This is a genomic window from Streptomyces sp. NBC_00250 (assembly GCF_036192275.1).
Lineage (GTDB): Bacteria > Actinomycetota > Actinomycetes > Streptomycetales > Streptomycetaceae > Streptomyces.
This window is the reverse complement of sequence record NZ_CP108088.1, coordinates 397715-859087: the sequence shown is the minus strand read 5'-3', so window position 1 is coordinate 859087 and position 461373 is coordinate 397715. Positions and strand designations below refer to the sequence as shown.

Here is a 461373-nt window from a genome sequence, read left to right as displayed (position 1 = left end):
TCCTTGCCGATCTCCACGCCCAGCCGCATCCGGACCCGGGGATGGCTGTGGAAGCGCGCGAAGGTGTCCCCGGCGCCCTTCGTCGCGGGGTGGTCCGGTGCCACGCCGTACCGGAGGAGTCCGCCGGCCACCGGCAGCCGGTCGACCAGGGTGACCTCGGCGTTGGTGTGCAGGAGCAGGTCCTCGGCGGCGTACATGCCGGCGGGTCCCGTGCCGACGACCGCGATCCGCAGCGGGGCGAAGTCGGCGGGCAGGGAGCGGCGGAACGAGGGTTCGCTCCAGTTGTGGAAGTTGGGCGAGGCGAGCGTCGGCGCGGGGGTGCGGTCCGCGTAGTACTCCGCGTTGATCGCCTCGTACTCCCGCAGCCGTCCGGTGAGCCGGTCCGCCGGGAAGACCGCGTCGACGGGGCAGGCGTCGGCGCAGGCGCCGCAGTCGATGCAGGCCTTGGGGTCGATGTACAGCATCTCCGTGGTGCCGAAGTCCGGCTCCTCGGGCGTCGGATGGATGCAGTTGACCGGGCAGACGGCGACGCAGGTGGCGTCGTTGCAGCAGGTCTGGGTGATCGCGTAGGTCATGTCGTCGGCTCTGCTCTGCTCGGCTCGGAGGGGTCAGACGAGGTGGGCGCGCTGGTAGAAGAAGAGCGCGGGCCGGGTCAGCATCCCGACGTCGGCCAGGAACTCCATCAGTCCGGAGCAACTGGCGCGCAGCTGCGCCTTGTAGTGCTCGTTGGCGGCCGCCTCGCGGCGGGCGCGCTCGGGGTCGAGTCCGGCCCGCACGTACACCTCGGGGTTCACCAGGCTGGTGATGATGTAGTACGCGGCGATGGCGACCACGAGGGCCTGGAAGTGACGGCGGGCCCTGCTCGCGCGTGCGAGGTTGCGGCGCGTCTCGTCCCGGGCGAACTTCATGTGCCGGGACTCCTCCACGACGTGGATGTTGCTGATGGTGCGGACGAAGGGGACGACCCGCTCGTCGCGCATCCAGTCGCGCTGCATGACGTCGAGGACCTCCTCGGCGACGAGGATGCCGGCGTACGCGGCTTCGCCGAAGCCGACGGTCTTCATGAAGCGGCCGAGCTCCAGCACGGCCCGCTTCGGCCGGTACGCGGGGGCGCCGAGCTTCTGGGAGCCCCGGGCGAACATGATGGAGTGCCGGCACTCGTCGGCGATCTCGGTGAGGGCCCACTGGAACCGGGGATCGGTGTGGTCCATGCGGTAGATGTCGCGGAGCACCATCTGCTGGAGGATCATCTCGAACCAGATGCCGGTGCTGGCCACCGAGGCGGTCTCCTGCCGGGTCAGCTCCTTGCGCTGCTCCTCGGTCATCTCGTTCCAGTACGCGGTGCCGTAGAGGGAGTTCCACTCGGGACTCTGGCCGTGGAAGTCCTTGTCGAGGGGGGTGTCCCAGTCGACCTCGACGGCGGGGTCGTACGACAGCTTCGCCGCCGACCGGAGCAGCCGCTCGGCGACGTCCGACTCGGTGACGTCCTGGTCCTCGTGGTCCGGGCGAACGGTGCTGCTGGCCATGGTGCGGCTCCTTGGATCGCGCGATCGGCGGCTCGGACGCTTATTAGACATCACGTCTAGCAAGCTTGTTAGACGGAACGTATAGCAAGGGTCCGGGGCAGGCCTACCCCTCGGTACGGACTTCTTCCCGCGGGCACGCGAACGGGGCCGGAGCCCAGTCGGCTCCGGCCCCGTCACAGGGTCGCGTGAAGGCGTCGCCTCAGCGTCAGAAGGTCAGGTTCCAGGCGTCGATCTTGCCCGTGTCCTGGCTCGCGTTGTCGTTCACGCGGAGCTTCCAGACCCCGTTCGCGACCTCCGCCGAGGCGTTGACCGTGAACGTCTGGACGATGTCGTCCGTGCCGCTGCCGGACCGGTTGTGGACCGTGTACACGGTGCCGTCCGGGGCCACCAGATCGACCTTCAGGTCACCGATGTAGGTGTGCTTGACGTCCACGCCCACCTTGAGGGTGGCCGGGGCGTTGCCCGTCACGCCGCTGACCGTGATCGAGCTCTCCACCGTGGCGTTGTCCGCGATCGCGACGTCGGTGAGGTTCTCGAAGTACGCGCCGGGCGGCGGGGTGCTGCCGCCGACGGCCTTCAGGGCGTCGACCGCGCCCTCACCGAAGAAGCCGTTCTTGGTCGCGGTGCCCTTGCAGCGGGTGTCCGAGGGGCAGGCCCTGTCCGTGGCCTGGACGCCCAGCTGGTCCCGGATCTGCGCCGGGGTGAACGTCGGGTTGGTGCTCGCGATCAGCGCGGCGACGCCGGTGACGTGCGGGGAGGCCATCGAGGTGCCGCTCATGTTGCCGTACTTGCCGCCCGGCAGCGTCGAGTACACCTGGGTGGAGCCGTCACCGCCCGGCGCGGCGATGTCGACGACGCCGTTGCCGAAGTTCGAGTACGAGGCCTTCGCGCCGCCGCTGGCCTGCGCGGCGACCGTCACGACGCCCGGCAGCTCGGTCGGGATGTCGATGCAGGCGTTGGTGATGGTGCGGGTGACCGGGGTCGAGTCGTTGGGGCTCTCGGAGTCGGTCGTCTTGTTCGCCAGGTCGTAGTTGGAGTTGCCGGCGGCGGCCACCTGGAGCGAACCCTTGCCCTCGGCGTACACCTGTGCCCGGCGGACACCCTCGATGATGGCGGCCTGGTCCACGTTGTCCGGGCAGTTGAACTGCCACGGGTCCGTGTAGTAGCTGTTGTTGGTGACCTTGAAGCCGTGGTCACCGGCCCACATGAAGCCGCAGACGGTGTTCTCCGCGAAGAACAGGCTGCTGGTCGGCTCCGCGATGCGGACGGAGGAGATCTTCACGCCCGGCGCGACGCCGATGACGCCCTTGCCGTTCTTGGCGGCCGCGATCGTGCCCGCGACGTGCGTGCCGTGGGTGCCGACGTCACGCCAGGCGCCCGCGCGCGTGTCCGCCTTGCCGTAGGCGCAGGAGGCCGAGTCGGCGGCGTTGAAGTTGGGCGCGATGTCCTGGTGCTGGTCGTCCACGCCGGTGTCGAGGACACCGACCTTCACCGTCGCCGAACCGGTGGTGACCGCCCAGGCCTGCTCGGCCTTGATCTGCGTCATGTCCCAGCGGTTCGACTCCGTCAGCGTGGTGGCCGACTGCGCGGGGTTCGCCGGGAGCGCCGGGTTGTAGGCGTCGGCGGGGACGTCGGACGTACGGGTCGCACCGACCTGCTGGACGCCGCCGACCGTGCGCATCGCCGAGGCGAACGACGAGGACGTCGAGTGCGCCACGATCACGCCGATCGCGTCATACGTCGCGAAGACCGAACCGCCGTTGCTCGCGACCGCGCCGCTGACCGCCGAGGTGCCGCCGGGAGCCGTGATCACCAGGTACGCGCGGGTGCCCGCGGCCCATGCGGCCGGAGCCGCCGCCGTGGTCGTCGTGCTGTGCGTCGCCCCCGCCGCACGGGCCGCGACGGGCGCCGTGTCGGTCGGTGCTGCCTGGGCGAATCCCGCGGGAGCGGCGAGCGCGACGGTCGTACCGAGCGCCGCGACGGCTATCGCCGACGATCTCAACCGGCTGGATATGAGGGAAAACAATGCGTCCTCCGATGACCCGGTGGCGCGGGTGGCGCCCGCCGGGCCGTGTGATGTGTGGGGTGGACGCAAGATCCCAGAGTCGTGAGTCGGAGGGAAGCATTCCGTACGAGAAGTCCGTTCGCGTTACGCACTGTTGACCGAGGGCGGGGATTTCCTGGACAGCCGTCCATGTATCCTGGACACCCGTCCAGGAAATCTGGGCGGATGAATGCGGAGGAGACGACGGTGGAGACGACGGCGAACGTGCTGGTGGGCCTGGTGGCCGCCCTGCACGCGTACATCCTGGTTCTGGAGATGTTCCTCTGGGAGAAGAAGCCGGGGCGCGGCCTCTCGGGCTTCGACGCCGACATGGCCCGCGCGACCGCGCCGCTCGCCGCGAACCAGGGCCTCTACAACGGCTTCCTGGCCGCCGGACTCGTCTGGGGCCTGATCGCCGACGACCCGACCGGCTTCCGGGTCCAGGTCTTCTTCCTCGGCTGTGTCGTCATCGCCGGTCTGTACGGCGGAGCCACCGCCAACCGCCGCATCCTGGTCGCCCAGGCGCTCCCCGGGGCGCTCGCCCTCGGCGCCGTATTGTGGAGCCGGTGAGGGAACCGAAGAACGGGCCGGTGAACGGGTCTGCGGCCGGGCCGGTGGCCGCGACGCCGGGCGACCCCCGCGCGGCCAGGACGCGCGGCAAACTGCGCCAGGCACTCTTCGACGAGTGCGCCGAGCGCCCGCTGGCCGAGGTCACCATCGCCACGCTCGTACGCCGGGCCGGCGTCGGCCGCGCCACCTTCTACGTCCATTACAGCGACCTGGATGCCCTCGCGGTCGACGCCTGCGCCGACGTGGTCCGGGACGCGGTGGACGCCCTGCACGCCTGGCGGGGCACTCCCGACCCGGCGTCCCCGCCGCCCGCACTGCTCGACTTCCTCGCCGCGATCGCCCCGCACGCGGGCCTCTACCGCGCCCTGCTGCGCCCGGGCGGTGGCGGACCGCTCGGTCTCGTGCTCCACGAGGACCTGCGGGCCCGCAGCTTCCACGAGCGCCGGCTGGCCGGGGCCCCCGAGCCGGAACTGATCGCCTCGGCGGTGGCCGCGACCTTCGCCGGAGTGCTCGCCGACTGGCTGCACGGCCTCGTGGAGGGCGACTCGGACCGGATCGCCCACCAGATCTGGCGCCTGCTCGTCACCCTGCACCGCACGCCGTTGGGGTAGTACGGGCAGGCCCGTACCACCCCGCGACGCAGGCGTTCCGGCTACTTCAGGTACGGGCCCGCGGCGCCGATCCTGCCGGGGCCGTTCAGGACGTACACCCGAAGGTTGCCCTTGCCCGGCGCGCCGACCGAGAGCGTGCCGTTGGTGACGGTCTTCACGTCGCCGGTGACCGCGTCGGTGTACGTGCCGTTCGGGATGCTCGTGTACGTGGCGCCGCCCGTGATCGTGACCAGGGCGAAGCTGTCCGTACTCCCGCTGGTGTAGCGGCGCTTGAACGCCATGCCGCCCGAGATGCCCTCCGTGGAGTACTGCCCCGTCTGGAGCGCGGGGATGGCGCGGCGGATCTGGTTGAGCCGCTGCACGTGCTTCACCAGGGGCTGTTGCAGCGTGGTCGCGACCGCCCCGGAGGCCGAGGAGACCTGGGAGAAGTCGGAGGCCGTGACGCTGCCGGCGACGTGGTCGCCGAAGTACGCGCGGCCGGTCGTGGCGAGCGGGCAGGACGGCCCGCAGTCGATCTTCTTCCCCTTCTGGAACTCGATCTCGGAGCCGTAGTACAGCGTCGGGATGCCGCGGAAGGTCCACATCAGGGACATGTTCTCCGCCCAGGCGTCGGTGCCGCCGGTGTACCGCTCGCTCGACTTGTTGGGGCCGTAGTCGTGGCTGTCGACGTAGACGACGTTGTACGTGGCGTCGTTGTAACTGTCGTCCGAGTCCTTGCCGTTGTAGAAGGCGTTCGACGCGTCACCGAAGTTCATGTGCATGCGCATGTCGATGACGTTCATGCCGGAGAAGCGGCTGTGGTCGGGGGTGTGGTAGCTGTTCCCGTTCAGGAAGGCGTTGGTGGAGGTGGGCTGGCTGCCGGTGCCCTGCTGCTGCTCGTAGTCGTACATCTCCAGGGCGGCCTTGGTGTCGTCGGCGTCGTACTCCTTGCGCTCCTTCCAGGTGTAGAACTGCGCCGAGTGGTTCACCGAGCCGCGGTTCCACTTGTCGTTCACGAAGGCCGCGACCTCGCCGAAGACGAAGAAGTTCTTCGCGGCCTCGGCGCCGTGGCTCTGTGTGACCCGCTCCTGGATGGCGGGCAGGAAGCGGCGGTTCCAGGTGGTGCGCGGGATGTGCACGGCCGTGTCCACGCGGAAGCCGTCGACGCCCATGTCGATGTACTTGTCGTAGGCGCCGATCAGGTAGTTCTGCACGGTCGGGTTCTCGGTGTCGAAGTCGGCGAGGTCCTCGTGCAGCCAGCACGAACGGGAGTCCTCACCCTCCCAGTTGCCGATCCAGCACTGGTGGAAGAGCGCCTTCGGGAACATCCCGGACGTCGGGCTCGGCCACTGGCAGTTGTAGACGGTGTAGCCCTCGGCGCTCTTGCCGCCGGTGGGCTTGCCCCAGTTGAGGCAGGTGTTGCCGGCCGGCTCGGCCGTCGACCACAGGTCGCCGTTGTAGTAGGACTTCCCGGACTTGGCGTCGACCGTCAGGCCGTCGTACTCGAAGCCGGGCTGCTTCTCGTCGTAGTACCAGCTCCACTGGCTGTCCCGGACGCCGTACACGGTGGGCGTGAACAGGCCCTTGGCGCCCCAGCGCGAGGAGTGGTTGTAGACGACGTCCTGGTAGATCTTCATGCCCTTGGCGTGGGCGGCGTCGATCAGGTCCTGGTAGGAGGCGCCGGCCGACTCCAGGCGCGGGTCGACCTTGTAGAAGTCGTAGCCGTGGTACCCGTGGTAGTCGTAGTCGGACCGGTTCAGGACCACCGGGGTCACCCAGATCGCCGAGAAGCCGAGGCCCTTGACGTAGTCGAGCTTCTGGACGAGACCCTTGAAGTCGCCCCGGAACATGGGGTCGTCGTTGGCCGCGTTGCCCGACTTGGTGTGCTGGCTGCCGCCTCGGTTGTTCGACGCGTCGCCGTCGTAGAAGCGAGCGGTCAGGACGAAGTAGATCGGGTCCTTGCGCGGGTCGGTGCCGAGCGGCTTGCCGGTGCCGGGGTTCGCCGGCTTGTCCCCGGTGGTGGCGGTCGCGGGCGCCGAGGCGGCGGAGACGTTGCCCGCCGCGTCCACGGCCTTCACCGTGTAGGTGTACGCGGTCCGCTCGGCGAGGCCCGTGTCGGAGAACACGGTGGAGCCGACGTCCGTGACGACCGTCCCGCCGCTGCCACCGACGCGGGTGACCTGGTACTTCGTCACGCCCTTGTCGTCGGTGGCGGGGTCCCAGGTGAGCAGCACCGAGACGCCGTCCGCCGCGGCGGTCACCTTCGTGGGGGCGGTCGGGGCCTGGGTGTCGGGCACTTCGGCGGCGCACGGATCGGCCGCGTTCGCCGTCACCGCGTTGTTCCGTACGGTGCTGACGCCCGCGCCGATGGCGTAGTCGGCGCCCCCGTTGTTGTCCCAGGTGCCGTTGCCGTTGTTGAAGGCGGCCTTGAGCGAGGTGGCCGTCCCGAGGTCGACCTCCCGCTTCCACCAGCCGGTGCAGGCGGCCTGCATGCCGACGCCGGGGACGGTGGTCCAGGCGCCGCCCGCGGGCTGGTAGTGGATGTTGGCGGTCGACCAGCCGAGGGCCTCGGTCGAGTAGTAGACGGTGGCCTTGGCGCCCGCGGTGGGGGTCGGCGTCGGCGTGGGTTCGGTTCCGGCGCAGGGGTCCGAGTGGGCGATCACCCCGTCCTTGACGGTGATGGCGCCGGTGCCCAGGGCGTAGTTCTTGCCGCCGTTGTTGTCCCAGGTCCCGCTGCCGTTGTTGAAGGTGGCCTGGAGCCCGGTCGCCGTGCCGAGGGTGACGGTCTTCTTCACCCAGTCGGTACAGGCGGCCTCCATGGCCACGCCGGGGACGGTGGTCCAGGAACCTCCGTCGGGTGCCCAATGGAGGTTGTACTGCGCCCAGTTCTTCGTCTTCGTCCAGTAGAAGACCGTCGCCGTGGTCTCGGCGGTGGCCGCGACCGGGGCGGTGCGCGGGTCGCCGTCCGGAGAGGGTCCGCCGGACGGTGCGGTCACCGGACCGAGGACGCCGGCGGCGACCGCCAGGGCGGCCAACGGCCGGAGGGGGAGCCGTCTGTGAGGGGGTGTCAGTCCGCGGGTGCGTGTCATCCGAATCTCCAGGCAGGTCCGTGCGTCGCCGGGTGGACCTCTGCCCCGGGCGGACGGGAATCGAAGCCTCTTGGAAACGCTCTCGGAAACTTGCAGAAACATCTTGCGTGGCCGGAACGTATCGCCACGCGACTGCCGCGTAAAGAGGTTCGACGGAAGTGCGGACGTACGGACATGTGGAAAAGTGGGCGCCTCTGTTGATCGCGCCTCCGGTGAAAGAAGGCATCCGATGAAGCTCCCCATGCCCCTGTACGTGCTCAACGAAGGGCTGGCGTTCCTCCTGGAGTTGGCGGCGCTGGCCCTGCTCGCGTGGTGGGGCTGGGAGAGCGTGGAGGCCTGGGCCCCGCGCCTCCTGCTCGCCGTCGCCGCGCCCGCGGCGGCGGCCGTCCTGTGGGGGCTCTTCGCCGCCCCGAAGGCGCGGGTGCGGCTACCGGTGGCGGGTGTGCTGGCCGTGAAGGCGCTGGTGTTCGGCGCCGCCGCGGCCGCGCTCTATGCCCTGGGACGGCACGGCGGGGCGGTCGTCTTCGCCGTCGTGGCCCTGGTCAACACCGCCCTCGCGACGGTGGACCGCCGGGCTCGCGCGGCGGCCTGAAGTGGTCGGTGACGCCCCCTCAGGGGTGCGGCCGGGGGTGTCGCTCCAGGGGCCCCTCAGGGGCGCGGCCAGGGGCGTCCCTCCAGGCGCTCGATGTCCCGGTTGAAGCGTTCGAGGAAGGCCGCGAAGCGGGCCACGTCCTCGGGTGACCAGTGCTCCATGACCCGGTCGAGTCCCTCGATGTTCGAGCTCCGGTCCGCCTCCAGGCGTCGCTCGCCCTCCTCGGTGATGCGGAACTTGCGGGCGATCCCGCCCTGCGGGTCGGGGATGCGCTCCACGACCCCGGCGCGCAGCATCGCCGCGGTCTGCCGGTTGAGCGTGGAGGCGTCGAGCCCGAAGGCCTCGCTGAGCTGCCCGATGGACATCGGCCCGTGCATGCGGATGCGGCTCAGCAGGACGTACGCGCTGCGGTCCAGGTGGCCGCCGGCGGCCCGGGAGCGGGGCGCGTACAGATGGGCGTGCCGACCGAGCAGCATGGTCTCGAACTCGACCAGGTGAAGGGGTTTGTCCACGGGCTTGTCCATGAGGCCATTGTCCCTCGTGCTGATCGCATGTGCATCATGCATGCCTTGTGTATGGGACCATCAATGTGCAGTATGCATATTGACCCATGGCGGACGACCGCCGTGGACGATCGAGGGAGAACTCGTGGACGGCTCCAAGCCCGACGCCCGACCCGGAGGCGTCGTCGGCGTCCTCGCGCTCGCGGGCATCGTGGCCGCACTCATGCAGACCCTGGTGGTGCCGCTCATCGGTGACCTCCCCAAGCTGCTCGACACCAGCGCGTCCAACGCCTCCTGGGTGATCACCGCCACCCTGCTCGCGGGCGCCGTCGCCACCCCCGTGGCCGGCCGGCTCGGCGACACCCTCGGCAAGCGGCGGGTCCTGCTCGTCTCCGTGATCCCGCTCGTCGTCGGCTCGGTGGTCTGCGCGCTCGCCTCCTCCGTCGTCCCGATGATCGTCGGACGCGGCCTCCAGGGCCTCGGCATGGGCGTCGTACCACTCGGCATCAGCCTGCTCCGCGACATCCTCCCGCCCGAGAAGCTCGGCGGCTCCATCGCCCTGATGAGCGCCTCCATGGGCGTCGGCGGCGCCCTCGGCCTGCCCTTCTCCGCCGCCGTCGCCGAGAACGCCAGCTGGCGCGTGCTCTTCTGGGTCGCCGCCGCGCTCAGCGTCGTGGTGGGCCTCCTGATCTGGCGCGTCGCCCCCGCGGGACGGCGCGCCGCCGCCCCCGGCCGCTTCGACGTGCCAGGAGCGCTCGGCCTCGGCGTCGGACTCGTCGCCCTGCTGCTCGCCGTCTCCAAGGGCGCGACCTGGGGCTGGGGCAGCGGCACCACCCTCGGCCTCTTCGCCGTCGCGGTGGTCGTCCTGCTCGCCTGGGGCCGGTGGGAGCTGCGTACCCGCGACCCCCTCGTCGACCTGCGCGTCACCGCCCGCCCGGTCGTCCTGATGACCAACATGGCGTCGGTCCTCGTCGGATTCGCCATGTACGCGCAGTCCCTGGTCGTCCCGCAGCTCTTCCAGTTGCCCGAGGCGACCGGCTACGGACTCGGCCAGTCGATGATGGCCATGGGCCTCTGGATGGCCCCGGCGGGTCTGATGATGATGGTCCTGGCCCCGCTCGGCGCCAAGCTCTCGGCCGCCCGCGGTCCCAAGGTCACGCTCTCCGTCGGCGCCCTCGTGATCGCCGTCGGATACGGATCCTCCCTCGCCCTGATGGGCACCACCTGGGGTCTGCTCGTCGTGACCCTCATCTGCAACACGGGTGTGGGACTCGCCTACGGGGCCATGCCGGCCCTCATCATGGGCGCGGTCCCGCAGGAGGAGACCGCGTCGGCCAACAGCTTCAACACCCTGATGCGATCCATCGGCACCTCCGTCTCGGCCGCCGTGATCGGTGTCGTCCTCGCCCAGATGACCACCACCCTCGGCGGTCACGCACTGCCCTCCGAGGACGGCTTCCGCGTCGCCATGCTCATCGGCTGCGGCGTCGGACTCGCCGCTGCCGCCGTCGCGGCCCTGATCCCCGCCCGGCACTCGGCCTCGGCCGCCTCCGACGCGTCCGGTTCCGGCACCGAGCCCGGTGCCACCCCGCGCGCCGCCTCGGAGGCCACCGCCTGAGTCCGGTGGGTCGCCTCCGGCGCGACCACCGGCTGAGCCCGGCGCCACCGAGCCCCCATCCGGGGCCGAGCGCCGGGCTCAGCCGCCGACGGCGGTGAATCCCGCCCTCTTGTAGGTGCGCATCAGCAGTGCCGTCTCCGTCGAGGTCAAGCCCTCCAGCCGGGCGAAGACCCGTGCCGCGAACTCCTGGAACTCCCGGGTGTCCCGGTGGCTGGAGTACCCCAGCAGGCTCGTCCCCCCGCTCGTGACCACCAGGTGGCGGAGCGCCGGTTCGCGCGCGAGCAGCCGGACCGCGGGGTCGAGCTCGCGGTGCGGCACCCCCAGCCGGAACCGCGCCTCCACCGGATAGCCCAGTACCGCCGGGTCCGCGTGCAGGCGCAGGTGCAGGACGTGCGACTCCGTCAGACGCGCCAGTCGCCGCCGGGCCGTCGTCTCGCCGACGCTGAGCTCCCGCGCCAGCCGGGTCGTCGACATCCGGGCGTCCCGCCGGAGCAGCTCCACCAGCCGCCGGTCGAGCTCGTCCACGACCGGCGGCTCGGGAAGCGCCGTGCCCTCGATCGCGTGCCGGCGCACATCCGTGGGCTCGTCGTCGTACGGCGCCCAGTCGCTCGCCGTGAGCAGCAGCCGGAGCACCAGCGCCGAGTGGATGTCCACGACGCCGTCGAGCCGGCCGATGACGGTGTCCACCAGGGTGAGCAGCGCGTCGTGACCGGGCGCGTGGAGTTCCACGAACACGTCGAGCGCACCGGTGGCGACCTCCACCGACCGGGTCTCCTCCAGTGCGGCGAGCGTCAGGGCCACCTCGTGGACACGGCCCGGCGCGCACCGCACGGCGACCTCGGCCGTCACCCCCTCGTACTGGTACTCGGGGATGAGCGCGGCGACGAAGGCCACGCGCCCGTCGGCGGTCATTCGTTCGAGCCGGCGTGCGACGGTCCGCTCGTGCGCCCCGACCACGGTGGCGACATCGGCGAACGCGGCGCGCGGGTCACGGTGGAGGACCTTGAGGATCCCGTGGTCCAGCGCGTCCAGACCCCCGCCGCCCCGGGGACCGGCTGCCCCTTCGATTCCGGCCGGAGCGCCCCCGCCGCCCCGGGGACCGGCAGCCCCCTCGTTCCCGGCGGGATCGCCCCCGCCTCCGTACCGCGTCGCCCGTTCGGCCGTCATCGCGTCGCCCGTTCCGCCGTCATGCCGCCGTCCTTCCTTCCGGCCAGGAGCCCGCCCGAAGGTGAGCCTCACGACCCCCTGATGCCCGAATCCGCCGCACATCCCCCACCTCCTGCCGCAATCGGCCGACTTCACTGTCAACTCTTGCCCGAAGTGCCGTTCGCTCGCCACATTGTGGTGCATCTTCCGCCCCCGTACCCCACCCGCCGGGCGGCCCCCTCCCCATCGAGCCCCCTGCGGCCCTCCCGAAGAGGTAGTACGTATGACGGACGCCGGTACCCGCACCGCCCCCGTACGAAGAAGAGCCGTACGCACCGTCCCCGCGGGCGCGGTCATCGCCTCGGTCGCGCTCGTCGAGCTGTCCAGCGGCATCACCCAGGGCTTCCTGTCCCCGCTGCTCAAGGGCCTCACCGACACCCTGAAGGTCACCGCGGCCGACCTGAACTGGATCAGCATCGCCAACCTGCTCGCCAGCGTCGCCTTCACGCCCGTCCTCGCCCGCATGGGAGACCTCCACGGCCACCGCCGCGTCCTGCGGTGGAACCTCGCGATCGTGATCGCGGGCTCGGTCCTCGTCGGCCTGAGCCGCTCCTTCCCGGTGCTGCTCGCCGGCCAGATCCTCCAGGGCGCCATCGCCGGCTTCTTCCCCCTCCTCGTCGGCATCCTCCGCAACCGCCCCGAGGGCGGCGACGCCGAGAGCAGGCGCGGCATCAGCCACATGGTCGCCGCGCTGATCGGCGGCCTCACCCTGGGTCTCCTCTCCAGCGGCTTCATCGCCGCCTCCGTCGACAGCCCCACCGCCGCCCTCTGGGTCCCCGCCATCGGCGTGACGCTCGCCCTCGTCGTGAGCTGGCCCCTGCTCCCCGAGTCCGACTACCGCCCCGGCGGCTCCGTCGACTGGGCCGGTGCACTGCTGCTCTCCATCGGGCTCGTCGCCCTGATGCTCGCGCTCGGCCTCGGCGGCACCCCAGGCTGGGAGTGGACCTCCACCCGCACCCTCGCCACCCTGATCGGCGGGGCGCTCGTCACCGCACTGTGGGTCCTGGTCGAACTCCGCACCGCCGAGCCCATGATCGACGTCCGGATGTTCCGCCACCGCAACGTGGTCGTGGTCTCCCTCACCACCCTCACCTTCAGCTTCTGCATGTTCGGCCTCCAGGTCGCCCACTCCGTCTTCCTCGGCACGAGCCCCGCCGAGACCGGCTACGGCTTCGGCTACGGGCCCGTCGCCATCGGCCTCGGACTGCTCCCCAACCTCCTCGCCATGGCCGTCGGCGCGCTCGCGGCCCCCGCCGTCGCAGCCCGCCTCACCGACCGGCTCACCCTCGTCACCGGCTCCGTCCTGATGGCCGTCGGATACGGAGTCGTGCTCGCCACGCACAGCAGCGCGCCGCTCTTCCTGTGCGGCACGGCCCTGGCCGGACTCGGCAACGGCTTCCTCCAGCACTCCACGCGCACGCTCGCCGTCGAGTCGGTCCCGCACGACCGGACCTCCGTCGGCTCAGGCATCAACGAACTGCTCATCAGCGTCGGTGGCTCCCTCGGCGCCGCCGCGATCCTGACCGTCTTCGCCGGCCACACCCCGGCCGGTCACACCCTGCCCGACCTCGGCGCCTACACCACCTCCTGGGTGCTGTGCGCCGCGATCTCCCTCGCCGGCGCCGCCGCCTCCCTCCTCTACCGCGCCCCCGCCAAGGACCTCCGATGACGACGACCACCACGGCCCGCGAACACGGCCGCGCCACCCTCAGCCGCCACCAGGACGCGGTCATCGGCCTCAGCCACGCCCTGCACGCCGACCCCGAACTCGCCTACCAGGAGCACCGGGCCGCCCGCCGCATCGCCGACCTCGTCGAGGGAGCCGGATTCGACGTGACCCGTGAGGCCTACGGCCTGCCGACCGCCTTCCGGGCCACCGCCGGCAGCGGCGACCTGGTCGTGGCGATCTGCGCCGAGTACGACGCCCTCCCCGGCATCGGCCACGCCTGCGGCCACAACGTCAACGGCGCCGCCTCGGTCGCCGCCGCCCTCGCGCTCGCCCCGCTCGCCGACGACCTCGGGATCACCGTCGCCCTCCTGGGCACCCCCGCCGAGGAGTCCGGCGGCGGCAAGGTCGACATGCTCCGTGCGGGCGCCTTCGACGACGTGGCCGCCGCGATGATGGTGCACGCCGCCCCGCACGACGCCGTCGGCCTCACCACCCTCGCCATCAGCAGCCTCTCGGTCGCCTACACCGGGGTCCCCGCGCACGCGGCGGCGATGCCGCACCGGGGCGTCAACGCCGCCGACGCCATGATGATCGCCCAGGTGGCCGTCGCCGCACACCGCCAGCAGATGATCCCCGGCGCCGTCGTCTCCGGAGTCGTCACCTCCGCCGGTGACGCGGCCAACGTCATCCCCGACCGCGCCACCGCCCTCTACGACGTCCGCGCCGGAACCAGCGAGGAGCTCGCCGAACTCCAGGCCCGGGTGCGCGCCTGCTTCGAGGCGGGCGCCCACGCCACCGGCGCGGAACTCCTCCTGGAGAGCGTCGGGAACGACTACGCCGACCTGCGCCAGGACCTCGCCATGGGCCGCAGCTACCAGGCCGCCGCCGAGGCCCTCGGCCGGACCGTCCTGGCCAACGACCCCGGCGTGCGCGGCGGTTCGACCGACATGGGGAACGTCTCGCACGTCGTCCCGACGATCCACCCCTCCATCGGCTACGACTGCGGCGACACGATCATGCACCACCCGGACTTCACCCGGTACGGCACCACGGCCGCGGCCGACCGGGCCGTCCTCGACGGAGGCCTCGCCATGGCGTGGACCGCCGTCGACCTGGCGACCGACACGGCCCAGCGGTCCCGGCTCCTCGCCCGCCTGGCCGCCCGCGCCGCCGCGAACTGACCACGGGCCGTCGTCGACGGGCCGTGGCCCGTCGACGAGGCCACGCACCGGAGCCGACCGGCGCGGGCCCGGGGAAGGGGACCCGACCCGAATCGATCCGCCCCGCATCTCCCGGCCCGCGCCCGTCAGTCCTTCCGTTCCTCCGCCGCCTCCAGGGTGAAGAGCGCCCCCTCCGGGTCCCGGACCACCACCGCCCGGCGCCCGTCCGTCACTTCCGGGCCGCGGACCCCGCCCCAGTCCCCACCGGGCACGACCGACCCGCCGTTGGCCACGACCGCCACCGCGGCGGCCTCGGGATCCGGCACCCGGAACCGCACCAGCCAGCGCGGACGCAGCTGCGGCTGGGGCGAGGTGACCTCGACCGGCCCGCTGTTCAGCCGGGCGACCGCCTCGCCGCCACGCCGCAGCACCACCCTGTCCTGCTCGTACGACACCTCGAAGCTGCCGGGCCCGCCGTCCGCCCAGCGGAGCACCTCGCCGTAGAACACGGCCGCCTCGAAGGCGTCCCGCGTGTGCAGCTCCAGCCATGCGGGCGCAGATCGCTCGCCGATGTGCCAGCGGGTCTCCGTCCGCCCCTCCCAGACGCCGAACGTCGCGCCCTCCCGGTCGGTGGCGAGCGCCGCCCGACCGTGGGGCGGGTAGGACACCGGCCCCACCCCGACGGTGCCGCCGCGCTCCCGGATCCGCGCCACCGCCTCGTCGGCGTCGTCCACGGCGAAGAACGCCGTCCAGGCCACCCGCACGGACAGCTCGGCCGCCACCGCCGCGATCCCGGCCACGGGCACCTCACCCAGCTGCCCCACCGAGAACTCCCGCTCCCCGCCGCCGCGCCGGAACGTCCAGCCAAGGACGGCCCCGTAGAAGCGTTCCGCCGCGTCGAGATTGCGTGCGGCCAGACTCAGCCAGCACGGTTCTCCCACCGCCTCTCCGGTCGTCGGCCCCGACACCGGCACCACCTCCTCGTCGTCCTGCTCGCTGCGTGCGTCGTGCGCCCCTTCCCCGCTCCACGACCCGGCATGCGCGCGCTCACCCGACTGCCGCCGATCACCACCCGCCCGGGTGCGTCGCCCGCGGGTCGCGGGAGATATCGTCCGGTCATGAGCCGCCCGCACCCACGGCTACGCGAGGCCTCCGACGCAGGTCCGGCCCCGTCCGCCCCGCCCCTGCTGCTGCGCCCCTGGGCGTACGAGGACGCCGCGGCGCTCGTACACCATCACCGGGACCCGCAACTGCGCGCATGGCTCGCCACCCATCTGGACACCGAACGGCAGGCACGCGCGTGGGTGGCTGCCCAGAGCGAGGGCCGGGCCGCCGGTACGAGGGTGGCGTTCGCCGTGGTCGAGGAGACGACGGCCGGGCTCACGGCGCCGCTCGGCCACGTCGCCCTCACCGGTGAGGGAGACGCGGCCGCACGCATCGGCTACTGGACCGCGCCGGAGGCACGCGGGCGCGGGATCGCCTCCCGGGCGCTGAACCTCGTCGCCCGGTGGGCGGCGGACGGCGAAAGCCCCTTCACGGGACGCGCACTGGAACTCGTGCACACCGTCGGCAACGAGGGGTCGTGCCGGACCGCCCTCGCCTGCGGTTTCCCCCTCGCCGAGACCCTGCCCGCCGCCCCGCCGGCCCGGCCGCGCGCCCAGCACCTCCACAGGGGGACCGACCCGCGCTCCCCGCGCGCGGTTCAGCGCGCCGCGCGGGCGGCGTAGGCGCGCACGTCGGCGTCGGGGTCGTCGCCGGCCCCCGCCAGCGCCGTACGGGCCGTGGGGTCGTCCCCGTGGACGAGGAGCGACAGGACGGCGGCCTTCCGGACGTCGGCGTTCGGGTCGGCGAGCGCCTTGGCGAGCGCGGGGACGGCAAGGTCGGCAGGGGTGCCCCGGAGCGCGGTCGCGGCGCCGGAGCGGACCTGCCACGCGGGATCGCCGAGGGCGGCTTCGGCCCTCACCGCGTAGGCGGGCGGGCACCCGGTGCCGGCCAGGGCGGCCAGGGCCGCCCCCCGGACCAGCGGGTCGGGATCGTCGAGCAGCGGGCCGAGCGGTTCCGGCGCCGGGTTCCGTACGGCCGCGAGACCCCGGGCCACCGCGACCCGCACCTCGCGGGCCGGGTCGCCGGCCGCCACCGCCAGCTCCGCGACCGCGTCCACGGAGACCAGGGCCCGGACGGCCTGGACGCGTACCTCCACGGTCGCGTCGGCGAGCGCTCCGGCGTACAGCGCGGCGTCCCCGAGCCGCAGGGCCCGCAGGACGTCGAGCGCGGCGGACCGCACGGCCGCGTCGGGCACGGCGAGGGCCGCCCGCAGACCGTCCCCGAGCTCCGGTACGGCGGGCAGCACCTCGACCAGCTCGCGCAGGGCGGCCGAGGCGGCGGCCCGGACCACGGGCGACGCGTCACGCAGCCTCGCGGCGAGCACCGGACCCGTACCGGCGGGCGCGGTCTCACCGAGGGCGGTGACGGCGGCGGCCCGTACGGCGGGATCGTCGTCGTCCAGATAGGGGCCGAGCGCGTCGAGATCGGGGGAGTCCTCGACGAGCGACAGGAGTCGGAGCAGTCGCGGGTGAGGGGCCGCGACCCCCGGGGCCTCGGCCGGGACCGGGCCGTGCGGATCCGGGTCGCCGAGCGGACGAGCCGCCGGGGCCGTGTCCCGGGGACCGGCCGTGGCGACCGGCACGAGCTCGACCTCGCCGAGGTGCCGCTCGGGACCACCCGGCGGCGCGAACTCCGGCACCGGCACCAGGTACGGCTCGACCGGCCGCGCCGTGAACTCCATCGCTCCGGAAGGGGACTTGCGCAGATCCAGATGGTGCAGCCAGCCCGTGTCGTCCCGCTCCGGGTGATCGAGTCGCTCGTGGTAGAGACCCCAGCGCGACTCCGTCCGGGCGAGCGAGGCGCGCGCCGCCATCTCGGCGCAGTCCCGGATGAACGACACCTCCGCGCACCGCATCAACTCGTGCGCCGTACGCGCACCCATCCCGGCGATCTCCCCCGACATCCGGGTGAACGCCTCGACGGCCAGGGAGAGTTTCGCGCCCGTCTTCGGAGGAGCCACGTAGTCGTTGACGAACCGCCGCAGCTTGTACTCGACCTGGGGCTGCGGCGGCCCCTCGGGATGCCGCAGCGGCCGGTAGACGAGTTCGTGGGCCGCGGCGAGCTGCTCGGGGTCCAACTCACCTTCGTACGCCCTGTACAGGGACGCGTCCTCGCCCGCCAGGTCACCGAAGACGAACGCGCCGATCATGTAGTTGTGCGGCACGGAAGCCAGGTCGCCGGCCGCATAGAGCCGGGGCACGGTCGTCCGGGCGTGGGCGTCCACCCGTACCCCCGAGGCCGAATGGCCGCCGCACAGACCGATCTCCGAGATGTGCATCTCGATGTCATGGGTCCGGTAGTCGTGACCCCGGTTCTCGTGGAAGGTGCCGCGCGTGGGCCGCTCCGTGGTGTGCAGGATCGACTCGACCGCGCCGATGGTCTCCTCGGGGAGATGACTCAGCTTGAGGTACACCGGGGCCCGGTCCGAGGCGAGTTCGGCAGCGAACTCGGCCATCATCTGCCCCGACCAGTAGTCCGACTCCACGAACCGCTCGCCGTGCCGGTTCACCTGGTAGCCGCCGAAGGGGTTGGCGACATAGGCGCAGGCCGGGCCGTTGTAGTCCTTGATCAGGGGGTTGATCTGGAAGCACTCGATGCCGGTCAGCGCCGCGCCCGCGTGGTAGGCCATGGCGTAGCCGTCGCCCGCGTTCGTCGGGTTCTCGTACGTCCCGTACAGATAGCCGGAGGCGGGCAGGCCCAGGCGCCCGCAGGGGCCGGTGGCCAGGATCACGGCCCCTGCCCGGACGACGACGAACTCGCCCGTGCGGGTGTTGAATCCGGCCGCGCCGACGGCCCGCCCGTCGTCCGGGTGGGTGAGGACACGGACCGGCATGACCCGGTTCTCGATGCGGATCCGCTCCCGCATCTCCCGCCGCCGCAACTGCCGGTAGAGGACCTTCTTCACGTCCTTGCCCTCGGGCATGGGCAGCACGTACGAGCCGGACCGGTGCACCTGCCGGACCGCGTACTCCCCGTGCTCGTCCTTCTCGAACTTCACCCCGTACGACTCCAGCCGCCGCACCATGGCGAAGCCGCGGGTCGCCGTCTGCCGGACCGTCGACTGGTCCACCAGGCCGTCGTTGGCGCGGGTGATCTCGGCGACGTAGTCGTCCGGTTCGGCACGGCCCGGCACGACCGCGTTGTTGACGCCGTCCATGCCCATCGCCAGGGCACCGGAGTGCCGGACGTGCGCCTTCTCCAAGAGGATGACGTTCGCCCCGCGCTCGGCGGCGGTCAGCGCGGCCATCGTGCCGGCGGTACCGCCGCCGACGACGAGCACGTCGCAGGAGAGCTCGGTCGCGTCGGCGAGATCGGGCACGGTCAGGGGGGTGTCCACGGGGTCCCTTTCGAAGCTTGGGGGGCGGGGGTGTGTCTGCGGGCTCTCGGCCGGGCCCGCGGTCGGACTCGGGTGCGGGCGCTCTCGGCCGGACCCTCAGAGGGAGTCGAGGACGCGGCGCCGCAGCGCGGCCGTGTCCGGCGCCTGCCGGGCCTCACGGGAGCGCGGGCGCGGCACGTCGAGGACCTCGCCGGAGGCGAACAGGGCGACCCGGTCGCCGAGATGGAGCGCCTCGTCGACGTCGTGCGTGACGAACACGACGGTCGCACCCGTGCCCCGCAGGATCTCCACCAGCAGGTCCTGCATCCCGGCGCGGGTGTGGGCGTCGAGCGCGCCGAAGGGCTCGTCCATCAGGACCGCGCGGGGCCGTCCGGCGAGGGCGCGGGCCAGCTGGACGCGCTGCCGCTGCCCGCCGGACAGCTGGTGCGGCAGCTTGGCGGCGTGCCCGCCGAGCCCGACCCGCTCCAGCCACTCCTCGGCCGCCCGGCGCCGCTCGGTCCGCGGGACCCGGCGGATGGCGAGCGGCAGTTCGACATTGGCGCGGACCGACCGCCAAGGCAGCAGGGCGTCGTGCTGGAAGACCAGCGCCCGGTCGGCGCCGGGCCGGCGGATCGGCTCCCCGTCCTGGGTGACGCGCCCCTCCAACGGGGGCAGCAGCCCGGCGAGCGTACGGAGCAGGGTGGTCTTGCCGCAGCCGGAGGGACCGACCACGGTCAGCAGCTCGCCGGGCGCGATCCGCAGCTCCACGGGGCCGGGCACGGCGACCCCGTCGTGGTGGCCGAGCCGCGCGCCGTGCAGGGCGAGTTCGGCGCCGGGGGGTGACGACAGGGTCGTCGGCCGTGCGGACACGGCGGACGGGCTCACGGTGCTCATGGAACGGGCTCCTTCGCGGGCCGGCGGACACGGGACGGGGCGGCAGCGGTGGTGCTCGCCGCACGGACGGGGCCGGCGGCCGGGATCCGCGCGGTCGGGCGCGGCAGCCAGGCCGTGACGCGGCGGCCGAGCGACTCGACCGCGGTGGAGGTGAGCCAGCCCAGGGCGCCGATGGTGGCCATCCCGACGAAGACGCCGGGGTAGTCGACGACCGTGTAGTCCTGCCAGGTGCGGTAGCCCACCCCGTACTCGCCGGAGATCATCTCCGCCGAGATCACACAGATCCACGAGACGCCGATGCCCACCGACAGACCGCCGAAGATCCCCGGCAGGGCGCCCGGCAGGACCACCGAGAACAGCACCCGCGCCCTGCTCCCGCCCAGGGTGAGCACCGCCTCCTCCCAGACCGGGTTCAGGGCCCGTACGGCGTGCCGGGTCGACACGAGCACGGGGAAGAGGGCCGCGGCGCAGGTGATGAAGACGATGCCCTGCTCGTTGGTGGGCAGCAGCAGGATCGCGACCGGAACCAGGGCGATGGCGGGGATCGGCCGTACCACCTCGACCAGCGGGCCCAGGATGTCGGCGGCCCACCGGGACCGGGCGACGGCCGTCCCGGCCGCCACGCCGAGGACGGCGGCCAGGAGGAAGCCGACGGCGATCCGACGCAGACTGTGGCCGAGATCCTGCCGGTACGCCTCGGTGCCGACCCGGTCGGCGAGGGCGGAGGCGACCTCGACGACCGTGGGGAACTGCTCGAACCGCAGCCACAGGTTGACGTCGAGGGAGGTCAGCAACTGCCAGATCCCGAGGGCCGCGAGGGGGGAGGCGACCCGGACCAGACGGCGGACGGCGGTCCGGGTACGCGCCCCACGGCGCCCGGCGCTCGCGGCGCCGGGCTCGCTTCGACCGGTGCTCGCCGTGCCGGTCTCACGGAGCCCGGCGCTCATGAGGCGAGCCTCACGGCGTCCGTGTACGGGACGATCCGGGAGCCGGGGTGCCCGGAGACGTACCGCTCGGCGCCGGACCGGGTCACGAAGGCCCGCCACTCGGCGCCGTCCGCGACCCACACCGCCCGGTCCGCGAACCACAGCGTCCCCGTCACCGCGTCCGGCACGTAAGCGGCCCGTACGGAGGCCCCCTTGACGGCCTTCAGGAGCGATGCGGGGCTGTCGAAGCTTCGGGTCGAGCTCTGACCCTTGAGCCACAGTTCGGCCTTCGGGGCAGTCGCCTTCGGGTACGCGAGGTCGGGCACGGCCCGGCCCAGCGGCGCGGGGTCGACGAAGGCGTCCACGTCGACGTCCGTCACGAGACCGGCTTCCTTGAGGACCGGTACGTCCTCCTTGAGCGCGGCGACCAGCTCAGGCCGGAGCGCCGGGTCGAAGGTGGCGATGCCCTGGGCGCCGTTGTAGAGGTAGACCACCTCGGCCGGAAGCCCGGTCTCCTCGGCGACCGACTCGGCGGCAGCGACCGGGTGCTTCCGCAGGTGATCCGTGGCACGGTTCTGCGCGCGCAGGAACGCGTCGAGGACGGCGGGCCGTTGGCGGGCGAACTTCTCCCGGACGGTGACTCCGTGGAAGGTCGGCAGGTTCAGCTCGGCCCCGTCGTAGAGGGCCGTGGCCTTGCCCTGGAAGGCCAGCAGGCCGGGCCAGGCGACGAACTGGGACAGCGCGTCGATACTGCCCGCGGCCAGCGCCGAAGCCCCCACGCTCGGCTGCTGGTTGAGTTTGCCGATGTCCTTCGCCGGGTCGATTCCGGCCCGCCGCAGGGCCCGTACGAGAGTGCCGTCGGCGGCCGAGCCGACACTGGTGGACACCTTGCGGCCCTTGAGGTCCGTGAGGGTCCGCAGAGGTGAACCGGGGTCGGTGACGACGGTGTTGAGTCCGCCACGCAGGTTGTAGCCGGTGACCGCGACGAGCCGCGTCGGCTCCTTGAGCTGCTTGCCGCGCGCCGCGTTGATCAGCAGCGGGAAGTCGCCCATCGAACCGATGTCGATCTTTCCCGCCGTCATCTGGGCGGTGATCGGCGCGCCGGTCGCGTAGTCCTGCCAGACCACCCGGTAGCTGACTCCGTCCTTCCGGCCCCGGGTCCTCAACTCCTCCTCGAAGTAGCCGAGGGAACGCAGCAGGGTGCCGGCGGTGACGGTGTTGATGGTCTTGGACTGGTATCCGACGGTCACCGTGACCGTCTTCCCGTCGGACGAGCTCCCGGCGTCGGTCCCGCAGGCGGTGGCGAGCGGCAGGACGAGAGCGAGGGGGAGGGCGAGGCGTCCGGCCCTCCGGGGGGTGAGCAGGGGAAGTCTTCTTCGGTACATGGGAGTTCGGCCTTTCACCGGAGCAGGTAGGGCATGTTGACGGTGACCGCGCCGGTGGGGCAGCGGGCGGCGCACGGGCCGCAGTACCAGCACTCGTCCACGTGCATGTACGCCTTGCCGTCCTCCTCGCGGATCGCGAGCGAGTCCAGCGGACACATGTCGACGCAGAGCGTGCATCCGTCGATGCACTTCGACTCGTCGATGGTCACGGGCACGTCGGCGCGCTGGGGGACCAGAGGCATGGCTGTCTCCAGGAAAGGGGTCGGCGGAGCGGGGAGGGGCAGGGGGTGGGTCAGAGCGAGCGGCGCAGGACGCCGCCCATGGTGATGCGGTCACCGCGGAACCGGATGAACTCCAGGTCCACCGGCCGTCCGTCGGGCAGACAGGTCAGCCGCTCCAGCATCAGGACGGCGGCCCCGCGCGGGGCCTGGAGCACGGCGGCGGAGTGCGCGTCGGCGTTGACGGCCTCCAGGGTGATCTCGGCGTGGCCCAGCGGACCGCCGGTCAGCTGCTCCAGGAGCCGGAACACATCGGTGTTCTCCAGGTCGCAGCCGAGGAGTTCACCCCCGATGTCCATGGGGAGGTACGACAGGTCGAGGGAGAGCGGCAGCCCGTTGAGCCGACGCAGGCGCTCGATGCAGAGCACATCGGAGTGGTCCGGCAGCCCGAGCCGGTGGGCCACCGGCCCCGGAGCGGAGACCGGCCCGACGGTCCGGACCTCGTTGGTGACCCGCCCGTGCTCCCGCAGCGTCTCGGCGAGCCCCTGGAGCCGGTCGAGGCCGTGCGGATACTTCTCGCACACCACCACCGTGCCGACCCCCGGCTGCCGCTCGACGATCTGCTCGCCCCGCAGCAGATCGAGGGCCTGCCGGACGGTGTTCCGACTGGCCCGGTAATCGGCCGCGATCACGTCCTCGAGAGGAAGGATCCCGCCGGGGAAGCCACCCGCCAGGATCTGGTGGCGCAGCAGGTCGGCTAGCTGCCGCGCCCGGTCCGCACGCAGCCGCCGACGGCGGGCGGCGGCGACGGGGCGGGCGGCGGAAGCGGCTTCGGGGGGCATGGCAAGGAACGTAGCGGCGCGGCGGCCGGGGTGGTGTTGCGGCAGTATTGCGCCACCTGACACGCCGTACGCACCGCTCTGACCAGGGGAGATGTCGAGCAGTCGGCGAGATCCGCCACTTCGCTGCCCACGACGTGGACCAGCGGTTGCCCACCATGCGGGAAGCTCAGTCGGCCTGGGCCCCGACATCGAGGTGGAGGGCGACGGAGAGGCGATGGTGGAGGGCGCCGAGGACCGGCTCACCCGGGGCGAACAACCCGGCGGCGAACTTCCAGTAGCGGGTGATCAAGGGCCCGTCGCTCCGGGCGAGCAACGGAAGGAGGCTCCGCCGGAAGTCCGGGGAGTCCCCCTCCCCGCGCGCGTGGGCGTAGGCGGCGACGAAGCAGTCCAGGGCGCCGCCGTCACGCAGGTCCCGTCCGCCCCGTAGCTCCGCCGAGGCCAGTGTGTACGCCTCCGCGAGACCCTCGTACAGCACCGTCGGCCGGTACTCCCCGTCCGGCAGCGGAGGCGCCGGCCGCGACTCCGGCCGGTCGACCAGCGGATCGGACACCAGCGCGTGCAACCGGGCGAAGTCGAGGACCTGCGCGGGACTCGGCTCCTCAGGGACCCCCGGCACCACCGAGTCGAGCACCATCGACACCACCCGCCCCGGCAGACGCACCGGCAGGATCCGACGCCAGAACCGGACCAGGGCCGCCGTGTCCGGCGGCACGGACACCGCACCGATCAGCCGCAGCCGCTCGGACCGCTCCCCGGCCGCACAGTCCTGGAGCAGCCGCAGCGACGCCTCGCGCCAGCGCAACGCGGCCAGTCGGGTACCCAGGTCCCGCAACTGCCCCGAGACGACCTCCTCCAGCGCCTCGTCACGCGCGAGGACCCGCTCGACCTCCGGAACGGGCAGACCCAGGGCACGCAGGGAGCGGATCAGCCGGAGCCGGTCGAGCGCCCCGGGCCCGTACCGCCGATGCCCGCCGGAGCTGCGCCCCGCCTCGGGCAGCAGACCCCGGTCGGAGTAGTACCGCACCGTCTTCACCGTGGCACCCGCACGCTCGGCGAGCTCCCCGATGCTCCACAGCCCGTCGGACACCACGACGTGAGCCTCCCTCAAGGGCCCTCGGCAGGAGCCCTTCCATACCGTCGCTCTCAGTGTGGCGTACGGCCCTGCCCACGTGCTCCTTGTATCTCCCCCAGGGGGAGTTCCTAGCGTGGGGCGAGACATCCCCGAGGAGTCGCAAGGAGACGATCATGACCGTGTTCGTGCTGGTGTCGGGCCCCTTCACCGGCGGCTGGGTATGGGAGCGGACCGCGTCCCGGCTCCGGGCGGCGGGCTCGGAGGCGTACCCCGTGACCCTCACAGGGATGGGGAACCGGCAGGACGAGGCCGGACCCGCGACCGATCTGGAGACGCACATCGAGGACCTGGTGCGGTTGATCGACGGCATCGGGGCGCCCCAGGTCGTCCTCGTCGGACACGGTTACGGGCTCCACCCCGTCCTCGGCGCAGCCGACCGGCGCCACGGACGCGTCGCCCGGATCGTCTCCCTGGACACGGGTCTGCCGGAGAACGGCGAGGCCGCCGCGCGCTCCGTACCCGACCCCGAGGTCCGGGCACGGCTCGCCGACCGGGCCCGGGGCAGGGTCGCGCCGCCGGAGCCGGGCAACTGGTCCCGCTGGGGCAGCACCGAAGGTGTCCCCGCCGAAGCGCTGGAACGCCTTGAGCGCCTCGCCGCGCCCCAGCCGGCGGGCACGCTCACCCAGCCGCTCCGGCTCACCGGCGCTGCCGCCTCCCTGCCGATCACCGGCGTGCTGTGCACCGCCAACGGGTCCGGCATCGAGCTCGTGCGGATGCTGGTGAAATCCGGGCCGCCGCAGTTCCGGGCGCTCGCCGACGACCGGATGCGCTTCTTCGACCTCGACACCGGCCACTGGCCGATGCTCTCCGCTCCCGAGGAACTCGCCGAGGTGCTGCGCCGGGCGGCGGCCGGAGAGGGCCACCGGGTGACCGTGCCCGAGCAGGCGGACGAGCGGCCGACGCACCTGCTGCCCTTCCTCCTCGACGTACCCGAGGTGCCGTGTGAGCGGCGCGGTCGGGTCGACCTCCACCTCCCCGTCGTCTCTCCACTCGGGGACGCCGATCGGCCTCGACCGGCAGTCGTCTTCGTCCACGGCGGCCCGGTCGCCCCCGACCAGCGGCCCACCCCACGGGACACCCCGTTCCTCCTCGGGTACGGCCGCTACGCGGCGAGCCTCGGAGCGGTCGGCGTCACCCTCGACCACCGGCTGCACGGCATCGCCGACTTCGCCCTCGCGGCCGAGGATCTCGCCGAAGCCGTGGCCCTCGTGCGCGCCGACCCGCGGGTCGACGAGGAGCGGATCGCGCTCTGGTTCTTCTCCGCGGGCGGGCTCCTGGCGGCGGACTGGCTGGCCGCACCTCCGCCGTGGCTGCGCTGTGTGGCGGCGAGCTACCCGGTCCTGGCCCCGCTGCCCGACTGGGGTGCGGTGGAGCCCCGCTTCAGGCCCGTCGACGTCGTGGGTACGGCGGACGGGCCGCCGATCGTCCTGACCCGGGCCGGACGGGAGCACCCGGCGTTCGCGGCGACGGTCGAGGAGTTCCTGACCGCCGCGGCGAAGAACGGGGCCGAGGTCGAGATCGTCGACGTCCCGGACGGCCACCACGGCTTCGAGCTGGTCGACCCGACCGACGAGTCCCGCGCGCGCGTGGAGCGGGCGATGCGATCCGTGCTCGGGCATCTGCGGGACTGACCGGCGTCCGACCCGACCACCATCCCGCTCACGCCGCGTGCACGAGACGGCCGCCCACGTACGTACGCTCCACCCGTGCGTCGGCGATCTCCTCCGGCGGCCCCGTGAGGATGTCGCGGTCCAGGACGACCAGATCGGCGAGGTTCCCGGGACGCAGGCTGCCCGCGTCGTCGTGGCCGTTCGCATGGGCGGAGCCGGCGGTGTACGCGGCGAGGGCCGTGGGCAGGTCGAGGCGCTGCTCCGGCAGGAAGACACGGTCGTCGGTGGAGCCGGGCTCCCGGCGGTTGACGGCGACGTGGATGCCCGCGAGCGGGTCGGGGCTGCTCACCGGCCAGTCGCTGCCGGCGACGAGGGTGGCACCGGCCCGCACCAGATCACCGAACGGATACTGCCAGGCCGCGCGTTCCGGGCCGAGGAAGGGGATGGTCAGTTCGTCCATCTGCGGCTCGTGGGCCGCCCAGAGCGGCTGGATGTTGGCCAGGGCGCCGAGCGAGGCGAACCGGGGGATGTCGTCCGGGTGGACGACCTGGAGATGGGCGAGATGGTGGCGGTTGCCCCGGTGCCCGTTGGCGGCGACGGCGGCCTCCAGCGCGTCGAGGGCCTCGCGTACGGCCCGGTCGCCCAGGGCGTGGAAGTGGACCTGGAAGTCGAGGGCGTCGAGCTCCGTCACGTAGCTCCGCAGCGCCCCGGGGTCGACGAAGCTCAGACCGCTGTTGGCGGTGGCGCAGCCGCAGCCGTCGAGATAGGGGGAGGTCATGGCGGCGGTGAAGTTCTCCGCGATGCCGTCCTGCATGATCTTCACGGACCCGGCGCGGAACCGGCCCTCGCTCAACTCCTCGCGCAACGCCACCAGTTCGGGTATCTGCTCCGCGCCGCGCTGCCGGTCCCACCAGAGCGCACCGGTCACCCGGGCGGTGAGCGAGCCGTCGCGTGCGGCGGCCGCATAGGCGTCCGAGGGGTCGGACCGGCCGCTGAACGCGCCCAGGAGCGCGTCCTGCCAGCCGGTGATGCCGAGCGAGTGCAGCAGCTCCTGGGCCCGGAGCAGTCCCGCGAGCCGGTCCGCCGGGGTGCTCGCCGGCGCCACCCGCGCGACCAGCGTCGTGGCGCCCTCCTGGAGCATGCCGCTGGGGGAGCCGTCCGGTTCGCGCTCGATACGGCCGTCGGCGGGGTCCGGGGTGTCGGCGGTGATGTCGGCGAGTTCGAGGGCCCGGGTGTTGGCCCAGGCGCCGTGATGGTCCCGGTTGGACAGCAGGACCGGCCGGTCGGGGACGACCGAGTCGAGCAGCTGCCGGGTGGGCGACCCGCCCTCGAAGCTCTCCATCGACCAGCCGCCGCCGGTGATCCACGCGCGGTCCGGGTGCGCGTCGGCGTACGCCCGGATGCGCGAGAGGTACTCGGGGACGCCGACCGTGCCGGTCAGATCGCACTCGGCCAGCTCCGAGCCGCCGAACACCGCGTGGACATGGGCGTCCTGGAACCCCGGGAGCAGCAGTCTCCCGGTCAGGTCGACGACCTCGGTCCGGGGGCCGATGAGGTCACGGACCTCGTCGTGGCCCACGGCCGCGATGCGGTCGCCGACGACCGCCAGGGACGTCGCCCGGGTACGGGCCGGGTCCACCGTGAAGACGGGTCCGCGGGTGAAGACCAGATCGGCCTTGGTCATGGGGGTGCGCTCCAGGAACGTGCGACGACGGGTGCCGGGCGCCATGCAAGCCGTACCGCCGCATACACGTCAATGGTGTTGACATAAGCTCCGGGCATGGTCGAACGCGTGGTTCCCGAAGGCGGCAGGCAGCGCCGCCGCCCCACCAGACAGGGCGCCGTCCTCTCGGAACGCCTCATCGTCGAGACCGCCCTGCGGCTGGTCGAACAGCACGGTGCGGAAGCCCTCTCGGTACGCAGACTCGGCGCGGCCCTCGGCGCCGACCCCACCGCCCTCTACCGCTACTTCCGCAACACCGACGCCCTGCTCCTCGCCCTCGCCGACGAGCTCATCGGCCGGGCCCAGGAGGGCTGGACGGCCACCGGTGACTGGCGTGCGGACCTCCGCGCGATGGGTTTCCGGCTCCACTCCCGCTACCAGGCCCACCCGCAGGCAGCACTCCTCGCGGCGCACCGCACCACGGGGCGTACCCACGAGAACATGGCGGTCGAGAGGATCCTCGGAGTCCTGCGCCGGGCGGGCTTCCCCGACGCCCTGGCGGTACGGATCTACCACGCCTTCGTCGACCAGGCCCTGGCCTTCGCTGCCCAGGACGCCGCCGCGCTCGCCCTGCCGCCCGCGGCACGGGAGAAGGAGGCGGAGGTCTGGCAGGCGGTCTACGGCGAACTGCCGTCCGACACCCACCCGAACATCGCCGCCACGTTCCCCCTGCTGGCCGCCGACATGCACGACAGCGGCTACCCCTTCGCCCTGGAACTCCTGCTGGTCGCGGCGGCGACACTCCACCCGGACGCGCCGGCGCCGAGCGCGGCAGCGAGGGAGAGTGAACGCCCGGCACCCCGGGAGGGCGCCCCGCCGGCCGGCGCCGTGCCGCGTGGCTCGCCCGACGGAGCGCCACCCACCGGCCGACCGGCGCCGCGGCGCTGACCGACCGTGCCGTGACGTCGCCCGGCAGTCGAGGTCGCACGGACGGAAAGCGGTGGTCGTCCGACCGGCTGCCCTGGCACGATCTCGGCATGACCACGTTGTTCCTGATGGTCGGCCTGCCTGGAGCCGGCAAGACCACACGTGCCCGGCAGCTCGCCGAGGAGCACGGCGCGCTGCGCCTCACGCCCGACGACTGGATGATTCCGCTGTTCGGTGTGTCGGAGGCGGACGGGAAGCGCGACGTGCTGGAGGGGCGGATGCTCTGGCTCGCACTGGAGGCGTTGCGGCTCGGCACCGACGTCGTGGTGGACTTCGGCTGTTGGTCCCGTGACGAGCGGTCCGCGATCCGTCGGCTGGCGGAGGCCGAGGGCGCGGGCTTCCGCATGGTCTACCTGCCGGTGGACGCCGAGACCCAGCGCAACCGGATCGCCGACCGCTGGGCGACCGCCCCGGAGGAGACGTTCCCGATCACCGAGGCCGACCTCCGGCACGGGCGGGCGCACTTCGAGGAGCCGGACACGGCGGAACTCGACGGGCGCGCGATCGACGGCCCGCCTCCCGGGTGGTCGACCTGGCGCGAGTGGGCCGCCGACCGGTGGCCGTCGTTCGCCTGACAGCTGCCTGATCGCTGCCCGATCGCGAACCCGTTCCAGGGGCCGCGAGGAAATAGTGGCCATGTACATAGTATCCATGTACTGTATCGCCTGTGAGTTCAACACCCAAGGACGCCACAGCGGGATTCCTGGTCTGGCGCTTGTCGATGAAGTGGCGTGTGGCCGTCGATCGGGCGGTCGCACCGCTGAGTCTGACCCACGCCCAGTACGTGGTGATGGCCTCGTTGTACGGCATGTCGCGCTCCGGGCTCCGGCCCAGTCAGCGTGCACTCGCCGACCGGACGGGGCTGGAGCCGCTGTACGTCTCCAAGCTCGTCCGCGCCCTGGAGGCCTCCGGACTCGTCGCCCGCACCCGGGACCCGGACGACCCGCGCGCCATGCAGGTGTCGCTCACCGAGCACGGAAGCGACGTCACCCGTCGCGCGATCAAGGTGGTCCAGGGCCTCCTTGACCAGTTGCTCGAACCCCTCGGGGGCCAGGACAGCCCGCGCACGCGGGAGTTCACCCGAGAACTGGCGACCCTGCTCGACGCACCTCTTGATCCGCACACCGAGAACCACGAGGAGCAGTCATGACCACCGACACCACCACCGCCCCCAGCGTCAACGGTCGAGTGCTGGCCCTGGCACACCATGCGGCACGTGCCCTCCTGGAGGGCGTGCTGACCCGCCACGGCATCACGTTCCACCAGAGCGTGACGTTCCGGGCCGTCGTCGCAGCGGGCGAGTCCATCGGCCGCGACGAGCTCGTCGGCGACGTCACCGGCTCGCTGAAGACCGACGCGTCGGTCGTGACCGCCGTCATCGAGGAACTGACCACCGCGAAGCTGCTCGAAGAGGACCCGGCGGACACGTCCCGAGTTCGACTCACCCACGCCGGACGGGAGTTGTACGAGGTCACCTCCGCCGAGTCCGCCGAGATCTCCGGCCGACTGTACGACGGCATCCCGGCCGAGGACCTCGCCGTCGTGGGCCGCGTGCTGACCCTGATCACGGACCGCGCGAACGCCGAACTGGCCGACGCCTGAGGTTCCGTACGGTCGCTGCCCGGGCCCGGTCTGGTCCCGAGGGAGACCGGTCTGATCAAATCTTCCTATGCGTCACACCTGCCTCGCCCGTCACGCTTTCCCCGCCGCCGTCGCCGGACTCCTCCTGCTCACCCTCACCGCCTGCGGGACCGAGCGGCCGGGGGCTGCCGCCACCGGCAGCGCCGAACCGCCGGCGTGCGGGCCCGGGGCGAGTCCCGCCGAGAGCGCGGGCGTACCGCGGACGGGCATGCCGGGGGCATCTGCCTCCCCGGCGCAGGACGGCGATGCCTCCGCCTCCCCGGCCCAGGACGGCGTCACGATCATCGGGACCGGCGGAGGTGCCTCCGCCGGTGCACCCTCCTGCGCGGTGTACTCCGTCACCAGCCGGGAGACCGAGCCCTTCACCTATGTCGTCACGGTCGGCTTCGTCTCGGAAACGGGCCAGGCACTCTTCAACGTCGACGACACCGTCCAGGCCGTTGCCCCCGGCCGGACCGTCCGGCGTACGGTCACCGCCACCGGGCACTCCCCGGACGCGGTCGGCAAGGCGCGGGCCCGGGTCGTGAAGGTGCGGAGCTTCCCGACCTCCGAGGCGCCGAGCGTCGGCGGCACATGTCCGCCCACCGGGGTGCGTGTGTACGCCGATGAGGGCGACGCGGCCATGGGGCTGCGCGTCGTCGGCCTCCACCTGGAGAACTGCGGAACCATGCCGTACCGGCTCAACGGCTACCCCCGGGTCGAGATCCGCGACGAGGACCACGACCGCGTCGACGGCGTGTCCATCGTCCAGGGCGGCGACGCCGTCGCCGGGGGCACCGGGGCCGACGGCCCACCGCAGCAGCTGGTACTGGAGCCGGGCGAGCGCGCCCACGCCGGCCTTGTCTGGCGCAACACCGTCGAAGCCGGCGATCCCGTGCACGCCCCCTACGCCCGCGTGTGGGCGAAGCCGGGGGCCGCCCCGGTGACGGTGACCCCCGAGCTCGACCTCGGCACGACGGGGAAACTCGGCGTCGGGCCCTGGAAGAAGGCCGGGGAACAGGCCGGGACACGCTGATCCGAGCCTTTCCCCTTCACCTTCCTCCCCCCCCCTGGGCTCCCGCCCCCTCGCGTCACGGATGCGAGAACACGCCCACCATCCGGGTGTCCGGGTTGCTGCTCATGCCGACGATCGCGCCCCCGTCGGCGCGGTTGGCACGCGCGTGCGTGCCCGCGTACCCCTCGTCGGTGAGGAAGATGCCGAGCGCCGCGATCCAGTCGTCGACGGAACCGGTCTCCGGGTCGTACACCGGCTCGGGGCGCGGTACCACCCGCTCCTGCGCCACGTATCCGCCGCGCTCCACGGCGATCCGCAGCGCCTTGTCCCAGTCGGCGGCGGTGGACTCCCAGCCGACGTAGGTGTCCAGACCGCCGTACCCGGCGCTCGGCTTGAGGATGAGCCGTCCCCTCCGCTCCCGGCAGAGGTCGACGAGTTCGGCGGGACCGGAGGCGTGCAGCGTACGGCTCCACGGGAGGACCCGTTCGACCAGGGCCCGCTCGTCGGCGTCGAAGGAACCGCTCCAGCGGGGGTCGGTGAGCAGGGCGAGGGCGCTCTTGTTCGAGTAGAGGCCGCTTTCGAGCGAGGTGAAGAGCACGGTCCTGCCCGCCTCGTGAGCGCGGAAGAACGGCTCCGCCACGTCCGGGCCCTCCGGGTCTTCGAGCAGCTGACTCGCCGCGAAGTTCCGCAGGACCAGGTCGAGCGGGGTGCCGTCCAGCGTGAGCTTTCCGTCGGGCCCCGTGCGTACGCGGTCGATCTCGCCGGTCCGGACGTCGAGGCCCTGCTCGGCCATCGCCTCCACCGTGGCGCGCATCAGCCTTCCGTACGGGGCGATGCCCCCGCGGCCCTCGATCAGCCCGACCACGGGTTCCCGGTCACCGGACAGCACCGGCTTGGCGCGGTCGCGCAGGACGGCGGCCGTCCGCGCGGCGATGTCCACATGACCGAGCCCGTGCACCCGCGCGAAGTCGGCGAACTCCGGGACCCGCAACAGCCCTTGGTTGAACACGGCCATGTCGACTCCACCGACCTCGCTGCCGAGGTTGAACTCCAGCAGCTTGTAGGAGGTGCCGTCGTGGTACGCGTCCGCGCGGCCGAACTTGGTGGGGACGCCGGATCCTCCGCGCCGGAGCAGCGCCGCGAGCGCTGGTTCGATCCCGACCTCCGCCGCGTACCGGTCGAGGTCGCCGTCGAAGAGCCGGAGCGGCAGTGACACGAGGAGGCCGAAGAGCCCCTCCAGGTCGCGGGCGAAGGCGGCGGTCTCGGCGGCCCGCACGAACCACGGCCGGGGCAGCAGGTGCGCGCGCCACGCCTCCTCGAAGGCCGGGGGCAGCTCGGCCCGCGCCACGGCCCCGGCGAGCCCGAGGTTCCCGCGCAGGCACTCGTCCACGTATGTCCGGCTCAGATCGGTCATCTGCGTCGCTCGCTTCCCTCAAGGAAAAGGAATCGGGTACGTGTTCGGAAAGGCGAGCAGCCTACCGCGCGGCCCACGGACGTGCCGTGAAACGCGGAGGGAGCCGGAGCACCAGGGGGCGCGGAACGTGAAGGGCCCGTACGCCGGTGGGGCGGAGCGACGGCGTCCGCGTTAGCGGAACGTGAGCGAGACGTGAGCGAGACGTGAGTGGCGGTGGGGAGAGTGGTGCCGGACCCGGGGCGGGCCGTGGGGGCCGGCCCTGGGTCCCTTCCCGGGCCGGCTCGGGGCGTAGCGGCCCCGCCCGGCCGGTGAGGACGCCGGGGCCCGTACGGCGTTCAGCTGGTGAACGTCACCGTGGCCGTCGTGGCAGCCGTGACCGCGAGCATCGCCGCCTGCATGTCCCGGATCGCCCTGCGTACGCCCTCTGCGGCCCACTGGCCGGCCGTGAGCTCGTCCAGGCGGGACGCGACCTCCTTGCGGGGCAGGTCGGGGAAGGCGAGGCGGTGGAGCTTGGCGCCGTGGATCAGGGCGAGGAGGCCCGTGGTGCGGGCCTGGTGGGTGGGGCCGGTGACGAGTACGGCGTGCAGCCTGGCCCTCAGCTCGCGTTCGACGGAGCCGTCGGCCTCCGGATAGCGGGCGACGGGGAAGAGGCCCATCACCCTCTGCCGCTCCTCACGTATCAGGCCGCGCTCGCGGAGGCTCTCGACCGTGGCCTTCACGGCCTTGGAGTGGTCCTTCGTCAGCCACTCGGTGACCTTCGGGGCCTTGCCCTTCTTCGCGCACCAGGCGTCCACCTGCCGCAGTCGCTCGTCGAGCAGCGGCACCTCGGTGGGCGTCGCGTCCGTCACCCGCAGCCGCCCGTCGTCGACCGACACGCGCCCGGCCAGCACGAGATCGAGCAGGATGCCGCCCGCGACGGCCCACGCGGCGGACTGCCGTTCCTTCGCCACCCCGGACACGTCGTCCAGGGACAGCAGCATGATCTCCTCCGCGAGCGTGACCGCCACCCCGTACCCCTTACCTTCCGCATGCGCGCATGCGTGCGTGTGCGGTGCCACCGGACGGTCGACCGCCCATCTGGCACCCTTCGCCCCTGAGGACGACCGGCGCACCTCGACGGTTCCCCGGAGCGGGCCGCCGCCCGGCGTGACCTGCGTCATTCCGTCCGGGCGGAGGCACTCCGGGGTGCTTTGGTCTGGACCACGGCGGGCGGGGGCGTCAAGCTCTCGATATGGACTTGGAGTTGCGGCACCTCAAGACGATCCGGGCCATCGCGGACGCCGGGAGCCTCACCCGTGCCGCGACCGCGCTCGGGCTCGCGCAGCCGGCGCTCAGTGCCCAGCTCAAGCGGATCGAACGGGCTCTGGGCGGAGCCCTGTTCGAGCGGGGACGGGAGGGCGTACGAGCCACGGCGCTCGGCGATCTGGTGCTCGACCGGGCACGGGTCGTTCTGCCCGCGGTGTGCGAGCTGCAGGAGGAGGCGGTGCGGTTCGCGCGGGGCGGTACGGAGGGCTACCGGCTCGGCGGCACCCACGGCCCGCTGCTCGGCGGCCTCGTCGATCGCATCGCGCGACACGACCCCGGCGCCCCCGTGAGCACGTACACCTCGTGGTCGGAGCGTGAGGTCGCCGGCGGTGTCGTCGACGGCCGCCTCGACTTCGCCCTGGTCGGGGTCTGCGGGGAGAGCGGTCCGCCCGAGGCGGGACGGCTCGTGTGGACGGAGGTCGCCCGTGATCCGGTGTACGTGATGCTGGCCGCCGACCATCCGCTCGCGCCCCGCACCGAGATCGACCTGGCCGAGCTCGCCGCGGAGGCCTGGACCGACGTACCGGGCGACGGCTGTTTCGGCGACTGCTTCGCGGCCGCCTGCGTACGGGCGGGATTCACTCCGGCCTGTGTGTACGAGACGGACACCGCCTCCTGCGTACACCTGGTGCAGGTCGGCCGGGCCGTCGGGCTGTGCCGGGCCACCTTCCCCGTCACCCCGGGCCTCGTCACCCGTCCCCTCGCCGGTGCCCCGCTGATGTGGCGGCACCTGCTCGGCTGGCATCCCGAGGGGCGCGCGGCCTCCCGGGCCGCCGCCGTCCTGGGCCACACCCGGGCCGCCCACGCCGAGGCGCTGGCGACCAGCGCGGGACGGATGCCCGCGTCGGCGCCCCGGGCATAACGCGATGGCAGGGGCCAACTGGCAGCTGCCGTCTCCTCGTTCCGATTCCTACGGTTCCAGAAGATCCCCGCCCGGGTCGGATCCCTCCGTGGTCCAGGTCCCCACCCGGGTCGGATCCCCACCGGAACAGAGAACCCAGAACCGAGGAGACCCCCATGCTCCGACGACACGCCCGCGCGGCGTGTACCGCCCTCGTCGCCGCCGGAATGGCGCTGGCCGGGCTCCAGGCCGGTTCCGCCGCCGCGGCCCCGGACTCCCAGGGCCCGCACCGCGCCACGGCCGTCAAGACCGCCGCCCGGACACTCGGCGCCGACTCCGCCCGGCCCGAGCTGCTCGACGCCATGCGACGCGATTTGGGACTCACCCGCTCCCAGGCCCTCACCCGCCTCGCCAACGAGGCGGAGGCCGGTGCCACCGCCGCCCGGCTCCGCCAGGGCCTGGGCGGTGCCTTCGCCGGTGCCTGGGTGGACGGTGCCGAGGCCGACACCCTGACCGTGGCCACCACCCGCGCCGCCGACGTGCCCGCGATACGGGCCACGGGCGCGCGTGCCCGTCTCGTGACGCACGGTCTGACCGTTCTGGAGCGCGCCAAGGAGACCCTGGACCGGTCCGCGACCACCGAGGCGCCCGTCCGCTACGTCGACGTCCGCGCCGACGTCCTGGTCGTCGAGGAGACCAGGGCGGGTGCCGGGGCGCGGCTCGTGCGGGCCACCGGCGTGCCGCGCGAGCTGGTCCGCGTCGTCCACAGCGGTCAGGCACCCCGCCCGCTGTACGACATCCGGGGCGGCGACGCCTACTACATGGGTGGCGGCGGGCGCTGCTCGGTCGGCTTCCCGGTGACGCGGGGCACCACGCAGGGCTTCGCCACCGCCGGCCACTGCGGTCGCGCGGGCACGACCACCAGCGGGTTCAACCAGGTGGCCCAGGGCAGCTTCCAGGGCTCGGTCTTCCCCGGCAACGACATGGCCTGGGTCGCCGCCAACGCCAACTGGACCTCGACCCCGTACGTCAAGGGCTCCGGCGGCGCGAACGTCCAGGTGACCGGCTCGGTCCTGCAGCCGGTCGGCTCCTCCGTGTGCCGCTCCGGCTCGACCACCGGCTGGCACTGCGGCACCGTGCAGCAGCACAACACGAGCGTCACCTACCCCGAGGGCACCATCTCCGGGGTGACCCGTACGACGGTCTGCGCCGAACCCGGCGACTCCGGAGGCTCGTACATCTCCGGCAGCCAGGCCCAGGGCGTGACCTCCGGCGGTTCCGGCAACTGCTCCAGCGGCGGTACCACCTTCTTCCAGCCACTGAATCCACTGCTCCAGAACTACGGCCTCACCCTGAAGACCACCGGCACCGACCCGGGTCCCGGCCCCGGCGAGCCGGAGCCGAGCGGCACCTGGGCGGCCGGCAAGGTCTACGTGGCCGGTGACGTCGTCACGTACGGCGGCGCGAGCTACCGCTGCCTCCAGGGACACCAGGCCCAGGCCGGCTGGCAGCCGCCGAACGTCCCGGCGCTGTGGCAGCGTCTGTGACCCTGGCCGAATAGTGACCGGGGGTGCCGCGTACCCGAGGGGGGTGTCGCGGCACCCCCTCCGCGTGCCCGTATGATCGCCGCGATCTTGATCATCATCTGAGGGTCACCGGTACTTCGCGGGGGAGTCGGCACATGAGAAGGATTCGGGCAGTCGTGGCCGTGGCGGCTCTGGCATCGGCGGTCGTGGGATGCGGCGGCGCCGAGCCGTCGGACGCGAAGCCCTCGGACGTCAGGTCGTCGGCCGGGAAGGCGTCGGGGGAACAGCCCGCCGCCGGGGGAGAGGGTGAGACCACTCCGTCGCCCGAGAAGCTCGCCGCCGACCCCGGCACCCGTTACACCGCCATCGCCGTCCCGGTGCTGGAAGGCCTCGTGTGCGACGAGGGCGACGGCGGCTTCCACTACGGCAGCGACCTCGACATGAGCGTCACCGGCGACGACGACCTCAAGGAGATCGAGGGCGACAGCCAGGACGTCGCCGACGAGGTGTCCTGCTTCGGCAGCCCGCGCAACGTCCTCCGCAAGGGCACGATGTCCGCCTCGGCGCCCATGTTCACGGCCAGGACCAACCTGTACGAGCATGTGGTGGACCCCACCGCCGCGCTGAACAGGATCTTCGACGCGTCCGTGGAGCAAGCGACGGGCTACGGCCGCACCTTCACCGGCGAGGCCAAGACCGTCACGGACAGCTCCCTCGTCGTCAAGTGCCGACAGAACGTCACCGACACCTTCCCGATGACCACCTGCTTCTGGGCCGACTACGGGGCGGCGGGCGTCGTCGACTTCTTCCCGGCGGACGACCAGTACGTCCCCATCGACTCGGCCGTCCCGTGGACCCGGGCCTTCGCCGCCGGCGCGCTGCGGAAGTAGGCCCGGGGCCGGGGACTCCGACCCCGACCGCCACCGGAGAGACGACCGCCACCGGAGTCACGGCCGCCACCGGAGTCACGGCCGGCATCGGAGTCGGGAGCCGTACGGCTCCTCAGGCCTTCTCTTCGAGGCCCCCTCGCGCGATGGTCTCCGCGTACCAGCGGGCGCTGTCCTTCAGCGTCCGGCGCTGCGTCGCGAAGTCCACGTGCACGATGCCGAACCGCTTGCTGTAGCCGTACGCCCACTCGAAGTTGTCCAGGAGCGACCACAGGAAGTACCCGCGAACGTCGGCCCCGTCCGCGAGCGCACGGTGCACCGCCGCCAGATGGGCGTGGAGGTACGCCACGCGCTCCGGGTCCTTCACATTGCCGGACGGGTCGGCGTAGTCGTCGTACGCCGCACCGTTCTCGGTGATCACCAGCGGTACGTTCGGCAGTTCGTCCCGCAGGCGGATCAGCAGCTCGTGGAGTCCGTCCGCGTCCACCGGCCAGTCCATCGCCGTACGCGGCCCGGGTGCCGGCTCGAACCGGACGTGCCGCTCCGCACCCGCCCAGGGCGAGGGCGACTCCGACGTGCCCGCCCCGACGACGGAGGGGGAGTAGTAGTTGATGCCGAGCGAGTCGATCGGCGCGGCCGCCGTCGCCAGATCGCCGTCCTGCACGAAGGACCAGTCCGTGACCGAGGCCGTGTCGCGGACCAGGTCCGCCGGGAGCTGCCCGTGGAAGACGGGGTCGAGGAAGATGCGGTTGCCGACCGCGTCGATACGACGAGCCGCGTCCAGATCCTCGGCGGACTGCGAACTGGCCCGCACCGCATGGAGGTTGAGCGTCAGCGACACCTCCGCGGTGCCGGGCAGCGACCCGCGCAGGGTGCGCGCCGCGAGGCCGTGCGCGAGGTTGAGGTGGTGGGCGGCGCGCAGCGAGGCGAGGGCGCTGGTACGGCCCGGGGCGTGCACGCCGTTGCCGTAGCCGAGAAAGGCCGCGCACCAGGGCTCGTTGAGCGTGGTCCAGGTCGCCACCCGGTCGCCGAGGGCGTCCGCCATGATGCCCGCGTACTCGGCGAACCGGTACGAGGTCTCCCGGTGCGGCCAGCCGCCCGCGTCCTCCAACTCCTGGGGCAGGTCCCAGTGGTAGAGCGTCGCCACGGGCCGGATGCCGGCGGCGAGGAGACGGTCGACGAGACGCCGGTAGAAGTCCAGGCCCTTGCGCACGGCGGGACCGCGCCCGGTGGGCTGCACCCGGGGCCAGGAGATCGAGAAGCGGTAGTCGGTGACGCCGAGCCGCCGCATCGACTCGACGTCCTCGTCGACCCGGTGGTAGTGATCGGCGGCGATGTCACCGGTGTCGCCGTTGCGCACCTTGCCGGGCGTACGGCTGAAGGTGTCCCAGATGGAGGGGGTACGGCCGTCCTCGGCCGCCGCCCCCTCGATCTGGTAGGCGGCCGTTGCGGTGCCCCAGCGGAAACCCTCGGGGAACCGGAGGACGTTCGTGGTGCCGGTACGGGCGTCGAGCGCGGTCATGGGGTGGGAACTCCCTGGAGTGAGTCGTCGTGTGTGTGGGGGAGGGGACGGGTCAGCCCTTGACCGCGCCCTGCATGATTCCGCCGACGATCTGCCGGCCGAGCAGACCGAAGACCAGCAGGACGGGCAGCGTGCCGAGCAGCGTGCCCGCCATGATCACGGACTGGTCGTGGACGTATCCGCCGCCGAGCTGGCGCAGGGCCACCTGGACGGTGGGCTCGGAGGAGGTGAGGGCCACGACCGGCCAGAAGAAGTCGTTCCACGCGGCCATGAAGGTCAGCAGGCCGAGGACGGCCATACCGGGCCGGGCGATCGGCACCACGATCGACCAGAAGATCCGGGCGGTGGAGGCACCGTCGACCCGGGCGGCCTCGATCAGCTCGTCCGGCAGGGTCTGCACCAGGTACTGGCGCATGAAGAACACCCCGAACGCGGACACCAGGCCCGGCAGTATCACCGCCTGGAGCTGGTTCACCCAGCCGAGCTCGGCGATCAGCATGAACAGCGGGATCACCCCCAGCTGCGGCGGGATCATCATCGTGCCCACGGTGATCGCCAGCAGCGCTCCCCGGCCCCGGAAGCGGAGCTTGGCGAAGGCGAAGCCGGCGAGCGTGCAGCACAGCACGGTGCCGAGGGTGATCGAGCCGGAGACGATGAGGGAGTTGAGCAGCGCCTTGCCGATGTCGGCCTCTTCGAGGACCGCCTCGAAGTTGCGGATCAGGTTCGGGCCGGGCACCAGCGTCGGCGAGACGTTCGCCAGGTCGGCGTTGGAGCGGCTCGCGGCGACGATCGTCCAGTAGAAGGGGAAGGCGGAGAAAAGGACGGCGACGACGAGGATCCCGTACGCGAGCGGGCCCGCGTGCAGGGTGCGGCCCGCCCGGGAGGGGCCTCGCGTCGCAGCGGCGATGGGCGCGGTCATCGGCCGGCCTCCTTGCGGGAACGGCGGCGCGCGATCAGGGCGTTGACCCCGACGAGCACCACGATGAGCAGGAACATCACCCAGGCGATGGCGGCCGCCCGGCCCAGGTGGAAGAAGCCCCAGCCCTGCTCGTACATGTACAGGCCGAGCGTCTGGTACTGGTGCGAGATGCCGCCCGAGATGGAGCCTTCGAGCAGCAGCGGCTCGCCGAACAGCTGGGTCGCGCCGATCGTCGAGACGATGACGGTGAAGAGGATCGTGGGCCGCAGTCCCGGCAGCGTGACGTGGAAGAACTGCCGCCACCGCGAGGCCCCGTCCATCGCGGCCGCCTCGTACAACTCATGCGGGATCGACTGCATGCCGGCCAGGTAGATCAGCGCGTTGTAGCCGGTCCAGCGCCAGATGACGACCGTCGACACGGCGATCTGCGAGGCGACCGTGCCGTTCTGCCAGTCGACGGGGTCGATGCCGACCAGGCTCAGCGCGTAGTTGACGAGGCCGAAGTCCCGCCCGAAGAGCTGGGCGAAGACGAGGGTGGCGGCGGCCACCGAGGTCGCGTACGGCAGGAGGACCGCGGTCCGCAGGAAGGTGCGGCCGCGCATCTTGTAGTTCAGCAGATGCGCGAGCCCGATGGCCATGGCGAGCTGGGGCACGGTGGAGAGCACACCGATGGTGAACGTGTTGCGCAGCGAGAGCCAGAAGTACTCGTCGCCGAGGAGCGCGGTGTAGTTGCCGAGGCCGCGCCACTCCATGTCGCCGGGCGTCTGGAGCTCCACCCGGTAGAGCGAGACGAAGGCCGTGTAGATCAGCGGGAAGAGACCGAAGGCGGCGAACAGGGTGAAGAACGGTGCGAGGTAGGCGTACGGCGAGAACGTCTGCCAGGCCCGCCGGGCGGACCCCCGCCGCGCGGGCGGCGGGACCGGCTTCGGCGGGGCCGGCGTCTCGGATGCGGTGAGGGTCACGGCGCGGCCCTTCGGAGAGGAGCGGGTGGAGTCATGGAACGGGGAGGAGTCGTGGAACGGGGAGGAGTCGTGGAGGGCGAGCAGAGGTGCGTGAGGAACCACGTGAGGACGGGCGCGAGGAGGGGGCTCTCCTCGGCGCGGGTCAGCCGATGGTGTTCTCGACGCCCTTCTTGGCGTTCGACCAGGCCTTCTCCGGCGAGGTCCCCTTGCGCTCGACCTCGCTCAGCGCGTTCGTGATCTGCTGCGCGATGTTCTGGTCGTGCACACCGAGCACCTGAACCGGGGCCGCCTTCGCCGCGTCGCCGAAGATCTGCCCGATGGGAGCGTCGGAGAAGAACGGGTCCTTCGCGTCGGCGACCTTCTCGATCGCGCCCGTGGCGGAGGGGAAGTTGCCCTGCTTCTGGAAGAGCTTGGTCTGCTGCTCGGGGGCGGTGAGCCACTTCACCAGCTCGTACGCCTCCTTCTTGTGCTTCGCCGCCTTCGGCACCGACAGGTAGGAACCGCCCCAGTTGCCGGCGCCGCCGGGGAGCGGGGCGACGTCCCACTTGCCCTTGCCGGCCTCGCCTGCCTGGCCCTTGATGTAGCCGAGCATCCAGGCGGGGCACGGGATGGTGGCGAAGGAACCGGCCGAGAAGGCCTGGTTCCACTGCGGGGACCACTGGTCGAGCTTGGCGCTCAGTCCGCCCTGGGCCGCCTGAACGGAGTGGTCCCAGGCGGTGCGGAGGGCGGGATTGTCCTCCCAGATGAGCTTTCCGGAGGCGTCGTAGTACCGCTCCTTCTCCTGACCGATCATGATCGAGTAGAGGCTGCCGACGCTGTCGATCCAGGCGCTCTTCGCGGGGGCCTTCGCCTTGTACTGCTCGCCGAGGGACAGGTAGCCGTCCCAGGTGGCCCACTTCTTGGCGAGGGCGGCGCGGTCGGTGGGGAGTCCGGCCTGCTTGAAGAGGTCGGTGCGGTAGCACATCGCCTCCGGGCCGACGTCGGTGCCGAGGCCGAGGACCTCGCCGCCCTTGCCGGTGGCGGCGGCCCACTTGGCCTGGGCGAACTGGTCCTTGAGGGTGTCCGCACCGTACTTCCTCAGGTCCTCGAACCGGTCGGCCTGCTGCTGGGTGACGGAGGCGATGCGGCCCACCTCGATGCCCTGCACATCGGCAAGGCCCGCGCCGCCGGCGAGCCGGGTCTGGAGGGACTTCCAGTAGTCGGCCTCGTCCTCGGTGTCGGTCTGCTTGATCGTGACGCCGGGGTGGAGCTTCTCGTACTCGGCGTACAACCCGGCCTCCTTGTATCCGAAGGAGCCGAACAGGTCGACGGTGATCGTGACCTTCCCTCCCGCGCCGTCGGTGGCCGTGCCGTCCGACGCACCCCCGCAGGCGGCGAGCAGGGCTCCGGTGAGCGCGACCGCCCCCAGACGGACGACGGCTCTCCTGGCGGTGTTCGTGGTGGCGGCTCGGGCGATGGGCATGGGAAGCCTCCCTTGGCTCCGGAACGAGCGAGAGCGACTGAGAGCGCTCTCAAGCGTGCGGTCGGAGCGTGCCCGGGAACGGGTCCATCCGTCAAGCCTCGAAGGCGTAACGGACGGGACGCGCCATCAACTGCGCTCTGTGTTCAATCTCTTGACACACGTGTTTCGTCGGTTTTACGTTTCCGGCGTCTTGAGAGCGCTCTCTCGGCTCGCTCGGAGCTCACTCGGAGCTCTCTCGGGGTGTGCACTCATCACCCCCTTTCCCCGCGCATCCCCTCCGTGCCCCCACTCGTCGCGACGACATGAGGTGCCGTACATGTCAGCCCCCCGCACAAGACCGGCCGCCGCGCTGGTTCTGGTCTCCGCGCTCGCAGCCCTGGGACTCGGCCCCGCCGCCGTCCCCGCGGCCGCGGCCACCGTCCCCACGGGCGCCGGAAGCTACTCCGACACCCGTCCCGCCGGAACCTCCGGCCCCACCACCAACACCGGCGCACCGGTCACCCCCAAGGTCACCCCCGCCGCCCAGGGCAAGCCGGTCCCCACCAACGACTGGTGGTCCTCCCTCGCCTTCCAGCGCTACGGGGACAACCCGTACTCCACCCCCATGTACGGTCACCCGCTCACCTACCAGGCCGTCGCCGGCGGCCTTGAGGTCGGCTACCCGACCAGCCCCGCCATCGTCGGCGACGGGCGCCAGTACGAGTTCGCCCACAAGCGCGACCTCACCCTCGGCCTCACCGGGCTGAACTCGCCCGACACCAAGGCCGACGCCTGGTCCGACTGGACCGTCACCCCCTACTGGTCCGACGGCGCGCGCACCCTGCGCACCACCATCGGCCACGGCATGCCCTTCGTGTACGCCAAGGGCACCGGCGGCGACGCGAGGATCACCACCGCCACCGCGCCCGCCGTCTTCGCCGATCAGGGCAACGTCCTCGGCATCACCGTCGACGGCCACCACTACGCGCTCTTCGCGCCCACCGGCACCGACTGGAACGTCTCCGGCTCCACCATCACCGCGGGGCTCGGCGGCAAGGACTACTTCTCCGTCGCCGTCCTGCCCTCCACCGACGCGCTCGCCACCTACCGGAAGTACGCCTACAGCTTCGTCACCGGATCCACCGTGAACTGGAGCTACGACGCGGGCACCGTCCGCGCCACCTACGCCCTCACCACCGAGGCGAAGGAGGGCACCGAGCGCGGCACCCTCCAGGCGCTCTACCGCCACCAGTGGCTGAACACCACCGACCCGCTCACCCCGTACACGTACGTCTCGCCCCGCGGCACCATGAAGGTGCGGGAGTCGGCCTCCTTCACCACCAGCCAGAAGGCCGCCGCCACCCTGCCCGGACTGCCGGCCGACAGCGGCGTCGACACCGCCCGCCTGCGCGGCTACCTGAACGAGGTCGCGAACTCGGCGGACCCCTTCTCCGGAGCCGTCGACACCTACTGGACCGGCAAGGCGCTCGGGAAGCTCGCGCAGCTCGTGCCGCTCGCCGACCAGATCGGCGAGACCGCGCTCCGCGACAAGCTCCTCGGCCAGATCAAGGGCCGGCTCCAGGACTGGTTCACGGCCGGCGGTGCCAACGAGTTCTCGTACGACACGGCCTGGAAGACGCTCACCGGCTACCCGGCCTCCTACGGCAGCGACACCGAACTCAACGACCACCACTTCCACTACGGCTACTACGTGTACGCCGCCGCGATCGTCGCCCAGTACGACGCGGGCTGGGCCGCCGACTCCGCCTGGGGCGCGATGGTCAAGACCCTGGTCCGCGACACCGCCAACCCCAGCCGCACCGACACCGCCTTCCCCTTCCTCCGCGGCTTCGACGTCTACGCCGGACACAGCTGGGCCAGCGGACACCAGGGCTTCGCCGCCGGAAACAACCAGGAGTCCTCCTCCGAGTCGACCAACCTCAGCGCCGCCCTCGTCCTCTGGGGCTCGGCCACCGGCAACACCCAACTCCGCGACCTCGGCACCTACCTGCTCACCACCGAGGGCGAGGCCATCGCCCAGTACTGGTTCGACGCCGACCAGCAGGTCTTCCCCGGCGCCTTCCAGCACGACACCGCCGGCATGGTGTGGGGCAGCGGCGCCGCCTACGCCACCTGGTGGACGGCCAACCCCGAGGAGATCCACGGCATCAACGTCCTCCCGGTGACCGGCGGTTCACTGCACCTCGGCGGTCACAAGGACGCCGTCCGGCGCAACATCGCCGAGATGGAACGCGAGAACCCCGGCCCCGCCGTCGAATGGCGCGACATCCTCTGGGAGTTCCAGTCGTTCGCCGACCCGGCAGCGGCCAAGGCCAAGTGGGACGCGGGCAACGCCGGTTACACCCCGGAGGCGGGCGAGTCCAAGGCCCACACCTACCACTGGCTCACCGCACTCGACACGCTCGGCGCGCCCGACGCGACGGTCACCGGATCCATCCCCACCTCCGGCGTCTTCACCAAGGGCACCACACGGACGTACGTCGCCCACAACCACGGCGCCACCGCCCGTACCGTCACCTTCTCCGACGGCAAGTCGCTCTCCGTGCCCGCACGTTCCACCGCCAGCGGCACGGGGACGGGCAGCACCGATCCCGACCCGGACCCGGAGCCGTCCACCGGCAACACCTTCCAGCTCCGCACGGGCGGCACGCTCACCACGGCCACCGGCGCCACGGCGGGCAGTGACACCGTCCTCTCGGCCCAGGGCGGCAACCACGACGGCACCCCCGACCGGCCGGTCGTCTACGAGGCCAAGGGCGTCAACGGCACCCTGAAGGCGGGCGGTTCCACCGCCTTCCGCCTCCAGCTCGACGCCGGCACGTCCGTCGGACTGGGCCAGCAGGCCCGGATCAGCTACGACCTCACCGGTGACGGCACCTTCGAACGGACGGAGACGTACCACTACTTCGCCACCGACCCGGTGACCGGCTGGGAGGAGTACGCCCAGTCCCGCGGCCTCAAATCCGCCACCGGAACGCTCGGCAACCTGACGGGCGGCACGGTCCGCCTGGAGGTCTGGAGCGCGATCGGCAACGGTGACTCGCGCGTCCAGACGGGCACGGACCGGTCGGTGGTGGTCATCCCCTACGACTGACGCATCCCCTCGCGTACCACGGTGGGCCCGGGTTCCTCCTCACCCGGGCCCACCGTCGCACGTTCGCTCGCCGTACTTCCTCCTCAGGCCGAGTCGCGGCGCACCAGTGACGTCGGCGTGATCACGGATGCCGGTACCTCCGGCCCCGTCCCGTCGAGCAGCCGCATGAGCAACTTCACCATCAGCCGCCCCATGCCCTCGATGTCCTGGTGCACGGTGGTCAGGGACGGGGAGGTCCGGCGGACCACCGAGTCCATGTCGTCGAAACCGACGACCGCCACGTCCTCGGGGGCGCGCACCCCGCGCTCCCGCAGGGTCAGCAACGCGCCGGACGCCATCAGGTCGTTGGCGACGAACACGCCGTCGACGTCGGGCCGCCGGTCGAGCAGCTCGGCCATGGCACGGGCACCGCTCTCCTCCGTGAAGTCGCCCCGGCACAACAGGGCGGGGTCGGCGTCGACGAGGACGTCGTGGTACCCGTGGATCCGGTCGAGCGCGGACGTCTGGTCGTCCGGCCCGGAGATGTGGGCGATGGTCCGGCGCCCGAGGTCGACCAGGTGCCGTACCGCCTCCCTGGCGCCACCGCGGTTGTCGCAGTCGACGTAAGGCACCGTCGGACTCGTGCCGGGAGCGGGCCGCCCGCCGAAGACCACCGGGATGCGGGTCCGGTCGATCACGGCCGGCAAGGCGTCGTCGTTGTGCAGGGAGAAGGCCAGCGCGCCGTCGACGTGACCGCCCCCGAGATAGCGGGCGATCCGGTCGTGATCTCCCGGGCCCTCCACCCACAGCAGCACCAGCTGGGCGTCGTGCGCGGTCAGCTCCCGGCTGATGCCCCGCACCTGCTGCTCGAAGAAGGGATCGGAGAAGATCCGGAACTCCGGCTCCGCGATGATCACCGCCACGGCGCCGTTGCGCCGGGTGACCAGGGAGCGGGCCGCGTGGTTGGGTACGTAGCCGAGCTCGTCCACGGCCCTGCGCACCTTCTCGACCAGCGGAGGACGCACGCCCGCGCCCCCGTTGACGACCCGGGAGGCCGTGGCGCGGGACACGCCGGCGCGAGCGGCGACGGCTTCCAGCGTGGGGCGGGGCCCCGTGGTCTGCTCGGGCAAGGCGGGCGCTCCTCGACTGCGTGGGGTGGGCTGCGGTGTGCGGGCTGCGGTGTGCGTTCTTGTGCGGATCAGGATATCTGTACCCCCCCACGCGCTGAGAGCGCTCCCAGCGCGAAAGGTCTCCGGAAAACCTCGTTGCCGCGTCCCGGCCGGGCTGACTACCGTCCGAGCCCTACGACGTGTAGCTCAGCAGCAGAGCGCCGGGCTCGGGACCCGGAGGGCGCGGGGGCGGAACCCGCCACGTCGGCTTATGGACACTCACGCTGACAAGCAGCCACCGATCGTGTCGGGCTCCTACGCCGAGGGGCAGCTGGCCCGAGCCTTCGTCACCGCGCTCACCCACGCCGACCCGGCCACGCGGGCGCGTGCCGAGGAGCGGGCCGGCGGCTGGCGCCGCGTACTCGCCGGCATGGCCGCCGGCACGCTGCGGGTCGGCTCGCGCACACCGGCGCGGGGTCTGCCCGCCTGGGTGACCCTGGAGGTGCTGCACGGGGGCTTCGCCACCGGCGCCGCCCGCGCCGGCGGCCCGCTGCTGCCGTACGAGGCCGAGGCGGCCAGGAGGGCCGGTGTACCGGAGGACAGGGAATCCCTCTTCGCCCACTGCCTCACCGAGCAGGGACTCGCGGAACTGTGGGACCTCCTCGACAGCACCTGCTACGAGGTGACCGTCCCCGAGGAGGCCGCGCTGCTCACCGTGGCCTGGCTCGTACGGGCCGGGGAATCCGAAGCGGCCCTCGAACTCGTCCGGGAGATCGGCCCGTTCGCGGCCACGCTGCGGTTTACCCCGCGCCCCACCGCGACCGCGGCGCCCGACACCGAGGCCGTACACCGCCGTACGGTCGCGCAGGCCGCGGCCAAGCTGGCCGCCCGCGGCCCGAACACCGCCGTCGAGACCCAGCGCGAGGCGCTGGCCGTCTGGCGACCCTTCGAGGACGAGCTGCTCTCCCACTGGCTGGAGACGGCCGGCCCCGATCACCGGGTCCTCGACCGCGACCCCGGCCCCGGGTGGCACGAGCGCGGCGCCGCCCTCCTCGACCGCTACCGGGTCCTGGCCCGGGAGCACACGCTGTGCGGCCGTCACCGAGACCTCGCGGGAAATTCCGGGATCCTGCGCGGAGCCCTTGAGGAGGCGGTGGCCGGGCGTCCGCTCACCCCGCGGCGGCTCGGGTTCCTGCGGCACGCCGTCGCCTCGATGGTCCGCAAGAGGGGTCTGCCCGGTTCGGATCGGCACACGGCGGTACGCGTCGCCCGGGCGGCGCACGCGGCGCTGCCCTCCCACCGGGACGTCGCCCATCTCGTCGCCCACCGGATGTCCGGCCTTCCGCAGGAGACCGGCGCGGCCGACGTGACCGCACTCGTCGCCCCGGTGACCGAGGCCGAGGAACGGCGGTCGGGCCTGCCCGCCGGGACGGCCCTGCCGCCCGCGATCCGCCGCGTGGTCGAGGCTGCGCGGAGCGCGCCGCTCCACACCCTGGTGGAGCTCGGCGTGGTGCCCTCCGCCGAGGTGATGGCCGAGCTGGTTCCCCAGCTCGTCGCCGCCGAGACCGCCGCGGCCTACCGGGATGCGCCGCTGCGCGCGCTGACGGCCGCCAACTACCGGGCGTTCCGCAACCGCCGGTCCCTCCTGATGCTCAACCTGGAGCGGCAGGTCAGGCCCGAAGAACTGCCCTGGGTCCGCGCCGTGTCGGCACAGCGGGCCTCGGACACGCGCGTGCGTGCCTCCGCGCACACGACGCTGCGCCGGCTCGCCGAGGTCGCCGTGGACGGCTTCCCCGGCACGCTGCTGCCCAACCCGCTCGTCCGAGAACTCGCCGTGCTCGCCCGCCGGACCGATCTGGACGCCCCTCTGGTCGAGGAACTGGGCGGGGACATCTTCATGGGCACCTTCAGCCCGAAGTTCCAGGCCGCCGCGGTGGTGGCCGGAGAGCTCCTCGGCGGCGGATCGCTGTACGAGCGGTACTACGGCATCGACTACGCCGCCGTCCTCGCCCTGGCCGACGGCGGGCCCGGACCCGGGGAACCCCGGCGGAAGGCCGCGCGGGACGCACGGGAGTTCGCCGTGCTGTGCCAAGAGCGGGCCGGTGCGCGAGACCTCTACAGCGTCGCGGAGAACGGGACGGTGATCGAGCAGGCCCAGATCCTCACGACCCACAACCTCGCCACCCTCGTCCACCGCGTCGGCATCACGCCGGCGACCGGCTGGGCGGACCTGGCACGGCGTTGCTTCGTGACGGTGTGCCGTCTGACGGGGCGGGCCCACCACGAACAGCGCCCGCTCGGCACGGTCAAGGACGCGGCGTACGCCTGGCGGCACATGCTGTTCCACCTGTCGCTGTGCGACGAGGGGGAGGCGGCCGGGGTACTCGCCTGGACGCGCGGGGAGGCGGCAGGTCACCCCGCGCACGTGGCCGCCCGTCTGGCACCGGCCCTTGCGGGTCTGCGGATGGTCGCCGACGGCGGGTCCTTCGCCGCCGACGGTACGGCCGACGCCGGACGGGCCCGCAGGCTCACCGGCTGGACCGCCACGGGAAGGCACTGGCTGTGTGCCGAGCCGGCGGGGCCGGGTCGACGGTGAGCCTTCTCCGGCGGGGGCCGGCCCGTGGCCCCGCCGGCGCGGGACGGCGGTGAGCCGCCCCGGCAGCGACCTCCGCGGCGGTGAACACCCGCTGCCTCGGGCGGTGTCAGTGGTGCGTGCGACGATCCAGGACATGATCGCCTCGCTTGATGCTCTGTTGCCCGCCACCGGCAGGACCCACGTCTCGACCACGTACGCCGACTGGGTCGACCTCCACGACCCCGATGCTTCCGTGGCCACGCGTGAGCTGGTCGACGCCATGGGGACCGAGCTCAGTCGGACCTGGACCAAGCCCGGTGCGTTCGTCGACTCCATGGCGTGGCGCGCGCGGCGGCTTCCGACGGCGCACCTGCCGTGGTTCTGGGACACCGTCGGGCACCGGCTGATCGGTTACGGGAGCCGGCCGGGAGGCCGCGCCTACGTGGCCGCGCGGGCCGCCGAGGCCGAGCACGGGCTGCCCGTGGATCCGGCCTACCGCCGGGCCAACGGGCTGCTGTTCGCCGCCGGCGGGGCCATGCCGGCCAAGGAGTTCGGTGCCCACCAGAAGTTCCTGACCGGGACCCTGGAGCCCGTCGAGGCACACGCCGCGCTCGGGGCGTTCCTGACCGCCTGGGCCGGGTCGAAGGCCGATCTTCCGGCCGACCTCGTGCGCCGCGTCCGGGCCTCCGCCAAGGCGGCCGGGCACGGCGACGACGAGATCGCGCGCGTGGTGGCCGCCATCGTGTCCGTCGCCCGGAAGAAGTCCGTGCCGGACGCGCTCCTCATCGCCGCCGAGCCGGTTCTGACGGCTCATCCGCCCACGGAGGACGTCGCCGCCGGATTCCTCGAAGTCTTTCCCGAGGGGGTCACCGACGGCGGGGCCTGGTTGCGCGTGCTGATCGGCTGCGGCGCAGCGGAGGCGATGGAGGCCGGACGGCTCGTACCGGAGGGGGGACTGCACCGCTGGGTCGGGCACTTCGTCCACATGTACCAGTACGCGCAGCAGTCCCGCGGCGGCGTCGGGCGCCAGCAGCTGCCGCCCGAGTTCCTCGACCTCGTCGGCAGGCTGGGGCCGCGCCTGCGGGCCACGGACGACGCCGTGACCGTCCACACCACCCGGCACCACTACCAGGGCTTCGACGCGGACGTCCTCGACGCCCTTCTGGCGGCCGGGGCCAAGGTCGTCGACCCGGGACCGGAGACCCGGATGCGCTTCTGGGGCGAGAAGTCACGGCGGGACCTCACCGCCCTCGCCGCCGACCCGGTGTTCGGCTCCCGTCTCGAAGGAACCGTGCACGCCGGCCTGAAGCCCAACTGGTACGGCGCGCCCGCCCGCAAGCCCGGTTCCGCGGTCACCCTGCTCCCCGGCAACGAGGGCATCGCCCACGAGGTGGCCGCGCGGGTCGGCAAGCTCGTGGACGTCGTCGGGGGCGGCGGAATGGCGGGAGCGGAGGAGTCCGTCACCGAGCTGGAGACCCTCCTCGACCGGCCGACGGTGACGGCGCTCGGCGGGATCGTCGACGCCCTCGCCGGCACGTCCGCCGGTGGCGCGCTGCGCCGCTCGCTCGCGGCCGGTCTGCCGGAGGAACTGGCCTGGCCCGCGCTGGAGGCCGTGTACGAGGAGTTCGCGGCCGACGCCATGGGCACGACCGGGGATCCGGCAGCGGACGCCGAGGCCGACGCGCTCGGTGCGGCCGGGCTTCCCGGAGTGGAGGGCGTGACGTCCACCTGGCCGGTGCTGACCGTCTTCGGGCGCGACCGCGCCGTCGCCGTCGACCCGGACGGGGTGCGCGGCTCCTGCCGGTTCACGGTGCCGGAGGACGCGACCATGTTCGCCGTCCACTACGTCGGCGGCACGTTCCTCGTCAGCTGGAGCGTCAAGCCGAGCCCGTACTACTGCGACACCGCCTTCTGGGTGGACCGGCCGGAGGAGCCGTTCACCCCGGAGGAGCTGGGCGGCCTCGTGCCCTTCGGCGGCAGCCTGGACGGGGCCTACGGCTTCCAGTTCGAGACCGCCGACGGGGGCGGGCGGCACGGCGGCTTCCGGGTGACGCGTCCGGGCGGCACGGAGGGCGTCGACCGGGACGAGCTGCAGCTGAGCGACGGCAACCGGATCTGGACCAACGCCGTCTACGGACGGCAGCCGTGGGAGGCCGTCGACCCCGTCACCGGCGCGCGGCAGGGCGCCACGCCCCTGCCGGACTTCCCGGGCCGCCCCGCGAGCACCGATCCGGCCGTCGAGCCCTCCGAGGCGGACATGACCCTCGCCCGCGAGGCCCTGCAGCTGGCTCCGCTCCCGGCCGGTCTGGCCGATTCCCCGCTGGGCAGCCGGGACGGGCTCGTCGGGACCCGCGTGCTGTTCCGCACCCGGCACCGCGACCACGCGCCCGACCACTACCTCCTGGAGAGCATCGACGGCCGCAAGGCCCGGTTCGACATCGACCGGCCGGGACAGGAGCCCTGGGGGCTCTGGGCACCGCCGGAGGGCGCCGTGGAGGACGTGGTCCTCGCCGAGGCGGAGACCCGCACGGGCGTCCGCGCGTACACCGCCGACGGCGTCCTGCTGTGGGAGCTGGACGGCCACCACTCGCCCCGCCACCGCCGGGGGAACCCGAACCGTCGGGTCACCACGTCCCTCGGCGTGGCCCTGCCGCCCGCCTTCTGGTACCTGCTGAGGACCAGGGACGAGGCAGGGTCCAAGGCGCTGCGGACGGTGGAACAGCAGACGGCGGACACGCTTCTGACCGCCGCCCTCGACAGCGCCGAGGCGCTGCGGGCCGCCGTGGCGCGGGAGCTGCCGGACGTCACGGACCCGGTCCTGGTCGAAGGCGTCCTGGCGGTGGCCGGCCGGGCCGCCCGCGTGGAGGAGCGTCGGCGCGCCCTGCACCGGCGCGTCACGCTGCTCGCCGAGGCGCCGCCGGTCCTGCCGAGCCGCGCAGTACCGGACACCGAGCTGATGCCCGCACTGTTCGGTCTCGTCGTGGACGGGAAGAACGACATCTGGCAGCGCACCGCCGACGTCGCCCAGCCCGCGACCCTGAGCGCGCTGGCCGCCGACGGCGCCTGCCTGGCCGGGACGATCGTCGAGGAGGTCCGGCGGCTCTCCCCGCCCGCCGCACCGCACGACTGGTCGCAGCTGCTCGGCGCCATCGACGCGGTGGCCTGGCGGGCGGCCGTGGCACCGACGCCCGACACGGAGCGGGCGGCCCTGCGCGCGTTCCTGGAGACCTGGGCCGACCAGCCGTTCGCCCGCGCGGGCAGCCGGTGGTGGGTCGGCCGCGCCTCCGACGCCGAAGACCTGGACGCGCTGCGGGAGGGCGGTACGGCCGTCGCGTCCGCCGCGGTGTGGGACGGCGGGAAGGCGGCCTGGTTCGTCGCCGCCGCCGAAGGGACGCACGCCGAAGGGACGTACGCCGAAGGGACGTACGCCGAGGAGACGGCCGCCGGGGAGACGGGCGGCGACCCCGTGCCCGTGGCGGCCGCCCAGGCGCGGCTCGTCCGGGTCGAGCGGGACGACGCCACCCGCCTGCGGGCCCTGCTCGCGGCGATCGACGCGCACGGACCCCTCCCCGTGCCGGAGTCCGCGGCGGCGCGTTTCGCCGAGCTGACCGGCGTACGCCGCCCCGTGGCGAGGCTCGTGATCGCCGGCCTGGTCGGCCGCCGCGACCGGGACGCGGACCGCTCCCTCGCCCGCAAGGCGCCGTACAAGGCGAGCCCGATGACCGCCGAGGCGTACGAGAAACTGCGCGTGCGGCTCGGCGGAGCCGGGCGCAGGGCCGTCCTGGCCGCCGCACTGCCCGAGGACCCGGCCGAGCTGTGGCGGCCCCGCGGGGTCGAGGCGGCCGTGGAGCGGATGGCCGGCGTGTGGCGGGAGCTGGTCGGGACGCTGCCCGCCGTGCACGACGAGGCGGCCGACGCCCTGGAGGCCGACCTCGGACTCTCCGAGGTCTGGGCACGACGTCTGGCGGGCGGCTACGAGGCCGCCGAGGACGCGACCGTGCCCGCGGCCGACTGGGACCTCGCGGCGCCCCGGTTCGGCCGGGGGGTGGAAGTGAGGGCCCTGCCGCCGGCGGGACCCGAGCTGCCCTACGGCACCCCCGTCGGCCTCGCGATCGGGGAGATCGCCAGTGCGCTGGTCTGGGCGTGGACCGACCGTCCCGTCGGCGACCCGGCGTCGACCGGCGCGACGGCCCTGTACGAGCGCCTGCGGGCCGAACTGTCCCGTCCGGAACTGCTCGTCGAACTGCCCGACGGACGCATCCAGGACACCACGGCGCCGATCGCCGAGCGGTTCGGGCCCGCGCAGCTGCCCGTGTCGCTGGACCGCCGGAAGGAGGAGAAGGAGATGCCTCCGCTGACCGCGTACGACTCCGGCCCCCTGATCGTGTGCGTCCCCGGCGGTGACGCCTTCCTGCGGCCCGCCGTGGTCGCCGACCCCGAGGCATGGCGCCGCGTCCGCGAGATCACCGACCTCGCCGAGGAGCTCGACCGGTTCGCGCCGCTGCTGGCCGGTGGCGGACTCGACCGGATGATGCGCCGGGCGCAATCGGGAGCCGTACCGGACGGCGCGTACGAGGCGGACCCCCGGCAGTCCTGCCCGGAGCTGGTCGCGCGCGTGGCGGAGGAGCTCGGCGCCGGGACGGACGCCGCCGCGCTGTACCTCCAGCTCGCGACGCTGGCCGCGCCCACCGACCGGAACGTACGGAGGTGGAACGGCTGGACGACCAAGCGGCACACGGAGGTCCGGGCGGAACTCATCGCCACCGGCGCCGTCCTTGAGGCCAAGCGGGCGCGGGCGGGCCGGACCCTGTTCCTGCCCGGCGAGTGGACCGAGCTGAAGTCCCCGCACCTGCCCCTGGAGAAGGTGAAGCTGACGAGCCACCAGGTGCGCCCCATGTACGGCAACCAGATCCGGGCCCCGTTCGTACGGGTGCTGCCGACGGCTCCGCTGCACGAGATGTTCGCGGAGGCGTGGGAGCGCGAGCGGGGACAGGGCGTCTGACGCGGCCGGAGGACCCACCCGGGCCCGGGTGGGTCCTCCGGCTCAGTCGTCGTGGAGTCCCGCCACGAAGGCGTGGGCCAAGGTACGGGTATGGGTGAGGGTGATCAGCCAGGACCGTATCCCCGCCGCCTCGGCCAGGGCCGCGGCCCGGCCCGTCAACCGCAGGGACGGGCTCCCGGACGGGGCGCGCAGCACCTCGATCTCGGTGAGGACCGAACCGGTGATCCCCACGCCCAGCGCCTTGAGCACCGCCTCCTTGGCGGCGAAGCGTACGGCGTAGCGCTCGGCCGAGTCGGCGGGGATGTCGCAGTACGCGCGCTCGCCGGCCGTGAACACCCGGGCGGCGAACCGTGGCTGGCGGGCGAGGACGGCTCGCATCTCGTCCACCTCCACCAGATCCGTACCCACGCCGAGGACCCGTCTGCCGACCAGTTCGCGCGCGGCGGCCGCGGCCGCCGCGCCGACGGACCCGCCGGTCACCCCGGGTCCTTCGCCGACCCTCTCGGCGCTCGCTCCGCCGTCCACCGAACCGATCATCATGCCAAGATCCAACTTTCTTGCTCCGTCTGGCGATCGGCCGATATGGTGCCGAGCCGTCACCCATGATGGAGTACGCGCGCGCCGTCACCGAGCGCCGACCGAGAGGGTCCCCGCGATGAGTCTGCGGTTCACGCTTCAGCCCAACCCCGCTCCCACGAGTCCCGAGCGGCGCGCCGAGATTCTCACCGACCCCAAGTTCGGCCAGTACTTCACCGATCACATGGCGCGCGCCGTGTGGACGGCGGGCGGCGGGTGGAACGACGCCGCCGTGGTCCCGTTCGCCCCGATCCCCATGCACCCGGGCGCCGCGGTCCTGCACTACGCGCAGGAGATCTTCGAGGGCATGAAGGCGTACCGCCACGCCGACGGATCGGTCTGGACGTTCCGCCCGGAGGCCAACGGCGAGCGGTTCGCGCGCTCCGCCCGGCGCCTCGCGCTGCCCGAACTCCCGGTGCCCGCCTTCCTCGACTCGGTCACCGAACTCGTCCGCGCCGACCGGGCATGGGTGCCGACCGGCGACGAACAGAGCCTCTACCTGCGCCCGTTCATGTTCGCCTCGGAGGCCTTCCTCGGTGTACGGCCCGCCGCCGAGGTCACGTACATGGTCATCGCCTCGCCCGTCGGCCCGTACTTCTCCGGCGGCATCAAGCCGGTCTCGATCTGGCTGTCCTCGGACTACACCCGTGCCGGACGCGGCGGGACCGGGGCCGCCAAGTGCGGCGGCAACTACGCGGCGAGCCTCGCCCCGATGCTGGAGGCCGGCGAGCACGGCTGCGACCAGGTCTGTTTCCTCGACGCCGCCGAGGGCCGGTACGTCGAGGAACTCGGCGGCATGAACCTGTACTTCGTGACGGACGACGGTCGCCTCGTCACCCCGGAACTCGGCACCATCCTGGAGGGCGTCACGCGCGCGTCCATCCTCGCGCTCGCCAAGGAGATGGGGCTCGACGTGGAGGAACGGGCCGTCGAGATCACCGAATGGCAGGAGGGCGCGCGGAGCGGCGCGATCCGTGAGGTCTTCGCCTGCGGCACCGGCGCGGTGGTCACCCCCGTCGGGCGGCTCGTCTGGACCGACGGCGAGGTCGTCGCCCCGGACACGGGCGCCGAGGACTCGGTGACGATGCGACTGCGCCGCCGTCTGGTGGACATCCAGTTCGGCCGGGCGGACGACCCCCACGGGTGGATGCGGCGCCTCGTCTGACCGGACGACGGAACGCCGGGGCCGTACGGCGACAGCCGTGCGGCCGCGGGCCGCAGGTCCCCCGGCACCCGCGCCGCCCCGCTGCCGGCCGCCGCGCTGCCCCGCCGTCCCCGCCGTCCACGCCCGCGCCGCCCCGCCGTCAGCGCCTGCGCTTTCCCGCCGTCAGCAGACCGAGTCCGACCGCCTCGTTCGGGCACGCGCCCCCGCAGCCGTCCCCGGTGAAGGTGGCGCCCTCGGTGACCGGGAGACAGGCGTCCGCCAGGTCCTCGGCCCGGAGGGCGCGGCCCTTGCCCACCCCCTGCTGCACGGCGAGGGCCACCACTCCGGCCGCGTACGCCGTCGCCCCCGACGTCCCGCTGGAGACCAGCCAGCCGTCGTCCGGGGCGGTTCCGTCGTAGGCGCTGTTCCGGCGGTCGAAGAGACAGCCGGGCTGGGTCGGGAAGACGATGTAGTCACCGTGCGGCATCGTCCCGCAGGGGCCGGAGAGGTCGGGGACGCTCCGGCCGGGGAAGACCGCCGAGCGGTAGCTCGACGCCAGGTCGGACGCGCGCCGCTCGCCGTCCGGACCGATGTGGACCCCGCCGACCGTCAGGGCGCCCGGGGTGGCCACCGACTGGAACATGGCGTTACGCCGATCGGTGGAACCGTTGCCCGCGGCGAACAGCACGGTGATGCCCCGCCGGATCGCGGCGGCGACCTCCAGGTGCAGATGCGGCTCCTCCCGCAGCGTGCCCCAGCTGCACGAGACGATGTCGGGTTCCAGACCCACCGCCCGTTGGAACGCGGCCAACGGGAAGGAGAACGCCTCGCTCGCCATCTTGACCATGGTGAGTTCCACCCGGGGCGCGACGGCGAGGAGCAGCGCCGACATGGCGGTGCCGTGCCCCCGCTCGTCGGCCGCGGGGTCGAGGCCGGTGAGCGCGGGCACCACGGACGTCGAGTAGCCGTGCGCGCGGTGATGCGGATGGGCGTACAAGCCGGTGTCGACCATCACCACCCGCACCCCGTCGCCCCTGATGCCGGCCGCGTGCAGCGGCTCGGCGCCGGCCACGCGGACGACGTCCTCGGGCAGCCGCAGATAGCGGTCGGTACGGGCCGGCGGCGGGGCGGCGCTCACCGTCAGCTCGAAGCCGGAGCGGGGGACCCGCACCTCGGCGATCAGCTCGGGGTGCAGACGCGACCGGAGGGCCCGCGGGGCCTTGAGCTCGTACCGGACGGAGCCCCGGATGTACTTGTTGCGGGCCGGGAGGACGGGGCTTCCGAAGGCCTCCGTCAGCTGCGCGTTGTCTCCGGAGACGGTCAGGCCGACCTCCGTACGCGCCTCGACGGCCAGTCCCTCGGAGGTGAACGCGTCGGCGAGGCGGTCGACCACCCCGGGGGCGGGAAGGAACTCCTCCACCGGGTGGCGCGCCAGCAGGGCGGGATCGTCGCCCAGTCGGAGCCCGGAGGCCGAGCGGGGAACGACGGTGACCACCCCGCGCCGCTCGAAGCGGGCGAGCTCGTCCTCCACCATGCGGTGCCTTCCCTTCAGCTGTTCGCGAGTGCCCGCAGGCGGTGCCGGTCGAGCTTGCCGGACGGCGTCAGGTCCACGTCCTCGTCGGTGAGGAAGTCGATCCGGGCCGGCAGCATGTAGCCGGGCAGCCGGAGGGCCAGTTCCCGGCGCAGCTCGGACTCGTCGGGACCGGACCCGTCCCCCCGGCCCAGGACGAAGAGCGTGATCGCCTTCCCCGTCACGGGGTGTTCGGCCGGCACCGCGCAGCAGTCCGTCACCCCGGTCACGGCGAGCGTCGCCGCCTCCACCTCGGACAGGTGGACGAGATTGCCGTTGATCTTGAGAGCGTCGTCGCGGCGGCCCAGGAACACCAGCGCGCCGTCGTCCCGCTGCCGGACGTAGTCGCCGGAGCGGTAGAACCGGCCGCCGCCCGGGCCCGGCACTTCCACGATCGCCCGGGCCGTACGGTCGGGTTCGCCGCAGTAGCCCACCATCACCTGAGGTCCGCCGATGAGCAGCTCCCCGGTCTCGCCGTCCGGGACCGGCCGGAGCTCGTCGTCGACCACGAGCAGGTCGACGCCCGGCAGGGGGCCGCCGATGGGCAGGAACTCCTCCTCGTACCCCGCAATGTCGTCGACGAGGAAGAGCGTCGCGCTGTGGGTGGTCTCGGTCGGCCCGTACCCGTGGACGTACGTGAGTCCCGGCGCCGTGGCGGCGAACGCGCGCAGCACCGGGACGGGGCAGGACTCGCCCCCGAACCAGAGCCGCCGCAGAGAGCCGAGATCACGGCGGCCGGCGTCGCTGAAGCGGCCCACCAGCATGCGGATCACCGAGGGCACGAGCAGCGTGTCGGTGATCCGCCACTCCTCGACGGCCCGGGTGATCTGCGTGGGCATCCGCAGCCTCGGCAGCAGGTGCACGCTGCCGCCGACCAGGAACGTCGACCACAGGTCGACGACCGAGGCGTCGAAGAACAGCGGCGCCACGTTGAGGAATCGCATGCCGTCCTCGAAGCCCACCACCTTCTGCACGCCTTCGAGGAGGGCGCACAGCGAGCGGTGGCTGATCACGACGCCCTTGGGGGATCCGGTCGATCCCGAGGTGAAGACCACGTACGCGTGGTCCTCGGGGCTCCGGCCGCCCGGGGGCACCGGACGCACGTCGGTCTCGGCCGCAGGGTCCCACCCCGGGTCCCCGGAATCCGCCCCGACGGTCACCACGCTCCCCGCGGGCGCCCCGTCGAGCAGCCCCCGGTGGTCGGGGTGGACCAGGGTGACCGTCGGCCGGCACAGACCCAGCAGCAGGGAGACCCGGGCGGCGGGCAGCGACTCGTCCACCGGCACGTACCGGGCCCCGAGCCGAAGCGCCGCCCACATCGCCGTCACCGAGGCGACCGACTTGTCCATCACCAGGGCCACCGTGGAGCCCCGGTCCACGCCGAGCCCGGCCAGCAGGTCGGTCAGCGTCTGGGTCCGGCGGGCCAGGGTCCGGTACGAGACCACCTCACCGGTGTCGAGCGCCACCACGGCCGTGGCGTCGCTCTCGCACCGGCGTTCCAGGACCTCGTCGGCGAAGAGCGGCACGCCGCCCCCGTCCACGAACCCGTTCATCCGTCCTCCTGCCGGGTCAGAGGGGAGTCGAGCCGACGGCGGATCGCGTCGAGCAGCTCCGGGAACGTCTCCATCTTCTGGTCGTACGAGCCGAAGTGACCCATGCCGTCCAGCACCGTGAACTCACTGCCCGTCAGGCCGTGCAGCTCCTCGGCGACCTCGAAGGGGACCCAGGGGTCGTCCTTCGAGTGGAACTGCGCGATGAATCGCTGGTTGCCCCGGATGGCGTCCCAGTCCCACGGCCGGTCGAAGAACCCGCTGCGGCGCTCCAGTTCGAAACCGCAGTCGGTGTGGTGACCGGCCACGGCGAACGTACCGAGCAGCGGTGCCGTCTCGGCGTACCGGAACGCGGTGAGCGCGCCGGAGGAGTGCCCGACGATCACCGTGTTCTCGTCCGGCCGGATGACGTCCGTCAGGTACGGCAGCCAGTACCGCATCCGGCCCTTGATGGGGTCCGGAAACGTCTCGGCCACGACCTGGTGGCCGAGGGCCTCCAACTCCCGTTTCAAGTACGGGAACCAGATGCCCTCGACACTCGCCCCGGCGTTCCCGTGGATCAGTACGATCCGCACGTCAGACAGGGGACACCTCGTCGTCCAGGAGCTCTTCGAGCAGCTCGGACAGCGAACCCAGGGTCGCGAAGTTCTCGACCGTCAACAGCTCCGGTTCGAGCTCGATGTCGTAGAACGTCTCGAAGGCCAGGGTCAGTTCGATCATCTGGGTCGAGTTCAGCGAGAGCCCGCCGTTGAACAGCGGGGTCCCGGAGGTCAGTTCGACCCGTTGGTGCGGGAAGATCTCGGCGATGACCCCCCGGAGGTCGTCCTCGATGTCCGCCTGCGTCTTGCGGTCGCTCACCCTCGGTTCAGCTCCTCTCGGGCGCCGCGGCGGTGCCCTCGCCCTGCGTCGTCGCCGCAGTGCCCTCGTCCTGCGTCTTCGGGCGGGTCTGCAGGAAGAGCGGGGTCCGCGGGATGTTCTGCGCGTCCTGGTGGAACGGGTTGCGCTTGTTCTTCAGCGACAGGTACATGGTGCGGCGGGCGCGCGCCTTCTCCTCGTCGGAGTAGAAGAGGAAGGCGATGTTGCCCGCGTTCTCCCGGCCGACCTCGGTGAGGGTGACGTCCTCGTCGGTCTCCACGGCGTAGCCGCCCGAGACCAGCCAGTCGATCTCCCGGCGGTACTTCTCGAAGTTGGCGACGTCCGCCTTCCGCACCGTCCCGAAGACCGGGAAGAAGACCATGACGCGGTTCTCGACCTCGTCCTCGCTGCAGATGCGGCCCTGCTCGATCGGGATGATCCCGGCCTCGACCTCCCGCATCCACCGCTCGACGTCGGTGTGGTTGCGGTAGCTGCGCTCGCCCATGTAGTTCTCGGCGGCCGGGCCGATCCCGAGCGTGTAGCTGGCGCGGTAACCGTTGCCGCCACAGGCGTGGTTGAGACCGATCTCGCCCGGGTCGTCGAGGTGGGTGAAGAAGTTGATCAGGAGCTGCTTGTCGTAGCCGTACCCCGCGAGGCCGTCCTTGATCTGCCGGTACTGCTCGCGCTCGATGGCGCCCGACGGCTTCACGTCGGCGACCTTGCCCGCCCGGATCTGCTGGTCGAGCCGGGTGCCCTCCCACTGGTTGAAGCGGTACGTCTGCACGAAGCTGGGGCGCAGCTCGGCGCAGATGCCCTGGAGGTCCTTGGCGAGGACCTCGTCGTCCTGCCCCGGCAGGTTGTACATGAGGTCGAGCGCGAAGGTCCGGATGCCGGCCTTGCGGATGTTCTCGGCGGTCTGGTGGACCTGCTCGACGGTGGCCTTGATGGTGAGCTTCTTGCGGATCTCCGGGTCGAGCGTCTGCACGCCGAATGAGATACGGGTGATGCCGAGGGACTTCAGCATCTCGATGTAGCCGTCCTTGGAGAGCCCGAGCGGGCTGCCCTCCAGGGAGATGCCGTCGGCCTCGCTGAGGTCGAACTCGCGGTGCACGGCCTCCAGGATGGTGGCCATGGAGTCCTGTTCGAGCGCGGAGGGCGTGCCGCCGCCGAACTGGACGTACTTGATCTTCGTCCCCTGGAAGTACTTCGAGCGGGCGTTGCGCTCGATCTCCTTCACCATCGCCTGGACGAAGCGCTTCTGCCGCTCGCCCTGGTACTTCGCCGCGGACTCCTTGAAGCACGCGCAGAAGTTGCAGAACGCCTCGCAGAACGGGATGTGGAAGTAGAGCAGGATGTCGGTCTGCTCCGGGTGGGACTGCCGGTCCAGGAAGGAGAAGTACTCCGCCTTCTTCGCCTCGTCGTCGAGGGCGTCCTGGAAGGCGCAGATCTTGGGGTAGAACCAGGTGACGTTGGTGCGCTTCTCGGGGCTCTCGAACTCGTCCTTCAGATAGAAGTTCGAGTCGAGCCCGAGCATGAAGGGGTTCTCGACGTGGGTCGTCATGGCCTCGGCTCCCGCTCTCTGATCAGGAAGGCTGGCTGGAGGGCTGTCCCTGGGGACCCCGGCTCTCGTGGAGAACCGGGTACTTGGCGCTCATCTCTCCGTTGATCTCGATCCACTGGAGCTTGTCCTCCGGCAGGTCGACGTCCGCCCAGATGGCCTCGGGCGGGCACTCGGCGACGCACGCGTTGCAGTCGATGCATTCCTCGGGGTTGATGTAGAGCATCTCGGGGCCCTCGTGGAAACAGCTCACGGGGCAGACGTCCACACAGTCCGTGTACTTGCAGCCGATGCACTCGTCGGTGACGACGTACGCCATCTTCTCGGTACCTCCGCGCTCTGTGTTCCCGGCGGTCGTGAAGTTCCCCGCCGCGGTTCGTGTCACAGGGGGTGTGACGCCCTCACGCGTGGACCGGCGCGACCTCGGTCAGCCGGCGCATCCAGCCGAAGCGGTCGACCGCCTCGCCCCGGTGGATGCCGTCGAGCAGCCCGCGGAACCGCGCGGTCACGGGACCGGCCTCCTCGCCGGCCGGTCCGGCGGCGATCCGGTACTCCTCGCCCTGGTGACCGAGCCCGGTCACCGGCGCCACGCCCACCTCGGTGCTGGTGGCGAAGCACTCGGTGACGGTGCCGTCGGCGATGCCCTTGAGGACCTCCGCCAGCTCCACCGGCCTTTCGACGACCGGTGTCCCGGAGTCCCGCGCCAGCTTGACGACGGAGTCGCGGGTCACCCCGGGCAGGACGGAACGGTCGAGCGCCGGAGTGGTCAGCACCCCGTCGATCACGAAGAAGGCGTTCAGGTTCCCGATCTGCTGCACGAAGCGGCCCTGCGGCCCGTCGAGCCACAGCACCTGGTCGTAGCCGTAGTTGGCGGCGACCTCGCCGGGCACCACGCCCGCCGCCAGGGACCCGGCGTCGTTGACGTCACCGGTGCCGCCGGGCCAGGCCCGTACGTACCCGTCGAGGGTCATCGCCCGGACCGGCTTCCCGGCCGACCCGGTCGGATCGGCGACCCAGGCGAGGACGTAGAAGAGGCAGTGGTCGGCGGGCGAGGGGGCGAGGCCCGTGCCGTCGGCGGCGAGTACGGCCCGCAGGTGCAGGGCCGCGCCGGGCGTCTCGGGGAGCCACCCCTGGTCGAGCTCCACCATGGCGCGGACGGACGTCCACACCCGGTCGAAGTCGACCTGAGGCAGCGCGAGTCGGCGGGCTCCGTTGTTGAGCCGCTTGATGTGGCTGTCCGGGCGGAACACGGCGACCGTGCCGTCCGCCGTCCGGTACGCCGTGAACGTGTCCACGACCGTCTGGCCGGCGAGCACGGCGGCCGCGGTGGGCCGCAGCGCCGGGATCGCGTCCCGGTCGGCCACGGTCAGTCCCTGCCAGGTACGGCGCTTGCCGGTCCGCATGAAGAAGGCGTGATCGGTGAGGACCGGCGCGGTCGACCCGTCCGCCTCCGGCCGCGGGCGGGGGGTGGCGGTGGGTGTGACCACCAGTTCGTTGCTCATGCGCGGACACCTTCCTTGTCCTTGAGGCCGACACCCTCGATGTCGACCTCGACGTCTCCGATGACCGAGGCGACAAGACGCTCGACCCGGTCGAGGGCTCCCTCGAAGTGGATACGGGCGACCCGGTTGCTGAAGATGTCGTCCGGGTCGAGCACCGTGCCCGGCTCCGCCTCCGCGACCAGGTCGCGGAACTCGGCGGCCCCGGTGAACGGCTCGACACCGGTCAGCGTCCCGGCGTACGGCCCCGGCCGTGAGGTGGTGACGAACGCCAGGCCCGCGCTCACCGGCGACAGCGGCCCCGGCTCGTGCCGCAGCCCCCGGGCGGCGTCCGCCGCCGCGGCGCACAGGTCCACCCCGGGCCCGGCGAGCACGAGTTCGGGGATGTTGTCACCGGCGAGCCGGGCACCGACCTCGATCAGCACCGGCCGCCCGTCGCGGTCGATCCGGGTCTCGATGTGGAACGGCCCCACCGACAGCTCGAAGGCCTTCACGACCCTCCGGGCGAAGTCCTCCAGGAGCACCCCGTGCGGCGACTGCGCCGGCGCGGTGGCGATGTGCCCCATCTCGAAGAAGTCGGGCTCGGCCGAGAGGAACTTGGTGGTGACACTGGCCAGATGGGGCCCTCCGGCGTCCACCCAGCCGTCCAGGGAGAACTCCGGCCCCTCGACGTACTCCTCGACCAGGGCCGCCCGCCGCGGGTTCGGGTGGAACTTCACCTCGCCGGGGCCGTGGACGGTCGCGCAGGCCCGCGCGTACTCCTCCTCGTCGCGGCAGAGGCTCACCATCAGGCTCCCTCCGCAGTCGACGGGCTTCACCACGACCGGGAAGGGCAGCGGACACGAGCCCGCGGAACCCGACTCCACCAGCACCGAGCGCGGGAAGGCGACATCCCGCTCGGCGCACCACCGGCGCATCACGTCCTTCTGCCGCACCGCCTCGGCCGCTTCCGCGCCCAGCGCCGGAAGCCCGAGCGCCCTGGCCAGCTCGGCGCTCTCCGGCACCACGTACTCGAAGCCCGCGACGACCCCGGTGGGCCGCATCCCGGACTCCGCGACGATGCGGAGCAGGTCGGGCACGCCCCGGTCGGGATGCCAGTCGACGACGGTCGCGGCCGCCGTGACCTCCGGCGGCAGCAGCTCGGGGAACTGGGTGGGGATCAGACAGGGGATCCCCGACGCCACCACCCGGGCGGCGAGCCGGACCCCCGCCGACAGGGGCTGGACGACGATCAGCACGGCAGGACCTCCGACGACGCTCCGGCGAGGAACCGCTCGTCGTCCCCGAGGAAACCCCAGTCGGGAGCGGGAACGGGCAGCCGCCGGTCAGAGCGGGACATGAACAGGGTGCGGCGCGCGTGGAGTTCGGCACCCCGCAGTGACTTCGCGCGGTACGAGGTGACCCCGAGGTGCACGGCGTCGAGCCCCCGCTCCAGGGCGAGCCGCAGCGGCCCGTACACCGTGGCCTCGAAGTACTCGCCGGAGGCGCCGTGCCCGGCGGCGTAGTCGCAGCCGAAGACCCGCATGTGCAGGGTGCGGCCGTGGACGATCCCGAGCGCGAACGCGGCCGGCCTGTCCTCGGCGTCGAGCACCTCGGTGATCACCACGTCCTCACTCGCGGCACCCTCGGCGCCACCGCCGATGCTCAGACAGCGGCGCAGATAGCGGATCGCGCCCTCCTCGCTCAGCTCCTCGCCGTGCCGGGCCTGCACCTGCACGACCAGCGGCGCGTACCGCACCAGATCCGCCGGATCGGCCGCCACGCTCCGCGACCGGTAACCGGCCGCGGCCAGCCGCTTCAGGTCACGACGCACCAGCGAACGCCGTGAACCGGGCAGCGCCGCCACGTGCTCGGCGAAGTCCGCACCGCGTGGCCGGACCACGGCCGTCGGCAGACAGGGCGTCGCGACGGTGGCGAAGCCGGGCAGCGCGGCGAGGGCGCGGGCCTCGTCCTCCGGCAGGTACCACCAGGAGACGTGTCCGGCGCCGCGCTCCTCGGCCCGATCGAGGAGCCGGTCGCAGAGGGCGGTGAGGAGCCGGCCGCGGTCCCCTTCGGACAGGCCGGGGCCGATCAGCAGCCGGTTGTCGTACCCGGTGCGCGAACCGGCGAGGACCTGCACGTCCGGGGTGTATCCGAGGAGCGTGGTCTCGTTGTACAGCGGGTTGCTGTCGCCGCCCGACGCCGTGTGGAAGGGCACGAGTCCACCGGTCCGGCCGCTCGCCTCGTCCTGGCCGACCAGATACGCCGTGTCGAAGCCGCGGTCGCCCTCCTGGGAGACCGTCCAGCGCCGGGACGAGTAGAAACCGCCCTCGTCCAGCCACGATTCGTCGGTCCCGGCGGGCCCGAGGTGGGAACGCTCTCCCACCACGAAGGGGGTCAGGGTGTCGTCCATGCCTCGTCCTGCCTCTCGGTCGTGTACGTCCCCCTGGCCAGCACCCACGTGGCGACGACGCTCAGCACCGCGACCGCGGTGGCCGCCACCGGGGCCGTGGTGAAGAGGAGCAGAAGGGCGGCGGCGCCCGCGCCGATCGGGATGGTCCCGAAGGCGAACGTCCGGTACACGGCGTTCACCCGGCCCAGCATTCCCTCGGGCGAGACCAGTTGACGTCTCGTCAGGGAGTGCACGTTGTAGAACGCCATCGCCGCGCCGTACACGAGCATGCTCGCCAGGAAGGCCGCCGCACCCCAGGCGCCGAAGCCCAGCGACCAGAGCGCCGCGAGCAGTGCGGCCTGGGAGACCAGCAGCGCCCACACCCAGGACCGGGCGCCGTCCCCGCCGCCGTACCGCGCGGTGGCCCTGGCGCCGATCACACTGCCGATGCCCGCCGCGCTGAAGCCGAAGCCGAGGAACGCGACCGAGTGGTCCGCCTCCTGCACGACGGCGATGAACAGCACGCTCAGGGCGACCTGTTCGGCCAGATTGAACAGGGAGCCCGCCGCCACGAGGCGCCGCAGCGGGTCGGACGCCGCGACAGCGGCGAACCCGGCGCGGATGGAGGCGTTCTCCCGGGTGGCCCGGTTCCGCGAGGGCTTCGGGCGGGCCCGCAGGGCCGCCCCGCCGAAGAGATAGGAGACGGCGTCCAGGGCGACGGCGAGACCCGGGCCGAGACCCGACACGACGAGACCGCCGATGGCCGGCCCGGCGGTCTGCGAGACCGCGTTGACGGCCGCCAACTGCCCGTTGGCGCGCGTCAGATCCTCGGTCTCGACCGTGTCGGGGACGTACGCGAGAAGGGACGTGTCGAACAGTGCGGTGAACGCGCCGAGCAGCACGGCCGCCGCGAACAGCGTCGCGTAGTTCAGCCACGCGGCCACGGCCAGGGTCACGACCAGTCCCAGGACCACGGCCCGCGCGAAGTGGGACGCGTAGAGCAGCGGCGCCCGGTCCCGCAGATCCGCCAGCCTGCCCGCGAACGGGGTGACGAGGAGGACGGGAACGAACTGCGCACCGCTCAGCAGGGCGATCTGCGACGGGGACGCCTTCAGGTCGGCGGCGGCGAGCACGGGCAGGGCGACCAGGGTCAGTTGCGAACCCGCCGAGGACACCGCCTCGCTCACCATGAGCGCCTGGAAGGCGGCGGGAAGCCGGCCTCGCCGTACCGGCGGGGCCGTGGTCCGGGCTGTCCTGCGCATCACACCGTCCCGGTCGTCGAGCCGGTGGCGGCCTTGCCCACGTGCAGCGTGAACACCATCGGGACGGGCCCGAAGTTCTCCAGGACCCGCAGTCCTTCGGCCTGGGCCGCCCGGCCCGTGGTCACACAGGCGTCGTACTCGCCGGCCGCGCAGAGGGCGGCGGCCCGGGAGTTGCTGCTCGCGAGGGACACGGTGCCCCGGTCGGCCACCAGACAGCTGGGAGCCGGGTGGGAGACGATCGTACGGACGTCGGTGTCGTCCGACCGGCCCGCGAGGACCATGTCGTGGGTGTCGAGGATGAAGCTGTCGACCATCTCCAGTCGGTGGAGGTTGCCGAAGACGAGGTCGTGCAGCCGGGGGTAGACGGCGCAGGCGAGTATCGCCTCGCTCCCGTCGAAGCCCATGACGTCGAGCCCGTCCTCCACCTCGGAGTGGAGCAGCACCGTCCCGGCGACCCCGCGCTCGGCGAACCAGTGGTGCGCGGCCTTCTCCAGATTGGTGCCGGAGGGGCCGAGGGTGTGGATTCTGGTGACTCCCGACAGCGTCCCGTCACGGTCGGCCTTCAGCGCCGTGCTGTCGCTCATGCGTGTCGCCCCTCGCCCTCGATCGTGGCCGCTCCGGCGTTCCCGGTGACCGGGAGCAACCAGCCGTGCGTGTCAGGTGTACGTGCGTGCTGGACGTCCAGCAGAGCGGTGCGCAGCCGCTCGGTCACCGGGCCCTCCTTGCCGTCACCGACGATCAGGTCCCGGCCGCCGGTGCCGAGCCGGCCCACGGCGACGACGACGCCGGCCGTCCCGCTCGCGAACATCTCGGCGAGGCCGCCGGAGCGGATCCCGTCGCGGACCGCGTCGATCGACGTCGGCTCCTCGGCAGCCGGCAGGCCGAGGTCGTCGGCCAGGGTGAGGAGCGCGTCACGGGTGATGCCCCGGACGATCGTCCCGTCGCACGGCGGAGTGGTGAGCCGGGGCCCGTCCTCGCCGCGCCAGACGAAGAAGACGTTCATGGTGCTGAGCTCCTCGACCCAGCGGCGTTCCAGACCGTCGAGCCACAGGGCCTCGTCGTACCCGGCGGCCTGCGCTTCGGTCCTGGTCAGCAGGCTCGCGGCGTAGTTGCCCGCGCACTTCGACTCGCCGGTCCCGCCCCGCACCGCGCGCACCGTCTCCGTCGCGGCGGTCACCGCGAGCGGACGGAAGTCGCTCCCGAAACAGGGGTCGGCGGGGTAGGCCAGGACGACGCACCGGTAGCTGAGCGAGGGCCGGAGCCCCATCTCGGCCTCCGTGGCGAGCAGCAGCGGCCGGAGGTACAGGCTCTGCCCGTACCCGGCGGGCACCCACCGCTCGTCCGCGGCGACCAGCTCGGTACAGGCCCGGGTGAACAGTTCGACGGGCATCTCGGCCATCGCCAGCCGCGCGGCCGAGCGCCCGAGGCGGCGCCCGTGGTCGGCCGCCCGGAACAGGGACACCGATCCGTCCGCGCCCCGGAAGGCCTTCATGCCCTCGAAGACGGCCTGCCCGTAGTGGAGCCCCAGGGTCGCGGGATCCATCGCCAGCTTGTCGTACGGCTCGATCCGCGGCTCCGACCAGCCGCTCCCGGCCTCCCACTCCACGACGGCGACACGGCCGGTGGAGTGACGGCAGAAGCCGGGGTCCCGGAGGATCCGGTCGAGGCCGGGCGGGGCATGGGTGTCGGGCACGCCGGAGGGGGGTGTCTCAGACATGGACCTCGGAACCCCACAGACCGATCGGTGCCAGCGGGCCGCCGTACCGGTCGGGCTTGCTCTCCGGGCGCCGCAGGAGCGTCCCGTAGAGGAAGTCCACGGCGCCCGTACGGTAGGCGTCGTCGTCCTCGATCGTCTCGATCTTCTCGATCCGCCGCACGAGTTCGCGGACGCATTCCACGATCTCCGCCTTGGCCCCCAGGGCGCGCCGTCCCTGCCCGTCCTCCGTGAACAGCCCGTGCGCGGCCAGCCAGGTACCCAGCGCGAACCCCGTACCGGAGTCGAAGTTGCGCAGCGGCTCGGGCTGCGCCGGGTAGCGGAAGAGCCGCTCCAGAAGGACGTACTCGAAGACGACCGGACCGAACGGCACGTCCTCCTCGAAGCAGGCGATCGCCGTCTTCATGTCGACCTTGAGCTCCTCCAGCAGCCCGGGCCGCCACTTCGTCTTGAGCGGCAGGTGCTGGTCGAGCGGGCGGGGTCCGGTGTGGTGGAAGTAGTCGTGCAGGTAGCCCCAGACGCACCGGGCCTGGTACACGTCCTCGGGGTCGATCCCGGGGGAGACGAGCCCGGTGTCGGCGGCGAACGGAGACCCGGGGCCGCACAGCCGCTCGGTGATCGCCAGGGTCTGGGCGTAGATGTCGACGTGCCGGTTGAAGAAGAACCATGCGAAGTTCTGGTGTGTACATCGTGTCGCCGCCGGGATGTTCTCGGGGAAGAACACCACGCAGTTGCCCTCCCGCAGCCCCCGCGAGGCGGAGAGCAGCCGGGTCGACTGGAAGACGGCCTTCGGGTGCGGATACACGTCCTGGAGGTACGGCGTGCAGTCGGGGTCCTGCCGGACCACCGAGAACGCCTCGATGTGGACCTCGTGACGGTCGCTGTTGGGGAGGATCACCGGCCCGATGTACGCGGCGGCCTCACCGTCCTCGGGAGCGGGCACCGCGTCCCGGGTGGCGTCGAAATTCGGCACGCCCTCGCATCCGGTTCCCGCCCACACCGCCAAGTCGGCGAGCGTGGCCGATATCTGACGGTCCGACAGGAGCCCCGAGAGCCCCTCGACGGCCGCCCGCACCTCGTCGAGGGCCGCGATCGGATCCCCGTCCCGCTCGCCGCTCCGCACCTCGCGGAGACGGTCGACGGCGGGCACGACTCGACGTTCGAAATCCAGAAGCTCGGCAACGGTACGCGGACCCATTCCACCCCCCACAGCAATGGCCCCATACACGGAGCCGTGAGGCCCCGTTCGTCACACCTACGTCAAAGCACTTGCCGGTCGCCTGGGACGCTAACACTCCAACTCGGCTTGAAACAATGGATGTTTGAAGATCGTGGCAGCAACTCGTCGACCTGCGCAGATGCGCCGGGGCGCACCGGGGCGCGCCGGTGCCGCATCGTCGGCCGCGTCGTCATCTCCGCGACGGTGCGCGGAGCGCCGCACGAGCCGCTCCGTACGCCACGGCGGGGTCGGGGTGGGGCGCGGCGGCCGGCTGCCAGGTGCCGTAGCGCTCCACGTACGGGTGCCAGAGGCGGTCTGGGCCGTACCGCAGCTGGACCCGTGCGGGCGCGTCGGTGAGGTGGTTGTGGTGGCGCTCCACGGGTGCGGTGGGGGACGGGCGGAGCGGCTGGACGGTGTGCTCGGCGGCGGCGAGCAGGTCGGGATCGGCCGGCTGTGGCGCGAGGAAGGTGGCGACGCCCGGCCGCCCGCCGAACCGGTGGGCCGTGGCCAGAAGTCTCATCTGACCTACGGGCAGGTCGAGTTGGGCGGCGGCACGTCCCTGATGGGTGTCTCCGGTCCGGGCGACGAAGCGGGCGATGTCCGCGGTGACGTCGTCGACGCCGTCGGCTCGGTCGGTCGCGGTGTCTTCGGGAACGGTCCCACCGGGGCCGGTGCCGACACCGGCGCCCGTCCCGGTGTCGTCGAGGAGGGCGGCCGCGCGGAGCGCCGCGTCGGCGACGAGTGCGCGCAGCGCGTCGAGCCCGGGAAGCGGCGCCGGGGGCGGCTCGATGTGGGTGTCCAGTACGGAGATGAGGTCGGGGGAGGTCACGACGCGCCTCCCAGACTCACGAGATCCGAGAGTTCACGGTCGGAGAGCCGGGCGATTCCGGCGTCGCCGGTGCCCAGGACCGTTTCCTGCAAGGACCGTTTGTGCGTGAGGAGTTGGTCGATCCGGTCCTCGATCGTGCCGCGTGTGACGAGTCGGTGGACGGTGACCGTGCGCCGTTGCCCGATCCGGTGTGCGCGGTCGGAGGCCTGGTCCTCGACGGCGGCGTTCCAGCTGCGGTCGAAGTGCACGACGTGGCTGGCCCGGGTCAGGGTCAGACCGGTGCCGCCCGCCTTGACGGACAGCACGAACAACGGTGAGCGGCCCGCCTGGAACGCGTCGACCAGCTCCTGCCGCTGTCGGGTGTCCAGACCGCCGTGGAGGAACAGCGGGCGATGGCCGAGGTGCGTCAGGTGCTCGGTGAGGAGCCGGCCCATCGTCACGTAACTGGTGAAGACGAGCGCCGCCTCGCCGCGCGAGGTGATCGTCTCGGCGAGTTCGGCGAGCGCTTCCAGCTTGGCCGACCGGGCGGTGAACTCATCCACCCGGGCCGGGCCCGGGTGTTCCTCGCCCCAGTAGTGGGCGGGGTGGTTGGTGATCTGCTTCAGGGCGGTGATCAGCTTGAACACCAGGCCGGAGCGGGCGAGGGACGGGGAGTGGGCGAGCTGTTCCATCGTCTCGCGGACGACGGCCTCGTAGAGGGCGACCTGCTCGGCGGTGAGCTCGACGATCCGCCGGGACTCGACCTTCGCGGGGAGCTCGGGGGCGACCTGGGGGTCGGTCTTCCGGCGGCGCAGGAGGAACGGCGCGATCAGCCGGGCGAGGGCGAGCGCGGCAGGACCGTCCGGGTCGCGCTCGGCGGCAGCCGCGTACCGTGAGCGGAAGGTCTTCAGCGGTCCGAAGAGTCCGGGATTGGCCCAGTCGAGCAGCGTCCACAGCTCGGAGAGGTTGTTCTCGACCGGGGTCCCGGTCAGGGCCAGGCGGGTGGCGGAGGTGAGTCCGTGCAGCCGGCGGGCGGTGGAGGAGGCGTGGTTCTTGGCGTGCTGCGCCTCGTCCGCGATCACCAAGTCCCAGGAAGCGGAACCGAGTTCGTCGTCGCGGCGCAGTACGCCGTAGGTGGTGAGGACGACGGTCCGCTCCCCGGCGAGTTCCAGGCTCCGCCGGGTGCCGTGGTAGACGGTGACGTCGAGCTGCGGGGCGAACCGGCGGAACTCCCGCTCCCAGTTGGTCACCAGCGACGAAGGGCACACCACGAGGACCGGGCCGCGGTGCCCGTTCTCGTACCGGTGAAGGGTGTACGAGATGGCGGTGAGGGTCTTGCCGAGCCCCATGTCGTCGGCGAGGACGGCGCCGAACCCGATCCCGCCCGTGTGCGCGAGCCAGGAGAGTGCCCGTGCCTGGTAGGCGCGGAGTGTGGCGTCGAGCCCGGCGGGGGCCGGAACGGCGGCCGTGTGCTCGCCCCGGCGCAGGATGTCGACGACGGCGGCGAGGTTCCCGCCCGCCCGGCACGGCACCGTCCGGCCGTCGACGTTCACGGTGCCGGTGAGGGCGGCCGTGAGGGCGTCGATCCCGGCGAGGGGGCCGAGCGCCCGGCGGCGTACGCGCGCGACCGTGAGGGGATCGAGCAGCACCCACCGGCCCCGGACCCGGACGAGGGGGCGGGCGGCCTCCGCGAGGGCGTCCATCTCGGCCTCGCTCAGCACGTCGCCGCCGAGTGCGAGCTGCCAGCGGAAGTCGAGCAATGCCTGGAGGCTGAAGCGGGGTGCGCCCCCGGTGGGGCGGGTGCCGGGATCGCCGTCCGCGTCGACGGCGTCCTCCGTCCCGACGACCGTATGCGCGGACAGCGGGTCGCGCAGACCGGGCGGCCACCGCAGCACCACACCCTCGGTCGCCAAGTCGGCTTCGGAGGCGAGGAGTCGAGCGATCCCCGAACTGTCCGCCACCAGCCGTTCGGGCGAGGAGAGCAGCCCGTTCAGGACCGCGCAGCCGCGGGCCGCACGCTCAAGGCGGCGCCGTACGCGGTCCCGCAGGTGGTACGGCTCGACGCCCGCCACCGGCTCCCGCGCGGTGTCGAGCAGGGCGGCGGCGATCTCGCCGGCCGGCTCGTCCCGGTCGACCGCGACCAGCAGGCGGCCGGTGAGTCGCCCGGCGGCGGCTTCCTCTTCGGACGGTTCGGCGAACTCGACGACGAGGCCGGGCGGCGGCCCGGGGTGCAGCCGGTCCTCGACCGTGTCCAGCCAGGGCCGTACCCGCTCGGCCTCCGCTTCGGGGAGCGGGCCGCCGGTCGGCGCGAGGAAGGGGCCGGTGCCGAAGAGGACCGCGGCCGGAGGGCGCAGCAGCGTGTCGGCCAGCGCGTCGAGGAACGCCGCTACGGCGTCCACGGCTGCCGGATACCGGCCTCCGTCGGCCACGGCGTGGGCGCGGGGCGACATGTGGCGGGCGAGGTCCTCCACGGCGCGTGCGGTGGCCTCCGGCAGCGGTCCCATGCGCCAGCGGTCCACCCCCTCCGGGGTGAGCGTCGGGTGGACGAGCCCCGCAGCGACGGTCCGGAGCCCGAGCCGGGCCGCGCGCTCCCACTCGGCCGCCGTCGGATGCCACCCGCCGGCCCGGTCCCGGCGCAGCAGTACGGGGACGGCCTGGGCCAGCGGAACCCGCCAGCCCACCACCGGTACGGGTCCGGGGGCCGGACGCACGAGCAGCGAGCGGCGCGCCGGTGACAGTGGCGCCGGAAGCTCGACGCCCGGCAGGGGAGCCCCGTCGGCCCGGTGGAGCAGTAGGCCGGCCGGTTCGCTGTCGGCCGGGAGGAAGGAGACGGCGCACCCGGCCGCGAGCGCTTCCGCGATGACGTCGTTCACCCCGATCCGCGGCACCGGGACCGGCACGGGCGGGCGGGCATCGGCGGCGCCCGCCGCCCGAGGCCGCGGGTTCGGCACGGCGGGGGGCCGTGGCGGGGGCACGGTGGACGGCGCCTCCGCCCGCGCCGGGGGCACGCCGGACGGTCGCGCCACCCGCGCCGGGGGAGTGGACTCGGTGTCGAGGGCGACCAGTTCCTCCATGAGCGCGGACGCCGCCGCGCGACGTGCGTCCGGCCGCGCCTTCGCCCGGCGGGTGACGGACACCTCCGCGCCCGTACGGGCGAGCGTGCAGGTGTAGGTGCACGTGACGCTCTTCGGCGCGGTCGCGAACGTCGACTCCGGCTTGGAGATGACCTCCAACTGGGTGTACTTGTTCAGGTACTTCACCGGATCCTGGCCCGTCGGCACCGGCTGGATCCGCACCGACCGGGAGGGGCCGCCGTCGGCGGCCGCCCGCTCCTCCGCCGGCTCCGGAAGCCCGGTGAGTTCCGCCAGGAGGGCGACCGCACCGAGGTGCGCGGCCTGCCGCCGGTCGTGTGCCGTGCGCTCGGCGCCGTCGACCGTACGCCCGTCGCCGCCGTCCCAGGTCCACCGGCAGGAGAATCCCCCGGCCGCCGCGACCACCGTGTGCCGGGTCTCCGCGCCCCGCTCGTCCGCGTGCCAGCGCAGGAGTGTGGCCGCCGAGGACTGCATCCGCGCCGCGAGGCGGAGGGCGTGAACGCGCAGCTCCCGCCACGCCTGCCCCCGCGTGCCGAACAGCAGGAGATGGACGTCCCGGTGCCGCAGCCGCGCCGATCCCGACCTGCGGACGACCTCTGCCGTCAGCTCCTCACCCGGTTCGCCGGCCGTCGACACCCGCGTGCGCAGCAGCGCCTCGAAGGCCTCCGTTCCCATGCCGGGCAACGTCAGCCGCCCGTCGGCGGTTTCCCCGGCCGGTGCCGCGACCCCGGCGAGCCGGTGGAGCATCGCACGGGCGGCGGACCTGCGGGCCAGCGACTGCGTCGGCGCGCTCCGGGCCGGGCCGGTCACCTGGGCGTCGCCGGGGCCGAGCCGTACCGCCGCCGTGTGCAGGACATGCCCGTTCGGCAGGTGCTCGGCGGACTCCTCGTACGTCGGCGGGGGCCAGAACTCCAGCTGTGCGTGCGCCGTGAGGATCTGCTGGGGAACCTCCGGCGTGTCCTTGAGTCCGTCGACCGCGAGGCGGCGGGCGGTCAGCCAGGCCGGGTGGTCGTCGGTCACGAGGAGGAGCATCCGCAGGTCCCGGTGTGTGAGCCGTCCCGACCGCGCCAGGCTTTCCGCCTCGGACACGACGTCGGGATCGAACCGGCCCGCCACGACAGCCCTCTTGGCCCGCTCGTGCCACGCGGGCCGCATCGCGGTTCCCGTGGGAGCGGATCGGCGGATGTCTTCGGCCGACTGAGAACGACCAGCCAAGAGGGGACCCTCCGTACACATAACGTGATGAGACGTGCGCGCTCAGTATACGGAGGTGGGGAGTTCGCGATCTTCCGACCGTCGGGGGAGCCGTCGCAGTCGCCCGGAGTGCGGAACTGCCCCGTACGCCGGGGGCGTACGGGGCAGTCCGTGCGGAGTCGTCCTGTCGATCAGCCGGGGATCGGCGCTCCGACCGTGGCCGGGGCGTCGACGGCGGACGTCCGGTCGGCCAGGACTTTCTGGGCGAGGAAGCCGAAGACCACGCCGAACGCCGCCCACAGCACGGCCTGGACGGCGAGCGAGGCCACCCTGAACTCCCAGAGGAGAGCGGCGGGGAAGCCCGCCTTGACCGCGTCGTCGTTCGCCGGGAGCAGCGCGAAGGCGACTCCCGTCACGACGATGAACCCCGCCGCGGCGGCCAGGGTCGCGTTCCAGTTGCCCAGACGCGGTGCGAGTCGACGTCCCGCGATCACCGCCGCGAGCCCGAGCAGCACGCTGAGCAGGATCATCAGGAAGAACAGCGTGGTGCGCTTCCCGATCGTGTCCGGGTTGCCGACGGCCGGCGGGGTCGCCGGATACTTCAGGAACGGCACCAGATAGACGGTGGTGAACGCCGCCGCCGCGGTCAGCGCCGCGGTCGCCCGGGGGCTGAACCGGCCGATACGGCCGAGCGCGAAGGAGAACGCGAGCGCGGCGATGCCGCCGAGCGCCACTCCGTAGACGAGAACCCCCGTGGCCAGGCCGAAGGTCGACTGGACGGGGCGGCTGACCGCCTCCTCTTCCTCCGGGGCCTCGGCGGCGGCCGTGCCACCGTGACCGGCGTGCGCCTCCGGAGCGGCGTGCGCCTCCTGGGCGGCCTGGGCCTCCTCGACCGCGATGGCGCCGTTCACGGGCGGTTCACCCACCGCGTAGGCGACGGCGAAGGCGAGGAGACCGGCGATCAGGCCCGCGAGCATGCCGCGGACCAGCAGGGATCTGACAGTTGAGGCGTGCATGTGCGGATCCCCTCTCAGTGGCAGGGGAAGCCGAGCAGATGACGACCGTCGTGCACCCACTCGTGCACGTCGGAGCCCGCGATCAGGGACGTGGCACCCTGCTCGGCGCCCACGAAGTACAGGGCGATGAGCGCGAGAAGGCCGACGAAGAACGCCCAGGGAAGGACGGCCCGAACGGGCAGCGGGGCCGGAACGGCCACGGAAGGGGCGGAAACGGCAGCGGAGACGACAGCCTCGGCCATGATGGAACCTCCTGCGGGAACTCGCGTCCCAGACGGTGGTGCAGGACGACGGTCCACGGGTCTGACTTGCCGCGACGACGCCCCCTGACGGAGGGGCGGCACCCGGCATACAGTGGCGCGACCGTGCCGGATTCTCACCGGACTTCCGTCTCGCCGTCGTCACGCTCTTCAAATGTCGCCCGACCGTACCGCGCACCGAGGGCGCCGCCAAGGGCGTGAGGCCTGAATCACCTTCGTACGCCCCCCGGAGCGGGCCGCCGGCCCGGCGCTACCCTTGGCGCCGCCCCACGCGCCGACCGAAAAGGAAGCCGATGACCGTCCGGCTGACGCTGATCTCCCCCGCGACCAGCGGAGCACTGCGAGACGTCGGGTTCGACGACGACAGCCCCCTCGACCCCGAGGGAATCGCCCGCGCGGAATCCCTGGCGTCCGCCGTCGGCCCGTCCTCGCGCGCCTACTCCTCGCCGTCCGCGCGCTGCCGCCGCACGGCGGAGGCCCTCGGCCTCCCGGCGGAACCGGTGACCGAACTCGCGGGCTGCGCCATGGGGCGGTGGAGGGGACAGACCCTCGCGGCCGTCGCCGCCGCCGAGGAATCCGCGGTCGGCGCCTGGCTGTCCGACCCGACGGCGGCCCCGCACGGCGGTGAGTCCCTGCGCGAACTGCGAGTACGCGTCGGCGCCTGGCTCGACGGACTGCGGGCCGACTCGGGACGCGTCACCGTCGTCGCCGAACCGGACGTCATCCGCGCAGCGCTGGTCCACGCCCTCGGGGCACCGGACGAGGCGGCCTGGCGGCTCGACGTCCGCCCGCTGACCGCCGTCCACCTGAGCGGTAGGGCCGAGCGCTGGAACCTGCTCGTCGGCGACCCCCTCGAGCCCGCACAGCCCCCGACCGGCACGGGTCAGGCGGCCGGGCGCTTCCACTCACGCAACAGCAGATAGCCGAGGTACGCGCCGCCGACGGCCATCGTGTACAGACCGACCGGCAGGTTGTCGAAGAGCGGCAACTGCTGCGCGGTGAGGTCGGCGAGCACCAGGAGCAGGGCCCCGAGCAGGGTGGACATCATCAGGTGCGGGCCGCCGCTGCGGGTGACGCGCTTGGCGATCTGCGGCGCCGTCAGGGAGACGAAGGCGATCGGCCCCGCCACGCTGACGGCCCCCGCGGAGAGGACGATCGACAGCGCGACCGCCCAGGTGGCGGTCCGGCCGGGGCGGGCACCCAGACCGGTGGACAGGTCGTCGCCCATCTCGCCGATGCTCAGCGGCCGGGCGAGGAGCCCCGCGAGCGGCAGGGAGACGAGCAGCACCGTCCAGATCGTCGCCGCGTCGTCCCAGGAGCGGGCCGAGAGGCTTCCGTTGATGTAGGCGGTCAGCGCGCTGGCCTTGTCCCGCTCGACGGAGTACACCACGTACTGGGTCAGCGCCGTCGCCATCGCGGCCACACCGATGCCGGCCACCACGAGCCGTCCCGGGCTGCGGAACCCGGTGCCCGTGGCGAGGAACACGACCACCATCGCGATGATCGCGCCGAGCAGCGCGCCCACGGCCACCGGCAGGACGTCGGGCAGGAACAGGGCGGCGGCCGCCGCTCCCGCACCGGCGCCGGCTCCGAGCCCGATGACGTCGGGACTGCCCAGCGGGTTGCGGGTGACGGACTGGAACAGGGCCCCGGACAGGCCGAAGGCCGCACCGGTGGCGATCGCCACGACGAGCCGCGGGCCGCGCAGCCGGTTCAGGACGAAGGCGTTCTTGCCCGTGGCATCACCCGCGAGGGCCGACGGCAGATCGGTCAGGTCGATGCCGAGCCTGCCCATCGACAGGGTGGCCACGGCCGCCGCGCAGAGCAGCAGCAGGGACACCACGGCGGCGATCACGGAGGAGCGGCGCACGGGTACGGCGACCCAGGGGCCGATCCGCAGCACCCCACGGCCCGCGGGGCGCGCCGGGCGCGGCTTCCTCACCTCCGGGCTGTCCGGAGTGTCGGTCCGGTCGGCGGTCTTCATCCCGCTCCCCTCATACGGCGAACGGCGAACAGCAGGGCGGGCGCACCGACGAAGGCGGTGACGACCCCGACCATGAGTTCCTGCGGGCGCAGCAGGATCCGGCCGATGACATCGGCGAAGAGCAGCAGCGTGGGCCCCGCGAGGGAGGTGAAGAGGATCTGGGCCCTGAAGTCGGCGCCCACCAGCGCCCGGACGACGTGCGGCACGGCGAGGCCGACGAAGGCGATGGGGCCGACGGCCGCCGTCGCGGCGGCGGCGAGCAGCGTCGCGGCGAGCAGTCCCGCGCCCTTGACGCGGGCGGGACTGATGCCGAGGGAGGCGGCCTTGTCGTCGCCCATCGCCATGGCGTTGAGCCCGGGCGCGAGCAGCAGGGCGAGCACGAAGCCGACGGCGGCGAACGGCAGGACCGCCCAGAAGGCGTCGAAGCCACGGCCGCCGAGGGCGCCCACCACCCAGTAGCGGTAGGTGTCGAAGACCTGCGGCTTCGACAGTGCGACGGCCTGGATGAAGGCGGCGAGGACGGCGGAGAGCACCGCGCCGGCGAGCACCAGGCGGACCGGTCCGCCGCCACCGCCGGCGGTGCCGACGAGGTGGACGACGACTCCGGTCGCGAGGGCGCCGGCGAGGGCCCACCAGATGGTCTGCTGCTGCCCCGAGGCGCCGAGGAACGCCGTGGCGGCGACGATGGCGGCGGACGCGCCCGCGTTGATGCCGAGAAGTCCCGGCTCGGCGAGCGGGTTGCGCGTGATGCCCTGCATCAGGGTGCCGGCGACCGCGAGGCAGAGACCCGCGAGCACGCCGAGGACGGTGCGCGGGTAGCGGCTCTCGACGACGGTACGGGTGTACTCGTCGCCGCCGCCGGTGACGACCCGCAGGACCTCGCCGGCGGACGTGGGCTTGCTGCCGAACATGACGCTGGCGAGCAACGCGAGGGCGAGCAGCACCAGACAGAGGACGGCGGCCATGACATGCCGGGCAAGGCCCCGCCGTACGACGGCGGGGCCCTGACCGATCCGGGAGAGTGTGGTCACGCTGGGACCGCTGTTACTTCCCGGCCTTGGCGACGGCCTTGTCGATCATCGGCAGGTAGCGCTCGATGCTGTACGGCACCGTCAGCGGGTTGATCATCGAGGATGCGGTGACGAACGGCGTGTCGTGGCTGTAGACGAGCGCGCCCTTCTTCACGGCGGGGATGGCGCCGTACAGGGGCTGCGCCTCGATCTCCTTGCGCGACTTCTCGTCCATGTAGAAGGTGAACGCGATGTCGCTCTTCGAGAGCTTGTTGGCGTTCTCCAGGCCGATCAGGGCGGAGTCGGTGCCCTCGGTCTCCTTGAAGGTGTTCACGATCGGGTCGACCTTGAGGCCCAGCTTGGAGACCATGGCCACGCGCTGCTCCTCGGGCTTGAAGATGCCGAGGGTGCCGGGGCCGGTGTTGTAGATGTACGAGAACGTGACGTTCTTGTAGGTGGGGCGCGAGGCGGCCGCGTCGGCGAGCTGCTTGTCGATCTTCGACTCCAGCTCCTTGGCCTTCTCCGGCTGACCGAGCGCCTTGGCGATGATCTCGATCTGCTGGTCCCAGTTCGTGCTCCACGCCTTCTCGGGGTAGGCGACGGTCGGCGCGATGTCCTTCAGGATGTCGTACTGCTTCTGCGTCAGGCCGGACCACGGGGCGAGGATGACATCGGGCTCGAGCTCGGTGATGGCCTCGATGTCGAGCTCCTCGCCGCCCTTGAACTGCTTGGGCAGCGTGGCACCGGACTTCTTCACCGCGTCGTGGATCCAGGGGAGGTAGCCGGTCTTGTCGCTGCCCCAGGGGTACTCCTCGATGCCGACCGGGACGTTGCCGAGGGCGATGGCCGTCTCGGCGGAGCCCTGACCGAGGGTCACCACGCGCTTCGGCTTGTCCTTGATGACCGCATCGCCGAGGGCGCTCTTGATGGTCACGGGGAAAGCGCCCGCCGGGGCCTTGCCCGCCGACCCTGCCGCGTCGTCTTTCTTGTCGTCCGAGCCGCACCCGGTCACCATCAGGCCGAGCGAGACCGCGGCGGCGCCCGCCACGAGAACGCGACGGCGAAGGGGGGTGAACACAGAAGGCATGGTGGATCCTTGTCTCCGGGCAGGGGGATGTACGAGGCCCCGACTGACGGCCCCACAGACGGGTGTCTGCGGGGCAGCGGCCAACTCGGTGCTTGTTAGGTGAGCCTAACCTATTCCCGCCCGGGGTCGAGCGCCAGGGGGTTCGATCTCGATGTGGTCAACACGGCGCCCGGTCGGCGTCCCTACGGGGTGACGGCCTTCCGCAGGGTCCGCAGACACAGGGAGAGAGCCGTGTGTTTGGGGGTCCCCTGGTCGCGCGCCTGCATCCAGGCGGCATAGAGCAGTGCCCACATGACGTCCTGGAGCCAGCCGGCGTCGACCTCCGGGTCGAGCGTCCCGTCCTTCTGTCCGCGCCTGACGAGGGTCAGCAGGGCCAGGTCCGCCGCGGACTCCTCCTCGATGCCGGACCACGCCACGAACTGCGGTACGTCGTACAGCAGCAGCAACCGGTCGCCGAGTTCGAAGTACTCCAGGCAGAGCCGCTCCATCGCCTCGGGTGCCGGCCCGTCGTCGAGCCGCGCCCGGTCGGCCGCCGCGTCGACCCGGTCCCGTACGTCCGTGCCGATCGCGGCGAGCAGGTCGGAGCGCTCGGGGAAGTAGCGGTGCACGGTGGTCCGTCCCACCCCGGCCGCCTCGGCGACATCGCCGAGCGAGGCGCCGTGGTCGGCGGTGAGCACGGAGACGGCGGCGTCGAGGATCGCGCGCCGGGTGCGGGCGCGGGTGGCGCTCTCGCGGGTGGCCGCGCCGTGCGCGGGAGTGTCGTCGGACCCCATGCGCACACGGTAACCCCTCATGCCGTTTGGGAAACCTTTTGACCTTTCTGGAACATGGGTGTTCCATTGTGGGTATGTCCACCTCCATCGCGCCCCGCCTGAGCATCCTGTGGTCCTTCGCCCGCCCGCACCGGCGCACCCTGGTCAAGGGGCTCGCCCTCGCCCTGGTCGCCTCCGCCCTGGGCCTCGCCACGCCCATGGTCACGAAGCACGTGCTCGACGCACTGGGCAGCGCGTCCTCCCTGACGGGACCCGTGGCGGCACTCGTCGTGCTGCTCGTCGTCGGCGCCGCGGTGTCCTACTGGCAGTGGACGCTGCTCGGGGCACTGGGGGAGCGGGTGGTCCTCGACGCCCGCGAGTCGGTCGTCCGGCGCTTCCTGCGCGCCACCGTGCCCGGCATCACCCGGAGCCCCACCGGCGAACTCGTCACCCGCGTCACCTCCGACACCGTGCTGCTCCGCGAGGCCGCCGGCTCCTCCTTCGTCGGTCTCATCAACGGGGCGGTGATGCTGGTGGGCAGCCTCGTCCTCATGGGCTTCCTCGACCTGGTGCTGCTCGCCACCACGGTGGCCGCCGTCGCCCTGGTGGGCGTGGTCTTCGGGCTCCTCATGCCCGGCATCGCCCGGTCGCAGCAGCAGGCCCAGGAGCATGTGGGCCGGCTCGGCGGCGTCCTCGAAGGCACCCTGCGGGCGATCCGTACCGTCAAGGTCAACCGCGCCGAGGAGCGCATGACCCAGCGGATCCTCGCTGACGCGCGCGCCTCGGCCGAGTACGGCGTCCGGGCCGTCCGCCGCGAGGCGCTGGCCTGGACGACCGCCTGGTCCGGCGTCAACCTGGCCATCATCGCGATCCTCGCCGTCGGCGCCTGGCGCGTCGGCGAGGGCCGGCTCGAAGTGTCCGGTCTGATCGCCTTCCTCCTCTACGCCTTCGCCCTCATGGACCCGATCACCGAACTCAGCCAGAACGTGACCACCCTGCAGTCCGGCATCGCCGCGGCCGAACGCATCCGGCAGGCCGACGCCCTGCCGACCGAGCACACCTCCCCGTCCTCGGGCAGGAGCACGGTGCCCGGCGCACGCACCAGCGCTTCCGGCGTACGCGCCGAGGCTTCGGGCATACGCGCCGAGGCGGCCGGCGACGACATACCCGTCCTGGAGCTGCGGAACGTCACCGCCGCCTACGGTCCCGACGCCGCCGCGGCCGTACGGGACATCGACCTCGTCATCCCCCGGCGCGGCCACACCGCCGTCGTCGGCCCCTCGGGAGCGGGCAAGACCACCTTGCTCTCCCTCGTCCTGCGGTTCCTGGAGCCGGCCGCCGGCGAACTGCTCCTCGACGGGCGGCCGTACCGCGACCACGCCCATGCCGACATCCGGGCCCGGCTCGCCTACGTCGAGCAGGACACCCCGGTCGTCCCCGGCACGATCCGCGACAACCTGCTGCTCGCCCGCCCCGACGCCACCGCGGAGGAACTGCGGCGCGTACTGCACGACGTACGGCTCGCGGAGAAGGTCGACGCGCTGGACGAGGGCCTGGACACGCCCCTCGCCACGGCGAACGTGTCGGGTGGGGAGCGGCAGCGCATCGCCCTGGCCCGGGCGCTCCTCGCCACCCCCGACGTGCTGCTCCTGGACGAGGCCACCGCGCAGTTGGACGGCCTGACCGAGGCGGCCGTGCAGGAGTGCGTGCGCTCCCGTGCGGACACCGGCGCCGTGGTGACGATCGCCCACCGCCTGTCGACGGTGGTCGACGCGGACACCATCGTCGTCATGGAGGCGGGCCGGGTTCGCGCGCGGGGCCGACACGAGGAACTCCTCGCCTCGGACACCCTCTACCGCGACCTGGTCGAGTCCCTGCGCATCGCCGCGCACACCGGCGCCTGAGGACGGGAGAGTCGGGTGCTGCCGCGCCGCCCCGGCGTGGCGGCACCCGACCGTACCGCTCAGGTCGAGGAGACCGGTCGTTCGCGCGCCAGGTCGGCCGGTGCCGGTTCGAGATGGCCGTGCACCCGGCGCAGCAGGGACGCGAGTTGCTCGCGCTCCCCGGCGTCGAGGGGGGTCAGGATCTCGTCGTCCGTCCGCGCGATCTCCGCGTTCAGACTCCGGAGCGACGTCTCGCCCTCCGGGGTGAGCCGCACGACGACACGGCGCCGGTCCGCGTCGTCCCGGACGCAGTCGACCTGTCCGATCCGGACCAGGTCGTTGACGACCTTCACCAGGTCGCTGGCGTTCATGGCCAGCCGTGTGGCGAGGGCCGTCTTCATCTGCGGGCCGAGGTCGGCGAGCAGCGCCATCACGGTGAGGTGCCAGAGCCGTAACCCCCGGGCCTCCAGGGTCTCCGCCAGGCGGCGGCGCGCGGCCCTGCCGACGGTGTGCATGAGATACGCGTTGAGGTCGAGCACGCTGGGTGGCGTCATGCTCTGCGAGGGCGGCGTGATGGTGCGGGAGGGCGGGGCCACCCCCGGGCCCGGGTGCGTACTCGTGCCCGCGCCTGTCAGTGCGTCGAGGGTCAGGTCGGTGTTCGCGAGTGACCCGAAGACCTTCGCCCAGTCCATCGGCATGCTCGCGATGCCGACGACGGCGAACGTCGCCCCCGAGAGGTCGTGCGCGACACCGGAGACGACCGGCTGTTCCATCGGCTGCTCCTCACTCTCCCCGCTCGTCAGGGACGGCCGGTGAGGTAGCCGCCCATGGAGGTGAAGTACTCGGTCGCGGGCAGCTCGCGGCCGTCCTCCGTCCGGACGCGGGTGATGGCCAGGCCGTGGTTGCGGCCGGCGCGCGCGTCGGCGCCGGCGACGATCACGACACCCTCGCCCTCGCGGTAGAAGACACGGCCGGGCGTGCCGCCGTAACGGCCCTCGGAGACCACGGCGGAGAGGACTTCGAGGCGCTTGCCCCGGTGGAAGGTGAAGGCGCTCGGGTAGGGCGCGGACTGGGCGCGGACCAGGCGCTCCAGGACGTCGGCCGGCCAGTTCCAGTCGATCCGGATGTCCTCCTCGGCGCGCTTGTGGAAGAAGCTGGCCCGGGAGCGGTCCTGCCGGGTGAACTCGGCCTGTCCGGAGGCGATCTGGTCGAGTGCGCCGATGGTGACCGGGGCGATGAGGTCGACCGTCTTGTGGAAGAGGTCGGTGGCCGTGTCGGTCGGTCCGACGGGCACGGCCCGCTGCTGGACGATGTCGCCGGCGTCGAGCACCTCGTCCATCATGTGGGCCGTGACGCCGACTTCGGACTCGCCGTTGATGAGGGCCCAGATGAGCGGCGAGAAACCGGCGTACTTGGGCAGCAGCGAGTCGTGGATGTTCAGCGTGCCGTGGCGGGGCAGGTTGTAGATGTGCGGCGGGATCCACGTACGCCAGTTGTTGGCGACGATGATGTCCGCGTCGGCCTCCTTGAGCCGCGCGAACAGCTCTTCGTCGTCGGGCCTGTTGCGGATGACGACCGGGACGCCGTGCTCCTCCGCCAGGTCGGCGACCGAGTCGCTCCAGATCTTCTCGTAGGCGTGCTCGCTCTTGGGGTGCGTCACGACGAGAACCACGTCGTGTTCGGAGTCCAGGAGCGCTTGGAGGGTGCGATGGCCCCAGGTCTGATAGCCGAACATGACGACCCGCATCGGGTTCCTCCTCGGAAGAGCGATTGACCGTCAGCAAGTAAAGCAAGGCTTACCTAACAGTGCAACTGGCTTGATTTATGCGGTCGTTCGGAGCGCGTGTCCACGCGTTGCCCGTTTTGCCCCGTCGACAGCATCGCTAGATCAGGTTAGCTTTACCTAAGTTCCGCTCGGCCGTCGGCAACACCGCTGTGCCCGACGCCGGTTCCCCCTCAGCCTTCATCCCGCACGATGGGAGTGACATGTCGCAGGTTCCTCCTGGTGACGCACCTCTGGTCCACGACCTCATTGGCATCGGCTTCGGCCCGTCCAATGTGGCCATGGCGATAGCGCTCAGCGAGCACAACGCCCGCGTCGGAAGGCAGGAAGCGGTCACCGCCCACTTCTTCGAGCGCCAGCCACGGTTCGGCTGGCACCGCGGCATGCTGATCGACGACGCGACCATGCAGGTGTCCTTCCTCAAGGACCTCGTGACGCTGCGCAACCCGACCAGCGAATACAGCTTCCTCTGCTATCTGCAGAGCAAGGGCCGGCTGATCGACTTCGTCAACCACAAGAACCTCTTCCCGCTGCGCGTCGAGTTCCACGACTACTTCGAGTGGGCCGCGTCCAAGGTCGACGACATGGTCTCCTACGGCCACGAGATCATCTCGGTGGAGCCCGTCGAGCGAGATGGCGTCATCGAATACCTCGACGTGACCGCCCGCGCGGGATCCGAAGTGGTCGTCCACCGCGCCCGAAACCTCGTCCTCGGTACGGGACTTCGCCCGCGCATGCCGGAAGGCGTCGAGCGCAGCGACCGCGTCTGGCACAACTCCGACCTGCTCGCCAAGGTCGAGGGCCTGGAGGGGACGAACCCCGAGCGGATCGTCGTCGTGGGCGCCGGACAGAGCGCCGCCGAGAACGTCGCCTATCTGCACCGCCGTTTCCCCGAGGCCGAGATCTGCGCCGTCTTCTCCCGCTACGGATACAGCCCCGCCGACGACAGCGCCTTCGCCAACCGGATCTTCGACCCGGGGGCCGTCGACGAGTACTTCACGGCACCGGACGACATCAAGCGCAAGCTGATGGACTATCACGGAAACACCAACTACTCCGTGGTGGACATCGACCTCATCGACGACCTGTACCGCCAGGCGTACCAGGAGAAGGTCCTCGGCACCGAGCGCCTGCGCTTCATCAACATCTCCCGGCTCACCGGCGTCGAGGACGGCCCGGACAAGGTCCGCGCCTTCGTCACCTCCCTCGTCACCGGCGAGGAGACCGTGCTCGAAGCCGATGTCGTCGTCTACGCCACCGGATACAGCCCCGCCGAGCCCCTCGGGCTCCTCGGCCCCGTCGCCGACCGCTGCCACCGCGACGACCAGGGCCGCGTGCGCGTCGAGCGGGACTACCGGCTCGCCACCGACCCCGAACTGCGCTGCGGCATCTACCTCCAGGGCGGTACCGAGCACACCCACGGCATCACGTCGTCGCTGCTCTCCAACACCGCGATCAGGGTCGGCGAGATCCTCGACTCGGTCCTCGACCGGGCCCCCGACGCCCTCGCCGCCACCGTCGTGGCACCCCCCGCCGCCGAGGTCCTGCCCATGGCCGACGGCGTCGGCACGGCGCGCTAGCGCCACCCCCGCTCCCCCCGCGCAACACGAAGCCACCCCGCCGGGCAGCACCCTTCGCACCCGGCGGGCGTGGCACGCACTGTGAATCCCCCGAAAGGAACGTCCGTGTCCGCTGGTGCACGTCCCGCTCTGGCTCGGTTCGCCAGAACCGCCCCCCGTGTGGCTGTCCTCGCGGTGGCGGCTCTCGCCCTCGCCGCCTGCGGCGGAGGGAGCGAGAAGACCGAGTCGCCGTCCGCCACCACCTCCTCCTCGGCCTCGGCCGACGGGGGCGGCAAGCCCGCCGCGTTCCCCGTCACGGTGGCGCACAAGTACGGCTCCACGACGATCGACAAGGAGCCGAAGACGATCGTCACCCTCGGCCTCTCCGACCAGGACGCGGTCCTCGCGCTCGGCGTGAAGCCGGCCGGCTCCGTCGACTGGTTCAAGGAGAAGCCGTACGGCAAGTGGCCCTGGACCAAGGACAAGTGGGGCTCCACCCAGCCCGCGATCGTCGGTGAGCGCGACGAGTACAACATCGAGAAGATCGCCGCGCTCAAGCCCGACCTGGTCATCGCCCAGTACTCGGGGATGAAGAAGGAGCAGTACGACACGCTCTCCAAGTTCACCAAGGTCGTCGCCCAGCCCAAGGACCACCCGGACTACGGTGCGCCCTGGCAGACGATGACCCAGCAGATCGGCAAGGCGCTCGGCAAGGACGCCGAGGCCACCAAGCTGATCGCCGACATCGACGCCCGGTTCAAGGCCGCCCGCGACAAGCACCCCGAGTGGGCCACCAGGACGCTCGCCGTCGCCGACAGCTTCGAGGCCGGCAAGTACTCGGCGTTCACGAAGACCGACCCCAAGTCGATCTTCTTCCAGGAGCTGGGCTTCAAGCTCAAGCCGGAGATCGACACCCTGGCCAAGCCGGGCTTCAACGTCGCCGAACTCAGCGCCGAGAAGCTCAACGTCCTCGACGTCGACCGGCTCGTCTGGGTGACCTCCAGCACCGAGGCCAACGACCGCATCAAGGCCGAGCCGCTCTACAAGAAGCTCAAGGTCAACCAGGAGAAGCGCGACCTGTTCGTGCCCTACCAGGGCCCGGACATCGGCGCCGCGTTCTCCTTCAACACCGTTCTGTCGATCCCGTACGCCATCGACGAGATCGAGCCGCTCCTCACGGCCGTCAAGTGACGCCCACCAGCTGACGCGCCACCGACCCACGAGCCGACCCGACCGACGGCGTGGCGGAACCACTCGCCACGCCGTCGGCGGTTTGTGCCGTCACCGCCTGCCACGCACCCCCAGGGAAAGGCCACTTCGTACGATGTTTGACGTCGAGCCGTCGGACCGGAACACCCCCTCCGGCCTCCCCGTCACCGGCGGGCAATCCGGCATCTGGCTGGCCCAGCAGATCGAACCGGACAGCTCCGCCTACAACATCGTCTTCGCGCTCCACCTCCGCGGCGCCATCGACCTCGACCGGCTGACCGCCGCCGTCCGCCAGGCCGTCGAGGAGGCCGAGTGCCTGCACGTACGGGTCGCCCCCGGCGACACCGGGCCGCGCCAGACGCCCCGTACCCTCACCCAGCCCGTCGACGTCACCGTCGTGGACCTGCGTGATGCCGCCGACCCCGACGAGGCCGCCGCCGCGTGGGTGGCCGCCGACCGCGACCGGCCCGTCCACCTCGCGCTCGACCCGCTCTTCGCCCACGCCCTGCTGCGGCTCGCGGACGACCGCGTCCTGTGGTGCCAGCGCTACCACCACATCGTGGTGGACGGGATGGGCGTCGCCCTCATCACGCGCCGCGCGGGCGAGCTGTACACGGCAGGGGAGGCGTCCCGGCCCCGCGACTGGTCCCTCGCCCGACTCGTCGCCGCCGACCGCGCCTACCGCGCGTCCGAGCGGCACGCCGCCGACCGCGCCTGGTGGCTGGAGCGGATGGCCGGCCGGACCGAGCCCGTGCGGCTCGTCGACCGGGCCGCCACCCCCATGACCCGACGGCTCCGGCGGACCTCCGAACTGTCCCCGGAAACCGTCCAGCGGCTGAACGCCGCCGCCCGGACCGCGGGCGTACGACCGTCCCGCCTCCTGCTCGCGGCCGTCGCCGCCCATCTGCACCGGGCCGGTGGGGAGCAGGACCTCGTCCTCGGCCTGCCGATCGCCGCCCGCGAGGACGAGGCCTCCGCGACCGTCCCCGGCATGGTGTCCAACATCGTCCCGCTGCGCCTCACCGTCCACCCCGGCACCACCGGCGCCGCCCTCGTCGCCCAGGTGGGTGAAACCGTCGCCGACGCCGTCGCCCACGGCCGCTACCGCGCCGAGGACCTCGCCAGGGAACTGGGCCTCGTCGACGGCGTCCCGGAACTAGTCGGCCCCACCGTCAACATCCTGCCCCGCCCCGACGACCTGCGCTTCGACGACCACGAGACCGAACTCCGCCCGGAGTGGCTCGGCCCGGTCAGCGACCTCGCGTTCAGCTTCGCCGAGGGCCCCGACGGCCAGGGATACACCGTCCACCTCGACGCGGACGCCGACGTCTGCGACGCGACCACGCTCGCCGACCACGAGCGCCGCTTCCTCGCCCTCCTCGACTCCTTCGCCGGGGACCTCGACCGTCCCGTCGGCCGTATCGAGCTCACCTCCGACACCGAACGCGCCCGGCTCCTCGAAGAGTTCGGCGTCGCGCCCCGCGTGGTCCCCGAGCTGTCCTGGCCCGCCGCCTTCGAGCGGCAGGTCCGCCGCACCCCCGACGCCGTCGCGCTCGTCTGCGAGGACCGGGAACTGACGTACGCCGAACTCGACGACGACGCCGACCGGCTCGCCCGGCTGCTCCGCTCCCGAGGCGTCGGCGCCGAGGACGTGGTGGGCGTGGCCCTGCCCCGCTCGCCCGAGCTGGTGGTGGCCCTGCTCGCCGTGATGAAGGCGGGCGCCGCCTACCTGCCGCTGGACGCCGACCACCCCCGGGACCGCATCGCCTACATGCTGTCCGACGCCCACGCACGCACCGTCGTCACCGTGCGCGACCTCGTCGGCGAACTCCCCGAGACGGCGGGCGTCGGCCATCTGCTCCTCGACGACCCGGCCACCGTGGAGGCCCTCGCCGCGGCCAACGACCTCGGCCCCGGACCCGCGGTCGCCCTCGACCAGGCCGCGTACGTCATCTACACCTCCGGCTCGACGGGCCGCCCCAAGGGCGTCGTCGTCTCCCACGACGGCGTCGGCAGCCTCATCGCGACCGCCACCGACCGGATCGGCATCACCGCGGAGAGCCGGGTCGTGCAGTTCGCCTCCGTCGGCTTCGACGTGACGGTATGGGACCTGATCATGTCCCTCTGCGTCGGCGGACGGATCATCCTCGTCCCCACCGAGCGCCGCGTGGCCGGCCCCGCGCTCACCGAGTACATCGCCCGCCACCGCGCCACCCACATGATCCTGCCGCCCTCGCTCGTCTCCGCGCTGCCGCAGGAGTGCGAACTCCCGCAGGGCGCGGTGCTGATCGTCGGCACGGAAGCGGTCCCCAGCGAACTGATCGCCCGCTGGGACGGACGGCTCCGCGTCGTCGTCGCGTACGGGCTCACCGAGGCGACCGTCAACTCCACGCTCTGGCTCGCCGACCCCGACCGGCCGGGCCCCGCCCCCATCGGCCGACCCGACCCCAACACGCGCGCGTACGTCCTCGATACGGCGCTCCGGCCCGTCCCCGTCGGCGCGGAAGGCGAGCTGTACGTCTCCGGGCGCGGCCTCGCACGCGGCTACCTGGGCCGTGAGGGGCTCACCTCGGAACGGTTCGTCGCCGATCCGTACGGCCCTCCCGGCACCCGCATGTACCGCACCGGCGACCGGGTCCGCTGGGGCGCCGACGGCAACCTGGAGTTCCTCGGGCGCGCCGACGGCCAGATCAAGATCCGCGGCCATCGCGTCGAGCCGGGCGAGATCGAGAGCGCCTTCATGGCCTGCGAAGGCATCGCCCAGGCCGCCGTCCTCGCCCGCGAGGACCACCGGGGCGTGAAGCGGCTGGTCGCGTACCTGGTCCCGGAGGGAGGGGGCGACGAAGGCGCAGAGGCGGCCGTGACCGCCGCACGCGCGCGCGTGACCGACACGCTGCCCGACCACATGGTGCCGTCGGCGGTCGTCGTCCTCGACGGCCCGCTGCCGCTGACCCCCAACGGCAAGCTCGACGCCAAGGCCCTGCCCGAGCCCCGCTGGACGTCCCTGACCGGCACCGACACCCCGAGCACCCCCGCCGAACACGCCCTCGCCGCGCTGTTCGCCGACCTCCTCGGCCTGCCGGCCGTGGGCGTCCACGACAGCTTCTTCGAACTGGGCGGCGACAGCATCGTCGCCATCCAGCTGGTCAACCGCGCCCGCGAGGCCGGTCTCGCCATCACCCCGCGCGACGTGTTCCGCAGCCGGACCGTGGCGGCCCTCGCCCGGACCGCCGTAGAGACCGTCGCGGCCCCGGCACGGCCGCGGGTGGAGCTCGACGCGGACGCGCTGCCGGTCTCCCCGCTCCAGGAAGGTTTCTTCTTCCACGCGGAGTTCGACCGGCAGGGCGCGGACCTCTACTTCGTGCAGGAACTCCTCGACCTGACCGGGAACGTCGACCCCGGCCGCCTCCGCCACGCACTCCAACTCCTCCTGGACCGGCACCCGCTGCTGCGGGCATCGTTCCGCCAGCTGCCCGGCGGCGAGGTCGTCCAGCGGCTCGCGGACCACGTGACCCTCCCGTGGCGGGAGGCCGACACCGCCGTGACCGGCCTCGACGACATCCTCCGCGCCGACCGGGCCGAGCAGTTCGCCCTCGACCGGCCGCCGCTGCTGCGCGCCACCCTCGTCCGGGACGGACAGCGCCACCGGCTGCTGCTCACCCTGCACCACATCGTCGCCGACGGCTGGTCGGTCGCCGTCCTGCTGCGGGAACTGACCGACGCCTACCGGGGCGTCGAACTCCCGGAGCCCGCGACCCCGGAGCCGTACCTCTCCTGGCTCGCGGGCCGCGACCGCGACTCCGCACGTGAGGCATGGCGCCGGGCACTCGACGGCCTCACGGGCCCGACCCGGCTCCCGGCGCTCACCACCGGCGACGGCGCCCCCCAGGCACCTGCCCGCCCCGAACACGTCGACACCCGCCTGCCCCACGACCTGACCGACGCGCTCGCCTCCTACGCCAGGACCCACGGGCTGACCCTGAGCAGCGTCTTCCACGGTGTGTGGGGCCTGCTGCTCGGCGCCCTCACCGGCGGCCGGGACGTCGTCTTCGGCACCACCGTGTCAGGGCGGACCACGGAGGTCGCGGGTCTCGACTCCGCCGTCGGCCTGTTCATCAACACCGTCCCCGCCCGGGTGACCGTCCGCCCCGAGGAGACGCTGACCGAGCTGCTCCGCCGCGTCCAGGACGAGCACTCCGCCCTCCTCGACCACCAGCACCTCGGGCTCGCCGACATCCAGCGGGTCGCGGGCGGCGGTGAACTCTTCGACACCCTCGTGGTGTTCGAGAACTACCCCGCCGGCGAGCGGGAGGACGACGGGGAACCGCTGATCACCGGCGCCGAGGTCCTCGACGCCGTGCACTATCCCCTCGCACTCGTCGTCGAGCCCGCCGACGCCGGTCTGCTGCTGCGGTTCAAGCACGACGCGGCCCGCCTCGACCAGGTCACGGTGGCCGTCCTCGCCAACCGCTTCACGGCCCTCCTGCGGACCGTGGTCGCCGAGCCCGCCCGGCTCGTCGCCCGGACCGACCTGCTGTCCGCCCGCGAGCGCGAGCACCTCACGGAACTCAACGCCACCGCCCGGCCCGTACCCGAGGCGACGCTCGCCTCGCTCTTCGCCGCGTGGGTCGCCCGTACCCCGCACGCCCCGGCCGTCGCCTTCGACGACATCACCCTCAGCTACACCGAACTCGACGAGCGGGCCGAGGCGTTGGCACGACGGCTGCGGGCACGCGGCGCCGGTCCCGAGCGGTACGTGGCCGTCGCGGTGCCCCGCTCGGCCGAGCTGATGGTCGCCCTGCTCGGCGTCCACAAGGCGGGCGCCGCCTACCTGCCCGTGGACCTCGACTACCCCGCCGACCGGGTGGCGTTCATGCTCGCCGACTCGGGCGCCCGCCTCGTCGTGACGACCGCCGAGGCCGCGGGGCGGATCCCTGCCGGCGCCGGACTCGAACACCTCGTCATCGGGACGGGGGAGTCCGAGGAGACCTCGACGGGGGAGCTCTGGGGGACCTTGGCGGGGGAGCCCGGGGAGACCTCCACCGGCGCCCCCGCGCGGGCGGCCGGCCCCGACCATCCGGCGTACCTCATCTACACCTCGGGTTCCACCGGCCGGCCCAAGGGCGTCGCCGTCACCCACCGCGCCATCGTGAACCGGCTCGCCTGGATGCAGAGCGCGTACGGGCTGACCGCCGACGACCGGGTCCTCCAGAAGACCCCGTCCAGCTTCGACGTGTCGGTGTGGGAGTTCTTCTGGGCGCTGTCCGAGGGCGCCACCGTCGTCCTCGCCCGCCCGGACGGCCACCGCGACCCGGAGTACCTGGCCCGGCTCATCGCGGACCGGGGCATCACCACGACGCACTTCGTGCCGTCGATGCTGGCCGCGTTCGTCCAGGTCATGGAGTCGACCTCGGACGCCCCCGACTGGGCGGCGAGCCTGCGCCGGGTGTTCTGCAGCGGCGAGGCCCTCACCGGCGCCGACGCCCGCCGCTGGTGGGAGCTGACCTCCCGCTCCGGGCGTACGCCCGTACCCCTGCACAACCTGTACGGCCCCACCGAGGCGGCTGTCGACGTCACCTTCTTCCCGTACGAGGGCGGCACCGAGCCGGCCGTGCCGATCGGCCGGCCCGTGTGGAACACCCGGCTGCACGTCCTGGACCCGTTCCTGCGCCCGGTGCCGGACGGGGTGTCCGGTGAGCTGTACCTCGCCGGTGTCCAGCTGGCCCGCGCCTACCACGACCGTCCCGGGCTCACCGCCGAACGGTTCGTCGCCGACCCGTTCGGAGCGCCGGGGGAGCGGATGTACCGCACCGGCGACCTGGTGCGCCGCCGCGCGGACGGCGCCGTCGAGTACCTCGGCCGCACCGACCGCCAGGTCAAGATCCGCGGCAACCGCGTCGAACCGGGCGAGATCGAGAACGCGCTCGCCACGCTGCCCGGTGTGGCCCGTGCCGCCGTCGTCGTCCGCGACGGCGCACTCGTCGGCTACGCCGTCCCGGCCCCCGGCACCGCTCCCGGCGCCGCGCCCGAATCCGAGGCCCTGCACGCGGCCCTCACCGAGGCGCTGCCCGCCGCGATGGTGCCGAGTGCCGTCGTCGTCCTCGCCGAACTGCCGCTGACCCCCAGCGGCAAGCTCGACCAGAACGCCCTGCCCGCACCCGAGATCGCGCCCCGGGCCGCCGGCCGCGCACCCCGCGACGACCGCGAGCGCGCCCTGTGCGAGATCTTCGGTGACGTCCTCGGAGTCCAGGGGACGAGCGTCGACGACGACTTCTTCATGCTCGGCGGTGACAGCCTCAGCTCGATCGCCGTCGCCACCCGCGCGCGTGAGCGGGGTCTGACCCTCAGCCCCCGCGACCTGTTCGAGCACCGCACCCCCGCCGCCCTCGCCGCGGTCGCCGCCCTCCTCGGGGACGCCGAGGCGCGCCCGACCACCGACTCCACCGAGGTACCCGTGCACTCCGACGGTGTGACCGTCTCCGCCTCCGACGCCGGGCAGGCAGCCGCCGCGCTCCAGGCCGTCCTCGCCCTCCAGCAGCAGTCCGGCGCGGCGGTCGACCCCGCCCTGCGCGCCCTCCTCGACCAGTTGACCGCCGCCGCGCCGCCCGCAGAGCCCCCGGCTCCTGAGTCCCCGGCCCCCGCCCCGCTCGGCGGACCGGAGCTCACCGAGGAGGAGACCGCGCGGGTCCACGCCGTCGCCGGACTGCCCGTCGCGGACATCTGGCCGCTCTCCCCGCTCCAGGAGGGCATGTACTTCCACGCCACCTACGACGCGGGCGACGCACTCGACGTCTACCAGTCGCAGGAGACCCTGGACCTCGACCGCCGGATCGACGCAGACCGGCTGCGCGCCGCCTGCCGGACCCTCCTCGACCGCAACACCGGGCTGCGCGCCGGATTCACCAGCGACGGCCTGCCCCGCCCCGTCCAGTTCATCGTGGACGGCGCCGAGATCCCGCTCGTCGAGGCCGACCTCTCCGGACTGCCCGCCGAAGAACAGCGGACCCGCACGGAGGAACTCCTCACCGCCGACCGCAGGCGGCGCTTCGACCTGTCCGCCGCCCCGCTCTGCCGTCTGCTGCTGATCCGCCTCGGCGACGGCCGGGACAAGCTCGTCGTCACCCACCACCTCATCCTCTGGGACGGCTGGTCGGCCTGGCTGTTCCTGGAAGAGCTGTTCACGCTGTACGAGCGGGCCGGCGACCCCACCGGTCTGCCGCTGCCGGGCTCGTACCGCGACCATCTCGCCTGGCTGGAGGCGCAGGACACCACCGCCGCCCTCGACGCCTGGCGCGGGGCCCTCGCCGGTTTCGACGAGCCGACGCTGCTCGCCGCGTCCGGGCGCGACACCGGCCCGGTCATCCCGGTGGACTTCGACGCCTTCCTCACCCAGGAGGCGGGCGACCGGCTGCGGGCCGTCGCCCGCAGCCACGGCCTCACCCTGAACACCGTCCTCAACGCGGCCTGGGCCCTGGTGCTCTCGGCCATGACGGGCCGCGCCGACGTCGCCTTCGGCACGGCCGTCGCCGGACGCCCGGCGGACGTCCCGAACGTGGCCGGCATCATCGGCATGTTCCTGAACACGATCCCCGCCCGGGTCGCCTTCACCCCGGACGAGCCCCTGCTCGCCCTGCTGCGCCGCATGCAGTCCGAGCGCGCCGCCGTCATGCCGTACGAGCACGTGGGCCTGGGCACCCTCCAGCAGGAGTCCGGCCACCGCCGTCTCTTCGACACCCTCTTCGTGCTCCGCTCGGCCGACGGCGAGGACCGCGCCGCCGCCCTCCGCGAACGCCACGGCATCACCGGCGTGTCGAACGTGGACGGCACCCACTTCCCGCTCACGCTGATCGTCACCCCGGGCGCCCGCCTGAAGGTCACCCTGGCCGCCCGCCCCGACCTCTTCGACGCCGACGCCGCCGGGACGATCCTCGCCCGGTTCACCACGGTCCTCGACCGCCTCGGCGAGGCCCTCGCGGGGCCCACCGCCGCATCCGCCCGCACCGCCGGCGTGGACCTGCTGCTCCCGGAGGAGAGCGCCGCCCTGGGCACCGCCCGGGAGTCGGGTCGCGAGCCGGTGCCGGACGAGACCGTCGCCGACATGCTCACCGCCCAGGTCGCCCGTACCCCCGACGCGGTCGCGCTGGTCTTCGGCGAGCGCGCCCTCACGTACGCCGAACTCGACGCGCACGTCAACCGGCTGGCCCGGCTGCTGCTCGCCCGGGGAGCCGGGCCGGAGAAGGTCGTGGCGCTGGCGCTGCCCCGGTCGATCGAGATGGTCGCCGCGCTGTTCGCCGTGCTGCGGACCGGCGCCGCGTACCTGCCGCTCGACCTCGACCACCCCGCCGACCGGCTGCGGCTCATGGCCGAGGACACCGGACCGCTCTGCCTGGTGTCCACGACCGCCGTCGCCCCGACACTGCGGCGCGAGGACGGCCCCGTCGCCCTCGAAGTCCTCCTCGACGACGAGGCCGTGCTCGCCGAACTCGCCGCGCTGTCCGGGGACGGGATCACCGACGACGAGCGGCCCGCGTTCGCCCACGGAGTGCCGGACCGCCTGGAGTTCCCGGCATACGTCATCTACACCTCCGGCTCCACCGGCCGCCCCAAGGGCGTCGTCACCCCCTACCGGGGCCTGACGAACATGCAGCTCAACCACCAGAAGGAGATCTTCGACCCGGCCATCGCCGCCGCCGGTGGACGCCGCCTGCGCATCGCGCACACCGTCTCCTTCGCCTTCGACATGTCGTGGGAGGAGCTGCTCTGGCTCGTCGAGGGCCACGAGGTCCACGTCTGCGACGAGGAACTCCGCCGCGACGCCGAAGCCCTGGTCGCCTACTGCGACGAGCACCGCGTCGACGTCGTCAACGTGACCCCCACCTACGCCCAGCTCCTCATCGAGGAGGGCCTCCTCGACCACGACGAGGCCACGGGCAAGCACCGGCCGGCACTCGTCCTGCTCGGCGGCGAGGCCGTCTCCGACACGGTCTGGACCCAACTGCGCCGCACCGAGGGCACCTACGGGTACAACCTCTACGGCCCGACCGAGTACACGATCAACACCCTCGGCGGCTCCACCACCGAGAGCGCCACCCCGACCGTCGGCAGGCCCATCCGCAACACCCGCGCCCATGTCCTCGACACGATGCTGCGGCCCGTCCCGCCGGGCTGCCCCGGCGAGCTGTACATCGCGGGCACCGGCCTCGCCCGCGGCTACCACGAGCGGGCCGCGCTGAACGCCGAGCGGTTCGTGGCCGACCCCTTCGGCGAGCCCGGCGAGCGGATGTACCGCACCGGCGACCTCGTACGCCAGCGCCCGGACGGCCTGCTCGACTTCCTCGGCCGCACCGACGACCAGGTCAAGATCCGCGGCTACCGCATCGAACTCGGCGAGATCTCCACGGCCCTGTCCGACCACCCCGAGGTCGCCCACGCGGCCGTCGTCGTCCACGAGACCGCCGGCACCAAGCGACTCGTCGGCTACGTCGTACGGGAGGAGGGCACCGAGCCGGACGAGGAACTCGTCGCGCACCTTCGCGACCACCTCAAGTCCCGCCTGCCCGACTACATGGTCCCGTCCGCCCTGGTCCCCGTCGCCACCCTGCCGCTGACCGTCAACGGCAAGCTCGACGTCAAGGCCCTCCCCGCCCCCGACCTCTCCGGCACGGGCAGGAGCCGCGCCCCCCGCACCCCGCGGGAGGAGACCCTGTGCGGGCTCTTCGCGGAGGTCCTCGGCCTGCCCGAGGGCAGCGTCGGCATCGACAGCGACTTCTTCGACCTCGGCGGGCACTCGCTCCTCGCGACCCGGCTCGTCAGCCGGGCCCGTACCGCGCTCGACGCCGAGCTGGCGATCCGCGACCTGTTCGAGGCGCCCACCGTCGCCGAACTCGTCGAGCGCGCGGCCCCCTCCCGCGGCGCCGCACGCCCGGCGCTCGTCGCCGCCGAGCGCCCCGACGAACTGCCGCTCTCCCACGCCCAGCAGCGCCTGTGGGTCATCCAGCAGATCGAGTGCACCTCCGCCGCGTACAACTTCCCGCTGGTCATGCGGCTGAACGGTACCTTCGACCGCGAGGCGTGGAGCGCCGCCCTCGCCGATGTGACCGACCGCCACGAGGCACTGCGCACCCTCTTCGCCGAGCGCGAGAGCGACGGCCAGGCATACCAGCGGATCCTGCCCGCCGGTTCGGCCGCCCCGGTCGTGGAGCACGTGCGGGCGACCGAGGACGAGGTGCCCGGCATCGTGGACGCCGCCGTCCAGCGGCCGTTCGACCTCGCCGCCGAGCTGCCGATCCGCGCCACGGTCGTGGAGGTGGCGCCCGACGAACACGTCGTCGTCCTGCTGCTCCACCACATCACCACCGACGAGTGGTCCGACCGCCCCTTCCTGCGGGACCTGACCACCGCGTACACCGCGCGCCTCGACGGCGGCGCCCCCGACTGGGAGCCGCTGCCCGTCCAGTACGCCGACTACGCCCTCTGGCAGCAGCAGCTCCTGGGCGACCCGGCCGACGCGGAGAGCCTGGCCGCCAGGCAGCTGGAGCACTGGCGTACGGCCCTGGTCGGCGCCCCCGAGGAACTGGAACTGCCCACCGACCGGCCGCGGCCCGCCCGCCCGGCGTTCACCGGGGCCGAACTCGACATCTCCTTCGACCGCACGGTCCACGAGGGCCTGCGCAGGCTCGCCCGGGACACCGGCGCCAGCATGTTCATGGTGGCGCACGCGGCCGTCGCCGCCCTGCTCCACCGGCTCGGCGCGGGCACCGACATCCCGCTCGGCGCGCCCATCGCCGGGCGTGGCGACGAGGCCCTGGACGAGCTGGTCGGCTTCTTCGTCAACACGCTCGTGCTCCGCACCGACCTCGGCGGCGACCCCAGCTTCACCGAACTCCTCGGCCGGGTCCGGGAGACCGACCTCGCCGCCTTCTCCCACGCCGACGTGCCCTTCGAGTCGGTCGTGGAGAAGCTCAACCCGACCCGCTCCCTCTCCCGGAACCCGCTGTTCCAGGTGATGGTCGGCCACCACGCCCGTACGGACGAGACCCTGCGACTGCCGGGGCTCCGGGCCGGCTATCTGCCGCACCGCACCGGCACCGCCAAGTTCGACCTCGTGTTCAGCTTCACCGAGCACACCACCGCCGACGGCGCGGGCGACTCGCTCGGCTGCCGCCTGGAGTTCGCCACCGAACTCTTCGACCAGGAGACCGCCGAAGGCATCGCGGACCGCCTCCGCAGGCTCGTCGGGATCCTCGTCGAAGCCCCCGACGAGCCGCTCTCCCGGGCCGGAATCCTCACCGACGAGGAGCAGCGACTCGTCCTCGAAGGCTTCAACGGCCGGCCCCGCGAGGTCGACGAGGAGACCCTGCCGGCGCTCTTCGCCCGGTGGGTGGCCGAGCGCCCCGACGCCGTCGCCGTCGTCGAACGCTCCCGCTCGGTGACGTACGCCCAGCTCGACGCCCGCGCCGACCGGATCGCCCGGCTGCTCGCCGCCCGCGGCGTCGGCGCCGAGAGCGTCGTCGGCGTGGCCGTCCCGCGGTCGGTCGACATGATCGCCACCGTCGTCGCGGCCCTGAAGCTCGGAGCCGCGTTCCTGCCGCTGGACCTCGTCCACCCCGGCGACCGCCTCAGCTACATGATCGAGAACTCCGGAGCCGCCGTCGTGGTCGGCACCGAGCCCGTCGCCGGGAAGATCCCGGACGCCGACGGGGTACCGGTGGTCCTCCTGGACGCCCCCGACATCGCGGCCGAGCTGGACACCCTGCCCGGGACGCCGCCGGTCGGCGGACCCGTGGGCCTCGACCAGGCCGCGTACGTGATCTACACCTCCGGCTCGACCGGCCGCCCCAAGGGCGTCGTCGTCCCGCACGAGGGCATCGCCAGCCTGGTCGCCACCGCCGTCGACCGGATGGGTCTGGAACACGACAGCCGCGTCCTCCAGTTCGCCTCCATCGGCTTCGACGTCTTCGCCTTCGAACTCGCCATGGCGCTCTGCCACGGCGGCCGGCTGGTCCTCGTCACCGACGAGGCACGGGTCGCCGGACCCGCCCTCACGGACTTCCTCGAAGACCAGCGGATCACCCACATGATCCTGCCGCCCTCGCTGGTGTCCGCCCTGCCGCCCGGCTGCCGACTGCCCGAAGGGTCGACCGTCCTGGTCGGCACCGAGACCGTGCCGCCGGACCTCTTCGAACGCTTCGGCGCCACCGCCAACCTGATCTGCGCGTACGGGCTCACCGAGGCGACCGTCAACTCCACCCTGTGGCCCGCCCGTGAGCACGGCGGCCGCGCCACCGGCCGGGTGCCCATCGGCCGCCCGGACCCCAACACCCGCTGCTACGTCCTCGACGAGCACCTCCGGCCCGTCCCGCCCGGTGTGATCGGCGAGCTGTACGTGGCCGGCCGCGGCCTCGCCCGGGGCTACCTCGGGCAGGCCGGGCTCAGCTCGGAACGGTTCGTCGCCGACCCGTACGGCGCCCCCGGCAGCCGCATGTACCGCACCGGCGACCGCGCCCGCTGGCGCGCCGACGGCAACCTCGACTTCCTCGGCCGGGTCGACACCCAGGTGAAGATCCGCGGCTTCCGCATCGAGCTGGGCGAGATCGAGGCCGCCCTCGCGGGCCACCCCACGGTCGCCCAGGCCGCCGTCCTGCCCGACCGCGACGGCGACATCGTCCGCCTCGTCGGCTACGCCGTCCCCGAGCCGGGCACGGACCTCGCCCTCGACCCGCAGGAACTGCGCGCCCACGTCGCCGCCGTCCTGCCCGAGTACATGGTCCCGGCCCTCGTCGTCCCCCTCGACGGCCCGCTGCCGCTCACCCCGAACGGCAAGCTGGACCACAAGGCCCTGCCCGCACCGGACTGGTCGGCCATGACCGGCGACGCCGCTCCCGCGACCGAGACACAGGCGCGGATCGCGGAGCTGTTCTGCGAGATCCTCAAGCTGGACGCCGTCGGCGTGCACGACAGCTTCTTCGCCCTCGGCGGCCATTCCATGGCCTCGATGCGTCTCCTGGGCCGCATCCGCGCCGAGTTCGGCGTCGAGCTGAGCATCCGTGACGTCTTCGACGCGCTGACCGTCGCCGGGATCGCCGGAAAGCTGGACGGTGCGAGCGCCGCCCGGCCCGCCCTGCGCCCGGCCGAGCGCGGGGCCTTCGACGGCACGGACCTGCCCGTGGCACCCGTGCAGCAGTGGCAGTGGCGGGCGTACCGGCGGAGCCCCGGCTTCGACCACGCGCTCGTCCTGCGCTCGCCCGGCGGCCTCGACGCCGACGCGCTGGCCTCGGCGCTCGCCGATGTGACCAGCCGTCATGAGCCGCTGCGCACCGCCTTCGCCGAGGCCGACGGAACCCTGCTCCGCCGGTCCGTCGAAGCCCCGGTCCTGGCCGTGGAGCAGTGCGCGGACCTGGACGCCCGACTTGCGGAACTAGCCGCCAATACACCGGAGTTGGAAGTGGAGGCGCCGCTGCGGGCCCGGCTGCTCACCGACGCTGAAGGCGCCCAGGCGGTCCTGCTCACCCTGCACTACCTCGCCGTCGACGAGTGGTCCGTGGTCCCGCTGTTCCGCGACCTCACCACGGCGTACGGCGCGCGTACGGCCGGGCGTACGCCCGACTGGCAGCCGCTCCCCGTGAGTTACTCCGACTACGCCCGTTGGGCCCGCGAGGTCCTCGGCGACCTGACCGATCCTGAAAGCCGGGGCGGCCGCCAACTGGCGTACTGGCGAGACACGCTCAAGGACGCACCGCGCGAGCTGGCCCTGCCGACGGAGGCCCGGACCTCCGTCCCCGGCCGGCGCGGGCGCCAGAGCGCCGGGATCGTCGAGTTCGTCCTCGACGAGCGCCTCCACGCGGACGTGGACCGGCTCGCCCAGGCCACCGGCACCAGCATGTTCATGGTGCTGCACGCGGCCCTCGCGGCTCTGCTGACCAGCCATGGAGCGGGCACCGACCTGCCCATCGGCACGATGGTCGCCGGGCGCGACGACGACCAGCTCGCCGACCTCGTCGGCTGCTTCTTCAACACGGTCCTGCTGCGCACCGACACGGCCGGCGACCCGACCTTCGCGGAGCTGCTGACCCGCGTACGGGAGACCACGCTGAGCGCCCTCGACCGGCAGCAGGTCCCCTTCGACGAGGTGGTCAGGACGGCCGGTCTGCGGCCCGAGGGACCCCAGGTGATGGTGATCCACCACGAGCAGGCCGACCTGGCACGCCTTGAGGGCGGCGTCGGAGACCTCCTCGCCGTACCGACCGGCTCGACCCGGGCCGAACTGACCCTCAGCTTCTACGAGCCCCGTGGTGAAGGCCCCGTGCACTGCGGGCTGATCCACGCGACGGAGCGGCTCGGCGCGGCGAAGGCCCGCCGGCTCGCCGAGGAGCTCCAGACCCTGCTGCGCACCGTGACAGACGACTCCGAACAGCCCCTGTCCCAGCTGTTCGGCGTGACACACAAGAGGAGTGAGAACGCATGAGCACCAACCCGTTCGAGGACCCGCAGGGCCGCTTCCTGGTTCTGGTCAACGACGAGAACCAGCACTCGCTGTGGCCCTCCTTCGCCGAGGTCCCCGCCGGGTGGCGGACCGTCTTCGGCGAGGACACGCGCGAGGGCTGCCTGGCCTACGTGGAGTCCCACTGGACCGACCTGCGCCCGGCGAGCCTCATCGCCCTCCAGGACTGACGCACCGGCACCGGCACCGAGACCGGCACCGAGACCGGCAGACCGGCACCGAGACCGGCACCGGGACCGAAACCACCGGCCGCCCGCGGGGGAGTACCCCTCGCGGGCGGCCGCGTACGTGGGGGCGGACCGTGACGGACAGCGGAAAGGGGGCGGTACGACGATGCGTCGTACCGCCCCCTGGTGCTCGGGGGAGCCCCTCAGCTGACCGGCGAGACCGAGAGGTCCGTGTCCGTGTCCGAGTTCGTGGCCGGCCGCGGCACCTTCTCCCCGGGCTCCCGGCGGCTGGCGGACCAGGCGGCCCACAGGTCGGCGTACCGGCCGCCGGCCGCCACCAGTTCCTCGTGGGTGCCGGTCTCGACGACCCGGCCCTGGTCGAGCACGACCACCCGGTCGGCGGCCGCGGCCTGCGGCAGCCGGTGCGCGACGAGCAGCCCCGTGCGGCCCTCAAGGGCCCGAGCGGCCGCCTCCTCCAGGACGCGCGCTCCCGCGCTGCCCGCGTCGGCGGTGGCCTCGTCGAGGATCGCGATGGGCGGATCCGCCAGCACGAGCCGTGCCAGGGCCAGGTGCTGCGCCTGGGTGACCGTCAGTCGGTGCCCGCCTTCGCCGACGACCGTGGCGAGGCCCTCGGGCAGTGCCTGCGCCCACTCCAGGGCCCCGACCCGGTCGAGCGCCGCGCGCAGGGACTCGTCGTCGGCCTCGGGCCGGGCGAGGCGCAGGTCGTCGGCGAGGGTTCCGGCGAAGACGTGCACCTCCTGGCTGATGAGCGCCACCGCACGACGTACCCCGGCCGGTCCCAGTTCCCCGGCGTCGACCCCGCCGAGCGCGATCGAGCCGCCGGTGGGGCTGTGCACGCCGGCGATGAGCTTGGCCAGCGTGGTCTTGCCGGCCCCGCTCGCGCCCACCAGGGCCACCCGCTCCCCGCTCCGCACCCGCAGGTCGACCTCGTGCAGGACCGGTGCGCCGGAGGCGTACGCGTGGCTGAGCCCGGACACCTCGACCGAGCCGTCGGCGAGGGCGCGCGCCTCGCTCTCGGCCCGCTCCGCGGGGAGGTTCGACACCCCGACGAGACGGGCGAAGCTCGCACCCGCCGACTGGGCGTCGTCCAGCAGGTAGAGGGTCGCGTTGATCGGGTTGAAGAGGCTGTGGAAGTACAGCGCGGCGGCTGTGGCCGTACCGATGCTGACGGAGTCGTCGTCGACCAGCACGAACCCGGTCGCGAGCATCGCGGCGAGACCGATGAACTCTCCGAGGTTGAGGCGGGAGAAGAACCCGGTGACGATGTGGATGCCCCGCAGGCCCAGGTCACGGGCGACCGCGGACCGCTTCTCCAGCAGGTCGGTGTGGGTGTCGTCGAGGCGGAACGCCCGTACGGTCCGGACACCGCCGACGCTGTCGAGCAGCTGGTGCTGCAGGGCGCCGGTGGCGACGCGGTGCTCGCCGTACACGGGCGCGGCCCGGCGCATGTACCAGCGCACCGAGATCACCTGGACCGGGGACGCGAGGAGCGCCGCGATCAGGAAGCGCCAGTCGAGGACGGCGAGCCCGACGAAGGTGAGCAGGATGGTCAGGGCGGAGCGGCTGAACTCCGGCAGTGCCTGACGCACGGACTTGCCGATCATCGACACGTCGCTGGTGACCCGGGAGACCAGGTCGCCCGAGCCGGCCGCCTCGACCCGGTCCAGCGGCAGCCGCAGCGCCCGCTCGATGAACTGCTCCCGCAGCGCGGCCAGTACGGTCTCGCCCAGCCGGGCCACGAGGGTGCTGCCGACGGCCGCGGCCGCGCCCCGCGCGACGGCGACGACGACGAGCAGGACCAGGGGGAGGGTGAGTGCGGCCGCGCCCTTCTTGTCGACCACGAGGTCCACGATGTGTCCGAGCAGGGGAGCGGTGAGCAGTCCGACGGCGGTGCCGGCGACGAGGACGGCGATCGCCACCGCGGCGAGGAGCCGATGGCCGTGCAGCATGGTGCGGAGCGCCGCGACGGACTCGGCGCCGGTGGCGGTCGGCAGGAGCACGCGGTCCGGGCTGGTTCCGCTCATGGTCTGTTCCGTCTCTCTCGTCCGTCCTTCGTCCCGCTGCGGCCGGCTGTCGGTCCGTGTCTCGTCGGCGAGCGTCATGCGAGCACCGCCGCCCGGTACGTCGCGTCGGCCGCAAGGAGTTCGGTGTGGCGGCCGGTCGCCTGTACGGCGCCGTCCTCCAGGACGATCACGCGGTCGGTCACGGCGAGGAGGGCGGGGCTGGTGGTGACGAGGATCGTGGTGCGGTCGCGGCGGACCTCGCGCAGCCGGGCGGCGATGTGGGACTCGGTGACGGTGTCCACCGCGGTCGTCGGGTCGTGCAGCACGAGGACGGGCCGGTCGGCGGCGAGGGCGCGGGCGAGGGCGACGCGCTGGCGCTGACCGCCGGAGAGCGAGCGACCGCGTTCGGCGAGGAGGGTGTCCCCGCCGTTCGGGAGGAGCCGGGCGACGTCGTCGGCCGCCGAGGCCTTGAGAGCCCGTTCGACGGCCGGGGCGTCGTCGTCGGCGGCCCCGGCCCGGACGTTGTCGAGCAGCGTGCTCTCGAACAGGTCGGCGTCGTGGTGGGCGACCAGGACGACCCGGCGCAACGCGTCGGGGTCGAGCGAGGTCAGCGGCGTGCCGTCGAGCTCGACGGCGCCCTCGGAGGGGTCCGCCTCGCGGGCCAGGCAGACGAGGAGGTCGTTCGCGGCGGCGGCGTCCCGGGCGACGATCCCGGTCAGGCTGCCGGCCGGGAGTTCGAGGTCGACGCCCCGGAGCGCGCCGAGCGTCACCCCGCGCAGGGCGACATGTCCGGCGGCACCGTCGGCGGGCACGTCGCGTCCGGTCGCGACGGCCTCGGGCGAGGCGAGCACCTCGGCGATCCGCTTGGCCGAGGCGCGGCCCTGGGCGAGTTCGGCGTTCACGTAGCCGAGGAGCTGGAACGGGCCGAGGAGGAACTGCGCGAGACCGACGGCGGCGACCAGGTCGCCGACGCTGATGCTGCCGTCCATGGCGAGGTACGCGCCGACCACGCCGATGACGGCGATGAACACGCCGGTCAGGGCGAGGACGGCGCCTTCGTGTCCGGCCCGGCTGCGCGCCGCGCGCAGGGCGGCGGACAACGAGTCCTGGCTCGTGGTGCGGTAGCGGGCCACGGCCGCCGACTCGGCGCCCATGCCCTTGAGGACGCGGAGTCCGGAGACGAGGTCCGCGGCGACGCCCGAGGCGTGGGCGGCCCGCTCCTGCTCGGCCTCGCTGCGCTGTTCGAGGGGCCGGCTGATGCGGTGCCCGAGCCACAGCAGCGGCGGGATGCCGAGGAGGACGAGCAGGCCGAGGGGGACGGAGATCCTGAGGAGTGCGACGGCGCTGATCACGAGGGCGGCGACCGCCGACACCCCGTACGCGATGACGGTGGCCACCGAGCCCACGCGGCGGGCGTCGTTGGTGGCGATGCTGGTCAGCGCGCCGGGGAGGCGGTTCGCGTCGGCGCCGCCCCGGGGGTCGAGCACCCGGGTGGCCAGGTCGAGCCGGAGCCGGTGCGCGGCGAGTTCGCCGCTGCCCTCGGTGATCCGGGCGCTGGTGCGGTAGCAGGTCGACAGGACCAGGAAGAGCACGGCGAGGACGATGAGCAGGCGTAGCAGCGCCGAAGAGGAGCCGGTGGCGACTGCCGTGTCGATGGTGGCGCCGATGACCACCGGCACCAGGGCCTCGCAGCCTTGGTGGGTCATGCCGAGCAGGGATGCCGCGATGACTCGGCGGCGTTGTCCTCTGATCGTCTGGCGGAGGACAAGTCCCCCCGTCGGTCCGCCCGTTGGCATGTGACTCCTTCACGGAGGGGAGGGAATAGTTAGGTAAGCCTACTCTGACCTGGCGGCCGGTTGGCGCGGTCGGGGGAGTTCCCGGGCGGTCCGCCGGCGAGTGTCGGACGGGTCCTGTCGGGCGCGTTGACCACTCGACACAGTTCGGTTAGCCTCACCTAAGTCGAGATCCGTCGGTCTGTGCGCCGTGGGCTCTCGCCGTACATCTGTACCGCCGCCAGGGGGAGTTGTCGTTGTCCGTCGAATCCCGGGTGGTGTCGGGACAGCAGGCCGAGGCAGACCCCGTGGACAAGGCCGTAGATCCCGCCGGGCCGCCACGCATCGGCCGCGCCGGGACCGCGTACCGGGGCTTAGGCCTGATCCTCGCCCTCGCCGCGCTCGTCCTGGTCGGACTCCTCAGCATCTGGGTGGGCACCAGGGGCATCCCCTTCACCGCCACCTGGGACGCCCTGTGGAATCCCGACGGCTCCGAGACCTCGGTGATCATCCACGACTACCGGATCCCCCGCACACTCCTCGGCATCCTCGTCGGCACGGCGCTCGGCCTGGCCGGCGCCCTCATGCAGGCCCTGACGCGCAATCCGCTCGCCGACCCCGGCATGCTCGGCGTCAACCTGGGGGCCTCCGCCGGCGTCGTGGTGGCCATCGCGTTCTTCGGCATCGCGGCGCCGATCGGCTACGTGTGGTTCGCCCTCGCGGGCGCCGCCGCCGCGTCCGTCGGCGTGTACCTGCTCGGCTCCTCCGGCCGGAAACTCGCCTCCCCCGAGCGGCTCGTCGTCGCCGGCGCCGCCGTGACCGCCGTGCTGTACGCCTTCAACTGGGCGGTCCTGCTGCTCGACCCGAGGGCCTTCGACCAGTTCCGCTTCTGGACCGTCGGCTCTCTCGCGGGCCGCTACCACGACATCGTCCTGATGGCACTGCCGTTCGTCGTCGTCGGCCTGGTCGTCGCCCTCGTGCTCGCCCCCTCGCTCAACGCCCTGGCCATGGGCGACCAGGTCGGCCGGGCCCTCGGGGTGAACGTCGGCCTGACCCGCGCCCTCGGCGCCGTCGCCGTGATGCTCCTCTGCGGCGCCGCCACCGCCGCCGCCGGACCGATCGGCTTCATCGGCCTCGCCGTCCCCCACATCGCCCGGTTCGTCGTCGGCCCCGACCAGCGCTGGGTGTTCGCGTACTCGATGCTCATCGCCCCCGTCCTCCTCATCGGCTCGGACGTCGTCGGCCGGGTGCTCGGCGCCCCCGGCGAGGTACAGGTCGGCATCGTCACCGCGTTCATCGGCGCCCCCCTGTTCATCGCCCTGTGCCGTCGCCGAAAGCTGGTCATGCTGTGACTGCCGTACGGGAGGCGAAGGCCTCAGCGCCCGACCCGGCGCCCGGACCCCCCGACGCTCCGGGCAGGCCCCGCATCATCAGCGGCCGGGTCGTCCGCACCCGGTCCGGGGGCATCTCCCTGCGCGTGCAGAGCCGCACCGTCGCCGTCACCGCCGCGCTCCTCGCCGCGCTCGTCGCCGTCGCGGGCGTCACCCTGACCACCGGCGACTTCGACCTGTCCGTCGGAGAGGTCCTCCAGGCGCTCACCGGCGAAGGCACCGGCATCGCCGACTTCGTCGTCAACACCCTGCGCATGCCACGACTGGTGACCGCGCTGTGCGTCGGCGCGGCCCTCGCCGTGAGCGGGGCCATCCTCCAGAGCATCACCGGCAACCCCCTGGGCAGCCCCGACATCATCGGCTTCACCAACGGCTCCGCCGTCGGCGCACTCGTCGTCATCGTCGTGCTGCACGGCAGCATGACGCAGATCGCGCTCGGCGCGCTGATCGGCGGCCTCGCCACAGCCCTCGCCGTCCACCTCCTCATGCTCGGCCGGGGCATCCAGGGCTTCCGCCTCGTCGTCGTCGGCATCGGCGTCAGCGCCCTGCTCCTCGCCGTCAACTCGTACCTGATCACCCGCGCCACCTTCCAGGAAGCCCTGGAGGCACAGGCCTGGCTCATCGGCAGCCTGGGCAACCGGCTCTGGACACACGCCAACGCCATCGGCATCGCCGTCGCCGTCCTGCTGCCCCTCGCCTTCTTCCTCTCCCGCCGCCTCTCCATGGTCGAGATGGGCGACACCACCGCCATGGCCCTCGGCGTCGACGTGGCACGCACCCGCACCGTCCTGCTCGTGATCAGCGTCGCCCTGGCCGCCTTCGCCACCGCCGTGACCGGACCCATCTGGTTCATCGCCCTGGCCGCGCCCCAGGTGGCCCGCAGGATCACCGGGTCGTCCGGGCCCGCGCTCCTGCCGTCCGCCCTCATGGGCGCCGTGATGCTCGCCCTGAGCGACCTCGCCGTGCAGCGTCTCTTCGCCCCCGCGCTCCTTCCGGTGGGCACGGCGACCGGCTGCGTCGGCGGTCTCTACCTCATCTGGCTGCTGGTCTCCGAGTCGCGAAAGAGCCGCGCATGACTGCGAACGACGACAACCGTCCCACCGACGGCCGCGAGCCCCGGCTGCGCGCCGAGCACCTCACCCTCTCCTACGACCAGCGGACGGTGGCCACCGACCTCTCCGTCGACATCCCCGACCGCTCCTTCACGGTGATCATCGGACCCAACGCCTGCGGCAAGTCCACCCTGCTCACCGCGCTCGCCCGGATGCTCAGACCGAAGGCCGGACAGGTCTACCTCGACGGCGCCGCCATCGCCTCGTACCGCTCCCGCGAGGTGGCCCGCAGGCTCGGCCTGCTCCCGCAGTCCTCGACCGCCCCCGGCGGCATCACGGTCGGCGACCTGGTGGCCCGCGGCCGCTACCCCCACCAGGGGATGCTCAAGCAGTGGTCCGCCGAGGACGAGGCCGCCGTCGTCGAGGCCATGCGCCAGACCGGCGTCCTCGAACTCGCCGACCGGCCCGTCGACGACCTGTCCGGCGGCCAGCGCCAGCGCGTCTGGCTCTCCATGGTCCTCGCCCAGCAGACCTCCATCCTGCTGCTCGACGAACCGACCACCTTCCTCGACATCGCCCACCAGGTCGAGGTCCTCGACCTCTGCGCCGAACTCCACGGCCACAAGGGCCACACGGTCGTCGCGGTCCTCCACGACCTCAACCAGGCCTGCCGCTACGCCACTCACCTGATCGTGATGCGCCCCGGCGGCATCATCGCCGCCGAGGGCGACCCGAAGACGGTCATGACCGCCGAGCTCGTCGAGGACGTCTTCGGCCTGCCCTGCCGGATCATCCCCGACCCCGAGACCGGCACGCCGCTGATGGTGCCCGCCGCACCCAAGTGGTACGCCCCCGCCGCAGCGGGCCCCGAGCACACCGGCGAGGACGCGACCGGCCCCGAGCACACCGACGAGGACGCGACCGGCAGCGGGCAGACCACGGCGGACACCGCGATGGCCAAGACCTCCTGACGACAGCACCGCACCACAGGCGACAGCGACAGCGACAGCACCAGCGACCGCGACCGGGAACGGACTGCCCATGCTCTGTACGAGGCTGACGAACGCGCGCATTCTCACCATGGATCCGGACCACCCCGTCGCCCACGACATCGGCATCTGGCGGGGCCGGATCGTGGGCCTCGACGCGGCCGTGACCTCGCTGCCCGCCCGCGAGACCGTCGACCTCCAGGGCGCCACCGTGCTGCCCGGCTTCATCGACAGCCACGTCCACCTGGCCTGGGCGGGCCTGAAGGCCGACACCCCGAGCATCGCCCCCTGCGAGCGCGTCGAGGACGTCCTCGCCGTCGTGGCGGAAGCCGTCACCCGCAAGGAACCCGGCGCCTGGGTGGACATCGCCGGCTACGACCAACGTGCCCTGGGACGCCATCTCACCGCAGCGGAACTGGACCGCGTCGCCCAGGGCCGCAAGATCTTCCTCATGCACGACTCCGGGCACGCCTGCGTCGTCGACAGCGCGGTCCTCGACCTCCTCCCGGCCGACGTGCCGCACCAGGACGGCTTCCTCGCGGAGAGCGCCATGACCGCCGTACGGCGACTTCGGCTGCCGTACTCCCAGGAGGAACTCGCCGACGCGATCGAGCGGGCCGGCCGTGCCTGCCTCGCCGAGGGGATCACCGCCTGTGCCGAGGCGGGCATCGGAGGCGGCCTCCTCGGCCACAGCCCCGTCGAACTCGGTGCCTATCAACTCCTCAGGGACCAGGGCCGGCTGCCCCTCCGCGTCCAGCTCATGGCCGCGGGCGACACCCTCCACCCGCTCGCCGCGCACCGCGACGACGGCATCCCGCGCTCCCTCGACCTCGGCCTGCGCACCGGCTTCGGCGACGACTGGCTCTCCCTCGGCGCCCTCAAGATCTACACCGACGGCGGCATGATGGCCCGTACGGCGGCACTCACCGAACCGTACGAGGGGATGTCCACCTCCGGACAGTTCCAGGACGACCCCGAGCGGATCGCGGAGCTCATCGTCGACGGCCACCTCGCCGGCTGGCAGCTCGCCGTCCACGCCATCGGGGACCGCGCCGCCGACCTCGCCCTGGACGCCCTGGAGCGGGCGCAGGAGCGGCGGGCCCGCCCGGACGCCCGGCACCGTGTGGAACACGCCGGTCTGATCCGCCCGGACCAGCTCCCGCGCTTCGCCCGGCTCGGCGTCAGCGCCGTCGTCCAGCCCCACTTCCTCCGCTCCTTCGGCGACGACTACGCGGACGTCATGGGGGAGCGGCGGGCGCCCTGGATGTACCGGGGCCGGGGATTCCTCGACCACGGCGTCACCCTCGTCGGCAGCTCCGACCGGCCCGTCACGGACGGCTCGCCGCTCCGCGCGATCCAGTTCATGGTCGAACGCGCCTCCAGCTCCGGCCGGCTGATCGGACCGGACGAGGGCGTCACCGTCGACGAGGCCCTGCACGCCTACACCGTGGCGGGTGCGTACGCCTCCCACCAGGACGACGGCGCGGGCAGTCTCACGCCCGGCAAACGCGCCGACCTGGTGGTCCTCGGCGACGATCCCCGGGCCGTCGACACCTCACGGATCGGGGACATCGAGGTCGTGGCGACGTACGTCGACGGGCGCACCGGGAAGGGGAAGGCATGAGCGGCGAAGAGCACGGCCTCGCGGCGTTCGCCGCCCTGTGGGAGGTGCCCGCGTCACCGCCGCGGTGGGTGATCTGGCACCCGGACGCGGACACCATGGTCTTCGACAGGGAGCTCAACCTCCCCGTGCACGTCGACGACGCGTCACTGGACGAGGTGCTGCGCCGGATGCGCGAGGCCGGCGTACCGGAGACCGAGGACTACCCGGGGCGGGCGTGCGGGTAGGAGGACGGCCGGTCGGTGTACGTCCGGCACGCACGATCGCCGCGTTGCCGAAATGCCCAAGTAGCGGAGCTACTCGGGCATCCCGGCGCCTTGCGCTCGCACCGGACGCCGCGGGCCCTGCCCTGCGGGCAGACGGCGCTACTGTCCGGACACGACCTGGCGCCGGTCCAGGATCCCCGGCAGCGCCTCCACCAGCGCTCCGATCTGACGCGCCGAGACCGTCAGCGCCGGAGCCAGGCGCACGGTCCCGGTACCGGCGGCGTTGACGAGGAACCCGGCCTCCTGCGCGGCGCCCTGGACCCGGGCGGCGACCGGCTCGGTCAGGACGACGCCGAGCAGCAGCCCCGCGCCCCGCACCTCCGCCACCAGAGGGTGCTTCAGCGCCTCCACCCCGGCCCGCAGCAGCTCACCCATGCGTACGGTGTGCTCCAGGAGGCCCTCGGCCGCGACGGTCTCCAGGACGGCCGAACCCGCCGCGCAGGCGATCGGGTTGCCGCCGAAGGTGGACCCGTGCTGGCCGGGACCGAGCAGCTCGGCGGCCGCTCCGAACGCGACCGTGGCACCGATCGGAAGACCACCTCCCAACCCCTTGGCCAGGGTCACCACGTCCGGGTCCACGCCCGCCTCGGCCTGGTGCGCGAACCAGTGCCCGGTCCGGCCGATCCCGGTCTGCACCTCGTCGAGGACGAGGAGGCTCCCCACGGCGCGGGTGATCGCGCGGGCAGCCCGCAGGAACCCGTCGGGCGCGGGGATCACGCCCGCCTCACCCTGCACGGGTTCGACGAAGACCGCCGCCGTGTCCTCCGAGACGGCCGCGCGCAGCGCTTCGACGTCACCGAACGGCACGTGTGTCACGTCCCCGGGCAGCGGCAGGAACGGCTCGCGCTTCGCCTGCTGACCCGTGACCGCGAGCGCGCCCATCGTGCGGCCGTGGAAGCCGCCCTCCATCGCGACGACCCGGGTGCGCCCGGTCCGCCGGGCGGCCTTGAACGCAGCCTCGACCGCCTCCGCACCGGAGTTGGAGAAGAACACCCGGCCCGGCCTGCCGAACAGCCCGAGGAGTCGTTCCGCCAGGGCGACCGGCGGCTCGGCGACGAACAGGTTCGAGACATGACCGAGCCGCGCGACCTGCTCGGTGACGGCCGCGACCACGGCGGGATGGCCGTGCCCGAGCGTGTTGACGGCGATCCCGCCGGTGAAGTCCGTGTACGCGCGGCCGGCCTCGTCCCAGACCGTGCAGCCCTCGCCGCGGACCAGGGCCAGCGGAGGAGTGCCGTACGTGTCCATCATCACGGCACGCCAGCGGTCCGTGAGCGGGGTGGAGCCGGTCATACGGGGATCTCCTCGTCGTCCTTCGATCGGTTCTGGGCGTGGTCCTGCGCGTCGTCGGGCAGGACCGTGGTGCCGGGATTCTCCTCCGTGAGGACACCCCGGAGGACGGCGTGCGGCGTCCGACCGTCGAGGACGTGGACCCGGCCGACTCCCGAGCGGACCGCCCGCAGGCAGCCCTCCATCTTCGGCAGCATCCCGCCCGCGAGACCGGGCAGCAGCGCGTCCAGTTCGCCGGCGGTCAGCCGGGGGATCACCTCGGTGCTGCGCGGCCAGTCGGCATAGAGCCCGGGGACGTCGGTGAGCATCACGAGCCGGTCGGCGCCGAGGGCGACGGCCAGGGCCGAGGCCGCGAGGTCGGCGTTCACGTTGTAGATCTGCCCGTCCGTGCCGCGCGCCACCGGGGAGACGACCGGTATGCGGCCTCCGGCGAGGAGGTTCCGGACGGTGTCCGGCGCGACGTCCACGATGTCGCCGACGAGACCGATGTCGACCGGCCGGCCGTCCACCCAGGCCGGGCGGCGTACGGCGGTCAACGTGTGGGCGTCCTCGCCCGACATGCCGACGGCGAAGGGCCCGTGGGCGTTGATGGCACCGACCAGGTCCCGTTGCACCTGCCCGGTGAGCACCATGCGGACCACGTCCATGGCCTCCGGCGTCGTCACCCGCATGCCCGCTTCGAACCGGACCTCCAGGGCGAGCCGGTCGAGCATCGAGCTGATCTGAGGCCCGCCGCCGTGCACCACGACCGGGTGCAGACCCGCCTGCCACAGCTCGACGACGTCCTGGGCGAAGGACCGCCGGAGAGCCGGGTCCACCAGGGTGCTGCCCCCGCACTTCAGGACGACGGTCCGGCCCTGGAGCTCCTCCGACCACGGGACGTCCGTGGTCGGCAGGACCCCGGAGGCCGCTCGCCTCGTACCCCGCACGGTCGCCACACCCTCCGCATCCCGCACGGCGGGCTGCTCACCGAGCGTCCTCATTCCCGTACCCCGTCCGCTCATGAGCTGTAGGCGCTGTTCTCGTGCACGTACTCGGCCGTCAGATCGTTGGTCCAGATCGCGGCCGACGCGTCCCCGGCGCGCAGGTCGACCGTGATCGTGATCAGGCGGCCCGACATGTCGACCTTCTCCCTGGGCTCCCCGGCCGCGCCGTCCCGGCAGACCCAGACGCCGTTGATGGCCACGTCCAGTCGGTCGGGGTCGAAGACCGCGTCGGTCGTGCCGATGGCCGAGAGCACCCGGCCCCAGTTGGGGTCCTCGCCGTGCAGGGCGCACTTGAGGAGGTTGTTCCTGGCCACCGAGCGGCCCACGGTCACGGCGTCCTCCTCGGACGCCGCGCCGACGACCGCCACCTCGATCTCCTTCGACGCGCCCTCGGCGTCCGCGATCAGCTGCCGCGCCAGGTCGAGACAGACGGCGTGCACCGCCTCTGTAAGGTCCTGGTCCTCCGGGGTCACCCCGGACGCGCCCGAGGCGAGCAGCAGCACGGTGTCGTTCGTGGACATGCAGCCGTCGGAGTCCACCCGGTCGAGGGTGGTCCGTACGGCCGCGCGCAGCGCGGAGTCGAGCGACGGCCCCGCCGCGACGGCGTCCGTGGTGAGGACCACGAGCATGGTGGCGAGACCGGGGGCGAGCATGCCCGCGCCCTTCGCCATCCCGCCCACGGTCCAGCCGGACCGGGACACGACGGCGGTCTTGTGCACCGAGTCGGTCGTCTTGATGGCGACGGCCGCGTCCCGGCCGCCGTCGGAGGTCAGGCGGTCCGCCGCGAGGGCGATGCCGGACGTGATCCGGTCCATGGGCAGGGGGACACCGATGAGCCCGGTGGAGCAGACGGCCACGTCGTCCGGGGTGACACCGACGGCGAGGGCCGTGAGCTCGGCCATCGTCCGGGCGTCGTCGGCGCCGGCCGGGCCGGTGCAGGCGTTGGCGCCGCCGGAGTTGAGGACGACCGCGGAGACCCTGCCGTTGGCGAGGGCCCGGCGCGACCAGTGGACCGGTGCGGCCTGGACGCGGTTGGAGGTGAAGACTCCTGCGGCGGCCGGTGCGGGGCCCTGGTTCACCACCAGGGCGAGATCGGGGTCGCCGGACGTCTTGATGCCGGCGGCCACCCCGCTGGCGAGGAATCCTCGGGCGGCGGTCACGGTCACGGAGCCACTCCATTCATGGGCAGGCCGAGCCCTTCGGGCAGGCCGAGGGCGACGTTCATGCTCTGCACCGCGCCACCGGCGGTGCCCTTGGTCAGGTTGTCGATCGCGCTCACGCAGATGAGGCGGCGGGCGGCCGGATCAAGGGCCACCTGCACCTGCACGGTGTTGGATCCGAGCACCGAGGCCGTGGACGGCCACTGACCCCGCGGTAGCAGCCGGACGAACGGTTCGTCGGCGTACGCAGCCTCGAAGACCTCGCGCACCTCGTCGAGACCGCCGTCGACGGCCACGTGCGGGCGCAGCCGGGCGGAGCAGGTGGCGAGGATGCCGCGGGGCATGGGCGCGAGGGTCGGGGTGAAGGACACGGTCACCGGCTCGCCCGCCACCAGGGACAGGTTCTGCGTCAGCTCGGGGGTGTGGCGGTGGCCGCCGCCGACGCCGTACGGGGTCATGGACCCCATCACCTCGGAGCCGAGCAGATGCGGCGCGGCCGACTTCCCGGCGCCCGATGTCCCGCTGGCGGCGACGATGACGACCTCGGGTTCGACCAGGCGCGCGGCGTGCGCGGGGTAGAGCGCGAGGGTGACCGCGGTCGGGTAGCACCCCGGCACGGCGATCCGGTTGGCGCCCTTCAACTCGTCCCGCGCGCCGGGCATTTCGGGAAGTCCGTACGGCCAGGTCCCCGCGTGCCGGGTGCCGTAGAAACGGGTCCACTCGGCCGGGTCGCGCAAGCGGAAGTCCGCTCCGCAGTCGACGACGAGGGTGTCGCCGCCCAACTCCCCGGCGAGCGCCCCCGACTGCCCGTGCGGCAGGGCGAGGAACACGACATCGTGCCCGTCGACCGCCGCCGCCGATGTCTCCGTCAGCACCCGGTCGGCGAACGAGGCCAGCTGGGGCTGCACCTGGCCGAGGGTGCGCCCGGCACTGCTGTGCGCGGCCAGAACGCCGACTTCGACGCCGGGATGTGAGGCGAGCAGGCGGAGGATCTCCCCACCCGCGTAGCCACTGGCTCCGGCCACCGCGACCCGTAAGGTCATGCTCTTCCGTCTCTCCTGATGAATGGGGACGTGGCACACGACGGGGGTGGTCACCCCAAGTCGGCGCACAGGAACTTAACTTAGCCTAACCTAAGTAATCCTGGTGCGGAACTGCCGCGATCTCGCACGCCGGTGGGGCGGGCGAGGGCAACTGCTCATCAGGTGGGACAAGTTGGCGGTGAGGTCACCACCTGTCAGGCCGGGGACCCCCGCGCCGTCGTCAGGCCGGGAACCGCCGTGCCATCGTCAGTCCGGGGGTCGTCGCGTCATCGTCAAGCCGGGGACCCCCACGCCGTGGTCAGCCCGTCCAGCCAGGCCGGCGGGAGCTCGGCCGCGTCCCACTCCTCGTGCAGGGCCGACGGTGTCACGGCGAGACGTTCCAGGACGGCGACGCTGGTGGGGGAGTGGATGAGGGAGTAGCGGCCGTGAATCGCGATCGGGCTGCCGGGGCCGTACTCCGCGTACAGCCGCTCCAGGTGCGCGTGATGGGCGGTGGCGAACTCCGTCAGCCGCCCCGGGTATCCGGCCCGCTGCCGGGGACTCATCGTGCGCAGGACCGCGCCGAGCACCTGCTCGGTGACCTCGGGGTCGAGGTCGGAGACATCGGTGTACGAGAGGTAGAGCGGCGTGACGGCCACCCTGGCCCGCTCCATCTCCGCCCTGCGGACGGGGGAGCGCTCGTCCGGGGATTCGGTCGACGAGGCGGTGGTGACGGCGAGGACCAGTGCCCGCTCGGCGATGACGCCGAGTTCCTCGGTGACGGCCAGGACGCCGTCGGCCCAGCCGGACGCGTAGGGCTCCTTCCTCCGCGCCTCCTTCCGCTCTTCCTCCTCCTGCTCCTGCTCCTCCTCCTGCGCTTCCGTCGGCTCCGGGGCGCTGCGCCGGGCTTCGGCGATCTCCGCGTGCGCGAGGGCCAGCGCGCCGGCCTCGACGAGCCCGATGAGCTCCTCCGCGTCGCCGGTGTAGACCCCCGCCCGGGCGAGGAGCTGGAGGAGCGTGCTCTTCGCGTTGAGGACGCTGGCCGCGTCGAGCTGCTGCCGTCCCTCGTCGGCGCTGTTCAAATGGGGGCCCTCCTCGTCGTACGGGCGGCACGGTGCGGGTGCGCGGAACGTTCTGTTCGAGCCTACGCAACGCCCGTTCGCTCAGAGCCCGCATCCCCCCTACATCGCGCGCGTCGCCGATGAGCGAAGCACCCGCGCGGGTGGCCCGTCCCGTTCACCGCCCGGCTCCTGCCGCCCGTTCGCGCGGACGATGCGGCGCCCCGCCGGCGCGACCGCCGGCCTGACCCGATGCGACCCGACCCGGATCGAGCTCAGTTCCTGTACACGCGCAACGCCGTCACCTCGTACGACATCTCCGAGGTGTCCGGGGTGGGTGCCGGGTGGTAACGGCCCGCGCAGACCGACAGGTTCACGATGAGGTGGGCCCGCCAGGAACGCCCCACCCCGCGGCGGTCGTCGAAGGCCCGCGCGCCGTTCACCCACCACACCACGTTCCGGGCGCCGAACTCGACCCGCAGGTCGACCCATGCCCCGGGTCGTACGGCGGGGTCGCGGAAATAGAGGTGGCGCCCCCGGATCCGGTTCGACAGTTCGAGGAGGTCCGGATTGTCGGGGTGGTACTCGAAGACGTCGATCTCCTGGCCCCCGTCGAGCCAGGTCCAGATCGCCGGCCAGGCGCCCGTCTCCGCGGGCAGGCGCACGCGCGCCTCCAGGACGTCGTCGGCCTGCACCAGGAAGGCTTCCGCGCTGCCCTCCGTGGTGAGCAGCCCCGCGTTCCAGTTCCCGTCCGGGCGACGGGTCGCCCGGAAGGTCCCGGTCCGGCTGTACGAGGGGTCCTCCACCAGGTGGTCGAGCTTGTTGTCGCCCGGATTGGTCGGCCCGCCGTCGGGATAGGCCCAGGAACGGCCCGCGACCCACTGTTCGGTGGAGGAGAAGTCGGCGTCGAGCACGAGCCTTCCCGGTGAGCGCGCGGGCCCCCGCCCACCTGTTCCTCCGTCCGCTTCCGCGCCGGAGCCGGAGTCGGTGCCGCGTCTGAACAGCCGGTCGAAGAAGTCGGACAGCACGGCACGCTCCTCTCGCACGGGCACACGTCGGCCCGTAAGCGAATTGCCCCACACTGCCCCATCCATGCGAGGAAGGTGACTCATTGGCGACAAGTCGTCACAAGAGCGTTAATCTGCGCGGTATCGGTTTCATCCTCGCAGTTCCTCATTCTCCCTAATGTCCCACTGGGACATTAATGGGTGTACGGTGCAAATGTGAGCACGGAGCGAGAACGCCGCAGCCCGCGGCGCGGCCCCAAGGGGGCGCGGACACGGGAGGCACTCGGAGAAGCCGCGCTGAAGCTCGTCCTGGAGCACGGCACGGCCGGGGTCGCCGTCGAGGACGTCACCGACATGGTCGGCGTCTCCCGACGCACCTTCAGTCGCTACTTCGCCTCCAAGGAGGAGGCCGTCCTCGACGGCATCCGCGCGGACTGCGCACGGATCAACGAGGCCCTCGCGGACCGTCCCGCGAGCGAGGCCCCGCTCACCGCCTACCGCGCGGCCCTGCGGAGCTGGCTCGATGACCCGGTCGTCCCGGCCTGGCACCGCCGTGAGGGGGTCCGGGAGGTCTTCCTTCTCGCCGAGGGGGAGGCGTCGCTGCGCGCCGTGCTCCGCCGGATCCTCCTGGAGGGCGAGGCCGCGTCGGTCCGGATCGTCGCGGCCCGGCTCCGCACCGATCCCGAACGCGACCTGCGGCCCGCCGTCGCCGTCGGGTCCGGCGCCGCCACGCTCCTGGCCGCGACCCGCGCCTGGGTGCTCGGCGGCCCCCGGGAGGCGCTGCCCACCCTCGTGGAGGAGGCCTTCGCGCTGCTCGCGAAGGAGCCACCCCCCACGGACGAACCCCGTACACCCCTGTGAGGAAAGCGTCATGAAGGCATTGCAGTACCGCACGGTGGGCGCCCCGCCCGAGGTCGTCACCGTTCCCGACCCGGAACCCGGGCCCGGCCAGGTGCTCCTGAAGGTCACCGCCGCCGGGGTCTGCCACTCCGACATCGCGGTCATGAGCTGGTCCGCCGACCAGCTGCCCTTTCCGCTGCCGCTGACCCTGGGGCACGAGGGCGTCGGCACCGTCGCCGCCCTCGGCCCCGGCGCCGGGGGATTCGCCGTCGGTGACGCCGTCGCCGTCTACGGCCCGTGGGGCTGCGGCAGCTGCTTCAGGTGTGCCCAGGGCAAGGAGAACTACTGTCTGCGGGCCGCCGAACTCGGCATCAGGCCGCCGGGACTCGGAGCCCCGGGCGCCATTGCCGAGTACATGATCGTCGACAGTCCCCGCCACCTCGTCCCGCTCGGCGGACTCGACCCCGTCCAGGCCGTCCCGCTCACCGATGCCGGCCTCACCCCGTACCACGCCGTCAAGCGGTCCCTCCCCAAGCTGGTTCCCGGGAGCACCGCCGTCGTCATCGGCGCGGGCGGGCTCGGCCACGTCGCCGTCCAGCTCCTGCGGGCCATGACGGCGGCCCGGGTCATCGCCCTGGACGTCTCGGAGGAGAAGCTCGCCCTCGCCCGCACCGTCGGCGCGCACGAGACGGTCCTGTCCGACGCCGCGGCAGCCCCCACGGTCCGCGAACTGACCGGCGGGCGCGGTGCCGAGGTCGTCCTCGACTTCGTGGGCGTCCAGCCCACCGTGACGGCCGCCGGTGCGATGGTCGCGGTCGAGGGCGACGTCACGATCGTCGGTCTCGGCGGCGGCACCCTGCCCGTCGGATTCGGCGCCCTGCCGTACGAGGTCTCGGTCACCTCCCCGTACTGGGGGACCCGGACCGAGCTGATCGAGGTGCTCGACCTGGCCCGCTCGGGCGCGGTCGACGTCCACGTCGAGACGTACGGCCTGGACGAGGCGCCGAAGGCCTACGAGCGGCTGCACGAGGGACGCGTCAACGGCCGGGCGGTCATCCTGCCGCACGGCTGAGCGCCCCGATCTCCCGAGCTTTCGGATACGTTGTATCCGTAAAGCTGAGGTGTGCGCACTCCTGCGCGCACCCGGGGGACGGCAAGGAGCGTCGGACATGCCGGAATCGAAGGAAGCGGTCGCAGCGGTCGCGGAGGCCGCAGAGGTGGCGGCGGTCACGGCGGTGAAGACGGCAGACACCGCCGTCACCGTCATCGGCGCGGGGCCCGTCGGGCTCGCCCTCACCCTCGACCTCGCCCGCCGAGGCATATCGGTACGACTCGTGGAGCGCGACGAGAAGGGCTTCCAGGGTTCACGTGCCAAGGGCATCCAGCCCCGCACCCTGGAAGTCCTCGACGACCTGGGCCTCGCCGACGCCGCCCGCGCGGCAGGCGGCCCCTACCCTCCGATGGGACTGCACCTCGGCCCGTTCACCAAGGGCTGGCGCATGCACGCCACCGCCCCGGACAGCATCGGGACTCCCTACCCCGACGTTCTCCTGCTCCCTCAGTACGCCACCACCGCCCTCCTCCACGACGCCGTCGAACGCCTGGGAGTACGCGTCGACTTCGGCGCCCGCGCCGTGGAGATCACCCAGGACGAGGAGGCGTGCACGGTGCGCCTGGCGGACGGCCGACTGCTGAGAAGCCGCTACGTCGTCGGCGCCGACGGCGGCTCCAGCACCGTCCGCAAGGCCGCGGGCATCGCTTTCGAGGGCACCACCGACGAGACCGACCGGATGATCCTCGTGGACGCAGCCGTCGACGGCCTCTCCCGCGACCACTGGCACATCTGGCCCCGCCCCCGGGGCCGCAGCGTCGCGGCCTGTCCCCTGCCCGGCACCGACGGCCGCTTCCAGATCATGATCAGGATCCGGCCCGGCGACCCCGTCGACCTCACCGGGACCGCACTCACCACCCTCCTGCGCCGCCGCGTCGGACCCTCCCTCACCCTCCGCGACATCAGCTGGTCCTCGGTCTTCCGCCCCAACATCCGCCTCGCCGAGCACTACCGCAACGGCCGGCTCCTGCTCTGCGGCGACGCCGCCCACGTCCACACGCCCGCCGGGGCGCAGGGCCTCAACACCGGTGTCCAGGACGCCCACAACCTCGGCTGGAAACTCCAGCAGGTCCTCGCAGGCGCCGACGACGCCCTCCTCGACAGCTACGAGCGGGAGCGGCGCCCCGTCGCCGCCCAGGTCCTCGGCCGCTCCACCGAGCTGTACGAGGGCGTGCGCCGCACCCGTCCCAGCGGGCTCACCCGGGGTCCCGACGAACACCAGCTCGGCATCTCCTACTTCGGCGGCCCGCTCGCCCCCGCCGAGGCGGCCCGCACGGCGACCCTGCGCTGCGGCGACCGCGCCCCCGACGCCACCCTGCCCGGGGCCACGGGAACGGCGAGCCGCCTCTTCGACCTCTTTCGCGGCCCGCACTTCACGGCCCTCGCGTTCGGCGCCCGCGCCGCAGCCGCCGCCGACCGCCTTCCCTGGCCGCCCGGCGGAGTCCCGCTGCGCCGCCACACCGTGCTGCCGCACACCACACCCGGTACAGCACAGGAAGCGGCCCTGCTCGCGACGTACGGAATCACCGAGGACACGGTCCTGCTCATCCGCCCGGACGGCTACGTCGGCCACGTCGGGCACGTCGCGGGTACGGCGGACGGGCCGGGCGGCGACGGCGCCTCGGATCGGTCGCCCACGATCGGCCTGACGACCGCGATCGGCCTGATGACCGCCGGGGTCGGGGCCGGGTCCTGACACGGCCGGTCGACCGATACGGTGTCACCGCACCACGGATGGCCGCCGGGAGCCGCGACGCGCAGGGCGGCGACGACCCGGCACAGCGAGAGAGGGCCCCACCGCATGGCCGCCACCCCGCCGCCCCTCGGCAGCCCGGCCTGGTGGGCCGCCCGCCCGGCCCCTGCCTCCGCCGCGCCCCGGCGGGGCCGGCCCTCGCTCGACACCGCGCACATCGTCACCACGGCCCTGCGCCTGGTCGACGAGCACGGCACCCAGGTGTTCTCCCTGCGCATGCTCGCCGAGGCCCTCGACTCCGGTACGGCCACCCTCTACCGGCACTTCGACGGCAAGGACGAGATCCTGGCGTACGTCGTCGACCGCGTCCTGGGCGAGGTCGACCTCGACGCGCTCGCAGGCTCCGCCGACTGGCGCGAGGCGCTCACTGTGACGGCCCACCGGTTCCACGACACCCTGCGCCGCCACCCGAACACCCTGCCGCTGCTCATGGCGTACGTCCCCGTCGGCCCCCACGGACTCGCCCGACGCGAACGCGTCCTGGCGACCCTGCTGAGGCACGGCCTGCCGGTCGACCTGGCCGCCCGCGCCTTCACCGCCGTCACGCACTACGTCATCGGCTTCACAGCCCAGCAGTACGGACCTGCCGCCGCCCCCGCCCACGGGGCCGAACTCGCCGCCTTCTACGGTGGCCTCGACCCGGCCTCCTACCCCGCCCTCCTGCAGGCCGCCCGGTCCCTCACCTCCGTGGCCGTCGCGGAGGAGTTCACCTTCGGCCTCACCCTCCTCGTACAGGGCCTCACGCACCTCGCCCCGACATAGGTCGTCCGGAGGATCGTCCGGCGGTCAGCCGCCGCGCAGGCCCCACTCGTCGAGGCCGCCGTACACATGGGCTTCCTGGCACTGAGGTGCGTCAAGGCCGACGGCCTCGCCGCGGTAGACGGCGATGAGCGAGTCCTCGCCTCGCCACCACGTGTCGGTCAGTCCCCGCACCTCCGGCACCGGCTCGTACCCACCGAGGTCCAGGGATTCGACCGCTTCGCCCCTGATCCTCGTGACGGTCCTGGCCCAGCGTCCCGCATGAGAGGCGAGCGCCAGGGATTCCACCCATCCGTCCGTACTGGCATGCAAGGGTGTCCACCGGTAGGCCTCGATCCCGAACTCGCCTCCGGGCCCGATCGCGAATCCGTAGGCCATGGAGAACCGGCAGGACCCGGCCGAGAACGACCAGCCCTCCTCGGTCGAGCCCTCGGGGTAGTCGGCGTCCAGAACGCGTGGGCCGCCCTCGTAGAACGGCGCCGGCGGCAGGGCGAGACCGCCCCAGCGCTCCTGGAAGGCCTCGGCCCGGTCGACCTCCGCGGCGGGGACGCCGTGTCCGATCCACGCGTCGCGATAGGGGCGGATGTCCGTCACAGGGACACGGACGCCGTACGCCTCGACGAAACCCTTGGCCCTGCGGCTCAAGCCGTCGGGCGCGACGGGGGTCGGAGACGGGGAGGTGTCGGGCGTCATCGTTCCTCGTGTCTGCTGTCTGCTGTCTGCTGTCGGCGTCGGGGAGGGCTGCCGCGATCTCCGGCACGCGTTCCGGACCGATCGAGGCTTCGCCGATGGGGCGAGCCGGAGCGGACACGGTCGTTCCCGCGCGGCGTCCGCCGGGGCGGTGTCGTGGGCGTCAGGGGTGCGCGGCCGCCCGGTCGGACTCGCTGCGCAGGACGCAGAACTCGTTGCCCTCGGGATCGGCGAGGACCACCCAGCCCGAGCCGTCGGGTTTCCGGTGATCGGAGACGAGGGTGGCACCGAGGCCCAGCAGCCGGTCCACCTCCAGATCGCGCGAGGTGTCGGGGCGCAGACACAGATGGAGCCGGTTCTTGACCGTCTTGGCCTCGGGCACCTGGTTGAAATACAGCACCGGGCCCTCCGTCAGCATCACCTGGGTCTCCCGGTCACCGGGTCTGTCCTCCGGGTGCAGCGGACGGCCCGTCACACCGCTCCAGAACCGCGCCAGCTCGTACGCATCCGCACAGTCGATTGCCACGTTCTGCAATACCGAGATCATGCGGCGAGCTTTCCTGATCTTCACGCCGAACGCCACCGAGTACCGTCCCCGCTCACGAGACCATGATCGTCCAGGCTCCGACGAGCGAGGCCAGGTACAGCACGACGCCGAGCGGGAGATGCACCCATGGCGTACGGCCGCGCCGCCAGGCCATCAGCCCGAGCCCCATGGAGACCGCCGCCGCCACGCCGAGACCGATCCACGGCAGTGCCCACATCGACAGCATCCCGAACGTGGTGCAGACGAGGGCCGGGTTGTCCGTCCCGCAACTGTCGGTCGCGAAGATCGAGAGGTAGAAGGCGAACATGTCGATCACCAGACCGCCCCCGGTCAGCACCGCGATCGTCAACAGGTACCCGGTGGGCCACCTGCGCCGCGTACGGCCCGGGGCCTCCCACAGGTGAGTGCTCATGAGACCTCGTTCCGCCCGCTCCGTCTTGTGCCGTGAGAACACGGTAGGAGCGGCGGCCACGGCCGGGGATGAGCACGGGTACTCATCTCCGGGTGGGTGACGCAACGATCACCGGCTCGACTCGTTGGTTACGCCATGGATGACGTCAACACCACCAGGCGCCGGGTCCACCTCCTGGCCACCGGACTCGCAGCCCTCGTCCTCGGCGTCACGGGTGCGCAGAGCACCCAGGCAGCCCCCGTCGACCAGGACTGCCCGACGGCGGAGATCTTCGCCACCGACAACACCTCGATCATCACGGACCCGGACGATCCCCGGCTCCGGACCCGTCTGACGCGCTTCGACCACGAGGTGCGCGCGATCATCCGTGCCCACGGTGCGCGGCCGGCCGCCTCGACGCTCCTCGACGGCGTCTTCTGGTCCGACGACCTGAAGCAGGCCACGTACGAGCGGTCCCGGGATTTCGACGTCGACAGGGTCGGGCGTGACGGTCTCCAGCACATCGCGGGCGTCATCGCCAAGGAGTACGACCAGGAGTCCGTGCTCACCTTCCGCTGTCTGCCGAGGACGTCACCGGAGACCGACGCGGTCGAGATCGAGGTGCCCGGCGTGCGGGCGAGCAGCCTGCGCGAGGCGCTGGTGGCGGACCCCGAGGCCCGGGAGAAGCTGGGTGGCGGCTCGGTCACCCTCGACGGCCGCCTCGTCCTGGTCGCCCCGATCGCCGATCTGCCCCTGGCACGGAAGTTCACGGTGTCGCTCGGCGCCGACTGGGACGAGGCTGAAGTGCGGTACGGAGACCGGGAGTTCGTGAACTGAAGCGGAGGTACACGCGCTGGGCGCTGCCGGTCCGCCGGACCAGGCCACCGGTCCGGCGGGCCGCCCACCGGTCCGGCAGGCCGTCCGCCGGACCGGCAGTCCCGGCCCGCCGGTCCGGCGGGCCGGAGCAACTATCCGGCGTAGGTCTCGAACTCGGCGACGCGGGGCGTGCCGGTCGAGCCGACGATCTCGAAGGTGATCTTCTTCAGTGCTGTGCGGGGGACCGTGATGACACCGGCCCCGCTGCCGGAGGTGAGGACGGCTCCGGTGTCGCCGTTGAGGACCCTCCAGGATCCGATCGCACCGTCCGAGCCCGCCGCCTCACGGATGGCGATACCGGAGACGGTCGTGGCGGAGCCCCACTTGATCGACACCGATCCGGTCGCGCCCGCCGGTGACCAGTAGGTGCCGAGGTCGCCGTCCCGCACGTTGCCGTAGCTCGTGCCGTCGGCCTTGCTCGAACCGTCGGAGCCCGCCCCGATGCTGAGGTTGGTCCCGCCGGGCTGGGTGGGTCCGGTCGTGGGGGTGGTGGGGCCGGGCGTGGGAGTGGTCGGCTGGGTGGTCGGAGTCGTGGGGGTCGGTGTGGGGGTCTGCGGTGAGCAGCTGCCGTCCGACACCTGAAGTCCCTTACCGGCGCCCGCCGTTCGGCTGAGGAGGTTCGGAACGCAGTCGGCGGCGTCGAGGGTGTAGGCGTACGGGATGGCGATGGTGGTGTTGGACTGAGGGTCCGGTCCGGCCGGGTTGTTGTCGGAGCTGCGGGCGGACCAGGTCACGTTGTCGAAGATGTTGCCGCCGACCTGCCAGTACCCGGCGGCGTCCGTGTAGAAGGTCCCCAGGACGTCCTTGGAGTCCTCGAAGTAGTTGTTGTCCACCTTGGCGTGGGCCCCGGCGCGGGAGTTGATGCCGGACTCGTTGATCCGTAGGTAGTGGTTGTTGTACATGTGGGCGGTGCCGCCGCGCAGGAGGGGGGCGCGCGAGTCGATGTTCTCGTACAGGTTGTGGTGGTACGTGATGAAGCCGTTCGACAGCTCGGTCTCGCTCGAACCGACGAGGCCGCCACGGCCGGAGTTGCGCAGGACGCTGTAGGACAAGGTCACGTACTGGGTGTTGTCCTTCATGTCGAACAGGCCGTCGTAGCCCTCCGATTCGCCGCCCGACGCCTCCAGGGTGGTGTGGTCGACCCAGACGTTGCGGACGTCGCTCTCCATGCCGATGGCGTCACCGCCGTTGGAGATCGGCGAGCCGGACTTCTTGACGTTCCGTACGGTCACGTTCTGGATGATGATGTTGCTGGACTCGCGTATGTGGATGCCGAGTTGGTCGAAGACGGCGCCCGCGCCGACCCCGACGAGGGTGACGTTGCTGATCTGCTTGAGCTCGATCACCCCGGCGGCGGTGTTGCAACTGGTGCCCGAGACCTTCGCGGTGTTGGCGTGGTTGATCGTGCCCTCGACCTCGATGGTGATCGGCGTGCTGCTGCCGGCCCGTGCGCACAGGGCCGCGTGGATCTCGGTTCCCGTGGTGGCCCGCACGGTCTGCCCGCCGGCGCCGCCGGTGGTCCCGCCGTTCTGTGTGGCGTAGCCGGTGGGGCCGCCGGTCGCCGCCGATGCCTGGGGCATCGACAGCACCACACCGGTCGCGGCCGCGAGGGCCAAGGTGGCCAGTGCCGCGTGGAGTCGGAGTGCGACTGGTCGTTTCATGCTCGCCGTCCTTTTCGTCTTCGAACGCTGGGGTTGTTCCTGCGTGCCGTGCTCGCGCGACGCGGTGCCGCGCTGCGCTCGTGCCGTGCCTGTGGAACGCCGTTCGGTGCAGAAGAAACCGTCCATGGGCAGCCTTCGGCGGGGCGGCCCATGGACGGAAAGAAAGCGCTTTCTTTCCGGGAGAATAGGGTGACCCCGGGGGACTGGCAAGGCTCCGCGCAACACCTCGGCGGGCGCGCGATGCGCTTGTCACGGCCGCCTTGATCACGTAGCGTCCTTCGACGTGAACACCGGACCGGCGATTCGACGCCATACACAGACGGGCCATCCGGTGGACGACTGATCGCTCCGTGGGTGCGCGAGAAGCACCCCCACGGTTCGGCACGAGGACCCCCGTCAGTGCTCAGGCACTGCGACAAGTCCCCTTCCGTGTCGAATCAACAGCGAGGTCATCCACATGGCAGTCACGTTCAACCACACCATCATCGCGGCCAAGGACAGCGCCGAGTCGGCGCGCTTCTTCCGGGAGTTGCTGGAACTCCCCGAGGCGCCGTCCTGGGGCCCCTTCGTCAACGTCCAGCTCGCCGACGGCGTGCTGATCCAATTCGCCGCACCCCCGGTCGAGATCCAGATGCAGCACTACGCCTTCCTCGTCGACGACGAGCTCTTCGAGCGGGCGTACGCGCGGCTCTGCGACCAGGGGATCGAGCACTGGGCCGACCCGCAGATGAAGCGCCCCGGCGAGACGAACACCGAGCACGGCGGCCGAGGGGTCTACTTCAAGGACCCCGCAGGTCACGCGCTCGAGCTGATCACGCGGCCCTACCTGTAGAAGGTCCGGGCGCGGAGAACCGGTCAGTGGCCGGTCGGGCACCCGAGAGGGGTGTCCGACCGGCCACCGGTCGCAGGATCAGGCGAGGAACTCGCCGTCGCGGGCCACGACGACACCGCCGTGCACCACCATGTCGCGCCGAGGCATGTCCACGACCACCTGAGGCAGGCACTCGCCCCGGACGAGCACGAAGTCGGCCGGAGAACCGGCCTTGAAGTCGGCGTGCGCCAGGCCCATCACGTCCGCGCCGCCGTGCGCCGCGACGCTGTAACAGTCCGTCAGTTCCTCGTCGAGACGCACGTCCGTCACCCAGCCGAGGATGTGCGCGCGGTGCATCATGTCGGCGTTGCCGAACGGGCTCCACGAGTCACGCACCCCGTCGGAACCGAGCCCGACCCGCACTCCGTGCTCGCGCAGTCGCGCGATCGGCAGGACCAGCGAGTCGGACGGCGCGACCGTGGTCAGGGCGATGTCCTGATCACCCAAGTCGGCGGCGATCGAGCCGAGTTCACGGTCCGTCAGGCCCGGCAGGCAGAACACGTGGCTGACGGTGACCTTCCCCGCGAGGGAGAGCGCACGTGTACGGTCGACGATGCCGCGCATCGCCTTCATGCCCTTCTCGCCACGATCGTGCAGGTGGATGTCCACGCCGACATCTTGGCGGTCCGCGATGCCGAAGACGACGTCGAGCTGTTCGTCGAGAGCGTCGTCGAAACCGATCGGGTCGATGCCGCCGATCATGTCGATGAGCCCCTCGCGCGCCGCCTTCTCAAGGAGCGCGGCCGTACCCGGGGTGCGGATGACACCGTGCTGCGGGAAGGCGACGATCTGGACGTCGAGTGCGTGACGCAACCGCTCGCGGGCCGCCGCCACACCCTCCACCCCGGCCAGACCGTAGGCCGGTGCCACGTCGGCGTGGGCGCGCATGCCGCGGGTGCCCCGGGAGACGGCGTGCGACATCAGCCCGTACGCCCGCTCGACGACCGGTCGCCGCTGGCTGCGGAACAACTCCACGTCCTGCGCGACGTAGTCGGCGATGCCGCTCGCCGGCCGCCGCGACACCCAGGAACCGCCCCAGGTCGTCTTGTCGGGGTGGATGTGCGCGTCCACGAGCGACGGCAGCGCCATCCGGCCTCCTCCGTCGACGACCTTCGCGCCACGGGGCGCCGGGCGGTCCGAGATACGACCGTCGATGACCACGAGGTCCACGGCCTTCGCCCTGCCGAACGGACGCACGTTACGGAAGACCACGGTCTTGTCCCGACGCCCCGAAGCGCCGGAGGGTGTTGCGGCTTCGGCGGCGCCCGGAGCCGAGGTCGCCGCCTGTGCGGGCGCGGCGGTCGCGGCCGCCGTGGCCGTAGCGCCCGCCAGTGCGGCGGCTCCGGCCAGCATCGTGCGGCGGGAGACGGCGCCGGCGGAGAGCACGGACGGGGACGAGGAGGGGGATTGCGACGAGGAGGAGGACGAGGACGAGGACGAGGGCGAGGACGGCTGCATGGGGGACTCCTTCGAGGGGACGGTGTTGCGGACGGGGGCGGTGCGGGCCGGACTTGAGTGGCGGCCGGCACGGGGAACCAGGGCAGGGGCATCGCGCCGCGTGTGGCGCGAGCGGCTCGAAGCGGTGTGTGTCTTGCACGGGTGGGGAAGCCCGTGGAGGTGAGGCGCGGTGCGATCTCCGGCGGAAGGCAGCCAGGCGGAGGGTGACTCGGTGGTCAGGCGGAGGGTGGCCCGGTGGCCCGGTGGCCCGGTGGCCCGGTGGCCGACGTCCGACGGGGCGAGGCGGTGCGGTGCGGGCCGAGGGGGCTTCATGCAGGCCGTGGCCGGTCGTGCGGGTCGTGGCGCAAGGCGAGTAGGTGCCCCGCCGGGGTCAAGCCGACGTCAGCGGCCCGCCGGGTTCCCCCGACCTCGGCGGCCCGCCGGGGCCGAGCCCGGCCTCGGTGTCACCGCAGCCGACAGCCGCCGCGTACGGCCAAGGCTCAGGCCACAACCCCCGCCCGTACGACCGCAACCGGCTGCTTCAGCACCGTCAGGTCGGCGAGCGGGTCCCCGGCCAGGAGGATCGCGTCGCCCGCGTAGCCGCGGGTGAGGCGGCCCGCCGTGCGGTCGATGCCCAGGAGGCGGGCGGCGCCCGTCGTCGCCGTGCGGATCGCGTCCAGGGGCGACAGACCGGCGGAGTGCATCAGTGCCACCTCGCCGCCGATCGGGTCCACCACGCCGCCCGACGAGTCGGTGCCGGCGGCGAGCGGGACGCCCAGTTCGTGCGCGGCGAGGACCGCGCGCTTCAGGACCGGGAGGTAGGTGCGTCCGCGTTCGGCGAGGATCGGGTCCGAGGACTCCGCGAGGCCGGCGATGGCGGTGAGGGTGGGCGTGAAGTACGTGCCCCTGCGCCGCATTTCGTGCAGCGTGCGCTCGCCGACGAACGCGCCGTGTTCCAGGGAGCGGATGCCCGCCATGACGGCGTCGTGGCAGCCCCGCTCGCTGTAGCTGTGGCAGAGGACGCCCTTGCCGCGCCGTCGGGCCGCCCCGACGATCTCGGCGAGCTGTTCGCGCGAGTAGACCTGGGCGAGCGGGTCCTGCTCGGGGAGCCCGGCGCGTTCGTTGACCCGGGTCTTGATCACGTCGGCACCCCGGGCGAGGTTCACCTCCACGACGCGCCGCAGGGCTTCGGCGGAGCGCACGCCGTCCTTGAGGCGGGCGAGCGGGGTGAGGTCGGGGTCGGCGAGCACGGTGTCGCCGAGGTTCGGGGTGACGAAGACGCCGGCGGCCTTCAGTCGGGGCGCGAGCGCGGGGCTGTGTCGGGCGAGTTCGCGGACGGCGATGTCCTGGTAGAACGCGGTCGATCCGCTGCGTGCGCTGGTCGCGCCCTTGCGGACGGCGTCGCGGGCCTCGGCGGCGGTGCTGAGGTGGATGTGCGCGTCCACGAGGCCCGGCAGGATCCAGCGGCCGTGGGCGTCGAGCACCTGGACGCCCTGCGGTACGGCGACGTCGCCCCGGCGGCCGGTCGCTCGGACGGTGCCGTCCTCGATGACGACGACGGCGTTCTCGGTGACCTCGCCGGTGGCCGGGTCGAGCAGGGTGCCGCCCTGGATCACCAGGTGGCCCACGCGCGCGGTGCCACCGGAGGCGCGGCGACCCGGGGCGGATCCGTGGTCACCGACGGCGGCCGCCGCCTGGCCGGCCGCGGCCATCGTGCCGGCGAGGGCGGCCGCTCCGGCGAGGATGCCGCGGCGGGTCAGCTTGCTTGAGGGCGGCGGGGTGGCTTCGACGCACATGGGTGCTCCTTGGGGGAGTGGGCCGACGGCTTCCCCGTTTTGTATACCAAGCCGAAGGCGGCGGACAAGGGTGGTGATCGGCTCATCCGGAAACACCCGTTCCGTGCCCTTGATGCGCACAGAGAAGGTGCGCGATCGCTCGTCTTGGTATACGAATGACCCTCAGGGGCTCTCGGTGTGGTCCCCGAAGAGGGAGCGCAGGGCGACGGCCCTGCTGTCCCGTACGTGCAGCAGCGCGCTCGCCGCCGCCGCCTCCGCGTCCCCCGCGGCGATGTGGCGGTACATCTCGGCGTGCTGGGCCCGCATGTGCGCGGGCTCCTCGCGCAGGCCGAAGACCAGCCGCAGCTGCCAGCTCAGCTGTTCCATCGTGCGGGCGAGCAGAGGGTTGCCCGACATGGACACGAGGCTTTCGTGGAACGCCGTGTGGGCGGCCACCTCGCGTGTCGCCTCGTCCGCGGCTGCCGCCGACTCCGCCTGGTGCAGGGTGGCCTCAAGGGCGGCGAGACCCTCGGCCCCGCCCGCCGCGCGCGCCCGCGCCGCCAGCCGGGCCGCCTGGACCGTGAGCGGCTCCCACACCTCGTACAGGTGCTCCACGTCGATGCGTTCAAGCTGTCGTACGCGCACGCCGCTGTGCGGAAGGAGCTCAAGGAGCCCCTCGGTGACCAGTGCGCGCAGCGCCTCCCGCACCGGTACGCGGGACATGCCCAGCTCCTCGGCGACCTCGCGCTCGACGAGGCGGGCGCCCTGCGCGTACCGCCGGTCGACGATGCGCTGCAGGACGGCCTCACGCGCGCGCGTGCTGAGCGGTGTCGGCGCCGATGCCGGGGCTGACGCCGATGTCGATGCCGAGACCGATGCCGGGGTCGCTGCCGGGGTCGGTGTCGCCGAGCCGGTCCTGTGTCTGTCCGCCACCTGTTCCGACCTCTTCCGTCGTGCGTTCGGAGTGCCCGGGGCGAGGATACGTCGGGCCGTCGACGGCCACCGGTCAAGCCTTCGGGGTCTGTTGGTCCGCGCTGTTCGGCCTCGGCTGTGGTACTGCCTTACAGATACGTCGTCATGTTTGTGATGAATTGCCACATTGCCGCGAAAGGTGCCATCTGTGTCGCAGGAAGATCAGAGGCCGGACGGTCGCCGAACAGGCGCCGAACGGGGTGGCAGGGAAGGGCTGCCGGTGACGGCGGACCTCCCGCGCCGCCCCGACCACCACCATCGCGCCCGTACCGACCGGATCGTGTTCGGTGTCACCGCCGTCCTCACCGTGGCGTTCGTCGTCTGGGGTGCCACGGCCACGGACAGCCTGGAGAGCGCGTCGAGCGACCTCCTCGACGGGCTCATCCGCAACGGCGGCTGGGCGTTCATGCTGGCCGCGTCCGGCTTCGTCGTCTTCGCGCTCTGGCTGGCCATCAGCCGCTACGGCCGGATCAAGCTCGGTCAGGAGAGCGAGGGCCCGGAGTTCCGGACGGTGTCATGGATCGCCATGATGTTCAGTGCAGGTATGGGGATCGGCCTGATGTTCTACGGAGTGAGCGAGCCGCTCGCCCACTACGGAACCCCGCCGCCCGGCACCCGCCCCGCGGACTCGGCCGAGCGCATGCAGACCGCCATGGCCACCACGCTGTTCCACTGGACGCTCCACCCGTGGGCGATCTACGCGGTCGTCGGCCTCGCCATCGCGTACTCCACGTTCCGGCGGCGGCGCCGGCAGACCATCAGCGCCGTGTTCGTCCCGCTGATCGGCGAGAAGGCGGCGTACGGCGGGCCCGGGCGGGTCATCGACATCCTGGCCATCTTCGCCACGCTGTTCGGCTCCGCCGCCTCGCTCGGGCTGGGCGCGCTCCAGATCGGCAGCGGTTTCGAGGAGCTGGGCTGGATGGAGAAGACCGGCACCGGGCTGCTCGTCGCCATCATCGCCGTACTGACCGTGGCGTTCGTCTTCTCCGCCGTGTCCGGTGTGGAGAAGGGCATCCAGTGGCTCTCCAACATCAACATGGTGCTCGCCGGGGTGCTCGCCCTGTTCGTGTTCATCGCGGGCCCCACCATCATCGTGCTCGATCTGCTGCCCACCTCGATCGCCGCCTACATCGACGACCTTCCGCAGCTGGCCGGCCGTACGGAGGCGACCAGTGGGGCGAACATCCATGACTGGCTGGGTAGTTGGACCGTCTTCTACTGGGCCTGGTGGATCTCCTGGACGCCCTTCGTCGGCATGTTCATCGCCCGGATCAGCCGGGGCCGCACGATCCGCCAGTTCGTCGGCGGCGTCATCCTGGTGCCCAGCACCGTCAGCCTGGTGTGGTTCGCCGTCTTCGGCGGTTCGGCGATGAAGCTCAGCGAACAGGGCGACCTGGCGGGCGAGACGACCCCGGAGGGTCAACTCTTCGGTGTGCTGCAGGAGTTCCCGCTCACCGGCACCATGAGCCTGCTCGTGATGGTCCTCGTCGGCATCTTCTTCGTGTCGGGCGCGGACGCCGCCTCGATCGTCATGGGAACGCTCTCCCAGCGCGGCGCCTTCGAGCCCACCCGCCCCGTGGTGGTGTTCTGGGGCGTGGTGACGGGCGCGGTCGCCGCCATCATGCTCCTCATCGGCGACGGTCAGGGCGACGCCCTCGCGGGCCTGCAGAACCTCACGATCCTCGTGGCGGCACCCTTCGTCCTGGTGATGATCGGCATGTGCGTGGCCCTGATGAGGGACCTCCGCAAGGACCCGCTGATCGTCCGCGGCGAGGTGGGCGTGGAGGTCGTCGAACTCGCCGTGATCGCCGGCCACGAGCAGTACGACGGCGACTTCGAGCTGAGGATCGGCCCCGGCACCCAGGACACCGACGGGCTCTGAACCACCCGACCGGTCACGCCCTGCCCGCCGCCTTCTGCGTGCGGCGGGACAGGGAGTCCACGACCACGGCGGCCAGCAGGACCGAGCCCGTGATCATGAACTGGACGGCGTTGCTCACGCCCATGATGTTCATCCCGGACTGGATGGAGCCGATCACGAGCGCACCGAGCAGCGCCGACCAGACGGTGCCGCGGCCGCCGAACAGGCTCGTACCGCCGATGACGGCCGCGGCGATCACGTTCATCAGGAGATTGCCGCCGCCGGAGGTCTGGCTCGCGGACTGGATCTGCCCGGCGAGGAAGATGCCGCCGACCGCCGCCATGGTCCCGGCGATCGAGAAGACGGACATCCGGACGAACGGCACGCTGATGCCAGCCCTGCGCGCGCCCTCGATGTTGCCGCCCACCGCGAAGATCCGGCGGCCGTACGTGGTGCGCCGGAGGACGAAGTCCAGCAGCACCAGCACGATCAGGAAGATCAGCAGGGCCAGCGGCAGACCCTGGTACTGGTTGAGGATGTACGCCGTGGCGAAGGCGAGGGCCGCGATCACGACGGTCCGCAGGACGATCTCGGCGATCGGACGGAACGGCACCCGGGCCTTCCGGCGGCGCCCGGCGTCCAGGAGCGAGGCCGTCAGGAACAGCCCGACTCCGACAGCGGCCGTCACATAGGCGGCCGCCGGGCTGTGGTAGATCGTCGAGTACAGCTTGGACACGATGCTCTCGCTCGGGATGTTGACCGTGCCACTGGTGCCGAGCACCTGGAGCATGAGTCCGTTCCAGGCGAGGTTGCCCGCCAGGGTCACCACGAACGCCGGTACGCCGACCTTCGCGAAGAAGAACCCCTGGATGAGCCCGACGGCGGCGCCGCCGGCGATGGCGACGAGCAGCGCGAGCCACTCGTTCATACCGTTCAGGACGTTGAGCACGGCGAAGATCGCGGCGCACAGACCGCTGACGGAGCCGACGGAGAGGTCGATCTCGCCGAGCAGCAGGACGAAGACGATCCCGACCGCGATCATGCCCGTGCCGACGATCTGCTGGCTGAGGTCGGACAGGTTCTGGGCCGACAGGAACGTACTGTTCAGGCTGCCGAAGACCGTCCAGATGATGATCACGGCGAGCACGACGGGCAGCGACCCCAGTTCGCCGCTGCGCATCTTGCGCCGGAATTCGCCGAGGTACCCCTTGATGCCCTCCTCACGGACGAGGAGACGGGTGTCGACGGCGGGCACGGCACCGGGTGCCGGTTCCTGGTTCGCGGATTCGTCGGCTCCGGAGGAGCCGCGGCCTCGGTCGCGTCTCATTGCTCCTCCTCCCGCTTACGGGCCTGGCGGCGGGTGACGGCACTGTCGGTGGCCCCCGTGATAGCGGAGATGATCTCCTCGGTGGTCGTCGAGCGCTTGTCGAAGAAACCGTTGTTCCGGCCGAGGCGCATCACCGCGATCCGGTCGGCGACCGCCATCACATCCACCATGTTGTGGCTGATCAGGATGGTGCCGAGGCCCTGCTCACGGAGCCGCTCGACCAGGTCGAGGACCTCGGCCGTCTGCTCCACGCCCAGGGCGGCGGTGGGTTCGTCCAGGATCACGACCTTCGGCGCGCCGATCAGCGAGCGGGCGATCGCCACCGTCTGGCGCTGACCGCCGGAGAGGGAGGCGACGGGGATGCGGACGCTCGGGATGCGGATGGACAGGGTGTCGAGCAGTTCGCGCGCACGCTGGTCCATGCGGACCTCGTCGAGGACCCCGAAGTGCCGCAGTTCCCGGCCGAGGAACAGGTTGGCGACCACGTCGAGGTTGTCGCACAGCGCCAGGTCCTGGTAGACGGTGGCGATCCCGAGGTTCTGGGCGTCGTGGGGCCGGTTGATGGAGACCGGCTTCCCCTCCCAGGTGATGACGCCCTCGTCGGGCGGGTTGACCCCGGCGATCGACTTGACGGCGGTGGACTTGCCGGCGCCGTTGTCGCCGACCAGCGCGACCACCTCACCGGGGTGGACGTCCAGGTCGAAGTCCTTCAGCGCCTGGACCGCGCCGAACCGCTTGGAGATCCCCCGCAGTGAGAGCACGGGTGGCTCCGGCAAAGGAACCGCCTCCTCCGCTCGCCCGCTCGCGCGGGTCCGGGCCCCGCCGGGACGGCGGTCGCCCGGGCGGGACGTCCCGGGCCGAAGCGCCCGGGACGGAAACGCCGTGCCGCTACTGGAGGCCGGCCTCCTTGCAGGCAGCGGCGTACGTCGGGGTGCAGATCTCCTGGACCGTGTACAGGCCGTCCTTCACGACGGTGTCCTTGATGTTGGTCTTGTCGACCACGACCGGCGTGAGCAGGTTGGCCGGGACCTTCTGGCCACTGCCGCTGGTGACGGTGGTGGGTACCAGATCGGCCGGCAGCGGCTTGCCCTCGGCGAAGTCGACCGCCATCGTGGCCGCGATGTCCGCCTCCGGCTTGTACGGCTTCATGATGGTGATCGTCTGGGTGCCGAGCAGGATCCGCTGGATCGCGTCGAGCTGGGCGTCCTGGCCGGTCAGCGGAACGTTCATGCCCGCCGACTTCAGGGCGGTGGCGATACCGGCCGCCAGCCCGTCGTTGGCCGAGTAGACACCGACGATCTTGTCCTTGCCCAGGGCGCTGATCGCACCGGACATCTGCTGGTTGGCGTTGTTCGGGTCCCAGTTCGGCGTGTCGTACTCCTTGCCGATCTCCACCTTGCCGTCCAGGACCGAGTGCGCGCCGGCCTTGAACTCCGCCGCGTTCGGGTCGGTCGGCGACCCGTTGTGCATCACGATCACGCCGCTCCCGGCCTTGTCGCCGAGCGCGTCGAGGAGCGCCTGGCCCTGCAGCTCACCCACCTTGCGGTTGTCGTACGAGACGTACGAGTCGACCGGGCCCTGTGCGAGGCGGTCGTAGGCGACGACCTTCACGCCCGCGTCATGGGCCTTCTGAACGGAGGACTGGATCGACTTGGCGTCCACGGCGTCCAGGATCAGGACCTTGTCGCCCTTGGCGAGCGCGGTGTTCACCTGTTGCTGCTGGGTGGTGGCGCTCTCGGCGGCGTTGTAGTAGTCGATCTGGGCGTCGGGCGCCAGTTCCTTGATCTTGGCCTCGATGTACGGCCGGTCGAACTTCTCGTACCGCGTGGTCTTGCTCTCCGGCAGCAGCAGGCCGATCTTCACGTCCTGCCGTGCCGACTCCTCGCCCGGCTGGACGGCCCCGCTGGTCGCCACGGCGCCCAGGCAAAGGGCGGTGGCTCCGGCCAGGGCTATCGCGCCCCGCAATATACGGGTCATGGGAGGCTCCTTCCGTACTCCGCCTTCCCGCCGCCTGATGAGTGCGGGACGCAGGATGCACATGTCGCCTATATATCGACATTAGCGTCAAGCTGAGGACCGGCAAGCGGGTGAACCGACTCCGGCCGGGCCCCCGTACCACCCCGGACACGGGATCGCAGGTCGGGCCGTGAGCGCCGTCCCCGGACGCAGCAGTGCAGGTCGGGGGCGGTCCGTGCGCCGCCGTCCCCGGTGCGGCACCCTGACGGCATGCCGACTCCGCGTACGCTCAGCTCCCAGGATCCGGTGGCCGTCGCCGTCACCGAGGCCATCGTCACCGGCGACCTCGACGCCCTGCGCGAGCTGCTCGCCGAGCATCCCGGACTCGCCCGAACCCGGGTCGTCGAGGAACGGGAGGGCTGCGGTCCGGGTGGCCGGAGCCTGCTGCACCTGGCCACCGACTGGCCGGGCAACCGGCCGAGGGGCCCCGAGACCGTCGCCGTCCTGGTCGAGGCCGGCGCCGACCCGGACGCCCGCTTCACCGGAGCCCACCGGGAGACACCCCTGCACTGGGCGGCGAGCAACGACGACGTCCCGATGATCGACGCGCTCGTCGCCGCCGGAGCCGACATCGAGGCCGACGGAGCGGTCATCGCCGACGGTACGCCGCTGGCCGACGCCCGCGCCTTCGGACAGTGGCGCGCGGCCCGTCGGCTGCTCGAACTCGGCGCCCGCCCCACCTTCCAGGACGCCGCGACCCTCGGCCTCCTCGACCTGGTCGAGGCCCGCCTCACCACCGACCCCGTCCCCTCGCCCGAGGAGATCACCCAGGCGTTCTGGGGCGCCTGCCAGGGCGACCGGCTCCCCGTCGCCGTACGACTCATGGAATCCGGCGCCGACCTCGACTGGATCGGCTGGAACGACCTCACCCCGCTCGACATCGCCCGTGTGGAGAAGGCGGAGGAGGTCGTCGGCTGGCTGACGGGCCGGGGGGCGCGGACGGCTGCGGAGCGCCGGGCGGCCGACGGCGGGTGAGCGCGTTCGCCTCCCGAGCCGTGGGCCTCAGTACACGTCTCGCACGTACCTCTTGTCGGCGGCCAGCTGCTTGACGTACACCCCCGCCGACTCCTCGTCGAGCCCGCCGTGCGTGACGGCGATGTCGCGCAGCGCCCGGTCGACGTCCTTCGCCATCCGGGCCGCGGCGCCGCAGACGTAGAAGTGCGCGCCGGACTGGAGCCAGGACCACAACTGCGGCCCGTGCTCCCGCATCCGGTCCTGGACGTAGACCTTCGCGCGCTGGTCACGGGAGAAGGCGGTGTCGAGGCGGTCGAGCGTGCCGTCGGCGAGGAGGGCGGTGAGCTCCTCCTCGTAGTAGAAGTCCGTCGCGCGGTGCTGCTCGCCGAAGAACAGCCAGTTAGGCGCGCGGTGGCCGAGTGCCCGGCGCTCGTCGAGGAAGCCGACGAACGGCGCCACGCCCGTGCCGGGGCCGACCATCACCATCGGGGTGGTGGGATCGGCCGGGGGCCGGAAGTGCGGGGCGCGCTGGACGAACACCGGGACCGGGGCCCCGGCTTCGGCATCGGCCAGGAACGGCGAGCAGACGCCCTTGCGGGGGCGCCCGCGAAGGTTCTCGTAGCGGACCACGGACACGGTCAGGGACACCTGGTGGGGATCGGTGAGCGGGCTCGACGAGATCGAGTACAGCCGCGGCCTGAGACGGCCCAGGATGTCCGCCCAGTCCTGCGCGGCGGCGCGCACGGGGTGCTCGGCGAGGACGTCCACGGCCTGTCGGCCCCAGGTCCACTGGGCGAGCCCGTCCTTGTTGTCCGGCCGGAGGAGCCGCTTCAGGTTCTGGTTGCCGGTCCGCTCGGTGACGAAGCCGAGGAGGGCGGGGGTGGCTCGGGTGATGTCGAGGTGGCGGTGGAGGGCCTCGCCGAAGGGAACGGGACCGAGACCGGGCAGCTCCACGGGGGAGTCCGCGTCGAGACCGGTGACGGCCAGCCATTCGGCCACGAGATCGGGGCAGTTGACGGGCTGCACGCCGAGGGCGTCGCCGCTCTCGTAGCCGAGCGGCAGCCCGTTCTCACTGGTGTCGAAGGTGAACCGCCGCACCTCCTTGCCCGCGCCCGGCAGGCTGAGCAGCCGGTTGCCGACGAGCCGGGCGGCGGTGGTGGCCGGGCCGGAGCGACGGGCGGGGGACGGGGTGGGCGCGGGGACCGTGGCAGGAGCCGGGGACGCTGCCGTCGGCTCGTCGGAGAGACCGGCAAGGACCTGGTCGAGCCAGGCGAGGGCGGAAGGCTCGTAGTCGGGTTCGCAGTCGGTACGGGGTGCCAGGCGGACGCCCCCGAGCTCGTCCAGGCGATGGTCCAGGCGCCGCCCGTGCCCGCAGAAGTCGCCGTACGAGGAGTCCCCGAGGGCGAGCACGGCGAAGCGGCGACCGTCGAGGCGCGGGGTGTCGGGCGCGGCGAGCGCGTCCCAGAAACCGGAGCCGTTGTCGGGCGCGTCCCCGTCCCCGAACGTGCTGGTGATCAGCAGCAGATCGGCGGCCGGCGGCAGCGTCCTGAGATCGGTCTCGTCCATGCCCGCGAGCGCGGCCCGGTGGCCCGCCGACAGCAGACGCTCGGTGGTGGCGGCCGCGAAGTCCTCGGCGTTCCCCGTCTGCGAGGCCCACAGCACGACGACCTCGCGGCCCGCCGCGTACACCCCGCCGATCGCGGGGGAGTGCGGCGCGCGTGAGTACAGGCCGGCCAGGACACCGTTCACCCAGTGCGCGTGGTCCTCGCGGAAGGGTGCGCCGGGCGGCAGGACGGGCACACCGGGCGCGCCCGTCTCCAGACCGGCGAGGAAGCCGACGAGATACTGCCGCTCCTCGGCGGTGAGCACGGGCGGCGGGGTCGGTGCGAGGCCGAGGGCGGCGGCGGGTCCCGGCGGCAGGCCGCCGCTCGGGATCACGACCCTGGGGACGACGGCGGAGGGAGCCACGGCGGTCGGGGGCAGGGCGGCTGGGGCCAGGGCGGCCGGGACGGTCGCGGCCGGGACCGCCGACTTCGTGAGCGCCACCGCGCACACCTTCAGCTCGGGCTGGAAGGAGAGCGGATCGACGGCGTCGTTGGTGACGGCGTTGACGCACAGGTCCTCGCCGAAGAGGTCGCTCCAGTGGAAGGGGGCGAAGCAACTGCCGGGCGCCACCCGGTCGGTGACCACCGCGGGGAGCACGGCCTTCCCGCGCCGCGAGGCGATCTCCACGGGGTCGGCCTCCGCGATGCCCAGCCGCAGGGCGTCCTCGGGGTGCAGCTCGACGAACGGCGCCGGGTTGAGCTTGTTGAGCTTGGCGACCTTTCCGGTCTTGGTGAGGGTGTGCCACTGGTGCTGGAGACGGCCGGTGTTGAGGACGAACGGATAGGCGTCGTCGGGCATTTCGGCGGGGTCGATGTGCGGGCGTGCGTGGAAGACGGCCCGCCCGCTCGCCGTCGGGAAGACGGGTCCCTTCCCCTGTCCCGCCCGCTGCTCCTGCCCCTGTCGCTGCCCCTGCCCCTGCTCCTGCTCCTGCCCCTGTCCGGGTCCCTGCCCCTTGTCGCCGGCGGTGCCGTCCACGTACCGGATCGGGTTCCGCGCCGGGCCTCCGCTCGCGGCCGGCCACTGGACGGGGGTCGTGCGCAGTCGCTCGTACGACGCTCCGCTCAGGTCGTACCCGGTCTTCGGGTTTCCGGCGCGCTTGATCTCCTCGAAGATCTCCTCGGCGCTGTCGTACGAGAACGCCTCCTCGTACCCCATCGCGCAGGCGACACGGGCGATGATCCGCCAGTCGGCGAGGGCCTCGCCGGGCGGGTCGACGGCCGGTCGGGCGAGGGTGAGGTTGCGCTCGCTGTTGATCAGTACGCCCTCGGACTCGGTCCAGAGCGCGGCGGGCAGCACGACGTCCGCGTACGCGTTGGTCTCGGTGTCGGCGAACGCGTCCTGGGCGATGACGAGTTCGGCCGCCCGCAGACCGTCGACGACGGTGCCGCGGTTGCCGACGGAGGCGACCGGGTTGGTGCAGATGATCCAGCACGCCTTGATCGCGCCGTCCGCCATCCGCCGGAAGAGGTCGACGGTGCCCTGCCCGGAGCCGTCCTCGCGGATGCTGCCGGGCGGGAGGCCCCACAGTTCCTCGGTGAAGGCCCGGTCCTCGGCGACCAGGACCGAGCGCTGCCCGGGGAGACCGGGGCCCATGTAGCCCATCTCGCGGCCGCCCATGGCGTTGGGCTGACCGGTCAGGGAGAAGGGGCCCGAGCCGGGGCGGCAGATCGCGCCGGTCGCCAGGTGCAGATTGATCAGGGCGTTGGTGTTCCAGGTGCCGTGGGTGGACTGGTTGAGGCCCATCGTCCAGCAGCTGGTCCACTCGCCCGCCGTGCCGATCCACTCGGCGGCGGTACGGATGTCGGCCTCGGGTATCCCGGTGATCCGGGCGACGGCGGCGGGCGGATAGTCGGCGAGGAACGGGGGCATCGCCTCCCAGCCCTCGGTGTGCGCGGCGACGAAATCGGGGTCGGTGTGGCCGTTCTCGTGCAGCAGGTGCAGGAGCCCGTTGAGCAGCGCGAGGTCCGTGCCGGGCTTGATCCGCAGGAAGAGGTGCGCCTTGTCGGCGGTGGCGGTGCGGCGGGGGTCGACGACGATCAGCTTCGCCCCGGCCTTGACCCGCTCCATCATGCGGAGGAACAGGATGGGGTGGCAGTCGGCCATGTTGGAGCCGATGACGAGGAAGACGTCGGCCCGGTCGAGGTCGTCGTACGAGCCGGGCGGGCCGTCGGCGCCGAGGGACAGCTTGTAGCCGGTGCCGGCGCTGGCCATGCAGAGCCGCGAGTTGGACTCGATCTGGTTGGTGCCGATGAAGCCCTTGGCGAGCTTGTTGGCGAGGTACTGCGCCTCCAGGCTCATCTGGCCCGAGACGTAGAGCGCGACGGCGTCGGGCCCGTGCTCGTCGACGATCGCGCGCAGCCGGCGCGCGGTCTCGGTGATCGTCCGGTCGGTGCCGGCCGGGACGGGATCGGACCCCCGCTCCTCCCGTACGAGCGCGGAGGTCAGACGGCCGGGGGCGGCGAGCAGGTCGGCGGTGGTGGCGCCCTTGGTGCACAGGCGCCCCCGGTTGGCGGGGTGGTCCTTGTCGCCCGTCGCCTTGAGGACGGTACGGCGCCCGTCGGGCCCGGTGCCGATGTCGAGGAGCATGCCGCACCCCACACCGCAGTACGAGCAGACGGTCCGCACCTGGTCGGGCGTACCGGTCCGGGGGTCCGCCGTGTCCTGTGGGGTCACCGGGGCGCCTCTCTGTGGAACCGTTCGAGCCCCGACCGTACGAAACGGCCGTTACACCTGTGTCAACCGGGCCGATCATGGTCCGTAACACCGGTCACACAGCGACCCGGGGCGCTGTGTGAGAACCCCGGGTACGCGCGCGTGCCGGAACGGGCGCGGCAGGTCACGACGAGGCGGAACCCCCGGTGACGTCGGTGGCATCGGCCGTGCGCAGAAGTCGCAGGAAGGCCTTCAGACCGGTGATGATCTCCTCGTTGTCGGTGAGACGGTTCACCGTCGCCTCGAACTCCCGCGCCAGCGCAGCGATCTTCCGGTCGGTCTCGTCGGCGCGCTGATGCGAGGACAGCGCGACGGCGTCGACCGTACGGCGCAGCTCGGCGAGTGCCCGGTACTGCTCCTCGGCCTTGCCGTCGAGCACCGAGGCCCCGGTCTCCAGGGCGGCGACGCGTCCGGTCAGCGCCACCACGTCGTCGCGCGGGAAGGTCACGTCCCGGAGCAGGACGCCGAGCCTGCGCCGCAGCTGCCCGAAGTACGCGCCGGCCGGCCGGAGGAACGTACTCAGGAGGAAGAACCCGGCGAACCAGTAGCCCGCCTCGCGGCCGGTCGCCGCGGCCACGGCGAGCGCCACGCCGGCCGTCACCACATGCCCGGCGACGGCGACGCGCAGCATCACGCGCGCGATGCGCCGCGCCTCGGTGTCCCGTTCCTTGGAGACGGTGATTCCCTTGTCCCGGCTGAGCGTGATCTCCGCGAGGACCGCATGGGCGCGGAAGTAGAGATTCCATGGAGCGGTGAGGAGCAGCAGGAGCCAGAGCAGCCCCAGAGCCCCCGCGCCCACCGCGAGCACCGTCCCGGGCGGCGCCCCCACGGCGTACGCGAGTACCAGCGCGCCGACCGCGAGCCCCGCGGCCACGAACACACCCACGACCTTGCTCATGTCGCCCCCTCCGAGCCGGTTCACCACCTGCCGACATGGTCCCGCCGGGCCTCGCCCGCGGCCATGAGTACCGCTACTCAGATCGGGCTCGGCGCCCGGTCCGGCGCCGGTTTTCGACGGTGGCGGGGCGCCCGGGGCCGTGGGACGATTCGTATGAAGCACCAAGTCCATGTGGGGGACGAAGAAGGCGCCATGCCTGTCATCACGGAAACCATCGACATTTCCCGCAGGCCCGCGGAGGTCTTCTCCTACGTGACCGACCCGACGCATCTGCCCGAGTGGCAGGAGAGCGCGGTCTCGGTCCGCAAGCTCGGGAGCGAGCCCATCGCGGTCGGCTCGAAGGTCGCCGTCACACGGCGCCTCGGGCGGCGGGAGTTCACCTCGACCATGCAGGTCATCGAGCTCGATCCGCCGCGCCACTGGCACGTGCACGGCATCGACGGACCGGTACGCGGCGACATCCAGGGCACGATCGAGCCGCTGGACGACGGAGAGCGTTCCCGCCTGACGCTCGCCCTGGACTTCGAGGGACACGGCATCGGCAAGGCGCTCGTCCCCCTCGTCGTCCGACCGCACGTGCGCAAGGAGATGCCCAAGGACGAGCTGACGCTCAAGGGGATCCTGGAGAGCGACGCGGTGTCCTGAGGCCCGGCGCCCTGAGCGGCACCGGCCGGACCTGGGTCGTGCGGTGATCCGATGCGTCGAGGCTCCGCCGACGGACGGCGGAGCCTCGACGCGGAGCGTGCGGGGTGTGCGGACCGGGAGGTCAGTCGATCGCGAGCGGGTCCCCCGGGGCGAGCGCGGCCGCGATCCGGGTTGCGACCACCTCCGCCTGGTTGCCGTCCGGCGTGGTCGCCGTCTTGGTCGCGGAGACCGCGATGGCGAGACGCTTGGAGGGCAGGTACGCCTGGATGGCCGCGTAACCCGAGAACGACGGGTTCTGCAGGATCCAGCCGTTGACCACGATCACACCCAGACCGAAGTGCTTGGCCTCGGTCTGCTTCAGACAGATCGTCGCGGGACAGGTCGTGGTCGCGCCGCCGAGGCCGACCGTGCCCGGGTCGAGCAGGGTGCGGTACGAGCGGGGCGACAGGAGTTCGCCGCTGCCGACGCCCTGCGCCGAGCGGGCCAGGTCACAGATGTCGGTGGTGATGACCGCGCCGGGCGCGGTGGTCCACGAGGGGTTCCAGAACGTCGACTCCTCGTACAGGCCGCGGTCCGAGGTGAAGGCGTGCAGGACCGGACGCGGGATCTCGGGAGTGAAGTTGTTATGCGTGTTGCGCAGCTCCAGCGGCCCCGTGACCTTCTCCTTCACCAGCCGGTCGATCCGTACCCCGGTGATCTTCTCCAGCGCCTCGATCAGATAGACGTAGTTGGCGTGGGAGTAGCTCCAGCTCGTGCCCGGCTCGTACCAGAAGGAGTGCCGGAGCGGATACGCGACCAGCTCCTCGGGGGTCCACGCCCGGAAGGGGTGGGCCTCCAGTTCCTTCAGGAACTCCGGGTCGGTGACGTAGTCGTGCAGGCCGGTGGTGTTGCTCGCCAGCATCCGCAGGGTGATCTTGTCGGCCTTGGGCAGGTCGGGCAGCCAGCGCTCCACGGTGTCGTCGAGCCGGACCCGCCGCTCCTCGACCAGCTTGAGGAGGGTCGTCGAGATGTGGGCGAAGGCCACGGAACCGGCGCGGAACTGCATGTCCGGCTCGGCCGGGACGCCGGTCATGGACTCGCCGAGCGCGTCCGTGAGGACCTCGCGCCCGTCGATCGTGACCTTCACCTGCACGGCGTTCAGGTGGAGGTCCGCCTTGGCTTTGCGGGTGATGTCCAGGACCCGGCGGCCCTTGCCGTCGAGGTGGCCCTGGGTCCGCACGCAGTCGGATCCGCCACGGCCGCCGGGACCCTCGGCCAGCGCGGGTGCGACCGCGGTCGCCTGGACCGTGAGGGCGAGGAGAGCGGCGCAGAGCAGAGCCCTGCGGGACCGCGCACGCGGGCGCGTGCGCGGGGAGAGGGGGGTGTGCGTCATGCCCCGCACTATGTCCGGGGGACCGTGCACCCACGGCTGAACACTCCGCAGACCACGCCAGACCCGCCCATGTGGGGCAGACGACAGCGCCGTCCGGACGCGTCAGGGACGACGGCGTCTCGGGACGGACCCGTCAGGGGCGACGGCGTCGCGGGACGGACGCGTCTCCGGCCGGGTACGTCAGGGGACGGGCGTACCGCGCGGGGGCGGCGGGTCCTCCGCCCGTACGGCCCGCACGACCACCACGATCACGCAGAACGCGATCAGCGTCTCGGCCCAGAAGAACGCCAGGTAGTCGAGGAGACTGCCGATGGGCGGCGCGCCCGGGGCGGTGTTCCGGAAGGCCGCCAGGGCGAACAGCGTGGCCGCCATCCAGCCGAGCGCCGGCCAGGTCAGCCCCATGCGCCGCCGCACGAGGTGCCAGCCGCCCATGAGGACGGCGACGGCGAGTGCCCACATCGCCAGCATCATGAACACGGCGAAGACGAGCACGCTGCGGGAGCGCGCCACCTCCGTCGCGAACACGGCCGCACCGTTGATCTCCGAGCTGTCGACGGCCAGCGAGAACAGGGCGTCCCGATTGGAGAGCGTCATGTGTACGGGGACGCTCTCGCCGCCCTGCACGGCGCCGAACTCCATCTCCGTCTCGTACGCGTCGAACGGATAGTCCGTGATCGCGCCGCCCGTCAGCGTGACGGGCACGTCGACGGTCGCGATCCTGCTGTGCGCGGGGAACGTGAGGTCCCCGCGCACGGAAGAGGAGGTCTGGAGCGTGAGGTTCTCGGCGGGGGAGATCCCGCCGGCCTCGCCGAGCGCACCGCGCGGAGTGACGAGGAGGCGCAGGACCAGCTCCCGGCCCGCGGCGTCGACGCGCTGGACAGAGGCGTCGATGTCGATCCGGTCGGGCGCCTGTCCTCCGGCGGTGTAGCGGGTGTCCAGGTCCTGGCGCTCGCCGAACTGGAGCCACAGCCCGCAGAGCACGGCCGCCGCGACGGCCAGGAGGGCGAGTCCCGCGCTCAGCGGCCCGCCGGGGGGCCGTGGTTGACGTCGCTTCAGGGACACGCACGTGCTCCAGAGTGGGGTGAAGGGTGAAGGGTGAAGGGGGACAGCCGAGAGGGGAGAGGGGAGAGAGACCGTCAGGCGGCGGACTTGCCCGGCTGGTCGTGCGTCGCGCAGTGGATGCCGCCACCGCCGGAGGCGATGGTGTCGATCTGAAGCTGCACGACGTCCCGCTCGGGGAACTGCTCCTGGAGGATGCCCTTCGCCCGGTCGTCGGCGGTCCGGTCGCCGAACTTGGGGATGAAGACGGAGTCGTTGGCGATGTAGAAGTTGGCGTACGTCGAGACGAAGTCGTCGCCTTCGCCGGTGATGCGGTTGAGGTCGGGCTGGGGGAGGTCGATGATCTCGAAGCGTCGGCCGCGGGCGTCGGTGGCCTTTTCGAGGACGGAGCGGGCCTGGTCGGCGGAGCGGGACCAGGAGTCCGGGGGTGTGCCGGGGAAGGCCTGGTCGAGGAGGACCACGCCGGGGGCGGTGAAGCGTACGAGGCTGTCCACGTGCGCGTCGGTGATGTCCTGGCCGCGTACGCCGGCGAGCCAGACGACCTTCTGCACGCCGAGGGTCTCGATGAGTTCGTCCTCGATCTGGTCCCGGGTCTTTCCGCGGTTGCGGTTGTCGTTGACGATCGAGCTCTCGGTGACGAGGAGGGTGCCCTCGCCGTCGGTCTCGAAGGAGCCGCCCTCGGCGACCAGCGGCGCGACCTCGCGGGGGATGCCGTACTTGCGGAGCAGGAGACGGCCCACCTGGGAGTCGTTGGTGTGCTCCTGCTTGTTGCCCCAGCCGTTGAAGTTGAAGTCCACCCCGAGGAGCTCGTCGCCGTCCTCCACGAAGACGGGCACGGTGTCACGGGCCCAGAGGTCGTCGACCGGCATCGGGATGACCTCGACCTGCGAGCCGCACGCCCGTTGGGCCGCGGCGACCTGGGCGGGCCGGGCCATCATGACGACGGCCTCGTACTCGGCGACGGCCCGGGCGATACGGGCGATGTCCTCCCGTACGTAGGGCAGGTCGTCCCCCCAGACGGAGGCGAGCGCGGGCCACGACATGAACGTACGGGTGTGGCTGTCCCACTCGGCGCCGAAGCGGCGCTCACCGGCCTTGGAGGCGGGGCCGGCCGAGCCGGTGGCCGGTCGGGTGGAGGCGTCCGTGGCACCCGCCGACGTGGACTCGCCGGGGCCGCAGGCCGTGGCTCCGAGGGCGAGAGCACCGCCGAGACCGGCGAAGGCGCGCAGGGTCGAGCGGCGGGAGGGCGGGAGGTGGGACACGCTGTGCTCCGATCATGGGCTGGCGAGACTATCCAGCGGCGGCGGGCGGATCGTCATGACGCGCGCGCGGCGTGGCGGGATTCGCGGGCCTGGGCTTCACACGGGTGGCCGAAGTACGGAGACGGGGTACCCGGACGTGAGTGGGGGTGGGCCGTGGGCGCCACTCTGACACTGACTGGATTTTCAGTCAAATGAGGAGGTGGATCTGAGGTAGTCCCTCACCGATGCGCCTTCGTCGTGACCCTTTCCGGGAGCAACCCACCTGCATGACCTCGGCATCCTCATGTTGACTGAAACTTTAGGCAACGGCACGATCAGGTGCGGGGCGCGCCGTGCGCCCCTACGCGCACCACCGGGCCGCGGTGTCTCCCACCCCGCCCCGGGGCGCCGTCCCGCACCGCCGAAAGAGCCGCCCATGTCCTCCACTCACCCCGCCGGGGCGCAGCCAGCCCACGCGCCGCTGTCACTCGACGACCCCAGCGAGATCGGCGGCTACCGGGTGCACGCCCGCCTCGGCTCCGGCGGGATGGGTGTCGTCTACCTCGCCTACACCCCCGGCGGGCGACCCATCGCCGTGAAGGTCGTCCGCGAGGACTTCGCCGCCGACCCCGAGTTCCGTCGGCGCTTCGCCCAGGAGGTCGCCAGCGCCTGCCGTATCCACGGCCTCTTCACCGCACAGGTGGTGGACCACGGCGTCGACGAGGCCGTCCCGTGGCTCGCCACCGCATACGTACCGGGTCCCTCCCTCCAGCAGGTGGTCGAGCGGCACGGACCGCTCCCGGCGCGCACGGTCCTCCTCCTCGTCGCGGGGATCGCGGAGGCCCTCCAGGCCATCCATGCCGCGGGCGTGGTCCACCGCGACCTCAAGCCCGCCAACGTCCTGATCGCCGAGGACGGCCCCCGCGTCATCGACTTCGGCATCGCGCGGGCGGCCGACGCCACCGGGCTCACCGGCACCGGGCTGCGCATCGGAACCGCCGCCTACATGGCGCCCGAGCAGGCGCTCGGCCTTCCGGTGACGTCCGCGACCGACGTGTTCGCGCTCGGTGCGCTCGCCGCCTACGTGGCCGGGGGCGCCCTGCCGTTCGGGACGGGGCCCGAATCGGCCGCGCTGTACCGGGTCGTCCACGAACCGGCCGACCTCTCCCGCGTATCGGGGGAGCTGCGCGCCCTCCTGGGCTGGTGCCTGGCCAAACGGCCGGAGGAGCGGCCCACCCCTGCCGAGCTGATCGCGGCCGTACGCGAGCACGCGGCGGTCGGTGCCACGCCGGAGTTCTCCGAGGGCTGGCTTCCGGGAGCGGTGAGACAGGAGATCGCGGGCCGGGGGGCGGGTGCGGCTCCCGCGCATCCCTCGGACCGCACGCCCCCGCCCCCGCACGCCCAGCCCACGAGCACGGCGACCCCGGCGCCGGTCCGGCTGCCCACGCAGCGGGTCCCGGCGGACGAGGGCGCGGAGGCGTCGCCGCGCCGGGCCCGCCGACGCGGTGGGCGTACGCCCCTGCTCGCCGGGGCCACCGTCGCGGTACTCGCCCTGGCCGGCGGAGCCGTGTACTACCTGTCCGCCCCGGAAGGCGCGTCCGACGCCGCCTCCGACGTCACGTACACGCGTGGCTTCTCCGACGTCGAACTGACGGCACCCGACAACGGCTACGAGTTCGATCTCGCCAGCGGGAAGGTGGTGCCCGCCGAGACCGCCGGCTGGTACCTCGCCCGCGAGGGCGAGGAGCTCGTCGTGCCCGAGAACACGGACGCCTTCGTCGCCTCCGGCGACTCGCTGAGCCCGGCGGAGTGCGAGCGGGGGATCGACTCGGAACCGGTCACGCGCCTGCCGCTCGACGACCTCGCGGACGAGCAGCCGTTCTGCGTCCGCAGCTCCGACGGCGAACGGCTCGTCATCGCCCGGCTGGTCGAGGCGGGTCCCGCCGGTGGCCCGGTCACGGTCGTCGTCGGCCAGTACCGGGTGAACCGCTGACGGGCAGGACCGCGCCGGGGCGGCGGGGCGACGGCGGCGATCACCTCGCCCCCGCGTCCGGATAGGGTTCACGGCATGTCGTCTCGCAGTACTCAGATCCTGGAAGCGGCCGCCCGGGTGATCGCCCGGCGCGGGGTGCGCGGCCTTCGCGTGGAGGAACTGGCCGCGGAGGCCGGGGTCTCCACCGGCCTGATCTACTACCACTTCAAGGACCGCACCGGGATCCTGCGGCACACGCTCGAGTTCATCAACGACCGCGCCGAGCGGTACACGACCTCGCGGGACCCCGACGCGGAGCCGCTCAGCCCCCGCGAGGAGCTCGACGAGGTCCTCCTCCTGGAACTCCAGGACACCCCGGAGGTACGGGAGAACAGCTCGGCCTGGGGCGAGCTGCGGGCGAGCGCCGTCTTCGACCCGGTCCTGCGCGAGGACCTCGCGCGGGCGACCCTGATCTGGGTGCAGGAAGTGGCCGCGCTCCTGGGCCAGGTGCAGCCCATGGCGCCGGCGGCCGCGCTCGCCGCCGCGGCGGAACGGCTCACCGCCCTCCTGGAGGGCCTGAGCATGCGCTGGCTGAGCGGCGGCCTCACGATCGACCACGCGCGCACGCTCCTGCAGGAAGCGGTCGACGTGGAGCTCACCTCACTGCGTCAGCGATAGCCCGCACCGCGCCCGGCCGAGGGGGCCGAGGCGGGTGGACCGCGGCCGCGCGAGCGGGCCCGAGGCGTCCGGGGTCCACGGCCGGATGGACGAACCCCGTGGCCGGCCGTGGAGCGCGGACGGAGCGGCGCCCCTCACGACCGGCCGTAGACCGTGCCCGGCGCAGCGCCCCCCCCCGCGACGGTCGTCGTTTCCAGGACCCGGCCGCGAGTCGACCCTGCCACTCTCCCCGCGCGCCGCCGGACGTCGGCATCGGCCCGCGCGGCCGGACGCACCCGTATGCCCGCCCGAAGGGCCCACCGAGTCGCGACCATGCACATATCGGGACAAGATGACACTTCGTGGCCCTGGAGAGGCCCTCCGTGTCTCTCCGTCGGAAGGGGGACCCCGAGGATCCCCTTCCCCGAGGAGGCGGGAATGGCTGAACTCATCGTCATCGGATACGACGACCCCGAGGTGGCCGAGCAGGCCTATGGCACGGTGCTGGATCTGCAGCGCGACTACGTCGTGCACCTGAACGGTCTCGCGATCGTCTCCGTGGACGCCGACGGCAGCACGCACGTCGACACCAACAGCAAAGTCGTCGGCGCCTCCGCGGCCTCCGGAGCCATCTGGGGAGCCATCTTCGGCCTCCTCTTCCTGCTCCCCGGCGTCGGACTCCTGGCCGGAGCGGCCCTCGGCGGCCTCGTCGGCAAGATCAGCAAGTCCGGAGTCGACGACGGGTTCCGTCAGCAGGTGCAGGACCTCCTCAAGCCCGGCACGGCCGCCGTCGTGATCATGACCTCGAAGCTCACCGACGACAAGTTCACGGTGGCCATGCAGCCGCACGGCGGCACCGTCCTCAAGACCTCGCTCAGCGACGAGGACGAGAGGGAACTGGCCGAGCAGCTCGCCGGCCCCCAGTAACCGGCCCCCTCACCCCGCACAACAGCCGGAATTCGCCAGGAAGGCTTCCTCATGGACCCCGCGCTCAGCAGCGACGTGCTCGCGAAACTGCGACAGCCCCGCCCGTACCCCGCCGTGTCCCTCGTGATGCCCACCCACCGCCGTGAGCCGGACAACACCCAGGACCCCGTCCGGCTCCGCAACCTCGTGGCCGCGGCGGAGAAGGCGATCCAGGACGACCCGGGGGTGACCCGCGAACGGCGCGCCGACGTCATGGACCAGCTGAGCCGTGCGGTGGCCGAGACCGACCTCGCGCACGCCGAGGACGGCCTGGTGATCTTCGTGGCCCCCGGGGAGCACTACGTGTGGACGGTGGCCCGCTCGGTCCCCGAGCGCGTCGTCCTCGCCGACACCTTCCTCACCCGGAACCTCGTCGCGGCCCAGGCCGCCGAGCAGCCCTCCTGGGCGCTCGCGGTCGCGGCCGACCGCGTCTCGCTGTGGAGCGGCAGCCCCGAGCGGGTCACCGAGCACACCGGGGACGGCTTCCCGCTCACCCGCAGCCTCGAAGACCCGGACGCGGAGCGCAAGGAGCGCATCGGAGACCTGCCCAGCACCTTCCAGGACGAGGCCACCCGCCAGTTCCTGCGCGAGGCGCACACGGCACTGCGCGCCGTACTCGCCTCCGAGCCGCGCCCGCTGTACGTGATCGGCGAACCGGCCGCCCTCGCGCTCCTGGAGGACACCGGACCGCTCCAGGCGGGCGTGACACCCGTCCACCGCGGAGGTCTCGCGCGGGGACCGGCCGCGGCGGTCCACGAGGCCGTCGAGCCGGCCCGCGTCGCCCGCGAGGCCGCGGCGGCGACCACCGTCCTGGCCGAACTCGACGCCGCCCGGGGGCGCCGCGAGTTCGCCGGCGGCATCGACGAGGTGTGGCAGGCCGTGAAGGACGGCCGGATCCGGCTGCTCGCCGTCGAGGACCACTACCGGACCGTCGTACGGGACGAGGGCGGCCATCTGGAGCCCGCCGAGCCCGCCGAGCCCGAGGCGCGCGACGACATGGTCGACGAGATCGTCGAACGCGCCCTCGACACCGGAGCCGAGGTCCAGTTCGTCCGGGACGACGCCCTGCTCGACATGGGCCGCATCGCCGGAGTACTGCGCTACTGACTCCGACACCTCCTCCCACACCGACTCCGACTCCGATTGCGACACCGACTCCGACGACGAAAGAGGACGCAAGCTGTGAACCCCACATCGACGCGCGCGAGGCGGTCGGTCCGCGCACGCGCGGTGACCGCGGCCGTCGCCGTCGTCGTCACGGGCCTCGGCGCCGCCGGACTCGTGTCCTGCGACACCGGGAACGACGACACCGGCGGCCCCACCTTCAGCGAACGGCCCACGGCCCCCGACACGGCCGACTTCTCGGGCGAACTGCCGTCCTCCGTCGCCTCGTCGGCGGCGGAGGTGGTCGAATCCGCCCGCGCGTCCGCCTCTTCGGCGGCGGCTTCGGCCTCCGCGCGGGAGGCCGAACGCAAGGCGTCCATCGGGGCGGAGATCGAGCGTACGCGCCAACAGGCCGAGGACGAGCTGAAGGACGTGAAGGCCCCGGGCAACGCGCTGAACGAGGTCGCGATGACCGGCAAGCCGCGCGCGGACACCGGCGGCGTGCTGACCGTCGTCCTGAACATCACCAACAATACGGACGAGGAAGCCTCCTACGCCGTACAGGTCGACTTCCTCGACCCCTCGGGCAAGGTCGTCGAGACGCAGTTCGTCGGCGTCGAGGACCTCGCACCGGGCGAACGCCAGCAGCCGTTGGTCATCAGCAGGCAGCCTCCCGAGCCGGTGCTCACCCCGAGACTCACCAAGGCGCAGCGGTACTGACACAGGAGGAGAGCGGTATGTCCGAACTCATCGTCCTCGGCTACGAGGATCGCGCCGTCGCGAACAGAGCCTTCGACGCGGTGCAGAAGCTCGAGGGCAGCCATGTGATCGAGCTGACCGGCCTCGCCATCGTCTCGGTGGACGCGGACGGCAAGACCCATGTGGACACCCCCGCGCGGAGAAAGGGGGAGGCCGCACTCTCGGCCACCGCCGGCGCCCTCTGGGGAATGGTCTTCGGCATGATCATCCTCACGCCGGGGATCGGCGTGGTGGGCGCCGCCGTCGGCGGACTCATCGGCAAGCTGAACCAGATGGGCGTCGACAACAGGTTCCGCGACAAGGTCCAGTCGCTGCTCGCACCCGGCTCGTCCGCCGTCGTGGTCATGGCTTCGAAGGTCACCGAGGACAAGTTCGCCGCGGCCGTCGAGCAGTTCGGCGGAACCGTGCTCAAGACCTCGCTGTCGGAGGAGAGCGAGCGGGAGCTCGCCGAGCAGCTGGCGGGCACGGGGTCTCAGGACTGACGGCCGACCCGGTCGACCGGGACACGGGGAGCCGGCCACCCCGAGGCGGGGTGGCCGGTTCTTTCACACGTCGTCAGAACTCGACCGCGTCGCGGATCAGCGGGCAGGTCATGCAGTGGCCGCCGCCGCGGCCCCGGCCGAGTTCGGCACCGACGATGGTGATGACCTCGACCCCCGCCTTGCGCAGCAGCGTGTTGGTCTGGGTGTTCCGGTCGTACGTGAAGACGACGCCGGGTTCGAGGGCGACGGCGTTGTTGCCGCTGTCCCACTGCTGCCGCTCGGAGGCGTACACGTCGCCGCCGGTCTCGATGACCTGGAGCTTCGGCAGGCCGAGGCCCTTGGCGACCACATCCACGAACGGGGTGTCGCCCTCGTCGGTGATGTCCACCCCGGGGGCCTTGTCGCCGGGTCGCAGGGTGAAGGTGTGGACCGAGTCCATGATCTTCGGGTAGAGCGTGACGATGTCCCGGTCGGCGAAGGTGAAGACGGTGTCCAGGTGCATCGCGGAGCGCAGCTTCGGCATGCCCGCGACGATGACCCGGTCGGCGGCCCCGTTCCTGAACAGGGAGGCCGCGACCTGGGTGATGGCCTGCCGTGAGGTGCGTTCGCTCATGCCCATGAGGACGACCCCGTTGCCGACGGGCATGATGTCGCCGCCCTCGAAGGTGGCCTGGCCCCAGTCCCGCTCGGGGTCGCCCCACCAGACGGCGGCGTCCTTGTAGTCGGGGTGGAAGCCGTAGATCGCCTTCATGAGGAGGGTCTCGCCGTGGCGGGCCGGCCAGTACAGCGGGTTGAGGGTCACGCCGCCGTACAGCCAACAGGTGGTGTCCCGGGTGTAGAGCGTGTTCGGCAGCGGCGGCATCAGGTACTCCCGCACCCCGGTCGCCTCGCGGGCCAGGGAGACGTACCCGGAACGGAACTCCCCGGGCAGGTCGGCCGTCGACAGGCCGCCGATCAGGTACTCGGCCAGATCGCGCGGCGCGACGGAGTCCAGGAACGCACGGGTGTCGTCGATGAGACCGAGGCCGACCTCGTTGGCGATGATCTTCCGGTCGAGGAGCCAGGCCCGCGCCTCGGGGATCGCCATCGTCTCGGAGAGCAGATTGTGCAGCTCCACGACCTCGACGCCGCGCTGGGTCAGTTTGTTGACGAAGTCGGCGTGGTCGCGCTGTGCGTTCTCCACCCACATCACGTCGTCGAACAGCAGGTCGTCCGAGTTGGTCGGGGTCAGCCGGCGGTGGGCGAGCCCCGGGGAGCAGACAAGGACCTTGCGGAGTCGTCCGACCTCGGAGTACACGCCGAGCGCGGGCTTGGCGGAAGCGTCGTTGCTGGTCATGCGGGGCCTTTCGAGTACGGGTGACGAGGGGAGGGGCGGGGGAGGAAGGGCTCAGAGACTGATCCAGCCGACCGCGAGGGCCACGACCCCCATGACGGCGCCGGCGATGGAGACGACGAGGATCACCAGCTCGCGCGGGGAGAACAGCTGCCGGCCCTGCTCGCGCCGGGCCTTGACGAACAGGAAGGTCGCGGGCGCGTAGAGGATGAAGGAGACGAGGACGAACTTGAGCCCGGCGGCGGACAGCAGGAACGCCGTGTAGATCGTGGCGAGGACGCCCACGACCAGCTCCCGCCGGGTGCTCTGCCCGGTGACCTTCTCCTGCGCGGGTCTCAGAGCGATCTTCACCGCGAACGCCGCGGCGAGCAGGAACGGGATCAGGCTCAGCGCGCTGGTCAGGTCGAGGGCGAAGTTGAACGCGTCGTCGGAGAAGGCCGTGACGACCAGCACGGTCTGACTGAGGGCCGTGGTCATCAGGAGGGCGGGGACGGGGACGTCGTCGCCGCTGGAGCGCCCCAGGAAGCGCGGCATGTCGTCGTCCTTGGCCGCCACGAAGAGCACCTCCGCGGCCATCAGCGTCCAGGCCAGATAGGCGCCGAGGACCGAGATGATGAGGCCGACGCTGACGAAGACCTTGCCCCAGGTGCCGACGGCGGCCTCCAGGACGCCCGCCATGGAGGGCTGGCGCAGCTCGGCGATCTCGCTCATGGGCAGGATGCCGTACGACACGATGGTCACCGAGGCGAAGACGGAGAAGACGCTGAGGAAGCCCAGGATCGTGGCCTTGCCCACGTCCTCGCGGCGCTTGGCGTGCCGGGAGTAGACGCTGGCGCCCTCGACGCCGAGGAAGACGAAGACGGTGGCGAGCATGGTGCCGCGGACCTGGTTGAACAGCGAGCCGGCGTAGTCGGCGCCACCCCAGTTGTCGGCGAAGACGGACGCGTCGAAGGAGAACAGGGCAAGGATGACGAAGACGATGATGGGCACGACCTTCGCCACCGTCACGATCCGGTTGATCGCCGCGGCCTCCTTCACCCCGCGGCGGATGAGCAGGAAGAAGGCCCACAGTCCGGCCGAGGACAGGATGATCGCGAGGGCGGTGTCGCCGTCGCCGAGCGCCGGCCAGATCGCGCCGATCGTCGACATGATGAGGACCCAGTACGTCACGTTGCCGACGCAGGCGCTGGCCCAGTAGCCGAAGGCCGAGAAGAAGCCCAGGTACTCGCCGAAACCGGCCTTCGCGTACGCGTAGACACCGGCGTCCAGGTCGGGGCGGCGCACCGCGAGCGTCTGGAAGACGAACGCGAGCATCAGCATGCCGAATCCGGCGATCGCCCAGGCGATCAGCGCACCGGCGACACCCGTCTCCTGGGCGAACCTCCGGGGCAGCGAGAACACGCCGGCGCCCACCATGGACCCGACGACCATCGCGGTCAGGGTGACGAGCGTCAGTTTCGCCGTGGGCGGGGACCCGGCGGTGGTGGCGTCCGTACTGGTACCAGCGTTCGACATGACCTACCTCGAAGGCGATTCGGTGAGGTCCCCGGGCGGCCCGGTCTTCGGGAGCTTCTCGATCGTGAAGCCGGTGGTGCCGTAGAGGACGCTCGGCGGGGGACTGGCGTGGTGGAAGACCGCGTAGGGGGCGTCCGGCGGGCCATGGTTCGTTCGTCTTCGGCGGTTTCGCCGCCCTTCATGCCCACCCCTTGAGGCGACGAGTGATGACTGGAAGCCGAATTTAGCTCGGGGGTGATGATTTGTCACAGTAGAGAACGATTTGACACCGGTGGTGGCAGGTGTGGCGGAGCCCCGACGGGGACGGGCCGAACGTTGACGCGGTGCTCGAACCGGAAACTGGACGGAGGAGCGGCCAGACCCACGGGCTCTCGGCCACATGGCCCGAATGTCGCAGTTCACCTGCTTAAACCTCGCGGCGGGCAAGATCCCCGTTTCGAGGTAATGCCCTCGATCTGATGGGGTGCGCGGGGTGTACCGGCCGTTACTGTTCCCCGGGATCTGGACGGATTCCCAGAGCTTCATCCTCCTTTTTCCCCTTTCACTGCTTTCTTGCTTTTCTCCTCTTTCACTGACCAAGGCACCCGTGTGCCGGTCACCACCCCCCTGCGAAGGAGAGCCCGCCCCATGACCGTTGACACGAGCCCGGACGCACAGCTGGACGCGCCGAAGCAGTCCAGCCTCAGCACCGCGGCCGCCCGGAACCTCGCCACGACGACCAAGTCCGCCCCGCAGATGCAGGAGATCAGCTCCCGCTGGCTGCTGCGGATGCTCCCCTGGGTCGAGACCAAGGGCGGCGCCTACCGGGTCAACCGCCGACTGAGCTACACCGTCGGTGACGGCCGCATCGAGTTCGTCCAGGACGGTGCCCGCGTCCGGGTGATCCCCCGTGAGCTCGGCGAACTCGCGCTGCTGCGCGGCTTCGAGGACGAGGAGGTGCTGAACGCGCTGGCCGGCCGGTGCGTCCAGCGCGACTTCAGCGCCGGCGAGGTGCTGGTCGAGCGTGGCGCCCCCGCCGAGGAGATCCACCTCGTCGCCCACGGACGCATCAACCAGACCTCGCTCGGCAAGTACGGCGACGAGGTGGCCGTGGCGGTACTCGCCGACGGCGACCGCTTCGGTGAGAACGCCCTTCTGGACGCCGACGCGCGATGGGACTACACCGCCACCGCCGAGACCTCCGGCACGCTGCTCACCCTCTCCCGCGCCGAGTTCGCCGCCGTGCTGGCCTCCGCGCCGGGCCTCCAGGCCCACATCGAGGAGTTCAGCTCGCTCCCGCTCCAGCGGCAGAACCGGCACGGCGAGGCCGAGATCGCGATGTCGGCCGGCCACACCGGCGAGGTCGCGCTGCCGGGCGCCTTCGTCGACTACGAGCTCAAGCCCCGCGAGTACGAACTCTCCGTCGCGCAGACCGTTCTGCGGGTCCACACCAGGGTCGCCGACCTCTACAACGGGCCGATGAACCAGACGGAGGAGCAGCTCAGGCTCACCATCGAGGCGCTGCGCGAGCGCCAGGAGCACGAGCTGATCAACAACCGGGAGTTCGGCCTCCTCCACAACGCCGACTTCAAGCAGCGGATCCAGACCCACTCGGGCCCGCCCACCCCGGACGACCTCGACGAGCTCCTCTGCCGCCGTCGCGGCACCAAGCTCTTCCTCGCCCACCCCCGGACGATCGCCGCGATCGGGCGCGAGTGGAACGCCCGCGGACTCAACCCGGGCACCGTCGACCTCGACGGTCAGCAGGTCCTCAGCTGGCGGGGAGTCCCGTTGCTGCCCTGCAACAAGATCCCCATCACCAAGGAGAACACCAGCTCGATCCTCGCCATGCGCCTCGGCGAGGACAACCAGGGCGTCATCGGCCTCCGCCAGACCGGTCTTCCGGAGGAGTACGAGCCCGGCCTCTCGGTGCGCTTCATGGGCATCAGCGAGCAGGCGATCATGTCGTACCTCGTCACCACGTACTACTCGGCCGCCATCCTCGTGCCCAATGCGCTGGGCGTGCTCGAGAACGTGGAGATCGCCCGCAGGCACTAGGCGCTAGGGGGCGTCCTGCCGATCGGTCCGGGCTCGCAGCGTTGTCGTCGGTCACCACCTCCCCCAGAGCCCTTCGGGCACGGGAGGCGCCTTCACCGCGTCGACCCCTCCTGCGCCTGGCGCTCGCACGCACCGGCCGCCGCTCCCTGCTCCGTCCTGATCGACAAGCACCTCCCAGGGCCTGTCCCACGGCCGCCGTGACGGCGGCCACGACAGCCCGGACCTCCCGGGCCGGCCGAGCGGGCCCGGGACCCCGGACAGCCCACCCCCTCACCAAGGAGTCACGGATGCCCGAACCCGGGCTTTCCCCTCTGCAGTCGAGCCTGCCCACCGCCGCCGCCCACTTCGGGATCCATGTCCTCGGACGGGCGGCCGCTCCCACCGAGACGGCCGGGGCAGCCGCTCTCACGGCCGCGGCCGCCGTCGCGACCGGTGGCGGCACCGCACCCCTGGTCGCTTCCGCACCCGCGGCCGCCACCGCGTCCGTGGTCGCTCCCGCCGTGGCGGCCGCTCCGGCGTCGCCGGTCGGCGCCGTGACCGCGCCGCCGGTTCCCGCACCGGGATTCGTCCTGCCGGGACCCAGCGGCCTCGGCACGGCCGGACTGTCCCTGGCCCGGCACGAGGCGGCCCCCGAACTGCCGGAGCCTCCGCCGCCGTTGGAGGGCCGGCCGATCCCCGGCCTGTACCACCACCCGATCCCCGAACCCGACCCGGTACGGGTGGACGAGGTCAGCCGCAGGATCAAGTCCTGGGCGCTCGACGAGGTGCAGCTGTACCCGGAGGACTGGGAGGGCGAGTTCGACGGGTTCTCCGTCGGGCGCTACATGGTCGCCTGCCACCCGGACGCCCCGACCGTCGAGCACCTGATGCTCGCCACGCGGCTGATGGTCGCCGAGAACGCCGTCGACGACTGCTACTGCGAGGACCACGGCGGTTCGCCCGTCGGCCTCGGCGGACGGCTGCTCCTCGCGCACACCGCCCTCGACCCCCTGCACACGACGAAGGAGTACCAGCCGCTCTGGGCGGAGTCGCTCCACGCGGACGCCCCGCGGCGCGCCTACCGCTCCGCCATGGAGTACTTCGTCAACCAGTCGACCCCCTCCCAGGCCGACCGGTTCCGGCACGACATGGCCCGACTGCACCTCGGGTACCTCGCCGAGGCCGCCTGGGCCGAGACGGACCACGTGCCGGAGGTGTGGGAGTACCTGGCGATGCGGCAGTTCAACAACTTCCGCCCCTGCCCCACCATCACCGACACCGTCGGCGGCTACGAACTCCCGGCGGACCTGCATGCCCAGCCGGCCATGCAGCGCGTCCTCGCGCTCGCCGGGAACGCGACCACCATCGTGAACGACCTGTACTCGTACATGAAGGAACTCGCCAGCCCCGGCAAGCACCTGAACCTGCCCGTGGTGATCGCCGAGCGTGAGGGCGTCTCCGACCGGGAGGGCTATCTGAAGGCCGTCGAGGTCCACAACGACCTCATGCACGCCTTCGAGGCCGAGGCCGCCGCCCTCGCCGCCGCCTGTCCCGCCCCGACCGTGCTGCGCTTCCTGCGGGGCGTGGCCGTGTGGGTGGACGGCAACCACTACTGGCACCAGACCAACACCTATCGCTACAGCCTGCCCGATTTCTGGTAAGAAATGGATTATCTGTGACCAGCACCGAGTACACCACCGTCAACGGCGCCGCCACCTTCGTTCCCTCCCCGGCGACGCCCTATCAGGGTGACATCGCCCGTTACTGGAACAACGAGGCCAGGCCCGTGAACCTGCGCCTGGGTGACGTGGACGGGCTTTACCACCACCACTACGGCATCGGCGACATCGACCACGCCGCCCTCGGGGACACCGAGGACAGCGAGTACGAGAAGAAGCTGATCAGCGAGCTGCACCGGCTGGAGTCCGCGCAGGCCGTGGTCCTCCTGGACAACCTCGGCGTCATCGGGCGCGACGACACGCTCGTGGATGCCGGCTGCGGGCGCGGCGGTTCGAGCGTCATGGCCCACCAGCGCTTCGGCTGCAAGGTCGAGGGCGTCACCCTTTCCTCCACGCAGGCCGAGTTCGGCAACCAGCGCGCGAAGGAGCTCGGCATCGACGACCACGTCCATGCCCAGGTCTGCAACATGCTGGACACTCCATTCGAGAAGGGCAGCATCGCCGCCTCGTGGAACAACGAGTCGAGCATGTACGTCGACCTCGACGACCTCTTCGCCGAGCACTCCCGCTTCCTCAAGGTCGGCGGCCGCTACGTGACCATCACCGGCTGCTGGAACCCGCGCTACGGCCAGCCGTCGAAGTGGGTCTCCCAGATCAACGCGCACTTCGAGTGCAACATCCACTCCCGCCGCGAGTACCTGCGCGCGATGGCCGACAACCGTCTCGTTCCGCAGGCCGTGATCGACCTGACGCCGGACACCCTGCCCTACTGGGAGCTGCGCGCCACGTCGTCCCTGGTCACCGGCATCGAGGAGGCGTTCATCAACTCGTACAAGGACGGCTCTTTCCAGTACGTCCTGATCGCGGCCGACCGCGTCTGATCGGTCTGATCCGTCTGTGGCCGAAGGGCCGGGGCCGTCGTGTGGCGGACCCGGCCCTTCCGGGCGTTCGCGATCAGCGCGGCCCGCCGGCCTCCTTGAGGAGCCCGGCGCGGTCGATGGCGTCGCTCGCGGTGGCCGGCACGGTGCACGCGTAGGCGCCCGCCACCGCGCCGTAGAGAGCGCACCGGCCGAAGTCCTCGCCGGTCAGGCGGCCGAAGAGGAATCCGGAGGCGAAGGCGTCGCCCGCGCCGTTGGAATCGACCACCGGTTCGCGGGGCGAGACGGGCGGTACGTGCACGAGTCCGTCGGCGGTCAGCATGGAGGCCCCCTCGGCTCCGGCGGTGGCGATCACGACCTCCGCCCTGCCCCGCTCCAGGATCCGGCGCATGGTCCGTTCCTTGTCCGCCAGGGCCGTGGCCGAGACGAAGACGATGTCCGCGCCGTAGGCGAAGGGCTCGTGGTAGGGGTTCTCCCCGTCCCAGTTGTGCAGGTCCGTGGAGATGGTGACGCCCGCCTCGCGCAGCTGCGGAAGGGCGAAGGCGCACGGGTACGTGATCGAGACGTGGGCGTGACGGCTCGCCGACGCCAGGGAGCGGACCAGCTCCTCGGGCAGCCGGTCGGACTCCCGGGAGCGGCTGTCGTCGTAGAGCGAGAGCCGGCGGCCGTCGGGGCCGACGAGGTTGACGGCCCGCTTCGTCCCGCCGGGCAGGGGTACTTCGGTGAATCCGATGCCCCGGTCGCGGTGGAACGCGCGGACGAGGTCGCCGGAGGGGTCGTCGCCGATCATGTCGAGGTGGTGGGTCCGCAGACCGAGCGCGCTCAGGCCGAGCGCCACGAAATCGCCGGTCTGCCCGGCGCGGGTCTCGATGCCCGGCCGGATCATGTAGCTGTCGGCGTACGGCAGGGGGAGCTCGGGGACGTACACGATCGTGTCGACGCCGGCGCCTCCCAGGACGAGGACGTCGTACTGACTGCTCATCGATGTTCCTCTCGTGCGCGGGGACGGTTCAACTGCCGGTGATCGCTGGTGAGTCAAGCAGCCGATGAAGCCGGTCGGCAAGATCTTGCAGTCGTTTTCAGCAAGTGATTGCGAACGTTCGGCGGTTCCGGCGCGGACGTTCGGCGGCTCCGACCTCTGGCCGGAATTCGGTGCATGGTATGGACCTGACAAGTGAGGTCTCGCTACCGTGACTCCCGCGCTTGCTTGAGAGCGCTCTCAGTGCCTGCTCCCCCCACTACAGGAGGCTCCTGTGAAACGCACTTCCGCCCTGCGCGCCGCCGCCGCGGCCCTCTTGCTCACCGTCGGACTCGGCGCCGCGCAGGCCGCATCCGCGAGCGCCGTCCCCGCCGTTGCCGAACCCGCCGCCTCGACGGGCCTCCTCGACGCCATGCGTCAGGACCTCGGGCTCACCGCGCAGCAGGCCGAGGAGCGACTGACGGCCGAACGTGCCGCGGCCCGCGTGGAGTCCGAGGCGAGGAAGACCGCGGGGGGCTCCTACGGCGGTGCCTGGTTCGACGCCCGCACCGGGCGGCTCGTCGTCGCCCTCACCGACCGCGACGAGGAGGCGGAGGTCAGGGCGCTCGGCGCCGACACCCGGCTCGTCCGGCACAGTGCCGGCGCGCTCGACCGCGCCAAGGCCCGGCTCGATGCCCGTACCGCCCCCGCAGGTGTCGCCGGCTGGCACGTCGACCCCCGCGCCAACAGCGTCGTCGTCACCGTCGTCCACGCCGACCGGAACGCCCCCGCCGTACGTGCCTTCGTCGAGCGGGCTCGCGAGGCCGGTCCCGTCACCGTCGCCGAAACGGCGACCGCACCCCGTACGTACGCCGCCGGAACCGTCGGCGGCGATCCGTACTACACCGGCAACGTCCGCTGCTCCATAGGCTTCTCCGTCCACGGCGGCTTCGTCACGGCGGGGCATTGCGGCGGGGCCGGTGCCGCGGTCCGGGGCTGGGACGGATCCGCCATGGGGACCTTCCAGGGCTCCTCGTTCCCCGGGAACGACTACGCGTACGTGAGCATCCACAGCGGCTGGTGGACGGTGCCCGTCGTGCTCGGCTGGGGGACGGTGTCGGACCGGCTCGTCCGGGGCTCCGCCGAGGCGCCGGTGGGAGCCTCGATCTGCCGCTCGGGGTCCACGACCAAGTGGCACTGCGGCACCGTCCTGGCCAAGAACGAGACCGTGAACTACAGCCAGGGCGCCGTCCACCAGATGACGAAGACCAGCGTGTGCGCGGAGGGCGGTGACTCCGGTGGCGCGTTCATCAGCGGGGACCAGGCCCAGGGCGTCACGTCCGGCGGCTGGGGCAACTGCTCGTCCGGCGGCGAGACCTGGTTCCAGCCCGTGAACGAGATTCTCGCCCGCTATGGCCTGACGCTTCACACGGCCTGACGGCTTCGCACGGTCTGACGGCTTCGCACGGTCTGACGGATCCATGCGGTCCGACGGCTCCGTCCGGCTTGCCTCTGCACCTGGCCTGAGGTCGCGCGCGGCTTGAGGCGGCCGCGCGGTGTCACAGGAAGTGCACGTCGTAGTGGTCCTGCCGGGACAGGAGGTCGTCGAAGGTCTCCAGGCCTTGCTGGATGCGGCCCAGGGACCGGAAGTAGCCGAAGCGGGCGACGCCCGGCGTCAGGACCACGAGCAGTTCCGCGGTCGAGCCGGGAGCGGCACCGAAGGAATGCGGCACCCTGGGCGGTACGGAGACCAGCCCGCCGGCGGCCACGGTCGTCGTACGGCCGTCCAGGGTGAACCGCGCGGAGCCGTCGAGCACGTAGAACAGCTCGGTCGACAGGGCGTGGTAGTGCGGCCGGGCGCCGTCGGCGCCCTCGCCGAGGACGAGACGATTGGCGCCCAGCGCGCCCGCCGTGTCGCCCGCGTCGGCCAGGAGGTGGAACCCGCCGCCGTGCGGGAGTCGTATCTCCTCGGCCTCTCCGGGACGTACCACCAGCGCCGTTCTGATCTCGGACATCGTTCCTCGCTCCTTCGTCATGGATCTCCGGTGTCGGGTTCCATTCGAGACCGGGAAGACGTGTCGCACCACAGGCGGTTGTCGAGGACGGACATCACCGTTCGTGATGAATGGGCCGTACGAGGAACGAGAGGGGCGGAAGCCTCATGGAGCTGCGCCAGCTGCGGTACTTCGTGGCCGTGGCCGAGGAGGGCGGCTTCGGGAAGGCCGCCGAGAGCCTCGGCATCGTCCAGTCGGCGGTCAGTCAGCAGATCCGGCGGCTCGAACGCGAGTGGGGCGTGGTGCTCTTCGAGCGCACCACCCGGCGTGTCGGCCTCTCCGGCGCGGGTGAGCGGCTGTTGCCCGAGGCCCGTGCCGTACTCGCGGCCGCCGAGCAGACGTCGCGCGTGGCCGCCGACGTCACGGCCGGTGACGACGGGATCCTGCGCCTCGCCGCCGTCAACGGACCGGGCGACCGGATCGACCGAGTCCTGGGTGAACTCGCCACCGGCGCACCGCACCTGCAGGTACGTCTGCACAGGCTGCCGGTCGTCCGCCGACTGGCGGCGGTGCGTGCCGGAGAGCTGGACGCGGCCCTGGTCCGGGCGGTGCCGAGGGCGCCCGGTCTCGAACTGCTGCTGCTGTGGAACGATCCGCTGTACGTGGCTCTGCCGGAGAGCCACCCGCTCGCGGCCGAGCAGGCGCTCCGTCTGGAGCAACTGGCCTGCCTCCCGCTCCGGCTCGCGCCCGGGGGCAACCCTCCCTTCCACGAGCTGGTCACCGGCGCCCTGCACGCTGCCGCCGGGTCCGGACCGGTGCCGGGGCCGCCGTTCACCGATCTCAGGGCCACCCTCGCCGCGATCGGCACGGCGCGGGCGCCCTCGTGGACCCTCTTCTACGAGGTGCGCGGAGTGCCGTCGGTGCCCCGGGTGGCCGTCCGGCCGCTCACCGACCTCGCCGTGAGCACGTCGCTCGCCGTACGGCCGGGTCCGCCGGGCCCGGTGCTGCGACATCTGCTGCGGGCCCTGCATGCCGTGGAGCGGTAGGGGAGCAACACCGGTGTACGCAAGGGTGGTTGACGAATGGTCTGGACCAACCTACGGTCTGCTGGAGCGCGCGCCATGCCCAGGACCATCCCCCCACGTCCCCAGGAGCACGCATGCCAGGCTCTCGTATCGCCCGCGTCCTCGGAGCGGGTCTCGCCGCCCTGCTCGCGGCCGCCGCCCTCACCGCCACCGCCACCCCGTCCGCCGCCGCCGCGGACACCTGTGCCCTCAAGCCCAAGCCCGCCGGAAAGGTGCTCCAGGGGTACTGGGAGAACTGGGACGGCGCGGCCAACGGCGTTCACCCGCCCTTCGGTTGGGCGCCCATCGACGACCCCCGCTTCGCGGCCCACGGCTACAACGTCATCAACGCCGCGTTCCCCGTGATCCGTTCGGACGGGACGGTGCTGTGGGAGGACGGCATGGACAACACCGTCCGCGTCTCCACCCCGGCGCAGATGTGCAACGCCAAGGCGGCCGGAGCGACGCTCCTCATGTCGATCGGCGGCGCCGCCGCGGGAATCGACCTCAACTCCCGTGCCGTCGCGGACCGGTTCATCGCGACCGTCGTGCCCATCCTGAAGACGTACAACTTCGACGGGATCGACATCGACATCGAGACCGGTCTTGTCGGCAGCGGCAGCATCGGCACCCTGTCCGCGTCGCAGGCCAACCTGGTGTACATCATCGACGGCGTCCTCGCCCGGATGCCCGCCGGGTTCGGACTGACGATGGCACCGGAGACCGCCTACGTCACCGGTGGCAGCGTCGCCTACGGCTCGATCTGGGGCGCGTACCTGCCGATCGTCAAGAAGTACGCCGACAACGGACGCCTGTGGTGGCTCAACATGCAGTACTACAACGGCAGCATGTACGGATGCTCGGGCGACTCCTACTCCGCGGGCACCGTCGCCGGGTTCGTCGCGCAGACCGACTGTCTGAACCGGGGCCTCGTGATCCAGGGCACCACCATCCGGGTGCCCTACGACAAGCAGGTCCCCGGCCTGCCCGCCCAGCCGGGCGCGGGCGGCGGTCACATGGCGCCGTCGCTCGTGGCCCAGGCATGGAACCACTACGGCGGGGCGCTCAAGGGCCTGATGACCTGGTCGGCGAACTGGGACGGGTCGAAGGGCTGGACCTTCGGCGACAACGTCAAGGCGCTCCAAGGGCGCTAGGTCGTGTCAGGAGAGTCCCGCCCGGCCCGGCGGATCCTTTCCGGGGAGGCCGCGGCGCCACGGCGTCGCGGTCACCGACCCCGCCGCCTTCGAGGCGGAGAGCATCTGCGTCATCCTCACACCCGTACACCCGTACACCCGTACACCCGTACACCCGTGCACCTGTAGCTCCGCAGCTCCACCGCGCCGTCCAATTCGGTGAACCTTTCACCAGGGCCGGGAAGTTGTGCTTTGCTGGCCGTATGACCCTGCTCGTGATGCGCCGACACGTGGACTACGTGCGCGTCACGACCACGGCCTGTTCCGGCTGACCCGAGGCCCTCGTCCCGGCAGCCGGCCGTCGTCCGTGCGACCGCCGCGTCCCCGTCACCCCCTGAGCGTCACCCACCGGCCGCCCTTCCGGGCCCCGTCGGCACGGGCGGGCGCGAGTGGCCTCCGGTGCACGCCCCGCATGCGATGCGCAGACGACATCAGGAGGACTCATGACCACGCGTAACGCCCCCGTTCCCACAGCCGAGGCCGACACCGACAGCGGTGTGCAGGCCTTCGTCGCCGAGTGGGAGGAGTGGCACCGCGACAAGGACGCCCGGCTCGCCGCCGAGCACGGGTTCCTCGCCATCACCGGACTCCACTGGCTCACCGACGAGCCGCAGCGCGTCCCCGACGCCCCCGGAGTCTGGTCGACCGGACCCGACGGCGTCACCGTCGAGCTCGACGAGGGGGCGGAACTCGTCGTCGACGGCACCGTCGTCCGGGGACGGCACGTCTTCGGCGTCATCCCCGAGCGCGGCGGCGTCGACGCGGTCTGGGGCGACATCGTCATCGAGGTCGCCAAGCGCGGCGGCCACGACGTGGTCCGGCCGAGGCACCCCGGCCACCCGCTGCGGGTGGCCTTCGCCGGAACTCCCGCGTACACGCCCGATCCGCGATGGGTCGTCACCGGCCGGTACGTCCCCTTCCCCGAGCCGCAGCCGACCACCGTCGGCGCCTCCGTCGAGGGGCTGCGGCACGTCTACGACGCGCCGGGCCGGATCGACTTCCGGCTCGACGGCCGGGAGCTGAGCCTGACCGCGTTCAACGGACACACGCCCGGCACCTTCACGGTGCTGTTCACCGACGCGACCTCGGGCGTCACCACGTACGCGGCCAACCGCAACCTGCGGATCGAGGCACCCGGACCCGACGGCGAGGTGGTCGTCGACTTCAACCGGGCCACCAACCTGCCCTGCGCGTACACCGACTTCGCGACCTGCCCGCTGCCGCCCGCCGAGAACCGCCTTCCCCTCGCCGTCGAGGCCGGGGAGAAGATCCCCCACGAGCGCGGCCCGATCAATCCCTGAGAGCTCCGTCGGGTGTCCGCTGCCCTGCCAGCCGGTTCAGCGCCGCCGCTGTCAGGGCGGTGATGGCCGGCGGCAGGGCCGTACGCACGTCCGGTGCGAAGAGCGGGGAGTGGTTGGGCGGGAGCCGGCCGGCCGAGGCCGCCCACTGGCGGGGGCTCGCGGTGCCGAGCATCCAGTAGACGAGGGGAACGTCCTTCTCTCCGTGGAGGGCGACGCCCGCGCCCCCGTACAGCGGGAAGTCCTCCGAAGCCAGGGACGGCGGCCAGTCGGCCACCCGGGCGGGGCCGTAGAGGGCGGTGTGGGCGGCCCGGACCGCCCGGGTCGCGGCCGGATCGCCGAACAGGGCAGGAGCACGGGAGACGGTCGAGACGTCGGGTTCGCGGGGACAGGCGGAGGCGGCGCACTCGGCCCGGACGATGCGCTCCACCGCCGCGAGCGCGCGGTCGAGAGAGGCGTCCGTGAGGGCCCGCAGTCCGATGCCCAGCTCCGCCGTGTCCGGCACCACGTTCACCGCCGTGCCCGCCCGCAGCGTGCCGACGGTGAGCGTGAGCTGGTCCGACGGAGCGCTCTCGCGGGAGACGATCGTCTGCAGCCGGGTGATCACGGCCGCCGCCGTGACGACGGGGTCCACGGTGAGGTGGGGGGTTCCGGCGTGACCGCCGCGCCCGTGCAGGACGACGTCGAGGGCGGTGCTCGCCGCGGTCATCGGGATGTGAGGCGTGCCGTGCGCGACCATGCCCGCCGGCAGCGGCGCCGCGTGCTGGGCGAGCACGACGTCCGGTCGGCCGAACCGCTCGTACAGGCCGTCCTCCAGCATCGCGCGCGCACCCGTCAGGGTCTCCTCGGCCGGCTGGCCGAGGACGACGAGGGTGCCCCGCCAGTGAGCCGCGGCGCGGGCCAGCACGTCGGCCGTACCGGCCGCGGCGGCGAGGTGGAGATCGTGGCCGCAGGCGTGCATGGCGCCGTTCCCGCTCGCGTACGGCAGCCCGGTCCGCTCCTCCAGGGGCAGGGCGTCCAGTTCGGCCCGCAGGTACACCCGGGGGCCCTCGCCGTTGCGCAGGACGCCGACCACGCCGTGGCCCCCGATGCCCCGGGTGACATCAAGGCCCAGGGCGGCGAGTCGGTCGGCGAAGAGCCCGGCCGTGCGGCGCTCCTCGCCGGAAGGCTCCGGGGTCCGGTGGACGTCCAGGTAGAGGGTGAGGGCGGGACGCAGTGCCTCCCCGGCCGAGGCGAGGACGGGGTGGAGGGGATCGGGTCGGCTCGCCGCGGCGGGGCCGAGGGATTCGGACTGGTTCACAGGGCTCCAGAGGGGAGGAGGCGCGCCGCTGGCGTCGCGTGCCAGCGATGTGCGTGCGGGAGACATGCCGAACGGTGAGCGGGCGGCGGTGGAATGGGAGACGTACACACCCCCGGGCGGTCCCGTTCGGGACCGTGGTCACGAGGAGGCGCCATGAACAAGGACCTGAGCACGCTCGCCGACGAGATCCTGGAGCTCGAGGCCGAGACGTTCGAGATCTCGGACTACTCGGACGCCAGCGAGGTCGTCCTTGCCGGTTCCACCAGCACCAGCTCGACCTCGACCTGCAGCTCCACCACCAGCACCACCTCCTGCTCGGCCTGATCGACGTCCCACCGGCCGGATCGCGGCCGGAGGCGCGCCCGGTGTCCGCTCCTCGGACACCGGGCGCCTTCCGTTCCGCCGCTTCACGGCCTTCGGCTACGGGAACGGGTGCGGGACCATGCGGATCTCGGCGTCGGTCAGATCCGTCGCCCGGTGGCCGCCCCGGCGCAGGGCCGTCCGCAGCCGGGGCAGCAGCGGTGCCCGCTGCCGGTTCCAGCCGAAGTCGATCGGCAGCAGACCCGGTACGAGGGTGCTCACCGTGCACAGCCCCATCCGCTCCTGCTCGGGGGTGGTCTGGTCGACGACGATCACGTCGTGGCCGGCCCCCGCGAGCATGTCGGTCACGGCCCGGACGTCGTCCCGGAGATCGTCCGTCCGGGGCCGCCCGGTCGACTCCCAGTCCCGGTAGACCTCGGCGAAGGGACGTACCGCCAGGGGCTCCAGATAGCCCCGGGCGTGCACCGCCATCCGCGGCAGCCCGTACAGCTGGGCGTGGTCCTTCAGATGGCGGACGAGGCCGAACTCCTCCGCCATGGCCTCCAGTTCGGCCTTCCGCTCCTCGGTCTGGCGGGAGAGGTGCGGGATGTAGGTGAGCACCTCGGACAGCGCGCCCTCCACGGCGGACCGGGGGTCGAGCGAGGCCGCCGCCGCGAACGAGAGGGTGCCCGGGCCTCCGTCCCGGCGTACGGCCACCGCGGTGACCACGGGCACGGGCAGGTCGATGCGGTTGTCCAGGACGTGGACGTCGTACCCCTGGAGCGCGGCGCGTTCCGCCATGACGGCGGCCGTCCGCCCGCCGACGGTGGCCAGGTCGATCTCGGTGAGCCGGGCGTCCCCGTACCAGGCGTTCAGGAACGCGTCGCGCTCAACGAGTTCGAGCAGCCCGCCCAGAACGGCCTCTTCGAGGCAGCCGCCGATGGCGCAGCCGTTCGAGCACTCGAAGACGAAGTTGTCGGCCGCGAGACCGGCGCTGTAGTACACGAGCCGGGAGGGGACCAGGACGGGGCGCTCGTCGCGGAGCGACCAGCCCCACTCCCAGGGAATCGCACGGTCCGGGTCGAACGGGTCGACCAGCGGGTCGTCGCGGTATGTGCGTGGATCGTAGAAACCGCACGAGGCAGGATCGACGGCGTGCTCCCGGAACTCGTTCCAGGAGCCGGTCACGGGGGTGCGCCGGCTGCGCCGATGGGTTCCGGCGTACCGTTCCAGGCCCTCCAGGAACGCCAGCGTGCGGCTGGTGGAGAAGGTGTTCTCCTGGCCGCTCCAGGTGACGTCGTTGAGACCGGCGTAACCGCGGACGAAGACGCTCCCGGCGACCGGCGCCGTCGTCGGCGAGGTGACGCTGATCCAGGTGCCGCCGCCGAGCGCACCGCAGACCGGATTGGCGAGGGCCTCCCGCGGGAGGGCGTACGAGGACGCCGGACGCAGCCGGTACGTACCCGGGTCGGGTTTGGGCCGCTCGGTGAGTTCCATCGAGCGGGGCTCGGCCGGGACGGCGTCCGGGGCGCAGTCGGGGCAGAGCGGATCGGCGAGCAGGGGGTACGTGCGGACCGCGAGCGTCGTCAGGTCGAGCCGGGACACCTGGGGCAGCGCCCGATCGGCGGGGTCCGACGCAGCGGACTCGGCGCCCGGGCCGTCGAGCACCGCCTGGTGGAGAGCCGCGACCGCGTCGTACACATGGTCGGTGAGCAGGGGCCAGACCCCCGCCGGGCGGGGCCCTTCCGGACCGCCGGTCTCCAGCGCGTCGCGCTCGCTGCGGCTGCGTAACCGCTGCCAGCGCAGGGCCAGACAGCGTCCGCAGGCGGGCGCGGACCCGTCGCCGCCCCAGGGACCCACGAGGACCGCGGAGGCCGTGAGGTGGACGCGGGCGTCGGCACGCTCGGCCGCCCACGGATCCGGGGCTCCCCGGCCGCCGAGCGGGGCGGCGGCGTCCGTGACGCCGACCGCGACGACGGGGACGTCCCGGCCGAGGCGCCGGGCGAGCGCGGCCCGGAGCCCTGCCCGTGCCTCGTCCAGCGGCAGCGGCAGGGGCGGCGCGGTCCCGCCGAGGGTGTTCCCGGCCGCGCTCACGACGACCTGGTCCAACGGAAGGTCTTCACCGCGACCGCGCCGAAGACCAGGGCGAACACGAGGAGTCCGACGCATCCCACCCACACGTCGGAGGAGTCGCCGCGGCCGGCGAGCGCGTGGGACACGGCGTCGTTGAGATAACGCAGCGGCATGGCCAGGGAGACCTTCTGCAGCCAGGACGGCATCGAGTCGAGCGGGAAGAAGGACCCGGACAGGAACGCCATGGGCAGCATCAGGAAGTTGGCGACGGCCGCGACCGACTCAGGGGTGTTGGCGAACGACCCGATGATCACCCCGAGCAGGAGGAAGGTGGTGATGCCCAGAAGGAGAACCGGGATCAACAGCGGCCAGCCCGAGGCCGGTTCGAGGCCGAACACCGGCAGCATCGCGACCCCGACGAAGAGCAGCGACTGCACGGCGCCGACGACCAGGGCGATCGCGTAGCGGGAGCCGATGACGGCGGAGAGCGGGGCCGGGGACATCCGGATCAGCCGCAGGATGTCGTCGGTGCGCCACTGCATGAGGGTGAACGCGATGCCGAACACGGCCGCGTTCGCCACACCCCAGGACAGGACGCCGGAAGCGGTGTACGAGAGGTAGGACAGGCCGCTCTCCTCCACGGCCTGTCCGCGGAAGATCAGCCCGAAGACGACGAGGAAGAGGAGGGGGAAGGCGAACGTGAAGAACAGGGTGGTCTTGTCACGGACCTGGGCCCGGTAGCCCGCCCCGGTCAGTGCGGCGTAGGCGCTCATGGTCAGGACTCCGTGGTCTCGGCGTGCGGGTGGGCGGACCTGCCGGCACCGGCGAAGCGGGCGGTCAGGTCGAGGTAGACGTCCTCAAGGCTGGCGGAGCGGGTCTGGACGCCGTCGAGACCCACGAGCTTGTCCACGGCGGAGAGGACGCGGCCGGACGCGTGGGTCTCCAGGACGAGCGAGCCGCCCTCGACACTGACCCGTTCGACGCCCTCGATCGCCGCGGCCCGTCCCTCGTCGAGGCGGCCCAGCGGAAGCAGCAGACGGCTCGGCGCCCGCGACGCGCCGACCAGGTTGTGCGGCGAGTCGATGACGGCGATCCGGCCGTCCACCAGGATGGCGATCCGGTCGCAGAGCGCTTCCGCCTCGTCGAGGTGGTGGGTGGTGTGCACGATGGTGCGCCCCTCCGCCTTCAGGCCGCGCAGCACCTCCCACAGCGCACGGCGCGCCTGCGGGTCGAGGGCGGCGGTCGGCTCGTCGAGGAAGATCAGCTCGGGGCCGTGGACGAGCGCGGAGGCGATCGCGAGCCGCTGCCGCTGGCCACCGGAGAGGTTCTCGACCTGGACGCCCCGCTGCTCGGTGAGGCCCACGGACTCCAGGGTGGCGTCGACGGCGCTCCGGGGGGCTCCGTAGAGCGCGGCGACGGTCCGCAGATGCTCGCCCGCGGTCTGCCGCACGAAGAACGCCGAACTCTGGGTCTGCACACCGAGGCGGGGAAGCAGCGCGGTGTTGCGGGGCCAGGGCGACTCCCCGAAGACGGCGACCGTGCCGGCGTCGGCCCGGCGCAGTCCCTCCATGATCTCGATCAGGGTGGACTTGCCCGCACCGTTGGGGCCGAGGAGACCGAAGAACTCGCCCCGGTGGATCTCCAGGGAGACGGCGTCCACCGCCTGTCGGTCCCCGTACCGCTTGGAGACTCCCTGGACCTGGACGGCGGGGGTCGGCGAACCGCCCGCGGCGGATGTGGTTGACATGGCCTGTACCTCACTCATGTGGTGCGTGGATCCTTGTGGTCGGAGGAGTCGTCGGGGCGGGGTGCGGGGTGCCGGCGGTCGGCCCGCTCAGCCGAGCAGGTGGAGCAGGAACGTGACGGTGGCCGCCGCGGCGAGGAGGACCAGGACGGTCGAGCCGATCGCGTACGCCGTGTAGATCCGCCGGGCCCGTGGCGAATAGCCGGCCAGGGCCTCGGCCCCACCGGTGCTCCGGCGCAGCGCCAGATACTTCCGGGTCTCGGGGGCGAGGTGGGCCGTTCCGAGGGCGTGTCCGAGCATCCGGTACCCGTCGAGCGGCGGCAGCGGTACGAGATTGCTCAGCGCCTGGATCGTGCCGAGCACCAGCAGACCGGCGAGCGGGGAGCGTTCCGGCGCGGCGGCGGGGAGCAGGAACCACCAGAGGCCGAAAGGCAGGAGGAGCACCATGTTGAGGTACGCGCCGGCCCCGGCGATGACCAGCTTGGCCCTCCGGCCCGACAGGAACAGGTAGTTGTCGACCGTGCAGTAGAGGAGCGCGGCGGGGAAGCGCCAGCGAAGGCCGATCTCGGCGACGTGCCCCCCGTAGTGCTGGGCGGCGACGCCGTGGGCCAGCTCGTGGAGGGTGATGCTCGCCCAGAGGAACAGGGCGACGCCCGCCAGGGCGAACGGTTGCCGGACCAGCTCGGCCGTGCCGTCGATCAGCGCGCCCGAACGCCAGGCGAGCATGCCGATGAGGACGAAGGCGGCGGCGAGGAGGGGGAGTTGGAGGATCGGGTGGAGGAGGGGGCGGACGACGTGGTGGAGTCTCGCGGTGGTCGCGTCGGCATCCGCGACCATGGGCCGGGTGCCGCGCCAGAGGGAGTTGGGCTGCCGCGGGGCGGGATCCGGGGCGGCCGGATCGGGGGCGCCGACGAGGAGGCCCCGGGCGCCGAGGAGGCCGAGGAGCCGGTTCCAGTGCTCCTCGCCGAGCCGACGGCCGAACCGTTCCGCGTACGCGGGCGCCAGGTCGTCGAGGTTCCGTGTTCCGTCGAGGCGCGAGATGAGGAAGTGCTCCTTGGCCCCGATCTCGAACGAGGCCCCGGTGGAAGGGTGTTTGACGAGGTGCACGGTCCGGGGACCGCGCAGGAGGGGCGGGCTGAGGAGCACGCCCGGCCGGAGGGCGGGGCGATAGGCCCGCGCGGAGGTGGCCGTCACGCGTTCGTCGCCCGGACGTGCGGGTCCCTGAGGACCTGGCCGAGGACGAAGGACAGATAGGCCTCGTCGCGGATGGTCACATGCAGCCGGTTGTTGGTCATGTGCATGTACGGGGACAGCAGCCGGGGGAGTACCGCGGGCACATGGGTGAGGGGGGCCATCGGGACCGTGTCCGCCGGTTCCTCGCGCAGCTGCCCGGTGTCTTCGCGGGCGGGACCGTCCCGGAGCGGGAAGACGAGCTCACCGCCGGTGGCCGACTTCTCTATTCGGCCCCGCAGTTCCAGGCAGTGCTCCGCCCATCCCCGCAGGAACGAGGGAAGCCGTTCCAGCTCCCCGCTCGCCACCGCGGCCCGGACCGCGGCGAACCGGCGGCCGAGGGTGGGCGCCATCTCCGTGTAGGTGCGCTCGTACTCCTTCGAGCCGATGAACCCGGTCCCGGGGAACGCGCGGTGCCAGAACTCGTAGTAGCCGTCCAGGTAGTCGGCGAGCCGGTCCTCCTCCGGCAGGAAGCAGCTCGCCATCACCATCATCAGCTGGGCGGAGGTGCCGAGCAGCACGGTGCGGAGGTGGAGGTTCATGGTGCGGAAGGCGTCGACGACGAGCTCGCTGGAGTGGCGGAAGTGCCACTCGGCGAGCTCGACCCCGGCCGGGCCGCCGTACTTGGCGTATTCGGGGGCGTACGGCTCCTCGCTGAAGCTGTTGTTCGGCCGCAGCCTCATCCGGCCGTCTTCGCCCATGTACCGCCCCCGGTCCTCTCCCGGGAACTCTATGTCGAACAGGGCGTTGTAGAAGTCCTTGAGGAAGCCGGAGTCGACCTCGTACAGCGCGGGGCGGCTCTTGAGGAAGTCGGTGAGTGCCTCCTCGGCCCGGCGTCTCACCTCGGGAGCCGCCGCCGGGCTCGTGGGGCGCAGCCGCAGCCGCACGTGGGGACCCTCCAGCCAGTAGTTGATGAAGAAGTGACCCGCGAGCAGCCCCTCGTCCGTGAGCCGGGTGACGAGCGGCCGGACGCAGTCCACCAGCATCGGGCGGGGGCTGGCGGCGTAGAAGACGTGCAGGGCGATCCACGAAGGGGGGGCGGGGCTGGGGGAGTTCAGTTCCGGCATGTCGGGCCGTCCTCGGTGCGGTGGCGGGAAGTGAAGGTCTCCACGGCCAGTTCGGCCACGTGCCGGCCTTCGGCGGACGTCAGATGCAGGGCGTTCTCGGCGGGGAGCATCTCGCGCAGCGCCACCCCTGAGCCCGGCTCGCGGTCCACCAGGGCCTCGAAAGCGGTCAGTGACAGCGGGCTGGCGAAGTCCACGTGGACGGGCTTGGCGCCCAGGGCCCGGCGGCCGTCGCGCAGCACCGTGGCGAAGACCTGGTCGGGCAGGCCGTGGGTGCGCTGCCAGCGCCGCCACTCCAGGTACCACGACGACTCGTCGGAACCCGGGCGGCGGACCGGCAGCACGGCGGCGTCCGCGGTCCAGCTGCGGCGGCTCAGCACGATGTCGCCGTGCGTCACCCGCGGTCTACGGGTGACGCCGTCGACAGCAGGGCCCGCCGGAACGCCACCCCACACGTCGGTGGGTGTCATGGAGCTCGGTGACAGGAGCAGCAGGGTGCGTGGTATCTCCGGCAGGGCCACCGGCACGAGGTACCCGAGATAGACGGGCACGACTTCACGGTCGAGGCGGCGCGAACGCAGGACGAGCCGGTCGGTCTCCTCGTCGTGCTCCAGGGAGAGGTCGTCCAGGTGCAGCCTCGCGTCCTCCGGAACCGTGGACGTCTCGCCGGGGCAGACGATCTGATAGTCCGTTATTCTTCCGTGCAGGTTGAGGTTGCTGGTGACGGGTCCACCGGTCAGCTCGGCGAACACCGCCCCCCGCGGTCGGCGGGCGCGCAGCTCGGCACGCAGGCGATCCGACAGGCCGGTCCCCTCGGGGGCCCCGTCGGACGTCGTCACCCCGTCGTACACATGGGTGAAGCGGCTGAACGGGAATGCGACTCCGCCGTACGAACGGTTGAGGACCACGCGGGGTCGCGCGTCGCTGCCGGGGGCGGGGAGCGCCACCTGGACGTGATGGCTCAGCGGTACGAAGTCACCGACGAGCGGGTCCAGTTCACCCGACACCGCGGCGAGGAGGTCGGCGGGCAACCGCAGCTCGTCCTCTCCTTCGTGGCGCTCCCACAGCGCCCGCATTCCGGCGACGAAGTGGCGACGGGCTCCGTCCAGGCCGCGCAGCGCGGGCTGACCGAGCCAGTTCTCCTCGGGGACGTACTCCCCGCTCTCGTCGAACGGTGTGCGCTTCGCGGCGAAGGAGACGTACTGGTCGAAGAAGTCCTCGTGGAAGTCGTGCACCAGGCCGAGCAGGTCGTCGCACCGGCCGCCGCGTCCGAAACGGGCCAGGAAGAAGCCGTGCAGGGTGATGCGGTGGGGCAGTGTGAGGTCGAACATCGGCAGGACGCCCTCGACCGCACGCAGGGCCTGTCCTGTGGCGCCCGCCCAGAGTTCCTCTCCGCAGGCCAGATCGTCACCCGCGCTGACGTCCTCGTACAGGAGCGTCCGAGGAAGCGTCGGCTCTTCAGCGCCCAAGTCCCTCTGTATGTCCAAGAGTTGCTCACGCAAGGTCCGCAGCAGGGTGCGTCGTCCGGCGAGACCGGACGTGGGATACGCGGCCAGGCAGGCGGCCGGGCCGTCCAGGGCGTCGGCCACGGAGTCGGCCCACGGGGCCGCGAGCTCGCGCAGGGCCCGCTGGAAGGACCGCAACGGGTCCGGGCAGTGCACATCGGTGCGTAGACACGGCACTTGGACCATGCCGAGCTGGAGCAGCGCGGCGGCGTACCGCTCGCACTCGGCGGGGTCGGCGCCGTGCTCGGCCCCGAGCCACTCGACCAGATCGCGGTGGCGCAGTCCCGTGCGGCCGTCGAGGAACGCGAGCAGCCGTTCCAGAGTGCCGCTGCCACGAAGGTAGAACAGCCGGTCGCGGACGGAGTCGAAGGTGACGGAAGCGTCGTCGTCACCGCTCGTCACCCACTGCCGCACGTAGCGGATCCGGTCCTCGTCGCGCCCCCAGCCCGGGGACAGCGCGACGGGGAGGTCCTGGCGGCGCACGGGGTCGCCGAGGATCAGCTCGGCCAGCCGCCCGAGGGCGACGACGTTGAGGCGTACGTGCCCCGTCCACTCCTCCCCGATGCGCAGGTCGGCGCCCTCGACCGCCTCGGCGTCGAAGACGCCGGTCGCGACCGGGGTGAAGGTGCTGAACGGGCTGGTCTTGTACGTCGTGCGGTACAGATACGTGAGCGCCGACCGTTCGATCTTGCGCATCCGCCTGCCCGCGTCGGGTCGGGTGTCACCCAGGTAGGCGTCGAGCCGGCCGTCGAGCACCGGCGAGGCCAGGAGCAGTCCCCTGCGGAGCGGCTCCCGGGCCAGTGCGGCACGCAACTCGCCGCGTGCGGCGTCGAGTTCCTCATCGATCAGGGCCGGGCCCTTGGCGAGGAGTTCACCGAACGCGACACGGTCGTTCAGCCAGGCGGAGACGCGCGCGCCGACCGACTCGTCGAGTCCGGTCACCAGGCGGACGGCCGCCCCCGGGTCGACGGGCAGCCGGTTGTTGAAGATCTGGCGACGCAGCGCGAGCAGGCCGCGGCGGGCGTCGGCGCCGACCGCGTCGGCGGCCTCGACCAGAGCGTGCAGCGCCTCGCTCAGGGCAGGACCGCCGACGCCGAGGCGTTCCTCGCGAGCCAGGACCTCGTCGGCCCAGGCACGGGTACGCGGGCAGCGCAGCCCGTGCACGGCTTCCACGGGCAGACCGGCGGCCCGGAGCAGGAAACGTCGGCCCACCTCCCAGGTGGCCGGTCTCGGGCATGCCGTGTCGGTGGTGGGCAACAGGGTCATCGTGAGCCCCCTCAGGCGATCTCGTGGCGGAAGTCGGCGGGGCCGGGTCGCTCGTTGCCGAGCGGCATGATCAGCAGGGGTGCCTCGGCGGTGCCTTCCAGGCCGAGCCGTTCGACGAACGACACGTTGTCGAAGCCCAGCGCCACTCCCGCACCGAGCGAGAGGGCGGACGCGGCCAGATAGAACGTCTGCGCCACGGCCCCCGCCGTGCCGACGGCCAGCCGGTAGCCCCGGTCCCCGACCGCGTCCAGGACGGCCGTGGTCCGGACCGTCGGCACGATGACCACACCGGCCTGCTCCAGGTTGTAGTTGGCCAGGAAGTAGTTCTCCTGGAGGAACGCCCCCTGCGGGCCGGGGACGACGAGTGCGAGATCGCCCGCGTCGGAGTCGTAGACGTACGCGCCGGGGGCGATGCCCGCGACGTGGTTGACGAAGGCGTACAGGCGGACCTGCCGGAGCGTGCCGTCCGGATCCGTCTCCCCGCCGAAGGAGGCCGCCGCGCAGGCCGCGAGCACGGAGGACAGCTGACCGGGTGTGACGGGGCCGGTCGCGTCGAAGCGGCCGAAGCTGCTGCGCCGGGTGCGCAGGACCTGACGCACCGGCACTTCGGGGAAGGAGGGGGCGGGCAGGGTGACCCGGGTGCCGCCCTCGGGGACGGGCCGGGCCGCCGCCGCGGTGAGGGCCCCGGGCGCGGGTCGGCCGTCCGCGTCGGCCACGGTCGCCGCGTGCATCGCGAGCACCGTGGGGAACTCGACGACGGTACGGGAACGCTCGACGTCCCGGTGTCGCACCGCCGGGTCGGGGCCGTCCGGGCCGGCCGTGCGCGGTGCGGAGCGGGCGCCCTCCCAGCGCAGGGGCACGACGGCGAAGACGCCCTCCTCCTCGCCGTCCGTGCCGAGCAGGCCGTTCAGCCGCGGCTCGTCGAACCACAGGACGGGTGCCGTGCGCAGCCCGTGGGCGGCGGCCCAGATCCGCCACGTCTGCGCGAGCGTCCCGACATCGGTGCAGACCACGTGATAGCCGAAGCTGTTGTACTTGAAGGTCGTCTGCCAGTACTTGACGCCGAGGATCAGGTACTGGTCGGTCTCCAGCGCCTCGGCGGGCGCGTCCGGTCCCAGCGCCTCGCGGACCCGGGCCGTCACGTCCCCCGTCAACAGCCGCTGCACGGCGTGCCGATGGACGTCGTAGTAGTGGATCCCGGGCGTGAGCGGGCCCGACGGACCCGAGGCCCAGTACACCCCGACCGGGTACAGGCCGCCGCCGCCCGCCGTGCCGCGCGACCAGTTGGCGTGGGTGTAGAACGGCAGCCCGGACAGGTCGCTGTTGGCCTGGATGCCCAGACGGCGGCCGGTCAGTCCGTACGAGTCCTTGAGCATCGAGGACAGGAGCGGCAGCGTGAAGCCGCGGTGCCCTCCGGGAGCACCGTCCCCGCCGGGACTGCCGTCCTCGGGGGCCGGAGGGAGGAGACCGAGCCTCGCGGGCGCGTCGGCCAGGTCGTCCCCGTCGGGCAGGGCGTAGGACTCCACGCCGGGGTAGAACTTCCCCCTGCGCGGGCCGTCGGGCCAGTCGGGGACGAAGTCGGCGGGTTCCATCGGAACCCGGCCGCGGTGCAGGACGGCATCGGCGTACTCATGGGCGTACCCCATGGGGTCGGCCTCCTTTCGGACGGCGTGCGGGACGGGCGGCCGCTACGGGAAGGGGTGGGGTGCGGGGTGGAGACCGGCGGCCCCCAGGGCCGCACGCATCCGGGGCATGTGACGGGCCCGCTGCCGGGACCAGCCGAAGTCGATGGGCAGCAGACCGGGCACCAGGACCTTCACGGTGTGCAGGCCGAGCGCACGCTGCTCGGGCAGCGTCTGGTCGACCACCACCACGTCGAAGCCGCGGGCCGTCACCGCGCCCACCACGCGCAGCAGGTCCTCGCGCAGGTCCGTGGCCACGGTGGCGCCGTCGGCGTCCGGCCACGCGAGGTCGGCGACGACCAGGGACGGTCGGGGATCCGGCTGCCGCAGCAGGAAGTCGGCGTGGCGGCCCATCTCCGGGACGCCGTAGACCAGGGGATGGTCGTGGAGCGTGGTGACCCGGTCGAAGTCGGCGGCCATCGCCCGCAGCCGTTCCTCGTCGCGCCGGGTCCGCCCGACGAGGTTGACGGAGTCGGTGGCGATCTCGCAGAGCGCCGAGTCCAGCGCCGACTCGGGGTCCAGTCCCGCCCCCGCACCGAAGCACATGCGGCCCGTGCCGCCGTCGAAGCGCTCGGCACACGCGGTGACCACCGGGATCGGGAGGTCGGCGCGGGTGTCGAAGAAGCGTGCCCGGTAGCCGTACATGGCAAGCCTGTCGACCATGTGCCGGGTGCTCGGCCGGGTGCTGGTCGACGGGTCGATCTCACGCAGGGGGACCTGCCCGTACCAGGCCCGCAGGAAGGCGTCCCGCTCGACGACCTCCATCAGCCCGAAGTAGACGGCCTCCTCCGTACTGCCCCCGGACGCGCACCCGTTGGAGCTCTCCTGCACGAACCGGTTCTCCAGGCCCGGCGCGTGGTAGTAGGCGAGGACCTCCGGCACCGCGCGCGGCTCTTCGTCGCGCAGCGACCAGCCCCACACCCAGGGGATCGCCCGGTCCGGGGTGAAAGGCCTGACGCGAGGGTTGTCGCGGTGGAAGGCGTCCGCGTACAGACCGGTCTCGCGCGGGTCCACGGCCGTCGGGCCGAGGTCGTCGAGGGAGGCCGTGAGACGGGCGGTACGCGTCCGGGCGCGCATCCCCGCGTAGCGCTCAAGGCCTTCGAGCACGCCGATGAACTGGCTGCGCTCATAGGTGTCGGCGTGGCCGCCCCAGAACGTCTCGCGCAGGTACTCCCCGGAGCGGGACGAGAAGCAGCCGACGGTGGCCGACGTGGTGGTGGACGCGACATCGCAGACGACCGACGGGCCGATCGCCCCCCAGTGGGGGTTGGCGAAGGCGTCCAGGGGCAGCCGGTAGTCCTCGATCCGGCGGACCCGGAAGACACCGGGCCGGTACTTGGGCGCCGCCCGCAGCGTCAGCGTGGCGGCCTCGGCCGTGTCCGCCTCGGGCGTCCCGCAGGACGGGCATTCCGGGTCGGGTACGAGCGGATGGCTCCGTACGGTCATGGCGTCGAGGTCGAGCAGATGGACCCGCGGGTACGGGCCGGCGACCGGCCCCGCGTCCGCGAGCCCCGCCACGAGCGCGGCCACGGCGGTGGCGGCGAAGGGGACGGCGTACGGCCAGTCGCCCGCCGACCGGGTCTCGGACCCGAGCTCAAGTCCCTCGCGCAGGGGCACGGACCGCACGCCCTGCCAACGGCGCCGGAGGCAGGTCGCGCACCCGGCGCCTCCGGGTTCCGCGGGCCACGGACCGACGATGACCTGACGTCCGTAGAGATGCACGGGGAGCCGGCCGCGCACCGCGGCGGCGGACACGTCGCCCGACTCCTGACCGTCGGACGAGCCCGCGTCGGCGTACGCGTCCCGGACGCCGAGCGGGGAGACGGTCACGGCCGGGACCGGTCCGCCCGAGGAGTCCCCGATCTCGTCGAGTGCCGCGCGCAGGGCGACGGCGAACCGGAACGAGGACCCGGCGCGCGCGGACGCCTCGGGGGCAGCCGCGGAGGCGGCTCCCGCCGAGGCCGCCGCCACGGCTCTCGGCCGGGTCGCGTTCTCGGCTCTCATCGAGTGCCGCCCCGGGTGAGCAGGACACGCACGGTGTGGATGCCCCCGGCCGGCAGGTCCGTGGCGTGCGTCGGCGCGACCAGGGCGTCGCGGCCGGCGGCGGCGAGGCGGTCCAGGACCCGGGCCCACTCCATGGGCTCGCCCGGTAGCCCGGCGGGCTCGACCCCGGTGACCGGCACAAGGGTCGCGTCCAGGTCCCGAAGGAGGGGGTCTCCGTCGTCGGTGACCACGTCCTCCCCGGCCAGTTGGGCCGCCCCGAGGAGGTCCCGTACGGCGTCGACGGCGGCCGAGGTCAGGTCCAGGCCGGCGCCGACAGCCCAACGGCCGGCACCCGTGCCCCCGGCCGTCCTCGCCAGGACGACCGACGCCCCCGAGTACGCCCGCTCGCCGAGGTCGAGCAGTTCGACCGTGAGGCCGAGGAGGGCGGCCGACCGGAGCAGGAACCTCGTCTCGGGGTCCTCGCCGAAGACCTCGGGCGCGAGCAGCGCGACCTCGCCGGAGCCGGCGACGGCACGGCGCAGGGCGTCGTGGGCGAGCGCCGACAGCAGACCGGTGGCCGCCGCCTCCGGCAGGTCCGAGCCCGCCCCGGACCCGGCCCGGGTCGGCTCGAAGCGACGGTGGGCGTTGTCCCGCCCGAAGGGACGTACCGCGCCGCTGGGCACCCGTACGGTCTCCTTGGTGATCAGAGAGGTGGCCGGCGTCCAGGCGGTCGTACCGTCGGAGCCGCCGGTTCCCGACGCGATCGTGAGCGTGTCCGGGGCCACCGCCGTCAGTTCGTCGAGCGGACCGGCGGAGGCGGCGGCGGGGAGCACGTGTTCGGCGTAGACCGCGGCCGCAGCGTTCAGCGCCCGCAGCCGAGCTCCGGCGGTGTGGTGCACGTCGAAGGCGGTGATCGTACGGGTGCCCCGCGCACCCAGGCCGAGGACGACCGAGCCCACCTTGAGGGGCGTCTGCGTCAGCGGCTCGTCGGCGTAGGACGTGAAGACCCCGGTGAACGGGCGGACGAGCGCCGAACGTCGTTCGAGCTCGGCCAGCGGCCCCTGGGCGGCGTCGTCGTCGGGGGCGGTGGCGACGGTGGGCAGGAACGCGGGTCGTGCCGGGGCCGACGCCAGGTCGACCGGTTCGGGCAGCCCCACCGGGGACGAGCAGAACGGACAGCTCGGGTGGGCGAGCAGCGGCTCCGAAGCGACGTCGAGGCTCGCCATGGACTGGACGAGCACCCGGTCCCGGGTCTCGGCCGGCAGCGCCCCGGTGACCAGGCGGAACACCTCGTACCCGAGCAGGTTTCCGAGCATCGCCGCGAGCGGTCCGGTCGGCTGGACCCCGGGCGTACCGGTGCCGAGGGCGAGACCGCTCCACAGCTCGGCGGCGTCCGAGGCGGCGGCACCACCGGCCGCCCCGAGCCGCAGGGCGGCGCAGGACCAGCAGGACGCCGCCTCGGCGGTCATGGCCGGGCCGACGACGGCCGAGCCGCCGAACGTCCAGGCGGGCAGGAGCGTACGGCCCTGCGGCATGCCCTCCCGCAGCAGCGGCAGCAGGACGGCCGGAACGCCGGGCCCGGCGGCGGCCACCACCACGTCGTACCCCTCGTACGCGGACCAGCCCTCCCGCGGTCGGCCCGCCACCGGCTCGGGCAGCAGCGGCAGTTCGACGGGGCAGCCCTCCTCGGCGAGCGCGGCGACCTCCCCGCGGACGGCCGCGAACTCCTCCGGAGTCACCCCGGCGGTGCCCTCGGCGAGGGAGCGGTCGACACCGATGGCGGCGCAGCCGTTCCGGACGAGGGAGAGCACGCACCAGCGGGCCACCGGCCCGTCGCCGATGACCGCGACCCGGGTCGCCCGGAAGCGGGCGAACCGGGCGTCGGCGGCATCGGCGTAGTGGTCGATGTAGGCGATCTGCGGGGCGAAGCGGGCGGCGACGGGCGGAGCGGGCACGGGCGCCGCCTCCTCCGGCGCCGGAACGGGACGGGCGAAGCCGCGCCCGTAGAGCGCCTGCACCAGCTCGCCCACCATGGCCTTCTGGGTGTCGCCGAAGCCCGCGCAGATCTCCTCGACCGCTCTGCTGCCGTCCAGGTACGGCATGAGCAGCGTGGCGAACCGGTAGCCGGACTTGGCGGTGAGCTGGAAACCGCCGTCGGCGTTGTGGAAGATCACGCCGTTCGGGGTCTGGGTGAACAGGACATCTCGACGGACTCGGGGCCGGGTTCCGGCGATCTCCGCGTACGACGTAAGGGTCATGCGTGCGTCACACCTCTCGTGGCAGGGCGAGATGGGGCCCGGGGTGGTGGGCGTCTCTGCGGGTGGGGCCGCGCCGTCACCTCAGGGCGGCGGGCCTGGTGCCGTCCAGCTGCGGGAACTCCCCGTCGCGGGGCGGGCGGAGGAGGGCCGGGGCGTGGCCGGGGGAGGGGCCCGCCGCACGGCGGGCGTGCGCGCGCAGCAGATCGTGCGTCCAGAAGGCGCCCGGCCGGCCCTCCTCCAGGAAACCGGCGTCGAGGAGCCGCTCGACGACCTGCTCCGTCGTCTCCTCCGGAAGGCCGAGGGCGGCGGCGGCCCGTGCGGTGGTCAGCGGGTCGTGGGGTGACGCGGCCAGCCGCAGATGGGCCTCGGCGAGCGCCGGCGGGAGCCGCTTCAGGGCCTCGTCCAGCCGGTGCGGCACCGACATCTGGGGATCGTCGGCGAGGCTGAGCCGGCCGACGGGGTCGTGCAGCAGCCAGTCGGTGTAGTCCGCGAGGCGGAGCCGGGGCCGGGTGAGCAGCCGAGCGGCGGCGATGCGCAGGGCGAGCGGATGGTGGCCGCACGCGGTCGCGAGGGGGAGCGCCGCGGCGGGCTCGGCGGCGATCCGCTCCCGGCCGACGACCGCGGTGAGGAGCGCCTGCGACTGCTCCGGATCGAGAGCGCCGAGCCGGTGCACGGTGCCGCCGTGGGTGGCGACGAGCGCGGCCAGCCCCATCCGGCTGGTGACGATCGCCGCACCGCAGGCGTGCGCGGTCAGCAGGGGGCGGACCTGATCGGGGTGGACGACATCGTCGAGGACGAGAAGGGCGGGGCCCCGGTCCGCCCCGGGCACGGCGGGCAGCGCCCGCCGGACCTCGTCGGCGGCCTCCTCCGCCGGGCGGGGGCTTCCGTCCGGACGGGTCAGCGGCACCAGGACGGAGCCGCCGGGAAAGTGACCGCTCACCAGATGGGCGACGTGGAGCGCGAGGGCGGTCTTGCCGATGCCGGGCGCTCCGGAGAGGACGGCGAACGGGGTTCGCGGTGCTTCCTCGCGGGGCCCGCCGGCTGTCAACAGCCGGACCAGGGAGTCGACTTCGCCCTCGCGCCCGGTGAAGCCGGGCACGGTCGGAATCGGCGGAGGCGGAGGAGGGGAAGCGGGGACAGAGGTGTGGAGGGCTTGCGGTCCGTGGGCCCCGGTCTGATCCGCCGGCGCGGGAACACGGGAGGGTGCGGCGGCCGCCGCTGTCGGTAAGAGCCCGCCCGGGGCCGTGGTCGCGGCGGCCCGCTCCCGCGCCGCGTCGAGGCGGCCGAGGTCCTCACCCCGCAGGATCGCCAGTTCCAGACGCTGGAGTTCGGCCCGCGGATCGACGCCGAGCCGCTCCCTCAGGTGCCCCTTGATCCGGCGGTACTCCGCGAGCGCCTCGGTCTGCCGGCCCGTCCGGTACAGCGCCTCGATCAGTTGCTCGGCGAACCGCTCGTGGGCGGGGTATACGCGCGTAACCTCCCAAAGATCAACGAGGGCTTCGCGACATCGGCCGTGCTCCAGTTCGATGTCGCAGACGCGCTCCAGAACCCGCAGCCGCTCCTCCGCGAGTCGGGGCACCTCGTCCCGGTGCAGCAGGTCGGAGGGGACGTTGGAGAGCAGGGCTCCCTGCCACAGGGCGAGGGAAGTCCGCAGGGTGTACAGCTCGGAGTCGTTCCCGGAGGCGGTGGCCTGCTCGACGAGGCGGCGGAAGTGGAGCAGGTCGAGCGTCCCCGTGTCGGCGTCGATGCGGTAGCCGCCGGCCACCGCGACGACGGCCTGGTTCTCGATGCCGTACTTGGCGAAGAGCCGCCGCAGCCGCAGGACACAGCTCTGCAGGGCGGTCTTGGCCGTCGGTGGGTGTTCCTCGCCCCAGACGATGTCGCGCAGGCGGTCGGTGGAGACGATGGAGCCCGGGCGGAGGAGCAGTGCGGCGAGCAGCGCGGTCGGCTTGGAGGGCGGGAGCACCACGACGTCCCGCCCGTCGGTGACGCTGAGGGGCCCGAGCAGTTGGAATCGCACAGTCGTGTTCGCCTTCCTCGTCCGCTGGTGCCGGGTGGGTCCCCTACGGTCGGCCGGAGTCGTGCGGCGGCCGGGGGCGGGAGGTCGGGGGCCGGGCGGGTGCAGCGGGCATGGCGAACCACCGGGAAGGCAGAGGGACGGCACGAGGCAGGGGCGACGCACTGGGCTGCTGTACCTTCCTCCTGACCCTGACCCCGGTCGGCGTCAGGGTCAGGAGGAAGGTACAGCGGCGGCGTCCGGGAGGGGACGGGGCCTGAGTCCTTCCGGACATCTGCGGGTGAGCGGTTGACGGTGCGGCGCGTGCGTGCAGCGACGCGGATGCGATGAGGACGAGGGGAGGCGGTGATGAGGTCATGACACCCTCTGTCCGCTATCCGGACGACCGTCGGGAACGAGCCGCCACCCGCGGAAGATCGCCCATGAGGTACGCCGGAGGCAAAGAATGGCTGCTTCCCGACCGTCCGACATGAGCCTCGGTGGCCATGAGGGGCGATGAACTCCACGGGGGTGCGACCCGGGTGGCCAGCCGCCCTCGGCCCTCCGCCGACATGCCGCCGCGACCAGCGTGAACGACGCATCTCAAGAGAACATCCCCCGCGCGAACGGCGGGTGAGTCGACGCCCTTGGTCACCGGGGAGCCCGGACCGGCACCCGCCGCCAGGCCGGCCAGGTGAGTTCCGGCCAACAGCGCGAGACTCGCGGAAGAGCGGCCGGCGAACACTGCGTGCGCCGCCCCAACGGAGTACGTGCACGGGGTCAAGGCCTGGAGCCGGGCGCCGCCGTCAGCCGGTGCGGCGGGACCGCCGCGAGCGAGGGCCGGACAGGCCGCCGAGGCGTCCCGCAGCCGGGACGGACAGGTGTCGACCACGATCAGGAACGCGCCGGGACTTCCGGAATTCCGAGGCGGCCCCAAGGCGTATGGCGCGTCGATGGGAATCAGGGAACCGGAATCCGGAAACCGGAACTCGAACCGCCCCTGCACGGGCCGGAATTCCCCCGCGCCTCGGCAGCATGAGCCGGACGAAATGCCGCGCTGAGGGCCGTACCCCACATGTCGGACCGCTGTTGGGATGGAGTGTCGGGAGTCGCGGGCCTGTTCCCCGGCGAGCCCATCCGGTCCTGCTATCGATGAAGCCATGGCGCTTCCGCTCCGGTCCCGCGAGGCGCTGAACCGACCCACCTCACCCGGAGACAAGGATGTTCGACGACATCGGTGCGCCGCTCCCACACGGTCTCACCGAGGCGTTCACCGAGACGGCCTCCCGCGACGGGCTCACGCTCGTCATCGGCACCGGATCGGTCGCCGCGGTCAACATCGGCGGCCTCCTCCACGAACTGTCGTCGGTACTTCCGGGACCGACGGCCGTGATCCTCACCGAGGCGGCACGGCGGTTCGTGACCCCGGCGGCGGTGCGCCACCTCGGCCGCTGCCCGGTGCTGACCTGCGAGACCACCGGGCCCGAGCTCCGGCCGCTGCACGTCTGGCTCACCGACGTCGCGCGGCGGGTGCTGGTCTACCCGGCCTCGGCCGGGTTCCTCGGGCGGGTGGCCGGCGGCCTCGCGACCGACCTGGCCTCCACCACCTATCTGTGCGCGACGGGGATTCCCACCCTGGTCGTGCCGTCGATGCACCCGCGCATGGGGAACGGCGCCCTGGTACGGCAGAACGTCCGGCGGCTCATGGCCGCCGGAGCCCAGGTGCTGCATCCCCGCGACGGTGCCGCACCACCGGTGGCGGAGGTCGCCGCGGCACTCGCCGCGCTGACCGCCGTACCGGCGCAAACTCCTCCCTCATGAGTCCCCCGAGAACGGAGCACAGCAGATGACCCCCCAGAAGACCAAGAGCGTCCCCCTCGTCCAGATCGAGGTCCTCGTCCCCGTGGACGTGCCGGCCGGGCAGCGCGCCCGCTTCGAGCAGTCCCTCGCCCGCTTCCTCTTCGGCAACGAGCGCGTCAGGCCCGAGCTGAGCGGCGTGCTGGCTGAGCACGGCGTCGACTTCAACCACCTCGCCTCGCTCGCCGCACGCGAGCCCCTCGGTGTCTGCCCGTCCCCGGGCGCCGTGGAGTTCGTCCCGAGCGACAAGCTCGCCGAGGTCTGCCGACGGCACGGCATCGACCTCACCTCGGGCGGCTGTGCCCTCATGACGTTCACGTACGACGCCTACGACGGCACGGAGCGGCCCTCCGACGCGCTGGAGATCAACATCAAGCTCCCCGGCACCACCGCACGGGACATCGCCGAGTCGGCCGAGCTCACCGAGGACGTGGCGACCGCCCTGTTCGGGGACTGCCGGCTCTCGGAGCGGGCCCGCTCCTATCTGCGCACCCACGGCGTGGACCTGGAGACGATCGCGGCGAACAACCGGGGCCTCCTCGGCGGCGACGGCGTTCCCTTCACCTCACGGGTCAGCCCGGAGATCCACGACTATCTGAGGGACAGCGGGTTCGACGTCGACCGGTTCGGCCGCTTCGACGTCCGTCAGGTGGACGAGTCGGGCAGCGACGAACTGCTGCCCCCGTCCTGGTCCAAGACCACCTGCTGCTGACGCCACGATGAAGTACAGCATCGCTCCGCTGCCCCGCTGGAAGGACCTGGACGGCGGCGAGCCGATCCGCGTCGCCCGCCACTACCGCATCCCCGTCGCGGACGACGAACTCCTCCTGCTGCCCCACGGACGGCCGGGCTGGCTCCGCCTGCCCGCCGCCCTCTACCCGATGCTCGACGCACTGGACGGCACGAGCGTCGCCGACTTCACCGCCTGGCCGGGCTTCCCCGACGCGGCCGGCACCGTGCGGGCGCTCTACGACGCGGGCCTGGTCTTCGTCGGCGGCCGCACGGGCGTCCGCGCCGTACCCGCACCGCGCGGCGACGGTGACGGAGACGGCTCACGTGGCGGCGGGTCCGGCGGCGCCGAGCCGCCGACGGCGCTCCTCCTGAAGCTCACCGGCGCCTGCGACATCGCCTGCGACTACTGCTACGACTTCGACAGCGGACGCTGGCCGGGCCGGATGACCTCCGAGGTGGCCAGGCGGCTCATCACCGAATGCCTGGTTCCCGGGCGCCGTCTGACCCTGATGTTCCACGGCGGCGAACCCATGCTGCGGTTCGGCCAGATCCGCGAGCTCGTGGAGTTCGCGGAACTGCGCGCCACCGAGGTGGGGGCGTCCGTGCACTTCACCGTCCAGACCAACGGCCGGCACTTCACCGAAGACGTCGTCGCGTTCCTGCGCCGGTACGCGTTCACGGTCGGCGTCTCCCTGGACGGGCCGCAGGACATCAACGACCGGCACCGCGTCGACCACCGCGGCCGTGGCACCTTCGCGCGGATCGCCGAGAACTTCGACCGCTTCCCCGAGTTCATGCGCGACGAGGTCGGCTACATCAGCGTCGTCGGCACCGACACCACACCGGACGAACTCGACCGCGTGTGGGAGTTCTTCCGGAGCATGGGCGTGCACAGCTGGAAGATGCTCCCCGCCGACGCGGAGGGGCGCGCCGACGACAAGCCCGAGACCCAGCGCTTCCGGCAGACGTTCGCCGCCTTCCTCGACCGACGGCTGACGGAGATCCTCGACGGCGACCTGGAACCCCCGTACCTCACCAACCTGGTGCAGCTGATCGAGCCGTTCCTCACCGTCGAACGCCCCAACATGTGCATGAAGATGCCCTGCGGTGCCTCCAACGACCTGCTGGTCCTCGATGCGGTGGGCTCCGTCCGTGCCTGCGACTGCAGTTACCATCCCGCGTTCCAACTGCTGCCCAGGGCCGCGGTGTCACCCCCACCCGGACGCACGGTCCTGCCGATCGCCGACGGCTCGCTGACCGTACGCAGCCGGAACACCCCGGCGGCGGCGGCCCTGCGCGACCGGGAGCAGTGGCTCCTCAACGACGCGCCGTGCTCCTCCTGCCCCTGGCTGCACCAGTGCGCGGGCACCTGCCCGGCCCGCGCCCTGATCAACAACGGCTCCCTGTACTCGGTGGACGAGCTCGAATGCACGACCCGGCTCGCGCTCTTCCCCCGAATCCTGGAGGACGTGTCCCGTCCCGGTTCCGCGCTCCGCGCCTACTACGAGCGGGCGAAGTCCCAGGCGGCGGCCGGGGCACCCGACCTCGCCACCGCGCCTCCGCGATGAGCATCCGGATCGCCGGCTCCGACTGGGACGTCGCCATGCTGCGGGCACTGGCCGCGCATCCACCTCCTCCGTACGGTGAGGGGGCGCGGCACCGGCACGCCGTACGACTGCTCGCCGAGACCATCGGCGACGACGTCAAACTGTTCCTCCGGTGCCACGGCGCGCGGTACGCCGCACGGTGGCGGCACCCCTCCGATCCGTTCGTCGCCATGGTGAGCCGACTGGCCGGGTACTACCTGAGCCTGCACGACATCCTGCGGCACGGACCGCGCGAGGTCCTCCCCGGATGGGACGAGGCCGTCGCCGACGTGCGCGCGCGCATCGGTACGACGCGCCTCGTCCTGACCACCCAGCTCGGGCACGCGCTGATGGTGCCGCTGCTCGTGGAGGAGGCCACGGGCCGGCCGGTCCTGCCGATCGTGCACGACCGGAACCCCCTCGTGCGGGAGATGTACGCGAAGCGGCTGCGACGGGGCGAACCCCTGCTGCTTACGCGGCTCGGGTCCGCCGACATCCGACGCTGGCTGGGCTCGGACGCCGTCATGGTCGCGAATCTGGACACCTGCTACCCCGGCACCCGGCACGTACGCACTCTGTCGGTGCTCGGCGGCCGGCTGGACGTGCCGACCGGACTGCTGGCCCTGGCGGCACGACGGAAACTCGACACGCGCGCCGTCGCCGCCCCCGAGGTCGCGGGCCGTATCACCCCTCGCGTCGGGGACCGGCTGCCCGGTTCCCTCGACGCGGCCCTCGACGCCTACGGCGCGTGGCTGGACCGGTGCGTGAGCGCCGCCCCGGAGCAGTGGATGGCATGGGGCAGCCTCCTCGCACCGCACCTCGACACACCCGACACACCCGACACACCCCGTGAAACCCCCCGATCGATCGACGAGACCGAAGGAGAAGACCGTGGAGAGCACCTTGGAGAACGAGTTGGCGAGCACGCTGGAGAAGGAGGCGGAGCTGACACCGGCGAGGCCCGCGCCGGCGTCGGCGCGGTCGTGGAACGGGCAACGGTCCACCATGATGTCCCGCGCCGCGAACGTTCGGCGCATCGACGCCCTGTTCCAGGCCATGGAGACGGATTTTCTGCTGCGTGAGCAGTTCATCACCGGGCCGTCCCGGATCCTGACGGAGTACCTCGACGTCCCGCCCGTATCGGCGGAGCAGGCCGTCTTCACCGACCGGCTCGTGTACGCGGTCTTCGCCAACCCGAAGCTGCTGCAGTGGCTTCAGGACTACGTGCACAGCCACACGGACAGGGTGCCCACCGGCGCGGAGTTCCTCACCGACTTCTGCGGGGCGACGGTGAGTCACGGCGGTCAGGACGTCGTCGCCGCCCTGCTCGAAGGCTGCGCGGCGGAGACCGGCATCCACGGGCTCACCGAGGACCTGCTGCACTACTTCGTCAACCTCCATGCCGCGCACACCCTCTGCGGCGACGAGAACGGCCGCCGGCCGGCCGACTCTTCCGGGGAGTCCCGGGAGGGCGTCGGGATCGAGCCCCGGGGCATCACACCGCTGACCTCCATCACCTGGACCACGTGGATCAGAACCACGCAGGTCGAGGAAGCCCACGCGATCGGCGCGGACTTCGCGCCGCCGTACGCCACGGTGACCCTCGACGGTCTCGCCAGGTACGCGGTGGAGCTCCGGGCGCGCGGCGCGCTCGGGCTCGGATGATGCGGGTTCGGGCGGCGCGGGTGGCCGCGTCGTGGGACGCCGGTCCGGTGGTCGCCCGGGTGAGGGCGACCGTCGGCTCCGGCGGTACGGAGGAGGCGGCGCGCGTTCTCGGCGCCGCCCTCCGGGCCGACCCCCAGGACCGTTCGGCCCGGCGCGAGTTGGTGCTCCTGCTGGTGGCCTCGGGGCGTTGGGAGGAGGCGCTGCCGTGGTGCGACGAACCGGGCGCGGGCGCGGGTGCCGACGCGGCTGTGGGCGCGGATGCGGATGCGGGCGCCGACGACGAGGAGTGGCTGCCCGAGGCGATCACGGTGGCCCTGGAACGCCGCGACTTCCCCCTCGCCGAGGGATGCGCCCTGCTCTTCGCCCGCCTGCGCTGGGGCTCCTCCGACCCCGCCGTACGGTCGGTCGTCCCGCTGAGCGTGCCCAAACTGCGGCACGACATCGACCAGATGCTGCACCTCCGGCACCTGGGCGTGCTGGGTGCGGAGTACGACCCGGTCGTCGACGCCTACCGGTCGGTGCACGACCGGCTGGCGGCCGACGGCCCCGGGGCACGGGAGCCCCTCGACACCGACGCCAACCGGGCCATCGCACCCACGTACAACCGTCTCCTGCACGTCCGGGACACCCCGCGCGTGGCGCGTGCCCTGTCCGGCCGCTGGGATCCCGCCACGGTCGAGGAGCAGTACGTGGCGAACGCACCCGGCGTGGTGACCGTCGACGACTTCCTCAGCCAGGAGGCGCTGGACGAGCTGTACCGGTTCAGTCTGGAGTCGACGGTGTGGTTCGGCAACCGCTACGACCACGGCCGACTGGGCTCGCTCATGCAGGACGGCTTCGTCTGCCCCCTGCTCACCCAGATCGCCGAGGAACTGCGGGCCGCCCTGCCGCGGCTCATCGGGGACCGGTACCCGCTGCGCCAGATCTGGGGCTTCAAATGCGGCCCCGAGGTACCGGCCGACGTCACCACGCACGCGGACTTCGCCGCCGTCAACGTCAACTTCTGGATCACGCCGGACGCCGCGAACGCCGACGAGCACTCGGGCGGCCTGGTGGTGCACGACGTGGACGCCCCGTTGTCCTGGGGCTTCGACAGCTACAACGGCCGCCAGGACCTGATCCGCCCGTTCCTGCGCAGCCGCGGGGCCCGCAGCATCACCATCCCCTACCGGCAGAACCGGGCGGTGATCTTCAACTCCGACCTCTTCCACGCGTCGGACGCGGTCCGCTTCCGCCCCGGCTACGAGAACCTCCGCATCAACGTGACCATGCTCTACGGCGACCGGGAGGAGGAACTCCACCACCCGCGGCTGTCGGGCCCCGCCACACCGGGTCTCAGACCGGCCTGGCGTTCGGCCGCCCTCGCCCGTACACGAGCGAGGGCGTGACGCCCCGAACGGCCCTCATGCCGGGCGGACGCGGTTCCGACGGTGGTAGTAGGCGACCGCGAGGACGATGATGACGGGTCCCCACAGGGCGGTCGGAGCGATACACACCGTCGCGAGCGTCTCCCAGGCGTCGTCGGTGTACGCGACGCCGTCGACGACGCCGTACGCGGTCAGCCTGCGTCCGTCGCCGATCGGAACGGCTGTGAACAGCACGGTGAGGATCAGACCGCCGACGAGAGCGGGGACCACGGCTGCCATCGGCCGGACCCGTCTGCCGCCGATGAACGGTATCCAGTGGGGCGCCACCTCGCCCCACCCCCGGACGAGCCCGATGGCCAGGAGCGCGGTCACTTCCGTGAGCACGCTGAGCCCGAGGACGTACGGGATGCTCACCCAGTACGGCGGCATACCGCGCCCCTGCACCTGCCCCATCTCGAAGTGGAGGGCGAAGGGCAGCCGCCAGAGACACGACGGCAGCAGCAGGAGCGGCAACGCGTAGGCGAGGCGCATCGCCCAGCGGGGCACCGGCTGTTCGGTGTCACTGACGGGCGGGGGCATGTGAAGGAGCTTCGGCGACATGGCTCCACCCTCGTGGAACGGGCGTCACGAGGAATCCTCCCCGCGGTCCGGGCAGCTCCGCCGTGTGGGGGAGGTGTCCGTCCCCCGCGAGCACCGGCCTTCGCGGGCACCGTCTCGGGTGGCGTCGTCGACCGGGTGACGTCTGCGCGGTTGCCGCAGTTCGTGCCGCCCGGCCGGCGGTCGGCGGGGTTACGGTCCGCTGCATGAAAGGTGACCGTGGCACGGACGACGACCCTGGCATGGACGACGACCCTGGCACGGAAGGTGGCCCCCGCACCGAAGGCGACCGACAGGGCTGGTTGCGGTGTCTGCTCGCCGGGGCCGTCTTCGTCGTGTGCATGGCCGGCACCACGCTGCCGACCCCGCTCTACCCCCTCTACCAGGAGAAGTTCGGATTCTCCGAGCTGACCGTGACCGTCGTGTACGCCGTGTACGCCTTCGGGGTCATCGGCGTACTCCTGCTCGCGGGCAACGCCTCTGACACGGTCGGCAGACGGCCCACGCTGCTCTGCGGCCTGGGATTCGCGGCGGCGAGCGCCGTGTGCTTCCTGCTCGCCGACACCGTGGGCTGGCTGTACGCGGGCCGTCTCCTCTCCGGTCTGTCGGCCGGTCTGTTCACCGGCGCCGCCACCGCGTACGTCATGGAACTGGCCCCGGCCGGCGGAGCGTCCCGGGCGACGCTCGTGGCCACGGCCGCCAACATGGGAGGACTCGGCTGCGGCCCCCTGCTCGCCGGACTGCTCGCGGAGTACGCCCCCGAGCCCCTGGTCCTGCCGTTCGCCGTGCACCTCGGCCTGGTGGCGATCTCCGTCGTCGTCCTGCTGTGGCTCCCCGAGACCGTACGGGAAAGGCGAGGTCCGTCCGCCGTCCGTCCACAGCTGCCCGCGCTGCCGCCGCAGGTGCGAGCGGTGTTCGTGCCGGCGGCGATCGCCTCGTTCGTGGGGTTCGCTCTCTTCGGGGTGTTCACCTCCGTGAGCCCCGCGTTCCTCGCCCGCTATCTGCACGTCGACGATCACGCCGTGAGCGGCCTGATCGTGGCCCTCGCCTTCTTCGCCTCCACGGCCGGACAACTGGCCGTCGACCGCGTGGGAGTGACGCGCTCGCTGCCCCTGGGCTGCGCGGTGCTCTTCTTCGGCCTCGTCCTCCTCGGGGCGGCGCTGTACACGGACCTCCTGGCGCTGGTCGTCCTGGCCGCCGTGGTCGGCGGCATGGGGCAGGGCCTCGCCTTCCGCGCGGCCCTGTCCTCCGTCGCCGCCGCGGCGCCGCCGGACCGGCGCGCGGCGGTGATCTCGACGCTGTTCGTGGTCGCGTACACCGGCATCTCGATCCCGGTGATCGGCGTGGGCCTGCTGGCCGACCCGCTCGGCCTGGAGGGGGCGGGGCTGGTGTTCATCGCCTGCATGCTGGTGCTCGTCGCCTCCGCCGCCGCGTATCTGATCCGGCGACCGGTGCCGGCGAAGGGGCCGTGACCTGTGCCGGCGAAGGGACCGTGACCGGTACCGGCGAAGGGACCGTGACCGGCGCGGGGAAGAGACCGTGACCGGTGCGCCGCCGCGACACGCGGGTGTCAGACGGCGACGAAGACGTCCCCGGCGGTGTCGCGGAGGACGAACCCGTTGTCGAGCCGTACGCGGACCCTCACCGGGATCTCCGCCTCCTGGTACGCGATCCACGCGGGTTCCAGGGCGGCGACCTGCTCCACCAGCTGCGCCCTGCTCCCCGGCGGCATCTGGTGGCCGAAGTCGTCGAGGAGGGACTTGAGCCGTGCGTACTCGCGGACCTCCTTGGTCTCCTGCCGGTCGTCGTCCACCTCCTCGACGGTGCCCTCGGTACCCGCCGCCAGGGCCAGGAACCCCACGACGGCGGCCGGCTCCGTCGGGGATTCCCCGGCCAGGGCGACCTGTCCCGTCAGGGTGAGCTCCACCGCGAGCTTCACGCGCCCGCCCACTTTCAGCGTCATCGATCCTTCGTCTCTCCGCTCGGCCGGGCCACGACCACGTACGTCCGAGGAACGGCCCGGGGCTGCCATTGTCCCGGGCCGTTCCGGTGCGGAGGGACACGGGGCTCGTCGCCCCACCGTCACCCCGCGCGATCAGCAGGCGGGAGGTGTCGTGCCACCCACCGCGATCCGCAGGTCGGCGCCCTGGGCGCCCACCGAGCACACCGTGACGGCCGCGTCGGCGACCTCGTCCACCAGCGTCCTGCCCACGGCCAGCGGCGCGTCGTCGGTGGTGGACGTCGCCGGTGTCGCGTCCACGAGCCGGTTCCTCACCGTGCCGCCGGCGGTGACGACGCGGACGATGACGCCGTTGACCAGCGGGTCGGTCGCGAGGTAGTCGTCGTAGGGCGGAGTGGCCCGGCGGTACTCCAGGGACAGGAGGCTGCCGTCGGGGCGGCCGATCCGGAACTCCTGGGTGCCGCTCTCCCCGAGCACGCCCAGCTGATAGCTCCCGGCGGCCGTGACGCGCGGGACCCGGGAGTCCGGCACCCAGCCGGCGAACTGCCGGTAGTCGACCGGGTAGAGGTGCATCCCGCCGCCGCCCATGGTGTCGGTCGGATCGTCGCCCCCGGACACCGTGCACGTGCCGTTCACCGTCGTGACGGCGCCCGCGACCGGACAGGCCTTGAGGGTGTCGGAGTGCTGGAAGCCCAGGGAGTGGCCGAACTCGTGCGTCCACATCCATGTCTTGTGCCCCACACCGTTGGAGAGGACCCAGTTGCCGGGCATGGCGGCAAGCCCCTCCCAAGGACACGCCGAGTGGCGGGAGATGTCGACGAACAGGTAGTCGTACGAGTCCGGCTCGACGCCCCGCGCCCGCGCGGCGGCCCGGGCGGCGCTCAGGATGGCCGCCGACTCGCACCCGGTCGGGCGCGCCCCGAGGTCGACGCCGGTCAGCATGTCTCCCGTGAGGTCGAGCGCCCCGCCCGACACCTCCTGGAGATACGTCCGGAGGGACGGCGCGCCTGCCCCCAGGGTCGCCTGCTCGACGGGCGCGGGATCGACCGGCACGGCATCGTCCCAGTGGGTGGCCATCACCAGCGCCCGCTTCTGACCGGTGACGGGGCGGGTCGGCCAGCCGGTGGAGAAGGCGGCGGCGTTCCAGAGGCGCATGGAGGTGTATTCGCCCGTGGCGGGGGTGCAGGTGCCGACCTGGACGGTGTCGTTGCCGCTGAAGGTGCGGAGACAGTCCGCGAGTGCGGCGTCCGCGCGGTACTTGTTCTTGAGGAGGACGTATCCGTTGCCCTGGTCGACGGCCTTCCAGAGGCGCATGGAGGTGTATTCGCCCGTGGCGGGGGTGCAGGCGCCGACCTGGACGGTGTCGTTGCCGCTGAAGGTGCGCAGACAGTCTCCGAGTGCGGCGTCCGCGCGGTACTTGTTCTTGACCAGGACGTAACCGTTGCCCTGGTCGACGGCCTCCCACTGGCGCATGGAGGTGTATTCGCCCGTGGCGGGGGTGCAGGCGCCGACCTGGACGGTGTCGTTGCCGTCGAAGGTGCGCAGACAGTCTCCGAGTGCGGCGTCCGCGCGGTACTTGCTCTTGAGCGGTTGTGCCTGCTGCGCCTGCGCTGTCCGTTGCGTCTCCTGCGAGGGCGCCGCGGTCGCAGGCGTGTAGGAGAACACGGAGACGACCGCGAGAAGTGCGGCCGGTGCGGCCCACGCTCTCACCGAGGTCAGTGGGGCGAACCGTCGTTTCATCGCTCCTCCAAGAGCGTGCTGTCGGATGTGCGGTCGTGAGGCAGCCAGGAAGCCAGGAGGCCAGGAGGCCAGGAAGCCAGGGAGTCGGGGAGTCAGGAACTCAGGAAGTCAGGTCGTCAGCGTCTCGCCGTCCGGGAACGTGATCCGGATCCGGTCGTCCTCCCCCCTCTCGCAGTGGATCGCCGAGCGCAGGGCCTCGGGGTGCACCGCGTCCCGGGTCAGAACCACCAGCGTCACCTGCACGCGCGTGCCGCCCGCGTGCCCGGGATCGAACGGACCGGAGGTCAACAGGTACGGCGTCGCCGAGTGCGGACCGAAGGCGTTGGCCTCGACCTCGCGGGCGATCTCGCCCTCCTCCTCCCAGCCGTGCAGGCCCACCACCGCACTCGTGAGCCCCGCCTCCGTCCGCGCGAGCGCCCAGCCGGGACCCCGCAGGACGTGCGGCGGCGTGACGTCCGCGACCGCGTACCCGCCCTCGCGCACCCGTACCCCCTCGGGGGTACGCAGCCGGTGCACGCGGATCTCCCAGGGACCGTGCAACAGGCTCGTCGACTCGACGGGGAACTCCTCGTCGTACCCGGGGAGCCGTGCGGTGTGGCGGGACGAGGCCGTGCGTCCCTCGCAGGACACCGGATGGATGCGGCTGCGCCGGGACGGCGTGCCGTCGGTGGCGAGGAGCGCCAGATGGCCGTCCACGGTGCGCTCCCACGCGTGGGGGGCCGACTCCGGTGCCGTGGCCGTCGAGTACCCGAACTTCGCGTAGTGCGGATCGTCCTCGCCGGGACCGTCGGGCGGGTTGTGGTCGCTGCCGTGGTTGACGAGCCGGACGATGCCGTCGTGCGGGGTGCCGTGCAGCAGCCAGCCGGGGGCCGGAAGCGCCGTGTACTGCGTGCCCTCCTCCACCGGCAGGGGCTGCTCGCGCTCCGTCCACACGGGATGGTCCGCGGGCAGCAGCAGGCCGAGGAAGGCCTTGCTCGCCCAGTACGGGGACGCCGGTCCCGAGTACGGCTGGGTCGTCGGCAGATGGGTGCCGTACCACCCCAGGGGCAGCAGTCCGCGCTCGTCCGGGACACCGCGCTCCACGAAGTGCCGCGCCGTCCCCGAGGCCAGGCGCCGGGTGAGACCGGGGGCGAGCGGTGTGCAGTCGGCGAGGGCGCCGAGCCACACCGGCGCCGTCGCGGCGAACCGGTACGTCAGCGAACGCCCCTGGTGGACGGGTGCCCCGTCGGCGCCGAAGAACTGCGGGTACGCGGACAGGAAAAGGGAGAGACGCTCCCGGTAGACCGCGCCCCGGCCGCCGTCCCCGTCCGGTCCGGCCATACGGGCCCACAGCAGCGGGTACAGATGCATGGCCCAGCCGATGTAGTAGTCGAAGTTCCGGCCGTCGCCGTCGCTGTACCAGCCGTCGCCGACGTACCAGTCCTCGATGCGCTCCAGGCCGCCCTCGATGTCGTCCTTGCTGTGCGGTGCGCCGACGGAGGCCAGGAACTGCTCCGACACCACCTGGAACAGCCGCCAGTTGTTGTCCCAGGTGCGGGCCCCCACGAAGCCGGAGAGCCACTCGACCACCCGCTCCTGGTCGGCGGAGTCGAGCGTGTCCCAGATCCACGGGCGCGTCTCGTGCAGACCGATGGCGATGGAGGCCGCCTCCACCATCTGCTGCGAGCAGTCGGTGAGCGCCGGCCAGGCTTCGGGACTGTCACGCAGCGTGCCCGCTGTCAGACCCTGCGTATACCTTTCGATCAGACGCGGGTCGACCTTTCCGTCCGCACCCGCGATCCGGAAGGAGGCGAGCAGAAATGACCGTGCGTACCCTTCGAGGCCGTCGGAGACGACGCCCGACCAGCTGGTGCGGCCCGGCAGGCGGTACTGAGCGAAGCCCGGGGTGGCGTACGGGACGAGCGCCTCCAACTGCCGGTCGGCGAGCGCCTCCCAGTGGGCACGCGTCCAGCCGGTACGGGGGGACAGGACGCGGTCGGTCGGCGGCAGGCGCAGATGGGGTGCGGGCACGAGGGCTCCTTTCGAGGGTCCGGGCGGTCCGAGGGGCTATCGGACGAGCTCGGTCGTGTGACTGTGGCCGCGCGAGCCGCCGACCCGGACCGTGAGCACGGTGCGGCCGCCCGGGGTGACGGTGACCGTGTCGTCGGCGCGGACCACGTGGCGGACGCGGAAGGGGAGTTCGACCGTGAGCTCCGTGCCCGTGCGCCCGGGATCGGCGACCGCCACCGACACATGCCGGCCGGTGCGGCGTACGAGCACGGTGCCGGGCCCCGACAGGGAGACGCCTCCCGTGGTTCCCGTCTGCCAGAAGTGCGCGGCGAGCAGGCCGTGCCGGTGGGCCTCGACGGCCTGGACGGTGGCGTTGTTGGCGACCACGACGACGGGGCGGGAGAGCGACCGGACACCGGTCGCCGCGGCGCTCGCGCCGGGGAGCAGGACGTAGGAGTAGGACGCGGACGAGGGGGAGAGGCCGTGGTCGAACCAGAGGGTCAGGAAGCGACGGGTGACCGGGGTGCCGGTGCCGCCGGTGTCCGCGCCGGTGTTGAGGGCACGCCAGGTGCCGGTGCGTTCCTCGCGAAGCGCCTGCAAGGAGCCGTTCGCTTCGGTGGCACCGCCCGGCGGGCGGGGGAACACGAAGCCGCCGAAGCCCTCCAGATGGGCCCACCGGGCACCCGAGAGGTCGGCCCGCCAGCCCTGCTCGTCGGGCTGCAGGCGCCCGTCGACGGTGAAGCGCTGTCGCCCTTCGGCGTGCAGATTCCGGTTCTCGACGACCGTCTCGACGGCCCGGCCGTCGCTCGCCGAGATGTCCGCGCCCAGCGCCACGACGGCGTTGTCGAGGAAGAACCACGCCTTCCTCGCCCGCAGCGTGCTGCCCTGCGCGGCCAGTTCCATCGCTGCCGCGCCGAACCGGCCGTCGAGCGACGCGCCTCCCGCCACGGCGTTCGTGGGGCGGTACGTGCTGGTGCCGGCGCTCGTGCCGAGGTCCGCGCGTGCCCGGGTGTCCACGGTCGTGCCGGGGAGGCGGTACGGGTCGACGGTGGGCCAGAACCCGTCGCCGAAGACCGCCGGGTCGTCGCCGTCGTACAGATAGGTCATGCCGTCGCCGGTGTACCAGCCGTGCAGGTTCTCGCCGTTGCCCGCCTCGTACGCCGCGATGCGCCGGGACGACAGGGAGAGCGCGCAGGCCCAGCGGGGCCGCCGGTGCACCACACGGTCCATGTCGGCGAGGACGAGGTGTCCGGTCGGCCGCTCGGCGGCCCGCACCGCGGGGTCGTCGAGGACGGCCTTGGCGCGGGCGAGCGCCGGAATCCCCACGAGCCCCTCATAGGGCGTCGCCCCGTTGCGGAGGATCCAGCCCTTCGCGAGGGACCGCCAGCGGTCGCCGCGGGCGGCGGGAGCGCCCCCGGCGAGCTGCAGGATGCGGGAGACGGTCACCGCCCCGTCGTGGTGGTCACGGGACCGCTCGCGCGACACCGCCCGGCCACGGACGGCGTCCATCATCACGCCGTCGAAGATCACCGGGGAGAACGACCGCTCCACCGCCTCGTACAGCACGGTCACGGCGGGATCGGACACCGCCCACTCGGACCCGGCGAGCAGTGCGATGAGCTGCCCCGCACCGCCGAGGAGCACGCTGCCGTAGGTGCCGGTGTAGGCGACGCTGCCGTGCTGGACGAACGACCCGTCCTCGTAGAAGCCGTCCCCGGACGTGACGTACCGGAAAAGACTGTTGCGCCCGCCGTCCCGTACGTCGGAGAGGCCGTCGCGGGCGAGGACCAGCGTGGCGGGGTCCCGGGCGAGGAGGCCCCGAAGGGCGACGATGACGGCCTTGTCGGCACGGTTGGCGCCGGTCTCGGCCAGGGTCGGGATGTTCGTACGGCGATCGGGGTTCGGGCAGAACCGGGCGACGGTGGCGACATAGGCGGCGAGGTCGGCCGGGAGCAGATGCGCGCGCAGCAGCACACAGGTGTCCATCAGCGCGCGGGGCGCGCCGATCTCCCAGAACCACCAGTTGCCGGACTCGGCGCGCCCCGGGTGATAGCCGACGCTGTGCAGGAAGCGCAGTCCCTCCAGGAGGGTGTCGAGCACGTCCTGGCGACCCGTCAACGAGGTGCCGGGGGTCGCCCAGGCGGTCGCGATCGTGCGCAGCCGCGGGTAGCTCTGGCCGAACATGCCGGGGTCGGACGCGGGGGAGAGGTCCGCCCACAGGGCTGTGCGTCCCTGCGTGGTGACGAACCGCTCCCACCAGGTGGTGGCCTCGGAATCGAGGGCGGCGAGCGCGCCGGCGAAGTGCGGGTCCGCGAGGTCGAAGGCGCCGCCGGTGAGCTCCTGTTCGGCCCGGGCGAGAAGGGTGTCGTAGGGATCGGCGGAGTCGGCGGGGCCGTCGGCCGCCGCCACGGCGGGAACGGCCGCCGCCACGGGAAGGAAGGAGATGACCGGCGTGGCGCCGGCGAGCGCGAGCAACTGTCGTCTGGGGAGAGCCATGACCGGTAGCGCCTCCTGCTGATCGGCCGAGGAATGCGGGGAGGGGGAGGTGGGGCGGGCGGGGAGCGCCTCAGTCGGTGAGGGCGGACGGGTCGACGGCCGGCTGCGGCAGGCCCAGGGCCGCGAGTTCCGCCCTGCCCTGCTCGTCGAGAGGGAACGCCCACCGGTTCACGAAGAAGTCGGTGAGGTCCCGGCCGGCCACGCGGCTGGCGTAGAGGGCGAGGTAGCGGTAGCGCTTCGCGGTCTCCGTGTAGTCCGAGGCGGGGTTCTCCTCGCGGACCAGCCGGTGCATCCGCGGCCAGAAGTCGGCCCCGAAGGCAAGCTCCAGCTGGCGCAGCGGTACGAGCTTCTCGTACGCCCCGAAGGACTTCTCGTACACGAGGCCGGGTCCGCCGAGCTTGGGCAGGGCCGACTGGAAGGGGGTGAGGCCGGTCTTCGCGTCGGGCAGGAGGAGGTTCGAGGTCTGCCCCAGGGCGCGCTGCACCGCGAGGGAGTAGATGTTCACCGTGACCTCGGTGAGGCCGGTCGGCTTGTAGGCCATCTGCTGGTGGGCGTGGCCGAGTTCGTGGTACAGGCCCCAGCCGCGGGTGCGCAGGCCCTGCACGGTGGTGGCCCGGTCCAGGTAGGCGCGCGGGAAGCCGTTGTAGCCGTGGGTGGCGAAGGCGCCGACCCCGGCCGGGACCACCGACACCTCGGTGAAGTGGAAGCGGCCGGACTTCGGCCGGTGCAGCGGCGAGGAACCGTCGAGGCCGCTGATGTCCTGCTCGGCCCGGACGATCTCCTCGAGCAGCGACAGCAGCGCCGCGTGGTCCTCGCCGCGGTGGAGGAGGGCGCCTTCGCGGGTCAGCGTGACGAGGGTGCGAGGGCCGTGGAGTTCGACCACCGGGACGTCGGCGAGGGTGTCCAGCTGTCGCTGGAACTCCGCCTCCCCGGTGCGGCCGAGCGTGAAGACGGGCATCGGGCGGTACCCGCCCCTGAACCGCACGCCGGCCCGCTCGCCGCGCCCTTCCAGGGTGAAGTACACCGGTCCGCCGTGCGGATCGGTCACGGTGTTGCTGCCGGGCTTGAGCGCGTACCTGCGGGGCTCCTTGAGCGTGCCGTAGTAGTCCCAGTGGCCGATCCACAGGGACGGCACGAGCCCGTCGAACGGCAGGACGTCGAACCGCAGCGGGTTGTTCGCGGTGGCGTACTGGCCGGTGGGCTGGTACTCGCTCGCCCGCAGGGCGGACGCGAGGCGCAGCCGCTCGGCCTCGGCGGAAGGGCGTGCCGTCAGGGCGACCGTCGGCCCGCCGTGGGCGTGGGCCGTACCCGATCCGACGGCGAGCGCGGCACCGGCCGCGGTCATCGTGGCGAGGACCGAACGACGGGACGGGGCGGAGCTGTGCGAGGGGGAGGGGGAGGGAAGCGGGGGAAGCGGGGGAAGCGGGGGAAGCGGAGGAATCTGCATGGTTGTCGTCTCCTGGGGGCGAGGAGGTGCAGAAGGCGGGGTGTGTGCATCCCGGAGGCAGCCCTGAACTCGGCTCGGAGCGAGGCGCGAGCTGCACGGCGCGAGGTTCGGGGAGCTGCGCGCCAGCATGTAAGCGTTTGCTGTCCGTCCGCAAGGGGGCAGGGCGTGTTTCTGTTCGTTACTGCGTCAACAGGCCCTCGTACACGCGCAATCGCTCAGGATCGACGGCGTTTCGCGGTGCGCGGCGGTGCCACCGAGTCGCGGACGACGATATGGGTCCCGAGCCGCAGGGTGCCGGTGGTCGGCGCGCGCCAGTCGTCCTCGTCGCCCCCGTCGACGGCGACCCGCACCGCCTGCCGCCCCAGCTCCTCCAGCGGTACGTGGACGGTGGTGAGCCGCGGCCGCAGCTCCTGGGCGACGGGCACGTCGTCGTATCCGACCAGGGAGACGTCCTGCGGAACGCCGATCCCGGCCTCCTCCAGGGCCTGGGCGGCACCGGCCGCGACGATGTCGTTCGCGGCGAAGACGGCCGTGAACCGCAGCCCCTCCCGGAGCAGTTCGTTCATCCGCCGGTAGCCGAAGGCCCGGCTGAACGCACCCGGCTGCTCCAGCTCCGGGTCGTGGGCGACCCCGCGCAGCTCCAGGGCGCGCCGGTGTCCGGCGATGCGGTCCCGGGTGGTGGAGAGCCCGGGAGGGCCGCCGAGGTAGAGGATCCGCTCGTGCCCCTGCGTCAGGAGGTGATCGGTGATCGCGAAGGCGCCGCCCTCGTTGTCGTACTCCACGCCTACCGTGGGCACGCCCTCGCCGAGCGAGGGTCGGCCGCAGAGGACCAGCTTGGAGCCTCCGGCGTCCAGGTCGTGGGCGCGCCGGGCGAGTTCGGCCCGGTAGGTGCGGTCGGCGACGCTGCCGCCGACGAGGATCACGGCGTCGGCGCGACGCTCGTGCATGAGCTCGATGAAGGCGAGTTCGCGCTGGGGGTCGCCCTGGGTCGTGCAGACCAGGCAGAGCCGGTCGCCCGCCGCCGCCTCGCGCTCCACACCGCGCGCGATGTAGGCGTAGAAGGGATCGACGACATCGCTGATGATGATGCCCACCGTGCGGCCGGAGACCCCGGCGAGGGCGCGCGCATGCGCGTTGACCACATAGCCGAGCCCCCGCATGGCGGCCTCGACGCGCTCGCGTGTGGCGGCCGCGACCGGGTAGTTGCGGTTCATCACACGGGACACGGTCGCCGTGGACACCCCCGCGAGGCGCGCCACGTCCACGACCGTCGCTCGGCGCTGTCCGGCCGCCGTCGAATCCTGCCGGGACATCCGGTCCTCCCCCTGGAGCGTCTCGTCGTCACTGTGCGGGCCCACCGGCGGCCTTCCCCGGAGGGTACGGCCCGCCGGCTCCCGGGCCTTGCTCCGCCCGGTGCCTCCGGACGGACGGCCCCGCCCCGCGTCGGGCCCCCAGCCTAGGCCCTGTCCTGGAGTGCGGTCGGAGCTGCGCTCGGGTACGGGACCGGGAGCGGAGCCGGGGGCCGTGCCGGCGGCGTGGTCGGGCCGCCCGTTCATGCGATCCGCTCCAGGTCCGACAGGAGTACGGCGTGGTGGAGCGGGACCCCGCGCGCGTAGCGGCCGAGTTCGTCGACGGCGAGCGCCCCGAGCCGCCCCGCCTCGTTGCCCTGGGCGCCGGCCAGGTGAGGGGTGATGAACACGTTCGGCAGGTCCCACAGCGGATGGTGCCGGGGGAGCGGCTCCGGGTCGGTCACGTCCAGGACGGCGTCTATCCGGCCGCTGACCAGGTGGGGGACGAGCGCCTCGGTGTCCACGAGCGGGCCGCGCGCGGTGTTCACGAGCAGGGCGCCCGGGCGCAGGAGCGCGAGACGTCGCTCGTCGAGCAGGTGGTGGGTGTCGGGGGTGGCGGGCGCGTGCAGGGTCACCACGTCGCTGGTGGCGACGAGGGTGTCCAGGTCGGTGCCGGTCGCCCCCAGTTCCCGCGCCTCGGCGGGGCTCACGTACGGGTCGTGCAGGAGCACCTCGGCGTCGAGGGTGCGCAGCAGCTCGACGACGCGGCGCCCGATGCGGGAGGCGCCGACCACACCGACCGTGATGCCGTGGGTGCCGAGCCAGTGCAGCCGGTCCAGATCGGCCGTGGTCCGGTGCGACCTGCGGGTGCGGAAGAGCTGGGCGAGCGGGAAGGCACGCTTGGCGCCGAGGATGATCGCGGCGAGCGTGAACTCGGCGACCGGGACGGCGTTGGCGGCGGCGGCCGAGGAGACGGTGATCCCGCGTTCGTAGGCGGTGCTGCTCAGGAAGGTCTTCACTGTGCCCGCCGAGTGGATCACCGCGCCGAGCCGGGGCGCGCGGTCCAGGACGTCCGCGTCGACGGGCGGGCAGCCCCAGCCCGTCAGGAGCACCTCGCAGTCGGCGAGCGCGGCCGTCGCCACGGGGCTGTCGAACTCCTCCACGGGGAACGGAAGCCGCAGGTCGGCGGCGTCCTCCAGCCGGGCTCGTACGACGGGCGGGAAGACGTCGTCGAGCAGCGCGGGGTCCATGGCGAGGAGCGTCCGCGGGCGGCGGGGGAGCGTGGGCGCCCCGCCGTTCACGCCGGGCCGTGCCGACGGTTCGTCAGAGGTTCGCACCATGCCTCCGGATAGTAAACGTGTACTACAGATGACTGCGCACGCTAGGGACAGATGCCCTGGACCGTCAAGCAATCGCCCCTCACCAGCCCGGAATTGGCCAACAGGCAGCCGGAATGGCTAAGAAACAGGCCCAGTTGACCCGGTCGAATCGCGAACGGATCCACACTCGCTCTTGACGCCTGGGTTAACCGCTTACTACGTTGCCGCCGCAGAACGTCACTTCGACTTCCCTGCGCCACCAGCCGAACAGGACTCCTCCATGGCTGACACAGCAACCCCGCTGCCCCGGAAGGGCCGGCGGCAGGACGCCGGGGCGACGGCACCGCCCGTCGCCCTCCGCGGAAAAGCGACCCTCTGGCAGCGGATCAAGCGCGACAAAGTCATGCTGCTGCTCTGCCTGCCGGGTCTGCTCTACTTCCTCGTCTTCCACTACGTACCGCTGCTCGGATACATCACGGCGTTCCAGGACTACCAGCCGTACCTCGGGTACGCGGACAGTGCCTGGGTGGGCCTGAGCAACTTCACGACGGCCTTCGCCGAACCGGCCTTCTGGTCGGCGGTACGCAACACGCTGACCATCGCCCTCGTCGAGCTGGTCTTCTTCTTCCCCCTGCCGATCGCCCTCGCACTGCTGCTCAACAGCGTCGTCAGCGACAGGCTCCGCCGCTTCGTGCAGAGCGTGGTCTATCTGCCGCACTTCATCGGCTGGGTCATCATCGTCTCGATCTTCCAGCAGGTCCTCGGCGGCGCCGGCGTCCTGCCCGAGCTGCTCGACTCGGCCGGCCTGCCCCGGTACGACATGATGAGCGACCCGGACGCCTTCCCCTGGCTGCTCACGCTCCAGCTGGTCTGGAAGGACGCGGGCTGGGGCACGATCATCATCCTCGCCGCGCTGCTCACCATCGACCGGCAGCAGTACGAGGCGGCCGCGATCGACGGCGCGGGCCGGATCCGACGCCTGTGGCACGTCACCCTGCCGGGCATCGCGCCCGTCGTCATCCTGCTGCTCATCCTCAACCTCGGCCAGATCCTCTCGGTCGGCTTCGAGCAGATCCTGCTCCAGCGCGACGCCGTCGGCCCGGAGGCCGGCGAAGTCCTCGACACCTACGTCTACTTCCACGGCATCAAGGACGGCGACTGGGGCGTCTCGGCCGCCGTCGGCCTCGTCAAGGCGGTGGTCGGCACGATCCTCGTCCTCGGCGCCAACAAGCTCGCCCACCACTTCGGCCATGAAGGGATCTACCGTGGCGCCGATCGCTGAGACCTCTCCCGGCGCCGACACGTCCCGTGCCACGAAGACGGTCGGCGTCGCGGACGCCACCCGCCTCGCCGAGACTCCCCGCGGCCCCGGGACCCCCCGCGGCGCCGGGACCGCGCCGCGCGCCGCCGGGAGGAACCGCCGTACCGCCGACGGCCGCCCCCCGTGGATGGAACGGCCGACCCGCATCGGCCTGGCGGCCAAGGGCCTCGCCCTCACCCTCGTGGTCGCCGCCGTCGCCTACCCCCTCCTCGGGGTCATCGGCACCAGCTTCGCCTCCCAGAGCGACATCATCAGGTCCGCGGGCCTCGTCCTCTGGCCCGACCACCCCACCCTGGACGCGTACCGCACGATCTTCACCGGCGGTGTCGTCACCCGCGCGCTCCTCGTCAGCATCGGCGTCACGGTCGTCGGAACCGGCTGCGCCCTGCTCCTCACCATCGGCATGGCCTACGGTCTGTCCCGGCGCGACGTCGTCGGATCCCGCGTCATCCTGATGACCGCGCTCTTCACGATGCTCTTCAACCCGGGCGTCATCCCGAACTTCTTGCTCGTCAACGAACTCGGCCTCTACGACACCTTCGCCGCCCTGGTCATGCCGACCCTGGTCAGCGCCTTCAACCTGGTCGTCCTCCGCTCCTTCTTCATGAACCTCCCCGAGGAGCTGTACGACGCGGCGAAGGTGGACGGCGCTGGCGACCTGCGCATCCTCCTGCAGGTCGTACTGCCGCTGTCCAAGGCCGTCATCGCGGTCGTCAGCCTCTTCTACGCGGTGACGTACTGGAACGCCTTCTTCAACGCCATGCTCTACCTCGGCGACAGCGAGAAGTGGCCCCTGCCGATGGTGCTCCGCACCTTCGTCCTCCAGGGCCAGAGCCTCGACAGCGCCGTCGCCGGCGAGGCCGTCGCTCCCCAGCAGTCGGTCCAGATGGCCGTGCTCGTCGTGGCCGTCCTCCCCATCCTCTGCGTCTACCCCTTCCTGCAGCGCTACTTCACCAAGGGTGTGCTCACCGGCGCCATCAAGGGCTGACCCACCCCACGTCGCAAAGGGCTGACCCACGCCTCTCGTCACAGGAGTCCCCATGTCCCCCTCTTCACGGTCTTCCCGGTCTTCCCGGTCCATCCCCTCCCTCCCGCTCGACCGCAGAACGCTCCTCCGCCTCGGGGCCGGCGCCGGCCTGGGTGTCGCCGCCGCTCCCCTGCTCACCGCCTGTGGAGGCAGCGGGGCCGCGACGGAGAAGGCATCGGTCAAGAGCGGCTCGCTCCTGCCGAACACGATCCTGCGCGACCTCGGCATCACCCCCGACCACCCCGGCACCGCCCAGGGCGTCCCCCAGGGATTCAGCCGGTACCCGGCCAAGCCCGTCCGCTCGGTCCCGGGCACTCCGCTCAAGGGGGCCAAGGCCATCACCGCCTCCTTGGAGACGTTCAAGCCGCCCGCCCCCGGACGCGACCGGAACGCCGCCTGGCAGGAGATCGAGAAGCGGCTCGGCACCAGGGTCGACATCCAGGCCGTCGCCGCCGACGACTGGCCCACCAAGTTCTCCACCATGGTCGCGAGCGACACCCTCACCGACATCTTCATGTACCCGGAGACGGGCGGCGTCGACCACAAGGCCGCGTTCCTCGCCGCCAAGTGCGCCGACCTCACCCCGTACCTCTCCGGCGACAGGATCAAGGACTACCCGAACCTCGCGGCGATCCCGAAGGGCGCCTGGCAGGGGTCCATCTACGGCGGCAAGCTGTACGGCATACCGATCGCGCGCGCCGGCACCGGCGGCGCCGGATACTACCGCCACGACCTGTTCGCCGCGGCCGGGGTCACCAGCCTCGACCAGATCGACGACATGGACCGCTTCTTCGAACTGTGCAAGGAGCTGACCCGCCCCAAGGAGAAGCAGTACGCCATCTCCGCCGGCGTCACCACCCTGATCGCCATGTCGTACGGCGCCCCCTACTACTGGCGCATGGACGCCACGACCGGGAAGTTCACCCTCGACCTGGAGACGGACGAGTACCGGGCCGCGATCGAGATGGCGGCCAAGCTGTACAAGGCGGGCTGCTACTACCCGGGCACCGTGCAGATGTCGGGCGCCCAGAAGGCCCAGTACACCGACCTGTTCAAGAACGGCCGCGCCGCCTACGTCTTCGACGGCTGGCCCGCCTACCTCACCCCCAGCACCGGATACCTCGACGCGATGGCCGCGATCGACCCCACGTACGACGTCCGCCCGATGACACCGATCGGCAAGGACGCCGTCGCCTGGAACAACAACGCACGGCTCAGCGAGTCCTTCGTCAGGAAGGCCGACGCCGGCCGCGTCAGGGAGATCCTCCAGCTCGCCAACTGGGTGGCCGCGCCGTTCGGTTCCGAGGAGTACACCCTCCTCGCCTACGGAGTCGAGGGAACCGACCACGAACGGGACGGCAAGGGCGCACCCATCCTCACCGAGCAGGGCGGCCAGGACGTCGCCGTCCCCTGGCAGCTGATGGCCTCGGCCACGCCCGCCCTCTACTCCGCCACCAACGCGCAGGGCGTCAAGCACCTCCACGACGCCTACGCGCGGCTCATCCCCAAGATGACCCCCGACCCCACGTCCAGCTACTCCTCGCCGACCTGGGACTCAAAGTCGTCCGGCACCCTCAACACCCTCAAGGGCGACTGGATCAAGGACATCGTCACCGGCCGCAAGCCCATGAGCAGCTACGACGGCCTCGTCAAGGAGTACCGCGCCAAGGGCGGCGACCAGGCCCGACGCGAGTTCGAGGAAGCAGCCCAGAAGGGAACGAAGCAGTGACCCGCACCCTGCGCGCAGCAGTCGCCACCGTCGCCGCGACGGCCGTGCTCGCCGTCGCCGTCCCCGCGCACGCCGACCCCTCTCACGCCGGCTCCTTCGGCCCCGGGCCCGGCGCGCCCGGAGCCGGGGACCCGCTGTTCCCCACGCTCGGCAACGGCGGGTACGACGTACGGCACTACGACCTCTCCTTCGACTTCACCCCGGTCACCTACGACTTCACCGGCAGCATGAAGATCAGCGCCCGGGCCACCCAGGACCTGTCCTCGTTCAACCTCGACATCGACTCCCTCGCCGTCGACGCCGTCACCGTCGACGGCAAGGACGCCGCCTGGGCCGTCTCACCCGGCAGCAGCGGCCAGGAGCTCACCGTCACCCCCGACGGCGGCCTGCGCGACCACCGCCCCTTCGAGGTGACCGTCGCCTACCACGGCAACGGCAAGACCAAGCCGATCGGCGCCCCCGGCTGGCGCCACATCAGCGACGGCGGCTTCGCCTCCGCCGCCCAGGCCTCCCGCGCCGACACCTTCGCCCCCGTCAACGACACCACCATGGACAAGGCGAACTGGACTTTCCACCTCACCGCGCCGGACGGCTACACGCCCGCAGCCAACGGCACGGCCACCGGCACCCGTCCGGCCGGCCCCGGAAGGACCACCTGGGACTTCCGGCTCGACGCGCCCATGGCCCCCGAACTCCTCGGCATCTCCGTCGCCCGCCAGACCGTCCTGACCGGACGGGGCCCGCACGGCATCACGCTCCGCCACTACGTCCCCGAGGACCAGGTCGCCACGTACCGGCCGATCGTCGAGCGGACCGCCGGGCAGATCGCCTGGCTGGAGGACACCCTCGGCGTCCGGTACCCCTTCGACACCTACGGGATGCAGATCGTCCGCGACGGCTACGGCGACGCCCTCGAGAACCAGACCCTTTCGCTCTTCGGGCCGAACTGGTTCAAGAACGCCGCCACCTCCACGACGTACACCAACGTCATGATCCACGAACTGACCCACCAGTGGTTCGGGGACTCCGTCACCCCCACGACCTGGCAGAGCGCCTGGCTCAACGAGGGCCCGGCCGTCTACTACGCGGCCCTCTGGGCCGACCAGCAGGGCACCGCCTCGATGCGGGACAAGATGAAGGCGGCGTACACCAAGCTGGACGCGGTCCGGAAGACCGACGGTCCGCCCGGGCTGCCCACCGCGCTCGGCGGCTTCAACATCTACGACGGCGCCGCCGTCGTCCTCTACGCCCTCCATCAACAGGTCGGACAGGAGGAGTTCGACGCGATCATCACCTCCTGGCTGAGGAAGCACCGCAACGGCAACGCCGACTCGCAGGACTTCATCGACAACGCCGTCCGCGTCACGCACGACAGCTCCCTGCGCCCCTTCCTGGAGGAATGGCTCTTCAGCACGGAGAACCCGCCCATGCCCGGACACCCGGACTGGGTGTGAGCGCGATGAGGCGGATCCGTGTCCTGGCCGCCCTGACAGCCCTGGCCGCGGGCCTTCTCGCGAGCGGGCAGCCGGCGTCGGCCACCGGCGGGACGACGCCCAGGATCCTGCATGCCGCACCCGACGGCTCGGGAACGCGGTGCACCACCGGCCACCCCTGCTCCCTCACCGGCGCACGGGACGCGGCACGCCGGATCGAAGGCCGGGACATACGCATCGAACTCGACGACGGCACCTACGTGTTGACCCGGCCGCTGATCCTGGGGGAGGAGGACTCCGGCCGCGGGGGCCACACCGTCACCTGGACCGCCGCGGACGGCGCCGACCCGGTCCTCTCCGGCGGACGCACCCTGAACGGCTGGACCGAGAACCCCGACGGCACCTGGACCACCGGCGTCCCCGACGGCGTCACCCCGCGCCAGATGTTCGTCGACGGAGTCCGGGCCGTCCGCGCGAGGGGCGGATCCTGTCCGGCCTCCGTCTGCGACGCGACGAAGACGGCCATGACCGGCGCCGTGGCCACCGGTATCGCGCACTGGGCCCGGCCCACCGACGTCGAGGCCGTCATCAGCGTCCGCTGGCGCAACTACCACTGCCGCATCACCGGCGTCGACGGCGACCTGCTGACCTTCGCCCAGCCGTGCTGGTCGAACTCCGCCTCCGGAACGGACCGTACGGGGCCGGCCTGGGACACGACGACCGTGGACTCCACCCGCTACACGAAAGTGGCCCACTTCGAGAACGCGAACGAACTCCTCGACGAGCCAGGCGAGTTCGTCTGGAACTCCACGCTGCGGACGATCACGTACCTCCCCCGTGGCGGCGAGGACATGCGCCGCGCGCGGGCCGTCACGCCCGCCACCGAGCAGCTGCTCGTCCTCGACGGCGCCCACGACGTGCGCATCGAGCGCCTCGCCCTGCGGTACGCGGCCTGGGACCAGCCGAACACCGGCGACGGGTACGCCGGTACGCAGGCCGGACTCACCCTCACCGGAGCCACCGGCCCCGTGGACCACGCGGGCCGCCACTACACCAAGCCCGCCGCCGCCCTCACCGTACGCGGAGGCCGTGGCGTCGTCGTCGACCACGTGGACTTCAGCCGACTCGGCGGCGCCGGGCTCGTCCTGGAGGGCGGCACCAAGGACTCCACGGTCACCCGCTCCCGCTTCACCGACCTGTCCTCCGGCGCCGTCTACGTCGGCGACACGGAACCCCTGCCCGACACCGAGCGCGCGGGCGAGCGGAACACCCTCTCGTACAACACGATCCGGCGCACGGGCGTCGAGTACACCGACTCCGTCGGCATCTGGGCGGGATACGAGGCCGAACTCACCGTCGACCACAACACCCTCGCGGACCTGCCGTACTCCGGCATCTCGGTCGGCTGGGGATGGAACCAGCCGGAGGCCCGCACCTCCGTCCTCCGCGACAACCGGATCACCGCGAACCGCATCACCGACGTCATGCGGGTGACGGACGACCAGCACGACGGCGGCGCCGTCTACACCCAGGGCGCCCAGCCGGGCACGATCGTCTCCGGCAACTACATCAACCGCAGCGCCTACGGAAACACCGAGCGTGACGGGAACGGCATCTACCTCGACGAACAGTCCAGCCACATCCGCGTGGAGGGCAACGTGATCACCCGCGTCGGCTACAAATGGGTCTCCAACTGGGCCGACTACGGCATCGACAACCACGCCACGGGCAACTGGACCGACACCGCCGCACCCGCCCTCACCGGCACCGGCTCGACGACGACCGACAACCACACCTCGCTCGACCGGCTCCCCGCCGAGGCCCTGAAAGTGGCCGGCGCGGCGGGCGCGGACGGCCGGGGGACCGTCGAACGACTCCGCCCCGACCTGGCCCGGTCGGCCACGGTGACCCAGTCCTCGACCGACGGCGCCGCCATCGCCGCGTACGCCGTCGACGGCGACACCACCACCGACACCCGCACCCTCTCCGAGCCGGGCGCCTGGTGGCAGGCCGACCTCGGAGCCGTACGGCACGTCGGCCAGGTCGAACTGTGGAACAACACCTCCATGACGACGGCGGACGTCGACGTCCAGCTCGCCGCGTCACCCGACTTCAGCGACGCGACGACGGTGCACGTCACCGGGAAAGCGCTCCGGCCCACCCTGCTGACCACCGACACGGAAGCCCGCTACCTGAGGATCGTGCACCGTGGCACGGGCCGTGTGGCCCTCGCCCACGTCCTGATCCATCCGTGACGCGCGACCGACCCACAGGCTGCCTCCCGGCCCGGAAGGAACGACCATGACCGACCTCCGCCTCGGTGTCCTCGGCTACGGACTGCGCGGCTCACTCGCCCGTACGGCCCACCGCCCCGGCGCCGGCTCACGGGTCACCGCCCTCGCGGAGCACGACGCACGGGCCCGGGCGGAGGCGGCCACGGCCTTCCCCGGCGCGCGGATCTCCACCGACCACCGCGACATCGTCGAGGACCCCGACATCGACGCCGTCCTCGTCCTCACCCCCGACCACACCCACGCCGACCTGGCCTGCGAAGCGCTGAAGGCGGGCAAGCCCGTCTTCGTCGAGAAGCCCCTCGCCGTCGACATCGAGAGCTGCGACGCCATTCTGCGCACCGCCCACGAGACGGGCACCCGCCTCTACGTCGGACACAACATGCGCCACATGCCCGTGGTCCGGCTGATGCGGGACGTCATCGAACGCGGCGAGATCGGCACGGTCAAGACGATCTGGGTCCGTCACTTCGTCGGCTACGGCGGTGACTGGTACTTCAAGGACTGGCACGCCGAACGGCGGTACACGAACGGGCTGCTGCTCCAGAAGGCCGCCCACGACATCGACGTCCTCCACTGGCTCGCCGGCGGGTACGCGGAGCAGGTGCAGGCGCTGGGCGACCTCATGGTCTACGGCGACAACCCGCACCGCCGGGCCCCCGGCGAACCCAAGCCCGACGACTGGTACACGAAGGACGGCCACTGGCCGCCGCACACCCAGCGCGGCCTCAACCCGGTGATCGACGTCGAGGACGTGTCCCTGGTCAACATGCGCCTGGACAACGGCGTCCTCGCCGCCTACCAGCAGTGCCACTTCACCCCCGACTACTGGCGCAACTACACGGTCATCGGTGATGCGGGGCGGCTGGAGAACTTCGGGGACGGTCCGGGCGGGGCGGTCCGGGTGTGGAACTCCCGCCGTTCGGGCTACCGGGAGGAGCCGGACGCCGAGTATCCCGTACCGGCGGCGGAGGACAACGCCGGGCACGGCGGCGCGGACCCCCTCCTCGTCGACGAGTTCGTCCGATTCGCCCGCGACGGCGGCCGCACCGACACCTCACCGGTGGCCGCCAGGATGTCCGTGGCGGCCGGTGTCCGAGCGACCGAGTCCCTGCGTACGGGAGGCGCGCCCCGAGCGGTCCCGGCCCTCGACCCCGAACTGATCGCGTACTTCGCCCGCGGCCAGAGCCGCTGACATCGTGGTGCAGCCGTCCTCGGCCACGATGCTCCAGAGGCGAACATGGGTTCGACCTCGACATGGTGACGGTCCGAGAAGCAGTGCTGGATCAGCTGCGATGTACCGCGGAGCTGTGTCCGGAACGGCCGAAGGCGAGGTCGAGGAGGCGTCGCCAGTCCACGGGCGGTGCGGGGACCACGACGCCGGGACGGTCACGTGGCACCAGGACCCGCAGGGCCCCCGGGCGCAGGGTGCACACGACGGGCGTGGGCAGGCGCAGCGCCTCGCCGTCCACCGCCACGGGGATCTCGTGCGTACCGGAGTCGTGCGTACCGGACTCATCCGTACCGGACTCATCCGTACCGGAGTCGTCCGCATCGGGGGCGTTCGTGACGGCGTGGTCCGTTTCGGATCCGTCCGTGGCGGAGGCGTCCGGGCCGGGTTCGTCCGGGTCGGGTCGGTGCGTGGCGGAGGAGGTCACCTCGACCCGTCGGGCGGTCGTCACGGTCAGGCCGGTGGACTGCGAGCCGCGCACGGCGAGATCCGCGGCCTCCGCAGCGCCCTCCACCCGGATCCCCAGCACACCCAGCTCGCCGTCGTCGAGACTGGGCCGGCGAGCGCCTCCGCTCAGCACGTCGGGCGAGGTGTACGCGTTGTTGCTGACCAGGAGCGCCTGCTGGGACATCAGCGGCGTACCGTCGATCCGCACGTCGAGCCTCCGCATCCCTTCGCCGACGAGCAGGTCCGGCATGAGGGTCAGGGCCGTGCCCGCCTTGGCGTCGCGGTACTCGGGGCGCTGTACGACATCGGCGTAGACGCCGAAGGACACGGTGTTGACGAAGGCCCGGCCCGCGACGTCACCGAGGTCGATCCGGAGCTCCTCGCCGTCCGTCAGCGCGTCGAGGCAGCGCGCCGGGTCGGACCGGTCGAGCCCGAGGTCCATGGCGAAGTGGTTGCGGGTGCCGGCCGAGATGACGAGGAACGGCAGGTCGTGCTCGGCGGCGATCGCCGCGACCAGGGCCTGGGTGCCGTCGCCACCGGCGACGCCGAGCAGGTCCGCTCCCTCGGCCACCGCCTCGCGAGCGAGCTCGGCGACGTCGGCGGGGGCGGACGGATCGAGTACGAACACCCGGGCGCCCAGCGCCTCGGCCCGGTCGACCAGCTCGAAGCGGCCGACCTTCCCGCCCCCCGACTTCGGGTTCATGATGAGGAACGGCCGCTGGGGTCGGGTGCTGGCGATCGCCCGTTTGGACCGTCGGGGACGCGCCCTGCGCAGCGCGGCCCGGGCGAAGGCCGCCGCCAGGCCCCAGCACAGGACCAGCACCAGCGCCGTCTGCCACAGACCGTCCCGCGCGAAGAGCACCACGACGCCGACCGGCGCGGCGATGGCGACGAGGGCCCCGAACAGGCGGACCACACCGCGGTGCGCCAGGAACCACCACACACCCGCGGCACAGACGACGAGCCCGAGCAGTCCGGCCCCGACGACCACGAGGCCGCCGTCGCCGATCGCGAGCACCAGCACGACCAGGGAGCCGATCGCCGCCAGCACGGCCAGACGTGCGAGGAGCCGCGCGCCGGCATCCGCGCCGGAGCCCGTCGTCCGCGTCTCACCCCTGCCGTCCTGGCCCATCCCGTGTCCCGCCTCTCAGCCCGGTCCGTCCCCCCAGCGTTCACGCTCCGAGCCCGGCGGGCATCCCTGCGGGGCCGCGCGGGTGAGGCCCGTCGCCGGCCCGGCGGCGCGAGGCCGTTCGTGGCGGGCATGAGGAACGGAGGGGCGGGGATCGCGTCGGCGCTGAACGCGGACGCGGTTCGTGGGCCCGGGGAGAGTCCTGTGGGCCCTGAGGCGGTCCCGAAGCCCGGGTGGTCGACCCCGTTGCGGACGGGGGCCGGGTACCCGTCCGAAGTCGCCGTGTACGGCGTTGCCGCCCTGGGCGGGCCGCGCGGCGATCAGCGCCGGATCGGCCGGCCCGTGGCGGGTGCGGTGGGCGTTCAGGTGCTGCGCGACGGCGGACGGGCCGGTGCGGGACGTCCCGCACCGGCCCGCCCGCCGTGCTCGCCGTGCTCGTGGTACTCGCCGGTGCTTGTCTCCCCGGCTTCAGGACTCCGTCGGCCGGGGCCCGCGCCGTTCGGCGACGAGGTACGCGATGCCCGGCAGGGTCAGCAGGGCGGTGCCCCACAACGGGAGCAGGAACAGCGTCTCCTCGCCGACCAGCTTCTTCGTGAGGAACATGACCGGCAGTCCGACGACGAGCGCCACGATCCAGCCCTTGCCGAAGCCGAGGGTGCCTCGGCGCAGTTCGAGGACCACGGTGGCGACGCCGATGCTCAGCCAGAAGGCCAGCCGCCCGGCGTCGATGTCCACGACCGTCGTCCGGTGGACGAGGTGCGACATCAGCAGCAGCCCGCCCACGACCAGGGGAACCAGCGCCGCCATCCTCAGCACGCGCCGGTGCAGCGGCATCCGCGCCCTGGCCCAGGACGCGGCGAAGGCCTTGACGTCGCGGCCGACGACCTCCTGGGGGGTGCGGCCGGCCGCCGCGGCGTCCTCCAGATGGGCGGTGAGCTCGGCGAGCATCTCCCGGACGGATGCGTCGTCGATGCCCCGGTACTCCCAGTTGCTGCGGCAGACCGCGAGCACGCGCTCGTTCGTCATGGTGTCGGTTCCCCCGTGGGTCGTTCGGTCTCGGTCGTCTCGATCGTCTCGGTGGGCTGCTTCGTTCCGGCCGCGCCGACGAGAATCCGGTCGGCCTGGGTGGTGAACCCCCGCCACACGGCCCGCCCGTGGTCCAGTTCGGCCCGTCCGGCCCCGGACAGCCGGTAGTACTTGCGCGGCGCCCCGCCACTGGACGACGGGGCGCGGAACGATTCCACGAGTCCCGCGCGCTCCATCCTGGCCAGGAGGGGATAGATGCTTCCCTCGCTCACCAGTTCAAGCCCGCTCGCCGTGAGCGCTTCCACGAACTCGTAGCCGTAACGCGGCCGTTCGGCGATCAAGGACAGCAGGCACAGGTCGAGCACACCGCGCAGAAGCTGGCTGCGCCGTTGGTCACCGGCCGTCGACAGCTCCTTTGTCATGCGGTGCATGATAGTCAGGGACTACCTTGCGCCGCAAGAGACTCGTGGTTGTCGTACCCCTTCCCTAGGCTCGGCCCATGAGCGTCTCCCTCTACTACTCCGCCCGCCGGACGACGCCGCTGACGGCTGTCGAGTCCGCCGCCGTCGCGCGCATCGTCGCCGCCCACGAGTCGTCCTTCCCCTATCGGGACCAGGAAAGCCTCTGCCTGTACAGCGGCGATCGCACTCCGCCGGACGAGATCGTGGCCGGGTCCACGAAGATGCCGCTCGACCTCGGGCGGCTCCTGCCGGTGATCGTCCATGTCCTGGACTCCGTGACCGAGTTGCACCGTGCCCTGCCGGGAGCGACATGGCACGTGCACCTGGACGACCTCGACGTCCCCTGGGACGAGAGCGAAGGCTACGCACTTCCCGGCATGTGCGACGCGGACCTGGCGGCCGAGCTGGAAGGTCATTGACCCGGCGGTACGCGGCCGACGACCACGGCCTCCCGGCCACGCTCGGCGCCCGGAACCGGTGGCCGTCGACATGAGTGACCCACATCACTTTCTCCGTCCCCCGGCTTTCCGTTATCGACGGCGCGCCCCAGGCTCTCCCAGGCGTAAACATCTCCAACGGACGGGACGGTCGGCGTGCGGCAGAGCACAGGAATCGAGCGGGACACGGAGCTGGTCCTGGCGGCACGGAACGGTGACCCCTGGGCGCGAGACCAGCTGATCACCGCCCACCTGCCCCTGATCCACACCACCGTGGCGCTCGCCATGAACGGTCGTCACGGTGTCGAGCACGTCGAACACGTCGTACGGGAGACGATGCTGCGCGCCCTCGACGGGCTGGACACCCTGACCGACCCCGGCGTATTCCGGCCCTGGCTGGTCGCGATCGCCGTGGACGGGATCCGGCGGCACCGGCACGCACAGCCGGCCGGCTACGCGTTCGGGGACGTCGCGGCCGCCCCCCTGCCCGCGACGGGCCATGCGTACGAGATCACCGAGGCGGCCCGCTGGCTGGACCCGGACGACGGCGAGCTGCTGGCGTTGTGGTGGCAGGAGTGCGCGGGCGAACTGACCCGGTACGAGACGGCGGCCGCGTTGCGGTGGTCGGCCGAGGAGACGGCGGCTCGGTTCGAGGCGGTACGGGCACGACTCGAAGCCGCCCGGGTCGTCGCCGGCGCCCTGGCCGGGAACCCGACCTGCCACTTCCTCAGCCACCAGGCGGCGGACTGGGACGGCCGACCCTCCGCCCCGTGGCGCGAGCACCTGGCCCACCACACCCTCACGTGCGCGCACTGCGCACCGCGCTGGAGCGGACTGGTCCCGGCGGAGGCAGTCCTCGCGGCCACGCCGCCCGGGTCTTCGGCCCAGGCGGGCCAGGCCGCTGGGGGACCCGCGACGCCGACCACCTCCCCCGCGTACGCCCCCGACCGGCACGGCACCCCGGGCGTGTACGCAACCACCTACTCCGACACAGACGACGACTCCGCATCCGGCTCCGGCCCCTATCGCGCGTCGGAGTTCGGAGAGTTCCCCGAATTCTCCGAGGCCGCCGACACGGCCGTCGCGGCCGATCTGACGGAGCCGTACCTCCTGGCCGGATCCGGATCCGGACTCTCGGAGCACGCCCGCCCCCACATACCCCGGCACGCCCCCGCCTCCTCGGCGCCGGGGCGGAGTGGCTCGCGTGCGGCGCTTCGGCGCCGTCGCCAGACGCAGGAGCGGAGCCGGCGCAGGGCCGTCATCGCGGCCGGTGTCGTGGTCATGGCGGTCACGGGCGGGGCGTTCTCGCTGTACGGCGGGCGTGGCGGGGACGACGAGCTCCTCGAAGCGAACCGTCTGACGGCCCCGGGCCTGGACCTGCCCCTCACGCAGGATCCGTCCACCCACTCCGGGTCCCCGTCGGCGGCGGCGACGAGCCCCACCGCCTCGCCGACCGCGTCCAAGTCCGCCACCGCCCGTCCCTCCACGTCGGCGTCGCCCAGCGCGCGGACGACGACCGCGGCGCCCCGCCCGGTCCGTACCACCGAACCCGTCCAGGTGAAGACGACCCCGCCCCGCACCACGGCACCCACGCCCGGCACGAGGCCGACCCGCCCCAGCACGGGCAATGGCACGGGCAATGGCACGGGCACGGGTTCGGACGGCGGCAGCGGTACGGGTACGGGCGCAGGTCCGCAGAACGACCAGGGTAAGAGCTCGACAGCCGATCAGGTCATCGCCCTGGTCAACGCGGAGCGCGCCAAGGCGGGATGCGGCCCGCTGACCGCCAACGCGACCCTGACCAGGGCGGCTCAGGGCCACTCCGACGACATGGCCGCGCGCGACTTCTTCGACCACACCAATCCCGACGGCGACGGTCCGGGGGAGCGGGTGACGGACGCCGGATACCCGTGGTCGACCTACGGCGAGAACATCGCCATGGGCCAGAGCAGCCCGGAATCGGTCATGGACTCCTGGATGAACAGCCCGGGCCACCGTGCGAACATCCTCAACTGCTCCTTCAAGGAGATAGGCATCGGCATTCACTCCGAGGGCGGCCCCTACTGGACCCAGGTCTTCGGCGCCCGCTGACCCTGCCGCCCCCACGCCCGGACCCGGCCCCGGTCACCAGGTGGTGGGCCCGCTGAGTTCGGTGACGGGCCCGCGCCGGGCGTGGGGGAGGCCGAGGCGGTCTCGGGCGTGGCGGACGGCGGCGAGCTGCTCGATCGCGGACGGGCCCCAGTCGAAGAGATCAAGGGCCTGTTCCGGGGTCGTCAGGATCCGGAGGTACGTACGGCCGGTGGCTGGATCCACGGCCGGCGGGCCGAGCCGGGTGAGTGCGGCGGCGTAGCGGACCCGTGCGCACGGTTCTTCGGGATCGGAGAGGTACCCGACGTACAAGGCTCCGGACAGCTCGGCGGCGGCTCGGACACAAACACGCCGTAAGCGCGCAGGAAGTGTCGATTCCTCTCACGCTGTGCTCATCGGGTGGCATGCCCTCACGGTTTGTGTAACTTGAGGGCGCGCGCCGCCTTGTCGGCTGTGCCTGGGGGAGGGGAGGCCCGAGATGCCGGTGGCCATGGTCGGAGCGGTACGGATCGCACACAGGAACAAGCAGCGGTTCGAGAAGCTCACGCAGCGGCGCAAGAAGCTGGAGCGACACATCCGGCAGGAGAGCGAGGCGCAGGACGCGCGCCGCCGAACTGCCTACGACGAGGCTCTGGTTCCCTTCCAGCAGGTCTTCGCGCGGCTCAAACAGGTGGACCTGGCGGAGCTGGCGCCCGTGGACCCGGCCGATGCCGGGGTATCGGACGTGGCACTGCGCGAGCTGCAGCACGTGGCGCTCACGGCGGTGGCCTCGCTCGCCGGGGGCGCCGCCGCCGGCGCGGGTGTGGGGGCCGTGACGTACGTGGCGGTGGGGGCCTTCGCGACGGCGTCGACGGGTGCGGCGATTTCAGGGCTTTCCGGGGCGGCTGCCACCAGCGCCACCCTTGCCTGGCTGGGCGGAGGGTCCCTGGCGGCCGGGGGCGGCGGTGTCGCGGCGGGCACGCTGGTGATGACCGCCCTGGTGGCCGGCCCGGCGCTGCTCGCGGCGGGAGTCCTGCTGGAGTGGCGCGGCCGCGCGGCGAAGGACGAACAGCGGGCGTTCGCCCGTCGGCTGGCCGAGGCCGACCGGGAGCTGAGGAAGGCCCGGACGGAGCTGTCGGCGGTGTTCCGACGCAGCCGCGAGATCCGCCTGGTCCTCAACGACCTGGGCCGGGCCATGCAGGTCCGACAGGCGGCCTTCGCCGAACTGGTGGAACGCTGCGACGACTACGCGTCGTACGGTCCCGGCGCACGGGCCTTGACGAAGGAGATGTTCGACCTCGCCGTGGCCACGGTCGCGGTGATGGGAGCGCCACCGGCCGGTGAGGACGGCCGCGTCAGCGAGCTCTCGGGCCGGGTGGTCGCCGACGCCCGGGTACGGCTGGCGGCACTGGAAGCGGCAGCGTGAGCGACAGCGCCACGGAGGGGTCCGTGGGAGCCGACCGTGCGGCGTTCACAGTCCCGCCCACCGCGCCGTTCACCACGTCGCCGACCGTTCCGCCCACCGCGTCGCCCACCACACGGTGGGCCGGGGCCGCCGTGGCGTGGTGGGCGGCGGATTCGGCGACCCGGGGGTTCGCCGCCGCGACGATGGAGACGTTGGACACCAGGGAGACCGTGCAGCGCCTCGCCCGGCGCTACGGGGCCATCGCCAACGCCCAGCGGGCCGGCCATCTCTTCGAGGTGGAGCACGCGCTCTCGTTCAATCAGGCCGCGGCCCGGGCGGGATCCGGCGTGCGGGCGGTGGTCACGGAGTGGGCGGCCGGAGGGTCCTCCACGGCCGCCGCCGACATCCTGCTCGTCGAGGGGACACAGACGGTCGGTCAGGTGCAGGCCAAGCTGATGGATTCGGTGTACGGCACCGGATATCAGATTCGACGCGGCCACTACACGGGGATGACGCGCCTGGTGGCCGGGGACAGACTGGCCGCCGTCGACAGCCTCCTTGAGCGGCGCCTCGCCATGAACCCGGACGGGCTCGGCTTTGCCGACTACGCCGACGCCCGCGCGCACCTCGGCGATTCCATCGCCTACGGCGACATCGCCTCGAAGCCGGTGGATCTGGCCGACGCTCACCGCCATGCCGTCGACCCCGAGAAGTGGATGCGCGGCCAGGTACGCAGGACGGTGGGCCGGGAGGCCGCCGCGGCCGCCGTCACGGGGGCGGCGGCAGGCGCCGCGGTCTCCGCCGCCGTCACGGCCGCCGCGCAGCTCGGGCGTATCCGGGCCGGGGAGACGTCAGCCGCCCAGGCCGCCGTCACCGCGGCCGCGGCGGCGGCCCGCGACGCAGCCCGTTCGGGCTCCCTGGCGGGCCTTGGCTCGCTGGTCCGCACCGCGGGCCGCGCGGGTCGTCTGCCTGCCGCCTTCGGCGGCGGCGAGCTCGCGACCGCCACCGCGACGGCGGCCTTCGCCGTCGCCGAAGCCGGCCTCCAGCTCGCGCAAGGGCGCATCGACGGCCAGGAGTTCGCCGCGCGGAGCGGCGAGGCCGCCCTGCGCGCTTCCCTCACCTGGGCCTGCGGCGCCGTCGCCCAGAGCGTGATCCCCGTCCCCGTCGTCGGAGCGCTGGTCGGCGGGCTCGTGGGCCAGGCCGCCGGAACCGTCATCGTCCAGGGTCTGCAGGCGGCCGTCGTCATCGCCCGGGGCACCCGCAGCGCCGGGACGCACTCTCTCGAACACGAACTCCTCGCGGCCTCCCTGACCACCGGCCTGCTGGCCACCGCATCCGCCTCACTGGGCCCGAGCACTCGCACCGGCATCACCGTGCTGCCCGAGCTCACCCCTGTCCGCGACCACCTCACCGGCACCGACCCCGCCCGCGCCCTGTTCTCCCTGGCCGCTGTCACCGCCGAGCATGCGGGTGTCCCCCTCCACCTCACCCCTGAGGAGTTCGACGCCTGGATGGTCGACCCCGAAGACGTCCCCCTCGTGCTGGACCCCAACTGGTGAGATATCAGGGTGGGTTGTGAGGCATGTGACCTGAGGTGCGCGTGGAAGCGGCACGTGCCCGCCCTCCCCGTCCCAGCCCTATGGTGCGCGCGCGTCCGCGGCTCCATGATGGACGGGGCGCGCCGTGCCTGCCGAGTGGAGGTCGTTCATGGATCCCTTGTCCCTCGCCATCGCCGGGGCCCTCGCGGCCGGGGTCGCCACCGGAGCGGGTGAGTCCGCCGGAGTGGCCCTGCCCACGCTGTGGCGGCGCGTCAGGGAGCGCTTCGCGGGTCGCGAGGTCGTGCCCGAGGCGGAGGCCGAGATCGCGACCGCGCTGGACGAGGAGTTCACGCGGGACCCGTCGTTCCGGCAGGAGTGCGAGACGCTGTGGAACCAGGCGGCGGCCGGTGGCGTCGCCAACTCCTTTCACGGCCAGGCGAAGAACGTCGTGCAGACGGGCGAGATCCATGGTGGCCTGACGATGGGGTGATCCCGCTCCGTTCTCACGCCGCGCCTCCGCCCCCGTTTCCGTCCCATCCTCCGCCCCCGTGCACGGACGGCAGGGGCATGTCCGACGTGATGGCCCAGCGCTCGTGGTCTCGCCACACCCCGGCGATCCTGATGAAGCCCGGCGAGAGGCCCTCCCTCCGGAAACCGAGCCGGCGGACCAGTTCGAGGGAGGTCTTGTTATCCGGCTGGATATCGGCTTCCAACCGGTTCAGTCCCATGACTTCGAAGGCATAGTGCACGGCGAGCGCCACTCCGGCGGACATGTATCCCTGCCCTGCATGGGAAAGGAACACGGCATACCCGAGAACGCCCCGCTGATAGGGACCGCGCACGATGCCGTTTATGTTGATCATTCCCACGAGGTCGCCCCGGTCTTTACGGGCAACCACCATGCAGGCGGCATTCACCTGGTCGGATCGAGCCACGTAGGAGGCGAAAACATTCGGCGTACAGGGAAGTTCCACCCACGGATGATGGAACTCCGCACTCTCACGCGCCAGTTCGAGGAATCTCTGCTCGTCGGTCGCGGCCACCGGCCGTAGCACGATCTGTGACACCCGATCACATGCGTTGCGCACGCCGTCGATTGTACGGCAGCGTCCCGAGGAAAGGGATGGGAGAGGAGAGGGACAGACAGGACGTCTCGCTGCTAGCCTGGTAAGGCCAGTGGGTCCCTTCGCAGACCTGAGCACTCTCGAACACACTCGATCGGCCATCATCTCCAGCCGCAGTGGAAAAGGTGACCATGAGCGACATCGAACCTCTCGGGCGTCCGCTTCCCGACCTCAGGAATGTCTCGCTGGCAAGCCTCGTCGCGGATCGCGCCGGTCTGGTCGCGGAATTCCGCATTCACGTCGTCACCCCGGAGACCCCCGTCCGGATGGCGGCGTTCAACTCCGAAATCGGTGGGGACAAGTGCCTTCCTTCATCGACCAGTACGTCCTGAAGGTCCACGGCGCCTGCGATCTGGCCTGCGACCACTGCTATGTGTACGAGCACGCGGACCAGAGCTGGCGGACGAAACCCCGGACCATGAGTCCGACCGTCGCGGAACAGGTCGCGAAGCGCATCGCGGAGCACGTGGAGCGGCACGCGGTACCCACGGTGCGCCTCACCCTCCACGGAGGCGAACCGCTCCTCCTCGGCGTCGAGCGCCTGCACGAGCTGATCCGCACGCTCCGCACCGTCCTGGACGACGTCGTCCAGCTCGGCCTCCACATCCAGACCAACGGTGTGACGCTCGACAAGACGTTCCTCGACCTCTTCGCCGCCTGGGGGGTGCAGGTGGGCGTCTCGCTCGACGGCGACCGGGCCGCGAACGACCGGCACCGTCGGTACGCGAACGGCCGCAGCAGCCATCCCGCGGTGCTGCGCGGCCTGGCCCTGCTGCGCCGCCAGGAGTTCCGCCCTCTCTACGGCGGGATCCTCTGCACCGTGGACGTCGAGAACGACCCCATCGCCGTGTACGAAGCCCTGCTGGAACAGGCGCCGCCCCACCTCGACTTCCTCCTGCCGCAAGCCACGTGGGCGCACCCGCCGCCCAGGCCGAGCGGGGCACCCGCGCCGTACGCCGACTGGCTCGGCCGTATCCACGCACGCTGGATCGCCGACGGCCGGCCCGTGCCGATCCGTCTGTTCGACGCCCTCACCGCGGCGGCCTGGGGCGGTGCGAGCGGCAGCGAGGCCGTGGGACTCCGGCCCGTCGCCCTCGCCGTCGTGGACACCGACGGATCGTGGGAGCAGGCGGACTCCCTCAAGACCGCCTACGACGGCGCCCCGGCGACCGGCATGTCCGTCTTCACGCACAGCGTGGACCACGTCGCCGCCCATCCCGGGGTGGCCGCCCGCAACCAGGGGTACGCGGACCTGTGCGCCACCTGCCTCGCCTGCCCCGTGGTCCGCGTCTGCGGGGGCGGCCTCTACGCCCACCGCTTCCGCCCCGGGAACGGCTTCGACAACCCGTCCGTGTACTGCGCCGATCTGAAGCGGCTGGCATCGGAGATCCCGGCGGCGCGGATGCGGGGAATCGCGGTTCCGCACGACGCCGGTCCCCGTACCAGTGCCGGTGCCGACCCGGATCCCGCCCCGCCCCCCGTCCATCAGCTGCCCGAGGGCGCCTTCGACGGGTTCGCCGCCGGCGCGGGGACGGTCCACGGCACGCAAGCCCTCGCGGACATGCAGCTTTCCCTGACCAGGGCCCTCGTCGCGGGTCTTGACCCGGGCGACGGCGGCACATCGGACCTGGCGGCGGCGGCCGTTCTCGGGTGGCGACTCCTCGTAGAGCTGGACGGCAGCCATCCGGCCGAAACCGCCGAGGTCCTCCGTCATCCGTTCGTCCGGACGTGGGCCCGGGCCCAGGCACTGCGCCGCGAGGCCCCGGCAGGCGCGGGCCACGGGCCGCCGGCCGACGCGGGGGACGGAGCGCGCGACCTGGCACACCTCGCCGGCGTCGCGGCGGCCGTCGCCTGGCGCGCCGGCGTCCCGACCCGGCTGCCCCTCCCCGTACGGGACGGACTCGCGCACCTGCCGGGCCTGGGCGCGGTGCCGGTGGAACAGGCGGGGACCACGGCGGAGGTGAGCGTCGGGGGGACGGACCGGCTGCCCCACCGCTGGATCGGCGTCAGACGCCTGACCACACCCTGGCTGCCCGTCGCCCTGGACGACCTCGACCCCTACCGTGCCCCTCCCGCCGACGACATCACCGGGCACGCCCCCGTGGCCCACCCCACGGTCCGTCGCACGGCCCTCGACCGTCTCTCCCCCCGGCAGTGGACGGCCTGGCAGGTCGCACTCAGCCGGGCGGGACGCGAGCTGACCCTGCTCGTACCGGATTACGCCGCGCCGCTACGGACGGCATTACGGGCCGTGGTCCCCCTGCAGCCGCTGCCGGGGGACCGGCAGGCACACGCCCTCCACCGGCGGCCGCCGTTCGGCGCGGCGGGCCTGGCGATGCCCACGGGAACCACCGACGTGGCGGCCGCGCTGCTCCAGGAGTTCCAGCGCGCCAAACTCGACGCGCTGATGGACGCGTACGTCTTCTTCGACAACGGCGGGCCCGCCTTCCTCTCCGTGCCGTGGCAGACCGCCCCCGTACCGCGGGAACAGGCGCTCCACGGCCTGTACGCCCAGGTCGCCCTGGCGGAACTCTGGCGCGCACGTGCCGTCGGGCCGCCACGCCGTGAGCGGCCGGCCGGTGCCACGCCTGGGGAGACGTTCGGTGGACGGGACCGTATGCGATCGGCACGGGCCGCCGCGGCCTTCCGCCGCCGTTCGGCGTGGGCCGACGCCGCCGTCGACGCGCTCGCCGCCGAGGCAGCGCCGGCCCCGGCCGGGGCGCGGTTCGTGGCCGGTCTGCGTACCGCGATCGACCGTCTGTCCGCGGACCAGGTCCCGGCGACGGCGGTTCCCCGCCGTAGGGCCACAGTACGAAGGGCGGGCTCGTCCGAGTGAACGCAGACAGCGCAGGGAGCGCAGGTAGCACAAGCAGTGCGGGCGACGCACGGAGCGCAGGCACCGCAGACAACGGGAGCAATGCCTTCGCCGGCCACGCCACCCATGTGGTGCAGGCCGGGGTCATCTACGGTGGCGTGCACGGCGGCCGGGACGCCCCCTCGGCGCCGACCCTGCCGGTGCCGAGGCAACTGCCCCGAGTCGCGACCTGTTTCACCGACCGGTCGGACCTCCTGGCCGCGCTGAACGCGGTCTCCGCCACCTCGAACGGGGTCGTCATGATCTCGGGGACGGCGGGGGTGGGCAAGAGCGCGCTCGCCGTCCACTGGGGACATCAGGCGCGGGACCGGTACCCGGACGGCCAGCTCTACGCGAACCTGAGGGGCTACGACCGGCTCGCACCCCTTGCGCCCGAAGAGGTCCTCCACGGGTTCCTCTCGGCCCTGGGCGCCCCCGCGGACCGGGTGCCGGGCTCGCTGGACGCCATGTCCTCGCTCTTCCGCTCCCTGCTCGACGGGAAGCGGGTGCTGCTCGTCGCGGACAACGCGGGCAGCGCGGACCAGGTACGGCCGCTGCTTCCGTCCGCGCCCGGTTGCTTCACGATCGTCACGAGCAGGAGCAGGCTCGGGGCCCTGACCGCCGTGGACGGTGCCACGCCCGTCGCGATGCGACCGCTGGACACGTCGGACGCGGTGGAGCTGTTCCGCCGACTGGCGGGCGACGACGAGGCGGAAGGCGTGACCGGGGAAGGAGTGACCAGGCTGGTGCGGCGCTGTGGTCGCCTCCCGCTCACCGTCCGGATCGCCGCCCAGCAGGCAGGCGCCGGCACGAGTCTGGGTGAACTGATCGAAGAGCTGGAAGGCGACGGCCTCCGGCTGGAATCGCTATCCATGTCGGACGAGCGAAGCGGAGTGCGCACGGTGTTCTCGTGGTCCTATCAGCAACTCACCCCCGCCGGCGCCAGGGCGTTCCGGCTCCTCGCGCTGCACGCCGGGCCGGACTTCTCCGTGTCGACGGCCGCCGCGCTGATCGACCTGCCCGAGGTGGAGACCCGGCGGGTCCTGCGCGACCTCGTGGCGGTCAACATGCTGGAGGCGGCGGGACCGAGACGGTACGGCTACCACGACCTGCTGCGGGACTACGCCCGGGAGCGGGTCGAGGCGGAGGAGCCCCCCGAGGTACGGGCCCAGGCGCTGGGGCGCGAGCTGTCCCACTATCTGTGGATGGCGGATGCCGCGGACCGGGTCCTGGTGCCCGAGCGCCAGCACGTACCCCTCGAACGCCACGCGGACGGCGCGAACACACCGTTCCCGGGGCCGGAGGCGGCCCTCGCGTGGTGCGACTCCGAACTGCCGAGCCTGGTACCCGCCGTGGGTCAGGCGGTGGAGCTCGGTCTGGACGACGTGGCCTGGAAGCTGCCGGTGGCGCTGGTGTACTTCCTGCGGCTGCGCCGGCACGACACCCACCGGCGGGTCCTGTCGGACACCGCCGTGCGGGCCGCCCGCCGTCTGGACGACCAGTGGGCCGAGACCTGGAGCCTCATCTGTGTCGCCGGGGCGGAGTCGGACATGGGGCTCCACGAGGACGCCATGCGCCACTTCACCGAGGCGCTGAGGATCAGCCAGGCCATCGGCGACAGCCACTGGCAGGCGAACAGCATCTACAACATCGCCTGGACGCTCCGCCTCATGGGGCGCTACGAGGAGGCACTGGAACGCCAGCGGGAGGCGCTGCCGATCCATCGGAGCATCGGCGACCGGCGGGGCGAGGCGATCACGCGGACCGAGATGGCCGCGTCGAGCCTGGCCCTCGGTCGGCCGACCGCGGCGTTCGAGGAGTACGAGCGGGCCCTGGACGGTGCCCGGGTGACGGCCGACCTGCCGACGGAGGCCAAGTCCCTGCACGGGCTGGGCGATGTCTGCCGGACGGTCGGCCGCACCGACGAGGCGATCGGCTGGTACGAGCAGGCGGTCGACGTACGACGGCGCGTCGGCGACCTGCTCGGCCTGGCCCGCTCGCTCGACCGGCTCGCCGAACAGCTCGTCACCGTCGGTCGCACGGCCGACGCCCAGGAGGCCCTGGTCGAGGCGGTCGCGATCCTCGAATCGCTCGGAAACCCGATGGCGGAGGAGGTACGACTCCGTCTCGTGGCACGCGACGGCACGGAGCCCGGGGACCGGCCGGCCGACCCGTCGACCGAGGGGGGTTCGTGAGGGCGCAACGACGCCGGACACCGAACCGACCGGACGTCGATCCGACGGGACACGGAACCGAGTGGGGCGGGCGGAAGGCGGGGCGGCTCACCCCCTGGCGATCTCCTTCCCCGCCGCACCGAGGCGGGCCACCGCCTCGGTGACGGCCTCGGCGGACTTGCAGAAGGCGAAGCGGGCCAGCCACCGCGGGGCGTCGTCGCGGTGGTGGAAGGCGGAGCAGGGGATGGCCACCACTCCGGCGCGCGTCGGCAGGTCGCGGCAGAACTCCACGTCGTCCGTGTAGCCCCAGCCCCGTACGTCCGCCAGGACGAAGTAGCCGCCCTCACCGGCGAGAGTGGGCAGTCCGGCCGCCTCCAGCCCGTCCCGCAGCAGGGTGCGGCGGCCGGACAGCTCCTCGCGCAGTTCGGCGGTCCAGCCCTCGACGTCCCACAGCGCCCCGGCGACGGCGGCCTGGAAGGGCGTGCCGGCGGAGAAGGTGACGAACTGTTTGACGGAGAGGAGGGCGTCCACCAGCGGGGCGGGGCCGCAGGCCCAGCCGATCCGCCAGCCGGTGACGTTGAACGTCTTGCCCGCCCCGGAGACGACGAGGGTGCGTTCCCGCATGCCGGGCAGGGCGGCGATGGTGCGGTGGCGCCGCCCGTCGTACGTCAGGTGCTCGTAGACCTCGTCGGCGACGACGATCACCCCGTGCTCCTGGCACAGGGCGGCGACGACGGCGAGTTCCTCGTCGGTGAAGACCTTTCCGGTCGGGTTGTGCGGGGTGTTGAACAGCAGTACCCGGGTGCGTGGCCCGAAGCCGGCCCGAAGCGCGGCCTCGTCCAGGGCGAAGCCGTCGTCCGCGGAGGCCAGGGGTACGGTCACCAGCCGGGCGCCGGCCAGGTCGGCGCAGGCTGAGTAGGCGTCGTAGCAGGGGTCGAAGGTGAGGACCTCGTCCCCCGGGTCGCAGAGGGCGAGCAGGGCGGCCGACAGCGCCTCGGTGGCACCGGCGGTGATGACCACCTCGGTGTCCGGCCGGTACCGGACACCGGTGGTGCGCCGCCGGTAGGAGGCCACGGACTCGCGGAGCTCGGGGAGTCCGGCCGCCGGGGAGTACTGGTTGAGGCCCTTCGCCACGGCCGCGGTGACCGCGGCCGTCAGGGCGGCGGGGGCGGCCATGGCGGGCGCCCCCTGCCCCACGTCGACGGCCCCGGTACGGACGGCCAGGTCCCGCATCTCGCTGAAGACCGAGGGCCGGAAGTGCTGGATGCGGAGGGCCCGGTCACGGACGGGGACCGTCGGGCGGGAGGCGTCGTGCACGGTGTCCGGGGCCTCTTTCTCGAATGTTCCTGGGGGTCGAGGCGGACTGCCTAACCCTGTGCCAGCTCCGCACGGATGGTGTCCCCGTGGTACCAGGGGTTGCCGGCGGCCTCGGAGATCAGGTTCCGCGAGTCGGTGTCGTAGACCCGGCCGAGGTCGAGGGTGAGGTACTGGATCAGCTCCAGCGCGGTGAAGTACTTCCGCATGAAGGTGGGCTGGTCCAGCGCGATGGTGGTGACCTCGATGTTGCGGTTCTGCGGCAGGTCGCCGGTCAGCAGCCGGATCAGGTTCGCCATCTTCTGCTTGGTGTACTCGTCGTCCTCGTCGTCCTGCAGGATCAGCACGCTGTGCTTGCGCGAGGGGTCGGAGAGGGTCGCGACCTCGCTGTGGCAGAACTCGTGGAAGTAGTTCCGCGTGGCCGGGACCATCGCGATCTCGTTGAGGTGCATCTTGGCCAGCTTCAGCAGGCTCTCGTGCCACTTGGGGGACGCCAGCATGATGACGTTGGCGCCCTCGCTGCGGGCCGCGGCCGCGCGGGCGAGCTCACGGTGGGCGGGGGTGAAGTCGCGCTCCAGGTGGTCGGGGAGCGCTGCCACCTCGGCGCGGAAGTCCTGGGAGATCAGGCCCAGTTCGTAGAACATGTCGAGGAGGATCGCGAAGTACTGGCCGACGTGGAACAGCGGGTACTCGCGGTCCGGCTCGCTGAGCTGCCAGCGGGCGATGGAGACGCCGTGCTCCGTGCCCAGATCGCCGAGCTTGCCGCCCGAGGTGAGCAGCAGCACCCGGTCGTGGGCGTGCGCGAGGCGGTGGAAGACGTGCAGCGGCTCGGTGGAGTGGCCGCTGTAGGAGCTGAGGATGACGAGCGTCCGCTCGTCCTCGATGACGGACTCCGGTATGAGGTAGCGGAAGTCGTAGTCGTTGAAGACGTGGAATTCCAGCTCGGTGTCGATGGAGGTGAAGAAGGCCCGGACGACATCGGAGACGATGGCCGAGCAGCCCATGCCGGTGAAGACGACACGCTTGAAGTGACCGTTCTTCATCCGGTCGCGGAGTGCGGGGGTGATCTCGGCGATCGAGTACTCCTCCGGCTTGCGGAAGCCGCCCCGGTACTGCTTGGTGAGAAACTCCTCGTACCGATCGATACGCGACTGCATGGGGTGTTCCCTTTCGACTGTCCATGTGGGGGAGGTGCTGAGGCAGAGAGGGATCTTCGGTCCGGCGGTTCGCGTCGCTACCACATGAACTGGCCGCCGTCGACGATGAACTTCTGGCCGGTGATGTAGGCGGCCTTGTCGCTCACCAGGAACTCCAGGGCGTCGGCCATCTCCTCCGGGCTGCCGATCCGGCCCTGCGGGATCTCGGCCAGCAGCCGGTCCCGGTATTCCTGTTCGTCCGTGCGGAAACGCGTGCGCATCTCCTCGGTGTCGATCATTCCGGGGATCAGGGAGTTCACACGGATCGCCGGGGCGAGTTCCAGCGCCAGGCATTTGGTGAGGTGCAGCAGGCCGGCTTTGCTGGCGCAGTAGTTGGCTCCGTTGAGCCGCGGCCGGATGCCGGTGGTGGCGGCCACGTTGACCACCGATCCGCCGCCGGCCGCCAGCATGGCCGGGGCCAGGGCCCTGGTCATGTAGAAGGGGCCGGACAGATTGGCGGAGAGGACCTGGTCCCAGTCCGAGGTGGTCATCTCCAGGAACGGTCCGTCGATGTTGCGGCCCGCGTTGTTGACGAGCACGGACGGGGTGCCATGGGCATCGAGGACGAGCTCCGTGACCCGGGCGACGTCGTCGGCGTCGGACACGTCCGCCCGTAACGCCGTGAATCCGGCGCCCAGTTCCTTCGCGGCGAGGTCGGCGGACTCCTGGTCGCCCCGGTAGAGGGCGACGACCCGGTAGCCCGTCGACACCAGCCGACGGCTGAGGCTCACCCCGATTCCCTTGGTGCCACCGGTGACGACGGCAAGGCGATCCTGCAATGGAAGCTCCCTCGAACTGACGGCTGTTCGGGGATCACCCTTCACGGCGGGAGCGCGCGTATCCAGAACGTCGGCATGCTGGTACTCCGACTACCACTCCCGCCGACCGCCCGACGGCACCCGCCGTGTGCTGCCCTTTCGTCGTCCCGGCGGCCCGTCGGCTCAGCCGGGTCGCTTGGCCATGACGACCAGACCCGGCCCGCTGTACTCCTCCGGAGGGAGCCGGAGTTCGGCGACCGGAAGCAGGCCCGCCCGCTCGATCAGGTCCACGATCTGTTCCGGCCGCCATTTGTGTGTCGTCCAGCGCACGGGCACGCCTCCGTACGCCTCGGTCCGCACCATGTCCTCGTCGCCGACGTGGGTGGCCATGATGAAGTGTCCGCCCGGCTTCAACGCGCGGGTGAACTGGGCGAGAACCTGAGGAAGGACGTCACGGGGGAGGTTGAACAGGGACCACCACCCGAGCACGCCGCCGAGGGACGCTTCGGCGAGGTCGAGGTCGGTGGCGGAGGCGACGCTGAAACGGCACTGCGGGTGCAGACGGCGCGCGTTCTCGATCATCCGGGGAGAGAGATCCACCCCGGACACGTCGAGACCGCGTTCGGCCAGGTAGGCGGTGACCGTTCCGGGTCCGCACCCGACGTCGAGGACGGGCCCGAGCCCGCCCACTCTGTCGGCGAAGGCGTCGATCGACGCCTTGTGCCACGGATGGCGACGGATGTCGCCGATACCCGTCGTCAGGACCATGTCGGCGTAGTTGTCGGCCACCCGGTCATAGGACTCACGGACGACGTCGAGATCGGACGGGCGGTCGATGAGGTGTTCACGCATCAGCCAAAGATAGGGCTGCGCGACGGCCTTGGAGTGCGGCCGTCGTCGACCGGCCCGATGCGCGGACCGAAATCGCCGTGGCCGACCGGATCACTCCGTCACGGGCAGGCACTCGGCGAGCAGGTCGACGACGTCGCGCCAGGCTCGCCGTGCGTGCCGTGCGTGGTAGCCGACGCCCGGGACCACGGCCTGGTCGACCGGCGGGTGGTGGAAGGCGTGCAAGGCGCCGCCGTAGACCACGAGTCGCCAGTCGACGCCCGCGGCCTCCATCTCCTCCGTGAACGCCTCCCGCTGCCGGGGCGGCATGATCGGGTCCTCGGACCCGACTCCGGCCCACACCGGGCAGCGAATGCGCGCCGCCTCGCCCGGGCGGCCCGTGGTCAGCGCGTTCACCGTCCCGATCGCACGCAGGTCGACGCCGTCGCGCCCGAGTTCCAGCACGATGGCGCCCCCGGTGCCGTAGCCGACGGCGCCGATCCGGTCGGGGTCGGTCCGCGGTTCGGCGAGCAACACGTCCAGCGCCGCGTGGCCGATGCCCCGCATGCGGTCGGGGTCGGCGAGCAGGGGGGTCACCCGCGCCAGTATCTCCCCGGGGTCGGTGAACCAGCGCCCGCCGTTGATGTCGAAGGCCAGCGCCACGTATCCCAACTCGGCCAGGGTGTCGGCCCGGCGGCGTTGGAAGTCGTTCAGCCCCGGCCCTTCGGGCCCGACCAGGACCGCGGGCCTACGGTCGTCACCGGCCGGGAGCGCGAGGTGCCCGATCATCGTCAGGCCGTCGGCCGGGTACTCGACCGTGCGCGTGGTAACCGTCCTCATAAGTCTGGATTGTAGTGATCGACGACTCCCGTCGGGCTGGTCTCCTCGCCGACACGACCGCGCCGGTGCGCCTCTGACGTGCGGCGATGGCACACAGGATCCCTCTCAAAGCCAGGGCGCCGGAGGGGGTGTCGCCTTGACGGGCGGCGAAGGGGCAGTGGGTCGGCGCCGTCGGACCGGGAGCCTTCCACGCGGTGCCGGGGCCGCCCGCGGACCGCCCGCGGGACCGCCCGAGGTGGCCGGAAGTGGCCGCCCCCGGCCGCGTCATGGACGTCGGTCGGCTTCCCGTCCGCGGACCACCGTTTCCGGATCCGGCCCCTGTCGCCATTCCCGGTACCTGGCCGGTCGCTTCACACCTGGCCGGATTCGTCTCCCGATTCTTTCCCATTCTTTCTGTATGCACCGTTCCTGCTGGGACGACAGTCCACCGACTACGGGGCGTCGGCCCTGTCGCACGCGCAAAAATCCTCGCTTTCAGGCCACTTGAAGATCTGGACGGTGCGATCCTCCGCTCTCAGCGAACTATTCGGCAGCCGTGCAGCCCCCGGCATGAGTGCGTGTTAGCTTCGCCATATGTGAGGGTGGGGGGTGTTCACTCCCGCTTCGCTCACCGAATGGACGGAGCTCGGCCGGACCGGGACCCTCGCAAGGATGAGGAGTGAAATCACATGGGCGCTCAGCAGTTCCCGCTCGCATCGCACCAGATGCCGCCTTACGGCCTCGACGGACACGGTGACGCACCTGCCGGTGAGGCCGTTTACAACCGGCTTCTCAACGACCGGATCGTCTTCCTCGGAAAGGAAGTCGACGACGACATCGCGAACCGCATCACCGCGCAGCTGCTGATGCTCGCAGCGGACCCGACCCGCGACATTTACCTGTACATCAATTCCCCCGGTGGTTCGGTCACCGCGGGAATGGCGGTGTACGACACGATGCAGTACATCAAGAACGACGTCGTCACCATCGCCATGGGATTCTGCGCCTCCATGGGCCAGTTCCTGCTCACCGCCGGCGCGCCCGGCAAGCGCTTCGCGCTGCCCCACACCAAGATCCTGATGCACCAGCCTTCGGCCGGATTCGCGGGCACCGCCTCGGACATCAAGATCTACGTGGACCAGCTCAAGCGGACCAAGCTGGAGATGGCCGAGCTCATCGCCCACCACTCCGGCCAGAGCACCGAGACGATCACCCGCGACTCGGACCGCGACCGCTGGTTCACCGCGCAGGAGGCCAAGGACTACGGCCTGATCGACGAGGTCATGCAGTCGACGTCCGCCCTGCCCGGCGTGGGCGCAGTCACGCCCCGCTAGCTCCCTCCCGCCTCCCGGCGGACCCAGCACCTATCCCCACCCGGAGGACCGCGCGCAATGAGCACGCCCACTTCTTCCCCAGCACCCGGCCCCGCCGGCTCCGGTGCCATGCTCCCGCAGAGCCGCTACATCGTGCCGCGCTTCGTCGAGCGCACGTCGCAGGGCACCAGGGAGTACGACCCGTACGCCAAGCTCTTCGAAGAGCGCATCATCTTCCTCGGCCACGAGGTCGACGACGTCGTGGCGAACGACATCATGGCCCAGCTGTTATGCCTGGAGTCCATCGACCCGGACCGGGACATCTCCCTGTACATCAACTCGCCCGGCGGGTCCCTGACGGCGCTCACCGCCGTCTACGACACCATGCAGTTCGTCAAGCCCGACATCCAGACGGTCTGCCTGGGGCAGGCCAACTCGGTGGCCGCCGTGATCCTGGCCACCGGTACGCCCGGCAAGCGCACGGCCCTGCCCAGTGCCCGGATCCTCCTGCAGCAGCCTCGCAGCCACGGCACGCAGGGCCAGGTCTCCGACCTGGTGATCGAGGCCACCGAGGTGCAGCGCCAGCGTGAGCTGGTGGAGGGCATGCTCGCCCAGCACACCCGGCGGGATCTGAACCAGATCCGTGAGGACGTCGAGCGGGACTACGTCCTCACCGCCGAGCAGGCCCTGGAATTCGGACTGATCGACCACGTCATCAGCCCGCGCTCCCTCGTCCGCGGCTCCTGACGGGCACCCGTCCGCCGCGTCGTCCGCGTCGGCGGGGGCCCTTGCGGTCCCCGCTCTGACGCCCGCGGGCAGCAGAACCCGGCGGGGCCGGGGAGTTCGCTCCCCGGCCCCGCCGTCGTCGTTCCCTCAGTGACCGGAGAGCTGCGGCAGGTGGTAGACGACCTCCAGCGACGGATGCATGCCGTCGGCGAGGATGACCAGTCGCATCGGGACCGTGCCGCGCCGCGGGTGGCGGAGCCGACGGAACTGCGGCTCCGTGTTGAGCACCCGGTACTCGCCCCACAAGGTTCGGAAATCGCAACTGACCTGCTTGAGGTCCTCGACCATCTCGCTGACGGAGCTCCGGCCGGGGAAACCGGCCGACACCGCTCGCAACCTGCCCACCTGGTCCCGGGCGTCGCGCCGCCAGTCGGCCAGCCGAACCCTCGCCTCGGGCGCGGTGAACAGCCACCAGAGCAGGTTCCGGCGGGCCTCAGGCATGCGCCCGAAGTCCGTGTACCACTCGGCGGCGGCCTCGTTCCAGCCGAGGATGTCACCCAACTTGTTGACGACGTAGGCGGGGTTGGGGCTCAGCGAGTCGGCCACCTGCTGCAGCGCGGTCTCGGTCGGGGCGTGCCGTCTTTCGAGGCGTTGCGGGAAGGTCCGGCTGTGGACGAGCTGGTGGATGTATTCGCGCTCGTGTTCGGCCAGATTCAGGGCGCCGGCCAGGCTGTCCAGGACCTTGAATGAGGGGGAAACGTTCCTCCCCTGTTCGAGCAGTGTGTACCAGGTGAGGCTCAACCCCGCGAGTGCCGCCACTTCTTCCCGGCGGAGGCCAGGGGTCCGCCTCCGGGGGCCGTTCGGGAGGTCGACATCCGCCGGGCTGAGACTTTCGCGTCGAGTGCGTAAGAAATGGGCGAGTTCCTGCCTGCTGACTTCGTTGTCTAAAGCAACGCCATTCATCAAGTCTCTTCTTCCCCGATAAGGAATTCCCACGTATCCGCCGTTGTGCGGGGGTACGCCGTGTCCGCGTGGAGTCGGCAGTGCCGGGTCAGGCCCACCGGCACTGCAACCCCCCTGCGTCCAGGGGCATTCCCCGCACTACGAAGGAGTCCAAGTTCCACGGGCAGCCTAATGCATACGTGGCGGATGAACTGAGATGGAGATCAAGGTTTGGGCGTCAAGGCGGGCGGGTATTGCCGATTGGCGTGAGAGTGTTTTTTGGACACTATCGGCCTGATGGTCAACAGGCGGTCATCGCCGCATAATTTCGGGCTGCAAACCCCGTAGGTGTCCCGTCACCGAGTCGTGGTGGTCGAGGAGTGCCGCTCGCAACGACGAGAGCGTCGGCCGGTGATCCCGTACCAGCGCTCCAGGTCACCCCGGCCAGGCCCCCGCCGGGGCCACGTCCTCCGGGCCGCACGTCCGGCCGCCGGGTGGCGGTCGCCGCCCCGGTCAGGCCGCGGCGGACCGCGGGGTCGAACCCGTCGGCGCCGGCGCGGTCGTTCCCCCGCGCTCGGCGCCCGTCGGCGAACTCCGCACTGTCACCCCCGGCCCCCGGCCTCGAAGCCGGGCAGCATCAGTGCGGAGCCGCCGTCGTACTACCTGCTCCCCTCCCCCGAAGTTCCCTCCCGGAAGGGGCGTTCAGCGGCCCGTGCCACATGCTCGGCGACGACGGCGACGTGCGGCTCCTCCAGAAGCACCAAGTGGTCGCCGGGCACGTCGACCACCTCGACCCGGCCGGTGGTCATCTCCCGCCAGCCGTTCGACGGGTCCTCGTGGAGGCTGCTGGCCGCACCGTGCATCGGTTCGAGCACCTTGGGCAGGGGAGCGTCGGCCCGCAGCAGCACGAGGTCCTCGTCGGCCCGCTCGGGCCGGTAGGTCAGCAGCGCGTGCCAGTGCGCCTTGAACATCGCGAAGAGGCGGCGCACCGCGCTCTGCGACCCCTCCGCCGGCAGGATGCCCGCCGCCGTGGCGCGCTCCACGACGAAGCCGAACTTGCCGTCGGCGTCGAGGCCCTCGGGGATGGCCTCCAGCGGGGTCTGCCCACCGCGCTCCATCCACAGCAGTTCCCAGAAGAACCACTCCAGGAGGGAGCCGTCGGCGATGCTCGGCCGGTCCCCGGGGGCGACCGCGATCGGGTCGATGAGGATCAGCGAGGCGACGTCCTCGGGATGGGTACGGCGCAGCTGCCGGGCCATCTCGAACGCGATGAAGCCGCCGAACGACCAGCCGCCGATGACGTACGGGCCGTCGGGCCGTGCCCGCCGGACGGCCTCCAGGTAGCGGGCGGCGATCTCGGGTATGGAGTCGGACGGTTCGACGCCCGGGTGGGTGCCGGCGGCCTGCAGCGCGTACACCGGCTGGTCCTCGGGCAGGTGCTTGGCCAGGCCCAGGTAGCAGAGCACGTTGCCGCCCAGCGGGTGGACGAGGAACATCGGCGGGCGGCTGCCCGTCGTCCGGATCGGGACGACCGGGTCGTAGGCCACGCCCGCCTCCCGCTCCCGCAGCCGCTCGGCGAGCCCGGCGACGGTGGGGGTGCCGATGAGCGCCGACAGCGGGACGTTGACCCCGAAGAGCTTCTCGATCGTCACCACGAGCCGCATCGCCGTCAGCGAGGTGCCGCCGAGCGCGAAGAAGTCGTCGTGCACCCCGACCTCCGGCACCTGCAGGAGCTCGGCCAGCACTCCGGCCAGCGCGCGTTCCTGGGCGTCGCGCGGCGCCACCCGGTCGGCGCTCACCCGGGAGGCCAGGGCCGTGCGGCGCAGCCGTGCGTCGTCCCGCTTCCCGCTGGGGGTCAGCGGCAGCGCGGGCAGCCACTCGAAGTGCGAGGGCACCATGTAGTCGGGCAGGAGCCCGCGCAGCCGCGCCCTGAGGTCCTCGACCGGTGCCGCGCCCACCTCGCCGACGAGGAAGGCCGCGAGGAAGGCGTCGGCGCCGTCACGGTGGCGGGCCACGACCGCGACCTCGCGGACACCGGGGTACTCGTCGGCCAGCTTGGTCAGTGCCAGTTCCACCTCGGCGAGTTCGACGCGGAAGCCGCGCACCTTGACCTGGGAGTCCTCCCGGCCGAGCCAGACGAGGTCGCCGCCCGGCAGGAGGCGGGCCAGGTCGCCCGTGCGGTAGAGGCGTTCGCCGGGCTCCCCGAAGGGATGGGGGACGAAGCGCTCGTCGGTGAGGTCGGGCCGCCCCAGGTAGCCGTGGGCCAGGCAGACGCCGCCGATGTGGATGATGCCCTTCGCGCCGGGCGGTACGGGCCGCATGTCGGCGTCGAGCACGTACAGGTCGATGCCGTCCAGGGGCCTGCCGATGGGCGGCAGTGCCGGGAACTCCGCCGGGTCACCGGACATGGTGAAGCTGGTGAGGAGGTGGGTCTCGGTGGGGCCGTACTGGTTCTCCAGCACCGTTCCCGGCACCGCGGCGCAGAAGCGGCGGATCTCGTCGGTGACGCGCAGCTGCTCACCGGAGGAGATGATCACGCGCAGCGCGGCCGGGCGGATGCCGAGGGCCTCGGAGGCCTCGGCGAGTTGCTGCAGCGCGACGTACGGCAGGAAGACCCGCTCGACCGCCTCCCGGTCGAGGAGTCGCAGCAGTGCGGGCATGTCCCGCCGCTCGTCCTCGCGGACCAGCTGGAGCGTGCCGCCGCCGCACAGCGTCGAGAAGATCTCCTGGAAGGAGACGTCGAAGCTCAGCGGTGCGAACTGCAGCGTCTTGCCACCGGCCGCCCCGCTCGCGGCGGGAATCTGCCACTCCATGTAGTTGGCCAGCGTCCGGTGCGGCAGCACGACGCCCTTGGGCTCACCGGTCGACCCGGAGGTGAAGAGGATGTACGCGGTCGTCTCCCCGGTGACGGTGGGCAGCGCCACCGGTTCCGGGCCGTCGTCCGCCGCGAGCGCCTCGTCCAGCGGAAGCACTCGGGCGCCGGGGAACAGAGCGGCGTGACGCTCGGGAGCGAGCACCCGGAAGGGATCCGCGCGATCGACCATCAGCGCGAGCCGGTCCGGCGGGTACGTCACGTCCATGGGCACGCAGGCCGCGCCGGCCTTGGCGATGCCCAGCAGCGCCGCCACGACCTCGGGGGAGCGGTCCATCGCCAGGCCGATGTGGGAACCGGCGCCCGCACCCAGCCGCACCAGCCTGCGGGCCACCCGGTCGGCGGCCTCGCCCAGCCGCCGGTACGTCCACCGCTGGTCCTCGAAGGCCACGGCGATCGCGTCCGGTGTCGCGGCGACCCGCTCGTCGAAACGGTCGGTGACCAGGGCGGGCAGCTCCGTACGGGGCGCTGGGGCGACCGCCGGGGCGAGGAAACCGAAACCGACGGGCTCGTCGGGCCGTTCGACGATCCGGCGCAGCAGATCCAGGTAGACACGGCCGAACCGGTCGGCCTGCGACCGGGTGAAGACGCGGCCGTCGTGGTCCATGCGCAGCCAGATCCGCTTGTCGGCCGGGTCGACGACCGCGTTGACCAGGAGCTTGAAGTTCGTCTCCTCGTAGGTGCGGAAGTCCGTCAGCTCCACACCGGTGTTCTGCAGCAGCTCGCTGAGGACACGCGGGTTGACGTAGTTGAAGGCCGACTCGATCACGGTGTCGCCGCCGAGGTCCTCCTGGACGGCGCTCAGGGGGTAGTGGCGGTGCGGGTGCGCCTCCTGCTCCTGCAGATGGGCCTCGCGCACCACGTCCAGCCAGCTGCGGTGGCCCGGACCGATGCGGATGGGCGTCGTACCGAGGAACAGGCCCGTGACGCGCTCGGCACCGGCGAGCTCCGGCCGCCCGTGCATGACGAGGCCGGTGACCACGTCGTCGGTGCCGCCGAACAGCCGCAGCAGCAGGCAGTGCGCGGCGAACAGCACGGACTTGATGGGAACGGACCGCTCCCGGGTGAAGCGGCGCAGCGCCTCCCCGAGACCGTCGGGGAGCTCCACCCGGTGCGCGAAGACGCCCTCGGAGCCCGGCGCCTCGTACGGCCGGAAGCCGTCGAACTGTACGGGCTCCGCCCCGGCGAGCTTGTGCCGCCAGAAAGCCCGTCCGGCCTCGGAGGCCAGGGCACGCCGCTCGTCGAGCACATAGTGCGCGGCGGACGGCAGCGGGCCGTCCGCGACGGGCTCCACGTCCTGCCCGGTCTCGTGCAGGTAGTCCTGCAGCAGCTCCCGGACCAGGGTCGCCACGCTCCAGCCGTCGAGGATCGCGTGGTGGAAGCTGAGGACGAGCTCCACCGAGTCCCGCAGGGCGTGGGCGCGGAAGAGATAGAGCGGCGGGTTGTCGAAGTCATAGGCGTGGTGGCGGCGTTCCTCGATGTGCGCCCCGATGACGGCCTCGGCCTCTCCGGCACCGGCCTCGCGCAGGTCGACGACCTCCAGCCCGCCGTCGACCTGCGGGCGGACGGTCTGCAGGGGTTCGGAGAAGCCGGCCAGCGAGAAGCCGGAGCGCAGCACCGGGTGCCGCACCGTGAGCCGGGCGAACGCCGTGCGCAGCGCCTGCTCGTCCCACGGCAGCCGGAGCGAGTAGTGGAAGACGTCGTGGTAGACGGCCGAGTTCTCGTGCTCGCGGCTGTGGTAGAGCAGGCCGAGCTGGAGGCGGGTCGCGGGGTAGGCGTCGGCCAGGCCGGTCAGCCGGGCCCGGTCGACGGTCGGCACGAGGGCGAAGGGCGCCGGCTCCGCCGCGTCCGCCGGGGCGGCGGAGGTGCGCACCCGTCCGGCGAGACCGGCCACGGTGGGGTTGAGCACCAGGTCGGCCAGGGCGAAGCGGATGCCCTGCTTCTCCGCCAGGGCGCGGATGCGCAGCATGAGGATGGAGTCGCCGCCCAGGGCGTAGTAGTTCTGGTGCACCCCCACCCGCTCCACGCCCAGCACCTCGGACCAGATGGCGGCCAGTGCCGCCTCGACCTCGTCGCGCGGTGCCTCGTCACCGGTCGCGGACAGCTCGGGCGCCGGGAGCCTGCGACGGTCGGTCTTGCCGTTCGGGGTCAGCGGGAGCTCGTCCAGCCGCTGGAAGTGGGCCGGGATCATGTACCCGGGGAGGGCGGCGGCCAGATGACCGCGCAGCACCGCCGCGTCCAGTTCCTCGTCTGCGGTGTAGTAGCCGACGAGGTAGGTGCCTCGGTCGGCCGACCGGTGGTCGGTGACGGCCGCGGTCCGGACGCCGGGGCAGGTCGCCAGGCGGTCCTGCACCTCGCCGAGTTCGACGCGGTTGCCGCGGATCTTCACCTGTCCGTCGATCCGGCCCAGGTACTCGATGTCCCCGTCCGCCAGGCGGCGCACGAGGTCGCCGGTGCGGTACATGCGGCCGCCGGGTACGAACGGGTCGTCGGCGAACTTCTCCCGGGTCAGCTCCGGCCGGTTCAGATAGCCGCGGGCCACGCCGACACCCGCGATGCACAGCTCGCCGGGCGCGCCGACCGGCTGCGGGCCGCCGTCCTCGTCCAGCACGTACAGACGGATGTTGTCGATGGGCCGGCCGATCGGCACGCGGCCCACCGGCCGTGCGGGGTCGGCGGGGCAGTCGAAGAACGAGACGTCGACGGTGGCCTCGGTCGGCCCGTACAGGTTGACGAGCCGGGGTGCCGCCCGCCCGGCGAAGACCCGGTTGAATCGGTCCACCAGGGCGGGCGGGAGCGCCTCGCCGCTGCAGAAGACGTGGTGCAGCGACCGGGCGTCGTCGACCAGCCCGGGGGCGTCCTCCAGGAGGTCCAGGAAGCCGGCGAACATCGACGGCACGAAGTGGACGACGCCGACCCGGCGGCGGGCGATCGTACGCAGGATCTCCCGGGGGTCCTTCTCGCCGCCCGGCGGCAGCAGGGCGAGGGAGGCACCCTCGACGGCCCACCAGAACAGCTCCCACACCGAGACGTCGAAGGAGATCGGCGTCTTCTGCAGCAGGACGTCGCCCTCGCCGACGGGGTAGCGGCTCTGCATCCACGCCAGACGGTTGATCACCGAACGGTGCTCGACGACCACCCCCTTGGGCTTCCCCGTGGAACCCGAGGTGTAGATGACGTAGGCGGGGTCGCGCGGGCCGGCGGCCGGCTCCAGGGGTGCGCCGGAGGCCTGCGGCAGCTCCTCCACGTCCAGGACGGGCACCCCGCCGCCGGCCGGCCCGTGGGCTTCGCCGCCGCCCGCCACCAGGACGGCCTTGGCGCCCGAGTCCTCGATGAGGAACCGGATCCGCTCCGCCGGGTAGTCCGGGGCCACCGGCGTATAGGCACCGCCCGACTTCAGTACGCCGAGGACGGCGGCCGGCATGGCCAGGCAGCGGTCCATCAGCACCGCGACGCGGTCACCGGGTCGCACCCCCCGCTCCCGCAGCACCCGCGCGATGCGGTTGGCCCGCTCGTCGAGCGCGGCGAACGTGAACGATTCCCCGGTGGCGTCGTCGACGACGGCCGTGCGGTCCGGGGTACGGGCGACCTGCTCCTCGAACAGCCCGTGCAGCGTCCGGTCCGCGGCGTACTCCACGGCCGTCTTGTTGCAGCCGTCCACCAGCGCGGCCCGCTCGTCGGCGGCCAGCATGGAGATCCCGGCGAGCGGCAGGTCCGGGTCGTCGAGGGTGCGCTCGATGAGGGCCTTGAGATGGCGGCCCACCGCCTCGACGGGGAAGTCCTCGTCGAAGACGTCGCAGCCGTAGTCCACGTCGACGAGGAGGTCGCCGACGTCGTCGAGCTCGTTGACGACGACCGCCAGCGCGTCCGTGTCGTGGGCACGGGCCTGCACCACGGTCCCGTAGGACAGGCCGGGGAGCTCCAGCTGCCGCGGCCAGCGCAGGTGGGCGATGGTCACGTCGAACAGGCGGCGTGGCCCGTCGCTGCTGTGCAGGGAGACGTCCCGCAGCACGTCGCCCAGGGCCAGCCGCTCGTGCGGCTTGAGGGCGCGGGTGGCGCCCCGGATCTCCGCCACGAGCTCGCCCATGGTCTTGTCGCCCGACGGACGTGCGAGCAGCGGCAGGGTGTTGGCGAAGTGACCGACCGTCCGCCGCTGTTCGTCGGTGGGCCGGTTGAGCAGCGGGACGCCGAGCACGATCTCCTCGGTGCGCAGCACGCGGGAGAGGTAGACGGAGAAGGCGGCCGAGACGAAGGCGAAGACCGACTCGCCGCGCTCGCGGATCCGGTTCACCAGGGCCCGCTCGACGACGAAGCTGTGGCGGGCGCTGCGCCGGGCGCCGCTGGCCTCCTTGCGGGGGAAGAACTCGGGGACGACGCCCGCCATGGACGCGCGGAAGAAGTCCCGGTCCGCCTCGTGCTCCCGCGAGGCGCGGTAGTCGCCCTCGGTGCGCACGAAGTCGACGTACTGCGGGGCTTCGGCCGTGAGCGGTGCACCGGTGCGCAGGACGTGCTCGTAGTCGGCACGGACCCGTGTCATGAACAGGTTGAGGCCCCAGGCGTCGGCGACGATGTGGTGGGCCTTGACGTGCGCGTGGACGACGGAACCGGACTCCACGAGGAGGGTCAGTTCGGACGTCCGTCCCCCGCGCAGATCGAAGGGCCGGTCGAAGGAGTCGCGTATCCATCGGCGACAGGCCGCCGCCGGATCGGGCTCGGCGCTCAGATCGACCGTGCGGACCTCCGGCACGTCGGCGAGCCACTGGTGGGGCGTGCCCTCCACCTCGCCGAAACGCAGCCGGAACGCGTCGGACGCCTCGGCCGCCCGGTGCAGGCAGTCCGCCAGTAGGCCGAGGTCGGCGGAGCCCTGGAAGCTGTCGTAGATCTGGCAGTTGAACTGGGGGTTTTCCGGGAAATTGGCGTTGGCCGCCCACACGTCACGCTGATATGCCGTCAGTGGGGTACGCGCAATGGCATTCACAAGCTTGGTCCCCTCGCACAAGTCTGCTGATCCGCGGCCGATCTTGCACGGACGAGCGGAACGCATCCAGAACGCAGGGATCCTGGTAGTCGCAGTACTTGGTTGACTGGGTGGTTTTCGGCCTTGTAAACAAAAGTATTTCGAGCGTCTTCGGGGCTCCGGCGGCCTCAAGTGAAGGGATGCGGAAGAGTGCACCGCACGATTCACGCCACCCACAGTGATCATCGCCGCATGAGGGGCCTTGTGTGACCACCGGAGTTTGTTGTTGCCTCTGTTGCACCGAAGCCCGCTCAGGCCTGTCGGGCGGCGGTATTCGTCGTGGAAGCCGGCCGCGGATGGCGATCCGCGGCGCCGGCTTCCGCTGCCTGCGCCCCATGGGCCATCGATCGGCAGAACCGGACGATGCCGGACTTCACCACGACTCGGCCGAAGGCATACGCCGGAGGCCCGCGATTCCGTGAAGGGGATCATCATGACCGAACCGTCGGCGACCGCCCTGGACGACCTGTGGAATATGGTGTACGGCAGTTTCCGGTTCCCGTTCCTGCATGCCGCGCAACGCCTGGAATTGTTCACCTTCCTCAAGGAGCGGCCGGGCAGCACCCTCGAAGAGATCACCGCCGAACTGGGGCTCGAAGAACGCGCGGGACACGTGCTGCTGCTGGGGTGTTCCGCGTTCGACCTCGTGCGCAAGGACGGCGAGGGATATCACAACACCGCCGCCACCGATCTCCTGGCGGGCGATCCTGACGCCTTCATGCCCGTCATCATCCGCTACACGCAGGAGATGCTGTACCGGCCGGTGGGCTGGCTGTACGAATCGCTGGTGAAGAACGAGAACCTGGGGCTGCACCGCGAGCTGCTCGCCGGATCGTCGGCGACCACGCTCTACGAGCTCCTCGGCGAGGACGAGAACCTCGAGAAGGTGTTCACCGCCATGATGGAGCACCAGAGCCGCTCGGTGGTCGAGGACTTCGTCGACACCGTGGACTTCTCGTCGTACCAGCGCGTACTGGACGTCGGCGGAGGCACCGGAACCAACGCCATCAGCTTCGCCCAGCGCTGGCCGCAGCTCCAGGCGACCATCCTCGAACTGCCGAACGTGGCGAAGATGGCGAACGACCGGATCGCCGAGGCCGGCCTGTCCGAGCGGGTCCGCGCGATCGGAACCGACATCCTGCAGGACGAGTTCCCCACGTCGTCCCACGACTGCGTCGTGTACTCCCGGTTCCTCGAAATCTGGTCCCCGGAGCAGGTCCGCGAGCTCTTCGCGAAGACCTACCGGGCGTTGGAGCCGGGCGGTCACATGGTGATCGTCGCCGTCGCCCAGGAGGACGACGAGACCGGTCCCGCCCACGCCGCGTTCATGTCGGCGTACCTCCACACGGTCGCGTCGCCCGAGGGCCGCACCTACACGCCGCAGGAATTCGAGCGGTGGTACACCGAAGTGGGCTTCGAGCCGATGGATCGCCAGTACCCCGGGCGGTTCGACGTCATCCTCCGCGCCCGCAAGCCCCTGGACGGCTGAGTCCACGCACCTGGTCCTCGGCACGTTCCCGGTGACCACGTGGTCCTCCCGGAGAAATCGCACGTGAACGTCGTCGCCCAGAAGGTCGCAGAAGCGATGGCCGGCCGCCTCGATCGGCGGCCGGCCGATAGGAGCGGGAAATGACGCAGCACTCCACACGCAAGGCCCTCGTCATCGGGGCCGGGATCGGCGGACTGGCGGCCGCGGCCACGCTGCGCCGAGCCGGTGTCGAGGTCCAGATCTTCGAACGGGCTCCCGAGCTGCGACCGGGGACCACGGCGGTCTCCCTGATGTCCAACGCCGTCCTGGCGCTGCGCACCCAGGGCATCGACATCGCCCCGGGCCTGGACAAGCGCGGTGAGGTCTTCGACGAACTGAAGTTCCTCACCAAGCGCGGCCGGCTGATCAGGGCCCTTCCGTTCCGCGAACTCGCGGACCGGCTGGGCGCGTCGAACCACGCCGTCCACCGCGCCGACCTCCAGCAGACGCTCCTCGACGCGCTCGGGGACGACCAGGTCATCGAAGTGAACGCCGCGGCCACGGGGTTCGTCACCGGCGACGACGGGGTCGAGGTCACCTTCGAGGACGGGCGGAAGGCCTCCGGCGACGTCCTGATCGGCGCGGACGGCTTCAACTCCGCGATCCGGCGGCAGGTGGCGGGCGCCGAGGAGCCGCGGTCCGGCAACTACGTGTGCTGGCTGGCGACCGTACCCTTCAGCCATCCGCGGCTGACCAAGGGGTACGCCGCGCACTACTGGGGGCGCGGCCAGCGTTTCGGCCTCGCCGACATCGGCCACGGCCGCGCGTACTGGTGGGGGACGAAGAACGTCCCCGACTGGGTTTCCGGGACCCCGCGCCTCGGCAAGGAGAAGATCGCCGGCGTCTTCGCCGGCTGGGCCGACGAGGTACAGGAGGCGATCAGGGTCACCCCCGAGGAGACGATCGTCACCATCACCGCCCAGGACCGACCGTTCCTGCAGCGATGGGGCACGGGACGCACGACCCTGCTCGGGGACGCTGCGCACCCGATGCTGGTGAGCCTCGGCCAGGGCGCGGCGCTCGCCATCGAGGACGCCGTCGTCCTCGCCGAGCACCTCAAGGACGCGACGGACCTGCCTGCGGCCCTGCGCGGTTACGAGGACGAGCGTCGCCCGCGGACCGAGGCACTGGTCGCCGCGGCCCGTGCGCTCAGCGAGAACGAGCAGCTGGACGGCCCGTTCTCCTCGCGGATGCGCGACCTCTACTTCCGGTTCGCGCCCATGTCCAAGTTCACCAGCCAGAACGAAGCGGTCCTCACCTGGCCCCCGCTGGGATGACCACGCCCCGCACTCAACGCATCCGCGCCCTTCCCGCCGTGATCAGGCCGCGGGCGGGGTCGCCCGCCGGGGTCTGAGGGCCACGACGCCGGCGTCGGTCGCGCCAGCAGGTCGAGCCGCCCCCGGTTCGACCGCGGCGCGCTGACCTGAAGCGTGCGCGGCCCGAGGGCGGGCACCGGCCGCACCGGTCTCACGGAGTCACGATCGGGAACTCCGGCTCGGGGGTTTCGAGGACCGCGAGCAGCCGGGGCAGGAGCGCGCGGTCGCCGGTCATGGTGATGCCGGCGGTGCCCTTTCCGGCCAGCAGGGTGAGGAGCTGGGGCTTGGTCATCGTCATGGTCAGGCCCGCGTCGGCGGCGGGGCGGGTGTCCTTGGTCCAGGTGAGCAGGCCGTTGGCGAGGCGCAGGTGCCAGTGGTCGGCGCCGATGTGCCAGTCCATGGTGATCCGTAGCGACCAGGCCTTCGGGCCGTCGACGCGGACGGCGAGGCTGTCGATGATCTGGCCGACGGTCAGGGCCAGGTACATGTCGGGGCCGAGCGCGGCGGTGGCGTGGGGTGTGATGCCGTGGAGGAGTTCCTGGGCGCCGGTGAGGTAGAAGTTCCGCCAGACGGCGTTCTCGACGGCCTGTCCCAGGCGGGTGTAGAGCGCGGCGAGTTGATGCCTGGCGCGGCTGTCCCGGGGGTCGTTGAAGACGGCGTGGTTGAGCAGGGTGACGGCGAAGCGCAGCTCGCCCCGGTCGGCGTAGTGCCGGGCGCGGGCGCGGACCGCGGCCTGGCCGCCGAGGGACTCCACCCAGAGGCGGGCCTCCTCGGCGGGCGGGTGTTCCCAGAGATGGGCCGGGTTGCCGTCGAACCAGCCCATGTACCGCTGGTAGACCGCCTTGACGTTGTGGCTGAGCGAGCCGTAGTAGCCGCGATTGGCCCAGACGCCCTCCAACTGGGGCGGGAGCCGGAAGGACTCCGCGATCTCGATGCCGGTCAGGCCCCGGTTGATCAGCCGGACGGTCTGGTCGTGCAGGTAGCCGTACAGGTCCCGCTGGTGGGTGAGGAGGTCGACGATGGCGTCGTTGCCCCAGGTGGGCCAGTGGTGCGAGGCGAAGGCGACGTCGGCGGTGCCGTCGTAGAGGCCGATCGATTCGGTGAGGTAGCCGGCCCAGGCGTGGGCGTCGCGCACCTGGGCGCCGCGCAGGGTGAGGATGTTGTGCATGGTGTGGGTGGCGTTCTCCGCCATGCACACCGCGCGCAGGTCGGGGAAGAGGAAGTTCATCTCCTCCTGGCACTCGGTGCCCGGGGTCATCTGGAACCGGATCCGCACCCCGTCGAGGACGACCTCCTCTCCCGTGGTGCCGATGTGCTGGGTGGGGGCGATGAGCCCGACGGTGCCGAGCGAGACCGTCAGTCCGAGCCCGCAGCCGACCTGTGCGCTCGCGTTCTTGGGGAGCGTGGAGCCGTACATATAGGCGGCGCGGCGGGCCATCGCGGTGCCGACGTACACGTTCTCGCTGACCGCGTGCTCCATGAAGCCCTTCGGAGCGAGGACGGGTACGTCCCCGCCGCCGTCCGGCAGCACTCCCCGGCAGCCGCCGAAGTGGTCGACGTGCGGATGGGTGTAGATCATCGCCCGGACGGCACGGTCGCCGCGGTGTGTGCGGTACAGCCGGAGGGCCGCGGCGGCGGTCTCGGCGGAGATGAGCGGGTCGATGACGATGATGCCGGTGTCGCCCTCGACGATCGTCATATTGGACAGGTCCAGGCCCCTGACCTGGTAGATCCGGTCGGTGACCCGGTACAGGCCCTGGCGCGACAGGAGCCGCGCCTGCCGCCACAGGCTGGGGTCGACGGTGTCGGGGACCTCACGCTCGTCCCGGTCGCCTCGGCCGCTCGCCGACTCGGCGAGGAATCGGTAGGCGTCGGGGTCCCAGACGGTCTTCCCGGCGGCTGTGGTGATCGGTCCGCCGGTGAACGCGGCGATGAAGCCGCGTTCCGCGTCGGCGAAGTCGGTCTCGTCGTCGTACGGGAGCCCGTCGGTCCGCGTCGGGGTCCGCACCTTCTGGGGCAGGTGCCCGGCGAGCGCCTGGGCGGTCTGCGGGTTGAGGGAGACGGAGGCGGCCGCGGCGCCCATCGCGGCGGCCGCCGCGACGAAGCCGCGCCGGTTCATCGAAGTCATGGCAGTGTCACGCCCTTCTCGGTGAGGACGCCCACTATTGCAGTCTGACTGCAATACGAGTCAAGAGGTGTGCGGCCCGACCCCCAGGAGCGCCCGGAGCGTGCGGTCGATCGCCGCACGCGCCGCCGTCCCGTCCAGCCCCCGGCGGGAGCGCAGGTGGTCCCAGACCGCCCACGACGAGGCGGCCTCCAGAGCGTCCAGCAGTCCGCCGGCCTCTTCCGCGTCGGGCACCCTGCCCAGCTCCGGCGCGAACACCTCGGCGAGGTCCGCCCGGAACCAGGCGTCCCCCTCGGCCATCACCCCGCGCAGGCCCGGCGAATCCGGTTCCAGACCGAGCCCGATCTTCCGGATCGGCGTCATCACCTCGTACATCCGGCCGCGCTGTGCGAGCAGCGCCTCCACCTTGCGTGCCGTCCGCCACGCGGGCGGCACCGGTTCCGCATGGGCGCGCCACCGCTCGGCCTGCCGCCGGGCGGCCGCCACGAACAGTGCCTCGCGGTCGGCGAAGTGCACGAACACCGTCCGCTCGGAGACTCCCGCCCGCTCCGCGATCGCCTTCCGGGTGGGCTCCCTGCCCTCCTCCGAGACCAGCCCGAGCAGCGCGTCGAGCAGCGCCGCGTACGTCCACTCCGGGTCCCGCCGGCGTCGCCCCCGCCCGCCGGTGTCCGCACGTCCGGGGTCCTTCTCCGCCTCTGTGTCGTTCACCGGCCCATGGTGGCAGAAGGGCAGGTGGACGACGTGTCACTCTCCGGGCGGGTGCAGGCGGTCGGTGAGGAAGGCGAGGATCTCGTCGCGGGCCCGGACGGTGGGGTGGCCCGCCTCGTCGACGAGATGGGCGGTGACGACGCTGTGCGGGGTGCCGACCAGGTCGGCGAAGAAGGGCGGTGGGGCCGGGTTCGCGGCGTCGTCCGGGAGGACGCGCCCGTCGAAGGCGTCGCCGAGGAGCGCGCGGTAGGCGGCGAACCGCTGCCCCGTGCACCAGCGGTCGCCCTCGAAGCGGTAGGCGAGGACGGTGAGTCCGTCGCGGGCGATCCGGTCACGCACCGCACGCGCGTCCGCCGCGTCGAGTTCGAGTCCGCCGGGGTCGTCGAGGGGGAGTGACGGGTGGTTGACCACGGGGGCGATCACCGCCGGTTCCAGGGCCATGGCGAGGGCGAAATTGCCGGTGAAGCACAGGCCGATCGCGCCCACCCCGGGCCCGCCGCAAGCCTCGTGGGCCTGGCGCGCGAGACCCCGCAGCCACACCGTCACCGGGCTGGTGCCGCCGCCGGCGAAGGCGCGGAACTCCGCGCTGACGCAGGCGCGGCGGACGACTTCCCGGCCGCCCGCGACCGTGGGGAAGGCGCCGTCCGTCCCGAACAGGGAGGGCACATGGACGGTGAAGCCCGCGTCCCGCACCCAACGGGCGAGCCGCAGGACGTCGGGACTGATGCCCGGCATCTCGGGCAGCACCACGACGGCGGGTCCGGCCCCGGCCACGTACACGGTCTTCGTCACCCCCTCCACGGCCACGCTCCGGCGGGTGAAATCGGTGATCGGATCATCGGTCATGAGGACAGCGTGGCCCGTGCCCGGCGGTGCGTTGAGGGGCCGGATCGCCAAGCTCGAAGGTAATCTCGCCACGCGACGAGGCGCGCCACGCGGCGAGGAGCGGTACGGGACGGCGACGGAGGCACGAGGACGACGGAGGTACGGGGGCGATGACGGAGGCGACGGGGCGGGCGGAGGTACACGGACGCCCGGGTGCCGAGGCGGGTGCCTTGCGGGTCGGTGTCCTCGCCCACCCGGGCTGCTTCGCGTCCGAAGTCTTCGGAGTCCCCGACCTGTTGACCATGGCCGCACACGTGGCAGGACCCGACGCGCCCGGCTACCGGGTGTCCGTCGTCTCGCCCCGCCGCCGGGTCACCGCCTCGGGCGGCGCGAGCCTGGACGTGCGTCCGCTGCGCGAGGTCGACGTCCTCGTCGTCCCCGGCTTCGAACTGGCCCCGGCCACGGACCTCGACGCACACCTCGCCGGGCTGGCCCCCGAGATCGCCGCGATCCGCGCGCAGGCCGCCGCCGGCACCGCGGTCGTCTCCCTGTGCGTCGGCGCGTTCCTGCTCGCCGACGCCGGGCTGCTCGACGGGCGCCGGGCCACCACGTCCTGGCTGTACGCCGACGCACTGGCGAGGCGCTGCCCGGAGGCCGACGTCCGGCCCGAGCACCTGGTCGTCACCGACGCGGGCGTGACGACCACGGCCGCCTTCAGCGCCATGTGGGACTTCGCGCTGGACCTGATCCGCCGGCACAGCGGCGCCCGGGTGGCCCGGGCCACCGCGCGGGTGGCGCTCGTCGACGACGCGCGGACCTCACAGACCCCGTACGTCGACCCGCGACTCCTGCCGCAGCCCGGCGGAGCGTTCTCCCAACGGGTCATGAGGCGGCTCGACCAGAACCTCGCCGAGCGATACGACCTGGCCGCGCTCGCGGACATCTTCCGGGTCAGCACCCGCACGCTGCTGCGCCGCTTCGCCGAGGAGACCGGACGCAGCCCGCTGGCCCATCTGCAGGCCTCCCGGATCCGCCGCGCCCGCCACCTCCTGGAGGCCACCGACCGCACCGTCGCCGCCGTCGCCGCGGCCGTCGGCTACCAGGACCCCGGCACCTTCGCCGCCCTCTTCGCCCGCCACACCGGCCACCGCCCGAGCGCCTACCGCGCCGCCTTCCGCCGTACGGACCGGGCGCTCGCCCCGAAGCGCGACGCCTGAGACGTGCCGCCGAATGCCCCACCACAACAGCACTATCAGGCCAACATCCTGACGATTTCGGCTCCCGGGACAACCGGGGATCCGGTCCCCTCCTCTCACCCCACGGGCGCAGCGAGTGCCTCTCACCGTGCCGGACGGACGGCTCGTGCAGTCCCGTCGGCCGGGTGGCCCGCTGCCCGCTTCCTTCTCACAGCATCCGGAGAACGAGGGAACGATGACCACCACGCGCACCACCCGGCTGCGGCGTCCGCTGCTCGCCGGTTCCACGGCCGTCGCCGTCATGGCAGTGACGGCCGGCATCATGGCCGCGACGCCGGAGCAGGCGAAGGCCGCGACGGGGCCCAAGCTGAGTCTCATCGCGGCGACCGACTCGGTCACGCTCACCTCCTGGAAGGAGGAGCCGGGGGTCTACCTCGACCTGGGCACCTACCTCACCGCGGAGGGCACACCGCTGGAGCTCAAGGTGAACCGGAAGTCCTACAAGGACCCGGTGACCATCACCCAGACCGTCTACGAGGGCGGCAAGGCCAAGGCCAAGGCGCTGCCCCTGGGCACCGTGAAGGACTTCTCCGGGCTGCCCGGCTTCGCGGAGATCACCGTCACCGACAAGACGGGCAAGAAGGTCGTCAGCCGGACGGAGAGCTTCTGTCCGAACAACGCCAGCGGACGGGTCCGACCCGATGCGCCCTCCACCTCGAAGTATCCGGAGAGCTGCCCCACCAACGCGTTCACCCTCGGCTCGGTGTGGGGCGTCGAGAAGGGGTGGGCCGCCAACACCTACGCCGGGTCCTACACCCAGCCGGTGAAGCTCCCCGTCGGCACGTACACCGCCAAGGTCGGGGTCGCCAAGAAGTACCGGGACCTCTTCGGGATCGCCGACAAGCCGGCGACCGTGAAGGTCACCGTCCAGGAGCGCAGCTGGGAGGAGGGACCCGGTGTCTCGGCCGCCAAGCCGGCCACCGCCGGGGAGCACGCCGCGCACGGCAGCGCCCACCAGGCTCCGACCGGTCACGCCGGGCACGGTCCGGGGCACGGTCCGACGCCCGTCCAGGCCGCCGCACCGGTGACCAGCGGCGCGGGCCCCTCGTACAACGTGGGCCACGGGCCGCTGAAGGCCGCGCCGCCGGCCCTGCCGTGGGCCACGAAGAAGCAGCAGGCCGAGCGCGCCGACGCGCAGGACGTGCAGGACCTGCAGGCCGGTGACGCCGCCGGGCAGACCGACGGCTCGCGCAAGGCACCCGCCCTCACCCCGCAGGCCAAGCGGCCCACCGGCACGCCCTCCGTCCCGGCCGTCCCCAAGCCCGACCTGCGGTCGCTGCCGGCCTACGGCATCACCATCAGCGACGGTGCCCAGAACATTCCCGGCAAGGACTACCTGGCCTTCAGCGCCAACGTCTGGAACGCCGGCCCGGCTCAGCTCGTGGTGGACGGCTTCCGTTCGCCCGGCAAGGCCAAGATGGACGCCTACCAGTACTTCTACGACGCCAACGGCAAGCAGGTCGGGTACACCCCGACCGGCACCATGGAGTGGGACCCGCGTCCCGGCCACGTGCACTGGCACTTCACCGACTTCGCCAGCTACCGGCTGCTGAAGGCCGACAAGAAGGAAGCGGTGCGCAGCGGCAAGGAGGCCTTCTGCCTCGCCAACACCGACGCCGTCGACTACACGGTGAAGAACGCCAACTGGCACCCCTTCAACACCGACCTCTCCACCGCCTGCGGCCAGGAGAACTCCATCTCCGTCCGCGAGGTGCTGGACGTCGGCTCCGGTGACACCTACACCCAGGACCTGCCGGGGCAGTCGTTCGACATCACGGACGTGCCCAACGGCACCTACTACATCCAGGTGCTGGCCAACCCGGCCAAGCGGCTGAAGGAGACCAACCTCGACAACAACAGTGCCCTGCGGAAGGTCGTCCTCGGCGGCACCCCCGGCAATCGGACCGTGACCGTCCCCGCGCACGACCTCGTGAACGCGAACTGATCACACACCGCCTACCGGAACACCTGCCGAGCCGCCCTGAGTTCGGCAGAGCCCAGGCAGTCGCGCACCCCCGGGAAGGAGCCTTCCCGGGGGTGCGCCACGACACCGCCCGCCCGTGATTCCGTAGCCACGACATGGCCGGACCGGGTCGGGGGAGCGCCCCGGCGCACAACCTCCGGCCGGCGCGTGCGCTCGCCCGCAGGGGCGGAGCTCGCGCCGAAAACACCGGCCGGTGATCAATCCCGATCGGTGCCGTTTTCCCACCGCACGGAGTAGAAGCGACGACGTCGCCGGAGCGGTACGGGCGGCCCGCCTCGTCGCCGCCGCGGCGCGCGAACGCCCGCTGTCGCCGGGGCCCTTCGGGGCGCGCATCGCGCCGTACGCGCTGGTCGCGGCCTTCCCCGCCCCTGAACCCTCCCCGCCCCCCACCGCGCCGGGACTCAGCCGCACGCAGATCGAGAGCCTGCTCGCCGGTGCGGGCATCGCGGCGCTCTTCCTGTCCTGAACCCGGATCCGAAGCGGCTCGTGGGTCGAGCCGCCGCCCGCCGTGCCCCCGCCGTCCCCGCAGGCCGTCCCGTTGCCGGAAGGAAGCACGTCCCATGCCCGACAGCCCCGTCCGCGTCACGACGCCCGCAGGAAACCCTGACGTCGACGGGGCGCCCGCGGAGCGCGTCACCCCGATGCGCTCCGCGGGTCAACGGCCCTGACGCCGACGTGCGTCGAACCGGAGCAGCACGCGCACCACACGCCACACCGCGGCGGCACCGGCCAGCACGGCCCCCACCACGAGCAGGCCCTTCCCCGCAGGCTCGGAGACACCGACGACCATCGCCGGCACCAGGAGCACACCGAAGACGAGCGCGGCCAGCACACCGGCCGTCACCAGGGCGAACATGATCTCCACCGTCATGGCGTCCTTCTCCCACCGCGACTCGCGCCCTTGGTCCATCCGGCAAGTCTCACATGAAGCCCGGGCGACCGTCAGACCCTCACGCGTGGCGCGGCGGCCGATCCACGTGCCGGCGGTCGGAGTTCGTCGGCCGCCCGGACCCGATGGAGGTGGATGAGGATGTCGTAGGCCCGGCCGAGGGCGATGGTGGGCAAGGGATCGGGGGTGAAGGTCGAGCCCGCGTCGTAGACCGGCCGGGCACGGTCGAGCCAGGCGCGGGCAGCGGCGGGAGCGGTTCGCAGGTCGAGGTAGAAGTCCCGGTACCCGACCCGGTCCAGGACGTGTTCGTTCATGCCGGGGCGTGCTGCCGGGACGGTGACCGGCTTCCACTCCCCTGCGAGGGAGGTGTCCTTGGTGAGGAAGGAGCCGCCGGCGAAGCTGAAGCCGATGGCGGCGTAGCCGTCGCCCAGGCGGTCGCGCAGCACGGCGCCCTGGGTCCGCGGGTACATGTCCGGGTGGGTCGAGAGGTATCCGACGTGGCCGTTGTGGGCCGACAGCAGCATCTTGTGGCCGGTGTGGCGCTGCCACCACAGCACGTTGTCGGCCATGGCCTGGTCGCGCAGCCGCTCGGCGGCGGTGACCGAGGCCGGGTCGGCGAGGTCGACGGTGGCGAAGGCGAAGGTCTGCGCGATGTTCCGGGCGTGCCGCACCGTCCACGCGTAGTCCGTGCCGCCGGACTCCTGGTGCTCGGCCACCAGGTCGAGTGCCTCCTGGGCGCGCGCCGCGTACTCCTCGCGTTCCGCGACGGGTTTGCGCAGGTGGGCGAAGATGTCGTCGAAGGGGCGCAGCCCGGCGTACAGCTCGGTGAGCCGGGGGAGTACCTGGGGCCGGGTCTCGCCGACGGACGACAGCACGCGCGCGAAGACGTGGTCGCCGAGCTTCGGCGCCCCCAGATCGTCCCCCATGAAGTGGACCCGGTGGCCGGGGTGGCGGCGGTTGTACTCCCGCATCCAGCCGATCAGGCTGACGAACTCCTCGCGCTCCCACGGGGATCCGGCCAGCGTCTCCTCCGCGATCGTCCGTGGGTCTCCGGGACCGCCCTGGAGGTACTCGTCGATCCTGAGCCCTGCCGACCAGCTCATCTCCAGGGCGAAGGCGGTGAAGCCGCGCTCCTCGACGAGGTGCCGGAAGACGCGTTCCTTCATGGCGAAGAACTCGTGCGAACCGTGCGTGGCCTCGCCGAGACCCACCACCTTCGCATCGCCGACCATGGTGCTCAGCGCCCGCAGGTCACCGGTCCTGCCGCCGGGCTCCGTGGAACCCAGCGGGTGAGCGGCCCGTTCCAGAGACCGTACGAGGGCTGTTCTCCCGTTCGCCGTGCCGGATTCGGCGGACAGGGTCGATGCGGCGGAGGCGTCGGGTGCGCCCGAGGGTGCCCGTCCGGCCGGTGCCGCGGCGGCCAGAGGGGTGGCCAGTGTCGTGGCGGCGAGTGCTCCCGTGAGGACGAGGAACCCTCGTCGGCCGGTCGTCTTGCTGTACCTGTGGATCCTGATCACTCCTTGTGTGCGGTGGCTCCCCGAGCCTTTGAAGTGATCTTCGTTCGCCGTGACGCGGACCGCGCTGGGGCGACCCACCGACTTGCTCCGGGGGACACCCCCCGGCTGCACGGCCGGGCCGGGGCTCCGCACCCGTCTGCCCGCCGACGCGAAGTCGTGAGGGGACCGGCAACCGCGGGCCTTCTCGGACGTCTGTCGGAATGAAGCCATCGTGTGGCGCTCGGGAGCTGCTTCCGGCGCCACCTTCACCGCTCATGGAGACCGTTCCTTGAATCACCACGACACACCCCCGGCCGCTCGCCGCCGCCTGCTTCGGGCCTGCACCGTCGCCGCCTCCGCGGCGGCCCTCTTCGTGCCGCAGGCCCTGGCGGGGAGCCCCGTGGCCGCCGCGACCCCCCTCGCTCGGGCCGAGGGGCCGCAGGGCGTCGCCGCCGTCACCTACAACCTGGGCGACCAGGCCTATCGGCTGCCGGGCACCGGGGAGCCGGTCGAGATCGCCGCGACCGTGCACTACCCGAAGGATCTCGGCTCCACGCCGCGGCCCCTCATCGTCCAACTGCACGGCTTGCACGAGACGTGCGCGGACCGGGAGGCAGCGGAAGCCCTCCGCGCCGCCGAACTCGCCCAGGACTGGGACGCGTACGAGGCCGCCAGCCTGAAGCTGTTCAGCTGGCCCTGCGCCCCCGGCACCCGCCCCATCGCCAACGACCGCGGCTACGACTACCTCGGCGAGGAACTGGCCCGCCGCGGCTTCGTCGTCGTGTCGATCCGTGCCAACGGCATCAACGCCTCGTCGTCGGAGGGAGACGCGAACGCCTCCGTGCGGGCCGACCTGATCAACAGACACCTGGCCCTGTGGCAGCAGCTCAGCGCCTCGGGCCGCGGCGGTCTCGTCGGCGCCTTCCGCGACGCGGCCACGGGTGGATCCCAGCCCGTCGACTTCAGGAACCACGTCGACCTGAACAACGTCGGCACCATGGGCCACTCCCGCGGCGGCGCAGGCGTGACCTGGCAGGCGGCCGACCGCCACAAGACCCAGTGGCCCGCCGGAGTCAAGGTCAGGGCGGTCATGGCCTTGGCTCCCGCCTACAACGTCATGACCGAGGACATGACCGCGTACGAGATCACGAAGACCCCCGTGGCCGTGCTGCGCGGGACCTGCGACGGCCATGTCGGCCGTGAGGTCTTCTCCTTCGCCGCCGACGCGACCGCCCGGAGCTCCGCCGGATTCCACCAGGTCGCGGTACACGGCGCGAATCACAACTACTTCAACACAGAGTGGTCGCCGGAGAGCGGAGAGGTCGCCGCCGGCGACGACGCCGGCCACGACGACGACCACCCCGGCCAGTGCACCGAACCCGGTGGCTCCGCCTTTGCGCCGCAACTGACCGAGTCCGCCCAACGCCAGGTCGGCGCGGCCTACGTCGAAGCCTTCTTCCGGCGGTACCTCACCGACGACAAGCGGTTCGACGGGATGCTGACCGGCAAGCGGCACCCCCTGGCCCCCATCGCCCGCGTCGATGTGACGGCCGCCGCCCGTCGCTGACTCCGCGCTGACTCCGAGTCCTCTCCTCCCCCGGACGAAGCCCTGGGGGAGGAGAGGAGATCGGCCCGAATCCGGCCCCGCCCGCGGTATATGGTCGCCGGAGGGTGGGCCGGCCACGACGGCCGGACACGACGGGGGGCTCGCATTGGAACGCCTGGCCGAAGGGGACCGGCCCGCACCCGTGGTGCTGCTCCCGTCGTTGCGCGCGTGGCTCGGGCTGACCGCTGTCCTCGGCGCACTGGTCGTCGTCGTGCTCGGAGTCCTGTACGCCGACGCCGGCCGGTCCGGCACGGTGGACGCGCGGATCGTGGCGGCGGTGGAGGGTGTGGGGCCGAGGGGGCGGCAGGTCGCCCTGGCCACGGACTTCCTGGGCGAACCCATGGGAGCCGCGGCGCTGGTCGCGGCCACCGTGACGGGCTGCCTGCTGCTGCGGCGTCCTCGCGCGGCGGTGCTCGTCGTCGCCGGTGTCGGCATCACCGTGGCGACGACGAGGCTCCTCAAGCACCTGGTGGGACGCACCATCCACGGCGAGGAGAACCTGTCCTACCCGAGCGGGCACACCGGCTTCCTCACCGCGCTCGCCCTCGCGGTGGCGCTGCTCGCGACCGGCCGGTTCGGCCTCGGCAGGACGGCCGGCGTCTCGCTCGTGCTCGCGGCGGCGCTGGCCGCCGGTGCCGCCATGGGCTGGGCGCAGGTCGTCCTGGGCGCCCACTACCCGACCGACGTCCTCGGCGGCTGGTGCACCGCGCTGGCGGTCGTTCCGGCGACCGCGTGGCTGGTCGACCGGATCTCCGGCCACGGTCGGTGGCAGCGCCGCTGACGTGAGGTCACGTCATGTCACACCAGGCGGCGGAACACCGGCTTCACCGGCCTCCCGGACAGCCACGGGGTGGGGTCGGAGGCGTCCAGTGCCTTCCGGTACACCGCACACGCCTGGGCCACCACGTCGACGGTGCGGTCGATGTCGGCGTCGTCGAGCGCGCTGCTCACCACGAACGACGGGGCGAGGACCCCACCCGCCAGGAGTCGGCCCAGGAACAGGGTGCGGTACTCCTGCGACGGCTGCCGGTTCTCGTCGAGGGTGGCGAAGACCAGGTTGCTGGCCCGGCCACGGACGACGAGGTGGTCGCCGACGCCCATGGCGGCCGCGGCCTCGCGGACCCCGGCGGCCAACCGCTCGCCGAGGGCGTGCAGCCGCGCGGTGACGCCCTCCTCGACGTAGGTCGTCTGCACGGCCATCGCCGCGGCCAGCGAGTGCGTCTCCGCACCGTGCGTGGTGGACAGCAGGAACACCCGGTCGCCGGAGTGCCGCAGCCCGCCCCACTCCATCAGATCGCGGCGCCCGGCCAGCGCGGAGACGGCGAACCCGTTGCCCAGCGCCTTGCCGAACGTGGAGAGGTCGGGGACGACGCCGTACAGACCCTGGGCGCCCGCCTCGGACCAGCGCAAGCCGGTGATCATCTCGTCGAAGACCAGTACGCAGCCGTGCCGGTCGGCCAGTTCGCGCAGGCCGGCGAGGTACCCCGGCGGCGGCTCGGCGTGGCCGGCGGGTTCGAGGATCAGACAGGCGACCTCGTCCTGGTACCGGGTGAGCAGTTCCTCCGTGGCGGCCAGGTCCCCGTAGGGGAACGCCACGGTGAGCTCGGTGGTCGACGCGGGAATGCCGGCGGACATCGGTGTGGTGCCGATGAACCAGTCGTCGACGGAGAAGAACGGATGGTCGCCGCAGACGGCCACCCGGGGGCGCCCGGTGACCGCGCGGGCGAGGCGCACCGCGGCGGTGGTGACATCGGAGCCGTTCTTCGCGAACTTGACCATCTCGGCGGTCGGTACGGTGGCCAGGAAGCGTTCCGCGGCCTCGACCTCCACGATGGACGGCCGGACGAAGTTGCTGCCGCGGTCGATCTCCCGCCGTACCGCCTCCAGCACACCTGGGTGGGCGTGACCGAGGCTGACCGACCGCAGCCCTGACCCGTACTCGATGTAGCGGTTGCCGTCGACGTCCCACACGTGGGCGCCGAGGCCGTGGCTGATGACCGGGGCCAGGTTCTCGGGGTACTGGTCGTCGCCCTTGGCGTAGGTGTGCGCGCCCCCGGGGATCAGGGCGTGCAGCCGCTCGTTCGCCTGCCGCGACCGGGGGAGGGGGAACTCTTCGGTGTCCACGCTGACTTCATCTCTCCTTGTGCTTCAGGGCTTGGTTCAGAGGCTCCGCTTCAAGGCCTCGGCGAGTCCCGGCGCCTCCCGGTCCCGCTGGGACATCGATACGGCCGGCAGCGGCCATGGGATGGCGAGCTCCGGGTCGTCGAAGGCGATCGTCACGTCCTCGGCCGGATCGTGCGGGCGGTCGATCCGGTACGAGGTGTCGGCGGTCTCGGTCAGCGCCTGGAAGCCGTGCGCGCACCCCGCGGGGATGTACAGGGTCACCTGCGTCTCGCCGGACAGCTCGAAGAAGGCCCGGTTGCGGTAGGTCGGCGAGTCGCGCCGCAGGTCGACGACGACGTCGAAGACCTTCCCGTACGAGCAGCGCACCAGCTTGGACTCACCGGCGCCGGAGCGCAGGTGCATGCCGCGCAGCACGCCCCTGGCCGAGCGGGACAGGCTGTCCTGGACGAAGGCGTCCGGGTCGAGGCCCACCGAGCGGACCACCTCGGCGTCGAAGGTGCGGCAGAAGAAGCCGCGCTCGTCGGCGTACGGTGTCGGCTCGAAGAGGTACGCGCCGTCGATCTCCGGGACTTCGATCGCTTTCATGGGGTCTCCCGCAAGGCGTGGGCGTCGGCGTGGGTCGGGTCGGTCGTCGGGAACAGGGCCGCCGTCAAGGCGGTGAACTGGCCTTCGAGACGTCGGGTGGCGGTCAGGTTCCGCTCGGTGAGGGTCCGCCGCAGCTCCGCCGCGCGCCGCTCCAGCGCCCGGAACTGATCGAGCAGCCGGTCGGCGTCGACCTCGCGAGCCGGGTGGCAGTACGGGGCGAGGCCCATCTCGGTCATGAGGGCGTCGCTCTTCGCGGCGTAGCTGAGCGCGAGCGTCGGCACGCCGACCTTCAGGGCGCAGACCAGGTTGTGGTAGCGGGTCGCCACCACGGTGTCGGCAGCCGCCATCTCCTTCATCAGGTCGGCCAGCGAGGCCGCTTCGGCGGCGGTGACCAGCGGGGAGTCCACCGCGTCGAGGATCGCGGAGACCACCGAGCCGTCGGCCTCGTCGCCGGTGAGCAGCCGGACCGGCCTGCCCTCCTCGACCAGCGCCCGGACGAAGCGGGTCGTCCCGTCGAGGTAGCGCCGGTGGATCTCCTCGGCCCGGGCGCGGTCGTCGTCGCCGCCGTGGAAGGCCATGACGCCGACGCAGACCGGACCCGGCGGACCCGAGGGCGCGAGGGGGGTGCCTCCCTGCCCGGGCGGGGCCGAGAGCCCGGGGGGCGGCAGCGACGGCAGGGCGAAGGCGAGGTCCGGGTGGACCTCGTCGCGCGCGGTGTCCACGCCCATCGCCCGTAGGGCGTCGCGGGACTGGGCGTCCCGGTACGACCGGTACGTGGCCAGCCGCGCCGACCAGCCGACCAAGGCCCGGGTCGCCCGATTGCCGATCGGCGCGGCGCCGACGCCGACCAGCGCGACCCGAGTCCCGAAGAGGCGGCCGGACGCGCAGAGCAGGAACAGGGCGTACGGGAAGCCCCAGGGCCGCAACGGCAGCGTGGCCTCCAGGACGCCCATCCCCGGCACGATCACCACGTCGTGCCGGCGCACCCAGGAGGCGGTGCGGAAGGCGTCGACCAGCTTTCCCAGGCCCTTCCCCGCGACCGCGCCCGCGCGTGACGCGGTCCGGTACTCCCCCCGGTACCAGTGCAGTCGCGTCGCGGGGATCCCGTACCGTGCCTTCACGACCTCGGGTCCGCCGCACAGCGCGTCCACGACCGCCCTCGGGTGCCGTGCGCGGAGGTATCCGAGCACGGCCTCCAGCGACCCGTCGTTGCCGAGGTTGCCGGAGCCGAGCAGGCCGAACACCCCGACACGTACCGGGGTTCCGTCCGCCGACGTCATGCCTGCCGCCTCCCCTCGCGGCCGGCGACCAGGGCGTCGACCGAGACGGTGAGGCGGGCCGGGTCGACCGGGGCGCGGTCCTCGACCCGCTCGCCGGCACCCGGCCGGACCCGGCTGGTCGCCCACGCGGCCAGGTGCCCGTAGCACGCGCGGCGGTCGGCGGCGGACAGCGGCGCCCGCCGGATCGCCGAGACGAAGCCCCAGACGTACTCGGCGAGCAGCCGGGGCGTCGGGTGCAGGAGGCCCGCCCGGCGAGGGTCCAGGTTGACGCACCGGGAGCGCTTGGAAGGGTTGGCCCGCTCGGCGCGGGTGGGGTGGTCGCGGCGGAAGTACAGCAGCTCGGGCACCTGGTGGAAGGGCCCGTGCAGGCCGATCTCGGAGACGAACGTGCGGTCCGCGTGGTGGTAGCTGTCGTGCGGCTTCACCCGGCGCAGCACGTCGGCCCGCATCACCCCGTAGAAGTCGTCGCCGCCGGGCTCGAACAGCATGCTGCGGAAGCGCTCCGGCGCGTGCCGGGAGCTGGTGGCGAGCGTGTACTCGTAGGGGACCTTCACCTGCCCTTCGCCGTCGATGACGGCCTGGTCGGCGTGCGCGAGGATCACCTCCGGCCGCTCGTCCAGCGCCTCCACGCAGCGCCGCAGCAGATCCCGGGCGTACAGGTCGTCGTGGGAGGCCCACTTGAACAGCTCGCCGCGGCACTCGGTGAACACGTAGTTGTGGTTCGGTGCCGCGCCGATGTTCCGGGGCAGCCGGATGTACCGGATGCGTGAGTCCTTGTCGGCGTACCGGCGGGCGATGTCCTGCGTACCGTCGGTCGAGGCGTTGTCGGAGATGACCAGTTCGAAGTCCTCGTACGTCTGGCCCAGCAGGGCGTCGAGCGATTCGGCGAGGTACTCCTCGCCGTTGTACACGGGCAGGCCGATGCTGAGCCGGGGTCGGGCGGTCATGAGGTCCTCACTTCGGGAAGGGGGTTCCGGTGGTGCTCGCGCAGGGCGGAGCGCAAGTGCAGCCACCACACGGCCGAGCCGCAGACCGTCGCGGCGGCGACGCCCCAGGCCGAGCCGACCGTGCCGGCCGCCGCCGCGCCGCCGAGCCCGCCGACGACGTAACAGGCGGAGGCGACCAGCTGGCTGCGCAGGCTGCGCCGGGCCGCGCCGAGCGCGCGCAGCCCGGCCGCCGCGCCGGTGCCGAGGCCGGCGCCCGCGACGCCGACCGTGACCGGCACGATGAGCTCCGATGCGGCGCTCCAGACGCCGCCGAGCACGAGCTCGCCGAACCGGTCCGGAACGAGCAGCAGCGCCCCGCCCCAGAGCACTGCGGCGGCGGCCTGCCCGCCGCCCAGCAGGAGGCAGAAGGCGCCGAGGCGGTGCGGGGAGCGCCGCAGCACCCGCGCCGCCTCCGCGACGGTGACCAGGGACAGACCCATCAGCACGGCGAGGAACGGGCCGAGCAGGAGCTCGGCGCCGCGGATCACCCCCACCGCGCCGACGCCGACGATCACGCCGAGCCCGTACGCCCGCAGCTGGCTCGCGCCGCTGTTGGTGACGTTCTCGACCAGGTACCGGGAGCCGAGGTCGCGGTGCTTGCCCAGCCACTCGCGCGCCCCGGTCGGCCGGGGCCGGATGCCGGACTGGAGGCAGCCGTACACCGCGGCCACCCCGGCGGACGCGCCCCAGGCGAGCACGAAGGCGGCCACGCTGCCCACCCGGGCCGCCACCACCAGGGCGGGGACGAGCGCGACGCCCCACACCATGTCGTTGACGAACGCCTTCCGCCCGGCGCCGGCGGCGAAGAACGCGAACCGCCACGCGTCCTGCAGCAGCAGTCCCGGCAGGACGACGCCGAGACAGGCGAGCGCGGTCCCCACCCGGCCGCCGACAGCGAGGCCGGCCACCAGCGACACCGCGCCGAGGGCGGCGCCGACGCCGAGCGCGGTGCCCGACGACCGGGCCACCGCCGCGCGCCAGGACCCGGCCGACACGCCGCTGAAGCGCACCACGAGCGGATCGGTGGCCAGCCCGCGGGAGACGTTGAGCACCACGCCGTAGGTCACCCAGGCCAGGCTGAACACGCCGAACGCGGTCAGCCCCAGCGAGCGCGCCACGTAGATCCCCACCGCGAAGTTGGACACGCTGGAGGCCGCCTGGTCGGCCAGTCCCCAGGACAGCCGGCCCGCGACGGCCCGCTTGGCGGTCCGCCGCTCCGCCGGTGTCGTCGTCTCCCCTTCGGTGGTCATCGGCGTCATGCCTTGATCAGCCCGGCGGCACCCAGGGCATCGGCCGCGACGACGACCGTGTCGAACGGCAGCCCGGACCGCTCGGCGACGTCGAGCAGACCGTGCTCGCCGTCGGAGAGGCTGAGCACCCAGAGCATGGCCATCTGGGCCTGCTTGGCGTCGCTGCGGCCGCCGAGCGACTCGTACAACCCCCGCCGTCCCAGCTGCGGTTCGCCGTAGGGGCTGAGGTTGAGGTACCGCCGGTTGCGGTCGAGGACGGCGAACGCCTCGCGGCAGACGTCGAGCGTGTCCGCCATCGCCGCCGGGGAGACGAAGTCCGGGTTGTCGGCCGAGGTGTGGTACTCGGGATACCCGGCGTACGGGGTCCGGCTGAGCGATCCCACACCGAGATCGAACCCGGGCGAGCAGTACTGCCGCTCGTCGTAGCCGTACGGAGTGAACTCGGTGACGTGGTGCGGGCGTTCGGTGGCGGCGAGGACATGCCTCATCACCTGGTCGATCTCCGCGTCGCCGCGTCTGCTCTGCTTGTACGTCAGCCGGCCCGAGTCGCCCGCGCAGGCCAGTACGAGCCCGTGCTTGACCCGCTCGATCCGCTCCGCGTTGCGGGCCAGCCAGGTGATCGCCCCGATGGTGCCGGGCGCGTAGATGAACCGGTAGGTGTAGTACGGCGTCCCCTGCGCCAGCGCCCTGGCCAGGAACGTCGCCACCGCGATGCCCGCCAGGTTGTCGTTGGCCAAGGACGGGTGGCAGACGTGGCAGGAGACGATCACCTCGTCGGGGACCTGCCCGGGGACCACGTGCTCGGCGTAGGTGAGGTGCCCGTCCGCGAGCGTGGAGTCGATGCGCACCTCGTACTCGCCGTCCGGCAGCGCGTCCAAGGTCTCCTGGGCCAGGCAGAACCCCCAATCCGGCGTGTAGTAACTGGTGCGGTACGGCACCCAGCTCGGGTGGTCCGGCAGGGTGTGCAGATGTTCGCGCAGCTCGGCCAGTGGCATCGTCCGCGACACCGGCACGCTGTAGCCGAGTACGTGCAGGCTGGACGCGGCGAAGTCGACCACCCGGTTGCCGGCGGTGTCGGCGACGTACGCGTCCCGGATGTTCCACTCCTGCGGCACCGTCCAGTCGAGCACCTGCGTCCCGGTCGGCACCTCGTGCACCTCAAGCGGAACGTACTCGCCGATGATCTCCAGGGTGGCGCGCACACCGTCGCCCGTGATGCTCCGGCACAGCGGGTACAACCGCTCCACCAGCGCGTGCATCTCCTCACCGATCGAGGTCATCGGCGCCACCGCAGGGTGCTGTCGACGGCGCCGGCCTCGGACGCCGCGCGCAGCACGGCGAGACGGGTGAAGCGCCGCGCGAAGTCCTCCTGGGTCAGCCCGAACTTCCGGTAGGCGTCGGCGAGTTCGAGCGCACCCTGCTTCACCGTCCACTCGCAGTCGAAGTCGGGGATCGCGGCGCGGAACCGGGCGAAGTCCACCCGGTACGACCGCGGATCGGCACCGGTCTCCCCGGTGATCACCACCTTCGAGCCGGACACCGCCTCGGCGACCTGCTCGGCGATCTCGGCGACCGTGACGTTGTTGATCTCGCTGCCGATGTTGAACGCCCGGTCGTGCACCGCTTCACGCGGCGCGGTCAGCGCGGCCGTGAAGGCCCGTGCGATGTCGGCGGCGTGCACCAGCGGGCGCCACGGGGTGCCGTCGGACATCACGAGCACTTCGCCGGACAGCAGCGCGTGACCCACCAGGTTGTTCAGCACGATGTCGGCGCGCAACCGGGGTGAGAAGCCGAACGCGGTGGCGTTGCGCATGTACACCGGGGTGAAGTCGCCGTCGGCGAGCGCGTGCAGGTCGTCCTCGACCCGCACCTTGGACTCCGCGTACGGCGTCACCGGGCGCAGCGGGGCGTCCTCGTTCACCAAGTTCGACAAGTCGGGGTCGCCCGAGGCGCCGTAGACCGAGCAGGTGGACGCGTACAGGTAGCGTCGCACTCCGGCGTCGCGGGCCAGCTCGGCCAGCCGTACGGAGGCGTGGTGGTTGATGTCGTAGGTGAGGTCGGGCGCCAGCGATCCCAGCGGGTCGTTGGAGAGCGCGGCCAGATGGATCACGGCGTCCACCCCGGCCAGGTGCTCGGCCGTGACGTCGCGCAGGTCCACCCGGTGCCCGGACGGGTCCGCGGGCGGCGGGCCGAGGACGCAGTCCGCGAACAGGCCCGAGTCGAGGCCGACGACCTCGTGTCCGGCGGCCGCGAGGACGGGAGCCATCACGGTGCCCAGGTAGCCCTGGTGTCCGGTCAGCAGTACGCGCAAGGTTCATTCCCCCAGGTCGAGAGTGAGTTTGGTGACGGCGAACGCCTCGGCGTAGCGTGCGTGGCATTCGATTCCGCGGATGCGTGCGAGGCCGAGGAAGGCCTCCCGGTCGTACCAGGGCCGGTGCCGTTGCGAGGGGTAGTGCTCCTGCAACAGCCGCACCTTCTCTTCGGCGATCTCCGGCGAGAGCGGCTGGTACGCCGAAGGACGGCCGAGATCGCCGTCCCACTTGACGATCTCGTAGCCGAGCACCAGGTGGTCGCGGAACGCGGTGGGCATCAGCCGCGCCAGGCCGCGGTGGTCCTGGTGCGCGTCATCGGTGCGGGGCGCGAGGACCAGATCCGGATCGGTCTGCCCGCGCAGCTCCTCGACCGCGGCCTTGGCCTCCTCCCAGTGGGTGGGCATCCGGCCGTCCGGCAGCTTGAGCACGGTCAGCCGCAGGTCGGCGCCCGGACAGAAGGCGGCGAGCGCGGCCCGCTCCTCCTCCTCGCGCTCGCTGCCACCGCCGGAGAGCACCAGCGCGTCGACCCGCACACCCGGCCGGGCGAGGCACAGCGTCAGCAGCGTGCCGCCGGCGCCGATGGCGATGTCGTCGCAGTGCGCCCCGACTGCGACGATCCGCTCCAGGCGCCCGGCGCCGAGCCGGATCACGCGGTCGCTCCCGCGGTGTCCCGCTCCCACACGGCCCAGGGGCGGTCGCCCCGGGCGTAGGAGGCGTCGAGCGCCGCCCGCTCCTTCACGGTGTCGGTCGGCTTCCAGAAGCCGCGGTGCTGGAAGGCCGACAGCCTCCCGCGCTTGGCCAGTTGGGCACAGCCGTCGGCGACCAGGTCCCCGTTCTCGGGTATGTGGTCGAAGACCTCCTGGCGGAGCACGAAGTAGCCGCCGTTCTCCCACAGCGGCATGTCGCTCACCGCGGTGATGCCCCCGACCAGGCCGTCCTCGCCCAGGTCCACGCAGTGGAACGACTGCTGCGGCGGCACCACCATCATCGACGCGCCGGCGTCGCGCTGCGCGAAACGGTCGATCATCTCCGGCAGCGGGGCGTCGGTGAGCACGTCGGCGTAGTTGGCGAGGAACATCTCGTCGCCGTCCAGATGGTGCCGGACCCGGCGCAGCCGCTCCCCGATCGGCGACTCGATGCCGGTCTGCGCGAACGTGATCGTCCAGTCGGATATGTCGGTGGACAGCAGCTCGGTCCGCCCGCCCCGCAGCACGAAGTCGTTGGACGTCGTCTCCTCGTAGTTGAGGAAGAAGTCCTTGATGTGGTGCGCGCCGTACCCGAGGCACAGGACGAACTCGGTGTGCCCGTAGTGCGCGTAGTAGCGCATCACGTGCCAGATCAGCGGCCGCGGGCCGACCATCGCCATCGGCTTGGGCACGTCGTCGGAGGTGCCGTTGCGCATCCGCATCCCGTAACCGCCGCAGAACAGGACGACCTTCATGCCTTCACCTCGACAACGCTCAGTTCCGGGATGGGGAAGACCAGCCGGCCGCCCCACTCGTGCACGAAGGACAGCTGCTCGATCAGCTCGTCCCGCAGGTTCCACGGGAGAACGAGGACGTAGTCGGGCCTGTCGGCGGCTATCCGCTCGGGCGGCAGGATCGGGATGCGGGTGCCCGGCGTGAACCTGCCGTGCTTGTAGGGGTTGCGGTCGACCGTGTAGGCGAGCAGGTCGGGCCGGATGCCGCAATGGTTGAGCAGGGTGTTGCCCTTGCCCGGGGCGCCGTAGCCGACGACCGTCTCGCCGCGTTCTGCCGCCTCGATGAGGAACCGCAGGAGGTCCCGGCGCACCTTGGCCACCCGGGCGGAGAACTCGGTGTAGCCGGACAGCTCCTGCAGCCCGGCGGCCTTCTCCCGGGCCAGTACGTCGGCCACCCTCGTGGTCGGCTCACCGGCCACCTCGGCCGGCCGGGCCCACAGCCGGATGGAGCCGCCGTGCGTGGGCAGCAACTCGACGTCCACGAGCGCGAGTCCGCCGCTCGCGAGCGCACGGATCGCGGACGCGACCGTGTAGTACTGGAAGTGCTCGTGGTAGATCGTGTCGTACTGGTTCTCCTCGATCAGGGTCAGCAGGTGCTGCACCTCGATGGAGACCCAGCCGTCGTCGGCGACCAGGGCGCGCAGGCCCTCGGTGAAGCCGACCACATCGGGGATGTGCGCGTACACGTTGTTGGCCACGACCAGATCCGCCGGACCGTGCTCGGCGCGGACGGCCGCACCGGTGTCCGGGGACAGGAACTCCGTGAGCGTGGGCACACCCGCGTCGCGCGCCGTGGCACCGACGTTCACCGACGGCTCGATGCCGAGGCAGCGGATCCCCCGGTCCACCACGTGCCGCAGCAGATAGCCGTCGTTGCTCGCGACCTCGACCACGAAGGCCTCGGGGCCGAGCCCCACCCGCTCCACGGCCTCGGAGACGAACACGCGCGCGTGCTCCACCCAGGAGGTGGAGAAGGAGGAGAAGTACGCGTACTCGCTGAACGTATCCTCCGGCGTGATCAGCGGCGGTATCTGCGCGAGCCAGCAATCGGTGCAGACCCGCAGGTGCAGCGGGTACGCGGGCTCCGGCTGGTCCAGTTGGTCCGCGGCGAGAAAGCTCTCGCACGGCGGGGTCGCCCCCAGATCGACGACGCCGGCCAGCGCCGCCGAACCGCAGAGTCGGCAACCAGTCATCTACTGCCCCCATCCCTGCTCGCGCGGGTGACCCGCCGCGAGCCAGTGTCTTCGTTCCCTACCGGCGGCGCGCCGCGCCCGCCGCCGGACCGCCCCGCGATCGCGGTGCGGTACTCCTCCACCAGGCGCTCAAGCCCGACGGCCGGGCTGAACCCCTGCTCGTACCGGCGCCTGGCCGCCTCGCCCATCTCCCGGTTGAGGCCCGGCTCGGTCACGACCCGGCGCATGCGGGACGCGAGCGAGGCGGGGTCGCCCGGCTGGTGCAGCAGCCCGGTCACCCCTTCGTCGACGAGTTCGACGAAGGCGCCGTGACCGGCGGCGATGGCCGGGACCCCCGCCGCCATCGCCTCCGCGACCACCAGACCGAACGTCTCCAGGGCCATCGAGGGAGCCACCACGGCGACCGACCGCGCGACGCCCTGCCGGCACTCCGCCGGGTCCCAGAGCCCGGCGTACCGCACGTCGTCCCGGCCCGCCGCCCAGGCGGTCACCTCTCGCTCCAGCGGCCCCGCGCCGGCGATCACGAGCGGCACGCCCACCCCGCCGTCCGCGGCGATCTCGTCCCACGCGGCCATGAGCAGCCGCACCCCCTTGGCCTCCGCGAGCCGACCGAGGAAGAGCAGGTGCTCGCCGGCGCCGTCGCGGCGGGTGCCCGGGTCGGGCACGAAGTTGTGCTTGACCACCAGCCGCTCGGACGGCATGCCGGACCGGACCAGGACGTCGCGCTGTGCCGCCGAGATGCAGAAGAACCGCTCCACCCCTGACCACCACCGCCGCCGGTTGACCGACAGGCTGACCGCGAGCGGAACCGTCGCCAGCCGGGAGTTCCGGTAGCAGCCGTGCCGGACCGCGGGCAGCGACGCCTTCGATCCGACGCACTCGGTGCACTGCCGGCCGTCCCTGTGCAGCGTGCCGGGCGGGCAGACCTGGGTGTAGTTGTGCAGCGTGGCGACGACGGGCACACCGACGTCGGCGCAGGCCGCGAGGACCGCGGGGGACAGCAGCGGGAAGACGTTGTGGACGTGCACCACGTCAGGCCGGTCGGCGCGCAGCCGGGCGGCGAGCTCCGTGCGGACCCCCGGGTTCCACGGCACCAGCAGCGGCACCGCGGCCTTCCCGAGCAGGGACCGGGCGGCGATGTCGTCGCTGCGCCGCTCGAAGACGTCGACCCGGTGGCCGGCCGCGCGCAGCAGCCCCACCTCTTCGTCGACGACCCTGTTCTCCCCGCTCGGCTGCGCCGACGAGTATCGGTTGTGCACCACAAGGACATGCATGCTCAGGTCACCTCCTGGCCCATCGCGGGATACGTCGTCGGGGGATTTCGGCCGTAGGGAGCGGCGTCGCCGGTGCCGGTGCCACCAGGAGCGAGGCGGCCAGGGCCAGATGGAGCAGATACGCCGAGGCGTCACCGAGCCCGACCTCGGTGTACGACGAGATCGCGCAGTAGCTGATCAGGAAGATCGCGCAGGCCCTCGGCAGCGACGGTGGCCGCAGCAACGCGACCCCGCCCAGCACGGCGATGACGGCCGCCACGATGGTGACGCCGATCAGACCCTGCTCGTCGTAGACGGCCAGCCAGCTGTTGTCGATCGGCAGCCCGTCGAAGGACTTGTCGCCCAGGCCCGTGCCGAACACCTTCTCCCCGGTCGACCGGGGCTCCGCGAGGAGGGCGTCCCAGACCTTGGCCCGACCGGTGAGGTTGGCGAAGTTCTGCTGGCTCTGTCCGCGCAGGAACCACGCCCGCAGCGCGGAGCTGAACACCACGGCGGCCACCGTGGCGCACAGCACCGCCCAGGCGAAGAACCGGCGGGCGGCGGCGCTGGTCAGGATGAGCGAACCGATGGCCAGGACCAACCCGATGAGCAGCCCCAGCGTGGCCGTCCGGGTATGGGTGAACGCGAGCAGGACGAGCGACGGCACGATGACCACCACCGCACTGGTCCTGTCGGCCCGGCGCCCCAGCACGAGCAGCACGGTGAGCCCGATGACCACCGCCGCGTACTGCCCGATCTGCGGCGGGGTGAGCGGCCACAACGCGCCGACGAGGCGCCCACCGTAGTACTCGGGCAGCGCCGTGCCCGGTGCGACGACCAGGCCGACGGCCACCAGTACGAGCACCGCGAAGTACATCCGGATGTGGTACCGGACGAACGTCAGGCTGCCGTCCCACCAGCGGCTGAGCAGCCACAGCGTGCCCACGAAGAGAGCCAGCCGGGCGCAGCGGAACAGCGCGCCGAACCCGACGTCCACCTGCACGCTGGCGATCACGCTCGGCACCAGCAGCAGGGTGAGCAGGAACAGGAAGGCGCTGGCCCGGATGCGCAGCCGGGGATTGAGCGCGAGCGCCAGCGCGAACGCGGCGACCAGCGCCCCCATGGTGGCCATCTGGATGAGGGAGCGGGGCAGGGCGACGACGGTCTTCGCCCCGGCGGAGCCGAGCGTGTTGAGGCCCAGCAACGCCCAGACGATGCCGACGGTCTTCGGGGTGCCGACGGGGCGTGGATCGGTGGCGGAGGGTGTGCCCGCCGTGTCCGGTCCGCCCGGCGGCCCGCCGCGCCTCAGGTCTCCGCCCATCTCAACCACCGGCCCGTGGGACGAAGGTGCTGCCCGTGTCCTGGCGGTACGGCGTGCCCTGCCACTGTCCGGAGGAGAGGGTCCGGCTCCGGTCGCCGGCGACGAAGCTCCACGGTCCGCGGTAGACGTTGTCGTGCCAGCGGTTCTGCTGCTGATGGGTGATGGCGTCGGCGACCCGCCTGCCCTTGTACGGTGACCAGTCCGGAGAGGTGCCGTCGTTCGCGAAGACCGCCATGCGTGCGCATTCCGCCGTACATCCGACGACGGACGGGTCGAGGACGAAGCGGTTGCCGTGGATGTCCACCCGCTGGGTCTTCCACCGGCAGTCGGTGTAGAGCGGCGCGGTCGCGATCGCCGGTGGTGCGCAGCGGCCGGTGTCCTTCACCAGCAACGTGCAGTAACCGGTCGACGTGTTGGCCGGGCTGTTGCAGAACCGGTCGGCGTTCTCCCACAGGGTGATCCCGTTCCAGTTGTTCTCCAGCACGTTCCCGTAGATCTCGATCCTGTCCGTGCGTGCGCGGATCCGTGGCTCGCCGCCGGCCTCGGAGACATAGACCGTCGCGTACGGGAAGTCGTCGCCGTCCTTGGCGCCCGCGCGGCCCTCGACCCAGTTGTTCCGCCGGAGCGTGTTGTTCCGGATGACCGCGTTGTAGCTGGTCTCGTAGATGAGCGCGGCACCGTCGTTGGCCTCCAGCAGGTTGTCCTCGATGCGGAAGTCGTTGTTGTTGTTGTCGGCCCACAACCCGGCCCCGCGGTTGTCGTGCACCCAGTTGCCGCGAACGTCGGCGCCGTCGACGGCCCAGAACTTGATGCCCCCGGTGCAGCCGCAGCCCGGCTGCCGCCGCTCCCAGTCGTCGGTGTTGTTGCCCACGATCTCGTTGCCCTCGACCACCAGGCCACGGATGGAGTCACCGGTCTTGTACGCGTTCATTCCGTACTGTCCGTTGCCGCGCAGGCAGCTGGCGCGGACCTGCTGGCGAGCACCGGCCATCAGCCCGGCACCTGAGTTGTACTGGATCGTCGCGTGCTCGATCACCCACGCGTCGGCCATGTCGTGATTGACGACCCCCTCGTCGTGCGGCGCGACGAAACGCTCCACGGTCAGGTGGCGGATGGAGACGTCGCGGGCGGTCCCGCCGAACGCGTACTGGTTGACCTTCCGGCCGTCCAGCACGGCGCCCGGCGCGCCGAGGTAGCGGTTCCCCTCCTTGGCGATGACCTGGGCATACGGGTCCGGCTCCAGCCGGTGCGTGCCCGGCCGGAGCCAGAACGTGGTGTTCGGGGGGCTGCTCTCGGTCTTCGCGGCCAGGTCGCCGACCACCGCGGGGTCGACCGTCACCGCGCCCGGCGGTGCTTTCGCGGGCCCGGCGGCGGGCTTGGAGCACACGCGGGCGGGGGACGTGGCGGGCGCCCCGGACGCATCGGGCGTGGCGTGCCCGTGCCCGCCGGAAGCGTCGGAGGTGGCGGGCGCCACGGACGGCTTCGCTGGGGCATCCGGCGCGCTCGTGCAACCGGTCGCCACCAGCAGCGCGCACGCCAACGCCCACTCCCGTCCCTTGATCCCCACCCCTGCCCCCCCTAGCCGCGGAACCCGAGCACGGTGGTGAACCCCTCCACACCGTCGGCGAAGCCCGTGCCGACCAGCGTGGTGGTGGGTTCCTTGCGCCCGAAACCGGCGGAGTACCAGCCCAGCGGCGGAGCCGTCTCGCCGCGGTGCGCCCGCCAGGACAGCTGCCCGGGCAGGTCGAGCACGGCGGAGCGGTCCTCGCCGTCCAGGGTCCAGCTGAGCACCGCCCGGTTCCCCACCAGGTCCGCGGCGATCGCCGGGCCGAGGTGGAACGCCAGGCGCACGGGCCCGCGCTCGCCGTGGACCTCGTCGACCACGCGCAGCTCCTGGCTCGCGGCGGTCAGCTCCACCCGTCGGCGGTGCACGGAACGCTGGTATCCGTCGTGCTCGGCGCACCAGCGGACGGTCCCCCCGTCGGAGGCGCCGGACGTGTCCGCGACCAGGACGCGGGTGCGGGCGTGCCGGGTCCACAGGAACGGGCCACCCGAGACGGACTGGTCACCGCCGTCCCATTGCAGGGTGTTGTGGCCGAGGGTCGACCGGAAGTACCGCCGCCACTCCGGCTGTCCGTGGTAGCAGTACGTCCCCGGGTCGGCGAGCACATCGACACCGTCGTGCCGGACCTCCACGGACAGCGCGTCCGCATGGGCGTGCGCGGCGATGGACAGGAAGCCGTGCGGACCACCGTCGCAGCGGCACCAGATCTCTCCCGGACCGCGCAGGATCGTCATGCCCGCGTCGGCGAAATGCGCCGGCCGGCTCGCCGGGCGGGTCACGGCCGGTGCGGTCGTGATCTTCGCGAAAGGCCGGATGAGCGCGGCGAGCAGCGGGGTGCGCACGTCGGTGCCGGTCACCGTCGGCCACCAGTCGAGCCGGCCGAACACGGCGTCGCCGGTGGCGAGGAGCGAGGCCCAGCGGTCGGTGCCCGTGCCGTCCACGACGAGTCCGTGCCCGTCGTCCGCGTCGCCCTGGCGCGGCGGCCGTAACCGGCTGTCCACGACGGCCGCGAGCGCGTCGGTCATCCGCAGCAGCACCAGTCGGACCGACGCGGGGACCGGCACGGCGGCGGCATCCGCCTCGGCCACCGCGGCCAGACCGAGTTCGAGGACGAGCCCGTGATATTCGGTGGCCAGCTCGCGGTTGAGGCCGGAGTGGAAGGTGTTCTCGCGCAGATGCCGCTCGAGGGACCGCAGCGCGCCGAAGCGCCAACGCGCCGAGGAGGGGAACCAGGCGAACGCGCAGGCCGCTGCGAACTGCCCGGCGGCCTCGGCGATGACGTGGTTGTTGGCCGACGAACCCCGGCTGGGGAAGGCGGCCAGCCAGCGCTGGTGGTGCCACACCTGGTTCACCGCCACCGGGTTGTCCTCGAACAGACCGGCCGCGCCCGGCCAGCCGTCGAGCAGCCGGCGGATCCACACCCAGGACAGCAGCCGGATGCCCAGCTCGATGCCGCTGATCCAGTGCACGCCGCGCAGCGGCGGGTTGCCCGTCCACCACGACCGCAGGTGCTCGGCCACGCGCTCGGCGTACCGCTCGTCCCCGGTGATCGCGTAGGCGGCGGCGAGCACCGTGAGGTACTGGTGCCGGGAGAGCTCCCAGATCTGCTTGACGTCCCCCGCCGCGTCCTCGTTCCGGTACGGCACGTCGAAGGCGTATCCCGACGGCGCCCGGCGCCCGGTCTTCGGGTCGTACCACCAGTCCGGGTCGGCCAGGTCGTCGCGGACCACCCCGAAGTACTCGGCGTGCCCGGCCATCAGCCGGTCCGCCTCGGCGACGAGCCGTTTCGCGGCGTCCGGAGGTATCGCGGCGATCGTCCCGGCGGGCAGTGCCGCGGTGAACCGGGCGCCGGTCACCCTCGGGCAGTCCGGCGGCGCCGACCGCCACCGGCGCCTGCGTACCGTGTCGCCCACCCGGCCGCCGACCTCCCGCGGTCCCATCCGGGACAACCGCCGCAGGTACCAGCCCGCGCTCATGGTCATCGAGCCCCCGCCAGCGTCACCGGCACGCCGCCGACCAGAGAGGCCTGTACGGCGAGGGTGGCCGCCGTCGTGGCCACGAGCGACTCCAGCGGGACCGGCATCGGACCGCCGGTCCGCACGGCCTTGACGAACGCGGCCAGTTCGGCGTTCTGTCCCTTGTCGCGGGCCTGGGGCAGCCGCGAGCTGACCCAGCGCTTGCTCCCGTAGACCGAGGCGCGGACGAAGTCGTCGAGCCGCAGCACCTTGCCGTCCGCGACGAGGTCCAGCGTCTCCTTCGGGAAGCTCGACGGGCCGGTGGTGACGTAGCTGATGGTGGCGGTGGACCCGTCCGGGTAGCGCAGCACGACCTGCAGGTCGTCGTTGCCGGACGTGGCGACCGCGTACACCGAGACGGGGTCCGCCCCGAGCAGCCGGCTCGCCGTGTCGATGAAGTGGCCGCCCTCGCCGGCGAACCGCGAGCCCTCGGTGCCCTGTTGGAGGTACCAGCTGCCGTGCTGCAGCCGACCCGCGTTGACCAGGTAGCGGAGGTTCGCCGGGCCCGTCCGGACGCCGAACTGCCCCGTGGCCTGCTGCAGCAGCGGCGCGAACCGGCGGTTGAAGCCGACCTGGAGCCGGTCGTTGCCGGACTCCTCCACCGCCGCGAGGACCCCGGCCAGCTCGTCCTCGGAGAGGGCGAGGGGCTTCTCCACGAACACCGTCTTGCCGGCGAGGAGCGCCTTGCGGGTCAGTTCGGCGTGCGAGCTGTGCCGGGTGACGACGAACACCGCGTCGACGGAGGTGTCGCCGAGCACGGCGTCGAGATCGGTGGTCGCCTCGGCGAAGCCGAACTTCCGCTGCGCGTTGGCCGCGGACAGTGCCGTCGTGGTGACGACGGTGGACAGCTCGACGCCCTCCCGCTTGGCCAGGTGCGGCAGCAGCATCGACGTCGCGTAGTTCCCCGCGCCGACGAACGCGAGGCGCACCGGGCTCTTCACCGGCCGGGCCGGGGCCGCGCCACCGCGTCGTACCGCGGGCACGGCCACCGTCGGGGCCGGTGCCTCGGCCTTCTCCTCGGGGTAGCGGAACAGCACCGCCACGGCCTTCAGGTCGCCGTCCTTCAGCCGCCGGTACGTGTCGACGGCGTCGTCGAAGTCGGCGACGTGCGACACCAGGGGCTCCACGTCGACCCGGCCGCGTGCCATGAGGTCGAGGAAGCACGCCAGGTTGCGGCGCTCGGTCCACCGGACGTACCCGATCGGGTAGTCCCGCCCTTCGAGCTCGTACGCCGGGTCGTAGCGCCCGGGGCCGTACGAGCGGGAGAAGCGGACGTCCAGCTCCTTCTCGTAGTACGCGTTCCACGGCAGGTCCAGACGGCACTTGCCGATGTCGACGACCCGGCCGCGGTCGCGGCACAGCCGGGCGGCCAGCTCCACGGGCTGGTTGCTACCGCCGCCGGCGGCCAGGTACACCTGGTCCACGCCGTGGCCGTCGGTGAGTTCGGCGACGGCGGCCTCCACGGCCGTGGAAGCGGGATCGCCGCAGGCCACGGCGCCCAGGCGCTCGGCGAGCTCGCAGCGCGCCGGGTCGGGGTCGGCCCCGACGACGCGGACGCCCGCGGCGGCGAGGAGCTGTACGACCAGCTGCCCGATCAGTCCGAGACCGATGACGAGCGCCACCTCGCCGAGCTGCGGCTCGCCCTGCCGGACGCCCTGCATCGCGATCGAGCCGACGGTGCCGAACGCCGCGTGCCGCGGCGCGAGGCCGTCCGGCACCTTGGCGTAGAGGTTCTTCGGCACCCAGTTCAGTTCGGCGTGCAGGGCGTGCTCGTTGCCCGCGCAGGCCACGAGGTCGCCGACCTTCACGTCGTCGACGCCGGGGCCGACCTGCTCGACCACCCCGCACAGCGAGTAACCCAGCGGGGTGTAGGAGTCCAGCTTGCCCATCACCTTCTGGTAGGTGGCGGGTATCCCGTTGGTGGCCACGCTCTGCATGACCTTGGCCACCTGGTCCGGCCGGGAGCGGGCCTTGCCCAGCATCGACATGCCGGCCTCGGAGACCTTCATGAGCTCGGTCCCGGTCGATATCAGGGAGTAGGAGGTGCGGACGAGCACACCGCCCGGCTTGCACCCCGGTACCGGCACGTCGAGCACCGCGAGTTCGCCGGTCTTGTAGTTCTGTACAACCTGTTTCACCGAAGTCCCCTTGTTTCTAAGCCTTCTCGTGCGTATCCCGGCCGGACCCGGAGGTCGCGCCGCGATACCAGTACTCCAGGGTCAGCACATGCCAGAGATGCTTGGAGAAGTCCCGCTGCCCCGCGGCGTCCTCGGCGACCATGCGCGCCAGCGCGTCGCGGCGCAGGAAGCCGTTCCGGACGAGCACGCCGTCGTTCACCACCTCGCGCACCAGCGGTGCCAGATCCCGGCTCATCCAGGCCCGCAGCGGGGCGCTGAACAGGCCCTTGGGCCGGTACACGATCTCCCGGGGCAGGATCGAGGTGGCCGCCTCCTTGAGGACGGCCTTGCCCTGCCGCCCCACGATCTTGCGGTCGCCGGGCACCGCGAACGCCGCCTTGACCACCTCGACGTCCACGTACGGCACCCGCACCTCGGTCGACGCGGCCATGCTCGACCGGTCCGTGTAAGCGAGGTTCAGGCCCGGCAGGAACATCCGGGCGTCGCCCAGGCACATGCGGTTGACGAAGTCGTCGAGGTCGTTGTCCTGGTAGACGTCCGTGTGCTCGGTCAGTACGTCGTCGACCGTCCCGGCCAGGTCCGGATCGACCAGGGCGAGCAGCTCGTCCTGGTCGTACATGGTGTAGCTGCGCCGGAAGGCGGTCTCCTCCGGCAGGTCGGCGAAGGAGAGGAACCGCTTCGCGAAGCGCACCGAACGGTACCCCCGGCGGGCCGAGGCGACCGGCAGCCGGTCCACGGCAGTGGACAGACCGCGCCGCAGGAGCCGCGGGACGCGCTGGTAGCGCAGCGCGATCAGGTTGGCCAGGTGCTTGCGGTAGCCGGCGAACAGCTCGTCGGCACCCATCCCCGAGAGCATCACCTTGACCCCGGCCTCCCGGGCGGCCTGGCAGATGAGGAACGTGTTGATCGCGGCGGGGTCGCCGATCGGCTCGTCCAGGTGGTACGTCATCTGCGGCAGCAGGTCGAGCACGTTCGGGGCGATCTCGATCTCGTGCAGGTCGACGCCGAACCGCTCGGCCACCTGCCGGGCATAGCGCAGGTCGTCCGGCATCGCCTCGAACTTTGCGTCCTCGGCGCGGAACCCGATCGTGTAGGCGGAGATCCCCGGTCGGTCGCGGGCGGCCAGCGCGGTCAGGTAGCTGGAGTCCAGACCGCCGGAGAGGAAGGTCGCCACCGGTACGTCGGAGAGCAGGTGGCGTCGCGTCGACTCCTCGACGACGGCGGCCACGTCCGGCAGTTCGCCGCTCCTGGCCCGCTCCCGGCCCTCGGCGGCGACGTCCCGGAGGTCCCAGAACCGGCCGCGCTCCACCCCGCCGTCGGGCCGGAACCGGAGCCAGCTCCCCGGCGGCAGCTTCTCCGCCTCGCGGAACGCGCACCGCGAGTCCGGCACCCAGTAATAGAGGAGCGAGGCCACCAGCGCCGCGTGGTCCACCTCCAGCGAACCGCCGGTGGCGGCGGCGAGCGCCTTGAGCTCGGAGGCGAACACCAGGCCCGCACCGCGCCGGAGCAGGAACAGCGGCTTGATGCCGAGCTGGTCGCGGGCGAGCACCAGCTCACCGGTGCGCTCGTCGAAGATCCCGAACGCGAACATGCCGCGCAGCCGGGGCAGGCAGTCCGTGCCCCAGCGCCGCCAGGCTTCGAGCAGCACCTCGGTGTCGGAGGTACCCCGGAAACGCACCCCCGCGGCCGTCAACTCGGCACGCAGTTCAGGGGCGTTGTACAGCTCGCCGTTGTACGTCAGGACGAGGCCGCCCGAGGCCATCGGCTGGGCGCCGGTCTCGGACAGGTCGACGATGGCCAGCCGACGGTGCCCGAGGTGCACCTCGCCGTCACCGACGGGATGGCTGTACCGGCCCGCCCCGTCCGGCCCGCGGTGGGCGAGCGTGTCGGTGAGCCGGTCGGCCACGACCTTCCCGTCCGGCCATCGGTACGTGCCTGCGATGCCACACATGTCCTACCGCCCGTCCTGGTCGCTGTCCGGGACCTGTGACACCCACATCGGCACCCGCTCCGTTCCCCGCCGTCCCGTCCCGTTCCGCCGGGCCGGCCCCTCGCTCCGGCCGCGCGGCGAGGCGGGCGCCCCGGCCCACAGCGTTCCGTCGGTCCGGTCACGCGGATCGGGGTCGATCAGCACCACACCGATCACCGCGATGCGCTGGTCCGCGAGCTGCCGCGCCACGGTGTGCAGCCACGCGGTGCTGCCGTGCCCGGCCCGTACGACGAGCACCGTCCGGGTGCCGAGGTGGTGCAGGTCGGTCCACGCCGCGCCGGGCGCCACCGAGCCGACGCCGATCCGGCGCTCCTGGTACGGGACGGCCGCGGCATCGTCTCCGCTGACCACGGTCGGATCACCCGGCTTCGGGCGGCGGTCGGCGAGCCGCAGGCCGGGGAGACCGTCGACGATCACCACGGGCCCCTCGTCCGCCAGCGTTCCGGCGAGGTCCAGGGCGATCATGCTCGTGCTGTGCTCACTGCCCAGTTCCAGCAGCGACATCGGTTCGGCGGAGCCGCGCATGGTGCGGGCCAGGGACGAAGCGAGCCTCGCCCGTGCCGCCCGGGTCCGTCGGCGCCGCCACCACCCGCCCGTCCCGCGTGGCAGCTCGGCGATGACCGAGGCGCCGAGGTTCGCCGCGATCTCCCGGCGCAGCACCGGGCGGTCCGCCACCACCGCGCCGACCGCGGCCACCGCGAGTCCGAGGGCTAGTCCGAGGGCGATCCCGATCCCGCCGTTGGTTGCCGCGGCCTTGGGCAGGGAGTGCCGCACCGCGCGTGGGGCGTCCACGACCTGGGTGCGGGCGACGAGGTGAGGCGTGCCGATGCGCGCCTCGGCGGCGCGCTGGCCGAAGTCGGATATCTGCGAGGTGAGTTCGGCGCGGCGGGCGAAGAGCGACTCCATGTTCGCCGATGCCTTCGGACCGTTCTCGGACGATCCTTCCCCGATCGCCCTGTTGACCTCGGCGAGGTCGTCCCGCAGCCGGTCACGCTGGTCGAGCAAGGCCTTGGCCTCGGCGTCCGCCGCTTCCCGTATCCGCCTGACATGGTCCGCGACGAACGCGTCGGCCAGTGCCTTGGCGCGGGCCACCGCCTCCGCGTCGCTGTCACCTGTCACATCGATCTGCAGCAGGTTGTTGGTCAAGCCGACACCTTCGTACTCCTTCATGAAGTCCTCCGGTTTCTCCGAGGACTTGAGGGACCGCAGGGCGCTGCCGGCGATCCGGGTGGTGTGCAGCAGCGCGGCGTCGGTGCGGATCAGCGTTCCGGGGTCGTTCGGCTGGTCCTCCTGGTGCGCGACCAGCACCTTGGTCACCGCGGTCGGCGGCGGCGGCAGCAGGACGGCCACCGCCGTGCCGCCGACCAGGCCGAGCACTGCCATGGCGGACCAGAGGCGGCGCCGTCTCCGTACCGCCACCACCAGCGACTGCAGGTCGATCAGCGGCGTGGCCGACGGCTCCGACGTCGTACGCGTCGTCACCCTTTACCTCCTGGCGCGTCGTCGCCCACTGCGAGCGCCGGTGTGGTGTCGTCCGCCGCGAGCGTCGGCGAAGGGTCGTCCGCCGCGAGCGTCGGAGTGGTGTCGTCCGCCTTGCGCTTCCCCGCGGCGGCTTGCCGGGCACGGCCGGCCGGCCGCGTCGGACGGGCCCAGACCGTGCCGGCCAGGACGATGCCGACGACCTCGTGCCGGGCGTCGGTACACGCCTCGGCGATGCCGGCGAGCTCCCCGGCGGTCCAGCTGCCCGCGCTGAGCACGACCACGGCACCGGACTCGTCGTCGGGGTCCGGCACCATCGGCCGGGACACCGATACCTCCATCACCCGCAGCAGCGGGCGAGCCCCGTTCGAAGAGCTCGGGGAAGGAGCGCTCCCGGCCTCGGTGACGAGCTGATCGGCGGCCCGGCGGGCGACCTCGTCACCATCCGGAACCACGACCAACAGCCCTCTGGAGGAGGGCAGTCGGTCCCGGAGGCGGGCGTACACCCGCCGGTAGCGGATCTGCCTGCTCGCCTCGTCGCCGGAGCGCTGCGGGGTCGGTATGTCCCACCGGACGTCGACGCCGAGCAGTCGGCGGATCCGGGCCCGCGGGCCACGGCCCCCGGGCCGGTGCTCGGGCCACTGCGCGGGTACGTCGACGGTGCCGAGCAGCGTGGAGCCCAGCGCCGCGGTGATCTCCGGCTCGGTGCGCAGTCGGCGGCTCACCCGCGCGGCCGCGAGATGACCGAGGACCGCGAGCACGAAGGACAGCAGCGCTCCGGCGACGACGAGCTGCGTCCTCGTCGGCGGTGCCTCGCCGGTCGGCCGGGCCGCCGGTCCCAGCACGACCATGCTCGCCCTTCCGGCGGCCGGCTCGGCCTTGTCCAGCTTGTCCACGGCCTCCTGCAGCGCGGTGCGCAGCTTCGCGAGCTCGGTGCGGGTCTGCACGCTCTCCACGCTCTTCCCCGACCCGGCCTCGTCGGCCAGCTCGGTGATGCGGCGGCTGGTCCGCTCCACCAGCTGCCGCAGCGCCTCGGGCTGCCCGGCCGCTTCGGGGTCGGTGCTGTCGCCCGAGATCTGCGCGGCGAAGGCGACGAACTCCTCGGCCACCTGGTCGGCGAGGCGCTGGGCGCGCGCCGGGGTGTCGGCCGTCCCCGAGATCTTGATGATGTTCCCGTCCGCGGCCTTGGCGCTCAGCTGCTCCCGCAGCTCGTTGCCATCGACCCCGGGCCAGCCCAGAGCGGCGGCCGCGCGGTCCACCACCACCGACGTGGTCGCGATCTCCGCCTGGGTCAGCAGCTCGCGCTCCTCCCACGCCCCCGGCAGCAGAACCGACGCCGATGTCGTGTACCGCGGTGGAAGCAGCAGCGAGGTGCCGTAGCCGACCAGCGCACCCATCACCACGAGGATGACGAGAAGCCGTCGGCGCCGACGGATGATCCGTCCGATCGTGACCAGACGTATGGTGTCGTCGCTCAACGGTGCGGCCTTCTCCCTGCCCGGCCCTGACCGGCCGACGACACGGGAGTGCGGTCACGGCAGGCGGCGGCGTAGGCGGCCAGCAGTGATTGCTGCGAGTGCCGCCAGGAGAGCTGCCCGCTGATCCGCTCCTGACCGGTCTTGCCCATCCGGGCCCGCTCCTCCGGATCGTCGAGGAGCAGCGCGATGAGCCGGGCGAACTCGGCCTCGTCGTTGGCGGGCGCGTAGACGGCGGCGTCACCGGCGGAGACACGCGCCTCCCGGAGGTCGAACGAGACGATGGGCCTGCCCATCACCATGTATTCCAGGACCTTGTTCATGGTCGACACGTCGTTGAGCGGATTGCGCGGGTCGGGGGAGAGGCACACGTCCGCGGTGGACAGGTAGCGCACCAGGTCCGCGTCGGGAATGCGACCGGTGAACTGCACCTGCTCCGAGAGCCCGAGCTGCCGGGACAGCTCGACCATCGCGTCGAAGGCGTCGCCGGCGCCGACGAACACCGCGTGCCAGTCGGTCCGCCCGAGCTCGTCGCGCAGCTTCGCGAGGGCCCGCAGGGCGTAGTCGACGCCGTCCTGCGGCCCCATGACACCGAGGTAGCACAGCAGATGAGGCTTGCCGCGCTTCAGTTCCGGCTCCGGCGGCACCGGGTGGAACCGCTCGATGTCGGGGGCGCTGCGCACCACGAAGACGTCCTCCGGCCGTCGGCCGCCACGGCGCAGCGCGACGTCCCGGTAGCTCTCGTTCGTGGCGAGCACGACGTCCGCGGCCCGGTAGGTCATCCGTTCCAGCGCGCACACGGCGCGGTAGAGGAGGTCCTCGCCGCGGTCGAACCGCGAGAGGTACAGCTCGGGCACCAGGTCGTGCTGGTCGAAGACGAACCGCGCCCCGCGCCGCTTGAGCCACCGGGCCGGCAGGAACAGCAGGTCCGGCGGGTTGCAGGCGTGGACCACGTCGACCGGGCCGACCTCGCGGGCCAGCCGGATCGTGTGCCACAGCGCCGATCCGTACTCCCGCAGGTAGCCGGCCGGCCCTCCGGTGGCCGCGCGCAACGGGTAGCGGTGGATCCGCACCCCGTCGATCACCGCCTCCGGTTCCGTGTCCCGCTTCTCCCCTCGGGGACAGATGACGTGCACCTCCCAGCCCGCGTCGCGCAGCGTCGTGCACTCCTGCCACACCCGCCGATCGAACGGCACCGACAGGTTCTCCACCAGGATCAGCGCGCGCCGGGTCGGCCCGGCGCCACTGGTCGTATCACCAAGCAAGGCCCACGTACCCCGGTTCGGCCCGGCGCACGTCGGCGTCGGGAAGGTGGATGAGGTCGACGATCACCGGGCCGTCGCCATGGGGCAGCGCCGAAAGCACGGCCGGATCCCTTGTCCCGACCAGGCACACCTCGGCATGGTCGAGCACTTCGGCGACGGAGTCCGAGAGCAGCTGCGCGAGGTGCGGCAGCCGGGTCTCGATGTACTCGCGGTTCGCACCGAGCAGCCGGGAGAGGTTCACGTTGGGGTCGTAGATCCGCAGGTCGTACCCCTTGCCGAAGAGCCTCTCCGCCAGCTCGACGAGCGGGCTCTCGCGAAGGTCGTCGGTGCCGGGCTTGAACGACAGGCCGAAGAGGCCCACCCGGCGCTTGCCGGTGCGCTCGACCAACTCCACCGCGCGCTGCAGATGATCGGAGTTGGAGGGCAGCACATGGGCGAGGATGGGCACCGAGACGTCGGCCCGCTGCGCCGCGTGGACCAGGCTGCGCAGGTCCTTGGGCAGGCAGGAGCCACCGAACGCGAAGCCCGGCCGCAGGTAGGCGGGACTGATGTTCAGCTTGCGGTCGGCCAGGAACACGTCGATCACCTGGTGCGAGTCCACCCCGAGCGCCTGGCACACCGCGCCCAGCTCGTTCGCGAAGCCGATCTTGAGGCCGTGGAAGGCGTTGTCCGCGTACTTGATCGCCTCGGCCGTCGGGACCGGCACCCGGAACACCTCGCCGGGCAATCCGTCGTACAGCGCCGCCACCACGTCGCCGCTCGCCGGGTCGAGCTCGCCGATGACGGTCTTGGGCGGGTCGAAGAAGTCCAGCACGCTGGTGCCCTCCCGCAGGAACTCCGGGTTGACCGCGACCCCGAAGTCCACCCCGGCCGTGCCGCCGACGTACTTCTCCAGGATCGGCACCAGCAGGTTCAGGCAGGTGCCCGGGAGCATGGTGCTGCGGAACACGATGGTCTGCCGCCCGCCCCGCTCGGCCACCGCGGCACCGATCTCCTCGGTGACCCGCTCCAAGTACGTGGTGCACAGGCTGCCGTTGGGCTCCGACGGGGTGCCCACGCAGATGAGCGACACCTCGCTGCCCGCGATCGCCTCGCGGACGTCGGTGGTGGCGCGTAATGCTCCGCTCCGCACGACCTCGGCGATGAGCTCGCCGATCCGCTCCTCGACCACCGGCGCCTTGCCGTCGTTGACCAGGTCGACCTTCACCTGGTTCACGTCCACCCCGATGACCTCGTGACCGAGGCTGGCCAGGCACGCGGCCGACACGCAGCCCACGTAGCCGAGCCCGAAGACGCTGACTCTCATGACCCGTTCCTCCCCCTGGGCAGGCCCTTGTGGCCTGCCGTCCCTGAGCCGAACTGACGACGCCCCCCGCGCATCAGTAGGCCCCCTGCCCGTAGAACACCGCTCGCAGCGTCTTCCACAGAATCACCGCGTCCAGTGCGAGCGACCAGTCCTCCACGTACCGCAGGTCCAGCCGCACCGCCTCGTCCCACGGCAGGTCGCTTCGTCCGCTGATCTGCCACAGGCCGGTGAGACCGGGCTTGACGAGCAGCCGCCGCCGGATGTCCGGGCCGTACGCGGCGGACTCCTCCGGCAACGGAGGCCGCGGACCGACCAGAGACATCGAGCCGGTGAGTACGTTGAACAGCTGCGGGAGCTCGTCGAGCGAGTACCGGCGCAGCACCGCTCCCACCCGGGTCACCCGTGGATCCCGGCGGAGCTTGAACAGCAGGCCGGCGCCCTCGTTGCGGTGGGCCAGCTCGGCCCGTGCCGCGTCGGCCCCGACGACCATGGTGCGGAACTTGAGAATGGTGAACTCGCGGCCGTCCTTGCCGACCCTGCGCTGGCGGTAGACCGCCCCGCCCCGGCTGTCCACCAGCACGAGCAGCCCGACGAGGAGCATCAGCGGCGCGAGCAGCATCAACAGGACCGCCGCGCCCATCCGGTCGACGACCTCCTTGACCGCCCGGCGGCCCCCGGTGAAGGTCGGCATGCTGACCCGCAGCAGGGGGATCCCGAGCACCGCGTCGACGTGCAGTCGCGGGCCGGCCACCTCCATCAGCACGGGAGCCACGACCATCTCGGCATCGCTGCCTTCGAGGTTCCAGGCCAGCCGCTGCAGCCGGTCCGGTGACCAGTGCGGGTCCGGTGTGACCGCGACGACACGGTAGCCGTTGTGACGGACGTGGCCCGCGACGTCGGCCAGCCGGCCGACCACCGGCACTCCGTCCACCTGGTCACCGTCGAGCCCGGGACTGTCCGCCGTGCACACCGCCTCCACCCGCCAGCCGAGGTGCGGGAACTTGCGGGTGCGGGTGATCAGGTCACGCACGGTGGCCGGGCTGCCGGCGGCGAGCACCGGGCGCAGGCACCGTCCTTCCTTCCGCTGCTTGTGCAGCCAGAGGCGCAGCAGATACCGCTCGGTCATGGTGACGAGGGCGATCACCGGGATCGCGACGAAGATCCAGAGCTTGATGTTGCGCGAGGTGAGAGCGATCCCGAGGAGCGCCAGTACGACGGCCGCCGTACACAGCGAGCGTCCGAGCCGGCGGAATTCCTCGGCGCCCTGGCCGAGCACGGCCGGAGCCCATGACCGGCTCACCGCAAGCGCTCCCAGCACCAGAAGTTCGGTGCCGAAGGCGAGAATCCTCCACTTCTCGTGCCAGTTGGCCGCGTCCCGGACCCCGAAGAAGCTGCCGATGGCCGCCACGAGGACGGCGGTGACCACGATGTCGCTGGTGATCACTGCCCGGCGGTACCGCTGCTCCCAGTCGACGTCGGCCCGGCTGATCGCCCCGTTCTCCAGCCGACCGTGGGTCGATGGAAACGGGCTGACTAATTCCCCCTGCTGCACGGTCCCCCCCAGGGCGCCAGTGGTCTCGACGTGTTGGCTCCACACGGTTCCTCCCCCCGGGAGGCCCCCGCCCCCCGCGCTGTTCCTCCCCTCAGGGGCCCCCGCCCCTGCGCGCCGCGCTGTTCCTGTCTCCGGGAGGCACACGCCCACCCCGTGCATGACGTACCGACCGTTGCAGCGCTACATGAACACCCTCACTCAGGCGACGGCGGACTCGTGTGTCCTGCCAGAGCTCCGAGGTGTGCCGGAACCTGTCGGAGTTTCGGGTGCTCCCCACACCCGAAGCCCCAGTCGGGCTCCAAGAATCGATCACCCCCACGTCTGGCGCCGGGGACGCTACTACTGGCCGTCCATAGCGCTGGATCGAAAGATCATCATTTGTCGCCTGGTGTCCGAGCTTGTGAAGCACGGTCAATCTAGAGCATCGGAGACCCTCTGAAGAGGGATGTGCACAATTTGTGCTGAACCTTTGAAGGTTGATCCACCGAAGGGTGACCGCCCGGTGGAGCCCTCACGGTGGAGACATGCGTCGTGACCTGTGGTGACGGCAGTTCGCGAGGCTGCCGGAACCGCCAACTCCGGGTCAGCCCGCCGCTGTTGGGCCGGCAGAGCTTGGCTTGTTCTTTAACCTGCCGGGCTGGAGCCGGTACGTCGATCGCGGGACTCCGGCGCCCGATGCGCCTGCCCCCGACTGCTCCGGGGTCTGTCCGTCACCGCGCGGGGCGGTCTCCGGGGGCTGACGGGTCGTCCCCGCGCAGTCGGTGTCCCACGGTCTCCAGGGCGTCGGCGAGCAGGGCGATCTGCTCGGGTTCGAGGGCGTCGACGAACAGCTCGCGGACGAGGGCGACGTGCCCGGGGGCGGCGTGGTGGAGGGCCTGGCGCCCCTCCTCCGTCAGTACGGCGAAGGTTCCGCGTACGTCGGTGGGGCAGGTGCGGCGGCGTACCAGGCCGGCCTTCTCCAGCTGGGTGATCTGGTAGGTGAGGCCGCTCTTGGAGGTGAGCACGGCATCGGCGAGCTCCGTCATGCGCAGCTCGCCGTCGGGTGTCGCCGACAGTCGCACGAGCACCTCGTACTGGGGGTGGGAGAGGCCCTCGTCGCTCTTGAGCTGCTGCTCGACGCGGCGCGACATCAGGCTGCTCGCCACGAGGAAGCCCTGCCAGGCGCGCATCTCGACCTGGTTCAGCCAGCGCGGTTCGTCCATGGGGCCACTCTACCTCGGTTGTTCAAATTCGAATCAATATGTACAGTCGTGGCCGGTTCAAATTTGAACTACCTGTCTTTCCGTGTGGTCGTAGCGAACCGGGGCGGACCCCATGACGCACACCACCTGCCTCTCGACACGAAGGAACCACCCCGTGACTTCCCCCGCGATCGACCGCACCCCCACCGCCGCGGCGCCGTCCCCGCACACGTACGACATCGGACTCCTGGTCCTGCGCGTGGCCCTCGGTCTCACCGTGGCCGTCCACGGCAGCCAGAAGCTGTTCGGCTGGTTCGGGGGCGGGGGCATCGACGGCACCGCGCAGTTCTTCGCCTCGGTCGGCTACCCCGCGGGGAAGGCGATGGCCGTCGTGGCCGGCCTCACCGAGACCCTGGGCGGGCTCGGACTCGCCCTGGGGCTGCTCACCCCGCTGGTGGCCGCCGGCCTCGTCGGCACCCTGGTCAACGCCCTGGCGGTGAAGACGGACGCGGGCTTCTCCTTCTTCGCCCCTCAGGGAGTGGAGTACGAGCTGCTCCTGACCGTCGCCGCCGTCGTGCTCGCCCTGACCGGGCCCGGCCGCTACGCCGTCGACCGCTTCCTGCCCGGGCTCCGCTCGCACCGCCTCGCCCACGGCGTCCTCGCCGTGGTGCTCGGGGCGGTCGCGGCCGGCGTCGTCCTGCTGGTGCGCGGCTGACGGCCGCCTCCGGGTCGTCGGCGATCCGCGCCGAGCCCCCGCCCCTCAGAAAGGAACCGAGCGTGCCCAACCAGCCTTTCCCCGTCATTCGTTGGTCGGCCGACGAGGGGGAGCGCGCCGGCACTCCGCTGGTCGTCGCCCTGCACGGCCGCGGCGCCGACGAGCGGTCCTTCGCCGGCCTCGCCCCGCACCTCCCGTCCGGGACGACCGTCGCCTCCGTCAGGGCGCCCATCCCGGAGGGCGGCGGCTACGCCTGGTTCGCCAACCGCGGTGTCGGACGCCCGCTGCCGGACTCCCTCGCCGAGACGTCCGACCGGCTCTTCGGCTGGCTGGACACGGTGGAGGCGCGGCACTCCTCCGTGGCCGTGCTCGGGTTCTCCGGAGGAATGGCCATGGCGGGCGGCCTCGTCCTGGCCGAACCCGGGCGCTTCTCCGCCGCGGTGCTGCTGTCCGGCACCCTGCCCTGGGACGCCGGTCTCTCCGAGGAGACCGACCGGCTCGCCGGACTCCCTCTCTTCTGGGGGCGCGACACCGCGGACGCCGTGATCCCCGCCGATCTGGTCGCGCGTACCGGCACATGGCTGCGGGAGCGGTCCGGAGCCGACCTGCGCGAGCGGACCTATCCGGGCATGGGGCACGGCGTCTCCGTCCAGGAGCTCCGGGACATCCACGACTTCCTGGCGACCGCGCCGCCGCGCGCCCCGGGTGGCCGTGTGACGTCCTGAGCGGTGTCGGCCCCTCAGGGCCGGTCGCGGCGATTCTGTTCGCTCATGTGTTCGGTTATTGGTTACGCTGGACCCATGAGCGCAGCGCGACCCGCCCTGCCCGGACTCCAGGGCTCCCTCTTCGACCAGGGCGACGACATCCGGTTCGGCCCACTGGACGGCCTCCGGCGGACCGTGCTGGACGGCGGCGCCTGGGTCGACCACCTCCCCGGCTGGCTGCAGGGCTCCGACGCGCTGTTCGAGGAGCTGGTCGCCGGGGTGCCCTGGCGGGCCGAGGAGCGGCCGATGTACGACAACGTGGTCGCCGTGCCCCGGCTCCTGGCCCACTACGGCGAGGGCGTCCCCCTCCCGCACCCCGCCCTCACCGAGGCGAGGCGGACCCTCGGCTCCCACTACGGCCCCGAACTCGGTGAACCCTTCGTCTCCGCCGGCCTCTGCCTCTACCGCGACGGCCGGGACAGCGTGGCCTGGCACGGCGATCGCACCGGCCGCTCCGCCGCCCACGACACGATGGTCGCGATCCTCTCCCTCGGCGATCCCCGCGACCTCGCCTTCCGCCCGCGCTCCGGCGGCCCCACGGCTCTGCGTCTCCCGCTCGGCCACGGAGACCTCGTGGTGATGGGCGGTTCCTGTCAGCGCACCTGGGACCATGCCGTCCCCAAGACGAGCCGTGCGGTCGGGCCCCGCATCAGCGTTCAGTTCCGCCCGCGGGGAGTCCGCTGACCTTGGCGACCGCGGGGAGTCCACCGAGCCCGGCGCCTGTGTGGAGTCCGCCGGACCCGGCGTGTGCGTGGAGTCCGCGGAGCGCGGCATGTGTGCGGAGTCCGTCGACCCCGGCGTGCGACCCGATCGGAGGTTCCCGGTCGGCCCGTCCTCCTACGCCGTGGTGTCGGTCGGCTCCTCGTCGGAGGCGACGATCGACACCTCCAGCTTGCGCAGCAGTCGGGCGAGCTGACGGCGTTCGGAGGGGGAGAGCCCGCCGAGCATCCGCTGCTCGTTGTCGAGGTGCTCGGCGAACACCACGTCCACCGTCGCGAGGCCCTTGTCGGTGAGGCGGGAGTACACGACCCTGCGGTCGTCGTCGTCCCGTTCCCGGACGATGAGGCCGTCCTTCTCCAGGCGGTCGATCCGCAGCGTCACCCCCGCGGACGACACCAGGCCCGAGTCGGCGAGCTGCCCGGCGGTGAGCCGGTGGGGGTGTCCCGCCCGCCGCAGCGCCGTGAGGACGTCGAAGCCGGCCACGGACAGGCCGTGGCGTTCGATCGAAGCGGTGAGCCGGGTGTTGTAGCGCAGGTAGGAGCGGTGGAGGCGGGCGAGGACCTCCAGCGGGCTGGTGTCCAGCTCGGGCCTCTCCCGCGCCCAGTCCTCGATCACGCGCGCGACGGCGTCATGGTCCGACGGCCTCGATCCAGCCATGCTCTTCCCCTCGTCCTGCCTCGTCCCCCGACTTCTCACAGCACTGAGAATCTTAGTCCTGAGGTGAAAACGCGCGGGCGCCCGCTGTGTGCCGGGCGCCCGCTCTCCATGGGGCGCCCGCTCTGCGCAGGGCGCCCCGCTCTCCGTTCCGGGCGCCCGTGCAGTCCGGGGCCCCCGCGCCTTGCCGGCCGGCTCAGGCGTTGAGCTCCTCCAGCGTCCTGCCCTTGGTCTCGACGGCGAAGCAGGCGATCGCCGCACCGACGACCGCCACGACCGCGAGCTGTGCGAAGACCAGGGACAGGCTGCCGCCCGCGCCGATGATCGCGCCGACGGTGATGGGGCCGAGGATGACGCCCAGGCGGTTCCACACACCGCCGAACGACGCGCCCCTGGCCCGGTTGGAGGTGGGGTAGAGCTCGGGGGAGTACAGGTAGAGCCCCGCGTTGATCGCGTAGAGGAAGAAGGTCGTACAGGAGGCGAAGACCGCCACCTGGCCGCCGGAGGTCGCGCCCGCCAGGGCGAGCACGCCGAGCGAGAGCACGGTGCCGACGAGCGCGCCCACCAGGGCTGGCCTGCGGCCGACGCGGTCGATCAGGAGGGCGACGACGAGGGTGCCGAGCAGACCGGTCACATTGCTGAGCAGGCTGTAGACGAGGGCGGTGGTGAGGTCCAGGCCGAAGGTCTTCGTGTAGAGCGAGGGCAGCCAGGTGGAGATGCCGTGGTTGACGTAGTAGGCGACGAACCACAGACCGGACACGACCACGGTCCGCCGGAGGTAGCGTCCCCGGAACAGATCGCCCAGGCGGCCGCCGGCCGGCTCGTCGGGCAGGTCCGCGGCGGGGGCGGGCAGCGCCTCGGAGGTGGAGCGTGCGACCTCCGCCTCGATGCGCGCGATGACCTCCTCCGCCTCCCGGACGCGTCCGCGGGACAGCAGCCAGCGCGGGGACTCGGCGACCTGGCGGGGGAGCACCGCGGCGAGCAGTACCGGGACCGTGCCGATGACGAACATCGCGCGCCAGCCGAAGTGGGGCACCACCCAGACGGCCACCAAGGTGGCCGCCGCGAGGCCGGCCGGGAAGATCATCTCGTACAGCAGGACGAACCGGCCGCGCTTGTCGGAGCGGGCGATCTCGTTGATGTACGTGGCGGCGACGGGTACGACCCCGCCGATGCCGAGGCCCTGGACGAACCGGAAGAGCGAGAAGGTCTCGATGCTGCCGGAGAACGCGACGGCGAGGCTGGCGAGGCCGGTGATGCCGACGCCCAGGGCGACGGTGCGGACGCGGCCGATCCGGTCGCCGAGCCAGCCGGCCGCCAGGGCGCCGAGCAGCATCCCGATGGAGGCGGCGGTCACGGCGAGGGTGGCCTGGCCGGTGGTGAGGTGCCACTCCTTCATCAGGACGGGCAGCGCGGACGCGGCGAGGAGCTGGTCGAACGCCTCGAAGAAGGTGACGGCGCCGATCAGGAACCGGACTTTGACGTGCCACCGGGAGTGCGGAAGCCGTTCAAGTCGCGCGGCTACGGAGCCGAGGGCTTGCTTACCGGCCACAGTCGTCATGGAGGGGGTCCTTCCGCGGGCAGGGGAGTTGCCGAGACAGTAGGGGTCCTTATCTAAGCGGTCAATGGTTAAGCGCCTAGAGATCTCTGTCTCGCGGGCCCGGTAGTCATCATCGGCTTCACGAAGGGCGTGCTCAAGGCCGATTCGGCAACGATCTCGACTCGGGGTCTTGTCGAGAAATAGTTAAGCGCTTAGATTTCTAGTGCTTCGACGATTCCGATCTCGGGATCGCGCCGGACTCCGTCCGTGCCCGGAGCCAACTCCCCTTCCGCCCCTGCCCGGAGGTCCACCCGTGCCGCTCCTTCCCACCGACATCCTGATCGCGGGCCAGTGGCGACGCGGTGCGGGCGAGCCCGTCGACACCGTCGATCCGGCGACCGGGCGCGTCCTGGCCACCGTCCACTCCGCCTCCGCCGCCGAGGTCGGCGAGGCGGCCGAGGCCGCGGCGAAGGCGGTCGCGGACCCCGCCTGGCGGGACCTGCTCGCCCATGAGCGCGCTCGCCTCCTGTACCGGATCGCCGAGCTGACCGAAGAGGCCGCCCCCGAGCTCGCCGCGATACAGACCGCCGACACCGGCAAGACCCTCACCGAGACCAGGGCCCTCGCACTCAGCGCGGCGGGCACCTTCCGGTACATGGCCGCCTCCCTGGAGACGGCCGAGGACACGCTCACGCCGTCCCGCGGCCCGTACGTCACCATGAGCGTCCACGAACCGATCGGCGTGGTCGGCGCGATCAACCCCTGGAACTCCCCGGTCGCCAGTGACGCCCAGAAGATCGCCCCCGCACTCGCCGCGGGCAACGCCGTCCTCCTCAAGCCCGCCGCCTGGACCCCCCTGGTCTCCCTCGCCCTCGGGCGGCTGATCACCCGGGCACTCGACGAGTTCGGCCTGCCGACCGCCCTCCTCTCGGTCCTGCCCGGCAGCGGCCGGATCGTCGGCGACGCCCTCGTGCGCCACCCCCTCGTCGCCCGGATCGGATTCACCGGGGGCACCGAGACGGGCCGGTCCATCGCCGCGATCGCCGGCGAGAAGCTCGTCCCCGCCTCGCTGGAGCTCGGCGGCAAGTCGCCGACCATCGTGCGCGCCGACGCCGACATCGAGCAGGCGTTGGCCGGGGTGCTGTTCGGGATCTTCTCGTCCAGCGGCCAGTCCTGCATCGCCGGCTCGCGGCTCTTCGTGGCACGCGAGATCTACGACACCTTCGTCGGCGAGCTCGTGGAGCGGGTCCGCAAGCTGCGCGTCGGCCCCGGCACCGACCCCTCCACCCAGGTCGGCCCGCTGGTGCACCACCGCCACCGCGACTCCGTCGCCGCCTACGTCGACCTCGCCCGCTCCGAAGACGCACGCGTGCTGTGCGGCGGGTCGGCGCCCACGGGGGAGCGCTACCAGGACGGCGCCTACTACCTCCCGACCGTCCTCGACGGCCTCGCCAACACCTCCCGCACCTGCCGGGAGGAGATCTTCGGCCCGGTCCTCGTCGCCCTGCCCTACGACGACGAGGACGACCTCGTCCGCCAGGCCAACGACTCCGTCTACGGCCTCGCCTGCGGCATCTGGACCCGTGACCTGCGCGCCGCCTGGCGGATCGCCCGCCGGATCGAGGCGGGCACCGTCTGGATCAACACGTACAAGCAGTTCAGCGCCGCCACCCCGTTCAGCGGATGGAAGGACAGCGGCCTCGGCACGGAGAAGGGCCGGGACGCGATCCGCGCCTACCAGCGACAGAAGTCCCTGTACTGGGGCACCTCCGACGCCCCGCTTCCCTGGGCCGGCTGACCCGGCACGCCCCCGAGCCAACCGTCCGGGCACGCCCCCGGCCAACCGTCCGGCCCCCGGCCAACCGTCCGGGCCCCCGAGCCAACCGTCCGGGCACGCCCGCCCGACTGGAGAGACCCATGCAACCCTCACCGCCCGGCCCGATCGCCCGGCTCCGCTCCCTGCGCTACGTCGAGCTGCACACGCCCGCCTTCACCGAGGCCGCCGACTTCTACGAGGAGGTCTGGGGGCTGGAGACCGTCGAGTCAGACAACGGCGCGCGGTGGCTGCGCGGCACCGGCGACGAACACCACGTCCTGCACCTGACCGAACGCGAGCGCGTGGGCCTCGGCCGGCTCGCCTTCGCCGTCGCCACCCCCGCCGAGGTCGACGAGGCCGCCCGGCGCCTCGAAGCACGCGGCATCGTGCCCGTCTTCGGCCCCGGCCCGCTCGACCAGGCGGGCGGCGGATACGGGCTGCGGTTCGCCGACCCCGAAGGGCGCCTCGTCGAGATCAGCGCCCACGTCGAGGCGGTCGTCCCGCGTGGACGGGACGGCGCCGTGCCCGTCGGCGTCACCCACGCCGTGCTCAACACCGTCGACATCGACGCCGCCGTCGCCTTCTACCGCGAGGTGCTGGGACTGCGCGTCTCCGACTGGTCCGAGCACCAGATGGCCTTCCTGCGCTGCAACGCCGACCACCACTGCATCGCCTTCAACCAGGCCGAATGGACCTCGCTCAACCACGTCGCGTACGAGATGAGCTCGGTCGACCACTTCATGCGCGGACTCGGCCGGCTCCGCCACCACGGCATCACCCCCCAGTGGGGACCCGGCCGCCACGGCCCCGGAAACAACACCTTCTCCTACTTCACCGACCCGTCCGGGCTCGTCTGCGAGTACACCTCCGAGGTCGCCCAGATCGTCGAGGACGCCTGGATCGCCCGCGTGTGGCGACGGGTCCCGGAGCTCTCCGACCTGTGGGGGACGGCGGGTCCGCCGTCGAAGGAGATCCGCTGCCACATGGCGGGCACGCCGGACCCCGGCCCGCTCGCCCCCGTCGACGCCAGGAAGGACAACGCATGAGCACCGCACGCAAGGTCGGAGTCGTCGGCTGGGGCGCGATCGGCAGGATCGTCGGCACCGCCCTCGCCGACGGGCAGGTGGACGGCGCCGAGCTGGTGTGCGTCGTCGACAACCGTCCGCTCGGTGACGCGGCGCCCGCCCCCCAGGTCCCCTTCGAGGAGGCGCTGGAGCTCTGCGACCTGATCGTGGAGGCCGCCGGCCAGGGAGTCGTACGGGAATGGGGGGAGCGCGTGCTCGCCTCCGGCACCGACCTGCTCATCGCCTCCAGCGGCGCGATGACCGACGAGGAGCTCGCGAAGCGGCTGCTCGCGGCGGGACCCGGCCGGGTGTACTTCACCGGCGGCGCCGTCGGCGGACTCGACCTGCTCCAGGCCGCCCGCTCGCTCGGGCCCCTGGACGAGGTCCGGCTGACCACCACCAAACTGCCTTCGACCCTCGAACAGCCCTGGATGGACGAGGAGTTGCTCGCCCGGATGCGGACGGCGACCGGCCCGGTCGAGGTCATGACCGGCACCGCCCGCGAGGTCCCGGCGAAGTTCCCCAAATCGACGAACGTGGCCGCCTCGGTCGCGCTGGCCGTCGGCGACCTGGACGCTGTGCGGGTCCGGGTCGTCGCCGACCCCGCGGCACACCACACGCGCCATCTGATCGAGGCGTCCGGCGCGCACGGGGCGTACCGCTTCGAGGTCGCGCACCTGCCCGACCCGGGCAACCCGGCGACCAGCCAGGTGGTGCCGTACGCCGTGCTGCGCGGTCTTGCCGCGCTGGCCGGTCGGACGGGGCAGATCCTGTGAACACCGACCTCCTCGCCCCGGCGTCCACGGACGTCCACGTCGAGGAAGCCGGCGACCACGGCCCGCTGCTCCTCTGCCTCCACGGCATCGGCTCCTCTTCGGCCGCCTTCGCCCCGCAGCTCGCCGAACTCTCCGCGTACGCCCGGGTCGTCGCCTGGGACGCCCCCGGCTACGCCCGGTCGCCCGACCCCGAAGTCGCCCTCACCCTCGACGACTTCGCGGACACGGCGGCCCGATTGATCCGGGAGCGCGGCGGCAGCGCCCATGTGCTCGGCGTCTCCTGGGGCGGTGTGATCGCCCTGCGGCTCGCCTCCCGCCACCCGGACCTCGTCGCCTCGGTGATCGTCGCCGACTCCAGCCCCGGCTCGGGGACGGACGAGACGAAGGCGGCGGGCATGCGGGCCCGCGCCACCGAGCTCGCCGAACTCGGCCCGCGCGCCTTCGCCGAGGCCCGCGGACCACGCCTGGTGTCACCCGGCGCGCCGGCCGGACTGGTCCGCCGGATCGTCGACACCATGGCGGCCTCGGTACGGCTCCCGGGCTACGGGTACGCCGCCGAGTCCATGGCCTCGGCCGACCTGCGCGCCGAACTGCCCACGGTCACCGCGCCCTCGCTCGTCCTCTGCGGCGACCAGGACGAGGTCACCGGCGTCGAGGCGAGTCAGGCCATCGCCGGGGCCCTCCACAAGACCGCCTTCGTGATCGTCAAGGACGCCGGTCACCTGGCCAACCAGGAGCAGCCCGGACGCTTCAACGCCTGGGTCCTCTCCCACCTCCGCATCACCGCACGCATCCCCGAATAGGAGCTGTCTCCCATGCCTCTGACCACCACCGCGTACGACAACGGCGACGACCTCGCCGCGTACACCGACTCCCTCATCGCCACCAAGGCCTCCCGGGTCGCCGACTTCGACACCCTCTCCTTCCAGGAGAAGGCCGGCCCGCAGTACCGCCGCGGCCAGATCCGCTACGTCGGCTCCGGCGCCACCGGCAACCACGAGGGCGACAGCCGCATCATCCCGTCCGGCGGCTTCACCTTCTCCAACATGCTGCTTCCGCCCGGCGCCGAGGGCCCGGCCCACACCCACCACGACGTCGAAGAGGCCTTCTTCGTCCTGGAGGGCGAGGTCAAGGTCGGCATCCACCGAGGCCCCGACGAGGTCGAGTACCGGACCCTCGGCTACCGCGACATGATCGTCGTCCCGGCCGGCGTGACCCGCTCCCTGAAGAACGAGGGGGACACCGACGCCCTCTTCTGCGTCGTCATCGGCACGCAGAAGCCGCAGGTCCCGACCTACCCCGAGTACTCGCCGATGCACGGCGTCACCCGTGGCTGACCTGCCCCCTGCCGACGCACGCACCGTCGTCGTCACCGGAGCGGGCCGTGGCCTGGGACTGGCCATGGCCCGCCGGGCGGGCGAGGACGGCTTCCGGGTCGTCCTCGCCGAACTGGAGCGGGAGCGGGGCGAACACGCGGCGGCGGAACTGCGCGCGGAGGGCATCGACGCCCACTTCGTGCGGTGCGACGTCGCCGACCCGGAATCGGTGGCCGCGCTCGCGGCCGCCGTGCGGGAGCTCGGCCCGCTGTACGGCCTGGTGAACAACGCGGCGCTCGCCAACGGCGTGGGCGGCAAGGAGTTCCAGGACATCGACATCGAGGTGTGGGACCGGCTGATGACGGTCAACGCCCGCGGCCCCTGGCTGGTCTCCAAGGCCCTCCACCCGCTCTTCGCGGAGCCGGGCCGGATCGTCAACATCGCCTCGGACGCCGCCCTCTACGGCTCCCCGCGCCTCGCTCACTACATCGCCTCCAAGGGAGCGGTCATCGCCCTCACCCGGGCCATGGCGCGCGAACTCGGCGACAAGGGGATCACCGTCAACGCGGTCGCCCCCGGACTCACCGAATGCGAGGCGACCGAGACCGTGCCCGCCGAGCGGCACGACCTCTACCGCCTGAACCGGGCCGTCTCCCGGCCGCAGCAGCCCGACGACCTCACCGGGATCGTCTCCTATCTGCTCGGCGAGGAGTCCCGCTATCTGACCGGACAGGTGATCGCCGTCAACGGCGGATTCACCATGAACTGACAAGCAGGAGAACCCCGTTATGGATCTGGGCCTCGCCGACCGCACCATCGTGGTCACCGGCGGCAGCTCGGGCGTCGGCCTGGCCACGGTCCGCGCCCTGCTCGACGAAGGCGCCCGTGTCGCCACCTGCGGCCGTGACGCCGACCGCCTCGCCAAGGCGGCCGCCCGGCTCGGCGCCGGACGCGACCGCCTGTTCACCGGCGTCTGCGACGTCCGGGACGCCGACGCCGTGGACGGCTTCGTACGACGCGCCGCCGACACCTTCGGCGGCGTCGACGGACTCGTCAACAACGCCGGACAGTCCCGCATGAAGGGCCTCGACGACTCGACCGCCGAGGACTGGCGCGACGAACTGGAGCTCAAGTTCGCCGGGGTGCTGAACCCCCTGCGTGCCGCCCGCCCGTTCCTCGCCCGCTCCGGCGCGGCGAGCATCGTCAACATCAACGCGGTCCTCGCCAAGCAGCCCGAGCCCCGGCTCATCACCACCAGCGCCGCCCGCGCCGGCATCCTCAACCTCTCCAAGTCCCTGTCGGTCGAACTGGCCGGCGACGGCATCCGGGTCAACTCCGTGTGCCTGGGCCTCATCGACACCGGCCAGTGGACCCGCCGCCACGCCGCGGCCGCCACCGGCACGAGCTACGAGGACTGGCAGGCGGAACTCGCCGCCGACCGGGGCGTCGCCCTCGGCCGGCTCGGCCGGGCCGACGAGGTCGCGTACGCGGTCGTCACCCTCCTCTCGCCCCGCGCCTCGTACATCACCGGCACCAGCATCGACGTCTGCGGCGGCGTCGGCCGCTCCATCCTCTGAGGAGACACCATGCGATACGACAACGGAGGCGATCTCCTCGTCGCCGTCCTGCGCGAACTGGGCATCGACACCGTCTTCGGCATCGTCAGCGTGCACAACCTGCCGCTCGTCGAAGCCGTCGACCGCGAACTCCGCTTCGTCCCCGTACGCCACGAGGCATCGGCCGTGAACGCCGCCGACGCCTACGGACGGGCCCGCGGCTCCCTGGGCTGCGCCCTGACCTCCACGGGAACCGGCGCCGGCAACGCCGCCGGATCGCTCATCGAGTCGCTGAGCGCAGGCAGCTCCGTCCTGCACGTCACCGGCCAGATCGAGAGCGAATTCCTCGGCAGCGGACGCGGGTTCATCCACGAGACCAAGGACCAGCTCGGCATGCTCAGCGCCGTGTCGGCCCACGCCGCGACCGTGCCGGACACCGAGAGGGCCGGCCAGATCCTGCGCGAGGCGGCGCGCGCCGCGCTCGGCGGGCCCGGCGGCACCGGCGGACCGGCCAGCGTGGAATGGCCCATCGACCTCCAGTACGCGCCCCAGACCGACGGCCCCGTCGCCCCCGAATACCCCGCCGTGCCCGCCCCCACGGACGGCGAACTCACTGCCGCCGGCGCGCTTCTGGCCTCCGCCCGCCGACCGCTCGTCTGGGCCGGCGGCGGCGCGACCGGAGCCCGCGGCGAACTCGCCCGGCTCCTGGAGGCGACCGGAGCGGGACTGCTCACCTCCAACTCCGGGCGCGGCACGGTGCCCGAGGACCACGAGCAGGTCATCGGCAACTTCGCCACCACCCCGGCCGTCCGCGGCCTCCTCGCCGACGCGGACGTGCTCGTCACCATCGGCACCCACTTCCGCTCCAACGAGACCGCCGACTACACCCTGGAACTGCCCCCGGCGCACATCCAGATCGACCTCGACGCGGCGGCGCTCGGCCGCGTCTACCCGGTCACGCACCCCCTGCACGGCGACGCCGCGCCCACCCTGACGGCCCTGATCAGGCACGCCGCACCCGCCGAGGACGGCTGGTGCGAACGAGTCCGCGCCGCCCGCGCCGACGTACGGGCGACCCTGCACGACAACATCGGCCCGCAGGCCGCGATCTGCGACGCGATCCGCGCCGCGCTGCCCCGTGAAGCCGTCGTCGCCCGCGACGTCACCATCCCCTCCAGCAGCTGGGGCAACCGCCTCCTTGAGATGTACGACCCCCGGGACAACGTCTTCCCGCGCGGCGGCGGCATCGGCCAGGGCCTCGGCATGGGCATCGGTGCGGCGCTCGCGCGGCCCGACGCACCCACCGTCGTCATGGCCGGTGACGGCGGGCTCGCCGTCCACCTCGGAGAACTGCTCACCCTCGCCCAGGAGCGGCCCCGCCTCACCTTGATCGTCTTCAACGACGGCGGATACGGCGTGCTGCGCAACATGCAGGACCGCCACAGCGAGCGGCGCTCCGGAGTCGACCTGGTGACACCCGACTTCGAACTCCTCGCCCGCGCCTGCGGCCTGCCGTACCTGCGGATCGCCGCCGAGGAACACGCGGCACCGGTCATCGCCGAGGCCGTCGCCTCGGACGGGCCGACGCTCGTCGAGGTCGACCTCGCGGCCCTCGGCCCGATGAAGAACCCGTTCACCCCACCCGTGCGGATCCCGGTCAGGTAACCCGGTCCCGTCCCGCACCCCGCACTGCCCGACCGCCGGTAAGGAGGCACCAGGCCATGAGCGAGAACCCACTGCACCTGATCGTCCACCGCATGACATGGGAGGCCGAGGGCGTACTGTCCGTCGAGCTCACCCACCCCGACGGCAAACCCCTGCCCGCCTGGACGCCCGGCGCCCACATCGACGTGCACGTCGGCGGCCAGATCCGCCAGTACAGCCTGTGCGGCGACCCGCACGACCAGGGCGCGTACCGGATCGGCGTCCTCAACGAACCTTCCTCGCGCGGCGGTTCGCGCCACGTGCACACGAAGTTGCGTCCCGGCCAGTCCGTCACGGTCTCCGCACCGCGCAACCACTTCGCCCTGGAGGACGCCGGCTCGTACGTCTTCGTCGCCGGCGGCATCGGGATCACGCCCCTCCTCGCGATGGCCCGCGAGGCCGCCCGCCGGGGCGTCGAGTGGCGCATGGTCTACGGCGGCCGGAGCCGAGCCTCGATGGCCTTCACCTCCGAACTCGCCCTGCTCGGAGGTGAGGTGACGCTCGTCCCGCAGGACGAGCTGGGCCACATCGACCTGGACGCGGTGCTGACCCGGCTGCCCGACGGCGCCCTGGTGTACTCGTGCGGGCCCGAGCCCCTCCTCGCGGCAGTGGAGGAGCGTGCCCCGGAAGGCCGACTGCGCCTGGAGCGGTTCGCCGCACCCACCGTGGAACGCGCCGGAGACGACGAGGAGTTCGAGGTCGAGTGCCGCACCTCGGGCCTGACGCTCCGGGTCGACGCGAACACCTCGATCCTCGAAGCCGCGGAGAGCGCGGGAATCGGTGTCGAAAGCTCCTGCCGCGACGGCATCTGCGGATCCTGCGAGACCCGGGTGCTCGACGGCACGCCCGACCACCGCGACTTCCTGCTCAGCGATGCGGAGCGGACCGCCGGCGCCACCATGATGATCTGCGTCTCGCGGTGCGCCTCGGGCCGGCTCGTCCTCGATCTGTGACCCCTTCCCCCGCCTTCTCAGGAGACACCGTGACCGACACCTGGCCGTACCTGGACGTCCACCAGTCCCGTACGCACGAGCCCACCCCGTACGAGTACAAGCTCGCCGCCACCCTCGAAGAGGTCTTCACCCACGAGGGCCACGAACTGACCGACGTGGTGCGCGGACTCAACGCCCGCAAGGTGCACACCGCCGACGGCGCGCCCTGGACCGAGGAGTCCTTCCGCGCCGAGATGAACCGCCTGGGAGCCTGACATGACGCTGACGTCCTTCACCACCGCGGACCGCATCTACGCCACCGGTCTGCGCAACCAGTGGCACCCCGTCGTCCCCTCGCGCTTCGTCGCCCCCGGCGCCATGCGCAAGGTGACCGCGCTCGGCGAGCAGTGGCTGCTCTTCCGCCGCTCCGACGGAGCCCTCTCCATGCTCGCCGACCGCTGCCCGCACCGCGGAGCGCCCCTGTCGCTGGGCAGGCACCTCGGCGACCGGGTCGCCTGCTGGTACCACGGCGTCGAGGTCGGCGCCGACGGCACGGTGACCTCGGTGCCGGGCCTGCCCGGCTGCAACCTGGAGGGCAAGAAGCTGGTCACCTCGCTGCCCGTACGCGAGGTCGGCGGCGCGATCCTCGCCTGGTTCGGCGACGAGGAACACCCCGAGCCGGCCGAACTGACGCTCCCCGACCCGCTGACGGACCCCGCCGCCGACGCGTTCCTCTGCTACGCCGAGTGGGACGTGCCCTGGCGGTACGCCGTGGAGAACCTGCTCGACCCCATGCACGGGGCCTTCCTCCACCACGAGTCGCACACCATGTTCGCCGGCGACACGACCGCCAAGTTCCGCATCCGGGAGACCGACCGCGGCTACTTCTTCGAGAAGACCGACCAGCGGGGCGTCAACTTCGACTGGGTCGAGCTGTGCCGCACCGGCGTCGACTGGGTCGACCTGTCCATTCCGTACCCGCCGTCCGCAGGACCGGGCGGACCGTTCGGGATCGTGGGCATGGTCTGCCCCGTCGACGAGCACCGCTCCGGAGTCTTCTTCTGGCGCTACCGCCGGGTCGAGGACTGGCAGCGCGACTCCTGGCGCTTCCTCTACAAGACGCTCATCGAGAAGCGCCATTGGGAGGTCCTGGAGCAGGACCGCGTGATGCTGGAGGCCATGCCCGCCGACGCCGACCAGCGGGAGAACCTGTACCAGCACGACCTGGGAGTGGTACGGCTCCGCCGGCTGTACCGCGCGGAGGCCGAGGCCCAGTCGTCGGCCTGACGTCGCCGAGGCCGGACGGGAAAACCGGGGGTCACGTTCTCCGCCTCGGGAACCATTCCTCGGGGCGCGCTCCTCCTGTGGTCGGAGGCGATCGCGACCGGCGGAGGGATTCGCACAACTGCACGCTGAGCAAGGGTGCATGAGACGGATCTTCCGCCTCCCGCAAGGACCTGACTCACTGTGCGAAGCAGACGAATAGCACCCCTCGTGGCCATCAGCGCGGTCGCGACGCTCGTGCCCGCCCTCACGCCCGCTGTCGCATCCGCGGCCACCCCGGCACCCCGACGGACGGTCTCCGCCGATCCCCTGAGGCTGTACATCCAGCAGCCGCCGCGCTGGAAGCGCTGCGCGGCCGAGACACCGGCGAACTACCAGTGCGCGACGCTCAAGGTGCCGCTCGACTACACCCGGCCGAGCGGCAGGACGCTCGACGTCGCCGTGTCCCGGATCAAGGCGACCAGCCCCCAGAAGCGGCGCGGAGTCCTGCTGCTCAACCCGGGCGGCCCGGGCGGCCCGGGCCTCGACATGCCCCTGTACATGGCCTCGGAGCTGCCGACGGCGGTGAAGGAGCAGTACGACCTGATCGGCTTCGACCCCCGGGGCGTCGGCCAGAGCTCTCCCGTGAGCTGCGGTCTGAACGACGACGAGCGGAACTGGCAGCGCCCGTACAAGGCCGCGACGTTCGACAAGGACGTCCGGTGGGCGCGGACCGTGGCCGACAAGTGCCGGGCGAAGGGCGGTGACGTCCTGCCCCACCTCACCACGCGCAACACCGCACGGGACATGGACGTCATCCGCGCCGTACTCGGCGAGAAGAAGATCTCGTACCTGGGGTACTCCTACGGAACGTACCTGGGCGCCGTCTACACGCAGATGTTCCCGAAGCGGTCCGACCGGTTCGTGCTGGACAGCGCGGTCGACCCGCAGCGGATCTGGCGCGGCATGATCCAGGTGTGGGCGGAGGGCGCGGAGCCGGCGTTCAAGCACTGGAGCGAGTGGACCGCCGAGCGGCACACGACGTACGGGCTCGGCGACACCCCGGCCGAGGTCGGGAAGACCTACTGGGACCTGGTCGCCCAGGCGGACCGCAAGCCGATCGACTTCCAGGGCACGCTCCTGACCGGCGACGACATCCGGGCCGGCCGGGCCGTGTTCTTCGACGTGAAGGGCGCCGCCGAGGCGATCGCCGAGCTCAAGAAGGCCGCCGCGGGGACTCCTGCCCCGGCGGCGTCCAGGCGGAGCGAGTCGCCCCGTCCTGTACCGCCGTCCTTCGCCCGCGCCGTCCCCTCGGACAACTCCGACGCGGCCTTCTGGGCCGTGGCGTGCGCCGACACCCGCTCGTGGCCGCGCGACCCGGAGCAGTACCGCCGCGACGCGATCCGCGACAAGGCCAGGTACCCGCTGTACGGCGACTTCGCGTCGAACATCATGCCGTGCGCGTTCTGGAAGAACGGGTCCGAGCCCGCCACCCAGGTGAACAACACCGTCGGAGCGCTCGTCCTCCAGAACGAGTGGGACTCCCAGACACCGTTGGTCAGCGGCCAGGGGCTGCGCCGGGCCATGAAGGGTTCCCGGATGGTCACCGTCCTCGGCGGCCAGGGCCACGGCATCTACGGTTCCAAGTCCTGCGCCGACAAGACCGCCACCGCCTATCTGACGACGGGCAGGCTGCCGGCCGCGGACGTGACCTGCCGGGCCACGCCGGCCCAGGCGCAGAACCGTCTGGACCTCCCGCTGCCGACACCTCCGGGTCTCCCGGTGCGGCAGGACCGCTCCTGACCGACACGGCCGTCCGTCCGTGAAGTGGGGCCCTCGATCCACGAGGGCCCCACTGCCGTACCCCTCAGTGCGCGTGGAGCGAACCCCAGTCGAAGTTCTGGCCGAGACCGGTCCCCGAACCGCCCGTGTGGACCTGGTCGGCGGCGTAGTACGTCGCCTTCACATCGGCGTTGCTGTTGATGTCCGTCCTGGTCGTGCCGGAGCCCCAGACGTTCCAGATCACCCACGGGCTGCGGGTCAGCGCGTTGCGGCCCGAGGCCGTGATCGGCATGTTGAAGGTCTCCGCGAGCATCCGCGGCTTCGCGTAGTCGACGAGCCCCGTGTAGTACGTGTGCGTGAGATTGGAAACGGCGGATGAGGGGTCGTAGTCGTCGACGCCGACGACGTCGACCACATCGGCCCCCGGATAGTGGTTCCACGGCACGTCGTCGCCCTGCGGGTGCCAGGCGTTCGGCGACCACACGAAGATCAGGTTGTGCAGGCCCTTCGTCTTCACCAGGTAGTCGTACGTGATCCGCCACAGCTTCTGGTAACTGGCCGGGGTCCTGCCTCCCCACCAGAACCAGCCGCCGTTCATCTCGTGGTACGGCCGCAGCAGGACGGGAATGTCGTACGCGGCGAAGTACGACAACGAGGCGGCGAGGAAGCCGAGGTCCGTCAGGAGGGCCCGGTACTCGGGCGTGTTGGACTCCCAGTCGACGACCCGGTCGAACCACGCCTGGTCGGTCGTGAGGGTCGCGACCGGATTGCCGCTGCTGCCGCCCGGGTGCTCACCCCGGACCTGCGTCAGCACCCGGCTCCAGTCCTTCAACGGCGAACCGGGGTAGGGCTGGTGGAAGCTCAGCCCGACGATTCCCGCCGCCGCCCCGCCGTTCGCGAGCGTCGCGCTCCCGCCGTCGGAACGGACCATCACACCGGCCGGGTTGTACGTGCCGTCCGCCGCGCGCGGCAGCCCCTTCCACACACCCGTCGCGACGTCGACGACATCGTCCACGTACTGCCACTGCCGCCGGCCCGTCGGCAGCCCGAGCGGCCGGTTGTACGAGCGGTCCCCGTACGCCCCCCAGCCGTCGGCCGCGCCGTATCCCGGCCCGAGGTCGATCTCCAGGAAGCCGGGGAGCTTGCCGGTGATGTCACGGGCCTTCTTATAGTAGTAGCCGACGTGCGTGGTGCCGCCCGTGTCGCCGTAGGAGGCGTTGTACAGCTCCTGCTGGCCCTCGATGTGCTGGCCCATCACCGTCATCGGCCGGTTCCCGGAGCGCGCGTCGTTCTCCAGCTTCACCAGATGCGCGTACACCGCACGGGCGTTGAGCGAGGCGGCCGGGTCCCGGCCCGTCAGCGTGGGCGTGATGAGCGGCGCGGCGGCCGCGCTCCCCGCGGTGGCGACCGGCAGGCCGCCGGCCGCGACCGCGGCGCCGAGAGCGGTGACGAACGTGCGCCTGCGCATGACCAGGTCCTCCAGGACAGAAGAAACGATGAGTCAGTGATGCTATCCAGCGGCCGTCACCGGAGGTGGGGGCGCCCGGAGCAGCCCGCCCCGCCGGACCCGACGTGAGGTCACGAGCCTTCCAAGTAGCCGGCGAGGGTGGTGCGACGGCGGTGGAGATCGTCGATACGGGCGTCGGTGGCGGCCAGTTCACGCCGCATCAGATCCCGGATGTCAGCGCACCAGTCGAACGCCGTCCCGTCCTCCCCGGTGCAGGGCAGGACGACCCGGATCACCTCGGTGGACAGCCCGCCGGCCAGCAGGGCCCGCACCTTGCGGACGGTGGCCACGGCCTCCTCGTCGTACGCGCGATAGCCGTTCGGGCCGCGCCGGGCCTCCAGCAGCCCCTGCGCCTCGTAGTAGCGCAGCAGCCGGGTGCTCACCCCGGTGCGCCGGGACAACTCCCCGATCAGCATGCGTGCCCCGCCTTCCGCCCCGTCCGGGATCGTTTGACCTTGACATCAGTGTCAACGGTTAGCGTCGAGCCATGACGAATCATTCCCCGCGTCCGGCGGACCGCTCCTTCCTGTTCGTACTGGGCAGCTCGCGCGCCGACGGCAACACCGAGATACTCGCCAGGGCCGCGGCCGAGGCATTGCCCGCCGACATCCCGCAGCGGTGGATCGACCTGAACGGACTGGTGTTGCCGGACTTCCAGGACGGACGCCACGAGGACGGCGACTGGCCGGTCTCGGAGGCCGAGCGGACGCTGAGGGAGGCCACCCTGGAGGCCACCGACATCGTGATCGCCTCGCCGCTGTACTGGTACACCCTCTCCGCCCACACCAAGCGCTACCTCGACTACTGGTCGGGCTGGCTCGGCGTTCCCGGCCTGGACTTCAAGAAGCGGATGACGGGTCGGACGCTGTGGGCGGTGACGGCCATGGCGGACGAGGACGAGGCGGTCACCGAGGGCATGGTGACCACCCTCAACAACACCGCGGCGTACCTGCGGATGCGCTTCGGCGGGGTCCTGCTCGGGAACGGTTCCCGGCCGGGTCAGGTGCGCGGCGACGAGCGGGCGCTGGCCCGGGCGAGGACGTACTTCGAGGGAGAGACCCCGCTCGCGCTGTTCCCGCACGAGAGGCACGACAGGGCCGAGAAGCCCGAGAAGCGCGAGGAGCACGCGGAGCGATCGGTGGAGGCTGTCGGCTCGGTGGTCTGAGCGCGCGGAGGCCGACACCCGGGCGGAGTCAGACACCCGCGCGTCGGCCGGGATCCGTCAGCGCTCAGGAGTCCCGCCGCCCTCCGCGGCGAGCAGGGCGGGAAGGTCGGCGAAGGAGTCGATGACGTGGTCGGGCGTGCCGGAGGCGGCGCGGTGCGTCTCGGGGAGGTACTTGCCCGTCCTCACCAGTACACCGGTGATGCCGGACCGTTGGGCGGCCAGCACGTCGGACTCGATGTCGTCGCCGATCATCAGCGCCTCCGACGCGTCGGTGCCGAGATGGGCGAGGGCGCTCGCGAAGAACGCGGGATCGGGCTTGCCCGTCACCTCCGCCCGGGTGCGGGCGGCCTTCTCGAGCCCTTCGAGGAAGGCCCCGGTGTCCAGGTCGAGGCCGCCCTCGGTGCGCCAGTACAGATTGCGGTGCATCGACACCAGCCGGGCCCCGCGCTGCAGTTGCCGGAAGACCCGATTGAGGGCCGCGTAGCCGAACTCGGCCCCGGCGCCACCGAGCACGACGACATCGGCGTCCCCCTCCGCGACGAGCGTGACGCCCGTCAGGTCCTCCCGAACGTCACCGCTGTTGAGCAGCAGGCAGCGCGCGCCGGGAAAGTGCTCGCGAAGGTACGCCGCCGTGGCCGCCGGGGCGGTCAGAACGTCTCCCGCGTCGACGGGAAAGCCGAGGTCGGCCAGGCGTGCGGCGATGGCGGCCCTGGTGCGGGATGTGTTGTTGGTGACCAGCGCGACGCGGAGTCCCGCGCCCCGCAGCTGCTCCATGGCCGAGACCGCTCCCGGAAGGGCCTTCCAGGAGACGGTGAGGACGCCGTCGATGTCGACCAGGGCCGCTCGGATTCGTTCCATGGAGCCGACGGTAGCCGTGGTGCCGGGCCCCCGCGCCTCACCCACCCGTCACCCGCGCCTCACCTGTGTCGACGACACTCCATGTCATCGCACCTGGGCGGTCCGGGCGAGGGCGTCCAGGGCCGCTTCCTCGGCTGAGGCGCGGTCCTCGGGGACCAGGCCGATCCGGGTGCGACGGTCGAGGAGGTCGGAGGTGTCGAGGGCGCCTTCGTGGCGGACGGCCCACACCAGCTCGGCGCCCGTGACGGGGTGGCCGGGGACGACGGGACGGGCGAGGGCCGGGTCTTCGACACCGAGCGCGTGCACGGCGGGTGCCTCGGAGCCGTAGCGGTGCACGAGGCGGGCCGGGACGTCGAGCCCGGCGAGGACCTGGGGCCGGGCGGCGCCGACGAGGGGGAGGGAGGCGGTACGGCACGGGCCGGCGGTCAGACCGCCGGCGGTCACGACGGCGTCGACGGCGTCCTGGGCCATGCGGCGGTACGTGGTCAGCTTGCCACCGACGACGGTGACGACGCCGGAGGGAGAGGTGAGCACGGCGTGCTTGCGCGAGATGTCGGCCGTGCGGCCCGCCGCGTCCCGGGTGTCGAGCAGGGGCCGCAGGCCCGCGAAGGCCCCGACCACGTCGGCGCGGTGGACGGTGACGTCGAGTGCGGAGCCGAGGACGTCGAGGAGGAAGCCGATGTCGGTCTCGGGGACCTCGGGCACGTCGGGGATGTCACCGTCGACGGGTTCGTCGGTGAGGCCGACGTACACGCGTCCGTCGCCCTGGGGCAGCACCAGCACGAAGCGGTTCGTCTCGCCGGGGATCGGGATGTGCAGGCCCGCCGAGAGCCGGCCGAGGTTCTCGGAGCGCAGGACCAGATGGGTGCCGCGCGAAGGCCGCAGCCGTACGTCGTCGACGAGGCCGCCCGCCCAGACGCCGGCCGCGTTGATGACCGTGCGCGCGCGGATCCGCAGCTCCTCGCCGGTGGTCTCGTCGCGGACCAGCGCACCGTCGCGGTGGAGTTCCAGGGCCCGGGTGCGGGTGAGGACGCGGGCGCCGTAGGCGGCCGCCGTGCGGGCGATCGCGGTCACCAGGCGGGCGTCGTCGGAGAGCTTGCCGTCCCAGGAGAGCAGTCCGCCGCGCAGTCCGGTGGGTCGGAGGGCCGGGGCGAGATGGCGGGTCTCGACGGCGGACAGTGTGCGCGGCTGGGGCAGCGTCCCGCGCGAGGTGCGGGCGCCGACGCGCAGCAGGTCGCCCGCGAGGAATCCGGCACGGGCCAGGGCGGCCTGGCCGCGGCTGACGAGCGGGGTCAGGGGGAGGACGAAGGGCTGGGCGCGTACGAGGTGGGGAGCGGTGCGCTCCATGAGGATGCCCCGCTCGACCGCGCTCTCGTGGGCGACGTCGAGCTGTCCGGAGGCGAGGTAGCGCAGTCCGCCGTGGATCAGCTTGGAGCTCCAGCGGGACGTACCGAAGGCGAGGTCGTGGGCGTCGATCGCGGCGACGGTGAGCCCGCGGGTGGCCGCGTCGAGCGCGGCTCCGGCTCCGGTGGCACCGAGCCCGACGACCAGGACGTCGACCACGCTGTCGGCGTCACCGTCGGCGAGTCGGGCCAGTTCGCGCAGGCGCCGCCGGGCGTTGAGCGAGGAGCCGGGCAGGGCGGGGCTGCTCGTGGGGTTCATGGGGCGATGGTCCTCTCCAGCAGGATGCGCAGCTCGTCGAGGAAGGCGGCTTCGCTCAGTTCGGGATCGGTTTCGTCGGTCATGGTGCGCAGCGAGAGCGTGAAGGACTGGACGACGAGCAGCAGGGACCGGGCCTGCAGGTCCGCCCGGATGCGGCGTACGGAGCCGTCCTCGTGGCCCTCCTCCAGCGCCGAGTGGAGGAGCCCCAGCAGGGCGTCCTGGCTGGCGCCGCGGCGGTCGAGGATGTACGGCAGCAGCAGCTCGGGGTCGACGTCGAGGATCTTGTGGAAGAGCGGGTGGGCCCGGAACGCCGCGGCTCCCGCGACGAGCCCCTCGACGATCCGCTCCCGCTCGGGCCGGTCGTCGTCGGACGGCGGCATGGCGCCGGCGGCGACCGCGATCCACTCACGGGTCATCAGGTCACCCACGAGGCTGCGCACGTCGGGCCAGCGCCGGTAGATCGTCATCCGGGACACGCCCGCGCGCCGGGCGATGTCGGTGAGGGTGGTTCGCCGTACGCCGACGGCGAGCACGCAGTCGCGTGCGGCGTCCAGCACGGGATCTGCGTCTTCATGGTTGTGACGAATGGGCGTCATCTGTCACAGTGTAATGCCAGCGTCGGCCCAGTGGCAGCGCCATCCGTGAAACAGACCGTTAGGAACCCTTTCGAAGTGGACATGTTGTGGAGCGGTTGGGGCGACCCGGCCAAGGCGGCACCCCTGCCCGACTCGGTCACCGGCCTGCTGCGTGACCTGCTCGGCGTCACCCCGCGGGAGAGCGGCCCGTCCGCCCTCACCGACATCGAACCGCCCGCCCCGGCGCTGACCGACGAGGCCCGCACCGCGCTGCGCACCGCCGTCGGCGGGCCCGACGGCCTGCGGGAAGACGCCGAGAGCCGCATCCGGCACACGCGCGGAAAGTCGACCCCCGACCTGCTGCGCATCCGCGCCGGCGAGGTCGACGACATCCCCGCCGCGGTCGTGCTCCCGGGTACCCACGACGAGGTCCTCGCCGTGCTCCGCGCCTGCGCCGACCACGGCGTCGCCGCCGTGCCCTTCGGTGGCGGCACCTCCGTCGTCGGCGGCCTCGCGCCCACCACGAAGCGGCCCTTCGTCGCGCTCGACCTGCGGCGGCTCGACCAGCTGCTCACCGTCGACGAGGTGTCCCGTACCGCGACCCTGCAGCCCGGTCTGCGCGGCCCGCAGTGCGAGGCCCTGCTCAACGAGCGGGGCTGGACCCTCGGACACTTCCCGCAGTCCTTCGAGTGGGCGACCGTCGGCGGCTTCGCCGCGGCCCGCTCCAGCGGCCAGGCATCGGCCGGGTACGGCCGCTTCGACGAGATGGTCCTCGGCCTGACGGTCGCCACCCCCGAAGGCACTCTGGAGACCGGCCGGGCCCCGCGCTCGGCGGCCGGCCCCGACCTGCGCCAGCTGATCCTCGGCTCCGAGGGCGCCCTCGGAGTGATCACGGCGGTGACCGTGCGCATCCGCCCGCTCCCCGCGACGCGGAGCTACGAGGGCTGGCGCTTCGCCTCCTTCGAGGCGGGCACGGCGGCACTGCGCCGACTCGCCCAGGACGGCCCGCGGCCCACGGTGCTGCGCCTGTCGGACGAGTCGGAGACCTTCATCGGTCTCGCGCAGCCGGACGCCATCGGCAGCGCCGAGCTCCCGCAGAACCCGGGCTGCATGGCCATCGTCGGCTATGAGGGCACCGAGGAGGAGACGATGGCCCGCCGCGCCGTCGCCCGCGAGGTCCTGCTCGCCTGCGACGGCGAGTACATCGGTGAGGAGCCGGGCGACCGGTGGGAGCACGGCCGGTACAACGCGCCCTATCTGCGTGACGCGCTGCTCGACGCCGGCGCGTTCGCCGAGACGCTGGAGACGGCGGCCTTCTGGTCCGCGATCCCCGGCCTCTACACGGCGGTGAGGGACGCGCTGACGAGCACCCTCACCGAGGCCGGCACGCCGCCGCTCGTCATGTGCCACATCTCGCACACGTACGAGAACGGCGCCTCCCTGTACTTCACCGTCGTCTCCGCGCAGGGCGAGGACGCCGTGTCGCACTGGGAACCGGTGAAGCGAGCGGCCAACGACGCGATCCTGGCCGCGGGCGGCACCATCAGCCACCACCACGGCGTCGGCACCGACCACCGCGACTGGTACGCCCGCGAGATCGGCCCCCTCGGCATCCGTATGCTGCAGGCCGTCAAGGCCGAGGTCGACCCCTCCGGTGTGCTCAGCCCCGGAGTCCTCATCCCCATCCGCTGAACCCGACTTCTGCCGGCCGGAGGCCAGATCCATGCGACAGTTCACCGCCGTCGTCAACCCCACCGCAGGGGGTTCCAGCGGCACGGCGGGCCTGCTCCCGCTGGCCCGTCTGCTGCGGGAGGCGGGTGCACGGCTCGACACCGTCTACAGCCGCAGCCTGGAGCACGCACGAGAGCTCGCCCAGGAGGCCGGAGCACAGGGGCACGTCGTGCTCGCCGTCGGCGGTGACGGGATGGCCGGCTGCGTCGGCGGTGCGCTCAGCGGCACGGACACGGTCTTCGGCCTGGTCCCGGCGGGCCGCGGCAACGACTTCGCCCGCGCCCTCGGCCTTCCCACCGACCCCGAACGGCTCGTCGAGGTACTGCTGCACAGCGAGCCGCGGGCCGTCGACACGATCGAGGTGGAGTCCGCCGTGCACGCGCGGACCTGCGTCCTGGGAAGCGTGTACGCGGGCGTCGACGCGGTGGCCAACCGCCACGCCAACGCCTCCCGGGTGCTGCGCGGCGCGGCGTCGTACTACGCGGGCGGGCTGCGGGCGGTCCTCGCCTGGAAGCCCGCCGCGTACCGCGTCACGATCGACGGGGTGAGGCACGAGCGCACCGGCTACACCGTGGTCGTGGCGAACTCGGGCTTCTACGGCTTCGGGAGAAAGGTCGCGCCGGGCGCGCGGATCGACGACGGGCTGCTCGACGTCGTGGTCATCAAGAAGGCGCCGAAGCACCTCTTCTTCGCGATGATGAACGAGCTGAAGACGGGCGTGCACGTGAATCGGCCCGAGGTCGAGATCCTGCGAGGCAAGGAGGTCCGCATCGAAGCGGACCGCCCCCTCCCGTACGGCGCGGACGGGGAGGTCGACGCCGTCCTGCCGGTGACCCTCAGGGTGCGGCCCGCCGCTCTGAACGTCCTGGCCTGACAAGACGTCCGCAGGCCCCCGGGCCCTGTGGACCGGGTGCCCGGAGGGAACCACGCCCCCTCCGGGCACCTGACCAGGAGCTTGTGCACTTCCGTACGAATGTGATCGCCGATGCTGAACTCTTGCGCACAGCATGGTGAAATCGGACTGGTACCGACCGGTATCCGGACAGCGGATGCCTAGCCTCCACATTCATGAAACCCATACGCACGGCAGCCGGGCTTGCGCTCGCGCTGCTGTCCCTCGTGCTGGGCATCGGCGCCCAGCCCGCCTTCGCGCACGTCTCGCGCGAACACGCCGAACTCGTGGTCGCGACCCGGGACGACGTCACCAGCGGCCGCCTCGTCGTCCACAACGGCGTGGTGCCGGTCGATCAGGCCGGTGCCTGGGCGGCCGGACTGCTCCGGGCCGGCTGCCCCGCCACCGGCTCCGGCGTGGCAGGCGACAACGGCGGCGTGCCCGGCGGCATCGTCGTCGAGCTCGCCTGGAGCTGCCACGTCGACGCGCTCGACCTCACCCCGCTCATCGAGCGGGGCGGACTGACCCAGGTCGTCGTCGAGTTCGACGGCACGGCCGCCGACGCCACCGCGGACACCCCGCTCGTCGACGCACGCGGTGTCCACCCCCTGCCGTCCTTCCCGTGGACCACCGTGCTCACCGTCGCACTCGGTACGGCGGCAGGCGCCGCCCTGCTGATCGCGGCCCTCCGGCTGCGCCGCACGACGCACCGCATCAGGGCTGCGACCGTGGGCGCCCTCGCGCTCTCCTTCCTCGCGCCCCAGGCCGCGTTCGCCGACGACGCCGCGGACCCCGCCGCGACCGTCACCGTCGAGGGCACCGTCTTCAAGGACACCGACGGCGACGGCAAGCGGGACAAGGGCGAGCGGCCCATGCCCGGCATCGACGTCACCGACGGCTCCGCATGGACCACGACCGGCGCCGACGGCGCGTACCGCCTCGACGTCGACCCCGGGCGACGCGAGACCGACCTCGTCAGCATCGTCTCGCCGGACGGCTACACACCCGCCCTGCGCAAGGACTGGATCCCGCGGTTCTTCCACAAGATCCCCGAGACCGGTGGCACGGGCGTCGACTTCGCGCTCGTTCCCGACCGGAACGCCTCGAACCCCACCGAGAAGTGGGTGATGAACTCCGACACGGAGGTCGGCAACCGCAACGACGACGAAGCCCGTTGCGCCCTGCCCCAGTGGACCGGCCAGGTGCGGGCGATGTCCGAGGTCGACGGCGCGACGATGCAGATCGCCACCGGGGACCTCACCGTCACCGACTACGCCGACGAGCCGCGCCGCCAGGGCGGCTACGACCTCTTCAGCAAGGGCCTGGAAGAGGGCCGGCTCGGCCACCCCTTCTACCCGGTGATGGGCAACCACGACTTCGGCGGCACGGCCACCTCCAAGGGATACGCCGGCAGCCTGGAGTACTACCGCCGCAACCTCGCGCCCGAGTGGTACAGCTTCGACCGCAACGGCCGCCACATCGTCGTTCTGGAGGACAACTACGACGCCGGCGGGCTCAAGCCGCAGCTGGAGTGGCTGCGCCGGGACCTCGCACGGCACGCCGTCGGCAAGCAGGTCTTCGTCTTCGCCCACCGCTCGCTCTTCACCCAGTGGGGCCCGGGCGCGGGCATGCAGCCGACGATCGACGAACTCGCCAAGTACGACGTACGGATGGTCGCCGCGGGCCACAACCAGCAGGCCGAGTTCCGGCGTGGCGCCTTCAAACGGTCCGTCGAGATCAACAACCAGGGCACATACGGCATCGACGGCGCCCGCCCCGACTACAAGGTCCTCGACTTCAGCGGCATCACGGACGACCCGCGCACGCACCGCAACGAGGACACCGGCCATGTGACCGGCATCCACCGCCAGTTCGACATCGACGACGACGCCGCCCTCGTCAGCCCCGCGGACGGCAGCGTCCACGACGAACGGGCCGGAGTACCCGTCGAGGCGTACGCGGAGGACGACGGCCGCACCCCCGCCAAGGCGGTGCTGACCGTCCGCGACGGTCGTGGACGCACCGTCGAGCGCGAAACCGTCCGCTTCGGCAACGGCGCCTCCCGCCCCCGCATCGAGAACTGCTACACCGAGCCCGGCGGCAAGCCCGAGCCCTGCCCCGACGCGCGCGGCGCCTGGACCCGGGCGAGCGGCACACTGCGCGGGCTCCGCCCCGGCATGTACACCGCCGAGTCGGTCGCGTACGACACCCGGGGCGTGACGTTCCCCGTCGTGAAGACCACCTTCCAGGTCGTACGCGACACCGAACTCGACAGGCCCCGGACCGGCCAGGACTGGCTGCGACAGGGCGGCGACGAGGCCGGGCGGTCCGCGAGCGGCGACGCGCCGGGCACGAAGCTCGACCTCAGGTGGGCCCGCCACACCGGCGAGCAGTTCAACCTCAACGGCTCGGTGATCGCGGACGGCCGACTCATCGTCTCCTCCCGCGCCTTCGACTCGCCGTACAGCATGATGCTCGCGTACGACATCGCCTCCGGGCGCGAACTCTGGCGTACGTACCTGGACGGCGACGCCGAGTCGGCGCCGACACTCCACGGCGGCAAGGTCTACCTGACCACCGGCGTCGGCCGGATCTACGCCCTGGACGCGGCGAACGGCCGCATCGCCTGGCAGTCGATCGACCGCGAGGAGACCCACGGGGACACCGTGCGCCGCTACGGCCGCGCGGGCGGACCCGTCAGCGTCCTCACCCTCGCGGGCGCGGACTCCCGCTCGGTCGCCGTCTACCAGGACGCCTCCACGGTGCGCTGCCGGGACGCCGACACCGGCGGCCTGCTGCCCGGCGGCTTCGGCGCCGCGTTCTCCTGGGGACAGGCCCACAGCACGGCGATCCGCGAGCCCGGCTCCAACACCGCGTACCTGCACTCCATGTCGAGCAACACCGTCATCGCCATGGACCTCGCGACCTGCACCCAGCTCTGGGTCAAGGACACCGCGGGTGACATCGACAGCCACTCCTCGCCCGTCCTGACCGACCCGGCCACGGGTACGCCGCAACTGGTGACCTTCACGGCCTCCGGCACCCGCGGCCACGACCCGAAGACGGGAGCCGTGGCCTGGGAGTCCAAGCTCGGCGGCGGCAGCACCTGCGAGCCGGGGCGCGCCCCGCTCACCAGCCCCGCGGCATGGGGCAGCACCGCCTACGTCGCGGGCAGGGACGGTGTCGTACGCGCCTACGACACCAGCTCCGCCGACCCGTCGAGGCCGGTCTGGGAGACCAGTGCCGGATACCTGGCGGGGGAGAGCCCGCTGGACGACAAGTGGCGCGTCGCCATGGGCTGTTCGGCGGGCGACGGCTCGCCGACGACGCATCCGCTGGTGACGAGGGACCACGTGTACCTGGGGACGTGGGACGGGCGCCTGCTCGTCCTCGACCGGGCCACCGGCCGCCGGACCGCCTCGTACAACCTCGGTGCCGGAGTGGCCTCGGCCCTCTCCATCAGCGGTGACTGGCTCTTCGCCCTCACGGACGACGGCACGGTCCACGCGCTCGCCGCACGCCGAAAGTAGAGGGGAAGCACCACCGTGCGAACACTGCGCACCGGGGTGCCGCTCCTGCTCACCGCTGTCCTCGCGCTGCTCCACGGCAGCGCGGGGACGGCGCAGGCGCACCCCTTCGGAACCCCACCCGTCGTGAAGGTCGAGGCGGCCGACACCGCCGTCGACGTGACCTGGTCCGCCGAGCGGGACGACGTCGCCGTCCTGGAGCAGCGGTCCGGCGGTGACACGGCCGGCTACCTGCGCACGCACATCGCCGTGCGCCAGGACGGCCGTGCCTGCCGGGTCGACCGCGCGACCGGACTGACGGTCCGTCTCGTCTGCCCACGGCCGGTGGACCGGATCGACCTGACCGTCACGGCGCTGACGGACGTCGACCCGGAGTACCGGACCCTGTCGGTGACGGACACGGGCTCAGGCGGACTGCACACCGCGAAGGAGCCGACGCGCACGCTGACGCTCACGGCAGGGGCGGCCGCTTCCGCAGCCGCGTCCGGGGCCGCTTCCGGAGCCGGGACGTCGGCGTCGTCGTGGTGGTCGTGGACCACCGATCTGACGTCCCTGCTGGACCACGGAGCGGCCGTGCCGGTGGCACTGCTGGTGGCCGCGGCCGTGGGGGCACTGCACGCCTGCGCCCCGGGGCACGGGAAGTCACTGGCCGCCGGGTACCTGGTGGCGGGCCGGGGCAGGCCGCGCGACGCGGTGTGGCTCGGCGGAATCGTCGCCGTGATGCACACCTTCTCGGTGACGGTTCTCGCGGTCGGCTGGTGGCTGACAGCGAACAGCACGCCGGACATCGCGGCGCTGACGGGCTGGTTGCAGCTGATCGCCGCGCTCGTCGTGGCAGGGGTGGGGGTGGCCCTGCTGCGGCGGCATCTGCGCCACGGAAAGCACGACCACCACCATCACCATCACCATCACGATCACGATCACGATCACGGTCACCGCCACGATCACGATCACGGGGAGGCCGGCGAGCACGGGGAGCGGGTCGGGGACGGCCACAGCCACCACATCCCGGACGCGCCGTCGCTGCTCACCTGGCGCGGGCTGCTGCTCCTGGGCACGTCGGGCGGGCTGCTGCCCTCGCCGTCCGCGTTCCTCGTCCTGCTCACCGGTCTGCTGACGGGGAGGGTCGCTCTTGCCCTCGCGATGGTCGCCGCCTTCGGCCTCGGTATGGCGCTGACGCTGACAGGCGTCGGCCTGGTCGTGCTCCGCGGCCGGGACGCACTCCTGGACCGGGTTTCCCGCTCCCCGGCGCTGCGGGCCTGGGCCCTGAGGGTCCCGCTGCTCGCTGCCTCGGCGGTGGTGGCCGGGGGGACGGCGGCCTCTGCAGTCGCGGCGAGTCAGCTCCTCGCGCCGTAAGGGCGCACGACAGAACAGAAATGAGGCCTGCAGCGACCGACGCGGACATGCTCCCGGCCGAGACACATCTCGGCGTGAGGGGGGACCGTCCGAAGGAGCCGCCCGGCGCGGATCGCCGTCGAGCCGCCCGGCGCGGATCGCCGTCGAGCCGGCCGATCGCGGGCTGGGACGCTCCAGCGCGACCCACTCGGCATGCGCGGGAACGCCCTGGCCCCCCGCCGACCTCAGGTCGGCTTGCGCCACACGGAGATGTGCTTCGCGGAGTCCTGGGTGAACGGAGTCCCGTCCCAGTCCGCGACGCGTCGTTCCAGTTCGAGTCCAGCGATCCGGGCCATCAGGTCGAGCTCTGCCGGCCAGGCGTACCGGTGCCGGGAGTTGTCGCGGCGATAGCGGCCGTCGTCGGCGTCGCGGGTGAAGTGGTGCGAGACGAGAATCTGCTCGACCAGGTCGAAGGTGTCGAAGCCGAGATGCTGATCGGAGACGTCGAACGGCACCGCGACCTGGCCGGGCGGCAGGAACCGCAGCGGCGGCACACCCAATTCGATGACGAATCGGCCGCCGGGCTCCAGATGACGCGCGGCGTTCCGGAAGCACTCGACCTGCTCGTCCTGCGTGAGCAGGTTCGTGATGGTGTTGTAGACGAGATAGACCAGGGTGAACTCGCCGGGAACGACGGTGGTGGCCATGTCCCCGATGGTCACCGGGAGCGTGCGCTCGTCGACCTTGTGCCGCAGCACCGCTGCCATGTGCTCGGACAGCTCGATGCCCACCACCGGCACGCCGCGTTCCCGGAGCGGGACGCCCACGCGTCCGGTCCCGATGGCGAACTCCAGTGCCCGGCCGTCTCCGGCGAGCTCGGCGAGGAAGGCCAGAGTCGGTCCGAGAAAGGCAGCCGATGACGCTTCGGCCTCCTCGGCGTCGTAGCGGTCGGCGGTCGCCCGGGTCCACAGTTCACTGCTCGTCACGGACGGCCACTTTGCCGCGCACCGAGGGGCGCTGTCGACGTATTTACGTTCGCGTCGGCGCAGCGTGCACCGCCCCACGACCCGCGTGACGGCGCCCCCTCGGTCACACCGAGTCAGCTGTCCGGGGGCGCAGTGGGGAATCGCGGGCTCGTTCGTGCGGGTCCGCGTATCCCGCTGCCGTGAGCGACGCTCGCCCGGCCGGCGGTGGCATTGCGGGCGGCGTCGGCCGAGTAGCTGGTGAGGGGCGCTCGCGGACGGTGAGCCGGGGCGGCGCGGCCAGACGGCCGCGGTGGGGTCACGGTCTGATCGCTGTCGCCTCGGCTCTGCCGGTCGTTGCGGACCACGTACGGGACGTTGAGACCACGAGCAGCCCATGGCAGGCTCATGCCGCATGATCGAAGAATTCGCGAAAGACACCATGCACGGGCGACTGAGGCGGGACCGCGAGGCGCTGCTCTGGAAACTCGACGGCTTGTCCGAATACGACGCCCGCCGACCTTTGACCGCGACCGGGACCAACCTCCTCGGCCTGGTCAAACACGTGGCCGCCGTCGAGGCCAGGTACTTCGGTGAGGTCTTCGACCGCCCTTCCCCGGAAGGGCTGCCCCCGTGGCAGGACCACGACGGCAGCGATCTGTGGGCGGCCGAGGACGAGACGCGCGATCAGATCATCGGGTTCTACCGGCGCACGTGGGAACACTCGGACGCGACGATCAACGGGCTTCCCCTCGACGCCCCCGGCCACGTGCCGTGGTGGCCGGAGCCTCATGCCGACACGAACCTGTTCGCCATCCTGGTCCATGTCCTCGGCGAGTCCAACCGGCATCTCGGGCACGTCGACATCCTGCGCGAGGGCCTCGACGGTCGGACCGGGATGCGCCCCGAACACGAGAAGCAGATCGACGAGGAAGCCCGTGCAGCCTACTGCGCGAAGATCGAACAGGCCGCCAGGTCGGCCGCACCGATCAAGGCGTAGGGCCCGTCCGGCGGATCTTGCGGCCGTTCGCGGGTCGGCTCGTCGGCCGCATCGCCTGGTTCGATGGTGAGCGTGGACTCCACGCCCTGCCGGACTCATCAGCATGCGGGGGAGCGCGCAGGAGACCTCCTTGGTTGCCGGGAAGGAAGCACGCCCCGGCACCACCGCCCAGACGAGGGACTCGGACGCTCCCGGGGCGGCCTGACCTGCAAGATCCACCTGGCCGGTGAAGACGGACGCCGCCCCCTGGCGCCGCTGATCACGCCGGGCCGGGGGTCGACGCCCCGCAGCTCGGCCCGGCCAAGGAACACATCCGTGTCCACCGCCCGGGTGGCCGGCATCCGCGCACCCGGCCCGACTACCTGGGCGGCGACTAGGCGTATTCCTCCCGGCGCAACCGCCGCTACCTGCGATGTCGCCAGATCGAGCACACCATTCCCAAGCCTTGAGGTCAGCGAGCCCACCACAAAAGACGAGGCAGCAGGGCGGACGGCCCGGCGGCTTCGACACGACGATCGACGAACGCAGGAACGAAGTGGAGCGGACGTTCGACGCGTTGAAGAACTTCCGGGCCGTGGCCACAAGCTTCGACCAACGCGCCTACGTCTTCCACGGGACCGTCACCCTCGCCTCGATCCCGCTCCGGCTCCGCCCGTGATCAGCCGGGCAGGCCCAGGGACTGTCTCCTTGACAGGCTATGGGCGCCATTCCCGCTGGTAGGCGGGGTGTTCGGCGTATGACTGGCCAAGGACGCGCAGCGCGTATGCCAGACCGGCCGAGCGGGAGTCCGAGGGGTCCATGGCCTTGTAGTCGTGTGCCAGTTGCTCGATCAGGTCGAGCATGGGGAGATGGCTGTCGAGAAGAGCCTCACTGCCCAGGGTGCCGGCCACGTAGGCATAGGCATGATTGTCGTCCATGATGCGTGCGACGAGGAACTTCACAAGATCGTCCATGTGGCCATCTTCGCGGGCAAGGTGCTTCGGCGGTCAAGCGGCTGTCCAGATGAGGATCGCGGCGAGGTGGAGTGCGGCCTGGTAGGCGATGGTGAGCTTGTCCGTTCGCATGGCCAGGCCGCGCCACTGCTTGAGTCGGTTGATGCACCGCTCGACGGCGTTGCGCTGCTTGTACGCTTCGGCGTCGAAGGCCGGTGGGCGCGGCCTCCGTCGCGGCCTCGCCGCAGTCGCTGGCAAGGTGGACCTTCATGCTCAGGCCGCCGCGGGAGCGTCCGAGGGCGTGGGGTCCCACATCGCATCAGTGATCACTGATCGGACAGGCGCGTCCGATCAACTGACCAACCGATCAATGAGACACGCTCGAGGGGACGCCTTCACGTCTCGGCCCGGCGGAACCTACGGCTTGTGGGATACCCAGAGCAGTTCCGCCGGCCAGCGGCGTGCCCAGTCGGGTGGGTCGGTTTCGTTGTAGCCGTTGGGTGTTCCGAGTTCGGGCCGCGGCTCGATGAGGTCGTCGATGACGAGACCCGCGCCGCGCAGGACCTTGACCCAGTCGCCGTAGGTGAGCTGATAGCTGGTCGCGCCGTCGCCTTCGGCGATGGTGTTCAGCCCGAAGTAGTCCTGCTGCAGCGTCGTGGTCACGCGGCTGGCGGCTTCGTCGTAGCAAGCTTCGAACCATGGGCTGGCGACGTTGAACACCAGGCGCCCGCCTCGGCGCAAGACGCGGGCGGCCTGCGGGACGGCCAGGTGCGGGGGCGCCCAGCTGAGCCCACCGAAGTCGCAGAACACCAGGTCGAAGCTGTCGGCGACGAAGGGGAGCTGTTCGGCGGCACCTTGCACCAGCGGGTAGCGGGCCGCTCCCATCGCGCGGGCGGCTGCGGCGAGTTGGGCTTCGGACAGATCGAGACCGACCACGGTGGCGCCCTCGGCGACGAGCGCCCTGGACCACTGGCCGGCGCCGCAGCCGAGTTCGAGGACGCGTTTGCCGGTGACGTCGCCCAGGGCCTGCAGGTGCGCGTCGGGGATGGAGTACATGCCCCACAGCCGGGGTGAGGCACCGATTCGCGGGTCGTGCCTGTGCTGGTAGGCGCTGCTGATCTGGTTCCAGAGCCGCCGGTTGGCGGGGATGCTGTCCACCTGCCGACTCCAGCATTGCCTGCCAGGGGCGGTCAACACGATTAGGGCGCCGACCCGCCCTTGCCTCGGTCCGGCCCTGGCGCGGCCCCATGATCCGCCGGACGAGCGCTAGAGGCCGCCTCACGTGACGTGCACGTCGCCCGCCTCCGCGCATCGCGGCTTCACGGTAGCGACCGAGGCCGACTTGTGGCCTCGGCCGCACCGGGCGGTGCTGGACGAACTCGGGGCCCGGGGCGAGGTGGGTCAGGACCTCGGCGATCGTCGACACGGCCTCGGGTCCCGCCGGGGACCACGGCGGCGCCGACCCGTCGGACTCCACGCGGACGAGGCGTACCCCTCCGCCGAACACCCGGCCTGGCCGCGCGAGCGCGGGCTCGTCGCGCGTAACTGTTCGTTTCAGAATGAACTGCTTGGCGAGGGAGCTACACGCTGCGACGATGCGGTCTCGGCCGGACGATGAGGGAGCGGGGACACCAGATGACGCAGTGGCGGCTCTTACACGGACACATCCTGGTCGGTGAGCTCAGTGAGTATGACTGCGATCAGCCGTTCTTCCTGGCGCGCTTCACCCCGGGGCCGGGCTGGGAGAGCGTGAGGGCTTTGTTCGAGGCGTGGGCGGCCTTCCACGGCCCGGACCCGGACGGGTCCAAATTCGTCGCCCTCGTCAAGCCGTTACAGGACTTGGGGCTCACACTGGCTCAAGTTGACGGCCGGCAGCCTCCGTTGGAGCTTTTCAAGAACTGCATCGTGCGTATCAACGGGGCGGAGGCTCGCCTCCGCTACTGACCCGGCGATGGGCCGTCCGTCGGAGCCGGCGGAGGCATACGAGGCTGCAGGCCGGTTCGAGCAGTCCCTGGTGGAGATCTGCTCGTCGTACGTAGCGGGTGCGGAGCCGGTTGAACTGATGCATCCAGGCGAATGCGCGCTCGACCACCGAGCGCACCTTGCCCAGTCCGGAGCCATGGGCGACGCCGCGTCGGGCGATCAAGGGTTTGATGCCGCGCTTGCGCAGCAGGCGGCGGTACTTGTCAAAGTCGTAGCCCCGGTCGGCGTACAGACGCCGGGTGTGCTGCGGGGGTGTCCCCGAACTCCCCGGATCGAGGGGATGGCGTCCAGCAGCGGCAAGAGCTGGGTGACGTCGTGACGGATACTGAAGGTGACGGTGACGGCGAGCGGGGTTCCGTGGCGGTCGACTCCGTCGGAGTCGGCGTCGTTGTGGGCTGCCTCCTCGATCTCGGCGACAGGGAGTGGATGTTCAGGCGACGCCGTTGAGGGTCGACAAAGAGCCCCCGGAGACTGCCCCCGGACGCCCCGCTCCGGCAGGCGAAAGAGACGGTGCGAGCCAGCCGTACGCGAAGCGTGGGTGGCGGCCACGACGCTCCCGGCCGGACGGATGCCTGCCCAGAGGCACAGTCGTTGTAGGGCCTCCGAGTTCGGCCGGGTTCCGGCCGGGCCTAAAGGGCGTCTTGTGGATCACGTGTCGAGCCGGATGACGGTGCTCGCGGGGGTGACAGCGGCGAGGTAGCGGTCGGGGCATTCGAGGCTGGACGTGGCGCTTGGTCACGCCCCGCACATGGCGGTGGCGATGGCGCCGTCGATTCGGCAATGATGGGCTGCAGGGGCAGTCCGTTCGATGGGAGCTTCGTGGCGGATCTGATGTGGGGCAGTCCGCTGGGCGGCGGAGACCCGATGATGGTGGGTCCGTATACGTTGCTGCGGGTACTGGGGCAGGGCGGAATGGGCCGTGTCTATCTCGCGCGTGGCCTCGGCACGCGGTTGTACGCGGTCAAGGTGATCCGCCCGCATCTTGCGGACGAGGACGGGTTCCGGGCACGTTTCGTGCGGGAGGCATCAGCGGCTCGGGCGGTGAGCGGAGCGTTCACCGCGCCTTTGGTCGAGGTGTCTCGATCGGACGCGGAACTGCTCTGGTTGGCCGTTGCCTTTGTTGCCGCGCCGCCGCTTGACGTGCTCATCGAGCGGGCTGGGGTACTGCCACCGACAGGCGTGTGGTGGGTCGCGGCCGGCGTCGCGGAGGCGCTGATGTCGGTCCATGGCGCTGGGTTGGTGCACCGGGACCTGAAACCGGCGAATGTGCTGGTGACTGCTGACGGGCCACGAGTGATCGATTTCGGGATCGCCAAGGCGCTGGACGCGGCAGGCACGGCTTCCACGAGTGTGATGGGCACCTCGGGGTTCATGGCCCCTGAGCACATCAGGGGAGCCGCCGAACCGGCCAGCGATGTGTTTGCGCTGGGTGCGCTGATGGTGTTCGCGGCGACGGGGCACGCACCGTTCGAGGGACCGAGCGCGGGCGATGTCCTGGCACAGACTCTGTATCAGCCACCGAATCTCCATGGTCTACCGGACGAGCTGACTGACGTGGTAGGGCGGTGTCTCTCCAAAGAGTCGGCAGCGAGGCCCACCCTGAGCCAGATTCTGGAGGAGTTCAGGCACCATCGGGACCGGACTGCCGCCCCCCCACGTCGCGGCGAGCTGGCTCCCTGCCACCGTGTCTGCGGTGATCGAGGGCTTCGGCACTCCGGCATCCGCAGCCCCGACCGCCCCACTCCAGCCACCGGCGAAGACACGTTCCATGACAGCGGACCTGCGAGAACGCGCCCTTGAGGCAGAGATGCTGGCTGAGGCGGGTGAGGCAGCAGCTGCGCGGGATCTGCTCGCCGGTATGTTTCGTGATCGTAGTCAGGTGCTCGGCCCGGACCACCCTGACACGTTGTGGACTCAGGAGCAGCACGCCTGCCGCACGGTGGACGCGGGGGACGCGGCGGCTGCGCGGGAGCTGTTCGCGAATCTCGTTCGTGACCGTACTCGGGCACTCGGCACTGACGATCCCGAGACGCTCCGTACGCGGGGCTGGCATGCCTGGTGTACGGGTGAGGCGGGTGACACGGCAGCCGCGCGGGATCTGTTCGCCGATCTACTTCGTGACCGTACCCGGGTACTCGGCCCCGACCACCCCGACACCCTGTTCGTACAGCGCGAGCACGCCCACTTCACAGGTGAGGCGGGTGATGTGGCAGCGGCAGGAGAGCTGTACGCGAATTTGGCTCGTGACCGTGGCCGGGTACTTGGCGCTGACGACCCCGAGACCTTCCACGCCCGGTATTGGCATGCCTTCTGTACGGGGAAGGCGGGTGATGTGGCGGCTGCGCGGGATCTGTTCGCCGATCTGCTTCGTGACCGTACCCGGGTGCTCGGCCCCGACCACCCCGACACCCTGTGGACTCAGGAGCAGCACGCCGGCCGCACGGTGGACGCGGGTGACGCGGCGGCTGCGCGGGATCTGTACGGGAATCTGGTTCGTGACCGTGCCCGGGTACTTGGCGCTGACGATCCCGAGACCCTCCGTACACGGGACTGGCATGCCTGGTGTACGGCTGAGGCAGGTGACGCGGCAGCGGCGAGCGAGCTGTACGCCGATCTGCTTCGCGACCGTACCCGGGTACTCGGCCCCGACCACCCCGACACCCTGCATGCGAAGCACCAGCACGCTCACTACACGGCCGAAGCAGGATGACGAGGCTGAGGGCTCCCGACCAAAGCAGTGGCTTGACCTGGTCAAGGGTCAGTACCGCGCACGAGGCTGTCGGGTAGCGGGACGCGGTCGGCTGCGTCATCGCATGCAATAAATCTGGCGACGCCGGCGATCACCTCCGGGATACTGGTCGCCCATGGACGAGGTTGAGGTCGTCGTTGCCCATTCCGAGCGCGCAACCCTGCGCGTCGGCGACGTGTTCCTGAAGGTGGACACCGATCAGGCGCGGATCGACGTCGAGGTCGAGGCGATGTCCCGCGCGCCGGTCCCGACCCCGAAGGTCCTGTGGCGCAAGCCACCCGTGCTCGCGATCGCCGCACTCCCAGGGACGACGCTCGGGCGCCTCGGGGGGCCGTCGACCGGGTCGTCGGCGGCGTGGGCTGCGGCGGGCGCCGCCATCCGGAAGCTGCACGACGCGCCGCTGCCGCCCCACCCCGGCCGGGCCGGCCGGAGCATCGTCGCGCTGGCGGCGGAAATCGACGACGAGTGCGAGTTGCTCGTGACGAATGGCCTCCTGCCTGCCGACCTGGTCACCCGTAACCGCCAGGTCGCCGAGGCAGCGCTCCGGCCGTGGACTCCGGCGTTCACGCACGGCGACCTGCAGATCGCGCATGTCTTCGTCGACGGCGATGAGGTCACCGGCATCATCGACTGGTCCGAGGCGGGCCAGGGCGATGCCCTGTACGACCTCGCCACCTTCACGCTCGGACACGAGGAGCACCTCGACGACGTCCTCGCCGGCTATGGCACCGACATCGACCTCGACGTGATCCGCGCTTGGTGGTCGTTGCGAAGCCTGCTGGGAGTTCGCTGGCTGATCGAGCACGGCTTCGACCCGTTCGCGCCAGGCTGTGAGGTCGACGTGCTGAGGTCCCGGATGTGAGGCGCTGCGCCGGTACGACTGCTATGCGTGCGTTCTGACGCATCGAGCAGGCCGCCCGTCCCCTCGACGATCGCCCGCCCCCACTCTGAAGGAGAGTGTGAAACGCAGTCGCCGCCAGCAGATGACGGCGCAGCCGGGGGTGACGACCGCGTGGTGTGGACTGTGCACGTCGAGCAATGCCGACCCGTCCTCTCGGACGAAGGGATGGAAGCCGTTCAAGATCTGCTGGCTGAACGCGGCATGAGCGTCATCCAGTCGATCGCGATCACTCGCGCGTTGCTTGGTTGGCAGGAGACGTCTCTGCGTATCGCCATCGACGTCGTGACCACGAGCTCCTCTCGCACAGCCGTCAGCGACGCGGACTAGAACGTCACTTGGTGAGTCGTCGGTGGTTGATGAGGCTGGTGGCGATGGCTGTGAAGGCGAGGAAGCGCTCTGGCTTGCGTTCGTAGCGGTGGTGGAGCCGGCAGCAGCCGACCAGCCAGGAGGTGGTCCGCTCGATGACCCATCGGGGGCGTCCAAGTCGTCGTGATGTCTCGATCCCTCGGCGGGCGATCCGTGGCGTGATGCCGCGGGAGCGGAGCCATTGCCGCAGGGGGGTGGTCGTAGCCCTTGTCGCCGTGGAGTTTGTCGGGCCGTCGGCGGCGGGGGCCGCGCCGGCTGCGGATCGGTGGTACCGACGCGACGAGCGGCTTCTGCGCGAGACTGTCGTGGGTGGTGTTGGCCGCGGAGATGGCGACCGCGACCGGAAGGCCGGACCGGTCGGTCACGAGGTGGATCTTCGATCCGTTCTTGCCGCGATCGGTCGGATTCGGTCCGGTCAGCAGCGCCCTTTGAGAGCCCGGACCCTCACCGAGTCGACGACGAAACGCGACCAGTCCAGGTCCCCTTGGGCCCCTTGGGCCCCGAGTTCATCCAAGATGACCCGGTGAAGACGGGCCCAGACCCGCTCCTTGCTCCAGCGGGCGAAACACCGGTAGACCGCCGGCCAGGCCGGCCGGAACCATGGCGGCACCTGCCGCCATGTGCAGCCCGACGTGGCCACGAACACAATCGCGGCCAGGCACTCACGATTCCCCGCCCGTCGGCCACCTCCCTGCGGCCGCACCACTACTGCCTAGTACTCCAGGCGTAGATCGTGATCTCGGTAGTGAGGGGCGCCGAGGCGGCAGGTGGCCAGCGTCGATCATCTCGCCCGAGATCGCCCACGCCGTCGCGGGCGTCGGCTCCTTCTCCGTCTACCCGAGTTCACCGAGACGGAGGGCATCCCTTATCTCGCTGAGCTTCGCGGTTGTGGCCGGGGTCCGCTCCTGCGCTTGTTCAGCGAGTCGGAGGGCGTCGTCGATCTCGCCGAGCTTCACGGAGGACAGGACGGCCGCCCGCTCTATCAGGTCGTCCCGGGACACAGTGGTCAGCCACGTGCACGGGGTGAAGCCTGGACGCGGGAACGCGAGCCGCAGCACGCCTTCGAACGGCAGTCCTTCACCGGTGCCGACCGCCACTTCGATGCCCAGATCGCTGATGTCGACGCCCGCCGGAGCGACGACCTGCATCACCCGGATCCCGGACGTGTCGTCTCCCGACAGCAGTACGACCAACCTCCGCTCGTCGAACTGGACCCACCAGACTTCGCCACGTTGCAAAAGTCCTCCAGACACATGACGGCAGGCAGACGGTGCGCGGCCCTGACGCGCTGTGGAGACGGTGCGGCCGCCGTTGATCATCGGTGTGTGAAGACTGAAGATCATGCGGTGGCCGCAGGTCACAGCGTAGACCCTGCCCGCTGGCAGGAGGCGTTCCAGACGCCCTCATGCCGCTCACCTGCAACGAGATCCAACGGCTGTTCATCACGCTCGTCATCCGGCCCGCCTTTGACCCGGTCCACCGGCTCGGCTGGTCCGACTGGCGACGCCGCCACCAGGTCCGATCCCAGACCAGCCACTACCGGCGGCAAGCCGCTCGAACGTGAAGATCACGATCTACTGCTGGAGTACTAGGGCACCGCCCTGCGGAACAAATTCCACAACTCATCCCGCACCAAGCGCTGGGCAAGGCTCGTCATGCCCAGCACAACGAACTAAACCGTCAAGGAACCAACGTCTAAGACGTCGGTCGCGAAGAACACGCACGGTCCCCACAACTATGGCTACCCATGCGATTGTTGAGTCTTTGAACCTGAATCCCCTGCCGCTGCGAGAGCTGACAAGGCGCAAGATTACCCAAGGGACAGTAAAGAAGCGGCATGGATGTGCGGACACAGATTCATTGTTCACGCCTGATCAGAGCCCGTCGCGGAGCGGCGTACTTAGGTAGGTGGGTCCGCCATGATAGGGGGGCGGGGGTGGGTCGGACATTGATCGCCGGTACGTTGAAGCGCGACGGCAGGGGAGTCTCCATAGGTCGACCGAACAAAGGAAAAGCCTTGACTGAAACGATTTTTGGACGCCAGGTAGAGATTTTCTGGCCCGACCTGGGCATCACCGTGACCGCGGAACTCGATGGCCGCAACCCTGGGCTCGCCGACGTGCTGTAGGAGGCATTGCCCTACCAGAGCCTGGAGGGACACGCGCTGATAGCGGGGGAGCATCTTTATCGCGCGGCACCTACCCCGCCCCTGCTGCATCTGTCCGCGTCCACTCGGAGAACGGATCGACGCGACGCTCCCGCCGGGACCTTGTTCTGCTTCGGTCTCCAGCCTTTGGACATCAAGTGCGGCACGTTGACCGAACCGCTGCCGGCTCTCCCGGTGGGTCGGATCCGGCAAGAGGGCGTGCCGACGCTGCTGGAGGCCGGGCAGGCGATCTGGGATTCGGCCTATTCGGCGGAGCAGCAATCACCAGCGGTGGCCCGGAGGGTTGGGCTGGACACGGCTGGTGCTCCGGGGTCGTTGAAAACCCTTCGCAGTGTGGAGGCGGTTCGTTCCAACTGTTCGACCCGCCTTCCGTCACTGGGGCAGGGCATCTCCGGGGCGTCGAACTCGGCCTTCGCATAGCCGGCGCCGAGCCCGAGCTCCGCACGCCCGTCGATGAGTTGATCGGTGCTCGCCACGTCACGCCTTTCGAGAAGGGCGGGGTTGTAGAACGGCGTGTCAAGACGAACGTCGTCAGCCGTACCTGCTCGGTCGCTTCGGCTGCGTGCGCCACGGCTGGAAAGGGTGCGGGGAATCCCAGGTGGTCGGCCGCTCCGACTCCATCAAAACCGATTTCCTCCGCTCTGCGGAACTTCGCGCGCGCCACTCGCTTTGCGAACCGGGGGCGACAGTATTGACGCCGAAGCGTAGTGGGAGTTGGGGCGACATTGCGCTTACGTCTGTGCACCACAAGTCGATTCTCCCGTCACCCCGCAGAGTGGGACAGCGCGATCCCGATCAATTGTCCACCGAGGCCATTTCGGCCACGCCGACGGTGTCGTGCCCGCCGTGCGCGGGCGGGTCGAGCCACCCACAAGGGGGCCTGCGTCCTGGGGCCCTCAAGTACAGCGTGCTGGTGCTGTGTTGGTTCGTCGATGGCGCCCGGCTCGTCCAACTCGCCGTGGGCGACGCCTTCGTGGCGAGGGGAAGGTCCGCGTCACTGGGCGGTACGCCTCAGGGATGCGAGGTTTCGTTCTAGACTCGGGTCAGGGTTTGGTAAAGCCAGGTACGGCGCGGGGGAGTCCCGCACAAAACGATGGGGTATCCAGTGGTTCTGAAGACGTTCGGCTGGTCGTTCGCGGTGACCGCGCTCGGCCTTGTCGCGGCGGTGATATACGGGGGATGGGCAGCCTTCGGGATCGTGGCGATCCTGTCCATCCTCGAGATCTCGGTGTCCTTCGACAACGCCGTGGTCAACGCCGGGATCCTGAAGAAGATGAATGCCTTCTGGCAGAAGATCTTCCTCACCATCGGTGTGCTCATCGCCGTCTTCGGCATGCGACTGGTCTTCCCCGTCGTGATCGTGGCGATCAGTGCCAAGATCGGCCCGATCGAGGCCGTCGATCTCGCCGTCAACGACGCCGAGCGCTACGAGCAGCTCGTGACCGACGCCCACCCGTCGATCGCGGCCTTCGGTGGCATGTTCCTGCTGATGATCTTCCTTGAATTCATCTTCGAGGACCGTGACATCAAGTGGCTCGCCTGGCTGGAGCGCCCGCTGGCCAAGCTCGGCAAGGTCGACATGCTGTCGGTCTGCATCGCGCTGGTCGTCCTGGCGATCAGTGCCATGACCTTCGCGACCCAGGCCCACCAGCACGGCGGCCTGCACGTCGACAAGGCAGCGACCGTTCTGCTCTCGGGCGTCTTCGGCCTCATCACGTACCTGATCGTCGGCGGCCTCTCCGGCTACTTCGAGAACAAGCTCGAAGAAGAGGAGGAGCGAGAGCACGAGGCCGAGGAAGAGGCCCGGAGGAGCGGCAAGAAGGTCCCGGCGGTCGTGATGGCCGGCAAGGCCGCGTTCTTCATGTTCCTCTACCTGGAGGTCCTCGACGCCTCCTTCTCCTTCGACGGCGTCATCGCCGCCTTCGCCATCACCAACGACATCGTCCTGATGTCACTCGGTCTCGGTATCGGCGCGATGTACGTCCGCTCGCTCACGGTCTACCTGGTCCGCCAGGGCACCCTCGACGACTACGTCTACCTGGAGCACGGCGCGCACTACGCGATCGGCGCGCTGGCCGTGATCCTCATGATCAGCATCCGGTACCAGATCCCCGAGGTGGTCACCGGTCTCATCGGTGTCGTCCTGATCGCCTGGTCCTTCTTCTCCTCGGTCCAGCGCAACCGCAAGCTGGCGGCGGCCGAGGGAAAGGACACGGGGTCCCCGGAGAGGGCTGAGGTCTCCTCCGGCGTCTGAGCCGGCCGCCGGCGCGGGGCCGCATCGCGGCGGGGCATCGTCTCCGTCATCCGCCGTTCTGCTGTGCCTGCGCCTGGGCCTGTGCCTGCGGCCGCACCCGCCGGACCGCCGACAGCCAAGGTCCGCACAGGACGGCGCATCGTGCCCTCCTGCTGCATCAGGGCCCATGCGCCGAGCTGCTCGGTCGGCGGGAGCGCTCGATGAGAGATGTCCGCCAGTGGGTCACCCGCCCGGACCGGGCGAGCACCTCCCTCGCGATGGCGCTTGCGGGGGTCCGGCGCGGGCCGACGAGCACCCTGGGTCGTCCAAACCTAGCGTGGAGGGTGGGAACCCATCCGCGACGGAGGGATCACGGACATGAGTGACGCCATGGACAAGGTCATGGGCAGACTCAAAGAGATCACCGGGAAGATCACCGGCCACGAGCGTCTGGAGGCCGAGGGCAGGACGGACCAGGCGAAAGCCAAGATCCGGGAGAAGGCGAAGAGCGTTCGACACCGCGCCGAAGGTGTCATGGACTCGCTCAAGCGCGATCGCTCCTGACCTCGCGCAGGCTCACGGCCGTGCGGCCGGGACCGGGCGCACGCCGTGAGCCCGGTCCCGGGCAGGCGCCTGCCGGGCGCCCGGTCCCGGTGGCCGGTAGCGTGGATCAGCGGGAGGGGTGACACGATCCGCCGTCGTAGCAGAAGGACGGACTCATTCTGTGTCCTGCCGCGATTCCGACGACGCAGACCGGCCCGCGGTACGAGGGCCCCGTTCCGTGGACCACCTCCCGCGGAGCCGATGGCGCGGGCCGATCGGCACCTGGCAGGCCGTCGTGCTCGTGGTCGCCGTTCTCGTCGCGGCCAACCTGCTCCTCAACCGCTGGACCGGCCCGCCCCGCCTGATCGCTGCCGTCACGGTCAGTGCCCTGCTCCTCGGCGTGCTCCGTTGGGCGGGCGGCACCCTGGCGGACGCGGGGCTGGCCCCGGGGACGCTCGCCCGCGGTGCCAGGTGGGCGTCGGTACTGATGGGGCTCGTCGGCGTCGTCTATGCCGCCGGGGCGCTGCTGCCGGCCACCCGCTCGCTGTTCGAGGACCAGCGGTACGACGGGATGACCGGGAGCGAGCTGGTGGCGCGCGTTCTCGTGGTGGTCCCCGTCGGCACGGTCCTGGTGGAGGAGATCGCGTTCCGCGGCGTGCTCTACGGACTGGTGAGCCGGGCCCGTGGAACGGTCTGGGCGACCACGGTGTCGAGTCTGCTGTTCGGCCTGTGGCACGTCTTGCCGTCCCTGCACCTGGCGACCGCGAAACCCGCGCTGACCGGCGTCTTCGGAGACTCCGCGCTCGGCTCGTTCCTCGCGATCACGGCTGCGGTGCTGTTCACGGCGCTGGCGGGCGTCCTGTTCTGCGAACTGCGGCGCCGCAGCGGCAGTCTGCTGGCCCCCATGGGCCTGCACTGGGCGGTGAACGCGTTCGGCTACGTCGTCGGCTACCTGTTGTGGTGACCACGTACCTGTCGCAGTGACCACGACCTGTTCTGGTGACCACGTGACTCTGCCCTGCCCGGCTCGGCCCGGGTGAATCAGGCTCAGTGTTCCGGCTGGATGATCTCCCGCAGCCGGTCCAGGTCCTGCGGCGTGAACCCCGACGGCCGCATAACGGCGTTCCAGCCGTCGACGTACGCCGCCTTGTACGTGTGACCGTGTCCGTCCGGCACACCCGTGGAGAACGGCAGGTCGGCGGTCACCTGCCAGAACGTCACGAAGGGGATCCAGACCATCTCGTCGAGCACGTCACCGCCGGGCGCCTCGCCGATCCAGTCGGGCTCTGAAAGGGCCAGCTGAGGGCTCCACCAGACGATCGGGTCGGACGGGTGCATGAGGTACAGCACCCGCGTGCCGTTCCACGGCTCGCCCTTGGGCAGAATCCCGGTCGTCGGGTCGTCGGTGAACCGTACGGTTCGCCCCTCCCTGTAGACGGGTTCGATCTCCGGGCTTCCCGCGTCGCGGTGATCACTGAACTCGCGGAACAAGGTGTTGAAGTTGGGCGGCCCGGCGAACAGGGTGCCGGCGGTGCGGTTGCGCAGGTCGTACTCGCCGCTGAAGGCGGTCTCTCCGCCGAACGATCCCAGGCTCTCGCCCGCCACGAACAGCCGCGGACGCTCGTCGGCGGGAAGCTTCGACCAGACGTCGTAGACCGCGTCGAACAGCTCGCGGCCGGCCTCGCGCGCCTTCGACTGGTCCACGAGGTAGGACAGCCACGACGGCAGGTACGAATACTGCATCGCCACGGTGGCCGCGTCTCCGTCACCGAGGTACTCGAACGAGTCCACGGCGGCGGGATCGACCCAGCCGCTTCCCGTGGTGGTCGTCACGAGCAGATTGGCGCGCTGGAAGCCGCCGGCCCGTTGGAGGTCCGCGACGGCGCGCTCCGCGCGGGACTCGGTGTCGTCGGTGGTTTCGAGTCCGGCGTAGGCCCGGACGGGTTCCAGTGCCGGGCGGTGGGTGAACGTGCCGATGTCGGCGGCCGAAGGACCGCTGCCGGTGAAGGCCCGGCCCTGCCTGCCCAGTGAGTCCCACGGCACCAGCGACCCCGGTCCGCCGGAGCGCAGAGTGGACGTGGGCTGGTGCACGCCTTCGGGTGTCTCCGTGTCACGTACCGAGAACGCCTCGTTGGTCGCGTTGACGAAGCCGGCCAGCAGCACCCCGCTGACGACGGCCCACGTCAGGCCCGCCACGACGACCCAGCCGACCACCCGCGCCGCGCGCGGGCCGATCCAGCGGCGGAGGAGGCGGGCGAGCCAACGGTACAGGCGCCGGAGTCCGCGGGCCGCCAGCAACAGCAGCCAGAACACGACCGCGGCCACGAACGGGCAGGCGACGGTGGTGAGGACGTTGTAGTCGGTGACGTCCATGAGGCGGCGGATCTCGTGCTGCCAGTACTGGCCGAAGCCGAAGGACAGGCCGAACAGCACGATCGCGCAGATGATCAGGACGCGCCAGGACGTGCGCGACGCGCTCCGCGCCTCCCGGTCGGCGAACGCCCGCCAGATGTAGGCCGCGGTCACGCCGAATCCGTACCCGATGGCCGCGCTGATACCGCAGATCAGCCCCTGGAGGACCCCTCCGCGAGGGAGCAGCGACGGGGTGAAGGAGAGGCAGGCGAGGATCAGCGCACCCCAGCAGCCGGGGAGCGTGAGATGCAGCGACCGACGGCGCTTGCCGGAGCCGGGGGCCGGCTCGGCGCCCTCGCTCCCCGCTTCCTCGCGGCCGGAAGTGCCCTCCGGCGGGGATGGGTGCGGGTCAGGAGTCATGGCTGTCCTCCGGGGGAAATGATCCCAAAGCCCGCCCCGACGTGCCACCCGGACTCGACCCCTCTGACCTTGCGGCACCGGGTGACGGCCCGCGGCCGGGAGATCTCTCGGATCGGGCGTCAGCCTCGTGCGGCGGGGCGCGTGCGGCCCGCCCCGTGCGGTACGGAGTCGAGCAGGCCGGGAAACAGTGCCAGGTGGTCCCGGCGCGGCCGCACCAGCCGTGATCGTCCCTGGATGGTGGTCCAGGTGACACCTGCCTCGCGGAGTACGCGGTAGTGGTGGGACAGCGTGGTCCGCCGCACGTCCAGGTCCTCGCCGATGGCCGGGCTCGCGGCCGCCGGCGTCACCGCCCTCACCTCTCTCCGGCACCTTGCCACCACACGCCGCGCCACCACCACGCCCGTCCGCACGGAACCGACTCCGTCACCCCGCAGGCACCGCGAGAGGCTCTGACGCTCGGCCGTGGACTGCAGGGTTCGGGTGGGAAGGGTTCAGGCGGGACGGGGTTCAGTGCTCACAGAGCGAGAATTCTCGTTCGTAGAGCTGCTCGTTGTGTTCGTCCACGAAGAACTTGCGTTCCCGCATGAGTTCTTCGCGGAACTGCCGGGCCTGTTCCAGTGTCATGGTCGAGGTGTCGGACCAAGGCTGCTGTGGTGGTACATCGGATGTCGAGACGATCTTTTCCGACGGGTCGACCAGGAAGAAGGCGAGAATCTTGCGATGTCCCGGACGGGTGGGATCCGTGAGGCGGAATGAGCCGACGCGGTGCTGCAGGACGTTCGGGAAGGCCAGGCAGCGGCCCGCCGGGGTCGAGGTCGATCCCAGCATCTGGTTCAGCGCGTCCTCGTCCTCCAGGCCGTAGACGTCACGCAGACCGTTGTCGTCGTTCTGTTCGTAGTCCGGGTCGTCGAGTGCCGCCCGGAAACTCAGCCGGCTCTCGGTGATGTTCTCGCTGTCCCAGTAGTAGATGCCGGTCGAGACGATCCGTTCGTTCATCATCCCCTCGACGTGCCAGGAACCGCCCTGGTACTCGGGCTTGTCCGGGGTGAGATGAATGGTGGCGAGCTTGACGATGACCTGGAGAGTGCGGCCGCGCAGGTCGACTCGGGCGGATTCATCGGGCAGCTCGGGCGGCGTGAAGGCCGGGGCGTCCGGGACGACCGGACGGCGGTTCTCCCACCAGTCGTCCTGGGCCCTTTCCCATGCGCGGCAGGCCTCTGCGTAGGCTTCGTCGTCACTGAAGGAGGATTTGTCCGGCTGCTCCGGCTCGGAGTCGTACCACCCGTAAGGATCGGCTTCGATCCGCGGCGGCCGCGGATGACGCAGATCGGTGAGTACGTTCTCCAGGAGCGGGCGCATGCGCGCGAACAAGTCCGGCAGGACGGAGATCAGTTCGCGATGAGCCTCGGGGTGGACGTTGTTCACGTACGAACGGAAAGCGACATCGCCGTCGTCGCTGACGTCGACGTCCGTGGGCAGCCACTGGAATTTCTCCGAGAACTCGTACTTCGAGTAGTGGCTCGTCGGGTTCTGCCATGCCCGTTCGGGCGCACCGCTCACCTCTTTCACGAGGCAGAACAGGGAGGGGTGAACCAGATCCAGTACCTGGCCGTCGGATCCGGGATGCCAGTCCTGCTCCGATTCGGGGACCTCTTCCAGAACACGGACCGCCTCACGCAGCCGGTATGCGAGTTTGTCGTCGACCAGCGTGTCCGACTGCCAGACGCCGTCGACGGCGGACACCTCGATGCCGGTTCGTGCGTCCCGCAGCGCGGAGTAATGCGCGAGTTCGTCAAGGACGTAGCGAACCTGTGCTTCGGTGAGGCCTTGGGCGACCGCCTCCCGCGTCCACCTGGCGACGATGCCGGCATCGTCCCTCTTGTCGAACCACCCCGGCTTCGACCGAATGTGTGAGCTGCACTGCATCATCTGAATTTCCCGCAGCGTTCGGGGTTGCGCGAACGGCAGCGAACGGGAAGCTCGGAAGGGCAGCGGGAAGGCAGACAGGCCGGTCAATTCTCTTGGTCCTCCGAGTCGGTGTGCGGTGGCGGGAAGGATACTTCAGCGGACTGACACCGCATCCGTGGCCCCTGTCAACGCCGGTCCGGCAGCCGGGGATTCGACGGAGTCGCCTGATGTCCGGACCACGGTCGGCGGTTCGGCACCGCCCGCCGACCGGCCCGCATCCTCGTCGCGGGGGAGAGGGGTGAAGCGAGAGCGGTCGCGCCACGCCACACGTCAGGAGGGGCCGCCCCTACAGCGCGGCGTCCGCTTGCGTCTCCTGTCCGCGTGGGCTCGCGCCCGCTTCCGGCTTCCGCTGCTCGGCGCCGCCCATGGGGACGCGTACCGTCGCGACGACGACCAGTGAGGCCACCGCCCCCAGCGCCGCCGCCACGACCAGCACCGCGTTCAGGCCGGACGCGAACGCCTCACGCACCAGGTGCGCCATCTCGTCGCGCTCACCTTCCGGCCAGCCGGCGACGAACGGCCGCGCCTGTCCGCCGCTCAGCGCGACGGCCGCCTCGTGCGGATCGGGGACGCCACCGTCGGCCTTCAGCACACTCTCGATCCGCGACTGGAAGATCACGCCGAACACGGCGATCCCCAAGGCGAAGCCCAACTGGCGGAAGGTGTTGACCGCACCGCCCACCATGCCTCCGCGCTCCGGCGGCACCGTGGCCAGGGCCGCCGCCGACAGACTCGGTGTCACGAGCCCGACCCCCAGACCGGCGACGACGAGCCCCGCCACAAGACTGCTGCCCGAAGACCCCGCGTCGAGGGTGGCCTGCATCGCGGAGCCCAGGGCGATGAGCGCCAGCCCCCCTCCGATGGTCGACCGTGGGGGCCAGGGGCCGAAGCGGCCCGCGAGCGCCGACACGACGAACGCCGAGGCGCACATGGGCAGGATGTACAGACCCGCTTCGACGGGCTCGTACCCCAGGACCGACTGCATCCACAGGGACTCGTACAACAGGTAGGCGAACGCGGCGCCTTGCAGGAACAGAGCGCTGACCATGATGCCGGTGAACGACGGTCTGCGGAACAGCGACAGGTCGAGGACGGGGTGCTCGTGCCTCGTCTCGACCACGACGAAGAGGGCGAGGGCGATCGCCGCCGTGGCGAACAGGCCGAGTGTGAACGGTGTCGCCCAGCCGTCGGAGTGGGCGCGGATCAGCCCGAACGTGAGGGCCCCGCTCGCCACCGTGAAGGTGACCGTGCCGAGGACGTCCGCACGCTGCCGGCCCTGGCCCTTGGCCTCCCGCACCGAACGAAGGGTCATCACGACGGCGGCCAGGCAGACCGGCAGGTTGACGAAGAAGATCCATCTCCAGTCCAGGTACTGGGTGAGGATTCCGCCGACCACCGGTCCCGCCGCCGCGGCGACCGAGTTGGTGGCGCCCCACACGGCGAAGGCCACTCCCCGGTCCCGGCCGCTGTAGTGCATGCCGAGCAGGGCGATCGTCGTACCGAACATCCCGGCGGCACCCAGTCCCTGTACCGCCCGGGCTCCGATCAGCACACCCGCGTTCGGGGCGACCGCGCACACCACGGACGCCGCGGTGAAGACGATCAGCCCGACCAGGTACACCTTCCTGCGGCCGATCCGGTCGGCGCGGGAACCGACGCCGAGCAACAGCGACGCCAGCGCCAGCGCGTAGGTGTCGACCACCCACTCCAGGTCGGAGAGCGTGGTGCCGAGGTCCGCCGCCATGGCGGGCAGCGCCACGGTCACGATCGTGACGTCCAGCAGGAGCATGAACGTGCCCAGACAGATCGCGGCCAAGGGCCACCACTTACGCATCCGAACCCCTTCGCTGTCCGCTGTACCGAAGAGGCGCCCCCGGCGGCCCCCCATGATTCACGGCGGAGCAGCGTTTTCGCCCAGGACCCGCGCGCCACGCCCATCACGTGGACCGCAGGGAGGTATGCCTAGGTCCGCCTGGAGGATCAGCGGTGGCGGGGCCGAAGGGCCGCTCTTAGCTTCGCCGTATGACCAAACGACAGCTCGCCTACCTGGCATGCACCGTGACCCTCGTGGTCGCGGGGATGGGTGCCGCCGCTCCGACGGCCCACCATCGGACGGTGCACCGGGTCAAGCTCGGCGAATCGATCCAGAAAGCGGTGGACGCGGCGAAGCCCGGGGACACGGTGATCCTCTCTCCCGGCACCTACCGTGAGAGCGTCCGCATCACCACGTCGAACCTGACCCTGCGGGGCTCGACCGTCTTCCCCACCGTCCTCGAACCCGGCAAGGCCGCCGCCGACGACATCTGCGCCACGGCCGGCCACGGCATCTGTGTGACCGGCAAGGACGGCAGTCCCGTCCAGGGCGTCACCGTGCGCTCGCTGACGCTCAAGGGCTTCACCAAGAACGGCCTGTGGGCCTCGCGGACCGACCGGTTGAAGATCCACCGGGTCACCGCCGAGAAGAACGGCAACTGGGGCATCGCCCTGGAGCGGTCCGTACGCAGTGTGCTGACCCACAACGTCGCCCGGGACAACGCCGACGCCGGACTGTTCGTCTCCAACACCACCGACACGGAGGCGGGCGCCGTCGACACCGAGGGGACGGTGATCAGCCACAACCGCATGTCCGGCAACCGGATCGGCGTCACCGTGCGGCGCCTGCGGAACCTGACCGTCGAGCGCAACGAGGCGACCGGCAACTGCGCCGCCGTGTTCGTGGTGGGCGACGAGTCCACGCCCCGAGCCGGGGCGATGAGCCTGCGCCGGAACTACATCCACGCCAACAACAAGAACTGCCCCAAGACCCCCCGGCTGCCCTTCCTGCAGGGCTCGGGGATCGTCCTCACCGGTGCCGAGGAGACGCTGGTGGCCGAGAACAGGATCGTGGACAACGTCGGCGCCTCGCCGCTGTCCGGCGGAATCGTGCTCTTCAAGAGCTTCGTGGGCGCCCTCAACGAGCGCAACGAGATCCGCGACAACGTCGTGCTCCGCAACGGCTCGGCCGACCTCGCCAACCGCGACACCGGCAAGGGCAACACCTTCCGCGGCAACACCTGCGGGGTCTCGGAGCCCGCGGGCATGTGCTGACGCTCGGACCCGCTCCCCCCACCCACGGCACCACAGCACAGACAAGGCGACAGATGACGACTGTTGATCCGGTTTCCCCCACTCTCGATGCGACTCCTCCGCCGCCCATGCGGCTCAGGGAGCTCGTGTTCGGGGCGGCCTGCGCCGCGGCCGTACGCGCGGCCGTCCGCCTCGGAGTGGCGGACGCCCTGGGCGACACGCCCATGACCGTCGAGGACCTGGCGGCCTCGGTGAAGGCCCAGCCCCGGACCCTGCGGCGGCTGCTGCGCGCGCTCTCCAGCCAGGGCGTCTTCACGGAGCGCCCCGACGGCACGTTCGCCCACACGGAGATGTCCCGACAGCTGCGCGAGGACGACCCGCACAGCCTGCGCTACATCGCCCTGTGGTGCACCGAGCCCTGGACCTGGGACGTCTGGCCCAAGCTCGACGAGGCGGTGCGCTCCGGCCGCAACGTCTTCGAGGACGTGTACGAGAAGGAGTTCTTCCCGTACCTCAACGAGGATGCGCCCGAGTCCGCGTACGTGTTCAACCGGGCCATGACGACCTCGAGCCAGCAGTCCGCCCGGGACGTCGCCGACCTGCTCGATCTGCAGGGTGCCTCCTCGGTGGCGGACATCGGCGGCGGTCAGGGGCACGTCCTGGCGAGTCTGCTGGAGCGGCACCCCACCCTGAGCGGCACGCTCCTCGACCTGCCGGGCGTGGTGGGCAACGCCGATCCGCGCCTGCGGGACGGCGGCGCGCTGGCCTCACGGGTCCGTGTCGTGGCCGGCGACTGCCGTGAGGACATCCCGGTCCAGGCGGACGTCTACATCATCAAGAACATCCTGGAGTGGGACGACGACAGCACCCGCAGGGCGCTGGCCAACGTCCGGAAGGCTGCGCGGCCCGGCGCCCGGGTCGTCGTGATCGAGAACCTCGTCGACGACACCCCGTCGATGAAGTTCACGACGGCCATGGACCTGCTGCTGCTCCTCAACGTCGGCGGTGCGAAGCACACCCGGCAGAGCATGGTCGACCGGCTGACGGCCGCGGGGCTGGTCATCGGCGAGATCCGCCCGGTCAACCCGTACCTTCACGCGTTCGAGTGCACCGTCCCCGCCTGACGGGGAAACGAGGACAGAGCAAACCCGAGGCCGCCCGCTCCGCGTCTTTCGCGGGGCGGGCGGCCTCGGGTTTCTCCGTCGAGCGTGAGCTCAGGTGCTCAGGAAGCGGAATCCCGCTCCCAGCGGTAGAAGCACTGCGCCATGGCGTCCTTGGGGCTGCGCCACGTCTTCGGGTCGTACGCGCTGACGTACGCCGAGAGCTTCTCGCTGGCGTCCCGGAACTCGGGGTGCCCGGTCAGCTTCGCGATGGCCGGCCCCGGGTCCTGGTCCGACTCGATGAGGTGCAGGTACACGTCGCCGAACTGGAAGAGGCGACGCCGGGTGACGCCGACCAGGTGGGGGAGTTCGCCGCGGTCGGAGGCGGCGAACACGTCGGCGATCGCCGGCGCCGAGTCGGGCGCCATGCGGGCGACGATCAGAGCGTGGTGCATCGAGCGTCCTTCCTGGGGGTGCGGAGGTGCGGGGGTACGGGGGTGCGGATGGGCGGACGTACGCGGTCAGCCGGGCAGGACCGGGGCCGTCCGGAGCTCGCGGGCGACCTGCTCGATGCGGTCCCGGATGAGGGCCATCTGCGTGCGGGAGTTGCGGTTGATGTTGTCGGTCATCCAGGCGTCGTCGACCGGAGCGTCGGGCTTCATCGCGAAGTCCTGCACCCAGCGCATGTGGACGCCGGCCGGGGTCTCCTCGTACTCCCACCGGATGTTCATGTGGTCGAACGGGCCGGTCTCGACGCGGCGGGCGCGGACGGTCCGCCCGGGACGGTCCACGGTGCGCTCCGACACCCAGCTCCAGACCTTCCCGGACTCGTCCGGGTGCATGGTCAGGCGGAAGGTGGTGGAGTCGCCCTCGCGGGAGAGGACTTCGAGGGACGCGTACTCGCTGAAGAGGTCGGGCCACTTCTCGATGTCGTTGGTGATGTCCCAGACGAGGTCGAGCGGGGCGTCGATGGTGATGCTGTTGTCGGTGTGGCCGGCCACGTCAGACTCCCGTCTTGAGGGCGCTGTTGACCAGGTCGAGGAACTCGGCGGGCGTCTTGCAGCGCTCGGCGTCGGTGGGCAGCGCCACGCTGTACCGGTTCTCCAGCTCGCCGACGATCCCGAGCAGGCCGAGCGAGTCGAGGCCGAGGGTGGTGAACTGCGCCTCCGGCGCCTTCTCCAGTTCCCGTGCGTCGACGGTGACCCCGGCCGCCTGCTTCATCAGCGCGGCGAGTTCGTCGAAGGTCAGTGCGGTGGTGATCATGATTGCTCTCCTTCCCGCCCGGTCCTACCGGGCGGAGTCGTCGCCGCGGCGCACGACCAGCGCCGCGTTGGATCCCATGAGTCCCCGGCTGAGGACGAGGGCCGTGCGCAGCTCGGCGGGCCGAGCGCGGGACATCACCAGGTCGAGGTCGTGGCAGATGTCGAACACGTTGGGGGTGGGGGGCACCACTCCGTGCTCCATCGCGAAGACCGCGGCGGCGGTGTCCAGGACGGGTGCTCCGCAGTAGGCGCGGCCGATGCCCGTCTTGGGCGCCGTGACGGGTACGCGGGTGGCGTGCGCTCCGAGGGCGTCGGCGATCGCCAGCGCCTCGGCGCGGTCCGCCTCCGGGACGCCCAGGGCGTCGGCGAAGACGACGTCGATCTCCTCCGGGGCGCACTCGGCCTCGTCGAGGGCGACCCGGATGGCACGGGCGAGCCCCTCCCGGGACTCCTCCCAGCGGGAGGCGCCGGTGAACGTGGCGCCGTGGCCGGCCACCACGGCCCGGACGGCCGCTCCCCGGTCGCGGGCGCGGGACTCGTCCTCCACGACGAGCATCGCGCCGCCCTCCGCCGGGACGAAGCCGCAGGCGCCGGCGGTGAAGGGCCGGTAGGCGCGATCCGGCTCCTCGACGGTGCTGAGCTCGGGGTATCCGAGCTGGCACACCATCGAGTACGGGGCGAGGGGCGCCTCCGCGGCGCCGACGATCACCGCGCCCGTGCCGCGTCGTACGGCCCGAGCGGCGTGGGCGATGCCGTCCAGGCCGCCCGCCTCGTCGCTCGCGACCACGCCGCACGGTCCCTTGAAACCGCTCCGGATGGAGATCTGACCGGTGCTCGCGGCGTAGAACCAGGCGATGGACTGGTACGGGCCGACGAACTTGGATCCCTGGCCCCAGAGCTTCTGGAGCTCTCGCTGGCCGAACTCGCCGCCTCCGGACCCGGCCGCGGTGACCACGCCGATCTCGAAGGGCTCCGCGGGGTCCTCCCGGGCGAAGCCGGCGTCGTCGATGGCGAGTTGGGCCGCGGCCATGGCGTAGTGGCTGAAGCGGTCGGTCTGGACGAGGAACCGGTCCTCGATCAGGGCGGAGGCATCGAAGCCGCGGACCTCGCCCGCGACCTTGAGAGGCAGGTCCGCGCAGCCCTCACGGGTGATCCGGTCCAGTACGCCGAGCCCTTCCCGGACGGACTTCCAGTACGCGTCGGCGCGCAATCCGTTGGGGGCGATCACACCGATCCCGGTGACGACCGCGCGCCGTGGGCGCTCACTGCTCATCGTGTCCTCCCACCCGGCCCCGTCAGGAGGACCGCGGACTGGAATCCGCCGAATCCGCTGCCCACGGAGAGCACGTTCCTGAGCTTCCGGGGGCGGGCGGTGCGCGGCACGTAGTCCAGGTCGCACTCGGGGTCGGGGGTCTCGTAGTTCGCCGTCGGAGGTACCACCTGGTGCTTCAGGGCGAGGACGCAGGCGGCCACCTCGATCGCGCCGATCGCGCCGAGCGAGTGCCCCACCATGGATTTGATGGAGCTCATGGGCGTGTCGTAGGCGTGCGCGCCCAGGGACCGCTTCACGGCGGCGGTCTCGTGGCGGTCGTTCTGCCGCGTGCCCGAGCCGTGCGCGTTGACGTAGTCGACCAGCGTGGGGTCGATCCGGGCCTGGTCGAGCGTGGAGTCGATCGCCCGGGACATCTCAAGGCCCTCGCCGGTCAGACCCGTCATGTGGTACGCGTTGCCGAAGGTGGCGTAGCCGCCGATCTCGCAGTAGATGTGCGCACCGCGGGCCCTGGCGTGCTCGTACTCCTCCAGGACGAGGACGGCCGCGCCTTCGCCCATGACGAAACCGTTGCGGTTGTTGTCGAAGGGCCGGGAGGCGTGTTCCGGGTCGTCGTTGTCGGGCGACGTGGCCTTGATGGCGTCGAAGCAGGCCATGGTGATCGGGGATATCGGAGAGTCCGACGCGCCCGCGATGCAGACGTCCGCCCGGCCTTCCTCGATGGTGTGGAAGGCGTAGCCGACGGCGTCGAGGCCGGAGGTGCAGCCGGTGGAGACGGTCTGCACCGGGCCGCGGGCGCCGAACTGTTCGGCCACGACGGAGGCGAGCGTGCTCGGCGAGAACGCCATGTGCAGCTTGGGGTCGGCCGCGCGATGGTCCACGTCCCACCGCCGACCGCCCTCGCTGACGAGGACGTAGTCGTGTTCGAGCCGGGTGGTGCCGCCGACGGCGCTGCCCAGGGAGACGGCGACGCGCCAGGGGTCTTCGGTGTCGGTGTCGAGTCCGGAGTCGCGGACGGCTTCCCCGGCCGCGACGACGGCGAACTGGATGTACCGGTCGGCGTGCCGGCTCAGGTCCGGATCCAGTCCGTGGTCCGCCGGGTCGAAGTCGCACTCGGCGGCTATGCGCGAGCGCAGCCCGACCGGGTCGAACAGGGTGATGCCGCGGGTCGCGGTACGGCCGGCGGCGAGGAGGTCCCAGAACGCCTTCGCTCCGGTGCCGCCCGGAGCGACCACACCGATGCCGGTGACGGCCACTCGCCGGGTCACTCGATGGCCCCGCTTCGCTCGGACACCCGTCCCGGGTCGTGCACGGTCAGGTGCGGGCCCGCGGCGGCGAGCTCGGCCTCGTCGGTGACCTCCGTGTCGACGTGGCCGAGGCTCGGCCGGGGGGCGAGCGGGCCCAGGTGGAAGACCATGCGGGCCTCCACGTCGCCCACGTTGCGGAAGCGGTGCCGCACGTCGATGGGGATCAGGAGGCCCTGATCGGGCTGGAGGGCGTACGTGTCGCCGTCCAGGTCAACCTCCAGCGCGCCCGAGACGACGTACACGAACTCCTCGGAGTACGGGTGGTAGTGCTCGCCGATGCGCTCGCCCGGCTGGACGATGGCCAGGCCCATGAAGCCGCTGGTGGAGCCCACGGTGGCCGGCGTGAGCATGGCCCGCAGGTCACCTCCGCGCCTGCGGTTGGGTTCCGTCTCGCTCAGGGTCACGATGCGTGGACGCTGCTTGAGCATGGTTGATACCTCCAGATGTGGCAGTGACGTGCTGGGGAGCGGCTGCGGCCGGAGCCGCGACCGGCCGTCAGGTGTTCGCCGAGCGGTCCGTGACGGGCAGCATGTCGGCGTGCGACAGAAGCCGGTTGACGTTGCGCTCCGTCTCCAGGGATCCCTCGACGCCGATCGCGGCGCCGTCGAGGAGACGTTCCAGCTGCGCGGCCTTCCCAGAGCCCTTGAGCCCGAGGGAGGCGACGGGGTCGAGGTCGAGTTCGCCCGTGACGTCGATGAGGCGCACCACGATGTCGTCGCGCTGGAACACGGTGCTGCTGTGCACCGGGCTGTTCGGATCGTCCGTCGCGTCCCGGTCCTGATGGGCGAGCAGCCGGGCGAGCTCCATCCCGTGGCCTTCCTTGGCCGGGTAGTACAGCGCGTGCCGTCGCAGGCCGGCCGGCGTCGGCCGGTCGGACTCCACGTGGTGGACGGCCGGGAGCGCGGCCCGGGTGAAGAACACACGTGCCGACTCGGGGTCGGTCAGGTCCCGGTCCTGCTCCAGGTACGGGTTGATGGCCTCCTCGACCGCGCGTACCTCGGGCTGACGGGCGACGTGCCGCAGTGCCACGAGCAGGTCGCCTTCCACCTCCACGGCGCGCACGACGCGGTTGCCGTGCATGAAGAGGGACGTACGGCGCAGCCGTGTGGTCTCGTCGACCTGGGCCTGGGGCGACTGGTACCCGGCCAGGATCTCCGCCACCTTCGACTCGGAACCCGGCTTGACGGTGAAGGTGAGGGCGTGGCGTGCCACACCGTCGCCCACGCGGGCCTTCACCTGCACGCCGCCCGATGCCGCGGTCCGCGGGGCCGGCTGACCGGGGCTGGTCTCCCGGAGGATGCTGTAGCGCATCGAACGGGTGTCCCGGACACAGCTGTGCATCGGCTTGACTGTTTCGACGTGCTCTTCGCTGTTCACCCACGCGAGGAACGGCGGCGCGCTCTCCCACTCGCTGGTGATGAGCCACTGCGAGGGGTTCTCGATGGACTGGCAGAGCTGGTCACTGATGTGACCGGGAACGGAGGCGACCTGCTTGCGCATGAGTTCGTACGCGTCGAGGAACTGCTCCTGAGCTCCCTCGTACAGGTCGAGCAGGAGGATCACCCGCAGCCTGGAGCCGTCGAACACAGACTGCGAGATGCGTCCCGAGGGGGCCATCCGGCACACCTCTTCTCTTCTCAGGGGGGAGGGGGGAACGACCTACGTGGCCGAAACGCCGAGGCCGTCATGTGTTGATCCTTGACACGAGGGCCGAGAGCGCGCGAGCCCCATGAAGCGGACGAGTGAACCACGTGTCATCCGGGTGCCCAGGGCACACGGACCCGTCTCCGAAGGGCATGAATCTGCATCCCAACCCCAACTCGCGTCGCAGGTGACGCCGGAGACGAGCAATGAACCGATTCGACGCGGCCGGCGAAGCAACCGGTCACCGCACCCCCGTACTCATCGTCGGCGGCTCGCTGGTGGGCCTGTCCACCTCGCTGTTCCTGGGTCGTCTCGGAGTGCCGCACACCTTGGTCGAGCGCCATACGGGCACCTCGATCCACCCGCGTGGCCGCGGCAACAACGTGCGCACGATGGAGCTGTTCCGGAGCGCCGGGGTGACGCGGTCCATCCAGGAGGCCGCGTCGGTCCTGGCGCGCAACAACGGCATCCTGCAGACGCCGAGCCTGGTGGGCGACGTCGGCGAGTGGCTGTTCAGGGAGATCGACCCCGGTGGCGGGGTCGCCCGCTTCAGTCCCGCCGGGTGGTGCCTGTGCAGCCAGAACGATCTCGAACCGGTGCTGCTCGAGCGCGCCGGCGAGCTGGGCGGAGATCTGCGGTTCGCGACCGAGCTGATGTCCTTCGAGCAGGACGCCGAAGGGGTGACCGCGCAGGTCAAGAGCCGCGGCACCGGTGAGCACACCACCATCCGAGCGGACTACCTCGTCGCGGCGGACGGCCCGCGGAGCCCGATTCGCGAGCAGCTCGGCATCGGGCAGAGCGGTCCGGGCGACCTCTTCCACAACGTGAGCATCACCTTCGTGTCCCGCGGTCTCGCGGACGTCGTCGGCGACCGGCGCTTCATCGTCTGCTACCTGACGAACCCGGAGGCCGACGGGGCCCTGCTGCCGGTCGACAATCAGGAGCGTTGGGTGTTCCACGCTCCTTGGCACCCCGAACACGGGGAGACGCTGGAGGAGTTCACCGACGAGCGGTGCAGGGAACACATCCGGCGGGCCGTGGGGGTGCCGGACCTCGATGTGGAGATCACGGGCAGAGCCCCCTGGCACGCGGCCGAGAGGATCGCCGAACGGTACGCGGACGGCCGGGTGTTCCTCGCCGGCGACTCCGCCCACGAGATGCCGCCCACCGGGGCGTTCGGCTCCAACACCGGTATCCAGGACGCGCACAACCTCGCCTGGAAGCTCGCCGCCGTACTGGGCGGCTGGGCCGGCCCCGGCCTGCTCGCGTCCTACGACGCGGAGCGCCGGCCGGTCGCGGAGACGACGAGCGCGCGTGCTTCGGCGCGGTCGGTCGAACACAGCCACCCCGGGTACGTTCCCGGCCCCGGAGCCGGCGGCCCCCAGGGCAAGAAGGGCGGCATCCTCAACGAGGTGCTCGGCTACCGCTATCCCCAGGGCGCCGTCGTGGGCGCCGACCGGACGCTGCCGGTCGTCTCCGACGGACTGCGTCTGACGGGCGAACCCGGAAGCCGGGCACCGCACATGTGGCTGAACCGCGCCGGTACCCGGGTCTCCACCCTCGACCTGTACGAGCGGTCCCTGGTGCTCCTGAGCTCCGAAGACGGCCCCGGTGGCTGGCACACCGCGGCGACCCGCGTCGGGCGAGAACTGTCGGTGCCGCTCGACTCGTACCGGATCGGCGACGGGCCCGACGCGGAGCTCGTCCCCGAGAGCGACACGGACTGGGCGGAGGTTCACGGCGTCACCTCGGACGGCGCGGTGCTGGTCCGTCCCGACGGGTTCGTCGCCTGGCGGTCCGAAGGGGCGTCGCCGGATCCCGGAGCGGCGTTGCGACAAGCCCTCACGGCGATCCTGGGCCGGAACTGACCGTCGTCTCTCGGCCGGCACGGCAGGGGTTCCCGGGGCGCCGCGGTCATCGGTGGTACGCCACTCCGACGACCGTGCCCCGGGACATCCTGTTCGGTAGCCCGGGAGTCCCTTGCGCGATGGCCGCTCGGCGGAAGAGCCGGCTGAGATTCCACCCCGGCCTGCCGTGTGCTGCCGGGGCAGGGAGGTGGTGGGGGAGGGAGCCGGCGACAAGCAGGACGCGGCTGCCACTTGGAGGAAGAACTTCGGGCACCACCCGCCCATGGGATTCGTCGACCACGGCACCGGCGGGTCCGGCGAGCCGGTGGCCGCGGTGCTACGGCCCGGAAACGCGGGGGTGACGGCCGTGGCGGCGGAGGTGGGCAGCGACACCGCCGCCGCCCCCATCACCACCACCCAACTGGCCCTGGCCCGGCTGCCGAAGACCTACCGGTGAGGCCGGCGGACACCGATCCGCGCCGATTCCGGCGGCGGCACCCACGAGTTCATGGCCTGGCCGGCCCAGCGCGGCCGGTGTCTGTCGTACACGGTCGGCATGACCATCACCGCCGCCTGCCACCAGGCCGTACTCAAGATCCCGGCCCCGGCCTGGACACCGGCCGTCGAGCCCGGCGGAGACATCCGTGACGGCACCTGGGTCGCCGACATCACCGGTGACGCGCTGAACGGCCGGCCCGCGGGGATGCGGCTGATCGTGCGGAAGGAACGGCCGTACACCGGCACGCCCCTTCTCCGCCGCCGCCCAGATCGTCACCACCGCCCGCCGCCGGCATCTGCGGTTCGCTCGCCACTGGCCCTGGACCGACCTGATCACCGACGCCCCGGCACGAAGCGAAGCCCTCCCGAACCCCGGCTGATCAGCACGTCCCCGTCCCTGCGAGCAGCACCACCCGACCAGAGCCGTGGAACCTGGCGCCCACCCGACGCGACAGCCGGGCCATCAGCCTCGCCGCCACCGGCCCGAACGACCGAGACGGCCCGCCGGAGAAACCGACGGACCGTCACGAAAGGGCGAGGCTAACCCGTTCGCGCGCAGGAGGCCATTCTTTCCCGAGCACCGCAACGCCCACTGTGACCTGCGGCGGTGATCACCGGGGAGGACGATCAAGACCCCAACCGGGGGACATCGCGCGCGATCTTCCCGTTGCGGTGATAACCGGTCGGGGATCTTCTCGTACAAGGAGCACAGCACCGGAGCCGCGCGGTCCAGCCGGCCAGGAAAGCTCCGCCGAAGGAGAGAACAAGCATGCGTCTCGCACGTACGGGTACCCAGCTCGCCCTGGTCCTGGGCGCCCTCGTCCTGTCCGCACCCTCCGCCGTCGCGGCGCCCGCCGGTGAGGTCCAGGTCAATCCGGGGAAGGCGGCCCCTGGCACCACCGTCACCGTCAGCACCACCGCCTGCGGTAAGGAGACCTACGGCAAGGGTGAGTCGGAGGCGGGCGGGAAGTTCCACCTCCTGCCCGGTGACCGGAAGGGCGTCCTCGTGGGTGAGTTCACGCTCCCGCTGGATGCCGTCTCCGGCACGGACACCGTGACCCTCAAGTGCCCGCCCCGCATCAAGCAGACCGTCACCTATCAGATCTCAGGCCGGCCGATCGGTGCCGTGGAAGCAGGCTTCGGCTGGGCCGCGGGCGCAGGCGCGGACGGTGACGACGGTGGCAGCCCGTACGCCCTCGGCGCCCTGCTCCTCGGTGGCGCCGCCGCGGGCGTCCTGATCAGGATGCGCCGCCGCGCCACCGCCGCCCGGAACTCCGTCTGAGCCCACGCCCCACGCCCCACGGCCAAGGCCCCGGCTCCGCGAGGAGATCCGGGGCCCGCCATCCAGCGGAGGCACGAACCACATGAAGAACGGCTCCGCGCCGAAGCCCGGCGGAGCGCCGTCCCGGAGCGTCCCCTCGGTCAGGACCCTGGCCTGGACGACGCTCGTCGGTATCGTCCTGCTCGCCCACGTGCCGGACGGCGACGGCTCGCGGCCGCCGACGACGACGCAGGCCTCACCGCTGCTCGCGCGGCCCGCCGCCGGAGCCGATCGGGACCGCTCCGAAACTCGGCCGCTGCCCGCGTCCGACGCGACGCGGATCAGGATTCCGACCATCGGGGTCGACGTCGCCCTCGTCCCCCTGGAGCTGGACGGCGCCGGAGCACTGCGCCCCCCGCCCGCGACGGCCCCGACCGTGGCGGGCTGGTACGCCGACGGCACCGCCCCCGGGGCGCCGGGCACGGCCGTAGTGGCGGGACACCTGGACACCCCCCTCGGCCCCGCCGTCTTCCACCGGCTCAACACCCTCTCGCGGGGCGCCAGGATCGAGATCGACCGCGACGACGGCCGTACGGCCCTCTTCACCGTCGACGCGGTGGAGGCTCATCCCAAGGACCGATTCCCCGACGAGAAGGTCTACGGCGACTCGGGCCGCCCCGAGCTGCGTCTGATCACCTGCGGCGGCGACTGGTCCAGCGACACCGGCTACCGGGCCAACACGGTGGTCTACGCGACCCTGACGGGGACGAGATAGCGCCGAAGAGATCGGCGTACGCCTGACACTCAGGGCGCCTGCCGGGCGAAAGCCCAGGGCAGGCGCCTTTTCCCGTGCCTCGTCGTGACCTGCGCACTGCTGGCTTCCTTAGCCCCCCTGCTGACCGCGGGGCAGGCGCAGGCGGCGCCCAGAACTGATCTCCGCGCGGTGACGTGGAACGCCCAGGGCGGAAACAAATGGGAAACAGTCAGGTCCTACCTGCTCAAGGATGCCGACATTCTGGCCCTGCAGGAAGTCAACACCCCGCCGGTGGACTTCGTCACGCATGACGAGATGACACGGCTGAGCAATACGGGCGACACCTCCACGACGCCCAGCGGTCTGCCGAGCCTGAAGTACAAGGTCTTCACCAAGAGCTACGGCGCAGGTGACAGAAGCGGCGTCAACGGCCGAATATTCTACGTGGACATCCTCGACAAGAACCTGTGGGGCTCCGGAGGGAGCGGGAACGACGAGGACCCGGACACACAGAAGAACACCCAGAAGTCCATGGCCATGTGGGTGAACAGTGCAGTCGCCGCGAACTTCGACGCACTCCAGGACATCAAGATCGTCACCCCGCGCTCGGACAACAACAAGTGGATACGCTCCCGTCCTGCCGTGGGAGTGCGCATCAACGGCACCTGGTACTTCAACATCCACGCGGCGTCCATCCGTAACGATGTGATCCCCAACCCGCACGCGAAGGCGCTGACGCAGGCGGTTGTCGACGCCGTGGGCAACGAACCGTGGCGTGTCCTGGGCGACTTCAACTCCGAAGCCCGGTCCTTCCGCAAGCAGGTCAGGACCAGCACCTACTACGCGGCCCGGAACGGCAAGCCGGACGGAGTCCCCGTGGGGACCCAGCAGTCCGGGTTTTCCCTCGACTTCATGACCGCCGGCGAGCAACTGACCAACCTCGCCGTCTCCATCAGCAGCCGGGGCGGATCGGACCACCAACCCGTGCGGTTCGCGCCCGCGGGCACGCGAGAGTGCATGCCCGACTGGGACAGCCGGACCCTCTACGACCCTGCCGCCCTCGCCGCCCGAGCGGCGCAGAGCGAGGACGCGTGCGTCGGCGTCGACGCGGTGGTCTCCATGGGCGACAGCTACATCTCCGGTGAGGGAGGGCGCTGGCAGGGCAACGGTGCCGGCGAGCTGTCCTACCGCAGCCGTCAGGGCTCTGCCTTCGGCACCGACCGGGCGGCGTTCGACTGCACCGGCACCGGCAGCGGCAAGGACGAGGTCTGCGAGCACGACCCGAAGCGGGTCTACGGCGAGAGCGCGTCGGGGGCGGAGATGTGCCACCGCTCCGATCTCGCACCGATCAAGAGCGTCGGGGACGTGCTCGGCATCCCGGCCGACCGCCGGTTCAACATCGCCTGCTCGGGGGCGACCACGACGGATGTCACGGACAACACCTTCAAGGGCGAAGAGCCCCAGGTGAAGCAGCTCGCCAAGATCGCGGCCGAGAACAACGTGAAGTAGTGGTGCTCTCGATCGGAGGCAATGACTCGGCTTCTCCGACATCGGCGTCAACTGTGTCCTGGGCTACGTCGGCAACAAGCCGTGCAGCACGAACGGCCGGTCCGACGTCTACAAGAAGACGGTGACCATCAAGGAGAAGGTCGCCAACACGATCGCGAAGATCAGAACCACGTTGAACGAGGCGGGCCAGGAGAACCCGAAGATCATCCTGCAGGCGTATCCGAATCCGCTGTCCTCGGTGGCCAACAACCGGTACCCGTCCAAGGCGCTGAGCTGGGCACGCATGATGACCGGTGGATGCGCTCTGCTGGACCCGGACGTCGAATGGCTGCACTACGAGGTCGTTCCGGAGCTGAACCAGGCTCTCGCCGACGCGGCGCACGACCAAAGGGCCATCTTCCTCAACACCCAGAATGCCTTCGCGGGCCACGAGTTGTGCGCCAAGGCTTCCTCCCAGGCGTCCGGGCTCAACTCGCTGGGCAACCCGCCGCAGGCGAAGAGCTCCGAATGGGTGCGCTGGATTCCCGGCCTCGCCAACTGGCTCCCGTACACCCAGGGGGACAAGCAGGAGGCCATCCACCCCAACGCCTTCGGCCAGCAGGCGCTGGGCACCTGTGTGAAGAAGACCATCGAAGCCACGAGCTCGCAGTCGCAGGGCTACTTCACCTGCGCCGGATCGGCAGGTGCCACCCCGGAACAGATGGAGGTCACCGAGAAGCGGGAGGACACCCTGTGGCCGGGCGGCACGACGGGCCCGGTGAGCAAGAACATGCAGCTGCGCAGCGCATCCACCGGCGACCTGATCGACGCCGACTGGGGAGGCGACGGAGCCTGGGGCAAGGCGACGGCCGCGGACGGCTCCGCCCGCCAGCAGTGGCACGTGGACGACCACCAGAAGCTGGACGGAGACCTGATCCCCGCCATGCCGGTCCGAGCGGTCGCCACGATCAAATACGGTGACAACTTCCTGCACACGGACGAAGGCGACGACTGGGCGAAGCTCGTCGCGGGGAAGAGCGGAAAGCCCGTGTCCTGGGCCGTGGGCCATACGCTGTACGACGGCTCCTCGCAGCTCTTCGCCTACGAGAGCAACGGCAAGGGCGCGTACGACATCACCGGCTGTCTGACCCAGACCCCAGGGCTGATCGGCAAGGACGACCACCAGAGCTGGCTGAGCGTCGAACACTGCACCTACGACATGAACCAGCAGTGGTGGTTCGAGGACCCCAACACCCTGGGGGCGCAGCCCAACGAGGACGGCTGGTCCACCTCTGCGTCCGGACGCATCACGTCGTCCGCCGCACAGACCTGCGTCAGCGGTGGCCAGGTGGATCAGGTCCAGCTGGCGCAGTGCGGGGACGGCAAGGAGCAGCAGTGGCAAGCCCGCGCTTCGATCACCGCCGGCTCCAGCGGTGAATCCGCGTCTTCAGCCGCCGCACCGCCTGTGCCGGGCAGCGACACCGCCGCTGTCCGCAGCGGCCGGGCAGACATCGCGTCCGGTCCGGCCGCAGCCCCCAACGGGGCGTTCATCTTCGTCAACCAGAGTTCCGGGCAGTGCCTGGACTACGACCGAACGAACGACGAAGTCCTGCAGTGGGAGTGCAACGGCGGAGACAACCAGCAGTGGTACCACTACGGCGACACCCTGCGCTCCGTCTACAACGGACAGTGCCTGAAGCCGGGCGAGAGCAGCACCCTGGTGACGACCGACTGCTCCACCGCTCCCGAAGAGTGGGAGGGCGGCATCGAGCCCAAGGACAAGGACCGCGTGTCGTTCCAGTCCGCGACAGGGCCGGCCATGGACCTCACCGCCGGGGACACCTCAGCGGGAACCAAGATCCTCGGCTGGACGCCCTGCAGGTGCAAGAGCAACCAGGTCTGGGATCTGCACGCCGATGCGCAGGGAATCTGGCGCATGGCCCCCTTGGCGCTCGACTCCCGGCACGTGTCCTACGACGCGCAGGACAAGACCGTCACCCTGATGGACTCGGTCGCCGACAACAAGGGCGAGCAGTGGCGCCTCGAAGCGGTCGGAGGCGGCTGGTACCGCATCGTCAGCGCCCTGGACGGCACGAACGTGACCGCCGTTGAACACGGCGAGCCACTGTCACTCAGGGAGCCGTCCAACGACCTGGGCCAGCTCTGGAGGATCACACTGAACAACCTGTAGACACGACACACCCTCCATCGCGCCGGTCGGCGCGGCCAGTGGGCGCCTGCCGGGCATGAGCCCAGGTCAGGCGCCCACTTCCGGGCATGAGCCCAGGTCAGGCGCCCACTTCCGGGCCCCTGGAAGAAGCCGAGCCGAGCCCTGCCGGGGTGGCGTCAGGTCATCGGCTGCGGTCCGGGCCCCGCAGGGAGCTCCCGGCGGCCTGGCCGTCGCGCAGCCCGCGCGGACGTAGGGGGTTGGTCGCCGAACGGTCTTGGACGCTACGGGTACGTCCGCACGTCGTCGTTGTAGTCGCGGGCCCGGTCCCGTACGAGCTCGGGCAGGGTGCCCGTCGCCAGATCCGCGAGGGTCGTGCCCTCCAGGACCTGGCGCAGACTCGTCCGCACAGCACGCCACACATCCGGCATGGGAGCCGCCGCACCCTGGTACTCAAGACCCGTCAGCTTCAGGTCCCGCACACTGACGAGCGGTCCGTCCATCGCGCGGATGACGTCGGCGAGGGTGATCTCCACGGGCGGCCGGGCGAGGGAGTAACCACCGTCGGGCCCGCGCACGCTGAGCACCAGACGCGCCTGCCGCAAGTCGCTCAGCACGACGAAGAGGAAGCGGACGGGGATGTCCTGGCGTCCGGCGATGTCCTCGGCCTTGAGAGGCCGGTCCGGGGAGCAGGCCAACTCGGCCATGGCCCGGATGGCGTAGTCCGTTCGTGCTGAGATCCTCACGGACTCAATGTCTCACGAGGAGCGCGAACCTGACCTGCGGCGGTGCTCACAGGCCGTCAACAGCACTCTGGCGCGTCGTTGTTGTCCGGAAGCGGCGTTGCAACTCCACTTTGTTCATCGACATAGTGAACATTGGCTGTGCAGTACCCGCCCCTGGTCGGAGGTTTCCGTGGTACCTGTCGTGTCCTCGCCGTCCGCCGAGTCCGCCCGTCCTCGACCGACCGTGGCAGTCGTCGGTGCGGGCGCGGCCGGTGCGCTCGTCGCCGTCCAGCTGTGCGAAGGGGCGGCCCGGCGCCGAATCCCGCTCGATCTGATCCTCGTCGACCCCGCGCCGGAGGCGGGCCGGGGCACCGCGTACGCCACCGAGGTCCCCGAGCACCGGCTCAACGTGCCCGTCGGCGGCATGAGCTGCTACCCGGACGATCCGGGTCACTTCCGGCGCTGGCTCTGCCGGCACGGCGATCCCACCGTCACGGCGGCGGACTTCGCCTCCCGGTACCGCTTCGGCTCGTACCTCGCCGACACGCTCGGCCGGGCCATCATCACGGCGCACGGCACGGTCTCCGTACGGCGGCTGCGCACCAGGGCCACGGGGTGCGCCGACGCGGCCAGGGGGCGTCTGGAGCTCCAGCTCGCCGACGGCGGCACGGTGACGGCGGACAGCGTGGTCCTCGCCACCGGGCCCGCGGCGGGCCGGTCCGGCTGGGCCCCGGCCGAGCTGGTCGCCTCCGACCGGTTCGTCCCCCGCCCCTGGACGCCGGGCGCGCTCGACGCAGTCGGCGAGTCGGACGACGTCCTGCTCGTCGGCACCGGACTCACCGCCGTCGATCTCGCGCTCGTCCTCGACCGTCCCGGCCGCACGGTGCACGCCGTGTCCCGTGGCGGGCTGCTTCCCCAGCCGCACGCGGTCGCCCCGCTGCCCCCCGTACCGCCGCCGCCGGGCCTCGCCGCCCTCCCGTTCCACCGACTCCGCAGGGAGCTGACGCGGCACTTCGCCGCCACGCGTCGCGCCCACGGCGACTGGCGGCCCGCGCTCGACGGGCTGCGGCCCGAGATCGTACGGCTCTGGCAGGGCCTCACCGACGACGAGCGGGCGGAGTTCCTCGGCCGTGACGCCACCCCGTGGAACGTGCACCGGCACCGCATGGCACCCTCCACCGCCGAGACCGTCGCCCGGGCGCGCACCGCCCGCAGGCTCCGCGTCCACGCCGGCCGGGTCGCCTCCGCGGCACCACAGAAGGACGGCGGCCTGATCGTCTCCCTCGCCGACGGCCGTGAGTTGCGCGTGGCATGGGTGGTGGACTGTACGGGGCCGGGGCTGCGGGCCGACGGCGGCGGCGACCCGTTGTGGAGCGGGCTGCTGTCCGACGGCCTCGCCGCACCCGGACCGCTGGGCATCGGCGTGTCCACCGACGGAGGCAGGCTGCTCGACGCCCAAGGGCGCCCGGAGCGGCCGCTGTTCACACTGGGCGCGCCCCGCCGGGGCGAGCTGTGGGAGACGACCGCGATCCCCGAGATCCGTCAGCAGGCCAAGGAGATCGCCGAGGCCGTACTCACCCCGCTCACCAGCGCCCCCCGGTCGGTACGCCGCCGGCCCACCGACCAGTTCGGGCTGCCGCTGTCCACCCATGCCGCAGCTGCGGCGTCCTTCCGCTGCGGGCTTGCCCGGGTGATCACCGTACGGGCGAAGGCGGCCGAGTCGTTCGCGCGTGCCACCGAACTGGACCCCGGGTTCGCGCTCGGGCACGCCGCACTCGCCCTGCTCGGTCACGAGTGTGGAGCAGACGTCGATGTCGCCCGGGAGCTGGCGGACGCACAGCGCAGCGTGCGGGAACGCGGCGACGAGCGGGAGCGGTCGTTCGTCGACGTCGTGACGCGCCGCATCAGGGAGCACGAAGCCCACGCGGGCACCGCGGGCGACGGAACCGGCGACGGCGACACGGCTCTCGTCGACCACCTCGGCCGCTTCCCCGCCGACGCCTTCGCGCTCGGCATCGCCGTCCCCACCATCGCCTTCTCCGGCGTCGCGGATCTCGACGGCACACTGGCCCTGGGTCTGGTGGAGCGGACCGCGTCCGTCTACGAAGGGCACTGGTTCCACACCTCGCTCCTCTCCTTCGTCCGGCAGGAGCAAGGAAGGATCGAGGAGGCCGGCGAGCTCGCCCAGGCAGCACTCGCCGCACAACCCGCCTCCGGCCATGCCGTGCACGCCCTCGCCCACGTCCACTACGAGTCCGGTGAGCACCGCACCGGCCGGGACTGGCTCGACGGCTGGATCGGCGGCCAGGGGCGGGGAGCCGTGCACCGGGCGCATTTCTCCTGGCACGTGGCGCTCCACGAACTGGCCCTCGACGACTCCGCGGCGGTGCGTCGCCGTTGGTTCGCCCAGCTCGCCCCGGGCCAGGTGAACGGGGTGCGGGCCCTCGTCGACTCCGGCTCCCTGCTGTGGCGGGCCCGCATGTCCAGGAACTGGACCGGTCGGGTCCCCGTCGACGGCGTGCTCGACGCGGTCGCCCGCGATCTGGTCGAACGTCCCTCGACCGCATTCACGGCCCTGCACAGCGCCCTCGCCCTCGCCGCCGCCGACGACCTCCCCGCACTCCGCCGCCTGCGCACACACGCGGCCGGCGCGGACCCGGTGCAGCGGGAGGTCGTCGTCCCGCTGTGCAGCGCGCTGGAAGCGGTCCTGGAGGAGGAATGGGCCACCGCGGTGCGGGAACTGCGCGAACTGCTGCCCTCGCTGCGCCGCGTGGGAGGCAGCGCGGCACAGCGCGAGGTCATCGAGGAGACATTGCTGTACGCGCTGGTGGAGGCAGGTCACGGCGACACCGCCCGCCACCTCCTCGAACAACGCCTCGATCGTCGCGCGTCCCCGCTCGACCGGCGCAGGCTGGCCGGACTGAGCCTCTGACGGACGGGAAGGGATGCGACGCCGACCATCTCGCCACCCTCGATCGAGCCGACGGCAACCGCCGCTACGGAGCCGAAGGCTTCACGGCCCACCCGCCGTTCGCCAAGGGGCCCCGCAGGACAAGGCAGCCGTCACCGCAGGATGTCGAACCTCCCGCAGTCCCCGCACTGTGACTCGTTCCAGGCGGGCAGCAACAGATCGATCCCCGGGGGGTGATCAGCAAGCTTGCGGGGCGGCCTGTCTACTGACGGGCCATGTGCATGCGCATCTCGATCCTCGGCCTCGGTGAGTAGCCGCCCCGACCCGGCGCAGTAGGCAGCCGCGTGCGTCGTCCCAGGACTCGGCCTCCTGGAGGTGCCGAATGGGGACGCCGTCGAGGAGGGATGTGCCGGCCGGTCTGAGCGGCCACCAGCAGAACCCGGTCCTCCAGCGGAATCCTCACGGCCGGCATCGCCGAGCGATGTCGGCGCTTCGTGCCGCAGTGCACGCACCACCCGGTCGAACCGGCGCGGAGTCACGCCAGTGAGCGGGGCTGTCCTGGACGGCTCGGACGCCGTGATCACGCGGTCCAGCGCCCACACAGCCTTGTCATCGCACAGATCCGCCCCCCGGGGCGAAGGCTTCGCTCCACCCACGCCCGGGTGTTGGACCAGCCGAAGTCCTCGACGGAGCTTCAACAACCGCCGTGTTCCGGCTCTCAGCCGTGCTGTCGGATTGGCGACAGTGCCGGGAAACCGGTGTACCCGTGCGCTCGTGCTGCCCCTACTGTCTGGGCCGACATCCCCACCCCCACTTGGGAGGAAGCATGAGACGGTTCGCGATATCTGCGGGCCTGACGGCGGCAGCAGCTGCGGTGTTCGGCACTCTTCCGGCGGTCGCTCAAGGCGTTGAAGCGGCGCCGCAGGAGGGCGCGCGGTACGTCGTCGTCCTGAAGAACGGCACCGCCGCCGATCCGGTCTCGGTCGCCCGTTCCGCCGCGGGCGTCGAGCTCGGCTCGGTCTACCGCTCGGCGCTCGAAGGGTTCTCCGCGGAGCTGACGCCGACGGCCGTGGCCGCGCTCCGGGCCAACCCGAACGTCGCGTACGTGGAGAAGTCCGCGGTCGCCCACGCCCACGGTCAGGCCACACCGAACGGCACCGCCCGGATCGGAGCCACTGCCAACTCCGGTCTGAAGGTGGGTGACGGGCGCGACGAGAGGGTCGACGTGGACGTGGCCGTCATCGACTCGGGCATCGACTACACCCACCCGGACCTCAACGTGGTCCGCCGGGTGAACTGTGTCGCCGTCACCTCCTGCGTGGAGAACGCGGGCATGGACGACAACGGGCACGGCAGCAACGTCGCCGGCATCGTGGGCGGCCTCGACAACGGGATCGGGTACGTCGGTGTCGCCCCCGGCGCGCGACTCTGGTCGGTCAAGTCGCTGAACAGCAAGGGCAGCGGCAGCACGGAGGAGATCGTCAACGGCATCGACTGGGTGACCGCGCACGCCGCCGAGATCGAGGTCGTCAATCTGAGCCTCGGCTTCGACGGCACCGTCCAGGCCGTCGACGACGCCGTCAACCGGGCCATCGCCAAGGGCATCGTGGTCGTGGTCTCGGCCGGAAACGACAAGCGTGACGTCGCCGACCAGAGCCCCGCCAACGTCGCGGACGCCATCACCGTCTCGTCGCTCAGCGACGGTGACGGAAAGCCCGGCGGCCTCGGCGACTTCGCCTGGTGCAATGCGAAGAACACCAACAAGGACGACAGCCTCTCCAACTTCAGCAACTTCGGGCGCGGCGTCGACCTCGCGGCACCCGGCGACTGCATCCGTTCCGCCTTCAAGGACGGCGGCTACTCGAACTACAGCGGTACGTCCCAGGCGGCGCCGCACGTCGCCGGTGCTGCCGGCTGGCTCACCCGTGGCAGCGCCAAGCCCACCAACAGGGCCGGCGTCCTCGCCGTCCGCGACCGGCTCGTCGCCACCGGCAACGCCACATGGACCGACACCTCCGGCGACGGCGCCAAGGAGCCGCTGCTCGACGTGACCGACACGGCGGCGTACCCGGCCGGCGGCACCGGCGCACCCCAGGCGACGTTCGTCTCCGACTGCGACCGGGCCACCCGGGCCTGCACCTTCGACGCCTCACTCACCGGCGGCAGCGGGCTCTCCTACCGCTGGGACTTCGGCGACGGCACCACCGGCACCGGTGTCAAGCCCACGCACTCCTACGCCGCCTACGGCACCTACACCGTGAAGCTGACGGTCAGTGACTCCTCCAGCCGCACCGGTGGCAACCAGACCACCTTCCGTCTGCTCGCGCCCAACCACAACGACAAGCCCACTGCCAAGGTCGACGGTTTCTGCACGGTCAACGGGCACTGTTCGCTGAACTCCGCGGGCTCCTACGACCCGGACGGCACCCTCACCTCGTACCGCTGGAACTTCGGTGACGGCACGACGGGCACCGGTTCCGAGATCAGCCACCAGTTCCCCGCCGGCTCGTCCGGAACCTACCGGACCACGCTCACCGTCACCGACGACAAGGGTGGCACCGGCAGCGCCTCAACCACGGTCACCTGCACCAAGCAGCAGTGGTACATGACCTGCTCGATCGACTGACCTGCCCCGCTCGTTCCTCGGAAGGGCCGTTCTTCCTTCCGAGTCGCCTGGTACGGCGCGCTGCCGTGCCAGGCTTCTCCCTGTCCGCCAGGGCAGCAAAGCAGCCCAAGCCTCAGGTCTCCCGGTCGCCGAGATATCCCTTCAGGCCGGCCTGGAGGCCGGCCTGGAAGCGGGTGCGTGCGCCGAGGGCGTCCATGATGCGGCGCATGTGGCGTTCGATGGTGCGTTGGTTGAGGCCGGTCTTGCGGGCGGTGACCTCGTCCGTGCAGCCGACGGCCGCGTAGCCGAGCAGCAGTTTGTCGAAGTCGCTGAGCCCGTCCGTCTGCTCGGGCCGGCCGGTCGGCCACAGGGGAGTGGCCCGCTGCCACAGGAGCTCGAAGAGGGAGACGAGCGCGTCGAGCAGCGGCGAGTCGCGCAGAATCACCGCGTGCCGGTCCTCGGTGAGCTGGACCGGGACGAGGGCCGTGGTGCCGTCGGCGATGAGGGCCTTGAGGGGGACGCCGTCGAGGACCCGGGCCTGTTCTCCGTGGGCCGCGAGCTCACGAGCGAGAGCGTGCTGCTCCGGTTCGAGCAGCGACTCCCGGTCGTAGAGGGTGCGATAGCGCACCCCATGGGCCATGCGATCGCGCTGGACCTCGGCCTGCCTTCCGACCCCCTCGACGACGTACGGAGGTTTGTCGAAGGTGAGGATCTCCTCGCGGGCGGATCGCTGCGTCTGCAGGAAGAGCTGGATGTTTGCCTCGGCTCCCTGGACGACCTCGACCGCCGGTTCCCGGCCCGTCCCCTCTTCCCACAGCTGGGTCAGCTCCTTCGCCTCGGAGCGGGTCCGGTCCAACTGCTCCTGTCTGCGGGCGATCAGGACGTCCACGGCCGGTCCGGGAGGCGCCGGACGGTAGCGGACGGGACGGGTCGGGGTGCGGGAGACGAGCCCGGTGTCCTCCAGCGCCCGCAGCCGCCGACGCAGCGGTGCCGGTGGGGCGCCCAGCGCCTCCGACAGGTCGGCCAGTGTCCGGTCGGGACCGGACAACAGGAGTCGGTACAGGCGCTCCTCCTCCTCGCCGACTCCCAGTGCCTTGAGCGCTCCCACCGCGATCTCCTCCTGTCGGGTTACCGACATCGACGGTATTCCGGCGGTTCATTCTTCGCCAGAGGGTCGCTGATTGCACGGCATTCCCACACCAGCCCCCTTGTCCAGGAGGAGAGATGAGACGAGCTGCGATTCTGGCCGGCCTCACTCCGACGACTGGCTGTCACGCTGCCGGTCCTGTGCCGGTGCGGCGGGCGCCTACGGCGGACCGGCGCCCCGGTGACTACCGAGGCGGGCGGCCGACCAGGAACACCAGCACCAGCGTGAGCGCGCCGCCCGCGCCACCGATACGCCCCCGCCCCAGCCGCACCGTGTGCCCCCACCAGGGCATGCACGGCGGCTTGCTTCAGCACCTGCGCCTGGACGCCCTGCCCCGGCAGCGCCGCGTCGCCGTCCGCGGACCCCACGGCCTGGGCAGGACCACAGCCTTGGGGTGGCGTCAGCGTTCGTCGGGCACGGCCGACCGTGCCCGACATCGTGGTCGCACTGACCCTCGGATACCTGCTCTACCAGCAGCCCAGCGTCCCTGAGTGGCTCAGTCGTACGGCGCGTGCAGGACCCAGGCAAGGTCGTAGGCTATGTGGCTGGCCGAGCCTCGGCTTCCGCCGCTGCCACGACCTGGCGTACGAAGGGCATCACGAATCCCACGCTGCCGCTGCCCTCATGGCGGATTTCGATCGTGAGGTTGCTGATTCGGACGAGGGCCACCACGGCGTTGGATGTCCCTACGGCCTCCGCCTGATCCCCAAGCGCGGGGCTTGTATGACCAGTCGCATAGCGATACCTGCCAATGGGACCGTCGGGTTCCTCGAACAGGTCGGTGGCCGCCTTGACGCTCCCATGCACCATGACTTCCACGAGCAGACTGTCTCCGTCGCTGTCGCTCTTGAACTCGCACTGGTTCACCGCCACGGTGTTGATCGGCCCGCCGCTCGCCCGTGGCTGCGACACCAGTTTGCCGACCTGGTCCGTGCTCATGAGACCTGACTGGCAGATCTTCGGGGCCGCCTTGAATCTGTTGGCCTCCGGGGGCTTCGAAGCGGCCTCGCCATCTCCACCGGTCAGCTGCATGCCTATGGCTATCCCTCCGGCCACGAGCGCCACGGCTGCCGCGGAGGCCACCAGCCACGTCAGTCCTCGTGGGCGGAGCGGGCGAGCGGGGGCGTCGCCGGCCTCGGGCGTGGCTGCCGGGGGACTCTGGTTCCATGAAAAGCGCGGGGCCGGCACGGTCGGCGCCTCCGGACGCGGTGCGAGAAGTGCCATCGTGTCGAGGTCCAGCCTGCCTGCGACGACCGCTTGCAGGTACGCCTTGGTCGCCTCCGTATCCCAGCGTGTCCCGACGTCTCGGATCAGCAACCCCGCGATGGCGGGCGCGAGCGCACCGGCCCGGCGCATCGGCTCGGGGTCACGGGTTGCGACCGCGGCGATCATGGCAACGACATCGTCGGCGTTGTATGCCGGGCGCCCCTCGACCATGAAGTACAACGTTGCGCCGAGCGACCACAGATCCGCCTTGGGACCCACGTCGGATCCTGACAACCGCTCCGGGGCAACGTAACCCACCGTGCCCACCACCATCCCGGTCGCCGTCAAGGGCTGCGTGGTACCCATGACGGAAGCGATTCCGAAGTCGGTCAGCACTGCCTTGCCCTCATCATCCAAGAGCACGTTCTGTGGCTTCACATCCCGGTGCAAGATGCCTTCGGCGTGGGCGGCTTCCAGCGCCGCGAGGATCTCCAGCCCGATCTCGGCCGTTCGCTGCGGACTCAACGCCCCTGACGCATCTACCTCCTGCGCCAGAGACCGCCCAGGCACCAGGCGCATGACGATCCACGCACGACCGTCATCCTCGATCACGTCGTACACCGGTACGATCCCCGGGTGGTCCAGACGAGCAGCGGCCCGCGCCTCGACCATCACTCGCGCCCACTGCCGGGCACGATCGGACTCGCTCAACCCCTCGGCAAACCGAAGCTCTTTCACGGCGACAGCGCGCTTCAGTTTGCGGTCGTAGCCACGCCACACGGTCCCCATTCCGCCTGACGCGATCGGGTCACGGTCAAGGACGTAGCGACCCTGATCTAAGTCCCCCTGCATAGCCATGGTCGCAAACCATAGCCGACGTCGGTGTGGTCCGGGTGTGGTTCGGATCTTGGTGACCCAAGTGCTGCGTCGGGTGAGTCGGAGGACCCATCTGGTTGCTTCACTCGGGTTCGGGGCGCTGCGGGTCTGGCGCCTCGGCGGTGCCCTTCGGCCGCCGGGGTCGGGAGGCCGTACGAGCCGGCCGGTGGCTGTCTGCGGCTTGCCGAGGTGGTCGAGGACGAAGGTGAGTTCGGGAAGGTCGGCGGCGATGGAGACGGCGGCCGCGAGCTGGTGCGGCTTGACGACCAGGTCGTAGATCAGCCCCGACTCGGCCACAGCGATCAGCCCGCGCCGGACGTCGGAGCGGAGTAGCCAGTCGGGGTCGGGCTCTTCCCGGACCCGGTGACGTATGTCCACCAATCGTTCCCCGCCTGGGAGTTCGCGTAGGCGGGCGAGGTCGGGGCAGTCAGGTCGGTCCAGCCGACGACGCCCGCCACCAGCGGGTCGGCGGCGGCCAGCGCAAGGAGCTCGGGGGTTTCGGCGGCGACCGTGACCGTCTGTACCAGGACCGTCGGGGCGACGCCGGCAGCCTCGGCCTCGGAACGGGAACGCGGCGCTCGGCCCCGCTCCGGATGCTCCGCAACCGGTCCGCCCACCCGCCTCCCGACCCCGCTCCGCCCCGCCCCGCCCAGTCCATCGGGCGCCACATCGGGCTCCGGGGCGAGTACGTCGACCCGTCGGGGGGAACGCGGCAGCCGGAACGGATCCGGACCCTCCCTCCGGATCTCGCGAGGGACCCCGACCGCGGTCGGCTTGCGGGGCGGCGGCGACGGTCGCATAGTCCGAGGTATGGACGCGCGTGAGGAGGCGCTCCGACGGGCGTACGACCATGCTGCCCGGTGGCTGGCGAGCTTGCCCGACCGCCGGGTTCCCGCCCGCGCCTCGGTCGACGAGATCGTGAGTGCGCTCGGTACCGAACTGCCTGCCGGACCCAGCACTCCCGCCGACGTCGTCGACCTGCTGGCCACGGCCTGTGAGCCGGGGCTCACCGCGTTCCCCAGCGGCCGCTTCTACGGGTTCGTGGTGGGCGGCACCGAGCCGGCCGCGCTGGCTGCTGACTGGCTGGTCAGCGCCTGGGATCAGAATTGTGTGATGCGCACCGTCTCGCCCGCGTACGCGGCGGCGGAGGAGATCGCCGGCGCCTGGTTGCTCGATCTGCTCGGCCTGCCGAGGGACAGCTCCGTAGGCTTCACCACGGGTGCGACGATGGCGAACTTCACGTGCCTCGCCGCCGCGCGGGACACGGTGCTGCGGCGCACCGGCTGGAATGTCGCCCGCGACGGCCTCACGGGTGGCCCGCCCGTGCGTGTCGTCGCCGGCGAGTCCCGGCACATGGCCATCGACCTGGCCTTGCGCTACCTCGGGCTCGGGCGGCCCGACCTGGTGGCGGCGGACGATCAAGGACGCATCGAGCCTGAGGCCCTGAGGAAGGCGCTGGCGGACGGCGGACAGCGCCCGACGATCGTGATCCTCCAGGCCGGCGACATCCATTCCGGCGCCTTCGATCCCTTCGCCGCGAGCATCCGTGCGGCGCGCGAGGCAGACGCCTGGGTCCATGTCGACGGCGCGTTCGGACTGTGGGCAGCCGCCTCGCCGGGCTGCGGCCACCTGACGGCGGGCTGCGCGGACGCGGACTCCTGGGCGACGGACGCCCACAAGACGCTGAACGTCCCCTACGACTGCGGACTCGCGATCGTGCGCGACGCGTCCGCGGTCCGGGCGGCCATGGGCCAGCGTGGTGACTACCTCATCCAGCACGAGCACGGCGACCCCATCGACAAGGTTCCCGAACTCTCCAGGCGCGGCAGAGCGTTCACCGTGTGGGCCGCCCTCAGGTCCCTCGGCCGATCAGGAGTCTCCGACCTCGTCGAGCGGCTGTGTCGCCACGCCTCCGCGTTCGGCGCCGGCATCGCCGAGATCGACGGCGCGACCGTTCTCAACGAGGTCGTGTTCACGCAGGTCTGCGCCGAGTTCGGCAGCGACGAACGCACCGACCGGGTGCTCGCCCGGCTGCTCGACGACGGCACGGCGTGGATCAGCGGCTCCACCTGGCACGGCAGACGCGTCATGCGGATCTCGGTGAGCAACTGGTCGACCACCGACGACGATGTGGCGCGCACACTCGACGCGATCCGGCGCGCGACCGCCGGGGCCTGACGCCCGTCGAACCGCCCCTGCACTGGCGGTCGAAGACAGCGGTGTCGTCGAAGAGCCCGGGCCGGACGGAGCCCGACTGCCGTCGGAGGTCCGCTTGAGCACGCTGCTCAGCAACCCATGGGGCCCGGGGGGACGAGGGGCCGCGAACGCTCCCTCCAGGGCGGCCTCGGGAGACCTGGTCCGTACCGGCGGCCGCTTCGGCCGTGCCGAGCCGCACGTTCCACCGACTCCCGCCCTGGGCATAGTGGTGGGGTGATCACCAAAAGTGGCGAGGCCGGCGACGGCCGCGACGCCGGCAGCTCGGGCCCTGAAGGCGCCGGTGACGAAGAGGCACAGGTCATCGTGGTGGGGGCGGGTCCGGCGGGTTCCGCCGCCGCGGTGCACCTCGCGAGAGCGGGTGTGGACGTGCTGCTCCTGGAGAAGGGCGGGTTTCCCCGGGAGAAGGTGTGTGGCGACGGGCTGACACCGCGCAGCGTGTACCAGTTGGTGCGGATGGGCATCGACATCGATGCACCGGGGTGGATGCGCAACAAGGGCATGCGCTGGGTCTGCGGCGGCCACCAGGCGGAGCTCGACTGGCCGCGCCTGGGTGCCCTTCCCGATTTCGGACTCACCCGCAGTCGGCACGACTTCGACGACCTGCTCGCCGCTCACGCCCGCGCGACCGGAGCGCGCCTCCGTACCCACGTGAAGGTGACGGGCCCGCTGACCGACCGGGCAGGACACGTCATCGGCGTGTCCGCCTCCCGCGGACCGGGGCAGGAGCCGGTCCGCTACCGGGCACCGTTGGTGATCGCCGCCGACGGAGCCTCGGCGCGCACGACTCTCGGCCTGGAGTTCGAACGAGACGACAAGAGGCCCGTCGCAGCCGCTGCCCGACGGTACTACCGCAGTGAGGCCCGTACGCACGACCCCTACCTGGAGCTCTGGGCCGACCTGCGCTGTCCTCGTACCGGACGGGATCTGCCCGGATACGGATGGGTGTTCCCCCTGGGGGACGGGCGCGTCAACGTGGGCCTCGGCGTCCTGCCACAGCAACGGCGGCGCAGGCCGGTGGACCTGCGAGCGGCGCTGGACCACTGGCTGCCCCGCCTGCCCGCGGACTGGGGGCTGGACGAAGAGACCGCCGACTCGCCTCTGCGCAGCGCGCCGCTGCCGATGGGACTGAACCGGCGCCCGCAGTACCGGCGGGGAGTGCTGCTCGTGGGCGACAGCGCCGGCATGGTCAGTCCGTGGAGCGGCGAGGGCATCGCCCAGGCCATGGAGGCCGCCGAGGTGGCGGCGGACATCATCGTCCTGGCACTGGCCCGCCCGGCCGGACCGCGCCGGGAACACGCGTTGCACCAGTACCCGGCCGAGATCCAGCGCCGATGGGCGCGCTACTACCGGCTGGGCAACCTCGCCGGGGATCTGGTCTTCTCGCGCTACGGCTTCCGGCCCGTCCTGCACCCCCGTGTGATGGCCTCGCCCCACGTGCTGCGCACCCTGGCCCGCCTGCTCACCCATGTGACCGAGGAGCCCGCGCACGACACCATCGACGCTGTCCTCCACGGGCTGCTTCGCCTCGTTCCCACTCCACGGAGGTAGACCGCTCGCACCGACGCCCCCGGACCGGGCGCTCCGCGGGCTCAGACGCGGACGATGACGAGGGCGATGTCGTCGCGGGCTCCGCTGGCGACGCCGAGTCGCGCGAGCAGCGCGTCGGCCAGCTGAGCCGGTTCAAGGCCGGTGAGGTCGCCCAGGGCGGTGGTCAGCCGGTCCAGGCCGGTGTCGATGTCCTCGTCACGGCGTTCGATCAGTCCGTCGGTGTAGAGGACGAGGGTGTCACCCGGGCGGTAGGCGGTACCGGCCTGCGGCCGGGGAACGTGCTCGGGTCTGGCTCCCAGCGGCGGGTCGGTGGCCTGGTCCAACAGCTCGCACGTGCCGTCCGTGTGCAGCAGCACCGGCGGCGGGTGCCCCGCGCTGGAGTAGACGAGCAGTTTGGAGCGGGTGTCCACGAGCACGCTGACCGCGGTCGCGGCGAGCGCGCCGTCCACGGAGCGGGCGTACATGCCCAGCACCTCCAGGGCCCCGGCCGGCCCGGCCACCGCCCGACTGGCCGCGGACAGCGCGCTGCGGAGCATGCCCATGACGGTGGCCGCCTCCAGCCCGTGCCCCACGACGTCGCCCACGGCGACGGTGAACCGCCCCTCGTCCAGGTCGACGGCGTCGTACCAGTCGCCGCACACGTTCAGCGAACCGATCGCCGGTAGATAGCGCACCGCCACGTCACTGTGCCGGGCCAGGTCCGGGGAGTGCAGCATCGCCTCCTGCAAGGTGACGGCGATCTCCCGCTCCCGGGCGTGCGCCGCCCGCAGCTCCTCGTTCAGCCGCTGCAGCTCCCGCGCGCGGGCGTACAGCTCGGCCTCCATCCCCTCCTCGCGCTCGGTCATCCGCCGCCCCTCGTTCCGGCCCCGGAACCGGCGGGACAGCATGAACGCCGTCACGTCCTCCACGCGGTGGATGATCCACGTGACCCGCCCGTCCGCGTTCTTGACCGGGGTGTTCACCGGGGACCACCAGCGTTCCTCGAACACACCGGGCTGCGAGACGACGGGGATGTCGTACTTCTGCACCGCCATGGTGTCGGCCTCACCGGTGGCCAGCACCCGCCCCAGCGACGCCCCGAGGTTCTTCACCCCGTCCGCGCCAGGGTCGCCGGGATTGTCGGGGAACGCTTCGAACACGTGCTGCCCGAGCAGATCCTCCCGGGTGCGACCGGTCGCCCGCAGGTACGCGTCGTTGACATCCACGATCACCAGGTCCGGTGCCAGCACCAGATACGGGCTGGGCGTCGCGGCGAACAACGCACCGTGGTCGATCTCCGGCCTCACAGACCTTCCGATCCTCGTCCCGAGAGGAGCCCCCTCCGACCAGCGTACGCAGCGCTCCCGCCGACCGCGCCCCAGCAGGCCCGTCCGGCGGGACCGGCCGCCATCACCCGGCCACTCCCCTGCGGTGGCCGGGTGGGTGGGGTGGGCGTTGCATGGGAGGCAACGCGGTCCACCCGTCTCGTCGAATGGGCGTTCACACAGTGGTCGGTGAAGATCATCCGGACAGCCGGTCCGTCCCCGAGGGTCTGGGGGACGCGGTACTGGACGCGCTCTTCTCCCAGTCGCCCATGGGCCTGCACGTGTACGACCAGGAGCTGCGTCTGGTACGGATGAACACGGCGGCCCGGCTGATGCGGGAGTTCCCGGTCGACCGGTTGCTCGGCCGTACGCTGCCGGAGATCCTGCAGTCCTTCGACATCACCGACCCCGCGGCCGTGGAACGGGCCGCCCACCGGGTGCTGGAGACCGGCGTGCCCGAGCTCGATATGAGCATCCGGTTCCGCGACCACCGTGTCCCCCCGGTCGAAACCGTCTCCTCGGTGTCCGCGTTCCGCCTGCAGCGGGCCGACGGCACCGTGCTGGGGCTGGCTGCCGCGCTGACCGACATCACCGCCCGGGTGCGGGCCGAAGCGGAGGTGCGCCTGCAGAACGAGGCGGCCGCGCGGATCGGAACCACGCTCGACATCTTCCGTACGGCGGACGAATTCTGCGAGGTCGTCTGTCCGGCCCTGGCCGACACCGTGACCGTCGACGTCTACGACGTGGTCCTGGGCGGCCGGGCTCCCATCGCGGACGCTCTCGACCGGGATCAGACCGTTCGACGCGTGGGATACCGATCGGTCGCCGGACCGGACCAGCAGGGCGTCCCCGCCGTCGGCGAGGTGGACGTGTACCCGCCCGGCACGCCTTACCGAACCGTCCTGGACACCCTGGCCCCCAAGCTGATCCGACGCCTGCGCCCGGACGCCCACTGGCTCGATCCTCGGCGTCGGCGTGATGCCCGGATCCTGAGCTCGCGGGCGCATTCCATGCTGCTGGTTCCCATCCGAGCGCGGGGTGTGGTGCTCGGCCTGGCCTGTTTCTACCGTTGGCGTGAACCGGCCCCGTTCGACCATCGGCACCTGAGGCTCGCGCAGCAGCTCACCACGCACGCGGGCCAGTGCCTGGACAACGCTCGCCTCTACGGGCGTGAGCGCTCGGCCGCCCGCATCCTGTCCGGTGGTTTCGCCCAGGCGCAGGCATCCGTCGTGACTGCCGTCGAACTCGCCCGCACCCACCTGCCGGCCGGCACGGGCGGCGGCTGGTCCGACGTCATCTCCCTCTCGGGGTCCAGGGTCGCCCTCGTGGCCGGGGACACCACTTCCGGGACTTCGCGTCCGGCGGCGATGAGCGAGCTCCGCGCGGCGATCGAGGCGCTGGCCGACCTCGACCTGCCGCCGGACGACATCCTCCAGCGTCTTCACGACCTCGCCAGTCGCCCGAGCACCCCGCCGGACACGGCTGCACCCGATGCCGGTGACGGAACGCCCGCCACCTGCCTCTGCCTCGTCTACGATCCGGTCACCCGCCTGTGCACCGCGGCGAGCGCGGGACACCCGTCACCGGTTCTGGTGCATCCGGGCGGCGCCGTCGAACTGCTGAATGTCGCGGCCGGACCACCTCTCGGGCAGGGCCTCGCGGAGTACGCGGTCACGGAACGCGTCCTGCCCGAAGGGAGCACCCTGCTGATCTGCAACACCGCTCTGCTGACCGCGGCCGGCGGCCGGGAGTCGCTGCTGAGTCGGTTGACCGACCTGTTCGCCGAACCGGAGCCCTCTCTTCAGGTCGCGTGCGACAGGTGTGCCGAGGCCCTCGCGCCCGAGCAGCCGCTTCGCGACGCCTATCTGTTGCTGGCCCGAACCCGCACGTTGGGCGACTCCCAGACGAAGGCGTGGACCTTTCCCAACAGTCCGGAGAGCGCCGGGCAGGCGCGCAGGAGAGCCGTGGACCAACTCGCGGAATGGGGACTGGCCCAGGACGTCATCGACGACACCGCCCTCGTCGTCAGTGAGCTGGTCACCAACTCCGTGCGCTACGCGAAGGGGCCGATCCAGTTGCGCCTCATCCACGACGGCACGCTCGTGTGTGAGGTCACCGACGACAGCAGCGCCAGTCCGCACCTTCGCCGCGCCCTGGGCACGGACGAGAACGGCCGGGGCCTGTTCATCACCGCCCACCTCACCCAGCGCTGGGGCGTGAGGCCCTCAGGACGAGGCAAGACGCTCTGGGCGGCACGGACCCTCGCAACGGCTCCGGCCCTCGGTCACGACCCCGCTGCCGAGGCGTGACCGGGGGCCGGCCCGGACAGGGTAAGGATCTTGGAGTGCGTGGTGCCCAGGCAAGGTCGGGACGGGTGCGAGGGAACGCTGTCTTCACGAAGGCAGCGACGTCCTGGCGGCGCAGACCGACGACTTCGGCCGTCCGCTGCGGACCACTGACGCCAAGGCGCAGACGACGACCCTGACCTGGAACGCCGACAACAACATCACCTCCCTCGAAGAGGCCAACGGCGCCACGACCGCGTACTGCTACGACCCGAAGACCGACTACCCGCGCACGGTCTGCTCACCAAGGTGACGGACGTCAACGGCAACCCCACCACCAACAGCGAGTTGGGGACGACCGGATACCCGGCGAAGACCACGGACGCGCTGGGCAACACCACGTCGTACACCTACGACGAGCGCGGCCAGGTCACCCAGGCCACCGACGCTCTCGGCAAGAGCACCTCCCGCACGTACGACAAGGACTCGCTCCCCGTCGCCACCAAGGACGCCGAGGGCAACGAGGCCCTGATCAGCTACGACGAGCGGGAGGTGTGGGAGAACTTCGTCGGCGGCGTGACCCATGTCTACGGGGGAGCGGATGGTGACATGATTCCAGCCGCCCGGGGGCGGGTGGGGGCATGAACGGCACCCGCTCCCCGGGCGGCACCCCATCCGCACAGTCCTGAACGACGAATGGAGCAGCATGTCCTACGACGGGGCGTTCCTGTGGGGCCCGGCGAACTTCTCCGGACGACCGCCTACCCGGCTGGTGGTGGAGGGCGTCGTCGTGGGCGTCGCTACGGCCGGTCTGGTCGCGGGTTCCGCGGTGACGGGTGTGCTGACCGGCTTCGACACGATCGGCACGGTGGTCGGAGCCGTCGTGGCCCTGGCCTCCGCCGGCCATCTCTTCTCGACGAACGCGGGACGTGCCCTGGTCGCCGCGGTCGCCCTGCTCGGCGGGGCCCTCGCCTGGTGGATACCGGGCCAGACCGCTCAGGCCGTCCTGGCGGCGCGCGGCGAGAGCCGCGTCGTCGTAGTGACCGAAGTCCACGCCCACCGCTACGAAGGACGGAACTACGTCAAGAACTAGTGCTCGGTAGGTCTCCCCGACGGCACCCCGGTCCCGACCGAAGCCTGGCGCACCTGCGGCGCCGACGCCCACCCGGGCCGGCACCTCACGATGGTCTTCGACCCGGAGGACGCCGTCCCCCCGACCGACCGAATCCTTCCCGCCACCGCAGCCGAGGCCCTCGCGGGACCGGCGGCGGCGAGTTTGGCGCTCGCTGCGCTGTGCTGCGTCGCGGTGATCAGGTCCCAGCCGTGAGAAGGGAGCGAAGCATCCGGGGCATCGGTGTGGACAGCAGGGGACGACTGACTGGACTGTGCCCGACGTCGGTGCCGCTGACGGGATGCGGGCCTGAGGGAGCCGCGCCCGCGGATGAGGGCAAGCCTTCGCAAGGCCGGTCCACGGCACCTCCGTCGGGGGAGCGGACGGCGCAGACGGCGTTCGACCTGCTCCGCGACACGGACGCGACCGGGAGGGCGCTCGACAAACGTCCGTGCGGGGCGCGCGGAGGCGTGATCTGGGTGTCTTAGGGCCGGCGGGCAGGACGGTCTTTTTTGGCTCGCCGGCCACCAGCGGCGCGCCGCCGGTCGTCCCGACCGTGCGGGATGACCGCGACCGCCCCCCCCGACCGTGCGGGGTGGCCGGTCGGATGAACGTGACCGGTCACCTCGGCCGCAACTGTCGGTCAGGCCCGCGGGGAGCGTGGCTCCAGCCGGAAGTCGAAGGCAAGGGTGCCGGGGTCGAGTACGGTCGCGCCGCCGTCGACGGTGAGCACCGCACCGTTCACGAACGAGGCGGCGGGCGACAGCAGCCAGGCGATGGCCTCCGCGACCTCTTGCGGCTCACCGGGCCGCCCGGCGGGCAGGACCCGGGTCACCTCTTCGTACGCCGCTTCCAGACCGTCCCCGCCCAGGCCCGCCTCGTCGGCGAACCGGCTCATTCGGCGGTCGGCCATATCGGTACGCACCCAGCTAGGGCACACGGTGTTGGCGCGCAACCCCGCGCTCCCGTAGTCGACCGTGAGCGAGCGGCACAGCTGGAGCAGCGCCGCTTTGGAGGTGGCGTAGGCGGCGTTCCCGACGCCGTTGCGCAGGGCGGACACGGAGGCCACCGCGACCACCGCGCCTCGGGCGTCGAGCAGGTGGGGGAGCGCGGCGCGCAGCAGCAGGAAGGGACCGGTGAGGTTGGTCCGCATGACTTCGTCCCAGTCCTCCGGGGTCACCTCTCCCACCCCGCCGCCCCGCCCGATGCCGGCGTTGAGCACGAGACCGTCGAGCCGTCCGTACGTGCCGACCACCGTCTCGACGAGCGAGGCCACCGCGGCGGGGTCGCCGATGTCCGACGGTACGGGCAGGGCGCCGGTCTCCTCGGCGACCAGCCGCAGCGGCTCGGGACGGCGCCCGGACACCGCCACCTTGTGTCCCGCCCGGGCCAACGAAAGCGCGGTCGCCGCCCCGATCCCTGTCCCGCCCCCGGTCACCAGGTACACGCGCTCGTCCGCCATGTCCGCCGCCTCTCCCGTGTCTCGTCCGCCGTCGCCCGTCCCGGTGATCTTAGGCGCGTGAGGCTCCGGGGCCGGGCCGGCCGGCGAACCATCGCCGAGCGGCTCGGCCCCTGGTGCGTCCTGGGTCGCTTCCGCCGCCTCGTTGCTGAAGACGTCCTCGTGGCGCGGTCGGCTGCTCTCGCGCACCGCGAGTTTCGGATCACCAGGGTGGCCGTGGACCTGGCGGCTGCCGTAGCCCGTTGTGCTGTGGGAGCAGCGGCCCCAGGATGTCGCCCTCGGTCTCCGGCGAGATCACCCGACCCCGTGCCCGGAGCAACGACCAGGGCACGAGGCAGGCACCCGATCGGACGGACAAGCCCCAGGGCGCGTGCATCGGGCGTCGTCGTCGGGTTCGTCATCGGGCGCGTCCTTGTCGTCGGGCTTCTTCTCGTGGTCGGTGGCCCGGTAGTGGTACGCGTCCGCCCACCAGTCGTCGTCCATCCAGTCGTCGTCCTCGTCCTCGGCACCGTCCTCGTCGAGTCCCTGGTCGGTGCCCCGCCACCTGGTGTGGTCTCCGATGCTCCTGAGGACGTGGAACCGCTGCTGCTGGTCCAGCGCCGCGAGGGACGGATGCGGCGGCTCTGCGCCGATCCGGTCCCCCAGCGGGTCTTCGCAGGCCGTGCGGGTAAGGACCGCCTGGTGGGCATCGTCGGCGAACCAGAGCGCCGCCAGGCCCGCGGCGGCGGCCGCGGCGGCCGCCCATTCCAGGACACCGTGCGGGCGCGCCATCACCAGCAGCACGGCCGCCACGGTCCAGAAACTCAGCAGCAGGGTGACGCCCGTGCAGGCGCAGCAGGCCAACAGCTTCCGCCCGTCGCCGTCCGGCATGCGCGGAATATCGGGCAGCAGGGCGTCCCGCTCGCTGCGGTACGCGCTGCGTCGTGCCCGGTACTCCTCGTCGTGCCAGTCGATCCAGCCGATCGACACCGGCTCGGGATCGTGCCGACGCACGGCGTCGAGCAGGGCGGCGGGCAGCGGATGGACGGGCGTCCGGCCGGGGTCGCGGCCCGCCTCGGCCAGGAGCGCCGCCCCTTCCCCGTCGATGTCGAGGTACCCGCCGAGCAGCAGCTCGGCGGCGGCCGCCTCGGTCGCCCGCGACTCCGTCGCGGCGGCGTGGTACGGCTCGAGGTCGAGGGCGCCGACCACCCCGAGGATCTCGCGCCGGATCCGGGCACGGCGTCGCCACCGGAGGCCGATGGCCGCGTACACGGCGGTGGCCACGGTGAACACGGATGCGGCAAGGACGAGTTGGAGCACGTCGTCGAGGCTACGTGCGCGGGCGTCGGAGCCGACATGGAATTTCGGCACGCCGCGTGATCGCTTCGCGTGACGCGGATTGTTCACGGTCGCTGACTTCCTGTAGCGGTGCTGGTCGTGCTGCCCGGCGCGTCCCAAGGGCGTGGGCGCATACTGGCCGCATGGGATGGCCGCCTCCCACCGTGGACGACTTGAGGGAACGGCTCGGCAGCGAGCTCTTCCGGCGCGTCGCCGGTCCTTCGGGCGAGATGACGCGCGCCCGTATCCACGAGACGCCCGGACCCCGGTGGTTCGGCCCCGACCGTCCGATCCGCGCGGTCCACGGCGACGCCGCGATGTTCACCGGGGGGCTGGCGGCGCTGCTGCTGCAGTCGCTGCACCCGCTGGCCATGGCGGCCGTGACGGCGCATTCGGGGTTCCGGGGCGACCCGTGGGGCAGGCTGCAGCGGACCAGTACGTTTCTGGCGGTCACGACGTTCGGTACGGCCGATGACGCACGGCGTGCGGTGGAGCGCGTCCGTGGGGTCCACGAGCGGGTGCGGGGCACGACGCCCGACGGGCGGGAGTACCACGCCTCCGATCCGCATCTGCTGGGCTGGGTGCACGTGGCCGAGGTCGACAGTTTTCTGCGGGCTCACCGGCGTTACGGGACGTCCCCGCTCGCCCTCGCGGGCTACGACGACTATGTGGCGGACACGGCCCGGATCGCGGAGGAGCTGGGCGTGGAGCGCCCGCCCCGGAGCCTGGCCGAGCTGGCGCGGCGGATGGAGGCGTACCGAGGCGAGCTCGACGGGACCCGCGAAGCCCGGGAGACCGCCCGTTTCTTGCTGTTGAGCCCCCCGATCCCCTGGCAGGCCCGGGTACCCTACGCGCTGCTCGCGGCGGGTGCGGTGGAACTGCTGCCGTCGTGGGCGCGTGGTCAGCTGGGTCTTCCCTCGCTCCCCTGGCCGGTGAGGGCGGCCGCGCGAGTGGGAGGGCGGATGGCGACCGTGGGGATCCGTTGGGTGATGGCTCCGCCTACGCCGGACGCGGTCACTCTCCCGCGTGCGCGGCCCGGCGGACCGTCGCGTCGGTGAGGGCCGCGAGGCCCGTCGGCGGTACGGCCCGGTGCGCGGGTCCAGACGCCGATGAGGAGGCGACCGGGCCGCGCGGCACGCGGGCGAGGGCCGTCACCGCGGGACGCGACGCGACGCGCGGCGAGTGGTGCCGCGAACTACAACGAGGCCGTGGCCGTGGCGGGGCGCCGGGGTCACTCCGCATGCTCGCGTGGGCCGCGGAGCGAGAGAAGCAGGGGAAGTACGGCGAGGAGTTCACCCAGGGCCCCGGCCCACAGAGCCGAGCGCGCGCCCAAGTGCTGTCCCAGGAGACCTCCGAGGAGTGCGCCCACGGGCATGGACCCCCACACCACGAAGCGAAACGTCGCTGTCATGCGTCCGAGAAGCGGTGGCGGGCAGAGCCGTTGGCGCAGGGCGACCGAAGTGACCTTGAAGGTCATGAAAGCCGTCCAGCCCAGACCCTGGAGGGCGACGGCGACCGCGAAGCGCCAGTCGGCCTGGAAGAAGGGGAGAGCCAGCAGCCACAGCAGACCACTGGTGATCACGGACGCGGCCATCGCCCGCTCCTGACCGAACCGTCCGGCGATCCGCAGGGTGAGCAGACTTCCGAGGAAGCCGCCGAGGGCCTCTGCCGTGAACACCAGGCCACACAGGAACGGTGACAGGCCCAACTCGCCCGCGAGCAGCACCAGCAGCATGGAAGCGCCGATCGTTCCGCACAGATTGGAGATCGCGGAGGTGAGGGTGAGTGCGCGCAGCAGCGGGTGGCCGAAGACGAAGCGCAGCCCTTCGGCGATCTCACCTCTCAGACGGACTCCGGGGCGGGACTCGGGTGCGGCATCGGCACGGCCACCGCGGATACGTGCCAGGAATGCGGCGGAGACGACGAAGCTGACGGCGTCGACGACGATCGCCACGGGCGCGGTCAGCGCACCGACCAGCGCGCCGCCGGCTCCGGGGCCGCCGGCCGCGGTGATGGTGCGAGTCGCCTCCAGAGCGACGTTGGCCTCCACCAAGCGGTCCTCGTCGACCAGTTGGGGGAGATGGCTCTGGTAGGCGATGTCGAAGAACGCCGTACAGACGGACACCCCGAAGGCCACGACGTACAGCTGAGGAAGCGTCAGGACGTCCAGCAGAGCCGCGGCGGGCACGGAGGCGAGCAGGACGGCACGACCGAGATCGCCCGTGATCATGACGCGGAGACGGCGCATCCGATCCACCCAGGCGCCTGCGGGCAGACCGAGGAGCAGGAACCCCAGGTACTCACATGCGACGAGCAGGCCCGCCTCGAAGGGCGAGGCGCCGAGCGTGCCGATCGCCACGAGCGGGAGCGCGAGCAGGGTGACGGCCGTGCCCGCCTGGCTCACGGTGTCGCCGATCCACAGACGGCGGAAGTCCGCGATCCGCAGGAGTCCGGGACGGGCGGCGGCGGCTTCGGGGCCGCCCTCGTCGCTCTGTTCGCCGGTGCCGCCGGCAGGGGTGGTGGGAGAGATCGTCATGGCTTGAACACCACCACCCCCGGGGAGACGTAGCCATTGTTTTAGTCTGGGCGAAAACATCGCCGTGATGAGGGCCGGGGGCAGCGGTATGGGCAGGGTGCGGTTCGGGGTCGACGACATGGCGAACCTCAGGTTCGCGATATCCCCGCTGTGGGAAACCGTCGCCAGTCTCCGGGCGACGGCCGATCCCGGGCGCCACGCCATCCATCTTCCCTGGATCAAAAAGGCGTTGGCCCTGCAGAAGAACCCCGCGCTCGCCGGACACGCGGCGGCGCTCGCCGCGCTGGCACCCCGGGACGGCGTGGTGCGCGACTTCCTGACTCCGTCTCCGCGCTGCCCGCTGGCCGAGATCGAGGAGGAACTCGCCGTCCTGGCGACGCTGCCGGCCGAGCGGGTGCGCGCGGGGCTGGAGACGGTCGCCCGGCACACCCGGCTCTCCGTCTTCGAACGGAGGCTGGCCGACGACCCGGAGCGGGTGCTGCCCGAACTGGCCGATGCGGTACTCGCCTGGTGGCAGGCGAGCCTGAAGCCGTACTGGCCGAGGATCCGTTCGGTACTGGAGGCCGACCTCGCGCACCGTACCCGGCAGCTCGGCGAGGACGGCATCCGGGAGGTGTTCGCGCACCTCCATCCGTCACTGCGCTGGTCCGGCGACTGCCTCGTGTCGGCGGACCTGCCCGCCAGGGGACTCGACCTGGACGGCGGCGGCATCACCCTGGCACCGAGCGTGTTCGCGGCCCGCTGCCATCTGCTCGCCGGGCGACCGGGGACCATCCCGTGTGTCGTCTATCCGTCGCGAGCGGTCGCCACCGTGTGGGAACGGCGCGACACGGCCGAGGACGGACTGGCCCGCCTCCTCGGCCGCAGCCGGTCGCGACTGCTCGCCCACACGAGCTCACCCTCCACCACGACCGGACTGGCCCAGCTGACCGGGCTGAGCCTGGGCGCCGTCTCGCAGCACCTCGCCGTGCTGCGCGACGCCGGGCTGGTGACCAGCCACCGCTACCGGCGTGAGGTCCACTACACCGCCAGCGAGCTCGGTGTCGCGCTGCTCGACCGGGCGTGAGGGCCTCGGCGCTCGCCCTCGATGAACGACAGGAGGTCGCCGTTCAGTTCGTCCCCGTGGGTGATGAACAGTCCGGGGCCCGCCGTCGCGAATTCCTCGTAGGTGGCGCCGGGGACGAGCCGGCTCGTGCGCTGCTCGGACAGTTCGATCGACCCCCTACTACCGCCGCCGCGGACAGCCTGATCGCTAGCGGCAGTTCAACCGCGAACACGCCCGACTCCGGGTGCCTGGCGAGCGCGCTCGCGAGCGTGCGACCTGAGGGGTCATTCGTGCCTGGTGACCGGCAGGAGGCAGACAGCGGCGCCGGAGTGCACAAGTGCGCATCGGGGGCGGTTGGCAGGGTTCGGCGGCCGCCGGTGCACGCCCGGTGCACATCGCGTGACGCGCGTGCCGTCACGCGCCTCCGGGGAGCTCCGCGCGCCCTACCGGTGCCCACGGGGCGACGGAAAGGATGATCGCACGCACATGAACCAGGTGATCCGCACCCCTGTCCTCGGCCAGGTGGACATGCGGGCGGAAGGAGCTCACGGTGTTGCTTCTCATTTCCCCGGACGGTGTCGAGGAAGCCCTCGACTGTGCGAAGGCCGCGGAACACCTCGACATCGTCGATGTCAAGAAGCCCGACGAGGGCTCGCTGGGCGCCAACTTCCCTTGGGTCATCCGGGAGATCCGCGACGCGGTGCCGGCGGACAAGCCGGTGTCCGCCACCGTCGGGGACGTGCCGTACAAGCCCGGCACGGTGGCGCAGGCCGCGCTCGGCGCGGTCGTCTCCGGCGCCACGTACATCAAGGTCGGCCTGTACGGCTGCACGACACCCGAGCAGGGCGTCGAGGTCATGCGGGCGGTCGTCCGCGCGGTGAAGGACCACCGCCCCGAAGCGCTCGTCGTCGCCTCGGGCTACGCCGACGCCCACCGCATCGGCTGCGTCAACCCGCTCTCCCTGCCCGACATCGCCGCCCGCGCCGGTGCCGACGCGGCCATGCTGGACACCGCGATCAAGGACGGCACGCGGCTCTTCGACCACGTCCCGCCCGACGCCTGCGCCGAGTTCGTCCGGCGCGCCCACGCGTCAGGTCTGCTCGCCGCCCTCGCGGGCAGCGTCAAGCAGGCGGACCTCGGTCCGCTGACCCGCATCGGCACGGACATCGTGGGCGTACGGGGAGCGGTCTGCTCGGGCGGTGACCGCAATGCCGGGAGGATCCAGCCGCATCTGGTCGCCGCCTTCCGGGCGGAGATGGACCGGCAGGCCCGAGAGCACGCCGTCGGCACCTCGGCCGTGAACTGACCACCGGGATGCCGACACCAGAAGCCGGTCGCGTCCCCGGGCGTCGTGCCACACGCCTCGCCGTCCTCGACCCGGCCACCGGGGAGGCCTTCGACGAGGCCCCCGACCAGCGGCCGGAGGAGTTGGACGAGGTGGTCGCCCGGGCCCAGCGGGCCTGGTACGGCTGGCGCGCCGACACCGCCGCCCGCACCACCGCCCTGCGCGTCGCCGCCGACGCCGTGGAAACAGCCGGCGAGGACCTCGCCAGGCTGCTCACGCGGGAACAGGGCAAGCCCCTGCCCGAGTCGTACGCCGAAATCGCCCGTACTGCGGCCCGGCTGCGTTATTTCGCCGACCTGGCTCCCAGGTCCCGCCGGATCGACGACGGTCGACCCGTGCACAGCGAGGTCCGCTGGCGGCCCGTCGGGCCCGTCGCCGCGATCGTGCCGTGGAACTTCCCGCTCCAGCTCGCGGCGGCGAAGTTCGCGCCCGCGCTCGCGGCCGGCAACACCGTGGTCCTCAAACCGTCCCCTCACACCCCGCTCGCCACTCGGCTCCTCGGCTCTGTCCTCGCGACCGTCCTGCCCGAGGACGTCCTGACCGTCGTCACCGGCCGCGAACCCCTCGGTGCCCGTCTCGCCGCCCACCCCGGCATCCGTCACGTCACCTTCACCGGCTCGGTGCCCACCGGTCGGGCCGTCGCCGAGGCCGCGTCGGGCTCGCTCGCCCGCGTCACCCTGGAACTGGGCGGCAACGACGCCGCCGTCCTCCTGGACGACGTCGACGTGGAACGGATCGCGGACCGGCTGTTCTGGGCCGCGTTCCGCAACTGCGGGCAGGTCTGCATGGCGGTCAAACGCGTCTACGCCCCCGCCCGGCTCCACACCGAGGTCGTCGAAGCCCTGGCCCAGCGCGCGAAGGCGGTCGTGATCGGATCCGGACTCGACCCGGACACCCGGATCGGTCCGGTCAACAACGCTCGCCAGCTGGCCCGGGTCGAAGAGGTCACGCGGCAGGCCCTGGCGGCCGGCGCCCGGGCCGTGGCCGGCGGCCACCGACTCGACGGAGCGGGCTACTTCTTCGCTCCCACGATCCTCACCGACGTCCCGCCCGACAGCCCGGTGGTGACCGAGGAACAGTTCGGACCGGTCCTGCCCGTACTGCCGTACCGGAACCTCGACGAGGCCGTCCACGCGGCCAACGGCACCGGCTTCGGACTGGGCGGCTCCGTCTGGGGCACCGATCTCGACCGGGCCGAGGCAGTGGCCGACCGGCTCGAATGCGGCACGGCGTGGATCAACCACCACGCCGAGCTCTCCCTCGCCCAGCCCTTCGCGGGCGTCAAGGACAGCGGCGTCGGTGTCGCGGGCGGACCGTGGGGCCTCTACGGCAACCTCCGGCCGTTCGTCGTGCACCGCCCGCGGGAGGAGGAAGCTTGACGAGGAGGTTCCAGGCGGCCGTACTGCGCTCGTACGAGGACCCGTTCACGGTAGAGGAAGTGGCCCTGAGCACGGCGCCCGGCCCCGGCGAGATCCTGGTCGAGATCGCGGGAGCCGGGATGTGCCGCACCGACCTCGCAGTACGGCGATCGGCCGGCCGCAGCCCGCTGCCTGCGGTTCTCGGCCACGAGGGCGCCGGGGTCGTGGTGGCGACGGGCGGCGGCCCCGGCATCGCGCTCGGCGTCGGCGACCACGTCGTGCTGAGCTTCGACTCCTGCGGACACTGCCGGAGCTGCCGCGCCGCCGCCCCCGCCTACTGTGACTCCTTCGCCTCCCTCAACCTCTTCGGCGGGCGCGAGGAGGAACCACCGCGCCTCACCGACGCGGCCGGAAAGGCGCTGGCTCCCCGGTGGTTCGGCCAGTCCTCCTTCGCCGCGTACGCGCTCGTCCCGGCCCGCAACGCCGTCCGGGTCGACCCCTCCCTGCCGCTCGAACTGCTCGGGCCGCTCGGCTGCGGCTTCCTCACCGGTGCCGGAGCCGTACTGAACACCTTCGCCGCAGGCCCAGGCGACACCCTCGCGGTCCTCGGCGCGGGGGCGGTGGGCCTGGCCGCCGTGATGGCGGCCACCGCCGCCGGCATGCGGACCGTGGCCGTCGACCGGCATCCCGAGCGGCTGGACCTGGCCGAACGGTTCGGTGCGACCCCGCTGTTCGCCGGATCGCACGGACTGCCCGACCGGATCCGCCGACTGACCGACGGCGGAGCCCAGTACGCCCTGGACACCACGGCCTCGGCCCCGCTCATCAACGACGCGCTCCAGGCACTGCGCCCCACCGGCACCCTCGGGCTCGTGGCACGCCTCCACACCCCGCTACCGCTCGAACCCGGCACGCTCGACCGAGGCCGCGGCATCCGCCACATCTGCGAAGGCGACGCGGTACCCGGACTGCTGATACCCCGGCTGACCGGCCTGTGGCAGGCCGGCCGCTTCCCCTTCGACCAGCTGATCCGCACCTACCCGCTGGCCGACATCAACGAGGCCGAACGCGACTGCGACGCCGGCCGCGTGGTCAAACCCGTCCTGCTGCCGGAAAGAAGAGAACGATGAGCGAAACCTTCACCACCAAGGAGCCCTCCCCCTCCGCCACCGGAGGAGACTCGGCCGCCACGTCGACTCGGCAGGCCGACGCGGAGGGCGTGGACGGAGGGGTGGGGCTGACCGCCCTCCTGGTCGCCGCGGCCCGGGCGATCGAGACCCACCGCCACGACAGCCTGGCCCAGGACGTCCACGCCGAACACTTCGTACGCGCGGCCCCGGCGTGCGTGGACTGGCCGGTACGCATCGGGCAGGTCCCGGAGGGGGACGACAACCCGCTGTGGGGCAGGTTCGCCCGCTACTTCGGGCTGCGGACCCGGGTCCTCGACGACTTCGTCCTCGGGTCGGTCCTCGACGGTGCCCGTCAAGTGGTCCTGCTGGGCGCGGGTCTTGACACGCGTGCCTTCCGGCTGGACCTTCCGTCCGACTGCGTGGTCTTCGAGATCGACAGGGCGGGTGTGCTGGCCTTCAAGCACCAGGTGCTCACGGACCTGTCGGCAGCCCCGAGGGTGAAGCGCGTCCCCGTACCGGTCGACCTGCGTGCGGACTGGGCCACCGCGCTGACCTCCACCGGCTTCGACCCGGCCGCACCGAGCGTCTGGCTGGCCGAGGGGCTGCTCTTCTACCTGCCGGGCCCCGCCGAGACGTACCTCATCGACACGGTGGACCGGCTGACCACCGGGGGCAGCGCCCTGGCCTTCGAGGCCAAGCTGGAGAAGGACCTGCTGGCGTACCGCGGCAGCGCGATCTACACGGCGACGCGGGAACAGATCGGCATCGACCTGCTCGACCTCTTCGACCTGGGACCGCGCCCCGACTCGGCGGCTCACCTGACGGCCAAGGGCTGGTCCACGTCGATGCGCACGCCCTTCGACTTCACCCGCCGGCACGGACGCGGCCCCCTCCCCGAGCCGAACGACGCCCTGGAGGGGAACCGGTGGGTCTTCGCCCACAAGCCCGGACCGTGACGTCCTTCGGGCCGACGGTGTCCCGGTGCGGCCGACGCCGCCCCGGGACGCTCGCGACCGGGCCGTGTCAGACGGCCGGGGCGCCCACCAGCCGGTCGCCGGGAATCCCGGCCAGCTCCGGTGCGTAGTAGTCCTCGATGCCGGCGGCCCACGTGGCCACGGTGATGCGGTCCTCGGCGTCCGGGCCGAAGGCGTCGAAGAGCGCGTGGATGTTCGCCTTCTCGAAGCCGATCGCCGTCATCAGCGACAGGAAGAGCGGACGCTCGATCAGGCCGTCCCCATCCGGGTCGCCGAGTGCGGAGAGAGCCTCCGCGAACGCGGTGATCGTGGGGCCGAAACGCTTGGGGTCGAGCACGAAGGGGCGGAACTCGTCGACGGTGATCACGCCGTCCCCGTTGACGTCCAGTTCGGTGGCCAGCGTCGTCCACCAGCGGCGGAACGCGGTCCGGATGGCCTCCTTGGCGCCGTCTTCCGATGCGACAGCCGCCTCCAGAACGCGTTCCGTCATGAGGTCGAAGTCACCGGAGTCGATGACTCCGTTGCCGTTGGCGTCGAAGAGGGAGAAGACCAGCTCGACCCGCTTGGCGGCCTCAGTGCGCATGTCCGTCACCTGTCTCGTGCGGCCCGTCGGTCCCGGGCCTGGCTCCATGAGTGCTTCTACGTAACGGTGCTGGGGGAGTGCCGTGACGGTGCGGCGGTCGCCGGTACCGGAAGGAGTGAGTTCGCCGACAATCAGTCCGGGCGGCTCGGACCGGCCACCTGCGGCAGACCGCGCGGCAGATCTTCTTGATGGCCTCGTCGGCCGGGGCCAGGCGGACGTCCCACAGCCGCGCCCGTGCGGTCGACGCTGCCCGTGGGGAGGCAGCGGCCATCGGGGCTGAACGCCACCGAATACACCACGTCGGAGTGCCCCGCCAACGAAAGGCGCGCCTTGCCCGTCAGGGCGTCCCACAGCCACGCTGTGCCGTCCCAGCTGGCGGTGGCGAGCGTGCGGCCGTCCCGGCGGAGAGCCACCGACTGCACCGCTCCGGCTTGCCCGCCGGCATTCTGCGGTACTGCCCGGTAACAGCGTCCCAGACTCGCGCGGTCCGGTCCCAAGTCACCATGAAGACGATCAAGATCGAGGGCGACATGGGTGCCCGTGCAGGCGGACGTGGGGAGCCGGAGCGGCCGGTGGCCGTAGGCGCCACCGGTCATCACCGGTCATCACCGGTCATCACCGGTCATCACCGGTCATCACCGGTCGTTGTCCGACGTACCGGTGAGAAGTGGCTGTTCGGTCCAGATGACCTTGCCGTCCGCGGTGTAGCGGGTGCCCCAGCGGTCGGCGAACTGGGCCACCAGGAACAGGCCCCGTCCGCCCTCGTCGGTGGTCGCCGCGCGCCGCAGGTGCGGAGCGGTGCTGCTGCCGTCCGAGACCTCGCAGATCAGGGCGCGATCGCGGATCAGACGTACGCGGACGGGCTCGGCGGCGTAACGGATGGCGTTGGTGACAAGCTCGCTGAGGATCAGCTCGGTGGTGAACGACTCCTCCTCCAGACCCCACTCGGCCATCGTGCGGGCGACGGCGGCTCGAACCTGGCCGACGGCCGACGGATCGGACGCGACGTCCCAGGTGGCTGTACGGGCGCTGCCGAGCGCACGCGTGCGGGCGACCACCAGCGCGATGTCGTCCGAGGGCTGCTCGGGCAGCATTGCGTCCAGAACCGCGCTGCAGGTCTGCTCAGGCGTGCGGCCGGGGTGAGCCAGGGTGCGCCGCAGCAGTTCCAGCCCTTCGTCGATGTCGCGGGTGCGGTCCTCCACGAGACCGTCGGTGTAGAGCACGAGGCCGCTGCCCTCGGGGAGCTGGATCTCGGCGGTCTCGAACGGGAGTCCAGAGAGCCCGAGGGGCGGGCCGCCCGGTACGGCGGCGAACGCCGCGCTGCCGTCGGGGCGCACGATGACGGGCTCGAGGTGGCCGGCGCGGGCCATCGTGCACAGCTGGGTGCCCGGGTCGTAGAGCGCGTACAGGCAGGTGGCGCCCGTGACCGGAGCGCCGCCGCCCCCGCCGCTCTCGTCCTGGTCGATCCGAGTGACCAGTTCGTCGAGGCGCCACAGGAGTTCGTCGGGCGCCAGGTCCAGGGAGGAGAAGTTGTGGACCGCGGTGCGCAGCCGGCCCATGGTGGCGGCGGCGTGCAGGCCGTGGCCGACCACGTCCCCCACGACGAGGGCGACGCGGGCGCCGGGTAGCGGGATGACGTCGAACCAGTCCCCGCCGACACCGCCGCTGCCCGCATGCGCGGGCAGGTAGCGGTGGGCCACGTCGAGCGCGTTCTGCTCCGGCAGGGCGCGGGGGAGCAGGCTGCGCTGCAGGGCGACCGCCAGGGTGTGCTCGCGCGTGAAGCGGCGGGCGTTGTCGATGGTGACCGCCGCTCGGGCGCCCAGTTGCTCGGCGAGTGTCACGTCGTCGTGCTCGAAAGGCTCGGGCTTGCGCGACCGCCAGAACGTGACGACACCCAGGATGACTCCGCGAGCGCGCAACGGAGCCGCGATCATCGAATGGATGCCGGCCTCGACAAGTCTCCGGGCCCGTTCGGGGTCTTGAGCCTGCCACCCGGAGAAGGCGGTCATGTCCGCCTCCAGGACCGTCTCGCCCGAGCCGTAACCGAGGCTCTGCGGGGTGGACGGGACGAAATGGATCAGTTTGCCGGGCGGGTACAGCGGTGTGTCGTCCCGGATACCCCGGAACGCGACACGGCGCATCGCTGCACCCCCCGACGGCTCCTCGCCCCGCAGGACGGGGTCGGCCAGGTCGACGGTGACGAAGTCGGCGAACCGGGGGACGGCGAAGTCCGCCAGCTCCTGGGAGGTCCGCTCTACGTCGAGGCTGGTGCCGATCTCCAATCCGGCGTCGAACAGCAGTTTCAGGCGCTCCTGCGCCACATCGGCCCTGCCGGTGACCGTCTGCAGCTCGGTGGTGTCCCGCAGCGTCGCGACACAGCCGGACGGCCCGCCTCCGGGGTCGGTCGGCCGCTGGTTGACGGCCAGCAGCCGGTCCCCGGCCAGGTGCACCTCGTCGGTGGCCGCGCGCCCGGAAGCCAACAGCCGGGCTATGTCCGGGGCGAGGCCCAGCTCACGGGCGAGCAGGCCCTCCGCGTCCGGGCTCAGACCGAGCAGCCTGCGGGCCTCGTCGTTGGCCAGCTCCAGCCGACCGTCGCCGTCGAGGATCAGAACGCCCTCGCGCACGGCGTGCAGCACCGCGTCGTGATGCTCGTACATGCGGGTCATCTCGGCGGGACCCAGGCCGCGGGTCTGGCGGCGCAGTCGCCTGCCGACCAGAGCGGTACCGAAGGTGGCGACTGCCAGCGCCGCCGCCGCGGCACCGAGCAGCAGGGGCAGCTGATGATCGACGACTCCGCTCACGGCTTCGAGCGTGACCCCGGCGGAAACCAGAGCGATGACGTCGCCCTCGGCGTCGGTCACGGGGACCACGGCGCGGGTGGACGGGCCGAGGGTGCCGGTCACGGTCTCCCTGACGATCCCGCCTGCCGCAGCAGGGCCGATCGTGCCGATGTAGCGCTTTCCGATCTGTGCCGGATCGGGGTGGGTGATGCGGATCCCGTCCGTGGTCATCGCCACGAGAAAGTCGACGCCGGACGCCTTTCGCGCTTCCTCGGCGCGTGGCTGGAGCACTGCGGTCGGGTCGGGACCGGCCAGGGCCTCCTCGAGTCCCGGGGCGTTGGCGAAGGTCTCGGCCACGGCGAGGGACCGGTTGCGCGCTTCCCGCTCGCTGTCCGCCCGGGACTGCAGTACGAGAGCAACCACGGCGGCCACGACGAGGAGCACCACGATCGCCGCCTGTAGGGAGAAGACCTGGCGGGCGACGGTGCGGACGCTCAACGCGGAGCGCAGGCGGCCGAGGAATCCGGCCATAGTCCATGTCTAGCACCGGCCCGAACGGCGGGCGAGCGGGCGGCCCGGGCACGGAACGGACCGACCCAGGGGTACGCACTGCTGATCGGCCTGAACCGCCCGCCAGGCCCACGCCTTCACGGAGCAGATGAGCAGCGAGCTGTCGGCCGCGTACGGTCCGGCCTGATGCAGGAGCCGGCGGCCGCCGGACCGGCCGCCGGCGCGTGCCCCCGAGCCCCCGCCAGTCGGCGGCGGCTCCTGGGTCCACGATCTCCAGGGCCTCGTCGACCCGGCGCTCCGCAGGCCGGTGGCGCGGTCCAGGAGCGCGAGGTGTGTGCGGCTGCGGCGGCCGGAATGTGCGCCGACGGCCTCCAGGCAGCGCCGACCGAGCGACGCGGATGGGGGTAGGTCGAGCAGGATGCCTCTATGGCGACACGGCACGATTCTCCGGGGTCACGGTCTACGGCGACACCGACCGCGAGTTCGACGTCTGCATCAACTACCAGGGGGTGAGCAGCGCCGAACCGGTGAAGACCGGCAGTGGCCCGGACGCCACCCACTGCGACTGCATCCACGCCCCCACTGACATCTCTACGTGGACTGATCCCCAGGCTGAGGGGGCTATGGTCCACCCGCCCTCGTCCGGGGAAAGGCCCAGGTCAGGCCCACACCCGACTGCCTGTAGCCGGCTCGGGCAGCGGGCCCCCGAGATGACCGAAGACCCATGGGGGCGCAGCGATCTGGTCGCGATGGCTGTCGTTGTCCGAGAGGGACGACGGCAGCGTGTTCCCGTGCTCGGCGACGGTGGTGCGGTCGGTTGAGAGGTGGCGTGACGGGTGGGGATCACGGTGACGACCGCGGGAGCGATATCCAGGGCTGCCGCAGCCATCAGGCAGTGCCACGATGAAGGGAAGGAGATTTGTCGCCAGGCGCTTCAGGGAGGCGGCCATGGGCCGCGAGTATCACTTTCATGCCGAGCACGCAGGCTGCTCGGTCACGGTGGGCCTGCGGGTGGGCGGGACGCGGGAGCTGGAGCTCCTCGTGGACGGGAAGCAGGTCGCCGCCGCCCGCGTCCATGGCCACCGGGCCCAGACGGCGGTGATGACCACAATCCTGCCCACCGACCCGCCTCGCGGCATCGAGGTCGAGGTGACGCTCCCGGGCGCTCTCGGCGGCGATCCGGCAAGCTTCCTGCTCGCGTCTGGCGAACGCATGCCCATGCTCGCCCGGGACGTGCCCCGACGGGCGCGGGCGGTGGAGGCCGACTGGTACTCCTGACCGCGTCGGGGCGCCAGGCACGGTCGCGTACTTCTCCGCGAAGTCGCTCAACGCCCGGTCGAAGGAGTTGCCGCCGCCCAGGTAGCCCGCGGGGCAGTGCTCGGCATGGCTCGACCGAGGCATCCGGGCGCGGGCGGCTCTTCCGGAGGTAGCGCGTTCGCGTGGGCTCGTGTCGATCCGCTGGAAGTCCTGCGCTCGCACGGCTCCTTGGCGCGGCGGTGCTTGTGCCCGCTCTCCGCGATCAGCCTGGTGCCCACCACCGGCTTGACGAGCATCGCCGTCGACGAAGCCGACCGGTGGGCCGACGGCTGACCACGGGACGCCCTCGATGATCACCAAGGCCTGGCGGGCGGCCGAGCGAGTGAAGGCGCGCCCCTTGTGTACGCCCGTGGTTCACGCCCCGCTCGGCGGACAGCAGCAGAGCGAACGCGTCGAGCGGAATCGGACCATGATGCCCCTTGGTCCTCACGATGCCATCAAGAACTGAGATCAAGAACCAGGGTGGTTCCCGGACCGGATCTCGCTTGCGCCAAGCGGTACTTGACGGTATGTCACCTCGTCGTCGGTTCCCTGAGCGCGGGAGCCTGCGACGCGCCGGCCGGTGGCGGGCTGAGTCGTTTTGACACGACATAGGCGACCACGACCGTGACGATGACGAGTGGCATGACGGTGAGGCCCTGCGACCCCAGCAGCAGGGTGGCCAACAGCACCGAGGTAAGCGGGAGCCCGAGCATGGTGACCGACATGGCTCCGATCCCCATCGCGAACGCGGGGGTGAGCTCCAGCCCAGGAAGGTGGGACAGCGCGATCCCGCCCGTCGCCCCCAGGAACATCGCCGGGAAGATCGGGCCTCCTCTGAACGCGCTCAGTGAGGCGCAGTACGCCAGCCCTTTGCACGCGACGAGCAGGGTCAACGTACCGACGGAGTAGTCTGCGCTGTTCGCGAGCAGCGGGCCCATGGCGGCCTGCCCCGAGTACAGCACGTCGGTCGCGGCTTTCCCCGTGCCTTCGGCGAAGGCGATGGCGAGCCCCGCGACCGCCAGGCCCATCAGCACGGTGGCGGTCACCCGGTGCCGCTCGACACGGGGCTGCGCCAGGAGGGCGAGCCGCCGGATGCCCGTGCCGACGAGGGCCGCCGCCAGTCCGATGACGAGTGCCCAGCCGAACTCGGCGACATCGGGCGCGTTGGCGTGCGGGACCTCCGGAAGCGCCAGCGAGTACGTGCCGAGACCGGTCCAGCTGTCCAGGCCGGTGAAGACGAGCGAGCCGATGCCGGCGGCGAGCAGGCCGGGTACGAGCACGACCCCGAGCATCGGCCCGCCGATTCCCGAAGCCTCCATGAGCAGGAACGCCCCCGTGATGGGTGACCCGAGCAGGGTGCTCACCGCGGCGAAGCTTCCGGCGGCTCCGACGACGGCCCCGGCCCGCTCCGGCAGGTCCGGCTTGAGCAGGCGTACGAGCCAGATGGCTGTGCCGCTGCCGAGGGCGATGAGCGGTGCCTCGGGACCGAGGACGGCACCGAGGGCCAGCGTGGCCACGGCGGCGACGAAGATGCCGGGAAGCTCGCGCGGCTTCGGCGCGCCCGTCGTCGACAGCCCCTCGGCGGGCTTGTGGCCACCGATTCCCGGAAGGTATCGGATGGTCGCTCCGACCAGCAGGCCTGCGACGGCGAGCAGCGGCAGGGGCCACCAGGGAGGGGTTTCCTGGAAGCCCAGCGCCTTGGGCAGATCGGTGTAGGTCCACGGCTGGAGCTCGTTGACCAGGGCGAGGAAGCCGTACGCGGCTGCTGAGATCGGCACTCCGAGCGCCGCCGCCATGACCAGGATCCCGACGTAACCGCGGGTCCTGACCATGGCGAAGGGATCTGGCGTCAGCTCGCCCGGTGCTCCGACAGGTCTGTCGGCCGACATGCGCATCAGCTCCTTGGCTCGACATTCATCGGGATCGCGGCGGTCCACTGGCGTTTTACTGACGTGGTACCACGCGGCGGCCGCTGTACCGGGCGGGCTCACCGCCTTTGTGCGGTGGTGGAGTGATGGTCATTCAGGCGGACCAAGGTCCTCGTCGGGTGGCTCACCCGATCGGGCCTGCACCGTCGGCGAGCCGGTCCCGTCCCGGGGGGGCGGGGCGTGCGGCCGGTCGAGTCCCACGCGGACAGCGCCCAGGACGGTGTGTGCGGCGCCGCCACACGTCGTTCCGCCTGCTCGACGGCTCCCTGCGCTACGCCGCCTTGTGGGGCGCCATCCATCCGGGCAGTCGGCATGAGGGCCGACGAGGGTCGTCGGCCAGGGCCGCGACCGGCACGGCTTCCACGCCCATTTCGCCGACGATATGAGATGCGCACGTCGGTGCGGTGGCGCTGGTACCCCATGCGGACTGTGGTCGCTTGAACAAGGAGCTGACCGGCTTCTGGCCGGAAGCGAGGGGCGGGTAGCTGATCAGACGAGCCGTTTGAGGACGGCTTCGACGGCGTCGACGAGGGTGTCGCCCTCGGTTCCGGGGCGCCTGATCAGCCCGAGTTCGACGTCGGGGAGCGCGGGAAGGCCGTGTACGGCGGTGCCCGGTTCGACGGTGGCCGGAAGGAGGGCGGCCGCGCCGAGGCCGGCGCGGACGGCCGCCCGGACGCCGGGCACGTTGGTGCTCTCGAATGCGGTGCGCCAGCCGCGTCCGGCGGCTTCGAGGGAGTCGAGGAGCGGTTGGCGCCAGCGGCAGGGCTGGGAGAAGAGGACCAGGGGGAGGGGGTCGAGGGTGGTGTCCAGGCTGGGGGCGGCGGCCCAGGTCATAGGGAGGCGCACCGTCCACCGGGGTGGCTCGGGGAGATAGGACGGGTCGCACAGCGCCAGGTGTATGCGTCCTTGGCCGTATGCCTCGCGGAGTACGGGGCCGGGGCCGCTGATCAGCTCCAGGGTGGCCCGGGGGTTCATGCGGGTGAAGTCGGCCAGGGCCTGAGGGAGCGGCGCGGTGGTGAGGTCTTCGAGCAGGCCCACGCCGCAGTGCCCCTGGATGGCCGGGCCGGTGGCGCCGAGTGCCTGGGTGGACAGGGCCAGGATGCGTTCGGCGTACGGTAGCAGCGCTTCGCCGGCCTTGGTGAGGGTGACGCCGGTGGCGGCGCGGTGCAGGAGTGGCTGCCCGACGGTGCGTTCCAGCCTGCGCAGTTGCTGGCTGAGTGCGGGCTGGCTGTGCCCGAGCGCGGTGGCGGCGCGGCTGATGCTGCCGGAGCGGGTGCAGGAGACGAAGACCCGCAGCTGTGCCATGTCCAGATCCGATCCCATAACCAGACGTTATGTGGGATCTCCGGGATTGGCCAGTTCCTTATGGCCTGGTGGGCTCGTAGCCTCAGCCGCATGTTCTACCACCACGTCGATGTCTTCACCGGCCTGCCCTACAGCGGCAACAGCCTGGCTGTCTTCCCCGACGCCGCCGACCTCAGCGGCCCCCAGATGCAACGGATCACGCAGGAGCTGCGCCACTTCGAGTCGATCTTCCTGACCCCGGACAAGACGTCGGGGGACTCGGGCCGGCAGGCGCGGGTCTTCGACCTCATCGAGGAACTGGACTTCGCCGGGCATCCCGTCATCGGGGCTGGGTGTGTGCTGCACGCCCTGCACGGTGCCGGCGAGGAGGAGACGTGGACGCTGCGCTTGAAGGCCCGCACCGTGGAGGTGACCACGAGGCGGCTCGGAACCGGACGGTACGCCAGCGTGTTGGATCAGGGCCGGGCCGCCTTCCTCGGCCGCCCCGAGCCCTCGGCCGCGAAGGACCTGGCGTCCTTGTTCGGCCTCGACGCCAAGGACCTCGATCCGGACCTGTCCCCGGAGGTCGTCTCCACAGGGCTGCGCTACCTGGTGCTCCCGGTCCGCGAAGGCGCCCTTGACCGTGCCCGCATCGCCTTGGACATCAGCACACGACTGGCGGACCTCGGCGCCCAGTTCGCCTACGTCCTCGATGCGACCGCTCTGGAGGCGCGGCACTGGAGCAACGACGGGCTGACCGAGGACGTGGCTACCGGCAGCGGAGCCGGCTGCGCCGCGGCCTACCTGCGCCGTCACGGCTGCATCGGCGACGGCGAAGCCGTGACCCTGCGCCAGGGCCGGTTCACCGGACGCCCCAGCGAGATGACCATCAGTGCCCACGGCCACGGGGAGGACATCCACTCCGTGCGGGTCGGCGGCGAGGTCGCCTTCGTCGGCGAGGGACGGCTGGAGGTGCTTCCTCAGTGAGCGCCGCGACCCGGCAGACGGTGCAGGCGATACCGGCATACGTCGGGCCGGACACGATCCGCGCGCTCGTGGGGTACGAGGACGTCGTCGAGGAAGTGGCGGCGGCCTTCGCCGCCTTCAGCCGCGGACTGGGGGACTCGCCTGTGGCGGTGTTCGCGCCGGCGGGCCGGGATGGCGACGTGCACGTGAAGTCGGCCTGGCTGCCGGGCCGTTCCGTCTTCACGGTGAAGGTGGCCACCTGGTTCGCGGAGCGTGCCCGGCGTGGCGGCCCGCCGGGAGCCGGTGCCGTCGCCGTGTTCGACGCCCGGACCGGGGACCTGCGGGCCGTGCTGGAGGACGAGCACCACCTGTCCGACATCCGCACCGCGGCCGCCGGCGCGCTCGCCGCGCGCACGCTGGCCCGGCCGGACTCCGCCGTAGTCGGCGTGCTGGGTACCGGAGTTCAGGCGTATCTGCAGATCCTGGCGGCTGCCGACGAACTGCCGATCCGGGAGGTGAGGGTCTGGGGCCGCCGCGACGAACGCGTGCGCCGCCTGGCCGCCGCGCTGGTCACACGCCGCCCCGACCTGCGGGTGACCCCGGTGGGCGCCGCCCGGCAGGCGTGCGAGGGCGCCGACGTGCTGGTGACGGCCACCGCTAGCACCGAACCGCTGGTCGACGCCGAGTGGCTGGCTCCCGGCCTGCACATCACCGCCGTAGGAGCCGACGACCCGACCAAGGCCGAACTGTCTCCGTCCTGCCTGTACCGCGCCGACCGGATCGTGGTCGACAGCCGCGCCCTCACCGCCGTCCACGGAGACCTCGCGCGGGCCCAAGCGGCCTTCCCGGAACCCACGGAACTCGGCGAGGTGCTTGCGGGGTCGGCACCGGGCCGCGAACGGGCCGACGAGATCACCGTCTGCAAGCTCATCGGCCTGGGCGTGCAGGACCTCGCGGCGGCCCAGGTCACCCTGGACCTCCTCCGAGGCAAGGGCCCGCAGCGCAGTCGGCCACCGGCCAGTGCGACGGACCTGTCCTTGTCCAATGCGCCACGGCAGGGAGGGCCCGCGCCTGCGCCACCTCGCGGGGTGTCATCCGCCGGATGGGGTACTTCGGCAGCGTCGCCGAACGCTGCGCACACCATTTGTTTCAGCGACTCGGTAGCTTCTCGACCAGGTGCCCTCGCACAAGGGTGCCCATCGGCGCCCCTGTGAGGGCCTGTCGACGATGGCCCGAGGCGAGGAGAGCGGCGTGTCCCGACCTGTCACTGTGGGGGTGGACGGCTCTGAGGGAAGCGTGGCGGCGGTGGACTGGGCCGCCGACGAGGCGGCGCTGCGCGGCGACGGCCTGCGACTGGTGTATGCCACACGGTGGGCGGAGCATCAGCTGGGGGCGATGAAGGTGTCGCACGAAGACCGCGCCGGCGCGGCGGAAGGTGTGCTGGCCGAGACCGAGCGGCGTGTCGGGTCCCGGCAGCCGGGCCTTGCCATGACCGCTGACGAGGTCGAAGACGCGCCCGCCAGCGTGCTGCTCGCCGCAGCTGCCGCGGCGGATCTGCTCGTCGTGGGCTCTCATGGGCTGGGGAGCGTCCGCGGGTTCATCGTCGGTTCGGTAGGACAGGAGGTCATCGCGGCAGCAGAGCGTCCCGTGGTGCTCGTTCGCCCCGGATACGAGAAGGACAGCTCCGGTGGATCCGAGGGGAACAGCCGCCGGAAGGTGGTCCTCGGTCTGGATGTGAACGAAGCCGAGGACGAACTCCTGCACTTCGCGTTCGATTTCGCCGGGCGGCATCGCGTCCCGCTGGAAATCGTGCACACGTGGCATGAATCCTTCGTTCACCACTCCAGCGCAGCCGCGAAGGACGAGAAGGCGGCAGCGCTCGCCGGCGCGGTTCGACCGTTCCGGGACAGGTTTCCGGCGACGGAGGTGGCGGAGGTGTCCGCCCCGGGGCGGGCGGCCGAGCATCTCATCGAGGCCGCGTCGGACGCGCGCCTCGTGATCGTCGGCCGGCGCAGGGCAGCCAGGGGCGCTCACATCGGATCGGTCACCCACGCCGTCATCCACCACGCCTCCTGTCCTGTCGCAGTCGTACCGCACACCTGACAGGTGAGGACACCGGACATCCAAGGAGTCCACGTTGCACTGTCCGCGGGGCACCGGAGCCGGCACAGGCGCGTGTCGTGAAACCGCCTGAGCACCGCGCCGAAGGCGCGGGACCGTTCACCACCCGGCTCACCTGGCACCGCGCGGAAGGGCAGACGGTGGTATGGGAGTCGCGGCTCGCGCGCAAGCGCGGGGCGCTGTCCGTCCGCGGCCCCGGGGGCACGGACGCGATGTCCCCGACTGCCGACGCCGAGGCCCTCGGTCGCCTCCGGAGGCTCAATTCCGTCGCATCGGGTGCGTTCTTCCTCGGCGGAATGCTCTTCGCTCTCGGCGCCGGGGTCGCCCAGTTCGGCTCGGGCGACCCGGTCGAGAGCGCCTCGATCTACTTCGCGGGCGGGCTGTGCTTCAACATCGGCGGCTACACCTCGCTCTTGCAGGTGCTGAACGCGCCTCGCCACAACCCGGCGGGCGGCCCACTGGCGACGACCGGCTGGCGGTGGTGGGGGTACGAGCCGATGCGTCTGGACTGGCTCAGCACGTTCGTGCTGTTCGCCGGGACGCTGGTGTTCGGAGTCAACCTGCTGGATTCCTTCCTGCAAGGGCTCACCGTCCAGCAGACCAACCGGCTGATCTGGACCCCCGACGTGGTCGGGTGCGTGCTGTTCCTGGTGTCGGGTCATCTCGCGTTCGCCGAGATCTGCCATCGCTCCCGGCCCTGCATCCGCTCGCGCAGCCTCGGCTGGTGGGTGGTCGCAGTGAATCAGTTCGGGTCGGTGCTCTTCATGGTCTCTGCGTTGGCCGCCTTCACCCGGCCCAGCACCCAGAGCCTGGTCAACACCGACATCGCCAACTGGGGGACGTTGTGCGGCGCGCTGTGCTTCGCGCTCGGTGGCGTACTGCAGGCATTCGAACGTCCCTAGAACGCGTCATCCCGGCCCGCCCGGGATTGTGGTGAGCGGCAGGCGCCTGGCGGCGACGCCGAGATGCGTGAGCTGGTCTGGACGCGGGCCGCGCCGATGACATCACCTTCATGCATGCCCCAGTGGAGGGGACCGGAGGGGGAGCCCCAGATGGGGCCGTACCTCGCCCGGCCCCGCCCTGGCCTGTATGGCGCACCGAGCTCTTCCTGTCGGGTGATTCCAGTGGCGCGCGTCCCGCGATCACGGGTGTCTGGACGAAGGAAGCACAGGCAGGAAGCGGGAGACCATGGAGCGGAAGCACAAGCGCCTCGCGACGCCGTGGGCCGCCGGGGTGGCAGGGATGGTGTTCGCGATCCTGACGGCCGCGGCGATCGTCCTGGTACGCCTCGCCGTGCCGAGCGGCGTCGACGGGGCAGAGGTGACCGTGGACGCAGGGCAGCGGAGCGCCGTGCGGACGGCGCTGGAGCTGATCCCGTACGCCGGGATCGCGTTCCTGTGGTTCATGGGCGCAATGCGCGAGCAGATGGGCGAGCGCGAGGACAAGTTCGTCTCCACTGTGTTCCTGGGCAGCGGTCTGGTCTTCGTCGCCACCCTGTTCGGCGCTGCGGCGGCGGCCTGGAGCGCGCTCGATGAGGGTGGACAGGGCTCCTCCTTCGGCCGCGATGTCGCTTACGCCCTGCTGACCACCTACGCCATGCGGATGGCAGCGGTGTTCGTCATCACGACCTCGACCATCGGCCACCGGCTCGGCGTCCTCCCGCGCCCGCTCACCGCCGCCGGATACCTGGCGGGCCTGACGCTGCTCGTGGTGGGAGCGAACGTGCCCTGGTCGGAGCTGGTCTTCCCGGCCTGGGTGCTCGCTCTCAGCCTGAACACCCTGTGGGGCCGGCATTCCGCCGCGTCACGGACCGCCGCCTCGACCTGATCGGGCCGCACCGCTCACTCGATCGGTCCGCTCCCCGTCGCTGTGGCCCTCCCGGCAGATGAGAGTGGGCGCAGGGGGCTCGACCGGGCCATTGGAGAGGACCGATCCCGTGGTGAGCATTGCCGTCGATCTGAACCGCTGCCAGGGGTACGCGCAGTGCGCGTTCCTCGCTCCCGAGATCTTCACCATGCACGGCGACGAGGCGCTGCTGTACGACCCGGATCCTGACGAGGCACAGCGCGAGAAGCTGGCCCAGGCCGCCGCGGCCTGCCCGGTGCAGGCCATCCTCGTCGATGCCGTGGACAAGCCGGCCGAGGCGGTGCCCGGTGCTCGGTGACGGAGCCTTGGAGCAGCTCAAACGCGAGGGCCGCATCGTCGTCGTCGGCGCCTCGCTGGCAGGCCTGCGGGCCGCCGAGACCCTGCGTGCCAAGGGCTTCGTGGGGTCTCTGACCATGATCGGTGACGAGCCGTACGAGCCGTACGACCGGCCCCCGCTGTCCAAGGGGGTGCTGCTGGGCAGGGCGCGCGCCCATCGCACCGCGCTGCCCCGGCTCCGGTCCGTCGACGCGACCTGGCGGCTCGGCGTTCCCGCCACCGGCCTGGACATGGCCGCGAGGAGGGTGCGGCTGGCCGACGGCGACGACGTGCCGTACGACCGGCTGCTGATCGCCACCGGTGTCCGGGCGCGGCCGTGGCCGCGCCCGGAGGAGGCGGAACTCGACGGCGTCTTCGTGCTCCGGACCCGCGACGAGGGCGCCGCGCTCGCCCGACGGCTCGACGAGGGACCCAAACGGGTCCTCGTCATCGGGGGAGGGTTCGCCGGCTCGGAGGTCGCCTCCGCCTGCCGCGAACGCGGCCTCCCCGTCACCGTCGCCGAACGAGGCGCCGCGCCCCTGGTCGGCGCACTCGGCGGGGTGGTCGCCGCGGTGGCCGCCGGCCTCCATCGCGAGCACGGCGTGGACCTGCGGTGCGGAGTCATGGTGACCGCTCTGGAGGGTGACGCCTCGGGACGGGTGCGCGCCGCGCACCTGTCCGACGGCTCCACCGTGGAGACCGACGTCGTGGTCGTCTCGCTCGGCGCCCTCCGCAACACCGAATGGCTGAACGGTTCCGGGCTCGGCGCCGGGCCCCGCGGCATCGCCTGCGACGCCGGCTGCCGGGCCTTCGACATCCGCGGCATCGTCACCGACGACATCTACGCCGCGGGCGACGTCGCCCGCTGCCCCCATCCCCTGTTCGGGTACCAGTTCCTGTCCCTGGAGCACTGGGGCAACGCCGTCGCCCAGGCCGGGATCGCGGCGCACAACATGCTCAGCGAGAGCATCGACCGACTGCCGCACATGGACGTGCCCGCCTTCTGGTCCTCCCAGTTCGGCGTCAACGTCAAGTCGGTCGGAGTGCCGTCGATGGCGACGGACATCCTGATCTCGCAGGGATCTCTGGACAGCCGCCGGTTCGTCGGCGTCTACGGATACCAGGGGCGCGTCATCGGCGCCGTTTCCTTCGACCACGGCCGGTGGCTGCCGTTCTACAAGGAACTCATCGAGCGCACCGCGCCGTTCCCGCCGCAGTTCCCCACGGTCGACCGGCACACGGACGGACAACAGCCGATGGACGCGGACTTCCCCGACCCGTCGGTCCCCAGCCACGGCCCCACCGTGACCCTCAGCGGATACTCGCCGGCCGACCGCCGCATGACGTTCACCCCCGCGCACTGACCCGCTCGGCCACAAGGACCTGCCATGACGCACACCCTGCTGCACCAGATCCTGGACTACGCCAACCGGGCCGACCCGTACCCGATCTACGAAGAGCTGCGGAGGACACCGGTCCACCACGAGGCCGACGGGCCGTACGTGATCAGCACCTACTACGAGATCCGCAGCCTTCTGCACGATCCCCGGATCAGCTCCGACGCCCGCAACCAGGCGTCCGCCGGCGCTGACCCGCTGGCGGAGTCGGCCCCTGAGGGGAGCGCCCTGCCGCCGAGCTTCCTACGCCTCGACCCGCCGGAACACGACCGGATGCGACGCATGACGAACCGGCATTTCGGCCCGCCGCACTCCCCTCACCGGGTCGACGCGATGCGTCCGGAGCTCCACGACATCGTCGCCGGGCTCATCGACGGCCTCGGAGACCCGGGCCGGATCGACCTGGTGGAGGAGTTCGCCTACCCGTTCCCGGTGACGGTGATCTGCAGGCTGCTCGGAGTGCCGCGCGAGGACGAGGCACGCTTCCACACCTGGGCGGACACCCTCGCCGCAAGCCTGGACCCCGACCCGGACGCCGATCCCGCCGAGCGGGGCAAGGGCGCGCACGAGGCCCGGATGCAGTTGGGCATGTACCTGGCCGGCCTGATCGAGGAGCGCCGTAAGAACCCCGGGGACGACATGCTCTCCCAACTGGCGACGGCGAAGGGCCAGGACGGCCCGATGACCACGATGGAACTGCTCAGTACCGCTGCTCTGCTCCTGATCGCGGGGCACGAGACCACGGTCAACCTCATCAGCAACGGAATGCTGACCCTGCTGCGCAATCCCGACGTCCTGCAGCGCCTGAGGGCCGAACCGCGACTGGCCGTGCCCATCGTCGAGGAACTGCTCCGCTTCGAGCCGCCGGTGCAACTGCTGCCAGGGCGCACCACTCTCGCCGACGTTGACGTCCGCGGCGTCACCATCCCCAAGGGCTCCACCCTCTGGCTGGTCCTGGCGTCCGGCAACCGCGACCCGCAGCGCTTCGAGAACCCGGACCGCTTCGACCCGGACCGCCCGGACATCCAGCACCTCGGCCTGGGCAGCGGCATCCACAGCTGCTTCGGCGCACCGCTCGCCCGACTGGAAGCCCAACTCGCCCTGTCCGAGCTGGCCCGGAGACTGGAGAACCCACGCCTGCTTGACGACCCGCCCCAGTACCGCCAGAACGCCGTACTGCGCGGGCCGCGCCATCTGCGGATCGCCTGCGACGGGATCCGACCCTAGAGACTCCGGCGCATTCAGTTGTTGCAGTAAACGGCAGTCATCCCGTCAACGATCCGCTGTGCGCGTACCGCGTACCCACCGCATGGCGCAATGAGTATTGCCCTCGGGTGCCTGCATACTGCCGGGCAGGCAGTCTCCGACGGTACGGGCAGGGCGCCGGTCTCCTCGGCGACCAGCCGCAGCGGCTCGGGGCAGCGCCCTGACACCGCCACCTTGTGTCCCGCCCGGGCCAACGAAAGCGCGGTCGCCGCCCCGATCCCTGTCCCGCCCCCGGTCACCAGGTACACGCGCTCGTCCGCCATGTCCGCCGCCTCTCCCGTGTCTCGCCCGCTACGAGCGCTCCTGGCTGCGTGGCGACCTGCTGGCGGGCGTGACCGTCGTGGCGTATCTCGTGCCGCAGGTCATGGCATAGGAGTGGGGGGATCGCCCTGGTCGCCGCCGGGTCGGCCCTCCCGGGCAGCGTGACCGGGTTGGTTCATGTGTAGCGCCAGCAGGCGGCAGGCCGCCGCAGAGGCCGCCCCGGCTGTTCCAGGCCCAGGGCGCGGTCGATCTCGAGGGCCCCGCCCAGATCTCCGAGGCGCTCTGCGAAGCGACGTACGCAGTCTCCTTGCTTCGTGCGGCTCGCGGGGCGAGGAACGCGGAAAGCGCGGCCGGTCGGGGCACCGGGGCTCGGGTGGCGTTCATCCGGACGGCGCAAGAAGTAGTCGAGGAGATGGGCGGTGGGGCCATTCGGCACCACCGCAACCGCCGCAGCCCTCACCATCCGGCTCCGCACATGATCGACCCGTACAAGTCCTGGTGGCCACTCTGAAAGAGCTCACCGAACCCTCCGTACTCTGTCCGCCCTGTGCCTTGGCCGGGGCCGCCCCGAGGGGCCCTCGCGCACCTCTACTGCACGGTCGCCAGGCCGGCTGGAGGGAGAAAGTGCCCGGCGGAGCGTGTGTCGGTCAGGTTCGGGGGTGGTTGGTCATCCAGCGGGCGGCGAGGAGGCCCGAGGCCGCGGTGAGGACGGCGGCGGCGAGGACGGTGGCGTCCAGGCCCAGCGCGTCGGCGAGGACGCCCGCCGTCAGGGCGCCGGCGGCGTAGCCGATGTCGCGCCAGAACCGGTACGTGCCGAGGGCGTGGGCCCGCCAGGAGGGGTGGGCGCGGTCGGAGACGGCGGCGATGAGCGCCGGATAGACCAGTGCGGTGCCGAGGCCCAGGCCGACGGCGGAGAGGACTCCGGCGAGAAGAGGGCGGTCGAGGAGGAGGGCGAGGAGGAGTGCCGCGGCCTGGACCAGCATGCCCGTCACGACGAGCGGCTTGCGGCCGATCCGGTCGGCGAGGTGGCCGGCCGGGATCTGGCCGATGCCCCACAGGAGCGGGTAGAGCCCCTTGATCAGGCCGATCGCGGCGATGCCGAGTCCGTGGTCGGCGAAGAGGAGCGGGAAGACGCCCCAGGTCAGGCCGTCGTTGAGGTTGTTGACCAGGCCCGCCTGGCTGGCGCCGCGCAGGGACCGGTCGCGCCATGACGTAAGGGCGAAGGTCTCCTTGAAGGACGGCCTGCCGTTCCCCCCGCCCGGGCGCGCCGGGTGGCGGGAGAGTTCGAGGGCCAGGTGGGCGGCGGTGTCCTTGGCCAGGAGGGACAGTCCGAGGCCGGCGGCGAGGAAGACCACGCCGATGAGTTCGGGGGCGGGGCGCAGCCCGTAGTGGGTGGCGAGATAGCCGGTGAGCAGGGCGGTGGCACCGACCGAGACGTAGCCGGCGGCCTCGTTGAGGCCGGTGGCGAGTCCCCGGCGGCCGGGTCCCACGAGGTCGATCTTCATGTTGACGGTCATCGACCACGTCAGCCCCTGGTTGACGCCGAGCAGGACGTTCGCAGCCACGATCCACCACCACGAGGGCGCCCAGGCGAGGACGAACGGCACGGGTGCGCCGATCAGCCAGCCGGTCAGCAGGAGCTGCCTGCGCCGGAAACGGGCGGTGAGCGCACCGGCGGCCAGGTTCGTGAGTGCCTTGGCCAGGCCGAACGCGACGATGAACGAGAAGACGGCCAGGTTCCCGGCGAGCCCGAAGACCTCGGTGCCGATCAGGGGGACCGTCGTCCGTTCCAGACCGACGAGCGCCCCGACCGCCGCCGTGACGAGGACGAGCAGGACGAACTGCGCCCTGTTCTCCCGAAGGCCCAGACGCACGGTGCCGGGCGAGGGGGTGACGGGGGGCGGGGGCCGCCTCGCCGTGATCCCTCGTGCCATCTCGATCTCCTGTCTGTTCCGATAACCGCAGACCACCATACCCCCATGGGTATTTTTACCCTCCCTGTCCGCAGGGGGTGGGGCTGTGATGCGCAATACCCCTAGGGGTATTTGACTTCCCTCATCACCGCTGCTTACAGTCGGCGGCGTAAGTACCCCGGGGGGTATCCGAAAGGGTGATCTTCCATGCATGAAGTGGATCTGGACGTCTTCGCCTCCGAGCTGGCGGAGGGCGCCTTCGCCATCGACGTACGGGAACCGGACGAGTACCGCGCCGGCCACGTACCGGGGGTCCGCACCGCACCGCTCTCCGAGCTCGGCGCCCACCTCGCCGCGCTCCCCGCCGACCGGCTCGTCTACGTGATCTGCGCGAGCGGCAACCGGAGCGCCTGGGCCGCGGAGCACCTGGAGGCCGCCGGTTTCCGCGCGGTCTCGGTCGCGGGCGGCACCTCCAGGTGGGCCCGTACCGGGCGCCCGGTCGTGCGCGGCACGGACGCCCGGGCCGCCTGAACGGTCGGCCGCCCACCCTCAGCGCACTTCTTCCCGTCTCGCGGTGCTCCGCTCCGCGACTGCTTTCTCCGTCGAAAGGTTCGCCGTGTTCTTCGCCCAGTACTACCTCGACTGCCTGTCCCAGGCGTCGTACATGATCGCCGACGAGCAGACCGGTCAGGCGGTCGTCGTCGACCCGCGTCGGGACGTGTCGGAATACCTCGCCGATGCGCGGGCGCACGGGTTCACCGTGGTCGGCGTGATCAACACCCACTTCCACGCGGACTTCGTCGCCGGCCACCTGGAGATGGCCGACGAGACCGGCGCGTGGATCGGTTACGGCTCGCGGGCGGAGACGGAGTACCCGGTCCGTCACCTCGCCGAGGGCGAGCGGATCGCCCTGGGCGATGTGGTGCTGGAGGTAATGGAGACACCGGGGCACACCCCGGAGTCGATCAGCGTCCTCGTCTACGAACACGCCGCCGACACCGTCCCGTACGGGGTCCTGACGGGTGACGCGCTGTTCATCGGTGATGTCGGCCGCCCCGACCTGCTGGCGTCGGTGGGCGTAACGGCCGAGGAGCTGGGCTTGATGCTGCACGACAGTGTGCAGAACAAGCTGATGGGCCTCGCGGACGAGGTCCGCGTCTTCCCCGCCCACGGCGCGGGCTCGGCCTGCGGGAAGAACCTGTCGACGGAGAGGTCCTCCACGATCGGTGAACAGCGGGCGACCAACTACGCCTGTGCCCCGATGGGCCGGGAGGAGTTCGTCGCGCTGGTGACGGCGGGACAGCCCGCCGCGCCGGGCTACTTCGCCTACGACGCCGACCTCAACCGTAAGGAGCGCCCCCTGTACGACTCCGCCGCCACGGCCCGGCCGCTGTCCCTGGAGGAGTTCGCCGGGCTGCGGGCAGGTGGCGCGGTGGTGGTCGACACGCGTGATCCGCAGGAGTTCGCGGCCGGGCACCTGACCGGTGCGGTGAACGTGCCGGCCGACGGCCGGTTCGCCGAACAGGCCGGCACCGTCCTGGACCCCGCGGAGGAACTGGTGGTGATGGCGCCTCAGAACCGGGAGGAGGAGGTCGTCACCCGCCTCGCCCGCATCGGCTTCGACCGTGTCGTGGGCTACGTCCGCAACCCCGAGGACGCCCTGCGGGTGATGGAGGGCGAGGTCACCCCCGCCAGCCGCCTCACCGCCACCCACCTCAAGGCCGCCCTCGCCGGAAACAACCCGCCGCTCGTGGTGGACGTCCGCACCTGCGGCGAGCGCGAGGCCAACGGCTTCATCCCCGAGGCCCTGCACATCCCGCTGAGCGAACTGCCCTCCCGGGTCGGCGAACTCCCCACCGACCGGCCGCTGGTCCTGCACTGCGCGGGCGGGCACCGCTCCTCCATCGCCGCCAGCCTGCTGCGCCACCGCGGCGTCGAGGACGTCTCCGACATCCTCGGCGGCTGGGCTGCCTGGGCCCTCGCGGCCGAATCCGCCAAGGTCTGAGCGCACCCGACCGTCCACGAACCGCCGGCCCGTCACGGCTGCGGGTCCTTCCCGCCGTGCACCGCCGGACGGCTGGCGGAGCCGGCGGCCGCACTGCCCCCGCTCCTCCGCCCCGTCCCGGGCGGGGCCGCACTGCCCCGCCCGCGACGGGCCCCTCACCCCTGTGTGGGCCGTCGCCACGGCTCACTGTGTGCTGCATACCCCCACCCGTATACGCCCTCCGGAGTCCCGCATGAGCGCCGAGCGCACCATCCAGTCGATCACCCCCGCCGTCCTGCACCGTCTCGTCCAGGAGGGCCACGCCCCGCGCCTGCTCGACGTGCGCACCCCGGGCGAGTTCCGCACCGCCCACATCGCCGGCTCGTACAACGTGCCGCTGAGCACCTTGCGCGAGCACCGCGCGGAGCTGCGTTCGCACCTGGACGAGGAGGTGGTGCTCGTCTGCCGTTCCGGACAGCGGGCGAAGGAGGCCGAGCAGGCCCTCGCGCAGGCCGGTCTGCCCAACCTCCGCGTCCTGGAAGGGGGCATCACCGCCTGGGAGGCGGCGAGCGCTCCCGTGGAGCGGGGCCCCGAGCGGTGGGACATGGAGCGCCAGGTCCGCCTCGTCGCGGGCTCGGTCGTCCTGGCCACCGGCCTCATCGGCATCGCCGTCCCCGGCGTCCACCTCATCGGCACGGCGATCGGCGCCGGCCTGACCTACGCCGCGCTGAGCAACTCCTGCGCCATGGGCGTGCTGCTCTCCAAGCTCCCCTACAACCGCGGCCCGCGCACCGATGTCCGCAGCGTGATCGCGGAGCTGCGGAGCGCGTCGTGACCGCCGTCATCATCGCGGCCTCCCTCCTGATCGGCGTCAGCCTCGGCATACTCGGCGGCGGCGGGTCCATCCTCACCGTCCCGATCCTGGTCTACCTCGCCGGGCAGGAGACCAAGGAGGCCATCGCCACCTCGCTGTTCGTCGTCGGCGTCACCAGCCTCGCCGCCCTGATCCCGCACGCCCGCGCCCACCGGGTCCGCTGGAAGACCGGACTGCTCTTCGGCGCCTTCAGCATGGCCGGCGCCTACGCCGGGGGCCGCGTCGCCGAGTACATCCCCGGCACCGTCCTGCTCGTCGCGTTCGCGCTGATGATGCTCGCCACCGCCTACGCGATGCTCCGCAAGTCGCGTGACGGGGCGAAGAAGGCCCGGCCCGCCCGCAGTGACCTGCCGCTGAAGCACATCGCGGTCGAGGGTCTCGTCGTCGGCGCCGTGACCGGCCTGGTCGGTTCCGGCGGTGGATTCCTCGTGGTTCCGGCCCTGGCCATCCTGGGCGGACTGCCGATGGGCATCGCGGTCGGCACCTCGCTCCTGGTCATCGCGATGAAGTCCTTCGCCGGACTCGCAGGTCACCTCTCCGGCGTCTCCATCGACTGGGGCATCGCCGCGACCGTGACGGTGGCGGCTGTGATCGGCAGCCTGATCGGCGCCCGCCTCGCGGGCCGCATCCCGCAGGGCGCGCTGCGCAAGGCGTTCGGCTGGTTCGTCGTGGTCATGGGCTTCTTCGTCCTCGCCCAGCAGCTCGACACCGCGGTGTGGACCCATCCCGCCACCTGGGCCGTACTCGGAGCCGTGGGGACCGTCGCGGTCGCCACCCGAATGCGGAGGCGCTCAAGGGCGTTCCACTCTCGGCCGATGGTCCGTGCCGGTGCCCGTCAGGGCGCATCATCGAAGTGACGTAAGAATGCATGCCTCCAGGGGCATGCCGGGTGGGGCGAAGGAGGAGGAGTCCTGTGCAGGTGGACGAAGAATCGATGAAGCCGGTCCTGAACCGCCTGCGGCGGGCGCAGGGACAGCTGGCCGCCGTGATCGCGATGGTCGAGTCGGGCGGGGAGTGCCAGGACGTCGTCACTCAGCTCGCTGCCGTCTCCAAGGCCCTGGACCGGGCCGGGTTCAAGATCGTGGCTAGCGGAATGCGCCAGTGCCTCAGCGACGACTCCGGCACGCCGCCCATGACTCAGGAGGAGCTGGAGAAACTCTTCCTCACCCTCGCGTGACCCCTTCCGTCCTACCGGACGGAGAGAAACCCGTACGGCGGCACCACCCCGGAACACCCGTGGTGCCGCCGCACGCGATTCAGGTGGTGCAAGACAGCACGTGATGGGCGCATCCGGATCTTCCTACGAGGTGCGGCCATCGGGCGCGAGCAGTCGACGCGTGGCACTCGCCGCGAAGTCGGCCACGGTCGCCAGCTCGTCACCCTGGTCGATTCTGCGGATGCAGGCGTCGACGACGGCTTGGAGCACGGCGACGGTCAGCTCCGGCTGCGGATGGCCCAGCTCGCGGACGATCTTGGCGAGTGCCTCGTGCAGCGAGGTGTGCAGGTCCCTCACGCGCTCCCGCGCCGACGCGGAGAGCGAGCCTCGTGAGAGCGAGGCCCACCAACGGTGGGCGCCGCGTGCGGCCTGTTCGAGGTTGGCCCTGACGTAGGCGGCCGCCTGGTCCTCGGGGGTGGTCTCGGCCGCGATGGCCCTCTCCACGGCGTCGACCCAGGCGGGGAACTCGCGGGTCACGACGAGTTCGAGCAGGTCGTCGATGGAGTCGAAGTAGCGGTAGATGCTGTTGCGGGCGATGCCGGCCCGCGCGGCGACCGCGCCGGCGGTGAGGCCCTCCACACCAGCCTCGTTCAGGATCGCCTCAGCCGCGTCGATCAGCTGAGCGAGCCGCTGGGCCCGGTGCTCGCGGACGCTGCCGGCTTCGATTCTGGGCATTCTCTCCGCTCCACCTCGGGCATTACGCCGTCTCACCGCAATCTACCCCCTCGTCCGGGACGTCCAGGGAGCGCGTGCTAGCTTGGCGCCCGCTTAGAGACACCCCTGTCTCTAAGTTCTGTCCGTGCTTCCGGTCGAGGGTTCCCTGATGCAACCGATGTACTTCCGCATGGTCCGATGTCTCCTGGGATCGAGGAGACGTGCCGCCGTCGTGGTGGCCTTCTGGGTTCTGATCGCGGGACTCCTCGCCGGGGCCGCCCCTGCTCTCGAATCCGTCGAGGACAACGCCTCCGCCAACCTTCCACCCGCCGCTTCGGACTCCATGAAGGCCCGCGACCTCGTCCGCGCGGAGCTTCCGGGCCAGGACGCGACGCCGGCGGTCATCGTGGTGCGCGGCGAGGGCGCCGACGCGGCGGCGAGCGCCAGGAAGGCCGTCGCCCGCATCACCTCGGGCCTGTCGGAAACCGCCCGGCCCGACCAGGTGACGAACGTGATCTCCACGGTCACCACTCCCGACGCCGCAGCCGAACTGGTCTCGCAGGACCGCGGCAGCCAGCTGGTCATCGTTCCCATGACCGGCAGTCCCTCGGACGAGTCCTTTCAGCACGCTGTCGACCAGGTGCGTTCCCTCGCGTCCGACCGTGCCGGGCCCACCGAAGTCGCCGTGACCGGCCCCGCCGGAATCGCCACCGACACCGTGAAGGTCTTCAGCGGCGGTGACAAGGTCATGCTCCTGGCCACCGTCCTGCTCGTCCTCGTCATCCTCCTGGCCATCTACCGCTCACCTCTGATGGCCCTCGTGCCCCTCCTCGCCGTCGGCGTGGCGATGCGGGTGTCGGAGACGACCGGCGCGCTCCTCGCGGACGCCGGAATCATCACGGTCAGCTCCCAGACGGCCTCGATCATGACCGTGCTTCTGTTCGGAGTGGGCACGGACTACGCGCTGATCATCACCGCCCGCTACCGCGAGGCCCTCTTCGACGAGCCGAACCGCCCACGCGCCATGCAGACCGCCGTGCGGCGCACCGCCGAATCCGTCCTCGCCAGTGCGTCCACCATCGTGCTCGCCATGTTCGTCCTGCTCGTGGCCGTCTCCCCGGCGCTGCGCGGCTTCGGGCCGTACCTTGCCCTCGGCGTGGCTGTCATGGCTCTGGTGGCGTTCACCTTCGTTCCCGCGCTCGTCCTCCTGCTGGGCGGAGGCGTCTTCTGGCCGGGGGGCGTGGACAAGGCCGCCGAACGCGGTCGCGGCGCGGGCGTCTGGCACCGTATCGCCGCTCTCGTCGCGCGGGCTCCGGTCCGGGTCGCCTCGGCCGTGGTCGCACTGCTCGTGGTGATGAGCGCAGGCCTGCTGGGCTACCACGAGAGCTTCAACACCCTCAGTGGATTTCGCACCGCCACCGAGTCAGAGCACGGGCAGCGGCTGATCCAGGAGGAGTTCGGGCCCGGCGAGATCGCACCCAGCACCGTTGTCGTCCGTTCCCAGGGCGACCTGCGCTCCACCCCCGCGGCCGCTGCCATCGGCGCCTCGCTGGGAGAAGCCGACGGTGTCAGCCGGGTCGGCGAACGTCCCCGCTTCGGTGAGGACGGCAGAACCGTCTTCTACGAGGTCGTCCTCGACCTCGACCCGTACAGCTCGAAGGCGCTCGACGGGATCGGTCCGCTCAAGGAGGCCGCGCGGGCCGCGGCCGACGCGGCCGGCGTGGAGGACGCCACGGTGCTCATCGCTGGTGATACGGCGCAGAACGCCGACACCCGCTCGGCCCTCGACCGCGACACGACCTTCATCGTGCTCCTGGTCCTGGCCGTCGTCACAGCGGTCCTCGTCCTCCTGCTGCGCTCGCTCCTCGCACCGCTCTACCTGGTCGCGACCCTCATCCTGTCGTTCCTCGCCACCCTGGGCGCCACCACCTACTTCACCCTGAACGTCCTCGGCGACGAAGGCATCGGCAACCGCGTCACCGCATACGTCTTCGTGTTCCTCGTCGCACTGGGCATCGACTACAACATCTTCATCATGAGCCGGTTCAAGCAGGAACTGCGCACCCTGCCTCCGGCCAAGGCCATCAGCGCCGCCCTCACTCGCACCGGCGGCGTCGTCTCCTCGGCGGGCCTCATCCTCGCGGCGACCTTCGCCGTCCTGATGACCCAACCGATCCGCGAACTGTTCCAGTTCGGCTTCGCCATGGCCTTCGGCATCCTGCTGGACACCTTCCTCATCCGGCCACTCCTGGTTCCCGCCCTCGTCCACCTCTTCGGCGACCACGCCCTGTGGCCCGCCCGCCCGACACACCCCAGGACGCCTGCCACACTCGCCGAGCCCGCTGCCACAGCGGCCGCGGCCCCGCGTCCCACTCCTTCTCGCTAGCGGAGCACCCGCATACAGCCCCCGGCGCCGCCCCGGCGCCGGGGAGCTCTGGCCGACTCTTCGCGGGTTGTTCTCGTCGCCAGTCGGCGAGCCGGAGACTGGGGCGTCGCCGTGACTGTGGCGGCGGTGGCGGGCAGCCTGATCGGCGCGCGCCTCGCGGGACGCATCCCCCAGGACGCCCCTGCGCGACACACCCGCAGCCGGCGCCCCCGCGCCCGCCAGGACACGGCAATGAAAGGGAGGTTTCCTGCTCGCGAACGTTGCGCTTCACGGTCGCGTCGTAGTCGCGTTGTTTCCGGTCGTCGTGGCGGGCTGGGAGGAGGGTGGTGGTGAGGACGGTGAGCAGCCCGCCAGGTGGGGCACGCTCAAAGAGGCGGCTGCTGTCAGCAGCGCGCCGGGCATGACGGCACGCCGGCTCGGCAGGGCGGCATGATGTCGTGGCGTGATCATGGCGGACGGCTCCCGGCGGCCGTGAACAGCGCGGGGCCGGGCGGATGCCCCTGGCGTTCGGGGCGCCCGCGGCCGACCAGGGGTGTCTTGCCTTCAGGTGTCCAGACGGCGCCCGGCGAGCCAGGTGACCATCTCGGGGTCGTGGTGGTCGAAGAACAGGGAGCTGCCGGTGTCGAGGGTGGCGATCCGGGCCATCTGCTCGTCGGTGAGCTCGAAGTCGAAGACATCGATGTTCTCGGCCATGCGCTCGGCGCGTACGGACTTGGGGATGGCAATGACGCCGCGCTGGGTGAGCCAGCGCAGGACGACCTGGGCGACCGACTTGCCGTACGCCTTGCCGATCTCGGCGAGCAGCGGGTTGGTGAACAGGTCTTCCTTGCCTTCGGCGAACCCGCCCCAGGACTGGATCTGTACCCCGTGCTCGCGCATGAGGTCCTGGTAGTCGGCGCGCTGGAAGAAGGGGTGGGTCTCGATCTGGTTGACCTGCGGGGTGATCTCGTTGTTGACGATCAGGTCGATCAGCCGGTCGGGGTAGAAGTTGGCGACGCCGATCGCCTTCGCCGCGCCCTCCCGGTGGAGCGCCTCCATGGCGCGCCACTGGCCATAGACGTCGCCGAAGGGCTGGTGCATCAGGTACAGGTCGAGGTGGTCCAGGCCCAGCTTGGTCAGGGACGTCTCGAACGCGCGGCGGGTGTTGTCCTGGGCGGGGGCGTCCTGGACCCACAGCTTGGTGGTGACGAACAGCTCCTCGCGCGCGATGCCGCTGGCCTTGATGGCACGGCCTACGGCTTCTTCGTTGCCGTAGGCCGCGGCGGTGTCCAGCAGGCGGTAGCCGACGGCCAGGGCCTCGGAGACGGCACGCTCGGTGTCCTCGGCGGGGATCTGGTAGACGCCGAAGCCGAGGAGCGGCATCTCGACGCCGTTGTTGAGGGTGACGGTCTGCATGAGCGGGATGTCCTTTGCTGCGCGGGTGGGTGGTCAGGGGCGGAGGAGTGCCTTGAGGACCTGGCGGTCGGCCATGGCCCGGTACGCGTCCGGTGCCCGGTCGAGGGGGAATGCCTGGTCGAAGACGCGGCCGGGGCTGATGGTGCCGTCCAGGACGTCGGCGAGCAGTTCGGGGATGTAGGCGCGGGCAGGGCTGGCGCCGCCGGCCAGGGTGATGTTGCGCATGAACTCGGCCGGGCCGATCGGTCCCTGCTCGTACTGGGGGACGCCGAGGCGGCTGATGGTGCCACCGTCCAGGACGGCGCCCAGCGCGGTGTCGAGGGCCTGGCGGGTGCCGACGGCCTCGATGACCTTGTCCACTCCGTCGGTCAGCTCGCGGATCCGGGCGATGCCCTCCTCGCCGCGCTCGGCGACCACGTCGGTGGCGCCGAACTCGCGGCCCAGGCCGGTGCGGGCTTCGTGGCGGCCGACGAGCACGATCCGCTCGGCACCGAGCCGCTTCGCAGCGATCACCGCGCACAGACCGACCGCACCGTCCCCGACCACCAGCACCGCATCACCTCGGCCGACACCTGCGGTGACGGCACCGTGGTGGCCGGTGGTCATCACATCGGAGAGCGCCAGCAGCGACGGCAGCAGCGCGGAGTCGGCAGCCACCGGCAGCTTCACCAAGGTGCCGTCCGCACAGGGGACGCGGACGGCTTCGCCCTGGCCGCCGTCCACTCCGTCGAAGCCGTACCGGCCGCCGTTGCGGCACGAGATGTGCAGGCCCTTGACGCAGTAGTCGCAGGTGTTGTCGCTGTAGGTGAACGGGGCGACGACCAGGTCACCTGAATTCAAGCCGGTCACGTCCGCGCCGATGTCCTCCACGACGCCGAGGAACTCGTGGCCCATGGGGCGGCCGGTGTCGGTGGCGGGCATCGACTGGTAGGGCCACAGGTCGCTGCCGCACACGCATGAGGCGAGGACGCGGACCACGGCGTCGGTGGGCTGGACGATCTTCGGGTCGGGCCGGTCCTCGACGCGGACGTCGCCGGCTCCGTACATCACTGCTGCACGCATGAAAGGTGTTACTCCAAACGAGGGCGGGGGGCGCCACGCAAAGCGCGGTGTGCCGGGGCGGGGTCAGCGTTCGAGCATGCGGGCCTGGGCCTCGGTGTGGGTGTCGCCGGCGGCAGGCGGCAGGTTGGAGAGCTTGTCGAGCTGCTCGGCGGTCAGCGTGACGGCATCGGCGGCGGCGTTCTCCTCGACCCGGCTGACACGCTTGGTGCCGGGGATCGGGGCGATGTCGTCGCCCTGGGCGAGCAACCAGGCCAGCGCCACCTGACCGGGCGTGGCACCGGCTTCGTCTGCCAGGGCCTTGACCTCGTCGGCGACCGCCAGGTTGTGCTGGAAGTTCTCGCCGGTGAAGCGCGGGTTGTCGCGGCGGAAGTCGTTCTCGTCGAACTGGTCGGTGGAGCGCACGGTGCCGGTCAGGAAGCCGCGGCCCAGCGGGGAAAACGGCACCAGGCCGATGTTCAGCTCCCGCAGGACGGGCAGGACGCGGTCCTCGATTCCCCGGGTGAACAGGGAGTACTCGGACTGGACCGCGGTGACGGGCTGGACGGCGTGGGCCCGGCGGATCGTGTCCGGGCCCGCCTCGGAGAGCCCGAAGGCGCGGACCTTGCCCTGGTCGATCAGCTCCTTCACGGCGCCGGCGGTCTCCTCGATCGGCGTGTTCGGATCGACGCGGTGCTGGTAGTACAGGTCGATGTGGTCGGTGCCCAGCCGCTTCAGGGAGCCCTCGACCGCCGTGCGGATGTTGGCCGGGCTGGAGTCCACGTTCCACGCGCCGTCGCCGGCGTGCGAGACCAGGCCGAACTTGGTGGCCAGCACTACCTTGTGCCGGCGGCCCTTCAGAGCCCGGCCGAGCAGCTCCTCGTTGGTGTAGGGGCCGTAGATCTCGGCGGTGTCGATCAGCGTGACGCCCAGCTCAAGGGCTCGATGCACGGTCCGGATCGACTCCGCGTCATCGGTGCCCGAGCCGGTGTAGCCGTGGGACATGCCCATCGCACCCAGCCCGATCCGGGAAACCTCCAGGTCACGCAGCTTGATGTACCGCATCTCGCCCTCTCCGCTCGATGGCGTTGCCCGTCCCCTCACTCTTGCCCGGCCCGGCAGGTCATGTCGGTCGGAACCTGGCGACACCAAGGGGGCGGCTTCCTCATCAACCGTCGCCCGGATCGCCCCGGTGTGGCAGGGCGGACTCTTCGGGGGTAATGACAGGACCCCCCTCCCGTCCGCACGCCAAGTGCCGAGCGGGTGAGACTGGAGCCATGGCATCCCAGAGCGTGAACAGCGAGGGCGCCGAGCTGGGCCGCTACCTGCGCGCCCGCCGCACCCAGACCAGCCCCGAGCACGTCGGCCTCACCGTCGGCGCCGGCATCCGCCGCACCCCCGGCCTGCGCCGCGAGGAGCTGGCCACCCTCGCCGGCATCAGCATCGACTACTACGTGCGCCTGGAACGCGGCAAGGAGACCCGCCCCAGCCCCGCCGTCCTCGACTCCCTCGCCCGCGCCCTGCACATGGACGACCAGGAACACCAGCACCTGCGAGAGCTCGCCGCCCGGGCCGCCCGCTACGCCCCCGAACCACCCCCCGCCCCCAGCCGCACCGTGCGCCCGCACCTGAAGCTGCTGCTGGAATCGCTGCGGCCGAACCCCGCCTACGTCATCAGCCGCAGCATGGACATGCTTGCCTGGAACCCCGGCGGCCTCGCACTGTACGCAGGCCTGGAGGACTGGCCCGCCAAGCACCGCAACCTGGCCCGCTACCTCTTCCTCCACCCGGCCTCGCGGAACCTCTTCACCGACTGGGACCGCCAGATCACCGCCTGCGTCGCCCGCCTCCGTGCCACCGCCGGTACCGCTCCGGACGCCCCGGACCTGACCAACCTCGTCGGCGAGCTCCTCCTCAAGAGCCCCGACTTCGCCCGGCTGTGGGAACGCTACGAGGTAACGGGCCGCAAGCCCGCGCAGAAGACCTTCCACCACCCCCGCGTCGGCACCATCACGCTCACCTCCCAGTCCATGCAGCTGGAAGGCACCCCCGGACAGCGCATCGGTGTCTACATCGCCGAACCCGGCACCCCCGACTACGACGCCCTGCTCCTGCTCGACATGGCCGCGCCGGTAGCCGCGCCCAACCGGGAAATCCCGCAGGCATCGCCCTGACCGCCCATCTGCTGGGCCTACCGGATTGGTCGAGGCGGGCCGGCGCACGTGGCGCTCGGTGAGCCAGTCGGCGATCAGCTGGTGGGTGAAGGGATCGAGGCCGACTACTCGCCGTCCGAACCCGCGGCGGACGGTGAGGGTGTCGTGCGCCAGGTCGACGTTCGTGAGCAGCAGCGCGCGGATTTCCTCCCCGTTCAGGGCATGCACAGTCACCAGGGCGATGGTGAGGCGGGCGAATGCGGGTCTCGCCTGACTGAACATGAGCGGCAACAGATCGGTACCGATCGCGGGATCGCGGCGGAACGCCGTACACGGAGCCGGCGAGCAGGGTCGTGGAAGATGACCCGTTCCTGCTTCAGCGCCCGGAACAGGATGCGCAGTGGGCAGTCGAGCCGGCCGCTGCGGGCTCCGCTGCGGACCCGGGCGGCCTGAGTGACGTCGTCTTCAGTTACCTCGCGGAGGCCGACCACGCCGTTGTCGGCCCATGTGGCCAGTGTGGGGAGGAGCGTGATCAAAGAGGTCCGGATGCACCGGTCATGCCTGGTCTCGGTCACGATGGAGCTCCGGAGCGATGACGAGCAGGCCGTGGGCCTGTAGGAACTCGCACACCGATCGTGCGTACGGCCCCGCACCTGCGCGGGTCAGATCCACGACGTCGTGCTCCCAGAGCGGCGCGTCGCGATCCCAACTCCAGCGGCGAGTATGGCCTGTGGCCCTACCGGCCAGGTCTGCTGACGCTGCAGCGTTGACGACGTGACACCGGTCCGGCTCCGATGCGGAGCCGGAGTGGAGGGATCGGCGGACGGCCGAGCCCGCCACGGCCCGCGACCTCTCCGCCGGAGAGGACGCGGTGGTCACGCTGCCCGCCCCGTACCGCTCGGCGAGCTCGGATGACGGCGCGGTGCATGAACTGCACTCGCTCAAGCTCCGCGCGGCTATCACCACCCGGCCCGTGCCCATCCCGCCGCGGTTCGTGCGTGTTCTCCGTGCACACATCGACCGCTTCCGCGTGGCACCGGACGGCCGGCTGTGCCGGAACCAGGCCGGCAACTACGTGGACGCAGCGGCCCATGGCACGACGTGGGCGCGGGCGCGGGTCTCTGCTGCATTGCGTATGTCCGCCAGTGGTCGTCGGCGGAGAAACCGCAGCAACCAGCCATCAGTAACTGTCGTAGCTGGGTTGGCCGGTCGGCCGGTAGACACCGATCACGGTGCCGCCCTTCGTCGTCGAGACGCTGACCGGCTCCAGCGCCGTGGGGATCGCACCATCGGCGAACAGGCGCTTGCCTGTGCCGATGATCACCGGGTGGATGGTCAGCCTGTACTCGTCGACCAGGCCGTGCCGCATGAGGGTCTGGGCGAGGTCGCCGCTGCCGACAACGTTGATGCTGCCGCCGTCGGACGCCTTCAGCGCCCGTACGGCATCGACGGTGTCGCCCTCCAGGAGCGTGGAGTTCTGCCACTGGACGGACGTCAGGGTCCGAGACGCCACGTACTTGTGCATGCTGTTCATCCGCTCGGTGAACGGGTTGTCAGGATCGGCCGTCGGCCAGTACGAGGCGAAGATCTCGTACGTCTTGCGCCCGAGCAACATCGCGTCGGAGCGCTCGTACCAATCGGCGATGGCCGCGCCGACCTCGTCGTCGTCCACCGGCTTCTGCCAGCCGCCGTGCTGGAAGCCGCTCTCCGCGTCCTCGTCCGGACCGCCCGGTGCCTGCATGACGCCGTCGAGCGTCAGGAACGTGCAGACGATGATCTTGCGCATGGTGTGCTCCCTTCGTCTACGGGTAGACCACGCAACCGCCGGAAACTCATCGCGCCACTTCCGCGGCACAGCACTACGGGGTCGCACCGCGACATCGGATCCGGTATCCGTGCGACATCGACCGTGACATTCGGGCACGACATCCGAGACCCTGCAACTCGTGGGTACGCCCTCGCGGCGTCGTGCGCCGTCACTGTGACCTGGACGTTCCTCGTGGATCCCGCGCCCTGTCGCCCGCCGGCCCGGAACAGCGCCGCGATCAGCACCACGGTCTCGACGCGGGTGCAGGCGTCGCGGACGCGTAGTTCGAGCGTGCGCAGGTGGGCGGAGGGGCGGACGTCGTAGGAGAGCGTTCCAGGGTCGCCGATGACGCCGGTGGCGATCAGTTCGTCGACCGCGGTCCGCAGGTGGGCCGGCGCTGCCAGATCACGCTGCGCCGGCTCGCGTGACCCGTGTCGGCTCCGAGCCAGTACGGGGAGCTCGCGGACAGCGCCGGAAGAGGCGGAAGCCCGGGGTTGATCACGCAGAGCGCCCGTACGGGGCAGTCCCGGTCGGGGACGTCCACATGCATCTGGGCGCCGCAGATCAGCTGCTCGTCGGCGACATGCCGGTATGTCTCGCTCATGAACCTGACGGACCAGCGGCGCACGAAGTGGGAGGAGGAAGGCGGCCCGGCGAAGTCGGTGACGCTGAACATCGACGCCGACGCAACCGACGCCGTGAAGGACGGGGACAGTGCCGATGTCGTCATGCGCGTCGGCGCGGTCGTCGCCTACCTCGACGCGGACGGCTCCTCACCGGATGTGTGGGCGAAGCCGTCCTGGCTGGCAACGTCCTCCGCATTCCGCTTGATCCCGAGGAGCTGGAGAGCCTTCGGTCGGACCGGGCCGAAATCGAGGCCGTCATCGAGGCGCCGGCCGAAGACGGCGCCCGGTTCCGCGAGGTCCTCGCGCAGGTGCTCGCCCACGGGCGGGCGGATGCCTTGCCCACGCGGCCTGAGGTCAGTCGAAGGAACGGCCGGAAATCCCACTTCCGCAGGCCACACCACGCCCTAGACTGCGACCGCTCCAAGACCTGGAGATCATCGGGAGGGCGTGCAAGATGAGACGAGCACTGATCAGTGCATTCGCGGCCGCGGCGTTAGTGGTGTCCGGGGGGAGTGTCGCCACCGCTTCCGACAGCGCTCCGCCGCGCACCACGCACGGTCCTTGCCAGTACAGCCAGACCCCGGACGAGCCGCCGGCGCGCCGTGTTCCGCTGCCGCCCGACCCACGGCACACCCCTGGTCGTGGCACGGTCGACTTGGCTGTTCCGACCAGCCAGGGCCCGCTTCCGCTGCGCTTGGACCGGGCCAAGGCGCCGTGCACGGTCCAGAGTTTCCTGCACCTGACACGGCACGGCTTCTACGACCGTACGGTGTGCCACCGCCTGACGGCGTACCCGACGCTGAAGGTCTTGCAGTGCGGCGACCCGACCGGCACCGGTGAGGGCGGGCCCGGGTACAAGTACAAGGACGAACTGCCGGTGGACCTGCCGCCCGCAGCCACCGATCCCACGGGCACGCGCCGGCTCTACGGACGCGGCCTGCTGGCAATGGCCAACGCCGGCCCGAACACGAACGGCTCGCAGTTCTTCGTCGTCTACGGCGACTCCGCACTGCGACCGAACTACACGGTGTTCGGCACGGTCGGCCCCGCCGGTCTGGCGACACTCGACAAGGTCGCCGCCGGAGGCATCGAGCCGACCGCGGAGAACCCGGCACCGGTCGACGGCACACCCGCACTGCGGACCGAGCTGCTCCACGTCCGGCTGTCCTGCCGGCACTGACGCACCGTGATGTCGCCGCGTCCACGACGAACATGCCTGGCGGCGTGCGGGGTTGGCTTGCCGTGACACTCGAAGGCCCAGTGAGTCCCCTGGCTCCTCCATGGAGTCGGATCGATCGCGTCGCCTTCGCGTCACATCCGGGTCGGCAGCAGGCCCTGGTCCTTGACCCGGTTCAGTTGCGTATGCCGCTCGGTTCCGTGTCCGCCTCCGTGGTCCGCGAAGGGCCACACCTGCGTGTCCTTTGTCCCGCGGTATCGGTTGTAGGCCGCGAACACCGTGGACGGGGGACAAGTCGGGTCCCCCCAGCATCGGAGCCAGAGTGGCCACCAGGCGGGCGCCGAGGTCGCGGCGAGCTTCTTGATGTCGACGTGGACCAGTTCGCCGGGTCGGTCGCGCTCGAAGCGTCGGATCGGCTCGCCGGTCGGCCGGTCGAGCCAGGCCAGGTGGTGCAGGCCGTGACGGGTCAGGATGCGGTGCACGGTCGAGGCAGGAAGGCCCAGTACGGGCCCGATCCGGGCCGGGCCGAGCTTGCGGGCCTGGCGCAGGTCGCAGACACGGGCCGCAAGGGCGGCCGGGGTGCGGTGCGGCGTCCTGCGCGGCCGGCTCGAGCGGTCGTGCAGCCCTGCCTAGCCCTCGGCCCGCCACCGTCGCACCCACTTGTGGGCGGTGGCTCGCGAGATGCCCATCTCGGCCGCCACATGCGCAACCGGACGACCTGAGCGGACACGTTCGACCAGTAGCCGTCTCCCGAAGACGGTCAGCCGGGCATTACGGTGGGACACGAAGACCTCCGGTGCGGTGCAGTCCTAGACAGCTCCACCACACCGGAGGTCTTCGCCATGATCAAGACCCCCGACTGGCAACAACGCTCGTGATCAATACAACTAGGGCGTGTCCGGCGGGTCGCCGATCCCCGCGTACCGGCAGAGGCTGATCCACCCCTGCTCGTCGAGCCCGAAGACGTGGGCGATCTGCGTCTTCGGTATCCGACCTCGGCCTGGGGGCGACCTCTCTCACCGCCCCTCGCGGGGGCCCGGAAAGTCGGATGAGGCGCCACGATCTGATGATCAATCTGGACAAGCCGCACACACCGGTATAGCCGCCTTGACCCCTGTTCACGGACCCTGCATCGTTCCCGACCGTATGCCCGCTGAACGATCGGCGGGCCTGTGCGAGGGGACACTCGAACCGCATGTCAGACATATCCGCGAGACGCGGGACCACCCGGTCCCGCGTCCGCACCAAGGCCGCCGTCGGCCGGGGGATGGTGGCCGTCGCCGCCGCGTTCGGCCTCGGCATGAGCGCCGTACCGCTCGCCGCCGCCGTGACCCCGGCCGTACCGACCCCCGGTACGCCGGCCACGATGAGCACCCAGGGCCCGGCCGGTCCCCGGTCCACCGCACAGCCCCCCACGGGCGCGGACACCAAGGCCGCCAGGGCCGTCCAGGAAGCGCTGCGCAAGGCCAAGGCGACCGGCAAGCCCGTCACCGTCGACGCCCTGACGACCGAGACCTCCGAGACGGTCGCGGGCCCCGACGGCCACCGCCTCACCACCCGGAGCCACACCCAGACCGTACGGGTCAAGCGCTCCGGCCGCTGGCAGACCCTGGACGCCACCCTCGCCGCCGGGCCCGGCGGTACCGTCGCCCCCAAGGTCACCGGTACCCGGCTCGTCCTCTCCGGCGGCGGCACCGGTCCGCTCGCCACCGTCACCACCGACGACGGCAAGCAGTTCTCCGTCACCGCCCCGTTCGCGCTGCCCAAGCCCGCCCTGAGCGGCGCCACCGCCACGTACGCCCGGGTCCTCCCCGACGTAGACCTGAAGGTCACCGCCCTCGCCGACGGCGGCTGGCGTGAGGTCGTCGTGGTCAAGACGGCCAAGGCCGCAGCCGACCCCCGGCTCAAGGAGCTGCGCTTCCCGGTCCGTACGAACGGGCTGACGCTCGTCGCCGACCGGGCCGGCAACATCGCCCTCAAGGACGCGCGCGGCAAGGTCCGGATGCACGCCCCCACCCCGTTCCAGTGGGACTCCAGCCACGCCGCGCCCACCTCGCGCTGGGTGAAGGCGGCCGCCGCGGCGAACACTCCCGTGGCCACGCCGACCGCCCCGGGCGTCCGGTCCTCCGCGGAGCAGCCTGGTGACGGCGCCACCGTCTCCACCATGAAGGTCGCCGCGACCGCGGACGCCCTCGTCCTCACCCCGGACCCGAAGACCTTCGGCAAGGGCACCGGCCCCTGGTACCTCGACCCGACCTTCGGAGCCGAGGCCAAGCGCCAGGTCAACGCCCAGGTGCAGGAGAACCACAAGACGACGTCGAACGTCAACACGCTCTCCAGCCTCGGCGTCGGCTACTGCGGCTACTCCGACTGCACCGGCTACGGCCGCTACCGCTCGTACTTCCAGCTCGGCATCCCCTCGGTGCTCTACGGCGACGGCTCCCGCGGCACCGCGCAGATCGCCCGCGCCACGCTGGTCGCCAACGTGGTCAGCTCCTCGGCCCCGGGCACCAACAAGGGCGTCGCCCTGTGGAACACGCCGACGATCCCCGGCGGTGCCACCTGGAACAACCAGCCCTGCGGCACCGGCTACATGAACGGCTGCGACAAGGTCGGGACGCAGTGGATCACCGGCAACGGCAACATCTACTACGACGTCAAGTGGTGGGTGCAGCGGGCCGCCGACCAGAAGTGGTCGAACTGGACGGTCGGGTTCTCGGGTGAGGACGAGAACAACATGTACTACCGCCATCACCTCGGCGCCGACCCGTCCATCGTCATCGAGTACGACATCGCGCCCACCATCTGGTACCCGCGTGCCGTCCCCGCCCCGTCGTTCGCCGACAGCGGCAACACCAGCGAGTGCCAGACCCCGGGCGGCAACCCCTGGGACAACCCCGGCTGGATCGGCGCCAACCAGTACGTCAAGCTGCGCGTCAACACCTGGTCCCCGACCGGCTGGAACCAGCTGTACACCAAGTTCCACGTCTGGGACGACAACGACTCCACCTGGGGCGTCAACCAGGACGTCGGCCCGACCGGCAGCTACGGCGAGGTCGACTACTGGGCCGACCGGCTCGCCGACGGCCACCAGTACGGCTGGAACGCCGAGGTCAGCGACGGCTGGCTGTCCTCCGGCGGCACCGCGTGGTGCTACTTCCGGATCGACAAGACACCGCCGGTCGTCTCCGTCCGCTCCACCGACTTCCCGGCGAGCGGCACCCTCAACGTCCGGCCCAAGCTGAAGATCAACGAGACCGGCACCTTCACGGTCGACGTCACCGACCCCGCGCCGGGCGCCGGGCTGCGCGCCTCCGGCCCGGCCTGCGTCCGCTGGAGCACCGACCCCACCCCGGTCACCGGCTGGAAGTGCGGCGACCCGGGCGTCATCCGGGGTTCGGGCGGCAGCTTCGCCTACACCCCGCGCCTGTGGGGCACCAACATCCTCTTCGTCCAGGCCATGGACGTCGCGGGCAACTACAGCCAGCCCTTCCCGTACACCTTCTACGTCCCCTGGGACCCGGCGACCGGCAAGGCGGTCCCCGGTGACCTCGACCAGGACGGCCGCGGCGACATCCTCAAGCCGGACGCGGCGGGCAACCTGCTCCACATGACGGCGGACACCGATCCGACCCTCGCCCAGGCCGCCCTGCTCGGCCTCGCCCCGCAGGGCACCAACTGGAACGACGTCCAGACCAGCCACCGGGGCGCGCTGCGCTCCATGGGCGTCGACGACGTCTTCGCCCACACCACGGCCAACCCGGCGCTCAAGGGGAACCTCTACCTCTACCCCAACAAGGGCGACGGCACCTTCCACACGTACACCACCGTCGACAAGCCCACGACCTGGGCCGCCCCCGACGGCACCCCGCTCGACGGGCCGCCCGCGTCCTGGGTGCCCGACTGGTCCGAGGCGACCCAGATCCTCGCGCTCGGCGCGCCCAAGGCGACGCTGAACGACTTCGACGGCGACCTCGCCCTCGACCAGACCGCGGTCCTCGCGGTCGAGCGCGGCAACCTGTGGCTCTACCGCTCCAACAGCATCAACACCCTCGACGCCGACGCCGTGCTGGTCTCCGGCACCGGCAACTGGGGCGGCTTCGAGCTGATCAACCCCGGCTCGGCGAGCGGCACGGCCCAGCCCACGCTGTGGACCCGCAGTCTGTCGGACGGCGCGATCCGCTCGTACCGTATCGGCACCGGTCCCGACGGCAGGCTCGACCTGTCCGGCCTGGCCGACCCGCTGGCCCCCGCGCCGATCCTCACCGGGATCACCACGGCCGACTACCCGAAGGTCGGCTCCGTCGGCGACGCCACCAAGGACGGCCGCGCCGACCTGTGGGCCGTCGCCGCGGGCACCGAGACCCTGAAGTTCTGGCGCGGCACCGCCGCCCAGGGCGCCCCGGCGGGCGCCGTGACCGGCTTCGACGCCCCGGTCGAGCTCGGTGACACCACCGCGCCCGTGGACCGGATGCGGCTGGCCACGCAGGTGGGTGGCAAAACCCCGGACGCGTACGGGAAGTTCTCCGGCACCGTCAAGGGCGGGGTGAGCTTCACCGACGACACCGTCAACGGAGCTCCGGCGAAGGTCGCCACCTTCAACGGTACGGACGGGGTCATCGAGTCCGACGGACTCAAGGTCGACCCGACCAAGTCCTTCTCGATCTCCCTGTGGACCAAGGCGAACGCCCTCACCGACGGCGTCGTCATCAGCCAGGACAACACCCAGGCCAGCGGCTTCATGGTGTGGCCCGCCACCATGGCCAACGGCTACGTCAACTGGCACCTCGGCATGGCCACCGCCGACAATGGCGGCTGGCCGTACGACACCACGGACGCGCGCAGCAGCGCGGCCCGGGTCCAGGTGGGCGCCTGGACGAAGCTGACCATCAGCTACAACGCCACGACCGGCCAGACGGCCCTGTACGTCAACGACGCGCTCGCCGCGTCCGGCGTCCACACCACCAAACTGGCGGCGGCGGGTTCGCTGGTCCTGGGCCGCTACAAGTACCAGGGCCGGGGCAGCAACTTCTACAACGGCGCCATCGCCGACGTCGTCGTCCACGACTACTCCGTCGACCCGGCGGGCACCACCGGCCCGATCGCCTCGGACCAGGCCGCCGGCTCCTGCCTCGACCTGGTCGGCAACGTTGCCGAGCAGGGCCACGCGGTCCAGATCTACTCCTGCAACGGCACCGGGGCGCAGGCGTGGACGGGCATGCCCGACGGCAGCCTGCGGATCAAGGGCTACTGCTTCGACGCCCCGGGCAACACCTCCCTGGGCAACGGAACCCCGCTGCAGATCTGGTCCTGCAACGGCAGCGCCAACCAGAAGTGGTACTTCCGCGCGGACGGCTCGATCTACAACCCGGCCTCGGGCCGGTGCGTGGACGCGCCGGGCGGGAACACGCTCCAGCTGTGGGACTGCAACCAGACAAGGCCGCAGCGGCTGATGCCGGTGCCGGTGACGTGATCCGCCGGGGCCTGTCCGTGCCGTACGCGACAGACCCCGTGACGCACGCACTGCGCCCCGCCGACCAGTCTGGTCGGCGGGGCGCAGTGGCCTCAGTAGCCCTTCGGGGCTACTGCGGACGCCGTCCGTAGTAGGCGCGGACGACAGGGGCGAGCTTCCGTTGGACGGACCGGAACATCACGACGGTGGCCTCGTCCGTCAGCCCGGTCGTCACGGACCAGTCGACACCAGAACCCGACAGATCGCTGATGAAGACGATCTCGGAAGCCAGGAGGATCCTGGCCCAATCGGCACCGGGAATCGGGGCGTCCTCGGCCATCAGGGCCCGGAGTTCGTCACTCCGCCCGAGAAGGTCCGTGAAACCGGAGAAACCGAGTGCCACGGCCATCTCGTCGCCACAGCGTGCGGGCCCTCCCCATTCGAGGAGCGCACGCTGCAGAAGCCCGATCTCCACCTCCGCGAGCACCTCGCTCGGCCGGGGCGATCGTTGGTTCGTCAATTCAAGCCGTTCCAGTAGTCCTGCATCCTTCCCACCCCTCGATTGAACACCGTACCCATGTCCGGGTTCATCGGGTCATGGATGACCACGGTCGCTCCGTCCTGGCCCTTGTAGGCCTGCCTTCCGCTGCCCAGTGGCTTGACCTCGGCCGGATTGCTCATGGTGTTCCGGACGTGGTCGTCGAGATCGTCCGCCGACATGCCGGGGAACTCGCTGCCGTGCTTGCTGTTGGCGTGCCCCCGGGCGATCGATCCGGCATCCCCGATCCGCTCAGAATCGCTGATGCCGCCATGGCTGCGAGGGGCCGCGGGCGGGTCGGGGACCTCGGCCATCGTGACGTCCCCGATGCCCTCGCACGTGCACTCGTCCGCGTGGCCCGGGAAGTAGCCACCGCAGTTGTGCACGAGGACCGGAGCCGTACCCGCGAGGACGAAGTACGTGTGCAGGCGGCTCACCGTGAGGTCGTACGTGACCACGGCGTCGTGGTAGTTCCGTACGCCGGTGACGGTGACGCGGGCCCCGCCGGTGCTGCGCAGCTGGTGGCCGGTGGAGAGCTCGCTCGCCTTGGTCCAGCGGCGTCCCGACGCGTCCCAGAACGGGTGGTGCCACGTCGTGGTGAGTTCGGTGACCTTGCCGTCACCGGATTCCAGGACGAGCTCGGTGAACTCCTTGTCGTCCGGTGTGGTGATCAGCTGCTCGACCGTCTCCGCGCGGGTCACGCCGGTCTGCGGGTCGGTCGCGAGGACCTTGTCGCCCTTCTTGACCTGCTCGATCGGCTTGGTCGTGCCGTCCGCCAGCTTAACCGGGGTTCCGGCCGGGAAGCTGTGCGGTTGGATCGGGCAGGAGCCCGCGTTGTCCGCGGTCTTGGCGGCCTCCGCGGCCTGCGCCTCGGCCGTCACCGCCGCCTGCTCCGCCGACGCCGCCTCGTCCGCCGTCTTCCGCGCGACGACCAGCGCCTCCTCGGCCTCTCGGGAGATGCGTTGCGCGCTGCGGATGGCGTCGTAGGCCTTCTCGCCCTCCTTCCAGAGCTTGAAGGCCTTGATGCCGACCTTCACGGCCTTGAAGACCTTCGACCACGGGACGAAGTTCAGGGCCGTGTTGACGCAGCCCATCACGTCGCCCTTGGTGAAGCAGTCGCGCGCGTCGTTGAAGCCGATCAGGTCGCCGACCACGTCGACGATCTTGCTCATCAGCTCTTCGCGCTGCTGCTTCGCCTTGGCCAGTGCCTCGTCGGCGGCCTGCTTCTGGCGCAGCGCCTCCGCCGCCGCGGCCTGCTTGGCGGCGTTGTCGTTCTTCGCCTGCGTGGTGGCCGGGGTGCTGCCGGTGTCGGTGCCGCTGCTGCCGGTGCCCGTTCCGGTCCCGGTCTCCTGCTTGTTGTAGTACTGCGACCACGCGGCCGCGCTCATGCAGCGGCCGCTGCCGTCGTCGGCCGGGATGCACGTACCGCTCGGGTCCGCGTTGACGACCGGGTTGTTGTTGGCGTAGGCGTATCCGTTCCACGACTGCGGGTCGCCCGCGGTGAACACGGGGTCGACCGACAGGAAGCGGCCCGTCGCCGGGTCGTACTGTCTCGCTCCCAGCGTCGTGAAGCCGGTGCCCTCGATGGTGCCGCCGACGAAGCCCCGGCTGCCCGCCCAGACCCCGGCGCCCGGCTGGGTGCCGCGGCCGTTGCCGAACGGGTCGGTCGGACGGCGGGTGGAGAGCAGGGTGCCCGCCTCGAACTGCACGCCGTTGGTGCCGTGCGGGTCGGACGCCTGGTAGTAGAGCTTGGCCGCACCACCCTTGGTGACGCGGGTGACGGACAGACCGCCAGGACCCGGGTAGGTGCGGGTGTCGGTGACGGCACCCGTGCCCTTGTCGAGGGTGATCTCGTCCGCGCCGAGGAACAGGGTGACCGTCTTGTCGGTGCGCCGGATGAGCTGGCCGCCACCGGCGTCGTAGACGTACTTCGTCGAGCCGCTCGCCGTGTCGTCGACGGCGTCGATGCGGCCCTCGGCGTTCCAGCTGAGCTTCTTGGTGCCCGAGGTGTCGGTGATCGCGGTGGTGTTGCCGGAGGCGTCGTACTGGTACGTCGCCGTCTTCACCGCACCGCCGACGGTGGTCCGCGACGTCATCAGCGCGTGCGGGCCGCCGGTGCCGCCGCCCGTGTCGGGGGCGCTGGTCGGGGTGTTGCGGCCAGTGGCGAAGGTCTGGTCGACCGTCTGGTCCTTGGCCGTGTTCCCGGTGGTGTCGTGCCGGACCAGCTTGGTGCGGTTGCCGGTCAGGTCATAGCCGTACGACTGCCAGTACGGGGCCGGACCACCGACCCGCGCGGAGGCGTTGCCCGCCGTCGGCTCGTTCGGGTTGACGCAGCCGCCGATGCCGGAGACCGAGGGCGCGGGCGCCGTGCTGGTCCCGGCCTGGTCGGTCCAGGCGGCGGAGAGCCGGCCCAGGTAGTCGTACGTGAAGCACTGCGTGTCGACGGCCGTACCGTCCTGCACGGTGCTCGACGAGGTGAGCGAGCCCGCCTTGTTGTACGTGTACGACGTCAGGTCGACGTGCGTGGTGTCGCTCGTCTGCTTGTCGAGCGTGGACTGGACCACTCGGCCCGTCCCCGCGTCGTACAGCTGGGTGGCGACCACCTGGGTGCCCCACGGGCCCACCGTCGTACGGGTCGGCCGTCCGAACGCGTCGTACTGCACATCCGTCACCAGCGCGGACTTGCCGCTGGAGCCGATGAAGTTGCCGTCGACGTCGTAGGAGTTGGTCAGCCGCTCGGCGGTCAGACCCGCGCCCGTGATCGCGGGTAGGGTCGCGGTCTTGGGCAGACCGAGCACCGGGGTGTACGTGACCGACGAGGTGTACGTGCCGGCCAGCGCGCCCTCGCTCGACGGGATGACCTTCGACACACCGGTGGGCCGGTAGCCGATGTCGTAGCCGTTGACGGTGGTCTTGTACGCCGCGCCGTTCACATAGCGGGTGGACGAGTCCGGCTTGCCCTTCTTCTTGCCGTCGTAGGTCCACTCAAGGGTCTTCTTCGACGCGTCGGTGGTGTCCGTCCCGTCGTACACGGCGGTCTGGCGGCCCAGCAGGTCATAGGTGACGCTGGACGTCCTGCCACGGGCGTCCGTGGTGCTGGTGATCCGGCCGGCCGCGTCGTACTGACGGCTCAGCTCGCCCGAGTCCGGGTCCGAGCTGCTCGTCGCCTGACCCAGCAGGTCGTAGGTGTACCGCCACTCGTTGTTCGACGAGTCCTTGCGCAGCACCACCCGCCCCGCCACGTCGTACGACGTCAACGTCGCGTCGTACGCCCCGGTCGGCGTGCCCCCCTTGTACTGGCGCACCTCCGTCGTCCGCCCCAGCGCGTCCGAGATCGTCGTCGACGCGAACCCGCCCTCCGGCGGCGTCACGTCCACCCGGTCCGCACCGGCGTACGTCGTCGACGTCCGCCACTGCTCCTGGCCGTACGACATGAACTTGCTGACCGTGACCCGGCCGAGGCCGTCGTACTCGTTCCAGCTCTGCGCCGGGATCTGCGCGTCCTGCGGGTCGAAGACCGTCGCCGTCGGGCCCGAGTCCTTGTTGAAGTACGACGGGGTCGTCTTGACCTGGCGGCCCTGCGAGTCGAAGATCGCGTCCGAGATCAGCCGGCCGACGGAGCCGAACGGCGGCATGGACTGGGTCTGCCGGATCCGGCCGAAGCCGTCGTGGATCTGGATGCTGGTGCCGTAGCTGCCGTCCTCGCGGATGTTCTGCGTGGTGATGGCGGCGGGGCCGTCGCGGTCGATCTTCAGGTCGTACGTGAACTTCTGGTGCGGGCTCTGCGTCGCCTTGTCACGGCCCGGCTTCCACACCGCGATCAGACGGCCGAGGGAGTCGTACTCCTCGTCCGTTGCGTGCCCGTTCTCGTCGACCGCGCGCGTGGGCAGGCCGCGGCCCGGGTCCATCGTCGTGGTCGAGGACCAGCCCAGCGGGTTGGTCACGGTCAGCGCGGTCGGCAGGGCGCCCTCGGACGGCGTGTAGGCCGTCTTCGTCTCGCTGCCGTCCGGGTGCGCCGCGTCCTTGTTGTTCGGGTCGACCGTGGAGATCTGACGGCCGTACTTGTCGAAGGACGCCTTCACCGTCGTGCGGTACTGCGGCGAACCGTCGCCCGCGTACGAGGCGAGGACCTGGGTCGACGTCTGGAGCGCCCGGGCGCCCACCGAGCCTACCTGCTGCTCGTCGTAGAGCGTACGGGTGTCCGCGATGGTGTTCGCCGTGTTCGGCGTCGCCCCGCACCCGCCCGCAAGGGTCAGCACCCGGTACGGCAGCTCCACCAGCATCGCGTTGGCGCCCGTGGTGTACGACGTCTCCGTGCACTGGCGCTGCTCGGGCTTGGTCACGTCACCGAAGACGTCGACCTTCAGGACCCGGCCCGCGTGCGTGCGGTCGGTGTCGTACGTGACCTCGCGCTTCGTCTCGCGCCAGCTGCCGTCGGCGAGCCTGGCGCGCTCCCGGACCTGGGCCGTGTTGACGAAGCGGGCCGTCACCTTCGGGACGCCGGAGACGGACGGGGTGTGGGTGACCGTCGGATCCGAGCGCCACGGGGTGCTCAGCTCACCGCTGAGGACCTTGGCGTCCGGCGCGACCGACTCGAAGGTCTGGGTCTCCCGGACGAAGCCCGCGTACTCCTCCTCGTCGGTGATCGAGCCGCCCCACGAGTCGGTGACCTGGCCGCCCATGCCGCGCAGGAAGGTCGCGACGGACTTGCTCTTGGGGCCGTCGGCGAGGGTGCCGTTGCCGGTGGTCGTGGTGACGGTCGCGTAGCCGCGGAAGTTGTCCCAGGTACGGGACTCCTCGTCGGCGAACTCGGAGTCGTTGCGGTGCCACGCGGCGCCGCCGCCGTACGCGTACTCGGTGATCCGGCCGACGCCGGAGGTGACCCGCGACTCCTGGCTGATGGAGCCGACAAGGTACTTGTGGAACCAGTCGATCGACGGCTTGGTGTTGGTGGGGGAGCCGGGCTTCACCCACTTCACCGGCATGCAGGGCAGGCTGTTGGTCTCCGCCGCGGACGGCATGGGGCCGTTGATCCGCGAGCAGCCCACGTCCTTGTAGCCGATGTTGATCCGGCCGCCGGTCTCGGTGAGGATCTCCGTCATCCGGGGCCGGTAGAAACGCAGGGCGGTGACCACGGGCTCGTCGACGCGGTTGGGCATCTGGATGCCCTTGAAGGAGACCGGCGGCAGCGGGGTCGCCGTCTTGCCGTTGGAGCCGGTGCGCTGGATCGAGTCGAGCCAGAGCGTGGGGCTGCCGGTGCCGTCCTCGGGATACGACCAGCTGTGCTTGAGCGTCCAGGTGTCGACGGTGCGGTAGCCGCCGTCGACCAGGACCTCGGTCTTCACCTCGGCGAGCCGCTTGGACGTCCAGAAGGTCGGACCGTAGACCGTGCAGGTGCCGGTGGCCGCGCACGCCTGGTCGAGCGGGGAGTCCTTCCAACGCGACTTGTTGTCGAGGGTGCGGTCGGCCTCCTCGCAGTCGGTGGCCGCTTCGAGGCAGCGCTCCTCGGCCTTGAAGCTCATGACGACGGCCGGCTTGAGGGTGCCCTTCGCGGCGATCTGCTCGGGCAGCCGCTGACCGTAGGAGACCGTGCGGGGCAGCGAGTAGCGCTCGTACTTCGTGAGCGAACCGGTGCCGTTGTTCTGGCCACCGCCGCGCGCGTAGTTGTTGGTCTCCGGGTCGTACGTGTACGAGATCAGGTTGCCCTGGAGGTCGACGATGTGGTCCAGGTTCCACTGCCAGCCCATCTGGCACCAGGAAGCGGCGCCCTTCGCGGAGCTGTAGCAGGGGTCACCGGCCTTCGGGTGGTACACCGGGACGGTGGACACGGACTTGGTCGCCGGGTCGCTGCCGTCGCCGCCGGGCAGGTGGTTGGCGCCGAAGTAGTACTCGGTGCCGTCGGTGGTGGTGACCTTGAAGCCCTCGCCGTTCCAGGCGCCGTTGTTCAGGCCGGTCAGCGGCGTGATCTTGGTGCCGTCGTCGCCCTGGAGGCGCAGCTCGCCGCTCTGGTCGTCCTTGACGACCTGGCCGGAGTGGCCCGCTAGGTTCAGGGAGAGGAACTGGCCCGCCCAGCACTCGTCGCCGGACATGTCGATGCCCGCCTTGAGGCACGGCGTGTACTGCCGGGAGATGAAGCCGGGGTGGTAGTTCCAGCCCTCACCGAGCCATGACGACTGCGAGTTGGACGCGGCCGTCATGCCGTCGACGGTGGAGGAGTCGTAGCCCAGCATGGCGCTGGGGGCGGCCCCGCCGATCGAGGTCGGCAGCGAGAGGGTGTAGCTGTAGGTGAAGTTGCCCGCGTTCGAGCCCGCGCTCCACGACGCGGAGGGGGAGATCGGGGTCGCGGCGAACGAGCCGCCGGAACCCGAGGCGGCGGGCTCGGCGGCGAGCAGCACGGCACCCGCCGGCTGCGGGGCGGCGGCGGCGAGCGCGCGCGGCGCGGCGGCGGCGCCCTCCGTGGCCTTGGCACGCTGCGCGGCCGTCGTGGCCGGGGCCTGGGCGGCGGGCAGTGTCACGTCGGCCGTCAGCTTGCCGGTGACCGGGTCCACGGTGGACGCGACGGGCGTACGGGTACGGCACGCGGCTTTCGCCGGAGTCGTCAGCGCACAGGCGGGCATGGCCACGAGCCGGGCCCGGTCGTGCCAGTCGCCGGTGCCCTCAAGGGTCTTCACGTCCAGCTCGACCCGGACGGAACGTCCGCCATCGGTCGTGGGCGACGCACCGCGCACGGTGATCAGGTTGCCGAACGCGCCCGCGGCCTTCGACGTGGCCGTGTCGTGCACGGTGACGCTGACGGTGGCGCCGCCGGTGGGGGTCTTGGCGGCGCGGTGCGGGGCGCCGAGGTCGGCCACGGCGACGGGCAGTTCGCCCGCGCGGATCACCGGCGTCCCGGGCTTGCCCGGGGCCTTTCCGCCCGGGGCCTTGGCGGCGCCCGGGGTGCGCAGGGTGACCGTGGCGGAACCCGTCGGGACCTCCCGGCGGGCGAGCCGCCAGCGGCTGTGGCCCGGCTTGCGCGAGGTGGTCGAAGTGCCCAGCTCGCCCGGGTCGTTCGAGCCCGCGACCGACCGGGTCTTGTCCAGCTTGGTGTTCGGCGGCGTCCACACCTTCGGGTGCGGCCCGGCCGCGGCGTCCGCGACCGGGACCGTGACCAGGGACAGCAGTACGGCGAGGACCGAGGCCAGGACCACGGCCATGGATCTCTCCCTGCGTCTGGACCACGGGGATGGGTGGGCGTACCAGGCCCTCATGACGACTCCAAAAACTTTGAGGCAGCACAAAACAACGCCCGTCCGGAATGAGGGCGGGCGTCATCGCGCGCGGTGCGCGATCAAGCGCACCTTATGGACGAACGAGCGCCCAACACCACGTGCTACCAGGGGATTTGACGTTGGCTTTACTTTACGGAAAGGGGAGAAAGAGTGGATATCGCGGATATCTGCCGGGTTGGTACGCGCTGTGGCCCGGCGCGGACGGCAGTGCCGGCGTCCGCGCCGGGCCGCTCCCGGTCAATTTCCGCGCCGGGCCGCTCCCGGCCGCCGCTGCCGCGCAGACGGATGTAGCAGGACTCCTCGACCCGGCCGAGGGGGATCCGCAGCGTGAAGCGGCCGGTGCGGCCGGACACGTCGGAGGTGTGCACGACCCGGGTGTCCGGCGCCCGCCAGGAGTCACGGTCGGCGACCGGTCCCGTCACCGCGCCGCGGATCACGTCCAGGTGGGGCGAGGCGGCGGAGTTCGCCGTGCTGGTTGGGGCGCGAGGCGGTGTTCACGGTGACCGTGAGCGTGACGTGTTCGCCGCGCCGCACCCGCAGCCGGCCGCCGAGCGTCCTGCCCGGTCCTCGTGGTCGTGGGTGCGTGCCACCCGTACCTCGACGCCGTCGACCCAGCTGACCGTGGTGTGTCGAGCTGGTCGCACCAGCGGCGCCTGACGGGCAAAGGCCCAGGTCAGGCGCCACTGTTCGTGCTCCTAGAAGAAGCCGAGCTTCTTCGGCGAGTACGACACGAGAAGATTCTTCGTGTGCTGGTGGTACACGCCTCGCATGGCCGCTGACCAGCGGAAACGGCCCCGATTGGGCCAAGCTGCAGGCGGCTGGTCCGCGTATGGCCCGGATCTTGGTCGGCACGGAAGACCCCTGACCGTCGCCCGTGGCGGCGGCAAGGGGGCACACAAACGAGGGGTGTGCCGACAGGGCTCCACGGAGCATGCCTCGACATGACGCTGGACTGCCGACCGCCGATATAAGTGCGAACCATGGCGGCATCGCAGCCCTTCAGCCGTGCGGAGCTGGCCGACGGGCCTGACCCAGCGGAGCGGCGTGCCGATTACTCCGGGCGAGGGCTGATGGTGCTTCGGCAGCCCAACTACGGGTATCGGCGGAGAGCCGCCGGTCATGGGCCGAAGCGGCGAGCGGCTGCCTTGTGCTTCCTGAGCATGAGGGATCAAGGACCAGCAACAGTAGCGCGGCCTCGACTCCTTCAGCAGGACGTACGACGGGGCTCCGGCGACCCCGTACCGCCCGGTCGCGGCTGGACAGCGCGTGATGTCGGCGCGGACGGCCGTCAGGCGGCCCGCGTACTCCTCGGCGATACCACCCACCAGGAGGTCCATCGCCCAGCCGGGATCGATCGCCTTGGGCCATGTCCCGGGTGAAGTACGTGAGGACCTGGGCGTCGCTCATCCCGAGGATGAAATCGAACTCCGCGTCCTCACGGGGTTGGTGCACCCGCTTCACCACGAAAGCTCCTGACCTCGCGTTCCGTCGTTCCACCCAAATCATCCCCCGCGCGCCGCGAACCCGACGCTCAGCCGGTTCCCCTCGGTCGGCCCGGCCCTGGACCTGTCCGACCCTCAGCGCCCGACCCGTAGGCGTACGGGCGCGACTTCCCGCTCGTACAGCGGCAGCGACACACCGGACGGCCGGCGGGACGTTCGACACACGCCCTACGTCAGCGCATCGCCTGCCAGGTCGTCCTCGTCCCCGGCCAGCCGCTCCGGACCTGCCGGAGCGGTCCGCGGCGAGCTCCCGGCCCGCAGGGCAGCGACCTCGCCCCGGAGCTCAGCCAGTTCCCGGTGCAGTGCCTGGATGGCGACGATGGCCACGCCGTTGGCGTCGGTGCAGCAGATCGTCCTGTCGTTCTCACCCACCCCGAACGCTTTCCACCAGTCCTGCGCCATGGGTCCCAGGTGGCGTACGTGGGGAGGGTCCCAGTGATATCGCCACGTGCTGACGGGCAGCCGCACCACCTGTTCCAGCACCCGGTAGCCATTGACCGGATCGCTGGCGCCCACCACCTCCGGCACGGCCCCCGACGCCAGGCCAGAGGCGGAAGCGCCCTGTCGAAGACGCTTCCTGACCAGGGGCGGCATCCGCAGCCCGGCCAGGGTCTCCCTCAACCACCGGCCGCTCATCGTTCCCAGACCACCGCGACGACGTCGGTCTTCAGCCCGCGATCCGAGAAGAGCAGGCTGCCCCCTCCACCGCGGTTGGCCGGGTGGTTCACCGGGAGTTGGACGAGACCATTGCCCAGCCCGCTGCTGTGGGTGGTCTCACCGACCGCCGTGACGTCCCGCTCCTGGTTGATCATCGTGGTGTCGTAGGCGGGATTCCCGACCGCCAGCACGTTCGTGCTCGCCACGGCCGGAACGCTCAAGGCGCCCGTGCAGGTGGCCGCCGTGGCCGACAGCACCAGCAGGCGACGGGTGACGCGCTTCGTGGACATGGGGCGCTTCCTTTCGGTCGGGACGCCGTGTGCGTCCGCGATACCGCTAACGGCCTAACGGCGCGAAAGGTACGTGGCCTGCGCGCCGCGCTCAGGCCGCGGGCACCGAAGCTGCCAGTACTACGTGACACCAGCGCCGCCCGCCGGCGGCATCACATCCATGCCGGACGCGCAATCGCGAGGGGTCTCGTCCGCTCGATCACCGTCGTGCGCGACGGATTCAAGTCCTCGGGGGAGCGATCATCACCTGCCCGCGAGTACGGGTGAAACGCCGCTGTTCGGCGCACGACGCAGCGAGAATCCGACAGCCTGAACGAGGGGCCATGTGAATCCGGCTACTTCAGTGCGACAGGCATCAGGGCGTCTCACGACGGCGGCATAAGTGCCACGGGCGTGTCATCGAGGCTGAGGCTGTGCCACGAATCTGAGGACCTACATCCGTGTAGGGTCTCGTGGCTCGTGGCATGACGCAGCGTGCTGACTCACTCCCCAGCTTCAGGTGAGCAAATCCGTAATACCGTGTCGGAGCCAGGCAAGCCCTGACATCATCCGCGAATGATCGTCACACCGATACCCGGCGCTCACCGCGGCAACGTCCTCCAGGTGCTCCGGAGCGTTCACACCGCCGCCATCAACCTGGGCAACTACCACCAGCCCGAAGAGAACCTGCTCAAGTACCTGACTTGGGCGACCGAGTCGGTCCGCGTCCTAAACTCGCAGATCCGCCCCAAGGACATCGACGCGCTCGTGCGCACCCCGCAATACTGGGCCCTGCTCGCCGGCGCGGGGCAGATCAACGGCCGGCTGGAGGCTGCGCTGTCGAATGGGCTCATCGACCTTGAGGTCCGCCAGCGCGTGGAAGCGTTCGACCTGGCGGTCAAGGCGTTCACGGAACAGATGACTCGATGGCCCGAGTCCACCTCCGTGCTCGTGCTCGACACAGGGCTGTTCATCAAGCACCCGACGAAGTTCGAAGAGACCGACTTCGCTGCCCTGGCCGGCACCGAACGAGATATCCGGATCGTCGTACCGATGGTCGTCGTGGAAGAGCTGGACCGGCTCAAAGAGTCCGGCAATCAGCAGGTCCGTTGGCGCGCGGGCTACAGCCTCGCAGTACTCGACCGGCTTCTTGAAGAGCGGGCGCCTCTGCCCACGGCCACGGTGGAAATCCTCATGGACAACCCCGGGCATGCGCGGCTGTCGGAGGCGGATGACGAGATCGTGGACCGAGCGCTCACCGTGCGCACGATGGCGGCTGGCCCAGTCCGACTGATCACGTACGACACGAGCATGGCGATGCGAGCGAAGTTCGCGACCCTGCCCGTACTGAAGCTGCGCACGGGCGCAGGCACTGGCAAGGAGCCGGGGAAGAGATAGAGCCCCTCACGCACCAGCGGGGCGCGAGCCACCCAAGCGTCCCCGCGTCATGGCGGAGCGCAGGTCAGGCCGTGAACGGGCGAGCAGCAAGGAGTTCTTGGACCTCGCGCAGAACCGTCGAGGGCGGCAGGGTGCCGTCGACGACGAGCTGGGCGCACGTCCAGGAAGCGCAGCCGGACGCCGGGCTGCCCCGGATCCCGTGTCGTACGGTCTGAATCGCGGCCGCCCACCGTCCGCAACGGGTCTCACCGGACCCGGCGGTGCCGCTGGTACGGCCGAAAGATCTGAACCAATACCGGGAATCAGGCCGCGACGACCTCCTGCTCGCGGTCCGGCGTCTTGACCTTGGGCTTCTTGTTCGGCAGCGAGAGCCGGAAGACCTTGTGCCACGCGGAGAACACCTGCTTGGGCAGCGGCCCGGTGACGTACTCCAGCTCGTACTTTTCGAACAGCGCGCGCACCTTCACCGCGACCTCGGCGTACCGGTTGCTCGGCAGGTCCGGGAACAGGTGGTGCTCGATCTGGTGCGACAGGTTGCCGGTCATGAAGTGCATGGCCCTGCTGCCGCTGATGTTCGCCGAGCCCATCATCTGGCGCAGGTACCACTGGCCGCGAGTCTCGCCCTTGATCGACCGGCGCTCGAAGACCTGCACGCCCTCGGGGAAGTGCCCGCACATGATCACCGAGTGGGACCAGATGTTGCGGACCAGGTTCGCGGTGAACGTGGCGGCGAGCGTGGTGAGGAACGACGGGCCCGACAGCAGCGGGTGGATCACGTAGTCCTTGAGCACCTGCTTGCGGATCTTGCGGCCCACGGCCTTGGCCCGCGCGCGGAACTCCGGGTTCTTGCGGCGGCGCCTGTGCAGGTTCTTGCCGAGCTCCAGGTCGTACGCCGCGATGCCGTACTCGAAGAAGCAGGCGTTGATGAAGTTCCACAGCGGCTGGCCGAGGTGGAACGGGTGCCACCTTTGGTCCTCGTCGACGCGCATGATGCCGTAGCCGAGGTCGTTGTCCTTGCCGATCACGTTGGTGTACGTGTGGTGCAGCTCGTTGTGCGAGTGCTTCCACTGCTCGGACGGCGAGACGTGATCCCACTCCCAGGTGGTGGAGTGGATCTTCGGGTCCCGCATCCAGTCCCACTGGCCGTGCAGGATGTTGTGGCCGATCTCCATGTTGTCCATGATCTTCGCCACGGACAGACCGGCGGTGCCGAGCAGCCACGCGGGCGGGAAGAACGAGAACAGCAGCACGCCCCTGCTGACCAGCTCGAGCTTGCGCTGCGCCGAGATGACCTTACGGATGTAGGCCGCGTCCTTCTCGCCACGGTCGGCGATCACCTCGTCGCGGATCGCGTCCAGCTCGCGGCCAAGCTCCTCGATCTGCTCCGCGGTCAGGTGGACGGTGGGGTCGATGGCGGTCAAGGTTGTTCCTACCGTTCGATGTCGCAGGGGCCCGCCGCGGCGGACACGCAGGTCTGGATGAGGACACCCGGCTCGGCCTCGGTGATCTCGCCGGAACGCACGTCGCGGACGGCGCCCGCCTTGAGCGGCGTGACGCAGCCGAAGCAGATTCCCATGCGGCACCCGGACGGCATGAGCACGCCGGCCTCCTCGCCGACGTCCAGCAACGGCGTGGCACCGTCCGCGTCGACGGTCTTGCCGGTGGCGCTGAACGTGACCTCGCCGCCGTCACCGGCGACGACGATGCTGGGGCGGAAGCGTTCGGTGTGCAGGCGCTCTTGCACGCCGTATTCGCTCCAGAGCTCTTCGGCGGCGTCGAGCAGGCCCGCGGGCCCGCAGGCCCAGGTCTCGCGCTCGGCCCAGTCGGGCACCAGTTCGTCGAGACGGGCGATGTCGAGCATGCCGTCCGTGTCAGTGTGCACCTCGGTGAGCCGCAGCTTCTCGTCCGTGACCAGGTCGTGCAGTTCGTTGCGGAAGATCACGTCTTGCGGCTGTGGCGCGCAGTGGACCATGACGACGTCGTCGAACTCGATGTCACGCAACATGCCCATCACAGGCGTGATGCCGCTGCCGGCCGTCAGGTAGAGCACCTTGGCGGGCTTGGCCTCCGGCAGCACGAAGTCACCGGTTGCCTGGTCGAGCTGGACCATCGTGCCCGGTTTCGCCCTGCGGACCAGGTGGTTGCTGACCTTGCCGTCCGGGATCGCCTTCACGGTGATCGTGACGCGGCCGTCCTGGCGGTTTGTCGGCGAGGTGATGGAGTAAGCACGCCACAGGCGCACCCCGTCGACGTCGACCCCGATCCGCACGTACTGACCGGCCGTGTGACCGCGCCAGCCCCGTCCCGGCCTGATCACGACAGTAGCGGCGTCACCCGTCTCGGGGCGCACGGCCTCGATGCGCCCACACAGGTCAGCGCCCGCACGCAGCGGGCTGACCAGGTCGAGATAGTCCGACGGCAGCAGCGGCGTCGTGACCATCTCCAGCAGTTTCCACGCCCTGCTGCGGAGGGCTGCACTCGTCATGACTCCAGCTTGCTGCGCCTCAGGGCGTAAAGTCCTGACCGTAGGACGTAAATCTGGTCGGCTGAATTGTTCGCAGGGAATAAAGCATGAGCCATCCAATCCGGAGGGTCACCGAACTGGCCCTGGATGAGACGACGGTCACCGCACTTCGGGCCGCGCTGAAGACCACCGCCGACGAGGTCGTCCAGGCGATCATCGACGAGGTCCCTCCCTACGCCAACGCCCTTTCGGGCCGCATGGGCGGCACCATCCGCCGAGCCGTCCGCACCGCCCTGGGGCACTACCTGGACCTCGCGAGCGGGAACGCCACAGGCGGCGACGCCGGTGACGCAGCCTACGAGCTGGGCCGCGGCGAGGTGCGATCCGGCCGTTCGATGGACGCCCTGCTCAGCGCATACCGCGTCGGCGCCCGCGTGGCCTGGCGATGCCTGGCAGCGGGTGCAGTACCCGCAGGCCTGCCCGCCGCCGAGGTCGCCAAGTTCGCCGAGCTGACCTTCGCCTACATCGACGAGCTCTCCGCCGCGAGCGCCGCGGGCCACGCCGACGAACTGGCCGCCCGGGGCAGGGCCCACGAGCGCCACCTGGAACACCTGGCCCGCGACCTCCTCGCCGGCGCGAGCCCGGACGTGTTGCTGGCCTCTGTTCAACGGGCCGGGTGGCAGCCTCCGGTTTCGCTGACCGCGGTTCTGCTGCCCGCCGCCCAGGCTCGGCCTGCCTACCGCGCGCTCGACCCGAGCACCCTCGTCCTCGACGATCTGCCGGACGCCTTCGGTGTGCTGCTCGTCCCCGATGCCGACCGGTCACATCTCTTGCGGCAGCTGACCGACCGCACCGCCGTGGTCGGCCCGGCCCGGCCATGGACTCGTGCGTCCGCCTCGTACGCACGCGCCGTACGCGCGCGCTCCCTCTCCCCTGATATTCGCGACACCGAGGACCACCTGCCCGAGCTGGTGCTGAGCGCCGACGTGGACGCGTTCGCAGACCTGCGTGCCCGAGCCCTCGCACCGTTGCGGACCTTGTCTGTCGCGACCGCACGGCGGCTGGAGGAGACGTTGCGGGAGTGGCTGCTGCACCAGGGCAGGCGTGACGAGGTGGCGGCGGCGTTGTTCGTCCATCCCCAGACCGTCCGGTACCGGATGTCGCAGCTGCGGGAGCTGTTTCCGGATCTCGCATCGCCACATCGGGTCCTTGAACTGACGCTGGCGGTCGGTCTTCGGGTCAGCTGACGCATACTTCGACCGTCCACGACCGAGTCCGCGAGCGATCCACTATGGCCCGTGTACGCAATCGACGCTGAGAATACGGTGCCGTTTGTAGGGTCTCGCACTTCGTGGCACGGGTCGGGCTTCTTCGAACCGTCTCACAAACGTGGCATTTCTCGGAGAGAGCCCTTGCTGGGCGGCGGTCGGCCGAGCGGGTACATCCCGGCCCCACTCGCTCTGACGGAGGCCGTGACGCCGGCCGGAGCCTGACCGCCGTTGGCTTGCCCTCGGGAGAAGAGGTGCGCCGTTCTGAGGTCAGCAGCCCTGCCGAGGTGGCACCTCAGCCCCTGCGGACTCGCCGGGGCCGAGTGGGTGCGCGGCTCCCACGACGTCCTCCTCGGCGACCTCTTCCGGCACTACGCCAAGTTCCTGGACGGCGTGCGAGCGCAGGCCAACCGCCTCAACGAGAAGTCCATGGAGGAGTGGGACCGTGTCAGCCGGGGCCAGGCGCCTGAGCGGTGAGTCCGGAGTTTGGTCCGTGACTGGTCCGGAAGTGCTGGTCAGGGGTGGGACACCGGTGGGACGAACTGGGAGTTTCGGCGCAAACGAGCTCCCTCCCTGTGCGGTGTCAGCGAGAGGCGCCTGACCGGTGAAAGCCCAGGTCAGGCGCCTCCTTTTGTGTCCCTAGAAGAACCCGAGCTTCTTCGGCGAGTAGCTGACCAGCAGGTTCTTCGTCCGCTGGTGGTACAGCAGTTGCATCCGAGCTGACCAGGGAAAACAGCCGATTGCGAAGCTTGTTGGAGGAGCTGGTCCGGAAATGGCCCGGATCATCATCCGGTTGTGGGCGTCGACCGGCACCGGGCGAGCCCCGTCACCTGTTCGACGTCGTGGTCGTCGGCCAACCCCACGAGCACGTGGTCTTGGGGGTCGGCGTGCACAGGGGAGGTCGGGGAGGCAACCGGCGTGGTGAGGTGTCCGGGCCCCACGCCACACACGGAGGTGTTCGTGTCCCGCCGGGGCAGCGATGCCTCGATCACCTCGTGCAAGAACTCGGTACAGCGGTCTGCGGTCGTCCCCCGGGACGACCGCAGACAGGGGCAGCCCTGATGCCTCCGTTGGCGGTCGGCGGGGCTTGCGCGCTTGGGAGGGATTGAGGTGCCCACGCGGTGTGTCGGCCCCAGAATGGGAAGAGGCCTCATGGGAACCAGTTGGCCTGCGAGTTGTCGCGGGCGGGGGCGTGGTAGGGGACCGGCCTCACGTGATCCGGCAGATCAGTGCACTGCGGCAGCATTCCGCGTCGAGCGCGTGCCGGTTGTGCGCGCCCGCTATAGCAGCGATGGCCATCGCGCGTGGTGACACCGACATCTGCGGGATGAAGCAATGCGGCCCCTGCCGGGGCCTATGCGATGGTGCGGATGAGCTTCTTGTTGACGAACTCCTCGATACCCGCTCGGCCCAGTTCTCGACCGAATCCGGAACGCTTGACGCCCCCGAAAGGGAGCTCGGCCCCCTCGGCGCCGACGCCGTTGATGAAGACCATTCCGGCTTCGATGCGGTCGGCAACGCGCGCGGCCTGTGCGGGATCCGTGGTGAAGACGTGGGCGCCGAGGCCGTAAGGGTGTCGTTGGCGATGCGCAGCGCGTCGCCCTCTCCGGTCGCCGGGAAGATCACGGCGACCGGACTGAAGAACTCCTCACGTGCCGCGGCGTGATCGGTGGTGAGCCCGGTGAGCACCCCGGCCAGGAAGTAGGCGCCGTTCCGCTCGCCCTCGGGTCAGCCTGGAGCTCGAAGCGGTGGTGAAGCGCCGGCCCATCTCGTGAACGCAGACGGCACGATTGCGTACCGTCGGACTGCGACGCTTCCGCCGTGCAGCTTCTCTCGTCAGGAACTGCTGAGCGCCGGCCGTCGGCGACTCGGGGACCCGGTCGATCCGGAGCACCCGCGGGCTGAACCGCGGATCGTTCCGCCCGTCGGCGAGATATCCGAACACCTCGTCGATGTCCCGGCCCACGTCGACCCTCGCCTCGAACTGTCCGGACATGCCACTCCTCGTCGGGGTCGCACCCGCCCGGCGCAAGGGGCAGGCTCCCTCCAGGGTGGAGGACCCGCCCGCCCCGCGCACCTCGAACCGGTCGGACGGCGGATGCCAGGTCCAACGAGCTCGTACATGGTTGGCGCTGGGTTCTGGGGTCTCTCCGCTCACCGGCATCCTCGACGCACTTCTGGCAGCTACGTGGAAGCAGCGGGTCGGCGGGAGGGATTGCGAGCGCGCGGCGGCCGACAACGGCAGATCCCGGAGACGAGTGTCGGCATCCTGCGGATGCTTGCCGAAGCGTCCGGTCCGGACCGCGCATGGTCCGGGAAGCGCGCCTGGAGCCGGCTACGCGCTACACGTGGCAGCCGGGTGATGTCGCAATGTGTCCAAGCGCAGGAGTCCCTGGTGGGACGATCTTCCCTCCAGGCACCCGACTTCACTTCCCAGAAGAGCTCAAGCGCCTTGGGGAGTAGCTGCAACAAAGGTTCTTCGTCCGCTGGTGGTGCAGCTGATGAACCCGCGCTGACCAGCGAGATCGGCCCCGGCTCGGCGGCGGGTCAGATCCAGCCGCGGCGTGCCGCGACGACACCGGCCTGGAAGCGGTTCACCGCGCCCAGAAGGTCGTGGAGGCGGCTCATGCGCCGGCGCACGGTGCGGACCGACCAGCCGAGCTGGCGGGCTATGGCCTCGTCCTTGAGGCCGCTGACCAGCAGGGTGAGCACCAGACGGTCCTCCTCGCCGAGCGGGTCCTGGGCGGGGGCGTCGAGCGGCAGGGCCTGTTTCCAGCACAGTTCCCAGTAGTCGGTGAGGGCGTCCAGCAGCGTGGAGGGGCGGATGACCGCAGCGCGCACGCCATCGAGGTCCAGGGAGAGCGGCATCAGCGCCAGCCGGCGGTCCGCGATGGCCAGTTTGATCCGCAGGCCCGGCATCACCCGGGCCTGCTCGCCACGGCTCACGAGTCCTCGGATGTCCTCGAGCACCCCCGGCCACTCCAGCGCCTCGGGGGCGTAGACCGCGCGGTAGCGCACCCCGCGCCCCAGCGCGTTGCTCTCCACCGGGTTGGACGTGGTCAGCGCGTACGGCGGCCGATCCAGTGTCATGACGTCCTCGCGCGCCTCCTGTTGGAGGCGGACGAACCAGCGACCGAGCGCCTCGCGGCCGGTGGTGATCTCCACCTCGTCCTCCCCGGCGGTGCCGGCCTGGGCCGCCGCGAAGAGGCGGGACAGCTCGCCCGCCGCCGAACGGACCCGGTCCAACTCCGCGGTCCTGGTTCGTACCAGTGACTCGACCGCGGCTCCCGGCTCGATCGCCGCGTACCGGCGTCGGACGCCCGCGAGCCGCCCGACCAGGCCGTGGTCGTGCAGTCGGTCCAGTGCCCTGGCGACGCGGAGAGGGGAGCAGCCGAGGTCGGCGGCGAGCTCGGCCGGGGCCGCCGTACGCCGGGTCAACACAGCCCGGTAGACGCTCTCGTCGAACGGATCGATGCCTGCCGCGGTGAGCTCGTTCGTCATGTGCGGATCCTGGCCCACTTGTGCCAAGTGCAGCAATGGGCCGCCAAGATCCGTTGTACGGAGCGTGACTTCGGCGCTAGGACTTCTGCCTATGGCCAAGAACCCACGAAGAAGCCGACGCCTGGCGGCGGCCACGGTCACCACCGTCGCGCTGGCCGGGACGCTCACCGCGACACCCGGCGCCGCGACCGCGAAGTCACCCGACCCGAACCAGCGGGTCATCGTCGAGCTGTCCGGAGACGCAGCCGTGGCAGCCGCCCCAGGCGGCTCGCTCACCTCCCTGACCGCCGGCACCGCCTCCGCCGTCGGCGATGCCCGACGGGCCCTGGCGGCACGGCAGGACGCCTTCGTCAGGACGGTGGGGAAAGCCGGACTGCACCCCGCCTCGCCCCGCAGACTCGGCCTGCTCGTCAACGCCGTGGCGATGACGGTGCCCGCCTCCGAGACGGCGCGGCTGGCCGCGTTGCCGGGCGTCGTCGCCGTCCGGCCCGACACCCGGATACAGGTGCGCACGGACATCAGCGTTCCGCTGACCGGTGCGCCCGAGGTCTGGAAGCGCGAGGACCCGGCCGGTGTGAAGGCCACCGGCAAGGGCACCGTGGTGGCGGTCCTGGACAGTGGCGTGGACTACGGCCACCCCGACCTGGGCGGTGGCTTCGGCAAGGGGCACAAGGTCGTCGGCGGCTTCGACTTCGCCAACGGCGACGACGACCCGATGGACGACAACGGTCACGGCACCCACGTCGCGGGCATCATCGCGGGCAAGGCGGTCAGGAAGGGAGGCGTCACCGGCATGGCGCCCGACGCGCGCCTGCTGGCCTACAAGGTCATCGGCGCCGACGGCAGCGGCTACACCTCCGACATCATCGCCGGCATCGAGGCGGCGGCCGACCCCGCCAACCCCCAGCGGGCCGACGTCATCAACATGAGCCTCGGCGGCCCCGGTGACGGCACCGACCCGCTGGGCCGCGCGGCGACCGCCGCCGTGCGGGCCGGAGTGGTCGTCGTCGCCGCGGCCGGCAACGACGGTCCCGGCAGCGGCACCGTCAACACTCCGGCGTCGGCCGACGGCGTCATCGCGGTCGGCGCCTCCACCAGCGGGCTGCGGATACCCAGCGCGTACCTGGCGGGCAAGGAGCCCGAGCTGATCCAGACGTACCGGGGCGTCCTGTCTGCGAACCCGCCTCGGGAACCGGTCACCGCGCCGCTCGTGGACGTCGGCGCGGGCACGGCCGAGGACTGGAAGCGGGTCGGTGACGTACGGGGCAAGATCCTGCGGGCCGACATCCTCGTCGCGCCCAGTACGGATGTCCTGAGCCAGAGCGACATCGACTGGGCGCGCGAAGCCGAAGAGCGCGGCGCGCTCGCAGTGCTCGGCGGCCTTCCGGCCGGGGGCGGACCCGTGCTCGCCGCCACCCCGGGAACGGTCGGCGCCACGACCACCCCCGCCCGCCCCGACCTCACCCGGACCGCCGCCTCCGGCGACTCGCTGCGCATGGACCGCCTGGTCGTCATGGGCATCGACACGACCCAGTACGCCCAGCTGAGCCGCGAACTGGCCGCTGGGAAGGTGTCCGTCACCCTGCGCGGCACCGACTCCACCGACCAGATCGCCTCGTTCTCGGCGCGCGGACCCGGCACCGGCTTCGGCCTCAAGCCCGACCTGGTCGCACCCGGCGTGGAGATCCGCTCCACCATCCCCACCTCGATGTACGCACCCGGTGTCTACCGCATGTCGGGCACCTCGATGGCGAGCCCGCACGTCGCCGGAGCCGCCGCCCTGCTGCGCCAACTGCGCCCGGACCAGGACCCCGACGAGATCAGGTCCGCGCTGGTCGGCACCGCGAAGCAGCTCGCCGGCACCGGCCCCACCGCCCAGGGCAACGGACGGCTCGACGTGGCCGCCGCAGCGTCGGCCACCCTCAGCGCCTCCCCGACGACCGTGTCGTTCGGCCTCGCCGGCCTGTCGGACAGGACCGTCGGCGGCACCGCGCAGGTACGCCTGGCCAACCCCGGCAGGACACCGCTGACCGTCACCCTCAGCAGTACCGGGCCCACCGCCGTGTCTCCGCCGCGTGTGACCGTCCCTGCCGAGGGGTCGGCAACCGTCGACGTCACCCTGCGTGCAGACCGCCCGGCCACCGACACGGAGATCAGCGGCCGGATCACGGCCACCCCCGTGCGAGGCCCGGCCCTCCGGGTGCCGTACCTGCTTGTCGTCCGGCACCTGGTCGTCCAGGCGTCCCCCGACCCGAGCGACGGCCGCTCCACCGTGCACATCGCCGCCCCGGCCGCCCTGAACGCGCCGCCGGAGATCAGGGTCACGCCGCCGCACGGCAAGGCCTTCACCCTGCCCACCACCATGAACGGCGCCAGCTACTACCAGGCCGACGTGACCGGGAAGGCGGCCGGCGCCTACCGGTTGGCCGTGCGGGCCACGACCACCGACGGCCGGCGGATCACCGGAACCGGCGCCTTCGAGGTCACCCCCGCCGACAGCCGCGGCAACCGCTGGGAGCCCATCGGCCCGAACAGCGAGGCCGGTCACGTCGCGCTCTCGCCCGCCCGGCCGAAGCAGGCCGTGGTGACCCAGTTCCGGAAGGCCGCCCCCTGGCTGACCACCGACGGCGGCGCCAACTGGCGCCAGGTGGGCAGGCTGCCGATCGCCGACGGCAACGGCACCGGAGCGGTCGTGGTCGACGCCCGCCGCCCCGATCGCTGGTGGTACGCCGTGAACACGGCCGCCGACCCCACCCGCCGGGGCACGATCCTGCGTACCGATGACAACGGCCGAACCTGGCGCAAGCTCGACGTGCCCGACGCGCACATCGACGAGTTCGTCGCGGACGAGCAGACCCGTACCCTCGCCGCGATCGTCGACGACACACTGCTGGTCAGCACGGACGCGGGCGACAGCTGGGCGGCGTACCCCACCGGCGTGACCGGTGACGTCCGCGACGCGACCCTCGTCGGCGACACCCTGTACCTGACGACCTTCGACGGCGTCTGGCGGATCGACGGCGTAGGCAAGGGCGACCCTGGTACGGCGCACCTCGTTCTCGACGAGCCCGTGAGCACCATCCGCGGCATGGCGGCCGACTCCACCGTGGTGGCGGCCTACGTCCCCGGTACGGGCGTCCGCGGCTCCTACGACAAGGGCCGCACCTGGTCCACCCTGCTGCCCCTGACGGAGGGCGGCAACGGACTGTCCGCCTCCGGTGGCGACCTGTACCTGCGCGCGCTGTTCGGCGCCGGGCAGGTGAGCCACGACCACGGCAAGACCTGGAAGCCCGTGCCCGCCCCCTCGAAGGCCGCCATCGCGATGGACTACGACCGCTGGGCCGACGGCTCGGTGACCGTTTCCAGCGAACAGGACGGCCTGTACCGCGGCTCCGCCGACGGCACCGGATACCGGAGGATCGGCGTCCAGGGCCTGACCACCTTCGCCCTCGCGGCCGGCGGCGACCAGCTGCTCGCCGGAACGGTGAGCGGCACCTACCGCACCGCGATCCCTGTCGCCGGCCCCGAGTGGGGCCAGTCCGGGGCGGAGGGCAGGACCGGTCGCCTCACCTCGCACATCGCAGTGTCGCCCGAGGACACCAAGGTGGTGTGGCAGGTCCGGCGCACCGCGACCGGGCTCTTCGAGGTCTCCCGCAGCGGTGACGCCGGCCGGACCTGGCAGGTGAAGGGCACGTCGTCGGAGATACCGACCTCGATCCTGGTCCACCCGGCCGACCCGGACCGGGTGGCGATCAGCTTCAGGAGCATTTTCGGCGACGGGCTGTTCGCGACGTCCGACGGCGGCAGGACGTGGAAGAACCTCTTCCACGAGAGGTCCTTCGATGCCATGGCCGGTGACCCGCGCGACCCGCGGCGCCTCTGGCTCGGCAACGCTTCGGGCCTCTACCGCTCGGACGACGGCGGCGTCACCAAGACCAAGGTCGCCGAGGGCCCCGTCTCCGCGATCGTGATGGATGGCCGACGCCTGGTCGTCGGCGGATCGTCCGTCCGGGTCAGCACCGATGACGGCAGGACCTTCCGCACCGCCGACACCGGCCCGCTCGTGCTCCACGTCTCGGACCTGCTGCGGGTGAACGGAGCGCTCTACGCGGCCACCGCCGGCTCCAGGCAGTCCGGACTCGTCCAAGGCGGCCGGGGTGTACTGCGCAGCACCGACAACGGCCTCACCTGGGAGAACATCTCAAGCGGCCTGCAGAACACCGACACCACGAGGCTGGCCGCCGCCCCCGACGGCCGCACGCTCTACGTCGGCACGGTCGACGGCGGGGTGCACCGCCTGAAGCTACGCCGCTGACCCACCGCGCGCATGACGCGTGTGACCGCATGACCGGCGCGAGCGTCGACCCGGCCCGGAACTCCCGGGTCCGGTCGACGCTCGCGCGCGTGGCCGAGCGGGAGAATCTCCCGCAGGCCCCTCTTTCTGTGGCTCCAGAAGAAGCCGAGCTTCTTCGGCGGGTAGCTGACCAGCAGGTTTTTCGTCTGCTGGCGGTACACGCCTCGCATGTCCCCTGACCGCGGAAACGGCCGCGATTCGGCCAAGCGCAGGCGGCTGGTCCGGGAATGGCCCGGATCTTGGCCGGCACGGAGAGGGCCTCTGACCGATGGCGCGAGGCGGCGGCGAGTTGGCACACAGCGAGGGGGATCCCGCGTCTGCGCAGGTAGGCGCGGTTGGCCTTGGACGAGGAGGCATGGTCCGCGGCCACCGCCATGGGTCGGGTGCGTGGCCGGCCGAGTGAGCCGGGACCTGGATTCGGCCGAGTGCTGTGGGAATGGAGGGCTGCCCCTGGGGCGGGTGAACTCCCGCTGCTGCAGGGGCGGCGCCTGGGGTCTCGGCGTCGGTGACGAGGGCACCGTCGTATGCCGTGTCCGCTCCCTCCCAGCGCTCAGCGAGGGCAAGGGCGGTCGCCGCTTCGCCCCACATCGCGCCCGACGACCACCCACTCATCATCAGGGAGCGGGGTCCGGGGAAAGGTGGATCCGGGCCGCTACCGGAAGGTGGTCGCTGGCCGTCGCGGGGAGGGTCCATGCCGAAGCGGCCCGGACGCCCCCGAGAAGGATCTGGTCGATCCGGACGGCCGGCAGGCGCGCCGGCCAGGTGAAGCCGAAGCCCGCGCCCGCCGAGGCCTGTGCGGAGACGAGACGGTCGGTGAGGGGCCGCAATGCGCGGTCGTCGGTGGAGCCGTTGAGGTCGCCCATGACGACGACGCGCCGGACGGGCTCGGCCCGTACCTCCGCCGCCAGCAGGCCCAGTGCCTCGTCGCGCGCCCCGGCGGTGAATCCGGCCGGGCCCACGCGGACGGACGGCAGGTGGGCGACGTACACGGCCAGCCGCCCGCCGGGCGCGTCGACCGTGGCCCGCATCGCCCGTGTCCACGGCATGATCGGCACGGCCCGCGCGTCCCTCAGCGGATGGACGCTCCACAGGCCCACCGTGCCCTGGTAGAAGTGGTACGGGTAGGCCTCCGCCAGGGCCTGCTCGTAGGCGGGCGCCGTGGCCGGGCTCAGCTCCTCCAACGCCAGTACGTCCGCCCCGGCGGCGAGCAGGCTCCGCACGGTTCCCCCGGGGTCGGGGTTGGCCTGGTTGACGTTGTGACTGACCAGCGTGAGGTCCCCGCCGGGGGACGTCTTGTCGGCGAGGACTCCGCCGAAGACCGCCAGCCAGGCCGCCGCCGGCACCACCAGGGCCACCGCCGCCGCCACCTGCGCCCGCCGCAGCAGGGCCGCGGCCACCAGCACGGGCACGACCAGCGCGCTCCAGGGCAGCAGGGTCTCGGCCAGACTGCTCAGCCGTCCGGGCAGCCTGGGGAGCAGCCCGTGGCCCGCGACGCCCACCGCGAGGAGGACGGAGCAGCCCGTGACCGCCGCCCCGCGGCGTCGCCACCACCGGCGGCGCGCCCCGGCGTCCGCCGCGCGGTCCGGGCCGACCGTCGTGCCGCCCGCCCCGGTGGAGGGAAGGGTCCCCGCCGCCGTGCCGTCCGGTGCGGCGGCGGGGACCGGGCGTGTCGTCGCGGTCATCGTCCCCGGCCCTCCGTTCCGGCGGCGGCCAGCCGGTCGCGGACGGCGGTGAGCAGGCCGCGACTGGTGTCGACGGCGGCGCGGAGCCCCTCGGCGGGCGTGGTGTTCGCCCGCTGGTGCAGGACGGCGCCCACCAGCAGCCGGGGCGTACCGCCGACGCGCACCTCGCAGGCCCACAGGAGGTTCCCGCCCGCCGGTGTGCTGGAGCCGGTCTTCACGCCGAGGACGCCCGGGGTGTCCAGCAGGGGATTGGTGTTGGTGATCGTCCCGAGGCCGGGGACGGTGGTCTCGCGGGTGGCCACGACCGCCCGGAAGACAGGGTCCTCCATCGCGGCCCGCGTCAGCCGCACCTGGTCGGCCGCGGTGCTCGTGGTCGTCGGCTCGATGCCGCTCGCCCCCGTGTAGACCGTGTCCTTCATGCCGAGCCGTCCGGCGGCGCGCCGCATCTTCACCACGAAGGCAGCCTGGCTGCCGGAGTCCCAGCGGGCCAGCAGACGGGCGACGTTGTTGCCGGAGGGGATCAGGAGCAGTTCCAGGAGCCGGCGCTGGGAGTAGCGTTCGCCAGGCCGTACGGGGACGGTCGACTCGCCGCCGACTCCCGCCTCGTGCGCGGCCGTCCGGTCCACTTCGATCAGGGGGCCTTCCTCGTCAGGCCGCAGCGGGTGCTCCTCCAGGATGACGTAGGCGGTCATCACCTTCGTCAGGCTCGCGATCGGCACTGGCCGCCGCCCGCCCCGCTCGCCCAGCGAACCGGTCCCTTCGAGGTCGACGGCGCTCTGGCCGTCCCGCGGCCACGGGAGCGGGCCGATGTCGGAAACCGGCCTTCGCTCGTCACCCGGCGTCGGAGGCGCGCCGGAGGGGGAGGCGACGGCGATGCCCAAGGCCGTCAGCAGGGCCAGGAACAGGGCACCGCCGACGAGGCGGTGACGGGGGGTACGGGGAACGGGCACGGGCCGCCTCCAGGGGCTGCGGTACGGGATCGGTACGGCAGCAAGACTCCGGGGACGAGGTCTCCGTCCCACGGTCGGAAGAGCGCGGCCCGCGCTCGGGAACCCATCGGTCGTGTATCAACGGGGCGGCGAGTGGACGTGCGCCAGCCGGCGCGTTCGACGCATCGGCGGGGGCGGGTCGGGGCCCCGGCTGGAAGAGCGGAGGGGGTGCGCATCGCGCCGGGCGGCCGTCCCGGCGAAGGCGATCGATACGGGACGGCCTCGTCGGCGGACGGAGCCGTCCCCGGACGGCGGAGCCACGCACCGGCGGGCCGTCCGAAGCGCGGGGACGTACGCCGACAGGTGACCGTCGAGGACCGTGCGTCGGCATGCAGGCCGTACCGGTACGTACCCCGACAGGCGGACCTCCCGGGACGCCGAGGAGCGTCCCGCGGCGGGCAGGCCGTCCCGGTACGGCCGGGTCACCCGCCGGCGGGCGGTCCAGGGACGCGGTCACGCCTCGGACGGTGGCCCGTCCTGGGGCAGGGTCAGGGTCGCGACCGCCCCTCCGTCCGGGGCGTTGGCGAAGTCCAGGGTCGCCCCGATCACCCTCGCCTGGCCGGACGCGATCGTCAGGCCCAGGCCGTGCCCGTGCCCCCGCTCGGCCGTGCCCGTACGGAACCGCTGGGGGCCGTGGGACAACAGGTCGGCCGGGAAGCCGGGGCCGTGGTCCCGGACGGTCACCGTCCGACCGGCGACGGCGACTTCCACCAGGCCCGCGCCGTGCCGGTGGGCGTTGACGACGAGGTTGGAGACGATACGGTCCAGGCGCCGGGGGTCCGACTCGACCACCGCCGTCTCCCGTTCGGTCACCCGTGCCGCGAGGCCCGTCCGCGCCACCGAGTCCCGGACGAGGGCGGCCAGGTCGACCGGTCCCGGCTGGGACGTCTCGGCGCCCGCGTCGAGACGGGAGATCTCGAGGAGATCCTCCACCAGGTCCCGCAGCACCTGCACCCGGCTCTGGACCATGTCCGTCACCTCGCCCTCGGGCAGCAGGTCCGCCGAGGTGACCAGACCCATCAGCGGGGTGCGCAGCTCGTGTGCGACGTCGGCGGTGAAGCGCTGCTCGGTGTCGATCCGCTGCTGGAGGCTGTCGGCCATCGAGTCCACCACGGCTGAGATCTCGGCGACCTCGTCGCCCCCGCGGACCGTCCCCGTCCGGGCGTCGAGGTCGCCCGCCGTGATGCGGCGGGCCGTGCGGGCCACCCGGCGCAGCCGCCGGGCGGGGAGTTCCGTCGCCAGGGCCGTGGCGGGGACGACGACGCCCAGGGTGAGCAGCGAGTACTTCCACATGTGACGGTCCAGGGCCTGCCGGGTCAGCAGGTCGGCGGTCATGTCGACCTCGACCGCGTACAACTTCCCGCCCTCCCGCCGGGCCGCCCAGAACACGGGGGCCGGTGGCTCGTTCTCGTAGAGCGTGGCCTCGCCGTCGTGCTCGACCTGCCGCAGCAGGGCCTCGGGCAGCTCCCCCGGGGAGGCCCGGGGGCCATCCTCACCCGCGGCCGCGGCCTCCTCTCTGGCCTTCGCCAGGGCCGTGACGGCTCTGCCCGCGCCCTCGTGCATGGACCGCCGCAGCACCGAGTCGTGCACCAGCACGCCGACCGTCAGCGCCATCGAGGCACAGGCCAGCGCCACCAGGAGGACGATCTTCCAGCGCAGCGAGCGGGAGTGCGGCACCAGGCCCGCGACCGCTCCCCGGGGACCCCGGCTCACCGCTTCCACTTGTAGCCGAAGCCCCGGACCGTCTCGACTCGCTCGGAGCCGATCTTCTTGCGCAGTCGCTGCACGCACAGGTCGACGACCCGGGTGTCGCCGTCCCAGCCGTAGTCCCACACCTCGCGCAGCAGGGTCTGACGGTCCAGCACGATTCCTGGGTGCGCTGCGAATTCGAGCAGCAGCCGCAGCTCGGTCGGGGCGAGCGCGATCCGCTCGCCGCCCCTGCGGACCTCCAGGGCCGCGGGGTCGAGGGAGAGGTCACCGAAGACCAGCGGGGCGGCCGGCTCCGCGGGGCCGGCCGGTTCGGCCGCCGGGGGTACGAAGGCGGCCCGGCGCAGCAGCGAACGGATCCGCGCCACCAGGACGGCGGTGTCGACGGGCTTCACCACGTAGTCGTCGGCCCCCGCCTCCAGGCCGGACACCACGTCGAGGGCGTCGCCGCGCGCCGACATCATCAGGATCGGGTCCGTGGCCGTCTCCCGGATGCGCCGGCACAGCCCGATGCCGTCCAGGCCCGGCAGCATCACGTCGATCAGCATCAGGTCGTGCCGCCCCTCCCGGAAGAGTTCGAGCCCGGTCAGGCCGTCGGCCGCGACGAGCACGCGGTAGCCGTAGCGCTCCAGGGCCATCGCGACGGACCGCCGGATCACCTCGTCGTCCTCGACGAGCAGGATCGTCACGGGCGCGGGCGCGGGCGCGGGCGGGGGCACGGCATCAGGCATGTACATCCCTCGGGGCACGGGACGGGAAAGGTCCTCCATCATGCCTCACCCTCCCGCACCCCCGGCGGCGCGGGAGGGCTGTCGGCACGCCCCCGACCTGGTCTGATACCCGCCTGATACACCACCGCGCGGGGGCCGACGCACATCCGAGCCGGTACGGACACGGAGACGGCGCGCCTGACACCGGCGCCGCGACAGCCGCTCCGGAGCCCACCGTCGCCGGACGAGTGACGTCGGTTGCCCCGACGGCGTCGTCACCCTGTCGGAAGGTGCGCTCGCCGCGCCGTCCGCACGCACGTCGTGACGCAGGGCCTCCACGACCTGTCGGCCGGCGCCGCACCAGAAGCACCGGCCTGGACGTCGACAGGTGGGCGGTCTGCACCGGGTGCCCGGTCACCCGGGGTGATCGGCCGCGGGCCGGGCGGCGAGGTCGTCGCCGACCGGGTCGTCCGGTCCGGGCTGACCGCCGCCGTCGTCCGCGGCTAAAGCGTGTTGCAGAAGGCCTCGGTGCGGGCATTTCCCCTGTATGCGTGGGGTGTTGAGGGCTGAAGCGTTGTGGGTGGAGACGTTCACCGGTCTGCGGATGCGGCAGTTCGAGTGGCTGGTGAAGGTGGTCCGGGAACGCGGTGGCAACGGTCCTGGCGGTGGCCGGCCGTGGTGTCTGCCGCTGGCCGACCGGGTGTTGCTGGTGGCCGTGTACTACCGCACGAACCTCACCATGCGGCAGCTCGCGCCGCTGTTCGGCTGCTCGCCCGCGACGGTGTGCCGGGTCATCCAGCGGCTGCGGCCGCTCGCCCGGCCGACTCGGTGGAACGCTTGTGGATCGTGGACGGCACGCTGATCCCGGTCCGGGACCGGAAGACCGGAGCGTCCTCGCGTAACTACCGGTTCTCGGCGAACGTGCAGGTCACCGTCGACGCCGACACCAAGCTGGTGATCGCCGCGGCCCGGCCGGCACCGGGCAACACCGCGGACGCGAGGGCATGGCGGGACTCCGGCCTGGCCCAACGCTGCGAAGGCGTGACCGTGCTGGCCGACGGCGCCTACGTCAACACCGGGCTCGTCGTCCCGCACCGCAAACGGCCCGGACGGGCCCTGCTGCCGGGCGAGGAGGAGGACAACGCCGAGCACCGTAAGGTCCGTGCCCGCGTCGAGCACGCCTTCGCCCGCATGAAGCACTACAAGATTCTTCGCGACTGCCGTCAGCGCGGCACCGGTCTCCACCACGCGGTGCAAGCGGTCGCCCACATGCACAACCTCGCCATGGCCACGTGAACAGACCGGCCTCGAAACCGGCCCTGACCTGCCCGGACACAACCTTCTGCAACACGCTTTAGCCGCGGACGACGGAGACCCGATATCGGGGCCTTGCGCAGCCACTTGCATGTGACCAGTACGGGTCATGGGAGTGGAGGTGTGGGCTCGAGTCGTACCCGATTCGGGCGGTGGCGCGGGTTCCCGCCGGGTCAGGCTGGGCAGAATGAGGGACCTACGCGACCGTCGGCCTTGCGGGTGAGCAGGTTGATGCAGGGTGTGGGAGCGGGGCGTGAAGCTGGGCGTCCGACGTGAACGACGCTGTGCTGACGGAGCTCGTCGCCGCGGGGGCCGCGATCGGCGGCGGAGCGGCTGACGGGGTGTTCGCCTTCGCTGCCGCGAAGCGGCAGGCCGCTGCCGCCTGGGAGGCCGGCTGACAACAGGCGGCCGCCTGGGACGCGGGTCGGCTCCAGGCCACAGCGCAGCTCGACCTGTCCCGTCGGACGCTCACGGAACAGGCGCTGACGAACCAGAGGGCGGTGCGGCGGGCGGCATACGTGACGTTCCTGGGCCGTACCGATAGCACTCAACTGGCTCTGGCGGCTTGGCAGAGCGCCATCGGCACGGCGGACGAGTCGCCACGCCGAAGGGAGTACGAATCGGCGCTGGCGGCGGTGGGGGAGGTGCTCGGCAAGCGCCGCACAGCCGACTGGTTGTGCGGCGCCCGCGAGGTCGACGAGCTTGCCGTGGCGAGCCGCGCCCGGGGCGCGGGGATCGACGCCCAGCTGCTGGACGCGGTCACCGCCGGCCGGGGACCGTCTCTGCCACGTCCGGACGGCGTGGCAGACTGGCGGCTCACGCAGCAGCGGTGAGCGGGGGTTGATCCGGTTGGGGCTGGAGATCGAGAGCCGCCCTTCGGAGCTGCCGCACATCGAGCGGGTCTGGCGCAGCCGAAGCGATGACGTGGGGCGGATGACGTCGATCGCGAACGCGCACTGGGAGCTCGTCTTCTGGGAGCACGACGGCCGGGTGCAGGCTGCGGTACTCGGCCCGGAGCCCAAGGCCAGCGTGGCGCCCGTCCCGAAGGACGCCACGTTCTTCGGCATCAGCTTCGCCGTCGGTACTTCGATGCCGCACGTACCGATCAGTCGGCTGGTCGGCAGCGGTGTGGAGATTCCCGACGTCACGCGGCGGTCCGTGTGGCTGAGGGGCTCGGCGTGGCACGTGCCCGATTACGACAATGCGGAGGCATTCGTACGGCGCCTGGTACGCGAGGGCATCGTGGACCGCGACCCGATCGTGCCCGCCGTCCTCGACGGGGCGGTTCCCGACGTCTCCGAACGCACCCTCCAGCGGCGTTTCGCCGCCGCGACGGGCCTCACCCAGGGCGCCATAGGGCAGATCCACCGTGCCCGCCAGGCGGCGGTACTGATCCAGGAGGGCGTTCCGGCACAGGACGTCGTACACCGGCTGGGGTACTTCGACCAGCCGCACCTGGCACGGTCCCTGACCCGATACATCGGCCGCACCGCCACTCGGCTGAGCGCCCCGGACACGGCCGAGCCGCTGTCGCTTCTGTACAAGCCCTCGCCCTCGGCGCCCGCATAGCCTTCCTGACGCAGCGACAAACCCGTACGTATCATGGAGGAATCATGCGCAAGGTCGTTTCCGGTCTGTTCGTCTCGCTCGACGGTGTCGCCCAGTCGCCGAACGAGTGGCAGTTCGCCTTCGACGAGGAGATGGGCGCCGCGCTGGCGGAGACGCTGGAGACGGCCGACGCGATCCTGCTGGGCCGTGTGACGTTCACCGAGTGGGCCGGGTACTGGCCGACGGTGACCAGCGGGGAGGACGCGGCCTTCGCCAAGTGGATCAACGGCTCGCCCAAGTACGTGGTCTCTTCCACGCTGGACAGCGTCGACGGCTGGGCGAACAGCACACTCGTCCGTGGCGAGCTGGCGACCGCGATCGAGGAGCTCAAGGCGGGCGAAGGGAAGAACATCACCATCGCGGGAAGCCCGACGCTGGTGCGCTCGTTGCTGGAGCTGGACCTCCTGGATGAACTGGTCCTGCTGATCCACCCGGTGGTGGCCGGTGAGGGGCGCAAGAAGCTGTTCGCCGATGATGCCGCCCTGAAGAAGTTGGAGCTGGTGAGTGCCCGGCCCACGAGCAGCGGAGTGATCATCGCGACCTACCGACCGGAGCGCTGAGAGGTCCTCCGTGGGGCCTCTGCGGTGTGCAGGCCGCTGATCTTGAGTGCTTGGCCTGAGGAAATCGGACTGCTCCGCCCCACCGCCGAGGCCCGGCTGCGCCGGGCGGCGTTGTGGGCCGTTCTGGCCTGGGGGGACGCCCCGCGGGGAACTCGGGGCCGCTACTCCGCTCACGTCTCGGCGGTGGCCCAGTGCCGCGCGACGGCCGGCGACCGGCTGCGCGAGGCGCTCCGGCGTTCGGGCCCGGGCGTCCGGAGGCCACGGTCCAGGGCATCACGGTCTGGGGCGAGCACCCCTCACTGAACGGGTCGGACGGATTCGCGCGGGTCGAGCGGCTTGTGCACCCGGTGGGAATCCGGGACTGCTCCGCGGCGGTGAGCGGGAACGACCGCCGTCATACGCGAGCCGGCGCAGAGAACCGGTCCATCCCGCCTCCGGTAGGTCGATCCTGACGGTCTCGCCGGTGGGGCCGGCTCCGCCGCACCACCAGCGGGAGGCGCCTGCCCGGCCGGAACCCGGGCCAGGCGTCTCTCTGTATTCCTAGAAGAACCCAAGCTTCTTGGGACTGTAACTCTGCAATATGTTCTTCGTCTGCTGGTAGTGGTCCAGCATCATGCGGTGGGTCTCGCGGCCGATGCCCGACTGCTTGTAGCCGCCGAAGGCCGCGTGGGCCGGGTACGCGTGGTAGCAGTTGGTCCAGACGCGGCCCGCCTGGATGGCGCGGCCCGCGCGGTAGGCGGTGTTCGTGTCGCGGGTCCAGACGCCGGCGCCGAGGCCGTACAGGGTGTCGTTGGCCGTGCTGATCGCGTCGTCGAAGTCGGTGAAGGAGGTCACCGCCACCACCGGGCCGAAGATCTCCTCCTGGAAGATCCTCATGCGGTTGTCGCCTTCGAACACGGTCGGCTGGACGTAGTACCCGCCCGCCAGTTCGCCGCCGTGCTCGACGATATGACCACCCGTCAGGATCCTCGCGCCCTCCTTCTGCCCGATCTCCAGGTACGAGGCGATCTTGCGGAGCTGCTCGGCCGAGGCCTGGGCGCCGATCATCGTGTCCGTGTCCAGGGGGTGGCCCGGGAGGATCTTCTCCGTACGGGCTACCGCCGCCTCCAGGAACTCGCCGTAGTGGCCGCGCTGGACGAGCGCGCGCGAGGGGCAGGTGCAGACCTCGCCCTGGTTGAGGGCGAACATCGTGAAGCCTTCGAGCGCCTTGTCGCGGAAGTCGTCGTCCGCCGCCCACACGTCGTCGAAGAAGATGTTCGGCGACTTGCCGCCCAGCTCCAGCGTCACGGGCTTCAGGTTCTCGGAGGCGTATCCCATGATCAGCCGACCGGTCGACGTCTCGCCGGTGAAGGCGATCTTGGCGACGCGCGGCGAGGACGCGAGCGGTTTGCCGGCCTCCTCGCCGAATCCGTTGACGACGTTCAGGACACCCGGCGGCAGCAGGTCCGCGACCAGGCTCAGCCAGAAGTGCACCGAGGCCGGCGTCTGTTCGGCCGGCTTGAGGATCACCGCGTTGCCCGCGGCGAGCGCCGGTGCCAGCTTCCAGACCGCCATCAGGATCGGGAAGTTCCACGGGATGATCTGCGCGACGACGCCCAGCGGCTCGTGGAAGTGGTACGCGACGGTGTCGTCGTCGATCTCGCTCAGCGCACCCTCCTGGGCCCGCAGCGCCCCCGCGAAGTAGCGGAAGTGGTCGATCGCGAGCGGGATGTCGGCGGCCAGCGTCTCCCGGACGGGTTTGCCGTTGTCCCAGCTCTCCGCGACCGCGAGCGCCTCCAGATTGCCCTCCATCCGGTCCGCGATCCTCAGCAGGACGGCCGCGCGCTCCGCCGGAGCCGTCCGCCCCCACGCGGGGGCCGCCGCGTGCGCCGCGTCGAGGGCGCGTTCCACGTCCTCGGCCGTGCCGCGCGCGACCTCCGTGAAGGGACGTCCGTCGACCGGGCTCGGGTTCTCGAAGTAGCGACCGAGCGCCGGAGCGACGTACTCGCCTCCGATCCAGTGGTCGTAGCGGGCCTCGTACGACATGATCGCGCCCTCGGCACCGGGTGCGGCGTAACGGGTCATGGGCATGGCCTCCCTGGGACGCGCCGGCCGTCCCTGACCGGCACTCACCGGCGAGTGTGCGGACCCGGACGTTGCAAGACCGTTGCGCCGGCGGACAGTTCCGCCTCCAACGCGTCCAGGCGTGCCCGTACGGGCGGGAGTCGGGACGCCGGAACCGCCGCGCACAACGCGTGCCAGACGACCCGATCGTCCTCGCCCCAGGCGCTGTACGCCCAGTCGGCGAGCAGCCCCGGATCGCCCCTGTCCACGAGCGCCGCCCGCAGCCGGTCCGCGAGCCGCTCCCGCAGCCGTACGACCCCGGGGGCGGACGAGGAGGGCAACAGCGGACCCGCGTACTCCCCGGCCGCCGCCGCCACGCCCCCCGAGGCGAGCCGCCGGTCCACCGCCGCGAAGTCCGCGTCCACCACACCCGCAAGGCGGTACGGACGCGACCGCACCAGATCCGGACCCAGCAGCGCCCGCAGCCGGGACAACTCCGCCCGCAACGTCACCGGAGTGACCGACTCGTCCTCGTAGAGCAGCATGAGGAGCTCCTCGCCGCCCACTCCCTCCGGGCGGTGCGCGAGCAGCACCAGGATCTCGCTGTGGCGGCGGCTCAGCCGGATCCGCCGGCCGCCGGTCGAGAGCAGCGCCTCGTCGCGTCCCAGCGCCGCGAGGCTGAGCCTGCCCGCCTCCGGGACCGGCCCGAGAAGCGCCAGCTGTGACTCGGCCGCCCGCGCCACCGCCTGGACGAAGCCGAGACTGTGCGGGTGCGCGAGCCGCCGCCCGCCCGTGATGTCGACCGCGCCGAGCACCCGCCCGCTGCGCGGATCGTGCACGGGCGCGGCGGCGCACGTCCACGCCCGCACCGGGTGCCGGAAGTGTTCGGCTGCGACCACCTGCACCGGGCGGTCGACGGCGAGGGCGGTCCCGGGCGCGTTCGTCCCCGCCGCCGCCTCCGACCAGCGCGCCCCGGCCACGAAGTTCATCCCCCGCGCCTTGCGCAGTGTCGCCGGGTGACCCTCGACCCACAGCATCCGCCCGGCGGCGTCGCAGACCGCGAGCAGATGCTCCCCGTCCGTCGCGTACGCCCCCATCAGCTCCCGGATCACCGGCATCGCCGCCGCCAGCGGATGGCCCTCCCGGTACGCGGCGAGCTCGTCCTCGTCCAGCTCCACCCGGGCCGCGCCGTCCGGGCTCACGCGCGCGCGTGCGGAGCGCCGCCACGACGCGGCGACCAGCGGCCGGACCTGCCCGGAGGTGAGGGACCGGGGCGAGTCGTCGGACGCCCCATCGGGACCGGAGAACGCATCACCAGGCCCGGTGGTTGCATGACCGGGGTCGGAGGATGCCTGACCGGGCCCGGTGGATGCCCCACAGGGCCTGGAGGACGTCTCTCCGGGGGCGGATGGTGCCTCCCCGAGGCCGGCGAGCGCCTCCCCGGGGCCAGGATCCCCTCGGCGTGAATCCGCCGTCTCCGCCCGCCCGGCCACCCACGTATCGCTCAACTCGGCCTCCTCGTCGAGGTCGTCCCGGCCCGTCGGGCTCATCGTGATGCGCGGGGACGCCGTCGACAAGCGGCCGGGCACCCGGTCATGCGCACCCTGTCCGGGACCGGCCCCCGACCGCTCACGTACAGTAGGGCTCGGGCCGTGACTGGCGCTTGAGGTGGATCACCACCGGGGAGCGGCCCGGCGGGAGCGTGCTCCACCGGCGCGACCGTACCGATGCCGTGCGCCTGGGCGAATCACCGGTCAGAGACGACGCCCAGGAGTTGCCATGTCCACCAGCACCGCCGCCCTCATGGACGGCACGGCCCTCGCCCGCCGTACGGTCGAGGAGACCGCCGCCCGGGCCGCCGAGATCACCCGCCGCACCGGCGTCACCCCGTGCCTCGCGACCGTCCTGGTCGGCGCGGACCCGGCCTCCGTGACGTACGTGAAGATGAAGCAGAACCGCTGCGCGAAGGCCGGAATCCGCTCCAAGCACGTCGAGCTCCCCGCCTCCACGACGACCGAGGAACTCGTCGCCGCGATCACCGCGCTCTCCGAGGACCCCGAGGTCCACGGCATCCTCCTCCAGCACCCCGTCGGCCCGCACATCGACGAACGCGCCGCCTTCGAGGCCATCGCCCCGGAGAAGGACGTCGACGGCGTCACCATGGCCTCCTTCGCGGCCATGGGATTCGGCCTGCCCGGCTTCGTCTCCTGCACGCCCGGCGGCATCATGCGCCTCCTCGACGCCTACGACGTCGAACTCCGGGGCAAGCGCGCGGTCGTCGTCGGCCGCAGCGCCATCCTCGGCAAGCCGGCCGGGCTGCTCCTCCTCGGCCGCGACGCCACCGTCACCTACTGCCACTCCCGCACCGAGGACCTCTCCTCCGTGGTCCGCGAGGCCGATGTCCTCGTGGCTGCCGTCGGCAAGCCGAACTTCATCAAGGGCGCGGACATCAAGCCCGGCGCCGTCGTCGTCGACGCCGGCTACAACCCGGGCAACGTCGGCGACGTCGACTTCGCCTCGGCCGCCGAGCGCGCCTCCCTCATCACCCCGGTCCCCGGCGGTGTCGGCCCCATGACCATCGCCGTGCTCCTCGCCCAGACGGTCGAGGGCGCGGAGCGTCAGCTCGGCCTGTAGGGGCGGTTCGTGACGGGGCGACGGAAGGAGCGGGGGGCGGGAGCGCGGTCGGCGATGGTCACGTTTCCGTACAGGCCCCGCTCGGCGTTCCCAAAGGGGTGGCAGCGGAGCCGTCGAGCGGCGAATCTTGACCTTGTGCCACACCCGTCGCCAGCCGCCCCGCCGCCGGACCGCGGGCCGGGCGAACCCGACCCGCCCGGCCAGTCCGACCCGTTCGCCGGCTCCGACCTGCCCGCCCCCTCGGACCGGCTCGGCGTGCCCGACCCGCACGACGCGGAGGACTCGCTCAGCGCCTCCGGCCCGCTCGACGCGCCCGGCCCGCTCGACGCGCCCGGTCCGCGCGGTGCTTCCGGTCCGCACAGTGCCTCCGGTACGAGCTCCGGGATCCGGCCCGCCGCACCTCCGCGGTCCGGTTCCGAGTCCGGTTGGTCGCCCCGCCTCGTCCGGCTCGGCGCGCCCCGCCCAGGACCGGCCGCCCGCCGTGCCCATCGGTTCGGCGTGCCGCTCGTCCCGCTGCTCGTGGCCGCGCTCGTGGCGACCGCTTTCCTGGCCGCTCGGGGCGGAACCGAGCAGAGCCTCTCCACGGCCGGAGGTCCGGGCGGTGACGCGGTCGGCGTGCCGTCGCCCGTGGTCACCGGCGACGGCCGGCCCGAGACCACCCCGCCGGGTGGCGCCTCGGCCGACACGCGCACGGGTGACACCGGGGCAGTCGGCACCCGCACCGCCGACACGCCGACCGCCGACGTGACCTCGGGCGGTACGCGGAGACGTAGCGAGTCCCCCCGCCGGTCGGCTTCCCCCGGGGAGGGCACGTCCGCGTCGCCGTCCGGCGCCGAGAGCACCACCACCCGGCCCCGGCCCACCGGCTCCGCGGCGGGCGGCGGCGGTGGCTCCCCCCGGCCCGTCTCCTTCGAGGAGCTGCACGCCGGTGACTGCTTCGACATCGACCGCGACGCGCCGGGCACCGCCGTCCGGCGCTCCTGCGACACGCCGCACAACGCCGAACTCGTCGCCCGGCTCCGTCTCACCGGTCTCCACGCGACGGACGCGGCGATCCGCGAGTCGGCCACCCTGCTGTGCCGCGAACCGCTGCGCCGCAAGGCCGCACGGCAACCGCTCGGCACGCGCTGGACCACCTTCGTCCAGTACCCGTACCGGACGAGCTACCTCCTCGGTTCGGACACCGTCGCCTGCAGCCTCGTCGCGCCCTCCGCCGGCGGCGGCACGCTCAGCCACCCGCTCCATTAGGACCGGCGGCGAAGGCCGTCGCGAGGGCCGTCGCCGGATCGCGGTCCGGCGGACCGGCGGGGGACCACCGCGCACCGGACTTGAGGTAAGGCCACCAGCGCCCGTCCTCGCCGAGCCGCAGCTGGGCCTCCGCGCCCACCACCGTCCACCGCGCGCCGCCCGCCCGTCGTAGCACCGGCCGGTCGTCGTCCTCCCAGGCCTCCGCGAGCCTGGCCGCCGCCCAGGCGAGTGCCTCGGTGTCCGGCGTCCACTCCTCCTCCAGTACGGCGAGGGCGGCAGCGCCCCCGAAGCGCCACGCGCGCGTGGCCAGGTCCATCTCCGCCCGCGTCCGGCCCGAGCCGGAGACCAGACGCGCCGCGATCCACGGTGCGGGGGAGTCCGCGGCCAACCGCACCGCGTCCTGAGCGACCGTCAGCGGAGGCGCCGGCACCGGCGCCGTGGCTACGCCGCTCCCACCGCTCGTCCCCCCGGCACGCGGCGGCCCACCGCCCGTACCCCCACTGCTCGCGATGCCGGTGCGCGAACCGACGCCGACCGGCGCGCCGCTGCCCGGCGCTCCGGAGTCGAGCGCCTCGACCAGCATCCGGTACGCGCGGCCCGCCGCGTCCGACGCGAGGAATTCCAGCGCCGCCGGGTCGACCCCGGGCTCCGGATCCGTTTCCGTGTCCAAGGACGGTGACCTGCCCGGCGAGGCCGGAGCGACCGGAGGCGCGGGCAGCGGCGGCAGGAGGAACCCGGCCGCGTAGGCCTCCTCGGCCGACACGCCGGGCATCCCTCCGGTGCCCTCGGCGTCGTCCGTGTCCGGCGTGTCGTCCGCTCCCCGCCCGCCGCGCGCGGCCCGAGACGTACTGCGCGCCTGCAGCTGGTCCAGCAGGGTCCGCTCGCCGCGCCCCCGCATGAGCAGCAGGACGAAGGGATCCTCGTCGAGCAACCGAGCCACCTGGTAGCAGAGCGCCGCCGTGTGCGGGCAGTGGTCCCAGGCCTCGCAGCCGCACTCCGGGTCGAGGTCGCCGATTCCCGGCAGCAGATCGAGCCCGGCCGCCGCCGCGTCCTCGACCAGGTGCGGCGGCATCTCGCGGTCGAGGAGCGCGGCGATGTGCCCCGCGCTGTCCACGGCGAGGTCCAGGAGCCGCTCCCACTCCTCCTCGGAGAACTCCCGCACCAAGACGTCGCTGCGGTATGCCGTGCCGTCGCGGTCCTTGACGACCGCGGTGATGCGCCCGGGCCGTACCGACACGGCGCCCACCGCCCCCGCGCGCGCGTGCCGCCGTCCCGCCTTGAGCTGCTGGCCGTCGAGCGCGGTGTCCTCCAGGGCCTTCAGCCACGCCAGGCCCCACCAGGTCCTGGCGAAGGCCGCACCCTGCGAGGGCGGCAGCGCCGCGAACGTCCGCTCCTCGCCCTCGTGTCCGTACCCGCTCATCGTCCGTCCCCC

At 71.8% G+C, this 461373-nt stretch carries 354 protein-coding genes, 1 tRNA gene, 13 pseudogenes and 1 riboswitch (2 of these 369 only partly in view); of the genes and pseudogenes, 167 read left to right on the top strand and 201 right to left on the bottom strand.

The window, feature by feature from the left end; translation table 11 throughout:
• The 3 genes from OG259_RS03655 to OG259_RS03645 all read right to left on the bottom strand — a co-directional run.
• On the bottom strand, positions 1-575 hold the beginning of the coding sequence (locus OG259_RS03655) for an FAD-dependent oxidoreductase (protein ID WP_328940852.1). 1084 nt of this gene lie to the left of the window's left edge; only the first 575 of its 1659 coding nucleotides appear in the window; the start codon lies at positions 573-575; its stop codon lies beyond the left edge, outside the window.
• A 33-nt stretch (positions 576-608) separates the two neighbouring features.
• Positions 609-1526, bottom strand: coding sequence for an AurF N-oxygenase family protein (locus OG259_RS03650; RefSeq protein WP_328940851.1), 918 nt, complete (start codon positions 1524-1526; stop codon positions 609-611).
• Positions 1527-1731: 205 nt separating this feature from the next.
• Positions 1732-3552 carry a S8 family peptidase gene (locus tag OG259_RS03645; protein WP_328940850.1) on the bottom strand — a complete coding sequence of 607 codons (1821 nt, stop codon included), beginning with the start codon at positions 3550-3552 and terminating at the stop codon, positions 1732-1734.
• Positions 3553-3777: 225 nt separating this feature from the next.
• Here OG259_RS03645 and OG259_RS03640 point away from each other — a divergent pair, with 225 nt between their 5' ends.
• On the top strand, positions 3778-4140 hold the full coding sequence (locus OG259_RS03640; RefSeq protein ID WP_328946985.1) for a DUF1304 domain-containing protein: 363 nt from the start codon (positions 3778-3780) through the stop codon (positions 4138-4140).
• A 44-nt stretch (positions 4141-4184) separates the two neighbouring features.
• Positions 4185-4751 carry a TetR/AcrR family transcriptional regulator gene (locus tag OG259_RS03635; RefSeq protein ID WP_443052113.1) on the top strand — a complete coding sequence of 189 codons (567 nt, stop codon included), beginning with the start codon at positions 4185-4187 and terminating at the stop codon, positions 4749-4751.
• A 41-nt stretch (positions 4752-4792) separates the two neighbouring features.
• Here the strand turns inward: OG259_RS03635 and OG259_RS03630 are convergent, their stop codons facing one another.
• Entirely contained in the window at positions 4793-7819 is a 3027-nt protein-coding gene (locus OG259_RS03630; RefSeq protein WP_328940849.1) for a carbohydrate binding domain-containing protein, read from the bottom strand.
• Positions 7820-8048: 229 nt separating this feature from the next.
• Here OG259_RS03630 and OG259_RS03625 point away from each other — a divergent pair, with 229 nt between their 5' ends.
• A complete protein-coding gene (locus OG259_RS03625) occupies positions 8049-8411 on the top strand; it encodes a YrdB family protein (protein ID WP_328940848.1) in 363 nt (120 codons plus the stop codon).
• A 56-nt stretch (positions 8412-8467) separates the two neighbouring features.
• Here the strand turns inward: OG259_RS03625 and OG259_RS03620 are convergent, their stop codons facing one another.
• Positions 8468-8935: a MarR family winged helix-turn-helix transcriptional regulator gene (locus OG259_RS03620; protein WP_328940847.1), complete on the bottom strand. Its 468-nt coding sequence runs from the start codon at positions 8933-8935 to the stop codon at positions 8468-8470.
• Between the two features lie 124 nt (positions 8936-9059).
• On the opposite strand from OG259_RS03620, the gene OG259_RS03615 reads away from it, so the two are divergent.
• Positions 9060-10532, top strand: coding sequence for an MFS transporter (locus tag OG259_RS03615; protein WP_328940846.1), 1473 nt, complete (start codon positions 9060-9062; stop codon positions 10530-10532).
• A gap of 78 nt (positions 10533-10610) precedes the next feature.
• On the opposite strand, the gene OG259_RS03610 is transcribed toward OG259_RS03615, so the two are convergent.
• A complete protein-coding gene (locus tag OG259_RS03610) occupies positions 10611-11699 on the bottom strand; it encodes an Lrp/AsnC family transcriptional regulator (protein WP_328940845.1) in 1089 nt (362 codons plus the stop codon).
• 262 nt (positions 11700-11961) lie between these two features.
• Here OG259_RS03610 and OG259_RS03605 point away from each other — a divergent pair, with 262 nt between their 5' ends.
• Complete coding sequence (locus tag OG259_RS03605; protein WP_328940844.1) at positions 11962-13407, top strand: MFS transporter; 1446 nt, start codon at positions 11962-11964, stop codon at positions 13405-13407.
• Positions 13404-14588 (top strand): amidohydrolase, encoded by a 1185-nt coding sequence (locus OG259_RS03600; RefSeq protein WP_328940843.1) that lies wholly within the window; start codon positions 13404-13406, stop codon positions 14586-14588. Before OG259_RS03605 ends, OG259_RS03600 begins: the two co-directional genes overlap by 4 nt.
• A 125-nt stretch (positions 14589-14713) precedes the next feature.
• Here OG259_RS03600 and OG259_RS03595 read toward each other — a convergent pair whose 3' ends face one another.
• Entirely contained in the window at positions 14714-15544 is an 831-nt protein-coding gene (locus tag OG259_RS03595) for a VOC family protein (protein WP_443051909.1), read from the bottom strand.
• Between the two features lie 141 nt (positions 15545-15685).
• Between OG259_RS03595 and OG259_RS03590 the strand changes: the two genes are divergently transcribed.
• Positions 15686-16294, top strand: a complete 609-nt coding sequence (locus OG259_RS03590) for a GNAT family N-acetyltransferase (RefSeq protein WP_328940841.1) — start codon at positions 15686-15688, stop codon at positions 16292-16294.
• Here OG259_RS03590 and OG259_RS03585 read toward each other — a convergent pair.
• The 7 genes from OG259_RS03585 to OG259_RS03555 form a co-directional block, all read right to left on the bottom strand.
• The gene (locus tag OG259_RS03585) at positions 16270-19008 is read right to left on the bottom strand and encodes a fumarate reductase/succinate dehydrogenase flavoprotein subunit (protein ID WP_328940840.1); all 2739 of its coding nucleotides are present in this window, start codon (positions 19006-19008) and stop codon (positions 16270-16272) included. The genes OG259_RS03590 and OG259_RS03585 overlap by 25 nt on opposite strands.
• Positions 19009-19104: 96 nt before the next feature.
• A complete protein-coding gene (locus tag OG259_RS03580) occupies positions 19105-19881 on the bottom strand; it encodes an ABC transporter ATP-binding protein (protein ID WP_328940839.1) in 777 nt (258 codons plus the stop codon).
• On the bottom strand, positions 19878-20828 hold the full coding sequence (locus OG259_RS03575) for an ABC transporter permease (protein ID WP_443051908.1): 951 nt from the start codon (positions 20826-20828) through the stop codon (positions 19878-19880). Before OG259_RS03575 ends, OG259_RS03580 begins: the two co-directional genes overlap by 4 nt.
• Positions 20825-22192 (bottom strand): ABC transporter substrate-binding protein, encoded by a 1368-nt coding sequence (locus tag OG259_RS03570; protein ID WP_328940838.1) that lies wholly within the window; start codon positions 22190-22192, stop codon positions 20825-20827. Before OG259_RS03570 ends, OG259_RS03575 begins: the two co-directional genes overlap by 4 nt.
• A 14-nt stretch (positions 22193-22206) precedes the next feature.
• A complete protein-coding gene (locus OG259_RS03565; RefSeq protein WP_030313017.1) occupies positions 22207-22434 on the bottom strand; it encodes a 4Fe-4S dicluster domain-containing protein in 228 nt (75 codons plus the stop codon).
• A 50-nt stretch (positions 22435-22484) separates the two neighbouring features.
• Complete coding sequence (locus tag OG259_RS03560; protein WP_328940837.1) at positions 22485-23252, bottom strand: GntR family transcriptional regulator; 768 nt, start codon at positions 23250-23252, stop codon at positions 22485-22487.
• A gap of 166 nt (positions 23253-23418) precedes the next feature.
• On the bottom strand, positions 23419-24342 hold the full coding sequence (locus OG259_RS03555; protein WP_328940836.1) for a helix-turn-helix domain-containing protein: 924 nt from the start codon (positions 24340-24342) through the stop codon (positions 23419-23421).
• Between the two features lie 155 nt (positions 24343-24497).
• Here OG259_RS03555 and OG259_RS03550 point away from each other — a divergent pair, with 155 nt between their 5' ends.
• The gene (locus OG259_RS03550) at positions 24498-26015 is read left to right on the top strand and encodes an alpha/beta fold hydrolase (RefSeq protein WP_328940835.1); all 1518 of its coding nucleotides are present in this window, start codon (positions 24498-24500) and stop codon (positions 26013-26015) included.
• A 28-nt stretch (positions 26016-26043) separates the two neighbouring features.
• Here the strand turns inward: OG259_RS03550 and OG259_RS03545 are convergent, their stop codons facing one another.
• Complete coding sequence (locus tag OG259_RS03545) at positions 26044-27678, bottom strand: amidohydrolase (RefSeq protein WP_328946982.1); 1635 nt, start codon at positions 27676-27678, stop codon at positions 26044-26046.
• Between the two features lie 96 nt (positions 27679-27774).
• Here OG259_RS03545 and OG259_RS03540 point away from each other — a divergent pair, with 96 nt between their 5' ends.
• The 5 genes from OG259_RS03540 (at position 27775) to OG259_RS03520 (ending at position 31300) form a co-directional block, all read left to right on the top strand.
• Positions 27775-28605 carry a TetR/AcrR family transcriptional regulator gene (locus OG259_RS03540; RefSeq protein WP_328940834.1) on the top strand — a complete coding sequence of 277 codons (831 nt, stop codon included), beginning with the start codon at positions 27775-27777 and terminating at the stop codon, positions 28603-28605.
• A gap of 89 nt (positions 28606-28694) precedes the next feature.
• A complete protein-coding gene (locus tag OG259_RS03535) occupies positions 28695-29219 on the top strand; it encodes an AAA family ATPase (RefSeq protein ID WP_328940833.1) in 525 nt (174 codons plus the stop codon).
• Positions 29220-29311: 92 nt separating this feature from the next.
• Entirely contained in the window at positions 29312-29794 is a 483-nt protein-coding gene (locus tag OG259_RS03530; protein ID WP_328940832.1) for a MarR family winged helix-turn-helix transcriptional regulator, read from the top strand.
• The gene (locus tag OG259_RS03525) at positions 29791-30246 is read left to right on the top strand and encodes a MarR family transcriptional regulator (protein WP_328940831.1); all 456 of its coding nucleotides are present in this window, start codon (positions 29791-29793) and stop codon (positions 30244-30246) included. Before OG259_RS03530 ends, OG259_RS03525 begins: the two co-directional genes overlap by 4 nt.
• Before the next feature lie 67 nt (positions 30247-30313).
• Positions 30314-31300: a DUF4232 domain-containing protein gene (locus OG259_RS03520; RefSeq protein ID WP_328940830.1), complete on the top strand. Its 987-nt coding sequence runs from the start codon at positions 30314-30316 to the stop codon at positions 31298-31300.
• Positions 31301-31355: 55 nt separating this feature from the next.
• Here the strand turns inward: OG259_RS03520 and OG259_RS03515 are convergent, their stop codons facing one another.
• Together OG259_RS03515 and OG259_RS03510 are read right to left on the bottom strand one after the other, a co-directional pair.
• Entirely contained in the window at positions 31356-32693 is a 1338-nt protein-coding gene (locus OG259_RS03515; RefSeq protein ID WP_328940829.1) for a hypothetical protein, read from the bottom strand.
• A gap of 335 nt (positions 32694-33028) precedes the next feature.
• Positions 33029-33700: a GOLPH3/VPS74 family protein gene (locus OG259_RS03510; protein WP_328940828.1), complete on the bottom strand. Its 672-nt coding sequence runs from the start codon at positions 33698-33700 to the stop codon at positions 33029-33031.
• Positions 33701-33924: 224 nt separating this feature from the next.
• Between OG259_RS03510 and OG259_RS03505 the strand changes: the two genes are divergently transcribed.
• The 3 genes from OG259_RS03505 to OG259_RS03495 all read left to right on the top strand — a co-directional run bounded on the left by OG259_RS03505 (position 33925) and on the right by OG259_RS03495 (position 37255).
• Complete coding sequence (locus OG259_RS03505) at positions 33925-34860, top strand: LysR family transcriptional regulator (protein ID WP_328940827.1); 936 nt, start codon at positions 33925-33927, stop codon at positions 34858-34860.
• A 155-nt stretch (positions 34861-35015) separates the two neighbouring features.
• Positions 35016-36386 carry a carbohydrate-binding protein gene (locus tag OG259_RS03500; protein ID WP_328940826.1) on the top strand — a complete coding sequence of 457 codons (1371 nt, stop codon included), beginning with the start codon at positions 35016-35018 and terminating at the stop codon, positions 36384-36386.
• A gap of 134 nt (positions 36387-36520) precedes the next feature.
• A complete protein-coding gene (locus OG259_RS03495) occupies positions 36521-37255 on the top strand; it encodes a hypothetical protein (protein WP_328940825.1) in 735 nt (244 codons plus the stop codon).
• A gap of 112 nt (positions 37256-37367) precedes the next feature.
• On the opposite strand, the gene OG259_RS03490 is transcribed toward OG259_RS03495, so the two are convergent.
• The 4 genes from OG259_RS03490 to OG259_RS03475 all read right to left on the bottom strand — a co-directional run bounded on the left by OG259_RS03490 (position 37368) and on the right by OG259_RS03475 (position 42117).
• Positions 37368-38774 carry a GH1 family beta-glucosidase gene (locus OG259_RS03490; protein ID WP_328940824.1) on the bottom strand — a complete coding sequence of 469 codons (1407 nt, stop codon included), beginning with the start codon at positions 38772-38774 and terminating at the stop codon, positions 37368-37370.
• 52 nt (positions 38775-38826) lie between these two features.
• Positions 38827-39693, bottom strand: a complete 867-nt coding sequence (locus OG259_RS03485) for a carbohydrate ABC transporter permease (protein WP_328940823.1) — start codon at positions 39691-39693, stop codon at positions 38827-38829.
• A complete protein-coding gene (locus OG259_RS03480) occupies positions 39690-40655 on the bottom strand; it encodes a carbohydrate ABC transporter permease (protein ID WP_443052112.1) in 966 nt (321 codons plus the stop codon). The genes OG259_RS03485 and OG259_RS03480 overlap by 4 nt, the downstream gene beginning before the upstream one ends.
• A gap of 142 nt (positions 40656-40797) precedes the next feature.
• On the bottom strand, positions 40798-42117 hold the full coding sequence (locus OG259_RS03475) for an ABC transporter substrate-binding protein (protein ID WP_328940822.1): 1320 nt from the start codon (positions 42115-42117) through the stop codon (positions 40798-40800).
• Between the two features lie 316 nt (positions 42118-42433).
• Between OG259_RS03475 and OG259_RS03470 the strand changes: the two genes are divergently transcribed.
• Positions 42434-45211 (top strand): glycosyl hydrolase, encoded by a 2778-nt coding sequence (locus OG259_RS03470; protein WP_328940821.1) that lies wholly within the window; start codon positions 42434-42436, stop codon positions 45209-45211.
• 83 nt (positions 45212-45294) lie between these two features.
• Here OG259_RS03470 and OG259_RS03465 read toward each other — a convergent pair whose 3' ends face one another.
• A complete protein-coding gene (locus tag OG259_RS03465) occupies positions 45295-46320 on the bottom strand; it encodes a LacI family DNA-binding transcriptional regulator (protein WP_328940820.1) in 1026 nt (341 codons plus the stop codon).
• Positions 46321-46495: 175 nt separating this feature from the next.
• Between OG259_RS03465 and OG259_RS03460 the strand changes: the two genes are divergently transcribed.
• From OG259_RS03460 to OG259_RS03450, 3 genes are all read left to right on the top strand, one after another.
• Positions 46496-46567 (top strand) — tRNA-Pro (locus OG259_RS03460).
• A 3-nt stretch (positions 46568-46570) separates the two neighbouring features.
• Positions 46571-48895, top strand: a complete 2325-nt coding sequence (locus OG259_RS03455) for a hypothetical protein (RefSeq protein WP_328940819.1) — start codon at positions 46571-46573, stop codon at positions 48893-48895.
• Positions 48896-49028: 133 nt separating this feature from the next.
• Positions 49029-53876, top strand: a complete 4848-nt coding sequence (locus OG259_RS03450) for a hypothetical protein (RefSeq protein ID WP_328940818.1) — start codon at positions 49029-49031, stop codon at positions 53874-53876.
• A 42-nt stretch (positions 53877-53918) separates the two neighbouring features.
• Here OG259_RS03450 and acpS read toward each other — a convergent pair whose 3' ends face one another.
• Positions 53919-54416, bottom strand: a complete 498-nt coding sequence (gene acpS / locus OG259_RS03445; RefSeq protein WP_328940817.1) for a holo-ACP synthase — start codon at positions 54414-54416, stop codon at positions 53919-53921.
• Between the two features lie 115 nt (positions 54417-54531).
• On the opposite strand from acpS, the gene OG259_RS03440 reads away from it, so the two are divergent.
• The gene (locus OG259_RS03440) at positions 54532-55617 is read left to right on the top strand and encodes a branched-chain amino acid aminotransferase (protein WP_328940816.1); all 1086 of its coding nucleotides are present in this window, start codon (positions 54532-54534) and stop codon (positions 55615-55617) included.
• A gap of 139 nt (positions 55618-55756) precedes the next feature.
• On the opposite strand, the gene OG259_RS03435 is transcribed toward OG259_RS03440, so the two are convergent.
• The 17 genes from OG259_RS03435 to OG259_RS03355 all read right to left on the bottom strand — a co-directional run bounded on the left by OG259_RS03435 (position 55757) and on the right by OG259_RS03355 (position 75546).
• A complete protein-coding gene (locus tag OG259_RS03435; RefSeq protein WP_328940815.1) occupies positions 55757-57130 on the bottom strand; it encodes a S8 family serine peptidase in 1374 nt (457 codons plus the stop codon).
• A gap of 14 nt (positions 57131-57144) precedes the next feature.
• A complete protein-coding gene (locus tag OG259_RS03430; RefSeq protein WP_328940814.1) occupies positions 57145-58719 on the bottom strand; it encodes an amino acid adenylation domain-containing protein in 1575 nt (524 codons plus the stop codon).
• The gene (locus OG259_RS03425; RefSeq protein ID WP_328940813.1) at positions 58716-59291 is read right to left on the bottom strand and encodes an RBBP9/YdeN family alpha/beta hydrolase; all 576 of its coding nucleotides are present in this window, start codon (positions 59289-59291) and stop codon (positions 58716-58718) included. The genes OG259_RS03430 and OG259_RS03425 overlap by 4 nt, the downstream gene beginning before the upstream one ends.
• Position 59292: 1 nt before the next feature.
• Positions 59293-59574 (bottom strand): acyl carrier protein, encoded by a 282-nt coding sequence (locus OG259_RS03420; protein WP_266899925.1) that lies wholly within the window; start codon positions 59572-59574, stop codon positions 59293-59295.
• A gap of 7 nt (positions 59575-59581) precedes the next feature.
• The gene (locus OG259_RS03415; protein ID WP_328940812.1) at positions 59582-61132 is read right to left on the bottom strand and encodes a coproporphyrinogen-III oxidase family protein; all 1551 of its coding nucleotides are present in this window, start codon (positions 61130-61132) and stop codon (positions 59582-59584) included.
• Between the two features lie 22 nt (positions 61133-61154).
• Positions 61155-61448, bottom strand: a complete 294-nt coding sequence (locus OG259_RS03410) for a ferredoxin family protein (RefSeq protein WP_266899929.1) — start codon at positions 61446-61448, stop codon at positions 61155-61157.
• Between the two features lie 82 nt (positions 61449-61530).
• Positions 61531-62631, bottom strand: coding sequence for an aminotransferase class IV (locus OG259_RS03405; protein ID WP_328940811.1), 1101 nt, complete (start codon positions 62629-62631; stop codon positions 61531-61533).
• Complete coding sequence (locus OG259_RS03400) at positions 62628-63866, bottom strand: ATP-grasp domain-containing protein (RefSeq protein ID WP_328940810.1); 1239 nt, start codon at positions 63864-63866, stop codon at positions 62628-62630. Before OG259_RS03400 ends, OG259_RS03405 begins: the two co-directional genes overlap by 4 nt.
• The gene (locus tag OG259_RS03395; protein ID WP_328940809.1) at positions 63860-65020 is read right to left on the bottom strand and encodes a GNAT family N-acetyltransferase; all 1161 of its coding nucleotides are present in this window, start codon (positions 65018-65020) and stop codon (positions 63860-63862) included. Before OG259_RS03395 ends, OG259_RS03400 begins: the two co-directional genes overlap by 7 nt.
• Complete coding sequence (locus OG259_RS03390) at positions 65005-66261, bottom strand: MFS transporter (protein WP_328940808.1); 1257 nt, start codon at positions 66259-66261, stop codon at positions 65005-65007. The genes OG259_RS03395 and OG259_RS03390 overlap by 16 nt, the downstream gene beginning before the upstream one ends.
• A complete protein-coding gene (locus OG259_RS03385) occupies positions 66261-66845 on the bottom strand; it encodes a bacilysin biosynthesis protein BacA (RefSeq protein WP_266899939.1) in 585 nt (194 codons plus the stop codon). Before OG259_RS03385 ends, OG259_RS03390 begins: the two co-directional genes overlap by 1 nt.
• Positions 66842-67978 (bottom strand): branched-chain amino acid aminotransferase, encoded by a 1137-nt coding sequence (locus OG259_RS03380; RefSeq protein ID WP_328940807.1) that lies wholly within the window; start codon positions 67976-67978, stop codon positions 66842-66844. The genes OG259_RS03385 and OG259_RS03380 overlap by 4 nt, the downstream gene beginning before the upstream one ends.
• Positions 67971-69125, bottom strand: coding sequence for a DUF6421 family protein (locus OG259_RS03375; RefSeq protein WP_328940806.1), 1155 nt, complete (start codon positions 69123-69125; stop codon positions 67971-67973). The genes OG259_RS03380 and OG259_RS03375 overlap by 8 nt, the downstream gene beginning before the upstream one ends.
• Positions 69126-69384: 259 nt before the next feature.
• Positions 69385-70023, bottom strand: coding sequence for a hypothetical protein (locus OG259_RS03370; protein WP_328940805.1), 639 nt, complete (start codon positions 70021-70023; stop codon positions 69385-69387).
• Positions 70020-74249 carry an SNF2-related protein gene (locus OG259_RS03365; protein ID WP_328940804.1) on the bottom strand — a complete coding sequence of 1410 codons (4230 nt, stop codon included), beginning with the start codon at positions 74247-74249 and terminating at the stop codon, positions 70020-70022. Before OG259_RS03365 ends, OG259_RS03370 begins: the two co-directional genes overlap by 4 nt.
• A gap of 230 nt (positions 74250-74479) precedes the next feature.
• The gene (locus tag OG259_RS03360) at positions 74480-75304 is read right to left on the bottom strand and encodes a CbtA family protein (RefSeq protein WP_328940803.1); all 825 of its coding nucleotides are present in this window, start codon (positions 75302-75304) and stop codon (positions 74480-74482) included.
• A gap of 14 nt (positions 75305-75318) precedes the next feature.
• Positions 75319-75546 (bottom strand): CbtB domain-containing protein, encoded by a 228-nt coding sequence (locus OG259_RS03355; protein ID WP_266899951.1) that lies wholly within the window; start codon positions 75544-75546, stop codon positions 75319-75321.
• A gap of 311 nt (positions 75547-75857) precedes the next feature.
• Here OG259_RS03355 and OG259_RS03350 point away from each other — a divergent pair, with 311 nt between their 5' ends.
• The gene (locus OG259_RS03350) at positions 75858-76487 is read left to right on the top strand and encodes a histidine phosphatase family protein (RefSeq protein WP_328940802.1); all 630 of its coding nucleotides are present in this window, start codon (positions 75858-75860) and stop codon (positions 76485-76487) included.
• On the opposite strand, the gene OG259_RS03345 is transcribed toward OG259_RS03350, so the two are convergent.
• The 4 genes from OG259_RS03345 to OG259_RS03330 all read right to left on the bottom strand — a co-directional run bounded on the left by OG259_RS03345 (position 76448) and on the right by OG259_RS03330 (position 80418).
• A complete protein-coding gene (locus OG259_RS03345) occupies positions 76448-77548 on the bottom strand; it encodes a FecCD family ABC transporter permease (RefSeq protein ID WP_328940801.1) in 1101 nt (366 codons plus the stop codon). The genes OG259_RS03350 and OG259_RS03345 overlap by 40 nt on opposite strands.
• On the bottom strand, positions 77545-78579 hold the full coding sequence (locus OG259_RS03340; protein ID WP_443051907.1) for a FecCD family ABC transporter permease: 1035 nt from the start codon (positions 78577-78579) through the stop codon (positions 77545-77547). Before OG259_RS03340 ends, OG259_RS03345 begins: the two co-directional genes overlap by 4 nt.
• 13 nt (positions 78580-78592) lie before the next feature.
• A complete protein-coding gene (locus tag OG259_RS03335) occupies positions 78593-79645 on the bottom strand; it encodes an iron-siderophore ABC transporter substrate-binding protein (protein ID WP_328940800.1) in 1053 nt (350 codons plus the stop codon).
• A 182-nt stretch (positions 79646-79827) separates the two neighbouring features.
• Complete coding sequence (locus OG259_RS03330; RefSeq protein WP_328940799.1) at positions 79828-80418, bottom strand: TetR/AcrR family transcriptional regulator; 591 nt, start codon at positions 80416-80418, stop codon at positions 79828-79830.
• 74 nt (positions 80419-80492) lie between these two features.
• Between OG259_RS03330 and OG259_RS03325 the strand changes: the two genes are divergently transcribed.
• Positions 80493-82301, top strand: a complete 1809-nt coding sequence (locus OG259_RS03325) for an ABC transporter ATP-binding protein (protein ID WP_328940798.1) — start codon at positions 80493-80495, stop codon at positions 82299-82301.
• A 59-nt stretch (positions 82302-82360) separates the two neighbouring features.
• Here OG259_RS03325 and OG259_RS03320 read toward each other — a convergent pair whose 3' ends face one another.
• Both OG259_RS03320 and OG259_RS03315 read right to left on the bottom strand, forming a co-directional pair.
• Entirely contained in the window at positions 82361-83053 is a 693-nt protein-coding gene (locus tag OG259_RS03320) for a MarR family winged helix-turn-helix transcriptional regulator (RefSeq protein ID WP_328940797.1), read from the bottom strand.
• Between the two features lie 26 nt (positions 83054-83079).
• Positions 83080-84027, bottom strand: coding sequence for a methionyl-tRNA formyltransferase (locus OG259_RS03315; RefSeq protein WP_328940796.1), 948 nt, complete (start codon positions 84025-84027; stop codon positions 83080-83082).
• A gap of 239 nt (positions 84028-84266) precedes the next feature.
• Between OG259_RS03315 and OG259_RS03310 the strand changes: the two genes are divergently transcribed.
• From OG259_RS03310 to OG259_RS03295, 4 genes are all read left to right on the top strand, one after another.
• A complete protein-coding gene (locus OG259_RS03310) occupies positions 84267-85643 on the top strand; it encodes a lysine N(6)-hydroxylase/L-ornithine N(5)-oxygenase family protein (RefSeq protein ID WP_328940795.1) in 1377 nt (458 codons plus the stop codon).
• A 159-nt stretch (positions 85644-85802) separates the two neighbouring features.
• Positions 85803-86813 (top strand): iron-siderophore ABC transporter substrate-binding protein, encoded by a 1011-nt coding sequence (locus OG259_RS03305; RefSeq protein WP_328940794.1) that lies wholly within the window; start codon positions 85803-85805, stop codon positions 86811-86813.
• Between the two features lie 133 nt (positions 86814-86946).
• A complete protein-coding gene (locus OG259_RS03300) occupies positions 86947-101295 on the top strand; it encodes a non-ribosomal peptide synthetase (protein WP_328940793.1) in 14349 nt (4782 codons plus the stop codon).
• A complete protein-coding gene (locus OG259_RS03295) occupies positions 101292-101501 on the top strand; it encodes an MbtH family protein (protein ID WP_055599362.1) in 210 nt (69 codons plus the stop codon). Before OG259_RS03300 ends, OG259_RS03295 begins: the two co-directional genes overlap by 4 nt.
• A gap of 200 nt (positions 101502-101701) precedes the next feature.
• Here the strand turns inward: OG259_RS03295 and OG259_RS03290 are convergent, their stop codons facing one another.
• Both OG259_RS03290 and OG259_RS03285 read right to left on the bottom strand, forming a co-directional pair.
• Complete coding sequence (locus tag OG259_RS03290; protein WP_328940792.1) at positions 101702-103543, bottom strand: ABC transporter ATP-binding protein; 1842 nt, start codon at positions 103541-103543, stop codon at positions 101702-101704.
• A 74-nt stretch (positions 103544-103617) separates the two neighbouring features.
• Positions 103618-105318: an ABC transporter ATP-binding protein gene (locus tag OG259_RS03285; RefSeq protein ID WP_328940791.1), complete on the bottom strand. Its 1701-nt coding sequence runs from the start codon at positions 105316-105318 to the stop codon at positions 103618-103620.
• A 227-nt stretch (positions 105319-105545) separates the two neighbouring features.
• On the opposite strand from OG259_RS03285, the gene OG259_RS03280 reads away from it, so the two are divergent.
• The 5 genes from OG259_RS03280 (at position 105546) to OG259_RS03260 (ending at position 110574) form a co-directional block, all read left to right on the top strand.
• Positions 105546-106646: a FecCD family ABC transporter permease gene (locus OG259_RS03280; protein WP_328940790.1), complete on the top strand. Its 1101-nt coding sequence runs from the start codon at positions 105546-105548 to the stop codon at positions 106644-106646.
• On the top strand, positions 106643-107761 hold the full coding sequence (locus tag OG259_RS03275) for a FecCD family ABC transporter permease (protein WP_328940789.1): 1119 nt from the start codon (positions 106643-106645) through the stop codon (positions 107759-107761). Before OG259_RS03280 ends, OG259_RS03275 begins: the two co-directional genes overlap by 4 nt.
• Entirely contained in the window at positions 107758-108708 is a 951-nt protein-coding gene (locus OG259_RS03270; protein ID WP_328940788.1) for an ABC transporter ATP-binding protein, read from the top strand. Before OG259_RS03275 ends, OG259_RS03270 begins: the two co-directional genes overlap by 4 nt.
• A gap of 70 nt (positions 108709-108778) precedes the next feature.
• Positions 108779-110350, top strand: coding sequence for an amidohydrolase (locus tag OG259_RS03265; RefSeq protein WP_328940787.1), 1572 nt, complete (start codon positions 108779-108781; stop codon positions 110348-110350).
• Entirely contained in the window at positions 110347-110574 is a 228-nt protein-coding gene (locus OG259_RS03260) for a hypothetical protein (protein WP_328940786.1), read from the top strand. The genes OG259_RS03265 and OG259_RS03260 overlap by 4 nt, the downstream gene beginning before the upstream one ends.
• A gap of 138 nt (positions 110575-110712) precedes the next feature.
• On the opposite strand, the gene OG259_RS03255 is transcribed toward OG259_RS03260, so the two are convergent.
• From OG259_RS03255 to OG259_RS03230, 6 genes are all read right to left on the bottom strand, one after another.
• Positions 110713-111906, bottom strand: coding sequence for an acetylornithine transaminase (locus OG259_RS03255; protein WP_328940785.1), 1194 nt, complete (start codon positions 111904-111906; stop codon positions 110713-110715).
• Positions 111903-112886 (bottom strand): acetylglutamate kinase, encoded by a 984-nt coding sequence (gene argB / locus OG259_RS03250; RefSeq protein WP_328940784.1) that lies wholly within the window; start codon positions 112884-112886, stop codon positions 111903-111905. The genes OG259_RS03255 and argB overlap by 4 nt, the downstream gene beginning before the upstream one ends.
• Before the next feature lie 17 nt (positions 112887-112903).
• Positions 112904-114055: a bifunctional glutamate N-acetyltransferase/amino-acid acetyltransferase ArgJ gene (gene argJ / locus OG259_RS03245; RefSeq protein ID WP_328940783.1), complete on the bottom strand. Its 1152-nt coding sequence runs from the start codon at positions 114053-114055 to the stop codon at positions 112904-112906.
• A complete protein-coding gene (argC, locus tag OG259_RS03240; protein WP_328940782.1) occupies positions 114052-115092 on the bottom strand; it encodes an N-acetyl-gamma-glutamyl-phosphate reductase in 1041 nt (346 codons plus the stop codon). The genes argJ and argC overlap by 4 nt, the downstream gene beginning before the upstream one ends.
• Before the next feature lie 272 nt (positions 115093-115364).
• A complete protein-coding gene (locus OG259_RS03235; protein ID WP_328940781.1) occupies positions 115365-116153 on the bottom strand; it encodes a hypothetical protein in 789 nt (262 codons plus the stop codon).
• A gap of 251 nt (positions 116154-116404) precedes the next feature.
• Complete coding sequence (locus OG259_RS03230; protein ID WP_328946979.1) at positions 116405-117043, bottom strand: beta-glucanase; 639 nt, start codon at positions 117041-117043, stop codon at positions 116405-116407.
• A gap of 309 nt (positions 117044-117352) precedes the next feature.
• Here OG259_RS03230 and OG259_RS03225 point away from each other — a divergent pair, with 309 nt between their 5' ends.
• The 4 genes from OG259_RS03225 (at position 117353) to OG259_RS03210 (ending at position 121602) form a co-directional block, all read left to right on the top strand.
• The gene (locus OG259_RS03225; RefSeq protein WP_328940780.1) at positions 117353-117997 is read left to right on the top strand and encodes a TetR/AcrR family transcriptional regulator; all 645 of its coding nucleotides are present in this window, start codon (positions 117353-117355) and stop codon (positions 117995-117997) included.
• 10 nt (positions 117998-118007) lie between these two features.
• Positions 118008-119048, top strand: a complete 1041-nt coding sequence (locus tag OG259_RS03220) for an NAD(P)-dependent alcohol dehydrogenase (protein ID WP_328940779.1) — start codon at positions 118008-118010, stop codon at positions 119046-119048.
• Positions 119049-119145: 97 nt separating this feature from the next.
• The gene (locus OG259_RS03215) at positions 119146-120783 is read left to right on the top strand and encodes an FAD-dependent monooxygenase (RefSeq protein WP_328940778.1); all 1638 of its coding nucleotides are present in this window, start codon (positions 119146-119148) and stop codon (positions 120781-120783) included.
• 105 nt (positions 120784-120888) lie between these two features.
• Positions 120889-121602 (top strand): TetR/AcrR family transcriptional regulator, encoded by a 714-nt coding sequence (locus OG259_RS03210; RefSeq protein WP_328940777.1) that lies wholly within the window; start codon positions 120889-120891, stop codon positions 121600-121602.
• Between the two features lie 24 nt (positions 121603-121626).
• Here the strand turns inward: OG259_RS03210 and OG259_RS03205 are convergent, their stop codons facing one another.
• The 3 genes from OG259_RS03205 to OG259_RS03195 form a co-directional block, all read right to left on the bottom strand.
• Positions 121627-122292: a hypothetical protein gene (locus OG259_RS03205; protein ID WP_328940776.1), complete on the bottom strand. Its 666-nt coding sequence runs from the start codon at positions 122290-122292 to the stop codon at positions 121627-121629.
• Positions 122293-122452: 160 nt separating this feature from the next.
• Entirely contained in the window at positions 122453-122836 is a 384-nt protein-coding gene (locus OG259_RS03200) for a VOC family protein (RefSeq protein WP_328940775.1), read from the bottom strand.
• Positions 122837-122888: 52 nt separating this feature from the next.
• On the bottom strand, positions 122889-123248 hold the full coding sequence (locus OG259_RS03195) for a hypothetical protein (protein ID WP_328940774.1): 360 nt from the start codon (positions 123246-123248) through the stop codon (positions 122889-122891).
• Positions 123249-123383: 135 nt separating this feature from the next.
• Between OG259_RS03195 and OG259_RS03190 the strand changes: the two genes are divergently transcribed.
• Complete coding sequence (locus tag OG259_RS03190) at positions 123384-124064, top strand: hypothetical protein (protein ID WP_328940773.1); 681 nt, start codon at positions 123384-123386, stop codon at positions 124062-124064.
• A 131-nt stretch (positions 124065-124195) separates the two neighbouring features.
• On the opposite strand, the gene OG259_RS03185 is transcribed toward OG259_RS03190, so the two are convergent.
• Positions 124196-125764 carry a pectate lyase family protein gene (locus OG259_RS03185; protein WP_328940772.1) on the bottom strand — a complete coding sequence of 523 codons (1569 nt, stop codon included), beginning with the start codon at positions 125762-125764 and terminating at the stop codon, positions 124196-124198.
• A gap of 457 nt (positions 125765-126221) precedes the next feature.
• On the opposite strand from OG259_RS03185, the gene OG259_RS03180 reads away from it, so the two are divergent.
• Entirely contained in the window at positions 126222-126596 is a 375-nt protein-coding gene (locus OG259_RS03180; protein ID WP_328940771.1) for a VOC family protein, read from the top strand.
• A 78-nt stretch (positions 126597-126674) separates the two neighbouring features.
• Here the strand turns inward: OG259_RS03180 and OG259_RS03175 are convergent, their stop codons facing one another.
• From OG259_RS03175 to OG259_RS03160, 4 genes are all read right to left on the bottom strand, one after another.
• The gene (locus tag OG259_RS03175) at positions 126675-127988 is read right to left on the bottom strand and encodes an amidohydrolase (RefSeq protein WP_328946978.1); all 1314 of its coding nucleotides are present in this window, start codon (positions 127986-127988) and stop codon (positions 126675-126677) included.
• Between the two features lie 584 nt (positions 127989-128572).
• Complete coding sequence (locus OG259_RS03170; RefSeq protein ID WP_328940770.1) at positions 128573-129868, bottom strand: amidohydrolase family protein; 1296 nt, start codon at positions 129866-129868, stop codon at positions 128573-128575.
• A 162-nt stretch (positions 129869-130030) separates the two neighbouring features.
• Complete coding sequence (locus OG259_RS03165; protein ID WP_328946977.1) at positions 130031-130645, bottom strand: GntR family transcriptional regulator; 615 nt, start codon at positions 130643-130645, stop codon at positions 130031-130033.
• Positions 130646-130652: 7 nt separating this feature from the next.
• Positions 130653-130850, bottom strand: a complete 198-nt coding sequence (locus OG259_RS03160) for a hypothetical protein (protein ID WP_328947331.1) — start codon at positions 130848-130850, stop codon at positions 130653-130655.
• 117 nt (positions 130851-130967) lie between these two features.
• Here OG259_RS03160 and OG259_RS03155 point away from each other — a divergent pair, with 117 nt between their 5' ends.
• Positions 130968-132701 carry a BCCT family transporter gene (locus tag OG259_RS03155; RefSeq protein WP_443051906.1) on the top strand — a complete coding sequence of 578 codons (1734 nt, stop codon included), beginning with the start codon at positions 130968-130970 and terminating at the stop codon, positions 132699-132701.
• Positions 132702-132714: 13 nt separating this feature from the next.
• On the opposite strand, the gene OG259_RS03150 is transcribed toward OG259_RS03155, so the two are convergent.
• From OG259_RS03150 to OG259_RS03140, 3 genes are all read right to left on the bottom strand, one after another.
• Positions 132715-134007, bottom strand: coding sequence for a sugar ABC transporter permease (locus OG259_RS03150; protein ID WP_328940769.1), 1293 nt, complete (start codon positions 134005-134007; stop codon positions 132715-132717).
• On the bottom strand, positions 134004-134783 hold the full coding sequence (locus OG259_RS03145) for an ATP-binding cassette domain-containing protein (protein ID WP_328940768.1): 780 nt from the start codon (positions 134781-134783) through the stop codon (positions 134004-134006). The genes OG259_RS03150 and OG259_RS03145 overlap by 4 nt, the downstream gene beginning before the upstream one ends.
• Positions 134784-134895: 112 nt before the next feature.
• Entirely contained in the window at positions 134896-135984 is a 1089-nt protein-coding gene (locus OG259_RS03140; protein WP_328940767.1) for a substrate-binding domain-containing protein, read from the bottom strand.
• A gap of 249 nt (positions 135985-136233) precedes the next feature.
• On the opposite strand from OG259_RS03140, the gene OG259_RS03135 reads away from it, so the two are divergent.
• Positions 136234-136998: an ankyrin repeat domain-containing protein gene (locus OG259_RS03135; RefSeq protein ID WP_328940766.1), complete on the top strand. Its 765-nt coding sequence runs from the start codon at positions 136234-136236 to the stop codon at positions 136996-136998.
• Between the two features lie 27 nt (positions 136999-137025).
• Here the strand turns inward: OG259_RS03135 and OG259_RS03130 are convergent, their stop codons facing one another.
• Entirely contained in the window at positions 137026-141168 is a 4143-nt protein-coding gene (locus OG259_RS03130) for a molybdopterin-dependent oxidoreductase (protein ID WP_443052111.1), read from the bottom strand.
• A gap of 250 nt (positions 141169-141418) precedes the next feature.
• Complete coding sequence (locus OG259_RS03125; protein WP_328940764.1) at positions 141419-142192, bottom strand: hypothetical protein; 774 nt, start codon at positions 142190-142192, stop codon at positions 141419-141421.
• 192 nt (positions 142193-142384) lie between these two features.
• On the opposite strand from OG259_RS03125, the gene OG259_RS03120 reads away from it, so the two are divergent.
• The gene (locus tag OG259_RS03120) at positions 142385-142837 is read left to right on the top strand and encodes an SRPBCC family protein (RefSeq protein WP_328940763.1); all 453 of its coding nucleotides are present in this window, start codon (positions 142385-142387) and stop codon (positions 142835-142837) included.
• A gap of 121 nt (positions 142838-142958) precedes the next feature.
• Here the strand turns inward: OG259_RS03120 and OG259_RS03115 are convergent, their stop codons facing one another.
• From OG259_RS03115 to OG259_RS03105, 3 genes are all read right to left on the bottom strand, one after another.
• Entirely contained in the window at positions 142959-144209 is a 1251-nt protein-coding gene (locus OG259_RS03115; protein WP_328940762.1) for a serine hydrolase domain-containing protein, read from the bottom strand.
• Positions 144210-144389: 180 nt separating this feature from the next.
• Positions 144390-145271 (bottom strand): DUF4436 domain-containing protein, encoded by an 882-nt coding sequence (locus tag OG259_RS03110; protein ID WP_328940761.1) that lies wholly within the window; start codon positions 145269-145271, stop codon positions 144390-144392.
• A 74-nt stretch (positions 145272-145345) separates the two neighbouring features.
• Complete coding sequence (locus OG259_RS03105; RefSeq protein ID WP_328940760.1) at positions 145346-146530, bottom strand: agmatine deiminase family protein; 1185 nt, start codon at positions 146528-146530, stop codon at positions 145346-145348.
• Between the two features lie 415 nt (positions 146531-146945).
• Between OG259_RS03105 and OG259_RS03100 the strand changes: the two genes are divergently transcribed.
• The 6 genes from OG259_RS03100 (at position 146946) to OG259_RS03075 (ending at position 152449) form a co-directional block, all read left to right on the top strand.
• Positions 146946-148502, top strand: a complete 1557-nt coding sequence (locus OG259_RS03100) for a serine/threonine-protein kinase (RefSeq protein WP_328940759.1) — start codon at positions 146946-146948, stop codon at positions 148500-148502.
• A gap of 75 nt (positions 148503-148577) precedes the next feature.
• Positions 148578-149159: a TetR/AcrR family transcriptional regulator gene (locus OG259_RS03095; protein WP_328940758.1), complete on the top strand. Its 582-nt coding sequence runs from the start codon at positions 148578-148580 to the stop codon at positions 149157-149159.
• Between the two features lie 417 nt (positions 149160-149576).
• Positions 149577-150065: a DUF1269 domain-containing protein gene (locus OG259_RS03090; protein WP_328940757.1), complete on the top strand. Its 489-nt coding sequence runs from the start codon at positions 149577-149579 to the stop codon at positions 150063-150065.
• A gap of 51 nt (positions 150066-150116) precedes the next feature.
• Positions 150117-151211, top strand: coding sequence for a baeRF3 domain-containing protein (locus OG259_RS03085; protein ID WP_328940756.1), 1095 nt, complete (start codon positions 150117-150119; stop codon positions 151209-151211).
• 75 nt (positions 151212-151286) lie between these two features.
• Entirely contained in the window at positions 151287-151928 is a 642-nt protein-coding gene (locus tag OG259_RS03080) for an FxLYD domain-containing protein (RefSeq protein WP_328940755.1), read from the top strand.
• 17 nt (positions 151929-151945) lie between these two features.
• Complete coding sequence (locus tag OG259_RS03075) at positions 151946-152449, top strand: DUF1269 domain-containing protein (protein ID WP_328940754.1); 504 nt, start codon at positions 151946-151948, stop codon at positions 152447-152449.
• A gap of 73 nt (positions 152450-152522) precedes the next feature.
• Here OG259_RS03075 and OG259_RS03070 read toward each other — a convergent pair whose 3' ends face one another.
• Both OG259_RS03070 and OG259_RS03065 read right to left on the bottom strand, forming a co-directional pair.
• Positions 152523-153785, bottom strand: a complete 1263-nt coding sequence (locus OG259_RS03070; RefSeq protein WP_328940753.1) for an arginine deiminase — start codon at positions 153783-153785, stop codon at positions 152523-152525.
• A 51-nt stretch (positions 153786-153836) separates the two neighbouring features.
• On the bottom strand, positions 153837-155297 hold the full coding sequence (locus OG259_RS03065; RefSeq protein ID WP_328940752.1) for a basic amino acid/polyamine antiporter: 1461 nt from the start codon (positions 155295-155297) through the stop codon (positions 153837-153839).
• A 627-nt stretch (positions 155298-155924) separates the two neighbouring features.
• Between OG259_RS03065 and OG259_RS03060 the strand changes: the two genes are divergently transcribed.
• The 3 genes from OG259_RS03060 to OG259_RS03050 all read left to right on the top strand — a co-directional run bounded on the left by OG259_RS03060 (position 155925) and on the right by OG259_RS03050 (position 159873).
• Entirely contained in the window at positions 155925-157334 is a 1410-nt protein-coding gene (locus tag OG259_RS03060; RefSeq protein WP_328940751.1) for a family 2B encapsulin nanocompartment shell protein, read from the top strand.
• A 287-nt stretch (positions 157335-157621) separates the two neighbouring features.
• The gene (locus tag OG259_RS03055; protein WP_328940750.1) at positions 157622-158974 is read left to right on the top strand and encodes a family 2 encapsulin nanocompartment cargo protein terpene cyclase; all 1353 of its coding nucleotides are present in this window, start codon (positions 157622-157624) and stop codon (positions 158972-158974) included.
• 14 nt (positions 158975-158988) lie between these two features.
• A complete protein-coding gene (locus OG259_RS03050) occupies positions 158989-159873 on the top strand; it encodes a geranyl diphosphate 2-C-methyltransferase (protein ID WP_328940749.1) in 885 nt (294 codons plus the stop codon).
• Between the two features lie 73 nt (positions 159874-159946).
• Here OG259_RS03050 and OG259_RS03045 read toward each other — a convergent pair whose 3' ends face one another.
• Positions 159947-160852: an adenosine kinase gene (locus tag OG259_RS03045; protein WP_328940748.1), complete on the bottom strand. Its 906-nt coding sequence runs from the start codon at positions 160850-160852 to the stop codon at positions 159947-159949.
• Between the two features lie 271 nt (positions 160853-161123).
• Here OG259_RS03045 and OG259_RS03040 point away from each other — a divergent pair, with 271 nt between their 5' ends.
• Positions 161124-162266, top strand: coding sequence for a S1 family peptidase (locus OG259_RS03040; protein WP_328940747.1), 1143 nt, complete (start codon positions 161124-161126; stop codon positions 162264-162266).
• Positions 162267-162387: 121 nt separating this feature from the next.
• Here OG259_RS03040 and OG259_RS03035 read toward each other — a convergent pair whose 3' ends face one another.
• Positions 162388-162843 (bottom strand): cupin domain-containing protein, encoded by a 456-nt coding sequence (locus tag OG259_RS03035; protein WP_328940746.1) that lies wholly within the window; start codon positions 162841-162843, stop codon positions 162388-162390.
• A 146-nt stretch (positions 162844-162989) separates the two neighbouring features.
• Here OG259_RS03035 and OG259_RS03030 point away from each other — a divergent pair, with 146 nt between their 5' ends.
• From OG259_RS03030 to OG259_RS03020, 3 genes are all read left to right on the top strand, one after another.
• On the top strand, positions 162990-163868 hold the full coding sequence (locus OG259_RS03030; protein ID WP_328940745.1) for a LysR family transcriptional regulator: 879 nt from the start codon (positions 162990-162992) through the stop codon (positions 163866-163868).
• 113 nt (positions 163869-163981) lie between these two features.
• On the top strand, positions 163982-165040 hold the full coding sequence (locus OG259_RS03025; RefSeq protein ID WP_328940744.1) for a chitinase: 1059 nt from the start codon (positions 163982-163984) through the stop codon (positions 165038-165040).
• Positions 165041-165522: 482 nt separating this feature from the next.
• The gene (locus tag OG259_RS03020; RefSeq protein ID WP_328940743.1) at positions 165523-166380 is read left to right on the top strand and encodes a DUF1684 domain-containing protein; all 858 of its coding nucleotides are present in this window, start codon (positions 165523-165525) and stop codon (positions 166378-166380) included.
• Here the strand turns inward: OG259_RS03020 and OG259_RS03015 are convergent.
• Complete coding sequence (locus OG259_RS03015) at positions 166370-167677, bottom strand: amidohydrolase (RefSeq protein ID WP_443051905.1); 1308 nt, start codon at positions 167675-167677, stop codon at positions 166370-166372. The two genes, OG259_RS03020 and OG259_RS03015, sit on opposite strands and share 11 nt — an antisense overlap.
• 153 nt (positions 167678-167830) lie before the next feature.
• Between OG259_RS03015 and OG259_RS03010 the strand changes: the two genes are divergently transcribed.
• A complete protein-coding gene (locus OG259_RS03010) occupies positions 167831-168001 on the top strand; it encodes a thiazolylpeptide-type bacteriocin (protein WP_030757923.1) in 171 nt (56 codons plus the stop codon).
• Positions 168002-168097: 96 nt separating this feature from the next.
• Here OG259_RS03010 and OG259_RS03005 read toward each other — a convergent pair whose 3' ends face one another.
• The 10 genes from OG259_RS03005 to OG259_RS02960 form a co-directional block, all read right to left on the bottom strand.
• Positions 168098-170086 (bottom strand): TOMM precursor leader peptide-binding protein, encoded by a 1989-nt coding sequence (locus OG259_RS03005; RefSeq protein ID WP_443051904.1) that lies wholly within the window; start codon positions 170084-170086, stop codon positions 168098-168100.
• Positions 170068-170823 (bottom strand): ABC transporter permease, encoded by a 756-nt coding sequence (locus OG259_RS03000; protein WP_328940742.1) that lies wholly within the window; start codon positions 170821-170823, stop codon positions 170068-170070. The genes OG259_RS03005 and OG259_RS03000 overlap by 19 nt, the downstream gene beginning before the upstream one ends.
• 2 nt (positions 170824-170825) lie before the next feature.
• The gene (locus tag OG259_RS02995; RefSeq protein ID WP_328940741.1) at positions 170826-171815 is read right to left on the bottom strand and encodes an ABC transporter ATP-binding protein; all 990 of its coding nucleotides are present in this window, start codon (positions 171813-171815) and stop codon (positions 170826-170828) included.
• A gap of 69 nt (positions 171816-171884) precedes the next feature.
• Complete coding sequence (locus OG259_RS02990; protein ID WP_328940740.1) at positions 171885-172988, bottom strand: metalloprotease; 1104 nt, start codon at positions 172986-172988, stop codon at positions 171885-171887.
• Complete coding sequence (locus tag OG259_RS02985) at positions 172985-174091, bottom strand: lantibiotic dehydratase C-terminal domain-containing protein (RefSeq protein ID WP_328940739.1); 1107 nt, start codon at positions 174089-174091, stop codon at positions 172985-172987. The genes OG259_RS02990 and OG259_RS02985 overlap by 4 nt, the downstream gene beginning before the upstream one ends.
• The gene (locus OG259_RS02980; protein WP_328940738.1) at positions 174079-176859 is read right to left on the bottom strand and encodes a lantibiotic dehydratase; all 2781 of its coding nucleotides are present in this window, start codon (positions 176857-176859) and stop codon (positions 174079-174081) included. Before OG259_RS02980 ends, OG259_RS02985 begins: the two co-directional genes overlap by 13 nt.
• A gap of 11 nt (positions 176860-176870) precedes the next feature.
• Positions 176871-178505: a nitroreductase family protein gene (locus tag OG259_RS02975; protein WP_328940737.1), complete on the bottom strand. Its 1635-nt coding sequence runs from the start codon at positions 178503-178505 to the stop codon at positions 176871-176873.
• 42 nt (positions 178506-178547) lie between these two features.
• A complete protein-coding gene (locus OG259_RS02970; protein ID WP_328940736.1) occupies positions 178548-180545 on the bottom strand; it encodes a TOMM precursor leader peptide-binding protein in 1998 nt (665 codons plus the stop codon).
• Entirely contained in the window at positions 180542-182782 is a 2241-nt protein-coding gene (locus OG259_RS02965; RefSeq protein ID WP_328940735.1) for a TOMM precursor leader peptide-binding protein, read from the bottom strand. The genes OG259_RS02970 and OG259_RS02965 overlap by 4 nt, the downstream gene beginning before the upstream one ends.
• A 76-nt stretch (positions 182783-182858) precedes the next feature.
• On the bottom strand, positions 182859-184802 hold the full coding sequence (locus tag OG259_RS02960; protein WP_328940734.1) for an AfsR/SARP family transcriptional regulator: 1944 nt from the start codon (positions 184800-184802) through the stop codon (positions 182859-182861).
• Between the two features lie 1197 nt (positions 184803-185999).
• Here OG259_RS02960 and OG259_RS02955 point away from each other — a divergent pair.
• From OG259_RS02955 to OG259_RS02930, 6 genes are read left to right on the top strand one after another with little or no spacing between them, the layout of a single operon-like run.
• Positions 186000-186599, top strand: a complete 600-nt coding sequence (locus OG259_RS02955) for a flavoprotein (protein WP_328940733.1) — start codon at positions 186000-186002, stop codon at positions 186597-186599.
• 25 nt (positions 186600-186624) lie between these two features.
• Positions 186625-187347, top strand: a complete 723-nt coding sequence (locus tag OG259_RS02950; protein ID WP_328940732.1) for a hypothetical protein — start codon at positions 186625-186627, stop codon at positions 187345-187347.
• Positions 187348-187354: 7 nt separating this feature from the next.
• The gene (locus OG259_RS02945; protein ID WP_328940731.1) at positions 187355-188935 is read left to right on the top strand and encodes a radical SAM protein; all 1581 of its coding nucleotides are present in this window, start codon (positions 187355-187357) and stop codon (positions 188933-188935) included.
• Complete coding sequence (locus OG259_RS02940) at positions 188932-190035, top strand: hypothetical protein (RefSeq protein ID WP_328940730.1); 1104 nt, start codon at positions 188932-188934, stop codon at positions 190033-190035. Before OG259_RS02945 ends, OG259_RS02940 begins: the two co-directional genes overlap by 4 nt.
• Positions 190010-190618, top strand: coding sequence for a hypothetical protein (locus OG259_RS02935; protein ID WP_328940729.1), 609 nt, complete (start codon positions 190010-190012; stop codon positions 190616-190618). Before OG259_RS02940 ends, OG259_RS02935 begins: the two co-directional genes overlap by 26 nt.
• Before the next feature lie 20 nt (positions 190619-190638).
• Entirely contained in the window at positions 190639-192006 is a 1368-nt protein-coding gene (locus OG259_RS02930; protein ID WP_328940728.1) for a tetratricopeptide repeat protein, read from the top strand.
• Positions 192007-192021: 15 nt separating this feature from the next.
• On the opposite strand, the gene OG259_RS02925 is transcribed toward OG259_RS02930, so the two are convergent.
• Positions 192022-192585, bottom strand: a complete 564-nt coding sequence (locus OG259_RS02925) for a hypothetical protein (RefSeq protein ID WP_443051903.1) — start codon at positions 192583-192585, stop codon at positions 192022-192024.
• A gap of 239 nt (positions 192586-192824) precedes the next feature.
• Between OG259_RS02925 and OG259_RS02920 the strand changes: the two genes are divergently transcribed.
• Positions 192825-194054, top strand: a complete 1230-nt coding sequence (locus tag OG259_RS02920; RefSeq protein WP_328946973.1) for an MFS transporter — start codon at positions 192825-192827, stop codon at positions 194052-194054.
• A 98-nt stretch (positions 194055-194152) separates the two neighbouring features.
• Here OG259_RS02920 and OG259_RS02915 read toward each other — a convergent pair whose 3' ends face one another.
• From OG259_RS02915 to OG259_RS02885, 7 genes are all read right to left on the bottom strand, one after another.
• Complete coding sequence (locus tag OG259_RS02915; RefSeq protein ID WP_328940726.1) at positions 194153-194545, bottom strand: hypothetical protein; 393 nt, start codon at positions 194543-194545, stop codon at positions 194153-194155.
• Between the two features lie 132 nt (positions 194546-194677).
• Complete coding sequence (locus OG259_RS02910) at positions 194678-196282, bottom strand: hypothetical protein (protein WP_328940725.1); 1605 nt, start codon at positions 196280-196282, stop codon at positions 194678-194680.
• Between the two features lie 108 nt (positions 196283-196390).
• Positions 196391-198292 (bottom strand): DUF2264 domain-containing protein, encoded by a 1902-nt coding sequence (locus tag OG259_RS02905; RefSeq protein ID WP_328940724.1) that lies wholly within the window; start codon positions 198290-198292, stop codon positions 196391-196393.
• Between the two features lie 36 nt (positions 198293-198328).
• Positions 198329-200767, bottom strand: coding sequence for a polysaccharide lyase 8 family protein (locus OG259_RS02900; protein ID WP_328940723.1), 2439 nt, complete (start codon positions 200765-200767; stop codon positions 198329-198331).
• 70 nt (positions 200768-200837) lie between these two features.
• Positions 200838-202214: a M60 family metallopeptidase gene (locus OG259_RS02895; protein WP_328940722.1), complete on the bottom strand. Its 1377-nt coding sequence runs from the start codon at positions 202212-202214 to the stop codon at positions 200838-200840.
• 215 nt (positions 202215-202429) lie between these two features.
• A complete protein-coding gene (locus OG259_RS02890; RefSeq protein ID WP_266901007.1) occupies positions 202430-203527 on the bottom strand; it encodes a LacI family DNA-binding transcriptional regulator in 1098 nt (365 codons plus the stop codon).
• A 239-nt stretch (positions 203528-203766) separates the two neighbouring features.
• Positions 203767-204753, bottom strand: coding sequence for a hydroxyacid dehydrogenase (locus tag OG259_RS02885; protein WP_328946972.1), 987 nt, complete (start codon positions 204751-204753; stop codon positions 203767-203769).
• A 349-nt stretch (positions 204754-205102) separates the two neighbouring features.
• Between OG259_RS02885 and OG259_RS02880 the strand changes: the two genes are divergently transcribed.
• From OG259_RS02880 to OG259_RS02855, 6 genes are all read left to right on the top strand, one after another.
• A complete protein-coding gene (locus OG259_RS02880; RefSeq protein WP_328940721.1) occupies positions 205103-206104 on the top strand; it encodes an ABC transporter permease in 1002 nt (333 codons plus the stop codon).
• Between the two features lie 166 nt (positions 206105-206270).
• Positions 206271-207131: a carbohydrate ABC transporter permease gene (locus OG259_RS02875; RefSeq protein ID WP_328946971.1), complete on the top strand. Its 861-nt coding sequence runs from the start codon at positions 206271-206273 to the stop codon at positions 207129-207131.
• Between the two features lie 52 nt (positions 207132-207183).
• Positions 207184-208899, top strand: a complete 1716-nt coding sequence (locus tag OG259_RS02870) for an extracellular solute-binding protein (protein WP_328940720.1) — start codon at positions 207184-207186, stop codon at positions 208897-208899.
• Entirely contained in the window at positions 208896-210353 is a 1458-nt protein-coding gene (locus OG259_RS02865) for a M1 family metallopeptidase (RefSeq protein ID WP_328940719.1), read from the top strand. Before OG259_RS02870 ends, OG259_RS02865 begins: the two co-directional genes overlap by 4 nt.
• 5 nt (positions 210354-210358) lie before the next feature.
• Positions 210359-212587, top strand: coding sequence for a right-handed parallel beta-helix repeat-containing protein (locus tag OG259_RS02860; protein ID WP_328940718.1), 2229 nt, complete (start codon positions 210359-210361; stop codon positions 212585-212587).
• 46 nt (positions 212588-212633) lie between these two features.
• The gene (locus OG259_RS02855) at positions 212634-213818 is read left to right on the top strand and encodes a Gfo/Idh/MocA family protein (RefSeq protein WP_328940717.1); all 1185 of its coding nucleotides are present in this window, start codon (positions 212634-212636) and stop codon (positions 213816-213818) included.
• A 91-nt stretch (positions 213819-213909) separates the two neighbouring features.
• Here the strand turns inward: OG259_RS02855 and OG259_RS02850 are convergent, their stop codons facing one another.
• From OG259_RS02850 to OG259_RS02840, 3 genes are all read right to left on the bottom strand, one after another.
• A complete protein-coding gene (locus tag OG259_RS02850; RefSeq protein ID WP_328940716.1) occupies positions 213910-215433 on the bottom strand; it encodes a diacylglycerol/lipid kinase family protein in 1524 nt (507 codons plus the stop codon).
• Between the two features lie 465 nt (positions 215434-215898).
• Entirely contained in the window at positions 215899-216456 is a 558-nt protein-coding gene (locus OG259_RS02845) for a hypothetical protein (RefSeq protein ID WP_328940715.1), read from the bottom strand.
• On the bottom strand, positions 216453-216878 hold the full coding sequence (locus OG259_RS02840; RefSeq protein ID WP_328940714.1) for a PadR family transcriptional regulator: 426 nt from the start codon (positions 216876-216878) through the stop codon (positions 216453-216455). The genes OG259_RS02845 and OG259_RS02840 overlap by 4 nt, the downstream gene beginning before the upstream one ends.
• Before the next feature lie 77 nt (positions 216879-216955).
• Here OG259_RS02840 and OG259_RS02835 point away from each other — a divergent pair, with 77 nt between their 5' ends.
• Positions 216956-217336, top strand: coding sequence for a hypothetical protein (locus OG259_RS02835; RefSeq protein WP_328940713.1), 381 nt, complete (start codon positions 216956-216958; stop codon positions 217334-217336).
• Positions 217337-217510: 174 nt separating this feature from the next.
• Positions 217511-219445 (top strand): CAP domain-containing protein, encoded by a 1935-nt coding sequence (locus OG259_RS02830; RefSeq protein WP_328940712.1) that lies wholly within the window; start codon positions 217511-217513, stop codon positions 219443-219445.
• Positions 219446-219478: 33 nt separating this feature from the next.
• Here the strand turns inward: OG259_RS02830 and OG259_RS02825 are convergent, their stop codons facing one another.
• Positions 219479-219754, bottom strand: coding sequence for a hypothetical protein (locus OG259_RS02825; protein WP_328940711.1), 276 nt, complete (start codon positions 219752-219754; stop codon positions 219479-219481).
• Between the two features lie 166 nt (positions 219755-219920).
• Here OG259_RS02825 and OG259_RS02820 point away from each other — a divergent pair, with 166 nt between their 5' ends.
• From OG259_RS02820 to OG259_RS02810, 3 genes are all read left to right on the top strand, one after another.
• Positions 219921-220847 (top strand): hypothetical protein, encoded by a 927-nt coding sequence (locus tag OG259_RS02820; RefSeq protein ID WP_328940710.1) that lies wholly within the window; start codon positions 219921-219923, stop codon positions 220845-220847.
• A 23-nt stretch (positions 220848-220870) separates the two neighbouring features.
• Positions 220871-222385, top strand: a complete 1515-nt coding sequence (locus tag OG259_RS02815; RefSeq protein ID WP_328940709.1) for a hypothetical protein — start codon at positions 220871-220873, stop codon at positions 222383-222385.
• 148 nt (positions 222386-222533) lie between these two features.
• The gene (locus tag OG259_RS02810; RefSeq protein WP_328940708.1) at positions 222534-222854 is read left to right on the top strand and encodes a hypothetical protein; all 321 of its coding nucleotides are present in this window, start codon (positions 222534-222536) and stop codon (positions 222852-222854) included.
• Between the two features lie 13 nt (positions 222855-222867).
• On the opposite strand, the gene OG259_RS02805 is transcribed toward OG259_RS02810, so the two are convergent.
• Positions 222868-223452 carry a GNAT family N-acetyltransferase gene (locus OG259_RS02805; protein ID WP_328940707.1) on the bottom strand — a complete coding sequence of 195 codons (585 nt, stop codon included), beginning with the start codon at positions 223450-223452 and terminating at the stop codon, positions 222868-222870.
• A 167-nt stretch (positions 223453-223619) separates the two neighbouring features.
• Between OG259_RS02805 and OG259_RS02800 the strand changes: the two genes are divergently transcribed.
• The 3 genes from OG259_RS02800 (at position 223620) to OG259_RS02790 (ending at position 228537) form a co-directional block, all read left to right on the top strand.
• On the top strand, positions 223620-223820 hold the full coding sequence (locus tag OG259_RS02800; protein ID WP_266900062.1) for a hypothetical protein: 201 nt from the start codon (positions 223620-223622) through the stop codon (positions 223818-223820).
• Entirely contained in the window at positions 223790-226324 is a 2535-nt protein-coding gene (locus OG259_RS02795) for an FxsB family cyclophane-forming radical SAM/SPASM peptide maturase (protein WP_328940706.1), read from the top strand. Before OG259_RS02800 ends, OG259_RS02795 begins: the two co-directional genes overlap by 31 nt.
• Before the next feature lie 107 nt (positions 226325-226431).
• Positions 226432-228537 carry an ATP-binding protein gene (locus OG259_RS02790; protein WP_328940705.1) on the top strand — a complete coding sequence of 702 codons (2106 nt, stop codon included), beginning with the start codon at positions 226432-226434 and terminating at the stop codon, positions 228535-228537.
• 87 nt (positions 228538-228624) lie between these two features.
• On the opposite strand, the gene OG259_RS02785 is transcribed toward OG259_RS02790, so the two are convergent.
• The 5 genes from OG259_RS02785 to OG259_RS02765 all read right to left on the bottom strand — a co-directional run bounded on the left by OG259_RS02785 (position 228625) and on the right by OG259_RS02765 (position 233452).
• On the bottom strand, positions 228625-229833 hold the full coding sequence (locus OG259_RS02785; RefSeq protein WP_328940704.1) for an aminotransferase class I/II-fold pyridoxal phosphate-dependent enzyme: 1209 nt from the start codon (positions 229831-229833) through the stop codon (positions 228625-228627).
• Between the two features lie 50 nt (positions 229834-229883).
• Positions 229884-230987 carry an SIS domain-containing protein gene (locus OG259_RS02780; protein ID WP_328940703.1) on the bottom strand — a complete coding sequence of 368 codons (1104 nt, stop codon included), beginning with the start codon at positions 230985-230987 and terminating at the stop codon, positions 229884-229886.
• Positions 230988-231064: 77 nt separating this feature from the next.
• Complete coding sequence (locus OG259_RS02775; RefSeq protein WP_328940702.1) at positions 231065-231805, bottom strand: SDR family NAD(P)-dependent oxidoreductase; 741 nt, start codon at positions 231803-231805, stop codon at positions 231065-231067.
• A 162-nt stretch (positions 231806-231967) separates the two neighbouring features.
• Positions 231968-232636: a class I SAM-dependent methyltransferase gene (locus tag OG259_RS02770; protein WP_328940701.1), complete on the bottom strand. Its 669-nt coding sequence runs from the start codon at positions 232634-232636 to the stop codon at positions 231968-231970.
• A 90-nt stretch (positions 232637-232726) separates the two neighbouring features.
• On the bottom strand, positions 232727-233452 hold the full coding sequence (locus tag OG259_RS02765; RefSeq protein ID WP_328940700.1) for a dienelactone hydrolase family protein: 726 nt from the start codon (positions 233450-233452) through the stop codon (positions 232727-232729).
• Positions 233453-234156: 704 nt separating this feature from the next.
• On the opposite strand from OG259_RS02765, the gene OG259_RS02760 reads away from it, so the two are divergent.
• Entirely contained in the window at positions 234157-234765 is a 609-nt protein-coding gene (locus OG259_RS02760; protein ID WP_328946970.1) for an ATP-dependent Clp protease proteolytic subunit, read from the top strand.
• 57 nt (positions 234766-234822) lie between these two features.
• Positions 234823-235491, top strand: coding sequence for an ATP-dependent Clp protease proteolytic subunit (locus OG259_RS02755; protein ID WP_328940699.1), 669 nt, complete (start codon positions 234823-234825; stop codon positions 235489-235491).
• Positions 235492-235617: 126 nt separating this feature from the next.
• Here OG259_RS02755 and OG259_RS02750 read toward each other — a convergent pair whose 3' ends face one another.
• Complete coding sequence (locus OG259_RS02750) at positions 235618-236433, bottom strand: helix-turn-helix domain-containing protein (protein ID WP_328940698.1); 816 nt, start codon at positions 236431-236433, stop codon at positions 235618-235620.
• A 638-nt stretch (positions 236434-237071) separates the two neighbouring features.
• Entirely contained in the window at positions 237072-244262 is a 7191-nt protein-coding gene (locus tag OG259_RS02745) for a non-ribosomal peptide synthetase (RefSeq protein WP_328940697.1), read from the bottom strand.
• Positions 244263-244734: 472 nt separating this feature from the next.
• Here OG259_RS02745 and OG259_RS02740 point away from each other — a divergent pair, with 472 nt between their 5' ends.
• Both OG259_RS02740 and OG259_RS02735 read left to right on the top strand, forming a co-directional pair.
• Entirely contained in the window at positions 244735-245790 is a 1056-nt protein-coding gene (locus tag OG259_RS02740; protein ID WP_328940696.1) for a methyltransferase, read from the top strand.
• A 140-nt stretch (positions 245791-245930) separates the two neighbouring features.
• Entirely contained in the window at positions 245931-247106 is a 1176-nt protein-coding gene (locus tag OG259_RS02735; RefSeq protein ID WP_266900073.1) for an FAD-dependent monooxygenase, read from the top strand.
• 190 nt (positions 247107-247296) lie between these two features.
• Here OG259_RS02735 and OG259_RS02730 read toward each other — a convergent pair whose 3' ends face one another.
• The 3 genes from OG259_RS02730 to OG259_RS02720 are packed head-to-tail and all read right to left on the bottom strand — an operon-like array spanning position 247297 to position 250824.
• Positions 247297-249273, bottom strand: coding sequence for an alkyl/aryl-sulfatase (locus OG259_RS02730; RefSeq protein ID WP_328940695.1), 1977 nt, complete (start codon positions 249271-249273; stop codon positions 247297-247299).
• Between the two features lie 60 nt (positions 249274-249333).
• Entirely contained in the window at positions 249334-249978 is a 645-nt protein-coding gene (locus tag OG259_RS02725; protein WP_328940694.1) for a TetR/AcrR family transcriptional regulator, read from the bottom strand.
• A gap of 36 nt (positions 249979-250014) precedes the next feature.
• Entirely contained in the window at positions 250015-250824 is an 810-nt protein-coding gene (locus tag OG259_RS02720) for a dienelactone hydrolase family protein (RefSeq protein ID WP_328940693.1), read from the bottom strand.
• 149 nt (positions 250825-250973) lie between these two features.
• On the opposite strand from OG259_RS02720, the gene OG259_RS02715 reads away from it, so the two are divergent.
• From OG259_RS02715 to OG259_RS02705, 3 genes are all read left to right on the top strand, one after another.
• Positions 250974-252020 carry a GlxA family transcriptional regulator gene (locus tag OG259_RS02715; RefSeq protein ID WP_328940692.1) on the top strand — a complete coding sequence of 349 codons (1047 nt, stop codon included), beginning with the start codon at positions 250974-250976 and terminating at the stop codon, positions 252018-252020.
• Between the two features lie 214 nt (positions 252021-252234).
• Positions 252235-254004, top strand: coding sequence for a lysyl oxidase family protein (locus OG259_RS02710; protein ID WP_328940691.1), 1770 nt, complete (start codon positions 252235-252237; stop codon positions 254002-254004).
• A gap of 232 nt (positions 254005-254236) precedes the next feature.
• A complete protein-coding gene (locus OG259_RS02705) occupies positions 254237-254509 on the top strand; it encodes a hypothetical protein (RefSeq protein WP_328940690.1) in 273 nt (90 codons plus the stop codon).
• 189 nt (positions 254510-254698) lie between these two features.
• On the opposite strand, the gene OG259_RS02700 is transcribed toward OG259_RS02705, so the two are convergent.
• Both OG259_RS02700 and OG259_RS02695 read right to left on the bottom strand, forming a co-directional pair.
• Positions 254699-254953, bottom strand: coding sequence for a DUF6332 family protein (locus OG259_RS02700; protein ID WP_328940689.1), 255 nt, complete (start codon positions 254951-254953; stop codon positions 254699-254701).
• Positions 254954-254985: 32 nt separating this feature from the next.
• Positions 254986-256449 (bottom strand): erythromycin esterase family protein, encoded by a 1464-nt coding sequence (locus tag OG259_RS02695; RefSeq protein WP_328940688.1) that lies wholly within the window; start codon positions 256447-256449, stop codon positions 254986-254988.
• Positions 256450-256717: 268 nt separating this feature from the next.
• Between OG259_RS02695 and OG259_RS02690 the strand changes: the two genes are divergently transcribed.
• Both OG259_RS02690 and OG259_RS02685 read left to right on the top strand, forming a co-directional pair.
• Positions 256718-257995, top strand: coding sequence for an alpha/beta hydrolase (locus tag OG259_RS02690; protein ID WP_328940687.1), 1278 nt, complete (start codon positions 256718-256720; stop codon positions 257993-257995).
• 145 nt (positions 257996-258140) lie between these two features.
• Complete coding sequence (locus tag OG259_RS02685) at positions 258141-258815, top strand: phosphatase PAP2 family protein (protein WP_328940686.1); 675 nt, start codon at positions 258141-258143, stop codon at positions 258813-258815.
• 17 nt (positions 258816-258832) lie between these two features.
• Here OG259_RS02685 and OG259_RS02680 read toward each other — a convergent pair whose 3' ends face one another.
• The 22 genes from OG259_RS02680 to OG259_RS02575 all read right to left on the bottom strand — a co-directional run bounded on the left by OG259_RS02680 (position 258833) and on the right by OG259_RS02575 (position 287804).
• A complete protein-coding gene (locus OG259_RS02680) occupies positions 258833-260158 on the bottom strand; it encodes a glutamate-1-semialdehyde 2,1-aminomutase (RefSeq protein WP_328940685.1) in 1326 nt (441 codons plus the stop codon).
• 36 nt (positions 260159-260194) lie between these two features.
• On the bottom strand, positions 260195-260743 hold the full coding sequence (gene rfbC, locus OG259_RS02675; protein WP_328940684.1) for a dTDP-4-dehydrorhamnose 3,5-epimerase: 549 nt from the start codon (positions 260741-260743) through the stop codon (positions 260195-260197).
• Entirely contained in the window at positions 260740-262023 is a 1284-nt protein-coding gene (locus OG259_RS02670) for a polysaccharide pyruvyl transferase family protein (protein WP_328940683.1), read from the bottom strand. Before OG259_RS02670 ends, rfbC begins: the two co-directional genes overlap by 4 nt.
• On the bottom strand, positions 262020-262970 hold the full coding sequence (locus OG259_RS02665) for a glycosyltransferase family 2 protein (protein ID WP_328940682.1): 951 nt from the start codon (positions 262968-262970) through the stop codon (positions 262020-262022). The genes OG259_RS02670 and OG259_RS02665 overlap by 4 nt, the downstream gene beginning before the upstream one ends.
• Positions 262967-264268, bottom strand: a complete 1302-nt coding sequence (locus tag OG259_RS02660) for a hypothetical protein (protein ID WP_328940681.1) — start codon at positions 264266-264268, stop codon at positions 262967-262969. The genes OG259_RS02665 and OG259_RS02660 overlap by 4 nt, the downstream gene beginning before the upstream one ends.
• On the bottom strand, positions 264265-265548 hold the full coding sequence (locus OG259_RS02655; protein ID WP_328940680.1) for a DUF4910 domain-containing protein: 1284 nt from the start codon (positions 265546-265548) through the stop codon (positions 264265-264267). The genes OG259_RS02660 and OG259_RS02655 overlap by 4 nt, the downstream gene beginning before the upstream one ends.
• Positions 265536-266570 (bottom strand): NAD-dependent epimerase/dehydratase family protein, encoded by a 1035-nt coding sequence (locus tag OG259_RS02650; protein ID WP_328940679.1) that lies wholly within the window; start codon positions 266568-266570, stop codon positions 265536-265538. The genes OG259_RS02655 and OG259_RS02650 overlap by 13 nt, the downstream gene beginning before the upstream one ends.
• Positions 266571-266573: 3 nt before the next feature.
• Positions 266574-267221: a PIG-L deacetylase family protein gene (locus OG259_RS02645; RefSeq protein ID WP_328940678.1), complete on the bottom strand. Its 648-nt coding sequence runs from the start codon at positions 267219-267221 to the stop codon at positions 266574-266576.
• Positions 267218-268012 (bottom strand): glucose-1-phosphate cytidylyltransferase, encoded by a 795-nt coding sequence (locus tag OG259_RS02640; RefSeq protein WP_328940677.1) that lies wholly within the window; start codon positions 268010-268012, stop codon positions 267218-267220. The genes OG259_RS02645 and OG259_RS02640 overlap by 4 nt, the downstream gene beginning before the upstream one ends.
• On the bottom strand, positions 268009-269244 hold the full coding sequence (locus OG259_RS02635; protein ID WP_328940676.1) for a class I SAM-dependent methyltransferase: 1236 nt from the start codon (positions 269242-269244) through the stop codon (positions 268009-268011). Before OG259_RS02635 ends, OG259_RS02640 begins: the two co-directional genes overlap by 4 nt.
• Positions 269241-270518 (bottom strand): glycosyltransferase, encoded by a 1278-nt coding sequence (locus OG259_RS02630; protein ID WP_328940675.1) that lies wholly within the window; start codon positions 270516-270518, stop codon positions 269241-269243. Before OG259_RS02630 ends, OG259_RS02635 begins: the two co-directional genes overlap by 4 nt.
• Positions 270519-270525: 7 nt before the next feature.
• The gene (locus OG259_RS02625; RefSeq protein WP_328940674.1) at positions 270526-271818 is read right to left on the bottom strand and encodes an O-antigen ligase domain-containing protein; all 1293 of its coding nucleotides are present in this window, start codon (positions 271816-271818) and stop codon (positions 270526-270528) included.
• A 1-nt stretch (position 271819) separates the two neighbouring features.
• Positions 271820-273385: a right-handed parallel beta-helix repeat-containing protein gene (locus OG259_RS02620; RefSeq protein ID WP_328940673.1), complete on the bottom strand. Its 1566-nt coding sequence runs from the start codon at positions 273383-273385 to the stop codon at positions 271820-271822.
• A gap of 11 nt (positions 273386-273396) precedes the next feature.
• Entirely contained in the window at positions 273397-275364 is a 1968-nt protein-coding gene (locus tag OG259_RS02615; protein WP_328940672.1) for an alginate lyase family protein, read from the bottom strand.
• Positions 275361-277535 (bottom strand): bi-domain-containing oxidoreductase, encoded by a 2175-nt coding sequence (locus OG259_RS02610; protein WP_328940671.1) that lies wholly within the window; start codon positions 277533-277535, stop codon positions 275361-275363. The genes OG259_RS02615 and OG259_RS02610 overlap by 4 nt, the downstream gene beginning before the upstream one ends.
• 16 nt (positions 277536-277551) lie before the next feature.
• Complete coding sequence (gene asnB / locus OG259_RS02605) at positions 277552-279486, bottom strand: asparagine synthase (glutamine-hydrolyzing) (protein ID WP_328940670.1); 1935 nt, start codon at positions 279484-279486, stop codon at positions 277552-277554.
• 3 nt (positions 279487-279489) lie between these two features.
• Complete coding sequence (locus tag OG259_RS02600) at positions 279490-281007, bottom strand: Wzz/FepE/Etk N-terminal domain-containing protein (RefSeq protein WP_328940669.1); 1518 nt, start codon at positions 281005-281007, stop codon at positions 279490-279492.
• Positions 281004-282482: a Wzz/FepE/Etk N-terminal domain-containing protein gene (locus OG259_RS02595; protein ID WP_328940668.1), complete on the bottom strand. Its 1479-nt coding sequence runs from the start codon at positions 282480-282482 to the stop codon at positions 281004-281006. Before OG259_RS02595 ends, OG259_RS02600 begins: the two co-directional genes overlap by 4 nt.
• Positions 282479-283744 carry a glycosyltransferase family 4 protein gene (locus OG259_RS02590; protein ID WP_328940667.1) on the bottom strand — a complete coding sequence of 422 codons (1266 nt, stop codon included), beginning with the start codon at positions 283742-283744 and terminating at the stop codon, positions 282479-282481. Before OG259_RS02590 ends, OG259_RS02595 begins: the two co-directional genes overlap by 4 nt.
• Positions 283734-285050, bottom strand: coding sequence for a nucleotide sugar dehydrogenase (locus tag OG259_RS02585; RefSeq protein ID WP_328940666.1), 1317 nt, complete (start codon positions 285048-285050; stop codon positions 283734-283736). The genes OG259_RS02590 and OG259_RS02585 overlap by 11 nt, the downstream gene beginning before the upstream one ends.
• A gap of 73 nt (positions 285051-285123) precedes the next feature.
• A complete protein-coding gene (locus OG259_RS02580) occupies positions 285124-286602 on the bottom strand; it encodes a sugar transferase (protein ID WP_328940665.1) in 1479 nt (492 codons plus the stop codon).
• Between the two features lie 710 nt (positions 286603-287312).
• Entirely contained in the window at positions 287313-287804 is a 492-nt protein-coding gene (locus tag OG259_RS02575) for a MarR family winged helix-turn-helix transcriptional regulator (protein ID WP_328940664.1), read from the bottom strand.
• Positions 287805-287916: 112 nt separating this feature from the next.
• Here OG259_RS02575 and OG259_RS02570 point away from each other — a divergent pair, with 112 nt between their 5' ends.
• From OG259_RS02570 to OG259_RS02560, 3 genes are all read left to right on the top strand, one after another.
• Positions 287917-288498 carry a DoxX family protein gene (locus OG259_RS02570; RefSeq protein ID WP_443051902.1) on the top strand — a complete coding sequence of 194 codons (582 nt, stop codon included), beginning with the start codon at positions 287917-287919 and terminating at the stop codon, positions 288496-288498.
• A gap of 62 nt (positions 288499-288560) precedes the next feature.
• Positions 288561-289223 carry an alpha/beta hydrolase gene (locus OG259_RS02565; RefSeq protein ID WP_328940663.1) on the top strand — a complete coding sequence of 221 codons (663 nt, stop codon included), beginning with the start codon at positions 288561-288563 and terminating at the stop codon, positions 289221-289223.
• A 75-nt stretch (positions 289224-289298) separates the two neighbouring features.
• A complete protein-coding gene (locus tag OG259_RS02560; RefSeq protein WP_328940662.1) occupies positions 289299-289946 on the top strand; it encodes an alpha-ketoglutarate-dependent dioxygenase AlkB in 648 nt (215 codons plus the stop codon).
• 153 nt (positions 289947-290099) lie between these two features.
• Here OG259_RS02560 and OG259_RS02555 read toward each other — a convergent pair whose 3' ends face one another.
• Both OG259_RS02555 and OG259_RS02550 read right to left on the bottom strand, forming a co-directional pair.
• Positions 290100-290639, bottom strand: a complete 540-nt coding sequence (locus OG259_RS02555; RefSeq protein WP_328940661.1) for a MarR family winged helix-turn-helix transcriptional regulator — start codon at positions 290637-290639, stop codon at positions 290100-290102.
• A 193-nt stretch (positions 290640-290832) separates the two neighbouring features.
• Complete coding sequence (locus OG259_RS02550) at positions 290833-292197, bottom strand: MFS transporter (RefSeq protein WP_328940660.1); 1365 nt, start codon at positions 292195-292197, stop codon at positions 290833-290835.
• A 292-nt stretch (positions 292198-292489) separates the two neighbouring features.
• Between OG259_RS02550 and OG259_RS02545 the strand changes: the two genes are divergently transcribed.
• From OG259_RS02545 to OG259_RS02490, 12 genes are all read left to right on the top strand, one after another.
• Positions 292490-293974, top strand: a complete 1485-nt coding sequence (locus OG259_RS02545) for an aldehyde dehydrogenase (RefSeq protein WP_328940659.1) — start codon at positions 292490-292492, stop codon at positions 293972-293974.
• Positions 293975-294093: 119 nt separating this feature from the next.
• Positions 294094-295038: a VOC family protein gene (locus OG259_RS02540; RefSeq protein WP_328940658.1), complete on the top strand. Its 945-nt coding sequence runs from the start codon at positions 294094-294096 to the stop codon at positions 295036-295038.
• A complete protein-coding gene (locus OG259_RS02535) occupies positions 295035-295832 on the top strand; it encodes an aspartate dehydrogenase domain-containing protein (RefSeq protein ID WP_328940657.1) in 798 nt (265 codons plus the stop codon). The genes OG259_RS02540 and OG259_RS02535 overlap by 4 nt, the downstream gene beginning before the upstream one ends.
• On the top strand, positions 295829-296635 hold the full coding sequence (locus tag OG259_RS02530) for an alpha/beta fold hydrolase (protein ID WP_328940656.1): 807 nt from the start codon (positions 295829-295831) through the stop codon (positions 296633-296635). Before OG259_RS02535 ends, OG259_RS02530 begins: the two co-directional genes overlap by 4 nt.
• 12 nt (positions 296636-296647) lie before the next feature.
• Entirely contained in the window at positions 296648-297169 is a 522-nt protein-coding gene (locus tag OG259_RS02525; protein WP_266972260.1) for a cupin domain-containing protein, read from the top strand.
• Positions 297162-297917 (top strand): SDR family oxidoreductase, encoded by a 756-nt coding sequence (locus OG259_RS02520; protein ID WP_328940655.1) that lies wholly within the window; start codon positions 297162-297164, stop codon positions 297915-297917. The genes OG259_RS02525 and OG259_RS02520 overlap by 8 nt, the downstream gene beginning before the upstream one ends.
• Before the next feature lie 19 nt (positions 297918-297936).
• The gene (locus tag OG259_RS02515; RefSeq protein WP_328940654.1) at positions 297937-298725 is read left to right on the top strand and encodes an SDR family oxidoreductase; all 789 of its coding nucleotides are present in this window, start codon (positions 297937-297939) and stop codon (positions 298723-298725) included.
• Between the two features lie 9 nt (positions 298726-298734).
• Positions 298735-300369, top strand: a complete 1635-nt coding sequence (locus OG259_RS02510) for a thiamine pyrophosphate-binding protein (protein ID WP_328940653.1) — start codon at positions 298735-298737, stop codon at positions 300367-300369.
• Between the two features lie 56 nt (positions 300370-300425).
• The gene (locus OG259_RS02505) at positions 300426-301361 is read left to right on the top strand and encodes a PDR/VanB family oxidoreductase (protein ID WP_328940652.1); all 936 of its coding nucleotides are present in this window, start codon (positions 300426-300428) and stop codon (positions 301359-301361) included.
• Positions 301362-301390: 29 nt separating this feature from the next.
• A complete protein-coding gene (locus tag OG259_RS02500; RefSeq protein ID WP_189831080.1) occupies positions 301391-301615 on the top strand; it encodes a recombinase-like helix-turn-helix domain-containing protein in 225 nt (74 codons plus the stop codon).
• 1 nt (position 301616) lies between these two features.
• Positions 301617-302627: an aromatic ring-hydroxylating dioxygenase subunit alpha gene (locus OG259_RS02495; RefSeq protein WP_328940651.1), complete on the top strand. Its 1011-nt coding sequence runs from the start codon at positions 301617-301619 to the stop codon at positions 302625-302627.
• Positions 302628-302807: 180 nt separating this feature from the next.
• Entirely contained in the window at positions 302808-304406 is a 1599-nt protein-coding gene (locus OG259_RS02490) for an alpha/beta hydrolase (RefSeq protein WP_328940650.1), read from the top strand.
• 64 nt (positions 304407-304470) lie between these two features.
• On the opposite strand, the gene OG259_RS02485 is transcribed toward OG259_RS02490, so the two are convergent.
• Complete coding sequence (locus tag OG259_RS02485; RefSeq protein WP_328940649.1) at positions 304471-305853, bottom strand: glycosyl hydrolase; 1383 nt, start codon at positions 305851-305853, stop codon at positions 304471-304473.
• Positions 305854-305963: 110 nt separating this feature from the next.
• Positions 305964-306308 (bottom strand): MerR family transcriptional regulator, encoded by a 345-nt coding sequence (locus OG259_RS02480; RefSeq protein ID WP_328940648.1) that lies wholly within the window; start codon positions 306306-306308, stop codon positions 305964-305966.
• 71 nt (positions 306309-306379) lie between these two features.
• On the opposite strand from OG259_RS02480, the gene OG259_RS02475 reads away from it, so the two are divergent.
• Positions 306380-307057 (top strand): flavodoxin family protein, encoded by a 678-nt coding sequence (locus OG259_RS02475; RefSeq protein ID WP_328940647.1) that lies wholly within the window; start codon positions 306380-306382, stop codon positions 307055-307057.
• Between the two features lie 57 nt (positions 307058-307114).
• Here OG259_RS02475 and OG259_RS02470 read toward each other — a convergent pair whose 3' ends face one another.
• From OG259_RS02470 to OG259_RS02460, 3 genes are all read right to left on the bottom strand, one after another.
• Positions 307115-307915: a TIGR01458 family HAD-type hydrolase gene (locus tag OG259_RS02470; protein ID WP_328940646.1), complete on the bottom strand. Its 801-nt coding sequence runs from the start codon at positions 307913-307915 to the stop codon at positions 307115-307117.
• An 84-nt stretch (positions 307916-307999) separates the two neighbouring features.
• Positions 308000-309577 carry a glycerol-3-phosphate dehydrogenase/oxidase gene (locus tag OG259_RS02465; RefSeq protein ID WP_328940645.1) on the bottom strand — a complete coding sequence of 526 codons (1578 nt, stop codon included), beginning with the start codon at positions 309575-309577 and terminating at the stop codon, positions 308000-308002.
• Entirely contained in the window at positions 309574-310173 is a 600-nt protein-coding gene (locus OG259_RS02460; RefSeq protein WP_328940644.1) for a TetR/AcrR family transcriptional regulator, read from the bottom strand. Before OG259_RS02460 ends, OG259_RS02465 begins: the two co-directional genes overlap by 4 nt.
• Positions 310174-310248: 75 nt before the next feature.
• On the opposite strand from OG259_RS02460, the gene OG259_RS02455 reads away from it, so the two are divergent.
• From OG259_RS02455 to OG259_RS02440, 4 genes are all read left to right on the top strand, one after another.
• Positions 310249-311844 (top strand): FAD-binding oxidoreductase, encoded by a 1596-nt coding sequence (locus OG259_RS02455; protein ID WP_328940643.1) that lies wholly within the window; start codon positions 310249-310251, stop codon positions 311842-311844.
• A 31-nt stretch (positions 311845-311875) separates the two neighbouring features.
• Positions 311876-312757 (top strand): diacylglycerol/lipid kinase family protein, encoded by an 882-nt coding sequence (locus OG259_RS02450; RefSeq protein ID WP_328940642.1) that lies wholly within the window; start codon positions 311876-311878, stop codon positions 312755-312757.
• Positions 312758-312951: 194 nt separating this feature from the next.
• A complete protein-coding gene (locus OG259_RS02445) occupies positions 312952-316305 on the top strand; it encodes an outer membrane protein assembly factor BamB family protein (RefSeq protein WP_328940641.1) in 3354 nt (1117 codons plus the stop codon).
• Between the two features lie 15 nt (positions 316306-316320).
• Positions 316321-317658, top strand: a complete 1338-nt coding sequence (locus OG259_RS02440) for a hypothetical protein (RefSeq protein WP_328940640.1) — start codon at positions 316321-316323, stop codon at positions 317656-317658.
• A gap of 224 nt (positions 317659-317882) precedes the next feature.
• On the opposite strand, the gene OG259_RS02435 is transcribed toward OG259_RS02440, so the two are convergent.
• Positions 317883-318623 (bottom strand): class I SAM-dependent DNA methyltransferase, encoded by a 741-nt coding sequence (locus tag OG259_RS02435; protein ID WP_328940639.1) that lies wholly within the window; start codon positions 318621-318623, stop codon positions 317883-317885.
• Between the two features lie 391 nt (positions 318624-319014).
• Here OG259_RS02435 and OG259_RS02430 point away from each other — a divergent pair, with 391 nt between their 5' ends.
• Both OG259_RS02430 and OG259_RS02425 read left to right on the top strand, forming a co-directional pair.
• Positions 319015-319599, top strand: a complete 585-nt coding sequence (locus tag OG259_RS02430; RefSeq protein WP_328940638.1) for a DinB family protein — start codon at positions 319015-319017, stop codon at positions 319597-319599.
• Positions 319600-319637: 38 nt separating this feature from the next.
• Positions 319638-320257 (top strand): annotated as a pseudogene (locus OG259_RS02425) (IS5 family transposase); the annotation flags it as partial.
• 37 nt (positions 320258-320294) lie between these two features.
• On the opposite strand, the gene OG259_RS02420 reads toward OG259_RS02425, so the two are convergent.
• The 3 genes and pseudogenes from OG259_RS02420 to OG259_RS02410 form a co-directional block, all read right to left on the bottom strand.
• Positions 320295-320552 (bottom strand): DUF6221 family protein, encoded by a 258-nt coding sequence (locus tag OG259_RS02420; protein WP_328940637.1) that lies wholly within the window; start codon positions 320550-320552, stop codon positions 320295-320297.
• A 33-nt stretch (positions 320553-320585) separates the two neighbouring features.
• A pseudogene (locus OG259_RS02415) lies at positions 320586-320829 on the bottom strand (IS5 family transposase); the annotation flags it as partial.
• A 119-nt stretch (positions 320830-320948) separates the two neighbouring features.
• Positions 320949-321689, bottom strand: coding sequence for a class I SAM-dependent methyltransferase (locus tag OG259_RS02410; RefSeq protein ID WP_328940636.1), 741 nt, complete (start codon positions 321687-321689; stop codon positions 320949-320951).
• A gap of 477 nt (positions 321690-322166) precedes the next feature.
• Here OG259_RS02410 and OG259_RS02400 point away from each other — a divergent pair, with 477 nt between their 5' ends.
• A complete protein-coding gene (locus OG259_RS02400; RefSeq protein ID WP_328940635.1) occupies positions 322167-322475 on the top strand; it encodes a hypothetical protein in 309 nt (102 codons plus the stop codon).
• Here OG259_RS02400 and OG259_RS02395 read toward each other — a convergent pair.
• A pseudogene (locus OG259_RS02395) lies at positions 322444-322880 on the bottom strand (transposase); the annotation flags it as partial. The gene OG259_RS02400 and the pseudogene OG259_RS02395 overlap by 32 nt on opposite strands.
• 453 nt (positions 322881-323333) lie before the next feature.
• Between OG259_RS02395 and OG259_RS02390 the strand changes: the two are divergent.
• The 4 genes from OG259_RS02390 (at position 323334) to OG259_RS02375 (ending at position 326491) form a co-directional block, all read left to right on the top strand.
• Positions 323334-324314, top strand: a complete 981-nt coding sequence (locus tag OG259_RS02390; protein WP_328940634.1) for a serine/threonine-protein kinase — start codon at positions 323334-323336, stop codon at positions 324312-324314.
• Positions 324283-325224: a tetratricopeptide repeat protein gene (locus OG259_RS02385; protein WP_328940633.1), complete on the top strand. Its 942-nt coding sequence runs from the start codon at positions 324283-324285 to the stop codon at positions 325222-325224. The genes OG259_RS02390 and OG259_RS02385 overlap by 32 nt, the downstream gene beginning before the upstream one ends.
• A gap of 154 nt (positions 325225-325378) precedes the next feature.
• Complete coding sequence (locus tag OG259_RS02380; protein WP_328940632.1) at positions 325379-326125, top strand: phosphotransferase family protein; 747 nt, start codon at positions 325379-325381, stop codon at positions 326123-326125.
• A 162-nt stretch (positions 326126-326287) separates the two neighbouring features.
• Entirely contained in the window at positions 326288-326491 is a 204-nt protein-coding gene (locus OG259_RS02375; protein WP_328940631.1) for a hypothetical protein, read from the top strand.
• 4 nt (positions 326492-326495) lie between these two features.
• On the opposite strand, the pseudogene OG259_RS02370 reads toward OG259_RS02375, so the two are convergent.
• Together OG259_RS02370 and OG259_RS02365 are read right to left on the bottom strand one after the other, a co-directional pair.
• Positions 326496-327233: pseudogene (locus OG259_RS02370) on the bottom strand (IS5 family transposase); the annotation flags it as partial.
• Positions 327234-327363: 130 nt separating this feature from the next.
• Positions 327364-327768: a type II toxin-antitoxin system PemK/MazF family toxin gene (locus OG259_RS02365; RefSeq protein WP_328946968.1), complete on the bottom strand. Its 405-nt coding sequence runs from the start codon at positions 327766-327768 to the stop codon at positions 327364-327366.
• 155 nt (positions 327769-327923) lie between these two features.
• Between OG259_RS02365 and OG259_RS02360 the strand changes: the two are divergent.
• Positions 327924-328094 (top strand): annotated as a pseudogene (locus tag OG259_RS02360) (IS701 family transposase); the annotation flags it as partial.
• A gap of 736 nt (positions 328095-328830) precedes the next feature.
• Here OG259_RS02360 and OG259_RS02355 read toward each other — a convergent pair.
• Positions 328831-329361: an LLM class flavin-dependent oxidoreductase gene (locus OG259_RS02355; protein WP_328940630.1), complete on the bottom strand. Its 531-nt coding sequence runs from the start codon at positions 329359-329361 to the stop codon at positions 328831-328833.
• A gap of 441 nt (positions 329362-329802) precedes the next feature.
• Between OG259_RS02355 and OG259_RS02350 the strand changes: the two genes are divergently transcribed.
• From OG259_RS02350 to OG259_RS02340, 3 genes are all read left to right on the top strand, one after another.
• Positions 329803-330951 (top strand): DUF475 domain-containing protein, encoded by a 1149-nt coding sequence (locus OG259_RS02350; protein WP_328940629.1) that lies wholly within the window; start codon positions 329803-329805, stop codon positions 330949-330951.
• 357 nt (positions 330952-331308) lie between these two features.
• Complete coding sequence (locus OG259_RS02345) at positions 331309-331494, top strand: CsbD family protein (protein ID WP_328940628.1); 186 nt, start codon at positions 331309-331311, stop codon at positions 331492-331494.
• Between the two features lie 217 nt (positions 331495-331711).
• Positions 331712-332437 carry a CPBP family intramembrane glutamic endopeptidase gene (locus OG259_RS02340; RefSeq protein WP_328940627.1) on the top strand — a complete coding sequence of 242 codons (726 nt, stop codon included), beginning with the start codon at positions 331712-331714 and terminating at the stop codon, positions 332435-332437.
• Between the two features lie 83 nt (positions 332438-332520).
• Here the strand turns inward: OG259_RS02340 and OG259_RS02335 are convergent, their stop codons facing one another.
• The 4 genes from OG259_RS02335 to OG259_RS02320 all read right to left on the bottom strand — a co-directional run bounded on the left by OG259_RS02335 (position 332521) and on the right by OG259_RS02320 (position 338047).
• The gene (locus OG259_RS02335) at positions 332521-334245 is read right to left on the bottom strand and encodes an alpha/beta hydrolase (protein WP_328940626.1); all 1725 of its coding nucleotides are present in this window, start codon (positions 334243-334245) and stop codon (positions 332521-332523) included.
• Between the two features lie 119 nt (positions 334246-334364).
• Positions 334365-334592, bottom strand: coding sequence for an ArsR/SmtB family transcription factor (locus tag OG259_RS02330; protein ID WP_328940625.1), 228 nt, complete (start codon positions 334590-334592; stop codon positions 334365-334367).
• Positions 334593-334752: 160 nt separating this feature from the next.
• Complete coding sequence (locus tag OG259_RS02325) at positions 334753-336261, bottom strand: DUF4246 domain-containing protein (RefSeq protein WP_328940624.1); 1509 nt, start codon at positions 336259-336261, stop codon at positions 334753-334755.
• A 238-nt stretch (positions 336262-336499) separates the two neighbouring features.
• On the bottom strand, positions 336500-338047 hold the full coding sequence (locus OG259_RS02320; RefSeq protein ID WP_328940623.1) for an MFS transporter: 1548 nt from the start codon (positions 338045-338047) through the stop codon (positions 336500-336502).
• A 188-nt stretch (positions 338048-338235) separates the two neighbouring features.
• Here OG259_RS02320 and OG259_RS02315 point away from each other — a divergent pair, with 188 nt between their 5' ends.
• Both OG259_RS02315 and OG259_RS02310 read left to right on the top strand, forming a co-directional pair.
• On the top strand, positions 338236-339300 hold the full coding sequence (locus OG259_RS02315; RefSeq protein WP_328940622.1) for a right-handed parallel beta-helix repeat-containing protein: 1065 nt from the start codon (positions 338236-338238) through the stop codon (positions 339298-339300).
• A gap of 53 nt (positions 339301-339353) precedes the next feature.
• Entirely contained in the window at positions 339354-340403 is a 1050-nt protein-coding gene (locus tag OG259_RS02310) for a methyltransferase (protein ID WP_328940621.1), read from the top strand.
• A 98-nt stretch (positions 340404-340501) separates the two neighbouring features.
• Here the strand turns inward: OG259_RS02310 and OG259_RS02305 are convergent, their stop codons facing one another.
• The 7 genes from OG259_RS02305 to OG259_RS02275 form a co-directional block, all read right to left on the bottom strand.
• Entirely contained in the window at positions 340502-340834 is a 333-nt protein-coding gene (locus OG259_RS02305) for a TcmI family type II polyketide cyclase (RefSeq protein ID WP_266900139.1), read from the bottom strand.
• A gap of 66 nt (positions 340835-340900) precedes the next feature.
• Positions 340901-341380 carry an SRPBCC family protein gene (locus OG259_RS02300; protein WP_328940620.1) on the bottom strand — a complete coding sequence of 160 codons (480 nt, stop codon included), beginning with the start codon at positions 341378-341380 and terminating at the stop codon, positions 340901-340903.
• A gap of 1 nt (position 341381) precedes the next feature.
• Positions 341382-341642, bottom strand: coding sequence for a phosphopantetheine-binding protein (locus OG259_RS02295; protein WP_266900141.1), 261 nt, complete (start codon positions 341640-341642; stop codon positions 341382-341384).
• A gap of 24 nt (positions 341643-341666) precedes the next feature.
• Positions 341667-342914, bottom strand: a complete 1248-nt coding sequence (locus OG259_RS02290; RefSeq protein WP_328940619.1) for a ketosynthase chain-length factor — start codon at positions 342912-342914, stop codon at positions 341667-341669.
• A complete protein-coding gene (locus OG259_RS02285) occupies positions 342911-344179 on the bottom strand; it encodes a beta-ketoacyl-[acyl-carrier-protein] synthase family protein (RefSeq protein WP_328940618.1) in 1269 nt (422 codons plus the stop codon). Before OG259_RS02285 ends, OG259_RS02290 begins: the two co-directional genes overlap by 4 nt.
• Positions 344176-344646 carry a cupin domain-containing protein gene (locus OG259_RS02280; RefSeq protein WP_266900144.1) on the bottom strand — a complete coding sequence of 157 codons (471 nt, stop codon included), beginning with the start codon at positions 344644-344646 and terminating at the stop codon, positions 344176-344178. Before OG259_RS02280 ends, OG259_RS02285 begins: the two co-directional genes overlap by 4 nt.
• A gap of 67 nt (positions 344647-344713) precedes the next feature.
• Positions 344714-345835: a SchA/CurD-like domain-containing protein gene (locus OG259_RS02275; protein WP_328940617.1), complete on the bottom strand. Its 1122-nt coding sequence runs from the start codon at positions 345833-345835 to the stop codon at positions 344714-344716.
• Positions 345836-346068: 233 nt separating this feature from the next.
• Between OG259_RS02275 and OG259_RS02270 the strand changes: the two genes are divergently transcribed.
• The 6 genes and pseudogenes from OG259_RS02270 (at position 346069) to OG259_RS02245 (ending at position 353901) form a co-directional block, all read left to right on the top strand.
• Positions 346069-347730, top strand: coding sequence for an FAD-dependent oxidoreductase (locus OG259_RS02270; RefSeq protein ID WP_328940616.1), 1662 nt, complete (start codon positions 346069-346071; stop codon positions 347728-347730).
• Between the two features lie 208 nt (positions 347731-347938).
• Positions 347939-348587 (top strand): annotated as a pseudogene (locus OG259_RS02265) (transposase); the annotation flags it as partial.
• Between the two features lie 389 nt (positions 348588-348976).
• Positions 348977-349489, top strand: a complete 513-nt coding sequence (locus OG259_RS02260; protein WP_328940615.1) for a sortase — start codon at positions 348977-348979, stop codon at positions 349487-349489.
• A gap of 82 nt (positions 349490-349571) precedes the next feature.
• Positions 349572-350243 carry a class F sortase gene (locus OG259_RS02255; RefSeq protein WP_328940614.1) on the top strand — a complete coding sequence of 224 codons (672 nt, stop codon included), beginning with the start codon at positions 349572-349574 and terminating at the stop codon, positions 350241-350243.
• Between the two features lie 168 nt (positions 350244-350411).
• Positions 350412-351731 (top strand): endonuclease/exonuclease/phosphatase family protein, encoded by a 1320-nt coding sequence (locus OG259_RS02250; RefSeq protein WP_328940613.1) that lies wholly within the window; start codon positions 350412-350414, stop codon positions 351729-351731.
• Positions 351732-351852: 121 nt separating this feature from the next.
• The gene (locus OG259_RS02245; RefSeq protein WP_328940612.1) at positions 351853-353901 is read left to right on the top strand and encodes an RICIN domain-containing protein; all 2049 of its coding nucleotides are present in this window, start codon (positions 351853-351855) and stop codon (positions 353899-353901) included.
• Positions 353902-354161: 260 nt separating this feature from the next.
• Here OG259_RS02245 and OG259_RS02240 read toward each other — a convergent pair whose 3' ends face one another.
• Complete coding sequence (locus OG259_RS02240; protein ID WP_328940611.1) at positions 354162-354623, bottom strand: RrF2 family transcriptional regulator; 462 nt, start codon at positions 354621-354623, stop codon at positions 354162-354164.
• Between the two features lie 181 nt (positions 354624-354804).
• On the opposite strand from OG259_RS02240, the gene OG259_RS02235 reads away from it, so the two are divergent.
• Entirely contained in the window at positions 354805-357534 is a 2730-nt protein-coding gene (locus OG259_RS02235) for an FAD/NAD(P)-binding protein (protein ID WP_328940610.1), read from the top strand.
• A gap of 805 nt (positions 357535-358339) precedes the next feature.
• Positions 358340-360139, top strand: a complete 1800-nt coding sequence (locus OG259_RS02230) for a S8 family serine peptidase (RefSeq protein WP_328940609.1) — start codon at positions 358340-358342, stop codon at positions 360137-360139.
• A gap of 112 nt (positions 360140-360251) precedes the next feature.
• On the opposite strand, the gene OG259_RS02225 is transcribed toward OG259_RS02230, so the two are convergent.
• The 3 genes and pseudogenes from OG259_RS02225 to OG259_RS02215 all read right to left on the bottom strand — a co-directional run.
• On the bottom strand, positions 360252-361256 hold the full coding sequence (locus tag OG259_RS02225; protein WP_328940608.1) for a helix-turn-helix domain-containing protein: 1005 nt from the start codon (positions 361254-361256) through the stop codon (positions 360252-360254).
• Positions 361257-361802: 546 nt separating this feature from the next.
• Positions 361803-363329: a serine/threonine-protein kinase gene (locus OG259_RS02220; RefSeq protein WP_328946967.1), complete on the bottom strand. Its 1527-nt coding sequence runs from the start codon at positions 363327-363329 to the stop codon at positions 361803-361805.
• Positions 363330-363503: 174 nt separating this feature from the next.
• Positions 363504-363907 (bottom strand): annotated as a pseudogene (locus tag OG259_RS02215) (amidohydrolase family protein); the annotation flags it as partial.
• 250 nt (positions 363908-364157) lie between these two features.
• Between OG259_RS02215 and OG259_RS02210 the strand changes: the two are divergent.
• A complete protein-coding gene (locus tag OG259_RS02210; RefSeq protein WP_328940607.1) occupies positions 364158-365525 on the top strand; it encodes a pyridoxal phosphate-dependent decarboxylase family protein in 1368 nt (455 codons plus the stop codon).
• 252 nt (positions 365526-365777) lie between these two features.
• Positions 365778-367112, top strand: a complete 1335-nt coding sequence (locus tag OG259_RS02205; protein WP_443051901.1) for a geranylgeranyl reductase family protein — start codon at positions 365778-365780, stop codon at positions 367110-367112.
• 41 nt (positions 367113-367153) lie between these two features.
• Here OG259_RS02205 and OG259_RS02200 read toward each other — a convergent pair whose 3' ends face one another.
• The gene (locus OG259_RS02200) at positions 367154-368398 is read right to left on the bottom strand and encodes a PP2C family protein-serine/threonine phosphatase (RefSeq protein WP_328940606.1); all 1245 of its coding nucleotides are present in this window, start codon (positions 368396-368398) and stop codon (positions 367154-367156) included.
• Between the two features lie 185 nt (positions 368399-368583).
• On the opposite strand from OG259_RS02200, the gene OG259_RS02195 reads away from it, so the two are divergent.
• The 3 genes from OG259_RS02195 to OG259_RS02180 all read left to right on the top strand — a co-directional run bounded on the left by OG259_RS02195 (position 368584) and on the right by OG259_RS02180 (position 371794).
• The gene (locus OG259_RS02195; protein WP_328940605.1) at positions 368584-370725 is read left to right on the top strand and encodes an ATP-binding SpoIIE family protein phosphatase; all 2142 of its coding nucleotides are present in this window, start codon (positions 368584-368586) and stop codon (positions 370723-370725) included.
• A gap of 285 nt (positions 370726-371010) precedes the next feature.
• Positions 371011-371346 carry an RHS repeat domain-containing protein gene (locus OG259_RS02185; protein ID WP_328940604.1) on the top strand — a complete coding sequence of 112 codons (336 nt, stop codon included), beginning with the start codon at positions 371011-371013 and terminating at the stop codon, positions 371344-371346.
• A 61-nt stretch (positions 371347-371407) separates the two neighbouring features.
• Positions 371408-371794, top strand: coding sequence for a hypothetical protein (locus OG259_RS02180; RefSeq protein ID WP_328940603.1), 387 nt, complete (start codon positions 371408-371410; stop codon positions 371792-371794).
• A 661-nt stretch (positions 371795-372455) separates the two neighbouring features.
• Here OG259_RS02180 and OG259_RS02175 read toward each other — a convergent pair.
• Both OG259_RS02175 and OG259_RS02170 read right to left on the bottom strand, forming a co-directional pair.
• Entirely contained in the window at positions 372456-373274 is an 819-nt protein-coding gene (locus OG259_RS02175; protein ID WP_328940602.1) for an SDR family NAD(P)-dependent oxidoreductase, read from the bottom strand.
• Between the two features lie 291 nt (positions 373275-373565).
• The gene (locus tag OG259_RS02170) at positions 373566-374570 is read right to left on the bottom strand and encodes a hypothetical protein (RefSeq protein ID WP_328940601.1); all 1005 of its coding nucleotides are present in this window, start codon (positions 374568-374570) and stop codon (positions 373566-373568) included.
• A gap of 161 nt (positions 374571-374731) precedes the next feature.
• Between OG259_RS02170 and OG259_RS02165 the strand changes: the two genes are divergently transcribed.
• Positions 374732-375646, top strand: a complete 915-nt coding sequence (locus OG259_RS02165; protein ID WP_328940600.1) for an oxygenase MpaB family protein — start codon at positions 374732-374734, stop codon at positions 375644-375646.
• A 173-nt stretch (positions 375647-375819) separates the two neighbouring features.
• Here the strand turns inward: OG259_RS02165 and OG259_RS02160 are convergent, their stop codons facing one another.
• Entirely contained in the window at positions 375820-377124 is a 1305-nt protein-coding gene (locus OG259_RS02160) for an MFS transporter (RefSeq protein ID WP_328940599.1), read from the bottom strand.
• A gap of 118 nt (positions 377125-377242) precedes the next feature.
• Between OG259_RS02160 and OG259_RS02155 the strand changes: the two genes are divergently transcribed.
• The 5 genes from OG259_RS02155 to OG259_RS02135 all read left to right on the top strand — a co-directional run bounded on the left by OG259_RS02155 (position 377243) and on the right by OG259_RS02135 (position 382958).
• Positions 377243-378190 carry an ArsR/SmtB family transcription factor gene (locus OG259_RS02155; RefSeq protein WP_328940598.1) on the top strand — a complete coding sequence of 316 codons (948 nt, stop codon included), beginning with the start codon at positions 377243-377245 and terminating at the stop codon, positions 378188-378190.
• Positions 378191-378719: 529 nt separating this feature from the next.
• Entirely contained in the window at positions 378720-379475 is a 756-nt protein-coding gene (locus OG259_RS02150; protein WP_328940597.1) for a (5-formylfuran-3-yl)methyl phosphate synthase, read from the top strand.
• An 8-nt stretch (positions 379476-379483) separates the two neighbouring features.
• On the top strand, positions 379484-380893 hold the full coding sequence (locus OG259_RS02145) for an aldehyde dehydrogenase family protein (protein ID WP_328940596.1): 1410 nt from the start codon (positions 379484-379486) through the stop codon (positions 380891-380893).
• Positions 380890-382002: an NAD(P)-dependent alcohol dehydrogenase gene (locus tag OG259_RS02140; RefSeq protein WP_328940595.1), complete on the top strand. Its 1113-nt coding sequence runs from the start codon at positions 380890-380892 to the stop codon at positions 382000-382002. Before OG259_RS02145 ends, OG259_RS02140 begins: the two co-directional genes overlap by 4 nt.
• Positions 381999-382958, top strand: coding sequence for a class I SAM-dependent methyltransferase (locus OG259_RS02135; protein WP_328940594.1), 960 nt, complete (start codon positions 381999-382001; stop codon positions 382956-382958). Before OG259_RS02140 ends, OG259_RS02135 begins: the two co-directional genes overlap by 4 nt.
• Positions 382959-383025: 67 nt before the next feature.
• On the opposite strand, the gene OG259_RS02130 is transcribed toward OG259_RS02135, so the two are convergent.
• The 3 genes from OG259_RS02130 to OG259_RS02120 all read right to left on the bottom strand — a co-directional run bounded on the left by OG259_RS02130 (position 383026) and on the right by OG259_RS02120 (position 386870).
• Positions 383026-383559 carry an EF-hand domain-containing protein gene (locus OG259_RS02130; protein ID WP_328940593.1) on the bottom strand — a complete coding sequence of 178 codons (534 nt, stop codon included), beginning with the start codon at positions 383557-383559 and terminating at the stop codon, positions 383026-383028.
• Positions 383560-383690: 131 nt separating this feature from the next.
• Positions 383691-384155, bottom strand: coding sequence for a WD40 repeat domain-containing protein (locus OG259_RS02125; protein WP_328940592.1), 465 nt, complete (start codon positions 384153-384155; stop codon positions 383691-383693).
• Between the two features lie 39 nt (positions 384156-384194).
• Positions 384195-386870: a SpoIIE family protein phosphatase gene (locus OG259_RS02120; protein WP_328940591.1), complete on the bottom strand. Its 2676-nt coding sequence runs from the start codon at positions 386868-386870 to the stop codon at positions 384195-384197.
• A 927-nt stretch (positions 386871-387797) separates the two neighbouring features.
• Here OG259_RS02120 and OG259_RS02115 point away from each other — a divergent pair.
• Positions 387798-388127, top strand: coding sequence for a hypothetical protein (locus tag OG259_RS02115; RefSeq protein ID WP_328940590.1), 330 nt, complete (start codon positions 387798-387800; stop codon positions 388125-388127).
• Positions 388128-388678: 551 nt separating this feature from the next.
• On the opposite strand, the gene OG259_RS02110 is transcribed toward OG259_RS02115, so the two are convergent.
• Complete coding sequence (locus OG259_RS02110) at positions 388679-390037, bottom strand: chloride channel protein (RefSeq protein ID WP_328940589.1); 1359 nt, start codon at positions 390035-390037, stop codon at positions 388679-388681.
• 528 nt (positions 390038-390565) lie between these two features.
• Complete coding sequence (locus tag OG259_RS02105) at positions 390566-391399, bottom strand: LysR family transcriptional regulator (protein ID WP_328940588.1); 834 nt, start codon at positions 391397-391399, stop codon at positions 390566-390568.
• A gap of 72 nt (positions 391400-391471) precedes the next feature.
• On the opposite strand from OG259_RS02105, the gene OG259_RS02100 reads away from it, so the two are divergent.
• From OG259_RS02100 to OG259_RS02065, 8 genes are all read left to right on the top strand, one after another.
• Complete coding sequence (locus OG259_RS02100; RefSeq protein ID WP_328940587.1) at positions 391472-392347, top strand: PhzF family phenazine biosynthesis protein; 876 nt, start codon at positions 391472-391474, stop codon at positions 392345-392347.
• Positions 392344-393540 carry an ornithine cyclodeaminase family protein gene (locus OG259_RS02095; protein ID WP_328940586.1) on the top strand — a complete coding sequence of 399 codons (1197 nt, stop codon included), beginning with the start codon at positions 392344-392346 and terminating at the stop codon, positions 393538-393540. The genes OG259_RS02100 and OG259_RS02095 overlap by 4 nt, the downstream gene beginning before the upstream one ends.
• 37 nt (positions 393541-393577) lie before the next feature.
• Complete coding sequence (locus OG259_RS02090) at positions 393578-394429, top strand: universal stress protein (RefSeq protein ID WP_328940585.1); 852 nt, start codon at positions 393578-393580, stop codon at positions 394427-394429.
• A 77-nt stretch (positions 394430-394506) separates the two neighbouring features.
• The gene (locus OG259_RS02085; RefSeq protein WP_328940584.1) at positions 394507-395349 is read left to right on the top strand and encodes a hypothetical protein; all 843 of its coding nucleotides are present in this window, start codon (positions 394507-394509) and stop codon (positions 395347-395349) included.
• A gap of 286 nt (positions 395350-395635) precedes the next feature.
• Positions 395636-396274 (top strand): hypothetical protein, encoded by a 639-nt coding sequence (locus OG259_RS02080; protein WP_328940583.1) that lies wholly within the window; start codon positions 395636-395638, stop codon positions 396272-396274.
• Positions 396275-396386: 112 nt separating this feature from the next.
• The gene (locus OG259_RS02075) at positions 396387-396611 is read left to right on the top strand and encodes a ferredoxin (protein ID WP_328946964.1); all 225 of its coding nucleotides are present in this window, start codon (positions 396387-396389) and stop codon (positions 396609-396611) included.
• Positions 396568-397992 carry an NAD(P)/FAD-dependent oxidoreductase gene (locus tag OG259_RS02070; protein ID WP_328940582.1) on the top strand — a complete coding sequence of 475 codons (1425 nt, stop codon included), beginning with the start codon at positions 396568-396570 and terminating at the stop codon, positions 397990-397992. Before OG259_RS02075 ends, OG259_RS02070 begins: the two co-directional genes overlap by 44 nt.
• Positions 397993-398016: 24 nt before the next feature.
• Complete coding sequence (locus OG259_RS02065; protein WP_328940581.1) at positions 398017-399252, top strand: cytochrome P450; 1236 nt, start codon at positions 398017-398019, stop codon at positions 399250-399252.
• A gap of 14 nt (positions 399253-399266) precedes the next feature.
• On the opposite strand, the gene OG259_RS41695 is transcribed toward OG259_RS02065, so the two are convergent.
• Positions 399267-399554 carry an SDR family NAD(P)-dependent oxidoreductase gene (locus tag OG259_RS41695; protein WP_443051900.1) on the bottom strand — a complete coding sequence of 96 codons (288 nt, stop codon included), beginning with the start codon at positions 399552-399554 and terminating at the stop codon, positions 399267-399269.
• A gap of 645 nt (positions 399555-400199) precedes the next feature.
• On the bottom strand, positions 400200-401486 hold the full coding sequence (locus OG259_RS02055; RefSeq protein ID WP_328940580.1) for an MFS transporter: 1287 nt from the start codon (positions 401484-401486) through the stop codon (positions 400200-400202).
• Between the two features lie 186 nt (positions 401487-401672).
• Here OG259_RS02055 and OG259_RS02050 point away from each other — a divergent pair, with 186 nt between their 5' ends.
• The 5 genes from OG259_RS02050 to OG259_RS02030 all read left to right on the top strand — a co-directional run bounded on the left by OG259_RS02050 (position 401673) and on the right by OG259_RS02030 (position 405500).
• Positions 401673-401996 (top strand): rhodanese-like domain-containing protein, encoded by a 324-nt coding sequence (locus tag OG259_RS02050; protein ID WP_328940579.1) that lies wholly within the window; start codon positions 401673-401675, stop codon positions 401994-401996.
• Positions 401997-402081: 85 nt separating this feature from the next.
• Positions 402082-403470 carry an MBL fold metallo-hydrolase gene (locus tag OG259_RS02045; RefSeq protein ID WP_328946963.1) on the top strand — a complete coding sequence of 463 codons (1389 nt, stop codon included), beginning with the start codon at positions 402082-402084 and terminating at the stop codon, positions 403468-403470.
• Between the two features lie 232 nt (positions 403471-403702).
• The gene (locus tag OG259_RS02040; RefSeq protein WP_328940578.1) at positions 403703-404284 is read left to right on the top strand and encodes a rhodanese-like domain-containing protein; all 582 of its coding nucleotides are present in this window, start codon (positions 403703-403705) and stop codon (positions 404282-404284) included.
• Complete coding sequence (locus OG259_RS02035; protein WP_328940577.1) at positions 404281-405180, top strand: sulfite exporter TauE/SafE family protein; 900 nt, start codon at positions 404281-404283, stop codon at positions 405178-405180. Before OG259_RS02040 ends, OG259_RS02035 begins: the two co-directional genes overlap by 4 nt.
• A 77-nt stretch (positions 405181-405257) precedes the next feature.
• Positions 405258-405500, top strand: coding sequence for a metal-sensitive transcriptional regulator (locus OG259_RS02030; protein WP_218037797.1), 243 nt, complete (start codon positions 405258-405260; stop codon positions 405498-405500).
• A 123-nt stretch (positions 405501-405623) separates the two neighbouring features.
• On the opposite strand, the gene OG259_RS02025 is transcribed toward OG259_RS02030, so the two are convergent.
• Positions 405624-406214: a TetR/AcrR family transcriptional regulator gene (locus OG259_RS02025; RefSeq protein ID WP_328940575.1), complete on the bottom strand. Its 591-nt coding sequence runs from the start codon at positions 406212-406214 to the stop codon at positions 405624-405626.
• 148 nt (positions 406215-406362) lie between these two features.
• On the opposite strand from OG259_RS02025, the gene OG259_RS02020 reads away from it, so the two are divergent.
• Positions 406363-408579, top strand: a complete 2217-nt coding sequence (locus tag OG259_RS02020) for an MMPL family transporter (protein ID WP_328940574.1) — start codon at positions 406363-406365, stop codon at positions 408577-408579.
• 543 nt (positions 408580-409122) lie between these two features.
• Here the strand turns inward: OG259_RS02020 and OG259_RS02015 are convergent.
• The 3 genes from OG259_RS02015 to OG259_RS02005 form a co-directional block, all read right to left on the bottom strand.
• Complete coding sequence (locus OG259_RS02015) at positions 409123-409974, bottom strand: aldo/keto reductase (RefSeq protein WP_328940573.1); 852 nt, start codon at positions 409972-409974, stop codon at positions 409123-409125.
• 33 nt (positions 409975-410007) lie between these two features.
• Entirely contained in the window at positions 410008-411036 is a 1029-nt protein-coding gene (locus tag OG259_RS02010) for a zinc-binding dehydrogenase (RefSeq protein ID WP_328940572.1), read from the bottom strand.
• A gap of 63 nt (positions 411037-411099) precedes the next feature.
• Complete coding sequence (locus OG259_RS02005) at positions 411100-412077, bottom strand: aldo/keto reductase (protein ID WP_328940571.1); 978 nt, start codon at positions 412075-412077, stop codon at positions 411100-411102.
• 212 nt (positions 412078-412289) lie between these two features.
• Between OG259_RS02005 and OG259_RS02000 the strand changes: the two genes are divergently transcribed.
• Together OG259_RS02000 and OG259_RS01995 are read left to right on the top strand one after the other, a co-directional pair.
• Positions 412290-413186, top strand: a complete 897-nt coding sequence (locus OG259_RS02000; RefSeq protein WP_328940570.1) for a helix-turn-helix transcriptional regulator — start codon at positions 412290-412292, stop codon at positions 413184-413186.
• A 48-nt stretch (positions 413187-413234) separates the two neighbouring features.
• Complete coding sequence (locus OG259_RS01995; RefSeq protein WP_328940569.1) at positions 413235-413618, top strand: hypothetical protein; 384 nt, start codon at positions 413235-413237, stop codon at positions 413616-413618.
• Between the two features lie 727 nt (positions 413619-414345).
• Here the strand turns inward: OG259_RS01995 and OG259_RS01990 are convergent.
• The 3 genes from OG259_RS01990 to OG259_RS01980 form a co-directional block, all read right to left on the bottom strand.
• Positions 414346-414951, bottom strand: coding sequence for a dihydrofolate reductase family protein (locus OG259_RS01990; RefSeq protein WP_328940568.1), 606 nt, complete (start codon positions 414949-414951; stop codon positions 414346-414348).
• Positions 414952-415333: 382 nt separating this feature from the next.
• Positions 415334-415648 carry a glutamate-cysteine ligase family protein gene (locus tag OG259_RS41690; protein WP_443051899.1) on the bottom strand — a complete coding sequence of 105 codons (315 nt, stop codon included), beginning with the start codon at positions 415646-415648 and terminating at the stop codon, positions 415334-415336.
• 75 nt (positions 415649-415723) lie between these two features.
• Positions 415724-415918, bottom strand: coding sequence for a hypothetical protein (locus tag OG259_RS01980; protein ID WP_328940567.1), 195 nt, complete (start codon positions 415916-415918; stop codon positions 415724-415726).
• A 335-nt stretch (positions 415919-416253) separates the two neighbouring features.
• Between OG259_RS01980 and OG259_RS01975 the strand changes: the two genes are divergently transcribed.
• The gene (locus OG259_RS01975; protein WP_328940566.1) at positions 416254-416778 is read left to right on the top strand and encodes a peptidylprolyl isomerase; all 525 of its coding nucleotides are present in this window, start codon (positions 416254-416256) and stop codon (positions 416776-416778) included.
• A gap of 131 nt (positions 416779-416909) precedes the next feature.
• Here OG259_RS01975 and OG259_RS01965 read toward each other — a convergent pair.
• Positions 416910-417560: pseudogene (locus tag OG259_RS01965) on the bottom strand (helix-turn-helix domain-containing protein).
• A 410-nt stretch (positions 417561-417970) separates the two neighbouring features.
• Here OG259_RS01965 and OG259_RS01960 point away from each other — a divergent pair.
• Complete coding sequence (locus OG259_RS01960) at positions 417971-422248, top strand: ricin-type beta-trefoil lectin domain protein (protein ID WP_328940565.1); 4278 nt, start codon at positions 417971-417973, stop codon at positions 422246-422248.
• A gap of 109 nt (positions 422249-422357) precedes the next feature.
• On the opposite strand, the gene OG259_RS01955 is transcribed toward OG259_RS01960, so the two are convergent.
• From OG259_RS01955 to OG259_RS01930, 6 genes and pseudogenes are all read right to left on the bottom strand, one after another.
• Positions 422358-422747: a hypothetical protein gene (locus OG259_RS01955; RefSeq protein WP_328940564.1), complete on the bottom strand. Its 390-nt coding sequence runs from the start codon at positions 422745-422747 to the stop codon at positions 422358-422360.
• Positions 422744-429958 (bottom strand): polymorphic toxin-type HINT domain-containing protein, encoded by a 7215-nt coding sequence (locus OG259_RS01950; protein WP_328940563.1) that lies wholly within the window; start codon positions 429956-429958, stop codon positions 422744-422746. The genes OG259_RS01955 and OG259_RS01950 overlap by 4 nt, the downstream gene beginning before the upstream one ends.
• Before the next feature lie 299 nt (positions 429959-430257).
• Positions 430258-430644, bottom strand: a pseudogene (locus tag OG259_RS01945) (histidinol-phosphatase); the annotation flags it as partial.
• A gap of 588 nt (positions 430645-431232) precedes the next feature.
• Positions 431233-431497 (bottom strand): annotated as a pseudogene (locus OG259_RS01940) (thioredoxin family protein); the annotation flags it as partial.
• Between the two features lie 206 nt (positions 431498-431703).
• Positions 431704-432156 carry a tail fiber domain-containing protein gene (locus OG259_RS01935; RefSeq protein ID WP_189801165.1) on the bottom strand — a complete coding sequence of 151 codons (453 nt, stop codon included), beginning with the start codon at positions 432154-432156 and terminating at the stop codon, positions 431704-431706.
• 11 nt (positions 432157-432167) lie between these two features.
• Positions 432168-432482, bottom strand: a complete 315-nt coding sequence (locus OG259_RS01930) for a hypothetical protein (protein WP_328489964.1) — start codon at positions 432480-432482, stop codon at positions 432168-432170.
• Positions 432483-433037: 555 nt separating this feature from the next.
• On the opposite strand from OG259_RS01930, the gene OG259_RS01925 reads away from it, so the two are divergent.
• A complete protein-coding gene (locus OG259_RS01925) occupies positions 433038-433859 on the top strand; it encodes a PIN domain-containing protein (RefSeq protein WP_328940562.1) in 822 nt (273 codons plus the stop codon).
• Between the two features lie 47 nt (positions 433860-433906).
• Here OG259_RS01925 and OG259_RS01920 read toward each other — a convergent pair whose 3' ends face one another.
• The 3 genes from OG259_RS01920 to OG259_RS01910 form a co-directional block, all read right to left on the bottom strand.
• On the bottom strand, positions 433907-434089 hold the full coding sequence (locus OG259_RS01920; RefSeq protein ID WP_328940561.1) for a DUF6207 family protein: 183 nt from the start codon (positions 434087-434089) through the stop codon (positions 433907-433909).
• A 72-nt stretch (positions 434090-434161) separates the two neighbouring features.
• A complete protein-coding gene (locus OG259_RS01915) occupies positions 434162-435280 on the bottom strand; it encodes a fatty acid desaturase family protein (RefSeq protein ID WP_328940560.1) in 1119 nt (372 codons plus the stop codon).
• Between the two features lie 8 nt (positions 435281-435288).
• Entirely contained in the window at positions 435289-436344 is a 1056-nt protein-coding gene (locus OG259_RS01910; protein WP_328940559.1) for a ferredoxin reductase, read from the bottom strand.
• 86 nt (positions 436345-436430) lie between these two features.
• Between OG259_RS01910 and OG259_RS01905 the strand changes: the two genes are divergently transcribed.
• Positions 436431-437570, top strand: coding sequence for a PucR family transcriptional regulator (locus tag OG259_RS01905; protein ID WP_189801160.1), 1140 nt, complete (start codon positions 436431-436433; stop codon positions 437568-437570).
• 348 nt (positions 437571-437918) lie between these two features.
• Positions 437919-438068: an integrase gene (locus OG259_RS01900; protein WP_189801159.1), complete on the top strand. Its 150-nt coding sequence runs from the start codon at positions 437919-437921 to the stop codon at positions 438066-438068.
• Positions 438069-438800: 732 nt separating this feature from the next.
• Here OG259_RS01900 and OG259_RS01895 read toward each other — a convergent pair.
• Both OG259_RS01895 and OG259_RS01885 read right to left on the bottom strand, forming a co-directional pair.
• Positions 438801-439280: an aldehyde dehydrogenase family protein gene (locus tag OG259_RS01895; protein ID WP_443051898.1), complete on the bottom strand. Its 480-nt coding sequence runs from the start codon at positions 439278-439280 to the stop codon at positions 438801-438803.
• 858 nt (positions 439281-440138) lie between these two features.
• The gene (locus tag OG259_RS01885) at positions 440139-441092 is read right to left on the bottom strand and encodes a helix-turn-helix transcriptional regulator (protein WP_328940558.1); all 954 of its coding nucleotides are present in this window, start codon (positions 441090-441092) and stop codon (positions 440139-440141) included.
• 91 nt (positions 441093-441183) lie between these two features.
• On the opposite strand from OG259_RS01885, the gene OG259_RS01880 reads away from it, so the two are divergent.
• Positions 441184-445407 carry a S8 family serine peptidase gene (locus OG259_RS01880; RefSeq protein WP_328940557.1) on the top strand — a complete coding sequence of 1408 codons (4224 nt, stop codon included), beginning with the start codon at positions 441184-441186 and terminating at the stop codon, positions 445405-445407.
• Between the two features lie 334 nt (positions 445408-445741).
• Here OG259_RS01880 and OG259_RS01875 read toward each other — a convergent pair.
• The 5 genes and pseudogenes from OG259_RS01875 to cseB form a co-directional block, all read right to left on the bottom strand.
• Positions 445742-445843: pseudogene (locus tag OG259_RS01875) on the bottom strand (IS5/IS1182 family transposase); the annotation flags it as partial.
• Between the two features lie 217 nt (positions 445844-446060).
• Positions 446061-447128, bottom strand: a complete 1068-nt coding sequence (locus tag OG259_RS01870; protein ID WP_328940556.1) for an endonuclease/exonuclease/phosphatase family protein — start codon at positions 447126-447128, stop codon at positions 446061-446063.
• On the bottom strand, positions 447125-448078 hold the full coding sequence (locus tag OG259_RS01865; protein WP_328940555.1) for a D-alanyl-D-alanine carboxypeptidase family protein: 954 nt from the start codon (positions 448076-448078) through the stop codon (positions 447125-447127). The genes OG259_RS01870 and OG259_RS01865 overlap by 4 nt, the downstream gene beginning before the upstream one ends.
• A 492-nt stretch (positions 448079-448570) precedes the next feature.
• Positions 448571-449830, bottom strand: coding sequence for a HAMP domain-containing sensor histidine kinase (locus tag OG259_RS01860; protein ID WP_328940554.1), 1260 nt, complete (start codon positions 449828-449830; stop codon positions 448571-448573).
• On the bottom strand, positions 449827-450555 hold the full coding sequence (gene cseB / locus OG259_RS01855) for a two-component system response regulator CseB (RefSeq protein ID WP_328940553.1): 729 nt from the start codon (positions 450553-450555) through the stop codon (positions 449827-449829). The genes OG259_RS01860 and cseB overlap by 4 nt, the downstream gene beginning before the upstream one ends.
• Before the next feature lie 526 nt (positions 450556-451081).
• Between cseB and OG259_RS01850 the strand changes: the two are divergent.
• The 5 genes and pseudogenes from OG259_RS01850 (at position 451082) to OG259_RS01830 (ending at position 454016) form a co-directional block, all read left to right on the top strand.
• Positions 451082-451830, top strand: a pseudogene (locus tag OG259_RS01850) (transposase family protein).
• Between the two features lie 290 nt (positions 451831-452120).
• On the top strand, positions 452121-452246 hold the full coding sequence (locus OG259_RS01845) for a hypothetical protein (RefSeq protein WP_328940552.1): 126 nt from the start codon (positions 452121-452123) through the stop codon (positions 452244-452246).
• Between the two features lie 120 nt (positions 452247-452366).
• The gene (locus tag OG259_RS41685; protein ID WP_376486640.1) at positions 452367-452681 is read left to right on the top strand and encodes a hypothetical protein; all 315 of its coding nucleotides are present in this window, start codon (positions 452367-452369) and stop codon (positions 452679-452681) included.
• A gap of 16 nt (positions 452682-452697) precedes the next feature.
• A complete protein-coding gene (locus OG259_RS01835) occupies positions 452698-453417 on the top strand; it encodes a helix-turn-helix domain-containing protein (RefSeq protein WP_443052110.1) in 720 nt (239 codons plus the stop codon).
• A 44-nt stretch (positions 453418-453461) separates the two neighbouring features.
• Positions 453462-454016 carry a dihydrofolate reductase family protein gene (locus OG259_RS01830; RefSeq protein ID WP_328940550.1) on the top strand — a complete coding sequence of 185 codons (555 nt, stop codon included), beginning with the start codon at positions 453462-453464 and terminating at the stop codon, positions 454014-454016.
• A gap of 540 nt (positions 454017-454556) precedes the next feature.
• Here OG259_RS01830 and exaC read toward each other — a convergent pair.
• Together exaC and OG259_RS01820 are read right to left on the bottom strand one after the other, a co-directional pair.
• The gene (exaC, locus tag OG259_RS01825) at positions 454557-456080 is read right to left on the bottom strand and encodes an acetaldehyde dehydrogenase ExaC (protein ID WP_328940549.1); all 1524 of its coding nucleotides are present in this window, start codon (positions 456078-456080) and stop codon (positions 454557-454559) included.
• Positions 456081-456124: 44 nt separating this feature from the next.
• Positions 456125-457309, bottom strand: a pseudogene (locus tag OG259_RS01820) (GAF domain-containing protein); the annotation flags it as partial.
• Between the two features lie 392 nt (positions 457310-457701).
• Positions 457702-457810: riboswitch (ZMP/ZTP riboswitch) on the top strand.
• Positions 457811-457838: 28 nt separating this feature from the next.
• Between OG259_RS01820 and OG259_RS01815 the strand changes: the two are divergent.
• Entirely contained in the window at positions 457839-458693 is an 855-nt protein-coding gene (locus OG259_RS01815; RefSeq protein ID WP_328940548.1) for a bifunctional 5,10-methylenetetrahydrofolate dehydrogenase/5,10-methenyltetrahydrofolate cyclohydrolase, read from the top strand.
• 135 nt (positions 458694-458828) lie between these two features.
• Complete coding sequence (locus tag OG259_RS01810; RefSeq protein WP_328940547.1) at positions 458829-459941, top strand: hypothetical protein; 1113 nt, start codon at positions 458829-458831, stop codon at positions 459939-459941.
• Here OG259_RS01810 and OG259_RS01805 read toward each other — a convergent pair.
• Together OG259_RS01805 and OG259_RS01800 are read right to left on the bottom strand one after the other, a co-directional pair.
• Positions 459922-461361, bottom strand: a complete 1440-nt coding sequence (locus OG259_RS01805) for an SWIM zinc finger family protein (RefSeq protein ID WP_328940546.1) — start codon at positions 461359-461361, stop codon at positions 459922-459924. The genes OG259_RS01810 and OG259_RS01805 overlap by 20 nt on opposite strands.
• Positions 461358-461373 carry the final stretch of a DEAD/DEAH box helicase gene (locus OG259_RS01800; RefSeq protein ID WP_443051897.1) on the bottom strand. 2987 nt of this gene lie beyond the right edge of the window, so only the last 16 of its 3003 coding nucleotides appear in the window; the start codon falls outside the window, past its right edge; its stop codon occupies positions 461358-461360. Before OG259_RS01800 ends, OG259_RS01805 begins: the two co-directional genes overlap by 4 nt.

Coding starts and splice junctions, on each gene's coding strand:
- OG259_RS03650 (WP_328940851.1), bottom strand. CDS start 1,526: ATGGCCAGCAGCACCGTTCGCCCGGACCACGAGGACCAGGACGTCACC.
- OG259_RS03630 (WP_328940849.1), bottom strand. CDS start 7,819: ATGACACGCACCCGCGGACTGACACCCCCTCACAGACGGCTCCCCCTC.
- OG259_RS03625 (WP_328940848.1), top strand. CDS start 8,049: ATGAAGCTCCCCATGCCCCTGTACGTGCTCAACGAAGGGCTGGCGTTC.
- OG259_RS03620 (WP_328940847.1), bottom strand. CDS start 8,935: ATGGACAAGCCCGTGGACAAACCCCTTCACCTGGTCGAGTTCGAGACC.
- OG259_RS03610 (WP_328940845.1), bottom strand. CDS start 11,699: ATGACGGCCGAACGGGCGACGCGGTACGGAGGCGGGGGCGATCCCGCC.
- OG259_RS03605 (WP_328940844.1), top strand. CDS start 11,962: ATGACGGACGCCGGTACCCGCACCGCCCCCGTACGAAGAAGAGCCGTA.
- OG259_RS03600 (WP_328940843.1), top strand. CDS start 13,404: ATGACGACGACCACCACGGCCCGCGAACACGGCCGCGCCACCCTCAGC.
- OG259_RS03590 (WP_328940841.1), top strand. CDS start 15,686: ATGAGCCGCCCGCACCCACGGCTACGCGAGGCCTCCGACGCAGGTCCG.
- OG259_RS03580 (WP_328940839.1), bottom strand. CDS start 19,881: ATGAGCACCGTGAGCCCGTCCGCCGTGTCCGCACGGCCGACGACCCTG.
- OG259_RS03575 (WP_443051908.1), bottom strand. CDS start 20,828: ATGAGCGCCGGGCTCCGTGAGACCGGCACGGCGAGCACCGGTCGAAGC.
- OG259_RS03570 (WP_328940838.1), bottom strand. CDS start 22,192: ATGTACCGAAGAAGACTTCCCCTGCTCACCCCCCGGAGGGCCGGACGC.
- OG259_RS03565 (WP_030313017.1), bottom strand. CDS start 22,434: ATGCCTCTGGTCCCCCAGCGCGCCGACGTGCCCGTGACCATCGACGAG.
- OG259_RS03560 (WP_328940837.1), bottom strand. CDS start 23,252: ATGCCCCCCGAAGCCGCTTCCGCCGCCCGCCCCGTCGCCGCCGCCCGC.
- OG259_RS03550 (WP_328940835.1), top strand. CDS start 24,498: ATGACCGTGTTCGTGCTGGTGTCGGGCCCCTTCACCGGCGGCTGGGTA.
- OG259_RS03545 (WP_328946982.1), bottom strand. CDS start 27,678: ATGACCAAGGCCGATCTGGTCTTCACCCGCGGACCCGTCTTCACGGTG.
- OG259_RS03540 (WP_328940834.1), top strand. CDS start 27,775: ATGGTCGAACGCGTGGTTCCCGAAGGCGGCAGGCAGCGCCGCCGCCCC.
- OG259_RS03535 (WP_328940833.1), top strand. CDS start 28,695: ATGACCACGTTGTTCCTGATGGTCGGCCTGCCTGGAGCCGGCAAGACC.
- OG259_RS03525 (WP_328940831.1), top strand. CDS start 29,791: ATGACCACCGACACCACCACCGCCCCCAGCGTCAACGGTCGAGTGCTG.
- OG259_RS03520 (WP_328940830.1), top strand. CDS start 30,314: ATGCGTCACACCTGCCTCGCCCGTCACGCTTTCCCCGCCGCCGTCGCC.
- OG259_RS03515 (WP_328940829.1), bottom strand. CDS start 32,693: ATGACCGATCTGAGCCGGACATACGTGGACGAGTGCCTGCGCGGGAAC.
- OG259_RS03505 (WP_328940827.1), top strand. CDS start 33,925: ATGGACTTGGAGTTGCGGCACCTCAAGACGATCCGGGCCATCGCGGAC.
- OG259_RS03500 (WP_328940826.1), top strand. CDS start 35,016: ATGCTCCGACGACACGCCCGCGCGGCGTGTACCGCCCTCGTCGCCGCC.
- OG259_RS03495 (WP_328940825.1), top strand. CDS start 36,521: ATGAGAAGGATTCGGGCAGTCGTGGCCGTGGCGGCTCTGGCATCGGCG.
- OG259_RS03490 (WP_328940824.1), bottom strand. CDS start 38,774: ATGACCGCGCTCGACGCCCGTACCGGCACCACGAACGTCCTCCGGTTC.
- OG259_RS03485 (WP_328940823.1), bottom strand. CDS start 39,693: ATGACCGCGCCCATCGCCGCTGCGACGCGAGGCCCCTCCCGGGCGGGC.
- OG259_RS03475 (WP_328940822.1), bottom strand. CDS start 42,117: ATGCCCATCGCCCGAGCCGCCACCACGAACACCGCCAGGAGAGCCGTC.
- OG259_RS03470 (WP_328940821.1), top strand. CDS start 42,434: ATGTCAGCCCCCCGCACAAGACCGGCCGCCGCGCTGGTTCTGGTCTCC.
- OG259_RS03455 (WP_328940819.1), top strand. CDS start 46,571: ATGGACACTCACGCTGACAAGCAGCCACCGATCGTGTCGGGCTCCTAC.
- OG259_RS03450 (WP_328940818.1), top strand. CDS start 49,029: ATGATCGCCTCGCTTGATGCTCTGTTGCCCGCCACCGGCAGGACCCAC.
- acpS (WP_328940817.1), bottom strand. CDS start 54,416: ATGATGATCGGTTCGGTGGACGGCGGAGCGAGCGCCGAGAGGGTCGGC.
- OG259_RS03440 (WP_328940816.1), top strand. CDS start 54,532: ATGAGTCTGCGGTTCACGCTTCAGCCCAACCCCGCTCCCACGAGTCCC.
- OG259_RS03435 (WP_328940815.1), bottom strand. CDS start 57,130: ATGGTGGAGGACGAGCTCGCCCGCTTCGAGCGGCGCGGGGTGGTCACC.
- OG259_RS03430 (WP_328940814.1), bottom strand. CDS start 58,719: ATGAACGGGTTCGTGGACGGGGGCGGCGTGCCGCTCTTCGCCGACGAG.
- OG259_RS03415 (WP_328940812.1), bottom strand. CDS start 61,132: ATGACGACCCACGTCGAGAACCCCTTCATGCTCGGGCTCGACTCGAAC.
- OG259_RS03410 (WP_266899929.1), bottom strand. CDS start 61,448: ATGGCGTACGTCGTCACCGACGAGTGCATCGGCTGCAAGTACACGGAC.
- OG259_RS03405 (WP_328940811.1), bottom strand. CDS start 62,631: ATGAGCAACGAACTGGTGGTCACACCCACCGCCACCCCCCGCCCGCGG.
- OG259_RS03395 (WP_328940809.1), bottom strand. CDS start 65,020: ATGGACGACACCCTGACCCCCTTCGTGGTGGGAGAGCGTTCCCACCTC.
- OG259_RS03390 (WP_328940808.1), bottom strand. CDS start 66,261: ATGCGCAGGACAGCCCGGACCACGGCCCCGCCGGTACGGCGAGGCCGG.
- OG259_RS03385 (WP_266899939.1), bottom strand. CDS start 66,845: ATGAGCGACAGCACGGCGCTGAAGGCCGACCGTGACGGGACGCTGTCG.
- OG259_RS03380 (WP_328940807.1), bottom strand. CDS start 67,978: ATGTCTGAGACACCCCCCTCCGGCGTGCCCGACACCCATGCCCCGCCC.
- OG259_RS03365 (WP_328940804.1), bottom strand. CDS start 74,249: ATGCGGCCCGCGTGGCACGAGCGGGCCAAGAGGGCTGTCGTGGCGGGC.
- OG259_RS03360 (WP_328940803.1), bottom strand. CDS start 75,304: ATGCACGCCTCAACTGTCAGATCCCTGCTGGTCCGCGGCATGCTCGCG.
- OG259_RS03355 (WP_266899951.1), bottom strand. CDS start 75,546: ATGGCCGAGGCTGTCGTCTCCGCTGCCGTTTCCGCCCCTTCCGTGGCC.
- OG259_RS03350 (WP_328940802.1), top strand. CDS start 75,858: ATGACCGTCCGGCTGACGCTGATCTCCCCCGCGACCAGCGGAGCACTG.
- OG259_RS03345 (WP_328940801.1), bottom strand. CDS start 77,548: ATGAAGACCGCCGACCGGACCGACACTCCGGACAGCCCGGAGGTGAGG.
- OG259_RS03335 (WP_328940800.1), bottom strand. CDS start 79,645: ATGCCTTCTGTGTTCACCCCCCTTCGCCGTCGCGTTCTCGTGGCGGGC.
- OG259_RS03330 (WP_328940799.1), bottom strand. CDS start 80,418: ATGGGGTCCGACGACACTCCCGCGCACGGCGCGGCCACCCGCGAGAGC.
- OG259_RS03325 (WP_328940798.1), top strand. CDS start 80,493: ATGTCCACCTCCATCGCGCCCCGCCTGAGCATCCTGTGGTCCTTCGCC.
- OG259_RS03320 (WP_328940797.1), bottom strand. CDS start 83,053: ATGGAACAGCCGGTCGTCTCCGGTGTCGCGCACGACCTCTCGGGGGCG.
- OG259_RS03315 (WP_328940796.1), bottom strand. CDS start 84,027: ATGCGGGTCGTCATGTTCGGCTATCAGACCTGGGGCCATCGCACCCTC.
- OG259_RS03310 (WP_328940795.1), top strand. CDS start 84,267: ATGTCGCAGGTTCCTCCTGGTGACGCACCTCTGGTCCACGACCTCATT.
- OG259_RS03300 (WP_328940793.1), top strand. CDS start 86,947: ATGTTTGACGTCGAGCCGTCGGACCGGAACACCCCCTCCGGCCTCCCC.
- OG259_RS03295 (WP_055599362.1), top strand. CDS start 101,292: ATGAGCACCAACCCGTTCGAGGACCCGCAGGGCCGCTTCCTGGTTCTG.
- OG259_RS03290 (WP_328940792.1), bottom strand. CDS start 103,543: ATGAGCGGAACCAGCCCGGACCGCGTGCTCCTGCCGACCGCCACCGGC.
- OG259_RS03285 (WP_328940791.1), bottom strand. CDS start 105,318: ATGCCAACGGGCGGACCGACGGGGGGACTTGTCCTCCGCCAGACGATC.
- OG259_RS03270 (WP_328940788.1), top strand. CDS start 107,758: ATGACTGCGAACGACGACAACCGTCCCACCGACGGCCGCGAGCCCCGG.
- OG259_RS03265 (WP_328940787.1), top strand. CDS start 108,779: ATGCTCTGTACGAGGCTGACGAACGCGCGCATTCTCACCATGGATCCG.
- OG259_RS03260 (WP_328940786.1), top strand. CDS start 110,347: ATGAGCGGCGAAGAGCACGGCCTCGCGGCGTTCGCCGCCCTGTGGGAG.
- OG259_RS03255 (WP_328940785.1), bottom strand. CDS start 111,906: ATGACCGGCTCCACCCCGCTCACGGACCGCTGGCGTGCCGTGATGATG.
- argB (WP_328940784.1), bottom strand. CDS start 112,886: ATGAGGACGCTCGGTGAGCAGCCCGCCGTGCGGGATGCGGAGGGTGTG.
- argC (WP_328940782.1), bottom strand. CDS start 115,092: ATGACCTTACGGGTCGCGGTGGCCGGAGCCAGTGGCTACGCGGGTGGG.
- OG259_RS03220 (WP_328940779.1), top strand. CDS start 118,008: ATGAAGGCATTGCAGTACCGCACGGTGGGCGCCCCGCCCGAGGTCGTC.
- OG259_RS03215 (WP_328940778.1), top strand. CDS start 119,146: ATGCCGGAATCGAAGGAAGCGGTCGCAGCGGTCGCGGAGGCCGCAGAG.
- OG259_RS03210 (WP_328940777.1), top strand. CDS start 120,889: ATGGCCGCCACCCCGCCGCCCCTCGGCAGCCCGGCCTGGTGGGCCGCC.
- OG259_RS03205 (WP_328940776.1), bottom strand. CDS start 122,292: ATGACGCCCGACACCTCCCCGTCTCCGACCCCCGTCGCGCCCGACGGC.
- OG259_RS03200 (WP_328940775.1), bottom strand. CDS start 122,836: ATGATCTCGGTATTGCAGAACGTGGCAATCGACTGTGCGGATGCGTAC.
- OG259_RS03195 (WP_328940774.1), bottom strand. CDS start 123,248: ATGAGCACTCACCTGTGGGAGGCCCCGGGCCGTACGCGGCGCAGGTGG.
- OG259_RS03190 (WP_328940773.1), top strand. CDS start 123,384: ATGGATGACGTCAACACCACCAGGCGCCGGGTCCACCTCCTGGCCACC.
- OG259_RS03185 (WP_328940772.1), bottom strand. CDS start 125,764: ATGAAACGACCAGTCGCACTCCGACTCCACGCGGCACTGGCCACCTTG.
- OG259_RS03180 (WP_328940771.1), top strand. CDS start 126,222: ATGGCAGTCACGTTCAACCACACCATCATCGCGGCCAAGGACAGCGCC.
- OG259_RS03175 (WP_328946978.1), bottom strand. CDS start 127,988: ATGCTGGCCGGAGCCGCCGCACTGGCGGGCGCTACGGCCACGGCGGCC.
- OG259_RS03170 (WP_328940770.1), bottom strand. CDS start 129,868: ATGTGCGTCGAAGCCACCCCGCCGCCCTCAAGCAAGCTGACCCGCCGC.
- OG259_RS03150 (WP_328940769.1), bottom strand. CDS start 134,007: ATGAGACGCGACCGAGGCCGCGGCTCCTCCGGAGCCGACGAATCCGCG.
- OG259_RS03140 (WP_328940767.1), bottom strand. CDS start 135,984: ATGACCCGTATATTGCGGGGCGCGATAGCCCTGGCCGGAGCCACCGCC.
- OG259_RS03135 (WP_328940766.1), top strand. CDS start 136,234: ATGCCGACTCCGCGTACGCTCAGCTCCCAGGATCCGGTGGCCGTCGCC.
- OG259_RS03130 (WP_443052111.1), bottom strand. CDS start 141,168: ATGCTCCTCGACATCGGCACCGGGCCCGACGGGCGCCGTACCGTCCTC.
- OG259_RS03125 (WP_328940764.1), bottom strand. CDS start 142,192: ATGAGCAAGGTCGTGGGTGTGTTCGTGGCCGCGGGGCTCGCGGTCGGC.
- OG259_RS03120 (WP_328940763.1), top strand. CDS start 142,385: ATGCCTGTCATCACGGAAACCATCGACATTTCCCGCAGGCCCGCGGAG.
- OG259_RS03115 (WP_328940762.1), bottom strand. CDS start 144,209: ATGACGCACACCCCCCTCTCCCCGCGCACGCGCCCGCGTGCGCGGTCC.
- OG259_RS03100 (WP_328940759.1), top strand. CDS start 146,946: ATGTCCTCCACTCACCCCGCCGGGGCGCAGCCAGCCCACGCGCCGCTG.
- OG259_RS03095 (WP_328940758.1), top strand. CDS start 148,578: ATGTCGTCTCGCAGTACTCAGATCCTGGAAGCGGCCGCCCGGGTGATC.
- OG259_RS03090 (WP_328940757.1), top strand. CDS start 149,577: ATGGCTGAACTCATCGTCATCGGATACGACGACCCCGAGGTGGCCGAG.
- OG259_RS03085 (WP_328940756.1), top strand. CDS start 150,117: ATGGACCCCGCGCTCAGCAGCGACGTGCTCGCGAAACTGCGACAGCCC.
- OG259_RS03075 (WP_328940754.1), top strand. CDS start 151,946: ATGTCCGAACTCATCGTCCTCGGCTACGAGGATCGCGCCGTCGCGAAC.
- OG259_RS03070 (WP_328940753.1), bottom strand. CDS start 153,785: ATGACCAGCAACGACGCTTCCGCCAAGCCCGCGCTCGGCGTGTACTCC.
- OG259_RS03065 (WP_328940752.1), bottom strand. CDS start 155,297: ATGTCGAACGCTGGTACCAGTACGGACGCCACCACCGCCGGGTCCCCG.
- OG259_RS03060 (WP_328940751.1), top strand. CDS start 155,925: ATGACCGTTGACACGAGCCCGGACGCACAGCTGGACGCGCCGAAGCAG.
- OG259_RS03055 (WP_328940750.1), top strand. CDS start 157,622: ATGCCCGAACCCGGGCTTTCCCCTCTGCAGTCGAGCCTGCCCACCGCC.
- OG259_RS03045 (WP_328940748.1), bottom strand. CDS start 160,852: ATGAGCAGTCAGTACGACGTCCTCGTCCTGGGAGGCGCCGGCGTCGAC.
- OG259_RS03035 (WP_328940746.1), bottom strand. CDS start 162,843: ATGTCCGAGATCAGAACGGCGCTGGTGGTACGTCCCGGAGAGGCCGAG.
- OG259_RS03030 (WP_328940745.1), top strand. CDS start 162,990: ATGGAGCTGCGCCAGCTGCGGTACTTCGTGGCCGTGGCCGAGGAGGGC.
- OG259_RS03025 (WP_328940744.1), top strand. CDS start 163,982: ATGCCAGGCTCTCGTATCGCCCGCGTCCTCGGAGCGGGTCTCGCCGCC.
- OG259_RS03020 (WP_328940743.1), top strand. CDS start 165,523: ATGACCACGCGTAACGCCCCCGTTCCCACAGCCGAGGCCGACACCGAC.
- OG259_RS03010 (WP_030757923.1), top strand. CDS start 167,831: ATGAACAAGGACCTGAGCACGCTCGCCGACGAGATCCTGGAGCTCGAG.
- OG259_RS03000 (WP_328940742.1), bottom strand. CDS start 170,823: ATGAGCGCCTACGCCGCACTGACCGGGGCGGGCTACCGGGCCCAGGTC.
- OG259_RS02995 (WP_328940741.1), bottom strand. CDS start 171,815: ATGAGTGAGGTACAGGCCATGTCAACCACATCCGCCGCGGGCGGTTCG.
- OG259_RS02985 (WP_328940739.1), bottom strand. CDS start 174,091: ATGCCGGAACTGAACTCCCCCAGCCCCGCCCCCCCTTCGTGGATCGCC.
- OG259_RS02980 (WP_328940738.1), bottom strand. CDS start 176,859: ATGACCCTGTTGCCCACCACCGACACGGCATGCCCGAGACCGGCCACC.
- OG259_RS02975 (WP_328940737.1), bottom strand. CDS start 178,505: ATGGGGTACGCCCATGAGTACGCCGATGCCGTCCTGCACCGCGGCCGG.
- OG259_RS02970 (WP_328940736.1), bottom strand. CDS start 180,545: ATGAGAGCCGAGAACGCGACCCGGCCGAGAGCCGTGGCGGCGGCCTCG.
- OG259_RS02965 (WP_328940735.1), bottom strand. CDS start 182,782: ATGACCCTTACGTCGTACGCGGAGATCGCCGGAACCCGGCCCCGAGTC.
- OG259_RS02955 (WP_328940733.1), top strand. CDS start 186,000: ATGTTCGACGACATCGGTGCGCCGCTCCCACACGGTCTCACCGAGGCG.
- OG259_RS02950 (WP_328940732.1), top strand. CDS start 186,625: ATGACCCCCCAGAAGACCAAGAGCGTCCCCCTCGTCCAGATCGAGGTC.
- OG259_RS02945 (WP_328940731.1), top strand. CDS start 187,355: ATGAAGTACAGCATCGCTCCGCTGCCCCGCTGGAAGGACCTGGACGGC.
- OG259_RS02940 (WP_328940730.1), top strand. CDS start 188,932: ATGAGCATCCGGATCGCCGGCTCCGACTGGGACGTCGCCATGCTGCGG.
- OG259_RS02935 (WP_328940729.1), top strand. CDS start 190,010: ATGGAGACGGATTTTCTGCTGCGTGAGCAGTTCATCACCGGGCCGTCC.
- OG259_RS02925 (WP_443051903.1), bottom strand. CDS start 192,585: ATGTCGCCGAAGCTCCTTCACATGCCCCCGCCCGTCAGTGACACCGAA.
- OG259_RS02920 (WP_328946973.1), top strand. CDS start 192,825: ATGGACGACGACCCTGGCACGGAAGGTGGCCCCCGCACCGAAGGCGAC.
- OG259_RS02915 (WP_328940726.1), bottom strand. CDS start 194,545: ATGACGCTGAAAGTGGGCGGGCGCGTGAAGCTCGCGGTGGAGCTCACC.
- OG259_RS02910 (WP_328940725.1), bottom strand. CDS start 196,282: ATGAAACGACGGTTCGCCCCACTGACCTCGGTGAGAGCGTGGGCCGCA.
- OG259_RS02900 (WP_328940723.1), bottom strand. CDS start 200,767: ATGGCTCTCCCCAGACGACAGTTGCTCGCGCTCGCCGGCGCCACGCCG.
- OG259_RS02895 (WP_328940722.1), bottom strand. CDS start 202,214: ATGCAGATTCCTCCGCTTCCCCCGCTTCCCCCGCTTCCCCCGCTTCCC.
- OG259_RS02890 (WP_266901007.1), bottom strand. CDS start 203,527: ATGTCCCGGCAGGATTCGACGGCGGCCGGACAGCGCCGAGCGACGGTC.
- OG259_RS02885 (WP_328946972.1), bottom strand. CDS start 204,753: ATGGACCCCGCGCTGCTCGACGACGTCTTCCCGCCCGTCGTACGAGCC.
- OG259_RS02880 (WP_328940721.1), top strand. CDS start 205,103: ATGGCTGACACAGCAACCCCGCTGCCCCGGAAGGGCCGGCGGCAGGAC.
- OG259_RS02875 (WP_328946971.1), top strand. CDS start 206,271: ATGGAACGGCCGACCCGCATCGGCCTGGCGGCCAAGGGCCTCGCCCTC.
- OG259_RS02870 (WP_328940720.1), top strand. CDS start 207,184: ATGTCCCCCTCTTCACGGTCTTCCCGGTCTTCCCGGTCCATCCCCTCC.
- OG259_RS02860 (WP_328940718.1), top strand. CDS start 210,359: ATGAGGCGGATCCGTGTCCTGGCCGCCCTGACAGCCCTGGCCGCGGGC.
- OG259_RS02855 (WP_328940717.1), top strand. CDS start 212,634: ATGACCGACCTCCGCCTCGGTGTCCTCGGCTACGGACTGCGCGGCTCA.
- OG259_RS02850 (WP_328940716.1), bottom strand. CDS start 215,433: ATGGGCCAGGACGGCAGGGGTGAGACGCGGACGACGGGCTCCGGCGCG.
- OG259_RS02845 (WP_328940715.1), bottom strand. CDS start 216,456: ATGACGAACGAGCGCGTGCTCGCGGTCTGCCGCAGCAACTGGGAGTAC.
- OG259_RS02840 (WP_328940714.1), bottom strand. CDS start 216,878: ATGACAAAGGAGCTGTCGACGGCCGGTGACCAACGGCGCAGCCAGCTT.
- OG259_RS02835 (WP_328940713.1), top strand. CDS start 216,956: ATGAGCGTCTCCCTCTACTACTCCGCCCGCCGGACGACGCCGCTGACG.
- OG259_RS02820 (WP_328940710.1), top strand. CDS start 219,921: ATGCCGGTGGCCATGGTCGGAGCGGTACGGATCGCACACAGGAACAAG.
- OG259_RS02810 (WP_328940708.1), top strand. CDS start 222,534: ATGGATCCCTTGTCCCTCGCCATCGCCGGGGCCCTCGCGGCCGGGGTC.
- OG259_RS02800 (WP_266900062.1), top strand. CDS start 223,620: ATGAGCGACATCGAACCTCTCGGGCGTCCGCTTCCCGACCTCAGGAAT.
- OG259_RS02780 (WP_328940703.1), bottom strand. CDS start 230,987: ATGCAGTCGCGTATCGATCGGTACGAGGAGTTTCTCACCAAGCAGTAC.
- OG259_RS02770 (WP_328940701.1), bottom strand. CDS start 232,636: ATGCGTGAACACCTCATCGACCGCCCGTCCGATCTCGACGTCGTCCGT.
- OG259_RS02765 (WP_328940700.1), bottom strand. CDS start 233,452: ATGAGGACGGTTACCACGCGCACGGTCGAGTACCCGGCCGACGGCCTG.
- OG259_RS02760 (WP_328946970.1), top strand. CDS start 234,157: ATGCCGCCTTACGGCCTCGACGGACACGGTGACGCACCTGCCGGTGAG.
- OG259_RS02755 (WP_328940699.1), top strand. CDS start 234,823: ATGAGCACGCCCACTTCTTCCCCAGCACCCGGCCCCGCCGGCTCCGGT.
- OG259_RS02750 (WP_328940698.1), bottom strand. CDS start 236,433: ATGAATGGCGTTGCTTTAGACAACGAAGTCAGCAGGCAGGAACTCGCC.
- OG259_RS02740 (WP_328940696.1), top strand. CDS start 244,735: ATGACCGAACCGTCGGCGACCGCCCTGGACGACCTGTGGAATATGGTG.
- OG259_RS02735 (WP_266900073.1), top strand. CDS start 245,931: ATGACGCAGCACTCCACACGCAAGGCCCTCGTCATCGGGGCCGGGATC.
- OG259_RS02730 (WP_328940695.1), bottom strand. CDS start 249,273: ATGACTTCGATGAACCGGCGCGGCTTCGTCGCGGCGGCCGCCGCGATG.
- OG259_RS02720 (WP_328940693.1), bottom strand. CDS start 250,824: ATGACCGATGATCCGATCACCGATTTCACCCGCCGGAGCGTGGCCGTG.
- OG259_RS02715 (WP_328940692.1), top strand. CDS start 250,974: ATGACGGAGGCGACGGGGCGGGCGGAGGTACACGGACGCCCGGGTGCC.
- OG259_RS02710 (WP_328940691.1), top strand. CDS start 252,235: ATGACCACCACGCGCACCACCCGGCTGCGGCGTCCGCTGCTCGCCGGT.
- OG259_RS02700 (WP_328940689.1), bottom strand. CDS start 254,953: ATGGACCAAGGGCGCGAGTCGCGGTGGGAGAAGGACGCCATGACGGTG.
- rfbC (WP_328940684.1), bottom strand. CDS start 260,743: ATGAAAGCGATCGAAGTCCCGGAGATCGACGGCGCGTACCTCTTCGAG.
- OG259_RS02670 (WP_328940683.1), bottom strand. CDS start 262,023: ATGACGTCGGCGGACGGAACCCCGGTACGTGTCGGGGTGTTCGGCCTG.
- OG259_RS02665 (WP_328940682.1), bottom strand. CDS start 262,970: ATGACCGCCCGACCCCGGCTCAGCATCGGCCTGCCCGTGTACAACGGC.
- OG259_RS02660 (WP_328940681.1), bottom strand. CDS start 264,268: ATGACGCCGATGACCACCGAAGGGGAGACGACGACACCGGCGGAGCGG.
- OG259_RS02640 (WP_328940677.1), bottom strand. CDS start 268,012: ATGAAGGTCGTCCTGTTCTGCGGCGGTTACGGGATGCGGATGCGCAAC.
- OG259_RS02635 (WP_328940676.1), bottom strand. CDS start 269,244: ATGACTGGTTGCCGACTCTGCGGTTCGGCGGCGCTGGCCGGCGTCGTC.
- OG259_RS02630 (WP_328940675.1), bottom strand. CDS start 270,518: ATGCATGTCCTTGTGGTGCACAACCGATACTCGTCGGCGCAGCCGAGC.
- OG259_RS02625 (WP_328940674.1), bottom strand. CDS start 271,818: ATGGGCGGAGACCTGAGGCGCGGCGGGCCGCCGGGCGGACCGGACACG.
- OG259_RS02615 (WP_328940672.1), bottom strand. CDS start 275,364: ATGACCATGAGCGCGGGCTGGTACCTGCGGCGGTTGTCCCGGATGGGA.
- asnB (WP_328940670.1), bottom strand. CDS start 279,486: ATGTGTGGCATCGCAGGCACGTACCGATGGCCGGACGGGAAGGTCGTG.
- OG259_RS02585 (WP_328940666.1), bottom strand. CDS start 285,050: ATGAGAGTCAGCGTCTTCGGGCTCGGCTACGTGGGCTGCGTGTCGGCC.
- OG259_RS02575 (WP_328940664.1), bottom strand. CDS start 287,804: ATGGACGAACCGCGCTGGCTGAACCAGGTCGAGATGCGCGCCTGGCAG.
- OG259_RS02570 (WP_443051902.1), top strand. CDS start 287,917: ATGACGCACACCACCTGCCTCTCGACACGAAGGAACCACCCCGTGACT.
- OG259_RS02560 (WP_328940662.1), top strand. CDS start 289,299: ATGAGCGCAGCGCGACCCGCCCTGCCCGGACTCCAGGGCTCCCTCTTC.
- OG259_RS02555 (WP_328940661.1), bottom strand. CDS start 290,639: ATGGCTGGATCGAGGCCGTCGGACCATGACGCCGTCGCGCGCGTGATC.
- OG259_RS02550 (WP_328940660.1), bottom strand. CDS start 292,197: ATGACGACTGTGGCCGGTAAGCAAGCCCTCGGCTCCGTAGCCGCGCGA.
- OG259_RS02540 (WP_328940658.1), top strand. CDS start 294,094: ATGCAACCCTCACCGCCCGGCCCGATCGCCCGGCTCCGCTCCCTGCGC.
- OG259_RS02535 (WP_328940657.1), top strand. CDS start 295,035: ATGAGCACCGCACGCAAGGTCGGAGTCGTCGGCTGGGGCGCGATCGGC.
- OG259_RS02525 (WP_266972260.1), top strand. CDS start 296,648: ATGCCTCTGACCACCACCGCGTACGACAACGGCGACGACCTCGCCGCG.
- OG259_RS02515 (WP_328940654.1), top strand. CDS start 297,937: ATGGATCTGGGCCTCGCCGACCGCACCATCGTGGTCACCGGCGGCAGC.
- OG259_RS02510 (WP_328940653.1), top strand. CDS start 298,735: ATGCGATACGACAACGGAGGCGATCTCCTCGTCGCCGTCCTGCGCGAA.
- OG259_RS02505 (WP_328940652.1), top strand. CDS start 300,426: ATGAGCGAGAACCCACTGCACCTGATCGTCCACCGCATGACATGGGAG.
- OG259_RS02495 (WP_328940651.1), top strand. CDS start 301,617: ATGACGCTGACGTCCTTCACCACCGCGGACCGCATCTACGCCACCGGT.
- OG259_RS02485 (WP_328940649.1), bottom strand. CDS start 305,853: ATGCGCAGGCGCACGTTCGTCACCGCTCTCGGCGCCGCGGTCGCGGCC.
- OG259_RS02480 (WP_328940648.1), bottom strand. CDS start 306,308: ATGCTGATCGGGGAGTTGTCCCGGCGCACCGGGGTGAGCACCCGGCTG.
- OG259_RS02475 (WP_328940647.1), top strand. CDS start 306,380: ATGACGAATCATTCCCCGCGTCCGGCGGACCGCTCCTTCCTGTTCGTA.
- OG259_RS02470 (WP_328940646.1), bottom strand. CDS start 307,915: ATGGAACGAATCCGAGCGGCCCTGGTCGACATCGACGGCGTCCTCACC.
- OG259_RS02465 (WP_328940645.1), bottom strand. CDS start 309,577: ATGAACCCCACGAGCAGCCCCGCCCTGCCCGGCTCCTCGCTCAACGCC.
- OG259_RS02460 (WP_328940644.1), bottom strand. CDS start 310,173: ATGACGCCCATTCGTCACAACCATGAAGACGCAGATCCCGTGCTGGAC.
- OG259_RS02450 (WP_328940642.1), top strand. CDS start 311,876: ATGCGACAGTTCACCGCCGTCGTCAACCCCACCGCAGGGGGTTCCAGC.
- OG259_RS02445 (WP_328940641.1), top strand. CDS start 312,952: ATGAAACCCATACGCACGGCAGCCGGGCTTGCGCTCGCGCTGCTGTCC.
- OG259_RS02430 (WP_328940638.1), top strand. CDS start 319,015: ATGATCGAAGAATTCGCGAAAGACACCATGCACGGGCGACTGAGGCGG.
- OG259_RS02420 (WP_328940637.1), bottom strand. CDS start 320,552: ATGGACGATCTTGTGAAGTTCCTCGTCGCACGCATCATGGACGACAAT.
- OG259_RS02400 (WP_328940635.1), top strand. CDS start 322,167: ATGACGCAGTGGCGGCTCTTACACGGACACATCCTGGTCGGTGAGCTC.
- OG259_RS02385 (WP_328940633.1), top strand. CDS start 324,283: ATGACAGCGGACCTGCGAGAACGCGCCCTTGAGGCAGAGATGCTGGCT.
- OG259_RS02380 (WP_328940632.1), top strand. CDS start 325,379: ATGGACGAGGTTGAGGTCGTCGTTGCCCATTCCGAGCGCGCAACCCTG.
- OG259_RS02345 (WP_328940628.1), top strand. CDS start 331,309: ATGAGTGACGCCATGGACAAGGTCATGGGCAGACTCAAAGAGATCACC.
- OG259_RS02335 (WP_328940626.1), bottom strand. CDS start 334,245: ATGACTCCTGACCCGCACCCATCCCCGCCGGAGGGCACTTCCGGCCGC.
- OG259_RS02320 (WP_328940623.1), bottom strand. CDS start 338,047: ATGCGTAAGTGGTGGCCCTTGGCCGCGATCTGTCTGGGCACGTTCATG.
- OG259_RS02315 (WP_328940622.1), top strand. CDS start 338,236: ATGACCAAACGACAGCTCGCCTACCTGGCATGCACCGTGACCCTCGTG.
- OG259_RS02310 (WP_328940621.1), top strand. CDS start 339,354: ATGACGACTGTTGATCCGGTTTCCCCCACTCTCGATGCGACTCCTCCG.
- OG259_RS02305 (WP_266900139.1), bottom strand. CDS start 340,834: ATGCACCACGCTCTGATCGTCGCCCGCATGGCGCCCGACTCGGCGCCG.
- OG259_RS02295 (WP_266900141.1), bottom strand. CDS start 341,642: ATGATCACCACCGCACTGACCTTCGACGAACTCGCCGCGCTGATGAAG.
- OG259_RS02290 (WP_328940619.1), bottom strand. CDS start 342,914: ATGAGCAGTGAGCGCCCACGGCGCGCGGTCGTCACCGGGATCGGTGTG.
- OG259_RS02280 (WP_266900144.1), bottom strand. CDS start 344,646: ATGCTCAAGCAGCGTCCACGCATCGTGACCCTGAGCGAGACGGAACCC.
- OG259_RS02275 (WP_328940617.1), bottom strand. CDS start 345,835: ATGGCCCCCTCGGGACGCATCTCGCAGTCTGTGTTCGACGGCTCCAGG.
- OG259_RS02270 (WP_328940616.1), top strand. CDS start 346,069: ATGAACCGATTCGACGCGGCCGGCGAAGCAACCGGTCACCGCACCCCC.
- OG259_RS02260 (WP_328940615.1), top strand. CDS start 348,977: ATGCGTCTCGCACGTACGGGTACCCAGCTCGCCCTGGTCCTGGGCGCC.
- OG259_RS02255 (WP_328940614.1), top strand. CDS start 349,572: ATGAAGAACGGCTCCGCGCCGAAGCCCGGCGGAGCGCCGTCCCGGAGC.
- OG259_RS02230 (WP_328940609.1), top strand. CDS start 358,340: ATGAGACGGTTCGCGATATCTGCGGGCCTGACGGCGGCAGCAGCTGCG.
- OG259_RS02225 (WP_328940608.1), bottom strand. CDS start 361,256: ATGTCGGTAACCCGACAGGAGGAGATCGCGGTGGGAGCGCTCAAGGCA.
- OG259_RS02220 (WP_328946967.1), bottom strand. CDS start 363,329: ATGGCTATGCAGGGGGACTTAGATCAGGGTCGCTACGTCCTTGACCGT.
- OG259_RS02210 (WP_328940607.1), top strand. CDS start 364,158: ATGGACGCGCGTGAGGAGGCGCTCCGACGGGCGTACGACCATGCTGCC.
- OG259_RS02195 (WP_328940605.1), top strand. CDS start 368,584: ATGGGCGTTCACACAGTGGTCGGTGAAGATCATCCGGACAGCCGGTCC.
- OG259_RS02180 (WP_328940603.1), top strand. CDS start 371,408: ATGTCCTACGACGGGGCGTTCCTGTGGGGCCCGGCGAACTTCTCCGGA.
- OG259_RS02175 (WP_328940602.1), bottom strand. CDS start 373,274: ATGGCGGACGAGCGCGTGTACCTGGTGACCGGGGGCGGGACAGGGATC.
- OG259_RS02165 (WP_328940600.1), top strand. CDS start 374,732: ATGGGATGGCCGCCTCCCACCGTGGACGACTTGAGGGAACGGCTCGGC.
- OG259_RS02160 (WP_328940599.1), bottom strand. CDS start 377,124: ATGACGATCTCTCCCACCACCCCTGCCGGCGGCACCGGCGAACAGAGC.
- OG259_RS02155 (WP_328940598.1), top strand. CDS start 377,243: ATGGCGAACCTCAGGTTCGCGATATCCCCGCTGTGGGAAACCGTCGCC.
- OG259_RS02145 (WP_328940596.1), top strand. CDS start 379,484: ATGCCGACACCAGAAGCCGGTCGCGTCCCCGGGCGTCGTGCCACACGC.
- OG259_RS02135 (WP_328940594.1), top strand. CDS start 381,999: ATGAGCGAAACCTTCACCACCAAGGAGCCCTCCCCCTCCGCCACCGGA.
- OG259_RS02130 (WP_328940593.1), bottom strand. CDS start 383,559: ATGCGCACTGAGGCCGCCAAGCGGGTCGAGCTGGTCTTCTCCCTCTTC.
- OG259_RS02125 (WP_328940592.1), bottom strand. CDS start 384,155: ATGACCGGTGGCGCCTACGGCCACCGGCCGCTCCGGCTCCCCACGTCC.
- OG259_RS02120 (WP_328940591.1), bottom strand. CDS start 386,870: ATGGCCGGATTCCTCGGCCGCCTGCGCTCCGCGTTGAGCGTCCGCACC.
- OG259_RS02115 (WP_328940590.1), top strand. CDS start 387,798: ATGGGCCGCGAGTATCACTTTCATGCCGAGCACGCAGGCTGCTCGGTC.
- OG259_RS02110 (WP_328940589.1), bottom strand. CDS start 390,037: ATGTCGGCCGACAGACCTGTCGGAGCACCGGGCGAGCTGACGCCAGAT.
- OG259_RS02105 (WP_328940588.1), bottom strand. CDS start 391,399: ATGGGATCGGATCTGGACATGGCACAGCTGCGGGTCTTCGTCTCCTGC.
- OG259_RS02100 (WP_328940587.1), top strand. CDS start 391,472: ATGTTCTACCACCACGTCGATGTCTTCACCGGCCTGCCCTACAGCGGC.
- OG259_RS02080 (WP_328940583.1), top strand. CDS start 395,636: ATGGAGCGGAAGCACAAGCGCCTCGCGACGCCGTGGGCCGCCGGGGTG.
- OG259_RS02070 (WP_328940582.1), top strand. CDS start 396,568: ATGCCGTGGACAAGCCGGCCGAGGCGGTGCCCGGTGCTCGGTGACGGA.
- OG259_RS02065 (WP_328940581.1), top strand. CDS start 398,017: ATGACGCACACCCTGCTGCACCAGATCCTGGACTACGCCAACCGGGCC.
- OG259_RS41695 (WP_443051900.1), bottom strand. CDS start 399,554: ATGGCGGACGAGCGCGTGTACCTGGTGACCGGGGGCGGGACAGGGATC.
- OG259_RS02055 (WP_328940580.1), bottom strand. CDS start 401,486: ATGGCACGAGGGATCACGGCGAGGCGGCCCCCGCCCCCCGTCACCCCC.
- OG259_RS02050 (WP_328940579.1), top strand. CDS start 401,673: ATGCATGAAGTGGATCTGGACGTCTTCGCCTCCGAGCTGGCGGAGGGC.
- OG259_RS02040 (WP_328940578.1), top strand. CDS start 403,703: ATGAGCGCCGAGCGCACCATCCAGTCGATCACCCCCGCCGTCCTGCAC.
- OG259_RS02030 (WP_218037797.1), top strand. CDS start 405,258: ATGAAGCCGGTCCTGAACCGCCTGCGGCGGGCGCAGGGACAGCTGGCC.
- OG259_RS02025 (WP_328940575.1), bottom strand. CDS start 406,214: ATGCCCAGAATCGAAGCCGGCAGCGTCCGCGAGCACCGGGCCCAGCGG.
- OG259_RS02020 (WP_328940574.1), top strand. CDS start 406,363: ATGCAACCGATGTACTTCCGCATGGTCCGATGTCTCCTGGGATCGAGG.
- OG259_RS02015 (WP_328940573.1), bottom strand. CDS start 409,974: ATGCAGACCGTCACCCTCAACAACGGCGTCGAGATGCCGCTCCTCGGC.
- OG259_RS02010 (WP_328940572.1), bottom strand. CDS start 411,036: ATGCGTGCAGCAGTGATGTACGGAGCCGGCGACGTCCGCGTCGAGGAC.
- OG259_RS02005 (WP_328940571.1), bottom strand. CDS start 412,077: ATGCGGTACATCAAGCTGCGTGACCTGGAGGTTTCCCGGATCGGGCTG.
- OG259_RS02000 (WP_328940570.1), top strand. CDS start 412,290: ATGGCATCCCAGAGCGTGAACAGCGAGGGCGCCGAGCTGGGCCGCTAC.
- OG259_RS01990 (WP_328940568.1), bottom strand. CDS start 414,951: ATGCGCAAGATCATCGTCTGCACGTTCCTGACGCTCGACGGCGTCATG.
- OG259_RS41690 (WP_443051899.1), bottom strand. CDS start 415,648: ATGTTCAGCGTCACCGACTTCGCCGGGCCGCCTTCCTCCTCCCACTTC.
- OG259_RS01960 (WP_328940565.1), top strand. CDS start 417,971: ATGTCAGACATATCCGCGAGACGCGGGACCACCCGGTCCCGCGTCCGC.
- OG259_RS01950 (WP_328940563.1), bottom strand. CDS start 429,958: ATGGCCGTGGTCCTGGCCTCGGTCCTCGCCGTACTGCTGTCCCTGGTC.
- OG259_RS01930 (WP_328489964.1), bottom strand. CDS start 432,482: ATGTCCACGAAGCGCGTCACCCGTCGCCTGCTGGTGCTGTCGGCCACG.
- OG259_RS01925 (WP_328940562.1), top strand. CDS start 433,038: ATGATCGTCACACCGATACCCGGCGCTCACCGCGGCAACGTCCTCCAG.
- OG259_RS01910 (WP_328940559.1), bottom strand. CDS start 436,344: ATGACGAGTGCAGCCCTCCGCAGCAGGGCGTGGAAACTGCTGGAGATG.
- OG259_RS01905 (WP_189801160.1), top strand. CDS start 436,431: ATGAGCCATCCAATCCGGAGGGTCACCGAACTGGCCCTGGATGAGACG.
- OG259_RS01885 (WP_328940558.1), bottom strand. CDS start 441,092: ATGACGAACGAGCTCACCGCGGCAGGCATCGATCCGTTCGACGAGAGC.
- OG259_RS01880 (WP_328940557.1), top strand. CDS start 441,184: ATGGCCAAGAACCCACGAAGAAGCCGACGCCTGGCGGCGGCCACGGTC.
- OG259_RS01870 (WP_328940556.1), bottom strand. CDS start 447,128: ATGACCGCGACGACACGCCCGGTCCCCGCCGCCGCACCGGACGGCACG.
- cseB (WP_328940553.1), bottom strand. CDS start 450,555: ATGCCTGATGCCGTGCCCCCGCCCGCGCCCGCGCCCGCGCCCGTGACG.
- OG259_RS01830 (WP_328940550.1), top strand. CDS start 453,462: ATGCGCAAGGTCGTTTCCGGTCTGTTCGTCTCGCTCGACGGTGTCGCC.
- exaC (WP_328940549.1), bottom strand. CDS start 456,080: ATGACCCGTTACGCCGCACCCGGTGCCGAGGGCGCGATCATGTCGTAC.
- OG259_RS01815 (WP_328940548.1), top strand. CDS start 457,839: ATGTCCACCAGCACCGCCGCCCTCATGGACGGCACGGCCCTCGCCCGC.
- OG259_RS01805 (WP_328940546.1), bottom strand. CDS start 461,361: ATGAGCGGGTACGGACACGAGGGCGAGGAGCGGACGTTCGCGGCGCTG.